Below are 327,948 nucleotides of genomic sequence, written 5' to 3' on the forward strand. Positions count from 1 at the left end.
AATTCACTATGCCACTACAGACAGTGTGAATTAAATTATCCGTGAGTGCAGAACCCGTTCCTCCCCTTTGAGCTCGTTGTGTTGAGAGCTTCGGAGTTTGATACAAGGGGAGGTTAGGTGGGGTTGCTGGTTTGAGGCTGAATGTAGGGTTATGTGCTTGCAATCTTCTTCTACCTTTTGTTTGTTCGCGCTTTGGCTAATGATTTGGATCGAGCTTGTGGTGAGTAGATTCCCAGTCTCACCTAGGTTCGCGGGAATGACACGGAGAGAACGCCAAACGAACAACGTCATTCTGAAGGAGCTTAAGCGAGTATTCAGAATCTACTTTCAGCGCGTTGTGATGCTGACAGTGTGAATTGAATTATCCGCGAATACGGAACCAGTTCCTCCCCTTTGAACTCGTTGCTTTGAGAGCTTTGGAGTTTGATACAAGGGGAGGTTAGGTGGGGTTGTTGGTTTGAAGCTGAATGTTGGGTTAATGCTTACAACCTTTTTTCACCTTTTGTTTGTTCGTGTTCTTGCTAATCATTTTCGATAGGGTTTGTGGTGAGTAGATTCCCAGTCTCACCTAGGTTCGCGGGAATGACGGGGAGAGAACGTGAAACGAATAGCGTCATTCTGAAGGAGCCTAAGCGAGTATTCAGAATCTACTTTCAGCGTATTGTGATGCTTAACGTGTGAATTGAATTATCCGTGAGTGCAGAACCCGTTCCTCCCCTTTGAGCTCGTTGCTTTGAGAGCTTCGGAGTTTGATACAAGGGGAGGTTAGGTGGGGTTGGTGTTTTGAGGTTGATGCTGGGTAAGGTGCTTACAACCCCCTCCAACTCCCCCCTTTTCTCGGCATAGTTTACCAAGCATTTGAATGTGGTTATCAAGGGGGAGAGTGTTCTTTGCTGCTGTGAGCTCAGTGTTTCCCACCGTCATTCTGAAGGAGCCTAAGCGATTATTCAGAATCTGCTTTCAGCGCGTTGTGATGCTGGCATTGTGAACTGAACTATCTGCGAACACGAAACCAGTCCCTCCCCTTTGAACTCGTTGTGTTGAGACCTTCGGAGTTTGATACAAGGGGAGGTTAGGTGGGGTTGGTAGTTTGAGGTTGAATGCTGGGTTAGGTGCTTGCAACCTTCTTCCACCTTTTGTTTGTTCGTGTTCTTGCGAATCATTTTCGATCGAGTTTGTGGTGAGTAGATTCCCAGTCTCACCTAGGTTCGCGGGAATGACGGAAAGAGAGAGCTAAACGAACAGCGTCATTCTGAAGGAGCCTAAGCGAGTATTCAGAATCTACTTTCAGCGCGTTGTGATGTTGCATTGTGAATTGAACTTTCCGCGATTGCAGGGCCAGTTCCTCCCCTTTGAACTCGGTGTTTTGAGATCTTCGGAGTTTGATACAAGGGGAGGTTAGGTGGGGTTGGTGGCTTGAGGCTTAACGTTGGGTAAGGTGCTTGCAACCCCCTCCAACTACCCCTTTTTCTAGACTTGATTTGCCAAGCATTTGAATGTGGTTATTAAGGGGGAGAGCTGTTCTTTGCTGCTGTGAGAACAGCGTCTTCCGACCGTCATTCAGAAGAAGTCTAAGCGATTGCGCAGGAGCTTCTAGAGGTATGTGTAAGTGTTAGGTTTTATATCAACTATTTTAACGTCGGGAAATGATGTATTTTAACTTCAAATTATTGTTATAAAGCGTTTTTCTTTGTCAGGTAATCTGTTTTTATCTGATGAGTCCGATTGGTTGATAAAGGTTTGTATGTTGAAAGCGATACAATTTTGTACTCGAAGCGAAGGGAAGTTTCTAACTCATACCACTGATCTAAAAGAAGAGGAATTTTATGAGTTAAAGATAGCTAGAGAGCGTTTAGTCAAAGTGCTAAATCACGAAGAGCTGTATGACCAAGTGATAGAGTCTTATGTTGATGCAAAATCTGCAATGTACGAAATGAGTATCCGCTCTCTTGCTGATGGGATTAATAACGATTACATCAAAGGTCACAATAAAAGAAGCAAGTTAAATCGTCTTTTCTTTAATACCTTAAATCTTAGTAAGTTATATCTTGATCGCCATTATCGTGAGAATAAGGGCAAAGATCATAAAATCAAAAGCGTCAGTTGCTTTGTTCACGGTGTTACAAACAAAGATACCGATCTTGATGAAGTTGCGTCTCAACGTTCAGCCATTTTAGAACTGAATAAGGATTATGCTTTAGGTTGTGAACTTCGTAACTTTGTTCAGCACGCGTCGCTCCCAGTTAAGAACTTTGTCTCAGGGGTTAACTATGACCCAGAAACTCGTAATTCTTTAGCTGTTTTCCATGTTCCGTTAGACAAGCAAGTTTTGATTGAAGGTGGGGTCAAGAAGAAAAAATTAGAAGGGTATTGTGACCAGATAGATTTGCATAAAGTTATGGACGGATATATCAATGCGATCTCCGAAATGCATATGCGTAGTAGGGCCTTAGTAGCAACTTGTGTTGAGGAAAGTGAAAGTCTTATTCACCAAAAGCGTAAAGAAATAGAGTCAAACTTTGAAGGTTTGCAATATGGGGTTGATATTGTGGATCATGAAAAAAGATTGTTCTCGTTACATTTGGAATGGTTTGAAGTGGTGAAACATTTAATGAAAAAGAATTCACATACACTCGATTTCAAACGATTTTCACACAAGCCTTATGACCAGCGACATCTTTGATTATTAACATTGTGTACTCGGTGAGTTTTGGTTAATGATTATCTAGTACAGAATGATTAACCAAAAAAGCCAGCAGTTAGTACCTGCTGGCAAAGTCTTTGGGCTTCTAGGTTTTTTGATTTTATTTCTTGTTACTCATCGCTGTCACGGTGCCCAGATTGGTTTTCCGGGGAAGAAAACACAGCACCGTGCGCTTTGTGCTCAAGAAATTGGAGATTAACCTTGCTTACGGATCAGGTAGTCAAATGCGCCTAAGCTTGCTTTTGCACCTTCACCCATCGCAATGATGATCTGTTTGTAAGGAACGGTTGTTGCGTCACCGGCTGCAAACACACCTTCTAGGCTAGTATCGCCACGGCTACCGACTTCAATCTCGCCACGCTCAGATAGGGCTACTTCTGAATCTTTTAGCCATTCTGTGTTTGGTACTAGGCCGATTTGAACAAAGATACCTGACAGTTCAATCTCTTTGATTTCATCTGTGTTGCGGTCTTTGTACTTCAAGCTTGTTACGCGAGTACCGTCGCCCACTACTTCTGTTGTTTGCGCCATCGTGATGATGTCTACGTTTGGTAGTGAGTTCGCTTTGTCGATAAGCACTTGGTCAGCGCGAAGTACATCGGCAAATTCAAGAACCGTTACGTGTTCTACGATACCAGCAAGGTCGATAGCGGCTTCGATGCCTGAGTTACCACCACCGATAACTGCGGTTTTCTTGCCTTTGAACAGTGGACCGTCACAGTGTGGGCAGTACGCGACACCTTTGTTGCGGTACTCTTGCTCACCCGGAACGTTCATTTCACGCCAGCGGGCACCAGGGCTTAGGATGACACTCTTACTCTTCAGCGTTGCGCCGCTTTCAAGTTGGATGTGAATCAAACCATCTTCTGTGTGTGCTGCGCCCATTAGCTTCTCAGCTTGTTGCTCAGTTACTACGTCTACGTCGTATTCTTTTAGGTGTTCTGCTAGGTCAGTTGCCAGTTTTGGACCTTCAGTACGTTTTACCGAAATGAAGTTCTCAATTGCCATGGTGTCCATAACCTGACCACCAAAACGCTTAGCAACCACGCCAGTACGAATACCTTTACGAGCGGCGTATAGAGCAGCTGCGCTACCACCAGGGCCTCCGCCGACAACAAGTACGTCGTATGGGTCTTTTTCGCTCAGTGCTTTCGCCGCTTTCTCGCTCGCGCCGTCATCCACTTTGTTTAGGATTTCAGTCAGAGACATACGACCTTGACCGAATAGCTCACCGTTCACGAATACACTTGGTACTGCCATGATGTCGCGTTGTTTCACTTCATCTTGGAACAAACCACCGTCGATCATGGTTGCTTTTACTTTCGGGTTGATCGCCGCCATCATGTTGAACGCTTGAACCACGTCCGGACAGTTTTGACACGACAACGAAATGAAGATTTCTACGTCTAGATCTTTGTCTAGTGCTGCGATTTGCTCAATCACTTCTGGTTCTAGTTTGATTGGGTGACCGCCAGAATGAAGCAGTGCCAATACTAGAGAGGTAAATTCGTGACCCATTGGCAAGCCTGCAAAGCGTAGTGCAGTGCCTTTTGCTGGGTTAGTTACCGCCATCACTGGTTTCCGTGCGCTTGCGTTGTCGTCACGTTCAACGGTGATTAGGTCGCTCATCTCTGCGATTTGGTTCGCTAGAGACAAAATGTCATTCGATGCTTTGCTTTCATCTAGACTAACCACTAAACGAACTTCTTCTTTTACATTAGCCAGATATTGTTTGAGTTGTTGTTGGATCGCTTGGTCTAACATAGTTGTTACTACCTTAATTAAAACTAAAAAGTGGTTACTGTAGATAAAACCTGAGGGGGAGAGAGCAAATCAGGCAGAAGGTCGTCAAGGTATCTAACCTGAAGTGCTCTCTAATTCAGTTCTAATCAGAAAAAGGAAATCGGGAACTGATTAGAACTTAAATTTCAGTGGCTTAGATTTTGCCAACTAGGTCTAGTGATGGAGCTAGTGTCTCTTCACCTTCTTTCCATTTAGCTGGGCAAACTTCGCCTGGGTGCGCTGCTACGTATTGAGCTGCTTTCACTTTGCGTAGTAGGTCTTCTGCGTCACGACCGATACCTTCAGCAGTGATTTCCATTGCTTGGATAGTACCTTCTGGGTCGATTAGGAACGTTGCACGGTCTGCAAGACCTTGACCTTCACGCATCACACCGAAGTTGTTTGTGATGTTGCCTGTTTGGTCGCCAAGCATGTAGTACTGAATCTTACCGATTGTGTCTGAGCTGTCGTGCCATGCTTTGTGAGTGAAGTGTGTGTCAGTTGATACTGAGTAAACTTCTACGCCACGTTTTTGTAGCTCTTCGTAGTGGTCTGCTAGGTCGCCCAGTTCTGTTGGACATACAAACGTAAAGTCTGCTGGGTAGAAGAAGAATACTGCCCATTTACCTAGAACGTCTTGTTCTGTTACTTCAACGAATTCGCCGTTTTTGTACGCTGTAGCTGCAAATGGTTTGATTTGAGTATTAATCATAATTTACTTTCCTTTGAATGTTTTAAGCTGAGCTGTTGTTGCTTTCGGAAAGTATATTCTCATCGGAGTGTGTTTAAGGAAAATCGCTTGTAACTATCCTATTGATAGCCATTTCCTATTTCACTTGATAGGGAAATCCGATGTAAGTGAGTTTGCTTTGATAGGTTTTATTGAAGATGAAGGCGGATTAGCAATAGAGAATACCGATGATGACCTTAAGTGGATCGTCTGAATAAGATCGAAAGAGCCTGCATCTCGGCAGGCTCTTTCTAATAGGAAGTGGTGAAGCGGATGCTTCTATCTTGTTAGCCCAGATTGTCGAGCACTTTGCCGCACAACTTCTTCAGCATGATCATTTCATCCAGCTCTAAGGTGATTTTACACATCATGGCGTTTGGTACTGACTTGGCTTGCTCCTTAAGGGCACGACCTTGCTCTGTTAGATTGAGTACGCGAACGCGCTCATCGGTTTCACTGCGACCACGCTCTACATAGCCTTTTGCTTCTAAACGTTTAAGCAGCGGTGTGAGTGTGCCTGAGTCCAAATGCAGTTGTGATCCCAACTCTTTCACGCTGGTACCGTCTTTCTCCCACAGCACCATCATCACTAAGTACTGCGAATAAGTCAGATCAAGCTCGTCCAGCAACGGGCGGTAAGCTCGGATCACTGCATTTGCTGCGCTGTAGAGCGGGAAGCAAACTTGGTTTTCGAGTAAGAGTTTATCGTCGTCGGTCATGGTGTTGTCGGTGTAACACTGGCTCATTGGCGTTGCCTACCTGATCACAGAGAAAGAGAGTTATAAAATAAATTGTGCACAATATAGTTGCAAACGATCTTTACTTCGATATAAGATTGCAAGCAATTAAATTGTGCACAACTTAAATTAGGAAGGACACTCGCATGACTACTCTATACAAAACTCAAGCTACCGCTTTGGCTGGTCGTAATGGTCAAGTAAAAACTGATGACGGTCTTCTCGATCTAGAGCTGTCATACCCGAAGGAAATGGGTGGCACAGGCGCAGCAACTAACCCAGAACAGCTTTTTGCAGCGGGCTATTCAGCGTGTTTTTCTAACGCGATTTTGCACGTAGCACGTGAAGGTAAAGTAAACCTGAAAAGCGCTCCTGTAACGGCAGAAGTGGGCATCGGTCCGAACGATAACGGCGGCTTTGCACTAACAGTGAGCCTAGCGGTAGAGCTAGACATGCCACAAGAACAAGCGCTAGAGCTAACGCGCATTGCACACCAAGTTTGCCCATATTCAAACGCAGTTCGTGGCAACATTGATGTGGCAGTAACGGTAAACGGCGAAGCAATTTAAGCGGTTTCAACCACTGCACAAAGACAAGAAAGCCTGCAAGTACGCAGGCTTTTTCTATATTTGAAGTAGGAGTCTAAATTTAAACTTAATTTAGTTTGTTCGAAATGCACAGGTATAGTTGGCAAGATTAGGTCAAAATCTACACGAAAAATAGAGTGTGATTAGCACTTTCTATTGATTCAAATATTTCGGTCAAACCTGCAGTATAGCTCGGCTGGTTTCGCTTGTTGTTACACCAGCGAGGTTGCCGATAGGAGTCATGTGATGAGCACTGAAACGGTAAGTTATCTAAAAAAGAATGCTGCGAAGCTTGAACTGGATGAACCAATGACGATTACGCAAAATGGTAAGCCTGTTTATGTCGTTGAGTCTTATGAAGAACGTCAGAAGCGTGATGAAGCCATTGCTTTAATGAAGTTTGTTAGCTTTGCTCAAAATGATGTTGCGAATGAACGTGTAAAGTCATCAGAAGATATGAAGAGCACGTTAGCAGCACTCAAAGATTGAGTTTGATACGAGCATGGAAGCAAAAGTTCTCTATACACAAACCTTTGAAAATACGTCTATCTATCCCCCTTGTTATGAACTGACAACAATCGGTGTGTACGACATCCGGCAATTTAGCTTTGATGGATTCAAGCTGCTTTACCGAATTGGTGACAAAAATACTATCTATGCTCTAGTGATTCTGAGTGACAAACAAAACCTACAAAACGCATTGATTGACCACTGCATCATGTTCAAATGATTCTATGAGAGACCGCATTAACGCGGTCTCTTTTGCTTTCTATCTCTAGTGTATTAACGCGACTCTAGCGGGTAAGAGCGGTAGCTCCACATGCCGTAAGTACGCAGTGCATCGCGGTAGATACCAAGCAGTTCGCCATCGCTGGCTTTGGCTAAGTCTTTCAGTGGCTTGTCTGGGTAGCTCACTGTGTCAAAAGTGATGTTTTGTGGTCCAGTTTGCCAGCTTGCGATTTCAAACAAGGTTTGACCACGGCGTACGTGGCTCGCTGAGCTGATGATGGTCGCGTGTTTAATGTTATGACGTGCCAATGCGTAGCTGCTGAATAGAGCGTTACCTACCGTGCTGGTGGCGTAGTTTTCTTCAATGATGCGATCTTTGCTGATGCCTTTTTCAATCAGCCAATCCGCCATTAACTTGCCTTCGGTTTTGTGGTTCTTCGGTACACCACCCGTCAACACGATCAACGCGTCTGGGTTTGCTTTCGCCATGGCTAGCGTGGTTTCCAAACGCTCAAGCAAGATCTGGTGCATCGAACCATCTGGATTTAGCGCGTATCCCAATGTGACGATTGCGCCTTTGTCATCCAATTTGCCTTTGTCGGCTTTCTCTTTTAGTGGCGTTGCAAGTACGCGGTCAACGGTGTCGAAGATGCGTTGGATGTCTGCGGCTTTACCTGCATTGAGCTTAGTGAGCGTCGCCATGTGTTTCGCTGATTCTGCTTGGTTGCCCTCAAAGCGTTGCCATACCGCTAAGTAAGCGTGCAAATCTACATCGTCTGGCGCAACAGAAAGGGCTTGTTCAAACAGTTCAATCGCGCGGTCTGCATTCTTGTTGTAGATCTGCGCGTTTGCTGCAGAAATCAGTAGATCAGTGCGGTACGGCTCAAGTTTGTACGCTTCTAATAAGCGGTCGGTAACAATCTCCATGTTGCTCGGCATTTTGGCGGTAAAACCCGCATGCGAGATACGCGCAGGGGATTTGAATGCCTGTACGGCGTCGTTGAGAAGTTGGTCGACAACCTGACGTTTAGTGACGATCTGTGAGTAGTCTGCGGAAGATTGAACGGCAGCATCGTTAGCCGCGATAGAGTATGGGGCAGCAGTCAGCGCAATCACGCTACCAAGAGCAATGGCAAGTAAGTTCTTCTTCATGGGGTATCCTAGAGGTGCTGTATTACCTAGTGTTTCGTGTTTTTATAGTTCGAACAAAGTCGATGGATGGGGCCAGTCTAGGTCCGGTTCATGAATAATCTGTGAAATGAATCCCAACTCAGCCGAGCGAATGAACGCGCGTGGCCAAAACGCGAAGTAGGATCACGAAAATGATGGTGTATTAATTTGTGTTCTAAGTCTCTGGATTAAAAGATAAACAGCGTTAGTGGGATGTTTTAATGAGTAAGCGCGTGAGTGGGAGGTCATCCCAACAAAAAAGGCCGTTAACCCACATGCTCGGGTTAACGGCCTTTTCTATATTCAGCGCTAAATGGCAAAGGCTTAGTTGCCTTGATTTTGGCTTTGAAGCTTCTCTTTTGCTTCTTCAACCTTTGAGAAATCCAATCCCAATTCGTCTACCGCTTCTTTGATTAGCGCAGGGTTTTGCATCACTTGCGCCATCAGCATTTGTAGCTTGTCTTGTGGCAAGCCTAGTTGGCTGATTGTTGCCATTGCCGCTAGAGGGCTTTGCGTCAGAGTCTGAAAAATCTCGTTGATTTGCTCATCGCTGATGTTGTTCTCTTTTAGCAGCGCAATAATCGGGTTCATCGCATTTCCTTTTAATCACAGAATGAAATAGAACCTGAGTTTATCACTGTCGGGTTTATGGATGGTAGTGATTGAGAGGATTTGGCGGCCCTCAATATTTCGTGCTTCTGATACTTAGGAGAGCATCGCTTTAATTGGGTTATTAACTGGTCATAATCTGAAAGAAAATCACATAAATATAACAATTAATTCACAATTAAATTACATCGCACATTTCTATTTCTTTTGTTTTGCACTTGGTTGCATATTGGGTTTAGTTTGAACTCGTAAGTCTATGTGTAACAACTAATAAGGAATATTAATGATGAGAACATTGACTATTGCCACTTTGTTGTGGGCAATGACGTTCCAAGCACTGGCTACTTCTGTTTATTACATAAACCGCACTAGTGAAGCAATACGTGTGAATTTCGTCGTCGATACCACGGAGCCTGTCGAAAATGGTTACCAGTATCGTGCGCCCTCCGAGCAAGTCATTATCCTGCCATATGAACGCGTAAAGGTGGCGGACTTTAACCGTTACTACGGCATCGTAAATGGTGCGACCTATGACTACTACATGCATGTAGATCGCCAAAATGGGCAAGACGGTGGCTGGGTAGAAGAAAGAGAGACACCTATCGCACAGCTTCGTTTGGTTGGGCATGGTGCAGGCACGACGCTATCTTACGGATATAAAAGGCTTGTACTGAAAGGTGACTATGATCCGTACGTAACGGAAGTGAATCGTGGCGATGGTCGTCATGCGGAGTTTGGCGCAAAGGCCGTTTATACCTCTGGTTTCGATGACGTTGAATTTGTGATAGCCGAGCATGACATTGCAGACATGGAGTATCGAGAGCATGTCTTACAAGTCGCGACTTATAATCTGTGGATGATCCCTTCTGTTTCTTCAGACATCGCTGCCCGCGCAGCCATGATGGAGCACAATCTGTCTGGCTACGATGTGCTAGCGCTGCAAGAGGCATTTTCGAGCTACAGAGAGCCGATGTTTGACGCTTTGAGTGATGAGTATCCTTACCGAACTGACGTGGTTGGGGGCGATAGCAATGCAATGTACGATGGTGGTGTGGTGACCTTGAGCCGATACCCAATTTTAGAATCGGATGCTCTGGTTTTTGATCATTGCTCAGGGACAGACTGTTATGCGGATAAGGGGATTGTATACACCAAAATCGATAAGAACGGCGAGATATACCATATCTTCAACACCCACCTTGCCTCTTTTGATACCCGAGAGGCAAAACGGCTACGTCGCTTGCAACTTGGCTTATTGCGAACCTTTATGCTGACCAAGCAGATTCCTGCTGACGAGGCGGTTATTTATGCTGGCGATTTCAACATCGATAAAAACAGTGACTTTATGGAGTACCTGCTGATGCTGGCAACGCTTGAGGTCGATTCTCCGGCTTACTTGGGCTACACGCCAGCAACCTTTGAGCCGAAGATCAACGCTTACGCATCGGCTAATTATTCTGGTGGCGAAAAGTCTGAGTACCTTGATTATGTATTGGTAAGTTCTGAGCATCGCAGGGCTTTTGAAAACACCAACACCGTTAAGTTGAGACAGCGAGTCACTGAAGACACGTGGGGAGAGTGGCACCTCTCGGATCACTTTAGTGTCGTGGGCAACTTTGTTTTCGATGAACGTAACTAAATAAGCGCTCTGCTCAATGCATTCGGGCCTACAGCAAGTCTGTAGGCCCGATTTATTTAATATCAAGAATAGGCGGGTAAAAGGGCTTTACGTTTGTAGTTTAGCAACATGCTCAAACTGATCACCGCGGTGAGCGTTTCTGCAAAGACAATGCTTGCCCAAATGCCGTCTTGCGGGAAAAACTTAGGCAGTAGCAATACACCCAGCGCAACAAACACAAACCCTCGACATAAGGAAATAAGCGTCGCTTGTTTTGGCTTGGCAATGGCTTGGAACAGGTTGGCTATCACCATGTTCAACCCCATCAAAGGTACCCCGAAGAAGTAGAACGTCAGTGCGCTTGCGGCGATTGGGATTAAGTCATTCGCATTACCTAAGTAAATCGAGGCAATCAGTGGCGCCGACAGCCAGATACCTAACAGAAAGACCGTACCGCTGCCCATGGCTGCTTTCACTCCCAGTTTTAGAATCTCGTCAATGCGTTCAGGTCGTCCTGCTCCGTGATTAAAGCTGAGGATTGGCTGACATGCTTGTGCGATGCCTACCATGACAAATAGGGCAAATATACCAACGTTTGTGGTCAAACCGTAGGCGATAATGTAGCCCTCACCGAACTGGTTTAGTAGGACATAATTGAACAAAATAATGGTCATTGCTGATGTGAGTTCAAGAAAGAAAGTCGGTGTACCTATACTTAAAATTTCTTTCGCTTTACTTAATCCGATGCCTTTTAAATTAAGCCTCAACGTGCCTTTCTCTCTGGCGAGATGAGTGATTAAAATTAATGCAATTAGTGTTTGTGCGACTGCCGTTCCATAGGCTGCCCCTGCCATTCCCATGTCCATTTTTATGATGAAAAAATAATCGCATGCTAGGTTAGCTATCGCACCAAAAGACATGGCATAAGTGGCCAGTTTAGGGTTTGTATCGTTGCGTACAAAGCAGGATAAAACCCAAGCGAGTGAGTAGACGACGAAAAAAGGTAGCATTGCAGACATATAATCGTGAGCATGTTTCGCTATAGAGCCTGTGGCTCCAATTGATGTAATGATTTCATCTAGCCAGACTATGCCAACTCCAACCGTTATGCTCGAAAGCAGCGCTGTGAGCAAGATTGATTGACTAAACCAGATTTGGCTGGCTCTGGATTTTCCTTTGCCAATTTCTATCGACATTTTAGCGGCGCCACCAATTCCAACCATCATTGCAATGGCGGTAAAAATGGAGAATGGCGCAACAATTAATGCCATTGCCCCGACTCCCTCGGAGCCGATGCCCATCCCGACGATGAGTGTATCGCCCATTATGAACAAGGATTTTATTAACATGCCAGTCAGCGCTGGCCATAGATACTGATAAAAGGATTTTGAAATAGGATCAGTGTTTAGGTTGATAGCCATGGAATAGAAAAATACCCGAATGTGATGAATTTATTTTCGGGTATTATTGGTACATTTAAACGTGGATGAAAGGGATTATCCGCCCTTTATATTGTACTATCTGAACATCGATGGCGAAATTCTGCAGGCGTTTCGCCCTTTTGCTTTCGATAGAAGCGGCTGAAATAAGCAGGGTCATCAAAGCCCAATTCAAAGGCTATGGTCTTGACGGTTTTGGTCGAAAACACCAGCTCTCGATTCGCTTCTAATATGATTCGGTCATGAATCAGTTGCGTGACCGTCTTGTCTCTGTCGGCTTTCACTAATTCGTTTAGACGTTTGCTTGTGAGCGCTAAGGCATCGGAGTAGAACTGGCATTTCTTTTGTTCGCGATAATGCAGTTCAATCAATTCGATCAATTGAACAATGCGAGCATCTTTCTGCTCCCCTTTTTGGAATGGCTGTTTAGAAAAGCGCAATGCATAGCGTAGAAAGCTGTTGAGGAGTGATTCTACAAGATCCCAGTCGCACGCCTCTCGTTCGCATTCTTCTTGGAGCAATGTGTAAATCGATTCTAGGTAGGGAAAACCCTCTTCGTTGCAATCAAGGTACGGTGGACGATCAATCGTAGAAAATACGGTATTCACCAGTTGCGTGCTGCGTGGATTAGTTTCAGCGAAGCCGGGGCTGAAGATCAACATGCGAACGCTTTTGCCCATAAACTCAGAACGGTGAACCTGCCCCGGTGAAATGGTAAATAAACGGCCGCGGCGGTTTTGGTATTCGATGAAATCGATGCTCTGCGTTCCGCTATTATCCAAACACCACACGATTTCCCAGTACTCGTGACGATGAGGCTCGATAAACGGTGCTTCTTGTATGCCTGAAAACTCCAGCGCTCTGAACGGCTCTCCTAAAATGAGCTGTAATTTTGGAATAGGCGGAGTGATGTTGCTCATGAATTTTCAACCGTTCGTAGAGATCATGGCTTTATTATTAATCGAATGACTTATATCGTGCACGGCTTTTATTTTGACTAATAGCCAGTGAGTTCCATGTAGCCAGTCCCAGAATGAGAGCCCTCAATACGTACTGGGCCTTCCCAATAAGGCACAGAAAGCGGCATTTTCGCGTTCGGGTTGAGAGCAGAAACGGTAAGCTCAATTTGCTGATTTGGAATCGACACTTGCCACTGGGTTGGATACTTTCGCCCTTGGATTTCTGTTTGCTTGGTTGCTTTTAAGCGAATGTCTTTTTGAGAAATGGCGATGCCAGAACCATCTTGCTGCATCAGCTTTGCGCTGGCGTAACTAGCTTGTCCGGTTTTGGAATCCCGCAATTGGAACACCACCAAACTAGTCTTGTCACTCAATCTTAGGGCAAACCAGTCCCAGCCTTGTTGTGAGTCGAGTAAGAATTGCGAGCTCCACTCTCGGTCTATCCAACCTTTGCCGGATACTTGATGGGTTTTGCCGTCGATCGTAACTTCACCGGAGACATCAATAAACGGTTGGCTGTAGTAATACGAAGCCACCTGACCATCGGCACTTTTGGTGCTGTAACCTTGTTCGCCTTGCTTTTGATAAGGCGCGTGGCTGGTAAGAGTGAGCGAGTAGCCAAACTGTTCTGAATTGGCAGTTAGCGTGGCAGGGAAGAGATCGGTGGTTGAAGAGGTCCACTGCCAATCATCGAGGTAAACACGAAATGGAGAGTCATCGACGCCGGCTAGAGATACTTGTTCGCGTGACCATTTTTCATCTGCATAGTGTTTGTCGGTTGTGGTTACCGCGCTGTGCGCCATGTATATTTGCTGAGCTTGCCATTCGGTTTTCTTCGCGTCATCTTCGCCCCTTGGCGGTGGCGGTGGCGGTGGTGGTGACGGCGGCGCAGCAGCAAAGCGAAATTGTGTCCATTGAACGCCAAGTGGGTTGCCGTCTTCATCGATTAAGTTGGCGGTTAAGTACCACCATTCATGACGAAAATTCGGGTGCGCTTGATGGTCTGCAGGGAAGGTGAGTTCAACCCCTTTTTCCACGGGTGTGAATGGGTTGATCTCGCTTTGCATATCTCCACTGCCCAGCAAAGTGCCCATATTTTGTGTGCTCATATTTTTTTGTTGGGCATCTTCACATCCAAATAGGATCAAGCTGCTTATGAGCAGAGTAAGTTTGCTTGCCAATCGAATCATCACAACACCTCGCTTTGCAAACTGGACACGACAGGCTTACTGACCAATCGCCATAGCGGAATCAAGGTTGCAATCACTGCCACCAAGATGGTGATCGCCGCAATGCTAAGGGCGTCACTCCAATTCCACAGGTAATTTAAGCTCCAACCAAAAGCACGCAAGGTGACGATATCTGTCAGCACATATCCCACCATGGCACCGAGGGGCAAGGCGATAACCAGAGTAAAACTGACCAGAGCGACGATCTGTCCGACCACCATGGTCATTAGTTTACGACGACTAACACCAAGGGCATACAGCCTTGCAATTGCGGCTTTGCGCGCGTCGAGTAACATGAAACAAGCACTGAACAAACCAATCACCGCCACCATCAAAGTCACGCCGTTGAGTGCGCGCGTAATGGCGAAGGTCTGTGAGAATATATCCAACGCGATGGATTTGATTTGCGCCTGATCGTAGAGCTGACTTGGATGCAGATTCAATTGCTCACGCAGTTGGTCGTATACGACTTGTGGGTCCCCCGAGACTTTAATACCAAGGCTTGTTGGCAGGTCGGTAAAGCCACTCTCTTGCCATAATTTGGGGGCCAATAACACTTCACCATTGGGTGAGCCATAATCATGGAAAATCGCACCCACAAGCAGGTTCTTATTTGGAGCGGCATCAAGCGTGAGCTCGCTACCCAGTGATAAACCCAGTTTGACCGCGGTTGGTTCACTGATGGCAACCAGCTCACCTTGGTAAAAGCGGGACCAGAAGTTCTCCAAATGCGATTTGAACACCATGGTTTGCTCTAAGGTGTCTTTGTCTTTGGTACCAAGCAAAATCGGTAAGCCTTGCAGATTATCGTCGACGTAGTATTGCTTGTAGACGGTCTCAACCTTGTCTAACTGCCCTAACGCGCGCTCTACATCAGCGATTTCTCCTTGCGCAGGGCTGACGTAAATATCGGCGTGTAACCTTTGTTCTAACCACTGTTTTAGGGTGGATTCAAAACTGCCAACTAGCGTGTTCATCCCCATATTGGCAGTAACGGCGAGTAGCAGTGCCATCATGGCGAGAGAAAGCGGAGAAATCAGCTCACGCAACTCAGCAAACAGATACTGCATCAAACCGGAAGTGGTGCGTTTTTCACACCAATTGGCTAAGACGCTGAGTGTTTTGGGTAGATATAGAGGAATCGACACCACAAGCACACCGAGCCACGCCATGGTAAAGCGATGATGATCGCTCAGCCACAAACCTGCAAGCGCGAGAGTCGTCAACGCAATACCTATGACGAACAATTGGTTTTCGTTAGAGGCTTCCGGTGCTTGATAAAATCCGCCATGAGAGGAGAGCGGCTGGCGCACTCGTTGTTTAAAGTGCTGCCAACATGCTAATAAGGTGGCGGCTAACGTGAGCAGCAGCGCTTGCGCCCACCATTGCCACTGCCAAGTGCCGGGCAGCAGTGTCGCACCATAAAGTTGCTCTAAAGTCAGTGCTACGGTCGGATGTAGCCAATGGCTAAGTTGCATGCCTAATACAAAACCGAGGGAAGCGCCGATGGTAACGAGAATAGTGAGTTCAACTAACAGCGCAGAGAACACAATGCTCGGCGCAACACCCGCCTGTTGAATTTGCACTAACAGACGATTACGTTTCAGCAAACTGTATTTTACGCCGTTGTAGGCAATGAACAGCCCGACTAAAAAGGCGAGTAAGCTCATTGCGGTGAGATTGAGGTGAAAGCTGTCGGTCAGTGAGCCAAGGTCTGTACTTTGATTATTGGAAATCCATTGCCCTTGCTCGCCAATCAGCTTCTGCCATTTTGCTTGCGTGTCTTTATTCCCTTTATCACCCGAATGGAAAACCGCAATGTAGCTGAGCTGTCCTTGTTTATTGAGCAGTTGCTGGGCAAAGCCAATGTCCATCAACATTCGGCTGCCTAATTGCCATTCGTCAGGCAATACCACCACTTGAGTTGGGATGTTGTCCAGAGTCAGTGTTTCTACTTCGCCTAAGTTCTGATGTTGCGATTGGCTCATCATTACGATCGGCTTCCCAGCCAAAAGCTCAGGTAAAGGTAAAGCACTGTCGAACAAAGACACGTTCTGTTGGTTTTCTGGTGACTTTCCGTTTGCAGAATACCGAGAACGCGAAGAGATAGCTGCAATCAACTCGCTGCCTTGTACTGACCAGCGACGCCCTTGTTCGTCTCTCACTCGTCCTTCGATTACCGGTAGTGCTGCACTGAGTCCGTTCTGTCTAAGGGTGAAGTAGAGTGATTCGGGCAGATAGTTTTGCCCTGCTGGTGGAATAATTAAGTTCTGAGCTTGTGCGCTAAGCTGCTCGGTAGACTCAGCATAACTGCGCTTGGCATTGAGGTTGATGGCTTGCACCGCAACAAATAAGGTTACAGCCAACACGATACCGATCAGAATCGCAGCGGCTTGCAGCGGCGCTTGTCGATAATGTGCTGCAAACAGATTCAGGGCGAGTCGAGTATGCGTGAATCTGGTGTTTAGGAGCTTAGCTTGCTTCATGATGTTGCTCATTTACATCGCCCTGATTTTGCGTCAGTCCGTTTTGCAAACGACCATCCTCCAAGCGATCATCCTTTAAACGCCCTTCTTTTAAACGTAATTGGGTTTGCATAAACTCGGCACAGTCAGGGCTGTGGGTGACTAACAGCACGGCAGTGTTGCCTTGGGTGGTGATTTCACTCAGCAGTTTCATCACTTCTAACCCTGCTTTTTGGTCAAGGTTACCTGTGGGTTCATCGGCGAGTAGAAGCTTAGGTTTGTGTGCCAATGCGCGTGCGATAGCGACTCGTTGCTGTTGACCGCCGGAAAGGGCAGAAACATGTCTGTCGAGAAGTTGGCTGATGCCTAGAGTCTCGACCAAATAATCGCACCAGTCGTTCCATTTCTGTTGATTCAAATGCAAAGGGAAGGCGATGTTTTGCTGTACGTTGAGTGGCGTTAATAGATTGAATTGCTGAAAAATAACACCGAGTTTTTGGTGTCGAAATCGGCTCCATTGTGGGTCTTTCCAAGCCGATGTGTTATCACCATCTAACCACAACTCACCATCGGAAAGCGGCTCAAAGCCAGCGATGACATTGAGTAGGGTACTTTTGCCGCTACCACTTGCGCCCGTCAGCGCGACACTCGCTGCTGTGTTCAACGTAAAGTCGACGCCTTCCAACACGCTATGTGTCTCTTTGCCATCGACAAAGCTTTTGCTGGCGTGTTTGAGTGTGACAAGTGGGCTTTCCATTTCCTCTCCTTACAATCAAAAGATGTCGTTTCTTTTGGCAGCGGCTATTTGAGTAAGTTCTATAAAAACTTTAGACAACAATTAGATAAAAACAGCGATTTACATCGATTTCCTAATAACTTGTACTGCATAGCTGGCTAAGTGGATTGATAAGGAGATAAGTTTTCCTTCTGACTGTAAGCATAAGATCGGCTTAAATCTTACTTTGTCGTTTTTGGCTTGTTTTATGTCATTTTTGCCATGGGTGTGTACGGCGAATCATCGGCACAATACACCCATCAGCCACAGACCAAACAAAGAGAGAGAAGAATGTCTAAAACTGCATTGCTATTGATTGATTTTCAAAACGACTACTACCAAAGCTACTCAGGTGCAAAATGGCCACTGTCAGGCACAGAAGAGGCGGCAGAGAACGCAGCACAACTGCTTGAAGCATTTCGCCAAAAAGGGTTACCCGTTGTGCACGTAAGACATGAGTTTCCAACAGAGGAAGCGCCGTTCTTCTTACCCAATTCTGAAGGTGCGCAAATTCACTCAAGTGTCGCACCTATCGAAGGTGAGGCTGTGGTGCTAAAGCATCAAATCAACAGCTTTCGAGGTACGGATTTGAAAGCCATTCTTGATGATGCAGATGTCACGAGATTAGTGATCGTTGGAGCGATGAGCCACATGTGTATTGATGCAGTCTCACGTGCCGCCGTAGATTTAGGGTATGAATGTCACGTCGCTCACGACGCTTGTGCGACGCTAGACTTAGAATTTGATGGCGTGAAAGTACCAGCCAAGCAAGTGCATGCAGCATTTATGGCAGCGCTAAGCTTTGGCTACTGCAACGTAGACAGCTCAGTAAAACTGCTCGAGTTAGCGAACTAACGGGTGTTCGTGGCGGCTTACATTGGGGCGCAACACACATCTCAGTAAAAGAACAAAAAAAAGCCCAACGCATTTAAAGCGTTGGGCTTTTTCTTGAATTGAGGTCGGCTTACACGTAGTACGCTTCAACTTCGCCTTTTAGCTTGATAAGCATTGGGTTACCGAAACGGTCTTTTGCTTTAGGAGAAGCAATTTTTACCCAACCTTCGCTGATGCAGTATTCTTCTACGTCAGTACGCTCTTGGCCGTTGATACGAATACCGATTTGGTGCTCGAAGCATTCTTTGATGAAGAATGGGCTACGTGGGTTACCCGCTAGGCGATCTGGTAGAGCTGGTTTAGCTGTATCTGTCATTTTGTGTGACCTTGAAGTCATTAGAAAAAGTGCGCCATTGTAGTCAGTGCAAGGCGAGTGTTCAAGGATTCTCATCGCGTATAATGACATCCTTCATTAGGCAACACGGTGTATGTTTTCGATCAAGTAGTCAACAAGCAAACGAACTCGATTGGGTAAGTACTACCTTGAAGAATAATAGACCCAGATGGTGACGATGGTCTGCTGGCGCAATTTTTCTTTAAATAATTAACTGCCTAGCATGGCGATCCCCGGTCCAGCCAGAACGGCTTGTTTCGCTAGAACAAAAAAGATACCGCCTATCAAGACGGTATCGAATGTTATGAATTTGGATGGTTAACGCTGATTAATCAGACTGTTACGAGCAACTGTCAATCAATGTCCAGCCTGAGTATGGGTCAGCAGGAGTGAGAGTCGAATCCGTCCAACGGTCGGCTTGATACAAGTTGCCTTGGTAGGTCACTTGTTCGCCCGGTTGATATTGTCTTTGCTCGAACTCTGGAATATCGGCACAAATGCCATCACCACCACCGCTGTTATCGCCAATCACTTTCAATGATGTTGAGTCTGAGGCATTTAGCTCGCCATCAGAAACCTGCAATGAAATCGTGAAGGTGAGGTCTGGGTCTGTGACCGGAGCCGTTACCACTAACGTGTCGCTATTGGTGTCGCCGACAACCGTTAGGTCAGAAGGGACACTCCATTGATAGCTAATCACGTCGCCATCTGGATCAGAAGCGTTAGCCGTGATGGTTACGCTTTCGCCGCTGTTTACCTGATAGTTCGGAGACAGTGAAACGCTTGGTGGATTATTATCGACTGGTGGCTTATCGCCGCCGTCACCGCCCCAAATTGAGCCGTCACAATCGTTGCCAACCAAACACGTTGGGTTTTGCGCGTAAGCGTCGACTTTGTTGTCTAGCCAGCCGTTGTCCGTGCCGTTCGAGCCAATGGTAACGACCGCCGTAGTTGAGCCACCACCCCAAAGTAAGGCAAACACGTTGCTTGCTGGTAGATCTTGCATAGCCACATGAGACCAGTCGTAGCCTGCGTCTTTTTCTAACAATTCGCGAACGTTACTCGCACCGTTGTAAGTGGTTGGATTGAGCTGCTTGTCGAGTAGGCCAGTACGTACGTTGTTGATATCCGTGCCGATGCGCGCATCACCCATAAAGTAAGAGCCACCAGACGCTTCATGCTCTACGTTGATCAGTGTATTGCCTTCATCTTGAGTCGGCATGTGGCCACCTGGGATTTGCCAAATCATGGCCGGAGACTCAACGCCATCACTGATGGTTTTCACATAAGATAGGTAACGCGTCCAGCTGGTGGCGTTGTACGCGTAGTTCGCGATCGCTTCTGAGCCGAAACCGTCGCGCTCATATTTGTCGAACACAATGTAATCTGGTTGGTAAGTGCCAGTGTAAACATCCAGCGAGTTGACGAAGTTCGCCACTTCTTGGCCTTTGTCAGCCGATTGGTCGTCGGTCTGGTGAATCCAGTTGGCAGAGCCTACCGCCCACAAGTTGATTTGCCAGCCGTAAGTTACGTCTTCTGCCAAGCCATTCATGATGAAGTTGAGTGACGCAATGTAGCCTTTCAGCGTGTTCTCGAATTGAGGCACGGCAACTGGTGGCTGATAACCGTAGGTCGTCTTCATGTAATCCAACGCACGAGCCAGTTGGTCATTCACATTGACCGCGCCAGCTTGGTTTAGGTCATCCACATGGCTTGGGTTTTTCTGTAGTTCACCGAGGAAGTCTGGGTTAAGCACAAACGACATTGGCGAGCTGCCATCACCAGCCGCGTACTCCTGCGCCGCGATGGCTTGAGTAATGAAGGTCGCGTAATGTTTGTAGAGCAATTCATCATCGACTAAGTCTGTCCAGCTTGCACCACCACTTGCGTTTGCGGTGTAAACCACCATCACTGGCAGAACGTGATGGCCTGAAAGATCTGAAGCGCTTTGTGCATTTGCGTAGGTTCTATGCAGCGGAAGCTCGTCTTTCGGCAAGATCACGCCCGGATCACCGGAACCACTCAAGCCTGCGTATTTGAAGATTGCATTGACCTTGGTTGTACCGATTTCATTGGTGGTCTGTTCGCTGTCGTTCGTCACCGTGCCGTTTGCTACGTAGTCTGGGAAGCCTTTGACTGCAAGGCTCATCGCTTCACGGAATGGTAGCGTTAGCAACAACGGAGCATCACTTTGCGTGACAGAGACAGAGTCATCACCGTCATAGGCGTAACGCGTGTCTCCAGCAAACACCGAATCGATTTGGATGTCGTACTCACCCGGCTTAACGTCGTCAGGTAAGGTGAATGGCGAGCTAGTAATCTCGTAGCTGTAGCGACTAGAGCCATCTTTCGCGACAAGGTTGAGCACAATTGGCATCGCTTCTTGAGGTAAGTCGACAATGCTTGCTTGAACGGTAGTGAAGTCGTCACTGGCGATAGGTGTTTCAACAATATTGGTGCTGATTTCTGTCGCCGTGTCTTTGTTGACCAAGACATCGAGGTTGTCGCTCGGTTGGTAAAGCACGTTGTTTACCGTAATAGGTGAGTAGGAGAGATCGTATTTGTGGTTATCAAGCAGTTTGCTGATGTCGATCTCGCCGCCAAATGGCACCACTAGGCTGCGTTCAACGTCTTGTGTGCCTGCCGCTTTCACGGTGGCATCTGTGGTTAGGCTTGCCGTAATGCCATCCAGTGCAGGCATGGTGAGCGAGATGGTCGCGTAGTAAATAAACGCATCGTACTGCACGGAAACACTTGGCTGTGTTGCATCGCTATCCACGGTCACGGTTGAGGTTGGCGAGGAGGCGTGGGCAATCCCCATTTCGCTCGTTACATCTTGCGCGGTGACTTGATATTCGCCATCTTGGAGGTGCTCCAGAACAAAGCTTCTTCCCCACGGGACAGACACGGTCTCACTGTAGTTTTCACCCTCGACCAAAATCGATGCCGCGGCTAGGCTGGCGTGTGGTGCATTTGGTGCTTGTAGGGTGATTTTGCCTTGAAGCGCAGGATCATTCTTGATGATCACCTTCTCGACGTGCACGTCGTTTCCATCGATGTAATCACCATTGCTGGCATTGAGACCAAAGAAGATTTGAGCCGTTTGACCATCGTTTAGAATTTGTGACGTGCTGTCATGAGTAAAGACAAACGTATTGGGAGCAGGGCTGCTGACATTAAAAGGTGCGCCCCATGAACTATTCACCGTCGCGTCTTTGTCTGACGTTACCCAAATCTCTGCGTCCGCTAAGTCTAATTGCTGACCCGAGATATTCTTCAAATCGACCTGCGCTTGTGAGTACCACTGGTCAACCTGTGGCACGGTTATCGTGGCAGAGACTGACTCGCTTTGAGCGGCCGTTATGATGTTTTCTTGTGTTGCGCCGAGTGCAGAGGTGGCCATGATTGGGGAACCCATGAGCACCGCGGTTACCATCAAACTGATTGTTGTTTTCTTCATTGTTGAATCCTCATCACTCGCTTTAAAAAAGCTAAGTGACTGTCCTTGTTGATTTTCTATTCGAGGGGGATTTCCGGCGAGGACTTCAAACACTAAGCAAACGTCACAAAGAGAGGGAAGGCCCTTGATCTAACCACTGCCGAAATCATTTATATTTTTTGCTTACATCCAGTTACAAATGAAAAGAAACAACTCAAAATTTGAAGGCCGATTCAGAAAAAAATCACCATATGCACTTGGTTTTATAAGTTAAGCTAATTTATTGATTGGGATGAATATTAGTGTCAATTATTGATGGTTAGAGTATTTACTTGATTAATGCTTTTGGTTGGGTGGGAGAGTATTGTTGGGGCGAATAAAATGAATTGCTAATACGATGAGAAAAGTGGATCTTGAGCCCAAAAATAGGCTGGTACAGAGTCAGAATAAGTGGGATAAAGTGATAAATTGGATGGCGATTTTGGTGTTCAAAACGGCCATCCAAGAGGTAAGAATCAAGAGCAAAATCGCCTTGAAAGGGCTAAGCGCGATAAAACTTACTGTCGTTGAAGACGTCACGATCACGCGGATCGTTCGATAGGAACATCCACATCTCTTTCATGCTTTGTTCAAAGAACTCTTCTTCAAATACCACCATAGAGCAATGCTCACCAAGTCCAACCGCGAAAGGTTCGAGTGCTTCAAATCCAATGCGTTCGATGTCTTCAATATCAATGAAATACAGCTTCTTATCGGTTCTTTGTTCGCTCTCTGTGGGCAATTTGCCTTTACCAAGCGCTGAAAAGTTAAGCTCTACAGTTAAACCTGTGCGGTTTTGTTTTAGCTCATAAACTGCTTCCGTTTGCGCCATCACGCTGTAGTTCAAATCATCAAAGTAGCTCAGTGTTTCTTGCTTCATTGGGTGCATAAGTCTTCCATAAATTGTGCGGTGAATCTGATGAGATTCCGTTACAAGCCTTTCAAGTATTGAGCGTTTGCTGTCGGATTAATCGCGGTATTAAGAGCTTCAGCATACTGCTCATTGTGTTCATTCAGCAGAGCGGTAAAGGCATTGATCAATTCAGGTTTGGTCATCGTGACTTTGGTTTCTGTCTGGATGTCGCGCAGATCGAGCAACACGTCAGTGAAAAGCTGCGGCAAATCCTGCAGTACTTGCAGGTTCAACACGTTGTGCTCGCTGTAGATCGAGTTGTGACTGCCTTTTTGTTTTTGTATCACATACGGGTTGTCTTTTAGATTGATGATCGATGTGCGCTTGTCACACCGCTTCAAACAGCCTTTATTTACCTTAATCTTGCGGCAACCTTCGGTTTGTTGGAACAAACACTGACGACTGGTAAGCAGAGTGTTCGGGTGGTAAATGCTGTAGTAGCTGCGCATGTTGTGCGGGCGCTTAATGTGGCGCATCTGCTTCATGTTCAGCTCGTTAGAGATAAACGCACCGCTTGCGGCGAACTCTTCTTGCAAACATTTGAACGAGTAGGAGTTCACCGTGTTCATTTGCGGGCCTGCAATCCAACCTAATCCCAGCTCTTGAGCCAACATGCCCACGCCAAAGTTATTGGTGATCGACAATTTTGGCTTCACTGCTTCTAAGAATGATCGTGCGGCTTGGTAATCGTCACCAATCAAAATTGGAGGGAACCAAGGTTTCAATCTTGGGTTTGCTTGGAACAACTCAATCATCGCATTCAGTTCACCTGCCAATCCCATTGGTAGCTGGAAATAGACATCGACATTGCTGTCTTCGCATAGTGCGGTATCTTCTAATGATGAAATCAAGACGGATAGCTTCGGAGCGCCTTCGTGCCTATCTGGTTGAGGCAGTGTCGGCAACGTCGGTACATCAATCGCACCCTTTAGGCTGCTGCCAGAAGCTTGCGTTGAAGTCACATCAAAATCTTGAGTCTTCTCTGCAACCTTCTCAATGATTGCGGTTTTGTCGTCGTAGAGCTTCTTCTTCACGCCTTGCACATCATCGGCGGATTCGCATTTGTAGATCTTCGAGAAGTGTTTTACGGCGTGATCGCGAGGGTTGTCGATGTACATCGCTTTACCGAAATCGCCTTGCAAAAACGCGTTAGAGAAATCGCGGTTAAATACGGTGTACAACTCTGTGGTGTCGTTCGACAGTTCTACGCCATCACACAAGCGGTCAATCTGTCTACGCCAGTTGTCGACTACGGTGTAAACGTAGTGGGATTTCTTAATGCGGCCTTCCACTTTCAACGAATACACACCCGCATCGGCAAGGGCTTCTAAATCGCCAAATGCCGAGTTGTCCTTCATGTTGAGTGGGTAGCTGTTGCCTGTTTTGGTGGTTTCGTATTGCTCACGGCAAGGTTGACTGCAACGACCACGGTTGCCCGAAGCACCGTTGCGCGCAGAACTGATGTAGCAGATGCCAGAGAAACCGATGCAGTAAGAGCCATGCACAAACACTTCCATCATCACGTCATGTTCACGACCAAACTGAGCCAGATGCTTGATCTCATTGATGTTCAGTTCACGAGAGAGGTTCACGCGGCTCGCCGTCAACTGATTAAGGAACAAGATCTGTCCTTCGTTGTGCGTGTTGAGCTGAGTGGAAGCGTGTACGTCTAGATCTGGGAAATGATTCTTGAGAATGTAAGCCAAACCAAGATCTTGCACGATCACGCCATCAATCGCGGTGGTGTTTAATTGGCTGAGCAAACGCACGATGGCTGGAATTTCGCTTTCCAGAATCAACACGTTCAGGGTCAGGAAGATCTTACAGTTGTGCTGATGCGCAAGCTGTAATACGCCATTCAAGTTATCTAAGGTGAGGTTGGTGGCTCGGTTGCGGGCATTAAAACGGTCCAGTCCGCAGTAGATAGCATCGGCACCAGCAGCAACGGCTGCTTTGATGGAATCCAGATCGCCGCCCGGCGCTAATAACTCAAATTGATCGCGTGTCACTCGTTAGCTCTTACTCAGTAAAATAGGACGCGTATTTTATGTGCTTCACGGTTTTAATGTTGGACTGATTAACGCTTTATTAATCTGAATCAATTATTGGTCCGTGACGGGTCTGCTGCAACGAGTAAAGGCACTGTTGCAGCGGTGAAATCAAGTGAGTTGTTCTTACTGGTTGCTAGGCTGCTCGTGGTCGAGGTCTGGCCATATGCGAGCAGCATTCACTTAACCAACCGTTGCGATGAGCAGCGTTGTAAGCTCCGCGACAGCAGCGTAGCCAATCTTTTTTGGTCGAGAAGTACGACGCACTGCCTTTGCAGATTTTTAGCGTCCATTTTGAACGTGCAGAACGCATGTGGGCGCAGCACCTTTTCATCCAACCATTGCGGTGAGCGGCGAAGTAGGCGCCACTGCATCCTTCTTGCCATGCGGTTCGGGTTTTGTATTCAGCCGCGCTTCGGATGCAAGCGTCGAGCGTCCATTTCTTTTGTGTTCTCGGGGCGCCCATATGAGCGCAGCACTGCTCCAGCCAACCTCGATTTCTGGCTGCTTGGTAAGCGCTTTTACAGGCACTGATCCACTCGGTGCGTGTTCCGAAGGCTCGCGCGCTTTTGACACAGGCGGCCAAATCCCATTTCAATTCGATGGGCTTCATATGCGTGCAGCAGTCGTCCAGCCATCCATTTCTATTGGCCGCGTTGTAAGCGCCGCTGCATCCTCGCTGCCAATCGGATCGCGTCTCGTATCGTTTTGCGTTTTCTGAACAGGTTTCGAATGTCCATTTCTTACCGGTACGAGAAGGAAGCATATGAGCGCAGCAATCTTCTATCCAACCGTTTTTCCTTGCTGCGTGGTAAGCGCTCTTGCAGCCGTGATTCCATTCTGAACGAGTGTGGTATTGTTTGGCGTTTCGCTTGCACTTGTCGTATGTCCATTTGACGCCGACACGTTGCATGTGAGCGCAACATTGGTCGAGCCATCCATTACGGTAAGCCGCGCTGTAGGCTGCTTTGCATCCTTCACACCACGCTGTACGTGTTTTGTAGCTCGCCGCACTTTGTTTGCACAGTTCTAGATTCCATTTGCCCCGTTTTTTGGGTAGGTCCATAAGATTCATAAGCGCACCCCTTCAAGTGTTCCTGAATAAGGTTAAAAAGCCGTTTCCCTGAAATATATTGCCCATCTCGCTCTCTAAGAAGCTTGCTGATGTCGATGGGTGATCATGCCGATGGTATTGCTCTTATGTACGGCTTTTTGGGGCTTTCGGGTCAATTTAAGCCCAATTTACACAAGGGAGAAACAACAAACCCCGCAACGTGGCGGGGTTTGGAATTGAGGTTTGAAGCGAGAATTACGCCAGTTTGAACGTTGCTACTTTCGAATTGAGATCTTCTGCTTGAGATTTCAGCTCAGACGACTGATTCATCGATTCCTCTGCCCCGATAACCAAGTGATCCGTGACGTCTTTGATGGAAGTAACGTTCTGGGTGATTTCATTGGTCACGTGGGTTTGTTCTTCTGCGGCGGTGGCGATTTGGGTCGCCATATCGCTGATCATTGCTACTGCCGAGTTGATTTCATCCAAGGCTTGAGAGGCGCGGTCGGCATCTTCTACTGAGCCCAGTGCCAACTCAGAGCTGCGTTCCATTAAGGTCACAGCGCGTTGCGTGGTGCGTTGCAGTGTCTCGATGGTGGATTTGATTTCTTCTGTCGAAGTATGAGTACGTTGCGATAGAACACGAACTTCATCCGCAACCACAGCAAAACCACGGCCTTGTTCGCCTGCACGTGCTGCTTCAATTGCAGCGTTCAATGCTAGTAGGTTGGTTTGCTCAGCAATGTCACGAATGGTCGATAGCACGGTATTGATGTCTTGGGCATGCTGGTTCAGTTCACCGATAACACCGCTGGCTTGGTTCACTTCCGAAGACAGGTTGTTGATCGAATCTTTGGTGTTCACTACCAGTGAGTGGCCGTTTTGTGTGCTTATGGAAGAGTCCTGCGCCACTTTCGCTGTTTGCTCGGCATGAGAAGCGATCTCTTGCGTCGCAGAGGCCATTTCAGTCACTGCCGTTGCCACAAGCGTGATTTCTTGTTGCTGGTGGTTAAGCTCTTCAACCGATTGGTTTGCCCGTTTCGTGCTCAGCTCTGATTGATCGTTTAAGTTTTCCGCTTGATGACGAATATGGCCGATAAGTTGCTGAAGGCTGGCAACAAACTGGTTGAAGTTTTCTGCCAATTCACCCACTTCGTCACGGTTCTCAACTTTGATGCGCTGAGTTAAATCACCGCTACCATTGGCGATTTGCGATAGGGCATTTGACACGTTGTAAAGCGGACGAAAAAGGATGTTACACAGTAGGTTAAACAAGGCCACACAGATGATCACCACAATCGTAGTTGCGATGATTTGTCCCCAAACGGCATCGTAAAGTGGGGCGACCAAAGAGTCATTATCCAGAACCGTTACTGTGGTCAATTTGGTGCCATCGATGGCTTTCGCGTAAACCACGAAGTCTTTACCGTTGATGGAGATGGCGCGCTCTTGTCCAGAGTTGGCAGCCGCGACGATGTCGCTGTTATTTAAGCCCAGCTTGCTCACGGGCTGGTTAAGCAGCTTGCTGTTGTTGTGGGTAAAGATATTGCCCTGATCGTTGGCGATGAACATATAACCTTCACCCGGCAGAATCACTTGGTTCAGGCTATTTAGGATGTCACCGATTTCTACGTCTGCACCTAGCACGCTGGTTTGACCGTGAAGCTGGAGTGCTTTACCCAAAGACACGACGTTTGCCCCTGTTGCCGCAGCAACGGTTGGATTGTCCATAAAGACTTTCGAAGGGTTTGCGATCGCGTTGGTGTACCAACCCCATTGGCGAGGGTCGTCGTTACCCGGTGGCAATACAACACCATTCGCGTTGTCTTGAGAACCGTCTGGATACGCAAGGAAGACGTTATCAAACGCGGCAGAATCGCGAACCTGCTTTAGGTGCGTCACAATCGCTGACTTTTCAGCATCTTGAGAAAGCGATGTGAGTGCACGTTCTTTCGATAGTAACCAGTCGCTTACGTATTGGTTGTAAGATGCGCTAGTACTTTCTAGGCGCTGAGCGACTTCAACATCAAGTCTTTGCAAAGCATCACGGAAAGACAGCCCCTCCACCAACACTCCCCCGAGGATGATGGCAGCACTGGCAGAGATCGCCAGTTTGTTCTTTAGAGATAGATTTTTAAGCATAAAGTTATAGTTGGCTCTTATATTTATAAAAATAGGTATTTAGCAGCGACATTATATTTTAGTGGTCAAAATAAATTCAGATCTATGTCGCGTATTTGAGTGGTACTGATGTTAATGCGCCAATATTCAACACAGTGCTTTGCCTTTTTGCGCTAACTTGTTTAAAAGAAAGGCGCTCTCTAGCGCTTTGTAAATAATTCGCATTTTTATAAAGTGTGATGGAGATCTTACTATCCGGGCGTATATTTCATATTAAATATCAAGTATATGACGTGACCGATATATTGCCTCAATTAATCTTTATTAGGGACGATAGTTATGCGTAGCACGTTGTTATTCCCCGCCTTATTGCTGTCAGGGTGTGCTCTGACTCCCCAATCTACACCTCTCCAAGCCGATCCAAATTGGACGGTCGACCAACTTGCCAACGGGATGAAATACCACATCTACCCAACTCAAGATGAGGAAGTTTCAGTACGTTTGATGATGAATGTTGGTTCGTTCCAAGAAGAAGCCAACCAAAAAGGCTATGCACACTTTATCGAACACATGGCATTTAACGGCAGTACGCACTTTTCTGGCAATGATGTGGTGAAGCTGTTTGAAGCATCAGGCGGCAGCTTTGGTGCAGATATTAATGCCACCACCACTTACCAGCAGACGACTTATAAGCTCGACCTTGCCAACCCAAGTAAATTAGATGAAGCGCTTACGTGGATGCGCGATATCAGTGATGGTATTGAGTTTGACCCAACGCAGGTAGAAAAAGAGAAAGGGGTGATTCTAGGGGAGTGGCGACGCTCTCGTCCTGATGATAAAGCGTTAGCATTCAATGCTTATCAAGCTTCTATTGAGGGGACGCCTTATGCGGATCACGATCCAATTGGCACGCGCAGCTCAATTGAAAATACCACCTCTCCGGCGTTAAAAACGTTTTATGACAAGTGGTATCAACCGCAGTATGCCGAGTTGATCATTACCGGTAATGTCGATGTTGAGTCGATCACCAAGATCATCGAGAAAAAGTTCTCTAACTGGGAAAGCACCTCTGATATCGAGCTCGAAAATCGTCGTGATATACGAGTGAACAACGCTAACCGTATTCTGCCAAGTAGCCAGATGGAGTCGCCAAGCTTACATCTGATCATCGACCGAGACTCTGTCACGCGACAAACGGTGCAGCAGCAACATGCAGCGTGGCAAGATGAACTGAGCGCTCAGCTTATTCAACAACGTTTGCTGACGGTGTTTAACAATGCCGCTGAATCTTTCCAATACGTGTATGCGCAACCATACTCGTCTAATTATCACCGCATGATGTCGGCAGGTGTCTCGTTTGCACCGGAACGTCGTGACAACATCCAGCAAATTTTCCTCAATACACTGACGTCTTTGCGTGATTATGGTGTCACGCAACAAGAGCTTGAGAACGTAATGTCGAGTTGGTACGGCGAGCTAAACAACCTTGACTCGGATTGGGCGAAACGTAAGCCAGCAGGTTACGCAGAAGCGCGCGTATTCCAACTGGAGCGCGATTCGGTGTTCCCATCAAAAGACGGTTACAAGCAAAGCCTGACGAGTTTTGTGAAAGACAATGATCTTAGCCATGCCAACCAAGCTCTTGAAGATTTGCTTGCTGAGCCAGCTAACTTTGTGATTGGTTTGGGTAAAACGGAAAGTAAGCAGCAATTCGCTGGTGAGTTTGCATTGCTCAGCGCCGCTTATGCACAAGCTGGTGAAAAGCCGTTGGAAATGTACGCTAAGACAGATGGCTTTATTCAGCCGAGCCAAGAAGGTGACATTATTAACGTGCGTGAAGAGAAGGGCGGGTTCCAAGTTTACACCCTCTCAAATGGCATTGAAGTTTGGTTCCAAAAAGATGAAAAAGCCGCTAACCGTGCATACGTATATTTAGTGAGCCAAGGTGGTAAAGCGGCACTTGATAAATCGCTCTATCCTGCCTTTGAAGTGGCGACAATGTCAGCTGCACGCAGTGGCTTAGGCGATTTCTCAGGCGCGGAGCTGGATAGTTACTTACGCAAAAACGACATTTCACTGTTCCCGATTCTGGGGCCGACGAATCATGGTATCGAGGTTATAGCGCCCAAAGCGCACCTAGCCAGTGCAATGAACGGTTTGTACAACGTGGCAACGCAAATTAAAGTTGATGAGCGCCAACTCGACGCGGTGAAGCGTGAGTATGTGCAGCAACGTCGCTCGTTCTTTGAATCACCAATGGGTAAATGGGTTAAAGCGGCGAATGAAAATGCCTACTTACCTAACACTCGCCATCGCTTGCTATTAACTCATGGCGCGGATGAGGTAACCAAAGATCAAGTATTTGCCGTGCATGATGCGTTATTTAAGGTGAATCGTGGCTTTAAAATGGTGATTTTGGCGGATGTTGAGCCAGAACAAATTACACCATTGCTGCGCAAGTACGTGGCATCCATTGACCTCAGAACAGGGGCGGCGGTGGATTATCATGTCGCGTTTCAACCTAACGCTAAAAGCCGCTTAGTGATGGCGGAAGGGAATGAGCCGTCGTCGTTGTACTTGCTGCGTTTAACTAACAAGCACGAGTCACCAAGAACCGCGCGTGATACGGTGATCGAGGACATGTTGCAACGCATTGCGGCAGCACGAGTAACAGATCAATTGCGTGAAGAAGCAAGCTTGGATTACAGCCCGAGTATTTATCCGATTACGCAAGACAGAGAGCAGGTTTCAGATTGGTTCTTTGAATCGCAAATCGATCCTAGAGACGTCAGTAAGATGGATGCGCAGTTAGACAAGATCTTCGATGCGTTAGCGAAAAACATCACGCAACAAGAAGTTGATATTGCCGCGAAACAGCTTTCTGTTTCTATGAAGGACATGGATGACAATCCGGGGCAACGCAGCTGGGCATATACTCGTTATTTAGTGCACGACTACGGATTAGATGTGTTGCTAGATGTTGATAAAGCTGCGCAAAGCGTGACGCTGAAAGAAGTGCAAGCCAAAGCACTTCAAGCGTTCGGCAGCAAAGCGAAACGCACCACCATTATCCTCAATCCAAAACAATAATCAGCAAAAGGGCGACTCAATGGTCGCCCTTTTTGTTTCCGAATTGGCAATAGAAACGTACCTTTAGCCACACTGACAAGGCGTAGTTTCGCCCGTTTTGATTTGCTGCTTGTAGGCTTTTATCGCCTCTTTTCGCGCCGTATCGAGATCAGGGCGACGCACCACCACCTTCATCCCCGATTTTGGTTTTACCTTACAGGCGTAACGTGGCTTCCCATCCACTTCGACTTTGCAAGCATGGCAGCATCCATGTTTACGATGGTTCTTTAAGCAAGGTGCAGCGATATTTACTTTGGCCTTACGTGCGACTTCAACCAAATTTTGGTCGTCAGGTGACAGAGTGATTTTATGGGTATCAATCTCGATGATTGCTGGGGTAAAAGTAAACATAAGCGCTTAGATTCAAGTTAAACAATGACTAAGACGTCAATCGTCGGAAAAAGACGAAGTCGTCACTCAATTGTTTTAAAGTTCCGTTCAATTTTTAACTTACTCAGTTTTGTGAACGAAAGTCTCATATTGATTCGATGTAGGAAACCATGTGGTATCGCCTCGGTCTCACCTAACTCCAAATTGAAGTAAAAAAGGTTCCCCCAATGAAACGCTACCTATTGTCGACAATTCTACTCCTAAGCAGCGCAAATGTATTCGCAGAATCTGCACCAGCGCAGCCTGCGGCACCAAAGCCATTTGGTCTAGAAAGCATCACGACTGAGCAACAAGCGAAAATCGAAGAGATTCAAATCAAACTGAGCAGCGAGCTGGCGGGTAATCAAGATCCTAAAGCGGTTCAAGAGAGCGCGAAGCAATTTGAGAAGTTAGTGAAAGCATCATCATTTGATGAAGTGAAAGCGACGAAGCTGATCAAACAAGCGCATGCAAAACAGCTTGATACACAATTGGCACAATTGAAAGCACAGCACGATATCTACAACGTACTGACAGCAGAGCAGAAAGCGACGTTAGAAAAGCGTCAGCAAGAGCAACTGAAGAAATTTGAAGCACTGCAAAAAGACGCTCAGTAAACACAGATTTTTATTTCCCCCTATTTAAACCAAGGCTCCCTAATGGGAGTCTTTTTTAATGGAAAGTGAATCAGCTTCAGCTCATCCTGCAAACAAAGTGAAGGGCTCAACTGTTCTACTATTGTTATGCAAGGCATTGTGACCTTCCTTCCATAACCTCCCTCTTTGCGCTTGATCACAAAAATACACCAACTGCGTCACCGAAATGCCGTTCATATCACCAAATAAACCGCCATCTTTTTGATAAAAAAGTCAGTATGGTTAGCAAATTAGATCATTTATCAAACTAAATTATGGATTTAGCCATCAAACCACCATTGTGAGTAATTGAAAACGAGTTGATATAGTCGTTAGAGTGAATACGAATGGGATGGCATTCGGCGAGCCATTGTTAATTTGTGTTATTAAAGAAATATCCCCCATCGTTTTTATTGAGAACATGTTATTAGGTACAGTTCTTATTTGGGGTGCTTATGTTTTCTTGGTCTATATTTTAAATATAAATGATTATAACGGAAGGTATATGCATGAGTACTGTGCAAGCAATTAGCGATAAGCGCGTTGTAAAGAAAGCAGAAAAATACCTTAAGCGTCATCATGACGAAGTTTATTGGCTGATATGGCGAATAGGCATTGAAACGGGATTACGAATTACCGATATCACCAAGCTGAGCTACGACAATATTAATTTTGAATCTGGTGAAGTGACAGTAATTGAGAGTAAAGGGACACTTGCTCGTCAAGCTAGAGCGCGTCATAAAGTACTGAAAAGCGTCAAAAATGAGTTGCTCAACTATTACAAACGTGACCATGCGAAGCTGTTGTCTGTTTACGTTTGTGATTACCGGAACATCGTTGATCTGGTCCCTCGCAGCTGGAAGCACAGTATTGAAGTGAGATTGGAAGAAGCGACAAAGAACGCACCGGTCAAAAAGCGAGTGGCTTATCTCAGTTCACGAACCTTGACCGCGCTGAAAAAGCGTCGAAAGTTATGGCAGGGCAAGGACAGCGGCCTGATTTTTTCACGGGCGACATTAGCCAGTAACCGAGCTAAAAGGCAGCGCGGCGTTATCTCAAGGCAAGCTTGTTGGCGCGTATTCTCGTGCTTATCTTGCTGCATTGAGGAGTTACGTCAGCACAAAATTGGGTGTCATAGCTTACGTAAAATCTTTGCTCGTCACCTTTATCATTCCAGTGATATGGACATCGGTTTGGTTGCTACCATCATTGGGCATCAATCGGTCTCAACCACACTGAGGTACATAGGCATATCCGATGAAGATACCAGGCGGGCGCAATTGCGGCTGTTTGACTACTTCTTTGCTTAGCTAATCGCAAAACCATTTACCCACTTTATACATTGAGGAAGCGAGAGCGACCTCAGGATTTCTAGTGCCTTGCACCTTAAACTCTCACAATTAGGGGGGATTTTTCACGCCCATTTATTGGGTATTTCTATGGCAATCCATTCGTTTTCTATAGAAAACTGATTGCTCTTAGCAAAATGCTTCCGCAATACGGTATTCGTTCTTTACCATTGAATCAAAATGCTTTTTTGAGTCTTTCCTTTTATTTTTCAGGAAGATGACCTCAACTAACTTGGGGCATATTCTATCTTTCGTGAACTTCAAACGTACAGGGCATGTCCATATTGCCTAACTTTTGCATGCCTATTTAACTGCTTGATTCATAAGTCAATTAAGGCATTTGGAGGTAAAGGTGGAGACGAACTTTTCTCAACACCTTCGAATCACACGAAAACGCAGAGGGTGGTCACAGAGAGAGTTAGTTGAACGGTTACGTCATTTCCCTTTCTCCTTGTTTGTCGGTTTGGATGTTAACGCATTATCTCGCTGGGAGAGCGAGAAGGTACAACCAACGGCAGAGCGTATGGTTCAAATTCTAAGAGTGCTTGAAAACAGTGTAGATGAACTCAAATCATGCTGCTTTCCTAACAAACCTCAGTTGATAAAAAGGTTTGAACGTTTTCGCTATGGAAACTACGGCTTGGTTCATCTTCCTGAGGGAAATGGAAAGTGGCGGCGTTTGAATGAAAAGGGCAGTGGGCGTCAGTTTTTAAAGCAACTTTGCGCTATCACCGAATATGAGCGGTTTTTAAGTGGCAGAGAGCTCACAGAGCAATGGTCAGTGGCTGGGTGTGCCTTGGCGTCCATCACCTATCGAGTGGAAGGGGATGCATTCATTCTCATGCATTCAGAGAGCCTTACTTACTCGGCGTTACTCTCTTCAATAGAGCGCTTAATTGAGCTTTTGTACGCGAGTCGAGCGAGGCTTTTTTTGATGGTGGCACCAGAGAAGAAGGCGCTCAAAAAAGCCAGGGTTCTTCAGTTGGAAGAGGTGAGTGCAAAAACAGGAGTGTTTTCTGCGGGGGCAGATTACGTCTTAGGTGAGCTATTAACACTCCGCTCTTGGAACCACTCAAACAACGCTTAATTTTCACGGAGTAGATACTGAGTAATAACTATCTTCGAGTAAACGTTTAATTGGATGAATGTGAAAGGGAACAGATAAATAAATTATAGGCTCATGACAAGAATACCTTAATTTCTTGATGAAAAGGAGCGATCAGCCTAGGGAGAAATTAATGGTTTAGATTTAAGTATATTTCACGCTAACCAAAAATCATCAAGTTTGTATCTTTATACAAATACATCGAGTTGGAAATAATATTATTCCATCCGAATATTAATTAAAAACCAAATTGCACATATAGGAAATAATGATTTCTTATCTGCATTTATTCGCTAAAAACACGGGATTTAAAAATGAAAGCTAAATTCATTCGCTCATCAATCGCAGCAACTTTTCTTTTTGGACTAATGTCTGCAACACCTGCTTTGGCAGAAAACACGACTAACGTTTACTTTAAAGGTGAAATCGTAGAATCGGCATGTGGTCTATCTCCAGACAGCATCGACCAGACGATCCAACTTGGTCAGCAGCCTACACACATCTTTAAGGCGAAAGGCGATCGCTCTACGCCAGTGCCTTTCCAAGTGAAGTTGACTGATTGTGATACGAGTGTGGCAACAACAGCACAATTCACATTCGATTCTAACCCAGATACAACCGGTAACCTATTCAGCGTAGAAGGCGGCGCGACTGGCATTGGTGTGCGTATCCTTCACGATGGTAACCCAATTAACAACGGTGACGTAGCGGCAAGCAACGTACTGATCGATGGTACAAACATCGCGTCGTTCTCTGCGGCATATGAAGCGAACGTAGACGTAACAACAACGCCTGTAACTGCTGGTGTTGCAGAATCATGGGCGCTATTACGCGTGACTTACCTATAAGCGGTTGCTGAGAGAGCTTTGGCGTTTTGCCAAAGCTCTCGTTCTAATAAAAAACACTGGTTGATAAAATGCGTCGTCATTTACTCGGTTTAATAATTGTACTTTCCTTTCCTTCTTTTTCTTACGCGACCAGCTTCAATAATTATTTTATAAGAAGTGAAAACAGTGTCGATTTAAGCAAGTTTTCGAATGCGAACTTTGTGGAAGACGGTAAATATGAGCTAGAGGTTTATATTAATGGAGAGTTCTTAACCAAAGAAAATATTGTCTTTAATAACAATAAACCCTGCATCTCAGATGCATTAATGAACAGTCTTCCTCTAAGCGAACGAGGATATAAAGTCTATAAAGAAAACGCGATATCCGTCGGTGACGCAGTATGCTACCAACTTGAAGACGTTGGCTATACCAAGGTGGCATCGGATCTTGGTAAAGCTCGCTTAGAGATCACTACGCCTCAAGAATACATCGCCAATGAGTACAAATACGGCTTTGTCCCAGATCGCTTGTGGGATGATGGTATTGCCGCGCTCTATCTGGATTACAACGTTAACTACTTTTCAAGCCAACAAGACGATGAAAACGGTTGGAATGATGATCTGTCCACTTATGGCATTGTGGGGCTAAATGCTGGAGCGTTTCGCTTCCGAGCAAACTATCAAGCTTCCAATAACTATTCGGGTGAATTCACCTCACTTTATGGCTATGCGCCGATCCGCAGCATTAAGTCGAAGTTGACGTTTGGTAATACTCAGTTTGGTTCGGACGTTTACGACTCGTTCCAGATGACGGGCGTGCGCCTGCAAAGCGATGATCAAATGTTGCCATCGAACTTGCGTGGCTACTCTCCGATGGTTTCTGGCACGGTCAACACCAATGCGGTGATCACTATTCGTCAGCAAGGCAATGTGCTTAAAGTGGTGAACGTAAATGCAGGCCCGTATCTGATAGATGATCTCTCACAAGCCTCTCAAGGTACGTTGGATGTCGAAGTCAAACAGGCTGATGGTACGATTCAACGCTACCAAGTGAACGGTGCGGACGTCACGTATCTGACGCGACCAAATCACCTACGCTACAGCCTTTCTGCGGGTGTGCCGGACAGTGACTCTTACGAGATCACGCCAGAGTTCTTTTCTGCAGAAGCTTCCTATGGTGTGAACAACTACCTGTCGCTGTTCTCTGCGACACTGCTGTCTGAAGATTATCAATCTTACACTATCGGTAGTGGTATCAACCTAAATTACTTGGGCGCAGCTTCCTTCGATATCTCTACTGCGCAAGCCAAGTTGGGTGATGACAGTGATGCATCTGGCTTGTCTTATGGTTTTACCTACAACAACACCTTGACCGATTTCGGCTTGGGTTTGCGTGTGGCTGGCTACCGTTTTTCTGAAGAGCAGTACTACGAATTTGATGAATATTTAAGGTCCTATGATGACCACACTTCGTCAATCATCTATGCCGCGAACAACAACCGTAAAGATGAAAAGTACATCGCGCTGACTCAAAGTTTTGGCTCAACCAGTGCGTACGTCTCTTACTCCTCAAATAACTACTGGGACGATCGCCGTGACAGTTCTCGTTACGACATCAATATATCGCATCCGCTGAAGATCAACGGGATCGACTTGTACTTGACGATGAATCTCTACCAGTCAAACGACTCTTACCTGAGCTACGACTACGAGTCGGGTATTAATGAGTACTCGCCGAGTATCGATGAAAAAGGTTGGTCGCTGGGAATTTCTATCCCTATTGGTGGCAGTAACTCTGTCTCAGTACAAACCAACTCTCGAGGTGGAGACTACTCTCAAAGCCTTGCTTACTCGGGCTACAACAACGATGACGGTTCGAACTATCGCGTTGCTTACGACGTTTATGAAGGTGAATCCAACGGCGTAAGTGGTAACTACAATCGCGACTTCTCGTTCATGTCCACTTCTGTTGGTGGCAGCTATAAAACCAATTCATACAGCCAAGTGAATGCCAACGCGATGGGCACGGTTTTGCTTTCAAAACATGGTTTGGCGTATAGCGCACTTAACTCAGGCACGTCGCGCATTCTTATCGATTCGAATGTACCAAACGTCACCATTAACGGCAGCAACAACGAAGAAACCAATGCGTTTGGCTTGGCGTTGATTAACGGTGTGACACCTTATCAAAGGAGCTACAACACCATCGATTACAAATCACTACCTGATGATGTTGAGGTGCTTGGAAGCGTGAAAAGCATGGTGCTGACCGAAGGCGCGATTGGCTATCAAAAAATTAAAGCACGTCAGGGCAGTAACTTTATGGCGCGCTTGCTAAGCGAACAAGAGATTCCATTTGGTGCCTTGGTTTTTGATGACGAACTTGATCAAGAGATTGGCATTGTTGGGCAAGACTCAACGGCTTATCTGGTCGGCGTCAATCTCGATTCACAGATCAGTGTGAGTTGGGGGGATAACCAAAGCTGTCACTTAGTCATTGATGACTCGATTCTGAATAGTCAAGAAGTCATCCGTTCCGTTCATTGTGATAACTAATTAGTAGTTGAGAAATTATGAAAAATTCAATTTTGGCCATCCTGTGTTGTTTGATGGTCTCAGCATCGGCGAATGCTGCATTGGCTCTAGACCGAACTCGTGTTGTTTATGAAGGCGACTCGAAGGTGGAAACGGTAAGAATTAAAAACCCCGCCGACATTCCATTCTTGGCGCAATCTTGGTTGACGGACATCGATGGTAAGGATGTAGAGGACAAATTCATCGTTGTCCCACCGGTGTTAAGGATCGAGAGTAAAGATTACGCCATGTTGCGCATCAAGTCGTTACCTACTGCCTCTCAATTACCTCAAGACAGAGAGACGGCTTACTTCTTACATGTTCGTGAGGTGCCACCTTCTGAGGATGAGAAAAGTGCTGATGAAAAAGCCGACACGGCCACTGGTTCTATCCAAATTGCGATTGAATCGGTGATCAAGTTCTTCTACCGACCAGCGAGCCTGAACAAGATTAAGCGTGTTGATAAAGCGGTAGCTAGCGCGACCAAAATTAAGCGAAAAGGCAGTAATAAAATCGTCTTAGAAAACGGCTCGCCATTTTATGTGACCTACTCGGAGTTACTGGTGGGCAAATCGAGCAAAGCCGCGGGATTTAAACCCGTGATGCTAGCACCGTTTACCAGCAGAACGTTGAAAGTAGAAAAAAGCGACCGATACGAACTAAGCCATATCAATGATTATGGCGCTACAGTAACGAACACGTTCTACTGCAACTCGCAAGATATCTGTACAGCCAAAGACGAAAGTGAGGGGTAATATGAGAGCGTTATTTCTAACACTTTGTTTGCTCGTTACGGGTCTTTCAATTGCTCCCAATGCGTGGGCGTTAGCCTGCTATAGCACAGAAGCCGGTGGTAGTTTTGGTGGTAGTGGTCCTGGCGGTGTAAGCAGTTTCTACATTGACCCTTCTGCATCGGTGCCCATTGATGCGCCTGATGGGCAAGTGGTATGGCGTGGCCCGTCTCAAACGGTGAATGTTACTTGCTATAAAGATGCGACGAATTTCCCTCACCTGAAGGATTTCCCCGAACAAGTGTTCTTTTGGCCCGGTAAAACGGGTGATACCGTCGTCCCGAATATTCCCGGTATTAAGGTGGGGTTTCGATATGAAGGCCGAGATATTTATGGCGTAAAAACGGCGGTCGATGGCTTTAGGGTTCCTCAGTGTAGTGCTAGCGAAGATAACAACGCCTGTGAATCGCGCACTAAAACATCCAAAACCATTACATACCAGCCCATCATTGTTACGGGGCCGGGGGACTTCTCTGGATATAGCGCGCCGGTCAACATTTTCCAGTTAGATGGGGAGTTGGGCTACAACGGTGCGTATGCGAACTACCGCAGCGTGATTCAGAACATGGACATTCTTAAGCCTTCTAAATGTTTGGTTGAGCTGGAGATCAATAACAACAACATCGACTACGGACGCATTGGTGTAGACGATATTGTGCAAACTGAGCCTCGTCCTCTCACTATTATCGTTCGCAACTTAAAGTACGGAGCCGATTGCCCATCCGTTAAGCTGCGTGGCTACTTTGATAACGTTCGTGATCTGACCAACCGATCTTATGTCCCTGTCTTTGATGAAAGCGGCAAAGAAATCAAATCCTATGGCATCAAGCTGTACACCCCAAGTGGTGAAGAGGTTCAACTTAATGAGCCTGTCGGTGATGGCTATGAAGTAGAGCAAGTCGGCTATGACCGTTATCTTGCCAAACTGGTGCCTTTTGACCCTGACAATATCAAGAAAGGGAAATTTGAAGGAATGGTGGTGTATACCGTTTCTTACTTATAGGGGGAAGGCTTGTGAATTACAAAAATACGATTTTGTTCGCGCTGTCTGTATTCGCGCTTACTCCGGCTTTTGCCCAAGAGGCTCAGCAAACCGAGGAACCTGAGAAAGGCGTAATCGATACCTTGGTATCAAATGGTTTGTACTTTCAAATAGGAGGAGGGCTTGCCCAGTTTCAGGACGAACAGTACAAACACGATAACGACATCACCAGTTTGAAATACAGTTTGGGTATCACGACAGAACCTTTAGATTATGAGATAGGTTATCGCAGCTTATCGGACGGCAATGGCTTTGACATGAAAGGCTTGGATATTCTCGCCAAACACAAATGGTCATTATGGCGCGATGGCGGGTTATTTGCTGGTGTGGGTGGCTACGTCTACAACGCAGACATGGATAAACCACAGTTGGACTCACCGACAGAAACAAGCGGCGTGGCACCGTATCTATCGGTGGGCGGTTACTATGCTCTGAGTGAGTTTATTGATGTTTCTGTCCAATTCGACAATTTATTCAATGTGAGTGTGCTCGATCAGAACTATGACAAGAAAGACACCAAGCAGTTGCGTCAGGTGAATTTGTCTCTGGTGTTGCATCCATGGTCAAGCAGCAGCTATGACCCTCAACCAATCGAGCACATAGAAGACGCACCTGAAGAGCAAACCGTGATTCTCGCTGAGAACAGTCCGGTTTACAGCTACGATGACGCATCATTGAATCTGCAAATGGAAACGCAACTGATGCAAATGGCAAGTCGCATTGCTGAACTGGAAAGCTATGAAGTGGTGGTAACTGGAGGAGCCGATAGTAAGCCTGCGTATTTGGAGCACAATACTCGTTTAGCAGAAGAGCGAGCGAAAGTGGTCGCTGACTTCTTGATTTTACATGGCGTGAAAGCGGAGAACATTCGTCTTGAGACGTCTGTCATCGAACAAGAGCGCAGTGAACAAGACGCGCGGAAAGTGGAAGTGATGGTGAACGGAACCGAATTGGTTTCACCGCAATAACGACAGTAAGAGAACTCTAACCACAAATAAAAATCCCTCACCAATCGGCGAGGGATTTTTTGTATTCGGTAAGGATGAGGTTGTTTTTCATCCCTTTTGAATCTCGTAACGATTAATCGTTCTTTTCTTTACCGTAAACGCGAACGCCCGCTTTAGAGCCTTCAGAGTTACCGTAAACTTCGATGTTTTTCACACAGCGGCGGTAACCAAAGTAACGCCAATCTGTCATCTTGTCTTTCTTCAAATCACGGTGGAAGCGAATGGTTTTCTCATCACCGTTTTGGAAGCGTACAACGACCTTTCTTAATTCTAGGTCTTTCTCTGCTTTTACTTTGATCGCGTTAGTGTTGCGGCAAATCACCATCGGGATTTTTGCAGCTAGGTTACCGTGCTCAAGCAAGATAGTACGACCTAAAGTAAATTTATCGTCTGCATGTGCAGGAGCGATAAGTGTTGTTGCAGCCAATGCTGCCGTGATAAAAGCGGTATAAATTTTCATTCAAATAATCACAAAAACACAGGAGCGCGAATCATAGTCGAGAGAAATGAAAAACAGCTAGCAATATTTTTCCTTGTGAATGAAATTTCACACTCCGCTGACTTTGATTGCATAAATGTGAGAATTTTTCTTGTGAAGATTGTACGGTAGAAGAATCACGGGTGTTAGCCGCGGGTGGTGGCATTCAATCGCCAAAGATGTCGATAGGGGATTATGGCTTTATCACATTGGCGTTTGATACTGAGGGCAACCTATTTGACTTTCACTCCAATAAGTGATGATTGGGTAGTTAGGGGCATGATGCTGTCCTTTTAAATCGTCATAAATACATAAAATAATCTGCGCGCATTCTCTATTTTGTCGGCTTTGTTGCGTAATTCAGACGAGAAACTAATCCGCCCAAAGTTGAGTGACTTTTAGACAATGCGCTGAGTTTCAGGCATACCAAGTCCTGTAAGCTTGTTCAGCGCTTTAATCATTGCGTAAGTCTTGCCAACCTGAGCGTTGTAATGTCGGAGGCTGAGTTTCCCACCTAACAACTGTTTCACTCGATGCATTGCTGTCTCTGATAGCGAGCGCTTATGATAACCATACCGCTTTTTCCACTTCTTGTTGGAGCCGTACAGCTTCTGGCAACCTACCGCAAGATTTTGAGGATGTCCTTGTTCCCAGAAGGCTGCTCCTTCCCTTGGCGGAATGAGCGGAATCGCTCGCTTTACGCGTATCGCATCATGGCAATGTCTTGTGTCATAAGCGCCATCACCGGATATCTCAATGATTTTACGACGTGTCTGCTTGAGTAAGTTTGGAAGCACTTCGGCATCGGTAACGTTAGATAAACTCAGCTCTGCTGCGACGATTTCGTGGGTGCTGGTATCTACTGCTAAATGTAGCTTACGTCAGACTCTGCGCTTCCCATCAGTACCATGCTTTTTGATCTTCCATTCACCTTCGCCATAAACTTTAAGACCAGTGGCGTCGATGGCCAGATGCTGTATCACACCTCTGGTTTTGGTTTTAAATGAAACCTCAACGTCTTTAGCTCGACGGCTTAACGGGCAACTGGAGCAGCGGTGATTGGTCTGTGAATGCAAACGTGGCTTACCTAGATGCGGTTGACGAAAACAACTTCTCGACAGGTGTTAACGCACTTTGGAAAGGGCTAGGCATTGGTTATGTTTACGCGATGAACGAATACGAAAACCAAGAGATTCAAGGCTGGGCAGAAGGCGATGTGAAGGTATCTACCCTTTACGCTTCTTACGAGTTTACGGACGTACTAGAGGTAGAGAACTTCTCGGTGCTACTGGGCTCTTACTACACAACTGTTGCCAATAATCTTGATGCAACTTCGTCAAGTGAAGCGTTCAAAGAAGAAGACGATTTCGGCGCTCGTGTTCGCCTGTTCTACGAGTTTTAATTTGGTCTAGCGCAAGCATAGCAACCACTCAAAAGGGCACATTCAGTGCCCTTTTCTCGTCTATATTTAGCACTTTTATTTATGCAGTTTTGCGATCTGATGACTTGTCCGTTTTTGCTGTTGTCTCTCTCGCTTCAGTAGACTTATCTTTTAGCGTCACGACTTCTTTTTCTGGCAGTTCTGCGGCTTCTCCGAAGAACTTGCCACCCGCTTCAATACTCAGATTGTTGCTCCAAATTTTGCCACTGACTCGGCCCTTTGCTAGCACTTGGATGTGTTCTGCATGGCAGTTTCCATCCAGCAAGCCATTGACGATCAGTTGTTTAGCGTAGATGTCGCCTTTAACACGGCCGCTTTCTGCGACGACCAATGCGCCTTCGACATGCAACTGACCTTCGATGATGCCATCAACCTGTATGTCACTTTCTACTTTGAGTTCTCCGCTAACAGAACAGCCTTTGGCGATGAGAGTTGAAGCTGATGAGCCACTCGTTGTTCCACGGTTTTGATTAAAGATTCCCATCGTATTCTTCGCTCCTTGGTAAAAATGTCTTCAAAATCATTGAGGTGCCAATCCACGAATGGCCTCGGATCTAAGGCTCGTCCAATAAATCTCACTTCGTAATGAAGGTGAGGACCGGAAGAGAGCCCGGTATTGCCTGAAATGGCGATGAGCTGTCCTTTTTTAACAAACTCACCCGCTTTAACCTTGAACTCTTTTAAGTGCGCGTAAGCGCTCGAAAAACCAAATGAATGCTGTAAACGCAACAAGTTACCGTAACCTTTGTTACTTCGACGGGCCGCTTCTACAACGCCGTCGGCAGAGGCATATACTTTGGTGCCAGTGTTAACTGCAAAGTCGAGTCCTCGGTGCAGCTTGGCCTGCTTGGTGACAGGGTGAATACGCTTGCCAAACCCTGATGAAAGGCGTGCTTTACCGACTGGAGAGCCGCTAGGGATCTGGTTTAGCATCACCATTCTGACATTGGACGTAATCGCGGCGGTATCAAAGCGCGCATCTAGACTTTCAGTGTTGGACTCGTTGGCGACACCGAGTATTTTCTCCAACTCGCCCAAACGTTCAGAAACAAGTTGGACGCGCTCTTCTCTTTCAGAGAGGTCGTTCTCAAGCTCTGACTTCAGTGTTTTTAGCTGACTTAACTCTTGCCCCATATTGCGTGAATGCTCGGATAACTTTGCTTGTTCAAGCACCGCCTCATCCACTTGAGAGTAGAGGTGATTCACCAACATCGCTGTCGCTGCTAACCCCAAGGCGAATACCGCCAAGCACGTTTTAAAGTTACGCTGCATGGCTTTGCTGAAGTACCAATGCTTAGAGCCATTGATGGTCGAGATAGAAATAGTCAGCTGGTCTTTCATGGCAATATATAGGGCAATAATGGTGCGATATTCGTTATTGATAGCTCTGACTTTAAGTAAAAGCACCGTCGTCTTCTAGAGGAGGAATAGACGGAAGTGTCAGGTCGTGAGCTGTTTTCAGACAATAAAGAAAAGTTTGCAAATGGATTTAATAATGCACTGAATTTGGACGGTAGGGTATGGCATCTCATTATTTTTATTGAGCTACTTGCTAATAGTGTGGCCGCACAATTTAACTTACTTCACGGTTCGTCTTATAAATGTTCGATATTTTAAGAAATTGATATTCAGCAAATTGATAACTTTGTTTGTGCGTTTATGATGGCGTTGCATGCAAATAAATACCTGAATATTGGAATGAAGTTTCTCATCCTTTCAAAGCGTTTATTTAAGGCTTAATGCTTACTCAAACCAGCAGGTTGGTTTGGGGAAATAAAACCAAGACAACGGAGTTGGTCGTGAAAAAATTATTATTAGCTACTGCAGTGGTCGCAGCAGCCGGTGGTGCCGCATATGTGTACCAAAACAACCTTGCCCAAGGTGAATCTTCAAGCTCGCTACTTGCTCAAGTACCTGCTGATACCTTGTTGATTACCTACCAAACGGAACCTTTTAATCACTTCGAGTACATGAATGCGTTCGGTACATCACAGCAGCCACCAATGGGAGAGTTGTTTGCTGAAGAAGAGCTGACTCCTGGTTTAGAGTTTGCGGTTAATTTCTTGGATGCGTATATGGCAGCGGCGTCTTCTCCTGAGAGCTTAAAAGCCTTCTTGGGTACGGGCGATATGGTCAACCCAATCATGTACACCCTAGGCCTTGTTCCTGTTTATAAAGTGCAGTTGGAAACCCCTGCAGCGCTTTGGAAAACGCTGGATGAGCAAGAGCAACTTTCGGGCATTCAACATGAACTTGTTAAGCTAGATACCGTGGAGTTCCGTCGCTATGAGCTAACGGATTCGCAAGATCCACAACTGGGTATTGGCCTTGCGGTGGCAGTGGTTAATAACGTACTGACCGTGACTTTCGACATTCCTGAACTTGGTGTTGAAAACCCACTTAAACTGGCATTTGGTCTAGAAGCTCCGAAGAGCAGCATTGTTGATTCTGGTCGTCTCGAAGCGGTGCAAACTAAGTACGGTACGAACAACAACTCATTCGGGATTTTCGATATTCGTGAGATCATTAAAGGCCTAACGACACTTGATGGCAACCGAATGGCGCGCCAACTTAAGAATGTCGATTCTGACCCAACCTTAGAGCAACTGCGTTCTCCAGCTTGTCATACCGAGTTTACTCAAATAGCAAACAACTGGCCGCAGATGGTGGCGTTTGGAGAGTACAGCTCTGGCGATGACAAAGCTCGCCTCAATGGTAGCTTTGTTGTTGAATCGAAGAACCAAGTGATCCTTGACGCGCTGCAATCTATGCGTGGCGTATTGGCAGAATCCAATGGTGAGCAGAGCATGTTTAGCGTGGCGTTAGGCCTAGACGTTGCTACTCTGGCTCCTGCGATTGGTAAGATCTGGACAGATTTAACCACGCCTGAATACCAATGTTCGCTTCTGGCACAAGCGCAAAATGAAATGCGTGGTCAAAACCCAGCTCCGGCGATCAGCATGGGTGCTGGCATGGCAAATGGCCTGAAAGGTTTGAGCATGGAAATGTTCGGCCTAGATGTGAACATGAATGGTCAGTACGGGCCTGAGCTAGGTCAGCTGGACGCGATCTTGTCCATCTCAGCAGATGATCCAAACATGTTGCTGCAAACGGCACAAATGTTCATGCCTGAACTAGCGCAGATTCAGATCCAACCGGACAACCAACCGGTGAATATTGGCGGTCTGCTTGAACCATACGCAGGTAAACCAATGGACGTGTTTGCTCGTCTCAACGGCAGTCACTTAACGCTTTACAGTGGTGATGCGTCAGCAGCAGCGAGTGAGAAAGTTATGGCTCAGCCGCTAACAGCGAATGGCCTATTGAGCTTCACTATGGATTCGGACCGCGTACTGGAAGTGATTGAAACGGCATCTCAAGTGTCTGGCGAGCCAGTACCAGAAGACGTGAAGATGAGTCTACAAGGTGAGCTTATCGGTGGTATGTCTTTGGATGTAACCAAAGATGGCATTGCGTTTGACTTTGACTACACAAGCTCAACCAAACCAACAGTGAAGGTAGCGCAGCAATAAGCGTGATTCACTGGCTTCAGTCTCGAAGCATATTTTCATAATCAAAAGGCGACCTCAGTGTCGCCTTTTTTTGTTTTTCTCAATATACGTACTTCAATTCTCTTCCTTTCATTCAAAAGTGGACACCAAATAAGATCGATAAAAATCAGTGGGATGGATCTTTTCTTCTCCTCAATGATCAAATGTGCCTTTACTAAAACTGTACGGTACAGTGCAGTTTATAAAAATCATTAAGTTGGGTTTCAAAAATGAAGAAGAAAGTCATTACGTTGTCGCTTGTTATTGGTTCGTTAGTCGCTGCAGGTTGTGCGTTATACCAACCTAATACAGTGACTACCGATAACGCTTATGTTCACTCGGATGTGACGGCGATTTCTCCGGAAGTCGGTGGGCAGGTAAGCCAACTTTTTGTCGAAGATAACCAGTGGGTAAGCAAAGGCGCACCACTATTTTCGATTGATGATGAAGATTTCATTGCCAACCAAGAAATCGCGAAGTCAGCGTTAGATGTCGCAAAGGCTGCGCTGACCGCAAACCAAACCAAAACTGAGATGCAGTTGGTAAAGATCGAGCAGGCGAAGCAGGGCATTCACAGTGCAAGTGCAAACGCGGAACATCAAGCTGCGGAGTTCAAACGTCTGTCTCGTTTGGTACAAAAGCAGTCGGTGAGTAAGAACCAATTTGAAGCGCAAAGAACGCGTTCTATTGAAGCGAACAGCAACCTTGAAACTGCCAAGCTAGCGCTAGCTGCTGAACAGAAGCAGCTTGATGCACTAGTAACAGAAAAGATGCAGCTAACCGCGCAATGCAAGCAAGCCGAAGCGAACTTGAGGTTGGTGAATATCGCCCTTGAGCGAACTATCGTTCGAGCGTCATTTGATGGTTATGTGGCAGACAGACAAGTGCAAGTGGGTAAGTTTGTTCAACCGGGCATGGGTTTGATTGTGATGGTGCCGGATTACGTTTGGATTGAGGCAAATTTCAAAGAGACTCAATTGGAGAACGTTGCACAAGGGCAAGACGTGGAAGTGGTGTTAGACATGTTCCCTGATCATCCATTGCATGGTCGTGTATCTTCTATTACCCCAGCAACAGGCGCGCAGTTTAGTTTACTGCCACCACAAAATGCGACCGGTAATTTTGTGAAAGTAGTGCAGCGTGTGCCAGTGCGTATCGAGTTGGATATCCCACAAGAGCTGAAACAGCGCATCTACCCTGGTTTGTCGGCTGAAGTGTCGATTGAGACCGCAACGCAAGGTTAATCGTAATGAAAACACGTTCACCATTGCTGATTTTTGCGCTGTTCGCCATTGCGGCTTTTGGGATTAATTCGGTGATGTTTACCGAGTTGTCCCACGAGATGGCCGCAACATCCGGTTTGTCCACAGATGAAGTCGAGCTAGTGAAAATCGGCTTTATGATCACTCAAGTGTTGGGGTTTATGTTTACCCCTATCTTGGTGCGTAAGCTTGGAACGACATTGCCATTGCACTCTGCATTGCTGGTGGGGTTGGGAACGAACCTTGCGCTCTATTGGACTGGTCAGCATGCGTTGTTGTTCACCCTAACTTGGTTAGTAAGCGGCTTTTTCATGAGCATGTTATTGGTGGTGGTGAATCTTTATCTACTCAATACCTTTGAGCAGCGCTGGTTGCCTGCGATTATTGCGCTGACACTGATCTTCTCAACACTATTACCAATGGGCGCTTATCCGTCGTTGGTGGCTGAGATTGTCGAAGAGTTTGACTGGTCGTTTCTGAATGTTGTGTCGGCTTGGTTGTACTTTTCAGCTCTGGTGATGATCGGCGTATACAAACCTCAGGCGATTGAGATTGAAGCCAAACCAAAATCTTCAGCTTCAGTTTACCTTATACTCGCGTCAACGATGAGTTTGGTGGTGTTCCTACTAATGCGCGGCAGCTACTACAACTGGCTGGATTCAGACTGGTTTGTACAGGCTTCTTCTGTCGCTGCGGCACTGATTTTGTTGGCGGTGTATCAGTTGGTGAAAACGCGCCATTTGGATACTGCCTCGATGCAATTGCACGGCAAGTTGAAGACCAACGTGTTTATGTACAACGCCTTTCTTGCTGGCTTTGCCGTGATGGCAAGTACAGTGCTGTTTGCCAACTTCCTAAAAATGGCGATGCACTATAACAGCCTCAATGCGGGCTATGCACAATTACCATCGTTTTACGCCATGTTGGTCGGCATGCTGGTGAGTGTGTTGGTGTATTATTTCCGCCGTCCGCTAGCGGATGCAGTGGTGCCTTTTGGCGTGCTGATGATTCTGCTGTCGGTACACGAGTTCAGCCAATTACCAAGCTTTGTTGGTACAGAGTCAATACCCGTCCCAATGCTGCTGCGCGGTTTTGGTGTTGGCTTATTGAATGTGTCGGTGACGATTGCGGTGTTGATGTACTTCCAAGTAGGACAGCGCTTAGAAGGCATTGCTAACTTCTATCTGTTCCGAACCATGGGCGGAGTTATTGGCGGGGCGTTTTTCTCTCGTGTGATTCAAAGCCACAGCGCGCAAGCATCGGGCGAAATCGGTCGCACTCTGGACGGTTCAAACCATGTGTTTGCGGCGTATGAACAGGCATTGAGCAATGCGATTCTGACTCATGGTCGCTTACCTAATCCGGCACTCGGAATGAGCCAAATTAGCGCGGTTGTGAAGGAGCAAGCTACAACATTGGCGCTGAGTAATTCGTTGGTGATGTTTATTGTTTCTATTTCTGCGCTTGCGCCAATCTTGTTGATCGGTAAGAAATTGGCCGCAAAACAAGAAGCGCACTGAGGCTAAGTAAAACAGACCAAATAGCCAGCCACGCAACTTGGTAACTAAGCCGTAAAAGAACAAAGGGAGCCAATGTGCTCCCTTTATTTTTATCAGTTTGAGGTTCTTAGCGCTGATAAAGTTTAAGGAACGCCGCCACGGCTTTTTGTGTATGCGAATCCAGTTCTTCATCGCTTAAGAAATCAAAGCCCATCAGTGCCATATTCTGGTAATCCATTTTGATCAGCGCGAGTAGCTGACCACAAGCTAAATCGGCATCGTCGATGTTAAGCTGTTGGCTGATGGTGTCGGTTTTTAAAAACTCAATTAAGTACTGGTGAATACGCTGCGGTCCGGTTTGCCAAAACTGATTTGGAACCGAGTCATGTTTATTAAAATCGGCAGAGATGATGCGATAAAGCGATAGGATTGGGTTAGAGCAAATACCTCGTAGATACTTCTTCGCGAAGTCTTCTAAGGTTTCTCTCAGAGGTTCACTCTGTTTATCGGCAAGTTGGAAAACGGACTCTAGGCTGATCTTGGTGTTATGCGCGAGCACTTCAACAAACAACCCTTCTTTGTTAGAGAAGTAACGATACAGGGTCTGTTTTGAACCACCACAAATCGAAACGATTTGATCGAGTGACGTGTCCTTGTAACCCTGTTCAATAAACAGCTCGGTTGCCACTTCGATGATTCGAGTTCTTTTCTTTTCAGTAGATGCGCGCATAACTAAATCAACCTAAATAAAACTGTTCAGTACAGTATCATTATTGCCGCCGAGACACACCGCTTTTCCGTGTTTTACACTTCTTCATTGACCAAAATTAAAAAAGGCGGCACGAGGCCGCCTTTGGAATCAGATTGGGTTACGTTAACGTCGGTAGTACAAGGAAATACGGTTGCCGTTAATCTCTTGCACGATAAATGGAATCTCGTAAATATCGCTCAGCACTTCGGCATCAATCACTTCTTCAACCAAGCCTGCTTTGATGACTTCACCAAGTTTCATCGCCACGATGTGGTCGGAATAACAAGACGCAAAGTTGATGTCGTGAATCACGATTACTACAGCTTTGTTCTTCATTTCCGCTAGCTTGCGAAGCGTACTCATGATGTCGACGGAGTGTTTGATGTCGAGGTTATTCAGCGGCTCATCCAAGAAGATGTAGTCGGTATCTTGCGCCACCACCATAGCAATAAACGCCATTTGACGCTGACCGCCAGACAGTTGGTCGATAAAGCGATCTTTCAAATGGTCGATTTCCAGATGCTGCATTGATTCATCAATGATGCGGTGATCTTCTTCTGTCAGACGACCTTGCGAGTATGGGAAGCGACCAAACGCCACCAAATCACGCACCGTAAAGCGCATGTTGATGTTGTTTGACTGGCGCAGCACTGATAGGCGCTTTGCCAAGTCTTCGGTGTTCCATTGGTCAAGCGGCTTATCACCAATCACGACGCTACCGGCATCGCTTTCTGTTAGTCGGCTCGCCATCGACAGCAAGGTACTTTTACCCGCGCCGTTCGGACCAATAATGCTGGTTACTTTGCCAAGTGGAAAAAGGGCATCGGCGTTTTTTACCACGTATTTTTCGTTGTATTTTTTGCTAAGACCTTGAATACGGATCATGTGATAAGACCTTGAATACGGATCATGTGATAAACCCTTAATCGAATTTGTTTTTCATAAGCAGAAGCAAGAAGTAGCCGCCGCCGATAAAGTTGATAATAACGCTGATGGTGGTGTCGAAATCGAACAGGTTTTCAACCACCCATTGACCGCCGGACAGCAGCACAACTGATAGTACTGAGCTCGCCACAATCAATAAGCGATGCTGGTAGCCAGTGAAGATTTGGCGAGTCAGAGCCACAACAATCAGACCAAAGAACAAGATTGGACCAATCAATGCGGTCGAGATAGACACCATCAAAGTGATGATGAACATGACTTGCATGGTTAGTTTGTGGGTATCGACACCTAGGCTTTTCGCGTTGTCGACGCCAAGCCACATTACGTCCAATTTGTGGGCAATACGCATTAGGTACGCACCACACAGCAGCATCGGAACCACACACCAGTACACCAATTCACTGTTGATGTTGTTGAAGCTCGCGAACATCGAACTTTGGATGAAGGTGAACTCATCTGGGTCGGTGATCATGGTGAAGAAACCGGTGACGCTATTGAACAAACTACTCAGCACGATACCAATCAACAACAAGGTGAAGATATTGCGCTGGCGACCACGGAAGTAGAAGCTGAACAAGGTCATTGCACACACAATCATGATGCCGGTCGACAACACGAAGTTGAGTTTGCTGTTGGTGACTAAAGCACTCAAGCCACCAAACATCACCACAAGCAGCACTTGAATCATCACGTACATGGAATCAAAACCCAGAATCGAAGGGGTGAGGATTCGGTTGTTGGTGATGGTCTGGAAAATCAGTGATGATGACGCAATCGCCATCGCTGCCAAGACAATCGCTAGCACTTTCGGGATGCGGCGTGACAAGAAAAACTGGTAGTTATCTGGCGTTAAGCCCTTGCCGATGAACACCGCACAAATCAAAACCGCCGCAATTGCCAGCAGGGTTACTTTCATAGAATCACGCATTCGATTTGTCTCTCAGAACTAGGTAAATGAAGATTGAGCCACCCAAGATGCTGATGATCATCGAAATTGGAATCTCGTAAGGGAAGATAATGAGTCGACCTAGAATGTCGCAAGTAAGCACCAAAATCACACCTGCGTATGCGGTCCAAGGCAAGTTACGACGCATGTTGTCGCCAATGAACAGCGACACAAGGTTTGGCACGATAAGCCCGAGAAACGGAATCATACCGACGATCATCACCACCGATGACGACAGCACAGCCACAAGGATGACACCGACCAACACAATGCGTTGGTAGTTCAAACCAATGTTTTTTGCAAAGCTTTCACCCACACTTGCCGCGCTAAAGCGGTTGGCGTAAGCGTAAGCCAAAACTGAGACCGGAAGAGCGAGATATAAGAACTCGTAGTTACCACGCAATACCGAGGCGAAGTTAGCCACAGTCCAAGAACCAAGAGTCTGTACTAGGTCGTACTTGTAGGCAATAAAGGTGGTCATGGATGACACCACGTTGCCATACATGATGCCGATCAGCGGGACGAGTACGGTGTTCTTAAACTTCAAACGTTGCAAGAAGCGCACGAAGATCACCGTACCAATCACAGAGAAGGCGAAGATGGTGATCAGGTGTACCCAACTGCTCATGTCTGCAAACAAAATCAGCGCGACGATGTAGCCGAACATTGCCCAATCGACCGTACCCGTGGTGGATGGGGCTGCAAAGCGGTTTTGCACGATCTGCTGCATGATCAAACCAGCAATACTTAAGCCTGCACCAGCTAAGACGATGGCCAACAAGCGGGGTAATCGGCTAACCAGCAAGATGTTCAAACTGTGGCTGTCACCGGCCAAAATCTGCGAGAGAGAAACGTTCGCCACCCCAACCAGCAAAGAGGCGCAGGCGAGTACGACGAGCAATAAAAAAGCCAAGATATGATGTAATTTCATGGTGTATTTATAGGGTGATAAAAACAACAATGACCTTTCGCACAGTGAAGCGGGAAAGGTCATCTTTTAGAGTGAGATTGAACCGAATCTGTTAGTTAGCAATGACTTGGTTCAGCTCTTTAATCATGGTTTGCGTCGATTGGTAGCCACCTGCGGTTAAGTACCAAGCTGCTGGGTCCATAAACAGCACGCGGTTGTTTTTCGCCGCCGGTGTGGACTTCACAAGATCGTTGTCGAACAGCTGTTTTGCTTTACCGCTGCTCTGACCGATTGCTTGCTCGCGGTCAAGGATAAGCAGTACCTCAGGTTGCGCATCAGCAATGTATTCGAATGAAATCAGGTTGCCGTGGGTACGTGGTACAGATTTCACGTTCTCAGAAGTCGACGTTGCAAAACCTGCTTCTTCATACACAAATGAGAAACGGCTGTTGGTGCCAAACATCGCCAAGCTGTTACCGCTGTTTGAGACGGTCAGTGTGCGTGGTGGCTGAGCTTCTACTTTTGCATGAAGGTGATTAATTTGTTCTTGAACGCCTTCAATCAACTGCTCTGCTTGCTCTTCTTTGTCGAAGATGTCACCCAGCGTGCGCCAGTGTTCTTGGGTTGTTTTCCAGTAGTCGGTGGTGTCGATACGGAACATGTAAGTTGGCGCGATGTCGCTCAGATCTTTGTAAATATCCGCCATGCGACCTTCTGCGATGATTAAGTCTGGCTTAAGCATGAACAGCGTCTCGAAGTTCACTTCTTTCACACTGCCCGTATTTGCGAACGAGTCGATTTGGAATTTTTCTAGAGACTTTGGCAGCAGCGTCTTTGGCATGCCGACGGGTGTTACGCCCAAAGCATCGATGTAGTCTAAACTGCCGTAGCCCAATACAACGACGCGTTGTGGAACGCCATCAATGTCTACTGTGCCCAAGCTGTGTTGGTAGGTTTTAGCCATTGCCCCCATAGGAGCCAATGCAAGCAGCAAAGCTCCCGTTGCTACGCGAAGAGAAGTTTTACCAAACATAATGATTTCCAAAAGGTGCGATGCAATCTCGCATTAGTGCTTTAAAACAAATAGTGCCTTAAAAACAAATAATGCTTTAAAAAATAGAGCGCGAGATTAGTCGTAAAGCGGTATAACTTATTTGATTAAAATCAAATAAGAATGATTATTGATTGCAGACACATTAGCAGATAGTCTATATGCAGCAACAGAATTAGCGGAATAGTGAGTATTCAAAAAATGAATTTAGCTCAAGTCGACTTGAACTTATTGTTTATTCTCAAACACCTACTTGAAGAGAAGCATGTTTCCAACACCGCGGTATCGCTCAATATGAGCCAACCATCGGTGAGCCGCTCTTTACAGAAACTCAGAAACTTGTTCAACGATGAGCTGTTAGTACGTACTGCACACGGCTACGAATTGACCCCAAAAGCCGAAGTGATCAAGCAAGATTTGAACACCGTTCTAACCGGGCTAGAAAAGCTGATGTACGGCCAGTCATTTGTACCTGAAAAGAGTAACGGGACGATCCGTTTTTACGGCTTGGTTCCGCAGGTGATTTTCTTACTGCCACCGATTGTTTCGCGCATCCGTGAAGAAGCGCCGAACATGATTGTCGATATCGATTCTATCCCGAAGCGCCATTTCGATGCGCTGATCGCAGGGGATGTGCATTTTGTGCTTTCAACCGCTGAGCCACCTAGCTCTGAGCAGAATTTGTATCGCATGAAAATTGCCAATCGCGACTACCGATTCTTGATGAGCGAAACTCATCCACTTGCCCATGTTGAGGAACTGACGGTGGAGATGCTGCTCGATTGCAACTTCGGTCAAATCTCACTTCAAGGTGGCAAAACCCTGTCGATTTATCACCGTTTTGTTGAGCTTGGTGTGGTGGATAAAAAGCGCCAATTATCGATTCCTGTTCAGCTTTCAAACTTCAACGCTGCGCCAGCGATTGCCGAGCAAACGGACGTGATTTTCCACTTGCCAACGCCGTTTGCGGAAGACGCTTGTCAGGGAAGAAAGCTGATCACGAAAACCGTACCGAAAGCGATTCGAATGAGTGAAGAATCGGTCTATTTGTACTGGCATAAGCGCTATCATAACGACCCGATGTGTAATTGGGTGAAGTCATTATTTAAAGAAATATATGGCTCAACTGAGAGTGAATGGTAAAGAATATTATTATTCATAATTGACATAGTCGTAATAGCTTCGGCAAATGCTCGGTTGCTTGTCTTCGCCAAATAAAGGCTATTTAATGCGAACCATTATCATTATAAGTTCCATTAAAAGTTTATAGGTTTTTACCATGTCGAAGACGACTCCGTTTGCGCCAAAACCATTAGCAGTGGTGATCGGTGCGCTATGTACCTCTTTTCCCGTCTTTGCTGATACAACGCCAATCGAAACCGATGAGCAGCTTGTTGTAACAGCAACCCGCACCCAGATGGAGCTGAAAGACGCTCCAGCTTCTATGTCGGTGATCACCGCTGAAGATATCGAAAACGATCCGGGTGTTACGTTGGCAGATATCGTGTCTAACGCGACCAGTGTGGAATCTGATTTCGACAGTACGCGTGCGGGTCGCCAGCAAATTTCTATCCGCGGTATGGATTCTAAGTACACACTGATTATGGTGAATGGTCGTCGCATGAGTTCGGCGAGTGCGATCGTACGTGGTAACGACTTCGATCTTTCTGCGATCCCAATGGATTCAATTGAGCGTGTGGAGATCATCCGTGGTCCTATGTCGGCGCTTTACGGCTCTGACGGTATGGGCGGTACGATCAACATCATCACTAAGTCACCAAGCAACGATTGGAGCTCGCAACTCAGCCTAGACAACACCACGCCAAACGATGGCAATGGTGGTCAAGAATACACAGTGGGTCTAACAACGTCTGGCGCATTGATTGACGACAAGCTATTCGCACGCTTCTCTACATCTCAAACGAGCCGTAACGCATGGCAACCATATTCTGGTGAGAAAGGTGGTATCGATCGCGAAGAGGTAACGGCACTAGAAGGTCGTGACAGCTTAGCGTTGTTTGGTACGCTTTCTTGGCACCTTGCGGAAAACCAATTTATCGATCTTGACCTTGGTTACAGTGACGACGAGCGCGATACCGCAGCAGAAAGTGGCACAACGATTCTATTCTCTGAATCTCGCGTTAAACGTAACAGCCAAGCGCTATCACACACCGGTTTTTGGTCTTGGGGTGATACGCAAGTTCGTTACTCACGTGAAAATGTGGAGAACATTGAAGCGGCGAACAATGGCGCAGATTCGATTGAAGAGCTGACACAAATCTTTGAAGCATCAGCCTCGACGGACCTCGGCGATAGCCACACGGTAACCTTTGGTGTGGATTACCAAACTAGCCAGCTGACTAACCCAGAGCATATCAAGGGCAACAAAGCAGAGGCATACCAAGGTGCCGTATTCGTTCAAGACCAATGGGAAATGACCGATACGCTGATGGCAACGATTGGCGGCCGTCTCGATAAGCACGAGCACTACGGCGAAGAGTTCAGTCCGCGTGTGTACCTAGTACATCAAACAACGGATGATTTGGTACTGAAAGGCGGCGTGGGTAAAGCGTTTAAAGCACCAACCATGACGCAAAACCATCCGGACTTCTCGATGAACAGCTGTAAGGGCAACTGTAACATCGTAGGTAACGAAGATCTGGAAGCAGAAACCAGCGTTAACTATGAGTTCTCGGCATTATACAGCGGTCGTAACTGGAACCTAGAAGGTGCGGTATTCCGTAATGAAATCGAAAACTTAATCGAACAAACGGATATCTCTTGTGAAGTGGGTACGTGGTCGAGTGCAGTAATGAGCTGTATTGATGACAATGGCGACCCAATCGATCGTGAACTGTCTAACCCATACAAGTCTTACCAAAACGTATCGAAAGCCGTTATTCAAGGTGTGGAGCTAACCGGTAGTATTCAGTTCAATGAGCAGTGGGCAATGTCGGGTAACTACACTTACTTGGACACAGAAGATAAGTCGACAGGTGAAGAGCTGAACGAGCGTTACAAGCACTCTGCATTTGCGCGCCTAAACTGGTACCCAACTCAAGATTTGAACCTGTTTGCCAGCGCACGCTACCGTGGCGACCGTAAGATTGATTCTCAGCTAACGCAAGACGCTTACACCACGATGGATTTAGGTACGGTTTACCATGTGAACGATGCACTACGCATTCGTGCGGGTATCACCAACCTAACCGATGAAAGCGTATCAAGAGAGCTAGAAAACATCGGTTATGTTGAAGCACCGCGTACTTACTATGTTGGTATGACGGCGGATTTCTAAGCTTTGGTAGGATATTAATTTGAAGATAAGGCGTTGCAGTAATCTCTGTAACGCCTTTTTGTTTATCTTGCTGATTATTGCTCTGAAGGTTGCTCAGTGGCAAAGCCTCGCAAAACATTGGTTAGTGTAATGAGCGCGAAGACCACGATCACTAATGACAGATGCCACGCTTGGCTTAATCCGAGCTGCACCAATGCCATACTCACAATGGATGACACCACCATTTGGCCGCCGCCCGACATCGCTGCAGCTGCCCCCGCTTGTTTCTTATAGGGTTGCATTACCATGGCTTGAGCACAAGGTAGAGCGATAGCATTGCCTAAAATCATCAGCAGTTGGCCAAGCATCAAATACAGCGGCTCGACCGGGCAAAAGAACAGCCACACTGCGGAACTTACGTGTAGGATAGGTGTGACCAATAGCATCTTCTTCGTGCCGATGATTGGGCGCACACGGTTACAGATACTGGTTCCGCAGATCATGCCAAACGCCGGAATCAGTGCCCACATCGCGTATTGATCGGATGTCATGCCAATTTGGTTTTGCATGACAAAAGGCATCACCGAAACGGTGGTGATCATCAAGCTGAAGTTAAGCCAACCAATACTGGCAAAGCTCATAAAGTAACGAGATGTCAGTAGATCACGATATTGCAGCAGCATTTTCTTTGGTGAGGGCAGTGCTGAGGTTTGTGTAACGGTTTCTTTAAAGCGCACGACAATTACAACCCAAGCCAGCGATACGTAACCCAATAATGAAATAAACACCATGGTCCAGCCGAAGTGGGCGTTAATGAAACCACCAATAACAGGTGCAACCAATGGTGTGATCGAAGCAGCCATCGCAATGTAGGACAGTGCGATTGGCAGGTCTGTACCATTGAAGCGGTCACGAGTTGACGCACGGGCCAGCACCGCACAGCAGCCAGTCCCTAATCCTTGCAGAAAACGTCCCGCCACCATGCCAGTGAAAGTGTGGCTTAGGAAGATGATCATCAATAGGCCGAGCATGGCAATCAACAAGCCAGCCAACAGCACCTTTTTGCGGCCCAATGCATCGGATACTGGACCATAGATAAACTGTGAAGGCCCAAAACCTAGCAAGTAAACACTGACTAACAGCTGAGCTTGGTCGAGGGAAATTTCGAAATCTTTCGCGATCCAAGGCAGGGAAGGGAACACCAAGCCCATGCTGAGCTGACCAACACTGATGATAAGACACGCCAGCAAGATGGTTTTAAATTCGAATGGTCGACTCATGATTTTTCACCATCACCACGGCGACGCAAGCTTCCTTCTTCATCAAAATCATTCAGTTTGGCTTTCACACGTTTGACTGTGGATAGGCTGACTTCACATTGCTTAGCCACGCTCTGTAGTGTGTTTCCTTCCAGAAGCAAGGTCGCAATGTGCTGATGTTTTGCTTTGTCTGCCGGACGACCACGAAACTTCTGTTTCCACATCTCAGGGTTGTCTTTAATTGCTTTACGGCCTTGTGCTGCGGCAAATAGACGGTGTTGAGTTTGTACTTGCCCATAACCAGAAAGCAGAGAGAGTAATGTTTGGGTTTGAACTGAATCTGGCTCAAATGTTAGTGGCTCACAAACGGTTTTGAGGGTGACGCCTTTATCAAGCAGTGTCTGAATTGTGCTCAATGCTTGGCTGAAGTCTCGGCCAAAGGCGGTTAGCCACCAAAGTACAACGGTGTCGCCGGTTTGCACGGTGTTTAAGAGCTGTTGAAAGGCTTGTCGCTCGGCTGGTGGCGTGCAGCCGCGTACTTTGTCTTCAAGGATTGCCGCCTCTGGAGCACTGGATTTCAGGGCTTCAAGTTGCTCGGGATAAGCTTGGTTTTTGGGTGAGCGGCGCGTATAGATAAAGGTATTCATGGTCGTAAAGTGCCTCTTATGAATGGCTCATATACTGTAATGGTTCATAAATATACATTGGTTCATTAATTCTTACAACACCAAATGAACCATATGTAAGGTAATGATTTTTTATCTCTATGATACATAAATGAAAACCAGCCGAAGAAATTGGCTAGTTTTTTGGGAATTGAATGGGTTTGGCAGGTTTATCGCAATAGGAAATAAGGCGTATTAACGTAAGCGTGTCCCGCTGATATCGCATAAGGCAGTACGACTTTGCCAACGGAGACTGCGGTATTGACCAGTGGTTGAACGTTAATATTGGCATTCATCAAAGTAGGACGAACGTTGGGTGCCAAACGATAGTGACCGGGCGTTGAAACGCACCCAGAAAGTGTCGATGTAAACAGTAGTGCGATGATGATTGATTTGATGGCTTTCATAGTGCTGACTCTCAAAATGGTATCTTGGCTCTGGTTTTGTTTGTTGGGATGAGCTTTGGTTGAGAGGAAGATTGCCTGAGCGTGCGCAGTACGACCATCAATGCTGAACAAGTCATAGCGCACAAGACTAAAAGTAACACTAGGCGTTACTAAGTATTAGGTTTTACGAGGAGAGTCCCTTTAAAAGCCCCCTAAGTGAGATTTTTCGGCCTTTGGGAGGGAGCGGGAAACAGTAAAAAAAGCCAGAATGAAACCGCCCATTCTGGCTAGGAGCCAAACGAAGATGCTCAAAACACAATCTGGAGGCAGATTGCTTACATGGAACGTACGGTCAGTGGACGGCGGCGACCAATCTTAGTTAGGGCGAGTTGCCATAAACTCAAATCTCGTGAGCGAAAGGCGCCAGCACAACTGAGTAAGTAGTATTTCCACATGCGGTAGAAATCTTCACTGTAATCGCCTTTGATCTGATTCCAAGAGTGTTGGAAGTTGGAGAACCAGCACATCAGGGTTTTGTCGTAGTCTTCACCGAAGTTGTGCACATCTTCGATGTTGAATCGATCTTCCATCGCCTCTGCGAGGTTCTTCATCGATGGAATGACACCATTTGGGAAGATGTATTTCGAGATCCACGGGTCCGATGCGGTAGTGCTGTGGTGTGAACCAATGGTGTGTAGCAAGAACACGCCATCGTCTTTCATGAAGCGCTCTGCGCACTCGAAGTATTCCGCGTAGTTCTTCGGTCCCACGTGTTCGATCATACCGATAGACACTAGGCGATCGTATTGCACGGTGGGTTTGAACTCGCGGTAGTCCTTCAAAATGAAGTTTGCGACGACGCCATTTTCTATCGCCAGTTTGCTGCCGAGCTTCTTCTGCTCTTTGGATAGAGTCAGACCATCACAAATTACGCCATACTTCTTCGCTGCGTAAATCATAAAGCTGCCCCAACCACAGCCAATATCGAGGATACGCATTCCCGGTTGCAGATCGAGCTTGTGGCAAATTAAATCCATCTTGTGCTCTTGTGCTTCGTCCAGCGTTGCAGCTCGATTCCAATACCCACAGGTGTAGGTCATGCGTGAATCGAGCATCTTTTGGTAAAGCTTATTGCCGATGTCGTAATGGTGCGGTACATCGAATTTACAGCGCTCAATGCTCTGCGGGTTAACCCAGCTTTTCAGTTTTAATTTCGCAGCGGAAGAGGCGAACTTGAGCTTTTCAGCCAGTCCTAGTTTGCCTTCAATATCGTTTAAAAGTACGCGTTCAAAGAACTGATCCAGGCGGCTGCAATCCCACATCTTGGACATGTACGCTTCCCCTAAACCCAAGGAGCCTGACTGCATCACAAGCTCATACACTTTTGGGTTAAACACTTGGATATCCCATGGTTTAGAGCCATTGATGGTGATGCCTGCTGGGGCTAACGCCTCTTTAAACATTTCTTCTAGTTTGTTCATACTATGCCTATTTCACGTGCATGTTCGCTACGTATTCATCTTCTGCCCAATACATACGTTCGGCGACTTTGGCTTCCGGATTTAGGCTAACGCCATCTAAGACGCGCTCTCTAAAACGCAAGTAGCCGCCTTTATCAATCAGATGTCCCATGTGGAGGTAAATCGGCTTACCGCCCAACATCTCTTTTTCAAATTCGAACAGATTGTCGATGACAGGGTGTAGGACGTCTTCCGTTACCCAATTGAGGAACATCTTGCCAACGCGAGGGGTCTTCTTCGAAGTTCGACCGCCCAGCTTGACCATATAGAATTGTTTTGGATCTCGACGCCAAGCCAATGTCGGACAAGCAAGTACGCATTCGCCGCAGCCAATGCATTTGCTTTCTTCCTTCACCGCTTTACCGTCTTTGAGTGACAAGCAATCTACTGCGTGGTGCGCACAAGCTTTGACGCAGGCGCCGCAACCAATACAGCGATGACTTTCGAAATTAATCTTGGCGATACCTAAGATGCCAAAATCCGCCATATTGGCTTTGGCACAGTCGTTCGGACAACCTGCCATGACTATTTTTAAATGGTATTTGCTTGGGTAAACGTGACGCTCCATTCGTTGCGCCAAGCCAGTGGTATCGGTATTGGCCTTCTGGCAGATTCGGCTGCCCTGACACGCGACGATATTACGTCCACCGATCGACTGATAACCTGCTTGTGTGTCTTCGACATCAATGCCGCACGTATCGACGGTGATGTCTTTGATGAAGGGTTCAAGCGCTTTGTTGACCTCTGGAATATCTTCATAGCGAATCCCGGGCATCGCCAGTTTTTGTCGCGTGGTGAGGTGAATAACACCATTGCCCCACTTTTCGGCGATCTCTTGCGCAGCACCGAGTAAGTATGCGGGCATAATGCCCCCCGGAATGCGCACGCTGATCATGCACTCGCCACGCACTTTCGATAGGCGGTAATCGCCATTGGCGCGCATTTTGATGATATCTACGTCCGTCGTCATTGTGATTCCCTCCTAATCGATCATGGTTCTGGCGTGGTCATAACGGAAAACCGGACCATCCAAGCACACGTATTTGTCACCAATTCGGCAGTGACCGCATTTACCAACTGAGCAGGCCATTCTGCGTTCGTAGTCGACCCAAATCTGATCTTCTTGAATGCCTCTGGATAAGAAGTCTTGCACGACGAACTTAATCATGATTGGTGGACCCACTACGATGACGCGGATGTTTTCCTTGTCAGAGAGATCAAGCTTGCTGATGTGCTCGGTGACTAAGCCGCTTTCATAGAAGTGTTCGTCGCCACCGTCATCCAAGGTGGTGATGACGTGATTGGAGTAAGACCAATTCAGCAAGTCGTTTTTGTACAACACGGCATCTTGGTTTTTGAATCCGAGGATCAAAGACATCTTTTTCACATCACTTGGGTTGTTGTGAAAGTAGTTAATCAGCCCTTTAACAGGAGCAACGCCAGTGCCGCCCGCGACCACAATGAGATGTTTATCTTGGTATGCTTCCATCGGGTAGCCGTTGCCCATTGCGCCGCGCATCATCACGCGATCACTGGCGTTTAATTGGAACAGCTCGCTAGTTACCTTGCCGACATTACGTATCAGCAAGTCGACGTAACCTAAGCCGTAATCGGAGACGGAAATAGGAGCTTCGCCCACAAGGGATAAACCTACTTCGACAAATTGTCCGTAGTGCACCGGAAAGTCGCACGCAACGCGAAAATTCCATTCCAGTTCTGTGTGCTTTTCGATATGAATAATCGGGTAGCTTTGCGGCAGCATTTTGTTTTCACAATCGCACATTAGAGCGCCTCCTCTACAATCGATGTCATCTTGTTGATGATGTTGCTAAATGAGATGTAGTGAGGGCATCGGTCGTCGCAGCGTCCACATCCGACACACATATGGTGTTCGCCTTGGCGAGACTTAAAGTCGTTGACCTTATGCAAGGCGCGATAACGTAAGCGCTCTCCGGTTTTATGACGGAAGCTGTGACCGCCAGCCATATCCGAGAAGCCATCAATCATGCAACTGGCGTGTTGGCGGCGACGTTCACCCACTTTGGCTTCTTGGTTGTAAACCACATCAAACACGTTGAAGCAGGCACAAGTCGGGCATGAGGAAGTGCAGCGACCGCAACCAATGCAGCGTGAATCGTATTCTGACCATACCGGATGGCTGAGCAAGACTTCACGTATTTTCGTTGGGTCATCGCAAACCGAATCTGGCGTGCGGACTTTGACCGGATTGGACTTGACGAAGCTGACACTGTGCTCAACGTCTTTGCCTTGTGAAAAGTAGGGCGCTAGCTCTGGATCTTTAATAGTGACAATGGCGCCGTGGTCACTAAATTGCACTGAAGCGGCGAAGTTATCGGTTTTGTTGGTCCCCATAGAAACACAAAAGCAATTTTCGAAACTTTCGCTGCACTCAATCAGCACGAGTTTGAGTTTCTGGCGCAGACGTTTGTAGTAGAAGTCTTCGTGACCGCCGTTTTCTAAAAACATGTAATCAAGGCTTTTGAGCGCATTGATGTCACAAGCTCTGAGAAACAGAAACACAGGACGCGCATCGACGCTGGATTCTCGCAACTCGTCGGCGTTAAACCAAAACAGAATTTCCGTTATCGGAAAGACGATCTCTTTGGGTGAAAAATGGCTTTTCTCTTTCCACTCCAGTTGGTCGTAACGTTCGAGTTCTTGGTAATCCAAATTTGGGGTATGGGCAAAACGACCTGCGTATTCTTCATAGACGGGCGCCATCACCTTATAGCTCTGACGTAACGCCTCGATCGCCGAACCCATTTGCTGAGTAGTTAAAAACTTAGGCATTGTTCTATCTCGTTATTTTCAAAAACTAATGAATCGTGCGTTCTAAACAGGGCTCGGCGGTGGACTCAAACCATTCCAGTGACTGCGAAAGGGAAACCACGTCTCCGACCACTATGATTGCTGGCAGTGGTGGTTTTTGCGTTTTGCAGGTTTCATACAGTCCGGCTAAGGTAGTAACGATCTTGTTTTGATTTTCTCGTGTTCCATTGCTGACGATAGCGCAAGGTGTATCTGGCGCGAGACCGTGAGCAATAAGGTTGTCTGCGATCGCTTCTGCTTTGTGTAGCCCCATGTAGAAAATTAGGGTGTGGTCGATAGCGGCAAGTGCGCTCCAATTAGGTTCGCTAGCATCATTACAGTTTCGTCCCGTTACCAAGGTGACACCCCTCGAAACTTGTCTATGAGTGACCGGTATCCCCGCGTAAGCGCAGCATCCAAGTGCCGCAGTTACACCCGGTACAACCTCATAGTTGATGCCTTGCTGTGTTAAATAGGTCGCTTCCTCACCGCCTCGACCAAATACAAACGGGTCGCCCGCTTTTAAGCGACATACCGTGAGACCTGTGATTGCGTAGCCCTTCATCATTTCGTTGATTTCTGCCTGAGTTTGCGAACACTTACCGTAGTGTTTACCCACGCAGATCTTTAGGGTTTTTCGTGGAATCACATCCAAGACTTCTTCCGAAACCAGATGGTCATAGAGCACAACATCAACGCGATTAAGCAGACGAAATGCTTTAATGGTGAGCAGCGACGCATCGCCTGTACCTGCTCCAACCAAATAAACCTGACCATAAGATGGATTGGATGCCTTCATGAGAAAATACCCCAAATCAATACAACGAATAGGATGGCGGCAATAACCCAATAAAGAACCTGATGAACGTTATCGCTGACCCAACCTAGTTCTTCTAACATCTCGTTACTTAGGTCTAAATTTATCTGCTCTACGTAATCGTCCAGTTCTTTCATTTTCAATTGGCTTCGTGCAATCCCCTGATGCATTTAAGGTTATTGATGAGAGCTGTTAAGTTAAATCAAAGAAAAATAAACACCTGTTCAGAACTGATTAACGAGAGGGTGTTTAAGGGGGTAATTTGAGGTGATGAAAATACGGAGTAAAGGGGAGGAGGAGTGTCAGGCCTTGTGAATTAACTGACTGTAATAAATATAAAAAAGCCAGAGCGATGTTTGCTCTGGCTTTGTCTTTTTTCGTAAGAAATTCGCTATGCCGCTTTGAGGTGGCAGACGCGATTCTTGCCCAATCTTTTTGCTTGATAAAGTGCTTTGTCAGCTTGCTCCACTACATGGTGATAGCTGGTTTCTAATGGCGTAAACCCAACACTTGCCGTAAATCGCACATCGCCACAACCTAATGTGAGATGGCTTCTTTGCAACGCTGTTAGGAAGTTATCAAGCTGATGTTTGGCATCAAACTCGTCACTGGCTTGGAACACGATGGCAAACTCTTCACCGCCATAGCGCGCTAAACAAATCCCTTTTGGTTTAGGGAAACAGTCGCGCATCACTTCAGCGGTTTTTTGGATGACTAAATCACCGACTGGGTGGCCGAATTTATCGTTGATGTATTTGAAGTTATCAATATCGACCATCGCGATAAAACGGTTCTCTGAATGAAGCTCTCTCGACACTTTTGCTGCTAAGCACGCTTTGTTTTCGAGTTGCGTCATTGGATCTTGATGGCGCAAACGGTCATGCAATTTCAGGTTTGCCAACGCAACTTGGGCGTAGTTCTGAATCAAACTGAGCACGCATTTGTAGGTTGGGAATCGGCAACTGACGTAAGTCACGCCAAGCAGCTCTCGCCCATCAAATAAAGGAATGCAGTAGTGATTACTGTTGATCTTGAGCTTTTTCGTCAGCTCGTCGCCGTACTTCTTACTGCGGTATGTCAAAGCAATTGGGGAGAAACGCGCCGCAAGTTTAGCGTCGGTTAAAACGAGCTTCTTGTTGCCATGGTAATCAAGGGTGTAGAAGCTGTGATTTAAGCTGTCGTAGACACAGAACTGTATGCCTTTGTGGAAGCAGAAACGATCTAATACACGCTTAAGTTGGGTTTTAAAGTCGCCCACGTTGTCTGTGCCATTTAAGCGCGCGAGTGACAAATGCAGTTGATAGGTTAGATAGTTAATGCCAATGGCGAGTGCCAACAGGGAAGCAATCACGCCTGCGGTAAGGGTAAATGGATAGCTGCTGTTGAGGATATCGGCACGGTCTGTCCCTGCAACAAACACCCAGTTCAAGCCGTTGTCTGCATCGAAGACCGAGATCTTAAAGTTATCTTGGTAATAGTACTCGTGTTTACCAAACAGCAGCCCCGTTGCAACTTTGTCACTGATACCGCCATGATAGCTTACTGAAGGGTCACCAATTCGACTTGGGTCAGGATGAAATACTAAGCGCTCGGTGTCTCTGTCTACCACGAACACATAACCTTTGTTCAAAGTTTTAAGGCCACGTAATTGCTGAGTGGTGTGGAGAAGATCGAACTCCAGCCAAAGTTGGTATTTAAGGTCTGGGTTATCGTGCTTTATCGCGAAGACCCAGTGCTGCTGCGGGTTTTGATATAACGAAGAGATAGAGAATTTGTCGCTGACGGTATCCAGCTTGTGCCATAAGATCTTGCTGGTATCTGCTTGTTTTATTTGACCAGAAAGACCATAAGCCATGTTGCTATCTTTCGTGGTGTAGAGAATGTTGGAGTACTGCGGCGAGTAGTCGATGATGCCTTGGCTTAGCTCACGGAAGTCAGGATCATTGAGATCTTGTTTGCTGGCTTTTAGCGCGGTTTCTAATAGGTAAAATTTGCTGAAAGCGGCTTCGATTTGAGAGTGGATCAGCCGCTCTGCGGTGATGATATTGGTTTGAGATTGCCGATAAACCATCGACTCAGAATCGACTAACTGAGCATAGGCCAGATAGACCATAAAACCTGCGAGGAGTAACAGGTAAGGCCGCAGAATGCGGATTAAGAATTTAGGTAAAGCCATGATGCCAAATTACGTTGTAGATATTATAAATGTGATTTGGATGGCAATATTAGATTAGTTTCATTTGCGTATCAATGCGTATGGTGTGCCATTTGGCCTAGTTGATGGATCTCTACTCGAAATGTCGATAAAACAAACCCAGCGTGTTGCTGGGTTTGTCAGAGTTTGTAGGAATAAGCTGCGGTTTGGGTCAGCTAAGCTTTTTTAGTTGGCTGATAATGTAAAATGGCCATCGAAGTCGGAGAAAGCAGTACCTCGCCCTCTGCATGACCTGGGTTTAGGTTGCGTACATTGGTATCGCACACCGTTACCCACTCTTGACCACGCTCACTTGGCAGCTTGAAACGCGCTGGCGCGTTGGTTTGGTTGATCAAGTAAACCAACTCTTGCCCTTCTTTGCCAATTCCTAGATGCAGCGCTACCGAGCTTAAACGGTTCCAATCGTCGTGTTCCATCAAGCTACCATCAATGCGACGCCAGAAGATGCGGTTGTTATTACGATTTTCACCACTAAAAGCACGAACGAATGGCACCATATATTGATTACGGTTTGCCACCATTTGTGAAATCCACGCTTTGAAATCTTGCTTGCGCTCAGACGTTGTCCAGTTCAACCAGCTGGTTTCGTTATCCTGACAGTAAGCATTATTGTTACCACCTTGAGTATGAGATAGCACGTCTGCAGTCAGGATATGAGGTATACCGAACGCGAATAGCAAGCTAGCAATCAAGTTACGCTTTTGCTTTTCGCGTGTGGCGATGATCATAAGGTTCTCTGTTTCACCTTCAACGCCATAGTTTTCCGAGCGGTTGTCACCGTGGCCGTCGCGGTTCTCTTCACCGTTCGCCTCGTTGTGCTTCTGTTTGTAAGACACCAAGTCTTGCAAGGTGAAGCCGTCATGATACGTGATGTAGTTGACTGTGAGTTTATAAGGCCAGTTCGCTGCGCTGTAGATATCACGAGAGCCCATCAAGCGAGTCGCAAACTCTTTCAGATAGCCTTGATCACCCCGCCAGAAGCTGCGAGAGATGTCGCGCAGTTTGTCATTACATTCGTTCCAACCAAATGGGAAGTTACCCACTTGGTAGCCGTTAGGGCCAATGTCCCAAGGCTCAGCGATCAGTTTGGTTTCGCGAAGAATGGGGTCTTGCGCGACCGCTTTAAAGAACGCTGCTTCTGGGTTGTAATCATCGCCTTGACGACCCAACGTCGCTGCTAAGTCGAAACGGAAGCCATCGACTTTAAATTCACTCACCCAGTAACGCAGCGTATCCATAACGAGGTTAAGTGCAGGTTGGTAAGTCATATCAACCGTGTTTCCGCAACCAGTGAAGTTAGCAAAGTGCTGACCGTGCTTGATATAGAAGCATGGATCGAGCGCTTTCAAGTTAAATATGGTTGGGCCTTCTCCGCTCTCGGCTGTATGGTTGTAAACAACATCAAGAATCACCTCAATGCCGTGTTTATGTAGCTCGCGGATGGTGGTTTTAAGTTCGGTGACGGCGTCTTTCTCTGCGTAACGTGGATCGGGCACCATGAACAAGTATGGGTTGTAACCCCAATAGTTCACTTTATCCATCTTGAGCAAGTGAGGCTCATGCATACACGCTGCCACGGGTAGCAATTGCAGCGTATTGATGTTTTGCTGTTTGTAGAACGCCAGCATTTCTGGCGAAGACAACCCTAAGTAACGGCCTTTGGTATCACTGGCGACCTCTGGGTGCTGTTGAGTTAACCCTTTCACATGGGTTTCGAATAGCACCATCTCTTCGCGTGGTATGCGCGGATGATCGGTGTCTTGCCAATCAAAGTTGTCTTCTATGACGACACACTTTGGCATATCGAAGCTTTTTGCAGGAGAAAATGGAGGCTGGTAGTGAAGGGCTTTATCAATCGACTTTGCGTAGGGATCGGAGATCAGCAAAGGTTCGTCTTTGTGCGTCACCACATAGCCATACTTTTGCCCCGGTTTGATGTCAGGGATAAAAGTATGGCGAATGCCTGCATATTCGCCAGGTAAGTCGTGCAGCTTGTAGCTACCGTCTTCCGCAAATAGCGCAAGTTGAATATCTTTACTACTCGGAGCGTGAATAGAGAAGTTACAACCTTCTTTACTCACAGTTGCGCCGAGTGGGTATGGGCGAGAGTGAAGTTGTGTCATCAGCGAATCTTTTTTTAATTTTATTGCTACCTTTAAGAAACTATAAGTAAAAAACTTTGTCTTACTAAGGTCAACCACCTTACATCGAAAATTATCACTGTAATTAAATTACTTTCTACGACCCATTTTTTACGAAAATATGAAATGGCTATCACTTTGTAGCGACCATAAACTGAAGAAACTTACTAATTCCTCCCTAGATTGGTGATCTGACTCGTAAAAACACCATTCGGTAAATTTTCTCATCCCTTCTCATCCCCCCTAAATTAGTTTGGGGTGGAGGACGTCATCCTTGTACGCCTTGGGTAATCTTAAGGCTGTTGAAACAAACGGGGACTTGTTCCCATCTTACCTCTCTTTCTTTAGGTGCATTTTTACTGCCTATATTCGCCTAAAGAGTGGGAAGGGAAGACAGAATTATAAATACCCTTAATGGAGTTAAGAATGAAAAAAGTAAGTGTAATTGCTGCTGCTGTTGCTGCAACTTTAGCTGCTGGTTCTGCTTTCGCAGTGGACTTTAATGGTTACTTCCGTGCTGGTACTGGTATCAGTGGTAACGGTGATGCTGATGTATCATTCATGAAGAATGGTATTGGTCGTCTAGGTAACGAAAACGACAACTACTACGAGATTGGTCTGGCTGAAGATCTAAAAACAGGCGACCAAACTTGGCGCATCGAATCTATGGTTGCTCAAGGCAATGACGGCGCAGTTGGCTGGGAAGATGGTGACTTCAACGTTGCACAATTTGCAGTTAAAGCTAAAGGCCTAATCGCTTCTGATAAAGACGCAACACTATGGGCTGGTAAAACTTACTACCAACGTAAAGATATCCACATCACTGACTTCTACTTCCTAAATACTTCTGGTACTGGTGGTGGTATCGAAAACCTTTCTGTAGGTAACCAAAAGCTTTCTCTAGCTCTTATCCAAGATGGTGAAGATGACAACGGTAGCGGCTACATCTTTGATGCTCGTCTAGCAAACATCGGTCTATGGGAAGACGCGACTCTTGAACTTGCAGCTGCGTACAACTTCTCTACAGAGAAAGATGATAAAACTATTGATGGCGATGACGGTATCCTAGCTACAGCTATCGTACACCAGGGTCTAAGCATCGGTTTCAACCAAACTGTTCTTCAATACGGTACTGCAGGTTACGGTGTTCAAGCTGCTAACTTCTGGGGCGCAGGTACATACTACGATCGCTCTGGCCTTCAAAATGACGCAACAGGTTACCGCCTACTTAACTGGGGTGTAATTAACCTAGGCGAAAGCTGGGAAATGGGTCACCAACTTGCTTACCTAGCAGGTTCTGACATTGGCTACGCTGGTGGTCAAGGTGATTCAGATCAGTTCTCTGTTGTAGTTCGTCCAATGTACAAGTGGAACGACACAATGCGCACTGTTTTCGAAGCGGGTTACAACGCTGGTGAAAACGAAAAAGGCGAAGACTTTGGTGCTCACAAATTCACAGTTGCACAAGCTTGGGCAATGGGTGACAGCTTCTGGGCTCGTCCTGAACTACGCGTATACGGTTCATACATCACTGATGAAGAAGGTACAACCTTCGGTGATAAAGGTGACTCAGATTTCGTATTCGGTATCCAAGCTGAAGCTTGGTGGTAATCGAGTAATCTCTTAGTTATCTAGCTGTCCTATTTAAATAGCCGACATCTGTCGGCTATTTTTCTAAGGGGTTTTGAAAAGTTAGACGTTTCAGCAAAGTCACTCTAAGATGCTTTAGTGCAAAAACCTTTAGAAAAATAACTAGAAGGAAAAAGTATGTACTTCCGTGCCCTCATGTTAAGTGGATGCGTCGCGCTTGCTGGCTGCCAATCCACTGAAGTTATCGAACAAGTTCAAGTTGCTCAAGCACAGCAAGTTGACGCTCTATCTGAGCTTCAATCGGTGAAAATGAAGCTTCCAAGCTCTGCCATTGTAGACATCACTTCTCAGAGCCAAGTGTTGAAATATCAGGGTATCGACAGCCGTGTAGCGGTATTCGAGCTGCCTGCAGACCGTGGTGAGTTCGCGATTAAAATTACCAGTCTGATTGAAGATACGGCTTTTGTACCACGTGCGATAATCGTTGATAAAAACGGTAAAGAGATCGAGAACTATGGCAAAGCGGAATTTGAGTACACAAAACCTCGCCTTCACCTTGGAAACCGTTTAGTCGCTGAAAAAGACTTCTTCCCACCTGTGGGTTTAGATTCTGTCTACCTAATTGTTTACACTGACCAGTCTGACCTTGGCGGTTTTACTGATGTCATTCACCCAGCGCGATTGGACGCTGAAGCTCGAGGCAACTACTTGCCAGAAGTGAAAGACATTCCAGTACCAAACGGTGACACAGGTAAGATTGAAGTGTCGATTGACCGCGTAAGCTTCTTCTCAATTGGCTCCTCGAATAGTGAACCAGTCGCTGCTCCAGTTGTGGCTAAGTCGGTCGACTCAGTGCAACCTGAAACCCAAACTTACTACCACAATGCGATTAAAGCAGCAGTGAAAGCAGATGATATTCCTAAAGCGTTGAGCTTACTTGATGAAGCAAAAGCGTTAGGCATTGAAGGTGCGCAAGAAGTATTTGTTAAAGCAGTAAATACAAAATAATTAAACTAGAAAAGCCGACCAATAGAGTCGGCTTTTTTATTGTACATTTAGTTATCTTTTTCACAGATTATATTATTAATATTTAAAATTTAATTAATTTCGATTCATAATATATCCAGTGCTAATTCAATTAGTACATTGTCGAATAAAAATAAGGATATAACGTGAAACAATTAATTATAAATACAGCATGCACCTTGGCTGCTGTTTCTATCTTATCTGCTTGCTCGTCAACATCATCAGAAAATACTGCTCAAGATGAAGTAAATAATACGGTGGCATTAACAAGCGTAAACCTTGATATGATGACAAACTGTGCTCTGCCGGATTCTGCAGAATCCGGCCCATTGTCTAAAGATATCTTTGTTGTTGGTAGCTTCCCCAATGCCGATTGGAAGCATATTGTACAGCGTAAGTTAACCTATAAAGGAAACAACGTTTATCAAGTGGTTACCGATGAAGTCGCTGGCAAATATAAAATGCAGTACGCCGCTGAACAATGGAAGCCACAATTTACAGCTAAGGGCAAAAAGTTAACGGTTGGTCAATTAAATGAGTTGACATATGGTGGCTACGGTACGGATACGAAATTAGAAATTAAAGAACCAGGGAAATATGTGTGGAGCTTGGAGTTTAAAGATAATGGCTCTCCTTACTCAATCATGATTTCTAAATGCCAATAATATTCCATTCAGTTATTTAAAATTTGTTTTTTATTTATTAACCCTTGCATGGGAAACATGTTGGGGTTAATTTTATTTGGAAGAGTTTAATGCGCAACGAAAGATATAAAAAACTATTTGGCCAATCGCTTTTAGCCTTGAGTGTGGTTGGTGTTTTATCCGCGTGTAATTCCTCTGGCGGAAGCGACAATGGCAGCACGCCACTTCCTGATACAAGTTATGCTTGCCAAGCGAATGTAATGGAGCAAAGCAATCAGCTTCGCACTTATCAAATCATGGTTGAGAGCTTTGTTGATGGTGATTCGAATATCGGCCATGGCACAGGTTACGGCACCAGCCATCATAACGGTGATCTTCAAGGGATTATTGATTCGCTTGATTACATCCAAGACTTGGGCATGAATGCGATTTGGTTGACGCCAGTTTTTGAATCGGAAGCCATTGATGGGCAAGATCATTGGGCCGATCGTTTGGATGCAACGGGCTACTTTGCTACGGATTATTTTAAGATTGCTCCTCGCTTTGGCGATTTAGAAACGGCGAGAACCTTAGTTGATGAAGCGCACAAACGCGGCTTGTATGTTTTCTTTGATGGCGTGTTTGGTCATCACAAAGAAGGGTTGATTAAGCCGTCTCCATCGGGTTTATTACCTTCTGGTTCGAGCAACCCGGTGGACTACCCAGCAAGTTTGGATTTCTACAAAGAAGTCGCGACTTACTGGGTCAAAGAGCTAAAAATTGATGGTTGGCGTTTAGACCAAGCGTACCAAGTCCCAACCGACGCATGGACACAAATCCGCAAAGCGGTGGATGAAGCCTCACAGAGTGTGACTTACACCAACGCGGAAGGTGATCAAGTGAATCCTCTGGGTTACATGGTCGCTGAGATTTGGAAAGGCGAGTCAGAAATCGCGAGTGACGCATACGGCGCGGCTGACGATCCTGCGTTGTGCTCGGCATTCGATTTCCCAATGCGCTATCGCGTGGTGGAAACACTGGCTGTCAATGAGAGCGGTGTCGGCGGTCGTAGTGTGGATTGGTTAGACAATGGCTACCGAACACACAATCAATATCCGTCTCATGCTCAACCAAACTTGATGATTGGCAATCATGATTTAGTTCGCTTTGGTGACTTGTTGCAACGAGGCGGATTAGCGGATGTGAACGATGCTGAATACTGGCAACGCCACAAAGCCGCGTTTGCATTCCAAGCGGCTTACACCGGACCAATCACACTCTATTATGGGGATGAAATCGGTGACCAAGTTGATGGTTTTGACGCAAAAGAAGACAACAATACGTGTGCGGTTCGTGGCGTGTGTGATGATCATGTCGCTCGCAGCAGTGCCAAGATTGAAGGCGTAACTGCAACCTTAGATGCTAACCAAGTTGATCTGAAAAACTACGTTAAGTCATTGATGACAATGCGCGCAGATCATCCTGCTTTGTATCAAGGCAGTCGCACTAACTTGGTAGCAAGCAATGGCAGTTATGTGGACTTGAAAGTATCTGGCGATGACCAAGTGTTATTTGCTTTGAATACCTTTGAGAGTGCCCGCAATATTGTGCTGACAGAAGCACAAATCGGGAGTAATCAAGCGCTGGTGGATTTAATCACTAACCAACAAATCACGCCAAGTAACGGGCAATACCAGATCCCGATGTCATCATTACAAGGGCGCTTCTTCAAAGTGATGCCAAACACTCAATAAGTCATTCTCGATCAAGATAACCCATACCAAGCCAAGTGTTGTTCTCTACCCCAATAGAAACGCACTTGGCTTTTTTCATCGCTTTGTCTAAGATGCCGCTCTTTTTAGTCATCGATGGCGATATTCCACTTTGAGGTCCCGCCTTGTTTCTTTACATCTCTTTGTTTTTTATCGCACAACCGTCCATGCAGAAGTGAAAGAAACAGTACGCAGTTTGTGAGATGTGCTGCACGATAATGAGAATATTCACATTCATGCAACGTCAAACTGTGATTCAAAGCTTACCCATGTGTAATTGTTATGTTTATCTTCTTGGGGATTTACATAACTAATGGAAAATTATAATGAAATCCATAACGAAAACCCTCTACCTCTTACCTCTCATTTGCTCTCCAATCGCCTATGCTGAGGTATTGAATGGAGACTTTGAACAATGGAATGGGAATGCGCCAGCGCAGTGGTCTGTGATTGATTCTGGCATTGCCGTTTCACCAACCAGCAATCCGCATAACTCAGGTGGCCTTGCGGCTCAAGTGATTGTAAATACAGGTACCCAAAGCAACACCGACTTTTTGCAAACCATTAATGTGGAGCAGGGGAAAACCTACCCATTTTCAGTCTCGGTTTACCATACTGAAGGTAATGTTAAAGCGCGTTTGGTGGTCGATGGATACCACGGTTACTCTAACCCTCAGCAAACCAATCAGTGGCAACAAATCACCCATAGCTACACTGCATCATCTAACAAAACGATCAATGTCGGGTTACGCTTTTACGATGAATCTGGCTTTGATGGTTCCGAAGTTGTTTATGTCGATAACTTTCAGCCAAACCAAAATGGTGGCACTCAGCCGCCAGTAGAAAGCTGTAATGACAACGAAGTTTTACTGACATTGAACACCGACAGTTATGGCTCAGAAACCAGCTGGGAACTGAAAGATAGCCAGTCACAAGTTCTGTTTACAGGCCAAGGTTTTGAATCTTCGAAAACCTACGAAAAAACCATGTGCTTAACGAATGGTGACTACCAATTTACGATCAGTGATAGCTACGGTGATGGCATTTGTTGCGGTAACGGCAGTGGTTCATACACCTTAGTGTTCGGTCAAACCACGTTGGCGTCTGGCGGTGAATTCACAAAATCGCAAACCACGAACTTCACCCTTGGTGATTCAACGACACCACCGCCAGTGGTTGGCGAGTATTATAAAGCGGCCGAAGGCAAAACAGGTTTTGAGTTGAAAACAGCGCTGTTTAACATCATCAAGGATCACACAGGGCGCGGTTACTCTGCCATTTGGACCTTAGTGAAAGAAGCGGACATAGACAACTACTACGAGAAAGACGGCTCCATTCTCGATATGTATTCTGAAAAACCATCTGGCAGCGATACAGTAAGTTTTACCAAAGTCACCGACCAATGTGGTCAATACAGAACTGAAGGCGATTGCTACAACCGTGAGCACTCGTTCCCGAAAAGCTGGTTTGGTGGCAAGGTTGAACCGATGAACTCGGATGGTCACCACTTGTTTGCAACCGATGGCTATGTGAATGCGAAGCGCAGCAACTGGCCATTTGGTGAAGTGGGTAACAGCACTTACGTATCAAGCAATGGCTCAAAAGTTGGTTCAGCAAGCTCTACTTTGGGCTATTCAGGAACGGTATTTGAGCCTATTGATGAGTTCAAAGGTGATTTTGCTCGTGCGTATTTCTACATGGCGACGCGCTATGAAAACGTTATCGGCAACTGGGAAAGCAACTCTAGCAACTCTGACGCGGTATTGAACGGCACGAAAACGACTGTCTTTGAACCATGGATGCTGAACATGTTGAAACGCTGGCACAAAAACGATCCAGTCAGCGCGAAAGAGATCAGCCGTAACCAAGCGGTGTTTGAATTCCAAGGTAACCGCAACCCGTTTGTGGATCACCCTGAGTTTATAGAGATGATTTGGGGTAATTAATCCTAAACCATCAAAAACACGAAAGCCGCCTAAGTTAAACACGTTAACTTGGCGGCTTTTTCGTGTCTGTTAAAGCACAAAAAAAGGGGAGGTTTTACCCTCCCCAAACTAGCACGTAATTGTGCCTACTGTTTTTAGTTCTGAGTCACCGTCACGATTGGCGCTGCTTTATCCGCTGCGTTGAAGTGGAAGTTGTAGTTTCCATCTTCTGCTAGTGTGATGCTGATGTTGCCACTTGAGCCACCCGCTTCCATAGTCAGTGGTGTGCCAAATTCAATCGCGCCTTGACCACCAAAGTTGGTTGCATCTGCCCAGTCAGAGCTCGCTACTTTCATATCGAATGTGCCCGCTTTTAGATCGATGTCTAAAGAGTAAACATCATTCGCAACGTAGCTGAATTTTGCTGTCTCTAGTGCCGCCCAGCTTGCATCGGTTACATCACCACGTAGGTAAAGTGCTGTTTCGCCGAACGTTGGTGCATCCTCTGATTTAGTCACAGATACAACAGGCTTTTCTACGCTTTCATCTTGAGCGTGTAGTGCGTTCAGAGTGAAGTTGTACTTACCTGTTTCAGCAACTGACAACTTACAGTTACCTTCTGAGCCTAAATCTAGTGAACCAGACGCTTGCTCCGCCGCATCACAACCAATGTTTGGATTTGCCCAGCCAGAGTCCGCAAATTTGAACTCGTGCTCACCAGCTTCAAGAACGCCAGTTACAGAGTACATGCCGTTGCCGATGAAGGTCATTGCCCAATCGCTGTTGTCAGACCAATCGTTCACTGTGCCCTTAACGTAAACGACTGTTTCACCGTAAGGAGGAATGCTCGATACGTCTTTGTTGTCAGTGTTTACTGGTAGACCTGCACCTTGAGCGCCGTTTTGTGGTTGAACAAATACCGCTGTTGTTAGTGCTGGAACCGTAAAGGTTTCGCCTGAGAAGCTTGCGCCTTTCACACGGCTATCTGCAGAGTCTTTTTGAACTTCATGCAGTTCGAAGCCAGTTGCACCTTCAACTTTGAACGATTTCGTTTCTGATGTTGAGTTCACTACTGCCACGATTGCATCGTAGTTGGTATCAAGATCGTTACCTGCTGATACACCATCATCAATAGACATGACGATCAAGCCTTCCACTTGGTCTTTGCCTACGTTGCGGAAGTCAACGCGGTTCATGACTTCTTGAGCAGTATCTAAACGGAACAGTTCGCTTGAGCTACGAATAGTCAGTAGTTCTAGGAATTGTTGCTTAGTTAGCTCGATATCGTCAGTGTTTGGCATCGCAGTGCTGTCAGCAACGATAGTTTTGATCAGCTCCCAGTTTGCGCCGTCTTTGTCTTCACGAGGTAGACCGACGTTCCAGTTGTTGTCTCTACCGTCGAAGTAAACGCGGTTGAACCAGTCACCTGAATCGTAAGAGTCACGCTGCATTGATTTCGAACGCAGTAGCTCAGAACCCATGTGGATGAACGGGATACCTTGACCAAGCATTACCGTAGATAGAGACACAGTTTGCATACGTGCACGGTCAGCAGATGAAGTGCCAGTCGCGATCTTGTACGCGTTGTTGTCCCATAGCGTTTGGTTATCGTGCTTAGATACGTAAGAGATGTTCTCAGAAGGGATCTTAGTGTAACCCGCTGGCGCACCGTTGTAGTCTACGTTCTTACCAAGTTTAGTTTCACCTTCGAAGTCTAGAAGAACGAATTCTGCTAGGTTACCTGCCATACCCAGACGTACTAAGTCTTGGTTGTGTAGACGACCGTTTACCGCTTCTGCATCTGTCTTCGTTTCTTCGTTCGGGTAACCTGCGTTACCAAAACCTTGGTTAAAGCGAAGTGGGTGCTTACCTTCAGAGTCCACACCGCCATCGAATGGGCTACCACCACGAACCGCGTCACGTAGACGGTCAGAGAAGGTACCGATGCCAGTGCCAGCCATGTTGATTTGTGTAGCTTGGTCGAAGCGAGCGTTGTTTGCTACTTCACCGAAGTCCCAACCTTCACCGTAGAATAGCGTGTTTTTATCGACTTGTTTAACGCGCTCCAGAGCGTACTCCATCAAGTCTTTTGGTTGGTGTGCCATCAAGTCAAAACGGAAGCCGTCAACTTTGTAGTCGTCCGCCCACACAAGCAATGAGTCAACCATCAGTTTACCCATCATCAAGTTCTCAGTGGCTGTGTTGTCACAACAAGTTGAGTTCTCAACGCCACCCGTGTTCACATTTAGACGGTGGTAGTATCCTGGGACGATCTTATCTAGGACAGATTTTTCGTTTACGCCCGATGCGTTAGTGTGGTTGTACACCACATCCATAACCAGCTTCAGATCCATTTTGTGTGTCGCTTGAACCATTTCACGGAATTCAAGGATACGTTTAGAACCGTTTGGATCGGTTGCGTAGCTGCCTTCTGGAACAGTGTAGTGGAATGGGTCGTAACCCCAGTTGAAGCTGTCTAGCATGCGTAGATCGTTCATCAGTGCTTGTGCAGCACCCGTTGCTGGATCGTAGCTGTTTAGTACATCTTCAATGATTTTAGCGTCGTCTTCTGTTTCACAGATTGAAGCCGCTGGTTTGATGCTACATAGCTTGCCTACGGTATCGGTGATATCAACGCGGTTTTCTGCGTTTTCGTCAACCGTTGCAATATCGAACGCTGGCAGAATGTGAAGTGTCGTTAGACCTGCGTCTTTCAGTGCTTGAAGGTGAGTAACCGACTCACGCTCAGGCTCTGTCAGTGCTAGGTACTTACCGTTTAGAGATTGCGTGCCTTTCGTATCGCTAAAGCTGAAGTCACGAAGGTGTGATTCGTAAAGAACGTGGTCTTCATCTTTTGCAACCGTTGGGCGGTCGTAGTTATCCCACTCTGCTGGTTTCAACGCAGCGCTGTCTAGATCGACAACTTGTGAGTACATTGAGTTTTGCGACAAGCTTAGCGAGTAAGGGTCAGTTACAAGGCGAGTTTCAACAACACCAGTCGTCGGGTGGTAAACCTTCACTTGGTAACGGTAGAACTTGTTCAGTACGTTGCTTTGCGCTTCCGATTCCCAGATACCTGTTTCTGTGTTCTCAGTCATTGCAACTGTCGCTTCTTCCGCAAAGTTCGCATCGTAGACGACTAGGTCAACGTCTTGCGCGGTTGGTGCCCAAAGTTTGAATGTTGCCGCGCTACCTTCAACAATTGCGCCCAACTCTTCACTGATTGCATTACCTGCATCTTCATCTGCAAATACGGCATCAAGCACGCCTGGTTTTTGTACTTCAGTAGCTGAAGTAACATCGCCATCGGCATTGTAAGCGACCATTACGATTTGTGATTTCAAAATCGTACGAAGTGTTTCTGCATCCACGTCGATGCCCGCAGCTTGCAGGCTAGCAAGGTGACGGAAGCGCTCTTTTAGTTCATCAGACAAGTCGCCAGCTTTTGTCAGCTCAACCGCTGTACCGCCAGTAATTTGCTTGTCTTCATCCATTTTGATGTCATTAGTCAAGCTGTAGTAAAGCTTCATTGAGTCAGCACTACCTGCCGCTTCCCAAGCGATGGTTTCAGCGTCTAACCAATGGGCTTTTTGGCCATCGATGTCTACAGGGCGTTCTTCGATTGGCTCGTAGTAAAGCTCGCTGCTGCCATGGAAGCCGAATAGACCTTGTGATTCACCTAGCTTGGTCAGTTCCACTTTAGAGTTTGCGCTGCCGAAGGCTTTTTCGTCGCCTTTGTGCAGGATGAAGTTCATACAGTTGTGCGGGTCAGACGCATCTGGATCGACTTTAAGCACGTAGTACGCACCGTAAGTGTCGCTGATGCCATCGAATGGAAGTGGTGATGCCCAGTCTGTACCACCGTCAGCAATACCCATTGCTTCTAGGTCAGTACTGGTACAGCCTTCACCATTCCAAAGGTGCAGACCCCAACCTTCGTAGTCGCTTGCTGTTGAAGCTGATGCTACGTCACGTTTGTAATAGATGACAACTTCGTTCTCTCCCGCAGGGTGTAGGCCAGAGCCCGGGTTCGGTGTGTCATCGCTAGAGCTATCACTGCCACAACCGCTGATAACCGCTACGGAAATCAAAGGCAGAACGGTTTTGGCGATCGCTGATAATTTAAATGTTTTATTGTCCACGTTTACAAATCCATTGTTATTGAATTGATAATAGGTTGGCAAAATGCCGAAAAGGAAATGTTCAACTAGATGCTAATACACTGAACTATCAGCAAAATGTGAGAGCAGGCCGTTAAGTTTTTTACAAGTGAAAATTTTCTATCACAGTAGATTTTGTTCACAAATTAAATAATAAATCTGTCGCATAGTGAGATATCGAGCACAGCCTAATGATGTAAATTTTTATAGGAGGAGAAAGGGGGGATGATAGGGGATGAGAATATCTAAGCCCCAAAACTGTGACTCATTTCTATAAAATTTGGGGTGTTATTTTTTATCTAAAAATAAGTAGCAGTGATATTAACGAAAAAGCCACCATTCGGGACCAGTAAACTTCAGATTTTACTCGATTGGTCGTTATATAATAGAGCGTTGCGTGCTGTGGTTAATGCAGTCGCACAATCACTAAGAATTTTGAAGGTTTCCCAAAGCGGGAAGCCACGATGGGCTCTGACCTAAAGAGGCGGTTTATGAGTAGTATGGGCATTGCTATTGCAGCAACTGGCCTTTCACTCATCCTGATATTTGTTTGGATGATCTCGCTGTCGATGCGTAAACAACGCCTCGAAGCTGAGAGGAAAGCGCGCGAGGCGGCGTATCGAAAGGCGATGCAAAAAGCGCGAGAGCAAGAACGTAAAGAACGTGCGTTTAAGGCGGAAACGGGCCATGTGCCGACCATTCTCTATTTAGCAAAAGAAGCGGAACGAGAAAACATCAAGCAAGCTCTGTATTGGTACGACAAAGCCGCCAAACTGGATAACGTTACCGGCATGTACGGTGTCGTTCGTTTGGCAGAGCGTATGCGTGAAGACGTGATCTTAAGAGAGCAAGCCAACTTTTGGCGCACGGCGATTGCGGGCTTAGAAGGGGATGTTGAGGCGAAGTTTGCCACTGGTAAAGCGCTCGTATTTGGGCGTGGTACAGAGAAAAACATTCCTAAAGGTCATCAATTAATCGAAGAAGCTGCCGATGAAGGCTGCATTCCAGCCATGCTGTATATGGGTGAGTGGCAGTTGTCACCAGAAAATACATCAGGTCAGCGAGCAGACGCCTTATTTTGGTTTATGAAAGCCGCAGAACAAGACAGTGCGGATGGCAAAATCCAAGTTGGCCTTTGTTACCTCAATGGCATTGGTACTGAAAAGAGCATGGTAAAAGGCTGCTACTGGTTAGAACGAGCAGCAGAATGTGGCAGTGCAGAGGCCATGTATCATGCAGGTGAAGCTTGGAAAGACACAGGCAAAACAGGTAACGCGATTGCTTACGTTTGGTTGTTCTTGTCTGCGAACATGGGTTATGAGCCTGCGAGAGTTGTGCGTGATGAAGTTGCCAGCAATATCGGTGTGGATGTGGTGGTTGGCTTACAATCAATTGCTAAGCCGCTACAAAGAAAGTTAGCGTCTGGTGTTGTGAAGAAGCATTCCATCATTCGTGCATTGAACAAGGTCTATAAGCGTGAGCCGTACTTCCCTGGTGAAGAGGAGCTAAACGAGCTGCTCAGTGAGGAACATCATGATGAAGCAAGCCTCCTCGGTGACACACCAGAGTTGAACTTTGAAACGGAGATGCCTGTTCAACAAGAGTTTGCACCTCCACCAAAACAACCTTCCAAAGAAGTGCTCGATTTTACGCAAAACTTTTTACAGCCACAGAATCTCAACAAGCCTCATTCGTGAGGCTTTTTTATCACTCAAATTCTTCTTTACTCTATCGTTTGCATAGTTGTTGGGTGATCTTTATGCAAAGCTTCAACAGAATTTTACCTACCACCAACCTATTCTTATATAAATCGATAAATAGAGGGAAATCCCCCCTTGCTGCAAATACATGATTTAAGCTCCAATCCGTTTTTTTTAATTAGCTCGTACTATAGCTATGAAAATAATTTGTTAGCTTAAATTGTGTTTTTCTAATGACACTCATTACTTTAACTAATATTTGGTATTAAGTTTTATATTATTAAATCTTAATTTCTATTTTTGGTTTCAATTAGTGTCTGTTGATCTTTAACTAAATTAAGCGCAATATACCCAAAAATAAAAATAGCGCACACTCTGCGTATAAATACAGTAAGAAGCGACCTGTTATTATCCTTTTCAACATAAAGGGGCAACGTCATGCTCTTTTTATGTCCATTAGAGATTTGTGTATGTTGAGAATCATTAGTGCAGATAAGTTCATCTCTTCAAGGTTTATCTTGGAATACAGCAAAGTGGAATTTGCATCTTTGTTAGGTGTTTCCGTTGCTAAGATAACCAATATAGAGAACGGCAAAACATCGATTCCCCCGGTGTACGATTACGCCATCAATCACTTGCTCAGTGAGCACCCGTTTAAAGACAGTGCGATGGATGCCTTGTGTTCCCATGAAACGCTTAACTTCGCTCGCCGTGTCGATGTAAACAGTAAGGTACAACGCTTGTCGTGTAAGCGCTGTGACAGCCGAAGGCTACATGTGATGGCTGGCATGAGTGGCCTGTATTTTGTCGAATGTATGGACTGCAAGCACACCATGTATTCGTCTGGTAACGCGGTGAAACGGTATCAATTGTGGTCGAATAACGGCGTTAAACTCGATAGCCATTTGTTTGATTAGACTTGAGCTCTACGTTTATCGAAGAAAGCACCAAAGAAAAAACAATAACGTGAAAAGCCATCAGCAGAAATGTTGATGGCTTTTTGTTTATGGTTTATAAATTGTTAAATATAAGCGTATTTATTGTGTTTTTTATTGCTAATAAATCAATCTAGTTAAATATAGAGTGATGAAAATCGCAAAATTTTATTTTCTTTTGATTCCTTTTTTAATAATAACTGGTGAGGTCACATAATTCTTCACCTGAATTCAATTTAAACCAAAATTCAATATCATTGGCTTATCGAAAGGAAAGTGATAAAGATCGCGAAATTTTATTTCGAGAAAATAAGATTTTTAATTATGAACGAATAATCACGAAATTTGTTTTTTGAATTTTAAATATTAATTTCACTTGTAATATCTGTGCTTGTCGTCTTTACAGAACAAATAAGAGATATTTCAAATGAAACGTTTAATTATCGGTGTTAGTAATTACATGCCAGAAGACTTCAGTTTATTATCTGAATCTTTGGATGAGCAATTTAACCGAACTTTAAAACCACTTGAGCACGTCGAATTAACTGACGTTGGCGCTGCAATTATTACTTCTGCAGATATTAAGGCTGGTCTACACAAAATTATTTCTGAAACGGGTTATGGCATTCCGGTTTTCTTAGTAACAGATGAAAACCCAGTTTCAGCAGAAGATTACGTATGGTTAACCGGCGTTATCGATTTGGAAAGACAGTCAATTGAATACTACGGTCGCCAAATCAATGAGGCTGTCACCAAATACGAATGTCGCTTACTTCCACCTTTCTTCAAACAATTGACTCACTACGTGGAAATGGGCAACTCTGCATTCGACTGTCCAGGACACCAAGGCGGTCAGTTCTTCAAAAAACACCCAGCAGGTAAACAGTTCTACGATTTCTTCGGTGAAAACCTATTCCGTAGTGACTTGTGTAACGCGGACGTTGATTTAGGTGACTTGCTGATCCACGAAGGTTCTGCTCACCAAGCTCAAGCGCACGCTGCAAAAGTGTTCAACTCAGACAAAACTTACTTCGTACTTAACGGTACTTCGGCTTCAAATAAAGTGGTTTGTAACGCGTTAGTGACCGAAGGTGACTTGGTGATGTTTGACCGTAACAACCACAAATCAAACCACCACGGAGCATTGATCCAAGCGGGCGGTATGCCAGTTTACCTAGAAACGGCACGTAACCCTTGGGGCTTTATCGGTGGTATGGATGAGCACTGTTTTGATGAAGAATACATCCGTGCTCAAATCGCGAAAGTGTCACCAGAGCGTGCTCGTGATGAACGTCCATTCCGTCTTGCGATCATCCAATTAGGTACTTACGACGGCACAATCTACAACGCACGCTACGTGATGGATAAGATTGGTCATCTCTGTGACTACATCCTATTTGACTCGGCATGGGTAGGCTATGAGCAGTTCATTCCTATGATGAAAGACTGCTCTCCACTGTTACTGGATCTGAAACCAGAAGATGCGGGTGTGATCGTGACTCAGTCTGTTCACAAGCAACAAGCAGGCTTCTCTCAAACCTCGCAAATCCACAAAAAAGACCATCACATCAAAGGTCAGGCTCGTTACTGTAACCATAAACGCTTCAACAACGCGTTTATGATGCACGCGTCCACTTCACCATTCTACGCGCTGTTCTCAGCATTGGATGTGAACGCGAAGATCCACGATGGTGAAGCGGGTCTGCGCCTATGGCGTGATGCGGTTAAGACTGGTATCGAAGCACGTAAAGAAATCCTGAAAAGTTGTGAGCTGATTCGTCCGTTCATTCCTGACCAAGTGGATGGTCAACCATGGGGCAGTTACGACACCGATCTTATCGCAACCAATAAGAAGTTCTTCATGTTCGAGCCAGACGCAAACTGGCATAAATTTGAAGGCTACGGTGAAGGTCAGTACTTCGTTGACCCATGTAAATTGCTGCTCACTACAGCCGGTATTGCTGAAGATGGTAGCTACGCAGACTTTGGTATTCCTGCAACGTTATTGGCTAACTTCCTACGTGAGAACGGCATCATCCCTGAGAAGTGTGACTTGAACTCTATCTTGTTCTTGCTAACTCCAGCAGAGGACATGGGTAAGATCCGTCATCTTGTGGCGCAGATTAACCGCTTCGAAAAATTCATCCGTGATGATGCGCCGCTAAACATCGTGCTTCCTCGTGTTTACGAAGCGAACAAAGAGCGCTACCGCGGCTACACCATCCGTCAGCTATGTCAGGAAATGCATGACATGTACAAAGAGCTGAACGTGAAACAGCTACAAAAAGCGATGTTCCGTAGCGAATACTTCCCAACCATGGTGCACAAACCAGATGTGGCAACACGCAAATACTTCCGCGGCGAGTGTGATTACTTGCCTCTGAAAGAAGCGGTAGGTCGTGTCGCAGCAGAAGGTGCGCTTCCTTACCCTCCAGGCATTATCTGTGTGATCACGGGCGAAATCTGGACTCAACAAGTGGTCGATTACTTCTTATCTCTAGAAGAAGGCATCAACCGATTCCCAGGCTTCGCACCAGAGATTCAAGGTGTGTACCTAGAGGACGTCAATGGCCGCACCACCGCCCATTGCTACGCCCTTAAAGATTAATCTACCCCGTTCGCATCGTGACTTGGTTGTCGCGGTGCGAACCGTTTATTCGTGGAAAATAATTTATGAGTACTGAAACCAAAAAAATGTCGGTGGTGCAGCTAACCATTCTGACGTTCATTAACATGGCTGGCTCGGGCATCATTATGCTCCCAAGTAAGTTGGCGCAAGTGGGCACGATTTCGATTCTATCTTGGCTGATTACTGCGGCGGGTTCATTGGCTCTTGCCTATGTATTTGCAAAGTGTGGTCGCTTTAGTAAACGTGACGGTGGTATGAACGGTTATGCGTCGTACGCGTTTGGTAAATCGGGTGCGTTTATGGCGGGTTGGACCTATGGCTTGTCATTGTTGATTGCCAACATCGCAATTGCGATTACCTGTGTCGGTTATGGCTCGGCTTTCTTCGAAGTGACTTTGTCGCCAGTCGAGACCTGTCTGTACACCATCGCTATCCTTTGGATTTGTACCTTCGCTAACTTTGGTGGTGCGAAGATCACCGGTCAAATCGGCTCGTTTACAGTCTGGGGTGTTATCCTTCCAGTGTGTTCTTTGGGTATTGTTGGTTGGTTCTACTTTAGCCCAACCATGTACGTAGAAGCGTGGAACCCACATCACCTACCATTTGGTGAAGCGGTTAGTGCGTCGATCGCGATGACACTGTGGGCGTTCCTAGGTCTTGAGTCTGCTTGTGCAAACTCAGAAGCAGTAGAAAATCCAGAGAAGAACGTACCAATCGCAGTATTGGGCGGTACGCTGATTGCGGCAGTGGTTTACATTGTTTCAACCAACATCTGTTCTGGTATCGTAGCGAACTCTGAGCTTGCTGCCTCTACAGCGCCATTCTCAACAGTATGGACAGTGATGCTAGGTTCTACGGCTGGTAAAGTAGTTGCGGGCATGGCGGTTCTTGCTTGTGCAGGTTCGCTACTGGGTTGGCAGTTCACTATCGCGTCCGTATTCAAATCATCTTCAGATGCAGGTTTCTTCCCGAAACTGTTCTCACAAGTTGATAAACGCGGCACACCAATCAAAGGTATGGTGGCCATCACGGTTATCCAATCGGTGTTGTCTTTGATGACCATCTCGCCAACATTGAACGAGCAATTTGAAGCGCTGGTTAACCTAGCCGTAGTGACGAACGTTATTCCTTACATCCTATGTATGGGCGCAATCTTCATCATGCAGCAAGTGGCGCACGTGCCTGAGCGCGAGATGAAAACCACGAATATCATTGCGCTAGTCGGTTCTCTATACAGCTTCTATGCGTTGTACGGCTCTGGCTACGAAGCCATGATGTGGGGTTCAATCGTTACCTTCCTAGGTTGGAGTGCATACGGTCTGATTGCTTCTAAGCATGAACCTCTCGTGAACTAGTTTTTCAATCGAGCCTTCCCATACGCGGTGTGGAAGGCTCTTTTGCTTTTTATCCATTCAGTAAGTTAAGGAAACAACACCACTCACAACGTGAAAACTCATTTTCGACAATTGGGGGACGAAAGATGATTAGCCAACCTGTTAAGATCGGTGACGATACCGTCGTAGTCATTCCAAGCGTGATCCTGAATGAACTCGGGATAAGGGAAGGGGACGAAGGGGACACCCTCGAAATTGCGCTCAATAAAGACAAAATGGAAATTAAGAAAATGGTTCTGAAAACCAGCTCTCCAAACGATTCCAGCGAAGAAGGCTAGAATTGAGTTAGAGAATCTTGGTTTGTCGGATACACTACTGGTTTCGCAAATCTGGCGCTTGCCGCTGTCTTTGAACTATTGATAACAACAAGAAGAGGTCTGGTACTATGCAAGGTATCCTCTCTATACAATCTCATGTTTCTTTTGGTCACGCTGGTAACAGCAGTGCCGTTTTCCCAATGCAACGCATGGGTTTCGAAGTGTGGCCTATTCACACGGTTCAATTTTCTAACCACACCCAGTATCAAGAAGGCTGGACGGGTCGTGCGTTTTCGGCTGATGACATCAGCGAATTAGTTCGTGGTCTTGGCAACATTGGCGCGCTAGAGAAGTGCCAAGCGGTTCTGACTGGTTACCAAGGCAGTGCTGAGCAATGTCTGGCAGTAGAAGATACCGTCACTAAAGTTAAACAAGCGAATCCGGAAGCGCTTTATGTGTGTGACCCAGTGATGGGCGCGCCAGACAAAGGCTGTATTGTGGCGCCGGGTATCGCAGAAAACTTGTTGAATCGTCTAATGCCAATGGCGGATGTGATCGTGCCTAACCAGTTCGAGCTAAGCCAATTTGCAGAGATGGAAATTCACACCTTGGATGACGCGATTAACGCTTGTCAGCGTGCGCTAGCAAAAGGCCCTAAAGTAGTGTTGGTGAAGCACCTTTACTGCCTGTCAGATGACAGCTTCAATATGCTACTTGCGACACCAGAAGGCACTTACCTAGCGAAGCGTCCGCATTTTGAATTTACTAAAGCACCCGTAGGCGCTGGCGATTTGATTTCGGCGATTTTCACCGCTGGTCTATTGAAAGGTTGGACGCCAAAACAAGCGTTCCAACACTGCCACGATGCTTGCTATGGCGTACTTAACGCGACTTACCAAGCGGGCGAATGGGAACTGCAAACCATCGCAGCACAACAAGAGTTCGTTGAGCCTAGCGCGCACTTCCCATTGGAAGAAGTGACACTCAGCCAAGCGTAATTTCAAGCTGTAAGCAGTAAAAAGGGAGCATTGAGCTCCCTTTTTGATTTTTTGTGACTTGTTCTAAACGAAGTTAAGTCTCTCCTAACAGCGAGAGGTATCAACCTTAAAGCTGTGTCCATCAATGCCTTTTCCATCCATTCGGTAGTAGGCGTAGCATTTGCCTGCCATCAGCGCTTCTGGTGATTCGTCATTGCCATACCCAACCATGGAGTATTGGTTGTTCTCGATGAAGACTAAATCTGTCTGTCTCATCTCATCGGTAATGGTTAGGTTATCGAAGAAGCTGACCTGCCCACCGCACTCACTTTGGGTTTCTGGGTAGCCATTGTAAAACTCTTGATACCCAGCGGCGGTTAAAACGCACTGATCGGCCCCGTGGTCTTGCTTAAAGGCTTTAGCATTCTGATTGAGAATAGAAACGTGATACTGCATGTCAGCGAAGATCACTTGGATGGCGGCTGTGCGAGCATCAGAAGTACGTTGCTTGGAGTGATAAACGGCATAAGCGGTTAAACCACCGAGCACCACGGCTGTTAAAAGCCACTCTTTTGACGAGAATCCAGACAACAATCTCATTGGTTTTTACCCTATGTACAACTCAACCATACGCATAATAGGGCGGGATTCTACGCATCGATTTTCGAAAATTTAAGGGCAAATTGCGTGTTTCAGAAAATCCTGACGCAAAGTTGAAGTATGATCAAAGTATGAGGAGAGGAGCATATTGCTCCTCTTGCATTTAGAATTCGTTTAGTGTGGCGGTATTAATTGACGTTTACACAAAAAAGGGGAGCCACGTTGGCTCCCCTTTCTATTTCTTACATCAAAGATGCGTATATTTTACAGATGCTTAAGCGTTACTGAGCTTTCTTCTGTTCTGATTTGCAAACAGCCGCAGTGAAGATAACGTCTGTTGAGCTGTTTAGCGCCGTTTCAGCCGAGTCTTGAATCACACCGATGATGAAACCAACCGCTACAACCTGCATTGCTACGTCGTTTGAGATACCAAACAGACCACACGCAAGTGGGATAAGTAGTAGAGAACCACCCGCAACACCAGATGCGCCGCACGCTGATACCGCTGCAACAACACTTAGTAGTACTGCCGTCATTAGGTCAACTTCGATACCCATAGTGTGTACCGCTGCTAGCGTTAGGGTAGTGATAGTGATTGCTGCACCCGCCATGTTAATGGTCGCACCTAGTGGGATAGACACTGAGTACGTATCTTCGTCTAGGTCTAGCTTCTTACATAGGTTCATGTTCACTGGAATGTTCGCAGCACTTGAACGCGTAAAGAATGCCGTTACGCCACTTTCACGTAGACATTGGAACACCAATGGGTATGGGTTTTCTTTCGTTTTGAAGTATACGATCGCTGGGTTAACCACTAGCGCGATGATCATCATTGAGCCTAGTAGTACCGCTAGGAGGTGAGCGTAGCTTGCTAGTGCGCCGAAGCCTGTTGTAGCAAACGTTGATGCAACCAAACCAAAGATACCGAAAGGCGCAAGACGAATGATGAAGCGAACAATGTGAGAAACACTGTGGCTTAGATCTTCGAATACCGCTTTTGTGGTTGCTGATGCGTGGTGAAGTGCAAGACCCAGACCCACACCCCAAGCAAGAATACCGATGTAGTTAGCTTCTACTAACGCGTTTACTGGGTTATCAACCAGTTTGAACAGCAAGGTTTGTAGAACTTCTGCGATACCTTGTGGTGGCGTTGCACCTTCAGCGCCTGTTACTAGCGTTAGATTGGTCGGGAAAAGGAAGCTTAGTAACACTGCGGTTAATGCTGCAAAGAAAGTGCCCGCTAGGTAAAGAACTACGATTGGACGCATGTAAGTGTGTTGGTTTTTCTTTTGGTTCGCGATAGACGCAGCAACCAAGATGAATACCAATATTGGAGCAATCGCTTTTAGCGCACCTACAAATAGACTACCCAGCATACCAACGCTTTCAGCGTGGCTTGGTGAGATCGTTGCAAGCAAGATACCAAAGACGATACCGACAAGGATTTGGAGAACGAGGTTACCGCGAGCGTATCGGGCAACGAGACTGTTGTGTTGCATTTGCATACATCATTCCTGCAATTTTTTGCCTCAGCAACAGCGCAAATTCAGTCATCACACGGCGTAATATTCCCTTGTGTTAAGGGGGCTGAATCTTGTTATTGCGTTGCTAAGACGTCCTGATTATCAATTATCCTGTATTTATAAATTCAGCTATTTTCTTGCTGAATATCACATATCTTAGCTTGGTAATATTTTGTGTCTAGTTTTAGTTTGTTCTTAGTTTAAATGTTTGCTCAATGTTATCGTTATTGGTCTTTTGTGTTGCTTTGTATGGCAAAGTATGAATGATGATTTTTCAGTAAGTTATTAAAAAAGGAGGCGTTAGCCTCCTTTGTTCTATTGATTACGTATTGGTAACAAACTAGTAACCTTGTTGTCGTTTGCGCTTTTCGCCGACCACGCTACGTACCATTTTGCCAAACTGTTTGTTCTGCGCTCGCTGTTTTGCAAGTGTTGCACCATTATGAGCTTGCTCGCGTAATAACTTTTGATAGTTAGTAAAGCGGCGCGAATCCAATGAACCACCTTCAATCGCGGCTTGAACTGCACATCCAGGTTCGGTTTGATGTTGGCAATCATTGAATCGGCAGTCTTCTGCTAGCGCTTCAATATCAGCAAAGGTTTCGCTGACCCCTGTTTCACTATCTGCCAACTGGATCTCACGCATTCCTGGTGTATCCATGAGGATTGCACCAGAGGGCAGTAGATGGATTGAACGAGAGGTCGTAGTGTGTCGACCTTTGCTGTCATCTTCACGAATACCACCGGTCGCTTGTTCTTGCTCGCCAAGTAGAGTGTTCACTAAGGTGGACTTTCCTACTCCTGAAGAGCCGATGAACGCGACGGTTTGACCTTCGCCGCACCAACTCATCAACGTAGCAACGCTCGATTCGTCCAGACCATTCACGCTTTCCACCATAAGCAGCGGATCGAGTTTTTGTACTTGAGCCTTGAGTGCGTCAGCATCCTCGCATAAGTCTGCTTTCGTTAGCACAATAACAGGTTCGACGTCGGCTTCATTAACGAGTGATAAGTAACGTTCAATGCGGCTCAGGTTAAAGTCGTGGTTGAGTGAACAAACGATAAATACTGTGTCTATGTTGGCGGCGATAAGCTGCTCAGCGACCTTGCTACCTGCGGCTTTACGGCTAAATAAGCTGCGACGCTCGAGTAAACGAGAGAACTGCTGCTGGTGGTTTAATATTACCCAATCGCCAACGGTCATGCTGGGTAGTGATGTTTGGATAGGTAAGTGAGTTTCGCCTTGCTCGCTAACCACAACGTAACCACTACGATGGTGAGCAATCACTCGCGCGAAAAGCGTGTTCTCGTAATCGTCTAACGTCAGTTGTTGTTGAAAAAATGGTTTCCAACCTAATCGCTTTAATGGGTTAGGCTGAGTTAGTAGTGTTTCACAAAAAGAATGTGTTTTATTCATTGTTGAATTATCCCAGACGCAACAAAGCGCCTTAATACAAATCGCATTAGGGTCTAATTCGCATAGAGCTGACCCCGGTGAAAACCGGGCAAAGAAGGGAGGAGTTGTGGCTTAGCCACGAGAAAAAAGTTGGACGTTTACCCTTTCACTGCCCAGTTAGTGTTATTCATTACAATCATCATATTTCCTCTTAGTTGGTGAGTTAACGGCCGGAGTATAGCGGCAGTAATTCGATTCTTACAACTCCTTTGCGTTTTATATGTGTTTTATTCGACGTTCTTCCATCTCTTGTGAATAGGTGTTGGCTTTTACGCCGTAGATGATTTGAATATGCCGCTCATCGATGATCACCACGCCATGTGCCCCGTGTGCTTTCAATGCTTTTTGATTCACGATAGAGGTGTCTTTTAGAGTTAGGCGTAATCTTGTCGCGCAAGCACCGGTTTCCACCAAGTTATCCATGCCACCGATAGCGTCAATGATGGTGTCGACGTCTTGTACTAGATTTGGATTCACTTGTGTCAGCATTTTGAAGACGCGAGAAAGGGCTTTTAACATGGCGAGAAACTCGTTTGGCAGCAAAGCCTTGTTTATATCTCAGCGATGGCTGCTTCGCGCTGATTTAGGACATAAAACTTTGCATTGATTACTCTGTAAGATGGTTTTTGATAGCTGTTTAGGGAAAAGATAGAGGAATAAAAAAGCTCCTCACGTTGGAGGAGCTTTGAATTGATTTTCCGATCAACAATTAATGGTGATGTTCGTGCTTTTTCATTCCCGCCATGACTTTTTTGACCGGTGCGGTAAAGCTTTGCTTTTGGCCGTTGTCGTAAGTCACTGTCACTTCGATTTCGTCGCCTTCATTAAGCGGCTTTTTAAGGTCGAATAGCATGATATGCAGGCTGCCCGGTTTTAGCTCGGTAGTCTCTTTTGCCGCTAGTGTGATGTGGTCTACTTGACGCATCTGCATCACATCGCCTTCTTTAATCACATCGTGTAGCTCGACTTTTCCTGCTGCTGGGGTTTCCGCTGCAACGATATTGATGTCTTCTTGGCTTCGGTTAGCAAAGGTCACAAACACAGCGCTAGTGACAGCACCTGGCGCCATTGCTCGTGCATAGGGCTCATGTGGCATCACGTTGAGATTTGCTTGCGCCAAAGGGCTTAGAAGTAGGGCGGAGAGTGCCAACGTTTTGATTGCATGCTTAGCTTTCATTGGTTTTTCCTTCTGCAGTCAGTTTGGTTATTGCCTCGACAATTGGCGCAGGCGTTAAGGTATGCGGCACTTTGGTGATGAGTGTGCCGTCAGGCTTCAAGAAATAGAAGTAAGAGCTGTGGTCGAGTGTGTATTTGAGCTCCGAGCCTTCAAGCTCTGTTTTACGGAAAATGACACCGTACTTATGAGCAAGTGGGGTGGTCACATCAAGTGGCGCTGACAGACCTTCAATCATTGGGTGGAAGTAATGGGCGTACTTAGCGGATGCATCTGCTTCGTCGCGTTCTGGATCAAGTGAGATGAACATCGGACGCAACTGTGCTTTTTGTGCATCGTCGATTTGGTTGAGAGCGCCTGCTAGCATGGCTAATGAGGTTGGGCATACGTCTGGGCAACGCGTAAAGCCAAAGTAAACAATACGAATTCGGTTATCGCTGGTGTCGAAGATATCGACAGGTTTATCGCCTTCGCCAAACAGCACGCTTTGTTCGGTAGCGACTTGTTGCGGTTTTTTCTCTACCTCTTTTTGGCCGTCTAGATACGTTTTAGTACCGAAGCCGAGGACGAAAGCAACCACGAGAAAAAGAGACCAATTACGGCTCATAGTTATTCCTTATCTTTGCATTTTGAGGGCTGGGTAGATGGTGTCTTTACCGTCGGAAAGCTCACCAACCCACGTCATTGAATCTTGTGTACAAACGGGCAATGTCACGTCGCCCACAAATTTACCCGGCGCCACTTTCTTCAGCATGAATTTTGGCTCGCCCATTTCCATTTCTCGACCAACCAAACTTAATACGAGCTGATCCGCTTCGCTGTCTTGCCATTCGACTTCGAGCTGAGCTGGGATCAGAGGTTGAGCAGTATCGACGCTAAGCGTCATCGCAACATCATTTTGGATGCAAGGTTCAGTAGAGAGGAAACAGTATTCATCGAGCGACTTAGGCTCGGGCGCTGAAGAGAAGTTTTTGAACAGGGTAGGCGCGTAAAAGCCAGCAACCAGTGCAACGGCTATCCCTGCGATTTGTAACACTTTCATTAAGATTCAGTATTTATCACTTAACATTGCCAGCATCCTAGCACAGATGGGATGTAGGAAAACTCGTAACTTCAACAAATTGTGCACTATCCCGATCTATTTGAAACTTATCGTTTGTGAAGCGTAAACAAAAAAAGCGGAGCCAATGGCTCCGCTTCCTAAATGATTAAACAGTGATTTTGCTCTACTTGTTTGAATCTGCAAACTTCTCTAAACCAAGCACCAGCGCGATAGCGGCTAGCATCATGATCACAGCTAACACCAGTTGTGATGGCTGAGATGTGATGTGCTCAAACTCAAACGGTGATAGGTTTTGCTCTAGCAATGGTACTTGTTCACCTTTCGAGTTTGTACGCCATGTTAGCGTCTCTTTCCAAGGCCAGATCTTTGGTAGCGTACCGATCATCAAGCCTGTAAGGAACATCAGAGTGACATCGCGGAACTTGCGGAGTAACCAAGATAACAGATGAGAGAAAGACAACAGACCGACCACACAGCCAACAAGGAACAGTGCAAGGATATCAATTTGGAAACCTTTCACTGCGCCTAAAACAGGTGCGTACATGCCAATCAACAGCAGAATAAAGCTACCTGAGATGCCCGGTAGAATCATCGCACAGATTGCGATGGCACCAGCAAAAATGGTGTTGATCGCCGTTGGTTCCATATGAAGTGGTTTTAGCACCGTGATGCTGTAAGCAAAGCCAACACCAATTAATAGTGCGACAAAGCGAATCGCATCGCGCTTTTCTACTTGGCGAATGATGTGGTAAACCGACACCAAAATCAGGCCAAAGAAGAATGACCAAATCGGAATTGGATGGGTCTCTAGTAACCAACTGATCAGTTTGGCCAGAGTTGCGATGCTGGTGAAGATGCCTGCAAACAATGAAATCAGGAAGAAGCCGTTAATGTGGCTAAATGCGGCTTTGAAGCCATCTTTTTTCCAAATCGAGAAAAGTGATGGGTTAATACGTCGAATGCTTTCTAGCAGCGTGTCGTAAATGCCGGTAATGAATGCAATGGTGCCGCCTGATACGCCAGGGACAACATCAGCTGCACCCATAGCCATTCCTTTAAAGTAGGTGATTAGATAGTTCATTTCTCAAGTACTAAGTCATGTTGATGGCAGTGAGTATACAAACATTGATGTCAAAAAAGTATGAAATAGTGCTGCTGAAGATATCGAAATGATTGCTTATCAGAACATCTCGGGTGAAGTTGCGGGTTTCAACAAACCAAAACAGGCAGATAAGCGAGATTGGACGACAAAGGCGTTGAAATATAAAAATCGACAAATGGTATAAATTGCCTAGGACAAACGATAATTTTGGTGAATTTTGCTAATTGATGATTTATTTATCACTTATGTGACCAGTTTGCGTCTTGCAATTGCGCTTTGCATTTTGGTTTTGCATAATGCAAAAGTGGAGGGTGTAACAAGATTTGATATGAGATCTTGTGCCCAAAAATAGTGCTTTTCAAACTGGCATGATTAATGCATAATTCTTTTCGACCCTTCTTAAGCCGAGGGTCACCTAGCCAACTGACGTTGTTAGTGAATACACATTGTTCACAAAATACATAAGCCAATCGCCCTAATTGCGGTTGGCTATTTTTTTGTTTGTAATATACCCAAGTGACTTCAAGATGCAGGATTCAGAGCGTTGTCATTGATTCGAGGGCAAGGAAAACAACGCCGTGCAATAGCTAGCTCTTTCCAAGTTGTTTGACGCAGCAATCGGGTCAATGACACGCTCCCGAAGGGCGAGTTGCCTTGGCTCGTATACTTTGTTGTCGATTCTTGATTTAGATCCACTAGACCTTTAAATCGCCGCCGCGTCTACAAACCAAGTCATTCTCGCTGAACCTAGCATCTCGAGGTTACTTGGGTATATATGTACAACGTTTCCTACGTGCTTTGCAATTTGCACTTTTCAACGATTAATTAGTCATAAAAAAGGGCTGACGCATAACGCCAACCCTTGTGCTCACCACTTATATTTACTCAATCCAATCAGTAACCCATTAGTTGCAATAAGTTTTCCGCTGTCACGATCGCTTCCTTACGGTTGGCAATGTTGAGCTTCTGGTACAAGTTACGAATGTGAGTCTTAATCGTTGTGCCTGCGACATCCAGCTCTTGCGCGATTTGCTCGTTGCTAAAGCCAGAGTAAATCAGGCCAAGTACTTGCCATTCGCGTTGAGTCAGTGGGCTAGTACGAACCAATTCCGGTACATTCGGGTGATTGACTAGCTTCTCGATAAAGTCTTCATCGAAGTGAATAGAACGGCTGCGTTGGTTAGATGAAATGTCTTTCATCAACTGTTGCGCACGATGGCGTTCTAGATCGCCCAATTCATGACGCAAGCTCAGCTTCTCTAGCAGACCACCAATGGTTGCGCCGTCAGTTAAGAAGTTACCTACCATGCCTGTCTGATTTGTCATGACCAGTGCTTCTTTCAGCAGTGTTTTGGCTTGCTCTTCGTCTTTCTGGCGTGCTGCCAAGATGGCTTCTACAACCAAGTTACGGTTCGTATCCGTCACCAAATTCGTACGGCGAGCTTCGCTTTGTAAAAAGTCCAGTGCTTCGCGCGCTTCATCATACTGACCAAGGTTGATATGAGCACGAGCAATATTACGCCATTGCAACTGTTGGAAGTGGTTACATGCCGATTCAGGACGGACGGCGGTGTTCAACCATTCTTGAATCGCTTCTGTATTGCCGCGCGCTTGCCAGAATAAGATCAGAGAAAGTGAGGCATTTGCTGTCCAGTCAACGTGGTAAGTGGATTGCTTCATCAGATGTTGGATATGTTCGATGAATTTGCCAGCTTTATCCAACTCACCACGGCCAATGGCAATGCGAGCCAACATTGAGTAGCTGTGTAAGTGTTTACTTGGTGAGTGGTTTTCTAGGATTTGCAGGCCTTTGTACGCACATTCTTCCGCTTCATCCAAACGGTTCCAGCACCACAATACCTGCGCACGAATACGTAACAAGAACTCATGAAGAGGAACGTGTTGAAGTTGCTGATCTTCAATCAGACGGAAGCCTGAATCTTGCAGTTCAAACGCTGCTTGAACGTAGCCTTGGGCGATCATGATTTCGCTTTGCTGCAAGATTGCCCACAACGCTTGGTGGTAAACCTGATACTGGCGCGCCAGTTTTTCGGTTTGCTGCATCATTGGCAATGCGCGATCCAGTTTGCCTAATACGTGGTTAACTTCGCCGACGACCGACGTAGCCACAATACGGCTGCGGTATACGGTTGGGTCAAGCTGACTTAAGGCAAGCTCGGCAAGCTCCAATGCGTGCTCTGGTTGGTTGCTGTTGATCGCGACCTGAGCGAGTAGGGCATTTGCTTGGCCTTGATAGCCAGAATCGATCTCAATATTACGCTTTTTGTGCTCTTCTTCTGCTTCTGCTAGCAGTTTGCCTACTTGGTTATAGCGGTGTTGACTCTGCGCTAGCCAAGCTCGCAACATCGATAATTTCGGATGGCTGAACAGCAGATCTTTATCAAGTTGGTTGATGGCCGACTCTAGGGTTGTCAACTCGCCTTGGTTGAACATCTTCCAGCCGAACTCATTCAAAATTTCTACGATCAGATCGGTGTCGTTGGACTTTTGGGCGTGATGAATCGCTTGATGAGGGGCTTTTTGTTTAAGCCAAGCAACCGCTGCATTGCGATGTAGGTCTTTTTCTTGTTGAGGAATGCGAGCAAGGCGCTCATGAGACAAGAACTCACCAAATAGGTTATGGAAGCGGAACCAGTTTTGCTCACCTTCTAATGGATAGATAAACAAGCCGAAGCGGTTGAGTGATTCAATCATGCCTAGCGCGTCTTCACGCTGAGTCAGGGCAAACACGAGCTCGTCGTTGAAGTGGTCAAGCACTGACACTTGCATCAAGAAATGACGAGTTTCTTGGTCGAGAAGGTCAAAGACTTCCTCTACGAGGTAATCCCACAGATGCGCGTGGTTAAACTGAGACACCGATTCTACGGTTTGTGCCAGTGTGCGGTTCTGGTGCTGCGCCTGCAGTGCGATTAGCTGTAGTGCAGATGGCCAGCCCTCTACGTAAGTGCGCAGGTTATTGGCCATATCTTCATCGATGCCATCGGCAATGCGTTGGTTAAAGAAACGAGTGGTTTCTTCGGTATCGAACGCCAACATTTCGTTGCCGATTTCAATCATCAGATCACGGACGCGAAGGTTCGCAGTACCCAATGGTGGCGCCGCACGGCTAGTGACCACCACAGTCAGGTTGTCTGGCATGTGCTTTAAGAAGAAGCGCATTGACTCGTGAATTTCGTCGTTAGTGATCAAATGGTAGTCATCTAAAACGACATAGCACTCGTGCTGAAAATCCGCCATCTCAGCGAAAACTTCGCTGAATAAAGAGCGTAAAGAAGAGAACTGACGTTTCTCAGCCAATTTTTGTGCGTTGGAACAGTTGTAGTTGGTCGCTTTGTTTAAAGCTTGCAGTAAATAGTTGACGAAGCGAAACCCATCGTTGTCACTGTCATCGATGCTGTACCAACCCACATTCGGTTTATCTGATAGCCACTGTGCTGCCATGGTGGTTTTCCCGTAACCAGCTGGCGAGCGAAACAGTACCAGTTTGTAGTAAGGCGCTTGTTGTAGTAAGTCCAATACTCGCGGGCGGACGATCGCATTATGCAAGCGGCCAGGGCGAGTAAGTTTTGATGGAATCCACATTATTAATTCTGTCCTTAAATTTTTTAAGCTAGCGAAACTAGAAATTGACTCACACCACTAAATTCTAGTTTGTATAAAAAGTGTACAAGCTTGCGAGTCGTTGTGGATGTTACGACATCAGAAATGCCTCTTACTTTGATCCACTTCCTAATTCTCGAGAGTTGATGTAAATGCCATCAACTACGCCCTTTATTTGTGATTTTGGTCACTTAAAAGCCGGTGGTATTGATCCCATGTAGAAAGAGTTGCACATCTATTAAGGAGAAATTATCAATGTTAAAAGAAGTAATGTGATCGATAAGACAGTTTTTACAATGGAGTGAGAAGGGTGAATAAAAAACGTCATGAACAAATTTTAATCTTTCCATTAGGTGGCTGTGATCCGAATCACTAAGAATCGGACGATAGGCTGCTGTGTTGCGATTTAGATCACTAAGTTTGCAAGCTTACGCCCTCTACGCCCTACCCCCTCCTCCTTGTGGGGAGGACAAATGGGAGGATGTTTATTCACAGAGGGAAATGCACGATGTATGGCAGATGAATTACTAAAAGACGTGAGAATTTCTTAATGAAACCTACTCAACAGAAACAATTTGACAAGAAGTCGTTCCAAGAAAGCGTGAAGAAACATCTATCTGTAACTTACGCTCACACGATTGAAAATGCAGATAGCCGCGCATGGTACCTAGCAATGGGTCGCGCACTGGCTGAATTTACGACTTGTGATTTGCTTGCTACTGAAGCGGACGCTCGCATCCAAAAAGCGAAAAGCGTTAACTACCTTTCACTAGAATTCCTTATCGGTCGTTTGACGGGTAACAACCTGATCAGCATGGGGCTTTACGAAGAGATCACTGAAGCAATGGCTGAACTAGGTCACAATCTAACAGACCTGCTAGAAGAAGAACGCGATCCATCATTGGGTAACGGTGGTCTAGGTCGTCTAGCCGCTTGTTTCATGGATTCATGTGCAGCTCAAGAATTCCCAACCGTAGGTTATGGCCTTCACTACGAATACGGTCTATTTAAGCAGTCGTTCAAAGACGGCCGCCAACAAGAAGCACCAGACGCATGGCGCGGTGTGGAGGGTTACCCTTGGGAAATCGCTCGCCCTGAGCTTGCGCAAGAAATCGGCTTCTACGGTCATGTTGAAGTGGTCAATGAAAACGGTAAAGAAGTTCGTAAATGGGTTCCTGGCATGTCTGTAAAAGCAATGCCTTGGGATCTACCTATCGTAGGTTACGAATCAGACACGGTTTACCCTCTACGTCTTTGGGAATGTCAGGCAATTGCACCATTCTCACTAGAAAGCTTTAACAACGGTGATTACTTCGAAGCTCAGCACGCGCTGATCGACGCAGGTAACATCACTAAAGTGCTTTACCCGAACGACAACCACGAAAAAGGTAAAACACTGCGTCTAATGCAACAGTACTTCCACTCAGCAGCGTCTGTACGCGACATCCTACGTCGCCACGAAGCAGCAGGTTACTCGCTAGCGGATCTACCTAAGCAAGAGACAATCCAGCTTAACGATACGCACCCAACAATTGCTATCCCTGAGCTAATGCGCATCCTAGTGGACGAAAAAGGTCTTACTTGGGAAGCGGCTTGGGAAATCAGTTCTCAGACATTCGCGTACACTAACCACACGCTACTTCCAGAAGCACTAGAGACATGGCCAGAGTCGCTAATCCAGCGTCTACTTCCACGTCACATGGAAATCATTTTTGAAATCAACCACCGCTTCCTACAAGAAGTTCGTAAGATGTGGCCTGGTGACGGTGAGAAGCAAGCGAAGCTTTCTATCATCCAAGAAGGTTTCAACCGCATGGTTCGCATGGCTAACCTATGTGTCATCGGTTCTTACGCGGTAAACGGCGTAGCAGCACTTCACTCTGAATTGGTTAAGAAAGATCTATTCCCAGAGTTCCACGAGATGTACCCAACTCGTCTACACAACGTAACGAACGGCATCACGCCACGTCGTTGGTTGAAGTTCTGTAACCCAGGTCTTTCTAAGCTAATCACTGAGAAAATTGGTCCAGAATGGCCAGCGAAACTAGAGCAGCTAGAAGGCATCGCAAAATACGCAACAGACGCGAAATTCCAAAAAGAATTCATGGCTGTTAAGAAAGAGAACAAAGAGCGCCTAGCTAACTGGGTGAAAGAGAACATGGGTATCGAACTAGATACTAATGCTATCTTCGATGTTCAAATCAAGCGTCTACACGAGTACAAGCGTCAGCACCTAGATCTGCTGCACATTCTGTCTCTATACCACCGTATCCTGAACGAACCAGGTTTCGAGTGTGAGCCACGCGTATGTTTCTTCGCAGCGAAAGCAGCACCGGGTTACCACCTAGCGAAAGAGATTATGTTCGCAGTGAACAAGGTTGCAGAGAAGATCAACAACGATCCTCGCATCGGAAACAAACTGAAAGTGGTATTCATCCCTGACTACCGCGTGAGCATGGCTGAGATCATCATCCCTGCGGCAGACGTTTCACAACAAATCTCGCTAGCGGGTAAAGAAGCATCTGGTACAGGTAACATGAAGATGGCTCTTAACGGTGCCCTAACTATCGGTACGATGGATGGTGCTAACGTTGAGATTCGTGAAGAAGTGGGCGACGAGAACATTTACATCTTCGGTCTTGATGTTGAAGGCGTGAAAGCGGTTAAAGCAGCTGGCTACAACCCTTACGACTACTACAACGCAGATCACCTACTGAAAGCGTCTCTAGACCTACTAACAGGTGACGAGTTTACGCCAGGTCAACCAGGCCTACTACGCGCTACATTCGATAGCCTACTCGATGGCGGTGACCCATACCTATGTCTTGCTGACTTCGCATCTTATGTGAAAGCGCATGAAGAAATGGGCAAACAATACAAAGACCAAGCAGGCTGGGCTAAGAAAGCGATTCTTAACACTGCCCTAGTTGGTAAGTTCACATCAGACCGCTCTATCCGCGACTACGTGAACAACATCTGGAAACTTGAAGCGGTGAAACGTTAATAGAACCCAGTTAAGACCAAGGTAGCCGAGCGCTACCTTTGGTCATTTTCAAAGATTAGTTATTGATAACAATAAAACCCTACATGGAAGGTGTTGGTATTACCTTCGGAGAAAGCGATGAAAGAACAAACAGCATTAAAGAAAGTCGCAGACATGGCGCGATTAGCTGATAGCTACGTCAGCGCGTGGGGAGACGAGGCAAAAGTTTCTGAAGAAACACTGCGCCGCTTGCTCACTTCACTTGGCTACGATACTAGCAGCGATGAGAAGCTATTGGCTTCTGCTGAGAAAAAACATAAGAAAGACGTACTAGCCCCTGTTCTTGTTTTACGCGACGGCGAACCAGTCGAAGTGGAACTAAACCTAGGTACGAGTGCTCGCGAGAGCGAATTTAGCTGGCGTTTAGAAACAGAACAAGGAGAGGTACTTGAAGGCTATCTTCAGTCGCAAATTGTTCGTGATGAACGAGCTGAGGGTGGCCCTCTAGTGTTTGCATTGCCAAAGAACTTGGCATGGGGTTACCACAAACTGATCATCAGCCGTAAGCGTCGCAAGACCCCTTACGAAATGTCGCTGATCATCACACCTAAAGCGTGTTTCAAACAAGAAGACCTAAACCAACACAAAAAGCTATGGGGCCCAAGCATCCAGCTTTACACACTGCGTACTCAGCACAACTGGGGTATTGGTGACTTCGGTGATCTGAAGCAGTTGGTGAGTGACATCGCATCTCGTGGCGGTGACTTCATTGGTTTGAACCCGATTCACTCATTGTTCCCAGCGAACCCAGAAGGTGCGAGCCCATACAGCCCGTCTTCTCGTCGTTGGTTGAATATCATGTACATCGACGTAAGCTCTGTGCCTGAATTCGCGCTGAGTGCAGAAGCACAACAACGCGTTGGCAGCGCTGAATTCCAACAACGTCTACAAAAAGCACGTGAATCACATTGGGTGAACTACACAGAAGTGTCTGAGCTTAAGATGAGCATTCTTCCGCTGCTATTTAGCGAGTTTAAAGCGCGTCATCTAGACAAGAACACAGACCGTGCTCGTGCATTCCTTGAGTTTGTAGAACTTGGTGGCGAGAGCCTGCTTCACCAAGCGGCATTCGATGCGCTACACGGTGAACTGCACGCTGAAGATTCAAGCGTTTGGGGTTGGCCAGTATTCCCTGAGAAGTTCCGCACGTTCGATGCGGCGGCAACTCAAAAGTACATTAAAGATAACTCAGCCCGCGTTCACCTGTACATGTACCTACAGTGGCTTGCAGACGACCAAATCAAAGAAGCGCAGGCTCTTGCTGAAGAAAAAGGCATGACGGTTGGTTTGTACCGCGATCTTGCGGTTGGTGTTGCGGATTCCGGCAGCGAGACTTGGGCGGATGACGGCGCGTTAGTATTGGATGCGAGCATCGGTGCGCCACCAGATATCCTTGGTCCACTAGGCCAAAACTGGGGTCTACCACCGCTAAACCCACAAGTGTTGGAAGCAACAGGGTACGACGCGTACATCAAGCTACTGCGTGCCAACATGAAACACTGTGGTGCGCTGCGTATCGACCACGTTCTTGGCCTGCTTCGTTTATGGTGGATTCCAAAAGGTGAGAAAGCGACAGAAGGTGCTTACCTGTATTACCCAGTTGAAGACATGCTGGCAATCCTAGCACTTGAGTCTCACCGTCATCAGTGTTCTGTAATCGGTGAAGACTTAGGTACTGTGCCAGATGAAATCGTGGATATCCTACGTGACGCAGGCGTTCACTCATACAAAGTGTTCTTCTTCGAAACATCAAAAGACGACGGCGGCTTTATTTCTCCGAAGCACTACGCTGAGCAGTCTATGGCGGCATTGTGTACGCACGATATGCCAACCCTCCGTGGTTTCTGGCACTGTGATGACTTGAAGATGGGGCGTGAGATCGGTCTGTACCCAGACGAGCAACAACTAGAAGGTCTGTTTGAGGATCGTTTGAAGTGTAAGCAAGGTATCCTAGACAGCGTTCGTTGGCACGGTTACCTACCAGAAGGCATCGGCCATGATGCGCAATACGTACCAATGGATTCTTACCTAAGTGAAGCATTGCAGTTGCATGTGGCTGCGGGTGATTCAGCACTACTGAGTGTTCAGCTTGAAGACTGGCTAGAGATGGACCAACCGGTCAACATTCCTGGCACGGTAGATGAGTATCCAAACTGGCGTCGTAAACTGTCGATGAACCTTGATGAAATCTTCAGCCGTGAAGACGTTAACCGTATTTCTAAGCGCTTGACTGAAGTGCGCGCGAAAGCGAGCAAATAAGGTGGCATGAGTGATGTAGGAATCCGCGAATTTAATTGCGCTGAGGTACGAAAGTACAGCCTAGGTCACTCATTAAATCGGCACAATCCGTTAGGATGGAGTACCGTTATTATGCCCGCAACAATAGCGGGCATTTTTGTTTTTTGACGCTATTTTATTCATCTCTTGGATAGAGTGCGGCTTTTTATAATTGTGTGAATTCACAACGTTTGGCTGAGGAAATCCGATGTTCAAAAACCATAAGGAGAATATCGGGGCTAGGGAGAAAGAATTGAAAACCAAGGTAAAGAAAAAACACGAACGCGCTTACCAATTATTAGCTGAGGCGGCTTACTCAGACCCATTTGCGTCACTTGGTCCATTCATTGATGACGGCGAAGGATCGTTACGCGTTTGGATGCCAGGTGCAGACAAAGTTGAATTGGTTATCAGCGGCGAACCTCGAATTGAGCTAGATCGTGAAGATGAAAGCGGCTTCATCTTAAAAGACAAGCGTGACTTGCATCTAACGCATTACCAACTTGCAGTCGACTGGAATGGTGTAGAGCAGCTCATCGACGACCCTTACCAATACCACAACATTTATCAAGAATACGAACATCTACACACACCAAAAGACATGTACCGCTACATGGGTTCACAGTTTGTGACCATCGAGCGCGGTGGTGAAAACATCTCTGGTGTTCGTTTCCTTGTTTATGCGCCTCATGCATCTGCTATCAGCCTAGTGGGTAGCTTTAACCAGTGGGATGGCCGTCGTCATCCAATGCAACGCCTAGATTACGGTATTTGGGGCCTATTCATTCCTGGTTTGGAAGAGGGCGTACAATACAAATTTGAACTCAAAGGTCCAAATGGGGAAGGTCTTCCTCATAAACAAGACCCTTGGGGCTTCTACTCTGAACAATACCCGTCATTCGCGTCGATCACATACGATCACAACCGTTACCAATGGCAAGATGCGAAATGGCAAAACCGCCCAGTGACGCAGAAACGTGATGAAGCGTTGTCTTTCTACGAACTGCACGCGGGTTCCTGGAAGCGCAACGCAGACGGCGATTTCCTAAACTACCGTGAGCTGGCCGCTGAGTTAGTACCTTACCTTGTAGACATGGGCTACACCCACGTTGAACTGATGCCAGTTTCTGAACATCCGTTCTTTGGCTCTTGGGGTTACCAACCTGTAGGGTTGTTTGCGCCGACGAGTCGCTACGGCTCTCCAGATGATTTCAAGTTCTTCGTTGATGCGTGTCACCAAGCTGGTTTGGGTGTGGTATTGGATTGGGTACCTGCGCACTTCCCATCGGATGATCATGGCTTAGCGAATTTTGATGGTACGCCTCTGTTCCACGATCCAGACCCTCGCCGTGGTTGGCACCAAGACTGGAACTCTTACATCTACGATCTAGGTCGTGAGCATGTGCGCCGTTTCCTTGTGTCTAACGCGCTTTACTGGTTTGAGCAATTCCATATTGATGGTATCCGTGTGGACGCTGTCGCGTCGATGCTCTACCTAGACTACTCACGCAGTCACGATCAGTGGATTCCAAATGTGGACGGCGGTAACGAGAACTACGATGCGATCGCAACGCTGAAGTGGATGAACGAAGAAGTGTACAAGCACTTCCCGAATGCAATGACCATTGCAGAAGAATCGACGGCATTCCCGGGTGTATCTGCGCCGACCTTTATGGGCGGTTTGGGCTTCGGCTTTAAGTGGAATATGGGTTGGATGCACGACAGTCTTTCTTACATCCAAGAAGATCCTATTCATCGCAAATACCACCACAATACCATCACATTCCCGCTTGTTTACGCACACAGCGAGAACTATGTACTGTCGTTATCTCATGATGAAGTGGTGTACGGCAAAGGCTCTATCCATAACAAGATGCCGGGTGATGAGTGGCAACAAACGGCGAACTTACGTGCTTACTACGGTTACATGTATGGTCAACCAGGTAAGAAGCTAAACTTCATGGGGGCAGAGCTTGGTCAGACCGCAGAATGGAACCACGACGATCAGTTGCAATGGTTCTTACTAGAATTTGGTCGTCACCAAGGCGTGCAAGCGCTGATTCGAGACTTGAACCATTTGTACCGTGACGAAGCGGCGATGCACGATCAAGATTGTGTGCCTGCTGGCTTTGAATGGCGTCTACAAGATGAAGCGGAAGCAAGTATCCTTGCGCACGAGCGTATTAGTCAAGATGGTGAACGCGTATTAGTGATTAGCAACTTTACGCCAGTGCCGCATGAACATTTCCGTTTGGGTGTGCCGATGGAAGGTAAGTACGAACTTCTGCTTAACACGGACGATGCGAAATACGACGGCAGCGGTTTTGATGTGCTAAACAGCGTAGAAACGCAAGAAGTAGAAAGTGAGTCACTACCTCAATCTCTAGAGTTGCGTTTGCCACCTCTATCAACGGTATTCTACAAGCTGATTAAATAATTGCCTTTAATCAGATACTAAGCCCGGTTTACAATGTAAATCGGGCTTTTTTTAACCAATTTTTGACGTTGTAACCTTGTTGTTCTACCTTGAATCAGGCAATCTTCGCTCCCATTTGATTAAACGGCCACACATAGAGATTCATCAGTGGCGTATCCCTTACTCTGGCTAGGCAAATAAAGCATGCTGAAAAGACTGAAGTCGTTTCTATTCAAAATTTCATTAGTTTTGTTACTGACTCCTGTGTTGTTGGTAGGTTTCGTCAAGTATGTAAATCCGCCACTGTGGGGATGGAAGATCAGTCGTATGATCTCGCCACCAGAAGGATATCCAGCAACTAGCCAACAAGAATGGGTGCCACTGTCTGAGATTTCAAAAAACATCCAACTAGCAGTAATGGCAACGGAAGATCAGAAGTTTCCTCATCATTATGGAGTGGACTTTGATTCGTTATTTTCCGTTATCTCACAAGCCGGTGAGAACGGACCTTCTCGCGGCGCAAGCACGATTACTCAGCAAACTGCAAAGAACGTATTTCTATTTCCTTCACACTCTTATGTGCGCAAAGCGTACGAGCTCTATTTTGCCCTGTTGATGGAAGCGATGTGGAGTAAAGAACGCATTCTCGAAGTGTATTTGAATGTGGTGGAGTTTGGTCCCGGTATCTACGGTATCGAGGCGGCTGCGCAAAACTATTACGGCATTCATGCAAGCCAATTGACCCAATGGCAAGCGGCGAGGTTAGCGGTGGTTCTGCCGAACCCTTACAAGATCAAAGTGTATCCGCACACTAATTACACCCAACACCGCACCAATTGGGCTCTGACTCAAATGCGTAACCTAGGTAATGTTGAGTTGTAAGTGTCTCTTTTTTATCGTTTATCCCACATACTTAAATAGAACTACGCCCCAATAAAAGCAAACTGTGAAGCGCCACAAGGTTTGGGGCGTAGGCATATAGAATGATGTGCTCAAAATTTAGTCCAAGTATCATTTTAGTGAACAAAACTAATAAATTAGCGCAGCAAACATGCGCAACCAATGGACTGAACGATGAAACTGAATCTGATTACGACTACCTTATTGCTTGCATCGGCAAGTGCCATCGCCGAGCCAAACATCACCATATCTACCACGACCAACAGCCGTGACTTTCCTTTAAGTGCAGAGCAGCCCTTGGTTGTACCCTTAACCAAAGATGGCTACACGCTCAAAATCACTGGCGTTGAAGGCGATTGTGTCGCGCCTGATGGTCAGAAGGTGAAATTCAACAAACCGATCGCACTGAACTGTGGAAAGCCAACGGAACTGCCGTTAAAAATCCGCTTTACTGGCGATTACTCTTTTGCTTTTGATGCGGAAGCGAAAACACTGCGCTTCAAGCGAGAGCCTAAGAAAGCCGCGAAGACTGAATTCAAACGCCCAATCCCACAAGTGCAATGTGAGGTTTACCAAGGCGGAGAAGTCACCATTGCGCTGGGTGACAGTTTCCCTGATGGCACCAAGTTGCGTGATGCCTATTCTGGGCAAATGGTCGAAGTAAAAGATCAGCAAGTATCGCTGACACCAAGCAAAGACTCCGGCGGTTTGGTGCTACTAGAGCCAGTGAAGAAAACCAAAGAAGCAGTGCCGTTTGATTATCGTAATGCCAACATTTACTTCGTGATGGTCGACCGTTTCAACAATGCTGATGCCAGCAATGACAACAGCTATGGGCGCAAGAAAGACGGCAAAGAAGAGATCGGCACCTTCCACGGTGGTGACCTAAAAGGCGTGATCGAAAAACTGGATTACATCAAGAGTCTAGGTACCGATGCGATTTGGTTATCGCCTATCGTTGAGCAAGTACACGGCTTTGTGGGCGGTGGCGATAGCGGCTCATTCCCATTCTACGCTTATCACGGTTACTGGACGCGTGATTTCACCAAGATTGATGAGAACTTTGGTAACGAAGATGACCTTAAATTGCTGGTGGAAGAGGCACACAAACGTGGCCTTAAAGTCTTGATGGACGCAGTAATCAACCACACCGGTTACTCAACGTTAGCTGACTTGCAATTTGACGGTATTGAGGTGTTAAAACCAAACGCTGATTTACCGAAGAAGTGGGGCGACTGGCAACCAAAAGCGGGTGAAAATTGGCATAGCTACCACCAGAATATTGATTACCAGAGTCCAAACTGGGCGAAATGGTGGGGTGGTGACTGGGTAAGAACAGGTCTACCGGGATACCCAGCTCCGGGCAGCAGTGATATCACTATGTCATTGGCGGGTTTGCCTGACTTTATCACCGAATCAGACAAAGCCGTGAAGCCTGCGCTGTGGCTATTGGATAACCCTGGTACTCGCGTAGAGGCGCGTGACAATTACACCGTCTCGGACTACCTAATTGAGTGGCAAACTGATTGGGTGAAACGCTTTGGTATTGATGGTTACCGTGTCGATACGGTGAAGCACGTTGAAGGCGATGTGTGGAAACGCTTGAAAGAAGAGGCTTCAAGCAGTCTTGAGCAGTGGCGTAAAGAGAACGGAAAATCGGGTCAGCCATTCTGGATGATGGGCGAAGTATGGGGACATACCGCTTATCGTAGCCCATATTTTGACGATGGCTTTGATGCGTTGATTAACTTTGATATGCAGAAGAAGTTAGACAAAGGCGCGGCGTGTTTCAGCCAAATGGCAGACACCTACCAAAGTTATGCAAACACAATCGCTAACGAGAAAGACTTTAACCCAGTGAGTTACATGTCTTCTCACGATACTGAGTTGTTCTTCTCTCGCTTTAAAGATTACGGCATGCAGCGTAACGCCGCGAATGCACTGCTTTTAAGCCCTGGTGCTGTTCAGGTTTACTACGGTGACGAAGTGGGTCGTAACATTGGTCCATACGCGGATGATTTCCACCAAGGCACACGCTCTGACATGGTATGGAAACTGTCAGATGAGAAGCAAGCATTGCTAAAACATTGGCAAACCCTTGGTCAGTTCCGTAAAGCGCATCCGGCGATTGGTGCGGGCCAGCATCAAGTAATTGAACAAGAAGGCGCGTACGTGTTCTCTCGCTCGCTTGGCAATGACAAAGTTGTTGTGGCGTTTGTTGGTCGTGAGAAATAAACGACACTACGGCATCAGCCCCTTCTCACTTGAATGTGGGAAGGGGCTGCGTGAGTGCTAACAGGTTTTTCTTCCTAGATAGTCGTATTTAAAACTCAATATCAGAGGTTTTGAAAGTAATCAGTCCAACAAGATATTTGATGATGGATATGACACAAGCAATGCCAGCACAGCCGATTAAAGTCATCGCCAAATCACCAAACTCAGCGGCTCTGTGAAGGCCAAATCCGATGACCAGATAATAGAACAAGCCTAATAGTGCTCCTGCACTCCCTAAGTGATCGCGATAGTGAGTTAACGCGCCGCTTAAGAGGTTTGGAATCGCCAGTCCAAATGATAGGGAAACCAATACCACAGGAATGAAAAACCAAACTGACTCTTGCATGATGAATACACCAAATCCGCCAATCAAAAGTAGCCACGATGCAAACATCACAATCTTTTCGTGACTTAAATGCATGCGTATTAACTTCATATTGATGACAGAACCTAATACAGAACCCAGTGCGAGTATGAACCCTGTATTGCCGAAAAAATTAACGCTTGCGCCCAGTTTTTCAAACATAAATGGTGCGATGCTGTAATAAGAAAACAGCGCAATGTTAAACAACCCTACCATGAGTGTGATGTACCAGATGTGCGCATCGGTCAGCATCTTTATACCGACGGATAACAGGCTATCTTTTTTGGTGTGTGCTGGCTTTGTCTCCGGCAATTTGAACAACGACCAAACCAACAGTGCAATGATGAACACGACCATAGCGATGAAAACCCATTGGTATCCGCCGAATGATGTTAGCCAACTGCCAGCCAACATTCCGATCACAGGGCTAATGCCGATCGATGTTCCAACAATCGAAAAAACGTGGCTGAGCTCTTTACCATGATAGCCATCACGAATGATGGTTTGCGTGCAGACAGAACCAACCGCCGCTCCAAAAGCGCAGCAACCAAAACCGGTTAGCAGCAAATTAAATGTTGGTGCGAGCATGGTAAAAATGGCTGCAATAATGAAGACGATAAGCCCTAGTATCGTTGATACTCTTCGACCTATGACGTCACACATTCTTCCCCAAAAAACCACACCAAACGCAAAAGCGACAAAGAAAATGGACATCGCTTGTGCGGCTTCATTGCTACTGACGCCAAATGTACTTTTCACGGAAGTCAGTGCAGGACTGTACATTGTCTCGATGATCTGTGGAAACATTAAGAGCACAACAGCCAACGGAATGGACACTTTTTCTATTAATTTATTCATTGTTAAGTTCTCAAAAATACCTCTATTGCTGAGCGTCGTTTGAACATTTAGTTTGATGTTGAGTGAACGACATTCGATTACGTGTTTCACGTTTCTTGGTTTACGTGATGCAGCAAAGTATATCTATGCCATGCTTTGGGTTTATAATGAGAATCAAACATAAAATATCGAAATAAGGACAGGTTGATTTCAATGGCATTACTTTCGAAAGGTGATCATTTTTGTGCTGATGAACACAATGGATTGGTCATTGGCGTCGCTGTCGAAGTATCGGATCATGATTCAGGTATTCATTTCCATGCGAAAGACCAGTTACTTTCATCACAACATGGTTGCATGACGATAACGCTTGAGGACGTCAAGTATGTGTTGCCACCTATGAGAGCAGCATGGATTCCTAAAGGGGTATCACACAACGCTCAGTCAACGAATGTGGCGCAATACCGTTCTCTCTATTTTGACCCGTCGTTGACAGAGCGTTTGCCGCGGAAGATTCGAATTTTCGATGTGACGCCTCTGATGAGAATCTTGATCGAAAGGATGTCTTTCTGGCCATTTGATAAACCTGAAAGTGAACAGGTCAATACCCTGAATTTATTTATAGAAGAGCTTAACGATTCTGAAGATGTCTATTTACAATTGCCGTTACCCAAAGATTATCGATTACAGTCGTGGATCGCGAAAATCGATGATGAAGCGTTTACAGCGCCTTCTTTGGCTAAGTTAAGCCAATGGGTTGGGGCGAGTGAAAAGACGATAACGAGGATCTTTAATCGTGAGACGGGGATGCCGTACCAAAGTTGGCGTCAGCAATGGCGTCTGCTGGGGGCCATTGAGTTGTTATCCAGCGGCATGAGGCTATCGGATGTTGCGCATCGGTTGGAGTTTTCAAGTGACAGCGCGTTTATTTACTTTTTCCGCCAAAAGACGGGGACCACGCCAATGAGTTACTTAAACAATGAGCCAAGTTTTGGTGGGAGTCAGCTCAAATAGTCGTCCAATTGCTATTTAGCCTCGTGCTCTTTTGATAAAGAAAAGCCCTTCCTTGACGACTCAGGGAAGGGCTTTGATATTTTCGGTTCTCACTTAGCTACTTCAATAGCTTTATATTTCGATAGTTATTTCTTTAGCTCTTGGTCGATGACTTTCTCAAGCTCTTCGAAAGGTACATAACCCGGAATGACTTGGTCATTTATGATGATCGCTGGTGTACCACGTAGACCTAGGCGAGTGAAGTACTCGTAGTTTTTATCCAACAACGCTTTGGTCTCTTTGTCGTCGACAAGCTGCGCTGCTGTGCCGGTCTTCTTAGCGATTTTTTGTAGTGAACTTGCATCGTGTGGACCCGGCTTCTTCACCAACAAGTCGTGCACTTCTTTGTACTTGTCATGTTGGTTCTGCCAAACGTTCAATGCGTAACTTGCCGAGTTGTAACCGTTCTTCTCGTACTGTTCTTTGAACGATACCGTCATGTTCAGCACTTTTACCTGTGGGTATTCTTTCTCTACCTTCACTAACTCACCTTCAAGACGTTTACAGAAAGGACAGCTGTAATCGGTCACGTTGATGATCGTCAGTTCAGGGTTCTCTGCACCGAAGTAAGAGTGCTTGCCATCGTTAAGATAGGCGCGCGCTTCATCCAAAGTCGCGTTAAACGTCTTTTGATAAGCGACGTAGTCTTGCAGGTTTTGATGCAGTGAATCTAGGATCTGCGGGTTTTCTTTCAGCAGTTGAGTAATTTCTTGTAGCTTCTCTTCTGAAGTTTTTTCTGCTGCGTGTGAAAATATAGGTACCAGCGCGATAGCCACAGTTAATAGTGTGCGTGTGAATTTCATGATATTTCCTAAAACTCTTTTTCTTCGCGGTTTTTGTCGCGAAGTGATTAAAAATAAAACAATTGATTTGGGGATGAATAGCAATCGGGTTTTATTCTCTAAACACACATAGCTTAAGGTGCACCCGAACTTTTTCGGGTATCGGTTCGGTATGATGACGGAAAGCGTTACGTTCACCGCCACTGATGGAGAGCAAGACCAACGTGAACAGGAATAAAGGCACGATAAAGCTGTCGAGATGGTTTTGTGAAACCTGAATCAGCTTTTCAGACAGCTCACACTGTTTCGTTAGTCCTTTTTCGCTCTTTTGTTGCTGCGCAGTAGCATGCTCAGTCGTCACTTGATCGGCAATGAGAGGGCAAGATTGATAGAGGCCCGCATTTTTACTTAAACAGATCATGATAACCCAAGCCACAAGGGCAAGTGTCCATCGAGCGATGTTGGATTGTGATCGAAGCAAAAGGCAAACCCTAGATAATTCTCTTAGTTATGACCGAACCACCCTAAATTAAATTGCACAGAAAATTTGTTAGTTTTTGGTCAAGAAATCTCAAATAAGCAACAAACCATGAAGCACGTCGAGAATGTGGCTAATCACAAAATTGTTCCAAACTTTAGCTTGCTTTGTTAATGGATTGGATAAGCGGGTAATTAGATAAATCTACCTTATCTTGGTCATAAATATTTATTATCTTTTAAGTGTGATTAAAATCATAAAATAAAACTTCATAATTGACCGGCATGATTGTTCGGTAATTGGATTGATTTTGATCATCTCTCTAGCACACCTTTCAAGGGATCATCTATGTGTTCTGTTCCACATATATAGGTGAATTTATGACAAGCCCTGTTCATGCTGAACGCAAGGTGACGATCGGGTGTTACATTGCACTCGTGTTTGCGGTTGTGTTCTTTTCTGGTCTGATGCAATCCAACGAATGGTACGGTGTATTCGACTTTACAACGCTTAATGGTTCTTTCGGTAAAGTGGCTTACGGCGTAACGGAAGGTGCAGACGGCGCGGTACAAGCTGCGACCACATCTTTCCGCGGTACTGGCGGTAGCGGTGCTCGTGACGGTTTCATTTTCGCGCTTACTTTGATTCCAACTGTTATGTTCGCATTAGGTATGATCAACGTACTTGAACACTACGGTGCACTTGAAGCAGCTCGTAAGCTTCTTACTCCACTTCTACGTCCTCTCATGGGCATCCCTGGGAACTCAGGTTTGGCTCTGATTGCTTCTCTACAAAGTACCGATGCAGGTGCGGCAATGACGCGTCAGCTAAAAGATGAAGGTCACCTAACTAAGCGTGAAACGGACGTATTTACCATGTTCCAGTTCACCGCGGGTGCAACCATCGTGAACTTCTTCTCATCGGGTGCCGTGCTGTTCACATTGACGATGGCTGACGGCTCTCTAGCGGTAACGTCTTCTATTGGTTTAGCGGTTGTGGTGATGTTCGCATTTAAGATCATCGGCGCGAACCTGTTCCGTATCTACCTAAACATGACGGAAGGTAAAGAAGACAAACGAGACCAAAACAAATCAGAGAACCTAAAAGAGGAGACGGCATAATGGGTGACGTTAAAGCGAAAAAACCAATGGTGACGGATATCTTCGTCGAAGGTGCTAAGAAAGGCTGGGTAATTGCGACTACCTCTACGGTTCCTAACGTATTGATGGCGTTCGTTATCATCAAAGCACTGCAAATCACTGGCGCGCTGGATCTGATGGGTACTGTGTTCTCTCCAATTATGGCGGTGTTTGGTCTTCCGGGTGAAGCGGCAGCGGTATTGATCGGTGCGTGGATGTCGATGGGCGGTGCGGTGGGCGTAGTGATCACGCTGTTTGACCAAGGCATCCTGAACGGTACGCACATTGCGATTCTTGCGCCTGCTATCTACCTAATGGGTTCTCAAGTTCAGTACATGGGTCGTATCATGGGTCCAATTGGTACTGAAGGTCGTTATATCCCAGTTATGATTGCAATCTCAGTATTGAACGCGTTTGGCGCAATGCTGGTGATGAATCTGTTTGTCTAGGAGTGAGTCATGCAATTCTCTCTAAATGAATATCTAGAAGAGCTACGTCCGCTAATCAATGTGGATTGTGGCACTTACACCACTGATGGTATCGAGTTCATCGCTTCTCAATTTGAAGAGAAGTACCAAGCGATGTCAGGTTGGAGCGCAAAACGCATCGATTGTGGTAGAGCGGGCATCGGTCTCGAAGTTCGAAATAAGCCGGAAGCTGAGCAAATCGATGTGATGCTGATTGGTCATATGGATACCGTGTTCCCTGTGGGTACTGCTGCGCTTCGTCCAATGTCTCAAGACGCAGAGAAAGCCTACGGTCCGGGCGTCTCAGACATGAAATCTGGCTTGCTGAACATCGTATACGCGATGCGCAATCTAGACCAAGCGGTGTTGGATAAGCTGTCTATCGCTATCTGCATGAACCCAGATGAAGAGACGGGCTCTTTGGATTCTGTGGATTGGATTCAATCAGTAGCGAAAAACGCTAAGAATGTACTGGTTGCAGAAGCAGCACGTGCAGACGGTGGTTTAGTGAAAGCGCGCAAAGGCATGGCTCGCTACAAAATGACCTTTAATGGCGTTGCAGCTCACGCTGGTAACGAGCCAGAGAATGGCCGTAGCGCAATCACTGAGATGGCGAATTGGATTCTGGCTGTCAATGCAATGACCAACTTTGAATCTGGTACCACGTTGAACGTCGGTATTGTTTCTGGCGGTAACGGTGCGAACATCGTCCCTGAGCACGCTGAAGCGATCGTGGATGTGCGTTTCTGGAGCAATGAAGAATACGATGATGTCGATAGCAAGCTAAATGGCATGCTGGAAACACCATTCGTTGATGGCGTGAGCATCGATCTGGTTCGTGAAGCTTATAAGCCTTCTATGGTGCCAAGCGCGCAAACGGAAAGCCTGATGACATTAGTTGAAGAAGCCGCAAGTGAACTGGCGATCGACATCAACTGGAAAGAAGTGGGTGGTGGCTCTGATGCAAACAACACGGCCATTCTTGGTGTTCCAACTTTGGATGGTCTAGGGCCTATTGGTGCGGGTTTCCACAGTGACCAAGAGTACTTGTTGCTTGAGTCTATCGAACCACGTATCAAAATGCTGATGCGCGTCCTGGAGAAGATTGCTCAATAAGGTATTCTGCTTCTAAAGCTTGGTTCTCGAAGCTTTGGTGTCCAAAATTTTTGGTTTTCAGAACTTTTTGTTTCCAAGGCAATAATCCCCGGACTTCGGTTTGGGGATTTTTCTATCTAGCCATTTTGTTTCCTTCCTTCATTATCATTACGCGCTATTAATCCTACGTTCAGGTTCATGGTCTTAATATCTATGCCACAGTCATAAATTTAGGAGGCACGATGACCACAAGCATGTCTGTAAATTCGGCGTCCGATGACGTCTTAGACCAAACGATGCAAGCGCCAGATGAGAAAACCTTCTGGCGTAAAATGAAAAACTCCGTCAAGAAAGCAGGCGAAGAGATTGCTGTTATGGGCATTAAATCATGGCTTGCGATGGCAGATTCCAATACCTCTGTTCGCCACAAGGCTATCTTAGGTGGCGCGCTGGCTTACTTCGTCCTACCAACAGATATGGTGCCAGACGTACTAGCAGGCGTCGGCTTTACCGATGACATGGCGGTACTGACTCTGGCGGCGAACTCGGTCGGCAATGCCATCACTGACGAGCATGAAGAACAAGCGAGAGAAAAGCTGAGTTCGATGACGGAATAGGGCAGCTATGACCTATTCTTTAGATTGCAGATAAAACAAAAGCCCCGATGTTTCCATCGGGGCTTTCATTTAGACAGGATAGTTTAATCGTAGAACGATTTAGGCGTCAGCACGTTTCAGGTGCACTTCTTCTTCGGCTACGCCGGCCATTGGATCATTGAAGCGAGCTTCATCCAATGCACCTTCCGATTTAGCAACAATGATCGTCACTGCGCTGTCACCGGTGATGTTAACTGCGGTACGAATCATATCAAGTAGACGGTCAACACCCATGATAAGTGCAATGCCCTCTAGTGGCAGACCTACTTGGTTCAATACCATTGCCAACATTACTAGACCAACACCAGGAACGCCTGCGGTACCGATAGACGCCAATGTTGCCGTCATGATAACCATTAGGTAGTCACCCATAGTTAGGTCGATGTTGAATGCCTGTGCGATGAACGCTGTCGCCACACCTTGCATGATCGCCGTGCCGTCCATGTTCACGGTTGCACCTAGCGGTACTGTGAACGATGATACGCGGTTCTCAACACCCATGCGGTGCTTAGCCGTTTCCATTGTCACTGGAATGGTCGCGTTCGATGATGCTGTAGAGAAAGCAAACATGATTGCGTCTTCCATCTTACGTAGGAACGTAATTGGGTTTAGACCAGTGAAGCCTTTTAGCATCAAGCTGTAAGTCACCAGACCGTGCAGCAATAGCGTACCTGCCAGTACAACAAAGTATTCAGCAAGGTTGAAGATTGCGCTTAGACCAAGACCTGTAAACAGCTTCGCCATTAGGAAGAACACACCGTAAGGCGCTAGGTTCATCAGAATCGCAACCAATTTCATGATCACTTCATTCAGATCAGAGAAGAAAGCGGCGATACGCTCACCAGGCTTACCAGCTGCACTGATTGCGATACCGAATAGTACGGCGAACACGATCACTTGCAGAGTTTTACCTTCTGCCATTGCGCTGATTGGGTTAGTCGGGAACATATCAATGATCACTTGACCCAAAGATGGCGCTTCTGCTGATTTGAATGAACTTGCTGCGGTTAGGTCTGCACCAGCGCCCGGCTGGAATAGCGTACCCATGGTTAGAGCAAGTGTGATTGCGATAGCAGTCGTTGCTACGTAGAAAGCAAGGGTTTTACCACCCATGCGACCTAATGTTGATAGGTCTTTTAGAGAGCTTGTACCACAAACTAGTGAAACGAACACCAGTGGTACTACAAGCATTTTTAAGCTGGCAACGAAGATCTGTCCACCAACTTCGAATAATCCATTAACAATGTATGCGTCGACAAATCCGTTGTCGGCGAAAAGTGTGCGAATTGCAAATCCTGTCAAGATACCCGCTACCATACCCAAAATTACGCGGCTGGTGAGCGACATCGGTTTCTTGGTATTCATGAGAACACTCCTTATAGTTATGCACCTTGAGTTCACTTCAAGGCGGCGAGCAGATTAGCAGTGGAGTGTGAAAATACGAAAGAATAATCGTCTAAATGGTTAATAGATGTGAAGCTAATCACTTTAAAAAATAGAATTTTAACCAAATGATAACTATATGGATGGATAAAAAGTTTGCCATTTAACAAATTTATCGAATTTACAACCGATAGAAAAGATTTCTTACATTCTCAAATGGTCGGAAACTGCATGCATAAAAGAGTGGTTTTAAGTGCCTAGTGCATAACTAGGCAGTACCTATTCATTTTATATAATGAGTCTTTATTTGAGTGGTGGGCGTGTCTTGTTGTCGACAGAACGAGCGAAATCTGAAATCTGTTGGTAATCTTCAGGTGTCCAAATTGATTTTGAGGTCAATGATTTAGGTAACTCAGAGAAGGCCTTTTCCTTGTCGTTTGCTCTAAACTCAACGCTCATCCATTGGTCGATCGGCTGCTGGTTTGCAAAGGTTGCAGATAGTGAAAGTTCATGGCTCGCAGTAGGGTAGTTGGGTGTTAAATTCAATGCCATATGGTAATCTCGGAATCGAACCACCCACTTATCCGGTAGGCGTCTTGAGCTGTCCCACCAATTTCCATCAAGCTCCTGAATTTTCTCTTTAGTAATCGCTTTGGACTGGGCTTTGAGATCCTTAAGTGCTTGTTTAAAAGCGCTGTCCATTGCTTTCGAAAAGCCTTTTTGATCGAGTTCAGGGTTGTCCAGCAGGACTTGCTTGGCTAACTTTGCTCCAAGCATGTTGGAGTACAGATCTTCAGATGAAAAGGCGGACGCCAGTTCTTTAAAGCCACTCACCGATACCATACCGAACCATTGCGCAATCTCATGCCATTGAGCAAGACGAAACGCGGTTAGCGCTGCAGCCTGAGCACTGCGATCGAGCTTTTCCTCTTCGCTGAGCTTTTCCTTTTGTTCATACCAACGAATACGACGAACACGAAGTTCTTCAGGCAAGTCAAGATGCGCTGCGCGGCCGAGGTAATGTTGGTTGAGAGTAAACAAATAATAGGTGTAATCGGCAGTATCGCGAACGTGAGCCGTATCAATAAAGCCGCCTAGTTCGGTAAAGATAATGCCGTTAGCTTCTTCATTTAGGCCCAGCAAGCTGCCAGAGACTGACTCGCTGCCATCATTATAGTGGTGAGTACCCACTTCGTTGCTGGATAAGACATTCTCGAGAGAGAAGAAAGGAACTGGCACACTTCCTAATTGCGCTTTGAGGTCTACACCGAAGGCACAGCATGGCCTGACGCCAACCGGTGCTTTCAATTCTTGTGCATGGACAAACCCACTACAAAGGCTTAGTAGTAATAGTGCTGCTTTCTTCAAACCCTACTCCTAGAATGCTTCATTAATTTGGAAATAAAAACCGGTGCTGTCTTTGCCTACGCCTAAATCAACGCGCACGTTAATACGTGCCTTAAAGGCAAATCGATAACCAACCCCGACAGTTGGTAGCCAACTGCTTGCGAATAAGTCGTGATAAGTAGGTGCGATATTGCCTGCACCCAACCAACCCACAACACCATGACGACCAGCAATGGTGTGGCGGATTTCTATTTGTGTGGAGAGCTGATGTTTATCGCGATATTGACCTTGGTAGTAACCACGCATGCGCTGGTCATCACCCAGCTGGGCGTAATCAAACCAAGGGGCGTCACCGAAAATCGATTGTGAATATACCTCCATTGCAACAATCGTCGTGTCAGACCATTGTTGGTAAAGGCGATAGTTGGCAACTAGGTTATCGTAATCTTCATCGCTACCGAGTGAATCGCGGTTGGCAATCCATTCAATATCGAGAAACTGCCCACGCATGGGGTTTGGCTCGAAATCACGCGTATCATATTCCATCCCAACTAAGACACCACTGCTGGTGGCGTCGGCAACTTCTGAAGGAAGAATATCGCCATCCACGCCGTCAACTTTGCTGAATGACTGCCATTGCCAGCCCAGCTTGGCGTATGTATTTGGGGCGACTTCTACGGCGATTTTGGGGCTCAGTTGTAAACGTTGACCTTCATACTGAACTTTATTGTCGTCGTTCTCAGCTGCTTGGTTGCCAATACCCCAATAGTAACCGGGAGTGTGGCTTATCCAGGCTTCACCTAAGAGACGAACTTTATCACCTTGTAAATAGGAGCGGTTATTTACCCCCAAACCATAGGAGCCTGAAGTTGAACCGTAAGAAGTGACGGTGACGGTGGAATAAGGATCGCCTTTCTGCCAATCGTAAGGAGTGTATAGGCCCACTGCGGCAATGCCGATACCAAAGCCTTGTTCTGGATTGACGAAAGGACCGGGTAATATACCCCAGTCGATCAGCTTCGATTCATCCACGGTTTCACTTGATCCCAGTTTGGTTAGGATGTCATCCACCAGGCTACTGTCGTCTTGCTGCATCGCAAAACTGCGAGGTGCCAAAAGCAGGGTCGCGACCATCAAGGTATAAGAGGCTTTCATCTTATCTTTGCCTTAGAAACGGCGGTCTAAAGAGAAGAAGATGCTTTCGCGATCACCAAAGCCCGCTTCGCCCAAAAGATACCAATCTTCATTGATTTGATATTGCATACCCGCGATGGTGTTCCACTCAGACTCCAAGTGCTGTTTCACATCAAAGCGGCCTGACAGGTTAATGCCGGCTTGCTTTAAAGTGCCAGACAGTTCCTGCTCAACGTTTTGGTACATGGCGCCAACCCAGAAACGCAAAGGGATGCCGTTTTTATGGAAGTCATAACCGACGCGTGGAGAGACCACAATGGCATCAATCGCACCATCAATGACATTCAAATTCGTTTGAGTGTAACTTGCATCAACAAGAGCGAAGAATTGATCGTAGCCTCCCGCTAATACGAAGCCACCACCATAGGTGTAACCATCGAGATCGAGACGAAAAGGGAATTCGCCCAACTGCTTGCCAAGCAGGCTGACTTTGACATTGGTTTCTGAATAGCCATCTAGCGTGCCCACTAAGCCATACACATTTAAGAATGGGAACAACCAAACGTCACCACGAAGTGTCATGACATCGCTGGCTTGTTTCCCCCCGCTGGCTTCCATTTTTAATAGTTTTTCTAAGCCATGTAATCCACTCAGAGAAATGGAGTCGACGTTGATGCCTTGTTCCATACTCATGTAGCTCAGGTTGACGCCAAAGGGCTTTGGTAAGTCATAACCGAGTGCTTCTGCTTTATCTTTCCAGATTGGCAGAGAAATCGAATCAGCGTTTGCCGTACCAGTAAGGAGGCAGGAAACGGCAACGAGCAAGGAGCGTAATTTCATAAGTTACTTCATTAAACGTGACGATCACAACAACACCAGGGGCCTTGTAATAAGGGCATCGACTCTGGAGTTTGTGTCACGGAAAAATCACAGCTTTATCTGACAGACAAAGCGCCACAGCGTGAGTTAAGAGTGATTCTATTTTGATATTTTTCTTAGGATCTTAACTTCGGCGAGCGCATCTTACTCCTAAAATTAAAAAAGTAAACTTCAAAGTATACTTTTGATTATTGTGCGCTATACTCTGCGTCCACTTACATGAGGTTGGTGAATCTAGAGCGATGAAACTGTCAGAAAAAAAACGCTTAGCGCTGATTGAAGCGGCTCAACAGGAGTTTATTGAGCATGGCTTTAGCGGCGCCAATATGGACAGGGTGTGTGAAAGAGCAGGGACATCAAAGCGCACCTTGTATCGCCATTTTGAAAGCAAAGACGTGTTGTTTATCGAGTCTATTCAAACTGTGCTCGAAACTCAGCGTGCGCGTTTACAGCTTAAGTACACATCAGACATTGATGTCGAAACTCAGCTTAGAACTTATTTGCACGCCAAATTAGATTCGATGTATGAAGACTTTGGCCTACCACTGGCTAAAATGGTGATCAGTGAGTTTATGCGTACACCAGAATTGGCAGAGAACTATTTGCATCAACTTCAACGCCAAGACGAATTGCTGGAGAATTGGTTTACAGAGGCTATTGCAGATAACAAGGTTAAAGCGCTTGACCCAGTAATGATGAGCAGCATGCTGATGTGCTTGTTAAAAGGAAACTGCTTGTGGCCTCAGTTGGTTGCCAATCAAGCGGTGCCAAGCGTCGAGCAGCGTAAGAACATCGTCGAAGATATCCTTACGCTGTTTCTAGATGGCTACCGTTACTAGCTTGTCATCACTCTCATCTAATTAATAGACAAGTGGCATAAGGTAGAAAGCTGGGTGTGATTCCATATCCAGCGGTTTTGTGCGTGGTTGTGGATCCCTCCGCTCCAGTAATCCTGAATGAAAGCGCCTTTCCCAATCAAACAAGCTTTGCCTCGCGAGCTTATACTGACTTCTTGCTCCCACCAATTCTTATCCAATGAATCAACAGTGATCAGTGGATTGTCTGCTTGTGCCAGTGGCAACATCAAAGCATAAAACATCACGTCACCGAGAGTAGGAAGTGGTTCTCGTTGTTGGCTCTTCTGAAACCATTCTTTCACGGAAATTGGTGCGCTTTGCTCGTTCAATATCTGCAAAGCCAAATGTTGGGTGAAGCTCAACCCTGACTCTGAGTGTGGCAGTTCTTGAAGGTGTCGAGTGATGACTGCCTTGATGTTCGGTAAACAATCCAGTTTATGATGCTCTAGCAAGTTAACGAGTGGCTGGGGTGTTGGAGAGAGTAAGGCATTCCAGCAGAGTTTAGCTTGGCTGAATAACTTGGCCGTCACAGGCTTTCGATACTGCCAACACGATCGAATCACCTCTGCAGGAAGTTGCCCAAAGCCAATAAACCGCTCGGTTCCCGGAAACTGGTTGAACTCGATGATCTCAATGACTTTACCTTCGGTGTTATCTAGCAGAGATAGCCCTCGAAGTAGCATGAACTGATCGTAGGCATCATGTTCAATCCAAAACACGATGCGCTCATACTGCTCATCAAGCAGGGTATTGATGTTGCTCTGCTCTAATTGGGCGATGTCTTGCACCGAGTCTTTTCGTCCCATCACGGGTAATAACGTATCAACGACATATTGTGCACGGATTGCGATAAAAGCCTTTTCATCGTTTGGAATGGGGCCGATGCACAACGGATCAATCATAGGTAAGAAGTCACCTTTAAACCCACATGTCTTTAATTGTTGCTGAATGTCGTGCCCACAACGGACATGCAGTGTTCTTAATTCTATATCCAGCGGGTTTTCTTGATTGTTGATGGCGAGTTTGTGACTTTCTAGCTCTTCAACATGTGCTTTTAACTTGCTCCAACTGGGTAAGCCAAGCTCTCTAGCTAGGGCGTGTTGAACATCTGCAAGTTGGATAGACTCTGGCGTAAGGTTTTCTGGTTGGGAATGAAACAGTCTAACCTGCTCAAGTGCGTTGGCATCATTTTGGCGGATCGTTTTTAGACGCTTTTTCGCGACAGTCTTTTGCTGGTTAAGATTAATAGAGAAGCTATTGTGAGATTGCATTTTTCACCTTTCTTATCTCTTCCACACTCGCCTTATTAGAAGTTTAAAAGAAGGTAAAAACAGATTGTTCCTGCTAACGAAAGCAGGGAAGTTGAGTTGCCATGAACCGAGTTCTTTCCGCGAGTGTTGGGTGCTTTAGGCTTGAGCTCATTGATAGTAGGCGCTTATGTCTTAGCATGCAATAAGTTGCCAGAGAATCGTGTCACAAAATAATGACTTAACTCGTACGCTTTTATTCGATAAGCAGGGCTTTTTAACTTCTACTTTTCAATTTGATGCTGTTTATCAGATGTTTTCTTGTGAGACCTGGCGGGGCTTTACATTTCTGGGCAAATGAAGCAGTAACAAAAAGCCCCGCGATCATGGCGGGGCTTTGTCATTTGTTGTTAGGTGTTACTCACTTTTATAGCTGTAGTTGTAGTAACCGTAGCCATATCCGTAAGAGTTAGATGCTTTCTTCTCAACCGCGTTCAGAATCACACCTTTTACCTCTACGCCCGATTGTTCAAATCGGCCTTGGGCAACTTCAATCTCTTTCAATGTCGTTTGGTCAAAGCGAGCGACCATCAATGTTGTGCCCGCAAGCGCACCAACAATGCTAGGGTCGGTCACCGCTAGTACAGGTGGAGTATCGATGATAACTAAATCGTACTCATTAGACATCGCGTCGATGAAGTTTTTGAAGCGTGGGTGCATCAACAGCTCAGAAGGGTTTGGTGGCACTTGGCCACGAGTAACCACATCTAGGTTTTCGATAGAGGTCGATTTGATGATTTGTTGTGACTCTACTTTACCGCTTAGGTGATCTGATAGACCGTCATCCCAACAAAGACCGAAACATTGCTGTAGATAGCCTTTACGCATATCCGCATCGATAAGCAGTACTTTCTGACCCGTTTTTGCTGCCACTGCCGCAAAGTTGGTAGAAACGAAAGTTTTACCGATAGATGGCGCCGGACCTGAAATCATCAGGATATTATTCTTCGCTTCCATCATCGCAAAATGCAGGCTTGTACGCAGGCTTCTAAGCGCTTCAATAGATAGGTCGGCAGGGTTTGCTTCTGCAAGTAGCACGAGTTCCTTATTGCCCTTACCTTTGTTGCGTTTTAGTTTGCTTGCGAATTCAAGTTGCTGAATAGACTTAGGTACACTCGCGTATACTGGCATGCCCAATTGTTCGATTTGATCAGGTGTTTCTACTCCACGATGGAAAGCTGCACGGATAAGCACAAATGCAACACCAACCATGCCACCAAGTAGCGTCGCTAATACAACAATCAACGCTTTCTTAGGTTTAATAGGTTTAGAGAATGACTGCGCACTGTCTAAGATACGTACATTACCAACCGTTCCTGCTTTGATAATGTTCAGCTCTTGAACTTTGTTTAGAAGCTGGATGTAAATTTGTTGGTTTACTTCAACGTCACGTGTCATACGCAGTACTTCACGTTGTGTCTTAGGCAGTTTTTGAACTTGTTTGTTTAGGCGCTCTTTCTCTTTTAGAAGTGTTTGACGCTTATCAAGTAGTGACTTGTACGCAGGGTGATCTTGAGTAAAGCGTTGGCTGATTTCACTTTCTTTGAAAGTCAGTTCATTCAATTGTGCTTCAAGTTCAACCATAACCTTAAGCGTTGACTGGGCTTCTAGGCCAAGGTCAATAGATTCGTTCTCTTGACGGAAACGGTTCAAGATATCTTCAGAAGCAGTGAGTTTGACCTTGATGTCAGGCAGATGACCCTTGAGAAATTCTAGGCTTTGCTCTGCTTCAGCAGAGTTACGTTGAACGTTCTGCAAGAAGTAATTTTGGCTAATGTCATTCAAAATTGCTTGGATACGAGCGCGATCTTCACCAGAGAAGCTTAAAGAAATAATGCCAGTTTGCTTTCCTCGTTCACTGATGGACAGGTTTTGTTGAAGCTGGTTAATTGCATCTAGCTTACTGATTTTGCTTACCGTAAAGGTTGCGCCATCTTGGGCAAACATTTCATTTGCCATGAATTGGTAACCGTCTTTGTCGATCAACTCGCCGACTTTACCTTCCAAAACCACGCGGCCATCATCTTGAAGCAGTTTGAACGTTTTTTGTTCTGAGTCGATCACTTCTAGCGTGTGTGGGATGCCAAGTGCATATGATGGGATGTTGAAGCGAGATACAGAAAGGCTGTTTTGTTCTCCTTGCAGACGAGCAAGGCCTTTACCAATCAATGGCATGTAGTTTGGTGTAACGACGGTGGTTAGGTTGAATTTATCAACGGTATCACCAAGGATCATGCGTGACTTGATGATTTCAATTTCAGTCGTTGCGGATGATTCGGCTGAGAACAATTCGCCCATATCACCAACCATGGCCGAAATACCACCTGAGCTTTTCTTCTCAATTTGGATAAGCGCGTCAGCTTTATAAATGGGGGTTGAGAGAATGGCAACAGCGATGCCTATTACTGAGAATAGGAAAACGGTACATAAAATAAGCCATTTGGCATCCAGGATGATTCCAAACAACTTTCCCAAATCGATTTCATCGTCGACTTGACGTGATTGCTTAATAGTTTGTGTTGTCATTACATTAACTTCTTAAATACCTGCCATAGGCGTTTGAAAATGAGCCTTGCGGCTTATAGTTTTTTTGTCCAAGCGTGCGCAGCTTCTTCTATCAGTGCGTAAGCATGGTCGAATGCTTCTCTGCTCTGACGGTGTGGATCTGGAATGTTCTTTCCACCAATCCATTGACCGAACAACATAGTTTTGCCACGAGCTTCTGGAGCGATCTTAGTTAAGGCTTCTTGGTGGCCTTTCTCCATCACTAAAATCAAATCATATTTAGCGCATAATTCGGGTGTCAGTTGCTGAGCACTGTGTCCCTCTAAGCTGATATCGTGTTCTAGTGCTACGGTACTTGCCATGTCGTCAGCGGGTTTACCTGTAAGGTGGCTCTTTTCGACAGCAATACCTGCAGATGCAACTTTTTTGTTTGGTAACAGTGACTGTAAAAGTCGTTCGCCAGTTGGGGAGCGACATATATTGCCGACACAAACCACTAAAATGTTAGAAAACAAAGTCTTTTCCTTTTTAAGTGAACGGGTCTACAAAGCTAGGCTCGTTGCTTAAAAGTGATGCAATTAGGAGGAGCAATTATGCTCCTCCTAGAAAGCACATTACATTATGGCCAATTACGAATACGTAGAGCGCCTTCGGTTAATTCGTTGAAGCCTGAGATGGTTGGTACTAGCTGAGCAATAACTCGGTTCCAACGGCTGATTGGTGCAGCGGTGACATAAACGATGTCATAAGGATTTAAATCAAACTCAGTACCAATCACGAGGGCAGATGCATCTGATACATCAAGTTGATAGATGTCAGCCATCTTAGACTCTTCTTTTGAACGTCTAATGACAAATACACCTGTCGCGTCTGCAGAAATTTGACTGATGCCGCCCACGTTGCTCAATGCCTCAGTTAGGCTCATGCCTGCACGATCGATTTTAAGCAGTTTAGGGTCGTTAACTTCACCCATAACAAATACTTTTTGTGCATCGTTGCGCGGCACGTGAACAATATCTCCTGACTGCAGCAAGCGGTTCTGAGTAAGGTCGCCCTGCTGCATCAGTGCATATAGCGAAACATTCTGAACGGTTCCGTCTCGTGTCAGTGTTGCGTTACGCCAATCCGCGTCTTGTGCTAAACCGCCAGCACGGTTAACGGCGTCTAGAAGAGTTAGTGGGATATTAGTGATGGCTTGTTGACCTGGTTTGTTGACTTCTCCCGTTACATAAGTCTTTTTCGAACGGAAGGCTGCAACGCTGACATCAACTTGAGGGCTTTCGATGTATTTTGCGAGGCGCTGGGCGATGTCGGTACGGATTTGACGAACGTTCTTTCCTTCGACATGGACAATACCAATATATGGATAGAAGATGGTTCCGTCTGCGTGCACCCAGTTACCCGCTTCAGCGGAACTACGGTAAGAGCCCGCAGGAATGGTAAGCTCTGGATGGTCCCAAATAGTAATGTTTAGAATGTCACCAGGCCCAACAACGTACTCGTACTTAGCGATTTCAACATCGAGCTTTGGGTTTGGCTGAGAAAATGGCTCCGCTGAATTTAAAGAACCGACGCGATCTAACGTAAGGGGATAAACGGTGACTTGAGACTCAATGTCTGCTGCTTCGGTAGTCATTACCGTCTTGTCACTAGTGGAAAGGTGGCTGCCGGGTACGGTACACCCAGCTAGAACGATTGGAAGAAACGTTATCCCCAAAAATTTGTTAAATGTATTCATTGGTTTCTAGCTACCGAAAGAAAATTTGCCGACTGAAATTGGTTCACTCTTGAATGATGAGGGTGCTGCCTATAAATGGCGCTTATCTCATCGTTCTTAGCCTGATTAAAACGATTCCATTCAGTATTATTTATGTAATAAATGCTCTAAAAACGCATTTAACGATTCAGAGTCCTCATTTTTATTTATGAAGGTTGCATTTCTGCCCATCAAAAAATAGACAACTATTATCCATCTTGTTGCAATGAAGGCAACCAGAACCTTAAAAAATACTGACAAATACCTGACAAAAATGGGGCTATCTCAAGTTAAAGGCAAAAATGCGCTATTTTGCACATGTGAACAATTATTAATGTGAAAAAACTCATACCAAAGTTCTATGCATCCTATTTACAGCATATGCAACTGCCGTTATGCTTTCTGTTGCGGTCGGATATAACAAAAAAATATTGGAGCTAATTTTGAAAATCAAACTTTTAACGGCAAGTGTGGCGGCGGTGCTACTGGCTGGCTGTGGCAGTGACAGCGACCCTGTAGTGAAAACTTATTCAGTTCAGGCTTACGATCCAGCTGTTATTGACATGAAGGTGTCATACACCTGTGGCGAATTAACTGGTGAAGCGGATGAGTTAACGACAAACTATAAAGGTATGGTTGGTCAAGCTCGTATTAGTCATGTTGATGTAGTAACAGCACCTCACGAGTGTGAATTTGTACTAAGTCCAACAGAGACAAGCCGCGACTCCTCTAACGGTAAGCCAATCACAACAGAATACACTATTCCTCAAGGTCTAGCGCAGGTCGATGGTCTAGTAACGGGTTCTCCGTTTACGACGCTAATCGCTTCTTCCCTTGAAGATGGTGAAGTGTACTCTCCAGAAGTTGCTGAGAAAGTGTTCTCAGATCTTGGTATCGATATCAACGCAATCGGTGTTTCTGTGGATGAGCTTCTACTGAACACAGAACAAGTTGTTCAAGACCTGCAAGCGCAAGAGGATGAAGGCGCGTCTACTATTGCGACACAGCTAATCGCAACTGCGAACGTTGTTTCTGATGTTATCAAAGCTAACCCAGAAGCTTCTCCTGAATCTATTTCAGTAGCAGCAAAAGCGATCACAGAAGAAGTAATCGCAGCAAACCCTGATTACCCTAAGAGTGAAACGGGTGAAGTTATCTACGTAACTATTCCAGCTGAAGATACTCAGAAAGTTGTTGGCGATGTACAAGATGCTATCGATGCTGGCACACCAACAGACGAGATCAAACCTGACGTACCAACAATTCCAGAACCAGAAGTCGGTGAACCTATTGACCCTGTAGATCCACCAACAGGTTCAGGCGGTTCAGGCGGTAACTAATCGTCAGTAAACCAATTGAACCTAAAGGCCTCATGCGAGGCCTTTTTTGATCTTTCAGTTGATTAGCGAACTATATCATTAGCGTTTAGCCAACCCCTTGCTATTCAAATAAGGCAGGATGTGAGGACGAGACTCTCCTGCTAGCTTTCCGGCTGTTTCTTGTGACCATGCACTCTGTTTTTGATTACTTGTACGGCTTGCGTAGTATTCTTGCATGGTTTTATCGTAGGCTTGTATATCTTCAACGTTAAGTGCATGGTATTGGTTCTCATGAACAATCACATGTGCTGGCAGACGTGGTTTTGTTTCTGGACTTTGATCTGGGTGACCCAAGCACATACCAAACAGAATGGCGGTATTTTTAGGTAAACCGAGCAGTTCATCTACTTGTGCAGCGCTGTTCCTTAACCCACCAATGTATACACCACCTAGTCCCATAGACTCGGCAGCAAGTAAACAGTTTTGCGCCATGATTCCAGAGTCCACCGCACCAATCAGAGTCAATTCAGTAAAGTCGGCTTGAACGTCTGGGTTGATAGTGGCGTGACGCTGGTAATCGATACAAAACACCAAAAATTCTGCGGCACTTTCAACGTAAGTCTGATTGCCAGCGTATTGCGCTAACAGTTTGCGCTTTTCTGTATCTGTTACTCGAATGATCGACACGACTTGCAGCATGCTCGAAGAAGAGGCAGCTAACCCCGATTGGAGAATTGTTTGTAGTTGCTCACTTGCAATTGGCTCAGAGGTGAACTTACGAATAGAGCGATGACCGAGAATGGTTTCAATCGTACGGTTCATGATGAATCAACTTCCTTAGCTTGTTGTTGGTATTGGCTGAATCTTCACCATAACGCTATTTATATTGGGCGTAAACTAATAGGGCTTTCAAGTTGGTGCTAGTGGGTAACAGATAACAATCATGGATAATGATGCGAACATAAAGTGACGTTATTTATAAAGTTGGGTATATAATGATTTTTAATAATCAATAAGTTACCGAATGTGGAGAACATGAAAGAGCTGATACTTCATACGGTCACCGTGTTTATGGGCTTTTTTGCCATCATGAACCCGATCGCCAATATCCCTATCTTTTTGAGCTTAACGGCGGATGAAGATAAACAAACGGTTCGATCAATTGCGTTTCGTTCTGTTTTCATTGCCTTTGTTATCGTGGCTGTGTTTGCTGTTGCAGGTAAAGTGATTTTCGACTTGTTCGGCATTACGTTATACGCGCTGCGTATCACTGGTGGAATCTTGGTGTTTTTGATTGGTTTCCATATGCTTCAAGGGGAATCAACGCATCAAAAAACCAAGGAAAAGGCTTATTCGCCAGAGCAAGAGCGAGCTGCACTTAGCATTGCCGTTTCGCCATTAGCAATGCCTATTTTGGCTGGGCCCGGTACGATTGCGACCGCAATGAACTTTGCTACTGCTGGTGGGTTCGACCAAACCATCATTACAATTGCGTCGTTCGCCGTATTGTGTGCGATCACTTATGTGCTGTTTTTATTTGGTGACAAGCTGGTTAAAGCCGTTGGTCCAAGTGCATTGAATGTGATCACCAAAATGATGGGTTTGATCCTAGCCGTGATTGGTACCCAAATGTTTATTGATGGCGCAGCAGAGGCGTATAAAACCGTTTTTGCTTAACCCCCGTTTCTACTGCTTAGAATCCACATTGACTATTCAGTTGATGTGGATTTTTTGATCCTAAGTTTCCACTTAAAAAGCAAGAAACACATAGACTTCGCCTATCTCAATAATAAGAATAACCGATTGTTGCTGTAGCACGAATTTCAGTAATCTTTTTAACGTCTTTATTGGGGGGAAACATGGCAACAAAAGCAATCGTAGTCGAGGGTGGCGCAATGCGTGGCGTCTTTGCTAGCGGCGTATTAGATGCATTCTTAGAACAAGACTACAAACCATTTGATTTTGCGATTGGTGTGTCGGCAGGGGCTTCAAATTTGATCGGTTATTTGACCGACTACCCGCACCGTAGCATCAACGTTATTACCAAATTAGCAACCAGCAAACGCTTTTTCGATCCAACCCGTTTTTTAAAAGGCGGTGATTTGATCGACGTGAAATGGTTGTTTGAAGAATCAAATCGTTTGTACCCAGTCGATGAAGCGAAACTGTTTGAAGGCATCCCTTTCTTAGCGGCGACGACGAACGTAAATACGGGTAAGGCGGATTATTACCGTGTGAACCGCCATAACTTTCACAACGCGATGGAAGCGACGACGGCACTGCCTATTGCTTACAAACACACTCCTTGTTTTTCTGGTGGTTGTTATACCGATGGGGGAGTGGCGGACTCTATTCCTGTTCGAGAAGCGTACCGCCGTGGTGCTCGTGATATAACAGTGGTTCTCTCACACCCGTTGGCCTACGAGAAAAAGCCGGTAAAAACGCCTTGGTTGATGAAGAAGTTGTTCGCTGAGCATCCACAGATGGCAGAGGCAATGCTGCACCGTTCAGAGAACTACAATGAATCGTTAGATTTCATTCGTAACCCTCCAAAAGACACGCACATTCGCGCTATCGCACCGCCGGATGAATTCAGTGTACAACGTCTATCAATGCGCCAGTCGGTGTTGCTAGAAGGATATGAAATGGGATTGGAAGCAGGGCGCGCTCACCTTACCAACCGGGCCGGTGAACACGGCTTAGACAGAGAAAACTGCCACTTCTGTATTTAGCTTTTGATGTCTAAAGAGGTTAGTCCATATCGACTTCAAGCGCTCCCCAAGATGAAGGCTCTCCTTCTCTCGTTAGAGGGAATAGGCGAGAGTCTGGTTTGGCATAACTTAACCGATGCAGACGTTGAGTGACGTGGTAGCTATCCAGCCCGGAAATGGTCACTAAGTCGAGAAGTTCCAAATCGAGATAACCATCGGGCATGATGGCTCTTTCAGGTGCGTGCACCGTCAACACTTCACCAATCAACATCTCTGTCTGATTGCTTTCGATCTTGATGTGCTCTCTCAACACCAACCCCATTTTGAGATTGCTCTCCAGGACGAATGGCGCAGGAAACGCATCATCGTAGTAAGGAGTAAGTCCTACCGCTTCAAACTCAGATATCTGTTTTGGATAGCGGGCGGAGGTCTGATGTGCTTTTTGGACGAAATCGACGCCGATGGCATTAATGGTGAAGTTCTTGGTATCGAGGATGTTTTCTAATGTATGACGACGGCTTTTGCGTGGACGAACAATAAAACCAAACAGTGGCGGATGTGAGCCTAAGTGGATCACAGAGCTTACGATAGCCAGGTTCTCTTGTCCTTGCCTATCTCTTGTTCCGATGAGGTTCGCGCTTTTGTATCCTGCAAGGGAGTTGACCAATCGAGTTCTTTGGCGCTGCTCCATCGTTTGTATATCGTGCTTTGAAAGTTTGATGTTTTCCATGTCCTAAAAAGGGGCGAGAAACCTCGCCCTTCCATGTTATGTCGCTATTTCGGCATGATGACGGTGTCGATCACATGTATCACGCCATTCTTGGCTTTAACGTCAGTCGCAATGACAGTGGCGTTATTTACCATGACTTTGTCGCCCATGGTTTTTATCGTCACGTCTTGTCCTTGGACTGTCGTCGCTTTATTCATTTTAACCACGTCTGCGGCCATCACTTTTCCTGGAACCACATGGTAAGTGAGAATCGCAACCAGCTTATCTTTGTTCTCAGGCATGAGTAGCATTTCGACTGTTCCATCTGGAAGCTTAGCAAAGGCTTCATCCGTGGGAGCAAACACAGTGAATGGACCTTTACCTTTCAGCGTATCCACTAAGCCTGCGGCTTTGACTGCAGCGACCAACGTATTGAACGAGCCATTTGCTGCAGCCACATCAACGATGTCTTCTTTCATCATTCCATGTTCATGTGCTTTCGCTGGCAGTAAAAAAGTTAGGGTGGCGAACAAAACCGTGGTCGTAACCAAGATACGTTTCAACATAATGCGTTCCTTTTGTTGTTTGGGTACTGCTCTCTCCCTGATAAAGTCCCTGTTTGTACGCACGCCTTTTTCTTGGCGATCAACTGGCTTTCTTTTTATTAGAAGGGCGGACGTGTTGAGCTAAAATGCGTGTGCCTTCCATTTTTACGTCGACACGTTTTCGCCAAGCCCACAATCGTTCTCTTGCTGCTTTCGCACTCGCTTCTAAATCGATTGTTGGAGCGAGGTATTTTGAATCCGGTTCTAATTGGTACATTACGACTTCCATTGCGGTCATTTTCCAAGGTTCAAATAACAGTGGGGTGGGTACCTTAGCGAGCTCCGGAATCCATTTATGAATGAATTCACCATCTGTATCGTGTTCTTGTGCTTGTTTCGTCGGATTGTAGATACGGATGGTATTGGTGCCAGTCACGCCAGCCTGCATTTGAAATTGTGGATAATGGATACCTGGCTCAAAGTCGAGAAATAGCTGCGCTAGATGAGTTACGCCATCGCGCCAGTCCATGTTCATATGATGTGTTAAAAAGCTCACTAACATCGCACGCATGCGAAAGTTGATGTATCCGGTGTGATGAAGGCAGCGCATACAGGCATCGACGAGAGGTATGCCAGTGTTTCCCTCCTTCCAAGCATCTAGTCGGATTGGGTCGTTGTTGCTCGCTTGGCGAAGCAAAGGGTCATAGGCTTGGTTCACACAGCGAAATTCCATCTCACATTCAGATTCAAATTTCTGCATAAAATGACAATGCCAATGAAGCCTTGAAGACAACGCAATTAGGCTGCGACGAAACCCCGTCACTTGCCAATGTTGCAAGAGGTACTGATACACTTCTCGAAGCGAAATATTACCCCATGCAAGATAGGGAGAGAGGCGAGTACAGGCTGTCCGAGATGCAGTCGGGCTAGAAATACTTCGGTAGTAATCTCGTCCTCGGCGTTGAAAAAAGTCTTCCAATGTTTGCCAAGCGAGTGAGCTCCCGCCAGTTTGCATGCCTTTTACTTTTTCTAACCAAGAAGGGGGAGGAGTAAAGGTGAAACCAAGCGCTTCGACATCGAGGGTAATAAGAGAAGCGCCTTCAAGCTCAACCTCTTCTATCGGAGATCGCATAACGGTATCCCAATGTTTGTCCCAGCCGAATCGATCTTTTGCGCCTCGCACAACTGCGCCATGTTCAAACTCATGCCATAGAATGCCTTGTGCTTGAAGCCATGCTGATACTTGTTTGTCTCGCTCAAACGTACAATTCAATCCAATTTCTTGATGGGAGAAAACGGCATTGATGCTGAATTGGTTTTGAATCGCACTCAAACAATCCCGAGCATTGCCAAACATTACTGAGACTTTTTGATCATGTTGGGCAAGCTGTGCGTTCATGTCTTGAATTGATTGCCAAACAAAGCGCCAATGACGTTCGGAGTAATGTGGGTCATCCAGCAGCATGGGCTCAAAAATATAGAGCAGCACTGTTGGATTCTCAGAAGATAGAGCATGCTGCAAAGGGAGGTGGTCGGTCAGGCGTAAGTCGCGTTTTAGCCATACTAAGTTGATTGTGTGCATCGGAGCCCTCACTGGTTTTCCGATTTCTACGCATGAGAGAGGCAAATTTCTCACTCGGTGATCGATTTTATTGCAGCTGACGTAGAGGCACGGAGCAAGGAGGTGCTTTATGTCTATGCCACTCAGTAAACTGGAAAAATTTTTCTATATCGACAAGCTTGTCATCCACTCTCTCGATCTCGCTTTGTATCAGGTTTCAGTATTTGTCGATGGAGAAGAGCACTTTGTCACAGATGACAAAGGGAAGTTTTTAAGGGCGCATTCGATACTGGAGTTGCAAAAACAGTGTCGTAATTTGAAAGCGAACAAACAGGTGCTTCGCCAGCAAAGTGCCTATGATGAAATGGTTGGGCAGCCAAGTAGGAGTGGTACTAACGAGCTGGAAGTGTTGCTGAAAGACAACGAGCTCTATTGAAATTATATTGAAAGGGGAGAAAGTGCGAGCTAGGTTTGTTAGCTCGCACCTTACTAATTACGCTTGTTTACGCTGAGCGTCTTTCTTCGCCAGTTTTTCTGCGCGTCGTTGCTGACGTTGTTTGGCACTCTCACCACCGACGTGTTGTTCGCCACGAATCGCTGCTAACGACACTTGTTTTTCACGCTCGCGGAAGCGCGCTACTTGCTCGTCACTGTGTTTACCAAAACATTTCGGGCAACTTACGCCTTGCTCAAACTGTTCCGATTGTTTGTCTTCTTCTGTGATTGGCAGTCGGCAAGCGTTACACAAGTCGTAATCTGCTTTTTCCAGCTGGTGGTTAACCGCAACGCGACCGTCGAATACGTAGCAGTCGCCTTCCCACAAGCTTTCTTCTTCTGGTACTTCTTCTAGGTATTTCAGAATGCCGCCTTCTAAGTGGTACACCTCATCAAAGCCCTGCTCTTTCATGTAAGCGGTCGACTTTTCACAGCGAATGCCACCAGTACAGAACATCGCAACTTTTTTGTGTTTCTCTGGGTCCATGTTTTGTTTTACATAGTCAGGAAATTCGCGGAACGTGTCCGTATTTGGGTTAACTGCACCTTTAAATGTTCCGATCTCAATTTCATAGTCATTACGAGTATCAACCACAAATACTTCTGGATCAGCAATCAGATCGTTCCAATCTTGCGGCTTCACGTAGGTGCCAACGACATGGCGAGGATCGATGCCTTCAACGCCCAATGTCACGATCTCTTTCTTTAGCTTTACTTTGGTGCGGTTAAACGGCTGAGTATCTGAGTACGACTCTTTGTAAACAATACCAGTAAGGCGAGGCTCGGCATTTAGCCATGCAAGCAGTGTATCAATACCTTCGCGTGTCGCTGCAACCGTACCGTTAATACCTTCACTCGCCAGTAGCAACGTTCCATGTACACCGTGGGCTTCCATTAGGGCAAGCAATGGCTCGCGTAACTCTTGGTAGTTTTCCAGTTCCACAAATTTATACAGGGCGCAGACAACATACTGACTCATGATTATTCCTTACTTTAAAAGGTCGATGGTTCGACGACTCGATACCTAACAATTTTAGCGGCTCGGAGTATACCTGAGTAATTTAGTCGGAAATACGGACAAACTATGCGGATATTTCTTCCATCAATACAGCACCGTGCTATTGAGGGTTATTGGATTGAATCACCCTAAATTCTTTGTGGGTGTTCAAGTTATCAGTAAAAACCCAGAAAAGTGTAGAAAACGTACTCGACATGCATGGTCGAAATTTGTACTGTTGATTTGCTTCACATTCCTAAAACTTCTTATCCGATAACCAGTTGAAGCAAAGATCTGTGCTTGATGCAGATCGGTTGGCAAAGGAATTCAATATGCAACAGTTCCATATCAGAAGATTAAGAGAAGAAGACGTACCACTGTTGAAAACGCTCTTAGTTGAACTCGACACTTCCCACTATGAGGCCGAGCCAGACTTCTACCGCTCACCGGAGGAAATGGCAAAGCTCAGAGAGGAACGTAATACCTTCGATAAATACTTTGATGGCAGCATCACGGCTTTTATTGCTTGTTCACACCGAGAAGTGGTTGGTTTTATCTCTGGTGCCGTTCGAGAGGTTAACTCGATGCTTTCTCCGGAAAAGCGCGTCGGTTATATCAACGAGTTGGTGGTGTCTGAAAGCCACCGAAACTTAGGTATTGGTTTGTCTTTGATGGATAAAATCGAGAGCGATTTATGCAACCAAGACATTGAAGAAATTGGTTTAACCGTGGCGTCATTTAATCACGAAGGCGAAGATTTCTACCATAAGATGGGTTACCGCGTGATCACCAAAATGATGACTAAACGAGTCAAAGACTAGCGCTAATTTAAACCTGAATCGAACCAAAAAACGCCTCTCTATCTTGTGATAAAGAGGCGTTTTTCTATCTAGGTTTTCTAAGCGTTAGCCGCTTATTTCAGTGTCGCTTTGGTCTGTTTTCCTATCGCAATTAACTTGTCGAGAATGCGCTCGCCATCCGCGCGAAGACCGTTATGCTCATATTCGTTGGTGATCCACGCTTTTGAGTTCGGTATTGCAGCGAGTGTTTCACGGCTAATGTCCATTTCTACAAACATATCGTCGGCATAGACGGCACAGCTCACAGGCACCTTATTGTTTGCCAGTTGCTGCGCATCGTATAGTGGCGTCCAATCGGCTTTCTCTGCCAGTAATTCCGCCGCTTCTTTCAGTGGCTTTAAGTTTACGTATTGATCGAACATCCAAGGGAAGACCATTTCGCCAGTGAAGTAAAACGGCTTGCCTTGTTCGTAGTTGAACGCATCGTGTTCTTGACGTACTCGGTGCGCGCTCCAGCGAGAAGCAAATCCTTGGCAGTAAATCGACTCGTGTAGAATCGCGTAAATCGGATTGGTCTGGAAGTTTTGTTGCGACAGCATGTCGTTGAGGAATTCATAACGAAGCTGAGGCTTACCGTGCACCTCAATCAACGCACTTTCTAGCCAGTAGTAAGTTGGCAAGAAGGTATCACTGACGCCAAAGTTAATCCCGATTTGTTGGAACTGTTCGACAGTAAAACGCTGACCATTCGGCAGAAACTCTTCATTCGCCAACAGATGATTAGCAATGTTCTGGCACAGCTGCTGCGCTTGTGGGAATTGCTGGAAGAAGGCTTGGTTCTTCTCCATCGTACGTTTGAAGGTTGCGTGATAGACATCATCCGCATGACGAGAAACCGAAGGCACACCACCCGTGATATAGCTTTGCAGCAAGCTGCCTGGGAATAACGATAGGTAAGTTAATGAACAAAAACCACCAAAGCTCTGACCCAAAATTGCCCACTTCTCAACGCCAAATTGTTCGCGGATAAATTCCGCATCGCGAACAATGCTGTCGGCGCGGAAGTGGCTTAAGTAGTCTGCTTGTTGCTCCGGCGTGAGGAGTGCAAGTGTCTGGTGGTTAATCACGCTGCTGTTGCCTGTGCCACGTTGGTCGAGCAGCAGTACACGATACTCACTCAGTGCGCGTTTGATCCAGCCGTTGTTTCCGTTTGGACGAGGAGAAGGGAAGCCCGGGCCGCCTTGAAAATACACTAACCACGGTTTGTCTGAGTCTTCATCGCCGACTAAACAAACGGAGCGAGCGAAGACGCTTATCGTGCCTTTGCTTAGATCTTGGTAATCCAGTGGCACGGTGAACGAGTGGGGCGTGTAATGCAACCCTGCGTCGATAAATGATTGAGCGTTCATTGTTATGGTCTGTCCTTGTTTATAGTCGCTTTACGATATCGAATTCCTTATTAGAAACAACCGATTTGTTGTAAGAACTCGCTTTTTGACTCGTGAAAGGCAATCAAAACTGAAACTCTTCGATCTTTCCGTGTTGGTATGCACTGAGTGAACTATGATCTGTTAGGTGAAGTTTGGAAATCACTGTCTTATCACCATCTTGATCAGTTTTTATGAAACGAGACATTTGGCGGTCATTGACCATGGAGGATGCTTGATGAACACGTCACTAACCCGAGTTACGCTTGCTTGTTTATTACTACAGATCTTTAGCGCACCCGCACTGGCGGTCGTAACGCCGAATCCGCCTCAGTTGCAGGCAAAAGGTTATGTGCTCATGGACTTTCAGTCCGGCGCTATTATTGCGGAGCAAAACGCGCGTGCTGGATTAGCCCCTGCCAGTTTAACTAAGCTGATGACGGCCTATGTGGTAGGTACAGAGATCAAAGCAGGGCGGCTCAATTGGGACGACAAAGTGACGGTGAGTGAAAACGCGTGGTCGGCCAAATTCCCGGATTCCTCAAAAATGTTTATCCAACCCAAAGATGAAATCACCGTTGCTAACCTAATGCGCGGCGTGATCATCCAGTCCGGTAATGATGCCTGTGTGGCGCTAGCCGAGCACGTTGCCGGTAGTGAAGGGGCGTTTGTCGCCTTGATGAATGGTTGGGCGGATAAACTCAGCCTGAATGATACCTACTTCGTTAACTCGCATGGTCTAGATAGCGAAGGCATTCAAACTTCTCCTAATGATATGGCGACGCTGATGCAATCCATCATCAATGACGTGCCCGAAGTCTATGCGCTTTATAGTGAGAAGGTATTTAAGTGGAACAAGATCACCCAATACAACCGCAATAAACTGTTGTGGGACAAATCGATGGATGTCGATGGCGGCAAAACGGGCTACACCAGCAATGCAGGGTACAGTTTGGTCAGTTCTGCAAAGCAAGGAAAGATGCGACTGATCTCGGTAGTGATGGGAACGCCAAGCAAACAGTCACGCATTAGCCAGTCTAAGAATCTACTCAGCTATGGCTTCCGCTTTTATGACACCAAACAAGTGGCAAAACAGGGGGAAGTTCAGGCGAGTGCTAAAGTATGGAAAGGTGATGTCAGTGAGATTGATTTGGGCTTCGCTCAAGATGCGTACCTGACGCTGCCTCGCTCTCTAACCGCTGGTTTAGATAAAAGCGTGGTCGTGAATGAGCCGTTGATTGCTCCCATCGCAAAAGGGGATGTGGTTGGTAAAGTCGTGTGGAAGAGTGACGATAAAACAGTAGCAAGCTACCCGTTGGTAAGTAACCAAGCGGTGGAAGAGGGCTCATGGATTGGTAATTTATGGGACAGTTTGGTGCTGTGGGTGAAATCGTTGTTTAATTAGCGTCAGATAAATTTTCAAATTTATTTTGAAAAAGTTATTCGCTTAGGTCGATTTTTCTCTTGGGTGGAAAGGAGTAGATTGTTGGAATATAGAAACACACTCAAAGAGATAAAAAATGATCCATCTAGTCGCAGAAATTAAAGCTTTTCCTGACCATATTGAACAGGTGACTCAGTTACTTACTGAACTACTCGCTCCCACTCGTGAAGAAGAGGGATGTTGCCAATACGAGCTGTATTTGGATGAAAAAATCGAAGGCCTGTTTATGTTCCAAGAAATGTGGGCATCGCAAGAAGCTTTAGACAAGCACTTACAAAGCCCTCACATTGCCCAATGTTTTTCTACATTAGAAAAGAACGGCCTACTTGAGTACACCCATATCCGACCGATGACGTTCGTTGGTTAACGCTCTGAACAGAATGTTGTCAGTACAGACTTCCTTTGCTGGCAACATTTCTCTTGGATAAAATCTCGGAAAGTACGAATCGTTGGTGTTAGCAATCGACGATCAGCGCACACCATGTAAAGAGGTACGGGACCACAATCCCACTCAGGCAGTACGCGTACCAATCTTCCTTCAATCAAATCTTGGCTGATGTCCATCAGTGATTTATTGGCAATGCCTTTGCCTTTAATTGCTAAGCGATGGGATAAGTCACTGTCGTTACTGAGTAGCTTGCCACTCACGACAACCTGTTCTGTTTCACCTTCACGAGTCAGTGTCCATTTGTTGTAAACCGAGTCCGCTACCATGTAACACAAGCAGTTGTGCTGGTGGAGATCTTCTGGTTTGGTCAATTCTGGATTGCTCGCAACGTATTCTGGGGAGGCACATAAGATCCGCTCGTTCGCACCGCATAATGCCAGCACAACTAAGTTAGAATCTGCAGGTTCACCGTATCGAATCGCGATATCGACGGGTTTGGTGTACATATCCGTCAAGCTGTCAGACAGCTCTAACTTGATGGAGACGTTCGGGTAGAGCTCGATAAACTCATCCACCCAATCAAGCAGCATGTTACGACCAAAGTCAGATGGTGCCGTGATGTGCAATTGACCTGATAGCTCACCACGCGCGCTTGAGATCTGATCCAAACCTTCTTGCAATGTTGCCAATGCTTGGGTGGTTTTATCTAGGAACAGTTCGCCTTCGGAGGTTAGGCGCAGGCTGCGAGTCGAGCGTACAAATAGCGGAAAGCCAATCTGCCCTTCAAGACGTTTGATCGATGCACTGATCGCTGCTGGAGTCATGTCCATGCTGTTGGCGGCTTTCGAAAAACTGCCTTGGCGTGCGGTTTCGACAAAGATATTCAGATCGTTGAGGGCTTTCATAATGAAAAGGGGCTTTTAAGAAGTTTGAGCTACTATAGGGGAGAGTTGCAGGGCAATTCAAGGCTAAAACATTAGGTTGCACGGCGAGTTTGAGTTAGATTAGCGCGCAACTTCACTTTACTGGATCAATAGCATGAGCCAACAGCAGCCGAATAACCCACTTCACGGGTTGAGTTTAGAAAAAATCCTTACCCGTTTAGTTGAGCACTTTGGGTGGAAGGGAATGCATGAGCGCGTTCGTGTTAATTGTTTTCAGAAAGATCCTTCGATTAAATCGTCGTTGAAGTTCCTGCGTAAAACGCAATGGGCGAGAGATAAGGTGGAAGCGCTGTACATCGAGACGTTCTGTTAATTGGATTTGGTGCACGTCTAAAAGAGAGATTCCGGATGGCTCGCTTAGGCTCGTCCGGAATGACGTCTGAGCTCGTATTGTAGGGCAGATAACCGTTATTCTGAACAGCGAGGAACGAGCGTGATTCAGAATCTACTCTCAGAATATATTGAGTTTATTCATTGCTTTATGGTCTGCAGCAAGCGGTAAGTAGATTCTTAGTCTCGCCTTGGCTCGCTAGAATGACACAGCTTTTCTTATCGCGTAGGCTGGAAGAGTTCCTCTGCGTCATTCCCGATAGCGACGAAGGAGCGCAGTCGGAAATCTCGATTCTAATCTCTCGCATCTCGCCTCTTTATTATTCCAAATGATGCGTACTGCCCACGTTGCTTTCCAGTTCTAAAATCGACTGGCGAACGTGGTCTGGAATTGCGGCTTTCACGTTGTTCTTAAAATCAAACATCACACCAGTGGCGGTGGCGACAGTCACAATCTTGCCCCACTTCTTGCTCAGCACTTGGTATTCCATTGTCATGCGATCGTCTTGCATGTCGATAACGCGTGAGCCAATCAAAAGCGTATCTGGAAAAGTAACGGGCAGCTTGTAACGGCATTGGGTTTCACTTAAAACCGGACCGATGTGAGACGTCTGCAAATCTACCAATAGATTAATCTTGTTGAAGTAGTCCAAACGCGCGGTCTCGAAGTAACGAAAATACACCGCATTGTTGACGTGCTGCAGGGCGTCCATCTCTCCCCAAGCGACTTTGATTTCCGTAATCACCGGGAATTCTTTTAATAACGTATCCATTACTTATGTTCCTTTTTCATCGACGTTGCCGCAATTTGCTAAGCGACTTATCACTTTGAGTATTTATTCTAGATGGAACTGATTAAATTGTAATAAAATTGTATGTAAATTGTGAAATGGAATGGTTGCTTGTTTTTGTAAACTAAAAACTTTACATAGTCAGTTGTGAGGCGTAGGTTTAAGTAAGTGCAACCAAAAGGAGATGTCCGATGACAGAGCTGAAAGGTTTCAATCTTGCCAGAGTAGAAAAACGAATCGACTGGACAGGTGAGCTGTTCAGTTTAAGGGTGTCCGGTGCGCCTCTCTCCTTCAAAGCCGGACAATTTACTAAACTCGCTCTGCTCGACGAACAGGGTAACTCAATCAGCCGTGCGTACTCGGTGGTAAATGCACCTAGTGAGCAGTTTGAATGGCTTGAATTCTTAATTGTTGCGAATCCAGAAGGGCAACTAACTCCAAGGCTGCAGCAGCTTCAAACGGGCGACAGCATCTATGTGGGTGAAACCGCTCATGGCGATCTGGTCCACGACACCATCCCAAAACACGCCAATGATCTCTGGCTACTTTCTACGGGGACGGGGATTGGTCCTTTCCTTTCTTTACTCGATGACATCAACTTGTTGCCGCACAGCGACCATATTGTTTTGGTACATGGCGTGCGTTATGAAAGGGACTTGGTGTACAAATACTTGATCGAACAGCTTCAGCAGCGCTATGACGGTCGCCTGCGTTACGTGCCGATTGTCAGCCGAGAAAATGCTCCGAATAAGTTACAAGGTCGTATTCCAGCCTTGATCGCTTCAGGAGAGTTGGCTAATCGTGCTGACCTACCTTTTTCTAAAGAAAACAGTTTCGTGATGATGTGCGGTAATCCTGAGATGATCAAAGATACCTCGCCTGTTTTGCAAGAGTTGGGGTTAGAAAAATATCGAACTCGTACGGGCGGTAATATCATTTACGAGAGATATTGGTAAGCAATGACTAATTGTTAGACCATCTCACTTCTGAGAGAGCGTCACAAATATAACGTCTCTTAATTGAGCATGGTCAATCTCGTCCCTAGAATGCATCAGCTTGCATTTGAGGGGATTAGGTATGAGTCGTTCTATTGCCAATAGAAAGCAAAGGATTATTGGTGGTTTCATCGATCTGATGATCGTAACGGGATTCGTGTTGCTGATCGCGTTGACCATCAATTCATTTGTGAATGGCTTCGAACTCTCCTTGAGTGAAAACCTTCAATTAGTAAAAGATACCAAGGCTAGCTATGTGCTAACCATACCTATGTTGATGCTAGTGAATTGGAATTTGCTTAGGGAAGGGCAAACCATAGGTATGCGGCTCGTTGGTATTAAAGTCGTGATGAAGAACGGTCACGATACGACGAAAGTCACTGCTTCACTTCGATTGTGTCTAAGCTATTTGATTGAGATGCTTATACCATTTACTTCACTAGTGAACATCGTTTTGCTTTTTTGCCATCCAGAGCGACGTTTGTTGCACGACATGCTTTCGGGCACCAAAGTCGTCAATTGCTAGCAACTCGCTTATCCTGCATTACAATCTTTGTTTCATTCAGAGTTGCGATCGAGTCAACTTTTCATATCTCCCTTCCTACAACTACACTTACTTCAGACATAAATTCAATCGCTTAGGATTCAAGGATGATGAAAAAAGCAGGTTGGGCAGTGTGCCTTGCGGCGCTCACTTCTTTTGCTACGATGGCTGGCGAATGGGAGGTGGAAGTGGGTGGCTTTTTCTCTCGCACTGATACAAAACTCAACGCTTACGACCCTTACCTCGACAAAATTCGCACCATTGATTTCGAATCAGATCTCGATTTGAAAGAGTTCACTGTGCTGCCTTATGTCGAAGTAGAGTATTACTTCAACAAAAAGCACAGCATGTACGTTGATTGGCGTAGTTTGCATCGTGAGGCAACTCGCACGGCGGTGACTAAGCCTTTTGAGGTCACGATAAATGGAACAACTTATGCGGTTCAGGCGGGTTCAAAACTGACCACAGAGCTGAATATCGATATCGCTCGCCTAGGCTATGGTTACCAGTTTTATACTAGCGATAAATGGGCCGTGGACGTGTTGGCAGGCTTGCACGTGATGTGGTTGTCGTTAGGCTTGGATGGCAAGCTTGGCGCAAAGGTGAGTGGCGTTGATGAGATCCCAGTGATGTTCGTCGATGACGCGGTATTGAATGATGTTACGGCGCCTTTGCCCGATCTAGGGATCCGAGCCGAATACTCACTGAATGAAGATTGGATCTTGAAAAGTCATGCGCAGATTTTCTATCTCGCAGTGGATGATATCGAGGGCTATTTATTAGAGCTCGATGTTGGCGCGAAATACTTCTTTACCGATCAGTTCAGTATGACGGGGTCATTCAACTATTACGAAGTCGGCGTGGACTATGAAAGTGATAAGTCCGCGCTCGATGTTACCTACCGATTCTATGGTCCAATGCTGACCTTGGCGTATAAATTCTGAATTAAAAAAGCCACACTCGAGTGTGGCTTTTTGCATTGAATCTTTCGTTAACTACACAACGGCCTTATTGCTGGTTGATGTAGTCTTTAAAGCGCGCTTGTGTCTCAGCGTCCGCTTTTTGGTACCAGAAATGCAGCATTTCTTCAGCCGTTGAATCTGCTTTCATTGTCGCAGGCTTAGTTTGCTTCATGTCTGCTGGAATTTTTGCAGGAAGTGTTACAGGTTGAACCGCTGCTGTTGCAACACCGATTGCCGCTACGCCACCAGTCTTATTGTAATCTTCCACTTCGCGCACGTAATCACGACCGATTTGCATGCCAGGCTTGATCAGCTTGTCTTGCTCTACTGCAATTGCGTTGCCAGAAGCATCAATCAGTTTCCAATCTAGGTCTTTGATTTTGTCTTCCGCTTGGCGAAGGTCACGGTATTCAGGAACTTGTAGGCTTAGTTCTGCGTCCGCTGCGTCGAAACGAGTTACGATAACGTCACTTTCCACGCTTAGGCGATCATTGCCTTGGCTGAAGTATGGTGAGTAACGGAATACAACTTGGTTAACGCCATCTGGTAGAGTTAGTGAACGTTCAGAAGCAAAGAAACCACCCGATAATTTCACTTTCTCGCCGTTAGCCGCCAAAATAGAAACGTCGTCAGGTACGGTTACTGTCACATCCGCGAAAGCCATGCCACTCATTGCCAGAGCAAGCGCGCAAGTTAAAGGCTTGATCAATTTCATTGTTTTTATCCTAAGCACTGTATTAGTGGTCATCGAGAGTGCATCGTTCATTGTCTGATTGCAACTCCCTAATGTAAGAAGATTGAAAATTTAACAAGAACGTCATTTTAATCGGATAGCAAACAATGAAACTGTGAACTTAGTTGCGCAAACCGCTGCAAAGGCAGCGGTTTGTTTCAATTGATGAGGTGATTAATAAAGATTAAATGCCCGCGCCGTGTCCTGATTCGGCTTGTGCTTCGTCCTTCTCTTCTCGCAAGCTCTCTTCTTGCTGTTGTGCTTTCTCAATGCTCAACCACCAAACGAACAGTTCGTACCAAATCGCTAGGATAACGGCACCCAAGAACAGACCAACGATGCCGTAGAAGAGCATACCGCCGATTGCACCAAGCAGAATCACTGGCATTGGAACATCAACCCCGCGGCCCATCAACATTGGTTTAAACAAGTTCTCAGACAGCGCTGCGACCACAACCCAAACCGTAAACATAGTTGCTGTGCTCGTGTCGTTGGTCATGTACATGTAGCCAACCACTGGCAGTACAGCAAGCAGTGCAGGGAGCTGAGCGATACAAAGAATCATCAGAATCAGAGTCAGTAGGCCTGCTGCCGGAACGCCAAAAATAAAGAAGCCTGCACCAATCAATAGCGCTTGGATTGCAGCGACACCCACTACGCCAAGCAATACACTCTTAATGGTTGCGGCAATAAGCGTTGTCCAACTCTTCGCGTTATCACCTGCCGTACGTACAGCAACGGTTCGCAAGCCAGAGGCGATTGACTCCGAGTAAGTCATAAAGCCAGCAGCAATCGCTAGTGAAATGATAGAAAGTAGCAAGCTACCTAGAGCACCACCGACCATGCCAAGCAGAGACGTTAGACCCGACTTGATTTGTGGCATGAAGGTTTGAATTGCTTTTTCTAAGTTAGTCGCAAACAGTGTCCATACTTCGTAAAGCTTATCACCGACAAGAGGCCATTCAGCAACAGAAGGTTTTGGACCAGGGATTTTGATGTCGCCGTTTTGCAGTACTTCAAGTGCGTGAGTTGCACCATCAACAATAGAGCCCGAAACCATGACAAGAGGCGCCACCAGAAGGGCGATACCTAGCAATGCAATTGTCGTTGCGGCTAGACCACGTTTTCCACCGTACACTCTTTCCAGCTTCTTACAGATTGGCATCAATGCTACCGCGATGATGGCACCCCAAATCACAGGAAGAATGAAAGGTTTGATGATGTCGTACGTAAACATCAGCAAGATTAAAATCAAGCCGATTCGTATAGCAGATTCCACCATGTTACTGATGAAAATCTTACTCTCATTTTTTTCCGATTGTTTATCCATTTTTGTTTACCTGATGTTCAATGTTGGAACTGACGAGACTTGAAACAACAATCGCCATATAAAACACGCCTACAATGGCCTCTAAATACACAACGACTTGGGCCAATGGTGTTAGAGGGCTGATGTCGCCGTAACCTAGAGTGGTTAAGGTGACGAAACTGAAATACGCTGCATTTGAGAAGTTCTGGCCCCAAGAGATGGCTTCCATCCCTGTGAAGGAGTTTGGAGAGAACTCAAGAAGGATGAGGTAAGCAATTGCCCACATCAGACCCAGCAGCAAAAACAGGGCAACTGAGCCAATCACTTTGTTGGTGTTCACATGCCCAGTGAAAAGAATTTGTCGCGCAATAGATTTGAACGTACCAAAGAAGAACGCAAAGGTAAGAGCAAGCATCACCACATCCATCTCTTTAATGCCCAGAACGGCCTTGATGACGATCACTACGACCCAGGTGCCAAGCAAGGTGTAGAGAAAGCGCGACCAGTTTTTGTCAAAGCGCAAGCTCGCCATGCAGACGATAAAGGTGATGATGGTGAAACCTTGCAATAGATGCTCCATTGCTCCTTCTCCAACAACCTGAACAAACGCACCGCCAATCAATAGTCCGATAAGCGCTAGGGTCAGATAGAAGAAGTTGTTTTCTTCATTGATATTTTTGAGTTTTTTTCCAATAACCATGGTTATGCCCTTTGAACTCCTACTCTTGTTCTTGTGATGAGTCTTTCATCACCATGATGGAAGCAGAAAGGCCAAAGCGAAGGTCAACGCCTTCTGGCAATTCATGTAGAGAAACGCGAACGGGAATACGTTGCGCTAAGCGAATCCATTGGAATACCGGATTCACGTTTGGTAGCAGGTTGTAACCCACCGTGCCGTCTTTAGGCGCGATACCCCAGCCAATCGAGTCCACCGTAGCGTCGATTGGTGTGTCTGGGTGAGACATCAAGGTCACACGAGCATCGCTACCCGGAGCGATTTGCGCCAATTGACTCTCACGGAAGAAACCAAATACCCAGAAGCTATGTTTGTCGATAAGTGCCACTAACGGCTGGTTTGCCACGGCTTGTGTGCCGTTACGGATATCAAGGTTAGAAACAAAGCCATCGACCGATGCGTAAACTTTGGTGTAGCCAAGATTTAGGCGTGCAGATTTAAGCTGTTCTTCTGCTGATTTGATTTGCAGTAGGGACTCTTCATAAGTGATCTCACGACGGATGAGGTCTTTGTGAGAAACTGCGCCGCGGTCTTTGGCACGAATGTCTTTTAAACGATCGTACTCGATCTTTTTACCGCGAGAGCTGACGATCGCTTTTTCCAACGCCACTTCCGCTTGTGATAGGGCAACTTCGTAAGTGGTCGGGTCGATCTCAAATAGCAGGTCGCCTTGCTTTACTTCTTGGTTGTCCAGAACGGCAACATTAACGATAGGACCAGACACACGAGGTGCGACCTTGATAACGTTCGCGCGTACTTGACCATCACGGGTCCACGGGTTGTTAAAATACTCTTCGAATTTCTGATAGCCCAGCCATGCCGCGCCACCAAGAATGACAAGATTGAGTGCAATAACGAGTAGTTTTTTCATCTTGTTGGGCACCTAAAACTGTATATAAAAACTGTCGATGGCCACCACGTAAAACACCATGATGGCAATGAATGTCAAAGACGGAAACGCAATGAAACGAGACAAGCGCGTCTTGTTTAAAATGATCACCGTTATCCACGTGGCGTTGACGGCAAGAATCAACACCAGCAAAAACGGAGAAAAATAAACATCACCCCAAGAGAGTTCGTGTGGCATTACTGCACCTCCTCATCTTGCTCAGCACTATTTTTCTGGGCATCGTCCGCTTGCGCTTTGTCTGATGGTTGGTCAAGGCGAAGTGGCGGCAGAACGCGTTCTTCCTCATCCAACAGACCATCCCAATCGCTGCGGTCTTGCATCTGTTTAGCGGTGGTTTCGGATAGGAAAGGTTGGCCTGTTTGAGCCTCCCAGCCTCCTCCGAGTGATTTGTAGAGTGCGACGACTTGGTTTGCAACGTTGCCTTTGATGGTGGCGTAGCTGTCTTCTGCGCGGGTCATTTTCTCTACTGAGTTAAGCAGACGTTCAAAAGAGATCTGACCATTTTCGTACTGCGTCATCGAGATGTTGAAGGCGCGAATCGATGAGTTGACCGATTGCAGACGCAGTGATTTTTGCTCGAGATACAAGTCGTAGGCTTCCAGTGCGTTGGTCACTTCATTAACTGCTTGCAGCACCTTTTTGTTGTAGTTGGTGAGTGTTTCTTGGAAGCGTGCGTCTTCGAAGCGGATGTTGTTCTTCACTCGGCCGTATTGGAAGATGTTCCAACTGAATGTAGGGCCAACGACCATGGTCAGTGAGTCACTGAAACTGAAGCTGCTACCGTCTGGTACTGTGCTGTCGATACCGATTGAGCCGAACAGTGAAAAGCTCGGATAAAGTGCGGTTTCTGCGACCCCAATCTTGGCGCTTTGTGCGCGAGCCTGCATCTCTGATACTTGAAGATCAGGTCGGCGCATCACTAAGCTCGCATCCACTTTGTCATCGAGTCGAGGTGGGCGAGGTACGATGGAGCGCTCATCACTGCCTGATAAAGCAGGCTTTCTGCCGGATGATTTGAACTGGTTTTCATAATCCGCCATGCGCTGAGCGAAGCCTTCTGATTGCAGCAGCTTCTCCATCTCTTCCGGTAGCACGCCTAAAAGCAGTGCTAATGCCGTGCGGGATTGTTTCATCGCGATTTCAAGAGAAGGCTGTGCCGCTTTGGTGTTGAAGAGCTGGTTCTTCGCTTGCTGAACGTCGAGTTCAGTTACGTTACCTGAATCAAACTGCACCTGAGTAATATTCACCACACGCTCTTGGATCTCGATGTTTCGACGAGAGAGCAAAATACGCTCTTGGAAAGTGCGGTAGTTGATGTAGTTACGCGCGACTTCTGCAGTGATGGTCACCATGATGTCGTGGTAAGACGCAATCGATGCATAGTATCCCGCTTCGGCAGATTCAATGCCGCGTGCATATTTGCCCCAGATGTCCATTTCCCAGCCTGCGTCAAACGACAAGGCAGCGTTATTCACACCTTGGTCGTTCACATAAGCTCTGGCTAGGTTACCGGAGACGGTTTGCACTTGTGGGTATTGCAATCCTGTGGAAATACCCAATAGTGAACGTGCTTGGACGATACGTAGCCCCGCCGCCTCAAGATCGAGGTTTTGTTGGCTCGCCATCTCAACCAGTTGGTTCAGCGTTGGATCGTTGAACAGCTGCCACCACTGCTGCAGTTTTTGCTCGGATTGCTGTGTGTCTTGCGTCGCTTTTTCTACCGACCAATCACTTGGCAAGGCGGTTTGCTCTGGGTGGACGTAATCCGGACCCAAAGTTGTACACGCACTCAATCCGAGAACAGAGAGTATGGCGAGGCTTGGTTTAGTTAGTTTTAGAAGCATCATATCCTCACCTTTAAAACCGCTTCTGACGTAAGTTCACCCAATCGATATCCTCGTAGGTTTGCTTGCATTGATTTATCGCTTCGAACACGTTTCGTTTTAAATTCAGTAAGATATAAAAACCAGCTATCTCTGAATAAGCGTAGTCAGATAAATCCAACTCACTAAAGAAATCTTCCAGTTTATTTTCAAAGGATTGGTAATCTTGGCTGTATTGTTCGAACACAGAATCGAGTTCGTCGGTCGTCTGGTGGCTTGCTAATGCACCGGCCATCAGAGGTAATATGGAATCGGTATGTTTGCTGCGTAACTGTTTGATAAGTGGGTTACTTAATAGCTTTTGTTCGGCGGCAATCAAGATGTTTACGTGGTTGCTTAAGGCGTCACAAGACTTGCTGAATGCACCAATTGCTTCTGGCGGTGTCTTGTCGAACAGCTTGTGGTTGATCTTCGACCCCCACACTTTGAGCTTTTTAGAGGAAACGTTCAGCGTCACCAAGTGCAGTGAGCGTTTCATCTTATTAAATGTGGATTCAGACTGTTCATGATAGCTGATAAATAGGTCGCCAATGTGCCTGAAATAGCGCTCTTTCAGTGTTAAGAACAAATGTTCTGGGCGAGAACTGAAAGGGAAGTAGTGCGCGAAGATGATCATGAACACCACCATGTAGAACAAAGTCATGATCGTCATCAGAATACCAAAGTGATAGGTCATGTTGTTGTCCAGACCGAGGACAAACAATCCAATCATGTAGAAGATGGTCACCGGTCCTTTAAACAGGTAGAAACCGATAAAGGTGTAGATGAAGATGAACAAGCCCAGTTCGCCTCCGAGTTCCAATCCCGGCAGTATGAAGACGTATGAAGGCACCGCAAACAAGAAGCCGAAGGTGAACAAGATCAGCAACATAAATGGGTGAATCGGAACAAACGACAGCAGTGACATGAAGATGGTGGAGAAGGTAACAAACGAGTAGCCACCGGGTGGATTAAAGTAAATCCAAATCAATCCTGCTACCCAATAGGTGGTGAAGGTTTTTACTGCGGTTTTGAAGTTCTCTGCATCCCACCAAAGGAATTTACTCTTCTGCTTCGGCAGATCTTGTTTGAACGAGACACTATTGGTGACCGAATCAATACAGCTGATGCTCTCCGCAAGGCGAGATAAGCTCTGATGCATCAGCTTGAGTAAGTGGCCCAGTGTCAAGGCAGAGCCTTTGACTAGATGGGGAGCGTCTGACAAAGCTTGTTGGTTGTAATCAACCTTAAATTCCTGAGCGCGGTAAGCTGGCCCTTCGTTGTCCCACATTTCTTGGCAGGTTTTGAATAGCGCTTGAATTTCTTCGATGGCTTGATCGAAGTTATTGATGCAGCCTCGGTCTTGCTGGTGGCTAAAGTGGCTGTGTGCTGCCACGCTGAGTTCTTGGGTAATTTGCTTGTTGAAGTGAACAGCGAGTTGCCACTCTTTCATGTAGGCCGACACGTCACTGCACTCGACACTTACGGCTGCGAAGCGTTGCTCTAACGCGTTTTGTGCGGCGAATACTTTGTCTAATAGGTCTTCTATGGTGGGTTGAGGCTCTTCATCCTCCTCTTCAGTATCTTGTTTACCTGAAGCTGGGACTAACCCTTGTTGCTGAGCTTGCCTCTCTTCGAAGTTCTGTAAGATTGCCGCGAACAGCGCTTGCTGAGCTTGGTTGAGCTGTTCAATTAGCTGACGAAGGTTTTGTTCTGTCTTCGTCGGCCATAAGAAAGTACCCACCAAAGTGTAAAGCACTACGCCAAAGATGGTCATGTAAGCGCGGTCAACCCCATACATGAAGGCACCTTCTGCATCGCCACCGTTTGACATCATCAAGGTCATCACACCGGTTAGCGCCAGCAAGGTTGGGTCTTTTTGATAGGCGTTACGGAAATAAAAGATAAAGGACACGACCACAGAAACGCTGAGCATGTACATAATGCGGTCTTGAGCGAACATGCCCACGAGCAATAAACCAATAACAGCCCCAACCAGGGTGCCAAGCACACGCAAAGTACCTTTAGCTAAAGATTCACGTCGGCTGCCTGTTGAAGCGATCAGCATAACAGTGGTCGCCGCCGTAGACGCTTGCGGCCAACCCATTGAAAACGGGATCAGATAAGCCAGAGTCAGGCTAAGCGCTACTTTTGTGGCGAATTTGCTTTTATCGTTCATGGTGTCACAGTTAGCTCAGGCTTATGGTTGTAAGTCGATGAATTTATTCAATCAATAATCAGAATTTCGTTCTGAATAAATCGCGGAGGCGGAATATAGCTATTGAAAAGAAGTGGTTTGTAAATCCTTTGTCAAAACCAAATGAGGTAAAAGTGCCCAAATCACCCTTCACTCCCCACCGCTTATGGCATGAGGGAAAAATGAGCAAGAAAACGTTTAGCTAGAAAATCTCATTACTGATACATATTTGCAGGAATTACCACACCAAATTTCAAATCAATATAAGTCGCCAGCGTCTTAGGTATTGAATACTTCCAACATTTTGTGAAAACAAATACCTAACAAAAGCATAGATGATGTTCTTGAAGTTTAGAGGAAAGTTTCGATTTTTTATTGGCTTGTCTGAGTGTTAAGCACTTTTTTGAGAGCGAGATAAAAATACCAAACTGATACCGCCAAGAATGACTGAGCTGGTAGTGATGGAATGTACAGTCAGCACTTCACCCAACAGAAAGCTTCCTAGCACTAAAGCAATAACTGGCACGGAAAGTTGGCTTACCGCCGCTTGCAATAATGTAAGTTTCTTCATCACTTGATACCAAAGCACGTAACCGCAACCAGAAGCGATGGCTCCTGATGCCACTGCTAACAGTATGCCTTTCGGCGTAAATTGCATCGATCCAAGTAAAAAAGGTGAGAGCAAAAGTCCTAAGATAGAAGCAGTAATGAATCCCCAAGTAATACCGCTGGTTGGTGTTGGCGCTTGCTTACCTAAGGCGGTAAACCCTGCCCAACAGATACCAGAAACCACCATTAATAGGGCAGACCAAACATCTGGGCGTGTTGCAGATGGCAACATTAGCCACGCAAATCCAATCAAAGAAACGGCAATACCAATCACTTCGAGGGGTTTAAAGCGCTCTCCTTGCCACCAGTAAATCACGAGTAGAGTCAGTTGTACGGCACCAAAAAGTAGCAGTGCGCCCGTTCCGGCTGCTAGTTTTACATAAGCAAAAGAGAACAGTGCAGCATAGCCAAATAAGGTCATCCCAGCGAATAAACTGAATCGACGAGAAGGGATCTGGCTGCGCCAGTTTCCGCGCAGAAGTATGATGACCATTAAAGTGACTGCGCCAGAGAACAAACGGATAAGAGTGAAACTGCCCGCGTCAATCAAATCGGCTGCCAGTGCCAAACGGCACAGCAACGAGTTAGCAGCAAACGCCAACATAGCAATTGCGGTCAGTAAAAATGTCGACATTCCTTATCCTCACGTTCGGTCAGAGCTGCAGTGTAGCGTTAAACAGAAAGCGTTAATTAGTTGATAAAGCGATTAGTTCTAGCTGAAAACATAGTGCAGCATTGAGTCAAAAAGTCATCATTTTGCGAAATTGAGTAACAACGGCAAGTGTTATAGTATAACAATTTGATTTTAATGCTCGATATAGAATGAGGAATTCAGATTGAATCTATTTGTTAACGATCTCACGGTTATTGATGCTTCATACCTGTGTCAAACACGAGGCATGGTGGGTGAGAGTTGGATTCTGGACGTAGTAATGCATGGTGATCTCAATGAGATGAGCATGGTGCTGGATTTCTCTAAAGTGAAAAAACAAATCAAGCAATTGGTGGATCAATATGTTGATCACCGTTTGCTTATACCCGTAAAGAACGAGGCGGTGGAAATTACCAATGCCAAAGCGGGCTATTCTCAAGTGGATCTTATGCGTGGAGAAAAGAGTATTCACCTGAATTGCCCCGATGAAGCATTTTGTTTTGTGAACGCGGAAGACATCTCAATAGAGAGCGTAACGCAACACATCCACGACGTCCTGCAAGGTCATCTGCCAAGTAATGTCGCATCGATTGATCTGACCTTGCGTCATGAAAAACTTGATGGTGCGTATTATCACTACACCCACGGTTTGAAAAAACACGACGGTAACTGCCAGCGCATTGCGCACGGGCATCGTTCACCGATCCAAATTCTGGTTGATGGTCAGCGAGATATCGCTCGTGAGCACGCTTTTGCACAGCGTTGGCAAGATATCTACCTCGCATCCATCGAAGACCTAGTCGAGATTGGTCACCTGGAGCTAAGTGAACATGCAAGCCTCATCAACTGTGACACGCATTTTGGCTTCCGATACACCACTTCACAAGGTGACTTCCAACTTGCTATCGCGCACAGCGAAACCGAGGTGTTGAACACCGATACGACGGTAGAGTTGTTGGCTGTGTTTATCGCCAATGAAATCGCTCCTTCATTGGATGCAGGACAGCCGTTACAAATCATTGCTTATGAAGGCGTAGGGAAAGGAGCAATGGCGTTTCGCTAAGAAGGCGCCGCCGAATCTCAATCTAAACTCACTTTTACTCAATATTTGGAATATCACTTTTATGGACAAACTTAATCGTGTTCTGCTCGTAGCAGGTACGCATGGTAATGAGCTTTCTGGCATTTATCTTCAAAAGCTCATCAAAGATCGTCTTTACGATGCTGAACGCTCTACGTTCAGCACTCAATGTGTGCTTGGCAACCCGGAAGCGGTAAAGCAAAACGTTCGTTATGTTGAGACGGATTTAAACCGCGAGTTTGCGCTTGCGAATTCATCAGCCTCTTCTCATGGTGAAGGCGGGAGCCTGCAAGAGACAGAATTGGCAAAGCAATTTACCCAAACTCATGCCGCTGAAGAAAAGCAACTTATCGTCGACCTACATAACACCACCAGTAACATGGGCGCGACCTTGATTTTGGTTTCTAACGATGTGTTCTATCGCAAGATGGGGGCTTATGTGAAGCAACGTATGCCAGAAGCCAACATCTTGTTTGAAGACAGAAAAGCGTGGGATGATCAACCTTACTTGTGCACCACTGGGCAGCATGGTGTGATGATTGAAGTTGGGGCTCAAGCGCATGGTTCGCTAAAGTACGAGACTCTTGAGCTGATGAAAAAGATGCTGACTATGGTGCTCGATTACCTTGAACAGCATAACCTTGGTCGAGTTGGTGAGTTGAACGACTACGACGCGTATTTTTACACCGAAGAAGTGATGATCCCTGTCGACCACGATGGTATGCGTGCCGCAATAGTGCACCCTATGATCTGTGGACGAGATTTCGAAGTGGTGAAACCTGGAGAGCCCTTACTCGCAACTTTCTTTGGCTACGACATTTTTTGGGAAGGTAAACAGGAGATCTATCCGCACTTCATCAATGAGAGTGCGTACAGCAAAGCCAATATCGCTATGGCACTTGCTGAGAAAAAATGCGTTCGCGCGAGTGATTGAAACCGAGCTTAGCTTGGGTGTTCGCCCTCAATTCTGAACTGTTTATAGTGCTCTTCGAATCGTTCGCTTATCCAGTCCATAAGCATTTTGACTCGTGGTAGTTGATATTTGACTGGCGGACAGACGAGCGAAAGTAAGGTTTTTTCTGACCATTCAGGGAGTACTTCGATAAGTCTACCTGATGCCAAATCAGCATGGCAGTACACATCGGTTAGTCGCGTTACTCCTAGTCCAGAAACCGCCGCATGCCGCATGGTTCTGCCAGTTGCCGCTTTAATGCCTTGCCATACGTTGATGATGCGCTGCTCATTGTGATTCTTCATAATCCAATGATCCACACTGCCGTGAATCAAAGGCAAGGCTTTAAGATCTTCTGGTATGAGGATCTTCGGGTGCCGTTCGAGAAAGTCTGGGCTTGCGACATAGTGCGTGCGAAGTGTGGTGAGTCGGCGCGCGATGAGAGTGGAGTCTGGCATTTCGCCGACTCGGAGGACTAAGTCGTAGCTATCTTCAATAAGATCAACGCGATGTTTTGAGAAATCGAGCTCTACTTCTACGTTCGGGTAGGCGGATTGAAAGCTCATCACCAATGGTGCAATGAGCTCTTCGCCAATCGGACCTCCGACAGAATTCATGTGGATCCGACCCTTAATTTCGCTGGTGGTTTGCTGTGCCCACTCTGCGGCGGCATCCAGTTGTAGCATTGCTTCTTTGCACTTGCGAAAGTAACCATCGCCAATTTCAGTAAGGCGAAGCTGACGTGTGGTTCTATAAAGCAATTGAACACCTAGCGAGGACTCTAATTCACTCACGAGCTGACTCACGTTTGCCTTTGATGCGCCCATCGCTTCGGCTGCGGAGGTAAAGCTTCCACATTCCGCCACATAAATAAACGCTCGAATACCTCGCCAAGATAGATTGTTCATGTAAACCTAACAGTGTTTTCATAATGCCTATATATATCTGAATAATAGCGCTCCTTATACTGGTTTAAAAGAGAGGAGCAGAGTACAAATGTTTGTGAATGTTCGTCTCTATCGTCTAAAAAACCGTTAACCATAGAGAGTGAATCGAGTGACAGTAACAAGATATGAAGCTTCATTTTTCAGCAATGGCAACCGACTTGCAGCGGAAATTCATCGTCCATCCGTAGTGGAGAATCCTTTACCCGCGGTTTTGATTGCAGCGCCACAGGCGGGTGTGAAAGAGCAGACGGTAAGAATCTACGCCGAGAAAATTGCTGCCAAGGGATTTGTGGTATTAACGTTTGACCATGCCAGTTTTGGCGCGAGTGAAGGTGCACCAAGATTTCATGAGAACCCATACAGTAAAGCGGAAGATTGCCGCAATGGGGTCACTTATTTACGTTCTTTATCGTATGTGAACAACGAGCAAATCCATGGGTTAGGTGTTTGTTCTGGCGGCGGGTATTTAGCTCACGCCGTTGCGACAGATAGACGCGTAAAATCACTTGCGACTGTGAGTGCTTACTTTGACCACCGAGGTTTTTATCACAACGTCATTGGTCGAGAGGGTTTGTTAGATTTACTGCTTAAAGGTAATGAAGCGAGAGAACGTTATCTTGCTACTGGGCAGATTGATTTTCTGCCTCATGCACCAACTGAAGATAGTGAGGAAATGCCACGTCTGTTTAGAGAGTTCTACCAGTACTACATGACAGAGCGCGGAGCAAAAGGCTTATACGAAAGCAAATTTTTGCCTTGGTCTTATGAGACGTTGGCTAACTTTTCTGCGTTGGATATTGCTGCAAATCTGACACCGACACCACTGCTGATGATTGTCGGTACAGAAGCGGATTCCGCATACGAAAGTGAGCAAATGTTTGATGCGGCTTCGCAGCCTAAACAATTGATTAGAATTGAAGGTGCGAATCACATTGGGCTCTATGACGAAGACGAATACGTTGATCAAGCTGTTGAGCAGATCATTGAGTTTTTTAGCTAATCACACCATTAGAAGAAAAAGGGGCGAGAATATCGCCCCTTTTGCTATTTATCGATGTCACTGGAACAACCATAAAGTGACTTAATGGTATTTCGTAACCACACCAGTTTTGGGTTGTACGCATTACGTTTGTGCCAAATCATGGTGAACGGGATCAGCAGTTTATCTTGTTGAGTTTGTTCCAATGGAATGGGTAGGCACACCAAATCTGGATGCAGCTTCTTGGTGTAACTCTCGCAGTACTGCGGCGCTGTGGTCAGCATATTGTGGTGTGGTTGCGCGGCCATAAACAGAGACTGCTCGAAGCTCGACATGGTTAAGCCAATAGAGCGCTGTAGGCCAAGTTCACTCAACACTTCATCTAAAGCCCATGTTTCACTCTTTTCCCAAACAATGTTGATGTGTTGATAGCTCAAAAAGGTCTCAAGATTCCATTCCTGCTCCAAAGCAGGGTGATTCTTGTGCAAGTACACCATAGGTAAATCTGAGAACAGCACTTCAAAATCGAGGAAGTAAGGGAGCAGGTCGAGTGACTCTTTCGAGCGGGGATGGCTCTCTCTGCCGGTAAAGCCGATGTCTGCCTCTCCACGCACAATCGCATCGAGTGAATCGTAATCCCAGTTACTGGTTTTGACTTTGGCGTCTGGGTAGCGCTGGTGGATTGCAACAAGAAGATCATCAAGAATCGTCAGCACTAACGGGGATTCAATGGTCAGATCAAAACGCACGCCTTTCGGGGCTATATCGCTGCGTTTCTCCGCAATTTGGCTGCCAATTTGTAGCCATTCCGCCAGATCTTGCTCCATGCTTTGCGCTAACGGAGTGGGTGCTAATCCCTTTGGTGTTTTGACAAACAGAGGATCATCAAACCAGTCACGAAGCTTATTGAGCGATTTACTTACCGTTGAAGGCGTGACGTTTAATTTCTTCGACGCTTTAGAAACACTCTGCTCTTGCAGCAGCAATTGCAGAGTGAACAACAGGTTAAGATCAAGACGGGCTAGTGACTTCTTCATAGTGGCTTTCATGAGCAGGCTTAGGAATAAATAGTATTAGAGACAGGCTGATTGCGCCACCTGTAGCTAACACAAACACCAACATATTCAGCGCATTAACGCCGATGAAACCCATAAACCAGATGTAGAGGGCAGAGCAACACACTTGAGCGATACCCAACAGAGAGCTTGCTACACCTGCACGCAGAGAGAAAGGGTTGAGCGCTTGACTCATGGCCACGCCAAAGCCAATCGAGAAGCCAGCGCAAATCAGCCCAAATCCGAATAAGTAAAATGGGATTCCCCATTGGTTTAGATGCGCAAAACCAATCACCATTGCAGCGCTGAGAAGCAAGGTTTGCGAAATCAACATCAGAGTACGTTGCTTAAAGTAAGACAAAGCCAATGGCGCAGAGAAAGAAGTGATCATACTGACTAATGCCGTGCCAGCCATGACCGAAGAGTACCCACCACGATCAAAATCAAGTTCGTCCATCACCAGCATTGGAGAGACATTCACGTAGGTAAGAATGGTGGTCACGCCAATGGCAGTAATGATGAGTCGGCTGATAAAAAAGCGTTCACAGAAGGTTTCTTGGTTAGAAGCTGAAACGGTGTTTTGTTCTGGTATTACGTTAGGCTTTGATTCTTTGAGCATCAAGGTTGAAAGCAAACAAACCACCACACCCATGCCTGCCATAGTGGTAAACAGGCTTTGCCAAGGGAATTTAAGCATGATCAAGTGCCCAATCACTGGCGCGATGACCGGAATGATGCAGGTAATGCCGTTGAGCATAGATAGCACTTTAGCGCGGCGTTTATCATCCAACGTGTCTCTTAGAATGGCAAAAGCAACCACGTAACAAGAGCCTGCTCCAATACCTTGGGCAAAACGTGCGATTAAAAATGCAGTGGATTGCTCAGCCATGCTGCCAAGTAGTGATGCCGCAATGAAGATCGCTGCGCCAACCATAGCAACGGGTTTTCGGCCAATGGAATCGGCGATCTTGCCTGCAAATAGCATAGTGGTTGCCATTCCCGCGAGATAGATAGAGAACGCGATATGTAATTGTGACTCGTTGGCGTGTAAATCGGCTGCAATTTGTGGCAAACCTACAAGGTAAAGATCAATCGCGGTAGGATAGAGTAATACAAGGGAAAAACTACAAAGCAGAAAACGGAACATAATAACCTCACTGACAACTGGCGAGGATAATAGAATGTGAAACGTTTGCCTGCGAGTGGGAATTACGACCGTAGGTATTTCCATTTACGACATACCCTGTATGAATCGAATGTAAATTAAACAAGGATGACCATGATTACTATTGAAAAGTATACGCCATGTCGACACGCTCAAACCATTGAGCTGCAAGTCTTGGAAGATCAAGCTCAGTTTACGGTTGAGAATATTGGTAAGCGATTGGAAAGTCTTAAACCGACAGAGCTACCTCATTTGATCCTTGAAGATGATCGTGTGGTCGGGTTCTTTTTATTTGATGCTGCGTACAGTGAAGATTATGACTTTTGCCCTCAAAGAAGTTTAGGTGTTCGCTCATTACTGGTGGATCATCGCCATCAAGGCAAAGGTATTGCGAAGCAAGCAATCGGACTGTTTGGGGATTTTGTTAAGTTGCATTATCCAACGTTTGAATTTCTCTACCTAACGGTTAATTGTCGAAATGTCCCCGCCTACCAGTGTTACCTAAAGGCGGGGTTTGAAGATACTAACGAGCTGTATCATGGTGGTCCGGTTGGGCCTCAGCACATCATGCGACAAGCCTTGTAATTATTTTGCCAAACACTCAAAAGCCGCCAGTTCCACACTGTGCGGCTTTTTTTCGGCGTATTGATGGATTAGCGAATGAAGGCTTTGCGGCCAGCGAACACCGCCATTGAGCCTAACTCGTCTTCAATGCGCATAAGCTGGTTGTACTTTTCGACACGTTCACCACGGCATGGTGCGCCTGTTTTGAGGTGACCTGTGCGAAGTGCGACTGTCATATCAGCAATGAAGCTGTCTGTGGTTTCCCCCGAGCGGTGAGAAACAAACGCGCCCCATGCAGCATGGTGACACATTTGAATCGCTTCAATGGTTTCGGTTAAAGAGCCAATCTGATTCAGTTTGATCAATGCTGAATTGGCAGCATTCATCTCAATCGCTTTCTGTATGTACTTGGTATTAGTAACGAGAAGATCGTCACCGACGATTTCGATCTTACCGCCAAGCTTCTCATTTAGTAGTGGCCAGTTGTCCCAATCGTCTTCCGCCAAGCCATCTTCAAGAAGGACGACCGGAAAATCTTCAACCAACTTCTCGTAGTATTCAATCATCTCTGCGGAGGTCAGTTCACGGTTCTCTGAGCGCAACTTGTATTTACCATTCTCATAGAATTCACTAGAGGCTGGGTCCATACAGATACCGACATCGACACCAGGTTTCAGTCCAGCTCTCTCAATCCCTTTGACAATCAGCTCCAATGGCTCGCGGTTTGATTTCACTGCAGGAGCAAAGCCACCTTCATCACCGACACCAACAGAGTAATCTGACTCAAGCAGAACCTGGCGTAGAGCATGATAGACTTCGCTGCCCCATTGCACCGCTTGTCTGAAGTTTTTAGCTCCATATGGCGCGATCATGTATTCCTGAAAATCCGGGCCTTGCCAGCGAGCATGTACACCACCGTTGAGGATGTTCATGCAAGGCACGGGTAGAAGGTTAGCGCCTACACCACCGAGATACTGATAGAGTGGGATGTCTGCTGTCATCGCGGATGCGCGAGCTACGGCCAAAGAAACCCCAAGAATGCCGTTTGCGCCCAGACGAGACTTATTTTCGGTGCCGTCTAACTCGATCATAATGCGATCAATCAGTGCTTGATCTCGAGAGTCTAAACCAACAATAGCCTCAAGCACTTCAGTGTTGATCAGTTGAACGGCATTAAGTACACCTTTGCCACCAAAGCGGGCATCGTCACCATCACGTAACTCAACAGCCTCTCGTGAACCGGTACTCGCACCAGACGGAACAGAAGCTCTCGCGGTAATACCGCAACCTAGTGTTACTTCTACTTCAACGGTAGGATTTCCGCGTGAATCCAAAATCTCGCGCGCCAGAATATCCTCAATCAAGAAATCCATATTTTGTCCTTAATGATCATTTAGATGGAGAAACGATTTTAGAGTGTAGACTCCGATTTATAATATGGGCGGCTTTTGATAGCTTTGATGTTCAAGGATGTTGTTTATGTGGCTGTTTTCACATAAATTTCATAAAGATTTACCCCTCGTCATCAAGGAAGACATGTGAAAATTGAAGTCGATAATTTAGAAAGAGCAGAGGTCATTGCGCTGCTAGAAGAGCATTTGCAAGATATGTATGCCACGTCGCCACCAGAGAGCGTACATGCGCTAGATTTGGATAAACTGAAAGCGCCAGAAGTGACATTTTGGACTGGATGGAAAGAGGAACAGCTACTTGGTTGTGCTGCGATTAAGGAATTGGACGAGCAACACGCAGAGCTGAAATCAATGCGCACTACGCCATCGGCAAGAGGCCAAGGTGTGGCGTCTCAATTATTGATTCATGTGATTGAGCAAGCGAAGCAAAAAGGGCTACGACGATTAAGTCTGGAAACGGGGTCGATGGAATTTTTTGAGCCTGCCCGTCTGCTGTATGAGAAACATGGCTTTGTCTACTGCGAGCCTTTCGGGGATTACGAACTCGATCCGAACAGCCAATTTATGACCCTAGAGCTGAGCTAGGGCCATGGATTTTTAGCAAACTAAATGCAGCGGTTTTAGAAGTTCAAATTGAAATTAATGGTTGGTGTGAGCAGTTGTGAGCGCTCATCTGCTAGCCTTTTTCTCTTTTCTTTTAATCGCTTAGCATTTTCTTTATCAGGATTGTTGTCTAGCTGATTGTCGATAACCGAGATTTCGGTATCGATTTGTTGGATACGCTGTTGGCGTTGATATTCCTGGCGACCTAATTGGTAATTTTCAAGAAATTGCTTGTTGCTGCATACGCCATAATATTCTCTGCCCTCACTTCCCACGGTGTAACCGTTGTCTGGAGAGCAATAGATGATAGTGCCTTTATCGAAGCCTTCTTTCCACTGCGCGCGATTTGGAGTCACTCCGGCCTCGTTACAGTCTTCGGTATAACTATTAATAATGTTTGGCGCGTTGCCGTTTAAGCCATTTTGGTAGCCGACGTTGTACCAGTCCGCGGTTTTACATTCTTCGGGAGACATGCTGGCACAGCCAGAGAGCAAAGTGATTAACGTTAAGGGTAGTAGTGCTCTTTTCATCCGTTATTGTCCTTTAAACTGATTCCAGCCAAAGAGTGTAAAATGAACACTGTTCATATCAATGGGTGAAATCATTGTATTCGCAAATGTAGTGAGTCATCAGTGCGGGTGATAAGTTCCATTATTTGAATGAATTTTGTTTTATTAATATCTCTCGCGGATTTTGCCATTGCTGTATCAATCCGATAGCCTTTGCATCAAAGTAAGGGATAACCCCAACACAAAAATAAATATCGTCAACGAGGTTAAGACAATGAGCGACCAATCAACCGTCGTTATTATTGAGGATGAATCTGCCATTGCAGAAAACCTCATTCATGTATTAGAGATGGATGGCTATCATGCGGCGTGGTTTGCAACGGCAGGCGAGGGCTTAGCCTTTTTACAGCAAAACCCTGCAGCGTTACTTGTGTTGGATGTTGGTTTACCGGATGGCAATGGTTTTGAATTGTGCAAAACCATCCGTGAGTTTTCTGATATTCCCATTATCTTTCTCACCGCAAGAAGTGATGAAATTGACCGTGTAGTGGGCTTAGAGATTGGTGCGGATGATTACGTGACTAAGCCTTTTAGTCCGCGCGAAATGTTGGCTCGCATTAAACTTAGAATCAAAGCCAAAGCGCCGATGATGGAGCACAAACCGGAGTCTGTGGCTGTTCCAGAACAACCTCAATTGAACCATGATTTGGTTGCACAAAACTTCGACTATGGTATTGGCGGGCAAATGCTTGGATTAACTGCGGTGGAATTTAAGATCCTCGATAAACTGATTTCCGTCTCTTCCAATGTATTGAGCCGAGAGCAGCTCATGGTCGCTGCAGACATGGCTCCAGAGGCCGCATACGAGCGCAATATCGATACCCATATCAAAGCTATTCGCCATAAGTTGAAGCCGTTTGAGATGTCTGAACGCATCTGTACCAAGCGTGGCTTTGGTTACTTTTACTGCATTAAGGGTGAATGATGAATCGCTGGCCGAAGATCCCACTTGGACTCAGACTGTTTTTTCTCTACTTCCTCTTAGTCGGAATGACGGCTTACATGGTGAGCAAAACTGTCGTCCAAGAACTCAAGCCAACCGTGCGTCAAACCACCGAAGAGACGCTGGTGGATATGGCGAACTTACTCGCGGTATTGGCGGAAGAAGACGTCGCGAACGACAAGTTATCTGAGAGTCGCTTTTCCAAACTGCTAGCGGCTTATGGGCAGCGAGAACCCCAAGCGCGCATTTGGGAAATTGGCAAAAAAGCGATTAACCATCGAATTTACATCACCGACAAACAAGGCATTGTGATTGCGGATTCTTGGCAACAAGACGTAGGCAAAGACTACTCGCAATGGAATGATGTGTATCTCACGTTGCGTGGTCAATACGGCGCACGCAGTACCATCGAAGACCCGAAAGATCCGCTCTCAACCGTTATGTACGTTGCTGCGCCCATTTACCACAAAGGCGAAATCATTGGCAGCGTGACGGTGGCAAAATCCAATCGCTCAGTACAACCCTTCATCGATCTTTCTAAACGCAATGTGCTGTTTTGGATGGTGTGGATGAGTGGTTTAGTGCTGTTGGCAGGGGCATTGTTTGCTTGGCGAATTCACTCGGCACTGAACAAGCTAGAAGACTACGCGACCAAAATGGGTGAGGGCGAAAAGGTCTCTAAGCCGACATTTCGTATCTTCTATGAGTACGGCACGCTAAGCGACGCATTGGAGAAAATGCGCAACCAGCTCGATGGTAAACAGTATGTGGAAGAGTACGTGCAGACGCTGACTCATGAGCTGAAAAGCCCGTTGTCAGCGATTAAAGGCGCGAGTGAAATAATGCAAATGCCGTTGCCTGAAGAAAAGGTCACGCGCTTTGCTGGCAACATTGAGCGAGAAAGCGACCGCATGCAGTCATTGATTGATAAGTTGCTCGAACTGGCTCGTCTTGAAAAGCGCCCCGAGCTAGAACAAGTCGAAGCTATCTCGCTAAAACAAATGGTCAATGAAGTGGTTCAATCGGCAGATGCGCGTTTGAGTGCTAAGTCGGTCACTGCCAACATCCAAATTGATGACCATCTCTCCGTGCTTGGTGATGCCTTCTTACTGAAACAAGCCGTTTTTAACTTGATGGACAATGCGCTGGATTTTGTTGATTCAGAGGGATGCATTGAATGGAAAGCTGAGGTCACGAAAGAGAAAGTGTGCCTGTCGATTTTCAATTCAGGTCCTCATATTCCCGACTACGCGATGCCTCGTTTGACGGAACGCTTCTACTCCCTCGCTCGGGAAAATGGTGTTAAAAGCACTGGGCTTGGACTTAATTTTGTTGAGCAAGTGATCAAGCTGCACAAAGGTAAGTTGCAAGTAGAAAACGTCGATTCTGGTGTGAAAGTGACCCTGATTTTACCAACTCCATAGAAACTCCACATTAGCTCCATTCGTTCTCCAAATTGCTGATTTAGATTACTCCCATCAGCAAATGGAGAATGAAACATGAAAAAGATCCTCAATAACCAACTCGGCACGAAGTTCGCCTTCGTGCTGTTTTTGTTTGTCTTACTGCAAATCCCGCTTTCAATGGTCACGGGGCTGATCTCAGAGCGCTCATATCGCCAAGATGAAGTCAGAAACGACATCGCACGCAGCAGCAGCGGTGAACAGCGCATCATTGGTCCATTCATCATGGTTAACTACACCGAAACCAGTTACCGAGATGACAAAGTACAGATTAAAGAGCGTCGTAAATTCCTCCTACCTAGCACTTTTGATATGAGCGCGAATCTGGACAGTTTTGAAAAGTACCGAGGCATTTACCGTGCGCGTTTATACAAAGCACAAGTGGCACTGACAGGCACTTTTGATGCAGACGATCTCGCGGCGTTGCAGGGGCTTGATATTGAAAACATGAGCCTAGTGGTTGGCATTGAAGACAGCCGTGGATTGATTCGTTTGGATGACATGACCATGGCGAGCTCTGACATCGAAGTCGCACCGGGAACGGGGTTAGATCAGTTACCACAAGGCTTCCACAGTGCTATGACACTCGCAGATCTAAACGCAGAGCAACCTTTGGCATTCGATCTTAACTTCTTACTGCAAGGGATGGGACAGCTTCAAGTCACACCAATCGGCAGTCAAACAACGGTTGAACTCTCTTCAACTTGGGCACATCCAAGCTTTATCGGTGATTACTTACCGGTGTCATCAGAAGTATCTGAAGATGGATTTAAAGCACAATGGGCGAGCAACAACTTCTCTACCAATATCGCGCAACTGTTCCAAAGCTGTTTGTCATCGAATCATGCTTGTCACGAGCTTGAACAGCGACAAATGGGCGTAGATTTGATTGACCCCGTGGACCATTATTTGAAATCCCACCGAGCTGTGAACTATTCACTGTTGGTTATCACATTAGTATTTGCGAGTTTCTTCTTGCTGGAGCTGTTCCAAGCGCGTCCGGTTCACCCAGTACAATACGGCTTTATTGGTCTGGCTTTAGCGCTTTTCTATCTGTTGCTGATTTCGATGAGTGAACACCTCGGCTTCAACTGGGCATATGTGGTGTCGGCAGTCGCATCGACTGGGCTTTTAAGTGTGTACGTGAGCGGTATGTTGAGTAACACCAAACACGGCGCGATATTCGGAGCGTGTTTGCTCACTCTTTATGGATTGCTGTTTGGCTTGCTACAAGCAGAGAGTTACGCATTGGTCATGGGGACATTACTGTGTTTCGCAATTTTGAGCTTCACTATGGTTATTACACGCAACATCGACTGGTACGCACGAAATAAGAAAGCGGAAGAAAGCGCAAAGGCGAATCATGAAGATGTTTAAGCGAGCCACTCTCGCTGGTCGGCCAAGCGATATGGTGAAAGAGACGTCCGCTATCCACCTGCGATTTTCTGCAAAAAATGGACTGAAAAGCTTGGTGTGTTTTATCGCATTGGTCGTTATTGCGCTCTATGTTCGAGACAGCTTTATTCGTCCGACATTTGGTGATGTTCTGGTTGTGGTTTGGCTCTACTACTTTCTTGCAAGCTTGTTTTCCATGCCCGTTAACTGGCTGGTTTCACTGGTGGTGTTGATTGCGTTTGCTGTTGAGTTAGGGCAACTGTTACAGGTCGCAGTTTGGCTCGGTATCGAACCTTCATCGCCTCTGGCTGTAATTTTGGGCACCACATTTGATTGGAAAGATCTGCTAGCTTACTGCATAGGAGGTTTACTGTGTTGGTGGATGGAAAAGAAATGAAAACCGAGCTGAAAGCCATTACTTTGCCAAGCCGACTCCGCTATTCCAAACGAGGTATTCGTAAGAGGTTCAAAATCAGTTTACTCAAGCGCGTGTACCTTTGGTCACTGACCAATAGAGAACTGCTGTAGCGCTACTTCTTTATCTGAAACACAAAAGGGAATCTTAAACTCACCGGCGCACAGGGTGAGTTAAGATTCCCTTTATTATTCATTGAGACGTCTAGCTGCTACTTTTAATTAGCTTTCAAATGAAAGTTTCTCGCCAAACGTCTCTTTCCAGTCTTTATCGAACTGTTCAACCATGGCAACGCCAGACGGTCGTAAAGCGAAAACACTATTGGCAGAGGCACCTAAGCATGCGGCGCAAAACCTAAAAGCGCGTGAGGCACTGAAAGTAACGTACTAATAAACGCGTCAGAGCGTCACAAAGGCACCAATTGGTGCCTTTTCTGTTTGAGCTTTATCGTGTTTGGCAACATAACCATTTGATTAATTGAGTGGTTTCAATAGGGTAGGAGAAAGTTTCAAAAAGAAGGGTAGAAGAACGGATGTTTTTACTCGTCGCAGTTTTTGCTGGTTTGGCTGCATTAGTTTGGTTTTACCGAGAAGGGCAGGTTATCGGTTTAAACCGAATTCTCGGTATGCTTTATTTCATTGCGTACACTGTTGTGTATTTGTACGTCCCACCATTCCTTGAGGTTGGTCATCAATATATAGGTAAAACCTACGAGCTTGTCCCAATCGTTTGCTTTTACTTTATTTTGCAACCGGATCCTGAAGAGGCATCGGTAGAGCAAAAGGCCATGACCTTCTTCGCATGGTGTGGATTGCTATTCATCACCTGCTTCTTGTTGTATTTCAAAATGAATGTTTGGTAAAAAGTTATATTCAAGGATGAAAGATGAGTGCCAGTCACTATGTAAAAGAGCTACGCAGCAAAGTTGGTAATCAAGTATTAATGATTCCGGGCGTTGCAGCCGTGATCCTTAATGAAAGTAATAAACTGCTTTTGCAAAAGAAAGTGGATGGCAGTTGGAGTTTACCTGCAGGCATGATTGAGCCAGCCGAATCACCTTCGCAAGCCGTGATTCGAGAAGTCAGAGAAGAGACCGGACTCAAGATTAAAGTTGAACGTGTGCTCGGTGTTTTCGGTGGAGAGGGGTTTGGTTTTACTTATCCAAACGGCGACCAAGTTGAATACACAGTTATCTTGTTAAAGTGTCTGCAAACGGGACACTTTGACGAACAGCTAGATGACGAGACTATCGAGCTGGCTTGGTTCTCTAAAACAGATATGCCGACACTTGCTTTGCCTTATCCCCTTGAGTGCTTATTTGCAGAAAACATCGAACCATTGGTTTCGTAGCGAATGCTCACTCAAACTAAACAAGGAAGAAAATGAAAATAGTCAAAGCCAACCTCAACCATTTAGAGGCGTTTGAGCAGTATGTTGAAAAGTGTGCTCTGGCGGGAATGGAAATGTACATCATCGCCCAAAGCGACAGTGAAGCGTTGCTGAAAAAACGAATTGGATACGCGAAAGGCGAAGGCTTGCCGGAAGGTTGGACGCCGTCTTCGACATACTTCTGTATAGAGGAAGGGGTGATACTTGGTTCGATTCGGGTTCGTGATGGTAATAACGACTATCTTGAAAATGTGATAGGGCATATTGGTTACGAAACCGCGCCAGATGCTCAAGGCAAAGGCATCGCCACATTCATGTTGAATTGGGTGAAAGCCGAGGTTATAGAAGACAGCGCTATCGTTACTTGTGATGTGAACAATACCGCATCAAGGCGCGTGATCGAAAAGGCGGGTGGCGAGTTTCTCAATACATTTTATTCAGAACAAGACCAATACGAAGTGCGCCGCTATCGATTGTCGGCAGAGTAAATTCATTGAGATGAACAAACGCCCTCGTGAATGAGGGCGTTTGTTATTGAGAATGTTCCATTATGAAGTGAGAAATTAGAACTCATCCTCTTCAAAGCGTCCTGCGTTCTCTAGCCATAAACCATTGATGACGCCAAAGGCGCAGGCGAGTAATACGCCAAGTACCCAACACATGTACCACATACTTGCCTCCTTAATAGAGCGATGAACTGTTGCTGCGGATGTAGTTGTTATCCAAACGTCCGAACATTTTGTAATAACACCATGCGGTGTAGCCCAAAATCACAGGAACAACGATGATGGCAACGATAGAAATGATGCCGAGCGTTTTCTCACTCGATGTCGCATCCCATAACGTTAGGCTGTGTGATGGGTTGATGCTTGATGGCATGATCATCGGGAACAAGGTGACGCCTGCGGTTAAGATGATGCAAGCGATCGCAATACTCGACATAGTGAACGCCACCCCAGCACGGCGAGAGACCGTTGCCCAAAAGCACACGAGTAAGCTCGTAACCGCAGTGAATGGAATCAGCCAAAGTTGTGGCATTTCGCTGAAGTTATGCAATAAGTCACCAGCGATGCTCACCACTTGTTTGTTGAGTGGATTAGAAACACCGTCTTTTAGCATTGAGCCGATGATGATGTAACCCGATTGCGATGCCGCGAACAAACCGCCAAACATAAACAGCAACATGGTTGCACCCGCGCCCCACAGCGTGATGTTTTGTGCTCGTGTGCGCAGCTCATGTTTAGTTTTCATTTGAAGGAAAGCAGCACCTTGTGTCACCACCATGGTCAAACTCACCAAGCCACACAGAATTGGGAATGGAGTAAGCAAGTCAAAGAACCCGCCTTGATAATCCAACATCAATAGGTTGTTTAACTCGAACGGTACGCCGACCAACAAGTTACCGAAGCCAACCCCAAAGATAATCGGAGGAATCACACCGCTGATGAACAAGGCGATATCACATGCGTTGCGCCATTGCGGATTATCGATTTTAGCTCGGTAATCCATACCGATAGGACGCAACCAAAGGGATGCGAGCACCAATAGCATGGCTATGTAGAAGCCGGAGAATGCTGCGGCGTATACCAAGGGCCATATCGCGAAGATGGCACCGCCAGCGGTAATTAGCCAAACTTGGTTGCCGTCCCAGTGCGGCGCGATAGCGTTAAGCATTACGCGGCGTTCTAGGTTCTTTTTCCCCATAACAGGGAGCAGCGCGGCTACCCCCATATCGAATCCGTCAGTGATGGTGAAACCAATCAACAGCACACCAACGATCGCCCAAGTAAGTAGGCGTAGGTTTTCGTAATCAAACATAGTGCCTCCTTAGTGCTGGTCAATCAGTTTGAATGTGTCGGATTGTTTGTCTTTTTCGTTGTTCTCTTCATGGTGATAGCGACCTGTTTTAAGCACGCTTGGCCCGCGTTTGGCAAACTTCACCATCAAGAACATTTCTACAATCAAGAACGCTGTGTAGAGCACATAAACAAAGCCGAGCGAAATCCAAATGTCACTTGGCGCGAGGTTAGATACTGCCATATTGACCGGAAGCACCTCACCAATTGCCCATGGCTGACGTCCGTATTCAGCAACGAACCAACCCGCTTCACAAGCTATGAAAGGCAATGGAATCGCCCATAGTGCCGCTCTCAATAACCAAGGGCTCGAACCCAATTTTCTGCGGCAGACTTGGACGAAAGACAAACCGATAATCGCGAACATCAATACCCCACAAGCCACCATGATTCGGAAGCTCCAGAACAGTGGTGCTACTTGAGGAATCGTGTCTTGCGCCGCTTGCTTGATTTGACTTTCAGTCGCGTCGGTGACGTTCTCGGTGTATTTCTTCAAGAGCAGACCGTAGCCGAGATCTTTCTTCACCTCATCGAATTGAGCGATGTTTTCAGGGCTGTCGTTACCTGCGCGAAGTTCCTCTAGAATGCCGTAAGCTTGGATACCATCGCGGATACGATCTTCGTTCTGTGCCATCAGATCGCGTAAGCCCATCACTGGCTCATCCAGCGAGCGAGTTGCGATGATCCCCATTAGATATGGAATCTTAACGGCGTAGTCGGTTTCCATAGTTTCTTGGTTTGGTAAGCCAAATAGCGTGAACGAGGCGGGCGCTTCTTCCGTGTGCCACTCGGACTCAATGGCTGCCAGTTTTACCTGTTGCACGTCACCAAGCTCGTAACCCGATTCATCACCCAGCATCAATGTCGACACAATCGCCGCCATGCCAAATGCAGACGCCACCGCAAACGAACGGCGAGCGAACGAGATATCTCGACCTTTGAGTAAGTAGTAAGCACTGATGCCCATCACAAACAAAGCACCGGTGGTGTAACCGGCAGCCACGGTATGAACAAACTTCACTTGCGTGACGGGGTTAAACACCACATCAGCAAAGTTGATCATCTCCATTCTCATGGTTTGGTAATTGAATTCTGCGCCGACTGGGTTTTGCATCCAGCCATTTGCCATCAAAATCCACAACCCAGAGAAGTTAGAACCCAGCGCTGTCAGCCAAGTAACCGACAAGTGTTGGCGTTTTGATAATCGATCCCAACCGAAGAAGAACATACCGACTAAGGTGGATTCGAGGAAGAAGGCAATCAAGGCTTCGATGGCAAGCGGCGCCCCGAAAATATCGCCCACATAGTGAGAGTAATACGCCCAGTTGGTACCAAATTGAAACTCCATGGTAAGACCGGTCGCCACGCCCACGGCGAAGTTAATCCCGAATAACTTACCCCAGAACTTGGTCATATCCTTGTAGATGGTTTTTCCCGTCATGACGTACAAAGACTCCATAACGGCCAGCAAGAAAGACAAACCTATGGTCAGTGGGACGAATATAAAGTGATAGAGTGCGGTACTAGCGAACTGAAACCGCGACAGATCAACGACATCTGCAAACATAAGGACTCCTTCCCGCTACCAGAGTAGCGGGTTAGATAAGGTTATTATTAGTCTGTTTAATTAAGCGTTAAAGCTTGGGGCGCTTGAGTTACGCTTTTGCTGGTGTGCGAGAGAAAGGTTTTCTCAACCAGTAATCCAAGCTTACGTAGCGACCACCGCCGTAGAAGAACAGCACCAGCAACATCACAAAGTAGGTCGCTGCGAACTCCATACCGTTGTTGAGCATTACTGGGTCGCCCAATTCGGTGATGTAGTTGTATCGACCTGGGAAGTTGGTCGCTAACCATTCAATAAAGCCGTTCAAACGCACCGTTGCTTCCATGCCGCCAGTGGCGATGGCATCCCAACCGTGTTTCCAGTGCACCATTGCGCTCGCAACACTCATCAAGAAAATCATCGGAATCGACATCACTCGGGTAAACAAACCCAAAGCGATACAAATACAGCCAAGCACTTCCGTACCTGCGGCAAGAAACGCTAACAACTCGGGAAATGGTAAGTTCAAACCACCATCTGCGGTGGACGCGCCAAACCACGCGACGGTGCCAGAGAAACCCAGCACCTTAGAGCGAGCGCCAACAAAAATGACCGGAATGAGGTAGAGACGAATCGCAAGCAACGCTAAGTAATCGTATCTTTTGCATTTCTCGACGAGACCGTCGAACCAATTGAGGGCTGACTTAATCATAATTTTTCTCCTGAAGGGCGGACGCTGACGAGTCCTAGTTCACTGAAGTGTTGAGCCCACTCCATGAAACTGAATCTGGCGAGTTGCTGAGCAATCATTTGTTGTAGTTGCGCCAGAGTCAGGTTTGGTTGCTGTTGTAATAGCTGAGTCAATGCGACATCCACTTCTCTGAGCTTTTGCGATATCACATGATGCTGTGAGTTCCGAAACACGCCATAAAACACAGGGTGACGCCTGTCAGTTAAGAAGGTCACGGAGTCTTGATGCAGCAAGAAAGGCACTTCGACCAGCTTTAATGTTGGGTTAAGTTGCAGCACTTGATTCTCTTCGAATATCGGATTCGAGGGTGAATTGAATGCCGCGACTAAGGTGTCGATTTCTACATTGAACGCCACCCATTCATATTCCAATAACGCCTTCTGATCGGCAGAGATGAAGCTGGAATCTTGATGCGATTTCTGCTGCAAAAACTGAACAAACTCGGTGGCAATATGATGAAACTCAGGCTCGGATGCGCCATGCATCACCACAAAGTCATCGACCATGCGTTCAAGTTGTTCATCAGCGAACTGCGAAGAAAATAGAGGGAACGTATTCGCAACGACACCCAAGATGTTGTCGCGGATAAATTCGCTATATCGACACAGCGCATGCTGATTCATAGGCGTGCGAATCAGAGCTGTTAGGGACTCGGTTTGCGCACTCATTTTGCTCGGAGGGTTAAGCATTGAGCACCTCCTTACACAACACTTCGAGTGTTTGGCTGAAATCCAAGATCTCACCATGAATGCTGCGAAGCTCTTCAGCCAGAACAAGCAGCGACGGCACATTGTGGTCGCGCTCAAGCAGCAAAGGTTTACTGCCATGCACCGAGTAGGTATAACGAGCCAGATCAATCACTTCATCAGGTACTGGTTTACCATGGGTATCGAGCAAGAAGTCATCACGCTCTTTCAAGTGACCCGCAATGTGGTAATAACGAATCGCATCGCTTGGCAAAGTGCTGAGCATGTCGTAAGGGCAGAAATGATGATTTCGGCTGTTGACGAACACATTGTTGATGTCGATCAGCAGCTCACATCCACTGCGCTCACTCACTTCAGCGATAAACTCGCCCTCTGGCATTTCATGTCCGTAATCGTGGTAGTAAGAGATATTCTCTAACGCTAATGGGCGCTGAATAATGTCTTGCACGCGTTGAATGCGTTCGACCAAATACGGAATGTTCTCTTTATGTCGAGGGAACGGAAGCAGTTCATACAAATAGCCCTGATTGTCTCTAGAGAAACTCAGATGTTCGCTATAGATGTCGATATTAAATTCATCGAGAAAGCGTGCGACGTCTCGTACAAAAGACTCGTTTAACGGTTGGCAATCACCAATCGATAAGCTCAAGCCATGAGCGACAAGCGGATAATATTTCGCAATGTCTTGCAGCTGTTCACGTTTCAAGCCGCCAATATTCATCCAGTTTTCCGGTGCTAATTCGAGGAAGTCGATATCTGGGTGCTCGGGCAACTGACACAGCAAATCAACGTGTTCGCTGCGCAGCCCAATCCCTTTTGATGTATCGGTTATTGTCCGCATACGCCACCTGTTACTTTGCTTTTGGTGAGTTTGATGGTTTCTTCTGACGGGTTAATACCTTCGCCAGTCACGCCACATTTGCCGTCACGAGCGCGTACCAAGCGACCTTGTGGATCGTTCTTTAGTTCTTGTTTCTCAAAGCGTTTCTCTGTACCACATTTACCAGCCGCACACTTACCGCCATGTTGAGAGCTGGATTGAGCCTCTACGGGAGCTTCTGTGGGGGCATCGGCAAACGCCATGCCTGAGTTCAAAGTAATGACAGACGTCATCGCGATAGATAGAGCAAGTTTATTGTTCATGAGACATCTCCTTCGCTGCGCTCATTGGGTAGCTAGATAAGTCGTGACCAGCGATAACTTGACCGTGGTAGTACTCTTTAACGATCTTGATGGAAGCGGGTTTGAGTTTTAGACCTAAGCCCATCCAGTGGTTAAGCACCAAGAGTTTTGGATTTACTTCTGCGGCGATCTTGCCGACAACCGATGGCTTAGCGTGCATAAATGACGAGACTTCGTCGGCTTCTTCGTGAATTGCCAATGGCATCAATAAAATGTCGGCACCTTTAGCGAAGTCGATGAAGTCAGGGTTACTGCCGTTTTGGTCGGCGGAAATCACCATTACGCCTTCGGCACTTTCGATTCGGAAAGCGAGACAAGGTACGTCACCGTGTGGGATGCCGAGAGCGTAAATGGTCAACCCATCTTGCTCGTACACCTTGGTGCCTTGGGACGTTTTGTATGGCACATCAGTAATGGTGACTGGGAACAAGCCATCGCTGCCATCAAACAAACCGTTCAGATATGCGTACGCGCCTTCATCACCGTCGAAAAGCGCTTTCATGTAACCGGTTAAGCTAGGAAATGCAGAGCCTGCTTCAGGGCCTGCGATATCAAGGGGATCTTGACGATCAAAGAAGTAGCCACCTTTTAATAAGGCAGGAACGTCGGCGACGTGGTCGGTGTGAAAGTGGCTTAAACCAAGGAAGTCTAAGTCTTCCAGTTTGCCGCCCGCCTGACCAAAACGCAGATAGACACCGCCACCGGCATCGATCATCACGCGTGATTTTCCTTTCCACCAAATCAGTTCACCAGACGATGCACGAAGGTCATCAGAGATTGGTCCGCCGGATCCGAGTAGCTGCAAAGTAAAATCTTTTTCGAGTGGTTCGACAGTTAATGCGTAACAGTTGGCTGCGCCTAAGGATAACCCTAGAGCCAGCACTAACGCTTTTAAAGGCTGTTTCATATCAAATACCTATGAGTTTGATTTTTCTTATTTATTTCCTTTGGGTGAGCATCCAAAGAAGTGTTGAAGAGGCAGGAAAAACGATTTGTTTTTGATGTCCGTCAAAGCACGGGAATAAGATATCCAATATGAATGGTTAATTATATCTAGTAATTTTAAAGTTTCGTTCAGGTAAATTGAACGTTATTGGTTTGAGCTGAACAAGCATCAGAATGTAAAAAGGCACCGCGAAGGGTGCCTTTTTTTTTGTGTTTTGTAATAACAATCAGCGCATGCATTGTCGCTTTACCATGAAACCGATAAGCTGTTTGGCATCTTGCCAAAATAGCAGTATTAGGAAGCGCATCATGGATCTCGATATCTACCAAGTGGACTCTTTCACCACCGAACCTTTTAAAGGAAACCCTGCTGGAGTTTGCCTCTCACAAGAACCGTTACCAGAGGCATTGATGTTCTCTATCGCTGAAGAAATGGCGGTATCAGAAACCGCTTTTCTCTGTTTGAAAGACATGCGACTGCGTTGGTTCACACCTAAAGTAGAAGTGGCGCTATGTGGTCATGGCACATTAGCGACAGCGCAAATCTTAAAAGAGCAAGGGTTAGCGAAGGTTGGCGATACCATTGCCTTTCAAACCCTCTCTGGTGAGCTTCATGCAAAAGTGAACGAGTCGACGATTGAGCTCGACTTTCCTTCGACTCAGCTTGAAATGGATGTTGAACAAGACGCTGTGTTGTTAGCGGCGCTTGGATTGAAAGCGGAGCAAGTGCTTTCTTACGCTCAGTTTGACAGCAAAGGCTTTATTGAAGTCGACAATGAACAAACCGTGTTGGAACTCGCGCCTAACTTTGACGCATTAAAGAACATTCAAGGGCGTGGTGTGGTGGTAACTGCTCAATCGAATTCTCCGGATCTCGACTTCATCTCGCGTTACTTCGCCCCCTGGGTGGGCGTGAATGAAGATCCTGTCACAGGCTCAGCCCATTGCGCACTGACTCAGTTTTGGTCGCAAAAACTCGGTCAAAACCAGTTCCGCGCTTATCAAGCCTCAGCCCGCGGTGGCCATTTACAAACCGAATTGCTTGAAAACGGACGCATTAAACTGATTGGCTCTGCAAAGACGGTAATCAGCGGAAAACTAAAGGTATAACGCGATGAAACAATCCATTATCCATATTGCTTTGGTCGTAAAAGATTACGATGAAGCGATAGACTTTTATGTGAATAAGCTGAAGTTTGAGCTGGTGGAAGATACGTACCAACCAGAACAAGATAAGCGCTGGGTTGTGGTTTCTCCACCGGGTTCTAATGGTGTGACATTATTGCTAGCCAAAGCGTCTAAGCCAGAGCAGCATGACTTCATCGGTAATCAAACTGGTGGACGGGTATTCCTATTCTTGAACACCGATGACTTCTGGCGCGACTACAACCGAATGGTAGAGCAGGGCATTCAGTTTGTTCGTCCGCCAACGGAGCAGGACTACGGCACAGTCGCTGTATTTGAAGATCTCTATGGCAACCTGTGGGACTTGTTAGAGATGAGCCCAAGCCACCCAATGGCGTCGCGTCCATAGATTCATATAAATTGATATTAACAGCGTCTCTCGGGGCGCTTTTTTGTTTCATGTGTCCACCTTTCGCATTTCTTTCTTTTCTTCCCATTTGGCCTCACTTTGCCTATCAGCTTAGTTCTCAAAATGAGAATGACATTAAAGTAAATATAAATTCATGTTTTATAACGAAGTTATTTCGGCATCATATTTGCGTTAACCCTCTAAAACCAACGATTCAGTTGATGAGGGGGAATAACATGAAAGCAGGGAAACTGATTGCGCTGGCCAGTTGCTGCGTATCGATGTCCGGATACGCACTCACTACCAGTGATTTATCGTTCGAATCAGGCAGCGACAACTCAAATTACACCATTAAAGGCAAGCCTTTAGATACTGTATCCATTGCGGACTCTTTACCTCACGATACGCTCTCAAATGTCTATTCGATGCTTCCAGAAGGCACTTACGTTAACAGTGCGTTTATTGCACCGGAGCGTTATTCAAACATCGATATCGATGACGAACTTGATGGTGCTGAATACGCAACTGCGTCCGTAACATTCCTGAACGAAGGAGCTGGATATCGAAATACTCTCGGATATTTTGTTTATGACACAGACAACCCCCCAGCGACCAAAGATGATATTGCCGCTCACATGGTGATTTTCCCTAATACCTCCAAAGCTCCTGACGGTGATATGCAAGAAGGGGACACGATCAATCTGGATATACAACTCACCGCGGGCCAAACGTTAGCGTTCTTCTTGATTCCAAATGGTTGGTATGTGAGTACATATAACACCATTCCTTACCTTGGCCCTTGGAATACCCCTTTTTACAGTTTATCCAGTCTAAACCCAGAAGCGACTGCTGATTACCGTAGGCACAATGTAGCGTTCCTGGACACTGAGAATGAATTCCTAGTCTTGGGGTTTGAGGACATTCAACGTCCTAGTGGAGACAATGATTTTAATGACCTAATTTTTACTGTTGAAGTGACACCTTTCACGGCAGTTGATGGTGTGAACACCGATGGCACCACTGACTCGAAATACGAAGTTCTTGTTCAAGAAAATGACCCTGACGTGACTGTTACCTCGGTTTATCCAAGTTCCGACACTTACGCAACGATGGCGTTCGAAGATCGCTGGCCGTTAATGGGTGACTACGACTTTAACGATGTGGTGTGGCGCTATCGTGTGACCGAACTTTTGAATGGCCAACGTGAATTAAAGACCATTACCGTCGATTACACCCTACAAGCAATGGGGGCGGGTTATTCCAATGGTTTTGCCGTGAAGCTGCCTAATGTGGATTCATCCAACGTGGCATCGGTAACGGTGTCCAAAAATGGGCAAGCAGTGGAGCATACGGTGCTTCAATCTGGCAGCGAAACCGTGTTGGTGGTATCGGAGGATTTAAGAGCTGAACTGGATGCGCTTGGTGTTCTGACTTCAGGTTGTACTTATTACCGTACTCAGAGCAATTGCTTGAATCAGCAAGCGACCGACATCCTTAGCTACCAGATGATCGTCGAACTGACCACGCCAGTCGCACGAGATCAAATCGGTTACCCGCCATATGACTCATTCATCTTTGCGGCAGAAGGTACCTACCACGGGGACTTTGTTGCGACTTTCCCTGGCATTACATGGCAAACCCACTTTAAGACATTCTCAGGCACTGGGGACATGAATAACGCATTGTTCAACCTGCATGATGATGACACTGGCGGCTCGGAATATTTCCTAACCAGCAACAACATGCCTTGGGCAATCAACATTCGTGATGAATGGGATCACCCAACCGAGAAAACAGACATCAGCCATGCCTACACAGGATTCCCAGCATGGGTAACCAGCAGTGGCGAAACGGACACCAGTTGGTACAACGCACCAGCGAGTGGCAAAGTTATCTCAGCAACGGAATAGCAAGGAGCATCCCATGAATATCTTTACAAGGCTGCTAACAATTATTTTTGTTTCATTGCTTGCCGTTGCCTGTGGAGGTGGTGACGGAGGCGGTGGAGGTTCTTCAACTCCTCCTCCTGAGGCGTCGGATGATCCTATTAAAGGAACCCAAGACATTGTGGCACAACGTGACTTTTCCTTTGATGTTGGCGAGACCATTACCTTGTCTATAAACTACCAAGGGGCTTCTGATGGTGCATTGCATCTTTACACCAGAGAGGCGTTTATGGCTGAAAACGGTGATGTGATTGCAGACCCAATGTCACGCATCACCACCATTTATCCAACCCAAACCAATCAGGTTGAGTTAGAGGTGAATGGCAATTGGACCAAGTTGTACGCACAATGGGTACCAATGAATGCCGGTGAATCTGAGAAGAACTGGGTGATTTCGTTGAACCAATCCAACAACAATTACCATCTCGATTTTTAATCCAAGATGTCGTTAATAAGCAAAGCTTGGTTAAAGCCACGCTTTATTTTTGATAAAAATCCTTCGCAACATTAGCGTGATCTATATCACCTATTGAACGAATCAGATAGAATGGCGGCCACTTTCAATATGCCCTTGTCTCACCGTATCTCGAAAGTGAATTAACAACTTGTTATTTAAAAGAAATTTCCTTCGAGGACGCCGCTATCATTAGTACAAACAATATCACCATGCAATTTGGTGCCGAGCCACTGTTCGAAAATATCTCTGCTAAATTTGGCAACGGCAACCGTTATGGTCTGATTGGCGCAAACGGCTGTGGTAAATCGACATTTATGAAAATCCTGAGTGGAGCACTAGCGCCAAGCTCAGGCAATGTGTCTATTACTCCGGGGCTGAAGCTGGGCGTATTGAGCCAAGATCAGTTTGCGTTCGAGCAATACAGCGTAATTGACGCTGTGATCATGGGCGACCGCAAGCTTTGGGAAGTGAAGCAGGAACGTGACCGCATCTACTCATTGCCTGAAATGAGTGAAGAAGATGGTATGAAAGTCGCTGAGCTTGAAAGTGAGTTCGCAGAAATGGACGGCTACACAGCAGAAAGCCGTGCTGGCGATATTTTGCTTCAAGCGGGTATTGAAGAAGAACTGCATTTTGGTTTGATGCAACAAGTTGCTCCGGGCTGGAAACTGCGTGTGCTTTTGGCGCAAGCCCTGTTTGCTAACCCAGATATTTTGCTGCTCGACGAACCAACCAACAACTTGGACATCCACACCATCAACTGGTTGGCAGAAGAGTTGAACCAACGTAAATGTACGATGATCATCATCTCGCACGACCGTCACTTCTTAAACTCTGTGTGTACTCACATGGCAGATATCGATTACGGCGAACTGCGCATTTACCCTGGCAACTATGAATACTTCCTTGAGGCATCTGGTCTTCGTCGTGAGCAGTTACTGGCTTCTAACGCGAAGAAAACCGCTGAAATCAATGAACTTCAAGAATTCGTAAACCGTTTTGGTGCGAATGCATCGAAAGCAAAACAAGCCAGTTCTCGCGCGAAGAAGATGGAAAAAATCCAACTCGATGAAGTGAAAGCAAGTAGCCGTGTTAGCCCATCGATTGATTTCGGTGAGGGTAAAAAACTGCATCGCTTAGCGTTGGAACTGCAAGACCTTGGTCACTCGTTTGGTGATGAGTTGTTGTTTGAAAAAGGCAATTTGTTACTTGAAGCGGGCACTCGCCTTGCGATCATTGGTGAAAACGGTGTGGGTAAAACGACCTTGCTGCGTTGTCTAGTGAACGAACTCGAGCAAACTCAAGGCGTAGTAAAATGGTCTGAAAACGCTTCGATTGGTTACTGCCCACAGGACAGCAGTGCAGATTTTGATAATGATCTGACTATCTTTGAGTGGATCTCGCAGTGGCGTACCGTGAAGCACAATGACCTAATGGTGCGTGGCATTCTAGGTCGTTTGTTATTTACTGCTGACGACGCCAATAAAAAAGCGAAAAACTGCTCGGGTGGTGAGAAGAACCGCCTGCTGTTTGGTAAGCTAATGATGCAAGACATCAACGTGCTGATCATGGATGAGCCAACCAACCACATGGATATGGAAGCCATCGAAGCACTGAACAGCGCATTAAAAGACTTCACTGGTACTTTGATCTTCGTTAGTCATGACCGTGAGTTCGTATCGTCTTTGGCGACGTCGATCATTGATGTGAAAGACAAACAGCTAGTGAGTTTCCAAGGTACGTTTGAAGAGTACATGGCACATCAGCAAAAAGTGTTGAGTGCCGCGTAACCAACGTAGCTAAGCCATATAATTTTGAACAAGCCAAGAAGATATACCTGTTAAACAGAGACTTTGATGGCTTGTTCACTATGATGAATTAATCTAAACCTAATAGAGGTTAAGTGGTGAGTACCATGTTCGCCACCCATAATTAAGGAGCCGTTCATGAGCCATGAATTTATGACCGACGAAGAACGTATTGAACTGCAGAAGAACAACCCACTGCACGGTCTAAAATTGGAAGACATGTTGCAACAGCTTGTTGACCATTACGGTTGGGAAATCCTCGACACAGCAATGCGTATGAACTGTTTTAACACTAAGCCAAGCATTGCGAGCAGTGTTAAATACCTGAAGAAAACAGAATGGGCTCGCGAGCGTGTAGAAAACTTCTACCTATACCGTTACAAGCGCATGCCAAAGGCGTCTGAATACGAGTACAACCTGCCACCACGTGCACGTACGTTCCGTCATGGATTGGAGCCGCGTGAGCCAATGGAACTGACGGTTGAATCGATCCTGGCTTCACAAGCGAAGGCAGCATCTGCCCACAAAGAGCGTTCAGCAAAGCAACGCTCAGATCGTGCTCGTTTTAACAACCGCCGCCGCTAACGTTTCAGTTCTCTTGTGCTTGTAAGCTTGATGCCTAGATACAAGAATGATTTTGATGAAAAGCCAAACTATCCAGTTTGGCTTTTTTATTGCCTTTTCTTTGGCTAAACCTCGTTATCAAGACCCTAGCGTGATAATCGAAGAGTACATCTGCTGCGGATCTGATTGACGGCTGAATCGCGCTTGAAAGCTCTCCACCACATAATCAATAAAGGCGCGTAACTTTTGCGACTGCTCTTTGTGGTAGGGGTAAACGATATACAGCGCATGCTTTTCCATCTGCCATTCAGGGGTAATCTCAACCAATTCACCGGATGCTAATTGAGGCTCAACAAAGAAGTCTGGCAACAACGCAACCCCATGTCCGGCACATGCCGCTTGGGTGAGCGCCAAACCACTATTGACGGTGTAAACACTTGCAGGCAGATCAACTTCCAGTACCTCACTGCCATTTTGAAATGTCCAGCGGCGAGACGTTGAAGAGAGGCTATAGCTAAGTAAGCGATGGTGTATCACGTCACTTGGTGATTGAAACGGCTGCGACTCTTCAAGGTATTGAGGGGAAGCGCAAAGTACACGGCGGATATCCAATAGTTTGCGCGAACGTAGGCTAGAGTTACCCAATTCGCCTCCACCACGAATGGCAATGTCGACCCCTTGCTCAATCAAATCAATATGTTCATCATTCATCACTACTTCGATGGACAGTTCTGGATGCAGCTTCATAAATTCGCAGATGATGGGGTTTAGCTCTATCAACCCTAATGACATCGGCATGCTGATTTTGAGTACGCCCTTTAATGTGTGGGAAGACTCAATCACTGAGCGGTCTGCGTTGTTGAGTGCATCGAGAACCTGACACACTTGTTGATAATAGAGCTGACCATTATCGGTAATGTGTAAATTGCGAGTAGTACGGTTAATCAGAGGGCTTTTCAAATAGCTCTCTAATTCATTAATGTTCTTACTTATTGCTGCTTTTGAGAGATTTAAATCTTCTGCTGCCGCGACGAAGCTACCGAGCTCCACCACTCGACGAAATACGGTTAATGCTCTGATCTTATCCACGCATTAGTTTCCTCATGTTTTTATTGTTCACTAATGGTGAACTATATAGCCACTATTATAGTGTTTATTCACTGATGGGAGTTAATTAATATCACCTCATTCACTGAGTGCCCGACATAAGTAGGGGCAAACGTAATTAGGATTCCACTATGAAAAAGATCGTCGCATTTACTGGTAGCAACAACAGCCAATCAATCCACAGCCTATTGGTTCAAGCGTTGGCAAACCAAGCTACACAAACAGAAGTAAACACCATTGACCTAAATGACTTTGAATTGCCAATGTACGGTTTGGACGTTGAAGGTCAGGGCATCCCAGAAAACGCACACAAACTGCGTGCAACGTTAAACGAATACGATGCGATCATCATTGCATCACCAGAGCACAACGGCTCAATGCCAGCATTCCTGAAAAATGCGATTGATTGGCTATCGCGTGTTGCACCTCAAGGTACGTCTTTCTTTGGCGACACTAAGAAACCAGTTCTACTGGTGAGCACATCACCAGGTGCAAACGGCGGCGCAACTAACATCAAAACCATGGCGGAGTTGATGCCTTGGTGGGGTGGCTATGTGAAAAGCACATACAGCCTAGGCGGCTTCTACGACAAGTTCCAAGATGGCAAATTTGATGCTGCGACCTCAGCGGAACTGAGTGAGCTAATGATGTCTTTCGAGAAGTCTCTGTAAGTTATCTATACTCGCATAAGTAGTGATTTATCAGGGTAGCTAATCAAGAAAGGTAGGTAAGGGATGGCGGTATTAGAACAAGGCGTTTGGTATCCAAACAAAGACGCAAGTGAACTGACAGCAGAAGATCAATTCGCGTTACCAAGTCAGATCGAAGCGGGTCGTTATCACTTGTATATGTCGTTGGCTTGTCCATTTGCCCATCGCCCTTACCTAGTGATCAAGTACCTTGGTTTGGATGAGGTCATTTCCGTCTCTTCCGTTGCTGCGAAACGCTACAGCAATGGTTGGGAGTTTGATGACGCACATCCTGATCCTCTATACCACGCGGATAATCTAGCGGCGTTGTATGTGAAAGCGAAAAGCGATTACACCGGACGTGTGACCGTCCCTCTACTGTGGGATAAGCAAAATCATGCAATTGTGGGCAATGATTCAGCCGCAATGGCAATGGACCTCGCTACGCGTTGGCTGCCTTTGGCAAAACATCCGGAGGAGTTGGTACCAGCCGCATTGCGTGAAGAGATCGAAAGCCTAAATCGATGGCTTCACAGCAATGTGAATGGCAAGGTGTATCAAGTCGGCTTTGCAACCACGCAAGCGCAATATGACCAAGCGAGTGAAACCTTGTTTGATGCGCTAGAGCAGCTGGATAAGCGTTTGGGGCAGTCGCGCTACTTACATGGCGACGACGCTACCCTATCAGACTTGTTCTTGTTGCCAACATTAGTGCGCTTCGAGGCGGTGTATGAAGTGCACTTCAAAGCCAACAAAAAGCCCCTAAAGGCGCACCAAAACTTGTATCGTTACATGCTGGATTTGGTTGTCGATGAACGCATTCGCAGCACAATCGATATTGATTACATGAAGCTGCATTACTTCTTCTCGCACAAGCACATCAACCCAAATGGGATTGTGCCCGCAGGACCTGAGATTGAGTGGATCTAATTCGAATCTAATAAAGAAAGCCGGAGATTACCTCCGGCTTTGTTTTTATAGCTGCGCCGTAATTTCCTCTATCTCTTGCTGCCATTGCTTTTGCATCGCTGGTTTTTGATGTTTGGGTTTTCGCCCCAAATCGGCTTCCAGCAAGCTTTCCAGCTCCAACAGTCTTTCCAACATTTGCTCTTCGGATTGCTCATCAGATGCGGTGTTTGTTTCCATCGACATTACTTCATTACAATGATGCGATATGGCTGATTTGGGAGCAGTATCAGTTACGCGTTGATACACTTCTTCCGCGCTTAAATACTCCGTCAGTAAGCCATTTTCAATAAACCAGAATCGATTACAGCTTTGCTCTATCAGGCTTCGGTCGTGACTCACCAATAAGGCGGCACCCTCGAAGTTTTGCAAAGTTTCAATCAACTCCTCTTTGCCTTCCATATCCAAATGGTTGGTCGGTTCATCTAAAAACAGCATGTGATAACGAGCGAGGGTTAAGCCGACAAACAGCAGCCTTGCTCGTTCTCCACCACTTAGACTGATTACTTTCTGCTCGTGTCTTGCGTACTCAAATCCTGCACCAATTAGCGAACGTTTTGCCTGTTCACTGCTGATGCTGGCAAACGACTGCAACGCATCTGTGATGGAGTGAGCATCGTCGAGTTGCCTTAGAGATTGATCGTAGTAACCCAAGCGACAGCGATCGTGGAAAGTCACACTCTCATGTTGGTTGCTTAGGTCGGTTTGGATGGCTTCATACTGATGATAAAGCAGGTTCAACAACGTCGATTTGCCGCAACCATTACTGCCTAGAACGGCAATTCGGTCGCCACTTTTGACGCGCATTTCTGCCATATCAAACAAGTGATAATCACTGTTTGGTGGCGTTACCGATAAAGGCAAAACCTCTAACAGTCGATTTGCTGGCATTGACTCACCTTGAAGTTGTAGCGCCCACGGTGTGCCTTCTGTCAGTTCGGTTTGTTCTTCCTCTAAACGTTCTTTGCGCGCAAACATCGTCTTGGCTTTTCGAGCAAGATCTTCGTTGTCGTAGACTTTGCCCCAAGTGGCTAAACGCTTGGCGCTTTTTTCGATTCGGTCGATCTCTTTCTGCTCGCTGGCATGGCGAAGTTGATCGGTTTCATCTTTCTCTTTCAATGCTTGTCTTGCTTGAGAACAAGGTAAAGAGAAATGATGCAAAGAGCGATCTCGCATGACCCAAGTGGTGTTGGTGACGCGATCGAGTAAGGTTTGATCGTGAGATACCAATACGAATGAGCCTTTCCAGTTTGATAGGAATTGCTCTAACCAAAGGAGCGATGGCAAGTCCAAGTGGTTGCTTGGTTCATCCAGAAGCAGTAAGTCAGGTTGATGGATAATCGCACGAGCAAGCAGGAGTCGCATTTGCTGACCTCCGCTGCAATTCTCAACCGGCATGTGTCGTTCTGTGTTTGAAAATCCGAGTTCATCCAATAAGAGTTCGGCGCGCCAGATCTCATCATCGGATAAGGATTCCGCTAACGCATCTAAGACAGAATGTGTGCTTAAAGACTCAGGTAAATGCTGCTCAACATAACGCATCAAACATGAACTGGCTTTGGCAACCGTGCCTTGGCTTGGTTCAAATTGACCGCTAAGCAGTTTGAGTAGGGAGCTTTTACCACAGCCGTTATGACCGATAAGACTAATTTTGTCGCCACGATGAATCGTAAACGTCAGGTCTTTGAAGATTGGTGTTGCTGTGTGAGAAAGGGTTAGTGATTGTGCAGTTAAAAAAGTACTCATAGTGTTCTCAAGAATTTTGGGCGTAAGACGCCGTTGTCATAGCTGACAATAATTCTTCGAGCTTGAGGGAAAGTACTCGGGTGACGTGTTTTCGTCGAAAGGTAATTATTCGCTCAAGTCGAGATTATCGCAGCGCGAAATCTGAAACTCTTGAGCGGTCCTTCATGCCATAAAAACGTGGGTTGATTGAACACCACAAAGACATAAATTCCTCCTTAATTTCGTTGTAAGTGTTGCCACTTTTGGTTGATAGATGCGCTAGATTCTAACCCTAAAAGTGGCAATGTACAGATAGCTTGATGAAAAAATGATGAGAGGATCACTGAGCTATCACGTGCTTTTAGCGATATAAGCTGAACTTCTTGGTCAATTCTCGAAGAGTTTCAGTCTCGCCGAACAAACAAATGCCCAAATACTCTAATTCAGCTTCCGGCGTGTTTTTGGTGGTTTGTTGTTGTACTTCAGAGCCGCCTTCTACCATTGTGTGAGTAAAATCGGAGAAGAGGATGCCTTTATCGAGTGCTTCTTGGCGAAGCTTTCTGATTTTGTTGGAGTTGTCCGCTCTCAAGACGATAAACGGATAGTGGGAGATATTTGGATGAACATTGCCGTCGAGGTCGTGATAGTCGGTATAGACTGCGTCGCCATCAGAAAGTTGATTCGCAAGGCTTACACTCAAGTGTCCTAATACGTTAACGGCGCGTCCCACTTCGACTTTTTTGCTGATGACGGCAACAAATCGTTTTTGGTTTTCGTCGGGAAGTTGATTCATGGAGTACCTCGTTTCTCTAATAATCTGGCTATTGTTTAAGTGTCTCCATTGTATTTCCTCGCACGCGCAATTTTGTTTCTAACATTGCTGTCGAAAAGCCAAGTTTGCAATAAACGAATGATTTAATCGTTTTTCATGCAATAAGATTCCCCCAGAGTTTACAAATAGACAAGGCACCAACGGACTGTCGGTGCCTTAGGTCGAGGATGAACCAAGTTCTATTGTTTGTTTAGCTCTGCCGCAGTATCAACAAAGATACCTTGGATGTCTTTCGCTTCACGTTCTGTTTGACCACCGTGTTTTAGGAACGCGTCGATGATCGCCGCGGTTTTTTGCTCTTTTGCGCGCTCTAAGAAGTAACGCAATTCTAGCTCTGTACCTGCGTCTTCATCTTTGATAGAGGTTGCGATGATCTCTTTGTACATTACGATGTCACGTACTTCTAATTGACTAATCACGCCCAATGTTGCCGCTAAGAACCCATCCAACTCTGCTTTAGGAACAAACTGAGTAATGATGTTTAACTGCTCCGCTTGTTGTGCCGTAAAGTCGTTACCAAGTAGCAGTGCTTGAAGCGCTTTGTTTTTGCCCATGCGACGAGCGAACTGCACCGCACCTTGACCACCCGTTGGGATGTTGACGTGAATCTCTGGCTGAGCAAATGCTGCGTTTTCAGTGCCGTATGCCAAGTCACACGCCATCACAAACTCATTACCGCCGCCACGAGCCACACCATCAACCACAGCAACCGATACCTGTTTCATCGCTTTGATGTTGGCAATCATGTGGTTGAATTCAATTGATGCTGCCTGACCACCTTGTGTGCCGTTGATAACGTTCAAATCTAAATGCGCCAAGAAGAAAGACTCATGAAGTGATTTGAATGCCACAACTTTCGTATCGCAGTTATCTTTAAGTGATAGGACAAATTCGTTGATTTCATTAATCAAATCGATAGTCAGTACATTCACTGGTGGGTTGTTGATTTCAACAGTAGCGATGCCGTTTTGTTGTGTGATTGATAGAGTTTTCATAGCTGTTTCCTCAGCGTTAGTAAGATCAGCAGACCTCAGTAACGCGAATTTATTGGTTTGGTATTGAGGAGGTTTGTCTCTCTCCCGTTGTGTGCAGCTACTATAGATTTGTTATAAGATGATAAAAATAAGCTAAATGGCACATAATTGGTGCTATAAAAGCAACAATAGTTTTGTAGGTAAGACGTTATGGATTTCTCTAGTCGTTTATTGCTGTTACTTGAAGTGGTCGAACTTGGCTCGTTCACCAAGGTATCAGAACAGAAGAATGTGGACCGTTCGGTGATCTCAAAACAGATCAGCCGTTTGGAAGAGGAGCTGGGTGTTCGATTGCTCAACCGAACCACGCGCTCTTTATCATTGACGGCAGCAGGGAGCGAAATGGTCAATCAAGCCAAATCTCTTCGGTCACTTCTCAGTGATACTCACCGTTTAGCGCAGAATTATCACGAGGAGCCTCGTGGTGTCTTGCGCATTACCAGCTCGACCATGTTCGGACGTCAATACGTTCAAGATGCGATTTCAGTGTTTCAACAACAATACCCAGATGTGGAGTTTGAACTGCGCTTAGAAGATCGCATGGTTGATATGGTGCAAGAGGGCTTTGATATTGGCTTCCGAATTGGACGACCTAAAAATTCAAGCTTGATTACCCGTAAGATTGCACGAAGTCGCCTGTTGATTGTTGCCGCTCCTGCGTTTTTAGAAAAACATGGTGAGGTGAACTGTCTGGAGAAGTTGGAATCTTTACCCGCCACTATTTACGCCGCCCCAGGTTTGTTATTCGATAAATTCGGCTATCAAGATGAGCAAGGTAAACAACAGTACTTTCAGCTTAATGTCGCTTATAAAGTGAATGATGTGGAAATGTTAGCAAGAAGCGCAGCTGGAGGAAATACGCTTGCTGTAGTGACCGCACAGATGGTTCAAGACGAAATCAAACAAGGCAAGTTGGTGCCGATCATGACGCACTTGAACATTGATGATTTCGGAACCTTTTACGCCGTGTATCCGCACCGAGATGCACCGATTAAAACCAAGTTATTTATAGACACACTCAAATCTATTGTGGGAGAAGAGACACCCATTTGGGAGAAGAACATCCCAAACTTCGACAAGATGTATGGAAGAGGGAAGTAGAGCTATTAAGCGACTAGACTTCACCATATTAATCTAAACAAAAGAGGCTCGACGGAGCCTCTTTCACATTGCTTTTAAATGTGAGTTTGAATCTAAACTAAAATGCGCTCAACTTGCTCAATAACATACGAATCTTCTAGCGCTTTACCCAACATCAATTGATGGTTCAGTAGTCCTAGCATAAGGGTATAAAGCGATTCTTTGTGTTGCGCTGAAACGTAGTTTTCTAGCATCGTCATGTACTTTTGATTCGCAAGTAACATGCATGGATCGGTAGCTATGTTTTCTTGTCCAATCACATCAATGTAATCAGAGACAAGCTTCATTTCTTGGAAGAAACGCGGAGCCATTTGCTGAAAGATCAATACGAAGTTTTCGATTTGTTGCCCTGTATTCGCTTCACTTGAGTTTGGTCTATCTGCTAGCACTTCTGCATCAAAGTTGACGATGGCCTCTGTTGCGGCTTTGAATAGTTCATCCTTACTTTTGTAATAGTGATAAACCGCACTTTTGCTCATTCCTAACTGTTCGCACAGCTGTCTCATACCAATATTTTTGTAACCGAACTCAAGGAATACTTCGGTTGCTTTTAAGGCAATTTCTCTACGTCTGCTCTCATGATCGACGATCTTCGGCATGGTTTTCTTCTCAGCTTTTATTACCGCAATGCCCCGCAGTATAACACAAGATCTTTTATTTAGACCGAGTGGACAAAAAAGATCTTTACCTAGCTCTCAAAGCGTACTAATTTAAAAAGACCAAGTGGTCGAAATAAGGTTTTAGTATGAAAATTGATTGGAGTGTTCCTCAAGCAAGAGCGGGTTTCTGGGGGGGAATTGATAAGCTGATTGGTCCGGGTGCAACGAAAGCAGAAAAGAATTTACAGCTGTATGTCCCTTTTGCTGCTGGTTTTGTCGTGGTGATTTATGCGTACTTTGCACAACTGGGTTGGACTACTACTCAATATGTTATCGCGGGCTTGCTCACAGTGGATATCATCGGCGGCATTATTACCAATGCGACGTCTACGGCAAAGCGCTGGTTTCATCGTGAAGGACAAGGTTTTAAGCAGCACATGAGCTTTATTCTGACTCATTTCGTGCAGCTTTCTCTCTACAGTTGGGCGTTCTTGAATTTCGATATCATGTGGATTGTTGTGATCGGTGGTTACATGGTTCTGGCATGTAGCCTAGTCATGAAAACACCGTTGTATTTACAACGTCCTGTGGCGCTAACTCTGTATTCTCTGAGTGTGATTATTTCGATTTATTGGGCACAAGCACCACAAGGTTTGGAATGGTTTTTACCGCTGTTCTACCTAAAGTTATTGGTGAGCCACGTATTGCGTGAAGAGCCATACCGACCAGAGCAAGAATAGGACGTCATGTTATGAAAACGCACCCTCGAATTTTAATTGCGGGCTCAACGGGGTACTTAGGCTCGAATATTGTTGAGCTACTCCTCTCTGAGCACATTGATTTTAAAACCATTGCGAGAAACAAAACCAAATTACTCGCAATGGGTGTGGAAGAGTCACAAGTGATAGAGGTGCAGGTTACTCATCCCGATGAGCTAAAAGGTGTTTGTGAGGGTGTGGATGTTGTTATCTCATGTTTGGGCATTACTCGCCAACAAGACGGATTAGGTTATTTGGATGTCGACTACCAAGCAAATTTGAGCTTGCTTGAAGAAGCAGAGCGAGCAGGCGTCGGTAAATTCATCTACATCTCTGCGTTTAATGCTCGGAAATATCCTCAAGTTCGTCTTTTAGAGGCGAAAGAACGCTTCGTGAGTCGGCTTCTGCAATCAACAAAATTAACCCCTTGTGTGATTCGCCCGAATGGTTTTTTCTCTGATATTACCGAGGTGTACAACATGGCGAAATCAGGTCGAGTATTTACTTTTGGTGATGGTGAAAAACTGCTTAATCCCATTCACGGAAAAGACTTGGCGAGGTTTTGTGTAGAAGCGATTGAACGAAATGACACAGAACTCGATGTCGGTGGTCCAGATGTTTTGTCAGTCAATGATATTGCTAGGCTTGCGTTCAAATCTCAAAACAAAGTGGAGAAAAATACGCACCTACCGGACTTCCTGCGCAGAGCTGGGTTATCGATAGTACGTCACTTGCCGGAGAAATGGGGCGGTCCTGCTGAGTTCTTCCTGACCATGTTAGGAGGTGACAATATCGCACCGACTTATGGTCATCATCGACTGGAAGACTACTTTGGCGAGCTGGCTTCAACCGATAACGACTAGATTGTGAAAAACAAAAAGCACACGAGAGGTGTGCTTTCCGTTCAGTTGGCTAGGTAGGAGCTAAGTCGTGCTACTTCGCTTGTTGCATCTCAACTAAACCACCTGCGTTATGAAGGTTGGTAAACCCTTGTGATTGTAGGTACTGATACGCTTGCCCTGAGCGATTACCACTGCGGCAGTAGAGCACGATTTGCGTGTCTTTATCGACATTAGCAAAGTGTTTATCTAACTCTGAAAGCGGGAAGTTAACCGCATTGTCTAAGTGACCATCCGCGAACTCTTGTGGCGTGCGTACATCGACAATCATTGCGCCTTGCTCAATCCAATGCCAACCCTGCTCAGCACGTTCAGAAGCCAATACCGATGGTGCGGTGAAAGCTAAGCTCAAACAAGTGAATACAATCGGAAGTAGTTTTTTCATTGAGTTCCTTTCCTCAAGGTCAATTGCCCTTAATCGTTCTGATAAAGATTATACGTGCGATTATCAAACTTCGATGTGGCATCAGTCGAAATGTCGTAATTCAGCGGGTTATGACTTTAACCCTAACATGGCACCAAACACCAATAAGCCAGCACCACATGCTTGATTCAACCTATGTTTCACGCGCAGTAATAAGCTCTGTAGTCGCGGTGAGGTAAATAAGATGGCAACCATAGAAAACCAAATCCCGTGTAGCGCAATCATGTAGACACCGTAACCTAAAGCTAGGTGCTGTGATGCTGCATTCGGGTCGATGACTTGGCTAAAGATACTCAAGAAGAACAACATGGTTTTTGGGTTAAGTACGTTGCACAAAAAGCCTTGGAAAAAGAACTGCCAAATGGAGATGCTTTCTTGTGTTTCACTCTCTATCTTCTGCTGAGAATCAGCTCCAAAGATTCCTTTCAATCCGAGATAGATCAGATAAGCCGCCCCTAGGTAGCGAATCAAACTGAACAGCCATTCGTTCTGTGAGATTAAGTAACTGATACCGAGCAAGGAATAGGTAATGTGTACGGAGATCGCAAGACTAATGCCTACGGCACTCCAAATCCCCGCCCGTCTACCATTGTTGAGGCTGTTTCTAAGAACCAATACAAAATCGGCTCCCGGACTGATGACAATGAGTATACCTAATAAGGCAAGGCTGAAAAGCTCCATAGTGTTTCCTATTTCTTCGTTGTTATGAATGGGGCAATTGTAGGTCGAGAGTTGGGAGACTATAATCGAAACAAATTCTGCTAAGTGTGAGAAAAAGTCACAGATGAGGCATCTTAAATCCTTTCATGTTTTCCATGTCGCGGCATCGTCTGCGAGTTTTAGTGAAGCAGCAAACAAGCTCAATATTACGCATGGTGCTGTAAGTAAGCAGATCAAAGTGTTGGAAACCTATCTGGCTCAACCTCTGTTCTACAAACAGGGGCGCAATATGTTGCTCACTAAAGAGGGTGAGATGCTGAAAAGCTATACCGAGCAAGCATTCCAAGCGTTGGAAACTGGCATGAACAAGCTGGTGCAGGAGAAGCACCAATACCTTGAAGTCTCTTGTGAGCCAACGTTAACCATGCGTTGGTTGATGCCAAGGCTTTCCGCGTTTAATGATGGTTGTGACGCAGACGTTCGGCTTTCGACTGCGGGAGGACCTGTAACGCTCGGCTCGACAGGGCTTGCTATGGCAATTCGTCGAGATGACTTTGAGCCTTTGTATCACTATCCAAAAACCAAGCTGGTGGAAGAGTGGGTGGGTCCCGTGTTTTCACCTGAATACTGGCAGCAAGTGAAAAGTGATTTGAACTCTGTGAAGCTATTACACAGCCAAACCAGACCTGAAGCATGGCAAGAATGGATGCAGCGCTCTGGTGAAGCGTCGATGAATGGCAAAGCAGAACAGTCTTTCGCACATTTCTATTTCTGCATTCAAGCTGCGGTGGATGGCTTAGGCGCGGCGATGGGCTCTTATCCTTTGGTGATGGACGATCTCAAACGTGGCAACCTTGTCGCACCATTTGGTTTTGTGCCGTCAGGGCATGACTATGTCTTATTGACTCAAGACAAGGCTCGCTCAGAACTGGAACAAAAATTTGTCCATTGGCTGCAAAACCAAATGGCGGAGTGTGTGCCTTGCACCTAAGAAACAAAGAGAGACCCTAGCCAGGGCGCACTGAGTTACCTAGAGTGGTTGAATACGTGCTACATAATGGAAATTTAGGAAATGGAAAACCTCAATATTGTTGAAATTAAATCTTTTGTTCCTGCGAAAGATTACGAGCTATCAAAGCGTTTTTATCAGGCGTTGGGTTTTGAGATGCCTTCGGATTTTGGTGGTGTGGCGTACTTCTTCAAGGGCAGTTGCTCATTCTTGTTGCAAGATTTTTATGAGCCAAAACACTGCAATAATTTCATGATGCATTTGTTGGTGGAAGATGTTGCCAGTTGGCATGAACATGTTTCGAGTGTCGATCTGGAGTCTTTCGGATCCAAGATGACGGAACTGGTTGATCAACCTTGGAAGATGCGAGAGTTCTGTTTGCACGATCCTAGTGGCGTGTTGTGGCGCATTGGTCAGAACATCGATTGATTTATTTATGAAAAAAGGTCAGCGCTTGCGAACTGACCTTTGAAGAGGGAAGAGTGATAGAGGCTTATTGAGGTGCTTTCATCGCTTCAGATTGCTCGCCCGTCATCACGAAGTGCAACTCACCACCCGGTTTGAACTCGGAATGGTCGAAGAAGAAACCGTTATCCAAAGCTTTGCCATTGATGGTGACAGACTTGATGTACATGTTGTCATCGGCGTTGTTCTCTGTGGTGATGGTGAACGTGCCGCCTTTCACCGGAATCACTGCTTTGTCAAATAGCGGACGACCCACAGTGTAAATAGGTTCTGCTGCGTTCACTTGGTAGAAGCCTAATGCAGACATCACATACCAAGCGGACATGGCGCCCACGTCTTCGTTACCAACTACGCCTTCTGGGGCAGCGAAATACATGTCATCAAGAATGTGGTCGACGACTTGTTGCGTCTTCCATGGTTCTGCGGTCCAGTTGAATAGGTAAGGAATATGGTGTGAAGGCTCGTTACCAAACGCAACTTGACCAATCAAACCAGACATATCCGGTGTTTCAGTGCCTTGGCTTTCTGCGGTGAAGGTTGCTTCTAGGTTTTTCTGGAACTCAGCATCGCCACCCATGATGGTTTTTAAGCCCGCGATGTCATGCGGTACAAACCAAGTCCACTGCCACGCGTTACCTTCGGTGTAGTTGCCTGTCTCGTGTTCTGTGCCGTATGGGTCGAATGGCGTCATGAAGGTTTCATCAATCATCACTGGGCGCATAAAGCCCGTCACGCCATGTTCTGCGTATTCTGTTGGGTTGTAATCGAAGTATTTTTTGTAGCCTTTTGAGCGTTCAAGGTATTGCTCTTCCGCTTTAGTATCACCGGCTGCTTTGGCAATTTGTGCGATAGCCCAATCGTAGAACGCGTTTTCCAGACCGTAAGAAACAGACTCAACCGTGTAGTCTTCAAAGACTGGTTCACCATCGACACGTTGGATGGCAGGCGTGAAGCCGTTTTTCTCAATGTAATCGATGTGCTTGGTTAAAGTGCGATCCAATACGCCCTGATCCCAATCGGCTTGCAGTGCCGGGTAGTTGTCGTAAGTCGAAGAGTCGATCGCGGCTTTCAGCGCCAGCTCTTTCTCTTGTTGAGTAAACTCTTCTGGGAATTTGGTCATCGCATCCGCAATCACTGCTACCGCTGGGTAGCCAACCATGGTGCCTGTTTCGTCACCTAAGTGCTCCCACTTCGGCAGCAAGCCGCTTTCAGTGTACTTCTGAACTAGGTTCTCCGCGTATTGCACCGCGCGAGTTGGCTCTGTGATGGTTTTTAGTGGGTGTAACGCGCGTTGGGTATCCCATAGAGAGTAAACCGAGAAGTTTGGCTGTTCTTCCGTTGCTTGACCGTAAGCGATGGAGTATTCCCCTTCGCCTTCACGAATTGAGCCTTTGCCCATGCCACGGAATCGACCATCCACGTCTTGATGCACCATAGGCGCAATCTTGGTGTGGTAAAGCGCAGTGTAGAAGATCTCTTTCTGATCTTCCGTGCCCCCTTCAATTGAGAAGTTGAGTGCTTTAGCCCATTTCTCGCGTGCATTGTTACGCGCAGTATCGAAAGAGACATTCGCTTCGGCATCGTAGTTGTTTTCTGCGCCTTGTGGGTCAACCGCAGATAACGCCACTTGCGCATTCAACTCTTGTGAGCCTTCATCTTCAAATTCGATGTAGGCAGTGACGTCCGCTTTGACACGCTTGATGGCATTACCTTGGTCATCGTAAATCAATTCAGAAACGTGCTCTGCCGTTAGGCCGTCAACAGGCTTACCATTAGCAAGGATGTAGACGTCTTTGATCTTCTTATCGAAAGTCGCATAGAAGAAGATTTTTTGGTTTTTAGCCCAACCAGAGAAGTGCGCTGCGTCGCGCTCGCCCGTGATAGTATGACCGTCTTCGCTCACCGTCAGTTTGTTGCGCAGAGAGGTCGAACCCCAGTCACTGTTAAGGATGGAGTTGAGGTCTATCTTCAGACGTTGTGGTTGACCTTGTGGGTAGGTGTAGCGGTGGAAGCCGACACGTTCAGAAGCTGTAAGCTCAGCTTTGATACCGTTCTCTGCAATTTTCACCGAGTAGTAACCCGCTTCTGCCACTTCAGAGGTTTTGTCCATCTTGACTGAAATCGCTTCGCGGTAGTCGTCGCTGTCTTCGATGTATTTAGCTTTATCTTCGGTAAACGGCAGGAACAAAATGTCACCTAAACCGCCCATCCCCGTGCCAGATAGGTGAGTGTGGGAGAAGCCAAATAAGGTCTTTTTATCGAAGTGGTAACCTGATGAAGAGTGCCAGCCGATCAGCTCGGTATCTGGAGAAAGTTGCACCATGCCTTCTGGCACAACAGGACCCGGGAAGGTGTGCCCGTTAAAGCCGGTACCAATGAATGGGTCGACGTATTTTAGGTTGGAAGTATCGACGCTTGGTGAGGTGTTATCGTCGTCATCGTTGCAGCCAGCCAAACCAATAACACTTGCAATCACAGCGGTGGCGATAGCGGTTTTCGTAAAGTTCATAATCTTGATTCCTTAGGCAGGAAGCGCGTCACTTCCTGCCACTGAGTTAATCTCTCTGCTTATTCTTTAAACACGAATTACATAAAACGTTACTGAGCTTGAAGCGCTTCTTGCTTGTCACCCGTCATGACGAAGTGAAGCTCGCCGCCCGCTTTGATTTCGCTGTGCTTGAAGGTGAAGTTGGCATCCAGCGGTTTGCCGTTGATGGTTACAGACTTCACGTACTTGTTGTGTGGGCTGTTGTTGTCTGCGATGACAGTGAATTCGCCGCCTTCCACTGGAATGGTGATTTCATCAAACATAGGACGACCGATGGTGTAGACCGGAGCCGCAGGCGTCACTTGGTAGAAGCCCATTGCCGACATCAAGTACCAAGAGCTCATCTGACCCACGTCTTCGTTACCAATCAAACCAGTTGGCTCGCTGGTGTACATCTCTGACATGATGCGGTCTAGGTACTCTTGCGCTTTCCATGGTTCATCCGTTAGCGCGTATAGGTAAGGAATGTGGTGCGATGGCTCGTTACCGTGCATGTACTGACCGATGTAACCCGTTAGGTCTGGCAGCTCTTCACCTGTGTTTGAAGAACGCGCATTGAATAGCTCATCCAAGTCTTCACGGAATGCTTTCTCTGGCGTGGTGTCTTTGCCTTGCGCCAAGTCTGCTTGGTAGATTTCTTGTTTCAGACGGTTGAAATCGTGCATTGGTTGGAACTTCCATTGCCACGCGTTCCCTTCGGTGTAGGCAAACTCGTCCACGTAGTAAGGGTCAAATGGCAGTAGTGGGCATTTCTCTTTCATCACGCCTGAGCCTTCTGGCCACTCAACCATTTCACACTCATCCAAACGCTCTTCATCAATCGGCTGGTTGAACTCCAAAGGCGGTTTGTTTGGTGATGAGCTTAGTGGGTGGTTTTTCGGACGTAAGAAGCCTGTCTCTGCATCCCAATGGTTAAGCCAGTTGTCGGCACGAGTCATAAACTCTTCTTGCAGTTTTACATCGCCAGCCATGCGCGCGATTTCTGCCATTGCCCAGTCGCCGTAAGCAAACTCAAGCGTGTAAGACGCACTGTTCCAGTAGCCGTGATGAACAAAGCCGTTTTCTTCGTACACTTTCACTTGCACAACGTTTGCTGCGCCGATGTTGTTGTCTTCCGTCCAATCTGGGAATTCAGATGCCTCGTGGTAACGCACCGTAAACTCAGCCGCTTCTTTGGCCAGTTGTGGGTCGATGTCTAAACCTTTCGCCATCGCGTCAGCAATGATAGAGACCGCAGGGAAGCCGATCATAGTGCCAGTGTAATGGCTGTGCAGTTCCCATTTCGGCAAGATGCCACCGTCTTCGTATTTACGAATCAGGTCGTTGGCAAACTCTTCGGCACGTTCTGGGTCGATGATGGTTTTCAGTGGATGTGCGGCGCGGAAGGTATCCCACATGGAGTACACGGAGTAGTTTGGTGTGTCGCCCGCGTCTTTTTGAATGCGAGTACGCATCGCAGGGTATTGACCGTCGACATCTTGGAAAATCATTGGCGCGATAGAAGCGTGGTAAAGCGCGGTGTAGAAGATCTCTTTTTGATCTTCTGTGCCGCCAGATACCATCATGCGGCTAAGCTCTTGGTGCCATGCATCGTTGGCTTGAGCGCGCGCAGTATCAAATGACACGTCTTTCGCTTCTGCCTCTAGGTTCTTCTCCGCACCTTCTGTGCCTGTGGGTGACAAGCCTACTTGGATTTCTAGCGGTGTTGATGATGGTGCGAATTCTAGGTAAGCGATGGTTTTCACTGCGTCGATGTTGTCGTTGTTTACATCGATTTCCGTTTCTGCGCCGTCAACTAAAGCAATGGCTTTGACGATAGGTTGGTTGAAGGTGGCGTAGAAGTACACGTGTTGGTTGTTCGCCCATCCGTTTGAGCTACGTAAACCGCGAATGGTGTAAGCGTCGATAAACTCCAAATCGCCCTTCATGGTGCGGTTGTTGAAGTGACCTTTGTTGAGAGTGTGGTCTAAATCGAACTTGATGTGTGGCGTAGTGCCTTCTTTGAAGGTGTAGCGGTGGAAGCCAACACGTTGCGTGGTGGTTAGCTCAGCTTTGATTTCGCCTTTGTTCAGTTCAACCGCGTAGTAGCCCGCTTCTGCAGTTTCGTTGTCTTTATCGAAGGTATTGAAAACGGCGTTTTCTTTCTTGGTAAAAGGCAGAACTAAGATATCACCAAGATCGGTAATGCCTGTGCCAGAAAGGTGAGTGTGGGAGAAGCCATACACTGGGATTTCAGTCAGCTTGCCGTGGTCGAAGTAACCCGCAGCAGAACCCCAGCCTTCCATTTCGGTATCAGGAGAAAGTTGTACCAAACCGTAAGGCACAACCGCCCCTGGGAAGGTGTGACCATCTGCGCCTGTACCAATCAATGGATTGACGTATTGAGTTAGTGTGGTGTCGAGGGATGGAGTACCAGATTTGCTGTTGTCGTCATCACTGTTACAACCAGCAAGACCAAACATGGCAGCGAGTATAGCGGTAGAGATAAGGGTTCTTTTTAGTTTCATTTTTATGGTTCCACTGAAGTGAAGTTTTTTAGGGGGCTAGGTGCCCCCTTTCGTTATTTGGATAGGTGTCGACTACTGCGCTTTCATCGCTTCAGATTTGTCTGAAGTCATGACGAAATGCAGTTCACCACCGTCTTTCAAATCGCTGTGCGCGAAGCTGAAGTTGTCACTCAATTGTTTGCCGTTGATGGTCACCGACTTCACGTAGATGCTCTCTTGGCTGTTGTTTTCTGAGGTGATGGTGAATTTACCGTCCGCGACTGGAATCACGGCTTTGTCGAACAGAGGACGACCGATGGTGTAGCTTGCTTCGCCCGGTGTGACTTGGTAGAAGCCCAGTGCAGACATCACATACCACGCCGACATCTGACCGACGTCTTCGTTGCCAATCAGACCTTCATGCGTTGGGTGGTAGAACTCGTTCATCGCTTGGTCGACGATTTCTTGTGTCTTCCAAGGCTCTGCCGTCCAGTTGTATAGGTAAGGCACGTGGTGATCAGGCTCGTTACCCATCACGAACTGACCGATGTAGCCCGACATATCGTGTGATTGGCTCGTATCAGCGTTGGAGTCCGCATTAAACAGCGCATTCAAGTTAACGAGGAATGCCGCTTTGCCTTGTTCGGTTACGTCTTCAGGAAGAGAGAAGTCAGTACGATCGATGTGCTCGCCACCCATCACGTTAGCCAGACCATTCAAGTTGTGCGGTGCAAACCATGTCCATTGCCATGTGTTGCCTTCGGTAAAATCTTCACCTCGGTGCTCGGCGCGGTAAGGCCAGAACACGTCACTTTCGTTGAGTGCTTTGCGGTCTTTACACGCGTTGTAGTCCATACCGTCTGGGATAGACAGCGCCATGTTCTCGTCCAAACATTCGGCTTTCAGGTTGTTTGCCCAAACCTTGCTGCCACTGTTCATGTAAGCCGGACGCATAAAGCCCGTCGCACCCAATGCGTTGCCTTTGGTGTCTTGCAGTTTGCCGTATTGCTCTGGGTTGTAATCGAAGTAGTTCTTGAACGATTCAGAGCGCGCCATGTAGCGGTCGTACTGTTGGTCGTTGCCCGCGAGTTTAGCGATCTGGGCGATACACCAGTCGTAGTAAGCATTCTCAAGACCGTAAGAGACCGACTCGTTCACGAGCTCGTCGTACTTATCGACTTTCAAGCCTTCCACGTAACCCGGTTTGTCACCAGAATCCGGCGCCCATTTGGTGTTAGCTGGAATAAAGCCGACGTCTTCTTGGTAGTCGTTATGACGTGTCATGACCGTGAAGCGTTTGTCACCGTTCCAAGCGTCTTGGTAAGGCACCCAACTTTCAGTTTTATCAAGGTTGAAGTTGACCGTTTCGTCAGCGGCTTTCAACGCCAAATCAAACTCAGCTGCGGTAAAGGCTTCTGGGTGTTTGACCATGATATCGGCAATAACCGAGACCGCTGGATGACCGACCATTTCACCGGTGTAATCCGAGTGCAGTTCCCATTTTGGTAATACGCCGCCCGTTTGGTATTTGTTCAATAGATCGCGTGCGTGTTCAATTGCGCGGTCTTTATCGATGATGGTTTTCAGTGGGTGTGCGGCGCGGAAGGTATCCCACATTGAGTACACTGAGTAGTTCACTAAGCCATCTTCTGCTTGGTGCACTTTGCCATCCATGCCACGGTATTTGCCATCCACATCTTGATATAGGAATGGAGCAACGAACGTACGGTAGAGCGAGGTGTAGAACATGGTTTTGTCGGCTTTGTTGCCACCTTCCAGTTCAAACTCGCCAAGGATGTTTTCCCAAGCCACGCGGTTTTGTTGTACGACATTGTCGAAGTCCCAACCGTTGGTGTCTGCTTCTAGGTTTTTCAGTGCGCCGTCAACACCAGTGCCAGAAATCGCTACTTTGACCACCAATGGCTCATCGCTCTTACCAAAGTTCAAATGCGTCAGGACATCGTTTGCGCGTTTCGCCAAACGTTCTGGGTCAGGTTCTGGTTCGCCCGGCATTGGTTTGTGCTCTGCGTAGCCACGGTAATCTTCCAAGCCGATTTCGGTAGCGTCAGTTGGAGTGAGTTTGCTCTCAGAAGCCAGCTTGGTGTACAGGTTCTCTTCAATGATTGGATCAGAGAATTCTGCCGCGAAGAACACGGTTTGCCATTGACCCCATTCGTTTGAGGTACGCGCGCCTACGATTGTGGTGTCATTAACGCGTTTGTAGTAGATGCTGCGAGAATGGTTGCCGTATTGCTCCAACAGCTCGTGTTGCAGGTCGATACGTACTTTGCGGTCTTCACCCGGCTTGAAAGTGTAACGCTGGAACGCCACGCGGTCGGTTGCCGAAAGCTCAGCTTTTACGCCGGTTTCTACAAGATCAACCGAGTAGTAACCAACCTCTGCCACTTCCGAGCTTTTATCCATGGTTACGGCATCGGTATTGAAGCCTGTGTATGGCAAGAAAGCGAAGTCGTTTAGGTCGCCTTTACCAGCGCCAGAAATGTGGGTCATTGAGAAGCCAGAAAGCAGGCTGTGCACAGGATCGTATTCGACTGGTGAGCCTTTGCCATTCCAACCGTTTGGATCGAAGTTATCTGGGGACGGTTGAATCATACCTTCTGGCATAACTGGAGAAGGGTTAACGTTGCCAAGACCTTTAGTGCCGATCAAGGTATCAACGAATTCCAAAGTAGGGGTAGAGATAACTGGAGTTTCTGGATCAGAGTCGCTGCCACAACCAGCAAGACCAAGCATGGCGGTTAACACTGCGGTAGAGAGTAGGGTTCTTTTTAGTTTCATTTTTTTATTCCACGAGAAAAGGGGACACGAAGTCCCCTCAAAATCATTATTCGCCTAGGTTGGCTTGCATTGCTTCAGACTTGTCAGCCGTCATCACGAAGTGCAGTTCGCCGCCTGCTTTGAATTCGCTGTGCTGGAAGGTGTTGTACACATCCAAAGGCTTACCGTTGATGGTTACTTCTTTGATGTACATGTTGTCTGGACCGTTGTTCTCAGCCGTTACCGTGAAGGTGCCAGAGCCAATGTCTACCGTCGCTTTGTCGAAGATTGGACGACCGATGCTGTAGGTTGGATCGGTTGGCGAGATTTGGTAGAAGCCCAGTGCTGACATCAAGTACCACGCCGACATTTGACCTACGTCTTCGTTGCCGATGATGCCGTCTGGCGTCGGTTTGTAGAACTGGTCATAAACTTGGTCTAGGTATTCCTGCGCCTTGTAAGACTCTTCAGTACGGTTGTACAAGTAGATGACGTGGTGCGAAGGCTCGTTACCGTGAATGTACTGACCGATGTAGCCTGTCATGTCTTGGTGTGCTTCGCCGCCATTTGGATCGGCAGTAAATAGGTTATTCAGCTTGTCGTTCAGACCTTGCGTGCCGCCCATGATTTCAGTCAGCTTGTCTAAGTCTTGCATAAACGCCCATTGCCACTGCCACGCGTTACCTTCTGTGTAGTAGAACGCGTCAGACTTGTAAGGGTCGAAGTCAGTTGAAGCGTATTTCAGTGCACATGGGTCACCTTCTTTCAGTTCGGTCGGTACAAAGAAGCCCGTGCCGTCTGCGTTGCCTGCTTCTGCATCCCAGTGTTTCAGAGAGTTGTAAGAACGAGCTTTGAACTCTTCATACGCGTCCATATCGCCAGCAGCCTTCGCCATTTCTGCGATCGTCCAATCGTAGAATGAGAATTCCAACGAGTACGACACTGAGTTCCAGTTCGGATAACGAACACACTGTTCTTTCTCGTGGTAATTCAGCTGACCTGCCATAAGTGAGCTTAGGATGTCGTCATGAATCTGTGGGTACTCATGCGGTGTGTAGCGTGCTGATTTTACTGATGCGGTGTAAGCTTGCTCTGCATCAATCAAGCCTTTGGTTACCGCATCGCCTAGAATTGCTGCCGATGGGTAGCCGATCATGGTGCCGGTTTCTGAGCCGTGACCTTCCCATTTCGGCAATAGACCAAACTCGTCGTTGGATTTACGAATCAAGTCTTTCACGTATAGCGTTGCTTGGTCTGGGTCGATGATGGTCCACATTGGGTGAACCGCGCGGAACGTATCCCACGTTGAGTAAATCGAGTAGTTTGGTGTATCGCCATCTTTCAGTGTGCGCACCGTGCCAAGCATATCCACGTATTGACCATCCACATCGTAGAACTCGATTGGCGCGATCATCATGTGGTACATGCCAGTGTAGAAGTTGGTTTTCTCTGCGTCTGTGCCGCCTTCTACTTTGATTTTCGCCAGCTTCTCAGCCCACGCGTATTCTGCGTCTTCTTTTACTTTTGCTAGGTCGAAACTTGGTGCTTCCGCTTCTAAGTTTTTCTGTGCGCCTTGCCAGTTAACTGGAGAGATACCAACACGGATTTCAATTGGCTCTTCGCCTGTGCCGAAGTTTAGGTAAGCGGTCAGATCATCGCCGGAGTAAACCGCGCCATCACGCATTTCGCGCGTTGGTTCTTTGTCTTGTTCACCCAATAGTGCTTTGGCGATTGGTTGGTTGAATTTCGCGTAGAAGAAGATGTCTTGACCTTGGTGATCTTGCCCTTGGAACCAGCCTGTTGAGGTTTTACGACCGCGAATGGTGTATTCGTCCACCACTTCTACTTTGTTCTTCAAAGACTTGCCGTTGTTGTTCATTAGGGTATGGCCCAAATCGAACTTCACGTTGCGGTCTGCGCCATCTGCAAAGGTGTATTTGTGCAAGCCAACGCGCTTGGTTGCGCTCAGTTCCACTTCGATTTGACCTTGGTTTAGCTTGGTTTTGTAGTAGCCTGCGCTTGCTTCTTCATTGGCTTTGTCGAAAGAGTTCAGCTGTGTGTTCGCCATGTCTGCGTATGGCAGAACCAAGATGTCGCCTAAGTCCGTTGCGCCTGTACCTGAAAGGTGAGTATGGGAGAAGCCGTACAGCGGAACGTCAGTGTTAACCACTTCGCCAGTTTCGTAGTTAGATGAATCCCAGTAGCCAGAAGCCGAGTGCCAAGGGTTAAGCCCTGATTCATGGTCTGTGTTAGAGCCGATGAAAGTATCTGGAGACAGTTGAACCATACCTGCCGGTACCGTCGCGCCCGGGAATGTATGACCAGAAGCTGCTGTGCCGATCATTGGATCGACGTATTTCAACACCGCGAGATCAACAATTGGATCGCCCGGCAGTGAAGAGGAAGAATCGTTGTCGCTGTTACAGCCAGCCAAGCCACCCGTCAGACCAACCAGGATAGCCAAAGAGATAAGATTACGTTTAAACATGTGCATACCGTTTTGTCGTTATTCGTATATAAAAAGTGTTTATAAGAGACTGTTTATAAAGGACTGCTTATAAAATTTGCTTGTAGGGATAGCCGGGAGATGCGCTCCCCCGGCTGAGTTGTCACTATTGGGATTAACGAGAACCTGCTGGCATCTCGTCTTCATGCAAGAACTCACCGATGCCTTGTGCTGGTGGAAGATCTTGCTCTAAAGAGCCCCAACGTTGATTTGGTTTGTCGCCCATCACGAACTCCAACTCACCGCCGTACATGATTTCGTCATGAGTTAGGTAAGTGCGGTTGAAGTCTTTGCCGTTGTAGCGAGCCGACTGAATGAAGATGTTTTCGCGGCTAACGTTCTTCGCCGTAACCGTGAACTTCTGGTTGTTGCCGACATCGATAGACGCGCTTTCAAACAGCGGAGTACCGATTTCGTAGATGCCAGAAGAAGCGTTCACTGGGTAGAAGCCAAGTGCACGGAACACAAACCACGCAGAGAGCGTACCGAAGTCGTCGTTACCACAAATGCCATCAGCGGTGTTCTTGTAGCAAATGTTGGTTGCTGCGGCGATGGCTGCCTGACCTTTCCAAGGTTGACCGACGTAGTTGTACAAGTACGGCACGTGGATATCTGGTTCGTTACCTTGAACGTGCTGACCAACGTTACCTGTGTTGAACACTGGGAATTGGTTGTCGCCTGCGTTGCGGTCTGGGTAGGTTGACCAGTACTCATCCAAGCGCGCTGCAAACAAGTCACCGCGTTCTGCTTCAGGGTTTTGTGTCTTGTCGAAGCGCGTCATCAGGTCAATCAAGCCATGAATGTCGTGCTGAACACTGAACGAGTATTGCCAGCCATTCGATTCAGAGAATGCCCAGTTAAACATGTCTGGACGCCAGTCTTTACCAACCGCGCGACCAGTGATTGGGTCTACCCAACCTGCATCGATAAACTCGCCATCGTAGTCACGGGCTTTGAACCAACCTTGGTATTGCTTACCGCCGAAGTCGAATTGTGCTTGCCAGTTTTTAGAACGGTTAGCGAACTCGGTGTAGCGTGGATCTTCTTCACCGAACACTTCTTTGATCGATTGTGCGATTGCCCAGTCGTTCATTGAGTATTCAAGCGAGTAAGATGCTGTCCAAGAGTCTTTAAATGGTGAGTGACCGCCGTAAGAATCTGGTGGAGTGTCGTGCAATTGCGCTGGCACGTAACCTTGTTCTTCGTACTCTTTGATCCATGCTACGCCTTGGCTCGTTGCGGCGCGTGCGTCTGTGATCATCGCTTCAACTAAACGTTCTTTAACGTCTTTGCGCTCCGCTTCTGTGAAGCCAAGGTCGAGCATGCGTTTTTCTAGTGAGCCTTTCGACAACACATCATGAATCACAGGCGTTGAGTGCATGCCCATCATCATGCCTGTTTCGTTGCCTTTGAATGTCCACTCAGGCAGGCGACCTTTGCGCACGTTGCCTTTGTCATCCACCCATTCTTCTTCGGCGTAAGACAGCATAGACAGCACCACGTCGGCTAGACGGTCAGGCTCAAGAATCGAAGATAGCGGTTGAACTGCGCGGTAGGTATCCCACAAAGAGAAAGTGTCGTAGCGCGTGAAGTCTGCTTTGCCATCTTTGTTAGCATCGGCAGTGCGGATCGACTCTTTCAGCGTATCAATCTTATCGCCCCAAGGTGTGTTGCCATCTGGGTAAGCGTTACGACCTTGGTGAACTTGGCGGTAGCGACCATCTAAGTCAGAGTGAATGGTTTGACCTAGGTACGAGTGGTACATCGCGGTGTAGAACGTCTGTTTGTAATCTTCGTCGCCAGAGACTTGGATCTTGCCGAGTTCGTCTTCCCATTTTTTCGTTGCCGCTTCGCGTACTTGGTCGAAGTTCATGCCCGCAACTTCTGTCATGTTAAGAGAAGCACCAGACTTGCCGTTCTCGCCGATCTCAACGTTTGATAGCGCTAATTTCGCTTCAACCGTTAAGCCGTCTTTGGATGTGTCGAACTCAACGTAAGCGCGCGCGTATTGGTACTTGCCGCGTGTTTCGTTACCGATTTCCGTAATGCCTTCTGGCACGTCCATGTAACGACCTTGCTCTTTATCGTAGTAAGCAAAGCGGACGTTTTTGATCGGTTGGTCGAATTCCATCACGAAGAATTCTTTTTGGCTTGGTGCCCAGCCATCAGAGAAACGGTGACCTTCGAGACGGTTATTGTCTTTGTCCCATTTCAAGTAAGAATCTGAGGTGTAGTCCCAGTTAATTTTGAAGCCAGTGTTCACGATGATTTCTGACTTCTCATCACGAGGGAAGGTGTAACGGTGTACACCAACGCGATCCGACGCCGTCAATTCAGCTTTGATGTCGTAATCCAATAGATCGACTTTGTAGTAGCCCGCTGTCGCTTGCTCGTCACGATGTTGGAAGCGAGACGCTTCTAGGTTTAGTGTTGCCGAACCTTCATCAATCATGTAGTCCGAACGTGAGTTGATTGGCATGACGAGAATGTCGTTCAAGTCGCCAGCACCAGCTCCGGAAAGGTGGGTATGAGAGAAACCGGAAGTACGTGCGTCGTGGTAGTAGTAGCCTGAAATGTATTCCCAGCCGTTAGAACCGTTGTTTGGAGAAAGCTGCACCATGCCGTGTGGTGTGGTTGCACCAGGGTAGGTGTTGCCTAGGTTACCTGTGCCGATGAATGGGTTGACGTAGCGTGTTACGTCCATATCGGCGAAATCTACCGGAATGTGAACGCCCATGTCGATTTCAGGTGTTTCTGGGTTTGGCTTGTCATCACAGTCGCCATCGCCAACTGGAGGACATACTGGCTTGCCGCCGTCAGGAATATCCGGCAGCGCAGGGTTGGTGTCACCGCCTTCATAAATGTTGGTTGTGTCGTCGTTACAGCCTGTCAGACCGACTAGACCACTTAAAACTGCGCAAGCGAGTAGGGAAGGTTTGAATTTCATTTTTAAAGCCTTGTAAATTGCAGGGTTATATAATTAAAAAAATCAGGGGTATTACTAAAACTTAAAAACTTGAAATAGAGCCCTTTGGGGGAAAGGGCTCTTAGGGGGAGGAGCTTAAGGTTTAAGCTTTCACAAGAGTCGCTGCGTTACGCATCGCTTCTTTCGTTGAACACTCAACAACGTTTGCTTTTGCAAAGCGGTGAGCGTCTTTTACTTGGATATCGTGAGCTAGAATAACCAGCTTCGCGTTTGCTACATCTAGGTCAGTGATGCGGTTCTGGATACCGTTTTGACCTTGAGTTTCTACTTTGATTTTCAGACCCGCTGCTGCACCTGCTTTCTCTAGTGCTTTCGCTGCCATGAATGTGTGTGCTACGCCAGATGGGCAACATGTTACTGCTACGATGTCGTACTCGCCTTCGCCTGCTGCTGGAGCCGCTTGAGCTTGTGCAGGTGCTGCTTCAACGATTTCGTCTTCTGCTTCTTCTTCAGCAACTGGTTTCCAGAAGCCAACGATAACTGCTGTTGTTAGTGAGCCTAGTGCGATACCCACAACGTACATTGGGATGTTGCTTGATACAGGAGCTGTGATTAGACCGCCCCATGGTGCGTGTAGTAGTACGTCTGTTAGGAAGCCGAACACACAGCCAACGATACCACCAGCAACGATTGAAGGAAGAACGCGTACAGGGTCGTTTGCTGCGAATGGGATAGCACCTTCAGAGATACCGATAGAACCCATGATTGCTGCTGCTTTACCTGCTTCTTGTTCTTGCTTAGTGAACTTCTTCTTGAATAGGAATGTTGCTAGCGCCATACCTAGAGGAGGCGTACAGATTGCGATACCAACACCACCCATTAGCCATGGTTGAGTATCAACTTGAGTTTGAGCAAATAGCGTTGCTACTTTGTTGATTGGACCGCCCATATCGAATGCAGTCATACCACCAAGAATCGTACCTAGAACCACTTTAGAAGCGCCAGCCATAGAAGCTAGGAATTCGTTCATAGAAGCCATGAAGATCTTGATTGGCTCACCGATACCCCATAGAACGATACCTGCAGAGATAAGCGTACCTAGTAGAGGGTAGATGAAGTAAGCGCCCAACGCAGTCATGTTAGCAGAAAGAGGGATCTTCTTAAGTTGGAATACCACACCACCTGCGATGAAGCCCGCTACGATACAACCAAGGAAGCCGCCGCCCATGTCAGCCATGATGCCAGAAGAGATCATCGCTGGAGCTAGTGCTGGTTTGTCTGCAATTGAGTAACCGATAAAGCCACCAAGAATAATTGGGAACAGCACCAGACCTTTAATACCGATATTAGAAATATCAGCCAATAAACCGTCCGCAGGAACCGCACCCTTACCTGATGCCATTACCGCCAGCGCCAGTAGTACACCACCCGCAACGATAAATGGCAGCATGTGAGAAGTACCGAATAAAAGGTGACCTTTCATGGTACTTAGGATTTTTTTGAAATCGCTATTATTACTAGCTTGAGCTGTGATTGTACTCATAATTTCACGCCTTATGAATTAATTAAAATATTTAGTATTTGGTTTTCGTCTTTTGCGTTATGAATATCTTCAATAAACTCTTCGCTAAATTTACCGAACAATTCTTGAAGAACATAAATATGGTGGTCGGCACCGTTATCTGGTGAGGCAATCATGAAGAATACAGTCGGTTTGACTCCCTCTTCGTCGCCATACTCGATGCCTTCGCGCTTTACGCCAACAGCGATTGCAGGCTCTGTAACAGCTTTGCTTTTTGCGTGTGGGTAAGCGATGCCGTCCATTGAAGTAACGCTTAATGCTTCACGTGCTTCGATGTCGGTTAAAAAAGCCTCTTTGCTGCTGATTCGATTATTTTCGAATAGCATTTGCGCTAGCTCTTCAAAGACTTCTTTTTTATTATTTGCTTGAAGGTTGCCTTTAATTAAATTGACGTTTGTTAGTTCTGTAATCATTTTTTGACTCATTGGTACTGAAGTAATGAGGCAAATTTAATTAATGTTACGGTTTTCTGAAATAGTAAAAAAAATCCAATAACTATATTTTTGTATCACTGAGAGCTAAGTGTGATAGAAGTCATTAATATCAATGAGCTAGAAGGGAATTAGTATTGTGACTTATATTCCATTTATTTTGAAATTAATAATGAAGCTTGAAAATAAACGAGAAGGGAATCAAATATGGTTCAATTTTGCTATAAAAAAGAGGCTTTGTGCTAAAGCTCCTCCAATAACCTTTTTTTAAGGTAATTTTCTGTCTCTTTGAGAAAAGAAATAAAGCGCTTAGGAGAGCTGATAGTGAACCCAGCTAGTTCCTCCCCTTGATACACATTGGCGAATGTAAGCTCCTAATTTGAAGCCAAGGGGAGGTTAGGAGAGGTTGGTACGCTGGATTTGGCTAATCCATTAAGACGGATTCTTGTACTTGTGCAGCAAATCTAACGGGATATGGCAGTAGTCATTGGGAAAGCGCGTGAGTCGGTCTTGGTGCTCATCATCACTTGGTACGTAGTTTGTAAGCGGCAGCACTTCTACGGCGATCTTCTCTGCATCTGGTCTTGCTGCAATAAACGCTTTAGCAATCGCTAGGTGTTGTTCGTTTTGGCTGTAGACACCAGTACGGTACTTCTCACCTACGTCTTCACCTTGCTTGTTAACACTGTGCGGGTCGATGATTTCAAACAGATACCCCATTAAAGTTTCAACCGACACTTGTTCAGGGTCGAACTGGGTTTTCACGCATTCGGCGTAACCATCGTATTCGGAATGAGTGTTGTCCGTCGTGCCATTTGCTCGTCCTGCTTCGGTGCTGATTACGCCCGGAAGGTGGCGCATAAATTCTTGAACACCCCAAAGGCAGCCGCCTGCGAAGTAAATTTCTTCCATCATTCTGTCCTGAAAAACTTTGCGCCATTATGGGCATCACTTTCATTCAAACACAACTCCAACCATAAAATAGGAACAACTCAGAAGTGATTTGCTCTCTTTTTTGTGCTGCGTTTCCTCGTTAGATTGAACGCAGTTAAGAGCTATGGGGAATCCTAATGAAAATTGAACATATCGCGATTTGGACTGAACGTTTGGAAGAGCTTAAAGCCTTCTATGAGAAATACTTTAACGCGGTGTCTAACGACAAATACCACAACCCAACTAAACAGTTTTCATCTTACTTTCTTTCGTTTGAAAGTGGTGCACGACTGGAGTTAATGTCGATGGAAGGTGTGACCGCTTGTGAAAAATCTCATGCGATGCAGGTAACAGGGTTGGCACACTTTGCCTTTTCTCTAGGATCAGAGCAGGAAGTGGATCAATTGACCAAAACCTTAGTGGATGATGGCTACCAATGGATCGACGGTCCGAGACAAACAGGTGATGGTTACTACGAAAGCTGCATCTTAGATCCGGATGGCAACCGTCTTGAGCTTACGGTGTAACGCGACTTAGCTTATTTCTATCGTTCACAGGCTGCTTTCATATGAAAGTGTTCGGGCGTATACTGCAAGCTCATCAATAAGGAGCGAGCCTGTGAACTCAAGACAAAATGAAATCCTGCAATTGGTTAATGACCGCAAACGCGTTCAAGTGACGGAGCTTTCTGACATCATTGGCGTGTCGGGCGTGACCATCAGGCAGGATTTGAACTTCCTTGAGCAACAAGGCTACTTGAAGCGTGTTCATGGCGCTGCGACGGCGCTACAAAGTGACGATATTGATACGCGACTCGAAGTGCGCTTCGACATCAAACAAGCGTTAGCCAACAAAGCGGCAGATTTGGTATCACCAAACGAAACCGTGTTAATCGAAGGCGGCAGTGCTAATGCGCTCTTGGCTCGCACATTGGCTGAACGTGGTGACGTCACCATCATTACCCCATCGGCGTACATAGCCCATCTCATCCGAAACACTTCAGCCAACATCATCTTGCTTGGTGGTGTGTACCAACATCAAGGCGAGAGCTTAGTTGGACCGCTGACTAAGCTGTGTATCGAGAATATTCACTTCAGCACGGCTTTCCTGGGTATTGACGGCTTCCATCAAGATACTGGCTTTACTAGCCGAGACATGATGCGCGCAGAAATCGCCGAAACCATCATTGCGAAAAAGCGTCGTAACATCGTGCTTACGGACTCAAGCAAGTTTGGGCAAATCTACCCATCTTCGATTGGTAAAACGAGTGAAATCTCGGTGCTGTTAACCGACGAAGCCGCTCCGAAAAGTGACCTCGAACAGTTGAGAAAGCAAGGTGTGGAAGTGGTGTTGGGGTAACGAATCTACTTTGCCCTTATCTTAGCAAGCACGGCGGCAGGGGAGAAGCCTGTCACCAACATCGTTCCACTAAGCACCAGAATGGTACCTATGATGGTATTGAAGCCGATCGGCTCGCCCAGAATTAAATAGCCCCATAGGATGCCAAAGACAGGGACAAGGAACGTGACCGTGAGGGCTGAAGTCGGGCCAATTTCAGAGACTAAGTGGAAGTAAAGTAAGTAGGCTAAGCCAGTACATAGCACACCGAGTGTAATCACAGAGCCCCATTCAAAGGTGCTCGGTTCTGCCCGCATTGGCAAAAATGGCAGCAAAGGAAGTACCCAAATCACGGCTGCCCACATACTGCCGTGAGCATTATCAAAGGCTGGTACTTGTCGTGCATTCTTGGTGTAGTTGGTTGCAATACCGTAGCTGAATGAAGCCATTAAACTCGCCCCGATAGGGAATATTGCCTCGTCGCCAATTGTCGAAGAATCTAAGCCAACAAGAACGGCGACACCGCCAATACCTATCATCATGCCAAGAATCGCTTTTGCGCTTAACGGGCTGCGATACCAAACAAAGCCAATTAAAGCCCCCCATATCGGTGCCGTTGAGTTGAGAATAGCTAACGTTGATGCATTCAGTGTTTGTGCTGCATACGCGAAAAGCAGAAAGGGTACGGCACTATTAAACAAGCCAATAATGAAAAAGTGTTTAATGTGTTTGAAGAAGACAACTCTCTTTTTGAGGTAGAGGGCAATCAACAATAATGCTACTGCTGCGAAGGCTACCCGAAACTCAATTAAGTAAGCGGGTCCAAATGTATTGGCGGCGACTCGCATAAATAGAAACGAACCTCCCCAAATAGCAGCGAGACAAAGTAAGCGAAAAAAACTGGCTGCACTCATGTTACATCCTTGGTCGAGGTCTAGCGCCTCATTGATTAATTGTTGCGCTAACAGTGACTTAAACCAAAGTTGAGATCAACCAGTAATCCAATGTCAGTTCCTATTCTGGCTTATAAATTAATGACTCTCAGACCAGACCGCGAACTCATTGCCACTCGGTTCGGTGAAATGGAAACGACAACCTCCGGGGAATTCAAAGATCGGGCGTATGACTTGCCCTCCGAACTGCTCAACTTTGGCTAACGTGGCGCGAATATCTGAGCTGTAGAACACCAAAAGCGCAGCCCCATTTGTTGTTTGGCTGACTTGCTCCGCTACATAAAAGCCACCGTCTAAACCTTGACCTGTAAATGCGCTGTACTCAGGGCCGTAATCAACGAAGCTCCACTCAAAGGCTTGCTCGAAAAAACGCTTTGTTGCGCGGATGTCTGGTGTGCCAAACTCAACGTAATTTAACTTTTCATGTTGGGGCATCATGGTGTCCTTTTCATCGATGTGTTTTTCTGTCAGTGTACTGGTTCATTCCTCGAGAAACTTATCACTTCCTCGAATTTTATTGCTAAACCTGATGTTCTGAGAAAAATTTCATAGATTATCCCTATTAAATCTATCGTTATTTCCCATTAAACAAATGTAATCATTGAAGATATATTCTCGGTGGGCAGAAAAGAGCTTTTGAATACCCATTTGCCATATAAATGGCTAAATGGTTAGCACGCATTGGAGAGCAACCATGCAGATGTCAAAAAGCTTTTTATTAATTACAGTTGGCTTAGCCAGCACATCTCTACAGGCGCAAACCCTGACAAGAGACAATGGTGCACCAGTTGGTGATAACCAAAACTCTATAACGGCAGGTGAAAACGGCAGTGTATTACTGCAAGACGTTCATCTGATCCAAAAATTGCAGCGTTTTGCTCGTGAGCGTATTCCTGAGCGTGTCGTGCATGCTCGTGGTACGGGGGCTCACGGTGAATTCGTTGCATCTGGTGATTTTAGTGATCTAACGGTTTCCGCTCCTTTTACTAACAAAGGAAAGGTAACTCCTGTTTTCGTTCGATTTTCGACCGTTATTCACTCTAAAGGCTCACCAGAGACACTTCGTGATCCACGAGGTTTTGCAACCAAATTTTATACTGAGCAAGGAAACTGGGACTTAGTAGGTAACAACCTACCGGTGTTCTTTATCCGTGATTCGATTAAGTTTCCAGATATGGTGCATTCTTTAAAACCGTCACCGGTAACGAATGTACAAGACCCAAATCGTTTTTTTGATTTTTTCAGTCATGAGCCGAGTGCGACCAACATGTTGACTTGGGTTTACAGCAACCTAGGGACGCCTGCGAGCTACCGTACAATGGATGGATTTGGCGTTCATGCATACAAGTGGATCAATAAGCAAGGCGATGTGAACTATGTGAAGTTCCAATGGAAGAGCCAACAGGGTATTGAAAGTCTTCGTCCTGATGAGGTCACCGCTATGCAGGGTAAGGACTTTAACCATTTGACCAATGATCTGTACGAGGAAATTGGGCGTGGTAATTACCCTAAATGGGATCTTTACGTGAAGGTGTTATCACCAGAAGCGTTGAGCAAGCTCGACTACAACGGCTTGGATGCGACCAAAGTGTGGTTGAACGTACCAGATAAAAAAGTCGGTACTATGACGTTGAATCGACTGCCTGAAAGTTTCTTTTTAGACACCGAACAGTCGGCATTTGCGCCTTCAAACCTGATTCCTGGCATCGAGCCTTCTGAAGATCGCTTGCTGCAAGGTCGCTTGTTTGCGTACGCGGATACACAGCTATATCGCTTGGGTGCGAATTTATTCCAACTGCCAGTGAACCGTCCGTTAGCTCCGGTAAATAACCACAATCAAAATGGTGTGAGTAACAATGCTCAGGCAGCAAATGGGGACGTAAACTACGAGCCAAGCCGTCAGCTTGAACTGGTAGAAGACACGCAGTTTAAAGCGGTTGAAACCAAGTTGGCTGGTACTGTTCAACAAAAAGCGATCAGCAACCCACGTAATTTCTACCAAGCGGGTGTGTTGTACCGCAGTATGAACGAGCAAGACAAGAAAGACTTGATTGCTAACCTTGCTGGTGATCTGAACAAGGTAATGGATAAAGACGTCAAGGCAACGATGGTGAGCTATTTCTATCGTGCAGACAAAGAGTACGGTACGCGCCTAGCAAAAGCGACCGACACAAATCTCTCGCAAGTTAAAAACAAAGCGATGATGTAGGCGTAAAGTTTTGGCCTACGGGAGATAAATCTGCTCTTTTCTGCCCGGAAAACAGGGCTCCTGTAGGCCATTCTTGATTTGATGAGGGTGAGTCGATGAAAACACTATTTTTGCTCAGTTCTATTTTGTTTTCTCTGAGCTTGTCTTTCAGTTTGTATGCTTCTGAAGAAAAGCTAGAAACGGAATATCAGTCTTTAGTAACGCTGTTCTTTGATGCTGCCCGAATCGGCAATAATGAGGTGGTTGAAGCCTTTGTTTCACAGGGCTTTCCAATTGATCAACGCAATAACCAAAGTTATACGGCATTGATGGTTGCAGCATACCAAGGTAATAGAGAAACCGTCCGTTACCTGCTGGACGCTGGTGCTAATGCTTGCTTGCAAGACAAGCGTGGTAACACCGCATTAATGGGGGCACTCATTAAGCGTGAAGTCGGTATTGCTAGGGACCTCTATCAAGCTGACTGCTCTCCAGAGCTACGTAATAAATCGGGTCTGAATCTCAAAGAATTTGCAGAAGTTTTTGGGCAGAGTGATGTTCTGAAATCTTTGGCAAAATAACATCACGCTTAGTTCTCCTACGGGAAACTCGCGATGAAATAAGTAAAGAGCCAAGCATATGCTTGAGTTCAAAAAACAATACTAACAATAAGGATCTTATTTTATGAAACTAAGTGCTTTAATGGCGGCTTGCGTTTTGCTATCAGGTTCGGCTCTTGCCGATGAGTTAACGGTGGAAATGACTGATCTTGCAACAGGTAAGTCTGTTGGCGAAGTTGCGATCACGACTAGCGATTATGGTACGGTTTTCACTCCAAACTTAAGCGGTCTTCCATCTGGTGCTCATGGTTTCCATATCCACGCTAATGGCTCTTGTGATAGCAGCATTAAAGATGGAAAAACAGTGTTAGGTGGTGCTGCTGGTGGCCACTATGACCCTAAAGGTACTGGTCAGCATGGATTCCCTTGGACTGATGGCAACCACTTAGGTGATCTACCTGCAATGTACGTAGATGCAAATGGTATGGCGAATCAACCTGTGCTTGCACCACGAGTTAAGCTAGCAGATGTAAAAGGTCGAGCGCTTATGGTTCACTTTGGCGGTGACAACCACTCAGATCATCCAGCGAAACTTGGCGGTGGTGGTGCGCGCATGGTTTGTGGCGTGATTAAGTAATCCCCCAAGCTTAGTACACGCAAAAACGAAAAACGGTCCAGTTTTGCTGGACCGTTTTTTGTTATTCAGAGGGGGGATTAAGCGAAGTTTTCTACGATGATGTCATCTGCATTGTTAACAAAAACGGCGCCTTTCTCTTCCATTTCAGCAATGACCGCATCAATAGTATCTGGCAATACCGCGCGGCTAGATGCTAGGTTTACAATCACTTTGAAACCTAACTCTAGAGCTTGAGTGACGGACTTTTTCACACAAAAATCGAGTGCCAAGCCACCAACAACCACGGTGTCGATGTGGTTGAATTTTAAGAACTCATTCGCACCGGTGGTTTTGGTATCCGCCACGTCATGGAAAAAGATGCCGTAGGGGTGGGCGTCTGGATCCATACCTTTGTTCACTTGGAAATCGTATTCCAGAACAGGTGGTAGACCGTCTAGTAGTTCTACCCCAGTAGTACCAAGCACACAGTGGCGGTTCCACTTAATATCCACATTGGGCAGGCCAACTGGCTCAAGCATATTTGCTGGCGTTTCTGCATCCCAAGCCGCTTTTGGTGGGTGCAAGTCACGGCTGACTAATTTTAAACGACCTTTCGTGTGGTTCTTAAGCAGCTCTGGAACGATTTCTAATGCGCCAGTAACTGGCAGTTCGTCAGGGCAAAGTTCGGTGAAACCTTTCTCTGGATCGACATCGATCACAGCAGTGGTTTGATAATTAACTCGAACTGTCATGGCAGACTCCTTGTCTGTCTCTATGCTTGCGTTAGCCACGCAAACAGTTTTGGAAAAAGGTGACTTCGTCGCTTGCTAGGGTGTACACCATAGCTGGCTTACCGCCTTTGCCTTTGTTGGTGGAAGCGACTTTGTTGGTTGGCTTAAGTACACCGGAGTCAATCAAACGGCGTTTGATCGTCATTCGGCTGATGTCGATGCCGAACTCTTGATAGGCGGAAATAATATCGGCAACCAAAAACTCTTTATCAAGTGCGAACAGCAGGACAGAGGTGTATTCGATAGAGGCGCGCAGCTTTTGCCATGCTTTTTCAATCATCTTTTGGTGATCAAAAGCGAGGGTTTCTTCACCATCAAGGATTGCTTGGAGCGGAAACCACTTCAGATGGCATTCTGGTACGCCAGCGTTATCGATTTGCTCTTTGTTGTTACGGTCAACCAAGGCGTAGTGAGTGATGTTCAGGCTCCAATCCTCAGGATCGCGCTTTGGGTCACCATCGACAAAGGCTTCACTAAAGTGACGCGGATAGGTGTGGATTTTTTCACGGCAAATACGACGTCGTGCCGCTTCGAAGTTCTCGTCTGCTGGTCGTCCACCTTCGTCGGTCATGTCTTTATCAAACACGAACCCGCCGGGAAGAGCCCATACACCGTGGTACGGACGTTCCGGATTCGAACGTTTGATCAGCAACACTTCCAACCCTTTATCAGCGCAGCCAGATAGCCTGAATGGAATGATGTCGACGGTTACGATCATGATTTGGTCCTGAGAATAATTTGTAAGTAATCTAGCGCATAACAAGTAGTCAATCAATGGGTAAGTAACCGATTGTTAGAAACGTACTCATCGCTGTCTAGCGTCTCTCTTTAAGCAAAGGTGTGCTTATCTGCTTAGGTTACCCACAATAACTGTCGAATTTTTGTGCGTAAAAACCTTATAGAACTGAGTGGTTAGTAACAAAAGTTGACAAACCCTAAGTGGGTGTTTATTGTTTACACAATTAAGTTAGTAACAACAAGTTATATACCCAAGTTTGCCTTGTTGAGAACTTTCCACCAACTTGGTTGGGAAAACAATAAGATGCGGTTTGTACCGTGCAGAGGGAATTTGGGTATAAACGAAAAAGGGCGTGTAGAAGGGCTCCGAATGACCACCAATTTATTTTCGTCTCGCATCATCCAAAGTGCGTTAGATTTTGACGTATACAAAGTGAATATGATGAGTGCTGTTGCAGCGCTCTATCCCGATGCGATGGTGTCTTATAAATTCATCGTACGCAGTGAAGAAGACCTGTCTGAATTACTGCCAGAGGTGAAAGCTGAAGTACTTAAACTGCAAGACATCACTTTCTCCACTGAAGAAATCGAGTACATCAAAGGTGTTGCACCTTATCTAAACCCTGAGTTTGTTGATGCGCTGCACGCGTTTCGTTTTAATCCTCAACGTGACGTTTCTTTCAACATTAAAACCATGGCAGATGGTACCAGCCAATTGCGCATTACCATCAATGGTCTTTGGAAAGAAACCATTCTCTACGAAACCATCATCATGAGTATTGTGTCCGAAGTGCGTAGCCGTGCACGTTGGGCAGAGATTCCAGTCGAGCAATTCCAATCTGTTTTAGAGGAGAAGGTTCGTCACCTTAAAGCAGAACTGAAACGTCGCAATATCACCAACTTTACGTTTGCCGATATGTCGACTCGTCGTCGTTTCTCTTTCCAAGCGCAGCGCTCAATGCTGAAGTATCTGAGCAAAGAGTTGCCTGACTGCCTGACAGGAACCAGCAACTACCACTTGGCGAAAGAGCTAGGCCTAACACCGATTGGTACTGTGGCACATGAATGGTTTATGGGTCATCAAGCATTGGTGAATGTTCGTGATTCACAAAAGGTGGCTTTGCAACGTTGGCAAAAGATGTTTAACGGCGCGTTAGGTATCGCGTTAACGGACACTATTGGCATTGATGCGTTCTTAAAAGACTTTGATGAAGAACTCAGTAACGCGTACGTGGGAGTGCGTCATGATAGTGGCTGCCCTTACACATGGGGCGAGAAGATGATCGAGCATTACCAATCGCTTGGCATCGACCCAATGACGAAAACCTTAGTGTTTACCGATGGTTTGAACTTCGAGCAAGCGCTGGAAATTTGTGAGCACTTCCAAGATCGTGTTCAAGTGAGTTTTGGTATTGGTACGTCACTAGCGAACGACATGGGTGATTACGCAAACGCGCAAGGCATCGCATACAAGCCACTGTCTATTGTGATTAAGATGGTGTCATGCAATGGCTCACCAGTTGCTAAAATCAGTGATGAGCCAGAGAAAGCGATGTGCGAAGACATCTTCTTTTTAATGAACTTGAAGCGTCGTTTTGAGCAGCCACTTGATCTTGACGAGTGCCGTGTACTGATCGACCGTCTAGAGGATGAAGGAGATAATTACCTCATCGACGCCTGATAAGAGAAGTGAATGATTGATAAAAAGAGTGGTGCAAATGCATCACTCTTTTTGTGCCTCACAAACTTCGTTATATTTGATCTCGCACAGTGCCCCACACTTTGTGCGATAAGGGAGACGTTTACTACCTGTATTGGCACGAACCCTCTTTACAATAAGCCCCTCTAGGTCGGCACTCTTTAGGTGTTTTTCTCGAACCTTCTTCCAGTAATCATCAAAAGCCATACTTCACCGTGTTGTCATTTTTATTTTTATAAATTTGTTATTATTCTATGCAACACATTCCAGCTTCTAATGTCAGAAAAATCCTAAAAATCGTTAAGCAAAAGGCGATTTGTTGTAATGCTCTCGTTTCTTGATTTTTAACTTCTATGGTTTCGACAAATTTATATCGGCAAACCTAGAAGGCGATTTGGTTATAGTACAAACAAAGATCAGGTCGGGAACTTACGATGAATTTGGTTGTGCATCTACAGAAGAAAGTGATTAACAAACACGGTTATGAGTGGGCGACGCGCCAAGCGTGGAAGTGTGGCATCAAAGCGAACCTTGTTAAGCGTGTAATTGGCATTTACAAGGGGCAAATCGTGTGTGTTGTTGAAGGTTGCCGCGCTGAATTGACGACACCAATTAATAACCCTCTGCATGACGATGAAAAACAAGGCCGTTACGTATTTGTTGGCGGAATTCTCTGGGAGCCAAACAATATCATTGCTCCGGGTTTTCCTGACTTTATGTTTATGCACTTACGTAGCCTTAGCCATCGTCATAAGTATCTAACGGATGATGAATTGTTTTTAAGTTTGGCTTAAGCATTCTGGAAAAATCGGATGACGAGTCTCTTTCTTAAATCTTTACTCGGTGCAGTCGCAGTGTTGATCATTGCTATGCTGTCGAAGTCGAAAAGCTTCTACATCGCGGGTTTGGTGCCATTGTTTCCAACTTTTGCGTTGATCGCTCATTTTATTGTGGGCAGTGAACGAGATATGGAAGCCTTGCGGCAAACGGCACTGTTTGGTATCTATTCTCTTATTCCTTATGCCGCGTATCTGATTTCAGTCTTCTATTTTAGCTATCGCTTGAGCTTGGTTGGCACATTAACAGCGGCGACACTTGTTTGGGTTATGTTTGCTTCGATGTTGCTTGCATTTTGGACGCGATGGATGGTGCCTGCGTAATTATTACCCATCCTTACAATGTAGTTAGCCGAATACTCATAGCTCACCCTGATGTGATCTAGCTCTGATTTACCGTAGCTTGCTTTTTTGCTGACGTCACCTTAATAAAACAATGTTTTTTAACCTGCTAATGACAGAAGGCTTAATTTGACCTGATGTGAATTTCAGTTCGCGATTTACTATACCGCCAAGCAAAGATAACTGTACTGGGAAGTAATCCATGAATATGAAATCTATCGCAATCGCTGCAGCTGTTGTTGCTGTACTAGCAGGCTGTAAAGATAAGACGCCACCGGCACCAACAGAAGCGAACATTACGCTTGTTGAAGCGGTAACTGAAACAGTGAAGAACCCACACCAAGTGTGTAAAGACGTGGTTGTGACTCACCAAGTTGCACCGAAGGATAACAACAAGATCCTTGGCACGGTCGGTGGTGCCGCGGCAGGTGCTGCGTTAGGTAACCAAATTGGTGGCGGTTCAGGTAAAGTGATTGCAACGGCGGCAGGCACTATCGCGGGTGCAATGGCGGGTCGCGAAATCCAAGACAATGTTCAGAAGGGTGATGTTGTGACATCAACTGAGAAGCAATGTCATACCGAGTACACGACTTCTGAAAAAGTAGTCGGTTACGATGTCACTTACGAGGTTGCTGGTGCGCCAACCACGGTTCGTATGAAGAGCAAGCCTGCAGGCAAGACACTCCCAATTCAAGATGGCAAAGTGGTTCTACCGCAATAATCGCCGACAAACTTGAATATAAAAGCCCTTTGCTTAAACGAGCAAAGGGCTTTTTTGATCATGCAGTAATTACTTCTCGACAAAATAGTCGACTAAGGTTTTGCGCCACTCTCTCGACTCTCTAATCTGCAATAATGCGCGATTGATCTCTTCCTCATATTGGTTGTTTTCGGTCATGATGAAACCGTAGTTTTGTTTTTCCAATTGGTAAGGTAACACTTCAAGGTTTTCAAATTGTCCGCTCTGTCTGCCGTTACCAATCATGTACTTTAGGACGACATCATCAGCGACAATTGCTTCAACTTCCCCGTTCTCCAATGCTTCCAGCAAGGTTGTCATGTCGTCGTAGCTTTTGTGTCGAATACCAAAACTGGTGAGCATGAGCGAAGAGGTCGTTGCTCCTTTGGCGCCAACTTGAACTTTGGCAAGGTCATTGACGCCTTTGATTTGAGAATATCCTTGGCTGAGCGTGAGCTTACTGGCTAAAACAGCGGTAATACTTGCGATGAAGAGCATGCTAAGTACACCGATTAGAACAGTGACGATACGCCCAGTCAGGCTCTTAAACTCAAAATAATTGAAAGGGCCGCGAGTGATAAACAGTAAGCCAAGTATAAAGCTCTCAACCCAGCGACCGATTCGACTGTTCATTGAATACAGCTTTTCATTCTTTCCTTTCTCTATGATGTAGAAAAAAGCGCCGACTAAGCCTGCTATCAATACAATTGCCCCAATGATCAGCCATAACGCAGGGTTCAAGAATATCGATTTTAAGGTATGTAGGTAGCCTTGACGCTTAACCGCGATGGCGAGGTGTGTTTCATAAAAGGAGTGAGAAAAATCGGCAAATAACTCTCGTTCTGGTGTGATCGATATACAGGAGACACCAATATCGACTTGGCCAGTTTCAATCGCACCGAGGAGATCGTCGAGAGGATGATTTTCAAACTGAAACTCTACTCCCATGTTTTTGGCAATTCGCTCCCATAGCTCAACACTCAGGCCACTAAGTTCTTCACCAGTCGAATGAATAACAAAGGGAGGACAGGGATAAGTACCGACTTTGAGAGGGGCAGCGAAGGAGGCTGAGCTAAATAAGACAATAACGAAAAGTGCGGAAGTGACAAAGTGTTGAAGTGTCGATTTGAATACGTTTTGCATGCACAAGACCTCAAATAAGAGGCAGCTGTGAATTGTATCGAGAGCGAGAGTCACCCTAAAAAAATAAGAATGTTCAGAAACAGAGGGGGGGTGACGAATTCAGTACTGCCCTAGTTTTATTATTTACGTTTTTAACTATAGCAGTTGTTACCAAACAACAAGGGACAGTGAATTGCCCCTTGTTTCGGTGTCGTCTACGCCACAGGAGCTTGGTGGTGCTGTTGCTCTTCTGCGAGTTTGGCAGCTTGCGCTTGTTTTTGTTTGCGGCGTTCTCGTTTGGATAGCCAAACCAGAGGCACCACAATCATTACAGTACCAATTGCCATAAAGATATCCGGCACTTCACCAAACCAAATCAAACCAACGATTACTGCACCAATCAAGCCGCTATATTCTGCGCTGGCAATTTTGTTGCTATCGATAGAGCGATAAGCCAACACACAGGTTGCTGCATAAATCATGATGAACAAGCTTGAACCTGCCGCAATAGGGAAGGAACTCCAATCCCATGCTTCACCTTCAATAAACACCAACAACAATGATACCGGGATGCCGGCTAGGTTAGTCATCAACAGTGTGTGTGGCACAGATTGGTTCTTTGGCAGTTTGCGGATCAGCAGGTTGTTGATCGCCAAAGTGACTGCGACAACCAATGCCGATAGTGCTGCCCAATCAATCTGATCGGGACGAATAATCACAAGCACGCCTGCAAAGCCCAACACTGCCGCCGCAATTGATTGACCGGAAAGTTTCTCTCCAAAGAAGATGGCCGCCAGTGGCAGCATGATCAAAGGCGCGGCATAGAAGATCGCGTTCGCGGTGGCGAGTGGCATCGACGAGATGGCAAACACCATGAAAATCGCGCCAGTTAACCAAACGTGCGCACGAACTGCATGCCACTTGAAGCCTTCCATTAATGGGGCTTGTTTAGTGAGTAAATACACGGGTAGTAACATCATCACAGCTGACAATTGTCGGTAAAACACAAACTGAAAAACCGGCACTTCATTACCGACACTTTTGATCAAAGCGTCTGAGAGCACCGCAACTAGGTTACCAACGATTAATAGCAGCATGGCTGCACCGACAGATGTGACTTTCACTTTATTCCTCTCCTCATTCTTTGCCAAAGAGTAGGTGATGTCATAGGATGAAGTGAAATGATATTTATTAGTTTAAGTATGAGATTTTTAGATAATGAAACTACCACCTCTTAGAGCGGTCCACTGTTTCGAATCCGTTGCGCGCAATTTGAGTTTTTCCCTTGCAGCAGAAGAGCTCAACGTGACCCAAAGTGCGGTGAGCCATCAGATCCGTATATTAGAAGACTACCTTGGTGAAGCCTTGTTTATTCGCCAGGGGCGTAAGTTGTCACTCTCGGATACCGGCTTTCGTTATCTTGAAGATATCAGCCCTGCTATTAGCGCGATTGCGATGGCGAGTCAAAAGGTGCGTGAAGGAGAAAAGGGCAGTCTACGGCTAGCGATTTACAGCTCGCTGGCGGTGAAATGGCTGATCCCAAGATTGGCGGACTTTAAGCGTCAGTACCCAGAAATCGATCTCTCACTCAATATGGTCGCCGGAGATCCCGAACAAACCGATAGTGTTGGTGATTGTTTTATCACAGTGCAAAAGCCGAAGCGTAATTATATGGCAGTACGCTTATATGATGAGACTTTGTATCCGGTATGTAGCCTCAATATCTGGAAAGAAATTCAAGACCAACCAATGCCGAATGCACTCTGGCACTATCCGATCCTTTCTACTGACTCTATCTATCGCGAACGAGGTAAAGATTGGGCAGAGTGGTGCAAAGCCGGTGGGTTTGAACTGCCAAAAGACATTGATATGCAGCACTTCAGTCACATGCTGCTTGCTATCGAAGCCGCTCGTTACGACCAAGGCATTACGTTCGCTAATGACTTCATGTTGAATGAACGAGATAAAGCTCAGGATTTGGTCTATATCCCTTCGCATGGACTGGAAACGGGAGATAGCTTTTACTTCGTGTATAAGAAGAATCGAGCTCACCAGCCAGAAATCATTAAGTTGACCAACTGGCTTAAACAGCAGTGCTTATAAACAAGAAAGGGAGGCACTCGGCCTCCCTTTTCGATTCAAAAAAGCGATTATTGCTTTTTGATCAGCGTTTTAATCACATCAATCGTGTATAGCTGGCAATCGACAGCGGTTTGCGGATCGAAGTCTTGCTTATGTTGATCGGTGTTCGACAGGATACGGATGCTAACGAAAGGTACTTGGTAAGCTTGAGCAACCAATGCCGCTGATGACGTTTCCATCTCTTCAACAGACGTACCGTAGGTTTCATGGAACCAGTTGATGCGGTCTACTTCGCGGTTCCATTCGTCCGCTGAACCAATCAAGCCTTTCACAACTTTGCCTTTTTTGTATTCTTCAGACAAAGAAAGAGCAGTTTCAACTAGCGCCGGATCCGCTTTGAATTGTTTATGTTCAACAAACTCACCGTTTTCACGTAGACGCATGGTTACGTCGAAGTTCTGCCACTTCGTTGGGTCGATGCCTTTGCCTTTTTCAGTAAACTCAGACTTGTAAGAGCCCATGTTGAAGCTGGCTTCACCCACGACAATGTCACCACGGTATAGCTCAGGATCGTGACCGCCTGATGTGCCTTGGTTGATGATGTACTTAGGATTGAAGTGTTCAATCGCAATCGTGGTAGAAGCGGCAGCATTCGCCAAGCCAACTTCAGTACGAGAAACCACGACTGGGTAGCCGTCGATTTCACCTTGCCAGAAAGTCCAAGAACCAACGGTGGTTTCTTTCGCATCATCCAATGCTTCAACCAACGTACTGGTTTCAATATCCATTGCACCCTGAACAAGGATAGGTTGAGTTTGAGCGAAAACAGAGAAGGAAAGTACTGCAGGAACAAGTGCAGCGAAACGTTTAAAGATTTGCATACGACATACTTACAAATGAAAAAGATGGCGCAATCTATCAATAGCAATCGTTTGCGTCAATTGGTGCCGTTGTTATTTTTCTCAATAAATGAAAATTCTTGATTGTCGTTCTAATTAACGAGAATGAAAAAATCCGAGCGGGGGAGGCTCGGATTGGGTCTTTATCAGGATGAGATGAAGTCGCTATTCAGCATTAAGGCATTTTGCTTAGGTTGTAGAATGACGCTAGCTCGCCTGTTGCTTTTTCGCCGTTCATATCCAGCTTCATTAGCATGTTTTCACCAACGAAGTACTGGTTTGGACCGGATTCATCAACTAATGTGATGGTGTTGCCTGATTCGTTCCAAGTGAACTTACCTTCCGATTTGATTGGGTCGCCTTCTTTACCCTCGTACAGTTCTACCAATGAGTAAGTGCCGTCTTCGTTCAGGGTTAGCGTGGTATCGATACCCGCGCAATCAGCACAAGGAAGTTTGCCTTTGTAAATGCCGTTCCAATCCAGCGCATTTTGCGCGTTGTGACCAGAATCAACAAAAGTATCTGTGGTGATCACTTGCTCTTCTTCAATCGGTGTTGCATCAACGGTGGTTTCAACTTCTGTTGCTTGAGGAACCTCAACCGCAGTTGTCTCCGCGGGTTTCTCATCCTGACAGCCTGCTAAGATAACGACTGCACCAGTTAGTGCTAATAGTGTCTTTTTCATAATATTCCTCTCTAAATCAACGAGTTGATATACCAAAATAATCTCGTTGCTTGTATGCTAAGGTCACTTGGGTATACCGTGATAATAATAGACCTGTTTCCTAAACCTGCGTCAGAACAAAGCAAACCATTGAACAGCCTTTGTAAGAAAAACTCTTTAACGTCAGTGGTTTGAAAATAAAATGGAATAGGAAAAGAAAAATGGAAGAATTGGTTATAGGTGCGCTTAGGATATTGGGAGCACTTATTCGTTGGTTGTTGATCGAACTTTGTTTAGACAGGGTTGCTTATAGTATCGGTTACGCGGGATTGTATATTCTGACGTTAGGTAAAAGGCCGCATCGTCCCGTCTCGACAGAAATGCAGGGGCGGATTGTTCTGTTTGGTATCGTGTTGAGTCTGTTAATTTTCGCACTGCTTATATGGCTGTAGCGATAGCAATAACACCAATAGTAAAGAGACAACAAAGCAAACAAAAAGGCTCATCCGACGATGAGCCTTTACGGTATTAAGATGCCTTATCCATTACTGGAGGCGTTTTGACCTCCTTTGGCGGCGACACCTCTTCGGTGTTATCAGTAAAGATTTCAGCCACGGCGCTACGTTCTAGTTCACCTTGCAGATTACCTTCGTCATCCACAACCGGCAGTGAGTAGTCACAAGACATGGTGTCTGGTAGCACTTCTTCAATTACGGAATCAGGAGAGACAACAGGCACTTCTTCGTAGATTTCTTCTGCCAGCTCTTGCGCGGCATCCGTCTTCGCTGCGTCTAGCAAGCTTTCTTTGGTAACGACTCCTTGATAGCCTTCATCGGTCACGTGGTACGCGTAGTCTTGTTTCACGCGTTTCATCTCGACAAGGGCTTCTTCGATAGTCGTAGCTGCAATGCGATATGCTGGTGGCTGCATTACGGTTTCTACCGTAAGCGCTCTAGCTCGGTTTACGTCCTTAACGAAGGCTTCTACATATTCATCGGCAGGGTGGAGCAGAATCTCGTCTGGAGAACCTTGCTGTACTAACTCGCCATCTTTCAAAATAGCGATACGGTCACCTAAGCGAAGCGCTTCGTCCAAATCGTGAGTGATAAAGATAATGGTCTTATGTAGCTTCTCTTGCAGTTCAATCAGCTGATCTTGCATCTCGCTCCGGATCAGTGGGTCGAGTGCCGAGAATGCTTCATCCATCAATAGGATCTCAGCGTCAGTCGCCAGCGCGCGAGCTAAACCAACGCGTTGTTGTTGGCCGCCAGAAAGCTGAGCAGGGTATTGGTTCTCGTAACCTTTAAGGCCGACTGTCTCCAACCATTCGTTGGCTTTCGCAATGCGTGCTTCTTTCTTGATGCCTTGGATTTCCAAGCCGTAAGCGACGTTGTCAACCACAGTGCGATGAGGCAAAAGGCCAAAGCGTTGAAATACCATCGACATTTTATGGCGACGAAACTCTTCCAACTCTTTTGAAGACAGCTGCATCACGTCGACGCCTTCAACCAAAATTTGCCCCATGGTTGGGTCAATCAAACGGTTGAAGTGACGAATCATGGTCGACTTACCTGAGCCAGATAGACCCATGATAACGAAGATTTCGCCTTTGTTAATTTGCAGGTTGATGTCTTTTAAACCGACGGTATGACCCGTATCAGCAAGAATTTGGTCTTTGCTCTGACCTTGTTTTACTCGCTCGATGACTGTTTTTGGCTTTGGTCCGAAGATCTTGTACAGCCCGCTGATTTCAATAAGTGGCTTAGTCATGTTTCAGATCTCCTAAGTGTGCTTGGGTTCGCTTCGCGTAAGCTTGCGACGCACGGTCAAACAGAATCGCCAGTGCTACAATCGCTAGGCCATTAAGCAGACCAAGCGTGAAGTACTGGTTGGTGATTGATTTCAATACTGGCTGACCTAAGCCTTTAACGCCAATCATAGAAGCGATAACAACCATAGACAGCGCCATCATGATGGTTTGGTTGATACCAGCCATAATGGTTGGCATTGCCAAAGGTAATTGTACGCCGACTAAGCGTTGCTTGTTACTTGCACCAAAGGCGGTGGCGGCTTCAAGTACTTCTTTGTCTACGAGTCGGATGCCTAAGTTGGTCAGACGAATCACGGGTGGGATTGCGTAGATAACAACCGCAATCAAGCCAGGGATCTTACCGATACCAAGGAGCATCACGACAGGAATCAGATAGACGAACGCGGGCATGGTTTGCATCACATCGAGCAGTGGTGTCACGACGGATTGCACACGATTTGAGCGCGCCATGGCAATACCAATTGGAATGCCGAGCGCAATAGCGAGCATGGTACAAACCGTGATGATGCTGAGCGTCCGCATCGTGTCTTCCCACATGCCAAAGTACCCAATCAGTATCAATGACACGAAACACGCGACAGCCAGTTTCCATGAGCGACTAGCGGCATAAACCAATGCAGTACACACACCAAGAATGATCATCCATGGTGTAGAAATGAGGAGTTTTTCGAACCAAACGAGAAATGAGAGAAGAGGGTCGAAGAATGATTCAATAAGGTCGCCGTATTCGCGAGAGAAATCGCGGTAGGCTCCATCTAAGGTTTTGCGGATGGCTCTGAGATCTGAGCGATCCATTTCTGGGAATTCGCTAAGCCAATTCGAGTCAGACATGTTTACTTCCTTTTCTTGCCGAGACTCAAGCGAGCCTCGGCATACAACAATTTTGGTATTCCTATACCATTTACGAAACGTCTAAGTCTTACAGTGCACCTTGCACTTTTTTAGCTACGTCTTGTGGAACCCATGCGTTCCAGATCTGCGGGTAATTTTCTAGGAAATGGAACATGGTTTCTTCACCGTCTGCTTGGTTGTCTTCCATCCAAGCTAATAGCTGGTTCATGTCCGCATTGGTGAAGCCACGCTTAGTGAAGTAGTCGTAAGCGGCTGGAGAGCGTGAAGCAAACTCCTCAGTCGTAATGGTATGAACTGGTGAAGGTGGGTACATGGTTGCTTTTGGATTTTCACAGTCTGTTTGTGTTGTACAGCTGACGAACTCTTTCTCATCAACGCCGCTACCAAAATCCACTTTTACCATGTCGTATTTACCAAGAACCGCAGTAGGTGCCCAGTAGTAACCGAACCACGCTTCTTCACGCTCGTAGGCTTTTGCAATTGAGCCAGACAGACCGGCACTTGAACCTGGGTCGATGATGTCGAAGCCTGCGTCAGCAAGATTCATCGCTTTGAAAAGATTGCCGGCGCTAATTTGACAGTTCCAACCGGCAGGACAGCTGTAAAATGCCGATTTTGCTTTGTCTTCAGGATGAGAGAATAACTTCGCGTGCTTTTTCACACCTTCGATGGTTTTCATTTCAGGGTATTGTTTAACAAGATAGGCTGGGATCCAGAATCCTTCTTCACCACCATCGACGAGCGCTTTACCTGCATAGCGTAGGCGTTTTTCTTCGACACCTTTGTCTAGCGCGTCTTTAAGGCTGTTACTCCACAGTTCAGGCGCCACATCAGGCTGTCCTTTTTCAATCATTGATGTGCCTGTCGGCATGGTGTCGCCAGGGATGAGTTCGGCATCACAGCCGTAGCCGTGCTCAAGAATAAAACGGTCCACATTGGCAATCAGTGTTGCAGAGTTCCAGTTCATATCTGCAATGGTAACCGTTCCACACTCACTTGCGTTTGCGTTGGTTGCTGCTAGCGCACCAATCGCTAGTAGTAAGGGAGTTTTGTACGTCATATTGAGTTTCCTTTCTCTAAATAGCTCACTTAGGGTAACGAATTAATCATTAGTGTTCAAACTAATGTGTTGGGTGAATTATAGCTTTATTTGTTAACAATCGTGAAAACGAAGGTGAATGTTTGATGAAAATAGCCTCATGAATGAGAGGTTTTTTATCGACTCATGTCAATGAATCGTATGGTGGTTTGTATGTGTTATTGCATTATTGTTAGATGTCTAATGAATATTTCGCTGTTGATGAGATTTTTGCAAACTAAGATATTGGCATATGCTAAAAACTTTAATTGGCATATGCCATTAACGGGCGTAAGGTGAAGGTGTTTTGTAGAGAGGATGTGATGGCGAGACCAAAAATAGAAAGACGTATATGTGGACGTGCAGCGCACCATTGTTTTAAGCCCAATGGCGTACCGTTTTATGATCTAGAGAAGGTCAACATATTGCCAGAAGAATTAGAAGCATTGCGATTGGCCGATCTGGAAGGATTGAGCCAGCAGCAAGCTGCCGACCAAATGGGAGTCTCTCGCCAGACCTTTGGTAATACGGTTAAAAGCGCGCGTTTTAAAGTCGCGAAAAGCCTAGTTGAGGGTCATGCACTTGTTTTTCCTGACCAGGAGTCAAACTCATGATTTACGCTATTCCGAATGACGGCGAACGCGTCGCCAATCATTTTGTTAAAGCCCCATACATTGCGATTTATTCCGATACGGAAGGGCTGTTGAAAAACCTAGCTAATATTGCTTCTATGCCACAAGCTGGCTGTAAAGCAAAATCTCAACTTATTCAATCTTTGCAAGAATATCAGGTGGATGCGGTGCTGGTTCGTAACATTGGTGAACGTGCGCTTGGGAAGCTTTTGAGCAGTGGTAAGCAAGTCTTCAAGCTATCGACTCGCAGCTCACTGGATGATGTGATGGGTGTACCTCGCTCACCATTAACGGTTGCGACGCAAGGTCGCCCTTCGACCAATCATGCCAAAAAAGGTGGTTGCGGTGGCTGTGGTAGCAAAAAAGCGCTGTCGCTATTGATCAATCCTCAATCTCAATCAAAAAACACACTCATGACGTTGCGCCCGACTAAACTTAAAGCATTAGTTTCTTCTTACGTGAAAGAGGTGAAGTAATGGTTTGGTTGTTCACTTTTTTGGGGTTCTTAGCCATCATTTTGTTGATGTCACTGGGCGTGATCTTTCACAATAAACGTATTCAAGGCAGTTGCGGTGGCTTGAATAACGTTGGCGTTGACAAAGTGTGTAACTGTGAGACTACTTGCGCAGAGAATGAACGCCGCCTTTATCAGATCCAAGAGCCAAGTTCGAAAGTTCAATAGACCCTAATATTGTCTAGAAGATCAAATTTTTAATGGTGAGTTTTTGCGCATTTTTTGTTCGCTTCTACGCTTAAGATTCGTCTTAATAAAGGAGAACCAAAATGGCATTTATGAAGCAGGATATCCCAAACCGTGTAACGGTGTACCATGACAATGTCGATCAGGAACAAGAACTAAAGAATGCGATGTTGCCAGAGAAGCCACGCTATTTTAACGGTTCTCCTACCTATAAAGCCGACAGTGTAGAGCAGTTCCAAACCAAACTGGACCAGATTGGTATGTCGTTAGATAAATAGACCTCAACTGAATACAACAACGCCCTCAAGTTTCGAGGGCGTTTTTTGTTGGTGAAGTTAATTGTGTTAAGTCTTAGCTTTACTGTGTCGCTTCGTTGCAGACCTGTTTTTGTACTGCTGGTGGCGCTGGTTCGTAATGGCTGAGCGTCATGTTAAAACTGCCTTCACCGCCAGTAATTGAGCGCAGACGACGAGCATAATCTTGCAGCTCGTTGACCGGAGACTTGGCTCTTAACATGGTGAAGTTCGCGTCGATAGGCTCAGTACCTTCAATAAGACCGCGATTACCAGATAAATCGCCGGATACATCACCCACATTTGCGGTTGGAATATGAAGCTCCATTTGAACAATCGGTTCGAGCACAATCGGGTCTGCGTTGTTGATCGCATCTAAGAAGGCTTTCTTACCTGCGATGACAAACGCGATTTCTTTTGAGTCAACCGAGTGGTATTTACCATCGTAAACGGTCACCTCGACATCTTTGATTGGGTTACCAGAAATCGCTCCTTCTTCTAGTGCTTGAACAATGCCTTTTTCCACTGCTGGGATGAGCGCGGTAGGAATCGCGCCGCCTACCACTTTATTGATGAACTTGAAGCCCGCACCCCGCTCGAGTGGGCGTACTTTTAATTGTACTTCACCAAATTGACCGGCACCGCCACTCTGTTTCTTATGACGATAATGACCTTCTGCTGGCTTGGTTATGGTCTCAAAGTATTCGACGCTTGGTTGGCTGGTCTCCACTTCCAATTTGTAAACAGAAGACATTTTCTCAAGCGCTACTTTGAGGTGGAATTCACCCTGACCACTGATGATGGTTTCATTAGTACGTGCGCGATGTTCGATTCGAAGAGAAGGATCTTCACTGGCTATTTTATTCAGCACATCCCCAAGCTTTTGTTCGTCGCCACGTTTAACAGGCTTGAGGCACAGCGAGTACATTGAATCTGGGAAGTTGAGGGTTTTGAGTTGCACGCCATCTTCTTCATGAGAGTCATGAACAATGGAATCAAATTCCAACTCATCCACTTTGGCGAGCACACAGAAATCGCCAGCAAGTGCCCTTGGGATCTCCGTTCTGTCTTTGCCTTGCAATTGGTAGAGATGACCGACTTTAAATGCTTTGTTGCTTTCGCCGATGTAGAGTTGACTGCCTGCGTTGATTTCACCTTGGTAAACACGTAAGTAGGCGAGTTTGCCCATGTAAGGATCGACGCTGATCTTGTACACATGCGCCACGCTGTGCTCAAGTGCTTCGCAGTTTACTTTTACCTTCTTGCCGTTTTTCTCCAACAGTGGTGGGTTGCCTTCATTTGGCATCGGCATTATTTCCGCAAGAGTTCTGAGCAGTAGTTCTACCCCCGCACCGGTTTCGGACGACACAAAGCAGATTGGAATCACGTGTCCGGTTCTCAATGCTTCTTCAAATGGATCATGCAGCTGCTCTGCTGTCAGTTCTGAGCCTTGTTCGAGATACAGTTCCATCAACTCTTCATCGACTTCAATCACTTGGTCTATCAAGGTTTCATGTGCTTCTTCGACTTTGGCGAGCAAGGTGTCGCGTTCGATCTCTGGTTCGAAATAGCAATCCACCACCGATTGAGCATCGGCTGAAGGTAAGTTGATTGGTAAGCAATTATCACCAAAGTGTTGGATGATATTTTCCATCACTGCTTCAAGTTGGTTGCCGTGGTTGTCGAGCTTGTTGATGATGATCATCTGGCACTTTTGCTGCTCTTTAGCAAAGGCGAACAAGCGGTCAGAAGTTTGGTTGATGGGCATTTGTGGGTCGATGATCAATGCGGAAGTTTCAACGGCAGGGAACACGCTGAGTGTGCGTCCGAGTAATTCACTTTGTCCGGGAGTGTCGATGATATTGAGGCGGTGTTTGTTCCAACTTAGGGCGACTGGTGTGGCTTCGATACTGTGTTGATATTGGATGGATTGTTGGTCGAAATCGGTCACCGTATCGCCTTTTTCCACACAACCTAAATGGTTGGTAGCTTGGCAGGTGTAGAGCAGTTTTTCTATCAGTGTGGTTTTGCCGGTACCCGTTTGACCGACAAAGGCGATGTTGCGGATCTTATTGATAGGCATAGAGCCTCCTTGCAAATGACGTGCGAAACCGAGTGAGCCTTTAGCGGCCAATCAACGATTCCAAAGCAAACCTGATATCAGGCACGAACTGCATTGGAGTAGGGCGGGTTTACCGCCTTTTCGTCTTCCATGTCATTTTTCGGATGACTCTATACATACAACCACCACCTTGCTGAAAAAGCGCATTAGAGGTTACTACGGTATTAGCATGCCGTAATAACCCCGTAATTTATGTGACTTATTTCATGCTGATGGTGATTGTTTTTTAATCTAGGTCATGAAATGGGTGATGGGGTGATCACTGATCCTTTACAGGACGATATCACCTTCTCGATATACCAAAGCAGGCTCAACATCCTGACCCAGTAAAACCGGACCATCTAAGTCGACCACTTTCGATTGGACAGCGATAGGTAGCGCTGCACGCATCGCCAGTGAAGTGCCTAACATGCAACCAGACATCAAGGTAAAGCCAAGGCGTTTCGCTTCTTCTGCAAGCAGTAGGGCTTCGGTAAGACCACCCGTCTTGTCGAGCTTGATGTTGACCATCTCGTATTTGCCCACTAATTCATGCAATTGCTGGCGTGTATGGCAACTTTCATCGGCACAAAGTGGAATTGGGTGCGAAATGTCTTTTAGCTTGTCATCGTCATTCGATGGCAAAGGCTGCTCAATCATCGCAATATTCAGTGGCGCTAGCGCGGCAAAGGTGGCGTCTAAATCCAGTTCTTGCCATGCTTCGTTTGCATCCAGCACGATCATTGCCTCAGCTGCCGCTTCACGAACTGCGCGAACACGCTCAATCACTTGTTCGCCGTCGAGCTTCACTTTAAGTAGTTTTGCGCCTTGTTCGATGTAACTACGGGTCTGGTTTGCCATTGCCTCTGGCGTGTTAATCGACACGGTCATCGCAGTGACAATCGATGTTGGCAGTTCAAATAAGTCTTGAGTGTGTTGCTTGCCCGCTAGCTTAGCTTGTAAGTTCCACATCGCGCAGTCGAGTGCATTACGTGCCGCACCACCAGGGAGAAGGGTTTGCAGCTGTTCTCTGAGAGAGACTATGTTCGCATCGCCTTTGGCAAACAAACCTTGTAGTTCATGGGCGGCTTGAGAAATGGCTTTGATCACCGATTCCACCGACTCGCCGTAACGGGGATAAGGCGTACATTCACCTTGGGCACTGATGCCATTCTGCTCTATGGTTACTCGCACCACGTGGCATTCGGTTCTGCTGCCACGTGATATACGGAAAGGCGTCGCCATCGCAATGGTGACGGGCTCTACATGAATTTTCATCGCGTCTACAATCCTTAAATCGCAACTTAAATCGCAATAATGTGTTGAGCAATTTGCTCTACGCCAAAACGCACAGGGTCGGTCACTGGTACTTGGTATTTCTCAGTCCAGTCTTGGCAAAGCTGTGCGGCATCATCTTCACTGATTGCAGAAGTATTCAAGCAGATTCCGACAAGACGTGTGTCAGAGTTTGTTAAACGTGCCGCTTGTAAATTCGCTTCGATGGTTTGCTCAATCGTTGGCAACTTAGCATGAGGAAGGTTGCGAATGTGTGGGCGACCGATCTCGTGACACAATACCAAAGCGTCTGCTTGTGCACCGTGAAGCAAGCCTAAACTCACGCCAGCAAAAGAGGGATTGAACAGTGAACCTTGCCCTTCAATGATGTCCCATTCGTGGTCAGTAAACTCAGGGCTAATGGCTTCCACTGCACCAGAGATAAAGTCCGCGACAACCGCATCAATCGAAATACCACTGCCCGCGACTAAGATGCCCGTTTGACCTGTGGCTTTGAACTCAGCTTTACAACCAGATTGCTGTAAGGCTTTCTCAATCGCGAGGGCCGAGAACATTTTTCCAACCGAGCAGTCAGTGCCAACCGTTAGTAAGCGTTTACCTGAGCGCGCCTTACCATTGCCCACTTTCAACGGTTCATCGTAATGGCGCACATCGTGCAGTTTGGTCAAGCCACGTTGCTGTAAGTCATTCAAAGGCGCGAATTCAGAAAGACGTTGGTGCATACCTGAGGCAATTTCAAACCCCATTTCCGCCGCTTCGAGCAAGGTTGATTGCCATGATTCAGGAATAACACCGCCAGGGTTTGCGGTACCGATGACAAGCGTTTTTGCGCCTTGCTGCTGAGCCTGTTGCAGCGTCATGTCGGTTAAACCTAATGAAACGGTTTCTGACGTAAGACGAAGCTGACCTAAGCAAATCTCTGGGCGCCATTGGTGAATTCCGCGCGCGGTTTTTGCCGCTAATGGGTCGGTGACGTCGCCAAGAAAAAGTAGGTAAGGTTGAGCAATTTGCATGATGGTTCCCTCTGTCATTCGTACGTTTTCAGACAATGTAGTCAGTTTGAAGAGGGAAGCCGAATGCCTATTTGTTGTGTGCCTATAACTTAAGGTTATAGGTGAGCATGAGTGCTAACTTACTGATTAACATGCTGCTTTAACGACTCAATAAAAAGCTTGGTCGATATGGATTGCGGCGAGTGTTCTGCAAACAAGATAGAGATAGAAAATGACAGCGCTGGAGAAAGTGAGTGCACGCTTACTGATTCGTCATCTTGATACTGTTTTGCTGTCCATGGGTCGACAATCGCAAACCCGGCATGATGCTTGACTAGCTCGGCGGCAGCGGCGTAACTGCGTACTGTGATCGCATGGTGATAATGTTCATCACGTGCAGAGAGTGTTTGATGAAGCAACAAACCTAGTGGGTCGCGACTGTCCAAGCCAATGATTGGCAGATCGTGCTTAATCAAATCATCAAACGATACCGCGTCGTCGTCCGAATTGAGCGCTTCTTTTGGCGCAATCAGAACAAGTTGTTGCTTGAGTAAAATCTCACTCAAAATTGCGGGTGGCGCTTCTTCACCAAAGGCAATCGCTACATCCAATTCGTGCTTAAGTAAGCCTGAACACAGCTCATCACGGTTTGCGGTTAATAGTTCAAATGAGATGCCTTTTTGGTTCGATAGTGTCGCAACCGTTGGAGCAAGCAGTTGGGAAGCTAAGACAGGCGGCGCTCCGACTCTCAAGTGCTGAGTACCTTGCTTCACCTTATTGGTGAGGGAGCGAAATTGCCCAAGCTGTTGGTAGACTTTCTCTGCTTCTGGCAGTAAGGCTTTGGCTTCTTGGGTCGGCACTAAGCGACCTTTGACACGCTCAAACAGGGCAAAGCTAAGTTGTTGCTCCGTATGGGCAAGTACCCGAGTGACATTGGGTTGCGATACATGCAATAGGCGTGCGGCACCAGAAACGGTTCCGGTTTGCATGATGGCGTAAAAGACTTCCAATTGTCTTAAATTCACTGCGGTTTCCTTTGCGGTTATCGAGCAAGATAAGTTTCCCTAATTTACTTCATTCCTGTCTCTAACACTATGTTGTCGTTTTGTTGAAGTTTTCACTGCGCATTATTTTCATCGTTTTTGCGTTCCTGATTTGTTAACGTAGTGTTGCTTTTAAACCTCAAGTGAACTTGAGGAGATACGTTTATTGAACAAGAGGATAGAGATGGAAATCAGCGTAGGCGAAGTGGCGAAGCGTTCAGGGGTCAAGGTGTCCGCATTGCACTTTTATGAGCAAAAGGGATTGATTTCGAGCTGGCGAAATCAAGGCAATCAACGTCGTTATCATCGCAGTGTGCTTCGTCGCGTGGCGGTCATCAAAGCTGCGCAGCAAGTTGGATTGTCATTAGAAGAGATAAAACAGGCACTGGAAGAATTGCCTAAGCACCAAGCCCCAAACAAGGAACAGTGGGAAACCATGGCTAGTCATTGGCATGAGCAGTTAGAGCAGAAAATTCAAAAACTCAAAGCATTACAAAGTGATTTGGGAGGCTGTATCGGTTGCGGCTGCTTGTCGCTAGAAACCTGTGCATTAAGAAACCCAGAAGATGTACTGGGTAAAGAGCACGCAGGGTCAAATCTAACATTAGATGAAGAAGGTTGAGTCCTTCTTCATCGATGTGTTTGAAGAGTTAGTGTGGCAGGCTATTGTTCTGCAATAGAATACATCAAGCGTTCAAATCGCTCATGGCCATGGAGTAGCTCGAGATCGGGTTCTTCCGCTAATAGATCGCGAATGGATGGGCTGGTATCAATCGCACGCTCCAAGTCCTCAATCGCTTGCTCTTCAATCCCTAAACGAGAGTATGCACAAGCTCGTTGATACAAGGCTGGACCGTTGGTGTCATCTACTTCAAGAACTCGGTTACACAAGCTCAGTGCCCAATGGTACTCTTTGATCTCCATTGCCGCGTCAGCTTTGTAAGTCAATGCTTCCAAATCCCCCGGGCGAACAAGCAGAATTTCATCGTAGATATCGATACGTTGCTCAGGTGTCTGTGAGCTTTGTGCGCGAAGCCATAAGTTATGGATCTCGTTTATCTTTTCTATTTCTTTGTTGTTCTCACTGATAATACGAGTCTTGCGTTTTAAGTCGCGCTCTAATGCTAAAAATTTCTTTTCGTACTCTTGGGCTATTTTTTCCAAGCGTTTGTCTGCCATTTCTTTGGTGTTGTGCTTGAACTCGCGCAGGGATTGCCAACCAACAAAAGCAATGAGCGAGGCGACACCAGCAATGATGTAGAAGAAGTAAGTGACGGTGACATTGGCATAGTTCAGTGACTTATCGGCCACCGTTAACTCACGGTCAGTGATTTCAACAATCATTCTACGCTCTAGGTCTTGTTGCTCCTGACGAAGTGATTTCAACTCATCAAGGATATAACGCTCCATTAATGGTCGGTCTAAAAGGTCGGATTCTGAATGTTTTTCTTCTGATGCTAGGGTTGGAAAAGAGAGGAGAGCAGCGAAGAAGATGCCAATGAATAAGCGCATAGAACGTCCTTTTGCGTCGTGTGTGGTGTGATCCCTGAAACCATAGCAAATAGAGGCTAGTTTTAGCAAAAAACTGATAAAAAATGCTTGTTTTATAAAGTTTTCTAATGAGCGTGATACTTGTCCTTTTTATGGTGAATGGATATCCTTTCTTTTTATTGGAAATGTATGGCAAGCAGTATGGACGCAAAATCACAAGCCTATCTTGAGCAATATCTTCAAACATTATCTCAGCAAGAAAAAGACGCAATCCCATCGGTGAGTGCGGATTACTACTGCGCTGATGAACATAATGCAAATGCTTGCGCTGAATTGGTACGAATTGGTCAGAAAACCGCCTCTTGCAGCATGGAGCTTTGGTATAGCGAACAGGGAGAAATGATGCCTCAAGTTGGACACCTACAAGTTGTGACCAACTGGGATGGTGAACCTGTATGCGTCATTCGAATCACTGATGTTAGAACTTGTCGATATGCAGACGTGAGTGAGGAATTTGCTCACGCAGAAGGGGAAGGTGACCGCACAATGGCTTGGTGGCGAAAAGCGCACACCAGATTTTTTAAAGCGGAATGCGAAGAGCTGGGTATCGAATGGCATGAGCAGCGATTATTGCTTCTAGAGCGGTTTGAAGTAGTGTATCCGCAATTGAAATGAACCTGATAGAAAAAGGCTTGGTGAAATGCTAAGCCTTTTTCTAATAAGATTGTTTACGCCAATTGTTCTTGGCTATAGAGCTGTTGGATCAGCGTTTGCCACTCTTCTCTTAATACGCCATATTTTACTGAGTCGTAGTACTCGCCTTGGTAATAACGTACTTTGCGAATGCGTGCTTCTTGCTGCATGCCAAGCTTTTCTGCACAACGCATCATTCTTGGGTTACCTGACCATGTTGTTAAGCCCACTCGTTCTATGTCTTGGGTATCAAAGATGTGGCTTATCCAAGGCACGAGTGCGGAAAAGCCCAGCCCTCTATCCCAGTAGTTCGAATCGTAAATGACGATGCCAGCTTCCAACCAACGAGTGCTTTCACATTCCCAATACCAGCTCACTGAACCGACAGGTTTGCCCTCGAACTCAATCAACAACATGTCTTTGCCTTTCAGTAGGCGTTGAAATGTGTGGTTCCGAAAGCCTTCTAATGTCGGTGTTTGATAAGGGAAGTAAGGGCCATTAAATTGCGCCCAGCGTTCATCCTCAGTGATGAGCTTATAGAGCGCTTTGGCTTCTTCCGGAACGGCTCTTCTTAGTGTGACGCCTTGGAAATGGTACATAACACTCCTTTTAGTAACGGATTTATAGTAACGAGTTAACGTTTGACGGCAGTGATGCTGAACGTATGCCAATGTTTAGCGTTCCCAACAGCAGTGGTGCCGTCTTCATCCCTCTCATAAAAGTGGATGATTTCGTAATCGTCAAATAATGCTTCGACTTCTTCCTTAGTAAACGCACTGATATTTGAGTGTATGTCTGTACCAACCCAGGAATCGCGAATCCCCAGTAAATCGCCGCAGAATATACCACCCGGTTGTAATGTTTCGTTAATTCTCTGCCACACGCTTTCGAAGCGTTCACTAGGGCAAAAGAACAAGCTTGCACTGGCAATAAATAAACTGCACGGTGGGTAATCAAAGTCACTAAAGCAAGATTGCGATATGGAAAAGTTAGGATTGCCTTCGAAACGCGTCAAGCAAGTTTCCACCGCATCTTGATGAGTGTCAAACGCGTAAACGGTAAAGCCTTGATTAAGAAGGTAGTTTGAATCTCGACCAGTACCGCATCCTGCATCAATGGCGATTTTGCTGTCGAGCATAAGGAGATTGGCGGCACGTTCTACGTTTGGTCGGTGAGGTTGGCTTGCAACCTTTTGGTAGTATTCGTTCCATGTTACTGACATTGAGGTTCCTTTCTTATGTGTAAAAAACGCTAATCAGTGCTGAATAGCGTTTTGATTTAGATTTGCTGATTTTATCCTTACAGGGAAGCTAGAGCTGATCCTCTATTGGCAGGATGCCCGAGAACCAAGCGCCCATTTTCCGCCATACGCTGGCTTCTGGTTCTGAATCGAATGTTTCGCCTGTCGCTTGATCAAGCCAGATGATATCACCGTCTTTGATGGCAACCTGGTAGGCACTTTCTTTGAGTTGTTCAGGCAACATGGCGAGTGACTTCTGCACGTATTCTGGTTGTTCTATGACCACACCCATCTCTGTATTGAGCTCAGCTGAACGTGGATCCCAGTTCATTGAACCGACAAATAAGGTTTTACCATCGATCATCATGGCTTTGGCGTGGAGACTGGCTCTGCTGCTGCCCGTTAAGCTCCATTTGCTTTTGATTTTGGCGCTGGCTTTTACTTCCCAAAGTTTAATCCCTGCTTTAACCAAATCTTCACGGTATTTGGCGTACCAGCCATGAACGGCAAACACATCGTTTGATGCCAAGCTGTTAGTGACTATCGTGATATCAACTCCACGTTGGGCGGCTTCTGCTAGAGCTTTGGTTCCAGAATCCGTTGGCACGAAGTAGGGAGAGATCAAAACAAAGGACTCTTTTACATTTGCTAACAGCTCTCCCAAGTTCGCAACCAGTTGGCTTTCTTGAGTGGCAATCTTATCGGGCAAGTCGAACCAGACATCACCTTGGCCCCAATACAAATGAAGCTTGCCCTGCTGGAGCTCTTCATAAAGATCTAATTCTTTAAAGTTGTATGGGCCGGTGGAGAATTTTTCTTCTAGCTGCAGCTTTTTGACTTGAGCCTGAATCGCATCGTCTGCCACTTTTTCAGACTCAGGCACAATCCACTCCATTGGGATGGCATAAAGGCTGTTCCAATAAAGATCGAATTGATCCGCAGTTTGCGTCACCGCTTCACCGTAAAGCATCAAATCGAAATCACCAAATTCGACGTTAGATTCAAAAGAGAAGTATTCGTTACCAATATTTCTACCACCAACGATGGCGGAAACACTGTCAGAAATCAGAGACTTGTTATGCATACGTCGATTTAGGCGTTCAAAATCGCTTGCTAATGCGAATACGCGAGCATCTCTATAATGGTGCGGATTAAAAAGTCGAATTTCGATGTTTGGGTGAGCGTTCAGTTCTGCCATTCCTGCATCGTTTCGCTTTTGCATGTCATCTAGAAGCAGGCGAACGCGTACGCCACGTTGTGCTGCTTCATACAAACGCCACGTGATCAGTTGGCTGGTTTCGTCACTGCGATAAATGTAGTACTGCAAATCAAGACTTTTTTCTGCGGATTCAATTAATGCAATTCGGGCAAGGAGGGCATCGTTGCCTTGATTAAGCGGGTAGAAGCCCGTGTCTGAGTTAGGATCTTTGTCATAGCTTTCAAAGAATTCTGCCAACGCAGAGTCACTTTGGTAGCCGAACTGAAAGCTGGTCGATTTCTCACTAGGGTCCCTTGGCTGAATTGAGGAACAGGCCGAGATAAGTACAAGCATTGAACCGAGTAAGGTTTTAGAGAGAGAACGTAGCAATGCACACTTCCTTGTTAATACATAACGTAACTCTTTGATTATATATCAAGCGTTGAAAGTAGGTAATGCGAGCGATTGTAGCCAAGTCGCAGTTTTTTTAATCAAGCAATCGAATCTAAATGAGTCGGTATGGCTTTTGAGGGCATATTATTCGGGCGGACAATATCATGTTTTTTACTGATCTTTTACTCAAGAATGGTCAATATCACTAATATCTGGTGGTAATTACCAACACTACACTGATAGAAATAACCATTTGAAGTTAACTTATTGATATTTAAGGTGTAAATGTTTGGCATGCCGATTGCGTATAAACAGTGAGCGTAAGAGGCCTTAACTTGCGAAGTTGGTTAAGTTTTTGTTAATTTTATTAACTTGCCATGGATAGTTCTTTTGCGATTGATAATTGCGAAACACAGCGGAAGCGCGGCTCTCTTATAAAGTTGTCTATTTCAGATGCAAAACTCACTGTTTGTCTGCGGGGAGTAAGATGCTAGGTTGCCGAATGTTCAGTTCGTTAACTCAGCGCTGAGGCGCAAGCCTGATGGAGACAAACAGGAGAATACAAAAATAAAAAAGGAATCTTGATGTTAGCAAAACCAGTATTACGTTGGCTTTTACCCTTCTTTGTGGTGGGCAGTTCCTATGCGGGTTATGCCGCAATTGCTGCTACTGCGCCCGAGAAAGAGTCAACCAAAGACACCGTTACTGAACCGACGGTACAAACCTCTTCACTCTTTCCTACCGATCACAAAGTGGTTATCACCAGCCATGGTGAGATGGTTCCTTTCGAGAAAACACACTTAGCGGCGCAAGTTAGCGGCGAAGTAGTCAGTTGGCACCCCAACTTTGTGACAGGTGGCATCGTTAAGCGTGGAGAGGTGTTATTCACGATTGAGAGTGATAACTACGAAGCGGCCGTTTTACAGGCAGAAGCTGGCTTGGCAAGCGCACGTGCTGCGTTGATCGAAGAGCAAGCCAAAGCGGAAGTCGCAAAACGCCAAGCGAAAAAGTTAAGCGACAAACAAGTCACAGACCTTTACTTACGCAAGCCACATGTGTTGAGTGCTCAGGCTCAAGTGAAGTCAGCTCAAGCTGCGCTGAAGCGAGCGAAGCGTGACCTAGAAAATTGCAAAGTAGTAGCGCCATATGATGCGCTCGTTGTTGAGCGTGAAATCGGTGTGGGTCAGTTTGTTTCTTCTGGTTCTCGTGTGGCAACATTGAACAATATCGAAGTGGCGGAAATCCACGTACCTATCGCTGGCTTTGACAGTGCTTTTCTTCCTGAATCACTGAAAGAGCTGCGCGCAACGGTTACGCAACAAGGCATTCTATCGACGACTCGTGAAGGTAAAGTGGTTCGAGATCTTGGCATGATCGACAGCGCGACGCGCATGATCAACATGGTCATCCAAGTAAGAGACCCATATGGTCTCGACAATAATCAGCCGCCAATCAAGTTTGGCTCGTATGTTGAAGTTAGCTTTACTGGTAAGGAACTCAAGCATATCTACCGTCTTCCTCAAGAGCTGGTGAGAAACCGCACGGTATGGGTTGTGAATGGTGAAAATGAGCTTCAACCAAGAACGGTAAATGTCCTTCGTGCTGAGGGGGAATTCCTACTCGTGGGGGAAGGTCTTGAGCAATCAGACAAGTTGGTACTGACGTTGCCGGAGTACCCACAAAAAGGCATGGCTGTCCAAGTCGCAAAAAAGAATGACGACTCCGAAACCGTCGTACAGTAAGTAGGAGTCAATCATGGAAGAGAATCAACAAAAGGGCATCATTGCCTATTTTGCCAATAACTCTGTCGCTGCGAACCTAATGATGGTGTTCATCATCGTGATGGGTATCGTCAGCTTCATGTTCATTCAACGACAAATGTTTCCAAACGTTGAAGTAAACTACATTAATATTCACGCGGCTTATCCTGGTGCCTCTCCACAAGAGATTGAAGAGAGTATTCTGGTTAAAGTTGAAGAATCGATCAAAGACGTCACCGGCATCAAAAAGACCGTAGCACGTGCTTCTCGAGGTAGCGCTCATGTATCGATAGAAGTGGATGTGAATGCCGACATCAAACGTGTATTGGACGATGTAAAGCAGCGGGTAGATACCTTATCTAACCTGCCAGCAGGCATGGAACCCATCAACGTTTATCAGGTGGAATGGCGACAAGAGGTGATAGAGATGGGCTTGGTGGGTGATAGGCCACTAGAAGAGCTCAAACCTATCGCTAAGCAAGTTGAAGACGAATTACTGCAACTGAAAAACGTTATGCTGGTGGATATAAATGCACCAGAAGAAGAGATTGCGATTGAAGTCGATCCGCTTGTTTTGCGTAAATACGACCTGACTTTGAACGATGTGAGTAATGCGATTCGTCGTTATTCTGCAAACTATTCTGCTGGTGAAGTAAAAACCAATGCAGGCATGATCGCAGTACGTATTGAGAACCAATACTACCGTGGTGATGAGTTCCGTAATATCCCAGTTAAGCTTGGCGCAAACGGTGCAAAAGTTCTGCTACAAGACATCGCAACAATTAAAGACGGCTTTACTGAGGAAGACCGTTACTTCGAATACTCGGGTCAAAATGCGATCTACATGGCGGTTCAAGCCACGCGTGATCAAAACATCATTCCAGTTGCCGAATCCGTTCGTAACTACATCGAAGCAAAGAACAAAACCTTACCTGATGATATTCAACTGAAAGTTCTCGTCGATATGACCTACTACCTAAATGGTCGTCTCGACATGATGTTGAAGAACCTGCTTCAAGGTGCCGCTTTGGTTGCCATCATGCTCTCGGTATTTCTTCGTTTCCGCTTAGCAATGTGGGTAATGTTGGGGCTACCTGTGTGTTTCTTAGGCGCAGTAATGATGATGCCAATGCTGGGTATCACCGTGAACATTGTGTCTTTGTTCGCCTTTATTATGGTGCTCGGTATTGTGGTGGATGACGCCATCGTGACCGGAGAAAGTGCCTACAGTGAGATCGAAGAGAAGGGTGGTGGTGTTGAGAACGTTGTGACGGGTGTTAAGCGTGTCGCGACTCCGGCGACCTTTGGTGTATTAACCACGATAGCGGTGTTTGCCCCATTCCTACTCTCAAGTGGGATTGATAGTGCCTTCTTTTACGGCATTGCGGGTGTGGTGATCCTGTGTCTTATCTTTAGTTTGATTGAGTCTAAGTTGATCTTACCGGCTCACTTGGCGCACACGAACTTTACCCCAATCAAAGCAGGTGGTTGGCGGGATAATTTCAACAAGCGTTTCTTCGGCTTTGTTAATGGTCCTTACCGCAGCTTTGTTAAGACTTGTACCCATTGGCGTTGGACCGTGTTTGCCTTCTTCTGTGGTCTGTTACTGATTAGTGCAGCTTTAGTTAGCTCGAACTATGTTCGTGTGATTCCAAACCCGAAAGTGCCAACGGATTATCCGGCGATTACGATTGAGATGAATGACACGGTGTCGAGCGAGCAAACCATCAATGCGTTAAAAACCATTGAAGGCGTGATGCAGAAAATCGAAGACCAGATCATTGATGAACACGGGCAGGGCATGATTCGAGATGTGCTTTCTTATAACCGCAGCCGTACTGAAGGTCGTATTCTTGTACCGCTTGTGGATGAAGAACTGCGCCCATTCAATACCTTTGAACTTGCACGCCGTTGGCGTGAGGCAATGCCAGTTATACCGGGCATGAAGAGCTTTAAGATCCGCGAGCAAAGTGCAGGTGGCGGTGATCGCGACGAGTTTGGTTACTTGCTGTTTGGCTCGGATATCAATGAGCTAAACGAAGCAGGTCGCTATTTGATTGGTCGCTTACAGCAAGAGGAAGGTCTGTACGATATCTCGTCGTCTATCGATTCGGGTAGTAAAGAGGTACTGCTATCACTTGCCCCGGTTGCTTATGATTTGGGCTTGGATCTGACTATGATCGCAGAACAAGTAGGCGGCAGTTTCTACGGTGGTGAAGCACAACGCATTATTCGTGATGGCGAAGAAATCAAAGTCATGGTGCGTTACCCGCAACTGACGCGTGAAGCCTTCTCATCACTGCGTTACGCTGTGATTACCACGCCAGCAGGTAAGAAGGTCATGCTTGGTGATGTGGTGAAGATCAACGAACAACCGGGTGTGAGTAGCATTCGACGAGAAGGTGGTTACCAAACCGTTTACGTTTATGGTTCTATTGATGAAGAGCTGGTTGAACCTCAAGAAGTTGTGAAGGTAATTGACGACAACATCTTGCCGGACATGAAGCAAGCCTTCCCAAGTGTGAAAACGGAATTGGGTGGTGATATCGAAGAGCAAGCTGCGCAGCGGAACGAGCAAATCATGTTCTTCATTGCAGGCATGATCATCGTATACATCTTACTGGCTGTGCCACTTAAGAGTTACACCCAACCGCTTATCGTCATGTCGGTGATTCCGTTTAGCTTAACGGGGGCGATTTGGGGACACTTCTGGCTGGATATGGACATCAGCATGATGTCGACATTTGGTTTAATTGCGGCAGCGGGTGTGGTTATCAACGATTCCTTGGTGATGACAGATTACGTTAACCAAGTGCGAGAAAAAGGCATGAGCATTAAGCAAGCGGTTGTTGAAGCTGGCTGTGCACGTTTTCGAGCGATCACGCTGACGTCAATTACTACCTTTGCTGGTGTACTTCCAATCATGTTTGAGACTAGCTTGCAGGCGCGTTTTGTTATCCCGATGGCAGTAGCGCTCGGTTTTGCCGTTCTATTTGCAACTGTCCTTACTTTGATTCTGGTGCCTTGTTTGTACCTGATGTTAGAGGATATTAAAAACATCTTCCGCATTGTTAAACGGTTCTTTGGTCGTTTGATAGGTAAGTTCAAATCACAGTCATCAAACACTGTCGGCAACGAAAGCACGCAAAGCTAGTATCACTTAAAGCGAAAATCTAAAGCAGCCCTCGGGCTGCTTTTTTTGTTTTAAGCGAACTGAAAACGACTATCTATACTATAAATTGAATGAATGGTTAAATATTCATAAATATCGTTGGTTAATTTAACACTGTGTGTGTGAAATTCGCCATTGAGCAGATGGTAGAAAAATAAACTTTTGTTTAAGTTGTTGATATTAAAGGTTTAAAAAGTTGGCATCCTATGTGCAATGTATAGAGTGCAACCCAATGAACTGCTAATCCCTAAGGAGCTTATTATGCAAAGCGTATTTCTATCTACTCTAGGTCTTATTGCTGTAATGTCATCACCAATCGCTGCTGCCAACACTCTAGACAAAGAAGAGTGGAGTGCGGATTTACGTCAAGAATTTACAACAATGAAGCATGAGGCGGTTGCGGACATCCAACAAATGAACATGGACGCTATTGATGAACGCGATGAACGCATTGTTAAACACATCAAAGAACAACAAGCTCAACTGGTAAAGATCAAATGCCAGAAGACAGAGGCAACCAAGTCATAACCTCTGACGCCAAAGATTCCGTGTTAGTCACAAGGACGAGTGATTAACCAGAGTGTATCCGATACAAGCACGACGTTAGTGAGCAGTCAGCGTCAACCTTGTTGCTCTATTTGCCAACCTATTAATGGGTTGGCTTTTTTATGCCTGTTGATTGAGGAGGGGCGCCAAAACTGGGAATTGAGTAGGAGAAATACGGCAGATAGAAAAAAGCCCGCGAAGAATACCTTCACGGGCGAAAAAAGGGCACCAAATTGGGTGTCTATTCATTTTGGAGATGGTCGAACGTCCATATCATACTGACAATAGGCTTGGTGAGAGGCTTACCACCAGTGCGACCAACGAGGCTAAAGTTAACATTGTTGTAATGATTGTTAAAATGTTAATTCTTCAATCAATGATTTCATTATCGTTAGTTCAGGATGTGAATGTGTTGTTGGTGTGTGTCATAAGTGTGCCAAATACCGTTTTTGATAATAAAACTTATCATAAATCCTACGGTGATCATTTAGGTTGGTTATATAAAACTCGACATACTGCATTCTTAATTGTTCATACTTGCACTTAATTCCACACAATAACCCTGTGTTTGTTAAGCGTTTGTATTGCTTTTAACGCTATTTGCCGAAAACAAAAAGAGCGACCTAAGCCGCTCTCGTTCATTTTGATAAGTAAACTTATCAGTCGTTTTAGATTTCTTCGTGCTTATGGACTAGGCCGAAGTCAGCTAAAATGGCATACGCAGCAGGGATCATAAACAACACCAATAGAGTGGATGCAAAAATACCAAACACGATGGAGATAACCAGTGGTTGGATAACCTGTGCTTGCAGGCTGGTTTCAGTCAGTAACGGAAGCAAACCTGCTGCAGTGGTCATTGATGTTAGGAATACTGCTCTAAAGCGCTCTCGACTGGCTTTGACTACCGAGTCGTGCACATTATCCCCTTCATCGACATGATGGCGTATGTACTGAACTAACAGAATCGAGTCATTCACCACAATCCCTGCTAATGAGACGAAGCCCATCATACTTGGCATACTTAATGAGTGACTGAGTAGGATGTGTCCCCATACCACGCCAATAAAGGCAAGCGGTATCGCGAGCATTACCACGAATGGTTCCAAATAACTGCGGAATTGGTAACTCAGAATCGCAAACACGCCAAACAAACCAAGCAAGAAGCCTTTACCCATTGATGCGCCAGTTTCGGCGGTATCTTTGGCTTCGCCTTCAAAATCGAAGCGAAGGCCAGGATACTTTTGCATCAGCTTTGGCGCTTCATCTTGTTGGAACTGACGAATAATGGCAGTTGAGTTGGCTTTCGTATTGTCGATATCGCCGAATACGCTCACAGTGCGCAAGCCATCAATGCGCTGGATTCTTACGTAATTACGCTGGAAATCCAAAGTCGCAATGGTCGCGAGTGGAATTTGACTGCCATCGGACAAGATAATTGGGAAGTTTGCCAATTGCTGTAAGTCACCCGCTTGTGCTTTATCGAGGCGAACTTCGATGGAAATGTTTTCTACCCCAACTTGGATCTCGTCTGCGGTTTGGCCAAAGAAAGCCGCACGCAATTGATTAGCGATGAGCTGGCCGTTAATCCCATAAGCTTCCGCCCCCGGACGCAGTTTAACCAAGACTTCTTCTTTCCCCATACGCATGTCATCCAACACACCATGGACACCGTCAAACTCATTCAAGTATTGCTGAATGTCGATAGAAGCTGCTTTGAGCGCATCCAGATCGTCATGCTTCGCTCGAATTTCAATAGCTCGTCCACCCGGGCCCATGGTCGGTTGTTTAAATACCAGTGAGATAGGATCGGCAAGTTCACCAATGTCTTCGCGCCATGCATCGATAAATTCATCGATGAGTGTGTTACGACTCTCTGCACCAAGCAAATCCAGACGTACCGTGGCAATGTGAGGGCCTGATTCATTCGCGTCGGCATTGGCGTTGAATTGACTGGTGATGTGCAGAACCAATGGATTGCCGTCTTCCACTTTTTCTGTCCATTCTTTATCTAGCTTTTGAGCGGAAGCGACGATCTTATCGACGACAGCTTCCGTTTGAGACAGAGAAGAACCCGGAGGAAGAATAATGCGCGCTTCTGCAATGTCGCCATCCAATTCAGGGAAGGGTTGGAACTTGAGTAAACCACCTACTAACGTGGCTGCGGAGATAAGAAGCAAGGCAACCACGCCCCCCATAAAGGCATAGCGATACTCGACCACTTTATCGACTGCGTTGACTAAGGTGGTGTTGCGGAAGTTCTCAAAAGAAGCCAGCAGCTTTTGTTTGAACTTGGGTGTCTTTCGCTCTTGCTTTTGTTTATGCAGTGAATGAGAAAGGTGGTTAGGTAGGATCAAGAAGGCTTCCACCAAACTTAAGCTCAATACGAGGATCAGAACTTGAGGTACCGCTTTAAGTACTGCACCCATTTCACCTTGCAGGAATAACAAGCTACCGAAAATACACACCGTGGTTAGGAAGGAAGAGATGACCCCCGGTAGTACCTTTTTCACCCCTTTAATCACGGCATCATCTATCTCTTCTCCTCGGTCGAGGTGAGCGGCAATCGATTCAGCAATAACGATGGCATCATCCATCATGATACCGATGGCCATGAGTAACCCGACCAAAGACATGATGTTAATGGACAGGCCAAGTTGCGCCATCAAAAATAACCCACCTAAGAAGGCAACGGGCAAACCAGCCGCAACCCAAAAAGAGTAGCGAAAACTAAAGAACAACCACATGGTGGCGAAGACCAGAATGATACCTTGCCAACCGTTTTTGACCATCATGGTCAGGCGATCCCAAAGTACGGATGAAAGATCATTGGTCATTTGTAGCATCACACCGTCTGGGGCGATGGCTTGTTGTTCTTCGACAAATTGAGCAACACGTTCCTTGATACGTAGCGCATCGTCTTCTTTGTTTTTACTGACTTTTAGTAAGGCAGAAGGGTGACCATCAAAGAGGACTTTCTGTTCGTCCAATTCAAATCGATCAGTAATCGTTGCGATGTCTCTTAGACGGATGATTGATCCATTTGGACCAGAGCCCACGACGATAGTCTCAAGCTCTTCTGGCGTCACACGTCGTTCGTCAAAGCGGATCAGAAAGTTCTTATCTGGCGTTTCGACATTACCACTTGGCAACTTAACGTTTTGACGACCAATCTGCTCAGCAATATCACCAACACTCAAGCCAAGTTGGCGAATAGCTTGAGTGTCTAGCTCTACTCTGAATTGGTGGTCTGAGAAGCCAGCCACGTCAACTAAAGATACGTCATAGTCGAGCTTTAACGTGCGCTTAAGCTGTTCCGCATACGCTTTTAACTCCGGCCATGTGGTATCTGCGGTGATCGCGACATCCACAACTGGCTCATTCCAATCCAACTCTTGTACCACAGGAGATTCAATTTCTTGTGGGAAGTCATTAATCGAGTTGATCTGAGTTTGAACGTCGACCAGCATGCGGCCGATGTCGGCTTCTTCATTCAGTTTTAAGATAAGACGCGCAGAGCCTTCAATCGCTTCACATTGCGTTTCTTCAATGTTAGCAAGACCATCAACAGCATCTTCCATTCGGACGCAGATACTCTCTTCGACTTCTTGCGGGGAAGCGCCAGGGTAAACCACACCAGCGAGGATGTAGGGCGGATCAAACTCAGGAAAGGTTTCCCGCTTAATCGTGGAAAGTGAAGAAATACCCAATATCAGCAGCGTTAGCATCAGCAAGTTGGCTGCTGTTGGGTGCTTGGCGAAGAATCGGATCATGAATCAGACTCCTCAATCGCCGCTTGTGACTGTTCAGGTGACTCTTTCAATAGCATGCCGTTAATCGCTGGCAGCAAATCGTTGATGATCAGCTTTTGGCCTTGCTCCAATTCGCCATCGATCACCACTTGGTTATTGCGGCGGTATAACACTTCAACCTTCACCACTTGGAGACGATTGTCATCACCCATCAGGTAAATCTTATCGCCATGAAGCGCACGCTCTGGTATGACCCAACTCGGATTCTCTTGCCCCTCAATCAAGGCACGCACAAACATGCCGTTCACCAATGGAGGCGCAGAGGTTGGGTTTAATGCACGATAGTCTTGTTCAATTTCCAGAATCACACCGGCCGTCGCTTGGCTTGGATCAACCGTTTCACTGATGCGTGCAACTTTCGCAGGCCAGCTTGCAGAGAGGTTACCGCTGCTGAGTTCAATGTTGGCATGAATCGAATTCATATCAGGTTGTGGAATACCAGATTCATCACGGACAAACTCACCGATGCTCGCTGCCAAAGTTTGCATGTCATGAATGGAAAGCTGAGCTTCCACTTCCATGACATCAATGCCATGTCCGGTCACCATGGTCTGTTGGAGGTTCACCACTTGGTTTTGTTCAATTTCAACTTCTGCAATACGCAAGTCGTTAGGAAGGGTGATGATGGTTTTATCAAGCGAACGTTTCGCTTCGTCCACTTTTGATGCGTTGACCTTAACTAGGGCTTCTGCGACACGCTTTTCATCCGGCATCAAACCGATTTGGTTTTCGATATCCAGCACTACCTTACGTTGAGAAAGCGTGCTTTGCTCTTGCTGATCTACATCCGATTGTGAGGTTAAGCCTTTCTTACGCAGGTTTTGTTTACGGTCTAACTCTTTGTTAGCGATAACTAGGCGGTTGGCTTCTATCTTGAGTGTGCTTTTGAGATTCGCTTCTTCTTGGTTCAGCTTAGCCAGAGAGGTTTGGGCAGATTTGAGATCGGCTTGGGCTTGAACCAGTTTCAACTCGTAATCGAGTGGGTCGATGCGCAAGATTTCCGTTCCTGCTTGCAACACTTGTCCTTTTTCCAGTTGCGGGTGACGGTAAACCACTTTACCTGTCACTTCAGCTATCGCTTTCCATTCAACTTTCGGAGCGATTTTACCAAAGCCAATAGCAACAGGTGCGATGGCTTTGAGTTCCAGAGGAATTGTTTCAACCAATCTTGCACGATCACCCGCAGGCTTTACCGGCAAATCTGGCTTAAGGCTCATCGCCAAAAATAGAATGACGACCCCAACAGCAAGGGCAGGAAAGAACAGCAGCTTTTTATTCATTTTCATATTGGTCGCCCGAATCTAAAAATCCATGTTTCATCAGTTGTATGTTGTGTTCGAATAATCGGTTCAAGAAGGCTTCTGAGAGCTCGATACCGTGAATAGCTAGAAGTGCTGGTGGTGCCATAAAAGGAAACACCATTAAGCTGATGTAAGAGACGCGACAAAGTTGAGGGTCAGCGTCTTTTCGTAAAACGCCACTGTCGATCAACTTATCAAAGATCACGCCTTGCATTGGTTTGCTGATATCAGCGAAAACTTTTTCGAGCAACTTACGTTGGGTCTCTGAAGGAGGCATATGCATGACTTGGGCAATCAAACGCGGGAACTGTGGCACCTTAATCATCTCGCGGTAGTAGGTGCGCATTAAATCGAGGAAGTTTTGCTCATTGCTGTCTGACATCAATGCCTGCATCTGCTTTTGCATTGGTGACAGTGTTTCGCGCAACATGGTCTCGAACAAGCCCTCTTTGTTGCCAAAGTAGTAGCGAATCATCGCCACGTTCACGCCTGCTTTCTGCGCGATCAAGCGAGTAGATACCTTGTCGTAAGCCATAATGGTGAAGAGTTCGCGCGCATGGAAAATCAGCTTCTCCCGTGCGTCGATTTTATCTGTGGGTCTTCCCGCCCTTCGATGAGCTTTCGTCACAATCGTCTCTCAAAATATTAAACATTTGATTAATTATAAGACGCTGATTTCTCATGCGACATGCGAAAAATTAATCAGTATTTAATCAAGTGATTAATTTGTGAAGGAGAGGCACAAAAAAGAGCAGTAAGGTCTGCTCTTTTATATCTCGTGAAGAGGATAAGTGATGTTGAGCCGATTTACCCCCAACTCAACACAGTCCAATTTGGTCTATTGGTGTGCTCTTTTAGGCGAGGGCATGGATTGACCAGATAGGCGTAATCTGCGTATTCACACAGTGGTAAGTCGTTGACCGAATCCGTGTAGAAATGGATTTCTGAGTAGTTGTCAGGCTGAGTTTCTAACCACTGTTTTAAGCGCGTTACTTTGCCTTCTCGGTAACTAGGGATTCCGTCGATTTCTGCGCTATAACGGTTATCAGCCACCACTAAGTCAATCCCGAGAGCGTTAGGAATACCGATGCGTTGACCAACCGCTTCTACCAAAAAAGTGACGCTGGCCGAGATGATGACCATATCTATCTCATCACCAGACAGTTGTTCAATCAGTGTTTTGGCTTGCGGGAATTGTTTAGCCAGAATATGGTTTTCAACGCACTCTTCCACTAAGGCGTTGACCTGTTCAATAGGCATGTTTTCTATCGGCTTCATGGAGAACGTTAGGTAATCTTCCATGTCCATTTTGCCTTCTGCGTACAAGCCCATTAGACGCTTATCTTCCTCAATAAAGTTAGTCGCAGTGGCGATGCCTTTCTCAACCATAAATTCATTCCAAATCATTGCGCAGTCAGCGTTGATTAAGGTTTCATCCAGATCAAAAACATACAAAGGCTTGGACATAGTTGGCTTCTCACAGTTTGAATCGAGGTCGACGGAACGTATCGCTCAGTATAGAGCGAGGTTTACGAGTATGGGACGTATGTTAACGATAAACTGTGACGATTTCGTGGCACTTTTTCTGGCTTTTGTAAAACAGAATATCAATGTCATGGGTTGAATCATGTCTGAGTTGGCGATAGACAACTACAATACAGTGATACTTATAGGAAATGCGTGTTTTAGATGCATTTGTACGTTACGTAAATTAGTACGCTAGGTCTACAGATGCTCTAGATACAAGGCTGTTTTAGATATAAGGCGTCTTTAGTGCCTGATCTCATTCTTGTGTACTGAATACAGTCTTGTTTTTGAGTGATAATAGCGCCACTCGCGTACAGCGAACATTAAGAAAAATACAAAAAGAATCCCCGATATGAACCAGTATGTAAACGATCCATCCAATTATCAGTTGTTAATTAAAAACTTGCTGTTTTCCCCAGTTGCTTTCAACCCCGAGCAAGAAATCGTCTACGCGAACCACTGTCGTCACAGCTACAAAACGTTCCATGACCGAGTGAGACAGTTTGCAAACGCACTCACCAAAATGGGTGTGAAGAAAGGTGATACGGTAGCGGTCATGGATTATGACTCTCACCGTTATCTTGAATGCTACTTTGCCATCCCGATGATTGGTGCAAAGCTGCATATGATCAACGTACGCTTGTCTCCAGAGCAGATCCTTTACACCATCGACCATGCGGAAGATGACATTATCCTGATCAACGAAGAGTTTCTGCCAATTCTGGATCAGATCAAAGGTCGTATTGATACGGTCACGCGTTACGTGGTTTTGCGCGATAACGATGAATGTGAATACGAGCGCCTTCTGGAGCAAGAAAGCACCGAATACAACTTCCCTGATTTCGATGAAAATACCATCGCGACCACCTTCTACACCACGGGTACGACGGGCTTCCCTAAAGGTGTGTTCTTTACTCACCGCCAACTGGTTCTCCACACCATGGGGATATTGAGCACCATCGGCACCAATGCGTCGCAAGGTCGACTGCATCAAGGTGATATCTACATGCCGATTACGCCAATGTTCCACGTCCACGCATGGGGACTTCCGTACATGGCAACCATGCTTGGTGTTAAACAGGTTTATCCGGGCAAATATGTTCCAGATGTTCTGCTTAACTTGATTGAGCAGGAGAAGGTGACGTTCTCGCACTGTGTGCCAACCATCCTGCATCTGCTATTGAGCTCGCCAAAATCTAAATCGATTGATTTCTCTGGTTGGAAAGTTGTGATTGGTGGTGCTGCACTGCCAAAAGCATTGTGTAAAGCGGCACTCGAACGCGATATCGACGTGTTTGCGGGTTATGGCATGAGCGAAACAGGACCAATTCTGTCTATTGTTCAACTTACTCCAGAACAGCTTGAACTCGACCTCGATCAGCAAGCGGAATACCGCTCTAAGACTGGTAAGAAAGTCGCGCTGGTGGAAGCTCATATTGTCGATGATGAGATGAACAGGCTTCCTCACGATGGTGAAACCGCAGGGGAAATTGTTGTTCGCGCACCTTGGTTAACGCCAAGCTACTACAAAGACAACAAGAACTCTAAAGCATTGTGGCGTGGTGGCTATCTGCACACTGGTGATGTCGCGCATATCGATAATGAAGGCTTTATCAAGATCACTGACCGCGTAAAAGACATGATTAAAATTTCTGGTGAGTGGGTAAGCTCTCTAGAACTAGAAGACATTCTGCATCAACACCAAGCGGTTTCCGAAGTGGCTGTGATAGGTATGCCACACGATAAATGGGGCGAGGTGCCACTAGCGTTGGTGACGTTGAAAGAAGATGCGGAAGTGACAGAGAAAGAGCTGTTAGGTTTTGCGAAAGATTTTATCAGCAAAGGGATTCTTGCTAGAGAAGCGTTACTACTCAAAGTGAAGCTGGTGGACGAGATTGCCAAGACCAGCGTCGGTAAAGTGGATAAGAAAGAGCTGCGTAAACTTCACCTGTAGATAGTGAAGCTTTTCGAATCTAATCCATAATATTCGGCCCCGACACAGTTTATGTGTTGGGGCCGTTTTCTTATCTAATTGGAGAGAAGGACTTGGGTTATGTAGTTAAACCAAACCTTGCTCTTTCGCCATGTGGTTAGCGATTCTCGGCGCTTTCCAAATGCTTGGTAGCAGTATGAAAGACACAGGCACGGCAGTAATCACGATGAAAGACTGCAATGCAGAGATACCACCTGAGCCCATCGAGATAAGCGCAATTGCCACGACACCCATCATTAAGCCCCAGAATGAGCGAATCACGGCATTGGGTTCAGTAGAGCCTGTCATTACCACACTGATGGTGTAAGTCATCGAGTCACCGGTTGTCACGATGAAGGTCGTAGTCAAGATCAAGAACAATACCGAAATCACCATTGGGAAAGGCAGCTCAGAAGTAATCGCAAGCAGAACTGCTGGCAGGTTAAAGCCTTCAAATGCCGATGAGATCAAGCCTGGATTTTCTAGCTCAAATGCCAAACCACTACCGCCAACAATGCTGAACCAGAAGCAGGTAATCAAAGGCGCAGCGATGCTGATAGACAGGATCAACTGACGGATGGTACGGCCACGTGAGATACGTGCGATGAAGATTGCCATCATCGGGCCGTAACCAATAAACCAGCCCCAGAAGAAGACGGTCCACCAACTTAGCCACTCCGTGTCGCCACGATACAGTGCCATTGGGAAGAAGTTATCGACCATGCGGCCAATACCCTGTACATAACCATCAACAATAAAGCTGGTTGGCCCGAAAACAAGGATGTAACCGATCAGAGCCACAGACAAAATGATGTTGTAACGGCTCACAAGTTGAATGCCTTTGCTCACGCCGCTTAGCGCTGACAAGGTGTACATTAGAATTGCAGCCACAATCACCATGCTTTGAGTGATGAAGGTGTCTGGCAAACCAAATAGCGAGTTCAACGCGTAACTGATCTGTAAACCTAAGAAGCCTATAGGGCCAATGGTACCTGCCGCAACGGCAATGATGCTGCATGCATCTGCTACATCACCAATCCAACCGTTAATGGCCTTGTCGCCAAATACAGGGTAAAGCAGAGTACGTGGTTTAAGTGGTAAGCCCTTATCGTAGTGAAGGTGCATCAAAACCACAGAAGAAAGACAACCTAAGATTGCCCAAGCAAGGAAGCCCCAGTGCATGAAAGACTGAGAAAGTGCATTGATTGCAGAAGCTTTTGGTGAAGCTTCACCATATAGCGGTGGCGCAGAAACAAAGTGAGCGATAGGCTCAGCTGCAGCCCAGAAAACACCGCCACCCGCGAGTAGGGTACAAAGTACGATCGACAACCATTTAAAGGTATCGATATCAGGTCTCGCTAAACCACCCAAGCGCACGTAACCCGTACGACCAAGCGCAATAGCCAAACCAATAATGAAATTCAGAAGGAGCAATACTTGCCAGAAGGCACCGAAGTATTGAGTCGCAAACCCAAAGCCTGCGTTAACCATTGCGGTCAGAGAGTCTGTATTCGTCAGAGCAAGCAATACAAACACGGTGAGGAAGCTACCACTTAGCCAGAATACTGGGTTAGTGAGTTCAAGGCGCTTTAGAACGGAAGGAGGATGGATCGCAGAATAGTCTGCCTCCTGAATAGGAGCATGAGAGGCGGCGTTCGTCATATTTGACATAATTACTTCGCTTTTTAGGGCTCGGAAGCCGTGCATTTCCCTCACACCAATAGCTCGAAAAGTGTGAGAATGATCAAAAAGCCGCTGATACTAGCACGTTGAGAAGCTCAATATAACCGCAGAGTGCGATTAATTGTCGATCTCTAAAGTAAATAACTGATTTATGGAATGAGATTATTTGCGTGAAGTGCGCCGCATTTCATACGTAAATGACATTCCCCTTATTCTTGTAAGGATACCTCAGGATTACATTGAGCCAACCTGTTCTAATAAAAATTAAAGGTCTTACCCTATGGCTCAAATTGAACTCAACGGGACGTGGCAGCTTACCTCGCCACATCGTCCAGATATCGATATTCCTATGACTTTGCCCGGTGACAATGTATCCGCATTATTGCAAGCAGAGCTCATCCCGAATCCCTATTTTGCTGATAATGAAGCGAAAGTTCGTTGGATTGAAACTTGCGATTGGCACATTTCACGCGAGTTTGATGTGGATGGTTCTGTGCTCTCTGCCAAACAAGTGTGGATGACGCTCACCCGTGTAGACACCTTAGCGACTTTTTATATTAATGGTGAGCAAGCACTAACTTGCAGCAACATGTTTGCCCAGCAACGCATTAATATCAAACCTTACTTAAAACAAGGCACTAACACGATTCGAGTTGAGTTTGCCCGTGTGGATTTAGAAGGGCAGGAACGCGCGAAGAAATTGCCATTCCCTATACCTTCGGCGATGGGGAACAACCAGATCCCGTACATGAACTTGATTCGCAAAACCCAATGTCATTCGGGATGGGACTGGGGCATTTGTTTGATGGTGTCTGGCATTTATGACCCGATTCAAATTGATGTAATAAACGATGTGTGGCTCAAAGGATTCTCTACAGAGCAACAATGGCAAGCTGACGGTAGTGTGCTGGTTGATGTATTAACCGAAGTAGAAACTGATACTCAACCTCATGAAATCACGATTGAATTTGATGGTCAGCGCCAATCGATTCAAACCGAAGGAAGTGGTCACTATCACTGCCAGTTCCATATTACCGAGCCAAAACGCTGGTGGCCTGCGGGCTATGGTGAAGCTTACCTTTACCCAATGACAGTATCTTGTGGAGATCAATCGCTATCACGCAAGATTGGTCTGAGAGAGTTGAGCTTAAACAACCAAGCTGATGAACATGGCTCGGCGATGGAGTTTGTTGTCAACGGCACGCCAATCAATGCCAAAGGCGCAAACTGGATTCCGGTGGATGCAATGCCAGGTCGTGAGTGTGAAAACCGCTATCGTGCGTTATTGCAAAGTGCTGTCGACGCCAATATGAACATGATTCGAGTCTGGGGTGGCGGCCAGTATGAAAGCGAAACTTTCTACAACCTGTGTGATGAATTAGGTCTGTTGGTTTGGCAAGACATGATGTTTGCTTGCTCGCTGTATCCATCTGATGATGATTTCTTAAAAGACGTGGAACAGGAGTTGCGATTCCAAATCCCACGTTTGAAAGAGCACCCGTCGATTGCACTGTGGTGTGGTGATAACGAAGTGATTGGTGCAATTGGTTGGTACGACGAATCCAAGCACAACAAAGTCAAATACACAGTGAACTACGATCGTCTGAATCGAATGATCGAACAAGTCATTGGTCAGCAGGACGATTCACGTCGATTTTGGCCAAGCTCGCCTTGTAACGGCGAGCTGGATTTTGGCGATGCGTGGCACGATGACAGTAAAGGCGACATGCATTTCTGGGATGTTTGGCACTCAGGTAAGTCGTTTAATGCTTATCTAAACATCAATCCGAGGTTCTGCTCCGAGTTTGGCTTCCAGTCTTGGCCTTCGTTTGCTGAAGCAAAACAGTTCGTACCAGAACAAGACTGGAACGTCACCTCACCAACATTTGAACAGCACCAAAAGAACCCGCGTGGTAACAGCATCATCACTGAGATGTTTACTCGCTACTTCCGTTTCCCTTCCGGCTTTGAGCAAATGTTGTACCTCAGCCAAGTGCAACAGGCGATGGCAATCAAAACCGCTTGTGACCATTGGCGCGCGATGTCCCCAGTATGTCGTGGCATGCTGTATTGGCAGCTGAACGACAACTGGCCCGTGAGTTCATGGTCTAGCTTGGAGTACAGCGGCCGTTGGAAGCAATTACATTACCATGCGAAACGCTTCTTTGCGCCGCAGTACTTGGTGTTCTCGGAGCATACTGGCAAGTTGAGTCTTCACTTGTTAAATGACGCCAAAGAATCAGTTGGTGTGAGTGCGCAATTGCATTGGGTGAGCTGGCAAGGTGAAGTGAAACAAACTTGGCCGTTAGAGCACACGGTTTCTAGCGATAGCAATACCGTCGTTTGGCAGTTGGATGAGGCGTTTGATTCATCTGAATTGAAATCGGGTTTCTTCTACGTGGGAGCACAAGTAGGACAGGAGAGAATCACCAACACTTGGTTTAGCTCTCATGAACTAAAAACACTACCGATGGAAAGAGCAAATATTGAGGTAACGATTGAAGCCAACAAAATTACACTTGTCGCAAATAAGCCAGCGTTCTTTGTTCATCTGGAATGTGATACCGCAGGACGCTTTGACGACTCAAGCATCACGTTATTGGCAAACCAACCTGTCACGGTTGAGTTCTTGGGTGAAGACATGGCAACGATGGCGGAATCTTTACGCGTCTACCATTTGATGCAATAAAAATGACTGTCATAGACTAATGTTGGTATAGATAGCGGCAACATCATGAAAGGGGGCCTCCGTGCTCCCTTTGTGTTTTAGAGTTAAGGTGTCAAAACAGATTACGCTTTGCCCACGCAATCGCCTGCATGCGATTCTTCACTTCCAGTTTGCGGAAAATACTATAGAGGTGTGACTTCACCGTGTGCTCGCTGACAAACAGTGAGTCTGCAATATCAAGATTTGAGCCCCCTTGGCAAAGGGCTGTCAGAACCTGCATTTCTCGGCGAGTAAGCTCAATTTCGAGTTTCGTATCCAGCTCAGTAACGGTGTGGTTTAAGTTAACGAGATAGCCAACTAATCGGTTGAGGATGTCTCGAGAGAGCCAATTCTCCCCGCTCAATATCCCTTTTAAACCTCTGATTACCTTGTCGAAGTCATCTTCAAAATAGAATAAGCCTTTCAGGTTTGACCAAGTGAGCAGGCTTTCTACGCCTAAGTTGGGTTCGGCGTTTACTAATATGGTCGCATCTATATGTTCCAATTCACTGAGTGTCATCTTGACTTCAGAAAGATCAGGTAACGAGCTATCGACGATTGCGACATAGTGCTCATCTTGGTGAGGAGGTAGGTCAACTTCAGCGCCTTTGGCCAATAACACCGGCTGTCCAAGTTGTTGTTCAATGGCGGTTTGTAAACCTCGACCTTGAATATTATTGAAAGTAAACAATAAGATGGTGTTGTTGATTGTGTTGTCGTTCAGCATTAGTGGGCCTCCTGTCGAGACTGCATAAATTCATTTCCTACTTGATGGAAGCGATAGAGCACCAGATCCAAAAGCCCATCAAAGCAATGCTTTACCATGGGGTTTTCAAATATTTGTGTGGCGGATGCTTTAAAAAACGTGACTCGTCTATGGTGGTAGAAATCCCGTATGAAAATGTCGAATAAAAGTTGTTTAATCACGGGCTCATGAACCGGAAAATGGATGATGGCATTGCCCATTACGTGAAGGATATCTGAGACCAAAAACTTCAAAATCGACCGTCCTAAATGCCATAAGCTGAGAATCCTAAATTCAGACCTCAGCTCTTGGTAAATGAGATGACCAACTAACATACCTTTGCAGTAATAAAGGCGCGCCTTACTGGGGGATTCACCAAATTGGTTCAGCGTGTCTTCCACACCGCCAGGTGTGATTAACTGCTTGTGAACTGCGTCGATCTGTTCGTATTCGGACAAGCTGATTTGGCTGAGGGAGCAACTTTTGACATCGGTAACCTGATACTGGTAAACAATGTCTTTAAAGCTCAAGTAAATGCTTTTACTTTGCGAGGTTTTGACACGTTTGTACTCGCTGGAAGTGTATTGGTATTGTTCGCCTATATAGTGAGAGAAGGCGAGTCGTTTTAATAAACTTGGTGTGACTTTACCGCTTTCCCATTGACTTAACGTCGGTTGGTTTAAACTCTCAAAAGCGCTGTAACTCCTTGCTAACTCATCGGCTAACTGGCCTTGAGTTAAACCCCTCTCCTTTCGAATTGCAGCAACTGCGTGCGAAAATTCTAACTTGTTAACCATATATCTACGTCCTGAACTCATTATATTTTTAATTGCTTCGAAGCGGCTCAGAATGAGCCAAAACTCTATGTTCTTGATCTTTTAGTGAGGTACATCATTTGGTCTGCATGTTGGATTAAGGTGTCACTAGAGCTTCCCTCATAAGGGAAGCGAGCAACGCCAACACTCAAACCGATGTGAACGTTTTGAAAATGGATAAAAATAGGTGCACTGCATGCTTGATGTAGCAAAGACTGAAACTGTTCTAAATCCTTTGTATTTTCGAGCTCAGGTAAGCAAAGAATGAATTCGTCACCGCCAATTCTTGTGGCGAATTGGTCGTTGTGCAGCATGTTCAAAATACGTTGCGCAGTGATACGCAGTACTTTGTCTCCAGCGTCGTGACCAAATTCGTCATTCACGGCTTTAAAGCCATCTAAGTCGATATATAGCAAAGTGAACGGTTGAGCTCGTTGAATCTGTTGCTCTATCAACTGATTGCCTTTGAAGCGAGAGTAGCAGCCTGTTAGCTCATCTATCTCGAGCAGTCTTTCTAGTTTTTCAACTTGTTCATATTGCGTTTGCCAAGCGCTGTGCCAATAACTTTCAATTGAGCGCAAGCCCTTATAAATAAATAGGTTGAACAAGTACAGAAACGTACTCCGAATGGAAAACTCACTTAAACCCTGTAGTTTAAACGGGTCGTTACCCGCGGTTATCAAATCAATGTTAAAGCAAATAGCCATTGATAGGATGTATGTGATTGACGACCAAAGTACGCCAAACTCAATCAAAGTGAGAAGAATATTGACTGTAACCAAGGAAGAAAAAAGAAAGTGTCCGCCTAAGAAGTAGTACAAATAAAATGTGAGGGTATATCCGAGGATCAGTGCAATAACAACTGAGCGCTGTTTTTGTTCGAGTGCGAATGCTTTGCCCACCCAGAGGTAGGTAAAACAAATTCCCGCGGATAATGCATAAGGAAGGTATACAACATAATCAACCCCTCTGATTGCACAAGCGAATAGGGTAATAAGAATCCCCAAACTTGTTGAGCGCATGTAGTAGCGCGTAAAAATTCTGGTGAACTGCGTTCTGTCCATAGTTATGTCTCAAAGGAACAGCAAATAATGGGCAGTTAGCGAGAGGAGTCCGTATGGGGTGAGTGTGAATGGAGAACGTGAGAAACAAATAAATGGCATCGCATGAAGTTAGAAGTGCGATGCGCATATGCTTTTTTCGGGCGTTTTTCTCGTCTGCAAGCGACACTGCATTTCATAAAGTTGCTCGATACCTACTGCCGTTTTTATAAACTATTCTATGAGGCGATGTTGCATAAAACTATACGGTTTTCGGGAAAATGCCCCGATCTCAATATGTCCGCATAAAAAGTGGGATATCGGCAGATTTATCTAGGAAATACTAATACTTAAGTGCTAAGGGTTATCAGTAAAATTAGTCTCAAGTTTGAGATGTCTACTTGAGTTTTTGGTGGATACGGTAACCCATTGCATAACCAAGATAAAACAGAGCAGCAAGCGTCACAAAGGCAGAAATGTAGGCAAAAAAGTGATTCAGTCCCAAGCCAAAAGACAAGGTAAACGCGATGCCGTTTACGGCTTCCATTGGCATCTTGTACCACGATGCATGGACCGTCGAGCCAAAGAGAAAGAGTGTGCCAATTAAAAAGAGTGTGCCGATTGATAGGCCAACCCATCTGCTGCTGTTCATGTTCATCTCAAGAGTTACAGAGTTCGTAACAAAATATTTCTGGATGCGTATTATACAACTGAGTGAGGGGGAGGGTGTTAGCAATATTTACTCGAATACAGCAAGAGGCCACCGGAGTGACCTCTTTTTAACCAGATGGCGTCTTAATTATCCAATCCAGGTGATGAAGTACGGGATGATCAGTGCGTTGGCTAAATCGATGAAAAATGCACAGACCAAAGGCACGATGATAAAGGCTTGGTGTGAATTACCATACTTTTGCGCGACCGCCGACATGTTTGCCATTGCCGTTGGTGTTGAGCCTAGTGAAATACCGCCAAACCCCGAGCAGACTACCGCTGCATCGTAGTTTTTACCCATTAATGGGAACACCACAAATATCGCGATACAAATGGCAACGATGAACTGAGCACCAAGAATAATGAAAATAGGTCCAGCTAAATCGACCAGTGCCCATAGCTGCATACTCATCAACGACATTGCTAGAAATGCGCCCAAGGCCATATCTGCAATCAGCGCAACGGCTGGTTTTCTTGCCGGCCAACGTGTCCCCGTAAGGCGAGGATAAGAGGCTGGAATAAGATTAGAAATCAATATGCCGGCGAACAAACAAGTCACAAACAACGGCAGTTCTAGACCCAAGCTGCTGACCCCTTCATTTAAAATTGCACCTAAGATAATACAAACATGAATGGCAAGCATCGCATCTAAAAAATCATAAGCATTGATGGATGGTTGGGGCTCATCTTGCGCCGTACCCACGTCCATTTCTTCCACTTTAGCTGGCTTTAGGTTGTGTTTATTGATCAGGTATTTTGCAATCGGGCCGCCCATCAAGCTTGCTAAGATTAAGCCAAATGTTGCACTTGCGATGCCGATTTCCATTGCAGTGTTAAGGTCGAAGATCTCAGCAATTCGAGGTGACCAAGCAATCGCAGTGCCGTGCCCGCCAATCAGAGAGACTGTGCCGCTCAACAGGCCAACTGCTTCTGGTTGATCTAACATCGTCGCAATTCCAATGCCCGTGAGGTTTTGAATTAGCATATAACCGATAGTGACAGAGAGCAGGATCAATAATGGCTTGCCGCCTTTGAACAGATCTTGAAGGCTGGCGTTAATGCCGATGGTGGTAAAGAAATACACTAAAAGCAGATCACGGGTAGCAAGGTCGAATTGAACATCGATATGCGTGACGTAATGAATTATCGCGAACAACACCGAAACTAGAATGCCCCCAGAAACGGGCTCTGGGATGCTGAATTCTTTTAAGAAGCTGCTGGCTTGGGTTAGGCGTCTACCTAAAAACAGTACGACGATCCCAAGGGTCACCGCGAGAAAAGATTCGACTTGTAATACACCGTCGACAAAGTTCATAACCACTCCTGTTATGGCAAAAACATGTGAGAGAATTAATCGGTACGTTTGTCTCTAAACATACTGACATGTTTGTATGACATCCAATTGCATACTGACGAATTTGAACTAGGTCGGATTGTGTTGAGAACCGTATTTTTGTGACCAATAGAAAAGAGGAGTGATACAAGGTTACATGAACCTTTGTATGACTCCTCTTGGTTCGTTCAAAAGATTTGTTAATTAAACAGCCAGTAGCTCTCTGGATTATCTGGACATTGATAAGGACCACACTCCGCGAACGTGCCAATCACATTAAGTGCCACGACAGAGATCGCGAGTAGGCACGTGATACGTCCCAGATTACTCATTTCATAAGGCTCTGATGACTCTTCTTTATTGGTCAGCATGAGGATGACTGCGACCGCAAATATTGTGGCAACAAACAAGACAAACGCCCAAGTGTAATAGTGCATCCCAAAGATTGGGCTACCGTAACCCGGCGTACCAGGAATCACGTGCAACGAAACTTGTCTCAGTGATGTTGCCACACCGTATAGCGCACCGATCAGTACTACACCATAGTGTCGTGATTGCGGGCCATAGACCACGTTCAATAAGAAACCAAACATGATCATAATGAAGCCGATACGTTGCAATAAGCACAGTGGACAAGGCAGCTCATTCAGAACAAATTGCAGCACAAAGCCAATCAATAGCACGGCAGTCATGCCAAGCAGACCAAGGGTGTTGAGTAAAGCTAGATTGTTTCTATTCATGTGCAGTCCCCTTTACAGCAAAATTGAAAGAGGATCGGTGGCGTGATGATTGAACCAATACAGTCCAATGATCACTGAGGAAGCAAAGAAGGCGTAGCCCACTGCTTTCTTACCTAAAAACGCGCTTAGCATTGCGATTAACAACAGCAAAAAGATTAATGTCATCATGAGGAGTTCCTTCCTTACTATCTGATTTCAATCCTTTTAACTATAGATAATGCGAGCTAATGCGCGACTTTATGCACTAATAAAAAAGAGGAGAGGTCAGGTTCGAGGTCCCCTGTGAACCTAGCCCCTCCCCAAAACCGTGACTTAATTTACTGACTTTCACCCAGCGATGATTGCTCTAATGTCCAATCACCACCCAGCGACTTGTAGAGCGCAACCGTGACTTGAGCCGTTTGTAACTTGGCCGCGACTTGTCTGTCTTGCATCATGCGTTGTTGGCGCTGAGCATCGAGCACTGACAAGTGGTCAATCAACCCAGCACGGTAGAGCGACTTGGCTTTACTCACGGCTTTGTCTGTTGCTACGAGTGCATCATCAATTCGACGCTGGTTTTCTTGGCTTCTGCCATATGCAAACAAGGTTGAATCCACTTCAGCAAAGGCGGAATCTACGGCATGTTGGTAAGTCAGCGTTGCTGCATCAAAACGAGCTTGGTTGATCTCTTCAAGCGCATCGCCGCGACCACCATCGAAGATATTCCAACTGATACCAGCCGCACCAACCCAACCGAAAGAATCACTGCTGAATAGATCATCAAAGCTAGAAGCGGACACTCCCGGCGCTCCCGTTAGGAAGAACTTCGGATATTGATTGGCTATACTTGCCGCGAGTTCTTCATTGATGGCTGCCATTTCACGTTCTGCAATACGAATATCAGGACGACGTTGTAACAAGTCAGAAGGCAAGCCCACTGGTACCATGTTATGCATCGCTGGCACTCCCTGAGTGTCTGCAAGTCTGGTCTCGACTTTCGACAGCGGCTCACCAATCAGTACCGCGATCCGGTGTTTATGAACTTGCTGTGCGATTTCCAACTGAGGAATGATTGACTCCATCGCTGCAAGTGTCGCTTTGGCTTGAGCTAAATCGAGATCCGAGCCATAACCGCTACGAACCACCTTCTCGACCAACGCCATGGTTTTTTGTTGGTCTTCAAGGTTCGATTTGGCTAAGTCGAGACGCTCGCTTGCCCCTTGATACTGCAAGTAGTTATGAATCAAATCCGCAGTAAGCAAAGTCGTTAGCCCGCTTTGATAAATCTCTGCTTGCTCAACTCGAATTTTTGCAGCGTTGGACTGACGGTCAATACGGCCAAATAAGTCCAACTCCCATGTGATGCTCGCCCCTGCGAATACGCCGTCATGCTGGTTATCCAACAGTGTCGTGTTACCAATTTGTGGTGGTAAGCCTGCTGCTGAATCGCCAATAGGATTGAGCGCAGGACCAAGCAGTGAGTCGTTTTTACTCAGTTGGTAATTGAAGTAACCTGCACCTACATTGACGGTAGGTACTTTGAATGACTCTACGACGGTTTTGTAGCTGTCAGCCATCTTGATACGCTCTGCCGCTACCTTAAGCGGGATGTTTTGGTTTTGCATATCGAGAACTAAGTCATTCAGTGTTGGGTCATTAAACTCTGTCCACCAAAAGGTTTCGTTGTCACGATTTTGGCTAGCGCCATCTTGCTCAACATGCAGATAGGTTTCTGCCATGCTGGTGGTCGGTGCTTGATAATCTGGGCCAACCGCACAACCAGATAAACTCATTGCCAATACTAGTGGCGCAATAACGAATTTTTTCATGATTACGCCTCCTTCATTTCAGCGTCTGTTTGGGTCGTTTGTGGTTTGTCTTTGTATGCCAAGCGATACAGCGCAGGCATGATGAACAGTGACAATATGGTTGCCGCTGCTAACCCGCCGATAATAGTTGCGGCCATTTGGTCGAACAGTAGGTCCGACAGCAAAGGGATCATGCCAAGAGCCGTTGTCAAAGCACCCATCGATATCGCCATGGTGCGGTTAACGGTTGCTTCTTTGATAGCATCTGCCAACGGGCGTCCATTTGCTCGTTCAAGCTCGATTTGATCCATCAGTACAATGCCGTTTTTAATGATCATCCCCGTTAGTGTTACTGCACCAATTAACGCCATGAAACCAAATGGTTTATCAAAACCAAGTAGCGCAAAGGTGGCGCCCGTCGCGGCTAATGGCAAAGTCGCAAAGATGATGATTGGCTGTTTAAAGCCGTTAAACATCGCCACCAAAATGATCACCATGATCAACATTGCTTTCGGTAGCTGCTTGAAGATATCTGTGACCGCTTTGTGCTCGTCGTAGAACTCGCCACCCCATTCCATGCTGTAACCCGCAGGAAGGTGAATCGCTTCAATCTGTTCTTTGACAGCATTTCTTACTGTTGCTGGTGTCGAGTGACGCGCTACCCCCGCTTGTGCAGTGATGGTTTTGACTCGGTCTCGACGCCAAATCATGCTCTGTTCCGGTACGAGTTCAAAGCCATCAACCACTTGCCCGAGAGGCACACTGTGCATGCCAAGTAGCGAACGCACGGGTAATGTTTCTAGTGATGCCATGTTTTGCGAAGTGCCACGCAGCTGAATTGGAATCAACTCATCATTAAGGTTCATCTGACCTAGCGGCATGCCATCAGAAGCGCGTTTTAAAGCAAAGGCGATGTCCGTACGGTTAATGCCAGCTTGACGCATCTTGTCTTGGTTGATGATGGGTTTGAGCACTTTGCTTTCTTGACGCCAGTCATCACGAACGTACTTTGCATCTGGGTGAGTAGCTAAGATGGCTTTAGCTTGATCCGCCAACTGGTGCAATACCGCTTCATCTGGACCGGAGAAGCGAGCTTCTACCGCGTACTTGTCTGACGTCGCCAGTTTTAGTGCTCTAAAGCGTGGCTCTGCATCTGGGAACTGGTTTTGCAACCATTTGTCTCCACGTTCAACGAGCTTGTTGATGCCTGCGTAATCTTTGGTATTAATCAAGATCTGGCCATATGCAGGATCAAACGGTTCTGGTTCTACAGTGACCGAGAATCGAGGTGCACTTGCGCCCATGTAACTTGAGATACTTTCTACTTCAGGTTGCTTGAGCAGCCACTCTTCAACTTTGCGCATGTCAGCCGAGGTCTGTTCAATCTTGGCGCCATTGGGTAGCCAGTAATCAAGGAATACAATAGGGCGATCCGATTGTGGGATAAAGTTTACCGCCACATAAGGCACGGCAAATGCAGTCACCAAAATCAGCGGAATCAGTGTTGTCAGTGCTTTAATTGGATTATCGACCGTCCAAAACACCAACTGCTTGTAACGGCTTGGCTTTGCGTTTTCATCGATAGGTGTTGGTTTGATGAACATCCAACACATCAGTACGGTGAAGGTCATCGCGACCAACCAAGACAAAAGAAGCGAAGACGCGACGATGTAGAACACTGAACCCGCAAATTCGGCTGAGTCGGTTTTGGAGAACAGAACCGGGCTTGCACCCATGATTGCAATGACGGTCGCGCCAAGCAGTGGCACTGCGGTTTCTTTCACTGAATCAATAGCAGCACGTGTGCGCTCGATGTCTTTGCTCAGCTTTACAATCATCATGTCAGTGATCACGATGGCATTGTCTACCAGCATGCCCAGAGCAAGGATGAAGGTTCCTAATGAGACGCGGTGTAAGTCGATGCCTGCGATGTTCATGTAAATCAGCGTGAGTAAGATAGTTAGCAGCAAGCTAGAACCAACAATCGTTGCACTCTTAAAGCCCATGAATACCAATAGCACTACAAATACAATAGCGACACTTTCCAGCAGGTTGCCGACAAAGTTATCAATCGCTTTTTGTACTTCTTCAGGCTGATAAGCCACGGTAGAAATATCTACACCAAGGGGCAGCGTCTGCTCGTAGTTGTGGATAATGTCACGAATGGTATCGCCCAATGACACTACGTTAATGCCTTCTACTGGACTTACAGCTAGCGTCACCGCAGCTTCACCGTTAAATCGGCTTTCTGTCAGCGCCGGCGTTTGGTAACCCATGGTGACGTCAGCAATATCACCTAAGCGAATCAAGCCTGTACCTAGCTCACTCATGCCGCCTTTGATGACCAAGTTACGAATATCATCTAGTGATTGAAATTCACTGGTTTGTGTGACGCGAATACGCTCTGTCCCAGCATCGAATTTGCCCGCTTCAAAGGTCATGTTTTGTGTGCTGAGCTGGTTCCACACCTGCGCAACAGATAGGCCGTACTGTGCTAAACGCTCATCGGGCATATCGATATGTACGACACGTGGCTGTACACCGTGAAGTTCGATCTTTTTGATGCCTTTTACCGCTTTAATTTGGCGTTGAAGCTCTTCTGCATAGCGGCGCAGTTCTTCTGGAGCAGCATCGTTACTGTGGATAGAGAAAAGCATGCCGTACACTTCAGAGAATTCATCTTGCACAATACTGATTTGTGCAGTGGAAGGTAGCTGTAGCTTCACGTCGTCTACTTTGCGGCGCAGCAAGTCCCACTGCTGAGGCAATGCCTTGGAGTTGAGGCTTTCCTTTAAGTCGACAAATACCATCGACATGCCTGGGCGAGACAATGAACGCAGGCGGTTAAGCTCGGCCATTTCTTGTAGCTTGGTTTCAATGGTATCCGTGACTTGGTGTTCAACCTCTTGGGCTGACGCCCCCGGATACAAGGTGACGACTACTGCTGTTTTTACGGTGAAACTTGGATCTTCTAACTTACCCAAATCGAAGTAAGAGTAGATACCCGCCACCACACTTAAGGCGATGAAAAACAGCACGAAAGTACGCTGTCTTATCGCGAATTCAGCTAAATTGAGCATGGTTAAGACCTATAGCGTTTTGATGGTTAGGTTTGGCGTGTTGTCGCCAGGTTTGAGGTAATGCGTTCCGCTGATCACGACATAGTCACCTTGGCGGAAAGTGCCAGACACGCAAGCTTGATGAGCATCGATAGATTTCAAACTCACTGGCTCGGTATGAACAACCGCATCGCGCACGACGTTGACGTGAAGCGTTTTCTTCTCGCCCAAAATCGCAGAGTACGGGAAGCAATGGCTAGATTGGCTAGGCTGGAATGAAGTTGTCACTGTCACTGCTTTGCCATTGAATAACTCAGTCGAAAGCGAGTCGATCGCTAGGGTGACAGGATATGTTTGTTTGAGTAGATGCTTTTTCGGCGCAATTTCAGTCACTTTCGCATCATAAGCGTGTTCCGATGCATACCAAGAAAGTGCCGCAGATTGACCAAGACTGAACTGGCGAATCATGTTTTCAGGCACGTCGATATCGACTTCCCATTGACCATCTTGTTGAATGGTAGCAACACTCACTCCTGGCAGAGTTTGCTCAAATGCGTCAATGCGAATTTCACCTATGTTACCAGTGAATGGTGCTCGTAGTGTGGTGTATGCCAGAGCGTCTTCCGCGCGTTGGATATTTTTCTCAACCACTTTCACTGCGGATAAGCTGCGTTCATAACCGCTGATGGCACGATCCAAATTAACGCTGGCAATCGCGTCGTCTGCCGTCGCTTGCTCCACGCGTTTTAGCTCAGCCCTTGCGAGTTTATGCGCGGACTTTGCTTCTAACATACGTGCTTGGAGTTCTTCCAAAGAAACTTGGTAATCGTGAGGATCAAGCGTAGCTATGATCTCTCCCTTCTCGACATGATCGCCTTTCTTCACCAAAACGCGCTCAACGGTGCCAGGGACACGGAAAGAAAGAGATGCGCTTTCTTTAGCTTGAACAATGCCGCTAAAAGATTTGTTCAATGCAGTGTTTTCAGCAGAAACTTCGATCACTTGAATCGGACGTGAGGATTTCGGTTCTTCCAGAGTGGCTTGGCTCTGATTACAACCAAATAGGGTAAGTGTCGCAGCACTCAAGGCAGTGGTTTTGAATAGACGATTCATACAATGGCTCCATAAATTTGGTGCCATCATACAATTGTACACTGTTCAGATAATTACCCAGTAGCGTGACTCACTGTCTCAAAATTCGAGACAATATATTCATCTAAATAAGTTTTGGGATTTCATTAGTGAGGTGGTCAATAAGTAGACGACTCGCTTGGCTTAGCGTTTTAGGTTGTGGGTAAAGCAACCAGCCCGATTCTTCCGTGACAGAATAGTGTGACAATAACTGTACTAAATCGCCGGATTCCAGCTCTCGTCTCACCAACACTTTGGGCATAAAGGTAATGCCGCGATTTAAGATGGTCGCGTTCTTAATAAAGCCGATGTTATTGGAGATAAGTTTTGGACTAAGCTGCACACTTTGCTCTTGGAAGTGCCAAACATTGTCTATTTCGCCATTTGGCCAACGAAAACAAACACACTGATGTTCCTTTAGTTGCTCTAAGTTCTCTGGCATGCCATGTGTTTCAAGGTAATTGGGAGAAGCGACTAAACAACGGTCGAGCGTTAAAAGCTTACGGGCAACAATGTCGGAATCAAACAGTGCACCACCATGAAAAGCGATGTCTAAGCCTTGTTGGAACATGTCTCTGAAGCCATTGTTGATGTTGCGAATGTCCAATTCAACGTGCGGGTACTTATCATGGAAATCGAACAAAATAGGGCGCACCAGTTCGTCGGTCTCTGGCAGCAATCCAAGCTTTATTCGACCGCGGACCTCGTTGGTGTCGTTGCTGACTTGTTCGTTCGCCGAGTCGAGCATCGTCAGCGCTTTTTGTAGGTTCTCATAATAGGCTTCGCCGTTGTTGGTCAGCGATAAACTGCGCGTGGTGCGATGGAAAAGCTGAGCGCCAAGGGATTGCTCTAAATCGCCGATTCGTCGGCTGACATTCGCACGAGGTAAATCCAACGCATTGGCTGCGGCGGTAAAGCTACCTAACTCCACAACCTTGATGAACAGTTTGAGATCGTCGATTTTCACTCTGGCGCTCCATGCTTATTGAACACTGTACTAAACCGTGACACTCTAAAGCATCACAACGTTATGCACAAAATATAACGTCAATTTTGCTATAAGAAGAATAGGGTATTAATGTGCTTAGAGTCATTCAACGTCGTCGAATTAAGAAAGTCATCAAGCTGCTCTCCGCCCGATTGATTAAGGGCTATGGCAGCCGCGAGTATTTCTCTATCGGGCAAGTAAAAAGCAGCACAAGCGAGTTGAGCAAGCGCCAACAACAGATCGCTTTAGCGCTTTATGTAAACCCGCAGGAACTGAGTTCAGAGGCGAAAGCGGAAGTCTTGTCGTTGCGTGACGATGTTTCGAATGACTTTTTCGATGGTGGTGATTACACCGCACAAGATGTACTGAATTTGCTTGGTTCGGGTGGTTGGAAAGGCGGTCGTATGGACGATGACATGTCGCACCGGTTCGGAATGAATAGCCGATACTAAATCTCGTAATCAAACACGATGATATCTTCAAGCAGTGGTCTAAATACCTCTTTCAATGCATCGTGTTCTGGATGAGGTAGGTAGTTCTGACGACCCGCTTCATCGGCAAACGTCATCATCACGGCGTGTGTGTAGTCTTTGTTCTTTCCTTCGGGGCTGTTGTTTAAGCCCCACTCAACGTCGGTGACGCCCTCCACCTTAGTTGGCATGGCTTCAAATAGCTCTCGAAGTTGTTGGATTTTGTCGTCGGTGGCAGATGCTTTAAATTTGATGAGTAGAATGTGTCTGATCATGGTTTTGTGTTGTTATATTTTGTTGTGTTTGAAGAACAACACTATAACGGGCATCCACTCTAAAGTTAGCTTTTGGCTTCACAAAATAGGGAAACAAAAACGCGAGCACTTTGGCTCGCGTTTTAGTTGTTCTAGCTAGGTCGGAGGTTGTTAAATGGGAACCGTTAACCCTCGATGCGTTTCACCAAGTAGAAATGCTTTTTACCGCGTTGAAGCAACCAGTATTGATCGAACAACGGGAAGTTCAAACTTGGGTTTTCTGCATCCACTTTCTCGCCATTCACACTGATGGCATTGTTGCCAATCAGTTCACGAGCAATACGCTTTGAGTTGGCTAAGCCCGATTCAACCAGTAGTTCTACCAAGTCTTGCTCAGCACTTTGCATGCTCGGTAAGCCATCGAGTTCCAACTGTTTTAGCTCGCTCAAACTGAGTTGCTGCACATTGCCGCTAAATAGCGCTTGAGTGATTCGCTCTGCACTTGCTAAGCCCTCTTCACCGTGGACAAAACGCGTCATTTGTTCTGCTAAGATACGCTGTGCTTGCGGTTTGCCTTTGCTCTCTTTGTCTTGTGCTTCAATCGTGGCAATCTCATCGCAACTCAAGAAGGTGTAGTAGCGCAGGAAGTGGTAGACATCGGCATCTTCCGCGGATAACCAGAATTGGTAGAAGGCGTAAGGCGAGGTCTTACTTGGATCTAACCACACAGCGCCACCTTCGGTTTTACCAAACTTAGTGCCGTCAGATTTGGTGATCAAAGGTAGGGTTAGACCGAAGACCTGCTCACCACTCTGACGGCGAGTAAGGTCAATGCCGCTAACAATGTTGCCCCATTGGTCATTTCCACCGATTTGTAGGCGGCAACCGTACTGACGGTTTAATTCTGCGAAGTCGTAAGATTGCAGCAGTGCGTAACTGAACTCGGTGAACGAGATACCTTGATCTGGACGTTGTAAGCGTTGCTTAACCGACTCTCGGCTGATCATGGTATTCACGGAGAAATGCTTACCTACATCACGGAAGAAGTCGATCACGTTAATCTGCTTCACCCAATCCGCATTGTTTACCATGATTATTGGCTTGCTGACTTGGTTATTCATTAACTGTTGAATTTGATTCGACAGATCTTGTACCCAACCCTTTACGGTCTCTTCTGAGTTTAAGCTTCGCTCTGTGGCTTTAAAGCTCGGGTCACCAATCATACCTGTCGCACCGCCTATCAGGGCGATGGCTTGGTGTCCTGCATCTTGAAAACGTTTGAGCATAATCAGTGGCACAAGGTGGCCAATGTGCAAGCTACCTGCGGTTGGATCGAAACCGCAGTACAAGGTTTGTGGCTCAGATAGCAGTTGTTGAACTTGGTCTAAATCGCTCGCTTGGGCAATCAAACCGCGAGCTTGTAAATCTTCAATCAGTGTCATCGTCTTATCTTTATCTGGTTTGGTTGTATTCAGATTAAAAGGCGATGCGGAATCGAGATATATCCCTAAAGGGACAGTTTGTTATCTTGATTGAGTGATCAGGTGGTTGAGAAACAACTGAAAGAACTCACTTAACGACGCCACATTCAGTTGTGCGTAGATGCGTTTACGGTGGTTCTTAACTGTGCCCTCTGCCACATCTAGCTGCGTTGCAATCTCTTTGCTGTCATAGCCTTGCGCGATCAATGCCGCGATTTCTTGTTCTCGTTTAGTGAGGACGGTTTGGCCAAACGATGCCAGTGCGGATTCAATCGCCTTACGCATTTGCCCTGAATATGCGTTAGGGCTAAACACTGGCTCGGCAAGTGTAAACTCGGTCTGTTTCCAGTGCTGTTGGCACAAAGACTGAATAATCGTGAAGTAAGATTTAAGCTTGGTGACTTGAGGCTTGGTGAAGCGTTTGTCATCTTGCATAAAACCGAAGTAGAGCATCACCCAACGTGCCGGTTCGATTTCGATCAGCATGCTGAGTTCGTCCTTCCAGCCCGTTTGATGGTAAAACTGCTCACAGTAGGCTTGGTAATCGAGATCGTTACGGGCGACGTCTTTGCCTACCACATCTTTGAGCGTAAAAATGCCTTGCTCTTTGTTGGCGTTGAGCTTCTGGTAAAACGGGTCGCTTTGAAAAGAGGTGGTGAGATAACGCTGGAACAAAAGCTCGCGCTCACTTTCAATCGAATCATACAGATAGATAGGATGTTTGCCTTCGCGGTAGCCAAGGATCACCGCGCAATCAAAACTCAATAACGAAGCAATAACGCGCATGAGTTTAGGCGTAAAGCTTGGTGAGTTAAGGGCAGAAATTGTTTCTGCAAGTTGAGTGTTGAATGCGTCGTTAGGCATGGGGATTCGAGCGTGCGATAAAGGTTGAGATAAGCATAACGCAACAGACGGCTATCCCAAAGAGATCAAAAAGGGGAGCGTTGTGCTCCCCAAAAATAAATCATTTTCACTAAGCGATTACTGCGAATCGGTCAGCTCTTTGTTGACCCAGTATTTCGAGCCAGAAACGTTCGCATCAACCAACAAGCCAGTGGTGTTGAGCTGATACACCGCTACGCCGCTGTTGAATTGCGCTGTCATTTCTTCGCCATCCTCACCAGCGACTAAAGAAGCTTCGCTCGATGCTTCCCAGCCTTCCTCGACAAAGGTGTTGAAGTCTTTTTCTTTCTCAAACAGCACGACTTGTTGGTAGAACTTACCGCCAACACCAAGGGCAACACCCGCACCAAACATATTCATGTAAGTGCGCTTATCCGTCGACTTGTTGACTGCAACACCAGAGCCGGAGTTGGTATGGAACATCAGTGACAGTTTGCGTGAATCAAACACAGCATAGCCGTAAGCGTTGTCGTAAAGATCTTTTGCTTCTGGTTTCTCATTGAAGAGCTTTAGCAGAGTGCTATCTGCCATTAAATCAATCGCTTGGCGAGCTTCTTCTGGCGTATCACCTTCCATCAGCTCATCAATTTTCTTGTCGGCTTCGTCGATCCACTCTTTACTGGTTTCAATACTTGCATCCGTCCATTCGCCAGCGGTGTTGATCGCATCTTCTGACCAATTAGTGAAATCTTCCCATGCTTGTTTTGAGAATTCTTTGGTGCTGTCCCATGTCTCTTTAGCCGTATCAGAAACTGCATCCCCTAAGTCTGAAAGGCTGTTAGAAATGTCGTCCCAATCGGCATAAGCCGGAGAAGCGAGCAAGGTTAAGGCAGTGATAAGGGCAAGAGGCTTTTTCATATATCCATTCTTCTATGAAATAGGTGTGATTTAATTTTAGGTGAAAAAGGGGGGAGGGAAAATGAAAGGAAGACACAGCTTGGGATGACGGTCACGAACTTACATCGCTTTGACATGCTAGGTAAACAAAAAGCCCTCAAACTCAGGAGCTTGAGGGCTTCGTATTACAAGTTAGGAAGGCTCGTTTTACTTGCTCACTTTACCTAGCTTCAACCATGTATCGATAACCGTATCTGGGTTGAGTGAAACAGAGCTGATGCCTTGTTCCATCAACCATTCCGCAAGGTCATCGTGGTCTGATGGACCTTGGCCACAGATACCGACGTATTTGCCCGCTTTGGTTGCCGCATCGATGGCCATTTGCAGCATGGCTTTCACTGCTGGGTTACGTTCATCGAATAGGTGTGCAACATCACCAGAGTCACGGTCAAGACCAAGCGTAAGCTGAGTCATGTCGTTTGAACCGATTGAGAAGCCATCGAAGTACTTCAAGAACTCTTCAGCAAGTACTGCGTTTGACGGTAGTTCACACATCATGATGACTTTCAGACCTTGGTCGCCACGACGTAGGTCGAACTTAGCCAGTAGGTCGATAACTGATGCCGCTTCGCTCGGTGTACGTACGAATGGGATCATAATTTCAACGTTCTTCAGACCCATCTCGTTACGAACGCGTTTGATTGCTTGAGTTTCTAGCTCGAAACAGTCTTCAAACACTGGAGAAATGTAGCGAGACGCACCACGGAAGCCCAGCATTGGGTTCTCTTCGTGCGGTTCGTAACCTTTACCGCCGACTAAGTTGCTGTATTCGTTTGATTTGAAATCTGACATACGAACGATCACGCGTTTTGGCCAGAATGCAGACGCGATAGTCGCAATGCCTTCGGTTAGCTTGCTAACGTAGAAATCGATTGGATCTTTGTAGCCACGAATACGCTCAGTGATTTCAGCTTTTAGCTCATCGCTTTGCGCATCAAAGTTCAGCAAGGCTTTCGGGTGAATACCAATCATCTTGTTGATGATGAATTCAAGACGCGCAAGACCCACACCTTCGTTTGGAATCTGAGCAAAGTCGAATGCACGATCTGGGTTGCCAACGTTCATCATCACTTTGGTTGGCAGCAGTGGGAGCTCATCGACCGCTGAGCGCTTGATTTCAAATTCCAGCTCGCCTTGGTAAACATATCCCGTTTCACCTTCTGCACAAGACACAGTCACGGTCTCGCCGTCCGTCAGTTTGCTGGTGGCATCACCACAACCAACGATAGCCGGAATACCAAGCTCACGTGCGATGATCGCTGCGTGGCAAGTACGGCCGCCACGGTTTGTGACAATCGCAGATGCCTTCTTCATCACTGGCTCCCAATCTGGGTCAGTCATGTCTGTCACCAGCACATCACCATCTTGTACCAGTGACATTTGGTCTAGAGAGTCGACTAAGCGCACTGGGCCTTTACCGATACGCTGACCAATTGCACGACCTTCAACCAAAACATCAGCTTTGTTGCTTAGCTCGTAACGTTCAATCACGTTTTGCTCGCTTTGAGAACACACTGTCTCTGGGCGTGCCTGTACGATGTAAAGCTTGCCGTCGATGCCATCTTTTGCCCACTCAATATCCATAGGACGTTTGTAGTGCTTTTCGATGATCATCGCTTGTTTTGCTAGCTCTTTGATCTCTTCATCATTCAGAGAGAAGGCGTTGCGCTCTTCTACTGACGTGTCGATGATCTCAACTTGCTTACCGATCTCTTGACGGTCTGAGTAGATCATTTTGATCTGCTTAGAGCCAAAGGTCTTCTTAACGATAGGGTGTTGACCCGCTTCTAGCATTGGCTTGTGAACGTAGAATTCATCAGGGTTAACTGCGCCCTGAACCACCATTTCACCCAAGCCCCAAGAAGAGGTGATGAACACGACTTGGTCGAAACCAGATTCCGTATCTAGGGTAAACATAACGCCAGAAGAGGCTTTGTCCGAGCGCACCATGCGTTGGATACCAGCCGACAGCGAAATGCCGCGGTGGTTAAAGCCTTGGTGTACACGGTATGAAATTGCACGGTCATTGAACAAAGAAGCGTAAACGTGCTTGGTTGCTTCTAGTACTGCATCAATGCCTTTTACGTTTAGGAACGTCTCTTGCTGACCAGCAAATGACGCATCCGGTAGATCCTCTGCAGTTGCAGAAGAGCGAACGGCAACAGAAATCTCAGGATGATTGTCTGTCAGTTCTTTGTAGTTATCACGGATGTCTTGTTCAAGATCCGTAGGGAACGGGGCTTCTAATACCCATTGACGAATGGTGGCACCTGTCTTACGCAGAGCTTCTACATCCTCAACGTCTAGTTCATCAAGTAGTTGGTGAATACGCTCATCCAAACCTTCGTGGTCAAGGAATTGGTTAAACGCATACGAGGTTGTCGCAAAACCGTTTGGTACTGATACACCAACATTGGCTAGGTTAGAAACCATTTCGCCAAGTGAAGCATTTTTACCGCCGACCTTGTCGACATCATCCATGGATAGTCCATTGAACCAGAGGGTGTTCTTTTGCATGTCTTTCTCCAGAAACATTGCAGCTTTGTAGGGGATTAATACCAACCTCGAACAGCGGTGGTTCATCCTTGCAGGTCAATGTCATCGAAGACACAGTTTCGGGCTGACAACAGCCATTGCAGCTAAGGGGCGTTAACTACAACTTCCCAACTAGGGCTTAAACGAATTTTCCGACGCAAACATGGTTCAACACTTTTCGTGGTTGATATGAAAGGCAAACGATTACGTGTTTACTTAAAAAAACTCCGAAGAATTTTCAAAGCTGTGGGGCACGCAATTGCAAGCCAAACTCATTTATTAATATTATGTAAACCATCCTACTCAAATGAATTTGAAAAAATAAACAAAAATGCAAATAAATAGCCAAAGTCGTGATGTATTCTATGTTTCTGACGGAACGGCCATAACATGTGAGACATTAGGCCATGTTGTTTTGGGTCAGTTTTCCTTCATTCCTAATGAAAAAACCTTTCCTTTTGTCGAAAGTGAAGACAAAGTTGCCGATGTTATCAGGGAAATCGAGATTTCCTACCAACGCGATGGGGTTAAGCCCTTGGTATTCTTCTCGATTGTTGTGCCAGAAATTCGTGAAATGTTACTCAAAGCGCCAGCTCACGGTTATGACGTGCTGGAGAGCATTGTGCAGAAGGTGCAAGATGACATTCAGATGGAGCCACAGCCGAAGATGCAGCGCTCACGCAGCGTAAGCAAAGATTCGGACACCTATTTCGACCGTATCGCAGCGATTGAATACACGCTTGCTCACGATGACGGCATCACACTTAAAGGCTTGGATGAGGCCGACATTATCCTTCTTGGCGTGTCACGCAGTGGCAAAACACCGACCAGTCTGTACATGGCGATGCAATTTGGTTTACGCGTGGTGAACTACCCGTTTATTGCTGAAGACGTCAAGATGATGCGCTTATTACCGGAGTTTGAGATTCATCGCCACAAGTTGTTTGGTTTAACCATCAACCCAGAACGGTTGAATGAGATCCGCGAGAACCGATTGTCAGGCAGCGAATACGCGAGCACTGAACAATGTAAGTTGGAGCTTGATACGGTAGAAGCGCTGTTTAGACGGGAGGCAATCCCTTACATCAACACTTCGTCTTTGTCGGTGGAAGAGATCACCACGCGCATTCTTGAAAGGGCAGGGATGAAGCGTCGTTTGTTTGGCTAAGCCGCCCTTGCTTGGCAAAGTTACCAATGCTCAAGCACAAAAGAGGAGACATCTGAGCCTCCTCTTTTTAACCAGCGTTTAGCTTTAACTCATTGAAAAGCTTGTGAACTGTTCGATTAGTAATGTTGGAACATCTTCTGGATGTCTTGGTAATTTTTGGTCTGTGTTAGCGATAGCATCAACAAAATACGAGCTTTCTGAGGGTTCAACGTACCAGATGCCACGAAACCGTATTTATCGTCGTCAATTTCCGCATCTAAGGTAGTAGAGCCAGTCGGCGTGCGAGAGCTACGAACAACCATGATGCCGTCTTTACTCGCCTTTTCTAACTCATCAAATACGGTGTGGTACAGGTTACCATTGCCGACACCTGCGCTGACGATGCCATCAAACTTCGCATCGACGAATGCTTTCACAGGTAAGTTAGAAGCATTTGCATAGTTATAAACGATTCCGACTTGTGGCAGCTTATCGAGCTTGGAAACATCGAAGGTTGTTTCAGTGGTGTGTTTGCGCTCTGGGCTGCGTTGGTACTTCGCATCGCTGTTGTGAATGTAACCGAGTGGACCAAAGTTCGGTGATTGGAAGGTGCAGACTGATGTTGTGTTGGTTTTCGTTACGTCACGCGCATCAAAAATGGTGTCGTTCATTGCGACTAGCACGCCTCGACCTTGAGAATCTTCATCCGTTGCGGTCACCACTGCGTTGTAGAGGTTAACTGGGCCGTCAGCACTCATTGCCGTAGAAGGGCGCATTGCACCTACGATCACAACAGGCTTGTCACTCTTCACCGTTAAATCTAGGAAGTAGGCGGTCTCTTCTAAGGTGTCGGTACCATGAGTAATCACAATGCCATCTACGTCGTCCTGAGCGAGCAGTTCATTCAGACGCTTGGCTAACGTTAGCCAGACTTCATCGTTCATGTCCTGAGAGCCGATACTGACCACCTGTTCACCAGAAATGTCGGCAATCTTGGTCATGCTAGGCACTGCGTTGATAAGTGATTCTACTCCAACCTTACCAGCGGTGTAGTTGGATTCAGTGGCGGATTGCCCTGCACCAGCGATAGTGCCGCCGGTTGCTAAGATCTTGATGTTAGGTAAATCAGCATTTGCAAAAGCCAATGAGCTCATGCATAAACCGAGTGTTATCGAACTGAGGCGGAGAAACTTTTTGGTCATAGGAATCACCTGTTTTGGGTTAGATGTTGGGGGAAGCGTTATCTATCCTAAAAACAGTGCGGTAGATTTTTTGAGCACAACTTCACCAATTTACAGATGAAAATCGTGATCAACCAATCAGTTAAAGAACATTAAATCAACCATTTAACTTAGTTTATGTGCTTCATTAACAAGTGAGATCTTTCAGCAGTCTGTTTAACAATTGGTTAATTGCTATTCATGCATTTGTAATTAACGACTGAATTTGACGATGTATTGAGGGAGAAAGCTTTGGCTGAGCACCGCTTGCTCAGCCAAAAATTGGGTTGATTAATCTTAGCTAAGCGCAGGCGCGAGAGTTTGAAGATCGGCTGGTTGGTGCAATGCCAAATAGTCTAGAAACTCAGGCTTTGGAATAGGTTTTGAAAAGTAGAAGCCCTGTATGTTGTAGAAGCCGAGGTCATGTAGAGCCCACAATTGCGCCTCCTCTTCGACACCTTCCACAATGACAGACATATTCAGTGTCTGGGAAAGAGTGTGTATCGCCTCGAGTAAAGGTTGCGTTGTTTTTCCGTTACCTAAACTGGTTACGAAGACGCGATCAATCTTGATGATGTCGAATGGGTATTGCCCAATAAAATCCAGACCAGAATAGCCTGTACCAAAATCATCAACGGCAATACGAATGCCCAGTGAGGCCAGTCGGTCCAAGTGTTGACGCAATATTGAAAACTCATCTTTGTTAAAAATCGCTTCTTCGGTAATTTCAAATACCAAACGTTCACTAATGAAATAACTGAACATCAAGCGAGACTCGATTTCTTTAATGAAGTCATCTCTGAGAATCAAAGAGCGACTGACGTTAACGCTAATGTAGCGATCATGAAAGGCTTTCTTATTTGTTGAGATCATCTTGATCGCTTTATCCAACACCAGATAAGTGATTTGATCGATCATCCCAACTTTCTCGGCAAGAGGGATAAAGATACCAGGAGAAATGAACCCTTGAACCGGGTCGTTCCAGCGCACTAAAGACTCGCCACCGATGACACTGCCATCACGTTGGTCGACGATAGGCTGATAATGCACACTCAAGTTGCGTCCTTTGATAGCTTGAGCCAGAGAGAACTCCAAACTGTTTCTAGCCACCTTTTTTGAATTAAAAAACAGATGGACGACTAGAGCACAGGCCATTCCAAGCAGTCCAATCCATAACTTGCTTGCCAAGAATTGCCAATAGAATGCATAACCAATTGTCGAGTAGACCGTGAAAGGGAGGATTTCTGAAGTGATTTGTTCGCTGCGTAGTGCGTTGCCATCAGTCAGATCAACAGCGGTTCGATTAATAATATCGACTCGATACTTCATGTCACCGAAGCTAAAAATATCCTTCACCAGCATTTCCAGTACTTGTTTTGGAAATACCACACTGATGCCTCGCCCTTTATCCGAACTGAAAAATAGGATCAATGCTTGGTTGTTGGTCAACGCTCGCTGCGTGTAAGACAGCGTGGCGTGTACATCGCTATCACCCAAGCGTTTTAGTATTGTCGAGTAAATCCGAAATGACGGATGACGTTCGCTACTGGTGCACTGTACCTTGCCATTTTGATCAAATGTAGCGATGTCTTTTGCCATCCCTAAACCAAAGATGTTGGTGCGTAAGTCGTGGATCAGTTCGCTACACGGTTTGAGATAAAACTCATCATCGAGTAAATGAGCTAACTGTTGAACATTGCTGTGAAACTCAGATTCAATTGCCTCTACTGCCTGTTGTGTGAGCTTTTTATGATATTGATGGGCAAAAGGGATAAATGCCACCATAGTGATCGAAAAAGAGAGTAGGCCGACAACACACAGTGTGAGGTTGTTACTCCACTTTTTAGATGGATTGGAGAAGAATCGATTTGCCACAGATATAAGTACAGCAGGTAAGTAATGACATAAAACTATAATAAGCATGTCAATTTTAGGAATTGTTCAATGTAAAGTGTGATGTGAGTCTTATAAAATTTACGCAAGTTACTATTTTTTAATAAAAAATAAGATTCTCTGTCTCATAAGTTTGGTAAATGCCCCTTTCGGTAATATTTGTTATGTAATGGTTTGCAGTTCAATTTTTCTTCATGATTTTGTCTGAAAAAAGTTGTTCAAAGTGTCGTTGAAACACGTATTTTCCATCGTTTACTCTGACATTTTCTTAACGAAGTGTTTCAAAACTTGGTTTAGTTTATCTACAGCAAACGATTTCGTTGTACGTCTGCAATTAACAAGAGGTTAGGGATATGATTGCCAAGATTTTCTCTGTAGAAGTGACTTGTCCAAGTTGTGGTGAGCTTCATACTAAAAAGTCTAGGGACTGGTTTATCGATAAAAGTACGCCGTTTTTAGCGGGGGAAGGATATGACTTTTACTGCGCTTGTGGGCAAGAAGTTGAGTTCTCCTTGTTGTCTCAGCAGCACGGTTCTGTGGCGAGGCCGTTGGAAGAGTTAGCGTTCTGACGCTCGGTAGGACAGTATTGCTTGACCAAGGTATAAAGTGCATAAAAAAAGCGGCTTTACCCCGGAAAAGATAAAAGCCGCTTGCTAATATAACCAAGCACTTACTGTAACTTGGATATAGACGTGTTATTCCACGCCTTAGCGCATAATCATTTGTTCACGACCAGGGCCAACCGATACCATTTTCACTGGTACGCCCATTAGCTCTTCAATACGTAGAACGTATTTTTGTGCCGCGACTGGTAGCTCTTCGAATTTACGGCAACCAGTAATGTCTTCACTCCAGCTTTCCATCTTCTCGTAGATTGGTGCTAGTGCAGCCGTTTGAGGCCAAATTGGGTTCTCACTGTGCTCGCCTTCGTAACCAACACAGATTTTTAGATCTTTAAGACCTGTCAGACAGTCTACTTTTGTCAGTGCGATTTCAGTCGCTGCCTGAAGCTCAACGCCGTTCTTAGTCGCTACTGCATCAAAGTAACCCATGTCACGTGGGCGACCTGTTGTTGCGCCGAACTCACCCGCTAGTTCACGAAATGCATCTTGCTCTTCCATTGCAGTGATTAGCGTACCAGTACCTACTGATGAGCTGAACGCTTTTGCGACTGCAATAACACGCTCTGGACGTAGAGCAGGAAGACCACTACCGATACCTGCGTACATAGACACAACGTTTGAAGAGGTTGTCCATGGGTATTCACCGTAAACAAGGTCACGGCCCGCACCTAGTTGTGCTTCGAACAGTAGAGTTTGGTCTTTTGCTTGCAGCTCTTTTAGCGGCAGCGTTACGTTGCAGATAGCATCACGCCAAGGTGCAGATACTTCTAGCAACCAGTTCGCCATTTCTTCAGCGGTTTGCTCGAATTCGAACGTTGGGTAAAGGGCACGTAGTTGTGGAAGTTTCCAGTCCATCCAGAACTTGATGCGTTCTACTAGAACTTCTGGTTGTTTCAACCAACCAACTAGGATGCCTTTTTTCATCACACGGTCGCCGTATGCAGGTGCAATACCTTGACGAGTTGAACCGTATGCTTTGTCGCCTAAGCGTTGTTCTTCTAGCGTATCTTCTAGTGCGTGTAGAGGTAGACACAGTGTTGCGCGATCAGAGATGCACATGTTCACTTTAACGCCCGCTTCCGCGACTTCCGCAATCTCCTGAGACAGCGACGCAGGGCTGATAACCATACCCGGACCTAAAACTGCCAAACAGTCAGGGTTGAAAACGCCACTTGGTAGCTGGTGCAGCTTGAACGTACCTAGGTCGTTAACTACGGTGTGACCCGCGTTGTTACCACCTTGGAAACGAATGCTTGCAGAAGCTTGCTCTGCCAAAAAGTCAACGATGCGGCCTTTGCCTTCATCACCCCAGTTTGCACCCACAACAACGATAGACGACATAATTCATTCTCCAAAAACAGACCGGAAAATCTTAGGATGCTCGCATGAATAAGAGAAATTAATTATACTCATTAACTTGATAAGAAAATCATATCGGGTAATTTTCTATGTTAGATTTGAACTGGTTACGCACCTTTGTCACTTTGGCAGAAGTAAAACATTTCGGAAAAACAGCGATTGAACTGCACATGACGCAGCCAAATGTCAGTCTTCATATCAAACAGCTAGAGCAAGCAACGCGGGCTAAGTTGATTGAACGTAACCCTGTGCAATTGACCCAAGCCGGAAAGCGTTTGTTAGACACCGCACAGCACATGCTGAATGAGCTGCAAATCTGCCAATCCGATCTCAATGCCATCAATGACTTAACGCAAGGAACGCTCTCGATTGCGGCGAGTGATATTGTCTCGCGCCTGTTACTTATCAAGCCATTCCAACAATTCAAAAACGAATATCCTGGTATCGACTTAGCGCTGTTCAACACCACTTCATCACAAGCGGTAGATTTAGTAAAAAGTGCCCGCGCAGACATCGGCTTTGTTATTGCGCAGAAAGAGAGTCAACCGCTGCACTTTACTCCTCTGACGCAAATACACTGGTGTGCTTTCGGCGATAATATTTTCAAATGGAAAGAGAACACGGAAGAAAACCAAACCTTGATTCTACTGGGGCACGATACCCGAACACGTGAACTGATTGATGCCTCTCTGCCAGAGCTAAACCTGCCAAAACACAGAGTTATGGAAGTGGGTAGTGTAGAGGCGCAAATCGACTGGGCAGAAGCCGGATTCGGAACCGCAATTGTACCGGACTTCTCACTCGATCCAAGATTAAAACTCTCACGAGACGTGACGCCCTTACCCAGCTTCCCCAACACTGATTTTGGCTACATCGTGCGCCAGAATCAGGTGTTATCCAAAGCTGCCAAACAGTTATTGAAGTGGGTGGGTGAGAATGTATCTGTGGTAGAGGTTTAACGGTATGCAAGACACAACGATTACCATCTCTTTACCATCTTTGATTCACCGAATTGGTGGTGACCATGCTAAGCGAGCCAAAGCTATAGCCGCAGAGAACAAGTGCGAACTGAAGCGCATTCGACGCTCTCGCAATTGGCAAATTGCTGGTGAAGCTCTGAATTTAAAAGCATTTCTCGACGTTATCCGTTCCCAAGACGACGAAAATTTGCATTTTGTGATTAAAAAATTGGAAATTGGTCTTACCAAACACAGCGATAAGCTTGAACCTTTGGAAGCCAAACTTATTCGATTGGTAATGGAGAATCCAAACATTACTTTGGCAGAGCTAATGTCGGAAACAAATTGCACTTTGATACAGGCAAGGACAGCGCGTTTCGAAGCTGAAATTCTGTAAAGTAATTGATTTAATTAACTATACCGAACTTCACAACTGAAGGATGAGTCGTTTTACTAAAGACACAAGTTATGACCTTATGTGTTTAAGGGCATAAAACCTGCATCGTTGGCCTTGGTTCCAAATAAAAGCCAATACAAGGAGGTTTTATGTACCCACGTGTAATCGTTTCCATTTTTACGTGTACTTTAATTGCAGCGTGTAACAGCGATACGACAGAAGATACCACTTTCGCTCTTGAATCTTCATGTGATTTAGAAGCGGTTAATTTACTCGATTTCGAAGCTTGGCAGAGAGAAGAGGGCTGGTGGGTTGGTGAATATACATTTTTAGGAAGTGATGGTAATCCAAATGTGTCTTCGAGATGGCCTTATCGATACGACCACTACAAAGGCTTTATCCACCTCGAAGTGGTGGGTAACAGTATCAAGCAGCGTAATGTATTCCTCTACCCTCCCAAACTGGCACAAGATTGTTCCAGCGATACCGACGTGATTGGCCCTGGTATTTGTGGAACGAATGGTAATGAAAAAATCTTTAGTGCCGATCAAAGTGCATCGGACTGTAATGGGGGCTTGGCGGGTTCCTACGAAGCTTATGGAATGATGGTTGACACCTCAACCACTTTGATGGGGGAGGACAGTGTTCTTTACCAAGTGTATTTGCCTGACGGAAGTATCATGCAAAACCAGTTAACGACCCTCCCACCAAACGATACGAGAGTGCGCACAGCTCAAGGCTTTTTTATGGACCAGCCAACTTATGCAAGTTTCTACCGAGAAAAGAAAGTCACCAAAGAAGAATTTATGCAGCAGTTGGCAGATGCGCGTGCCGAATACGCCATTCTTGAGGAAGACTTTTGTGGCTATGATTCGGGCGGTCAGCCTAGCCAAGTGACTTGTACCGAGCATTTTGGCGTAGATATTACAAAGTAGCTCTAACGCATAATGATCACGAGTGCCTAGGATCAGTCGTGTGATTCTAGGCTCCTGTTGATTTTAGAAGCCTGTGATTTGGGTAATATCCTTAAAATTGAACCACAATGTAAAGTGAAATCAGCATCGCGACAGGAGGAAAACATGCGATGGCGCAATAGTAAAAGAAGCTCAAACGTAGAAGACCGTCGAGGACAACCAGGGGCAAGAAGCTCTGCTTCTACAGGCTTGCTCGTTGCGCAATTGTTCCGTTTTCTGCCTTTCCTTTTAAAAAGCAAGGTAGGGCGAGTGGTGTTACTTGGTGGCGTTCTGTTCTTTGGGTATCAAGCTCTTATGGGAGACGGTGACCTGATGGGACAAATTGCAGGCACGCCAGCGGTGACGCAACAGTCAAACAACTCAGCAAATAGCCAAGCGTTAACGGATGAGAATGCCCAATTTGTTGCGGCCATACTAGGGACAACCGAAACGGTTTGGGGTGAACTGCTGCCTAATGGTTATTCGGAGCCGACTTTAGTGCTGTACAGTGGTTCTACAATGACAGGGTGCGGCGTGGGTAGGGCGGTGACAGGGCCGTTTTATTGCCCAGCAGATCGGAAAATATATCTAGATTTGAGTTTTATGGATGAGCTTAAAAGGCTCGGAGCACCGGGAGACTTTGCCTTCGCTTACGTAATTGCTCATGAAGTTGGCCACCACGTACAAACACTGCTTGGCACCAGCAATCAAGTTCGCCAATTGCAACAGCAATCCTCTAGAGTTGAAGCGAATGAATTGAGTGTCAAACTTGAACTGCAAGCTGACTGCTACGCTGGCGTATGGGGATTCTACGTCAATAATGAGATGAAACTGCTTGAGCCTGGAGATATGGAAGAGGGGATTGCTGCGGCAAGTGCTGTGGGCGATGACCGATTACAATCTATGGCAGGGCAAAGTGTACAGCCCGATAGTTTTACTCATGGATCTTCAGAGCAGCGGGTCGAGTGGTTTCAAAAAGGCTTTCAATCGGGTGATCCAAACCAATGCCAAACATTCGAAACTAACTGAGCAACGATGAGAGAGAATTATACAGTTTGAAGGTCAAGCAACCGTGATCTTGGTTTTGCTGTTTACAAAGAGTGAAACCAGACGGGAGCTTGACCTTACTTATCGAGTTTTGTTGCGAACTCGCTTTACCACATCAAATCGTCTGGCACGACGAAATCTGCGTATGGGTCATCTTCTGCTGGGATATCTGACTCAGGCTCTTTCTGTTCAATGATCACAGACTCGTCACGCTGAGCAATCTTGTTTGCAACAGGGCGAGGAATAACTACATAGCTCTCACCGACGATGGCAATCGCCAAGATACCTTTGATCAATTGATCACGGATGATTGAATCGACGTAAAGCGACTTCACAAGTGTACCGTGTGTGAAGTTGTATTTGATGTCGCCATCTTTCAAATCAACCTTGTTCATTTCAATCAGCTGGTTGATTTGCGCTTTGATTTCTTTGTTCAAGCGTTCTGCATTTTGTTGCTCGCTCAATTGCTTGTCACGCTCTAACTGCTGACGTTTGTTCTCTTCAACCGCCGCCTTTACTTCGCGAGCTTGAACGCGTGATTTTTTAGAGCCTTTTTTCGCTTTTTTCAGTTTTTTCTCGTTAACCAAGCCTGCTTTTAGCATCTGCTCTTGAAGGGTAAGTTTTGCCATGTTCTATCCAGTAAGTGCGCAATTTTGTGCATTTTAACCAGTCATTCGTCGCAAAGAAAGGGGCTGGTGTCCTTCTTATCCGCATTGGATTGCTTGAAACAAGGGGAGCAATAGCATTGAGAAGTGGTTAAAATAAAGAACTTTATGCGATAAAAACAAATAATATTAAATAGGATGCCGTGTTAAATATATTTAGCCATACCTAGAGTTCTTATCTCTAATGTTTGTTTTGTAATTTAAATCTGAATTTATTGTGACGCTGTTAATATTAGTAACTATTAAATAAAGTACATTTTATTTGGTTGGTTTTAAATTTGTCGATATCAGTCACAAAAGAAAAGGTAAGGAAATAAACTTAATTAATGATCCTTTACCATAACGCGATGACACTCATCATTTAATATTGTTGCTAGTAATGACCGATATATTGCTGTCTTTCCCGACGAATGTTTTCTTTGTGCCTTTTGTTTTTCTTCTTCTTATTATGTGCATTGATCTCATCTTCAACGTGGTAGATGTAGCCGTTGCAGATATAGAATTATTCGAGTCAGGCAGTCTATTTAGCGGTGGGCTTTTATTACCACCTATCTTATCTAAAGTACCCTTGGCGGTAGGTTTGTGTGTTAGTTTCTTTTTCGCCACTATTCTATCGTTTTACTCATCATCTTTTCTAAATCAACATCTTAGTTCTGTTTTTTTGATGGTTGCGGAACTTGTCTCTATTCCAGTTAACTTCTACCTATCCTTGTATATCAGCGCGAAGCTATTAAGCCCTTTAGCGCCACTTTTTGATAAGAGTAAAGTTTTTGCAAAGGTCGACTTTATTGGAATGAAAGCAAAAGTTCACAGCAGTGAGGTGAACAGTCAACGTGGTGAAATTATTGTTCATCATAATGGCAGCGAATTTTTACTGGATGCACGGATTTTGGAGTTTGATGCACCCATTGAATATGGGAACGATGTTGTGATCGTTTCTCTCAATAAACAAAAAAAATATTACATTATTAATCAGTAGCTAGAAAATTAAGGAGCAGCTATGCAGATTTCTCCAAGTCTGATATTCCTTGGGATTGGTATCGGGATTTTTTTGATTATTCTTATCTTTCTCACCACCCGATATAAAAAGGTTCGAGGTGAAGGCGACGCACTAATTGTCAATGGACTGCATGCCACGCGCGCTTCTCTAACTGGTACTTTTGTATGGCCAGTGATCAACAAATTTGAGTTTATGGATATTACTCGTAAGAAGATCTCTGTTGTTCGAAGTGGCCGCAAAGATCAAGAAGGCGAAGAATACGAAGGCCTTCATTGCCGAGACAACATTCGTGCGGACCTTAAAGTTGATTTCTACATCGGTGTGAATCACGAAGAAGAAGACATTGTTCGTGTTGCTAAACTTTTTACTGCTCATGATGCTTCTAACCTAGATCGCCTAAAAGAGCACTTCCAGCCTAAGTTCTCTGAAGCACTGAAAACGGCAGTAAAACAGTTTGAATTTGAAGAGCTGTTAACGAATCGCCGCGCTTTCCGCGATGCCGTTGTTGAAGTCATCGGTAGCGAAATGGATGGCTTTAAGATCTACGACGTTGTTATCGATAAAGTTGACCAAACCGCGCTGGACGCCCATAGCCCGGGCAACATTCTTGACGTAGAAGGTATCCGTAAGATCTCTGCCATCACAGCGCAAAAGAATACGGAAACCAACGCGATTCGTCAGGATGAACGCACAACGATCAAGAAGAAAAATGTTGAAGCTGAAGCAAACCGCTTACAGCTTGATAAGCAAGAAAAAGAGAGTATTGCCCGCACTCAGCGTGAAATCGATATTATCAAAGCGCAAGAAGAAGCGTTGGCCGCTGAAAAACGTGAAGAATATGAGCGAATCACTAAGCTAGCGGAGCTGGAAACTGAAGAAGAAGTGGCCAAGAAGCGCGAAAGTGTCGAGATGGAAGTCGAGATGACGCGTATCGCAAACCAACGCCAAGTGGCAATTCAACAAGAAGAATTGAACCGTTCAGTAGAAACTGAGCGAGTTCGTACTTCTACAGAAGTTGCTGAGCGAGAAATGCAGAAAGAGACGACGGTAGAAGAAGCGATGAAGTCTGTCGCGGAAACTCGTTCTCAACGAGTAGAAATCGAACGTAAGATTGCTCGTGAAGAAGAAGAGACGGAAAACCTGCGCGTTAATGAGCGTGTTAACCGTGAAAAACGCATCAAACTGACTGAAGCAGAAGCGGTTGCTGAATCTGCACAGATTGAACTGCTGGTTGCCGCTCGTGCAGAAAAAGATGCCGCTCGCGAACGTTCTGAACGTATTTTGATTGAGAACGAAGCTGAACTAAAAGTGAAAACGCGTGATGCGGAAAACGAGCTAGCGGTGAAGACACGTCAAGCCGAAGCGGAACAAGTAGTGACGACCAAGCGTGCAGAAGCTGAGTTTGTGGCGAAAGACCGTGAAGCTGCAGCAAAAGAGCGTATGGCACAGGCAGAAAAAGAGCTGATCAGTGCTACGGGTCTTGCTGAAGTGGAAGTTGAGCGCGAGCGTGCACTTGCGATCAAAGAGACGGGTGAGGCAGAAGCTTACACCTTACAAAGTGCCGGTGAAGCGGAAGCGCAAGCTCTACGTGCTAAAGGCCTGGCAGAAGCAGAAGCACAGACAGCTCGTTTCGAGGCGGCTCAGCAATACGATGATCACACCCGTGAACACGACAAGTGGGTAATGCAGTTGCAACAAGAGAAAGACCTTGAATTGGCGCGCATTGATGCTCAGAAAACCGTGGTTGGGGCGAACGCTCAAGCCTTGGGTGAGGCACTATCGAAAGCTGATATCCGTTTGTTTGGTGGTGAAGGAATGGAGCAAATCCGTCGCACTATCATGGATGCCGCTGTCGTCGATGCGAAGTTTAATGAATCAGAGGTTCTTAACCCACTGGTCTCAGATTATGTGAATGGCAACCGTAGCCTGCCGCAAGACATCAAAGACGTGTTAGAGAGTACAGAACTGAAAAGCAGTGATTTGAGCAATGTCGCGCTCGCGAGTTTACTGAATTCACAAGGTGGCGCTGCGGAGCTAATGAAGAAAATCCAAAGCTCCCTAGATACGACAACCAGCGATAAATCATAATTTTCACTCTCTCTAAAAAATCCCGCTTCTTCGTAAGCGGGATTTATAGGTATTAGCATGTCAGATATGACTCAAAAAGCGGTGAGTGATGCTGGTGCATACGATGTTTTAAAGACGCGTTTGTTGCAGCAAGGCAGCCAGCTAAAGTCTCTCTCCCAATCCTTCAATCAGCAACGCCAAGAAACGTTTGGCGGCCAAGATTTTAAATTGATCGGTAAGGTCAATGTTCAAACCGATGCTAAGTGCATTCCAATCGATATGGCTCAGGTAAACCAGCATTTATTGTTCGGTTATCATGTGCAAGTTGGGATGAAAGCGACGCCTTCATTAGACGATGTGTTTGGGCTTTATCACCTCCACGAAAATGAAGGTACATTTCGTGTTGAGCCGCTTCCACTTGAATCCAGTTTTTTATCCGATTCCCGTTTTAGCCATGAATTGACGGAACTGTTTACGTACTACCGAGACGCAAAGCTTTCTCAAATCTCTCGTCAAGAAAGCACGCTTTATATCGCCTTCCAAATTGGCATGCGTCCAGAAGACAGAAAAGTCTTCCGTTTTCAGATCAACGCTCATTCTATCGAGTACATTGATTCCTTAGGTCAGAACGCCTTAACCAGTGTTCCTCAACATGATTTTGATTGGATCCCAACAACGCGAGATGACCACGTGCTTGGCGATCATCCGCATGTGTCTATTCAAGATAAGTTGTTTGTTGAATGTGTTGGCGGGGACTTAACCATCAAGGTGGAAGACAATACCAAAGATGGTAAAGGTATCTATAGAGAAGACGTTGAAGACCCACACCAAAGCGTGGCTGACGCACACATCGATTACGCGTTTGTCGGAGACTTAATTGCACTACGAGTAAAGCCAAACCGAGAAAAACACGCTCGATACTTCCTCTACAATTCAGTGACTCAGTCCGTCGTAAGGGCTGATGCATTAGGGGCAAGCGCAAAAACGCTACCTGAAGATCATGGCGTGCTGTACGCCAATGGCTACGTTCTATCTAATGGTGAAGACAAACAGTTCGCCTTTGACGCTGACCAACTCAAGTTCTTCCAGCAGATCACGTCACCGAATGGTGAGGATATTCTTTATATCTTTTTCAACGCCGTTGAAGGTTATTACATCGCGTACACCTACAACTTGATTGAGAAGAAATTTGAAGCGCCAATGGAGAGCCACGGTTACAGCTTATACCCAGATGGCCGCTGGTTAGTGTTTCAATTGTCTGAGAATGAAGAGGCGTCGACCATCCACCCGATGAGAATTTGGGATACGCCATTTTCTACCCCAGAGCACTATGCGAAAGTCAACGCGCAAACCCAAGGCAGCAGTCCACTGTTCAATCTTGGTAATACGGAGTTGGTTCGAGCGCTGTCTTCTGTTCTTTCGATTTGCCAATTAGCGCAGAGTGAAGAAGTAACTCAAGCGGCCTATGAAGTACTTATCAAGCAGTGTCGCTCGACCCTCGATCACTACACTTGGCTCAATCATGATTACGCTTGCGGAATAGGCAGTGCGATCAATGAACTCATGGGGACTACCGATAAGATCATCGATGAGTTTGCCAAAGTTCAGCAGTTACAAAAACATGCTTCAAGCAGCCTTGATGAGCAAAAATCGGCAGTTTCCGAGCTCATTGGCAAAATCAAACTGGCCCCAAAAGAGCAAGCGAACACATTACTGAGTTTGCTTAGTGAAGTAAAAGGGCAAGTCGGTGTGACTATGTCGCTCCGTCAGCAACATTACATTGATGAAGTTCAAGTTGACCGTTTGCTTGAAGAATTACAGACACAGCGCGAGTCACTTAACCTGCATTTGCTCACTCTTCTTCAAGACGAAAAAGCGTACGTCCCTTTCAAGAAGCAAATTCAAAAAATTGAATTACAGCTCGAAGAAGTAACTAAAACGGCTGAGATTCAGAAGCTTAATGAAGAAGTGGAAACGCTTCGTCATGAGCTCCAGATAGTGACAGAAGAAGTCACGGACATCGAAACAGAAGATCCGACACAAGCAACTCGAATCTTAGACCTCACGACAGAAGTAACGTCGCTGCTTAACACTGTTTCAGCCAAGCTAAGAGCAAAGTCTCAAGGCTTACAAAGTGAAGAAGCTCAAGCGGAATTCAGTGCTCAATTTAAGCTACTCAGCCAGTCTGTGAGCAGTGCAATGGAGCAAGCGTTAACGCCAGACGATTGTGATACCCAGCTTGCTAAGCTTGTTGGGCAATTGGATAAGTTAGAGTCGCGCTTCGCGGATTTCGACCAGTTTTTAAGCGAGATTTATTCAAAGCGTGATGAGATCCAATCAACGTTGGATAACCACAAGCAACAGCTTATTGCAGGTCAACAACGTCGAGTACAAAACTTACTTCAAGCCGCCAACGTCACCATGAGCAGCATAGAAAAGCGGGTAGAACGATTCGATGATGTTGCAGGACTGAACAGCTACTTTGCCACCGACGCAATGGTACTCAAGCTACAACAGTTGTCTCAGACTATTCGTGATCTTGGCGACAGTGTCAAAGCAGACAGCGTTGACTCAAAATTGAAGTCGCTTCAAGACCAATCGCTACGCGCATTACGAGATAACCAAGACATCTTCGAGAAAGGTGGTACGGTTCTACGCTTGGGCAAGCATAGATTTAGTGTCAACCAGCAGCCACTTGACCTTAGTTTGGTCGATCAAAGTGGTGAGTTGGCGCTACACATCTCCGGTACGGATTTTTACCAAGCAGTAGAAGACAAAGCGTTTCTCGATCTGCAAACCGTTTCTCGTTTAGACGTTGCCTCAGAGAGTGAGGACGTCTATCGAGCGGAGTATCTGGCGTACTTAATCTTGCATCAAGCGTCTATCAATCAAGATGGGCAGAGCCTAGATAGGCTTTATGATGCTTTGAGAGAAGATAAGTTGAACGAACTTGTTCAACGTTTTGCAGCGCCACGTTATCGAGAAGGGTATGTCAAAGGTATCCACGATCATGATGCGGTCAACATTTTACGTAAGGTGCTGCCTGTTTATCAGCAAGCGGGGTTATTGCGTTACAGCCAAACCGCGCGCTCGAAGGCCATCTTGTGGCTATTAGAGCAAGATGCTGACCAAATAGGTCACTATCAACAACAGGCGCAAAACGCGAAGTTATTGCGAGAGCATTTAAATGCATCGCAAGCGTATCAAGAGCTGCAAAAACAACTGGTTGATTCCCTAAATGATGATCAACATGAAGCCGCTGACTACCTTGCGCAGCTATTGGGTGAGCAAGATTGGCAAATCGAAGTGAGTCAGGATTCCCTCTCTCTCTGCGAAGATTATTTGCAATTTAGACGCAGTTTGGGCTGGCAACCTCAACCGCTCAGCTTTACCGAATCATTTAACGATCATCATCAGTGGTTAAGTGCGTACACTGTGAAAAAGCAATACGGTCAGGCTTTCGTATGCGAAGCGGCGACGGTTGCTGTGGTGAATACCTTGTCTGAGAAAAGGCTAGCCAGTGTCGACTTTTCATTAGTGTGTCATGTCGAAGGGTTACTGGGAGAGCACACTCGAATTAGCAAAGGCAGTTTAGAGCTCGTATTGGATGACTTTATTCAAAGAAATGAACATCACCGAAGCTCGGTCGTTCCGAATTTTGAAGCTTATCTATCCCAGCGCACCCAGTTGTTGAGTTCTGCTAAGGAAGATTTCCGTCTTAGTGAGTTTAAACCTCGCCCATTAACGTCATTTGTGCGCAACAAGCTGATCAGTGAGAGCTACTTACCTCTTATTGGCGACAACTTTGCTAAGCAAATGGGTACGTTAGGCGATAAAAAGCGTACTGACTTGATGGGGATGCTACTTCTTATCTCTCCGCCTGGTTACGGTAAAACGACGTTAATTGAGTATGTTGCACACAAATTGGGTTTGGTGTTCATGAAGATCAATGGCCCATCCATCGGTCATCAAGCGACATCCCTCGACCCCGCCGACGCCCCCGATCAAAATGCGGCGCGTGAAATTGAGAAAATTAACCTTGCTTTCGAGATGGGCAACAACGTGTTGCTGTACTTGGATGATATTCAACATACCCATCCCGAATTCTTACAGAAATTCATCTCACTCTGTGATGGTACGCGTCGCATAGAAGGCACTTGGAAAGGGAAAACGAAAACCTATGACATGCGCGGCAAAAAGTTTGCTGTCGTGATGGCGGGTAACCCTTACACCGAGAGTGGCGAAGCATTCAGAATCCCAGACATGTTGGCTAACCGCGCGGACATCTACAACCTCGGTGACATGCTGTCTGACCAGAAATCGATCTTCGATTTAAGCTTTATCGAAAACTCGCTCACCTCCAACAGCGTACTTGCGCCTTTAGCAACGCGAGATCTAAATGACTTGTACCGCTTTGTCAGAATGGCAGAGGGAGAAAGCATTGCGCTGAGTGAGATGAGCCATTCGTACTCTGCGATCGAATCTAGCGAGATCGTGACAACCTTGCAAAAACTGATCATGGCGCAGCAAATTGTCTTGAAGGTGAATCAGCAGTACATCAAGTCAGCCGCAACAGCGGATCAGTATCGTGTCGAACCTCCCTTCAAGCTGCAAGGCTCGTATCGAAACATGAATAAACTGGCGGAGAAAATCTCGTCAGTGATGACTGACCAAGAGATGAACACACTGCTTCAAGATCACTATCAGGGTGAAGCACAAACACTGGCCGCGGGCACTGAGGAGAACCTACTCAAGCTTGCAGAACTACGTGGTGACATGACGGATGAACAGCAAGCACGTTGGTCTGAAATCAAAGAAGGGTATCAGCGTCAGCAAATGATGGGTGATTCGGAAGACCGAGCAGGACAGGTTGTGCAGCAACTTGCTATGTTGAATCAGCATGTTGCTCGATTTGGTCGTCATGATCAGGAGGGGAGCTAAATGGATCGACAGAAATGGTCAGCGTGGTTAGAGGCTTCGATACAAGATTATCGCCTAGATGATAGTGAGCGAAGAGAGCTCCAATCAGAGCTGCAGGGCTCGGTATTAAGTCATGAAGACCGCGCCTACCTGCGTAATATGAGCTTTAAGCTCGTGCAGCAAGAAATCCAAAATCAAGGTGATGCAGCCGCTTTAGTTCGTTGGTTGGAGCGCGTGGTCAAGGTTTTAGACAATGTCATGAGTGAGAACTCGGCAGACACCGCGTCGAGCTGGTTTTCTCCGGGTAGAGCGTGTGCGTCCGGCATCATTGAACAGCTGAAGCTGGCTCGTCACTCGGTGGACATTTGTGTTTTCACTATCGCGGATAACGACTTAACCGATCAGATCCTTGCCGCGCATAAAAGAGGCGTAGCGGTCCGAATCGTGACCGACAACGACAAGATGTACGATAAAGGCAGTGATGTTGAATACCTTGCAGCACAGGGCGTGGCGGTCAAAATTGATACGACTCGATACCATATGCACCATAAGTTCGCGCTCTTCGACCAACAGCGGTTGATCAATGGCAGCTTTAACTGGACACGCAGCGCTTCTAAATACAATCAGGAAGATATCACGCTTACCGACGACCGCAGGTTTGTTTCTGCGTTCTTAAGACAATTTGAAACGCTATGGCAGAAATTTCCTTGCCATAAGCCGTCATAAATATAGGGAGATCCCATGACCGAATTGATGAATTCTGAACATCAGGTACTTGAGGTGGACGCTACTCCTCAAATCGTCGCACTCGCAGAGCAATTTGATGCGTTTGATAGCGTAGCGACGATCACTTTTGGTAAAGAGGCGCTGGAAAAAATCACCGCTTTCTCTGACGAAGTGTTAGAGCAAGTTCGTGTTCGCGACAGTGGTGAAGCGGGCGATATTTTGCATGCAATGGTATCGTCTATGGACAGCGCTGAATTCTCAAATCTAGGCAAAACCAGCTTGTTATCGAGACTTCCTCTAGTTGGTGAGCTTTTTGATTCATTCAAAAAATTCTCGGCAAGTTTTGATTCAGTGAAAAGCCAACTGGAACAGCTTTCAGGGCGTTTAGAAGCACAAGAAATGAAGCTGGCTCATGATATTAGCCAGCTCGATACGCTCTATGACCATAATTTAGAGTTGCTCGGCGGATTAGAGCAGTACATCGCCGCTGGTAAGTATAAGTTAAACCAGCTTACGCAAAATGTGTTACCAAGCTTACTGGCACAATCTGAGCAAAGTGGTGACGCGTTGGATGCCCAGAAATACCGTGATGCGACCCAAGCCGTTGCGCGTTTAGAAAAGCGCGTGCATAACCTTGAGCTCACTCGCCTGGCTGCTATCCAAACCGCACCTCAGATTCGATTGTCTCAAGAAGGCAATAAAATGCTGATGGAAGACATTCAAGATATCGTGCACAACACTTTCCCATTGTGGAAGCGCCAATTCTTGATTGCGATTTCCAATTATGAAAAAGAGAAAGCGTTGAAGGTAACGCGTGCGGTGAAGGATTACACCAATAAGCAATATGTGCAAAACGCAGAGAAACTGAAGGCGTTAGAAGAACAAATTGCAGAAAACTACCAGCGTGGCATTCTCGATCTCGATTCTCTAGAGACCGTGAATCAACTGACGATAGAAACGTTGAACAATACGCTATCGCGAGTGAAGGAAGGCAGAGCGCAACGCGAGCAGGCTCAACAAGTGATTGAGCGAGCAGAGGCAGAACTTAAACAAGCGCTTGAGCAAACCTTGTAAGGTGAATCATCGAGAAATCACTCCCTTACTTATTTTTATCTACTTTTAACGAGTAATAGAAAATAGGGAGTGATTTTTTGGTAAAAGAGACAGCGTGGCTTTATCCCGAACTTAAGAGAAACCACATCAGCGGTGATTGCGCTTACATGTGACCAGAACCGTGGAACATGCCACCGAACATTCCGCCAAATATCATCCCTAAAATGCTGAAGATGATCCCTAGAATGATCATTGCAGGAATTGAAGCGATAGCGAACTTGACCATAAAGATCACCATCGACATAAATGGCATTTTAATATCAACAACCGTCACTTCTTGTTTTGTAGTTTCATCAGACATGAGTGTTCTCCTAAATTTGCATTCTGAATATGCAGCCAGTTTATTACACTCAAACTTAAGAAAACGTTGAGCTGGGTTGCGCTTTTCCCTTTATGGGATAGCAACTGATTAATCTGAGAAATACGGCACGCTATGAATCGCTATCAGAAGCGGGTAAAGCCTCTTAACCAAGCGCCGGATAATCGGTATAGCCTTGTTCATTACCACCAAAAAGCGTAGAGCCATCCAGTTCAGCCAGAGGTTGTTGGTGCTGTAAGCGCGCCACCAAATCTGGGTTAGAAACAAACGGGCGTCCAAACGCGACTAAATCCGCATAACCTTTCTCAAGTACCTCGTTAGCACGATCTTGGGTGTAACTGCCAGCCACGATAATCGTATTGGTGAAGTATTCGCGCAGTTCGATGCGGAAGCTTTCTGGAATCACTGGTGCGTCATCCCAATCCGCTTCAGACAGGTGCAAGTACGCAATATCACGAGCTTGAAGTTGTTTCGATGCCTCGAGGATGGTTGGCACAATGTCTGGGCAGTTCATGTCCTTGAAAGTGATGAATGGGGCGAGTCGTACTCCTACTTTGTTGGCTCCAATGGCTTCGCTCACCGCATCGACCACTTCTAACAAAAAGCGAAGTCGGTTTTCGCGAGTTCCGCCGTAGTTATCTGTTCTGTGGTTTGAATTGGTACGTAGGAACTGGTCAATCAGGTAACCATTACCGCCGTGGATTTCAACGCCATCGAAGCCTGCTTCAATCGCACGTTTCGCGGCATGGGCAAAATCACTTACCACACGGTCAATATCGGCTTGAGTCATGGCTCGTGGCTCTACACAATTGACCATGTTGCCATTACCTTGTTCATCGGCAATCCACACTTGGGTTTCTACTGGCTTTAGTGCTGATGGGGCAATAGGCTGTTCGCCTTTTTGGAATGTCGGGTGTGATACACGGCCAACATGCCATAACTGACAAAACATCGCTGCGCCTTGCTCTTTTACTGCTTGAGTGACGGTTTTCCAGCCTGCCACTTGTTCATCAGTGTAGACGCCTGGTGTGAATGAGTAACCCTGCGAATCGTCTGAAATCTGGGTGGCTTCAGAGATGATTAAGCCTGCGGTAGCACGCTGCTTGTAGTAAGTCGCCATCATTTGGTTTGGAATGTTTCCCGGTTGGCTGGTGCGCGCTCGGGTCATTGGAGCCATGGCTACGCGGTTTTGCAGAGTTAGTTGTTTCAGCTGTGCTGGTTCAAATAGCTTGCTCATGATCGACTCCTTACTTAAGTAGTGGCACTTGGGTTTTGTTGCTTACCGATTCCATCCAATCTTTCACGGTGTTGTCCCATTGGATTTCTGCGGCGCTGAAGAACCCGCGAAAAATAGAAAATAGGATCGCTTCGTCTACCAACGTCACATGCTGGTAGGAATCGAGATTCAACACGCTTTTCGCTCGTTTAATGAGTGCTTCGACCTCTTTGGCAATGTTTGGTGTGTCTTGCAGAAGTGCGTCAAAATTGAGTGCTTCCGTTTCCTTTTTCGCGCGCCAAGCTTGCTGTGCAGACTGAGTGGCAAACTCTGGTAAATCAATGTTTGACCAACGTGGGTAACCCACCTTCTGCAGTGGAAGAAACGCGATTTTTTGCCAATCCAGCGCTTGTTGAGATGGTTGGCTTGTTTCACTTGATGTAGCCAGTTCAAGGAAGTAAGCGATGATATCTAGGCTTTCTGCCATCGCTTCACCGTTGTCTTTGATAAGAAGTGGTACTTGTTTGGTTCCAATCAGGTCTGTTGTGGTTTTGTCATCGTCATAAGCAATATTGATGACGTCGAGTTGGATATTCAGCATGCCAGCAACATAGCGGACGCGAGCACTGAATGGGCAATGTTCGTAAATGTAGAGTTTCATAGTGTTTTCCTATCGATTCGTATTGGGTAGCCCCGCTTGTTCGGGAGGCGTTAAGTCAGGGCTACCAGTAGGGATGAAATTAGTTGTTGAAGCTTGGTGTTAGCTCAGTTTGTTTGCTTTCTTTGCGGTTCGCCTTGGCGATGAATAGCAGACCAATCAGTGGAACAATGATGGCTGCGTAAGGGATCATGCCTGCCCCCATTTGGCTATCGAGCACCATGCCGCCTAAGAAACCGCCAAAGGCATTGGCTAAGTTGAACGCAGAGATGTTTGCCGTCGCTGCTAACTCTTGACCTTCACCACCGTGGTTCATTACTCGTAGCTGCATTGCTGGCACGTTAGCGAATGACGCAATACCAAATACGAAGGCGGCGGCAATAAACAGAACTTTGCTGTCGACAGTTAGGCCGACCAGTACCAGTGACACAATCATCGCGATAGCCCAGAACATGGACGCTTTTTGTAGGTTTTTATCCGATGAACGACCACCCATGGTGTTACCAACAATCAGACCGACACCAACGATAACCAAAATCCAAGTCACGGCACTTTCACCAAACCCAGTGATGTGCATGGCGATAGGGGCGATGTAGCCATACAAAGTCATAAACCCCGACCAAGCAAATACGGTGATCGCAAGGCTGATAAGTAGCATTGGGTTTTTGAACGCAGCCAATTGCGCTTTGACATCTTTTGCTTCGCCATGACCAGTCGATTTGATCACTGAAGTGATAAAGAACAGAGCCACTAAACCAAAAGCGGCAACGGTCAAGAAAGTGGTGTGCCAGCCGAATTGCAAGCCAATCCAAGTACCGCCGGGCACACCTAAAACGTTAGCCAGTGTTAGGCCTGCGAACATCTGTCCGACTGCACGACCTGCCATTTTTTCTGAAACCAAATTGGTCGCCACCACAGCACCGATGCCGTAGAAAGGACCTTGAACCAAACCTGTGATCACTCGGCTGACCATCAACACAAAGTAGTTCGGTGCGAAAGCGGACAATACGTTGCCGAGAATAAACAGCACCATTAGCCCAGCTAGTACGGCTTTCTTGTTAAAGCGCGCTAAGTAAATCGTAAGTAATGGGCCACCAAACACAATGGCAAGCGCGTAGGCACTGATTAGGTAACCCGCTTGCCCTTCAGTGATGGACAAAGAGTTGGCGACTTGAGGAAGGATTCCTGCAATAACAAATTCCGCGGTACCGATAGCAAAAGCTGCAAGCGTTAAGATCCATACCTGCAGCGGCATTTTTTCTTTATTCATGGGGGAGTCTCTTTTTTATTTCGTTTTAACCCATTGGTGCCATGCTTTTTTCTTGCTCTGGCACCTTGTTTTTATTTGCGGTTAGCTAAGCGTGTGTTGTTAGCCAAGCAGTGCGCCACCATCAACATCAATCACGGCGCCGGTCATGTAGCTGTTTTCAATCAGGAGTAAGTAAGCTTTTGCAACGTCACTGGCTTCGCCTACTTTGCGTACGGGCAAGCTATTTTGTGTACGTTTGAACATGGCATTTCTATCGTCTTCGTTCATGCCTTGATACGCCTCAGTTCTAGTTAAACCTGGGCTGACCGCATTTACTCGGATCGGAGCCAATTCTTTCGCCAGTACTTTCGTGGTCGCTTCAATGGCCGCGTTGATGGCAGTTTTGACGAAGGTGTTAGCAACAACTTTGCGCGATAACATGCCAGACGTTAGCGTGATTGAGCCGCCTTTCTTGATGTAGCGTGCGCCATGTTTCGCCGCGTTGATGGCGCCCCAAAACTTGGTATCGAACGCGTATTTTGCTTGGGAAACTTCTACATCCACCACTTTGCCTGCCGGAGCATAAGAACCTGCTGTGACGATCAGGTGGTCAAAAGCACCAATGGTTTCGAAGTAGTGGTAAACCGATTGTTCATCGCTGATGTCTAGCCCTGTTTTGCGGCTTGCTACGTGGATAATCGAATTGTCGTTTGCAAGTTGTTGGCTAAGTTCAGCACCAATACCTGATGTGCCACCTAGTACGACGTAAACAGTTTTTTCTGTTTTCATGATTTGTTTCTCCAATCTCGTTTCGTTGGAGCCAGTATATTGACTGGAAGAAATTTGATAATTGGGTAATATTTGAATTGATTATTCAGCTCAGGTGAATAATGAGGTTTTAGGAGGGAATGTGGACAAGTTTTCGGATATGACGCTGTTTGTCAGCATAGTGAAGAACCAAGGGCTGGCGTCGGCTGGTAGAGAGCTCGGCTTATCGCCAGCAACAGTAACGGCAAGATTGCAGTCGCTGGAAGACCGTTATGGGGTGAAATTACTTAATCGCAGTACAAGGCATATCTCACTGACGGACTCTGGCGCTATGTACCATCAGGCATGCTTGGAAATCATCGACAGCGTCAAAGAGACGGAGAACTTACTCCAAACTGGCACCAAAGAAGTGCGCGGGACTCTTAAAATCTCGGCTCCTCGTGATATTGGTAAGCAATACATTTCGCCAATACTGTCGGAGTTTAGTCAGCTCTATCCCGATGTGATCCCTTATCTGTATTTGAACGATAACTTATCCAACTTGGCTGAGTCCGGTTTGGATATTGTTATCCGATATGGGGAGTTAGCTGACAGCAACCTTATCTCTCGCAAACTGGCGTCCAGTCGCCGAGTGCTTTGCGCTTCTCCTCAGTATTTGGCAAAGAAAGGCACGCCGATCACGCCACAAGATTTAGCACATCACGATTGTTTAGCCATGGTTCGTAGCAATGAAGAGTTGAAAACATGGCACTTCCAAGATGAAGAGCAGCACAACGTTATTACTGTCGTACCGAAGCGTTTTTCTGATGATGGCGAAGTGATTCGTCAATGGGCGTTAGATGGCGCGGGTATTGCGTTGAAATCGATTCTCGATGTACAAGAGGACATCAAACAGCAGCGTTTAGTGACGCTGTTAAATGGCTATATGAAGAACTTCAACGCATCGACCTCTTCTGCAGGCGCAGATTTGAACGTGATTTATCTGAGCCGCCAGTATCAACCCAAGCGACTTCGTTTGTTTTTGGACTTCTTGATTGAGCGTTTTCATAGCCAGTTTCCGGAATAAGCAAGACTTAGACGGCAACCCGTAATTGAGGCCATGTGATTAGCCAGTTTTTGGATTCTACCCGAGATTGAAACAGCACTAATTTTCGCTTGGGATTATAAGTAATCTGGCCTTCAAACAAAGACTCAAACCCGAACGCTGAAATGCACTCTATCTGGTTCTTTTCGTTCAATCTGGCAGCGACAGCTGTCTCTTTTTCTGGCCAGTAACTCATCGCATCTAAGGTACTTTGGTATGGCTCATCACCATTCCTTAGGTGCATGTTTGCTTGATTGCGAACTTGCCAGTTGAGCTTTGGCATTAAGGCGTTTAGTTGAGCTTCGTATTTGAGGTAGGCTTGTTCGTCCAACTCATTCGGATCGAAATAAACAACATCTAGATCGTTTAATGGTGTTGGATTTTGCTTCTGGTGAAGGTGATCCCAAACTAAGTTTCGCACAAAGCCCGCAGCAATGTAGCAATCTGGTAAAGCCAGTGAGCGAACACACTCCAATGCTTGAATGCGAAGTGGATCTTCTGCTAAAAACTGAGCAAGTTTATCTTCAAGCATCGGCATTACTTCGCTGGTGGCAGTTCAATGCCCAATTCATCGCGTTTCCGCTTACTCAAGCCAAGTGCAACTAATCGATAAGATTCTGATAAATAGTACTTTAGCTCTTCGTCGAGGCGTCCTGACGTTTCTGTTTGTTGAATCCACTTCATACCACGGTTTGCGAAATAAGGGGCAGGAATGTAGCCCTCATAATCACTTAAAAAGTCGAAGTTTAAAGGGGAAGTTTTAAACGTAAATGCCGGCTGCTTTTCTTTACTCCAACCGCCAATAGCAAATACCTTTCCACCGACTTTCCAAACATGCGCGTCGCCCCATTGAACAACATGGGAAGTGGCAGCGAATGAGCCGCAGAATTGATTAAATTCATCGTATGTCATGGTCAACCTTAACTTATGAGAATTACGGTGCTGGCTAGGTTAGCACAGGTTGATTGGTCTTGATGTATCACGGTTCATTGTAAAGCTTTAAAGGTTGGATTCTGTCTGAACTTTTTGTTTTAACTCAGGTAGAGTGAAATTTAAATAATTTTACATTATAGATAATTTGAGTAATGTGAACTTTTCTCCTCGTAGGATTGGACTCCTATATCCTTTCTTACGTGATTGCTGAGGTCGTTAATGTAATACCTATCAATATTGGTTTTTTTAATTAAATTCAATTTATTCAATAGTATAGATGCTATTTTTCGAGTTTTTAACAATATGTTCTTCAATTGAATTTCCTTGTTCGACCATTTGATGTCAGTATTATCGAACCAACAAAGCTCCATTACGAACAACGATTTATTACAAGTATTATAAGTAGAGATTATGGACAATAGACTTCGCTATCTTTCAGCGCTTCATTACTTTGAATCTGCAGCTCGACTAAAAAGCTACAGTAAAGCGGCTGAGGAACTTTGCATCACTCAGGCAGCGATAAGCCAAAAGTTGAGGCAGTTAGAACAACGTTTGAGTTGCAAGCTGTTCATTCGACGTGGACGTGAAATGCATCTGACGGATAAAGGGCAAATTCTTCATCGACACGTTAATGATGGTTTCAAAAACATAATTACAGGCCTAAATCGAATTCAAAATGAACCGCTAGAAGGCGTGTTGAATGTTAGTGCTCCGCGTTCTTTTTCGACTCGTTGGCTAATGCCAAGGCTATGGAAATTTACAATGGAGTACCCGCATATTCCTATCAGAATGCAAAACCTCCACACCATGGATATCAGACACACTGAGACCGATGTACTAATTTGGCAAGGCGATGGAGATGCAACCGATTTAGGGTTGGAGCAAAAGACGTTATTTGAAGAAGAAATCTATCCTTACTGTTCTCCACAACTTGCTGAATCAATTAAGTTTACCCACCCTGAGCAGTTACAACGTTGTTGGCTGATTGACTTTCACTCAGAGGCATTCAATTGGGATCAATGGTTTAAAGCTGCCAACGTTCACACTCAAAAAGACAGACTTCAGTGGATGGAGGTTGGCACCTTTGATATGGGAATTAATGCTGTGGTAGCTGGTCACGGGGCGTGCTTAGCAACAGATAGTGTTTGTGCCGACTTTATTGAAAGAGGGATGTTAGTGAAACCTTTTGATATTGGGTTAAAACCAGGTGTTCGTTATTCGGTAATTGATGACCCATCTTCTTCGCGCTCTTTGCGTATCAGTGCGTTTAAAGCGTGGCTAATGAAAGAGCTTTCTTTCAATTTCGATGGTGGATTATTATCTTGAGTAGTGGAAGTGATTGCTGGTATCGAAAAAGAGTTTGGTGAGCATAAAATCATCTTCAACTCTAAAAAATCTTATAAGAAGATTAGAGAGATATTAGATTCCAGAGAGTAATTCAAAAAATGTATATCCTTTAACCAGCCATAGCATAGTTTTCACTGTTAGAAAAAACAAAGCCGCTGAGATTATCAGCGGCTTTGTCGTTTTAACTCGGTATCTAATTACTTAGCAGCTTGCGGACGTGGCTTGCGACGTTGTCCTGATGGCTTGTTGCCTGACGGTTTACCATTTGATGGTTTTGCGCCTGATGGTTTGCCGCTGTTAGGCTTGCGGTTACCTGATGGCTTGCCACCGTTACCGTTTTTGCTTGCGCCCGGTTTGTTCGCACCAGACTGGTTGTTATTCGGCTTGTTACCGCTTGGCTTGCCGTTTGAGCGAGCTTGACCGTCACGGTTGCCTTTTGGCTTGCCAGCGCCGCCTTTGCCTGATTTGTTTTCGGCTTTACCGTTTTTGTTGTCACTGTTGAAACGACGCTTTGGTTTGTTGTTACCGCCGCTGTTTTTCTTCTCAGCAGTTTGACCGTTTTCACCTTCTGCTTTTGGTTTCTTAGGCTTTTTCGGTTTCTTTGGCTTGATAGGGCGAGTATCAAGCTTCGACTCTGGCAATACGTTAGTTGGTGCGTAGCCTTCTAGCTCTTTACGAGGCAGCAGTTGTTGAATCAAACGTTCAATCGCAAACAGTTCTGATGCTTCAAGTGCGCATACTAGAGAAATCGCTTTACCCACTTCACCAGCACGACCGGTACGACCGATACGGTGAACGTAGTCTTCTGCCACTTTAGGTAGCTCGAAGTTAACCACTTGAGGAAGCTGAGGAATATCGATACCGCGTGCAGCGATGTCGGTTGCAACCAGCACTCGAACTTCGCCAGATTTAAAGTTAGCCAGTGCTTTAGTACGTGCACCTTGGCTCTTGTTGCCGTGAATCGCAGCTGCTGTAATCTTTTGGTCGATTAGGAACTTGGCTAAGCGGTTAGCGCCATGCTTGGTTTTGGTAAACACCAATACTTGTTTCCAATCACCGTCTTTGATCAGTTTGACCAGCATTGGCGCTTTCTTCTTCACGTCTGCTGGGTAGATGCATTGCTCTACGGTGCGTGCTGTTGAGTTTGCAGGGTTTACTGAAATCTCAACCGGGTTGTTTACCAAACCTTTTGCAAGATCGCGGATTTCATCAGAGAAAGTCGCAGAGAACAGAAGGTTCTGACGTTGTTTAGGCAGTAAATCAAGAATCTTACGAATGTCACGGATGAAGCCCATATCTAGCATACGGTCTGCTTCGTCCAGTACTAGCATTTCTAGTTGGTCGAACTTCACTGCGTTTTGGTTGTATAGGTCCAATAGGCGACCTGGTGTTGCAACCAATACGTCCGCACCTTTACGAAGGCGAAGCATTTGCGGGTTGATCTTCACACCACCAAATACCACTGCACTCGTTAGAGGTAGGTGACGGCTGTACATGAACACGTTTTCTTGTACCTGGGCAGCAAGCTCACGAGTTGGCGTGAGCACTAATGCGCGGACTTGGTTGCTGCGTACACGTGGACCGTTCGACAGACGTTCAAGAATCGGAAGCGTAAAGCCTGCCGTTTTACCTGTACCAGTCTGTGCTGCTGCCATTACGTCTTTCCCTTCCAAAACAGCTGGAATTGCTTGTGCCTGAATTGGTGAAGGGGTGTCGTAGCCTTTTTCCTGAATAGCTTTAAGGATTGGAGCAGATAGACCTAACGAGGTAAAACCCATATGTATGATTCTCAATTGTCGAGTTGGATAAAAAGTCGTCGATTTTATGTTCGACGCGAAAAGTGCGACATTCTGAGGCTTTTGGGCGTTGGCTTCAACTATTTCCGTCATGGATAAATATTTGAGCTAGATCTCATTTTCAAATTGCTCAATGGAGGCAGGGCTCGGCACGCCGCTTTTTCATTCAAAAAGATGAGGGAGCTTTGGTGATGTGCTCTATATATTTATCTTTTAAATCAGCAGTATCCGTATTTATTAGACCTTCAATAGAAGTCGGAAGCTTGGTAGTTAAGTCCGCTTATCCAAAACTCATTGTCGAGATGCGCTTGCATCATTCTTTTTTGTTGGCCGTTTTCTAAAGTAATGAGATAGAGCCCAGACGTTAGTCCCTCCACCATATAAAAGCCATCCTCCTCAATTTTGCTTGAGAACTCCATATCATTGGCTATGTGTTTAAAGTGCAGGTAGCTGTTGCTTTCGAGTTGGCCTTCTATCACACCATCAACGCCAAAAGAGGCGATCAAAACCACGGATATTTGTGTGATCCCTGCTTGGCGCGTATTGACGAGAATGGGGTTGTGCTGCGTGGTTAAGTTAAGGTCGAGTGCACTTTCATCAACATAGATGGAGAGATTATCGTGGGCAGGAACTTGGTGAAAAACAAACTCGCCGTTTTCATCGCTCATGGCGAACTGATCGAGCACGCGCAAACTCACATTCGGGATTACGTTGCCTTGTTGGTCGACGACGGTACCAACGAGTTTTGCGAAACTGTATTTGCTCCAATCTAATAGCTCGGCAATGTTGTCGTCGAAATGGCTGCGAGCTGCGGCTTCCGTCGTAAGCTCGACACCGTATTGTTCATGATTGCCAAACAGTTTGATTTTGAAGTTTGAGTTCACCCGAGCTTCGACCGTTGCGGACAATTCGAGATCAGTATTGTTATAGCTGGCAGACAGGTTCGACATAACTTCCTCGAAGTACTGCCCGTGGTTGAGCCAGCAATCGGTACAAATATTTCGTAATGAAGCTTCGGTCTGCTCGAGAGAGCCGGATTTATCCCATGCCCCTTTCACACGCCATGAGGTATCTGAAAAGCCATTTTTGGCGAGTTCGATAGTGTGTAAGAAGTCGTCGACATTCTCTTTCTTATCGTGGGTGTAATTAGATTCATAGCGGAGAAAAAGATTACGAGCGACTTTCATACTGACTTGAGGCGAGATTTTATAGCCACCGTCTTCATGCCTTAGATCCAGATAGGCATTATAGTAAGCGCCTGAATAGCTGTATTTTAAGGCGTCGTACAAGTCGGAATTCCGTGTGAAATTCACAGATTTGTTGAGCTCCAAGCTTAACGATTGGGCGCGGCCAAACTGCATATCTAGCTCAACAGGGAAACGCTGTAATTCAGGAATCCAACCCACTTGCATTGCCAACCAGTGGCTCGGAAGATACCGTGTTTGGAAAGCCAGCAGCGTGTCGCGTTCCTCGATTAACGCGGTGGCTCCAAAGGTCAGGTAGTCATCTATGCCATACTCGATGATACCCGCCCCAACTTTGGCGCCTTCAAAGTCGACGATGGCATCTACTCCCCACTTTCCTTTCGGAAGGAAACCGCCATCCAAGCCTGCGATAACGACTTCCTCTTGTTGCCAAACGCCTTTCGCCAAGTAATAGCGAAACGTGAGTGTGTCACCTGGCGCAATATTGTCTTCTTCGATGACAAAGCGCCCAAAATCATCAGAGCGATAGGAGCTTTGATAAATCCCGTTGACCAACACATCGATGTTGATGTTTGGCTGCGTTGTTCGTTCAAGTTGCAGATCGCCAAATTTAGGTGTTGTTTCATGATTGGTGTAGTGAAACCCATTTTCTAGAATCACAGGGTTGGAGTAGAGGCCGCCATCTAGTAACACATGCCCGAGTTCAACTTGATTACTATTGTTTGGTGGGGCGAGCGTGAAGTTGTAGTAAGCCACAGGTTGATCTTCCCGTGAGTCAATAGACAGCTGACCTATCCAGTTCTCAGTGCTCATCAGCGAGTCAGAGAGAAGGTATCCTCCTTCATTGTTATCGCTCTCATATGACGCGGTTGCGGAAAGGCGTGTGGAGACCCCCAACGTTGATAGCGGCCTGACCGCAGGTTGTCTTGCCAGTTTTTCAAGCTGTTTGGCTTTTTCGCGAGAGTCGCGTTTTAACTTTTGAATTTCCTCTTCCAGCTCTGAGGGAGACTTATAGCCCTTGTCGGTGATGAGTTGATAGTCTTCGATGTACCAGCGAGCTTTAACGGGTAAGCAATCGTTCAGGCTACGCCAGTGGATGAGCCATTCCTGTTCATAATTGAGAACCTGAATGGGCTGTTGCGGCGAGTTAGATCGGTAACACACACTGTGGGCTAGGTCGATAATGAAGGCCGGAGTCTCTCGTGCCATGTCCTGTGGCAAGTGAATTTCACATCGCTGTTGAACACAATCTCCATGCATTTCTAATAAGTAAGCAATACTGCTCTCGATAGGCAGGTAGGGTTCTTCCTCATCGTCCATCATGACACGATAAAAACTGTCTCCTACATTGCCTAACCGGACTTCAATGTGCGCAGGATACAAGGATAACTGCGATGGTTCGTTGGCGAATAACGGAAAAGAGAGGGTGAAGAGCATCGACAAACACAGCCCAATGTAACGTAGTCTCATTCTGGTTAGATTGGGCTCGGTGCGTGAATCGATGTAAGGCAGATTACAAGGTACATTCGTGTAGTGATTGTTCGTCTTGTGTGATCAGAACTTTAGTCTTAGCCGGTAGCGATCTCACAAGCTCTGATTGTCTAAGTAGTACCAACTTTTCTTGAAGGTTTTCAGTGTTTAACATGGCGTTAAACTGATGTTTGCCTTTATTTTGAATGCGTAACTTGCCGCTTTCACACTGGAAGGACACGTCTTGTTTTATCTCGCCGCGTTGTGCATATACAGGGATATAGCTGTTCACTCTGAAGTCGAGATTAAAAGAGGGGCCCGTGCTTTGGGAGTCTGTGGTTTGGCCTTGGGCCAACGTGATTGGAGAAAACCACAAATACGCTCTATATTCACCATTGTCTTTATCTGCTGGTAAGGCGCTAAATCTCAAGCGAATGGTGCGTCGTTGGTTTGGCTTTAATTCACGAATGACAGGTGGAGAGACTTTAATCCACTCCGCAATATCTTCCGTTTGTGCGATGTTTTGATCGGTGCGGGTGACGCCTCGCAAAGTGATAGGGCGATAAACCGGTTTGATTTCAAGTCGAATGGGTTTGTCCGAGCTGTTTTCAACGATAATCTTCTCTGTCACTGACTGATCTGCATTCAGCACCAAGCGGGTCGGAGCAATCAACAGTTGCGCATGAATAGGTAGCGAGATGACCACTGTTGTCAGCAGTAGAATTAGGTGCTTCATCGATAATTAACCTCAAAAGGAATGGTGCCAGAGTAGTTGCCAGCTGGAATTTTTGCGCCTATCCGAATCTTTGCGCCGATACATAACAATTTGCTTCTTCCATTGCTGTTTATTTTTGTGCGCCCGCGTTTAGATAAACCGCACCCGTAAAAAATTCGACGTATCTTAATTTTTCGAGATGTCTTGTCATGATTAAGATATTGGTTATTAGGTACGGTGACGGTAATTTTTTTCCCTGGTTCACCTTCAACATAAAAGCGGACAACATACAGTTGATTATGGGCAGGGCTAGAAACCGCATGTTGTCCTCGTCCAGATAAATATGTTCCTGGAAAAGAGATACCCATATTTTCTGGTACGATCGTCAATGCCAAGCAACTTTGGGGGGTAAATAAAAATAACCCTAAATAAAAAGCGACTTTTAATAGCATGATATTCTTATACTAATAATGGCGGCACTATATTATTGCCGCCATTTCATTAAACGATACTATTGATTACTGGTAAGTAACATCAACTGGAACGCTTGCAGAGTACGTACCGGCAACAAGTGTCGCTGTTGATACTTCTGCTGTACCGCCAATTTTAAGCTCTGCTGTACCGCCTGTTAGCGTCAGTGTAGGAGAGAAATCAAAGGTCGCTGCAACGTTGTTTGCACCATTTACAAGGTTAGTACCAGCGATAGCAACATCAACGACTTCACCAGCACCGCCGTCGATAGTGAAGGTCGCAGCGCCAGCGTCGCCTTGAGCAATCACAACATCTGTCGTACGGTCTGAAGTGATAATACCGAAGTCAAGATTCGACGTTCTAGTCATAGTGATCGCTTGTTTTACTTCTAGAGTCGCGTCAAAAGTATCGCTCACGGCAAAAGCGTTCATTGATGAAAGGGTGAGAGCAGATAGCGCAGTAATTTTTACAAATGTATTCATTTATTTACCTGTTATGTTTTAGTGTGAGTAAAATATTTCTTATATATGAGACAAATAACATTGGGGTTGGAATATTTGTCAGATAAATAAAATACATAGAAAGCATAATTTGTAAAAATGTTTCTCTGATTAAATAGTTTATATATAAATAACTTGAACAATGGTCACATAAGCTATTAGTGGTTACTAATTAAGCTAATCTTATATTGTGGTTAAAAGTGGTTTTTACGAATTAACCATATAAATACTGTGCAGTTATTGGTTGCATAAAAATAAGGTGAATATTATTCAATATAAATATTACCAACCTTTAATGAAGAGGATGTTAATGTAGTTTTTAATAATTAAGAGGTAGCAATTGATAAATAATTAAATCTAATCTCTGTTATAACATTACATTCTTATAATATGATGCTGGTGGCAAATAGGGCTCAGCCCGTATGGTGATATAAGGAAAATCGCTATTTGATACGCAGTATGGGAGAGACTTATTCGCGCGCTGTGGTTAGCTCCCAAAAGAGATGGGAGCTTGTGAAGACAGGTTAGTCTTGCTTGGCATGATCTAAGAAAGCTTGAGTGATGAGTTGGAACAAGGCATCCACACTTGGTCTTTGTTCAATGTGGTTAAATAGGGGAGTGTGGACATCACCGCGAATATGGTCGGCATGGCCACATAACTGATTGCACAGTTTTACTGGCTCAACGATTTTCTCGACATCGGCATTAATAAGAATACAGGCTTGAGAAAGCACAACTTGTCCGCCGCCTTTCTTCAGTAATACGCGCTGCGCTGTCCCCACTACTTTTTGTCCACCGATGTTTAGGTTGTAGTCGCCATCACAGTAGGAATTTGGCGTTGCGTGTACGTCGACATTTACACCAAGCTGCTCAAAGAAGACGGTGAGCACGGAACACAAATCAAGGTATGCTTTCTTAATGTCGTATGGCTGATCTCCTGGCCAATGGTAAATATGTGAGAGATTAATGATCCCCGGGACTTGCGGGACTGGTGCGCCCCCTGTTTTTCTTGAGAAGAGCTTCCAGTTTGTGTCTTCAAGGCCTTGTTCAAGTTCATCCGAAATAGGCCACTTCTTTCCTGCCGGAAGAACCAGTGTTGGGCTTTTCACCTGCCATAATAACAGCACCTGAGAGAGTTGATCCGTTTGCACGAGTTTGATCAACTCATCTTCCTTGCTGAAGACATCCTCGACTTCAATGGATTGATAGCGGATCAGTTTATTTTTGGAAGCCAAATTCAGTCCCTCTTTTTCATCTACTCTTCAGTTTTACTCCAATTTGCTCACAAAATCCAATGGCGCTCTCATTTTTGTACATTTATTAATTATGTTTTAAAACATGAGGTTAATAGAGGTCTTTGCTATTCCTCTGATAATTGAGATGATTAATTTTAATTGCAACTGTTGTGTACGCAATGATTGTTGTGTAATCTTTGTCTCGTACCGTTACTACTACATCTAAAAAAGAGAATATCGCTATGAAAAAGACACTCAGCCTCGTTCACCGAATCAGCTCTATGACTGCATATATGTTTATTATGAGCTTTTTCACCAGTACCGTATTTGTTGAACTTTTTGGTGATCAGCAGGCGATTGTTGCGGTGAAAACCTATATCTCGTATGCGATTTGGGCGGTAGTACCTTTGATGGCAGCGGCAGGAATCACAGGTGCTAAGATGGCGCCTAAAGTGAAAAAAGGCCCTATCGCAGCTAAGAAAAAACGCATGCCTTTTGTCGCCATGAACGGTGTTTTAATTCTTGTGCCTGCGGCGATTTACCTTCAGCATCTTGCTCAGCTTGGGCAGTTTGATACCACTTTCTATGTGATACAAATCGTTGAGCTGTTTGCAGGCTTCACCAACTTGACCTTAATGACACTGAACATTCGTGACGCAAGAGCACTAAAACAACCAAGAAAAACTGTGAAATCAACGGTTATGTAAAGCATAAAAAATTTTTGTTGTTCATTGCTTAAACGATAAATAGAATCCGCAGTCTATTTAATTCTAAGGCGATGAAATTATGAAAAAGTTAATGACTGCTGCAGCATTGGCAACGTTATTAACTGGCTGCGTGACCTTCCCAACACAAGAGTCCGAGCAAGTGAAAGTGATTTGGGACGATGTAAACGCAATCGCAAACTGCCAGCACCTCGGCACCGTAATGGGCTCAGAAGGCCATTTTTACGACTACTGGCTGCACGCAGATAAAGACATGGTTTGGGGAACACTCAACCAAATGCGCATCAAAGCAGCAGAGCTGGGCGCGGATACGCTTTACTTGTATCAACCGCTAGGATTCTCTAGCTCAGTGACTATGTTCGCTAACGCATACCAGTGTAAAAACTAAAAGAAAAGCAGACGTGATAGTCTGCTTTTTTGTTTTGATATGTAATGTTATCTCTATCTGACGCAGTTATTGCCTAGTGCAATTGCGGCTTAATGTAGCTACTGTCTAATTTAGCCCTGCGGTCGCCATCGCAACAGAATCAGTAAAGGATAGGGTGAAGGCTTCATCGGTGTTAAACACTTTTGCAGGGAACTCTAAGCTCAATTTCATCTCTGGCGCCACTTCAGATTTAATACTCGTAATGAACTTACGTGTTTCACCCGGAGAGATACTCATCTCTGTGCCGCTATCTGGTCCAAGCTCGGCAATACCGATGGTCGTCAGTCCGTTCCCTTCGCTATCGACGAGGCTGAGTAGCGATTCCGATTTATAAATCAACTCACCTTTATCGGTCTGGTACGCTCTAAAAGTATTGAAGTTCGGCTGTAATTCACCGTCAGAAGCGAGGTTAGTCACAGAGAAGGTGACATTAGAGCCATCAAACTTCTCGACTCTTACTAGTACGTTAGCATCTTGATAGCGTGCGGCGGCCGCTGCGGCTGCCATCTCTCGTTGTTTTTCTTTCTCACGTTCGATTTCTGCCGCATGCGCTTTTTCGGCTTCAATCCGTGCTTCTGCCATCGCGTACGACTTATCAACCATGGCCAATAGAGCAGGAATAGAGTAGGCGGATAGACCTTCTAAGTGGTCAAAATCAATCTTGGCGTTGGTCGTTAGCTTGTTGGTCGAGAACTGACAATGTCCGTCGATAAGGCTAACAAACGCGACTTCAAACGTGTTTTGTAACTTGCTTACCTCTACGCCGGCTTTCTCGATGTTTTCGCGCACTTGCTGGATTTCTTCTAGTGACTTCTTCGGCAGCAAGCCGTTTGGAGAAACATCGTTAGAAACAGAAACCAGCGCTTCTGTGACGAATGGGTTGTTCTTTGCTGGAACAACGGTCGTGACTAGGTTGGATTGCGTGATGTCTTCACCCAACAGCACGGTCATTTTTTGAGACACGGCGGTTTTGTTACCTGCTAGTACGTCGCTACAGTTTGGTGAATTGCTCGCGTGTGTTACTTGCATGGCAGCGAGTGAAAGTACGGTGGACAAGCCTGTGACAACAAGTCCTTTCGATGGTCGAATGTTCATCCTGATAAACCCCTCTGTAATATGATGCGCTAAGCCGACGTGTATAAATCCAATCACGGATTGGTGTAGCGACATTCAGAATGGTTGTAGTTGCGTCCTTGCGGCGTTCATCTTCACAGACTGCTTTGCTGATGGTTTCAGCGCAACTTTTGATAGTGATAAGCCCTCATGATCAAAAGTGTTTGAATTCGCAGATGATGCGACAAGGTCGATGCCTTTTTTCTGAAAGATAGACGTAACTTTTCAAGGCTTCAAATGCGTGATCAAGATCTCTTTTTTGCGATCGTTAGAGGATCAAGCGAAAACAGACACTTAACGTAGAGAGTTGATTTTGAGAGAAAAAAATAAATTTTTTGGGGAACTTTTTGAAACGCTGCCTTCGAGACTTAATTCGCATCTCAAAGGCAGGTATTTGGATTCTAAGGTGTAATTTATATTACAGCGCGTTCAGTACGTCGGCTAAACGAGTCACGGCAACTTTGAGCTCTTCAGGCGTTGCGTTGGTGAAGTTGAGGCGCAGCGCTGCTTTTACTTCTGATCCTTCTGGATAGAACACTGGGCTAGGTACAACAGCCACACCGTTCGCAAGCAATGATTTTGCTAGTTCAAAGGTATCGCATTCTGGAATTTCCACCCATACGAACATGCCACCATCAACAGGCTTCAATACACAATTGCTAGGAAGCTGTTTTTCTAGCTCTGCGTACATGACATCGTAACGCGACTTGTAGAGTTCACAAATGGTGCTGATGTGGGTTTCAAAGTTATCGTGTTGAAGCAGACCGTGCAGCAGTGCTTGCATTGGTACGCTGGAATGCAGATCCGCACCCTGTTTGATTTTAATCAGCGGTTCTAGGTAACTGCTTTTTCCCGTCACCACACCAATGCGAAGACCCGGAGAAGCGATCTTAGAGAATGAACGCAGCACGATAGAATGCTGAGGACAGAAATCGGAGACAAGCGGCAGTGCTTCACCAGAAAAACGCAACTCACGGTAAGGTGCGTCTTCAATAAAAGCGACGTTGTATTGAATACAAAGCTCTGCAACTTTCTGACGTGTTTCAAGTGCCCAGCACACCCCTGTTGGGTTATGGAAATCGGGTACAGCGTAGAACATCTTCGGTTTTTGTTCTGCAAAGCATTGCTCTAGCTCTTCAAGGTTTGGACCAAATTCTGTTTGAGAGACAGTCACGATGTCCGCCTGAACCAAACCAAACACCTGCATTGCACCAAGGTAGCTTGGTGCCTCCATCACGACTTTATCACCTGGGTTTACATAAGCACGTGCAATCAGATCTAGGCCTTGCTGAGAGCCTGTAGTGATCATTGCGGCGTGTGTTTCAGGCAGTTTGAAGTAGCCGTTTAGGAATTCTAGCAGTGGCGCGTAGCCTGCCGTTGAGCCGTATTGGAAAACTTCAGGCATGTTTGCCAAGTTTTCTAGCGTCGGCTTCATTAAGTCGATAGGGAAGGTCTTTTCATCGGGCAAACCGCCAGCAAGCGAGATGACGTTTTTATCGCTAGCGGCAGCGAGGATCTCTCGAATGTACGATGACTTTACTTGTTGTAGTGACTGTGCGATTTCCATGCGTTGTGCTTCTCGTATTTTTTTAATTTTGGTTTTAGTTGAAAGATATTATATGGGAATTGCTAAACTTGGTGTGTCCATTTATGCTGTTAAACATGTCCATTTATGCTATTTAAGTAAAACGCCCACTTATGAGCCAGCAACAGGTTTCCAGAATCAATGATGTGTTGTTCTATATTCATCAAGACATCGGTAGAGAATTATCCGCCAAAGAGCTGGCTGATGTAGCAGCGTATTCTGAGCAGCACTTCCACCGTATTTTTAAAGACGTTGTTGGCGAGTCAATTCACCAATACGTTCGTCGCACCCGAATGGAATACGCCGCAAACCAGTTGATGTTTGATACCAAATCATCGGTATTGGAGATTGCCAATAAGTGTGGTTTCAGCTCGGTGTCTTCGTTCAGCCGTGCGTTCAAAGCCACGTTTGATATGTCACCCGGCGCTTGGCGTAAGCACGATTTGCAAGTCGCTGAGAAGCCATACCTCAAAGACCCAGAAGTGGCGGCGGGTTACCATCGAGTCGCGAAGCGTACCTTACCGGAGCCAAAGATAGTTGAAGTGCCACAACGCTTTGCTGCTTACGTTCGTCATGAAGGCTACAACCGCTCTATTCGCAATGCTTGGTTGGTGCTCAAAGCTTGGGCGAACTCAGAGCATCGTGACTTTTCCACCCAATACGGTTTGCATCATTCTAATCCTGCTTGGGTTGAGTTAGATAAATGCCGCTACGTTGCTTGTATGGCAATTGATAAGCCGCTTAAGTATCGGGGCGTTGTGAATCAAATGACCATTCCGGGTGGCTTACATGCGGTATTTCGACTTACTGGGGTGTATGGTGAATTGCTGCCGCAGATCAGTATGGTATTAGAGAAATGGCTGCCCAATTCGGGCTTCAAACAACGCTCGACGCCAGCCTACGTGCACTACCATAAAAATCATTTCCTCAACCATGAAGAGGCGTTCGAGTTAGATTTCTATTTACCGATCAGCTTCTTTTAACGAAAACAGCAAAGCCATAAAGTAGGCTTTGAACGGATGAGAAAAGCCCACGATGTGCTTGTTTTATAGATACGTTTGTAAATAGATTACAAACGGATGAAGTTATAAAGTGTCGGTCAAAATGTGCTCAAATCGACAATTTCCCTTTGGCTGAAATGCTATGGTGGCTTTAAGCGTTGCTTAGGAATTAAGCAGCTTATTTAACTAAAATGTACTCAGCCAAAGAGGTCTCTATGTTAGGTGAAAATCACTCATTAACTCATGAATTCCCAGAACATTTGGATACCATCACTCAACTGACGGCAAACGACAGCGCGTTTGCTGAAAATGCAAAAAACTACAACCAGCTCGACAAAGAAATCCGCGAACTCGAATTGCAAGGAAACCCAATCGACGACCATGAAATGAACACACTCAAACACAACAGAGCGGAGCTAAAAGACTGGCTCTCCTCAAAAATTATGAGCGCATAATTTAACGGTTATGTTTCATGGATAGCGGCTCGGTGGTTCGAGCCGTTCTTGTGTTTCGCCTCGATTACTTGATAAGAACGGCTTAGCTAATTTACGGCTCAGCTAATTCACGGCTCAGCTAACTAATTCAAGGTTTAGTTAACTTGCAGGTAAGTGACCAGTCTTCACCCAAATCACCGTTTCTTCGTCTACGAAAGGGAAATGCTCACTCATATGAGGGCTACGCAGCCAAGTGTAAGTGGGGTATTCGCCAAACTCGTCTTTGAACTCTCCAGATAACACAAAGATCTCTTCACCACCAAAGTGGCGGTGTGGCTGAAACTTTTCGCCCTTCGGCCATTTTACTAATGCGACATGCTCGTGCCCGAACTTGTGCAGTGGCATCACTTTTAGCCCGCCAATACCTGCTAACCACTCTGCTTGGTTCGTGTTGATACGCACGCTATCTAGATCATTGGGATCAAATTGATTGAGTTTCACTAAGATAACGCAGCCTTCTTTGCTGAACGGAGCATGGTGACTGCCGGGTGGGTTACGAAGGTAAGTCCCCGTTGGGTAATCACCATCTTCATCAGAAAATACGCCTTCTAGCACCAGTATTTCCTCGCCATATGGGTGAGGGTGTGTTGCGAACTGTGAATTGGGCTCGTACTTGACCACGCTGGTGGTGTGGCCGGACTCTTTCGCCTCTCTTTCCAATGGTTTACGCCATACACCGGCGGCTGGGCTAGCAATCCATTCTTGTTGATGGGTTTTAATCACTAAACGTTGTGAGAAGTCCATATTGAGCATTGTGTGTTTCCAGTGCTGCCTCCGTATTTATTAAGTATATGCCGTTTCACCCCTTCAAGTGCGTGAATATCCCTTGTTTACCAAGAACGAGCAGCCAAAAAGAGAGTGGGAGTAATGATGATCATACAGAGCTTAAAGTGTGGCGAAATCTCATTAACCTTATGATTGCTATTGATAATTTGCATAGAATCTAAATTTACAAATTGTTACATACCTCGCTTTTTTTAGATTTTGTTATGTTATAACATCTGCGAAATATTAAGTGGTGTTATAACATAACAAAATAAGGAAAAACGTAGTGAATAAGAAATTGGTCTCTTTAGCGGTTGGTAGCTTGTTTGTTTCCCCAGTTTTTGCCGACACGCTGTCGAACCCTCAGATCGGCGTAGTACTAGACGGTTACTATCAAGATGGCCAGCGTAACAACTCAGAGCGTGAAGAAGGTTTCGGCCTTGGTCACACTGAGGTGAACATGTCTGCAAACATCGATGATAAATTCCACGGCTCACTGACGGCGGTTCTAGAAAGCCACAGTGATGAAACCGAACTGATGCTTGAAGAAGCGTTCATCGAGACTCTAGCTCTTCCATACGGTTTAAATGTACGTGCAGGTCGATTCCTTTCTGATTTTGGTTACTTAAACAACCAGCATATGCATACCGACAGTTTCGTAGAGCGTCCAATCGCTTATCGTACTTTCCTTGGTTCGCATTACTACGATGATGGTGTACGCGCAAACATCGTGCTACCCACTGATCTTTACGTGAAGTTTGGTGTAGAAGCGCTAAGCGGCAGCAAGATGTCTTCTGTTGAAGATGGCTCTGAGGTGGGTGTTTACACGACAACGTTGAAACTGGGTGACGACTTTTCTGAGTCTTCAAGCTGGCAGTTTGGCCTAAGTTACCTACGTAACGAAAACGGCAAAGTGACGGAGTTTGAAGATCACGACCACGGTCATGCAGACGAGCATGGACACGACCATAGTCACGGTGCAGCGGTAACTGGCGCTAACCTTTACGGCGCAGACTTTGTATGGAAGTGGGCCCCAGATGGCAACTACAAATACAGCAACTTCACACTATCTGCTGAATACATGCTGCTAGACGGTGTGGTAGACAGTAAGTTCAAAGACGATGCAGAATCACCAGATAACCTAAGCGCTTACTACGTGTCAGGTGTTTACCGTTTCAACCCAAGCTGGTCTGCAGGTCTACGTTACGGTGAGGCAGAAAGCTACGATGGCCACGCACACGGTGACCACATGCACTTCACTGCTCTAAAAGACAAAGAAATGGATGCGATGATCGCGTGGGATTCTTCTCACTTCGGTACAATCCGAGCGCAATACTCTCGTATCGACAACCAAGACAGCGAGACAGACAACGTATTCACTCTGCAATACGTGATGACATTTGGAGCGCACGGTGCACATGCGTTCTAAGCTTACGCTCAGTAAATGCCGTGTAGCGATGATGGCGGCGGGGGCTGCCATCATCTCTTCGCCTGCTTTGGCGCTGAACATCTTCGTCTGCGAGCCAGAATGGAAAGCCTTTCTTGAAAGTCATGCGCCAGACGCCACCATCTATTCTGCGACGACCGCTAAGCAAGATCCCCATTACGTGCAAGCGCGCCCCTCTTTAATTGCCAAGATGCGCCAAGCGGACATGGCAATGTGTTCCGGTGCGGAGCTAGAAGTCGGGTGGCTACCGATGCTGCAAGTTCGCAGTAGTAATAGCGCGGTGCAAAATGGCGCATCAAGCATGGTTTACGCGACCGATTTCGTGCGCATGTTAGACACTCATGATCATGTTGACCGCAGCATGGGGGACATACATGCGCACGGAAACCCACATGTGCAGTTTGCGGCGAATGACATGATTCCCTTGTCACGGGCGATCACTGAACGCTTGAAAACCATCGATCCAGATAACGCGCAAGCCTACCAACTTAACGGCATGAAGTTCCGAGCTCATTGGCGCAAAAAGCTGAATGAGTGGCATGAGAAAGCGGCACCGTTAAAAGGCAAACAAGTTGTCGGCTATCACGCTACCTATCGTTATCTTTACGATTGGCTTAGTATGGAGCAAATCGCTGACCTTGAACCGAAGCCGGGAATCTCGCCAACCACCTCTCATCTGCAGTCATTAACCAAGTTAGAGACCAATAGCTTTGATGCGATTGTATTCTCATCGCACCAAGATAAACGCCCCGCGAACTGGTTACAGCAGCAGACAGACAAGCCTCTGATCCAGTTACCGCTCACGGTTTCTAACGGACAAAGTCTTGATGAAATGTACGACCAAGTCATCGACGAATTGCTAGGTGTGCTGGTGCAGCCCGATCCGGTGAAGAGCTAAACCATGACAGAGTATGTATGGTTATTGCCCGCGGTGCTGTGTGGCTTGATCGCGTTAGTCGGTAACGTGGTGCTTGGTCAACAAGTGCTAAAACGCCAAATTATCTTCATTGATTTGGCGGTGGCACAAGTTGCCGCATTGGGGGCTGCACTCAGTCATTATTGGCTGAACCAATACGCGCTCTTCTCGGGTTCCTTCTTCGGCGAGATGGTCGGCCCTTGGGTGATGTCGTTATTGCTGTGTGGTTTGATTGCCTTAATGGAGAAGCGTTACCAACAGCATTTGGAGCCGATGATCGGCAGCTTGTTTGTGGTCTCCGCCTCGTTGGCGATCTTACTCGTAAGTAAAGATCCGCATGGTGCAGACTTTATCCAAGGCATTCTTAACGGGCAGTTATTGTGGTCGACATGGGATGATGTGTGGCCCTTGGCATTAATAACCGCAGCGATGTTGCTGTTGGTTTGGCTAAAACCTGCGTTTATGCAGGGCAGTGGCTTTTACCTGATCTTTGCTATCTTGATGCCAATAACGGTTAAGCTCACGGGCATCTATTTAGAGTTTGCTCTGTTAGTGATTCCGGCTTTGTGTGCCGCGGCGTTAAAAGGAACGAGATTCTTCATTGCGAGCATCAGTATCGGCCTTGTGGGGATTTTGTCTGGCATTGCGGCGTCAGCTCGGTACGACTTACCGAGCGGAGCGAGCATTGTTATTACTCTATTTATCGCGGGTATGCTTTTTAATCTCTTGGTTCAGCCTTGGCTGTATAAATCGCCCTCGATTAATGAAGAGACGGCGTGACCATTCTCCAAATGATAAAAAGGCTCCGCGTGAACGGAGCCTTTTGTTTAGCACTGCTTTTTCTTATTAGTAACCATGTAGCCTATTAATAGATTGCTTAGTTACTTATATATCTCCCTCTATATTAGCAAGATTTGAACAGAGGGAGAGTCTGAGGTTGGATTGAATCTGTCAAAGTGTTATCCAGCGCAGGGAATAATTGATTAATTCCCGCTTCAGATAGCCCCAACCATGCCATTAAACTCGCATGAAGCTGATCAGAAGAGATGGTTGGAATCACACGCCCACGCGAGAGCAAGTAAGGGCTTGTCTCAGATAAGTCTGGATATTCACCCACGATCGCTTTTCCTGCTACACCGCCGCCCATCACCAATGCGTGGCTTGCCCAGCCGTGGTCCGTACCATCCGTACCGTTTGGAATCAAAGTACGGCCAAATTCTGAATGAGTGAACGTCGTTACCTGATCAAACAAGCCATTGTTTTCCAAAGCTAATTGGAACGCGGCCATCGCTTCTGCTAACTCTTGCAGCAAACCCGTTTGGCGGCTAATTTGAGCTGAGTGCGTATCGAACCCACCTAATTTACAACTAAAGTACTGCGCAGGATGCTGGAACTGATCTTTATGCAGCAGCAGTTTAAATACCGCTTTTAGTTGATTACCGATGCGTGTTTCTGGGAACACCTCTGTAATCTCGGCATTCAAAATAGCGCTGAACTCCTGATACATTCTGGTCGAGTCCACTGCAACACCAGCATAATGAGACTGAAAAACGTTGCCGTAACTGCCCGTGTTTTGCAGTTGATCAAACAGATCTCGCGAACGTTGATCATTAAAAATATCGCTCGGTGGTTGAGAGCCGACCGAGTTAGATTGCGCCTCGATACAGTTGGTCCACACTTGCGTGCCGCCAATATCAAACATTGGTGACAGCTCATTTAGACTGCGCAGCATAGTGCCGAGCTCAGTGGAAGTCTTCGCGCCAAAGCCCTCTTTTGACAGAGACTTAGTCGCGTGAGACTGAACCATAGTGGATTGGTGAGAGTGGCTGAACAAATGAGCAGGGCGAGTGCTCTCACCATAAATCACATTGTTTACGCGCTGTGTCAGTGGACCTAGGTTCACAACAGGTACAAGGTTAGCATTATCCCAATAGGTCTTGAGCGCAGCCATGGCAGGGTTTAATGCCAGTTTGGCGTCATCATTGATCGCATCTAAATGAATACAGCTCGCCTCATCCAAAGCTAAGCTGCCACGCAGTGCTCGATATTGGCTGTTCGCCGGTGCGGCAGTAGGGATCAGCATATTGTAGCCATCGTTACCGCCCGCAAGGTCGATACCTACAACGGCGCGATAGCCGTTTTTGCACTGATTGAAAGAGTCTGCAAAGGCAGGAAAAGCAGCAAGGTTAAGTGCAGAAACCCCAACACCAGCGGAACCTGCTTGTAAAAAACGACGTCGTGTTAAGTTCATGATGATTACCCCTGTGTGATGAATTCTGGTGAAAGCAGTGCGTTCATAACGAGATTCTTAATCTCTTTGCGCCATTTAGATTGGCGACTTGGGCACTGGGCGAGGTAATCGAGATAGCATTGACGAGCTTGCTCACTCATTTGATAAGCAAACAAATGTTCGTTGAGGTAATCCACTACGCCTTCGTCATCAAAAGCAAGGTATCGGGTGAACAGCACTTCATCCATGTACCAATCTTTGGCCTCTTCCTCGAAACGAGCGACAAGCTCACGGAACTGAATCCCATATTGGTAGATGTCATGCCATTGGTACACATTGAATTCTGGTGCCACCAGACCATTAAAATCAGGGTGGTTTGGCGCATCATCAGGTTGGTAATAATAAAACACAGAAGGTGCCGACAGCGGCAACGTTCGGTTATACCAATTGAACTGTTTTGGCCACATCAATACGCCGTCACGTCGCTTCACTTGTAGCGCGCGCATCGCATGGGTAAACACAGAAAGTGGGTCACGCAATTTACCCACTGTACTGCCAGAGCGAAGCGCGTCTTTATCCGTTAGAATCGCGATGATTAAGGCTTGCATGTCGCCATCAGAACGTTTGAAAGCACGGCGCACACGGCGAATATAACCCGCTCTTGGATTGCTGGTCACAAGTTTGTTGATGAAGAACTTAGTCACAAAGGTGTAGAGCGTGTTTTGGTTCATCAAATGTTCGATCACCGCTTCCAGCTCTTCTTCTGCACCGACACCGCCAGGGAAGGTTTTACCAAGAATGGGTTTCTCGCCCATATCGTGCTCGCCACGCGGTTCCATTGGCTGGCTGTACTTATCGTTACCGCGAATATCGATGAACTTCCAACCCGTAAACACACGCGCAAGTTGCTCGATGTCTTCTTGAGTGTAAGACGCCACTTCGTTACCTTCGGCATCCAAACGCACTTCACCGTTGTTACGCAGCTTAACTGGGCCAAGCGTGAACAGTTGCAACAGTTCACGTGCGTAGTTTTCATCTGGGGCAGTGAGCTCGTTAGAAACGTTATTCACAAAAGTCAGGTACTCGCCCATGATTGGCGATTTCGACACAAAGCGAATCACATCGCGGAAGTTTCCAAAGGCATTGTCGAGTAACCCGTCGAAGTAATTACACATGTAGCGACGTTTAGAAGCCGCTTTAAACGCCGGATCTTTCACACTGACTACGAACAGTTGAGACAGGGTATAAGCAATACGCTGACGCAAGATATCATCACCTTCGACGGTCATGCGTGTCCAACTGCTGGCGTAATACAAGCCTTGCCCTAAGTCCGGTACGTTGAGCTCATCTTGCTCAAAATGCTTCAGCCAAGAAGACGGTGTAATAAGTGTTTGTTGAGCGACCCAGTTTTCAATGCTTCCCGATTGAACAAGATCATTAATGTCACGTTGGGATGGCCCGAACGTGCACTGTTGCAGCGTTCTTGCTGCATCTATGTAAGCCTGATTCATTTTATCTCCCGTAGGTTTTGTTATCTTTCTCAGGTAAGGCGTCCTTTGCTACGTCCATATTTAAAAGCACGCCGTATCTTTAAATCGTAATCGAGAATTTTGATAACAAGAATGTAATACCCACAGGTTTATTGTGACTTTGCTGCATAATCTAAGAATTAGTTTCATGAGCTCTAAATGAAAGGCGAGTTATTCAACAAACAGCGCACTTGTTACACCAACATATCGACAGAACGGTGACGGAAACCCGTTATTTTGCAAACCATCATCAAGTTGTCTTGATTAGTTCACATCCGGCTCCCAGACTGTTCCTATAGTTTGAAGTAAATATGAAAGACCCTGCGTATGAGAAGCGCAGCTGTAACGCGGCTAGGCATAAAAATAAAAAACGCTAGGGAAAAGGCGAATTTGTAATCTCAACATTTAAGGAAGACCAAGATGAAAGCGGAAAAAGTAGCAGTTGTTACTGGTGCGGCTCGTGGTATTGGCCAAGCGATTTGTGAGCAATTATTGGAGGATGGATTCCACGTCGTCGGGCTAGACATATCGCCTGTAGAATGGAGCCAGTCGGCGCAGCTAAGCAATTATCAAGTCAACTTGTGCGATGCAGCAGCCGTCAGCGAAGTGGTAGACAGCATCGTAAAGCAGCATGGAAGAATCGATGCGCTGGTTAACAACGCCGGTATCACGCGTGATGCCTTGTTGCCAGACATGCTAGAGCAAGATTGGGACAGCGTTATCGACGTAAACCTGAAAGCGGTGTTCTTGCTCACTCAACGCGTCGCGCCAGTGATGCTAGAGCAGGGCACTGGCAGCATTGTCAGCATCTCTTCTATTGTGGGTACGGATGGCAACATCGGCCAGAGTAATTACGGCGCAAGTAAAGGCGGTGTTATCTCGATGAGCAAAGGCTGGGCGAAAGAGTTATCAAGAAAGGGGGCGCAGATCCGCGTCAATTGCGTTGCACCAGGCTTTATCGCCACCGATATGACCAAGAACCTGCCAGAAAAAGTGATTCAAATGATGGAGGGCAAAACCCCATTAGGTCGAATGGGCTCAGTACAAGACATCGCCAATGGCGTCTCCTTCTTAACCTCCGACAAGAGCGCCTACATCACAGGCCAAGTACTCAAGATTGACGGCGGGTTAGTGCTTTAACCTTCAACACTCAGCCTCAAACAACAAACGCCCTTTACTTATGTGAAGGGTGTTTTTGTTAGGCACACTTTTGTCCAAAAGCTTCTCAGGTTGATTTTTACTCGTGGCACTTTCTAACTCAGAAGTGCCCCATTCCAATTTAACGCACTTACTCAGTGGCAGATCGTGCCATTGGAATCACAGTACTTTTCCTAATGGCTGACGGTTGAGGGGCGGTGCTCGGAATCTCCCATTTCCGCGCATAATCGGAGTTTCTAACCAGCGACTTCCTCCTGCATTGTTATGCAAACATGGTGGAACGCATAGATTAGATATAAACGTGTTTGCGTTAGCAAAACTGATCGTATAGGGTTGTTAAATCAAATTGGATATTGACGGTAGCTTACCATGGAACTCTCCTTGTGCTCCCATAAAACCAAATGTATAAGGTTTAACCTTG

Annotated in this window: 288 protein-coding genes and 3 pseudogenes; 125 read left to right on the top strand and 166 right to left on the bottom strand. The window is 46.1% G+C overall.

Annotation, left to right across the window (positions count from 1 at the left end; translation table 11 throughout):
* Window positions 1–1,690 precede the first annotated feature (1,690 nt).
* A complete protein-coding gene (locus KIO97_RS03885; RefSeq protein ID WP_285381059.1) occupies window positions 1,691–2,683 on the top strand; it encodes a hypothetical protein in 993 nt (330 codons plus the stop codon).
* Window positions 2,684–2,735: 52 nt separating this feature from the next.
* Complete coding sequence (locus KIO97_RS03890) at window positions 2,736–2,903, top strand: hypothetical protein (protein ID WP_285381061.1); 168 nt, start codon at window positions 2,736–2,738, stop codon at window positions 2,901–2,903.
* Here KIO97_RS03890 and ahpF read toward each other — a convergent pair.
* The 3 genes from ahpF to KIO97_RS03905 all read right to left on the bottom strand — a co-directional run bounded on the left by ahpF (window position 2,900) and on the right by KIO97_RS03905 (window position 5,962).
* Window positions 2,900–4,468, bottom strand: coding sequence for an alkyl hydroperoxide reductase subunit F (gene ahpF, locus KIO97_RS03895; protein ID WP_005374617.1), 1,569 nt, complete (start codon window positions 4,466–4,468; stop codon window positions 2,900–2,902). The two genes, KIO97_RS03890 and ahpF, sit on opposite strands and share 4 nt — an antisense overlap.
* A gap of 172 nt (window positions 4,469–4,640) precedes the next feature.
* On the bottom strand, window positions 4,641–5,198 hold the full coding sequence (gene ahpC / locus KIO97_RS03900; RefSeq protein ID WP_005374632.1) for an alkyl hydroperoxide reductase subunit C: 558 nt from the start codon (window positions 5,196–5,198) through the stop codon (window positions 4,641–4,643).
* A gap of 305 nt (window positions 5,199–5,503) precedes the next feature.
* Window positions 5,504–5,962, bottom strand: coding sequence for a MarR family winged helix-turn-helix transcriptional regulator (locus KIO97_RS03905; RefSeq protein ID WP_285381063.1), 459 nt, complete (start codon window positions 5,960–5,962; stop codon window positions 5,504–5,506).
* Between the two features lie 137 nt (window positions 5,963–6,099).
* Between KIO97_RS03905 and KIO97_RS03910 the strand changes: the two genes are divergently transcribed.
* From KIO97_RS03910 to KIO97_RS03920, 3 genes are all read left to right on the top strand, one after another.
* Window positions 6,100–6,522 carry an organic hydroperoxide resistance protein gene (locus KIO97_RS03910; RefSeq protein WP_005374640.1) on the top strand — a complete coding sequence of 141 codons (423 nt, stop codon included), beginning with the start codon at window positions 6,100–6,102 and terminating at the stop codon, window positions 6,520–6,522.
* A 264-nt stretch (window positions 6,523–6,786) separates the two neighbouring features.
* Window positions 6,787–7,029, top strand: a complete 243-nt coding sequence (locus KIO97_RS03915; RefSeq protein ID WP_005434233.1) for a type II toxin-antitoxin system Phd/YefM family antitoxin — start codon at window positions 6,787–6,789, stop codon at window positions 7,027–7,029.
* A gap of 13 nt (window positions 7,030–7,042) precedes the next feature.
* Window positions 7,043–7,270 (top strand): plasmid stabilization protein, encoded by a 228-nt coding sequence (locus tag KIO97_RS03920; protein ID WP_285381065.1) that lies wholly within the window; start codon window positions 7,043–7,045, stop codon window positions 7,268–7,270.
* Between the two features lie 53 nt (window positions 7,271–7,323).
* Here KIO97_RS03920 and KIO97_RS03925 read toward each other — a convergent pair whose 3' ends face one another.
* Complete coding sequence (locus KIO97_RS03925) at window positions 7,324–8,421, bottom strand: YdcF family protein (protein ID WP_285381066.1); 1,098 nt, start codon at window positions 8,419–8,421, stop codon at window positions 7,324–7,326.
* 342 nt (window positions 8,422–8,763) lie between these two features.
* A complete protein-coding gene (locus KIO97_RS03930) occupies window positions 8,764–9,030 on the bottom strand; it encodes a DUF2999 family protein (RefSeq protein ID WP_285381067.1) in 267 nt (88 codons plus the stop codon).
* A 301-nt stretch (window positions 9,031–9,331) separates the two neighbouring features.
* Here KIO97_RS03930 and KIO97_RS03935 point away from each other — a divergent pair, with 301 nt between their 5' ends.
* The gene (locus KIO97_RS03935) at window positions 9,332–10,687 is read left to right on the top strand and encodes a sphingomyelin phosphodiesterase (protein WP_285381069.1); all 1,356 of its coding nucleotides are present in this window, start codon (window positions 9,332–9,334) and stop codon (window positions 10,685–10,687) included.
* 62 nt (window positions 10,688–10,749) lie between these two features.
* On the opposite strand, the gene KIO97_RS03940 is transcribed toward KIO97_RS03935, so the two are convergent.
* The 5 genes from KIO97_RS03940 to KIO97_RS03960 all read right to left on the bottom strand — a co-directional run bounded on the left by KIO97_RS03940 (window position 10,750) and on the right by KIO97_RS03960 (window position 17,515).
* Window positions 10,750–12,087, bottom strand: a complete 1,338-nt coding sequence (locus KIO97_RS03940) for an MATE family efflux transporter (RefSeq protein WP_285381071.1) — start codon at window positions 12,085–12,087, stop codon at window positions 10,750–10,752.
* Window positions 12,088–12,173: 86 nt separating this feature from the next.
* A complete protein-coding gene (locus tag KIO97_RS03945; RefSeq protein ID WP_285381073.1) occupies window positions 12,174–13,025 on the bottom strand; it encodes a helix-turn-helix domain-containing protein in 852 nt (283 codons plus the stop codon).
* Between the two features lie 77 nt (window positions 13,026–13,102).
* Window positions 13,103–14,254, bottom strand: coding sequence for a lipocalin-like domain-containing protein (locus tag KIO97_RS03950; protein WP_285381075.1), 1,152 nt, complete (start codon window positions 14,252–14,254; stop codon window positions 13,103–13,105).
* Window positions 14,254–16,779 (bottom strand): ABC transporter permease, encoded by a 2,526-nt coding sequence (locus KIO97_RS03955; RefSeq protein WP_285381360.1) that lies wholly within the window; start codon window positions 16,777–16,779, stop codon window positions 14,254–14,256. Before KIO97_RS03955 ends, KIO97_RS03950 begins: the two co-directional genes overlap by 1 nt.
* The gene (locus KIO97_RS03960) at window positions 16,766–17,515 is read right to left on the bottom strand and encodes an ABC transporter ATP-binding protein (RefSeq protein ID WP_285381076.1); all 750 of its coding nucleotides are present in this window, start codon (window positions 17,513–17,515) and stop codon (window positions 16,766–16,768) included. The genes KIO97_RS03955 and KIO97_RS03960 overlap by 14 nt, the downstream gene beginning before the upstream one ends.
* A gap of 309 nt (window positions 17,516–17,824) precedes the next feature.
* Here KIO97_RS03960 and KIO97_RS03965 point away from each other — a divergent pair, with 309 nt between their 5' ends.
* Entirely contained in the window at window positions 17,825–18,388 is a 564-nt protein-coding gene (locus KIO97_RS03965; protein ID WP_282252051.1) for a cysteine hydrolase family protein, read from the top strand.
* 109 nt (window positions 18,389–18,497) lie between these two features.
* On the opposite strand, the gene KIO97_RS03970 is transcribed toward KIO97_RS03965, so the two are convergent.
* The 6 genes from KIO97_RS03970 to KIO97_RS03990 all read right to left on the bottom strand — a co-directional run bounded on the left by KIO97_RS03970 (window position 18,498) and on the right by KIO97_RS03990 (window position 28,396).
* Window positions 18,498–18,743, bottom strand: coding sequence for a DUF3297 family protein (locus KIO97_RS03970; RefSeq protein ID WP_005374689.1), 246 nt, complete (start codon window positions 18,741–18,743; stop codon window positions 18,498–18,500).
* A gap of 358 nt (window positions 18,744–19,101) precedes the next feature.
* Window positions 19,102–22,221 carry a hydrogenase expression protein gene (locus tag KIO97_RS03975; RefSeq protein ID WP_285381080.1) on the bottom strand — a complete coding sequence of 1,040 codons (3,120 nt, stop codon included), beginning with the start codon at window positions 22,219–22,221 and terminating at the stop codon, window positions 19,102–19,104.
* A gap of 520 nt (window positions 22,222–22,741) precedes the next feature.
* Window positions 22,742–23,128, bottom strand: coding sequence for a hypothetical protein (locus KIO97_RS03980; protein ID WP_079401526.1), 387 nt, complete (start codon window positions 23,126–23,128; stop codon window positions 22,742–22,744).
* A 41-nt stretch (window positions 23,129–23,169) separates the two neighbouring features.
* Window positions 23,170–25,161 carry a U32 family peptidase gene (locus KIO97_RS03985; protein ID WP_285381082.1) on the bottom strand — a complete coding sequence of 664 codons (1,992 nt, stop codon included), beginning with the start codon at window positions 25,159–25,161 and terminating at the stop codon, window positions 23,170–23,172.
* Between the two features lie 175 nt (window positions 25,162–25,336).
* On the bottom strand, window positions 25,337–26,275 hold the full coding sequence (locus KIO97_RS26935; protein ID WP_306417115.1) for a hypothetical protein: 939 nt from the start codon (window positions 26,273–26,275) through the stop codon (window positions 25,337–25,339).
* Between the two features lie 234 nt (window positions 26,276–26,509).
* Entirely contained in the window at window positions 26,510–28,396 is a 1,887-nt protein-coding gene (locus KIO97_RS03990) for a methyl-accepting chemotaxis protein (protein WP_285381084.1), read from the bottom strand.
* Between the two features lie 318 nt (window positions 28,397–28,714).
* Between KIO97_RS03990 and KIO97_RS03995 the strand changes: the two genes are divergently transcribed.
* Window positions 28,715–31,465: a pitrilysin family protein gene (locus KIO97_RS03995; protein ID WP_233969333.1), complete on the top strand. Its 2,751-nt coding sequence runs from the start codon at window positions 28,715–28,717 to the stop codon at window positions 31,463–31,465.
* Window positions 31,466–31,528: 63 nt separating this feature from the next.
* Here the strand turns inward: KIO97_RS03995 and KIO97_RS04000 are convergent, their stop codons facing one another.
* On the bottom strand, window positions 31,529–31,855 hold the full coding sequence (locus KIO97_RS04000; protein ID WP_005429122.1) for a 2Fe-2S iron-sulfur cluster-binding protein: 327 nt from the start codon (window positions 31,853–31,855) through the stop codon (window positions 31,529–31,531).
* 206 nt (window positions 31,856–32,061) lie between these two features.
* On the opposite strand from KIO97_RS04000, the gene KIO97_RS04005 reads away from it, so the two are divergent.
* From KIO97_RS04005 to KIO97_RS04040, 8 genes are all read left to right on the top strand, one after another.
* Window positions 32,062–32,490 carry a Spy/CpxP family protein refolding chaperone gene (locus tag KIO97_RS04005; RefSeq protein ID WP_011999098.1) on the top strand — a complete coding sequence of 143 codons (429 nt, stop codon included), beginning with the start codon at window positions 32,062–32,064 and terminating at the stop codon, window positions 32,488–32,490.
* Between the two features lie 527 nt (window positions 32,491–33,017).
* Window positions 33,018–33,818 (top strand): tyrosine-type recombinase/integrase, encoded by an 801-nt coding sequence (locus tag KIO97_RS04010; RefSeq protein WP_285381088.1) that lies wholly within the window; start codon window positions 33,018–33,020, stop codon window positions 33,816–33,818.
* Window positions 33,819–34,209: 391 nt separating this feature from the next.
* The gene (locus tag KIO97_RS04015) at window positions 34,210–34,944 is read left to right on the top strand and encodes a helix-turn-helix domain-containing protein (RefSeq protein WP_050906208.1); all 735 of its coding nucleotides are present in this window, start codon (window positions 34,210–34,212) and stop codon (window positions 34,942–34,944) included.
* Window positions 34,945–35,276: 332 nt separating this feature from the next.
* Window positions 35,277–35,810, top strand: coding sequence for a fimbrial protein (locus KIO97_RS04020; protein ID WP_045383538.1), 534 nt, complete (start codon window positions 35,277–35,279; stop codon window positions 35,808–35,810).
* A gap of 68 nt (window positions 35,811–35,878) precedes the next feature.
* Complete coding sequence (locus tag KIO97_RS04025) at window positions 35,879–38,344, top strand: fimbria/pilus outer membrane usher protein (protein WP_285381092.1); 2,466 nt, start codon at window positions 35,879–35,881, stop codon at window positions 38,342–38,344.
* 17 nt (window positions 38,345–38,361) lie between these two features.
* Complete coding sequence (locus KIO97_RS04030; protein WP_285381094.1) at window positions 38,362–39,117, top strand: molecular chaperone; 756 nt, start codon at window positions 38,362–38,364, stop codon at window positions 39,115–39,117.
* Between the two features lies 1 nt (window position 39,118).
* Complete coding sequence (locus KIO97_RS04035) at window positions 39,119–40,156, top strand: adhesin (protein ID WP_285381096.1); 1,038 nt, start codon at window positions 39,119–39,121, stop codon at window positions 40,154–40,156.
* A gap of 11 nt (window positions 40,157–40,167) precedes the next feature.
* Window positions 40,168–41,163, top strand: coding sequence for an OmpA family protein (locus KIO97_RS04040; protein WP_285381098.1), 996 nt, complete (start codon window positions 40,168–40,170; stop codon window positions 41,161–41,163).
* 112 nt (window positions 41,164–41,275) lie between these two features.
* Here KIO97_RS04040 and KIO97_RS04045 read toward each other — a convergent pair whose 3' ends face one another.
* Window positions 41,276–41,662 (bottom strand): DUF2541 family protein, encoded by a 387-nt coding sequence (locus KIO97_RS04045; protein ID WP_045383548.1) that lies wholly within the window; start codon window positions 41,660–41,662, stop codon window positions 41,276–41,278.
* A 125-nt stretch (window positions 41,663–41,787) separates the two neighbouring features.
* On the opposite strand from KIO97_RS04045, the pseudogene KIO97_RS04050 reads away from it, so the two are divergent.
* Window positions 41,788–41,940: pseudogene (locus tag KIO97_RS04050) on the top strand (VOC family protein); the annotation flags it as partial.
* Window positions 41,941–42,078: 138 nt separating this feature from the next.
* Here the strand turns inward: KIO97_RS04050 and KIO97_RS04055 are convergent.
* Window positions 42,079–42,717: pseudogene (locus KIO97_RS04055) on the bottom strand (IS5 family transposase); the annotation flags it as partial.
* Between KIO97_RS04055 and KIO97_RS04060 the strand changes: the two are divergent.
* Window positions 42,711–43,082 (top strand): annotated as a pseudogene (locus tag KIO97_RS04060) (carbohydrate porin); the annotation flags it as partial. The pseudogenes KIO97_RS04055 and KIO97_RS04060 sit on opposite strands and share 7 nt — an antisense overlap.
* 79 nt (window positions 43,083–43,161) lie before the next feature.
* On the opposite strand, the gene KIO97_RS04065 reads toward KIO97_RS04060, so the two are convergent.
* The gene (locus KIO97_RS04065; protein ID WP_105065599.1) at window positions 43,162–43,605 is read right to left on the bottom strand and encodes a polymer-forming cytoskeletal protein; all 444 of its coding nucleotides are present in this window, start codon (window positions 43,603–43,605) and stop codon (window positions 43,162–43,164) included.
* Window positions 43,509–44,462: a M23 family metallopeptidase gene (locus KIO97_RS04070; protein ID WP_086370470.1), complete on the bottom strand. Its 954-nt coding sequence runs from the start codon at window positions 44,460–44,462 to the stop codon at window positions 43,509–43,511. The genes KIO97_RS04065 and KIO97_RS04070 overlap by 97 nt, the downstream gene beginning before the upstream one ends.
* A gap of 458 nt (window positions 44,463–44,920) precedes the next feature.
* On the opposite strand from KIO97_RS04070, the gene KIO97_RS04075 reads away from it, so the two are divergent.
* The 3 genes from KIO97_RS04075 (at window position 44,921) to KIO97_RS04085 (ending at window position 49,454) form a co-directional block, all read left to right on the top strand.
* Window positions 44,921–46,654: a hypothetical protein gene (locus KIO97_RS04075; protein WP_285381101.1), complete on the top strand. Its 1,734-nt coding sequence runs from the start codon at window positions 44,921–44,923 to the stop codon at window positions 46,652–46,654.
* Window positions 46,655–46,902: 248 nt separating this feature from the next.
* Entirely contained in the window at window positions 46,903–47,916 is a 1,014-nt protein-coding gene (locus KIO97_RS04080; protein ID WP_285381103.1) for an HlyD family secretion protein, read from the top strand.
* A 5-nt stretch (window positions 47,917–47,921) separates the two neighbouring features.
* Window positions 47,922–49,454, top strand: a complete 1,533-nt coding sequence (locus tag KIO97_RS04085; RefSeq protein ID WP_285381104.1) for an MFS transporter — start codon at window positions 47,922–47,924, stop codon at window positions 49,452–49,454.
* Between the two features lie 106 nt (window positions 49,455–49,560).
* Here KIO97_RS04085 and KIO97_RS04090 read toward each other — a convergent pair whose 3' ends face one another.
* From KIO97_RS04090 to KIO97_RS04110, 5 genes are all read right to left on the bottom strand, one after another.
* A complete protein-coding gene (locus KIO97_RS04090) occupies window positions 49,561–50,163 on the bottom strand; it encodes a TetR/AcrR family transcriptional regulator (protein ID WP_285381105.1) in 603 nt (200 codons plus the stop codon).
* Window positions 50,164–50,307: 144 nt separating this feature from the next.
* A complete protein-coding gene (locus KIO97_RS04095; RefSeq protein ID WP_005449633.1) occupies window positions 50,308–51,069 on the bottom strand; it encodes an ABC transporter ATP-binding protein in 762 nt (253 codons plus the stop codon).
* Between the two features lie 37 nt (window positions 51,070–51,106).
* On the bottom strand, window positions 51,107–52,057 hold the full coding sequence (locus KIO97_RS04100; protein ID WP_285381107.1) for an iron chelate uptake ABC transporter family permease subunit: 951 nt from the start codon (window positions 52,055–52,057) through the stop codon (window positions 51,107–51,109).
* Complete coding sequence (locus KIO97_RS04105; protein ID WP_005429179.1) at window positions 52,050–53,006, bottom strand: ABC transporter permease; 957 nt, start codon at window positions 53,004–53,006, stop codon at window positions 52,050–52,052. The genes KIO97_RS04100 and KIO97_RS04105 overlap by 8 nt, the downstream gene beginning before the upstream one ends.
* Before the next feature lie 91 nt (window positions 53,007–53,097).
* Window positions 53,098–54,018, bottom strand: a complete 921-nt coding sequence (locus KIO97_RS04110) for a siderophore ABC transporter substrate-binding protein (protein ID WP_005434328.1) — start codon at window positions 54,016–54,018, stop codon at window positions 53,098–53,100.
* 219 nt (window positions 54,019–54,237) lie between these two features.
* Here KIO97_RS04110 and KIO97_RS04115 point away from each other — a divergent pair, with 219 nt between their 5' ends.
* Both KIO97_RS04115 and KIO97_RS04120 read left to right on the top strand, forming a co-directional pair.
* Window positions 54,238–55,179 (top strand): LysR family transcriptional regulator, encoded by a 942-nt coding sequence (locus tag KIO97_RS04115; RefSeq protein WP_285381109.1) that lies wholly within the window; start codon window positions 54,238–54,240, stop codon window positions 55,177–55,179.
* A gap of 136 nt (window positions 55,180–55,315) precedes the next feature.
* Complete coding sequence (locus KIO97_RS04120; protein WP_285381111.1) at window positions 55,316–57,334, top strand: TonB-dependent receptor domain-containing protein; 2,019 nt, start codon at window positions 55,316–55,318, stop codon at window positions 57,332–57,334.
* Window positions 57,335–57,408: 74 nt separating this feature from the next.
* Here the strand turns inward: KIO97_RS04120 and KIO97_RS04125 are convergent, their stop codons facing one another.
* From KIO97_RS04125 to glgX, 11 genes are all read right to left on the bottom strand, one after another.
* Complete coding sequence (locus KIO97_RS04125) at window positions 57,409–58,593, bottom strand: multidrug effflux MFS transporter (protein ID WP_285381113.1); 1,185 nt, start codon at window positions 58,591–58,593, stop codon at window positions 57,409–57,411.
* A complete protein-coding gene (locus KIO97_RS04130; protein WP_285381116.1) occupies window positions 58,590–59,219 on the bottom strand; it encodes a recombinase family protein in 630 nt (209 codons plus the stop codon). Before KIO97_RS04130 ends, KIO97_RS04125 begins: the two co-directional genes overlap by 4 nt.
* Window positions 59,220–59,407: 188 nt before the next feature.
* Complete coding sequence (locus KIO97_RS04135; protein WP_285381118.1) at window positions 59,408–59,755, bottom strand: hypothetical protein; 348 nt, start codon at window positions 59,753–59,755, stop codon at window positions 59,408–59,410.
* Between the two features lie 203 nt (window positions 59,756–59,958).
* The gene (gene cfa / locus KIO97_RS04140; protein ID WP_285381119.1) at window positions 59,959–61,104 is read right to left on the bottom strand and encodes a cyclopropane fatty acyl phospholipid synthase; all 1,146 of its coding nucleotides are present in this window, start codon (window positions 61,102–61,104) and stop codon (window positions 59,959–59,961) included.
* Window positions 61,105–61,111: 7 nt separating this feature from the next.
* Window positions 61,112–62,113, bottom strand: coding sequence for a sulfite reductase subunit C (gene asrC / locus KIO97_RS04145; RefSeq protein ID WP_285381121.1), 1,002 nt, complete (start codon window positions 62,111–62,113; stop codon window positions 61,112–61,114).
* A 12-nt stretch (window positions 62,114–62,125) separates the two neighbouring features.
* Window positions 62,126–62,926, bottom strand: a complete 801-nt coding sequence (gene asrB / locus KIO97_RS04150) for an anaerobic sulfite reductase subunit AsrB (protein ID WP_009706541.1) — start codon at window positions 62,924–62,926, stop codon at window positions 62,126–62,128.
* Window positions 62,926–63,954 carry an anaerobic sulfite reductase subunit AsrA gene (gene asrA, locus KIO97_RS04155; RefSeq protein ID WP_285381123.1) on the bottom strand — a complete coding sequence of 343 codons (1,029 nt, stop codon included), beginning with the start codon at window positions 63,952–63,954 and terminating at the stop codon, window positions 62,926–62,928. The genes asrB and asrA overlap by 1 nt, the downstream gene beginning before the upstream one ends.
* A gap of 25 nt (window positions 63,955–63,979) precedes the next feature.
* Window positions 63,980–64,771 (bottom strand): uroporphyrinogen-III C-methyltransferase, encoded by a 792-nt coding sequence (gene cobA, locus KIO97_RS04160; protein ID WP_038890465.1) that lies wholly within the window; start codon window positions 64,769–64,771, stop codon window positions 63,980–63,982.
* Window positions 64,768–64,926, bottom strand: coding sequence for a hypothetical protein (locus KIO97_RS04165; protein ID WP_285381125.1), 159 nt, complete (start codon window positions 64,924–64,926; stop codon window positions 64,768–64,770). The genes cobA and KIO97_RS04165 overlap by 4 nt, the downstream gene beginning before the upstream one ends.
* A gap of 254 nt (window positions 64,927–65,180) precedes the next feature.
* Complete coding sequence (locus KIO97_RS04170) at window positions 65,181–66,902, bottom strand: diguanylate cyclase domain-containing protein (protein WP_285381363.1); 1,722 nt, start codon at window positions 66,900–66,902, stop codon at window positions 65,181–65,183.
* Between the two features lie 257 nt (window positions 66,903–67,159).
* Window positions 67,160–69,127 carry a glycogen debranching protein GlgX gene (gene glgX / locus KIO97_RS04175; RefSeq protein ID WP_285381127.1) on the bottom strand — a complete coding sequence of 656 codons (1,968 nt, stop codon included), beginning with the start codon at window positions 69,125–69,127 and terminating at the stop codon, window positions 67,160–67,162.
* 444 nt (window positions 69,128–69,571) lie between these two features.
* On the opposite strand from glgX, the gene lamB reads away from it, so the two are divergent.
* The 5 genes from lamB to KIO97_RS04200 all read left to right on the top strand — a co-directional run bounded on the left by lamB (window position 69,572) and on the right by KIO97_RS04200 (window position 76,102).
* Window positions 69,572–70,756 carry a maltoporin LamB gene (gene lamB / locus KIO97_RS04180; RefSeq protein WP_005429213.1) on the top strand — a complete coding sequence of 395 codons (1,185 nt, stop codon included), beginning with the start codon at window positions 69,572–69,574 and terminating at the stop codon, window positions 70,754–70,756.
* A 156-nt stretch (window positions 70,757–70,912) separates the two neighbouring features.
* The gene (locus KIO97_RS04185) at window positions 70,913–71,743 is read left to right on the top strand and encodes a MalM family protein (protein WP_005429214.1); all 831 of its coding nucleotides are present in this window, start codon (window positions 70,913–70,915) and stop codon (window positions 71,741–71,743) included.
* A 164-nt stretch (window positions 71,744–71,907) separates the two neighbouring features.
* The gene (locus KIO97_RS04190) at window positions 71,908–72,426 is read left to right on the top strand and encodes a glycosidase (RefSeq protein WP_285381130.1); all 519 of its coding nucleotides are present in this window, start codon (window positions 71,908–71,910) and stop codon (window positions 72,424–72,426) included.
* Between the two features lie 89 nt (window positions 72,427–72,515).
* The gene (locus KIO97_RS04195; protein ID WP_285381132.1) at window positions 72,516–74,138 is read left to right on the top strand and encodes an alpha-amylase family glycosyl hydrolase; all 1,623 of its coding nucleotides are present in this window, start codon (window positions 72,516–72,518) and stop codon (window positions 74,136–74,138) included.
* Window positions 74,139–74,482: 344 nt separating this feature from the next.
* Window positions 74,483–76,102: an endonuclease gene (locus tag KIO97_RS04200; RefSeq protein ID WP_285381134.1), complete on the top strand. Its 1,620-nt coding sequence runs from the start codon at window positions 74,483–74,485 to the stop codon at window positions 76,100–76,102.
* A gap of 134 nt (window positions 76,103–76,236) precedes the next feature.
* Here KIO97_RS04200 and pulA read toward each other — a convergent pair whose 3' ends face one another.
* Complete coding sequence (gene pulA / locus KIO97_RS04205) at window positions 76,237–80,223, bottom strand: pullulanase-type alpha-1,6-glucosidase (RefSeq protein ID WP_285381136.1); 3,987 nt, start codon at window positions 80,221–80,223, stop codon at window positions 76,237–76,239.
* A 509-nt stretch (window positions 80,224–80,732) separates the two neighbouring features.
* Between pulA and KIO97_RS04210 the strand changes: the two genes are divergently transcribed.
* From KIO97_RS04210 to pdxY, 6 genes are all read left to right on the top strand, one after another.
* Window positions 80,733–81,938 carry a tetratricopeptide repeat protein gene (locus KIO97_RS04210; protein WP_038890455.1) on the top strand — a complete coding sequence of 402 codons (1,206 nt, stop codon included), beginning with the start codon at window positions 80,733–80,735 and terminating at the stop codon, window positions 81,936–81,938.
* 473 nt (window positions 81,939–82,411) lie between these two features.
* Window positions 82,412–82,858, top strand: coding sequence for a helix-turn-helix transcriptional regulator (locus KIO97_RS04215; RefSeq protein ID WP_009706527.1), 447 nt, complete (start codon window positions 82,412–82,414; stop codon window positions 82,856–82,858).
* A gap of 445 nt (window positions 82,859–83,303) precedes the next feature.
* The gene (gene speF, locus KIO97_RS04220; protein ID WP_162092525.1) at window positions 83,304–85,484 is read left to right on the top strand and encodes an ornithine decarboxylase SpeF; all 2,181 of its coding nucleotides are present in this window, start codon (window positions 83,304–83,306) and stop codon (window positions 85,482–85,484) included.
* 65 nt (window positions 85,485–85,549) lie between these two features.
* Window positions 85,550–86,860, top strand: a complete 1,311-nt coding sequence (gene potE / locus KIO97_RS04225) for a putrescine-ornithine antiporter (RefSeq protein WP_005437812.1) — start codon at window positions 85,550–85,552, stop codon at window positions 86,858–86,860.
* Window positions 86,861–86,985: 125 nt separating this feature from the next.
* A complete protein-coding gene (locus KIO97_RS04230) occupies window positions 86,986–87,177 on the top strand; it encodes an AbrB/MazE/SpoVT family DNA-binding domain-containing protein (protein ID WP_285381141.1) in 192 nt (63 codons plus the stop codon).
* Window positions 87,178–87,284: 107 nt separating this feature from the next.
* The gene (gene pdxY, locus KIO97_RS04235) at window positions 87,285–88,154 is read left to right on the top strand and encodes a pyridoxal kinase PdxY (protein WP_285381143.1); all 870 of its coding nucleotides are present in this window, start codon (window positions 87,285–87,287) and stop codon (window positions 88,152–88,154) included.
* An 84-nt stretch (window positions 88,155–88,238) separates the two neighbouring features.
* Here the strand turns inward: pdxY and KIO97_RS04240 are convergent, their stop codons facing one another.
* The 9 genes from KIO97_RS04240 to malT form a co-directional block, all read right to left on the bottom strand.
* Window positions 88,239–88,733: a hypothetical protein gene (locus KIO97_RS04240; protein WP_045416125.1), complete on the bottom strand. Its 495-nt coding sequence runs from the start codon at window positions 88,731–88,733 to the stop codon at window positions 88,239–88,241.
* 281 nt (window positions 88,734–89,014) lie between these two features.
* Window positions 89,015–90,232, bottom strand: a complete 1,218-nt coding sequence (sstT, locus tag KIO97_RS04245) for a serine/threonine transporter SstT (RefSeq protein ID WP_103414797.1) — start codon at window positions 90,230–90,232, stop codon at window positions 89,015–89,017.
* Window positions 90,233–90,596: 364 nt separating this feature from the next.
* Complete coding sequence (gene rsgA / locus KIO97_RS04250; protein ID WP_285381146.1) at window positions 90,597–91,673, bottom strand: ribosome small subunit-dependent GTPase A; 1,077 nt, start codon at window positions 91,671–91,673, stop codon at window positions 90,597–90,599.
* Window positions 91,674–91,928: 255 nt separating this feature from the next.
* A complete protein-coding gene (locus KIO97_RS04255) occupies window positions 91,929–92,231 on the bottom strand; it encodes a PTS glucose/sucrose transporter subunit IIB (protein WP_285381148.1) in 303 nt (100 codons plus the stop codon).
* A 190-nt stretch (window positions 92,232–92,421) separates the two neighbouring features.
* Window positions 92,422–92,889, bottom strand: coding sequence for a copper chaperone PCu(A)C (locus KIO97_RS04260; protein WP_285381150.1), 468 nt, complete (start codon window positions 92,887–92,889; stop codon window positions 92,422–92,424).
* On the bottom strand, window positions 92,879–93,493 hold the full coding sequence (locus tag KIO97_RS04265; RefSeq protein WP_134977329.1) for an SCO family protein: 615 nt from the start codon (window positions 93,491–93,493) through the stop codon (window positions 92,879–92,881). The genes KIO97_RS04260 and KIO97_RS04265 overlap by 11 nt, the downstream gene beginning before the upstream one ends.
* A gap of 9 nt (window positions 93,494–93,502) precedes the next feature.
* Window positions 93,503–93,928, bottom strand: coding sequence for a hypothetical protein (locus KIO97_RS04270; protein WP_045454079.1), 426 nt, complete (start codon window positions 93,926–93,928; stop codon window positions 93,503–93,505).
* Window positions 93,929–94,112: 184 nt separating this feature from the next.
* Window positions 94,113–95,030, bottom strand: a complete 918-nt coding sequence (locus KIO97_RS04275) for a DUF368 domain-containing protein (protein ID WP_285381152.1) — start codon at window positions 95,028–95,030, stop codon at window positions 94,113–94,115.
* A gap of 915 nt (window positions 95,031–95,945) precedes the next feature.
* Window positions 95,946–98,654, bottom strand: coding sequence for an HTH-type transcriptional regulator MalT (gene malT / locus KIO97_RS04280; RefSeq protein ID WP_005429257.1), 2,709 nt, complete (start codon window positions 98,652–98,654; stop codon window positions 95,946–95,948).
* 568 nt (window positions 98,655–99,222) lie between these two features.
* On the opposite strand from malT, the gene KIO97_RS04285 reads away from it, so the two are divergent.
* From KIO97_RS04285 to KIO97_RS04305, 5 genes are all read left to right on the top strand, one after another.
* Entirely contained in the window at window positions 99,223–101,676 is a 2,454-nt protein-coding gene (locus KIO97_RS04285) for a glycogen/starch/alpha-glucan phosphorylase (RefSeq protein WP_285381153.1), read from the top strand.
* Between the two features lie 117 nt (window positions 101,677–101,793).
* Complete coding sequence (gene malQ, locus KIO97_RS04290) at window positions 101,794–103,974, top strand: 4-alpha-glucanotransferase (protein ID WP_285381155.1); 2,181 nt, start codon at window positions 101,794–101,796, stop codon at window positions 103,972–103,974.
* A gap of 226 nt (window positions 103,975–104,200) precedes the next feature.
* Window positions 104,201–106,429, top strand: coding sequence for a 1,4-alpha-glucan branching protein GlgB (gene glgB / locus KIO97_RS04295; protein ID WP_285381156.1), 2,229 nt, complete (start codon window positions 104,201–104,203; stop codon window positions 106,427–106,429).
* A 183-nt stretch (window positions 106,430–106,612) separates the two neighbouring features.
* The gene (gene mtgA, locus KIO97_RS04300; protein WP_285381158.1) at window positions 106,613–107,290 is read left to right on the top strand and encodes a monofunctional biosynthetic peptidoglycan transglycosylase; all 678 of its coding nucleotides are present in this window, start codon (window positions 106,613–106,615) and stop codon (window positions 107,288–107,290) included.
* Between the two features lie 192 nt (window positions 107,291–107,482).
* Entirely contained in the window at window positions 107,483–109,543 is a 2,061-nt protein-coding gene (locus tag KIO97_RS04305) for an alpha-amylase (RefSeq protein WP_285381159.1), read from the top strand.
* Between the two features lie 88 nt (window positions 109,544–109,631).
* Here KIO97_RS04305 and KIO97_RS04310 read toward each other — a convergent pair whose 3' ends face one another.
* Window positions 109,632–110,804: an MFS transporter gene (locus KIO97_RS04310; protein WP_039977979.1), complete on the bottom strand. Its 1,173-nt coding sequence runs from the start codon at window positions 110,802–110,804 to the stop codon at window positions 109,632–109,634.
* Window positions 110,805–110,996: 192 nt separating this feature from the next.
* Between KIO97_RS04310 and KIO97_RS04315 the strand changes: the two genes are divergently transcribed.
* Window positions 110,997–111,797, top strand: coding sequence for a helix-turn-helix domain-containing protein (locus KIO97_RS04315; protein ID WP_038881326.1), 801 nt, complete (start codon window positions 110,997–110,999; stop codon window positions 111,795–111,797).
* Between the two features lie 125 nt (window positions 111,798–111,922).
* On the opposite strand, the gene KIO97_RS04320 is transcribed toward KIO97_RS04315, so the two are convergent.
* Window positions 111,923–112,639: a DsbA family protein gene (locus KIO97_RS04320; RefSeq protein WP_285381161.1), complete on the bottom strand. Its 717-nt coding sequence runs from the start codon at window positions 112,637–112,639 to the stop codon at window positions 111,923–111,925.
* Window positions 112,640–112,730: 91 nt separating this feature from the next.
* Window positions 112,731–113,054, bottom strand: a complete 324-nt coding sequence (locus tag KIO97_RS04325) for a hypothetical protein (RefSeq protein ID WP_122020301.1) — start codon at window positions 113,052–113,054, stop codon at window positions 112,731–112,733.
* 422 nt (window positions 113,055–113,476) lie between these two features.
* On the opposite strand from KIO97_RS04325, the gene KIO97_RS04330 reads away from it, so the two are divergent.
* The 4 genes from KIO97_RS04330 (at window position 113,477) to KIO97_RS04345 (ending at window position 116,414) form a co-directional block, all read left to right on the top strand.
* On the top strand, window positions 113,477–114,217 hold the full coding sequence (locus tag KIO97_RS04330; protein WP_285381163.1) for a nucleoside recognition domain-containing protein: 741 nt from the start codon (window positions 113,477–113,479) through the stop codon (window positions 114,215–114,217).
* Window positions 114,217–114,684 carry a YjiG family protein gene (locus KIO97_RS04335; RefSeq protein WP_005374849.1) on the top strand — a complete coding sequence of 156 codons (468 nt, stop codon included), beginning with the start codon at window positions 114,217–114,219 and terminating at the stop codon, window positions 114,682–114,684. The genes KIO97_RS04330 and KIO97_RS04335 overlap by 1 nt, the downstream gene beginning before the upstream one ends.
* A gap of 9 nt (window positions 114,685–114,693) precedes the next feature.
* Window positions 114,694–115,818, top strand: coding sequence for a M20 family metallopeptidase (locus KIO97_RS04340; RefSeq protein WP_285381165.1), 1,125 nt, complete (start codon window positions 114,694–114,696; stop codon window positions 115,816–115,818).
* A gap of 221 nt (window positions 115,819–116,039) precedes the next feature.
* Window positions 116,040–116,414 carry a YkvA family protein gene (locus KIO97_RS04345; protein WP_285381167.1) on the top strand — a complete coding sequence of 125 codons (375 nt, stop codon included), beginning with the start codon at window positions 116,040–116,042 and terminating at the stop codon, window positions 116,412–116,414.
* A gap of 99 nt (window positions 116,415–116,513) precedes the next feature.
* Here KIO97_RS04345 and KIO97_RS04350 read toward each other — a convergent pair whose 3' ends face one another.
* The 4 genes from KIO97_RS04350 to KIO97_RS04365 all read right to left on the bottom strand — a co-directional run bounded on the left by KIO97_RS04350 (window position 116,514) and on the right by KIO97_RS04365 (window position 121,157).
* On the bottom strand, window positions 116,514–117,818 hold the full coding sequence (locus KIO97_RS04350) for a dicarboxylate/amino acid:cation symporter (protein WP_005429278.1): 1,305 nt from the start codon (window positions 117,816–117,818) through the stop codon (window positions 116,514–116,516).
* 321 nt (window positions 117,819–118,139) lie between these two features.
* Window positions 118,140–119,204, bottom strand: a complete 1,065-nt coding sequence (locus tag KIO97_RS04355) for a DUF4056 domain-containing protein (RefSeq protein ID WP_285381169.1) — start codon at window positions 119,202–119,204, stop codon at window positions 118,140–118,142.
* A gap of 9 nt (window positions 119,205–119,213) precedes the next feature.
* A complete protein-coding gene (locus tag KIO97_RS04360; protein WP_285381171.1) occupies window positions 119,214–120,338 on the bottom strand; it encodes a BamA/TamA family outer membrane protein in 1,125 nt (374 codons plus the stop codon).
* A 12-nt stretch (window positions 120,339–120,350) separates the two neighbouring features.
* The gene (locus KIO97_RS04365) at window positions 120,351–121,157 is read right to left on the bottom strand and encodes a TonB-dependent receptor (RefSeq protein ID WP_285381173.1); all 807 of its coding nucleotides are present in this window, start codon (window positions 121,155–121,157) and stop codon (window positions 120,351–120,353) included.
* 281 nt (window positions 121,158–121,438) lie between these two features.
* Here KIO97_RS04365 and KIO97_RS04370 point away from each other — a divergent pair, with 281 nt between their 5' ends.
* Window positions 121,439–122,035, top strand: coding sequence for a TetR/AcrR family transcriptional regulator (locus KIO97_RS04370; protein WP_285381175.1), 597 nt, complete (start codon window positions 121,439–121,441; stop codon window positions 122,033–122,035).
* A 17-nt stretch (window positions 122,036–122,052) separates the two neighbouring features.
* Here KIO97_RS04370 and KIO97_RS04375 read toward each other — a convergent pair whose 3' ends face one another.
* The 4 genes from KIO97_RS04375 to KIO97_RS04390 all read right to left on the bottom strand — a co-directional run bounded on the left by KIO97_RS04375 (window position 122,053) and on the right by KIO97_RS04390 (window position 127,603).
* On the bottom strand, window positions 122,053–123,324 hold the full coding sequence (locus KIO97_RS04375; protein WP_285381177.1) for a DUF1835 domain-containing protein: 1,272 nt from the start codon (window positions 123,322–123,324) through the stop codon (window positions 122,053–122,055).
* 393 nt (window positions 123,325–123,717) lie between these two features.
* A complete protein-coding gene (locus KIO97_RS04380; protein WP_050906020.1) occupies window positions 123,718–125,886 on the bottom strand; it encodes a polysaccharide biosynthesis tyrosine autokinase in 2,169 nt (722 codons plus the stop codon).
* A 53-nt stretch (window positions 125,887–125,939) separates the two neighbouring features.
* Window positions 125,940–126,380 (bottom strand): protein-tyrosine-phosphatase, encoded by a 441-nt coding sequence (locus tag KIO97_RS04385; protein ID WP_005429295.1) that lies wholly within the window; start codon window positions 126,378–126,380, stop codon window positions 125,940–125,942.
* Window positions 126,381–126,484: 104 nt separating this feature from the next.
* Window positions 126,485–127,603 carry a polysaccharide export protein gene (locus KIO97_RS04390; protein ID WP_285381179.1) on the bottom strand — a complete coding sequence of 373 codons (1,119 nt, stop codon included), beginning with the start codon at window positions 127,601–127,603 and terminating at the stop codon, window positions 126,485–126,487.
* Between the two features lie 461 nt (window positions 127,604–128,064).
* On the opposite strand from KIO97_RS04390, the gene KIO97_RS04395 reads away from it, so the two are divergent.
* A complete protein-coding gene (locus tag KIO97_RS04395) occupies window positions 128,065–128,961 on the top strand; it encodes a hypothetical protein (protein WP_285381181.1) in 897 nt (298 codons plus the stop codon).
* Between the two features lie 78 nt (window positions 128,962–129,039).
* Here KIO97_RS04395 and nfsA read toward each other — a convergent pair whose 3' ends face one another.
* The gene (nfsA, locus tag KIO97_RS04400; protein ID WP_050906016.1) at window positions 129,040–129,762 is read right to left on the bottom strand and encodes an oxygen-insensitive NADPH nitroreductase; all 723 of its coding nucleotides are present in this window, start codon (window positions 129,760–129,762) and stop codon (window positions 129,040–129,042) included.
* 213 nt (window positions 129,763–129,975) lie between these two features.
* On the opposite strand from nfsA, the gene KIO97_RS04405 reads away from it, so the two are divergent.
* Complete coding sequence (locus tag KIO97_RS04405) at window positions 129,976–130,617, top strand: MarC family protein (protein ID WP_005429307.1); 642 nt, start codon at window positions 129,976–129,978, stop codon at window positions 130,615–130,617.
* Between the two features lie 182 nt (window positions 130,618–130,799).
* A complete protein-coding gene (locus KIO97_RS04410) occupies window positions 130,800–131,672 on the top strand; it encodes a patatin family protein (RefSeq protein WP_050906015.1) in 873 nt (290 codons plus the stop codon).
* Window positions 131,673–131,691: 19 nt separating this feature from the next.
* Here KIO97_RS04410 and KIO97_RS04415 read toward each other — a convergent pair whose 3' ends face one another.
* From KIO97_RS04415 to KIO97_RS04425, 3 genes are all read right to left on the bottom strand, one after another.
* On the bottom strand, window positions 131,692–132,381 hold the full coding sequence (locus KIO97_RS04415) for a flavin reductase family protein (RefSeq protein ID WP_050906014.1): 690 nt from the start codon (window positions 132,379–132,381) through the stop codon (window positions 131,692–131,694).
* Window positions 132,382–132,425: 44 nt separating this feature from the next.
* Window positions 132,426–132,926, bottom strand: coding sequence for a fasciclin domain-containing protein (locus KIO97_RS04420; RefSeq protein ID WP_050906013.1), 501 nt, complete (start codon window positions 132,924–132,926; stop codon window positions 132,426–132,428).
* A 79-nt stretch (window positions 132,927–133,005) separates the two neighbouring features.
* On the bottom strand, window positions 133,006–134,487 hold the full coding sequence (locus tag KIO97_RS04425) for a cryptochrome/deoxyribodipyrimidine photo-lyase family protein (RefSeq protein WP_285381186.1): 1,482 nt from the start codon (window positions 134,485–134,487) through the stop codon (window positions 133,006–133,008).
* Window positions 134,488–134,596: 109 nt separating this feature from the next.
* Between KIO97_RS04425 and KIO97_RS04430 the strand changes: the two genes are divergently transcribed.
* Window positions 134,597–134,902 carry a DUF6482 family protein gene (locus KIO97_RS04430; protein WP_017818411.1) on the top strand — a complete coding sequence of 102 codons (306 nt, stop codon included), beginning with the start codon at window positions 134,597–134,599 and terminating at the stop codon, window positions 134,900–134,902.
* Window positions 134,903–134,959: 57 nt separating this feature from the next.
* Here the strand turns inward: KIO97_RS04430 and KIO97_RS04435 are convergent, their stop codons facing one another.
* Window positions 134,960–135,940: a rhodanese-related sulfurtransferase gene (locus KIO97_RS04435; RefSeq protein WP_285381189.1), complete on the bottom strand. Its 981-nt coding sequence runs from the start codon at window positions 135,938–135,940 to the stop codon at window positions 134,960–134,962.
* Between the two features lie 350 nt (window positions 135,941–136,290).
* Between KIO97_RS04435 and KIO97_RS04440 the strand changes: the two genes are divergently transcribed.
* Entirely contained in the window at window positions 136,291–136,779 is a 489-nt protein-coding gene (locus KIO97_RS04440; RefSeq protein WP_152685173.1) for a GNAT family N-acetyltransferase, read from the top strand.
* Between the two features lie 92 nt (window positions 136,780–136,871).
* On the opposite strand, the gene KIO97_RS04445 is transcribed toward KIO97_RS04440, so the two are convergent.
* Window positions 136,872–138,167 (bottom strand): alpha/beta fold hydrolase, encoded by a 1,296-nt coding sequence (locus tag KIO97_RS04445; protein WP_285381191.1) that lies wholly within the window; start codon window positions 138,165–138,167, stop codon window positions 136,872–136,874.
* Between the two features lie 256 nt (window positions 138,168–138,423).
* Between KIO97_RS04445 and KIO97_RS04450 the strand changes: the two genes are divergently transcribed.
* A complete protein-coding gene (locus KIO97_RS04450; protein ID WP_285381192.1) occupies window positions 138,424–139,590 on the top strand; it encodes a D-alanyl-D-alanine carboxypeptidase family protein in 1,167 nt (388 codons plus the stop codon).
* A gap of 115 nt (window positions 139,591–139,705) precedes the next feature.
* Window positions 139,706–139,996, top strand: a complete 291-nt coding sequence (locus KIO97_RS04455; RefSeq protein WP_005429323.1) for a putative quinol monooxygenase — start codon at window positions 139,706–139,708, stop codon at window positions 139,994–139,996.
* On the opposite strand, the gene KIO97_RS04460 is transcribed toward KIO97_RS04455, so the two are convergent.
* Window positions 139,993–140,922, bottom strand: a complete 930-nt coding sequence (locus KIO97_RS04460) for a LysR family transcriptional regulator (protein ID WP_010646831.1) — start codon at window positions 140,920–140,922, stop codon at window positions 139,993–139,995. The genes KIO97_RS04455 and KIO97_RS04460 overlap by 4 nt on opposite strands.
* 133 nt (window positions 140,923–141,055) lie before the next feature.
* Here KIO97_RS04460 and KIO97_RS04465 point away from each other — a divergent pair, with 133 nt between their 5' ends.
* Window positions 141,056–141,274 (top strand): VF530 family DNA-binding protein, encoded by a 219-nt coding sequence (locus tag KIO97_RS04465; RefSeq protein WP_005429327.1) that lies wholly within the window; start codon window positions 141,056–141,058, stop codon window positions 141,272–141,274.
* Window positions 141,275–141,611: 337 nt separating this feature from the next.
* On the opposite strand, the gene KIO97_RS04470 is transcribed toward KIO97_RS04465, so the two are convergent.
* Window positions 141,612–142,064, bottom strand: coding sequence for a thioesterase family protein (locus KIO97_RS04470; protein ID WP_005529529.1), 453 nt, complete (start codon window positions 142,062–142,064; stop codon window positions 141,612–141,614).
* Between the two features lie 209 nt (window positions 142,065–142,273).
* Here KIO97_RS04470 and KIO97_RS04475 point away from each other — a divergent pair, with 209 nt between their 5' ends.
* The 3 genes from KIO97_RS04475 to KIO97_RS04485 all read left to right on the top strand — a co-directional run bounded on the left by KIO97_RS04475 (window position 142,274) and on the right by KIO97_RS04485 (window position 144,565).
* The gene (locus KIO97_RS04475; protein ID WP_050906069.1) at window positions 142,274–143,038 is read left to right on the top strand and encodes a ferredoxin--NADP reductase; all 765 of its coding nucleotides are present in this window, start codon (window positions 142,274–142,276) and stop codon (window positions 143,036–143,038) included.
* A 121-nt stretch (window positions 143,039–143,159) separates the two neighbouring features.
* Complete coding sequence (locus KIO97_RS04480) at window positions 143,160–143,603, top strand: RDD family protein (RefSeq protein ID WP_038891954.1); 444 nt, start codon at window positions 143,160–143,162, stop codon at window positions 143,601–143,603.
* A 125-nt stretch (window positions 143,604–143,728) separates the two neighbouring features.
* Complete coding sequence (locus tag KIO97_RS04485) at window positions 143,729–144,565, top strand: DUF481 domain-containing protein (RefSeq protein WP_050906068.1); 837 nt, start codon at window positions 143,729–143,731, stop codon at window positions 144,563–144,565.
* Between the two features lie 64 nt (window positions 144,566–144,629).
* On the opposite strand, the gene KIO97_RS04490 is transcribed toward KIO97_RS04485, so the two are convergent.
* The 8 genes from KIO97_RS04490 to KIO97_RS04525 form a co-directional block, all read right to left on the bottom strand.
* Window positions 144,630–145,298 (bottom strand): DUF2057 domain-containing protein, encoded by a 669-nt coding sequence (locus tag KIO97_RS04490; protein ID WP_005429336.1) that lies wholly within the window; start codon window positions 145,296–145,298, stop codon window positions 144,630–144,632.
* 202 nt (window positions 145,299–145,500) lie between these two features.
* Window positions 145,501–146,646, bottom strand: coding sequence for an AI-2E family transporter (locus KIO97_RS04495; protein ID WP_005429338.1), 1,146 nt, complete (start codon window positions 146,644–146,646; stop codon window positions 145,501–145,503).
* The gene (locus tag KIO97_RS04500) at window positions 146,639–147,325 is read right to left on the bottom strand and encodes a potassium channel family protein (RefSeq protein ID WP_005429340.1); all 687 of its coding nucleotides are present in this window, start codon (window positions 147,323–147,325) and stop codon (window positions 146,639–146,641) included. The genes KIO97_RS04495 and KIO97_RS04500 overlap by 8 nt, the downstream gene beginning before the upstream one ends.
* A gap of 19 nt (window positions 147,326–147,344) precedes the next feature.
* Window positions 147,345–148,232, bottom strand: coding sequence for an HlyD family secretion protein (locus KIO97_RS04505; RefSeq protein ID WP_045383752.1), 888 nt, complete (start codon window positions 148,230–148,232; stop codon window positions 147,345–147,347).
* Between the two features lie 12 nt (window positions 148,233–148,244).
* Window positions 148,245–148,448: a DUF1656 domain-containing protein gene (locus KIO97_RS04510; RefSeq protein WP_050906067.1), complete on the bottom strand. Its 204-nt coding sequence runs from the start codon at window positions 148,446–148,448 to the stop codon at window positions 148,245–148,247.
* Window positions 148,448–150,118, bottom strand: coding sequence for a TolC family protein (locus KIO97_RS04515; RefSeq protein WP_050906066.1), 1,671 nt, complete (start codon window positions 150,116–150,118; stop codon window positions 148,448–148,450). Before KIO97_RS04515 ends, KIO97_RS04510 begins: the two co-directional genes overlap by 1 nt.
* A gap of 10 nt (window positions 150,119–150,128) precedes the next feature.
* The gene (locus KIO97_RS04520; RefSeq protein ID WP_285381201.1) at window positions 150,129–152,312 is read right to left on the bottom strand and encodes an FUSC family protein; all 2,184 of its coding nucleotides are present in this window, start codon (window positions 152,310–152,312) and stop codon (window positions 150,129–150,131) included.
* 409 nt (window positions 152,313–152,721) lie between these two features.
* The gene (locus tag KIO97_RS04525) at window positions 152,722–153,573 is read right to left on the bottom strand and encodes a DMT family transporter (protein WP_050906064.1); all 852 of its coding nucleotides are present in this window, start codon (window positions 153,571–153,573) and stop codon (window positions 152,722–152,724) included.
* Window positions 153,574–153,775: 202 nt separating this feature from the next.
* Here KIO97_RS04525 and KIO97_RS04530 point away from each other — a divergent pair, with 202 nt between their 5' ends.
* Window positions 153,776–154,654 carry a 6-carboxytetrahydropterin synthase gene (locus KIO97_RS04530; protein ID WP_285381203.1) on the top strand — a complete coding sequence of 293 codons (879 nt, stop codon included), beginning with the start codon at window positions 153,776–153,778 and terminating at the stop codon, window positions 154,652–154,654.
* Window positions 154,655–154,715: 61 nt separating this feature from the next.
* Window positions 154,716–155,606, top strand: a complete 891-nt coding sequence (locus KIO97_RS04535) for an aspartoacylase (protein WP_045454177.1) — start codon at window positions 154,716–154,718, stop codon at window positions 155,604–155,606.
* An 8-nt stretch (window positions 155,607–155,614) separates the two neighbouring features.
* Here the strand turns inward: KIO97_RS04535 and KIO97_RS04540 are convergent, their stop codons facing one another.
* Complete coding sequence (locus KIO97_RS04540) at window positions 155,615–156,532, bottom strand: LysR family transcriptional regulator (RefSeq protein ID WP_285381205.1); 918 nt, start codon at window positions 156,530–156,532, stop codon at window positions 155,615–155,617.
* A 148-nt stretch (window positions 156,533–156,680) separates the two neighbouring features.
* Between KIO97_RS04540 and KIO97_RS04545 the strand changes: the two genes are divergently transcribed.
* The gene (locus tag KIO97_RS04545) at window positions 156,681–157,571 is read left to right on the top strand and encodes an alpha/beta hydrolase (RefSeq protein ID WP_285381206.1); all 891 of its coding nucleotides are present in this window, start codon (window positions 156,681–156,683) and stop codon (window positions 157,569–157,571) included.
* A 44-nt stretch (window positions 157,572–157,615) separates the two neighbouring features.
* Here KIO97_RS04545 and yidZ read toward each other — a convergent pair whose 3' ends face one another.
* Window positions 157,616–158,587 carry an HTH-type transcriptional regulator YidZ gene (gene yidZ / locus KIO97_RS04550; RefSeq protein ID WP_285381207.1) on the bottom strand — a complete coding sequence of 324 codons (972 nt, stop codon included), beginning with the start codon at window positions 158,585–158,587 and terminating at the stop codon, window positions 157,616–157,618.
* The gene (locus KIO97_RS04555; RefSeq protein ID WP_285381208.1) at window positions 158,562–159,752 is read right to left on the bottom strand and encodes an MFS transporter; all 1,191 of its coding nucleotides are present in this window, start codon (window positions 159,750–159,752) and stop codon (window positions 158,562–158,564) included. The genes yidZ and KIO97_RS04555 overlap by 26 nt, the downstream gene beginning before the upstream one ends.
* 132 nt (window positions 159,753–159,884) lie before the next feature.
* Here KIO97_RS04555 and KIO97_RS04560 point away from each other — a divergent pair, with 132 nt between their 5' ends.
* On the top strand, window positions 159,885–160,355 hold the full coding sequence (locus tag KIO97_RS04560) for a GNAT family N-acetyltransferase (protein ID WP_045383767.1): 471 nt from the start codon (window positions 159,885–159,887) through the stop codon (window positions 160,353–160,355).
* A 68-nt stretch (window positions 160,356–160,423) separates the two neighbouring features.
* On the opposite strand, the gene eno is transcribed toward KIO97_RS04560, so the two are convergent.
* Entirely contained in the window at window positions 160,424–161,707 is a 1,284-nt protein-coding gene (eno, locus tag KIO97_RS04565; RefSeq protein WP_051117903.1) for a phosphopyruvate hydratase, read from the bottom strand.
* A gap of 165 nt (window positions 161,708–161,872) precedes the next feature.
* On the opposite strand from eno, the gene KIO97_RS04570 reads away from it, so the two are divergent.
* Window positions 161,873–162,331, top strand: a complete 459-nt coding sequence (locus KIO97_RS04570; RefSeq protein ID WP_212582808.1) for a GNAT family N-acetyltransferase — start codon at window positions 161,873–161,875, stop codon at window positions 162,329–162,331.
* A 35-nt stretch (window positions 162,332–162,366) separates the two neighbouring features.
* Here KIO97_RS04570 and KIO97_RS04575 read toward each other — a convergent pair whose 3' ends face one another.
* On the bottom strand, window positions 162,367–162,879 hold the full coding sequence (locus tag KIO97_RS04575) for a DUF2799 domain-containing protein (protein WP_285381212.1): 513 nt from the start codon (window positions 162,877–162,879) through the stop codon (window positions 162,367–162,369).
* Between the two features lie 253 nt (window positions 162,880–163,132).
* On the opposite strand from KIO97_RS04575, the gene KIO97_RS04580 reads away from it, so the two are divergent.
* The 7 genes from KIO97_RS04580 to KIO97_RS04610 all read left to right on the top strand — a co-directional run bounded on the left by KIO97_RS04580 (window position 163,133) and on the right by KIO97_RS04610 (window position 169,011).
* The gene (locus KIO97_RS04580) at window positions 163,133–163,843 is read left to right on the top strand and encodes a response regulator (RefSeq protein ID WP_045454204.1); all 711 of its coding nucleotides are present in this window, start codon (window positions 163,133–163,135) and stop codon (window positions 163,841–163,843) included.
* A complete protein-coding gene (creC, locus tag KIO97_RS04585) occupies window positions 163,843–165,285 on the top strand; it encodes a two-component system sensor histidine kinase CreC (RefSeq protein WP_285381366.1) in 1,443 nt (480 codons plus the stop codon). Before KIO97_RS04580 ends, creC begins: the two co-directional genes overlap by 1 nt.
* A gap of 75 nt (window positions 165,286–165,360) precedes the next feature.
* Window positions 165,361–166,701, top strand: a complete 1,341-nt coding sequence (gene creD, locus KIO97_RS04590; RefSeq protein ID WP_285381214.1) for a cell envelope integrity protein CreD — start codon at window positions 165,361–165,363, stop codon at window positions 166,699–166,701.
* A complete protein-coding gene (locus KIO97_RS04595; protein ID WP_285381215.1) occupies window positions 166,688–167,116 on the top strand; it encodes a DUF2809 domain-containing protein in 429 nt (142 codons plus the stop codon). Before creD ends, KIO97_RS04595 begins: the two co-directional genes overlap by 14 nt.
* 550 nt (window positions 167,117–167,666) lie before the next feature.
* Window positions 167,667–167,996, top strand: a complete 330-nt coding sequence (locus KIO97_RS04600; RefSeq protein WP_285381216.1) for a hypothetical protein — start codon at window positions 167,667–167,669, stop codon at window positions 167,994–167,996.
* 23 nt (window positions 167,997–168,019) lie between these two features.
* Window positions 168,020–168,484 carry an NUDIX domain-containing protein gene (locus KIO97_RS04605; protein WP_285381217.1) on the top strand — a complete coding sequence of 155 codons (465 nt, stop codon included), beginning with the start codon at window positions 168,020–168,022 and terminating at the stop codon, window positions 168,482–168,484.
* A 32-nt stretch (window positions 168,485–168,516) separates the two neighbouring features.
* A complete protein-coding gene (locus KIO97_RS04610; RefSeq protein WP_285381218.1) occupies window positions 168,517–169,011 on the top strand; it encodes a GNAT family N-acetyltransferase in 495 nt (164 codons plus the stop codon).
* A gap of 75 nt (window positions 169,012–169,086) precedes the next feature.
* Here KIO97_RS04610 and cydX read toward each other — a convergent pair whose 3' ends face one another.
* The 9 genes from cydX to KIO97_RS04655 form a co-directional block, all read right to left on the bottom strand.
* On the bottom strand, window positions 169,087–169,194 hold the full coding sequence (cydX, locus tag KIO97_RS04615) for a cytochrome bd-I oxidase subunit CydX (RefSeq protein ID WP_005453120.1): 108 nt from the start codon (window positions 169,192–169,194) through the stop codon (window positions 169,087–169,089).
* 10 nt (window positions 169,195–169,204) lie between these two features.
* The gene (gene cydB / locus KIO97_RS04620; protein ID WP_285381219.1) at window positions 169,205–170,341 is read right to left on the bottom strand and encodes a cytochrome d ubiquinol oxidase subunit II; all 1,137 of its coding nucleotides are present in this window, start codon (window positions 170,339–170,341) and stop codon (window positions 169,205–169,207) included.
* A 9-nt stretch (window positions 170,342–170,350) separates the two neighbouring features.
* On the bottom strand, window positions 170,351–171,946 hold the full coding sequence (locus tag KIO97_RS04625) for a cytochrome ubiquinol oxidase subunit I (RefSeq protein ID WP_285381220.1): 1,596 nt from the start codon (window positions 171,944–171,946) through the stop codon (window positions 170,351–170,353).
* A gap of 88 nt (window positions 171,947–172,034) precedes the next feature.
* Entirely contained in the window at window positions 172,035–172,634 is a 600-nt protein-coding gene (locus tag KIO97_RS04630) for a DoxX family protein (protein ID WP_005429408.1), read from the bottom strand.
* Window positions 172,631–173,362: a putative DNA-binding domain-containing protein gene (locus KIO97_RS04635; protein WP_285381221.1), complete on the bottom strand. Its 732-nt coding sequence runs from the start codon at window positions 173,360–173,362 to the stop codon at window positions 172,631–172,633. The genes KIO97_RS04630 and KIO97_RS04635 overlap by 4 nt, the downstream gene beginning before the upstream one ends.
* On the bottom strand, window positions 173,355–174,221 hold the full coding sequence (locus KIO97_RS04640) for a DUF692 domain-containing protein (RefSeq protein WP_285381222.1): 867 nt from the start codon (window positions 174,219–174,221) through the stop codon (window positions 173,355–173,357). The genes KIO97_RS04635 and KIO97_RS04640 overlap by 8 nt, the downstream gene beginning before the upstream one ends.
* Window positions 174,209–174,523, bottom strand: a complete 315-nt coding sequence (locus KIO97_RS04645) for a hypothetical protein (protein ID WP_005453102.1) — start codon at window positions 174,521–174,523, stop codon at window positions 174,209–174,211. The genes KIO97_RS04640 and KIO97_RS04645 overlap by 13 nt, the downstream gene beginning before the upstream one ends.
* On the bottom strand, window positions 174,513–175,469 hold the full coding sequence (locus tag KIO97_RS04650) for an MBL fold metallo-hydrolase (protein ID WP_005429413.1): 957 nt from the start codon (window positions 175,467–175,469) through the stop codon (window positions 174,513–174,515). Before KIO97_RS04650 ends, KIO97_RS04645 begins: the two co-directional genes overlap by 11 nt.
* 167 nt (window positions 175,470–175,636) lie before the next feature.
* The gene (locus KIO97_RS04655) at window positions 175,637–175,837 is read right to left on the bottom strand and encodes a hypothetical protein (protein ID WP_285381223.1); all 201 of its coding nucleotides are present in this window, start codon (window positions 175,835–175,837) and stop codon (window positions 175,637–175,639) included.
* Between KIO97_RS04655 and KIO97_RS04660 the strand changes: the two genes are divergently transcribed.
* From KIO97_RS04660 to KIO97_RS04685, 6 genes are all read left to right on the top strand, one after another.
* Window positions 175,817–176,617 carry a PhzF family phenazine biosynthesis protein gene (locus KIO97_RS04660; RefSeq protein ID WP_285381224.1) on the top strand — a complete coding sequence of 267 codons (801 nt, stop codon included), beginning with the start codon at window positions 175,817–175,819 and terminating at the stop codon, window positions 176,615–176,617. The genes KIO97_RS04655 and KIO97_RS04660 overlap by 21 nt on opposite strands.
* A 4-nt stretch (window positions 176,618–176,621) precedes the next feature.
* Window positions 176,622–177,041 (top strand): VOC family protein, encoded by a 420-nt coding sequence (locus tag KIO97_RS04665; protein ID WP_285381225.1) that lies wholly within the window; start codon window positions 176,622–176,624, stop codon window positions 177,039–177,041.
* Between the two features lie 236 nt (window positions 177,042–177,277).
* Window positions 177,278–178,951, top strand: a complete 1,674-nt coding sequence (locus KIO97_RS04670; RefSeq protein WP_285381226.1) for an LruC domain-containing protein — start codon at window positions 177,278–177,280, stop codon at window positions 178,949–178,951.
* A 13-nt stretch (window positions 178,952–178,964) separates the two neighbouring features.
* Window positions 178,965–179,423 (top strand): hypothetical protein, encoded by a 459-nt coding sequence (locus KIO97_RS04675; RefSeq protein ID WP_285381227.1) that lies wholly within the window; start codon window positions 178,965–178,967, stop codon window positions 179,421–179,423.
* 206 nt (window positions 179,424–179,629) lie between these two features.
* The gene (locus KIO97_RS04680) at window positions 179,630–181,234 is read left to right on the top strand and encodes an ABC-F family ATPase (protein ID WP_080991982.1); all 1,605 of its coding nucleotides are present in this window, start codon (window positions 179,630–179,632) and stop codon (window positions 181,232–181,234) included.
* A 171-nt stretch (window positions 181,235–181,405) separates the two neighbouring features.
* Complete coding sequence (locus KIO97_RS04685; protein WP_005436283.1) at window positions 181,406–181,837, top strand: VF530 family DNA-binding protein; 432 nt, start codon at window positions 181,406–181,408, stop codon at window positions 181,835–181,837.
* A gap of 117 nt (window positions 181,838–181,954) precedes the next feature.
* Here KIO97_RS04685 and KIO97_RS04690 read toward each other — a convergent pair whose 3' ends face one another.
* The gene (locus KIO97_RS04690; protein ID WP_285381228.1) at window positions 181,955–182,905 is read right to left on the bottom strand and encodes a LysR family transcriptional regulator; all 951 of its coding nucleotides are present in this window, start codon (window positions 182,903–182,905) and stop codon (window positions 181,955–181,957) included.
* Window positions 182,906–183,054: 149 nt separating this feature from the next.
* Here KIO97_RS04690 and KIO97_RS04695 point away from each other — a divergent pair, with 149 nt between their 5' ends.
* Both KIO97_RS04695 and KIO97_RS04700 read left to right on the top strand, forming a co-directional pair.
* Entirely contained in the window at window positions 183,055–183,594 is a 540-nt protein-coding gene (locus tag KIO97_RS04695; RefSeq protein ID WP_285381230.1) for an NADPH-dependent FMN reductase, read from the top strand.
* A 63-nt stretch (window positions 183,595–183,657) separates the two neighbouring features.
* A complete protein-coding gene (locus KIO97_RS04700; RefSeq protein WP_285381232.1) occupies window positions 183,658–184,542 on the top strand; it encodes a glutathione S-transferase C-terminal domain-containing protein in 885 nt (294 codons plus the stop codon).
* A 45-nt stretch (window positions 184,543–184,587) separates the two neighbouring features.
* On the opposite strand, the gene KIO97_RS04705 is transcribed toward KIO97_RS04700, so the two are convergent.
* From KIO97_RS04705 to KIO97_RS04715, 3 genes are all read right to left on the bottom strand, one after another.
* Complete coding sequence (locus KIO97_RS04705; protein ID WP_285381234.1) at window positions 184,588–186,324, bottom strand: ABC-F family ATP-binding cassette domain-containing protein; 1,737 nt, start codon at window positions 186,322–186,324, stop codon at window positions 184,588–184,590.
* Window positions 186,325–186,664: 340 nt separating this feature from the next.
* Complete coding sequence (locus KIO97_RS04710) at window positions 186,665–187,096, bottom strand: DUF2000 domain-containing protein (RefSeq protein WP_029788284.1); 432 nt, start codon at window positions 187,094–187,096, stop codon at window positions 186,665–186,667.
* A 218-nt stretch (window positions 187,097–187,314) separates the two neighbouring features.
* The gene (locus KIO97_RS04715) at window positions 187,315–188,130 is read right to left on the bottom strand and encodes an enoyl-CoA hydratase/isomerase family protein (protein ID WP_285381237.1); all 816 of its coding nucleotides are present in this window, start codon (window positions 188,128–188,130) and stop codon (window positions 187,315–187,317) included.
* Window positions 188,131–188,319: 189 nt separating this feature from the next.
* On the opposite strand from KIO97_RS04715, the gene KIO97_RS04720 reads away from it, so the two are divergent.
* Complete coding sequence (locus KIO97_RS04720; protein WP_285381239.1) at window positions 188,320–189,270, top strand: LysR family transcriptional regulator; 951 nt, start codon at window positions 188,320–188,322, stop codon at window positions 189,268–189,270.
* 92 nt (window positions 189,271–189,362) lie between these two features.
* On the opposite strand, the gene KIO97_RS04725 is transcribed toward KIO97_RS04720, so the two are convergent.
* On the bottom strand, window positions 189,363–189,908 hold the full coding sequence (locus KIO97_RS04725) for a TetR/AcrR family transcriptional regulator (RefSeq protein WP_054755494.1): 546 nt from the start codon (window positions 189,906–189,908) through the stop codon (window positions 189,363–189,365).
* Between the two features lie 146 nt (window positions 189,909–190,054).
* Between KIO97_RS04725 and KIO97_RS04730 the strand changes: the two genes are divergently transcribed.
* Window positions 190,055–190,648, top strand: a complete 594-nt coding sequence (locus tag KIO97_RS04730) for a hypothetical protein (protein ID WP_038869120.1) — start codon at window positions 190,055–190,057, stop codon at window positions 190,646–190,648.
* A gap of 11 nt (window positions 190,649–190,659) precedes the next feature.
* A complete protein-coding gene (locus KIO97_RS04735) occupies window positions 190,660–191,529 on the top strand; it encodes an SDR family oxidoreductase (RefSeq protein WP_285381241.1) in 870 nt (289 codons plus the stop codon).
* A 70-nt stretch (window positions 191,530–191,599) separates the two neighbouring features.
* Here KIO97_RS04735 and KIO97_RS04740 read toward each other — a convergent pair whose 3' ends face one another.
* Both KIO97_RS04740 and KIO97_RS04745 read right to left on the bottom strand, forming a co-directional pair.
* Window positions 191,600–191,950, bottom strand: coding sequence for a rhodanese-like domain-containing protein (locus KIO97_RS04740; RefSeq protein ID WP_285381242.1), 351 nt, complete (start codon window positions 191,948–191,950; stop codon window positions 191,600–191,602).
* Window positions 191,951–192,058: 108 nt separating this feature from the next.
* Window positions 192,059–192,670 carry a LysE family translocator gene (locus KIO97_RS04745; RefSeq protein ID WP_285381243.1) on the bottom strand — a complete coding sequence of 204 codons (612 nt, stop codon included), beginning with the start codon at window positions 192,668–192,670 and terminating at the stop codon, window positions 192,059–192,061.
* Between the two features lie 103 nt (window positions 192,671–192,773).
* Between KIO97_RS04745 and KIO97_RS04750 the strand changes: the two genes are divergently transcribed.
* Both KIO97_RS04750 and KIO97_RS04755 read left to right on the top strand, forming a co-directional pair.
* On the top strand, window positions 192,774–193,640 hold the full coding sequence (locus KIO97_RS04750; RefSeq protein ID WP_285381245.1) for a LysR family transcriptional regulator: 867 nt from the start codon (window positions 192,774–192,776) through the stop codon (window positions 193,638–193,640).
* An 81-nt stretch (window positions 193,641–193,721) separates the two neighbouring features.
* Complete coding sequence (locus KIO97_RS04755) at window positions 193,722–194,087, top strand: VOC family protein (RefSeq protein WP_285381247.1); 366 nt, start codon at window positions 193,722–193,724, stop codon at window positions 194,085–194,087.
* Between the two features lie 64 nt (window positions 194,088–194,151).
* Here the strand turns inward: KIO97_RS04755 and KIO97_RS04760 are convergent, their stop codons facing one another.
* The 8 genes from KIO97_RS04760 to KIO97_RS04795 all read right to left on the bottom strand — a co-directional run bounded on the left by KIO97_RS04760 (window position 194,152) and on the right by KIO97_RS04795 (window position 210,292).
* Window positions 194,152–196,632: a GH92 family glycosyl hydrolase gene (locus KIO97_RS04760; protein ID WP_285381249.1), complete on the bottom strand. Its 2,481-nt coding sequence runs from the start codon at window positions 196,630–196,632 to the stop codon at window positions 194,152–194,154.
* A gap of 89 nt (window positions 196,633–196,721) precedes the next feature.
* On the bottom strand, window positions 196,722–199,178 hold the full coding sequence (locus tag KIO97_RS04765; protein ID WP_285381251.1) for a GH92 family glycosyl hydrolase: 2,457 nt from the start codon (window positions 199,176–199,178) through the stop codon (window positions 196,722–196,724).
* 72 nt (window positions 199,179–199,250) lie between these two features.
* Entirely contained in the window at window positions 199,251–201,956 is a 2,706-nt protein-coding gene (locus KIO97_RS04770) for a GH92 family glycosyl hydrolase (protein ID WP_285381253.1), read from the bottom strand.
* Between the two features lie 46 nt (window positions 201,957–202,002).
* Window positions 202,003–204,423, bottom strand: coding sequence for a GH92 family glycosyl hydrolase (locus KIO97_RS04775; RefSeq protein ID WP_285381255.1), 2,421 nt, complete (start codon window positions 204,421–204,423; stop codon window positions 202,003–202,005).
* Between the two features lie 133 nt (window positions 204,424–204,556).
* Window positions 204,557–207,388, bottom strand: a complete 2,832-nt coding sequence (locus KIO97_RS04780; protein WP_029854615.1) for a GH92 family glycosyl hydrolase — start codon at window positions 207,386–207,388, stop codon at window positions 204,557–204,559.
* Between the two features lie 121 nt (window positions 207,389–207,509).
* Window positions 207,510–208,910 carry a fructose-specific PTS transporter subunit EIIC gene (locus KIO97_RS04785; RefSeq protein ID WP_005453038.1) on the bottom strand — a complete coding sequence of 467 codons (1,401 nt, stop codon included), beginning with the start codon at window positions 208,908–208,910 and terminating at the stop codon, window positions 207,510–207,512.
* 11 nt (window positions 208,911–208,921) lie between these two features.
* On the bottom strand, window positions 208,922–209,362 hold the full coding sequence (locus tag KIO97_RS04790; RefSeq protein WP_005436338.1) for a PTS sugar transporter subunit IIA: 441 nt from the start codon (window positions 209,360–209,362) through the stop codon (window positions 208,922–208,924).
* Window positions 209,363–209,812: 450 nt separating this feature from the next.
* Window positions 209,813–210,292: a peptide-methionine (S)-S-oxide reductase gene (locus KIO97_RS04795; protein ID WP_285381369.1), complete on the bottom strand. Its 480-nt coding sequence runs from the start codon at window positions 210,290–210,292 to the stop codon at window positions 209,813–209,815.
* Between the two features lie 158 nt (window positions 210,293–210,450).
* On the opposite strand from KIO97_RS04795, the gene KIO97_RS04800 reads away from it, so the two are divergent.
* Window positions 210,451–210,840, top strand: coding sequence for a VOC family protein (locus KIO97_RS04800; protein WP_285381257.1), 390 nt, complete (start codon window positions 210,451–210,453; stop codon window positions 210,838–210,840).
* Window positions 210,841–210,931: 91 nt separating this feature from the next.
* The gene (locus KIO97_RS04805) at window positions 210,932–211,672 is read left to right on the top strand and encodes a DNA-binding transcriptional regulator YciT (protein ID WP_005436345.1); all 741 of its coding nucleotides are present in this window, start codon (window positions 210,932–210,934) and stop codon (window positions 211,670–211,672) included.
* A 5-nt stretch (window positions 211,673–211,677) separates the two neighbouring features.
* Here KIO97_RS04805 and KIO97_RS04810 read toward each other — a convergent pair whose 3' ends face one another.
* Together KIO97_RS04810 and KIO97_RS04815 are read right to left on the bottom strand one after the other, a co-directional pair.
* Complete coding sequence (locus KIO97_RS04810; RefSeq protein ID WP_103414532.1) at window positions 211,678–212,565, bottom strand: DMT family transporter; 888 nt, start codon at window positions 212,563–212,565, stop codon at window positions 211,678–211,680.
* 117 nt (window positions 212,566–212,682) lie between these two features.
* On the bottom strand, window positions 212,683–213,039 hold the full coding sequence (locus KIO97_RS04815) for a VOC family protein (protein ID WP_045454313.1): 357 nt from the start codon (window positions 213,037–213,039) through the stop codon (window positions 212,683–212,685).
* A 259-nt stretch (window positions 213,040–213,298) separates the two neighbouring features.
* Here KIO97_RS04815 and KIO97_RS04820 point away from each other — a divergent pair, with 259 nt between their 5' ends.
* The 3 genes from KIO97_RS04820 to sodC all read left to right on the top strand — a co-directional run bounded on the left by KIO97_RS04820 (window position 213,299) and on the right by sodC (window position 215,989).
* Window positions 213,299–214,813, top strand: a complete 1,515-nt coding sequence (locus KIO97_RS04820) for a catalase (protein ID WP_045415929.1) — start codon at window positions 213,299–213,301, stop codon at window positions 214,811–214,813.
* A 95-nt stretch (window positions 214,814–214,908) separates the two neighbouring features.
* Window positions 214,909–215,373: an ankyrin repeat domain-containing protein gene (locus tag KIO97_RS04825; RefSeq protein ID WP_285381259.1), complete on the top strand. Its 465-nt coding sequence runs from the start codon at window positions 214,909–214,911 to the stop codon at window positions 215,371–215,373.
* Between the two features lie 103 nt (window positions 215,374–215,476).
* A complete protein-coding gene (gene sodC / locus KIO97_RS04830; RefSeq protein WP_005429472.1) occupies window positions 215,477–215,989 on the top strand; it encodes a superoxide dismutase family protein in 513 nt (170 codons plus the stop codon).
* A 77-nt stretch (window positions 215,990–216,066) separates the two neighbouring features.
* Here the strand turns inward: sodC and KIO97_RS04835 are convergent, their stop codons facing one another.
* Window positions 216,067–216,720 carry a nicotinamidase gene (locus KIO97_RS04835; RefSeq protein WP_045400212.1) on the bottom strand — a complete coding sequence of 218 codons (654 nt, stop codon included), beginning with the start codon at window positions 216,718–216,720 and terminating at the stop codon, window positions 216,067–216,069.
* A 31-nt stretch (window positions 216,721–216,751) separates the two neighbouring features.
* Entirely contained in the window at window positions 216,752–217,477 is a 726-nt protein-coding gene (locus tag KIO97_RS04840) for an NUDIX domain-containing protein (RefSeq protein WP_005429474.1), read from the bottom strand.
* A 390-nt stretch (window positions 217,478–217,867) separates the two neighbouring features.
* Between KIO97_RS04840 and pncB the strand changes: the two genes are divergently transcribed.
* Window positions 217,868–219,178, top strand: coding sequence for a nicotinate phosphoribosyltransferase (gene pncB, locus KIO97_RS04845; RefSeq protein WP_103414529.1), 1,311 nt, complete (start codon window positions 217,868–217,870; stop codon window positions 219,176–219,178).
* Window positions 219,179–219,220: 42 nt separating this feature from the next.
* On the opposite strand, the gene KIO97_RS26940 is transcribed toward pncB, so the two are convergent.
* Complete coding sequence (locus tag KIO97_RS26940; protein WP_005429476.1) at window positions 219,221–219,403, bottom strand: hypothetical protein; 183 nt, start codon at window positions 219,401–219,403, stop codon at window positions 219,221–219,223.
* A 227-nt stretch (window positions 219,404–219,630) separates the two neighbouring features.
* Here KIO97_RS26940 and KIO97_RS04850 point away from each other — a divergent pair, with 227 nt between their 5' ends.
* From KIO97_RS04850 to KIO97_RS04860, 3 genes are all read left to right on the top strand, one after another.
* A complete protein-coding gene (locus KIO97_RS04850; protein ID WP_103414528.1) occupies window positions 219,631–219,990 on the top strand; it encodes an acyl-CoA synthetase in 360 nt (119 codons plus the stop codon).
* 18 nt (window positions 219,991–220,008) lie between these two features.
* Window positions 220,009–220,356: a GlpM family protein gene (locus tag KIO97_RS04855; protein ID WP_005436374.1), complete on the top strand. Its 348-nt coding sequence runs from the start codon at window positions 220,009–220,011 to the stop codon at window positions 220,354–220,356.
* A 220-nt stretch (window positions 220,357–220,576) separates the two neighbouring features.
* A complete protein-coding gene (locus KIO97_RS04860; protein ID WP_103414527.1) occupies window positions 220,577–221,095 on the top strand; it encodes a glycine zipper 2TM domain-containing protein in 519 nt (172 codons plus the stop codon).
* A 69-nt stretch (window positions 221,096–221,164) separates the two neighbouring features.
* Here the strand turns inward: KIO97_RS04860 and KIO97_RS04865 are convergent, their stop codons facing one another.
* Both KIO97_RS04865 and KIO97_RS04870 read right to left on the bottom strand, forming a co-directional pair.
* On the bottom strand, window positions 221,165–222,256 hold the full coding sequence (locus tag KIO97_RS04865; protein ID WP_103414526.1) for a transporter substrate-binding domain-containing protein: 1,092 nt from the start codon (window positions 222,254–222,256) through the stop codon (window positions 221,165–221,167).
* Window positions 222,257–222,450: 194 nt separating this feature from the next.
* Window positions 222,451–223,359, bottom strand: a complete 909-nt coding sequence (locus tag KIO97_RS04870) for a DMT family transporter (protein WP_103414525.1) — start codon at window positions 223,357–223,359, stop codon at window positions 222,451–222,453.
* A gap of 94 nt (window positions 223,360–223,453) precedes the next feature.
* Between KIO97_RS04870 and KIO97_RS04875 the strand changes: the two genes are divergently transcribed.
* The gene (locus KIO97_RS04875; protein ID WP_228174241.1) at window positions 223,454–224,338 is read left to right on the top strand and encodes a LysR substrate-binding domain-containing protein; all 885 of its coding nucleotides are present in this window, start codon (window positions 223,454–223,456) and stop codon (window positions 224,336–224,338) included.
* A gap of 47 nt (window positions 224,339–224,385) precedes the next feature.
* On the opposite strand, the gene KIO97_RS04880 is transcribed toward KIO97_RS04875, so the two are convergent.
* Window positions 224,386–225,198 carry a 5'-methylthioadenosine/S-adenosylhomocysteine nucleosidase gene (locus KIO97_RS04880; RefSeq protein ID WP_285381265.1) on the bottom strand — a complete coding sequence of 271 codons (813 nt, stop codon included), beginning with the start codon at window positions 225,196–225,198 and terminating at the stop codon, window positions 224,386–224,388.
* 193 nt (window positions 225,199–225,391) lie between these two features.
* Entirely contained in the window at window positions 225,392–225,901 is a 510-nt protein-coding gene (locus KIO97_RS04885) for a copper resistance protein NlpE (RefSeq protein ID WP_012129984.1), read from the bottom strand.
* A gap of 200 nt (window positions 225,902–226,101) precedes the next feature.
* Here KIO97_RS04885 and KIO97_RS04890 point away from each other — a divergent pair, with 200 nt between their 5' ends.
* Window positions 226,102–226,332 carry a hypothetical protein gene (locus KIO97_RS04890; protein ID WP_012129983.1) on the top strand — a complete coding sequence of 77 codons (231 nt, stop codon included), beginning with the start codon at window positions 226,102–226,104 and terminating at the stop codon, window positions 226,330–226,332.
* A gap of 76 nt (window positions 226,333–226,408) precedes the next feature.
* On the opposite strand, the gene KIO97_RS04895 is transcribed toward KIO97_RS04890, so the two are convergent.
* From KIO97_RS04895 to KIO97_RS04905, 3 genes are all read right to left on the bottom strand, one after another.
* Window positions 226,409–227,650, bottom strand: a complete 1,242-nt coding sequence (locus KIO97_RS04895) for a glycine betaine/L-proline ABC transporter ATP-binding protein (RefSeq protein WP_005529645.1) — start codon at window positions 227,648–227,650, stop codon at window positions 226,409–226,411.
* Window positions 227,643–228,542 carry a proline/glycine betaine ABC transporter permease gene (locus KIO97_RS04900; protein ID WP_005429511.1) on the bottom strand — a complete coding sequence of 300 codons (900 nt, stop codon included), beginning with the start codon at window positions 228,540–228,542 and terminating at the stop codon, window positions 227,643–227,645. The genes KIO97_RS04895 and KIO97_RS04900 overlap by 8 nt, the downstream gene beginning before the upstream one ends.
* Window positions 228,543–228,630: 88 nt before the next feature.
* Complete coding sequence (locus KIO97_RS04905) at window positions 228,631–229,623, bottom strand: ABC transporter substrate-binding protein (RefSeq protein ID WP_012129981.1); 993 nt, start codon at window positions 229,621–229,623, stop codon at window positions 228,631–228,633.
* A 341-nt stretch (window positions 229,624–229,964) separates the two neighbouring features.
* Here KIO97_RS04905 and KIO97_RS04910 point away from each other — a divergent pair, with 341 nt between their 5' ends.
* The 4 genes from KIO97_RS04910 (at window position 229,965) to KIO97_RS04925 (ending at window position 231,251) form a co-directional block, all read left to right on the top strand.
* The gene (locus KIO97_RS04910; RefSeq protein WP_038891747.1) at window positions 229,965–230,255 is read left to right on the top strand and encodes a DUF134 domain-containing protein; all 291 of its coding nucleotides are present in this window, start codon (window positions 229,965–229,967) and stop codon (window positions 230,253–230,255) included.
* Window positions 230,252–230,749, top strand: coding sequence for a NifB/NifX family molybdenum-iron cluster-binding protein (locus KIO97_RS04915; RefSeq protein ID WP_285381268.1), 498 nt, complete (start codon window positions 230,252–230,254; stop codon window positions 230,747–230,749). Before KIO97_RS04910 ends, KIO97_RS04915 begins: the two co-directional genes overlap by 4 nt.
* A complete protein-coding gene (gene nqrM / locus KIO97_RS04920; protein WP_045383902.1) occupies window positions 230,749–230,955 on the top strand; it encodes a (Na+)-NQR maturation NqrM in 207 nt (68 codons plus the stop codon). The genes KIO97_RS04915 and nqrM overlap by 1 nt, the downstream gene beginning before the upstream one ends.
* Window positions 230,956–231,056: 101 nt before the next feature.
* The gene (locus KIO97_RS04925) at window positions 231,057–231,251 is read left to right on the top strand and encodes a hypothetical protein (RefSeq protein WP_005429524.1); all 195 of its coding nucleotides are present in this window, start codon (window positions 231,057–231,059) and stop codon (window positions 231,249–231,251) included.
* A 79-nt stretch (window positions 231,252–231,330) separates the two neighbouring features.
* Here the strand turns inward: KIO97_RS04925 and fusA are convergent, their stop codons facing one another.
* From fusA to KIO97_RS04945, 4 genes are all read right to left on the bottom strand, one after another.
* Window positions 231,331–233,349 (bottom strand): elongation factor G, encoded by a 2,019-nt coding sequence (gene fusA, locus KIO97_RS04930; protein WP_285381270.1) that lies wholly within the window; start codon window positions 233,347–233,349, stop codon window positions 231,331–231,333.
* A gap of 309 nt (window positions 233,350–233,658) precedes the next feature.
* Window positions 233,659–234,645 carry an N-acetyl-D-Glu racemase DgcA gene (gene dgcA, locus KIO97_RS04935; protein ID WP_285381272.1) on the bottom strand — a complete coding sequence of 329 codons (987 nt, stop codon included), beginning with the start codon at window positions 234,643–234,645 and terminating at the stop codon, window positions 233,659–233,661.
* A 26-nt stretch (window positions 234,646–234,671) separates the two neighbouring features.
* Window positions 234,672–235,676: an N-acetyltransferase DgcN gene (gene dgcN / locus KIO97_RS04940; RefSeq protein ID WP_171373442.1), complete on the bottom strand. Its 1,005-nt coding sequence runs from the start codon at window positions 235,674–235,676 to the stop codon at window positions 234,672–234,674.
* Between the two features lie 119 nt (window positions 235,677–235,795).
* Window positions 235,796–236,680 (bottom strand): LysR family transcriptional regulator, encoded by an 885-nt coding sequence (locus tag KIO97_RS04945; protein WP_285381275.1) that lies wholly within the window; start codon window positions 236,678–236,680, stop codon window positions 235,796–235,798.
* 202 nt (window positions 236,681–236,882) lie between these two features.
* Between KIO97_RS04945 and soxR the strand changes: the two genes are divergently transcribed.
* A complete protein-coding gene (soxR, locus tag KIO97_RS04950) occupies window positions 236,883–237,320 on the top strand; it encodes a redox-sensitive transcriptional activator SoxR (RefSeq protein WP_038891738.1) in 438 nt (145 codons plus the stop codon).
* Window positions 237,321–237,361: 41 nt separating this feature from the next.
* On the opposite strand, the gene KIO97_RS04955 is transcribed toward soxR, so the two are convergent.
* A complete protein-coding gene (locus KIO97_RS04955; protein WP_045383913.1) occupies window positions 237,362–238,210 on the bottom strand; it encodes a tetratricopeptide repeat protein in 849 nt (282 codons plus the stop codon).
* A 180-nt stretch (window positions 238,211–238,390) separates the two neighbouring features.
* On the opposite strand from KIO97_RS04955, the gene KIO97_RS04960 reads away from it, so the two are divergent.
* Window positions 238,391–238,864 carry an ASCH domain-containing protein gene (locus tag KIO97_RS04960; RefSeq protein WP_043883254.1) on the top strand — a complete coding sequence of 158 codons (474 nt, stop codon included), beginning with the start codon at window positions 238,391–238,393 and terminating at the stop codon, window positions 238,862–238,864.
* Between the two features lie 53 nt (window positions 238,865–238,917).
* On the opposite strand, the gene KIO97_RS04965 is transcribed toward KIO97_RS04960, so the two are convergent.
* The 3 genes from KIO97_RS04965 to KIO97_RS04975 all read right to left on the bottom strand — a co-directional run bounded on the left by KIO97_RS04965 (window position 238,918) and on the right by KIO97_RS04975 (window position 241,710).
* A complete protein-coding gene (locus tag KIO97_RS04965; protein ID WP_010645864.1) occupies window positions 238,918–239,481 on the bottom strand; it encodes a GNAT family N-acetyltransferase in 564 nt (187 codons plus the stop codon).
* A gap of 35 nt (window positions 239,482–239,516) precedes the next feature.
* On the bottom strand, window positions 239,517–240,104 hold the full coding sequence (locus tag KIO97_RS04970; RefSeq protein WP_050918150.1) for a trans-aconitate 2-methyltransferase: 588 nt from the start codon (window positions 240,102–240,104) through the stop codon (window positions 239,517–239,519).
* Between the two features lie 88 nt (window positions 240,105–240,192).
* Window positions 240,193–241,710, bottom strand: coding sequence for a phospholipase D family protein (locus KIO97_RS04975; protein ID WP_285381278.1), 1,518 nt, complete (start codon window positions 241,708–241,710; stop codon window positions 240,193–240,195).
* Window positions 241,711–242,297: 587 nt separating this feature from the next.
* Here KIO97_RS04975 and KIO97_RS04980 point away from each other — a divergent pair.
* The 3 genes from KIO97_RS04980 (at window position 242,298) to KIO97_RS04990 (ending at window position 247,173) form a co-directional block, all read left to right on the top strand.
* Window positions 242,298–243,455 (top strand): efflux RND transporter periplasmic adaptor subunit, encoded by a 1,158-nt coding sequence (locus KIO97_RS04980; RefSeq protein ID WP_005531809.1) that lies wholly within the window; start codon window positions 242,298–242,300, stop codon window positions 243,453–243,455.
* 13 nt (window positions 243,456–243,468) lie between these two features.
* Window positions 243,469–246,627, top strand: coding sequence for an efflux RND transporter permease subunit (locus KIO97_RS04985; protein ID WP_285381280.1), 3,159 nt, complete (start codon window positions 243,469–243,471; stop codon window positions 246,625–246,627).
* A gap of 279 nt (window positions 246,628–246,906) precedes the next feature.
* Window positions 246,907–247,173 (top strand): hypothetical protein, encoded by a 267-nt coding sequence (locus tag KIO97_RS04990; RefSeq protein WP_005429553.1) that lies wholly within the window; start codon window positions 246,907–246,909, stop codon window positions 247,171–247,173.
* A gap of 686 nt (window positions 247,174–247,859) precedes the next feature.
* On the opposite strand, the gene KIO97_RS04995 is transcribed toward KIO97_RS04990, so the two are convergent.
* The 4 genes from KIO97_RS04995 to KIO97_RS05010 form a co-directional block, all read right to left on the bottom strand.
* Entirely contained in the window at window positions 247,860–250,961 is a 3,102-nt protein-coding gene (locus tag KIO97_RS04995) for an efflux RND transporter permease subunit (protein ID WP_285381282.1), read from the bottom strand.
* Window positions 250,958–252,286 (bottom strand): efflux RND transporter periplasmic adaptor subunit, encoded by a 1,329-nt coding sequence (locus KIO97_RS05000; protein WP_285381284.1) that lies wholly within the window; start codon window positions 252,284–252,286, stop codon window positions 250,958–250,960. Before KIO97_RS05000 ends, KIO97_RS04995 begins: the two co-directional genes overlap by 4 nt.
* Complete coding sequence (locus tag KIO97_RS05005; RefSeq protein ID WP_285381286.1) at window positions 252,273–252,929, bottom strand: TetR/AcrR family transcriptional regulator; 657 nt, start codon at window positions 252,927–252,929, stop codon at window positions 252,273–252,275. Before KIO97_RS05005 ends, KIO97_RS05000 begins: the two co-directional genes overlap by 14 nt.
* Window positions 252,930–253,108: 179 nt before the next feature.
* Window positions 253,109–253,768 (bottom strand): HAD family phosphatase, encoded by a 660-nt coding sequence (locus KIO97_RS05010; RefSeq protein ID WP_285381288.1) that lies wholly within the window; start codon window positions 253,766–253,768, stop codon window positions 253,109–253,111.
* A gap of 412 nt (window positions 253,769–254,180) precedes the next feature.
* Between KIO97_RS05010 and KIO97_RS05015 the strand changes: the two genes are divergently transcribed.
* Window positions 254,181–255,782 carry a long-chain fatty acid--CoA ligase gene (locus KIO97_RS05015; protein WP_285381289.1) on the top strand — a complete coding sequence of 534 codons (1,602 nt, stop codon included), beginning with the start codon at window positions 254,181–254,183 and terminating at the stop codon, window positions 255,780–255,782.
* A 105-nt stretch (window positions 255,783–255,887) separates the two neighbouring features.
* Here the strand turns inward: KIO97_RS05015 and KIO97_RS05020 are convergent, their stop codons facing one another.
* Window positions 255,888–257,471 carry a BCCT family transporter gene (locus tag KIO97_RS05020; protein WP_285381290.1) on the bottom strand — a complete coding sequence of 528 codons (1,584 nt, stop codon included), beginning with the start codon at window positions 257,469–257,471 and terminating at the stop codon, window positions 255,888–255,890.
* A 292-nt stretch (window positions 257,472–257,763) separates the two neighbouring features.
* Here KIO97_RS05020 and KIO97_RS05025 point away from each other — a divergent pair, with 292 nt between their 5' ends.
* The gene (locus KIO97_RS05025) at window positions 257,764–260,172 is read left to right on the top strand and encodes a glycoside hydrolase family 2 protein (protein WP_285381291.1); all 2,409 of its coding nucleotides are present in this window, start codon (window positions 257,764–257,766) and stop codon (window positions 260,170–260,172) included.
* Between the two features lie 91 nt (window positions 260,173–260,263).
* On the opposite strand, the gene KIO97_RS05030 is transcribed toward KIO97_RS05025, so the two are convergent.
* The 11 genes from KIO97_RS05030 to KIO97_RS05080 all read right to left on the bottom strand — a co-directional run bounded on the left by KIO97_RS05030 (window position 260,264) and on the right by KIO97_RS05080 (window position 272,521).
* Window positions 260,264–260,917 carry a LuxR C-terminal-related transcriptional regulator gene (locus tag KIO97_RS05030; protein ID WP_285381292.1) on the bottom strand — a complete coding sequence of 218 codons (654 nt, stop codon included), beginning with the start codon at window positions 260,915–260,917 and terminating at the stop codon, window positions 260,264–260,266.
* On the bottom strand, window positions 260,917–261,732 hold the full coding sequence (locus KIO97_RS05035; protein ID WP_005429581.1) for a helix-turn-helix domain-containing protein: 816 nt from the start codon (window positions 261,730–261,732) through the stop codon (window positions 260,917–260,919). The genes KIO97_RS05030 and KIO97_RS05035 overlap by 1 nt, the downstream gene beginning before the upstream one ends.
* Window positions 261,733–261,797: 65 nt before the next feature.
* A complete protein-coding gene (locus KIO97_RS05040; RefSeq protein ID WP_045374487.1) occupies window positions 261,798–262,814 on the bottom strand; it encodes a GGDEF domain-containing protein in 1,017 nt (338 codons plus the stop codon).
* A 373-nt stretch (window positions 262,815–263,187) separates the two neighbouring features.
* Window positions 263,188–263,442, bottom strand: coding sequence for a hypothetical protein (locus KIO97_RS05045; RefSeq protein ID WP_021018121.1), 255 nt, complete (start codon window positions 263,440–263,442; stop codon window positions 263,188–263,190).
* 147 nt (window positions 263,443–263,589) lie between these two features.
* A complete protein-coding gene (gene gltS / locus KIO97_RS05050) occupies window positions 263,590–264,816 on the bottom strand; it encodes a sodium/glutamate symporter (RefSeq protein WP_050909130.1) in 1,227 nt (408 codons plus the stop codon).
* Between the two features lie 218 nt (window positions 264,817–265,034).
* Window positions 265,035–265,574 (bottom strand): disulfide bond formation protein B, encoded by a 540-nt coding sequence (locus KIO97_RS05055; protein ID WP_005429586.1) that lies wholly within the window; start codon window positions 265,572–265,574, stop codon window positions 265,035–265,037.
* 12 nt (window positions 265,575–265,586) lie between these two features.
* Window positions 265,587–265,742 carry a DUF5993 family protein gene (locus KIO97_RS05060; RefSeq protein ID WP_005429588.1) on the bottom strand — a complete coding sequence of 52 codons (156 nt, stop codon included), beginning with the start codon at window positions 265,740–265,742 and terminating at the stop codon, window positions 265,587–265,589.
* 149 nt (window positions 265,743–265,891) lie between these two features.
* On the bottom strand, window positions 265,892–267,385 hold the full coding sequence (locus KIO97_RS05065) for an efflux transporter outer membrane subunit (protein WP_285381295.1): 1,494 nt from the start codon (window positions 267,383–267,385) through the stop codon (window positions 265,892–265,894).
* Window positions 267,386–267,387: 2 nt separating this feature from the next.
* Entirely contained in the window at window positions 267,388–270,444 is a 3,057-nt protein-coding gene (locus KIO97_RS05070; RefSeq protein WP_285381297.1) for an efflux RND transporter permease subunit, read from the bottom strand.
* Between the two features lie 9 nt (window positions 270,445–270,453).
* Window positions 270,454–271,536, bottom strand: a complete 1,083-nt coding sequence (locus KIO97_RS05075; protein WP_285381299.1) for an efflux RND transporter periplasmic adaptor subunit — start codon at window positions 271,534–271,536, stop codon at window positions 270,454–270,456.
* Between the two features lie 103 nt (window positions 271,537–271,639).
* Entirely contained in the window at window positions 271,640–272,521 is an 882-nt protein-coding gene (locus tag KIO97_RS05080) for a LysR family transcriptional regulator (RefSeq protein ID WP_162092415.1), read from the bottom strand.
* A gap of 113 nt (window positions 272,522–272,634) precedes the next feature.
* Here KIO97_RS05080 and KIO97_RS05085 point away from each other — a divergent pair, with 113 nt between their 5' ends.
* Window positions 272,635–272,994, top strand: coding sequence for a DUF6559 family protein (locus tag KIO97_RS05085; RefSeq protein WP_285381302.1), 360 nt, complete (start codon window positions 272,635–272,637; stop codon window positions 272,992–272,994).
* Here KIO97_RS05085 and KIO97_RS05090 read toward each other — a convergent pair.
* From KIO97_RS05090 to ppsA, 5 genes are all read right to left on the bottom strand, one after another.
* Complete coding sequence (locus KIO97_RS05090) at window positions 272,991–273,287, bottom strand: Dabb family protein (protein WP_005429602.1); 297 nt, start codon at window positions 273,285–273,287, stop codon at window positions 272,991–272,993. The genes KIO97_RS05085 and KIO97_RS05090 overlap by 4 nt on opposite strands.
* A 164-nt stretch (window positions 273,288–273,451) precedes the next feature.
* Window positions 273,452–274,708 carry a tyrosine--tRNA ligase gene (tyrS, locus tag KIO97_RS05095; RefSeq protein WP_285381304.1) on the bottom strand — a complete coding sequence of 419 codons (1,257 nt, stop codon included), beginning with the start codon at window positions 274,706–274,708 and terminating at the stop codon, window positions 273,452–273,454.
* Between the two features lie 81 nt (window positions 274,709–274,789).
* A complete protein-coding gene (locus KIO97_RS05100; RefSeq protein ID WP_285381306.1) occupies window positions 274,790–275,611 on the bottom strand; it encodes a LuxR family transcriptional regulator in 822 nt (273 codons plus the stop codon).
* 117 nt (window positions 275,612–275,728) lie between these two features.
* Window positions 275,729–276,508 (bottom strand): hypothetical protein, encoded by a 780-nt coding sequence (locus tag KIO97_RS05105; RefSeq protein WP_285381308.1) that lies wholly within the window; start codon window positions 276,506–276,508, stop codon window positions 275,729–275,731.
* A gap of 186 nt (window positions 276,509–276,694) precedes the next feature.
* Window positions 276,695–279,064: a phosphoenolpyruvate synthase gene (gene ppsA, locus KIO97_RS05110; RefSeq protein ID WP_285381310.1), complete on the bottom strand. Its 2,370-nt coding sequence runs from the start codon at window positions 279,062–279,064 to the stop codon at window positions 276,695–276,697.
* Between the two features lie 349 nt (window positions 279,065–279,413).
* On the opposite strand from ppsA, the gene KIO97_RS05115 reads away from it, so the two are divergent.
* Window positions 279,414–280,250 (top strand): pyruvate, water dikinase regulatory protein, encoded by an 837-nt coding sequence (locus tag KIO97_RS05115; protein WP_285381312.1) that lies wholly within the window; start codon window positions 279,414–279,416, stop codon window positions 280,248–280,250.
* Window positions 280,251–280,366: 116 nt separating this feature from the next.
* Here KIO97_RS05115 and ansB read toward each other — a convergent pair whose 3' ends face one another.
* Window positions 280,367–281,431: an L-asparaginase 2 gene (gene ansB / locus KIO97_RS05120; protein ID WP_285381314.1), complete on the bottom strand. Its 1,065-nt coding sequence runs from the start codon at window positions 281,429–281,431 to the stop codon at window positions 280,367–280,369.
* A gap of 315 nt (window positions 281,432–281,746) precedes the next feature.
* Window positions 281,747–283,234: an EAL domain-containing protein gene (locus tag KIO97_RS05125; protein ID WP_285381372.1), complete on the bottom strand. Its 1,488-nt coding sequence runs from the start codon at window positions 283,232–283,234 to the stop codon at window positions 281,747–281,749.
* Between the two features lie 461 nt (window positions 283,235–283,695).
* Between KIO97_RS05125 and KIO97_RS05130 the strand changes: the two genes are divergently transcribed.
* Window positions 283,696–283,911, top strand: a complete 216-nt coding sequence (locus tag KIO97_RS05130) for a hypothetical protein (RefSeq protein ID WP_285381316.1) — start codon at window positions 283,696–283,698, stop codon at window positions 283,909–283,911.
* Between the two features lie 138 nt (window positions 283,912–284,049).
* Here KIO97_RS05130 and KIO97_RS05135 read toward each other — a convergent pair whose 3' ends face one another.
* Window positions 284,050–285,306: an adenylosuccinate synthetase gene (locus KIO97_RS05135; RefSeq protein ID WP_012129939.1), complete on the bottom strand. Its 1,257-nt coding sequence runs from the start codon at window positions 285,304–285,306 to the stop codon at window positions 284,050–284,052.
* 107 nt (window positions 285,307–285,413) lie between these two features.
* On the opposite strand from KIO97_RS05135, the gene KIO97_RS05140 reads away from it, so the two are divergent.
* The 4 genes from KIO97_RS05140 to KIO97_RS05155 all read left to right on the top strand — a co-directional run bounded on the left by KIO97_RS05140 (window position 285,414) and on the right by KIO97_RS05155 (window position 288,662).
* Window positions 285,414–286,283, top strand: a complete 870-nt coding sequence (locus KIO97_RS05140) for a LysR family transcriptional regulator (protein WP_005531855.1) — start codon at window positions 285,414–285,416, stop codon at window positions 286,281–286,283.
* 4 nt (window positions 286,284–286,287) lie between these two features.
* Window positions 286,288–286,680, top strand: coding sequence for a ribosome recycling factor family protein (locus tag KIO97_RS05145; protein WP_285381319.1), 393 nt, complete (start codon window positions 286,288–286,290; stop codon window positions 286,678–286,680).
* Between the two features lie 149 nt (window positions 286,681–286,829).
* Window positions 286,830–287,615: a hypothetical protein gene (locus tag KIO97_RS05150; RefSeq protein ID WP_045383976.1), complete on the top strand. Its 786-nt coding sequence runs from the start codon at window positions 286,830–286,832 to the stop codon at window positions 287,613–287,615.
* Between the two features lie 144 nt (window positions 287,616–287,759).
* Window positions 287,760–288,662 (top strand): neutral zinc metallopeptidase, encoded by a 903-nt coding sequence (locus tag KIO97_RS05155; RefSeq protein ID WP_047476341.1) that lies wholly within the window; start codon window positions 287,760–287,762, stop codon window positions 288,660–288,662.
* 125 nt (window positions 288,663–288,787) lie between these two features.
* Here the strand turns inward: KIO97_RS05155 and KIO97_RS05160 are convergent, their stop codons facing one another.
* Window positions 288,788–289,309: a DUF2058 domain-containing protein gene (locus tag KIO97_RS05160; protein WP_005532322.1), complete on the bottom strand. Its 522-nt coding sequence runs from the start codon at window positions 289,307–289,309 to the stop codon at window positions 288,788–288,790.
* Between the two features lie 415 nt (window positions 289,310–289,724).
* On the opposite strand from KIO97_RS05160, the gene KIO97_RS05165 reads away from it, so the two are divergent.
* The 5 genes from KIO97_RS05165 to KIO97_RS05185 are packed head-to-tail and all read left to right on the top strand — an operon-like array spanning window position 289,725 to window position 299,132.
* Complete coding sequence (locus KIO97_RS05165) at window positions 289,725–290,324, top strand: DUF1449 domain-containing protein (RefSeq protein WP_285381322.1); 600 nt, start codon at window positions 289,725–289,727, stop codon at window positions 290,322–290,324.
* Window positions 290,325–290,345: 21 nt separating this feature from the next.
* The gene (locus KIO97_RS05170; protein ID WP_010645911.1) at window positions 290,346–292,433 is read left to right on the top strand and encodes a peptidase; all 2,088 of its coding nucleotides are present in this window, start codon (window positions 290,346–290,348) and stop codon (window positions 292,431–292,433) included.
* Window positions 292,434–292,490: 57 nt separating this feature from the next.
* Window positions 292,491–297,353, top strand: a complete 4,863-nt coding sequence (locus tag KIO97_RS05175; RefSeq protein WP_285381325.1) for a DNA repair ATPase — start codon at window positions 292,491–292,493, stop codon at window positions 297,351–297,353.
* Window positions 297,354–298,058, top strand: coding sequence for a phospholipase D-like domain-containing protein (locus tag KIO97_RS05180; protein ID WP_285381327.1), 705 nt, complete (start codon window positions 297,354–297,356; stop codon window positions 298,056–298,058).
* Window positions 298,059–298,073: 15 nt separating this feature from the next.
* Complete coding sequence (locus tag KIO97_RS05185; RefSeq protein ID WP_005429653.1) at window positions 298,074–299,132, top strand: toxic anion resistance protein; 1,059 nt, start codon at window positions 298,074–298,076, stop codon at window positions 299,130–299,132.
* A 142-nt stretch (window positions 299,133–299,274) separates the two neighbouring features.
* Here KIO97_RS05185 and KIO97_RS05190 read toward each other — a convergent pair whose 3' ends face one another.
* The 5 genes from KIO97_RS05190 to KIO97_RS05210 form a co-directional block, all read right to left on the bottom strand.
* Window positions 299,275–299,472: a hypothetical protein gene (locus KIO97_RS05190; RefSeq protein ID WP_038876674.1), complete on the bottom strand. Its 198-nt coding sequence runs from the start codon at window positions 299,470–299,472 to the stop codon at window positions 299,275–299,277.
* A gap of 163 nt (window positions 299,473–299,635) precedes the next feature.
* Window positions 299,636–300,727 carry an alkene reductase gene (locus KIO97_RS05195; protein WP_285381329.1) on the bottom strand — a complete coding sequence of 364 codons (1,092 nt, stop codon included), beginning with the start codon at window positions 300,725–300,727 and terminating at the stop codon, window positions 299,636–299,638.
* A 10-nt stretch (window positions 300,728–300,737) separates the two neighbouring features.
* The gene (locus tag KIO97_RS05200) at window positions 300,738–301,367 is read right to left on the bottom strand and encodes a GrxB family glutaredoxin (RefSeq protein ID WP_285381331.1); all 630 of its coding nucleotides are present in this window, start codon (window positions 301,365–301,367) and stop codon (window positions 300,738–300,740) included.
* Between the two features lie 79 nt (window positions 301,368–301,446).
* Entirely contained in the window at window positions 301,447–302,634 is a 1,188-nt protein-coding gene (locus KIO97_RS05205) for an MFS transporter (protein WP_285381333.1), read from the bottom strand.
* A 99-nt stretch (window positions 302,635–302,733) separates the two neighbouring features.
* Window positions 302,734–303,402: an SDR family oxidoreductase gene (locus tag KIO97_RS05210; protein WP_285381334.1), complete on the bottom strand. Its 669-nt coding sequence runs from the start codon at window positions 303,400–303,402 to the stop codon at window positions 302,734–302,736.
* Between the two features lie 121 nt (window positions 303,403–303,523).
* Here KIO97_RS05210 and KIO97_RS05215 point away from each other — a divergent pair, with 121 nt between their 5' ends.
* Entirely contained in the window at window positions 303,524–304,447 is a 924-nt protein-coding gene (locus KIO97_RS05215) for a LysR family transcriptional regulator (RefSeq protein ID WP_285381336.1), read from the top strand.
* A gap of 7 nt (window positions 304,448–304,454) precedes the next feature.
* On the opposite strand, the gene KIO97_RS05220 is transcribed toward KIO97_RS05215, so the two are convergent.
* Window positions 304,455–304,997 (bottom strand): nucleotidyltransferase family protein, encoded by a 543-nt coding sequence (locus tag KIO97_RS05220; protein ID WP_285381338.1) that lies wholly within the window; start codon window positions 304,995–304,997, stop codon window positions 304,455–304,457.
* Window positions 304,998–305,002: 5 nt separating this feature from the next.
* Entirely contained in the window at window positions 305,003–305,377 is a 375-nt protein-coding gene (locus KIO97_RS05225; protein WP_050919681.1) for an MmcQ/YjbR family DNA-binding protein, read from the bottom strand.
* 432 nt (window positions 305,378–305,809) lie between these two features.
* Between KIO97_RS05225 and KIO97_RS05230 the strand changes: the two genes are divergently transcribed.
* Complete coding sequence (locus KIO97_RS05230) at window positions 305,810–306,724, top strand: LysR substrate-binding domain-containing protein (RefSeq protein ID WP_285381340.1); 915 nt, start codon at window positions 305,810–305,812, stop codon at window positions 306,722–306,724.
* A 218-nt stretch (window positions 306,725–306,942) separates the two neighbouring features.
* On the opposite strand, the gene KIO97_RS05235 is transcribed toward KIO97_RS05230, so the two are convergent.
* The 6 genes from KIO97_RS05235 to KIO97_RS05260 form a co-directional block, all read right to left on the bottom strand.
* A complete protein-coding gene (locus KIO97_RS05235) occupies window positions 306,943–308,523 on the bottom strand; it encodes a DEAD/DEAH box helicase (protein ID WP_285381341.1) in 1,581 nt (526 codons plus the stop codon).
* 263 nt (window positions 308,524–308,786) lie between these two features.
* Window positions 308,787–311,183 (bottom strand): carboxypeptidase-like regulatory domain-containing protein, encoded by a 2,397-nt coding sequence (locus KIO97_RS05240; protein ID WP_285381343.1) that lies wholly within the window; start codon window positions 311,181–311,183, stop codon window positions 308,787–308,789.
* Between the two features lie 76 nt (window positions 311,184–311,259).
* Window positions 311,260–311,952, bottom strand: a complete 693-nt coding sequence (locus KIO97_RS05245; RefSeq protein WP_285381344.1) for a molecular chaperone — start codon at window positions 311,950–311,952, stop codon at window positions 311,260–311,262.
* Window positions 311,949–312,383 carry a DUF4402 domain-containing protein gene (locus KIO97_RS05250; protein WP_285381345.1) on the bottom strand — a complete coding sequence of 145 codons (435 nt, stop codon included), beginning with the start codon at window positions 312,381–312,383 and terminating at the stop codon, window positions 311,949–311,951. Before KIO97_RS05250 ends, KIO97_RS05245 begins: the two co-directional genes overlap by 4 nt.
* A gap of 66 nt (window positions 312,384–312,449) precedes the next feature.
* Window positions 312,450–312,884, bottom strand: a complete 435-nt coding sequence (locus KIO97_RS05255; protein ID WP_005429677.1) for a DUF4402 domain-containing protein — start codon at window positions 312,882–312,884, stop codon at window positions 312,450–312,452.
* Window positions 312,885–313,426: 542 nt separating this feature from the next.
* The gene (locus tag KIO97_RS05260; protein WP_285381346.1) at window positions 313,427–314,137 is read right to left on the bottom strand and encodes a lipoate--protein ligase; all 711 of its coding nucleotides are present in this window, start codon (window positions 314,135–314,137) and stop codon (window positions 313,427–313,429) included.
* A 242-nt stretch (window positions 314,138–314,379) separates the two neighbouring features.
* On the opposite strand from KIO97_RS05260, the gene KIO97_RS05265 reads away from it, so the two are divergent.
* Together KIO97_RS05265 and KIO97_RS05270 are read left to right on the top strand one after the other, a co-directional pair.
* Window positions 314,380–314,844, top strand: a complete 465-nt coding sequence (locus KIO97_RS05265; RefSeq protein WP_285381348.1) for a hypothetical protein — start codon at window positions 314,380–314,382, stop codon at window positions 314,842–314,844.
* A gap of 79 nt (window positions 314,845–314,923) precedes the next feature.
* Window positions 314,924–315,250: a DUF4156 domain-containing protein gene (locus tag KIO97_RS05270; RefSeq protein ID WP_038890766.1), complete on the top strand. Its 327-nt coding sequence runs from the start codon at window positions 314,924–314,926 to the stop codon at window positions 315,248–315,250.
* Window positions 315,251–315,355: 105 nt separating this feature from the next.
* Here the strand turns inward: KIO97_RS05270 and KIO97_RS05275 are convergent, their stop codons facing one another.
* Both KIO97_RS05275 and KIO97_RS05280 read right to left on the bottom strand, forming a co-directional pair.
* The gene (locus tag KIO97_RS05275) at window positions 315,356–316,384 is read right to left on the bottom strand and encodes a hypothetical protein (RefSeq protein ID WP_285381350.1); all 1,029 of its coding nucleotides are present in this window, start codon (window positions 316,382–316,384) and stop codon (window positions 315,356–315,358) included.
* A 436-nt stretch (window positions 316,385–316,820) separates the two neighbouring features.
* Window positions 316,821–317,969, bottom strand: a complete 1,149-nt coding sequence (locus KIO97_RS05280; RefSeq protein WP_050911108.1) for a PLP-dependent aminotransferase family protein — start codon at window positions 317,967–317,969, stop codon at window positions 316,821–316,823.
* 131 nt (window positions 317,970–318,100) lie between these two features.
* Between KIO97_RS05280 and KIO97_RS05285 the strand changes: the two genes are divergently transcribed.
* A complete protein-coding gene (locus KIO97_RS05285; RefSeq protein WP_012129906.1) occupies window positions 318,101–318,970 on the top strand; it encodes a GyrI-like domain-containing protein in 870 nt (289 codons plus the stop codon).
* A gap of 233 nt (window positions 318,971–319,203) precedes the next feature.
* Complete coding sequence (locus tag KIO97_RS05290; RefSeq protein WP_005532354.1) at window positions 319,204–319,443, top strand: YdcH family protein; 240 nt, start codon at window positions 319,204–319,206, stop codon at window positions 319,441–319,443.
* Window positions 319,444–319,581: 138 nt separating this feature from the next.
* On the opposite strand, the gene KIO97_RS05295 is transcribed toward KIO97_RS05290, so the two are convergent.
* Window positions 319,582–320,235, bottom strand: a complete 654-nt coding sequence (locus tag KIO97_RS05295; RefSeq protein ID WP_285381354.1) for a cupin domain-containing protein — start codon at window positions 320,233–320,235, stop codon at window positions 319,582–319,584.
* Between the two features lie 298 nt (window positions 320,236–320,533).
* Between KIO97_RS05295 and KIO97_RS05300 the strand changes: the two genes are divergently transcribed.
* Genes KIO97_RS05300 through KIO97_RS05310 form a run of 3 tightly spaced genes read left to right on the top strand, consistent with a single transcriptional unit; the run spans window position 320,534 to window position 323,390 of the window.
* Window positions 320,534–321,676 carry a hypothetical protein gene (locus KIO97_RS05300; protein ID WP_050905564.1) on the top strand — a complete coding sequence of 381 codons (1,143 nt, stop codon included), beginning with the start codon at window positions 320,534–320,536 and terminating at the stop codon, window positions 321,674–321,676.
* On the top strand, window positions 321,666–322,592 hold the full coding sequence (locus tag KIO97_RS05305) for a metal ABC transporter solute-binding protein, Zn/Mn family (RefSeq protein WP_285381356.1): 927 nt from the start codon (window positions 321,666–321,668) through the stop codon (window positions 322,590–322,592). Before KIO97_RS05300 ends, KIO97_RS05305 begins: the two co-directional genes overlap by 11 nt.
* 3 nt (window positions 322,593–322,595) lie before the next feature.
* Window positions 322,596–323,390, top strand: coding sequence for a metal ABC transporter permease (locus tag KIO97_RS05310; RefSeq protein WP_050905562.1), 795 nt, complete (start codon window positions 322,596–322,598; stop codon window positions 323,388–323,390).
* A gap of 124 nt (window positions 323,391–323,514) precedes the next feature.
* Here KIO97_RS05310 and KIO97_RS05315 read toward each other — a convergent pair whose 3' ends face one another.
* Both KIO97_RS05315 and KIO97_RS05320 read right to left on the bottom strand, forming a co-directional pair.
* Window positions 323,515–324,861, bottom strand: a complete 1,347-nt coding sequence (locus tag KIO97_RS05315; RefSeq protein ID WP_050905561.1) for a DUF1501 domain-containing protein — start codon at window positions 324,859–324,861, stop codon at window positions 323,515–323,517.
* Between the two features lie 5 nt (window positions 324,862–324,866).
* Window positions 324,867–326,351, bottom strand: a complete 1,485-nt coding sequence (locus KIO97_RS05320; RefSeq protein ID WP_050905560.1) for a DUF1800 family protein — start codon at window positions 326,349–326,351, stop codon at window positions 324,867–324,869.
* A gap of 438 nt (window positions 326,352–326,789) precedes the next feature.
* On the opposite strand from KIO97_RS05320, the gene KIO97_RS05325 reads away from it, so the two are divergent.
* Window positions 326,790–327,509 (top strand): beta-ketoacyl-ACP reductase, encoded by a 720-nt coding sequence (locus KIO97_RS05325; RefSeq protein ID WP_045399130.1) that lies wholly within the window; start codon window positions 326,790–326,792, stop codon window positions 327,507–327,509.
* Window positions 327,510–327,948 lie beyond the last annotated feature (439 nt).

It is taken from the genome of Vibrio sp. B181a (assembly GCF_030248375.1).
GTDB lineage: Bacteria > Pseudomonadota > Gammaproteobacteria > Enterobacterales > Vibrionaceae > Vibrio > Vibrio campbellii.

Excerpts from the sequence above, each read along its gene's own strand:
- KIO97_RS03890 (WP_285381061.1), top strand. The coding sequence starts at position 2,736 with ATGATTAACCAAAAAAGCCAGCAGTTAGTACCTGCTGGCAAAGTCTTT.
- ahpF (WP_005374617.1), bottom strand. The coding sequence starts at position 4,468 with ATGTTAGACCAAGCGATCCAACAACAACTCAAACAATATCTGGCTAAT.
- ahpC (WP_005374632.1), bottom strand. The coding sequence starts at position 5,198 with ATGATTAATACTCAAATCAAACCATTTGCAGCTACAGCGTACAAAAAC.
- KIO97_RS03905 (WP_285381063.1), bottom strand. The coding sequence starts at position 5,962 with ATGAGCCAGTGTTACACCGACAACACCATGACCGACGACGATAAACTC.
- KIO97_RS03910 (WP_005374640.1), top strand. The coding sequence starts at position 6,100 with ATGACTACTCTATACAAAACTCAAGCTACCGCTTTGGCTGGTCGTAAT.
- KIO97_RS03915 (WP_005434233.1), top strand. The coding sequence starts at position 6,787 with ATGAGCACTGAAACGGTAAGTTATCTAAAAAAGAATGCTGCGAAGCTT.
- KIO97_RS03920 (WP_285381065.1), top strand. The coding sequence starts at position 7,043 with ATGGAAGCAAAAGTTCTCTATACACAAACCTTTGAAAATACGTCTATC.
- KIO97_RS03925 (WP_285381066.1), bottom strand. The coding sequence starts at position 8,421 with ATGAAGAAGAACTTACTTGCCATTGCTCTTGGTAGCGTGATTGCGCTG.
- KIO97_RS03930 (WP_285381067.1), bottom strand. The coding sequence starts at position 9,030 with ATGAACCCGATTATTGCGCTGCTAAAAGAGAACAACATCAGCGATGAG.
- KIO97_RS03935 (WP_285381069.1), top strand. The coding sequence starts at position 9,332 with ATGATGAGAACATTGACTATTGCCACTTTGTTGTGGGCAATGACGTTC.
- KIO97_RS03940 (WP_285381071.1), bottom strand. The coding sequence starts at position 12,087 with ATGGCTATCAACCTAAACACTGATCCTATTTCAAAATCCTTTTATCAG.
- KIO97_RS03945 (WP_285381073.1), bottom strand. The coding sequence starts at position 13,025 with ATGAGCAACATCACTCCGCCTATTCCAAAATTACAGCTCATTTTAGGA.
- KIO97_RS03950 (WP_285381075.1), bottom strand. The coding sequence starts at position 14,254 with ATGATTCGATTGGCAAGCAAACTTACTCTGCTCATAAGCAGCTTGATC.
- KIO97_RS03955 (WP_285381360.1), bottom strand. The coding sequence starts at position 16,779 with ATGAAGCAAGCTAAGCTCCTAAACACCAGATTCACGCATACTCGACTC.
- KIO97_RS03960 (WP_285381076.1), bottom strand. The coding sequence starts at position 17,515 with ATGGAAAGCCCACTTGTCACACTCAAACACGCCAGCAAAAGCTTTGTC.
- KIO97_RS03965 (WP_282252051.1), top strand. The coding sequence starts at position 17,825 with ATGTCTAAAACTGCATTGCTATTGATTGATTTTCAAAACGACTACTAC.
- KIO97_RS03970 (WP_005374689.1), bottom strand. The coding sequence starts at position 18,743 with ATGACAGATACAGCTAAACCAGCTCTACCAGATCGCCTAGCGGGTAAC.
- KIO97_RS03975 (WP_285381080.1), bottom strand. The coding sequence starts at position 22,221 with ATGAAGAAAACAACAATCAGTTTGATGGTAACCGCGGTGCTCATGGGT.
- KIO97_RS03980 (WP_079401526.1), bottom strand. The coding sequence starts at position 23,128 with ATGCACCCAATGAAGCAAGAAACACTGAGCTACTTTGATGATTTGAAC.
- KIO97_RS26935 (WP_306417115.1), bottom strand. The coding sequence starts at position 26,275 with ATGAATCTTATGGACCTACCCAAAAAACGGGGCAAATGGAATCTAGAA.
- KIO97_RS03990 (WP_285381084.1), bottom strand. The coding sequence starts at position 28,396 with ATGCTTAAAAATCTATCTCTAAAGAACAAACTGGCGATCTCTGCCAGT.
- KIO97_RS03995 (WP_233969333.1), top strand. The coding sequence starts at position 28,715 with ATGCGTAGCACGTTGTTATTCCCCGCCTTATTGCTGTCAGGGTGTGCT.
- KIO97_RS04000 (WP_005429122.1), bottom strand. The coding sequence starts at position 31,855 with ATGTTTACTTTTACCCCAGCAATCATCGAGATTGATACCCATAAAATC.
- KIO97_RS04005 (WP_011999098.1), top strand. The coding sequence starts at position 32,062 with ATGAAACGCTACCTATTGTCGACAATTCTACTCCTAAGCAGCGCAAAT.
- KIO97_RS04010 (WP_285381088.1), top strand. The coding sequence starts at position 33,018 with ATGAGTACTGTGCAAGCAATTAGCGATAAGCGCGTTGTAAAGAAAGCA.
- KIO97_RS04020 (WP_045383538.1), top strand. The coding sequence starts at position 35,277 with ATGAAAGCTAAATTCATTCGCTCATCAATCGCAGCAACTTTTCTTTTT.
- KIO97_RS04025 (WP_285381092.1), top strand. The coding sequence starts at position 35,879 with ATGCGTCGTCATTTACTCGGTTTAATAATTGTACTTTCCTTTCCTTCT.
- KIO97_RS04030 (WP_285381094.1), top strand. The coding sequence starts at position 38,362 with ATGAAAAATTCAATTTTGGCCATCCTGTGTTGTTTGATGGTCTCAGCA.
- KIO97_RS04035 (WP_285381096.1), top strand. The coding sequence starts at position 39,119 with ATGAGAGCGTTATTTCTAACACTTTGTTTGCTCGTTACGGGTCTTTCA.
- KIO97_RS04045 (WP_045383548.1), bottom strand. The coding sequence starts at position 41,662 with ATGAAAATTTATACCGCTTTTATCACGGCAGCATTGGCTGCAACAACA.
- KIO97_RS04065 (WP_105065599.1), bottom strand. The coding sequence starts at position 43,605 with ATGGGAATCTTTAATCAAAACCGTGGAACAACGAGTGGCTCATCAGCT.
- KIO97_RS04070 (WP_086370470.1), bottom strand. The coding sequence starts at position 44,462 with ATGAAAGACCAGCTGACTATTTCTATCTCGACCATCAATGGCTCTAAG.
- KIO97_RS04080 (WP_285381103.1), top strand. The coding sequence starts at position 46,903 with ATGAAGAAGAAAGTCATTACGTTGTCGCTTGTTATTGGTTCGTTAGTC.
- KIO97_RS04085 (WP_285381104.1), top strand. The coding sequence starts at position 47,922 with ATGAAAACACGTTCACCATTGCTGATTTTTGCGCTGTTCGCCATTGCG.
- KIO97_RS04090 (WP_285381105.1), bottom strand. The coding sequence starts at position 50,163 with ATGCGCGCATCTACTGAAAAGAAAAGAACTCGAATCATCGAAGTGGCA.
- KIO97_RS04095 (WP_005449633.1), bottom strand. The coding sequence starts at position 51,069 with ATGATCCGTATTCAAGGTCTTAGCAAAAAATACAACGAAAAATACGTG.
- KIO97_RS04100 (WP_285381107.1), bottom strand. The coding sequence starts at position 52,057 with ATGCGTGATTCTATGAAAGTAACCCTGCTGGCAATTGCGGCGGTTTTG.
- KIO97_RS04105 (WP_005429179.1), bottom strand. The coding sequence starts at position 53,006 with ATGAAATTACATCATATCTTGGCTTTTTTATTGCTCGTCGTACTCGCC.
- KIO97_RS04110 (WP_005434328.1), bottom strand. The coding sequence starts at position 54,018 with ATGTTTGGTAAAACTTCTCTTCGCGTAGCAACGGGAGCTTTGCTGCTT.
- KIO97_RS04115 (WP_285381109.1), top strand. The coding sequence starts at position 54,238 with ATGAATTTAGCTCAAGTCGACTTGAACTTATTGTTTATTCTCAAACAC.
- KIO97_RS04120 (WP_285381111.1), top strand. The coding sequence starts at position 55,316 with ATGTCGAAGACGACTCCGTTTGCGCCAAAACCATTAGCAGTGGTGATC.
- KIO97_RS04125 (WP_285381113.1), bottom strand. The coding sequence starts at position 58,593 with ATGAGTCGACCATTCGAATTTAAAACCATCTTGCTGGCGTGTCTTATC.
- KIO97_RS04130 (WP_285381116.1), bottom strand. The coding sequence starts at position 59,219 with ATGAATACCTTTATCTATACGCGCCGCTCACCCAAAAACCAAGCTTAT.
- cfa (WP_285381119.1), bottom strand. The coding sequence starts at position 61,104 with ATGAACAAACTAGAAGAAATGTTTAAAGAGGCGTTAGCCCCAGCAGGC.
- asrC (WP_285381121.1), bottom strand. The coding sequence starts at position 62,113 with ATGACGACGGACGTAGATATCATCAAAATGCGCGCCAATGGCGATTAC.
- asrB (WP_009706541.1), bottom strand. The coding sequence starts at position 62,926 with ATGTGCGATTGTGAAAACAAAATGCTGCCGCAAAGCTACCCGATTATT.
- asrA (WP_285381123.1), bottom strand. The coding sequence starts at position 63,954 with ATGCCTAAGTTTTTAACTACTCAGCAAATGGGTTCGGCGATCGAGGCG.
- cobA (WP_038890465.1), bottom strand. The coding sequence starts at position 64,771 with ATGAAGGCATCCAATCCATCTTATGGTCAGGTTTATTTGGTTGGAGCA.
- KIO97_RS04165 (WP_285381125.1), bottom strand. The coding sequence starts at position 64,926 with ATGAAAGAACTGGACGATTACGTAGAGCAGATAAATTTAGACCTAAGT.
- KIO97_RS04170 (WP_285381363.1), bottom strand. The coding sequence starts at position 66,902 with ATGGTCTATCTGGCCTATGCTCAGTTAGTCGATTCTGAGTCGATGGTT.
- glgX (WP_285381127.1), bottom strand. The coding sequence starts at position 69,127 with ATGACACAACTTCACTCTCGCCCATACCCACTCGGCGCAACTGTGAGT.
- lamB (WP_005429213.1), top strand. The coding sequence starts at position 69,572 with ATGAAAAAAGTAAGTGTAATTGCTGCTGCTGTTGCTGCAACTTTAGCT.
- KIO97_RS04185 (WP_005429214.1), top strand. The coding sequence starts at position 70,913 with ATGTACTTCCGTGCCCTCATGTTAAGTGGATGCGTCGCGCTTGCTGGC.
- KIO97_RS04195 (WP_285381132.1), top strand. The coding sequence starts at position 72,516 with ATGCGCAACGAAAGATATAAAAAACTATTTGGCCAATCGCTTTTAGCC.
- KIO97_RS04200 (WP_285381134.1), top strand. The coding sequence starts at position 74,483 with ATGAAATCCATAACGAAAACCCTCTACCTCTTACCTCTCATTTGCTCT.
- KIO97_RS04210 (WP_038890455.1), top strand. The coding sequence starts at position 80,733 with ATGAGTAGTATGGGCATTGCTATTGCAGCAACTGGCCTTTCACTCATC.
- KIO97_RS04215 (WP_009706527.1), top strand. The coding sequence starts at position 82,412 with ATGTTGAGAATCATTAGTGCAGATAAGTTCATCTCTTCAAGGTTTATC.
- speF (WP_162092525.1), top strand. The coding sequence starts at position 83,304 with ATGAAACGTTTAATTATCGGTGTTAGTAATTACATGCCAGAAGACTTC.
- potE (WP_005437812.1), top strand. The coding sequence starts at position 85,550 with ATGAGTACTGAAACCAAAAAAATGTCGGTGGTGCAGCTAACCATTCTG.
- KIO97_RS04230 (WP_285381141.1), top strand. The coding sequence starts at position 86,986 with ATGATTAGCCAACCTGTTAAGATCGGTGACGATACCGTCGTAGTCATT.
- pdxY (WP_285381143.1), top strand. The coding sequence starts at position 87,285 with ATGCAAGGTATCCTCTCTATACAATCTCATGTTTCTTTTGGTCACGCT.
- KIO97_RS04240 (WP_045416125.1), bottom strand. The coding sequence starts at position 88,733 with ATGAGATTGTTGTCTGGATTCTCGTCAAAAGAGTGGCTTTTAACAGCC.
- sstT (WP_103414797.1), bottom strand. The coding sequence starts at position 90,232 with ATGCAACACAACAGTCTCGTTGCCCGATACGCTCGCGGTAACCTCGTT.
- rsgA (WP_285381146.1), bottom strand. The coding sequence starts at position 91,673 with ATGAATAAAACACATTCTTTTTGTGAAACACTACTAACTCAGCCTAAC.
- KIO97_RS04255 (WP_285381148.1), bottom strand. The coding sequence starts at position 92,231 with ATGTTAAAAGCCCTTTCTCGCGTCTTCAAAATGCTGACACAAGTGAAT.
- KIO97_RS04260 (WP_285381150.1), bottom strand. The coding sequence starts at position 92,889 with ATGAAAGCTAAGCATGCAATCAAAACGTTGGCACTCTCCGCCCTACTT.
- KIO97_RS04265 (WP_134977329.1), bottom strand. The coding sequence starts at position 93,493 with ATGAGCCGTAATTGGTCTCTTTTTCTCGTGGTTGCTTTCGTCCTCGGC.
- KIO97_RS04270 (WP_045454079.1), bottom strand. The coding sequence starts at position 93,928 with ATGAAAGTGTTACAAATCGCAGGGATAGCCGTTGCACTGGTTGCTGGC.
- KIO97_RS04275 (WP_285381152.1), bottom strand. The coding sequence starts at position 95,030 with ATGAACTATCTAATCACCTACTTTAAAGGAATGGCTATGGGTGCAGCT.
- malT (WP_005429257.1), bottom strand. The coding sequence starts at position 98,654 with ATGTGGATTCCATCAAAACTTACTCGCCCTGGCCGCTTGCATAATGCG.
- KIO97_RS04285 (WP_285381153.1), top strand. The coding sequence starts at position 99,223 with ATGAAACCTACTCAACAGAAACAATTTGACAAGAAGTCGTTCCAAGAA.
- malQ (WP_285381155.1), top strand. The coding sequence starts at position 101,794 with ATGAAAGAACAAACAGCATTAAAGAAAGTCGCAGACATGGCGCGATTA.
- glgB (WP_285381156.1), top strand. The coding sequence starts at position 104,201 with ATGTTCAAAAACCATAAGGAGAATATCGGGGCTAGGGAGAAAGAATTG.
- mtgA (WP_285381158.1), top strand. The coding sequence starts at position 106,613 with ATGCTGAAAAGACTGAAGTCGTTTCTATTCAAAATTTCATTAGTTTTG.
- KIO97_RS04305 (WP_285381159.1), top strand. The coding sequence starts at position 107,483 with ATGAAACTGAATCTGATTACGACTACCTTATTGCTTGCATCGGCAAGT.
- KIO97_RS04310 (WP_039977979.1), bottom strand. The coding sequence starts at position 110,804 with ATGAATAAATTAATAGAAAAAGTGTCCATTCCGTTGGCTGTTGTGCTC.
- KIO97_RS04315 (WP_038881326.1), top strand. The coding sequence starts at position 110,997 with ATGGCATTACTTTCGAAAGGTGATCATTTTTGTGCTGATGAACACAAT.
- KIO97_RS04320 (WP_285381161.1), bottom strand. The coding sequence starts at position 112,639 with ATGAAATTCACACGCACACTATTAACTGTGGCTATCGCGCTGGTACCT.
- KIO97_RS04330 (WP_285381163.1), top strand. The coding sequence starts at position 113,477 with ATGACAAGCCCTGTTCATGCTGAACGCAAGGTGACGATCGGGTGTTAC.
- KIO97_RS04335 (WP_005374849.1), top strand. The coding sequence starts at position 114,217 with ATGGGTGACGTTAAAGCGAAAAAACCAATGGTGACGGATATCTTCGTC.
- KIO97_RS04340 (WP_285381165.1), top strand. The coding sequence starts at position 114,694 with ATGCAATTCTCTCTAAATGAATATCTAGAAGAGCTACGTCCGCTAATC.
- KIO97_RS04345 (WP_285381167.1), top strand. The coding sequence starts at position 116,040 with ATGACCACAAGCATGTCTGTAAATTCGGCGTCCGATGACGTCTTAGAC.
- KIO97_RS04350 (WP_005429278.1), bottom strand. The coding sequence starts at position 117,818 with ATGAATACCAAGAAACCGATGTCGCTCACCAGCCGCGTAATTTTGGGT.
- KIO97_RS04360 (WP_285381171.1), bottom strand. The coding sequence starts at position 120,338 with ATGAAAGCCTCTTATACCTTGATGGTCGCGACCCTGCTTTTGGCACCT.
- KIO97_RS04365 (WP_285381173.1), bottom strand. The coding sequence starts at position 121,157 with ATGAAATTACGCTCCTTGCTCGTTGCCGTTTCCTGCCTCCTTACTGGT.
- KIO97_RS04370 (WP_285381175.1), top strand. The coding sequence starts at position 121,439 with ATGAAACTGTCAGAAAAAAAACGCTTAGCGCTGATTGAAGCGGCTCAA.
- KIO97_RS04375 (WP_285381177.1), bottom strand. The coding sequence starts at position 123,324 with ATGCAATCTCACAATAGCTTCTCTATTAATCTTAACCAGCAAAAGACT.
- KIO97_RS04380 (WP_050906020.1), bottom strand. The coding sequence starts at position 125,886 with ATGACAACACAAACTATTAAGCAATCACGTCAAGTCGACGATGAAATC.
- KIO97_RS04390 (WP_285381179.1), bottom strand. The coding sequence starts at position 127,603 with ATGAATACATTTAACAAATTTTTGGGGATAACGTTTCTTCCAATCGTT.
- nfsA (WP_050906016.1), bottom strand. The coding sequence starts at position 129,762 with ATGAACCGTACGATTGAAACCATTCTCGGTCATCGCTCTATTCGTAAG.
- KIO97_RS04405 (WP_005429307.1), top strand. The coding sequence starts at position 129,976 with ATGAAAGAGCTGATACTTCATACGGTCACCGTGTTTATGGGCTTTTTT.
- KIO97_RS04410 (WP_050906015.1), top strand. The coding sequence starts at position 130,800 with ATGGCAACAAAAGCAATCGTAGTCGAGGGTGGCGCAATGCGTGGCGTC.
- KIO97_RS04415 (WP_050906014.1), bottom strand. The coding sequence starts at position 132,381 with ATGGAAAACATCAAACTTTCAAAGCACGATATACAAACGATGGAGCAG.
- KIO97_RS04420 (WP_050906013.1), bottom strand. The coding sequence starts at position 132,926 with ATGTTGAAACGTATCTTGGTTACGACCACGGTTTTGTTCGCCACCCTA.
- KIO97_RS04425 (WP_285381186.1), bottom strand. The coding sequence starts at position 134,487 with ATGCACACAATCAACTTAGTATGGCTAAAACGCGACTTACGCCTGACC.
- KIO97_RS04430 (WP_017818411.1), top strand. The coding sequence starts at position 134,597 with ATGTCTATGCCACTCAGTAAACTGGAAAAATTTTTCTATATCGACAAG.
- KIO97_RS04435 (WP_285381189.1), bottom strand. The coding sequence starts at position 135,940 with ATGAGTCAGTATGTTGTCTGCGCCCTGTATAAATTTGTGGAACTGGAA.
- KIO97_RS04440 (WP_152685173.1), top strand. The coding sequence starts at position 136,291 with ATGCAACAGTTCCATATCAGAAGATTAAGAGAAGAAGACGTACCACTG.
- KIO97_RS04445 (WP_285381191.1), bottom strand. The coding sequence starts at position 138,167 with ATGAACGCTCAATCATTTATCGACGCAGGGTTGCATTACACGCCCCAC.
- KIO97_RS04450 (WP_285381192.1), top strand. The coding sequence starts at position 138,424 with ATGAACACGTCACTAACCCGAGTTACGCTTGCTTGTTTATTACTACAG.
- KIO97_RS04455 (WP_005429323.1), top strand. The coding sequence starts at position 139,706 with ATGATCCATCTAGTCGCAGAAATTAAAGCTTTTCCTGACCATATTGAA.
- KIO97_RS04460 (WP_010646831.1), bottom strand. The coding sequence starts at position 140,922 with ATGAAAGCCCTCAACGATCTGAATATCTTTGTCGAAACCGCACGCCAA.
- KIO97_RS04465 (WP_005429327.1), top strand. The coding sequence starts at position 141,056 with ATGAGCCAACAGCAGCCGAATAACCCACTTCACGGGTTGAGTTTAGAA.
- KIO97_RS04470 (WP_005529529.1), bottom strand. The coding sequence starts at position 142,064 with ATGGATACGTTATTAAAAGAATTCCCGGTGATTACGGAAATCAAAGTC.
- KIO97_RS04475 (WP_050906069.1), top strand. The coding sequence starts at position 142,274 with ATGACAGAGCTGAAAGGTTTCAATCTTGCCAGAGTAGAAAAACGAATC.
- KIO97_RS04480 (WP_038891954.1), top strand. The coding sequence starts at position 143,160 with ATGAGTCGTTCTATTGCCAATAGAAAGCAAAGGATTATTGGTGGTTTC.
- KIO97_RS04485 (WP_050906068.1), top strand. The coding sequence starts at position 143,729 with ATGATGAAAAAAGCAGGTTGGGCAGTGTGCCTTGCGGCGCTCACTTCT.
- KIO97_RS04490 (WP_005429336.1), bottom strand. The coding sequence starts at position 145,298 with ATGAAATTGATCAAGCCTTTAACTTGCGCGCTTGCTCTGGCAATGAGT.
- KIO97_RS04495 (WP_005429338.1), bottom strand. The coding sequence starts at position 146,646 with ATGGATAAACAATCGGAAAAAAATGAGAGTAAGATTTTCATCAGTAAC.
- KIO97_RS04500 (WP_005429340.1), bottom strand. The coding sequence starts at position 147,325 with ATGGTTATTGGAAAAAAACTCAAAAATATCAATGAAGAAAACAACTTC.
- KIO97_RS04505 (WP_045383752.1), bottom strand. The coding sequence starts at position 148,232 with ATGAAAAAACTACTCGTTATTGCACTCAATCTTGTCATTCTTGGTGGC.
- KIO97_RS04510 (WP_050906067.1), bottom strand. The coding sequence starts at position 148,448 with ATGCCACACGAACTCTCTTGGGGTGATGTTTATTTTTCTCCGTTTTTG.
- KIO97_RS04515 (WP_050906066.1), bottom strand. The coding sequence starts at position 150,118 with ATGATGCTTCTAAAACTAACTAAACCAAGCCTCGCCATACTCTCTGTT.
- KIO97_RS04520 (WP_285381201.1), bottom strand. The coding sequence starts at position 152,312 with ATGAACGATAAAAGCAAATTCGCCACAAAAGTAGCGCTTAGCCTGACT.
- KIO97_RS04525 (WP_050906064.1), bottom strand. The coding sequence starts at position 153,573 with ATGTCGACATTTTTACTGACCGCAATTGCTATGTTGGCGTTTGCTGCT.
- KIO97_RS04535 (WP_045454177.1), top strand. The coding sequence starts at position 154,716 with ATGGACAAACTTAATCGTGTTCTGCTCGTAGCAGGTACGCATGGTAAT.
- KIO97_RS04540 (WP_285381205.1), bottom strand. The coding sequence starts at position 156,532 with ATGAACAATCTATCTTGGCGAGGTATTCGAGCGTTTATTTATGTGGCG.
- yidZ (WP_285381207.1), bottom strand. The coding sequence starts at position 158,587 with ATGAAGAAGTCACTAGCCCGTCTTGATCTTAACCTGTTGTTCACTCTG.
- KIO97_RS04555 (WP_285381208.1), bottom strand. The coding sequence starts at position 159,752 with ATGTTCCGTTTTCTGCTTTGTAGTTTTTCCCTTGTATTACTCTATCCT.
- KIO97_RS04560 (WP_045383767.1), top strand. The coding sequence starts at position 159,885 with ATGATTACTATTGAAAAGTATACGCCATGTCGACACGCTCAAACCATT.
- eno (WP_051117903.1), bottom strand. The coding sequence starts at position 161,707 with ATGGATTTCTTGATTGAGGATATTCTGGCGCGCGAGATTTTGGATTCA.
- KIO97_RS04575 (WP_285381212.1), bottom strand. The coding sequence starts at position 162,879 with ATGAAAAGAGCACTACTACCCTTAACGTTAATCACTTTGCTCTCTGGC.
- KIO97_RS04580 (WP_045454204.1), top strand. The coding sequence starts at position 163,133 with ATGAGCGACCAATCAACCGTCGTTATTATTGAGGATGAATCTGCCATT.
- creC (WP_285381366.1), top strand. The coding sequence starts at position 163,843 with ATGAATCGCTGGCCGAAGATCCCACTTGGACTCAGACTGTTTTTTCTC.
- creD (WP_285381214.1), top strand. The coding sequence starts at position 165,361 with ATGAAAAAGATCCTCAATAACCAACTCGGCACGAAGTTCGCCTTCGTG.
- KIO97_RS04595 (WP_285381215.1), top strand. The coding sequence starts at position 166,688 with ATGAAGATGTTTAAGCGAGCCACTCTCGCTGGTCGGCCAAGCGATATG.
- KIO97_RS04600 (WP_285381216.1), top strand. The coding sequence starts at position 167,667 with ATGTTTTTACTCGTCGCAGTTTTTGCTGGTTTGGCTGCATTAGTTTGG.
- KIO97_RS04605 (WP_285381217.1), top strand. The coding sequence starts at position 168,020 with ATGAGTGCCAGTCACTATGTAAAAGAGCTACGCAGCAAAGTTGGTAAT.
- KIO97_RS04610 (WP_285381218.1), top strand. The coding sequence starts at position 168,517 with ATGAAAATAGTCAAAGCCAACCTCAACCATTTAGAGGCGTTTGAGCAG.
- cydX (WP_005453120.1), bottom strand. The coding sequence starts at position 169,194 with ATGTGGTACATGTGTTGGGTACTTGGCGTATTACTCGCCTGCGCCTTT.
- cydB (WP_285381219.1), bottom strand. The coding sequence starts at position 170,341 with ATGTTTGATTACGAAAACCTACGCCTACTTACTTGGGCGATCGTTGGT.
- KIO97_RS04625 (WP_285381220.1), bottom strand. The coding sequence starts at position 171,946 with ATGTTTGCAGATGTCGTTGATCTGTCGCGGTTTCAGTTCGCTAGTACC.
- KIO97_RS04630 (WP_005429408.1), bottom strand. The coding sequence starts at position 172,634 with ATGATTAAGTCAGCCCTCAATTGGTTCGACGGTCTCGTCGAGAAATGC.
- KIO97_RS04635 (WP_285381221.1), bottom strand. The coding sequence starts at position 173,362 with ATGCTTAACCCTCCGAGCAAAATGAGTGCGCAAACCGAGTCCCTAACA.
- KIO97_RS04640 (WP_285381222.1), bottom strand. The coding sequence starts at position 174,221 with ATGCGGACAATAACCGATACATCAAAAGGGATTGGGCTGCGCAGCGAA.
- KIO97_RS04645 (WP_005453102.1), bottom strand. The coding sequence starts at position 174,523 with ATGAACAATAAACTTGCTCTATCTATCGCGATGACGTCTGTCATTACT.
- KIO97_RS04650 (WP_005429413.1), bottom strand. The coding sequence starts at position 175,469 with ATGAAACAGCCTTTAAAAGCGTTAGTGCTGGCTCTAGGGTTATCCTTA.
- KIO97_RS04660 (WP_285381224.1), top strand. The coding sequence starts at position 175,817 with ATGGATCTCGATATCTACCAAGTGGACTCTTTCACCACCGAACCTTTT.
- KIO97_RS04665 (WP_285381225.1), top strand. The coding sequence starts at position 176,622 with ATGAAACAATCCATTATCCATATTGCTTTGGTCGTAAAAGATTACGAT.
- KIO97_RS04670 (WP_285381226.1), top strand. The coding sequence starts at position 177,278 with ATGAAAGCAGGGAAACTGATTGCGCTGGCCAGTTGCTGCGTATCGATG.
- KIO97_RS04675 (WP_285381227.1), top strand. The coding sequence starts at position 178,965 with ATGAATATCTTTACAAGGCTGCTAACAATTATTTTTGTTTCATTGCTT.
- KIO97_RS04685 (WP_005436283.1), top strand. The coding sequence starts at position 181,406 with ATGACCGACGAAGAACGTATTGAACTGCAGAAGAACAACCCACTGCAC.
- KIO97_RS04695 (WP_285381230.1), top strand. The coding sequence starts at position 183,055 with ATGAAAAAGATCGTCGCATTTACTGGTAGCAACAACAGCCAATCAATC.
- KIO97_RS04700 (WP_285381232.1), top strand. The coding sequence starts at position 183,658 with ATGGCGGTATTAGAACAAGGCGTTTGGTATCCAAACAAAGACGCAAGT.
- KIO97_RS04705 (WP_285381234.1), bottom strand. The coding sequence starts at position 186,324 with ATGAGTACTTTTTTAACTGCACAATCACTAACCCTTTCTCACACAGCA.
- KIO97_RS04710 (WP_029788284.1), bottom strand. The coding sequence starts at position 187,096 with ATGAATCAACTTCCCGACGAAAACCAAAAACGATTTGTTGCCGTCATC.
- KIO97_RS04715 (WP_285381237.1), bottom strand. The coding sequence starts at position 188,130 with ATGAAAACTCTATCAATCACACAACAAAACGGCATCGCTACTGTTGAA.
- KIO97_RS04720 (WP_285381239.1), top strand. The coding sequence starts at position 188,320 with ATGGATTTCTCTAGTCGTTTATTGCTGTTACTTGAAGTGGTCGAACTT.
- KIO97_RS04725 (WP_054755494.1), bottom strand. The coding sequence starts at position 189,908 with ATGCCGAAGATCGTCGATCATGAGAGCAGACGTAGAGAAATTGCCTTA.
- KIO97_RS04730 (WP_038869120.1), top strand. The coding sequence starts at position 190,055 with ATGAAAATTGATTGGAGTGTTCCTCAAGCAAGAGCGGGTTTCTGGGGG.
- KIO97_RS04735 (WP_285381241.1), top strand. The coding sequence starts at position 190,660 with ATGAAAACGCACCCTCGAATTTTAATTGCGGGCTCAACGGGGTACTTA.
- KIO97_RS04740 (WP_285381242.1), bottom strand. The coding sequence starts at position 191,950 with ATGAAAAAACTACTTCCGATTGTATTCACTTGTTTGAGCTTAGCTTTC.
- KIO97_RS04745 (WP_285381243.1), bottom strand. The coding sequence starts at position 192,670 with ATGGAGCTTTTCAGCCTTGCCTTATTAGGTATACTCATTGTCATCAGT.
- KIO97_RS04750 (WP_285381245.1), top strand. The coding sequence starts at position 192,774 with ATGAGGCATCTTAAATCCTTTCATGTTTTCCATGTCGCGGCATCGTCT.
- KIO97_RS04755 (WP_285381247.1), top strand. The coding sequence starts at position 193,722 with ATGGAAAACCTCAATATTGTTGAAATTAAATCTTTTGTTCCTGCGAAA.
- KIO97_RS04760 (WP_285381249.1), bottom strand. The coding sequence starts at position 196,632 with ATGAACTTTACGAAAACCGCTATCGCCACCGCTGTGATTGCAAGTGTT.
- KIO97_RS04765 (WP_285381251.1), bottom strand. The coding sequence starts at position 199,178 with ATGAAACTAAAAAGAACCCTTATCTCTACCGCTATACTCGCTGCCATG.
- KIO97_RS04770 (WP_285381253.1), bottom strand. The coding sequence starts at position 201,956 with ATGAAACTAAAAAGAACCCTACTCTCTACCGCAGTGTTAACCGCCATG.
- KIO97_RS04775 (WP_285381255.1), bottom strand. The coding sequence starts at position 204,423 with ATGTTTAAACGTAATCTTATCTCTTTGGCTATCCTGGTTGGTCTGACG.
- KIO97_RS04780 (WP_029854615.1), bottom strand. The coding sequence starts at position 207,388 with ATGAAATTCAAACCTTCCCTACTCGCTTGCGCAGTTTTAAGTGGTCTA.
- KIO97_RS04785 (WP_005453038.1), bottom strand. The coding sequence starts at position 208,910 with ATGAGTACAATCACAGCTCAAGCTAGTAATAATAGCGATTTCAAAAAA.
- KIO97_RS04790 (WP_005436338.1), bottom strand. The coding sequence starts at position 209,362 with ATGATTACAGAACTAACAAACGTCAATTTAATTAAAGGCAACCTTCAA.
- KIO97_RS04795 (WP_285381369.1), bottom strand. The coding sequence starts at position 210,292 with ATGGAAGAAATTTACTTCGCAGGCGGCTGCCTTTGGGGTGTTCAAGAA.
- KIO97_RS04800 (WP_285381257.1), top strand. The coding sequence starts at position 210,451 with ATGAAAATTGAACATATCGCGATTTGGACTGAACGTTTGGAAGAGCTT.
- KIO97_RS04810 (WP_103414532.1), bottom strand. The coding sequence starts at position 212,565 with ATGAGTGCAGCCAGTTTTTTTCGCTTACTTTGTCTCGCTGCTATTTGG.
- KIO97_RS04815 (WP_045454313.1), bottom strand. The coding sequence starts at position 213,039 with ATGCCCCAACATGAAAAGTTAAATTACGTTGAGTTTGGCACACCAGAC.
- KIO97_RS04820 (WP_045415929.1), top strand. The coding sequence starts at position 213,299 with ATGCAGATGTCAAAAAGCTTTTTATTAATTACAGTTGGCTTAGCCAGC.
- KIO97_RS04825 (WP_285381259.1), top strand. The coding sequence starts at position 214,909 with ATGAAAACACTATTTTTGCTCAGTTCTATTTTGTTTTCTCTGAGCTTG.
- sodC (WP_005429472.1), top strand. The coding sequence starts at position 215,477 with ATGAAACTAAGTGCTTTAATGGCGGCTTGCGTTTTGCTATCAGGTTCG.
- KIO97_RS04835 (WP_045400212.1), bottom strand. The coding sequence starts at position 216,720 with ATGACAGTTCGAGTTAATTATCAAACCACTGCTGTGATCGATGTCGAT.
- KIO97_RS04840 (WP_005429474.1), bottom strand. The coding sequence starts at position 217,477 with ATGATCGTAACCGTCGACATCATTCCATTCAGGCTATCTGGCTGCGCT.
- pncB (WP_103414529.1), top strand. The coding sequence starts at position 217,868 with ATGACCACCAATTTATTTTCGTCTCGCATCATCCAAAGTGCGTTAGAT.
- KIO97_RS26940 (WP_005429476.1), bottom strand. The coding sequence starts at position 219,403 with ATGGCTTTTGATGATTACTGGAAGAAGGTTCGAGAAAAACACCTAAAG.
- KIO97_RS04850 (WP_103414528.1), top strand. The coding sequence starts at position 219,631 with ATGAATTTGGTTGTGCATCTACAGAAGAAAGTGATTAACAAACACGGT.
- KIO97_RS04855 (WP_005436374.1), top strand. The coding sequence starts at position 220,009 with ATGACGAGTCTCTTTCTTAAATCTTTACTCGGTGCAGTCGCAGTGTTG.
- KIO97_RS04860 (WP_103414527.1), top strand. The coding sequence starts at position 220,577 with ATGAATATGAAATCTATCGCAATCGCTGCAGCTGTTGTTGCTGTACTA.
- KIO97_RS04865 (WP_103414526.1), bottom strand. The coding sequence starts at position 222,256 with ATGCAAAACGTATTCAAATCGACACTTCAACACTTTGTCACTTCCGCA.
- KIO97_RS04875 (WP_228174241.1), top strand. The coding sequence starts at position 223,454 with ATGAAACTACCACCTCTTAGAGCGGTCCACTGTTTCGAATCCGTTGCG.
- KIO97_RS04880 (WP_285381265.1), bottom strand. The coding sequence starts at position 225,198 with ATGCAAATCTTTAAACGTTTCGCTGCACTTGTTCCTGCAGTACTTTCC.
- KIO97_RS04885 (WP_012129984.1), bottom strand. The coding sequence starts at position 225,901 with ATGAAAAAGACACTATTAGCACTAACTGGTGCAGTCGTTATCTTAGCA.
- KIO97_RS04890 (WP_012129983.1), top strand. The coding sequence starts at position 226,102 with ATGGAAGAATTGGTTATAGGTGCGCTTAGGATATTGGGAGCACTTATT.
- KIO97_RS04895 (WP_005529645.1), bottom strand. The coding sequence starts at position 227,650 with ATGACTAAGCCACTTATTGAAATCAGCGGGCTGTACAAGATCTTCGGA.
- KIO97_RS04900 (WP_005429511.1), bottom strand. The coding sequence starts at position 228,542 with ATGTCTGACTCGAATTGGCTTAGCGAATTCCCAGAAATGGATCGCTCA.
- KIO97_RS04905 (WP_012129981.1), bottom strand. The coding sequence starts at position 229,623 with ATGACGTACAAAACTCCCTTACTACTAGCGATTGGTGCGCTAGCAGCA.
- KIO97_RS04910 (WP_038891747.1), top strand. The coding sequence starts at position 229,965 with ATGGCGAGACCAAAAATAGAAAGACGTATATGTGGACGTGCAGCGCAC.
- KIO97_RS04915 (WP_285381268.1), top strand. The coding sequence starts at position 230,252 with ATGATTTACGCTATTCCGAATGACGGCGAACGCGTCGCCAATCATTTT.
- nqrM (WP_045383902.1), top strand. The coding sequence starts at position 230,749 with ATGGTTTGGTTGTTCACTTTTTTGGGGTTCTTAGCCATCATTTTGTTG.
- KIO97_RS04925 (WP_005429524.1), top strand. The coding sequence starts at position 231,057 with ATGGCATTTATGAAGCAGGATATCCCAAACCGTGTAACGGTGTACCAT.
- fusA (WP_285381270.1), bottom strand. The coding sequence starts at position 233,349 with ATGCCTATCAATAAGATCCGCAACATCGCCTTTGTCGGTCAAACGGGT.
- dgcA (WP_285381272.1), bottom strand. The coding sequence starts at position 234,645 with ATGAAAATTCATGTAGAGCCCGTCACCATTGCGATGGCGACGCCTTTC.
- dgcN (WP_171373442.1), bottom strand. The coding sequence starts at position 235,676 with ATGCAAATTGCTCAACCTTACCTACTTTTTCTTGGCGACGTCACCGAC.
- soxR (WP_038891738.1), top strand. The coding sequence starts at position 236,883 with ATGGAAATCAGCGTAGGCGAAGTGGCGAAGCGTTCAGGGGTCAAGGTG.
- KIO97_RS04955 (WP_045383913.1), bottom strand. The coding sequence starts at position 238,210 with ATGCGCTTATTCATTGGCATCTTCTTCGCTGCTCTCCTCTCTTTTCCA.
- KIO97_RS04960 (WP_043883254.1), top strand. The coding sequence starts at position 238,391 with ATGGACGCAAAATCACAAGCCTATCTTGAGCAATATCTTCAAACATTA.
- KIO97_RS04965 (WP_010645864.1), bottom strand. The coding sequence starts at position 239,481 with ATGTACCATTTCCAAGGCGTCACACTAAGAAGAGCCGTTCCGGAAGAA.
- KIO97_RS04970 (WP_050918150.1), bottom strand. The coding sequence starts at position 240,104 with ATGTCAGTAACATGGAACGAATACTACCAAAAGGTTGCAAGCCAACCT.
- KIO97_RS04980 (WP_005531809.1), top strand. The coding sequence starts at position 242,298 with ATGTTAGCAAAACCAGTATTACGTTGGCTTTTACCCTTCTTTGTGGTG.
- KIO97_RS04985 (WP_285381280.1), top strand. The coding sequence starts at position 243,469 with ATGGAAGAGAATCAACAAAAGGGCATCATTGCCTATTTTGCCAATAAC.
- KIO97_RS04990 (WP_005429553.1), top strand. The coding sequence starts at position 246,907 with ATGCAAAGCGTATTTCTATCTACTCTAGGTCTTATTGCTGTAATGTCA.
- KIO97_RS04995 (WP_285381282.1), bottom strand. The coding sequence starts at position 250,961 with ATGATCCGATTCTTCGCCAAGCACCCAACAGCAGCCAACTTGCTGATG.
- KIO97_RS05000 (WP_285381284.1), bottom strand. The coding sequence starts at position 252,286 with ATGAAAATGAATAAAAAGCTGCTGTTCTTTCCTGCCCTTGCTGTTGGG.
- KIO97_RS05010 (WP_285381288.1), bottom strand. The coding sequence starts at position 253,768 with ATGTCCAAGCCTTTGTATGTTTTTGATCTGGATGAAACCTTAATCAAC.
- KIO97_RS05015 (WP_285381289.1), top strand. The coding sequence starts at position 254,181 with ATGAACCAGTATGTAAACGATCCATCCAATTATCAGTTGTTAATTAAA.
- KIO97_RS05020 (WP_285381290.1), bottom strand. The coding sequence starts at position 257,471 with ATGTCAAATATGACGAACGCCGCCTCTCATGCTCCTATTCAGGAGGCA.
- KIO97_RS05025 (WP_285381291.1), top strand. The coding sequence starts at position 257,764 with ATGGCTCAAATTGAACTCAACGGGACGTGGCAGCTTACCTCGCCACAT.
- KIO97_RS05030 (WP_285381292.1), bottom strand. The coding sequence starts at position 260,917 with ATGCTGAACGACAACACAATCAACAACACCATCTTATTGTTTACTTTC.
- KIO97_RS05035 (WP_005429581.1), bottom strand. The coding sequence starts at position 261,732 with ATGGTTAACAAGTTAGAATTTTCGCACGCAGTTGCTGCAATTCGAAAG.
- KIO97_RS05040 (WP_045374487.1), bottom strand. The coding sequence starts at position 262,814 with ATGGACAGAACGCAGTTCACCAGAATTTTTACGCGCTACTACATGCGC.
- KIO97_RS05045 (WP_021018121.1), bottom strand. The coding sequence starts at position 263,442 with ATGAACAGCAGCAGATGGGTTGGCCTATCAATCGGCACACTCTTTTTA.
- gltS (WP_050909130.1), bottom strand. The coding sequence starts at position 264,816 with ATGAACTTTGTCGACGGTGTATTACAAGTCGAATCTTTTCTCGCGGTG.
- KIO97_RS05055 (WP_005429586.1), bottom strand. The coding sequence starts at position 265,574 with ATGAATAGAAACAATCTAGCTTTACTCAACACCCTTGGTCTGCTTGGC.
- KIO97_RS05060 (WP_005429588.1), bottom strand. The coding sequence starts at position 265,742 with ATGATGACATTAATCTTTTTGCTGTTGTTAATCGCAATGCTAAGCGCG.
- KIO97_RS05065 (WP_285381295.1), bottom strand. The coding sequence starts at position 267,385 with ATGAAAAAATTCGTTATTGCGCCACTAGTATTGGCAATGAGTTTATCT.
- KIO97_RS05070 (WP_285381297.1), bottom strand. The coding sequence starts at position 270,444 with ATGCTCAATTTAGCTGAATTCGCGATAAGACAGCGTACTTTCGTGCTG.
- KIO97_RS05075 (WP_285381299.1), bottom strand. The coding sequence starts at position 271,536 with ATGAATCGTCTATTCAAAACCACTGCCTTGAGTGCTGCGACACTTACC.
- KIO97_RS05090 (WP_005429602.1), bottom strand. The coding sequence starts at position 273,287 with ATGATCAGACACATTCTACTCATCAAATTTAAAGCATCTGCCACCGAC.
- tyrS (WP_285381304.1), bottom strand. The coding sequence starts at position 274,708 with ATGACACTGATTGAAGATTTACAAGCTCGCGGTTTGATTGCCCAAGCG.
- KIO97_RS05100 (WP_285381306.1), bottom strand. The coding sequence starts at position 275,611 with ATGCCTAACGACGCATTCAACACTCAACTTGCAGAAACAATTTCTGCC.
- KIO97_RS05105 (WP_285381308.1), bottom strand. The coding sequence starts at position 276,508 with ATGAAAAAGCCTCTTGCCCTTATCACTGCCTTAACCTTGCTCGCTTCT.
- ppsA (WP_285381310.1), bottom strand. The coding sequence starts at position 279,064 with ATGCAAAAGAACACCCTCTGGTTCAATGGACTATCCATGGATGATGTC.
- KIO97_RS05115 (WP_285381312.1), top strand. The coding sequence starts at position 279,414 with ATGCAAATAAATAGCCAAAGTCGTGATGTATTCTATGTTTCTGACGGA.
- ansB (WP_285381314.1), bottom strand. The coding sequence starts at position 281,431 with ATGACCAAAAAGTTTCTCCGCCTCAGTTCGATAACACTCGGTTTATGC.
- KIO97_RS05125 (WP_285381372.1), bottom strand. The coding sequence starts at position 283,234 with ATGGTGGCATTTATCCCTTTTGCCCATCAATATCATAAAAAGCTCACA.
- KIO97_RS05130 (WP_285381316.1), top strand. The coding sequence starts at position 283,696 with ATGATTGCCAAGATTTTCTCTGTAGAAGTGACTTGTCCAAGTTGTGGT.
- KIO97_RS05135 (WP_012129939.1), bottom strand. The coding sequence starts at position 285,306 with ATGTCGTCTATCGTTGTTGTGGGTGCAAACTGGGGTGATGAAGGCAAA.
- KIO97_RS05140 (WP_005531855.1), top strand. The coding sequence starts at position 285,414 with ATGTTAGATTTGAACTGGTTACGCACCTTTGTCACTTTGGCAGAAGTA.
- KIO97_RS05145 (WP_285381319.1), top strand. The coding sequence starts at position 286,288 with ATGCAAGACACAACGATTACCATCTCTTTACCATCTTTGATTCACCGA.
- KIO97_RS05150 (WP_045383976.1), top strand. The coding sequence starts at position 286,830 with ATGTACCCACGTGTAATCGTTTCCATTTTTACGTGTACTTTAATTGCA.
- KIO97_RS05155 (WP_047476341.1), top strand. The coding sequence starts at position 287,760 with ATGCGATGGCGCAATAGTAAAAGAAGCTCAAACGTAGAAGACCGTCGA.
- KIO97_RS05160 (WP_005532322.1), bottom strand. The coding sequence starts at position 289,309 with ATGGCAAAACTTACCCTTCAAGAGCAGATGCTAAAAGCAGGCTTGGTT.
- KIO97_RS05165 (WP_285381322.1), top strand. The coding sequence starts at position 289,725 with ATGACCGATATATTGCTGTCTTTCCCGACGAATGTTTTCTTTGTGCCT.
- KIO97_RS05170 (WP_010645911.1), top strand. The coding sequence starts at position 290,346 with ATGCAGATTTCTCCAAGTCTGATATTCCTTGGGATTGGTATCGGGATT.
- KIO97_RS05175 (WP_285381325.1), top strand. The coding sequence starts at position 292,491 with ATGTCAGATATGACTCAAAAAGCGGTGAGTGATGCTGGTGCATACGAT.
- KIO97_RS05180 (WP_285381327.1), top strand. The coding sequence starts at position 297,354 with ATGGATCGACAGAAATGGTCAGCGTGGTTAGAGGCTTCGATACAAGAT.
- KIO97_RS05185 (WP_005429653.1), top strand. The coding sequence starts at position 298,074 with ATGACCGAATTGATGAATTCTGAACATCAGGTACTTGAGGTGGACGCT.
- KIO97_RS05190 (WP_038876674.1), bottom strand. The coding sequence starts at position 299,472 with ATGTCTGATGAAACTACAAAACAAGAAGTGACGGTTGTTGATATTAAA.
- KIO97_RS05195 (WP_285381329.1), bottom strand. The coding sequence starts at position 300,727 with ATGAGCAAGCTATTTGAACCAGCACAGCTGAAACAACTAACTCTGCAA.
- KIO97_RS05200 (WP_285381331.1), bottom strand. The coding sequence starts at position 301,367 with ATGAAACTCTACATTTACGAACATTGCCCATTCAGTGCTCGCGTCCGC.
- KIO97_RS05205 (WP_285381333.1), bottom strand. The coding sequence starts at position 302,634 with ATGAATAAAGAAAAAATGCCGCTGCAGGTATGGATCTTAACGCTTGCA.
- KIO97_RS05210 (WP_285381334.1), bottom strand. The coding sequence starts at position 303,402 with ATGAAAACAGAAAAAACTGTTTACGTCGTACTAGGTGGCACATCAGGT.
- KIO97_RS05220 (WP_285381338.1), bottom strand. The coding sequence starts at position 304,997 with ATGCTTGAAGATAAACTTGCTCAGTTTTTAGCAGAAGATCCACTTCGC.
- KIO97_RS05225 (WP_050919681.1), bottom strand. The coding sequence starts at position 305,377 with ATGACATACGATGAATTTAATCAATTCTGCGGCTCATTCGCTGCCACT.
- KIO97_RS05230 (WP_285381340.1), top strand. The coding sequence starts at position 305,810 with ATGGACAATAGACTTCGCTATCTTTCAGCGCTTCATTACTTTGAATCT.
- KIO97_RS05235 (WP_285381341.1), bottom strand. The coding sequence starts at position 308,523 with ATGGGTTTTACCTCGTTAGGTCTATCTGCTCCAATCCTTAAAGCTATT.
- KIO97_RS05240 (WP_285381343.1), bottom strand. The coding sequence starts at position 311,183 with ATGCTCTTCACCCTCTCTTTTCCGTTATTCGCCAACGAACCATCGCAG.
- KIO97_RS05245 (WP_285381344.1), bottom strand. The coding sequence starts at position 311,952 with ATGAAGCACCTAATTCTACTGCTGACAACAGTGGTCATCTCGCTACCT.
- KIO97_RS05250 (WP_285381345.1), bottom strand. The coding sequence starts at position 312,383 with ATGCTATTAAAAGTCGCTTTTTATTTAGGGTTATTTTTATTTACCCCC.
- KIO97_RS05255 (WP_005429677.1), bottom strand. The coding sequence starts at position 312,884 with ATGAATACATTTGTAAAAATTACTGCGCTATCTGCTCTCACCCTTTCA.
- KIO97_RS05265 (WP_285381348.1), top strand. The coding sequence starts at position 314,380 with ATGAAAAAGACACTCAGCCTCGTTCACCGAATCAGCTCTATGACTGCA.
- KIO97_RS05270 (WP_038890766.1), top strand. The coding sequence starts at position 314,924 with ATGAAAAAGTTAATGACTGCTGCAGCATTGGCAACGTTATTAACTGGC.
- KIO97_RS05275 (WP_285381350.1), bottom strand. The coding sequence starts at position 316,384 with ATGAACATTCGACCATCGAAAGGACTTGTTGTCACAGGCTTGTCCACC.
- KIO97_RS05280 (WP_050911108.1), bottom strand. The coding sequence starts at position 317,969 with ATGGAAATCGCACAGTCACTACAACAAGTAAAGTCATCGTACATTCGA.
- KIO97_RS05285 (WP_012129906.1), top strand. The coding sequence starts at position 318,101 with ATGAGCCAGCAACAGGTTTCCAGAATCAATGATGTGTTGTTCTATATT.
- KIO97_RS05290 (WP_005532354.1), top strand. The coding sequence starts at position 319,204 with ATGTTAGGTGAAAATCACTCATTAACTCATGAATTCCCAGAACATTTG.
- KIO97_RS05295 (WP_285381354.1), bottom strand. The coding sequence starts at position 320,235 with ATGCTCAATATGGACTTCTCACAACGTTTAGTGATTAAAACCCATCAA.
- KIO97_RS05305 (WP_285381356.1), top strand. The coding sequence starts at position 321,666 with ATGCGTTCTAAGCTTACGCTCAGTAAATGCCGTGTAGCGATGATGGCG.
- KIO97_RS05310 (WP_050905562.1), top strand. The coding sequence starts at position 322,596 with ATGACAGAGTATGTATGGTTATTGCCCGCGGTGCTGTGTGGCTTGATC.
- KIO97_RS05315 (WP_050905561.1), bottom strand. The coding sequence starts at position 324,861 with ATGAACTTAACACGACGTCGTTTTTTACAAGCAGGTTCCGCTGGTGTT.
- KIO97_RS05320 (WP_050905560.1), bottom strand. The coding sequence starts at position 326,351 with ATGAATCAGGCTTACATAGATGCAGCAAGAACGCTGCAACAGTGCACG.
- KIO97_RS05325 (WP_045399130.1), top strand. The coding sequence starts at position 326,790 with ATGAAAGCGGAAAAAGTAGCAGTTGTTACTGGTGCGGCTCGTGGTATT.